Source organism: Thioclava electrotropha (assembly GCF_002085925.2).
Taxonomy (GTDB): domain Bacteria; phylum Pseudomonadota; class Alphaproteobacteria; order Rhodobacterales; family Rhodobacteraceae; genus Thioclava; species Thioclava electrotropha.
Genome location: NZ_CP053562.1, coordinates 1417867 through 1865151, shown reverse-complemented (window position 1 = coordinate 1865151; position 447285 = coordinate 1417867). Strand labels below are relative to the sequence as shown.

The 447285-nt window shown below is 64.6% G+C and carries 428 protein-coding genes, 1 tRNA gene, 5 pseudogenes and 4 riboswitches (2 of these 438 cut by a window edge); of the genes and pseudogenes, 221 read left to right on the top strand and 213 right to left on the bottom strand.

Features of this window, described 5'->3' with window-relative positions; genetic code table 11:
• On the top strand, window positions 1-1102 hold the 3' portion of the coding sequence (locus AKL02_RS08920) for a bifunctional rhamnulose-1-phosphate aldolase/short-chain dehydrogenase (RefSeq protein WP_083077812.1). 995 nt of this gene lie to the left of the window's left edge; the window shows 1102 of its 2097 coding nt (coding positions 996-2097); the start codon falls outside the window, past its left edge; its stop codon occupies window positions 1100-1102.
• A gap of 43 nt (window positions 1103-1145) precedes the next feature.
• Window positions 1146-2387 carry an L-rhamnose isomerase gene (locus AKL02_RS08915; protein WP_083077811.1) on the top strand — a complete coding sequence of 414 codons (1242 nt, stop codon included), beginning with the start codon at window positions 1146-1148 and terminating at the stop codon, window positions 2385-2387.
• A 631-nt stretch (window positions 2388-3018) separates the two neighbouring features.
• Here the strand turns inward: AKL02_RS08915 and AKL02_RS08910 are convergent.
• Both AKL02_RS08910 and AKL02_RS08905 read right to left on the bottom strand, forming a co-directional pair.
• Window positions 3019-4050, bottom strand: a complete 1032-nt coding sequence (locus AKL02_RS08910; protein ID WP_133051950.1) for a hypothetical protein — start codon at window positions 4048-4050, stop codon at window positions 3019-3021.
• A gap of 265 nt (window positions 4051-4315) precedes the next feature.
• Window positions 4316-5833, bottom strand: a complete 1518-nt coding sequence (locus tag AKL02_RS08905) for a ShlB/FhaC/HecB family hemolysin secretion/activation protein (RefSeq protein ID WP_133051949.1) — start codon at window positions 5831-5833, stop codon at window positions 4316-4318.
• A gap of 206 nt (window positions 5834-6039) precedes the next feature.
• Here AKL02_RS08905 and AKL02_RS08900 point away from each other — a divergent pair, with 206 nt between their 5' ends.
• The 12 genes from AKL02_RS08900 to AKL02_RS08845 all read left to right on the top strand — a co-directional run bounded on the left by AKL02_RS08900 (window position 6040) and on the right by AKL02_RS08845 (window position 15650).
• Window positions 6040-6693 (top strand): type II toxin-antitoxin system RelB family anti-toxin, encoded by a 654-nt coding sequence (locus AKL02_RS08900; RefSeq protein ID WP_198453276.1) that lies wholly within the window; start codon window positions 6040-6042, stop codon window positions 6691-6693.
• 224 nt (window positions 6694-6917) lie between these two features.
• Window positions 6918-7682, top strand: a complete 765-nt coding sequence (locus tag AKL02_RS08895; RefSeq protein ID WP_108722371.1) for a hypothetical protein — start codon at window positions 6918-6920, stop codon at window positions 7680-7682.
• Between the two features lie 25 nt (window positions 7683-7707).
• On the top strand, window positions 7708-7968 hold the full coding sequence (locus AKL02_RS08890; RefSeq protein WP_198453275.1) for a hypothetical protein: 261 nt from the start codon (window positions 7708-7710) through the stop codon (window positions 7966-7968).
• A gap of 274 nt (window positions 7969-8242) precedes the next feature.
• The gene (locus tag AKL02_RS08885; RefSeq protein ID WP_083077806.1) at window positions 8243-9340 is read left to right on the top strand and encodes an SH3 domain-containing protein; all 1098 of its coding nucleotides are present in this window, start codon (window positions 8243-8245) and stop codon (window positions 9338-9340) included.
• Between the two features lie 42 nt (window positions 9341-9382).
• Window positions 9383-9730: a hypothetical protein gene (locus AKL02_RS08880; RefSeq protein WP_083077805.1), complete on the top strand. Its 348-nt coding sequence runs from the start codon at window positions 9383-9385 to the stop codon at window positions 9728-9730.
• Window positions 9731-10040: 310 nt separating this feature from the next.
• Entirely contained in the window at window positions 10041-10388 is a 348-nt protein-coding gene (locus AKL02_RS08875) for a GlsB/YeaQ/YmgE family stress response membrane protein (RefSeq protein WP_198453274.1), read from the top strand.
• Window positions 10389-10442: 54 nt separating this feature from the next.
• On the top strand, window positions 10443-10745 hold the full coding sequence (locus tag AKL02_RS08870) for a hypothetical protein (RefSeq protein WP_083077804.1): 303 nt from the start codon (window positions 10443-10445) through the stop codon (window positions 10743-10745).
• Window positions 10746-10848: 103 nt separating this feature from the next.
• Window positions 10849-11154 (top strand): hypothetical protein, encoded by a 306-nt coding sequence (locus AKL02_RS08865; RefSeq protein ID WP_078539255.1) that lies wholly within the window; start codon window positions 10849-10851, stop codon window positions 11152-11154.
• Between the two features lie 553 nt (window positions 11155-11707).
• A complete protein-coding gene (locus AKL02_RS08860; protein ID WP_133051948.1) occupies window positions 11708-12463 on the top strand; it encodes a hypothetical protein in 756 nt (251 codons plus the stop codon).
• An 86-nt stretch (window positions 12464-12549) separates the two neighbouring features.
• On the top strand, window positions 12550-13377 hold the full coding sequence (locus AKL02_RS08855) for a hypothetical protein (protein ID WP_083077802.1): 828 nt from the start codon (window positions 12550-12552) through the stop codon (window positions 13375-13377).
• Between the two features lie 148 nt (window positions 13378-13525).
• On the top strand, window positions 13526-14314 hold the full coding sequence (locus tag AKL02_RS08850; RefSeq protein ID WP_083077801.1) for an outer membrane protein: 789 nt from the start codon (window positions 13526-13528) through the stop codon (window positions 14312-14314).
• 415 nt (window positions 14315-14729) lie between these two features.
• A complete protein-coding gene (locus AKL02_RS08845) occupies window positions 14730-15650 on the top strand; it encodes an endonuclease/exonuclease/phosphatase family protein (RefSeq protein WP_083077934.1) in 921 nt (306 codons plus the stop codon).
• Between the two features lie 6 nt (window positions 15651-15656).
• Here the strand turns inward: AKL02_RS08845 and AKL02_RS08840 are convergent, their stop codons facing one another.
• From AKL02_RS08840 to AKL02_RS08830, 3 genes and pseudogenes are all read right to left on the bottom strand, one after another.
• Window positions 15657-17036, bottom strand: a complete 1380-nt coding sequence (locus AKL02_RS08840) for an MBL fold metallo-hydrolase RNA specificity domain-containing protein (RefSeq protein WP_083077800.1) — start codon at window positions 17034-17036, stop codon at window positions 15657-15659.
• Window positions 17005-18003: an LOG family protein gene (locus AKL02_RS08835; RefSeq protein WP_083077799.1), complete on the bottom strand. Its 999-nt coding sequence runs from the start codon at window positions 18001-18003 to the stop codon at window positions 17005-17007. Before AKL02_RS08835 ends, AKL02_RS08840 begins: the two co-directional genes overlap by 32 nt.
• A gap of 278 nt (window positions 18004-18281) precedes the next feature.
• A pseudogene (locus AKL02_RS08830) lies at window positions 18282-18843 on the bottom strand (transposase); the annotation flags it as partial.
• Between the two features lie 140 nt (window positions 18844-18983).
• Here AKL02_RS08830 and AKL02_RS08825 point away from each other — a divergent pair.
• The 9 genes from AKL02_RS08825 to AKL02_RS08785 all read left to right on the top strand — a co-directional run bounded on the left by AKL02_RS08825 (window position 18984) and on the right by AKL02_RS08785 (window position 25975).
• Complete coding sequence (locus AKL02_RS08825; protein ID WP_083077798.1) at window positions 18984-19325, top strand: cupredoxin domain-containing protein; 342 nt, start codon at window positions 18984-18986, stop codon at window positions 19323-19325.
• A gap of 27 nt (window positions 19326-19352) precedes the next feature.
• A complete protein-coding gene (locus tag AKL02_RS08820) occupies window positions 19353-20183 on the top strand; it encodes an FTR1 family iron permease (RefSeq protein ID WP_083077797.1) in 831 nt (276 codons plus the stop codon).
• 101 nt (window positions 20184-20284) lie between these two features.
• Window positions 20285-20656 (top strand): COG4315 family predicted lipoprotein, encoded by a 372-nt coding sequence (locus AKL02_RS08815; RefSeq protein WP_078547140.1) that lies wholly within the window; start codon window positions 20285-20287, stop codon window positions 20654-20656.
• Between the two features lie 56 nt (window positions 20657-20712).
• Window positions 20713-21237: an RNA polymerase sigma factor gene (locus tag AKL02_RS08810; protein ID WP_232621747.1), complete on the top strand. Its 525-nt coding sequence runs from the start codon at window positions 20713-20715 to the stop codon at window positions 21235-21237.
• Window positions 21234-22010: an anti-sigma factor family protein gene (locus AKL02_RS08805; protein ID WP_108722370.1), complete on the top strand. Its 777-nt coding sequence runs from the start codon at window positions 21234-21236 to the stop codon at window positions 22008-22010. Before AKL02_RS08810 ends, AKL02_RS08805 begins: the two co-directional genes overlap by 4 nt.
• 34 nt (window positions 22011-22044) lie before the next feature.
• Window positions 22045-22437: an SHOCT domain-containing protein gene (locus AKL02_RS08800; protein WP_232621746.1), complete on the top strand. Its 393-nt coding sequence runs from the start codon at window positions 22045-22047 to the stop codon at window positions 22435-22437.
• A complete protein-coding gene (locus AKL02_RS08795) occupies window positions 22434-22601 on the top strand; it encodes a hypothetical protein (RefSeq protein WP_165756972.1) in 168 nt (55 codons plus the stop codon). The genes AKL02_RS08800 and AKL02_RS08795 overlap by 4 nt, the downstream gene beginning before the upstream one ends.
• Window positions 22602-22605: 4 nt before the next feature.
• Window positions 22606-23925, top strand: a complete 1320-nt coding sequence (locus AKL02_RS08790) for an MFS transporter (protein ID WP_083077795.1) — start codon at window positions 22606-22608, stop codon at window positions 23923-23925.
• Window positions 23926-24403: 478 nt separating this feature from the next.
• Entirely contained in the window at window positions 24404-25975 is a 1572-nt protein-coding gene (locus AKL02_RS08785; RefSeq protein WP_083077794.1) for an oleate hydratase, read from the top strand.
• Between the two features lie 85 nt (window positions 25976-26060).
• Here the strand turns inward: AKL02_RS08785 and AKL02_RS08780 are convergent, their stop codons facing one another.
• Window positions 26061-26750, bottom strand: a complete 690-nt coding sequence (locus AKL02_RS08780; protein ID WP_083077793.1) for a winged helix-turn-helix transcriptional regulator — start codon at window positions 26748-26750, stop codon at window positions 26061-26063.
• 220 nt (window positions 26751-26970) lie between these two features.
• On the opposite strand from AKL02_RS08780, the gene AKL02_RS08775 reads away from it, so the two are divergent.
• Together AKL02_RS08775 and AKL02_RS08770 are read left to right on the top strand one after the other, a co-directional pair.
• Window positions 26971-28416, top strand: coding sequence for an FAD-binding oxidoreductase (locus AKL02_RS08775; RefSeq protein ID WP_198453273.1), 1446 nt, complete (start codon window positions 26971-26973; stop codon window positions 28414-28416).
• A gap of 77 nt (window positions 28417-28493) precedes the next feature.
• On the top strand, window positions 28494-28868 hold the full coding sequence (locus tag AKL02_RS08770; protein ID WP_083075556.1) for a group I truncated hemoglobin: 375 nt from the start codon (window positions 28494-28496) through the stop codon (window positions 28866-28868).
• A 563-nt stretch (window positions 28869-29431) separates the two neighbouring features.
• Here AKL02_RS08770 and AKL02_RS08765 read toward each other — a convergent pair.
• The 6 genes from AKL02_RS08765 to AKL02_RS08740 all read right to left on the bottom strand — a co-directional run bounded on the left by AKL02_RS08765 (window position 29432) and on the right by AKL02_RS08740 (window position 33007).
• On the bottom strand, window positions 29432-29866 hold the full coding sequence (locus AKL02_RS08765) for a c-type cytochrome (protein ID WP_083075553.1): 435 nt from the start codon (window positions 29864-29866) through the stop codon (window positions 29432-29434).
• Window positions 29867-29872: 6 nt separating this feature from the next.
• On the bottom strand, window positions 29873-30310 hold the full coding sequence (locus AKL02_RS08760) for a c-type cytochrome (protein ID WP_165756927.1): 438 nt from the start codon (window positions 30308-30310) through the stop codon (window positions 29873-29875).
• 22 nt (window positions 30311-30332) lie between these two features.
• On the bottom strand, window positions 30333-31703 hold the full coding sequence (locus tag AKL02_RS08755; protein WP_083075550.1) for a multicopper oxidase family protein: 1371 nt from the start codon (window positions 31701-31703) through the stop codon (window positions 30333-30335).
• 1 nt (window position 31704) lies between these two features.
• Window positions 31705-32139, bottom strand: a complete 435-nt coding sequence (locus AKL02_RS08750) for a c-type cytochrome (RefSeq protein WP_083075547.1) — start codon at window positions 32137-32139, stop codon at window positions 31705-31707.
• Window positions 32140-32219: 80 nt separating this feature from the next.
• Complete coding sequence (locus AKL02_RS08745; protein WP_083075544.1) at window positions 32220-32561, bottom strand: hypothetical protein; 342 nt, start codon at window positions 32559-32561, stop codon at window positions 32220-32222.
• Between the two features lie 50 nt (window positions 32562-32611).
• Window positions 32612-33007, bottom strand: a complete 396-nt coding sequence (locus AKL02_RS08740; RefSeq protein ID WP_083075641.1) for a MerR family transcriptional regulator — start codon at window positions 33005-33007, stop codon at window positions 32612-32614.
• Between the two features lie 185 nt (window positions 33008-33192).
• On the opposite strand from AKL02_RS08740, the gene AKL02_RS08735 reads away from it, so the two are divergent.
• Window positions 33193-35658: a heavy metal translocating P-type ATPase gene (locus AKL02_RS08735; protein WP_083075542.1), complete on the top strand. Its 2466-nt coding sequence runs from the start codon at window positions 33193-33195 to the stop codon at window positions 35656-35658.
• Window positions 35659-35705: 47 nt separating this feature from the next.
• Entirely contained in the window at window positions 35706-36407 is a 702-nt protein-coding gene (locus tag AKL02_RS08730) for a DUF2946 domain-containing protein (RefSeq protein ID WP_083075539.1), read from the top strand.
• Window positions 36408-36581: 174 nt separating this feature from the next.
• On the opposite strand, the gene AKL02_RS08725 is transcribed toward AKL02_RS08730, so the two are convergent.
• Window positions 36582-36743, bottom strand: a complete 162-nt coding sequence (locus tag AKL02_RS08725; RefSeq protein ID WP_165756926.1) for a hypothetical protein — start codon at window positions 36741-36743, stop codon at window positions 36582-36584.
• A gap of 305 nt (window positions 36744-37048) precedes the next feature.
• Window positions 37049-37123 (bottom strand): annotated as a pseudogene (locus AKL02_RS21245) (cold-shock protein); the annotation flags it as partial.
• A gap of 689 nt (window positions 37124-37812) precedes the next feature.
• Between AKL02_RS21245 and AKL02_RS08720 the strand changes: the two are divergent.
• The 4 genes from AKL02_RS08720 (at window position 37813) to AKL02_RS21075 (ending at window position 40255) form a co-directional block, all read left to right on the top strand.
• Window positions 37813-38082, top strand: a complete 270-nt coding sequence (locus AKL02_RS08720) for a DUF982 domain-containing protein (protein WP_078519165.1) — start codon at window positions 37813-37815, stop codon at window positions 38080-38082.
• 124 nt (window positions 38083-38206) lie between these two features.
• Window positions 38207-38872 carry a lysophospholipid acyltransferase family protein gene (locus AKL02_RS08715; protein ID WP_083075536.1) on the top strand — a complete coding sequence of 222 codons (666 nt, stop codon included), beginning with the start codon at window positions 38207-38209 and terminating at the stop codon, window positions 38870-38872.
• A gap of 218 nt (window positions 38873-39090) precedes the next feature.
• A complete protein-coding gene (gene rlmF / locus AKL02_RS08710; RefSeq protein WP_083075533.1) occupies window positions 39091-39996 on the top strand; it encodes a 23S rRNA (adenine(1618)-N(6))-methyltransferase RlmF in 906 nt (301 codons plus the stop codon).
• A 106-nt stretch (window positions 39997-40102) separates the two neighbouring features.
• Window positions 40103-40255, top strand: a complete 153-nt coding sequence (locus AKL02_RS21075; RefSeq protein ID WP_232621745.1) for an SIP domain-containing protein — start codon at window positions 40103-40105, stop codon at window positions 40253-40255.
• Window positions 40256-40332: 77 nt separating this feature from the next.
• Here the strand turns inward: AKL02_RS21075 and tenA are convergent, their stop codons facing one another.
• The 4 genes from tenA to thiM are packed head-to-tail and all read right to left on the bottom strand — an operon-like array spanning window position 40333 to window position 43197.
• Window positions 40333-41004 carry a thiaminase II gene (tenA, locus tag AKL02_RS08700; protein ID WP_083075530.1) on the bottom strand — a complete coding sequence of 224 codons (672 nt, stop codon included), beginning with the start codon at window positions 41002-41004 and terminating at the stop codon, window positions 40333-40335.
• On the bottom strand, window positions 41001-41804 hold the full coding sequence (gene thiD / locus AKL02_RS08695; protein ID WP_083075527.1) for a bifunctional hydroxymethylpyrimidine kinase/phosphomethylpyrimidine kinase: 804 nt from the start codon (window positions 41802-41804) through the stop codon (window positions 41001-41003). The genes tenA and thiD overlap by 4 nt, the downstream gene beginning before the upstream one ends.
• Window positions 41801-42412, bottom strand: coding sequence for a thiamine phosphate synthase (thiE, locus tag AKL02_RS08690; RefSeq protein ID WP_083075524.1), 612 nt, complete (start codon window positions 42410-42412; stop codon window positions 41801-41803). Before thiE ends, thiD begins: the two co-directional genes overlap by 4 nt.
• A complete protein-coding gene (gene thiM / locus AKL02_RS08685) occupies window positions 42409-43197 on the bottom strand; it encodes a hydroxyethylthiazole kinase (RefSeq protein ID WP_083075521.1) in 789 nt (262 codons plus the stop codon). Before thiM ends, thiE begins: the two co-directional genes overlap by 4 nt.
• Before the next feature lie 61 nt (window positions 43198-43258).
• Window positions 43259-43353, bottom strand: a riboswitch (TPP riboswitch).
• Between the two features lie 195 nt (window positions 43354-43548).
• On the opposite strand from thiM, the gene queC reads away from it, so the two are divergent.
• From queC to queE, 3 genes are read left to right on the top strand one after another with little or no spacing between them, the layout of a single operon-like run.
• Window positions 43549-44250: a 7-cyano-7-deazaguanine synthase QueC gene (gene queC, locus AKL02_RS08680; RefSeq protein ID WP_078519173.1), complete on the top strand. Its 702-nt coding sequence runs from the start codon at window positions 43549-43551 to the stop codon at window positions 44248-44250.
• The gene (queD, locus tag AKL02_RS08675; RefSeq protein WP_083075518.1) at window positions 44250-44603 is read left to right on the top strand and encodes a 6-carboxytetrahydropterin synthase QueD; all 354 of its coding nucleotides are present in this window, start codon (window positions 44250-44252) and stop codon (window positions 44601-44603) included. Before queC ends, queD begins: the two co-directional genes overlap by 1 nt.
• Window positions 44600-45310: a 7-carboxy-7-deazaguanine synthase QueE gene (gene queE / locus AKL02_RS08670; protein WP_083075515.1), complete on the top strand. Its 711-nt coding sequence runs from the start codon at window positions 44600-44602 to the stop codon at window positions 45308-45310. The genes queD and queE overlap by 4 nt, the downstream gene beginning before the upstream one ends.
• Window positions 45311-45357: 47 nt before the next feature.
• On the opposite strand, the gene AKL02_RS08665 is transcribed toward queE, so the two are convergent.
• Window positions 45358-47346, bottom strand: coding sequence for an ATP-binding protein (locus AKL02_RS08665; protein ID WP_108722318.1), 1989 nt, complete (start codon window positions 47344-47346; stop codon window positions 45358-45360).
• Between the two features lie 212 nt (window positions 47347-47558).
• Between AKL02_RS08665 and AKL02_RS08660 the strand changes: the two are divergent.
• The 3 genes and pseudogenes from AKL02_RS08660 to bioB all read left to right on the top strand — a co-directional run bounded on the left by AKL02_RS08660 (window position 47559) and on the right by bioB (window position 49854).
• Window positions 47559-48226, top strand: a pseudogene (locus AKL02_RS08660) (GntR family transcriptional regulator).
• Window positions 48227-48310: 84 nt separating this feature from the next.
• The gene (locus AKL02_RS08655) at window positions 48311-48865 is read left to right on the top strand and encodes a biotin transporter BioY (RefSeq protein WP_078539303.1); all 555 of its coding nucleotides are present in this window, start codon (window positions 48311-48313) and stop codon (window positions 48863-48865) included.
• Between the two features lie 2 nt (window positions 48866-48867).
• Window positions 48868-49854, top strand: a complete 987-nt coding sequence (bioB, locus tag AKL02_RS08650) for a biotin synthase BioB (protein ID WP_083075510.1) — start codon at window positions 48868-48870, stop codon at window positions 49852-49854.
• Window positions 49855-49922: 68 nt separating this feature from the next.
• Here the strand turns inward: bioB and ppsA are convergent, their stop codons facing one another.
• A complete protein-coding gene (ppsA, locus tag AKL02_RS08645; RefSeq protein ID WP_083075626.1) occupies window positions 49923-52310 on the bottom strand; it encodes a phosphoenolpyruvate synthase in 2388 nt (795 codons plus the stop codon).
• 129 nt (window positions 52311-52439) lie between these two features.
• Window positions 52440-52642: riboswitch (cobalamin riboswitch) on the top strand.
• A gap of 125 nt (window positions 52643-52767) precedes the next feature.
• Here ppsA and AKL02_RS08640 point away from each other — a divergent pair.
• The 6 genes from AKL02_RS08640 (at window position 52768) to nrdF (ending at window position 58417) form a co-directional block, all read left to right on the top strand.
• Window positions 52768-53073, top strand: coding sequence for a hypothetical protein (locus AKL02_RS08640; RefSeq protein ID WP_075774686.1), 306 nt, complete (start codon window positions 52768-52770; stop codon window positions 53071-53073).
• A gap of 130 nt (window positions 53074-53203) precedes the next feature.
• Window positions 53204-54253: a homocysteine S-methyltransferase family protein gene (locus AKL02_RS08635; protein ID WP_083075507.1), complete on the top strand. Its 1050-nt coding sequence runs from the start codon at window positions 53204-53206 to the stop codon at window positions 54251-54253.
• 77 nt (window positions 54254-54330) lie between these two features.
• Window positions 54331-54525: riboswitch (cobalamin riboswitch) on the top strand.
• A 96-nt stretch (window positions 54526-54621) separates the two neighbouring features.
• A complete protein-coding gene (nrdH, locus tag AKL02_RS08630; RefSeq protein WP_078519183.1) occupies window positions 54622-54843 on the top strand; it encodes a glutaredoxin-like protein NrdH in 222 nt (73 codons plus the stop codon).
• A gap of 12 nt (window positions 54844-54855) precedes the next feature.
• A complete protein-coding gene (nrdI, locus tag AKL02_RS08625; protein WP_083075504.1) occupies window positions 54856-55278 on the top strand; it encodes a class Ib ribonucleoside-diphosphate reductase assembly flavoprotein NrdI in 423 nt (140 codons plus the stop codon).
• Complete coding sequence (gene nrdE, locus AKL02_RS08620) at window positions 55260-57419, top strand: class 1b ribonucleoside-diphosphate reductase subunit alpha (protein ID WP_083075501.1); 2160 nt, start codon at window positions 55260-55262, stop codon at window positions 57417-57419. Before nrdI ends, nrdE begins: the two co-directional genes overlap by 19 nt.
• A gap of 8 nt (window positions 57420-57427) precedes the next feature.
• Entirely contained in the window at window positions 57428-58417 is a 990-nt protein-coding gene (gene nrdF / locus AKL02_RS08615) for a class 1b ribonucleoside-diphosphate reductase subunit beta (RefSeq protein WP_083075498.1), read from the top strand.
• Window positions 58418-58436: 19 nt separating this feature from the next.
• Here the strand turns inward: nrdF and AKL02_RS08610 are convergent, their stop codons facing one another.
• The 7 genes from AKL02_RS08610 to osmF form a co-directional block, all read right to left on the bottom strand.
• Window positions 58437-59222 (bottom strand): amino acid ABC transporter ATP-binding protein, encoded by a 786-nt coding sequence (locus AKL02_RS08610; RefSeq protein WP_078547023.1) that lies wholly within the window; start codon window positions 59220-59222, stop codon window positions 58437-58439.
• Window positions 59219-59899, bottom strand: a complete 681-nt coding sequence (locus AKL02_RS08605; protein WP_075774679.1) for an amino acid ABC transporter permease — start codon at window positions 59897-59899, stop codon at window positions 59219-59221. The genes AKL02_RS08610 and AKL02_RS08605 overlap by 4 nt, the downstream gene beginning before the upstream one ends.
• Window positions 59900-59972: 73 nt before the next feature.
• The gene (locus AKL02_RS08600; RefSeq protein WP_083075495.1) at window positions 59973-60743 is read right to left on the bottom strand and encodes an amino acid ABC transporter substrate-binding protein; all 771 of its coding nucleotides are present in this window, start codon (window positions 60741-60743) and stop codon (window positions 59973-59975) included.
• Window positions 60744-61028: 285 nt separating this feature from the next.
• Window positions 61029-61784 (bottom strand): ABC transporter permease, encoded by a 756-nt coding sequence (locus AKL02_RS08595; protein WP_083075492.1) that lies wholly within the window; start codon window positions 61782-61784, stop codon window positions 61029-61031.
• Window positions 61781-62716, bottom strand: coding sequence for an ABC transporter ATP-binding protein (locus AKL02_RS08590; RefSeq protein WP_083075489.1), 936 nt, complete (start codon window positions 62714-62716; stop codon window positions 61781-61783). The genes AKL02_RS08595 and AKL02_RS08590 overlap by 4 nt, the downstream gene beginning before the upstream one ends.
• Window positions 62713-63882, bottom strand: a complete 1170-nt coding sequence (locus tag AKL02_RS08585) for an ABC transporter permease (protein WP_232621744.1) — start codon at window positions 63880-63882, stop codon at window positions 62713-62715. Before AKL02_RS08585 ends, AKL02_RS08590 begins: the two co-directional genes overlap by 4 nt.
• 23 nt (window positions 63883-63905) lie before the next feature.
• On the bottom strand, window positions 63906-64811 hold the full coding sequence (gene osmF, locus AKL02_RS08580; protein WP_083075486.1) for a glycine betaine ABC transporter substrate-binding protein OsmF: 906 nt from the start codon (window positions 64809-64811) through the stop codon (window positions 63906-63908).
• A gap of 221 nt (window positions 64812-65032) precedes the next feature.
• Here osmF and AKL02_RS08575 point away from each other — a divergent pair, with 221 nt between their 5' ends.
• From AKL02_RS08575 to AKL02_RS08565, 3 genes are all read left to right on the top strand, one after another.
• The gene (locus AKL02_RS08575; protein WP_165756925.1) at window positions 65033-66442 is read left to right on the top strand and encodes an efflux RND transporter periplasmic adaptor subunit; all 1410 of its coding nucleotides are present in this window, start codon (window positions 65033-65035) and stop codon (window positions 66440-66442) included.
• Entirely contained in the window at window positions 66439-69582 is a 3144-nt protein-coding gene (locus AKL02_RS08570; RefSeq protein ID WP_083075480.1) for an efflux RND transporter permease subunit, read from the top strand. The genes AKL02_RS08575 and AKL02_RS08570 overlap by 4 nt, the downstream gene beginning before the upstream one ends.
• Before the next feature lie 213 nt (window positions 69583-69795).
• Window positions 69796-71244, top strand: a complete 1449-nt coding sequence (locus tag AKL02_RS08565) for an aldehyde dehydrogenase (protein ID WP_083075478.1) — start codon at window positions 69796-69798, stop codon at window positions 71242-71244.
• A 91-nt stretch (window positions 71245-71335) separates the two neighbouring features.
• Here AKL02_RS08565 and AKL02_RS08560 read toward each other — a convergent pair whose 3' ends face one another.
• Both AKL02_RS08560 and AKL02_RS08555 read right to left on the bottom strand, forming a co-directional pair.
• Window positions 71336-72019 (bottom strand): SDR family oxidoreductase, encoded by a 684-nt coding sequence (locus AKL02_RS08560; protein WP_083075475.1) that lies wholly within the window; start codon window positions 72017-72019, stop codon window positions 71336-71338.
• Between the two features lie 66 nt (window positions 72020-72085).
• Window positions 72086-72769 (bottom strand): type 1 glutamine amidotransferase domain-containing protein, encoded by a 684-nt coding sequence (locus AKL02_RS08555; RefSeq protein WP_083075472.1) that lies wholly within the window; start codon window positions 72767-72769, stop codon window positions 72086-72088.
• A gap of 143 nt (window positions 72770-72912) precedes the next feature.
• On the opposite strand from AKL02_RS08555, the gene AKL02_RS08550 reads away from it, so the two are divergent.
• Entirely contained in the window at window positions 72913-73821 is a 909-nt protein-coding gene (locus AKL02_RS08550; protein WP_083075469.1) for a LysR family transcriptional regulator, read from the top strand.
• Window positions 73822-73842: 21 nt separating this feature from the next.
• Here the strand turns inward: AKL02_RS08550 and kynU are convergent, their stop codons facing one another.
• Entirely contained in the window at window positions 73843-75033 is a 1191-nt protein-coding gene (kynU, locus tag AKL02_RS08545; protein WP_083075466.1) for a kynureninase, read from the bottom strand.
• Window positions 75034-75207: 174 nt separating this feature from the next.
• On the opposite strand from kynU, the gene AKL02_RS08540 reads away from it, so the two are divergent.
• From AKL02_RS08540 to AKL02_RS08525, 4 genes are all read left to right on the top strand, one after another.
• Window positions 75208-76020, top strand: coding sequence for a hormone-sensitive lipase (locus tag AKL02_RS08540; RefSeq protein ID WP_083075463.1), 813 nt, complete (start codon window positions 75208-75210; stop codon window positions 76018-76020).
• Window positions 76021-76170: 150 nt separating this feature from the next.
• Complete coding sequence (locus AKL02_RS08535) at window positions 76171-77316, top strand: alpha/beta fold hydrolase (RefSeq protein WP_198453272.1); 1146 nt, start codon at window positions 76171-76173, stop codon at window positions 77314-77316.
• Window positions 77297-79705, top strand: coding sequence for a plasma-membrane proton-efflux P-type ATPase (locus tag AKL02_RS08530; RefSeq protein WP_083075460.1), 2409 nt, complete (start codon window positions 77297-77299; stop codon window positions 79703-79705). The genes AKL02_RS08535 and AKL02_RS08530 overlap by 20 nt, the downstream gene beginning before the upstream one ends.
• A 27-nt stretch (window positions 79706-79732) precedes the next feature.
• A complete protein-coding gene (locus tag AKL02_RS08525) occupies window positions 79733-80977 on the top strand; it encodes an MFS transporter (RefSeq protein ID WP_083075448.1) in 1245 nt (414 codons plus the stop codon).
• A gap of 52 nt (window positions 80978-81029) precedes the next feature.
• Here the strand turns inward: AKL02_RS08525 and AKL02_RS08520 are convergent, their stop codons facing one another.
• Entirely contained in the window at window positions 81030-82763 is a 1734-nt protein-coding gene (locus AKL02_RS08520) for an AMP-binding protein (RefSeq protein ID WP_083075445.1), read from the bottom strand.
• 242 nt (window positions 82764-83005) lie between these two features.
• Here AKL02_RS08520 and AKL02_RS08515 point away from each other — a divergent pair, with 242 nt between their 5' ends.
• The 7 genes from AKL02_RS08515 (at window position 83006) to AKL02_RS08485 (ending at window position 89542) form a co-directional block, all read left to right on the top strand.
• Entirely contained in the window at window positions 83006-83311 is a 306-nt protein-coding gene (locus tag AKL02_RS08515; RefSeq protein ID WP_078599143.1) for a hypothetical protein, read from the top strand.
• 188 nt (window positions 83312-83499) lie between these two features.
• Entirely contained in the window at window positions 83500-84423 is a 924-nt protein-coding gene (locus tag AKL02_RS08510) for a histone deacetylase family protein (RefSeq protein WP_083075442.1), read from the top strand.
• Window positions 84424-84489: 66 nt separating this feature from the next.
• Window positions 84490-85479 carry an MBL fold metallo-hydrolase gene (locus AKL02_RS08505; protein ID WP_083075439.1) on the top strand — a complete coding sequence of 330 codons (990 nt, stop codon included), beginning with the start codon at window positions 84490-84492 and terminating at the stop codon, window positions 85477-85479.
• Window positions 85480-85577: 98 nt separating this feature from the next.
• Window positions 85578-86255 (top strand): TetR/AcrR family transcriptional regulator, encoded by a 678-nt coding sequence (locus tag AKL02_RS08500; RefSeq protein ID WP_232621743.1) that lies wholly within the window; start codon window positions 85578-85580, stop codon window positions 86253-86255.
• Window positions 86252-87556 carry a phenylacetate--CoA ligase family protein gene (locus AKL02_RS08495; RefSeq protein WP_083075436.1) on the top strand — a complete coding sequence of 435 codons (1305 nt, stop codon included), beginning with the start codon at window positions 86252-86254 and terminating at the stop codon, window positions 87554-87556. Before AKL02_RS08500 ends, AKL02_RS08495 begins: the two co-directional genes overlap by 4 nt.
• Window positions 87553-88314, top strand: coding sequence for an enoyl-CoA hydratase/isomerase family protein (locus AKL02_RS08490; RefSeq protein WP_083075433.1), 762 nt, complete (start codon window positions 87553-87555; stop codon window positions 88312-88314). The genes AKL02_RS08495 and AKL02_RS08490 overlap by 4 nt, the downstream gene beginning before the upstream one ends.
• 151 nt (window positions 88315-88465) lie before the next feature.
• Window positions 88466-89542: a site-2 protease family protein gene (locus tag AKL02_RS08485; RefSeq protein WP_083075430.1), complete on the top strand. Its 1077-nt coding sequence runs from the start codon at window positions 88466-88468 to the stop codon at window positions 89540-89542.
• Between the two features lie 21 nt (window positions 89543-89563).
• Here AKL02_RS08485 and AKL02_RS08480 read toward each other — a convergent pair whose 3' ends face one another.
• Window positions 89564-90304: a sulfite exporter TauE/SafE family protein gene (locus tag AKL02_RS08480; RefSeq protein WP_108722308.1), complete on the bottom strand. Its 741-nt coding sequence runs from the start codon at window positions 90302-90304 to the stop codon at window positions 89564-89566.
• A gap of 4 nt (window positions 90305-90308) precedes the next feature.
• Window positions 90309-90848, bottom strand: coding sequence for a TetR/AcrR family transcriptional regulator (locus AKL02_RS08475; protein ID WP_232621742.1), 540 nt, complete (start codon window positions 90846-90848; stop codon window positions 90309-90311).
• 190 nt (window positions 90849-91038) lie between these two features.
• Here AKL02_RS08475 and AKL02_RS08470 point away from each other — a divergent pair, with 190 nt between their 5' ends.
• From AKL02_RS08470 to AKL02_RS08440, 7 genes are all read left to right on the top strand, one after another.
• Window positions 91039-92358: a flavin-containing monooxygenase gene (locus AKL02_RS08470; protein ID WP_083075427.1), complete on the top strand. Its 1320-nt coding sequence runs from the start codon at window positions 91039-91041 to the stop codon at window positions 92356-92358.
• Window positions 92355-93257, top strand: coding sequence for a bile acid:sodium symporter family protein (locus AKL02_RS08465; RefSeq protein WP_083075425.1), 903 nt, complete (start codon window positions 92355-92357; stop codon window positions 93255-93257). Before AKL02_RS08470 ends, AKL02_RS08465 begins: the two co-directional genes overlap by 4 nt.
• On the top strand, window positions 93254-94192 hold the full coding sequence (locus AKL02_RS08460) for an SDR family oxidoreductase (RefSeq protein ID WP_083075422.1): 939 nt from the start codon (window positions 93254-93256) through the stop codon (window positions 94190-94192). Before AKL02_RS08465 ends, AKL02_RS08460 begins: the two co-directional genes overlap by 4 nt.
• Window positions 94189-94959, top strand: a complete 771-nt coding sequence (locus AKL02_RS08455) for an SDR family NAD(P)-dependent oxidoreductase (RefSeq protein WP_083075419.1) — start codon at window positions 94189-94191, stop codon at window positions 94957-94959. Before AKL02_RS08460 ends, AKL02_RS08455 begins: the two co-directional genes overlap by 4 nt.
• A 251-nt stretch (window positions 94960-95210) precedes the next feature.
• On the top strand, window positions 95211-95501 hold the full coding sequence (locus AKL02_RS08450; protein ID WP_083075416.1) for an ArsR/SmtB family transcription factor: 291 nt from the start codon (window positions 95211-95213) through the stop codon (window positions 95499-95501).
• Window positions 95498-96559 (top strand): permease, encoded by a 1062-nt coding sequence (locus AKL02_RS08445; protein WP_198453270.1) that lies wholly within the window; start codon window positions 95498-95500, stop codon window positions 96557-96559. Before AKL02_RS08450 ends, AKL02_RS08445 begins: the two co-directional genes overlap by 4 nt.
• Window positions 96560-96570: 11 nt before the next feature.
• Window positions 96571-96807 carry a thioredoxin family protein gene (locus tag AKL02_RS08440; RefSeq protein ID WP_078539338.1) on the top strand — a complete coding sequence of 79 codons (237 nt, stop codon included), beginning with the start codon at window positions 96571-96573 and terminating at the stop codon, window positions 96805-96807.
• 72 nt (window positions 96808-96879) lie between these two features.
• Here AKL02_RS08440 and AKL02_RS08435 read toward each other — a convergent pair whose 3' ends face one another.
• Both AKL02_RS08435 and AKL02_RS21290 read right to left on the bottom strand, forming a co-directional pair.
• The gene (locus AKL02_RS08435) at window positions 96880-97770 is read right to left on the bottom strand and encodes an aldo/keto reductase (RefSeq protein WP_083075413.1); all 891 of its coding nucleotides are present in this window, start codon (window positions 97768-97770) and stop codon (window positions 96880-96882) included.
• Window positions 97771-98000: pseudogene (locus AKL02_RS21290) on the bottom strand (LLM class flavin-dependent oxidoreductase); the annotation flags it as partial. It abuts the gene before it with no gap.
• A gap of 336 nt (window positions 98001-98336) precedes the next feature.
• Between AKL02_RS21290 and AKL02_RS08430 the strand changes: the two are divergent.
• The 8 genes from AKL02_RS08430 to AKL02_RS08395 all read left to right on the top strand — a co-directional run bounded on the left by AKL02_RS08430 (window position 98337) and on the right by AKL02_RS08395 (window position 104183).
• Window positions 98337-98852 carry a DUF2946 family protein gene (locus tag AKL02_RS08430; RefSeq protein ID WP_083075411.1) on the top strand — a complete coding sequence of 172 codons (516 nt, stop codon included), beginning with the start codon at window positions 98337-98339 and terminating at the stop codon, window positions 98850-98852.
• Between the two features lie 111 nt (window positions 98853-98963).
• The gene (locus AKL02_RS08425) at window positions 98964-99578 is read left to right on the top strand and encodes a nitrous oxide reductase accessory protein NosL (RefSeq protein WP_083075615.1); all 615 of its coding nucleotides are present in this window, start codon (window positions 98964-98966) and stop codon (window positions 99576-99578) included.
• A gap of 65 nt (window positions 99579-99643) precedes the next feature.
• Window positions 99644-100216, top strand: a complete 573-nt coding sequence (locus AKL02_RS08420; RefSeq protein ID WP_232621741.1) for a nitrous oxide reductase accessory protein NosL — start codon at window positions 99644-99646, stop codon at window positions 100214-100216.
• Complete coding sequence (locus tag AKL02_RS08415; RefSeq protein ID WP_083075409.1) at window positions 100216-100539, top strand: hypothetical protein; 324 nt, start codon at window positions 100216-100218, stop codon at window positions 100537-100539. Before AKL02_RS08420 ends, AKL02_RS08415 begins: the two co-directional genes overlap by 1 nt.
• Entirely contained in the window at window positions 100536-101678 is a 1143-nt protein-coding gene (locus AKL02_RS08410) for an ABC transporter permease (RefSeq protein ID WP_078603666.1), read from the top strand. The genes AKL02_RS08415 and AKL02_RS08410 overlap by 4 nt, the downstream gene beginning before the upstream one ends.
• 10 nt (window positions 101679-101688) lie before the next feature.
• The gene (locus AKL02_RS08405; RefSeq protein WP_083075407.1) at window positions 101689-102387 is read left to right on the top strand and encodes an ABC transporter ATP-binding protein; all 699 of its coding nucleotides are present in this window, start codon (window positions 101689-101691) and stop codon (window positions 102385-102387) included.
• Window positions 102384-103382: a hypothetical protein gene (locus AKL02_RS08400; RefSeq protein ID WP_083075405.1), complete on the top strand. Its 999-nt coding sequence runs from the start codon at window positions 102384-102386 to the stop codon at window positions 103380-103382. The genes AKL02_RS08405 and AKL02_RS08400 overlap by 4 nt, the downstream gene beginning before the upstream one ends.
• A 105-nt stretch (window positions 103383-103487) precedes the next feature.
• Window positions 103488-104183 (top strand): SDR family NAD(P)-dependent oxidoreductase, encoded by a 696-nt coding sequence (locus AKL02_RS08395; protein WP_083075403.1) that lies wholly within the window; start codon window positions 103488-103490, stop codon window positions 104181-104183.
• 12 nt (window positions 104184-104195) lie between these two features.
• Here AKL02_RS08395 and AKL02_RS08390 read toward each other — a convergent pair whose 3' ends face one another.
• Together AKL02_RS08390 and yghX are read right to left on the bottom strand one after the other, a co-directional pair.
• Window positions 104196-105872, bottom strand: a complete 1677-nt coding sequence (locus AKL02_RS08390) for a thiamine pyrophosphate-binding protein (protein WP_083075401.1) — start codon at window positions 105870-105872, stop codon at window positions 104196-104198.
• A gap of 113 nt (window positions 105873-105985) precedes the next feature.
• Complete coding sequence (gene yghX / locus AKL02_RS08385; RefSeq protein WP_083075399.1) at window positions 105986-106900, bottom strand: YghX family hydrolase; 915 nt, start codon at window positions 106898-106900, stop codon at window positions 105986-105988.
• Between the two features lie 244 nt (window positions 106901-107144).
• Here yghX and AKL02_RS08380 point away from each other — a divergent pair, with 244 nt between their 5' ends.
• Both AKL02_RS08380 and AKL02_RS08375 read left to right on the top strand, forming a co-directional pair.
• Window positions 107145-108275, top strand: a complete 1131-nt coding sequence (locus AKL02_RS08380) for an HlyD family secretion protein (protein WP_083075397.1) — start codon at window positions 107145-107147, stop codon at window positions 108273-108275.
• Between the two features lie 12 nt (window positions 108276-108287).
• The gene (locus AKL02_RS08375; RefSeq protein ID WP_083075395.1) at window positions 108288-110276 is read left to right on the top strand and encodes a glycosyltransferase; all 1989 of its coding nucleotides are present in this window, start codon (window positions 108288-108290) and stop codon (window positions 110274-110276) included.
• A 16-nt stretch (window positions 110277-110292) separates the two neighbouring features.
• Here AKL02_RS08375 and AKL02_RS08370 read toward each other — a convergent pair whose 3' ends face one another.
• Window positions 110293-110871, bottom strand: coding sequence for a hypothetical protein (locus tag AKL02_RS08370; protein WP_083075393.1), 579 nt, complete (start codon window positions 110869-110871; stop codon window positions 110293-110295).
• 278 nt (window positions 110872-111149) lie between these two features.
• Here AKL02_RS08370 and AKL02_RS08365 point away from each other — a divergent pair, with 278 nt between their 5' ends.
• A complete protein-coding gene (locus AKL02_RS08365) occupies window positions 111150-112283 on the top strand; it encodes a cache domain-containing protein (protein ID WP_083075391.1) in 1134 nt (377 codons plus the stop codon).
• A gap of 69 nt (window positions 112284-112352) precedes the next feature.
• On the opposite strand, the gene AKL02_RS08360 is transcribed toward AKL02_RS08365, so the two are convergent.
• The gene (locus AKL02_RS08360) at window positions 112353-112919 is read right to left on the bottom strand and encodes a PAS and helix-turn-helix domain-containing protein (protein WP_232621740.1); all 567 of its coding nucleotides are present in this window, start codon (window positions 112917-112919) and stop codon (window positions 112353-112355) included.
• A gap of 94 nt (window positions 112920-113013) precedes the next feature.
• Between AKL02_RS08360 and AKL02_RS08355 the strand changes: the two genes are divergently transcribed.
• Genes AKL02_RS08355 through AKL02_RS08345 form a run of 3 tightly spaced genes read left to right on the top strand, consistent with a single transcriptional unit; the run spans window position 113014 to window position 116482 of the window.
• Window positions 113014-114180 (top strand): acetyl-CoA acetyltransferase, encoded by a 1167-nt coding sequence (locus tag AKL02_RS08355; protein WP_083075388.1) that lies wholly within the window; start codon window positions 113014-113016, stop codon window positions 114178-114180.
• Entirely contained in the window at window positions 114177-115679 is a 1503-nt protein-coding gene (locus AKL02_RS08350) for a class I adenylate-forming enzyme family protein (RefSeq protein ID WP_083075386.1), read from the top strand. Before AKL02_RS08355 ends, AKL02_RS08350 begins: the two co-directional genes overlap by 4 nt.
• Entirely contained in the window at window positions 115679-116482 is an 804-nt protein-coding gene (locus AKL02_RS08345; protein WP_083075384.1) for a 3-hydroxybutyrate dehydrogenase, read from the top strand. Before AKL02_RS08350 ends, AKL02_RS08345 begins: the two co-directional genes overlap by 1 nt.
• 107 nt (window positions 116483-116589) lie before the next feature.
• Here AKL02_RS08345 and AKL02_RS08340 read toward each other — a convergent pair whose 3' ends face one another.
• The 3 genes from AKL02_RS08340 to AKL02_RS08330 form a co-directional block, all read right to left on the bottom strand.
• Entirely contained in the window at window positions 116590-118128 is a 1539-nt protein-coding gene (locus AKL02_RS08340) for a tripartite tricarboxylate transporter permease (RefSeq protein WP_078547322.1), read from the bottom strand.
• A gap of 9 nt (window positions 118129-118137) precedes the next feature.
• Window positions 118138-118569 (bottom strand): tripartite tricarboxylate transporter TctB family protein, encoded by a 432-nt coding sequence (locus AKL02_RS08335; RefSeq protein ID WP_083075382.1) that lies wholly within the window; start codon window positions 118567-118569, stop codon window positions 118138-118140.
• 67 nt (window positions 118570-118636) lie between these two features.
• The gene (locus AKL02_RS08330) at window positions 118637-119602 is read right to left on the bottom strand and encodes a Bug family tripartite tricarboxylate transporter substrate binding protein (protein WP_083075380.1); all 966 of its coding nucleotides are present in this window, start codon (window positions 119600-119602) and stop codon (window positions 118637-118639) included.
• A gap of 114 nt (window positions 119603-119716) precedes the next feature.
• Between AKL02_RS08330 and AKL02_RS08325 the strand changes: the two genes are divergently transcribed.
• The 3 genes from AKL02_RS08325 to AKL02_RS08315 are packed head-to-tail and all read left to right on the top strand — an operon-like array spanning window position 119717 to window position 122845.
• Entirely contained in the window at window positions 119717-120397 is a 681-nt protein-coding gene (locus AKL02_RS08325; protein WP_083075378.1) for a response regulator transcription factor, read from the top strand.
• Window positions 120390-121802 (top strand): sensor histidine kinase, encoded by a 1413-nt coding sequence (locus tag AKL02_RS08320; protein ID WP_083075610.1) that lies wholly within the window; start codon window positions 120390-120392, stop codon window positions 121800-121802. Before AKL02_RS08325 ends, AKL02_RS08320 begins: the two co-directional genes overlap by 8 nt.
• A complete protein-coding gene (locus AKL02_RS08315) occupies window positions 121799-122845 on the top strand; it encodes an ABC transporter substrate-binding protein (RefSeq protein WP_083075376.1) in 1047 nt (348 codons plus the stop codon). Before AKL02_RS08320 ends, AKL02_RS08315 begins: the two co-directional genes overlap by 4 nt.
• Window positions 122846-122852: 7 nt before the next feature.
• Here AKL02_RS08315 and AKL02_RS08310 read toward each other — a convergent pair whose 3' ends face one another.
• Genes AKL02_RS08310 through AKL02_RS08300 form a run of 3 tightly spaced genes read right to left on the bottom strand, consistent with a single transcriptional unit; the run spans window position 122853 to window position 125568 of the window.
• Entirely contained in the window at window positions 122853-123326 is a 474-nt protein-coding gene (locus AKL02_RS08310) for a flavin reductase family protein (RefSeq protein ID WP_078519234.1), read from the bottom strand.
• Window positions 123313-123942 carry an FAD synthetase family protein gene (locus AKL02_RS08305; RefSeq protein WP_083075374.1) on the bottom strand — a complete coding sequence of 210 codons (630 nt, stop codon included), beginning with the start codon at window positions 123940-123942 and terminating at the stop codon, window positions 123313-123315. Before AKL02_RS08305 ends, AKL02_RS08310 begins: the two co-directional genes overlap by 14 nt.
• A 60-nt stretch (window positions 123943-124002) precedes the next feature.
• A complete protein-coding gene (locus AKL02_RS08300; RefSeq protein ID WP_083075372.1) occupies window positions 124003-125568 on the bottom strand; it encodes a 4-hydroxyphenylacetate 3-hydroxylase N-terminal domain-containing protein in 1566 nt (521 codons plus the stop codon).
• A gap of 160 nt (window positions 125569-125728) precedes the next feature.
• Between AKL02_RS08300 and AKL02_RS08295 the strand changes: the two genes are divergently transcribed.
• From AKL02_RS08295 to AKL02_RS08280, 4 genes are all read left to right on the top strand, one after another.
• Window positions 125729-126475 carry an IclR family transcriptional regulator gene (locus AKL02_RS08295; RefSeq protein WP_083075370.1) on the top strand — a complete coding sequence of 249 codons (747 nt, stop codon included), beginning with the start codon at window positions 125729-125731 and terminating at the stop codon, window positions 126473-126475.
• 129 nt (window positions 126476-126604) lie between these two features.
• Window positions 126605-127474: a dioxygenase family protein gene (locus AKL02_RS08290; protein WP_083075368.1), complete on the top strand. Its 870-nt coding sequence runs from the start codon at window positions 126605-126607 to the stop codon at window positions 127472-127474.
• Between the two features lie 88 nt (window positions 127475-127562).
• The gene (locus tag AKL02_RS08285) at window positions 127563-128744 is read left to right on the top strand and encodes a muconate/chloromuconate family cycloisomerase (RefSeq protein ID WP_083075366.1); all 1182 of its coding nucleotides are present in this window, start codon (window positions 127563-127565) and stop codon (window positions 128742-128744) included.
• Window positions 128745-128748: 4 nt separating this feature from the next.
• Window positions 128749-129384 carry a glutathione S-transferase family protein gene (locus tag AKL02_RS08280; RefSeq protein WP_083075364.1) on the top strand — a complete coding sequence of 212 codons (636 nt, stop codon included), beginning with the start codon at window positions 128749-128751 and terminating at the stop codon, window positions 129382-129384.
• A gap of 27 nt (window positions 129385-129411) precedes the next feature.
• Here the strand turns inward: AKL02_RS08280 and AKL02_RS08275 are convergent, their stop codons facing one another.
• The 6 genes from AKL02_RS08275 to AKL02_RS08250 form a co-directional block, all read right to left on the bottom strand.
• Window positions 129412-130299, bottom strand: coding sequence for a LysR family transcriptional regulator (locus AKL02_RS08275; protein WP_078519240.1), 888 nt, complete (start codon window positions 130297-130299; stop codon window positions 129412-129414).
• A 115-nt stretch (window positions 130300-130414) separates the two neighbouring features.
• A complete protein-coding gene (locus AKL02_RS08270) occupies window positions 130415-131284 on the bottom strand; it encodes a transporter (protein ID WP_083075362.1) in 870 nt (289 codons plus the stop codon).
• Between the two features lie 116 nt (window positions 131285-131400).
• Window positions 131401-132477, bottom strand: coding sequence for a 4-hydroxy-2-oxovalerate aldolase (gene dmpG / locus AKL02_RS08265; RefSeq protein WP_083075360.1), 1077 nt, complete (start codon window positions 132475-132477; stop codon window positions 131401-131403).
• Window positions 132474-133391: an acetaldehyde dehydrogenase (acetylating) gene (locus tag AKL02_RS08260; protein ID WP_083075358.1), complete on the bottom strand. Its 918-nt coding sequence runs from the start codon at window positions 133389-133391 to the stop codon at window positions 132474-132476. The genes dmpG and AKL02_RS08260 overlap by 4 nt, the downstream gene beginning before the upstream one ends.
• 22 nt (window positions 133392-133413) lie before the next feature.
• Window positions 133414-134220, bottom strand: coding sequence for a 2-oxo-3-hexenedioate decarboxylase (dmpH, locus tag AKL02_RS08255; RefSeq protein ID WP_083075356.1), 807 nt, complete (start codon window positions 134218-134220; stop codon window positions 133414-133416).
• Window positions 134217-135017: a fumarylacetoacetate hydrolase family protein gene (locus AKL02_RS08250; protein ID WP_269780198.1), complete on the bottom strand. Its 801-nt coding sequence runs from the start codon at window positions 135015-135017 to the stop codon at window positions 134217-134219. Before AKL02_RS08250 ends, dmpH begins: the two co-directional genes overlap by 4 nt.
• 249 nt (window positions 135018-135266) lie before the next feature.
• On the opposite strand from AKL02_RS08250, the gene AKL02_RS08245 reads away from it, so the two are divergent.
• The 5 genes from AKL02_RS08245 (at window position 135267) to pcaD (ending at window position 140480) form a co-directional block, all read left to right on the top strand.
• On the top strand, window positions 135267-136733 hold the full coding sequence (locus AKL02_RS08245; RefSeq protein ID WP_083075354.1) for a 2-hydroxymuconic semialdehyde dehydrogenase: 1467 nt from the start codon (window positions 135267-135269) through the stop codon (window positions 136731-136733).
• 196 nt (window positions 136734-136929) lie between these two features.
• Window positions 136930-137817, top strand: coding sequence for a LysR family transcriptional regulator (locus tag AKL02_RS08240; RefSeq protein WP_083075352.1), 888 nt, complete (start codon window positions 136930-136932; stop codon window positions 137815-137817).
• A gap of 234 nt (window positions 137818-138051) precedes the next feature.
• Window positions 138052-138309, top strand: coding sequence for a 2-hydroxymuconate tautomerase (locus AKL02_RS08235; protein WP_083075350.1), 258 nt, complete (start codon window positions 138052-138054; stop codon window positions 138307-138309).
• A 35-nt stretch (window positions 138310-138344) separates the two neighbouring features.
• The gene (locus tag AKL02_RS08230; RefSeq protein WP_083075348.1) at window positions 138345-139358 is read left to right on the top strand and encodes a VOC family protein; all 1014 of its coding nucleotides are present in this window, start codon (window positions 138345-138347) and stop codon (window positions 139356-139358) included.
• A 339-nt stretch (window positions 139359-139697) separates the two neighbouring features.
• Entirely contained in the window at window positions 139698-140480 is a 783-nt protein-coding gene (gene pcaD, locus AKL02_RS08225; RefSeq protein WP_083075346.1) for a 3-oxoadipate enol-lactonase, read from the top strand.
• A gap of 179 nt (window positions 140481-140659) precedes the next feature.
• Here pcaD and pcaF read toward each other — a convergent pair whose 3' ends face one another.
• The 3 genes from pcaF to AKL02_RS08210 are packed head-to-tail and all read right to left on the bottom strand — an operon-like array spanning window position 140660 to window position 143260.
• Window positions 140660-141865 carry a 3-oxoadipyl-CoA thiolase gene (gene pcaF / locus AKL02_RS08220; protein ID WP_083075344.1) on the bottom strand — a complete coding sequence of 402 codons (1206 nt, stop codon included), beginning with the start codon at window positions 141863-141865 and terminating at the stop codon, window positions 140660-140662.
• Window positions 141858-142541 carry a CoA transferase subunit B gene (locus AKL02_RS08215; RefSeq protein WP_083075342.1) on the bottom strand — a complete coding sequence of 228 codons (684 nt, stop codon included), beginning with the start codon at window positions 142539-142541 and terminating at the stop codon, window positions 141858-141860. Before AKL02_RS08215 ends, pcaF begins: the two co-directional genes overlap by 8 nt.
• Complete coding sequence (locus AKL02_RS08210) at window positions 142538-143260, bottom strand: 3-oxoacid CoA-transferase subunit A (protein WP_083075340.1); 723 nt, start codon at window positions 143258-143260, stop codon at window positions 142538-142540. The genes AKL02_RS08215 and AKL02_RS08210 overlap by 4 nt, the downstream gene beginning before the upstream one ends.
• Before the next feature lie 104 nt (window positions 143261-143364).
• Here AKL02_RS08210 and AKL02_RS08205 point away from each other — a divergent pair, with 104 nt between their 5' ends.
• Complete coding sequence (locus tag AKL02_RS08205; protein WP_083075338.1) at window positions 143365-144126, top strand: IclR family transcriptional regulator domain-containing protein; 762 nt, start codon at window positions 143365-143367, stop codon at window positions 144124-144126.
• A gap of 3 nt (window positions 144127-144129) precedes the next feature.
• On the opposite strand, the gene AKL02_RS08200 is transcribed toward AKL02_RS08205, so the two are convergent.
• From AKL02_RS08200 to AKL02_RS08180, 5 genes are all read right to left on the bottom strand, one after another.
• Complete coding sequence (locus tag AKL02_RS08200) at window positions 144130-144891, bottom strand: DeoR/GlpR family DNA-binding transcription regulator (RefSeq protein WP_078539379.1); 762 nt, start codon at window positions 144889-144891, stop codon at window positions 144130-144132.
• A 97-nt stretch (window positions 144892-144988) separates the two neighbouring features.
• Complete coding sequence (locus AKL02_RS08195) at window positions 144989-145636, bottom strand: DUF3047 domain-containing protein (RefSeq protein WP_083075336.1); 648 nt, start codon at window positions 145634-145636, stop codon at window positions 144989-144991.
• A gap of 91 nt (window positions 145637-145727) precedes the next feature.
• Window positions 145728-145982: a hypothetical protein gene (locus AKL02_RS08190; RefSeq protein WP_078519256.1), complete on the bottom strand. Its 255-nt coding sequence runs from the start codon at window positions 145980-145982 to the stop codon at window positions 145728-145730.
• A 114-nt stretch (window positions 145983-146096) separates the two neighbouring features.
• Window positions 146097-148670: an HWE histidine kinase domain-containing protein gene (locus AKL02_RS08185; protein ID WP_083075334.1), complete on the bottom strand. Its 2574-nt coding sequence runs from the start codon at window positions 148668-148670 to the stop codon at window positions 146097-146099.
• Window positions 148667-149344, bottom strand: a complete 678-nt coding sequence (locus AKL02_RS08180; protein WP_083075332.1) for a heme oxygenase-like domain-containing protein — start codon at window positions 149342-149344, stop codon at window positions 148667-148669. Before AKL02_RS08180 ends, AKL02_RS08185 begins: the two co-directional genes overlap by 4 nt.
• A gap of 301 nt (window positions 149345-149645) precedes the next feature.
• On the opposite strand from AKL02_RS08180, the gene AKL02_RS08175 reads away from it, so the two are divergent.
• From AKL02_RS08175 to AKL02_RS08125, 11 genes are all read left to right on the top strand, one after another.
• A complete protein-coding gene (locus AKL02_RS08175; RefSeq protein WP_083075330.1) occupies window positions 149646-150887 on the top strand; it encodes a glycosyltransferase in 1242 nt (413 codons plus the stop codon).
• Entirely contained in the window at window positions 150877-152058 is a 1182-nt protein-coding gene (locus AKL02_RS08170; protein WP_165756924.1) for a glycosyltransferase, read from the top strand. Before AKL02_RS08175 ends, AKL02_RS08170 begins: the two co-directional genes overlap by 11 nt.
• Window positions 152055-153371 (top strand): O-antigen ligase family protein, encoded by a 1317-nt coding sequence (locus AKL02_RS08165; protein ID WP_083075320.1) that lies wholly within the window; start codon window positions 152055-152057, stop codon window positions 153369-153371. Before AKL02_RS08170 ends, AKL02_RS08165 begins: the two co-directional genes overlap by 4 nt.
• The gene (locus AKL02_RS08160; protein WP_133051921.1) at window positions 153364-153981 is read left to right on the top strand and encodes an LbetaH domain-containing protein; all 618 of its coding nucleotides are present in this window, start codon (window positions 153364-153366) and stop codon (window positions 153979-153981) included. Before AKL02_RS08165 ends, AKL02_RS08160 begins: the two co-directional genes overlap by 8 nt.
• Before the next feature lie 65 nt (window positions 153982-154046).
• On the top strand, window positions 154047-155543 hold the full coding sequence (locus tag AKL02_RS08155) for a lipopolysaccharide biosynthesis protein (protein WP_083075316.1): 1497 nt from the start codon (window positions 154047-154049) through the stop codon (window positions 155541-155543).
• Window positions 155540-156694 (top strand): glycosyltransferase family 4 protein, encoded by a 1155-nt coding sequence (locus AKL02_RS08150; protein WP_083075314.1) that lies wholly within the window; start codon window positions 155540-155542, stop codon window positions 156692-156694. The genes AKL02_RS08155 and AKL02_RS08150 overlap by 4 nt, the downstream gene beginning before the upstream one ends.
• Entirely contained in the window at window positions 156675-157892 is a 1218-nt protein-coding gene (locus AKL02_RS08145; protein WP_083075312.1) for a glycosyltransferase, read from the top strand. Before AKL02_RS08150 ends, AKL02_RS08145 begins: the two co-directional genes overlap by 20 nt.
• Window positions 157889-158779, top strand: coding sequence for a polysaccharide pyruvyl transferase family protein (locus tag AKL02_RS08140; protein ID WP_083075310.1), 891 nt, complete (start codon window positions 157889-157891; stop codon window positions 158777-158779). Before AKL02_RS08145 ends, AKL02_RS08140 begins: the two co-directional genes overlap by 4 nt.
• Window positions 158776-159783 carry a glycosyltransferase family 2 protein gene (locus AKL02_RS08135; RefSeq protein WP_083075308.1) on the top strand — a complete coding sequence of 336 codons (1008 nt, stop codon included), beginning with the start codon at window positions 158776-158778 and terminating at the stop codon, window positions 159781-159783. Before AKL02_RS08140 ends, AKL02_RS08135 begins: the two co-directional genes overlap by 4 nt.
• Window positions 159780-161792: an HAD-IIIC family phosphatase gene (locus AKL02_RS08130; protein ID WP_083075306.1), complete on the top strand. Its 2013-nt coding sequence runs from the start codon at window positions 159780-159782 to the stop codon at window positions 161790-161792. Before AKL02_RS08135 ends, AKL02_RS08130 begins: the two co-directional genes overlap by 4 nt.
• Window positions 161789-163762 carry an acyltransferase family protein gene (locus AKL02_RS08125; protein ID WP_083075304.1) on the top strand — a complete coding sequence of 658 codons (1974 nt, stop codon included), beginning with the start codon at window positions 161789-161791 and terminating at the stop codon, window positions 163760-163762. The genes AKL02_RS08130 and AKL02_RS08125 overlap by 4 nt, the downstream gene beginning before the upstream one ends.
• A gap of 49 nt (window positions 163763-163811) precedes the next feature.
• On the opposite strand, the gene lipA is transcribed toward AKL02_RS08125, so the two are convergent.
• A complete protein-coding gene (gene lipA / locus AKL02_RS08120) occupies window positions 163812-164762 on the bottom strand; it encodes a lipoyl synthase (protein WP_083075302.1) in 951 nt (316 codons plus the stop codon).
• 297 nt (window positions 164763-165059) lie between these two features.
• On the opposite strand from lipA, the gene AKL02_RS08115 reads away from it, so the two are divergent.
• Window positions 165060-165608, top strand: a complete 549-nt coding sequence (locus AKL02_RS08115; protein WP_083075300.1) for a peroxiredoxin — start codon at window positions 165060-165062, stop codon at window positions 165606-165608.
• A 55-nt stretch (window positions 165609-165663) separates the two neighbouring features.
• On the opposite strand, the gene AKL02_RS08110 is transcribed toward AKL02_RS08115, so the two are convergent.
• Together AKL02_RS08110 and AKL02_RS08105 are read right to left on the bottom strand one after the other, a co-directional pair.
• The gene (locus tag AKL02_RS08110; RefSeq protein WP_078546858.1) at window positions 165664-166557 is read right to left on the bottom strand and encodes a hydrogen peroxide-inducible genes activator; all 894 of its coding nucleotides are present in this window, start codon (window positions 166555-166557) and stop codon (window positions 165664-165666) included.
• A gap of 289 nt (window positions 166558-166846) precedes the next feature.
• Window positions 166847-167971 (bottom strand): DUF6456 domain-containing protein, encoded by a 1125-nt coding sequence (locus tag AKL02_RS08105; protein WP_083075298.1) that lies wholly within the window; start codon window positions 167969-167971, stop codon window positions 166847-166849.
• A gap of 215 nt (window positions 167972-168186) precedes the next feature.
• Here AKL02_RS08105 and AKL02_RS08100 point away from each other — a divergent pair, with 215 nt between their 5' ends.
• Entirely contained in the window at window positions 168187-168603 is a 417-nt protein-coding gene (locus AKL02_RS08100) for a DUF6477 family protein (RefSeq protein ID WP_332836469.1), read from the top strand.
• On the opposite strand, the gene AKL02_RS08095 is transcribed toward AKL02_RS08100, so the two are convergent.
• Window positions 168590-170170: a helicase HerA-like domain-containing protein gene (locus AKL02_RS08095; protein ID WP_083075601.1), complete on the bottom strand. Its 1581-nt coding sequence runs from the start codon at window positions 170168-170170 to the stop codon at window positions 168590-168592. The two genes, AKL02_RS08100 and AKL02_RS08095, sit on opposite strands and share 14 nt — an antisense overlap.
• A 561-nt stretch (window positions 170171-170731) precedes the next feature.
• Here AKL02_RS08095 and AKL02_RS08090 point away from each other — a divergent pair.
• Window positions 170732-171433, top strand: coding sequence for an invasion associated locus B family protein (locus AKL02_RS08090; RefSeq protein ID WP_083075296.1), 702 nt, complete (start codon window positions 170732-170734; stop codon window positions 171431-171433).
• A 72-nt stretch (window positions 171434-171505) separates the two neighbouring features.
• Here the strand turns inward: AKL02_RS08090 and AKL02_RS08085 are convergent, their stop codons facing one another.
• Genes AKL02_RS08085 through AKL02_RS08070 form a run of 4 tightly spaced genes read right to left on the bottom strand, consistent with a single transcriptional unit; the run spans window position 171506 to window position 175798 of the window.
• A complete protein-coding gene (locus tag AKL02_RS08085; RefSeq protein WP_083075294.1) occupies window positions 171506-172711 on the bottom strand; it encodes a beta-ketoacyl-[acyl-carrier-protein] synthase family protein in 1206 nt (401 codons plus the stop codon).
• Entirely contained in the window at window positions 172711-172992 is a 282-nt protein-coding gene (locus AKL02_RS08080; RefSeq protein WP_078546851.1) for an acyl carrier protein, read from the bottom strand. The genes AKL02_RS08085 and AKL02_RS08080 overlap by 1 nt, the downstream gene beginning before the upstream one ends.
• 8 nt (window positions 172993-173000) lie before the next feature.
• A complete protein-coding gene (locus AKL02_RS08075; RefSeq protein ID WP_083075292.1) occupies window positions 173001-174101 on the bottom strand; it encodes a UDP-3-O-(3-hydroxymyristoyl)glucosamine N-acyltransferase in 1101 nt (366 codons plus the stop codon).
• Between the two features lie 56 nt (window positions 174102-174157).
• Window positions 174158-175798, bottom strand: coding sequence for a L,D-transpeptidase family protein (locus AKL02_RS08070; protein ID WP_083075290.1), 1641 nt, complete (start codon window positions 175796-175798; stop codon window positions 174158-174160).
• A gap of 35 nt (window positions 175799-175833) precedes the next feature.
• Between AKL02_RS08070 and AKL02_RS08065 the strand changes: the two genes are divergently transcribed.
• Together AKL02_RS08065 and AKL02_RS08060 are read left to right on the top strand one after the other, a co-directional pair.
• The gene (locus tag AKL02_RS08065; protein ID WP_133051920.1) at window positions 175834-176064 is read left to right on the top strand and encodes a hypothetical protein; all 231 of its coding nucleotides are present in this window, start codon (window positions 175834-175836) and stop codon (window positions 176062-176064) included.
• 101 nt (window positions 176065-176165) lie between these two features.
• A complete protein-coding gene (locus AKL02_RS08060; RefSeq protein ID WP_078546845.1) occupies window positions 176166-176720 on the top strand; it encodes a peptidoglycan L,D-endopeptidase MepK in 555 nt (184 codons plus the stop codon).
• Window positions 176721-176863: 143 nt separating this feature from the next.
• On the opposite strand, the gene AKL02_RS08055 is transcribed toward AKL02_RS08060, so the two are convergent.
• On the bottom strand, window positions 176864-177514 hold the full coding sequence (locus tag AKL02_RS08055) for a cytochrome b/b6 domain-containing protein (RefSeq protein ID WP_083075288.1): 651 nt from the start codon (window positions 177512-177514) through the stop codon (window positions 176864-176866).
• A complete protein-coding gene (locus tag AKL02_RS08050) occupies window positions 177507-179228 on the bottom strand; it encodes a tetrathionate reductase family octaheme c-type cytochrome (RefSeq protein ID WP_198453269.1) in 1722 nt (573 codons plus the stop codon). The genes AKL02_RS08055 and AKL02_RS08050 overlap by 8 nt, the downstream gene beginning before the upstream one ends.
• Window positions 179229-179490: 262 nt before the next feature.
• On the opposite strand from AKL02_RS08050, the gene AKL02_RS08045 reads away from it, so the two are divergent.
• On the top strand, window positions 179491-180066 hold the full coding sequence (locus AKL02_RS08045) for a DsrE family protein (protein WP_078519281.1): 576 nt from the start codon (window positions 179491-179493) through the stop codon (window positions 180064-180066).
• 100 nt (window positions 180067-180166) lie between these two features.
• Here AKL02_RS08045 and AKL02_RS08040 read toward each other — a convergent pair whose 3' ends face one another.
• From AKL02_RS08040 to AKL02_RS08015, 6 genes are all read right to left on the bottom strand, one after another.
• On the bottom strand, window positions 180167-180520 hold the full coding sequence (locus AKL02_RS08040; RefSeq protein WP_078519282.1) for a cytochrome o ubiquinol oxidase subunit IV: 354 nt from the start codon (window positions 180518-180520) through the stop codon (window positions 180167-180169).
• The gene (locus AKL02_RS08035; protein WP_165756923.1) at window positions 180520-181134 is read right to left on the bottom strand and encodes a cytochrome c oxidase subunit 3; all 615 of its coding nucleotides are present in this window, start codon (window positions 181132-181134) and stop codon (window positions 180520-180522) included. Before AKL02_RS08035 ends, AKL02_RS08040 begins: the two co-directional genes overlap by 1 nt.
• 8 nt (window positions 181135-181142) lie before the next feature.
• Window positions 181143-183206, bottom strand: coding sequence for a cbb3-type cytochrome c oxidase subunit I (locus tag AKL02_RS08030; RefSeq protein WP_078519284.1), 2064 nt, complete (start codon window positions 183204-183206; stop codon window positions 181143-181145).
• Window positions 183203-184060: a cytochrome c oxidase subunit II gene (locus AKL02_RS08025; RefSeq protein ID WP_078519285.1), complete on the bottom strand. Its 858-nt coding sequence runs from the start codon at window positions 184058-184060 to the stop codon at window positions 183203-183205. The genes AKL02_RS08030 and AKL02_RS08025 overlap by 4 nt, the downstream gene beginning before the upstream one ends.
• Before the next feature lie 601 nt (window positions 184061-184661).
• Window positions 184662-185309 (bottom strand): Crp/Fnr family transcriptional regulator, encoded by a 648-nt coding sequence (locus AKL02_RS08020; RefSeq protein ID WP_158522062.1) that lies wholly within the window; start codon window positions 185307-185309, stop codon window positions 184662-184664.
• Window positions 185310-185522: 213 nt separating this feature from the next.
• Window positions 185523-186251: a Crp/Fnr family transcriptional regulator gene (locus AKL02_RS08015; protein WP_232621739.1), complete on the bottom strand. Its 729-nt coding sequence runs from the start codon at window positions 186249-186251 to the stop codon at window positions 185523-185525.
• A 420-nt stretch (window positions 186252-186671) separates the two neighbouring features.
• On the opposite strand from AKL02_RS08015, the gene AKL02_RS08010 reads away from it, so the two are divergent.
• Together AKL02_RS08010 and AKL02_RS08005 are read left to right on the top strand one after the other, a co-directional pair.
• Complete coding sequence (locus AKL02_RS08010; protein ID WP_083075284.1) at window positions 186672-187058, top strand: response regulator; 387 nt, start codon at window positions 186672-186674, stop codon at window positions 187056-187058.
• A 253-nt stretch (window positions 187059-187311) separates the two neighbouring features.
• Window positions 187312-188781 carry a succinyl-CoA:acetate CoA-transferase ScpC gene (locus AKL02_RS08005; RefSeq protein WP_083075595.1) on the top strand — a complete coding sequence of 490 codons (1470 nt, stop codon included), beginning with the start codon at window positions 187312-187314 and terminating at the stop codon, window positions 188779-188781.
• A 368-nt stretch (window positions 188782-189149) separates the two neighbouring features.
• Here AKL02_RS08005 and AKL02_RS08000 read toward each other — a convergent pair whose 3' ends face one another.
• Together AKL02_RS08000 and AKL02_RS07995 are read right to left on the bottom strand one after the other, a co-directional pair.
• Window positions 189150-190070 (bottom strand): manganese-dependent inorganic pyrophosphatase, encoded by a 921-nt coding sequence (locus tag AKL02_RS08000; protein WP_083075282.1) that lies wholly within the window; start codon window positions 190068-190070, stop codon window positions 189150-189152.
• Window positions 190071-190211: 141 nt separating this feature from the next.
• A complete protein-coding gene (locus AKL02_RS07995; protein WP_083075280.1) occupies window positions 190212-191213 on the bottom strand; it encodes a TraB/GumN family protein in 1002 nt (333 codons plus the stop codon).
• Window positions 191214-191411: 198 nt separating this feature from the next.
• Between AKL02_RS07995 and groES the strand changes: the two genes are divergently transcribed.
• From groES to AKL02_RS07905, 18 genes are all read left to right on the top strand, one after another.
• Window positions 191412-191699: a co-chaperone GroES gene (gene groES / locus AKL02_RS07990; RefSeq protein ID WP_075774612.1), complete on the top strand. Its 288-nt coding sequence runs from the start codon at window positions 191412-191414 to the stop codon at window positions 191697-191699.
• Window positions 191700-191764: 65 nt separating this feature from the next.
• Window positions 191765-193408 carry a chaperonin GroEL gene (gene groL / locus AKL02_RS07985; protein ID WP_078519292.1) on the top strand — a complete coding sequence of 548 codons (1644 nt, stop codon included), beginning with the start codon at window positions 191765-191767 and terminating at the stop codon, window positions 193406-193408.
• 170 nt (window positions 193409-193578) lie between these two features.
• Window positions 193579-194718, top strand: a complete 1140-nt coding sequence (locus AKL02_RS07980; protein WP_083075278.1) for a DUF8173 domain-containing protein — start codon at window positions 193579-193581, stop codon at window positions 194716-194718.
• A 71-nt stretch (window positions 194719-194789) separates the two neighbouring features.
• A complete protein-coding gene (locus AKL02_RS07975; RefSeq protein ID WP_083075276.1) occupies window positions 194790-195458 on the top strand; it encodes an HAD family hydrolase in 669 nt (222 codons plus the stop codon).
• 5 nt (window positions 195459-195463) lie between these two features.
• The gene (locus AKL02_RS07970; RefSeq protein WP_083075274.1) at window positions 195464-196411 is read left to right on the top strand and encodes a sugar-binding transcriptional regulator; all 948 of its coding nucleotides are present in this window, start codon (window positions 195464-195466) and stop codon (window positions 196409-196411) included.
• Between the two features lie 137 nt (window positions 196412-196548).
• Entirely contained in the window at window positions 196549-197868 is a 1320-nt protein-coding gene (locus AKL02_RS07965) for an ABC transporter substrate-binding protein (protein WP_083075272.1), read from the top strand.
• 87 nt (window positions 197869-197955) lie between these two features.
• Window positions 197956-198828, top strand: coding sequence for a carbohydrate ABC transporter permease (locus AKL02_RS07960; protein WP_078519297.1), 873 nt, complete (start codon window positions 197956-197958; stop codon window positions 198826-198828).
• A gap of 4 nt (window positions 198829-198832) precedes the next feature.
• Window positions 198833-199663, top strand: a complete 831-nt coding sequence (locus AKL02_RS07955) for a carbohydrate ABC transporter permease (RefSeq protein ID WP_083075270.1) — start codon at window positions 198833-198835, stop codon at window positions 199661-199663.
• A gap of 12 nt (window positions 199664-199675) precedes the next feature.
• On the top strand, window positions 199676-200671 hold the full coding sequence (locus AKL02_RS07950; RefSeq protein ID WP_083075268.1) for an ABC transporter ATP-binding protein: 996 nt from the start codon (window positions 199676-199678) through the stop codon (window positions 200669-200671).
• Complete coding sequence (locus tag AKL02_RS07945; RefSeq protein WP_083075592.1) at window positions 200668-201432, top strand: L-iditol 2-dehydrogenase; 765 nt, start codon at window positions 200668-200670, stop codon at window positions 201430-201432. The genes AKL02_RS07950 and AKL02_RS07945 overlap by 4 nt, the downstream gene beginning before the upstream one ends.
• A 1-nt stretch (window position 201433) precedes the next feature.
• Entirely contained in the window at window positions 201434-202900 is a 1467-nt protein-coding gene (locus AKL02_RS07940) for a mannitol dehydrogenase family protein (RefSeq protein WP_083075266.1), read from the top strand.
• 127 nt (window positions 202901-203027) lie between these two features.
• The gene (locus AKL02_RS07935) at window positions 203028-204173 is read left to right on the top strand and encodes an acyl-CoA dehydrogenase family protein (RefSeq protein WP_083075264.1); all 1146 of its coding nucleotides are present in this window, start codon (window positions 203028-203030) and stop codon (window positions 204171-204173) included.
• Complete coding sequence (locus AKL02_RS07930; RefSeq protein ID WP_083075262.1) at window positions 204170-205216, top strand: enoyl-CoA hydratase/isomerase family protein; 1047 nt, start codon at window positions 204170-204172, stop codon at window positions 205214-205216. The genes AKL02_RS07935 and AKL02_RS07930 overlap by 4 nt, the downstream gene beginning before the upstream one ends.
• Window positions 205213-206085, top strand: a complete 873-nt coding sequence (gene mmsB, locus AKL02_RS07925; RefSeq protein WP_083075260.1) for a 3-hydroxyisobutyrate dehydrogenase — start codon at window positions 205213-205215, stop codon at window positions 206083-206085. Before AKL02_RS07930 ends, mmsB begins: the two co-directional genes overlap by 4 nt.
• 101 nt (window positions 206086-206186) lie before the next feature.
• Window positions 206187-206384 (top strand): YgaP family membrane protein, encoded by a 198-nt coding sequence (locus tag AKL02_RS07920; RefSeq protein ID WP_083075258.1) that lies wholly within the window; start codon window positions 206187-206189, stop codon window positions 206382-206384.
• A gap of 176 nt (window positions 206385-206560) precedes the next feature.
• On the top strand, window positions 206561-206986 hold the full coding sequence (locus AKL02_RS07915; RefSeq protein ID WP_078519306.1) for a hypothetical protein: 426 nt from the start codon (window positions 206561-206563) through the stop codon (window positions 206984-206986).
• A gap of 244 nt (window positions 206987-207230) precedes the next feature.
• Entirely contained in the window at window positions 207231-207578 is a 348-nt protein-coding gene (locus AKL02_RS07910) for a hypothetical protein (protein ID WP_083075256.1), read from the top strand.
• A gap of 140 nt (window positions 207579-207718) precedes the next feature.
• Window positions 207719-208159 carry a hypothetical protein gene (locus AKL02_RS07905; RefSeq protein ID WP_083075254.1) on the top strand — a complete coding sequence of 147 codons (441 nt, stop codon included), beginning with the start codon at window positions 207719-207721 and terminating at the stop codon, window positions 208157-208159.
• Window positions 208160-208195: 36 nt separating this feature from the next.
• Here the strand turns inward: AKL02_RS07905 and uvrA are convergent, their stop codons facing one another.
• Window positions 208196-211057 carry an excinuclease ABC subunit UvrA gene (uvrA, locus tag AKL02_RS07900; RefSeq protein ID WP_078599224.1) on the bottom strand — a complete coding sequence of 954 codons (2862 nt, stop codon included), beginning with the start codon at window positions 211055-211057 and terminating at the stop codon, window positions 208196-208198.
• 288 nt (window positions 211058-211345) lie between these two features.
• Here uvrA and AKL02_RS07895 point away from each other — a divergent pair, with 288 nt between their 5' ends.
• Together AKL02_RS07895 and htpX are read left to right on the top strand one after the other, a co-directional pair.
• Window positions 211346-211714 carry a rhodanese-like domain-containing protein gene (locus AKL02_RS07895; protein ID WP_078546795.1) on the top strand — a complete coding sequence of 123 codons (369 nt, stop codon included), beginning with the start codon at window positions 211346-211348 and terminating at the stop codon, window positions 211712-211714.
• Between the two features lie 131 nt (window positions 211715-211845).
• Window positions 211846-212787 carry a zinc metalloprotease HtpX gene (htpX, locus tag AKL02_RS07890; RefSeq protein ID WP_083075590.1) on the top strand — a complete coding sequence of 314 codons (942 nt, stop codon included), beginning with the start codon at window positions 211846-211848 and terminating at the stop codon, window positions 212785-212787.
• Window positions 212788-212993: 206 nt separating this feature from the next.
• On the opposite strand, the gene lpdA is transcribed toward htpX, so the two are convergent.
• From lpdA to AKL02_RS21060, 6 genes are all read right to left on the bottom strand, one after another.
• Window positions 212994-214388, bottom strand: coding sequence for a dihydrolipoyl dehydrogenase (lpdA, locus tag AKL02_RS07885; RefSeq protein WP_083075252.1), 1395 nt, complete (start codon window positions 214386-214388; stop codon window positions 212994-212996).
• 36 nt (window positions 214389-214424) lie between these two features.
• Window positions 214425-215009, bottom strand: a complete 585-nt coding sequence (locus AKL02_RS07880) for a DUF924 family protein (RefSeq protein ID WP_083075250.1) — start codon at window positions 215007-215009, stop codon at window positions 214425-214427.
• Window positions 215010-215095: 86 nt separating this feature from the next.
• Window positions 215096-216403: an MFS transporter gene (locus AKL02_RS07875; protein ID WP_083075248.1), complete on the bottom strand. Its 1308-nt coding sequence runs from the start codon at window positions 216401-216403 to the stop codon at window positions 215096-215098.
• Window positions 216404-216491: 88 nt separating this feature from the next.
• A complete protein-coding gene (queA, locus tag AKL02_RS07870) occupies window positions 216492-217553 on the bottom strand; it encodes a tRNA preQ1(34) S-adenosylmethionine ribosyltransferase-isomerase QueA (protein ID WP_083075246.1) in 1062 nt (353 codons plus the stop codon).
• Window positions 217554-217561: 8 nt separating this feature from the next.
• Window positions 217562-218128 carry a hypothetical protein gene (locus tag AKL02_RS21065; RefSeq protein ID WP_456300826.1) on the bottom strand — a complete coding sequence of 189 codons (567 nt, stop codon included), beginning with the start codon at window positions 218126-218128 and terminating at the stop codon, window positions 217562-217564.
• Window positions 218129-218184: 56 nt separating this feature from the next.
• Window positions 218185-220956, bottom strand: coding sequence for a YhdP family protein (locus tag AKL02_RS21060; protein ID WP_232621737.1), 2772 nt, complete (start codon window positions 220954-220956; stop codon window positions 218185-218187).
• A gap of 179 nt (window positions 220957-221135) precedes the next feature.
• Between AKL02_RS21060 and AKL02_RS07860 the strand changes: the two genes are divergently transcribed.
• The 3 genes from AKL02_RS07860 (at window position 221136) to AKL02_RS07850 (ending at window position 223855) form a co-directional block, all read left to right on the top strand.
• On the top strand, window positions 221136-221639 hold the full coding sequence (locus AKL02_RS07860; RefSeq protein ID WP_083075242.1) for a peroxiredoxin: 504 nt from the start codon (window positions 221136-221138) through the stop codon (window positions 221637-221639).
• 364 nt (window positions 221640-222003) lie between these two features.
• Window positions 222004-223320: a M23 family metallopeptidase gene (locus tag AKL02_RS07855; RefSeq protein ID WP_083075239.1), complete on the top strand. Its 1317-nt coding sequence runs from the start codon at window positions 222004-222006 to the stop codon at window positions 223318-223320.
• Entirely contained in the window at window positions 223310-223855 is a 546-nt protein-coding gene (locus tag AKL02_RS07850) for a bactofilin family protein (protein ID WP_083075237.1), read from the top strand. The genes AKL02_RS07855 and AKL02_RS07850 overlap by 11 nt, the downstream gene beginning before the upstream one ends.
• A gap of 318 nt (window positions 223856-224173) precedes the next feature.
• On the opposite strand, the gene AKL02_RS07845 is transcribed toward AKL02_RS07850, so the two are convergent.
• From AKL02_RS07845 to AKL02_RS07825, 5 genes are all read right to left on the bottom strand, one after another.
• Window positions 224174-225562 (bottom strand): TRAP transporter large permease, encoded by a 1389-nt coding sequence (locus tag AKL02_RS07845; RefSeq protein WP_078570327.1) that lies wholly within the window; start codon window positions 225560-225562, stop codon window positions 224174-224176.
• Between the two features lie 3 nt (window positions 225563-225565).
• A complete protein-coding gene (locus AKL02_RS07840; protein WP_083075229.1) occupies window positions 225566-226249 on the bottom strand; it encodes a TRAP transporter small permease in 684 nt (227 codons plus the stop codon).
• 114 nt (window positions 226250-226363) lie between these two features.
• On the bottom strand, window positions 226364-227374 hold the full coding sequence (locus AKL02_RS07835; protein WP_078519321.1) for a TRAP transporter substrate-binding protein: 1011 nt from the start codon (window positions 227372-227374) through the stop codon (window positions 226364-226366).
• Between the two features lie 219 nt (window positions 227375-227593).
• Window positions 227594-228820 (bottom strand): sigma-54-dependent transcriptional regulator, encoded by a 1227-nt coding sequence (locus AKL02_RS07830; RefSeq protein WP_083075226.1) that lies wholly within the window; start codon window positions 228818-228820, stop codon window positions 227594-227596.
• A complete protein-coding gene (locus AKL02_RS07825) occupies window positions 228817-230565 on the bottom strand; it encodes an ATP-binding protein (protein ID WP_083075224.1) in 1749 nt (582 codons plus the stop codon). Before AKL02_RS07825 ends, AKL02_RS07830 begins: the two co-directional genes overlap by 4 nt.
• A gap of 120 nt (window positions 230566-230685) precedes the next feature.
• Between AKL02_RS07825 and AKL02_RS07820 the strand changes: the two genes are divergently transcribed.
• A complete protein-coding gene (locus AKL02_RS07820) occupies window positions 230686-231876 on the top strand; it encodes a cytochrome P450 (protein ID WP_083075222.1) in 1191 nt (396 codons plus the stop codon).
• Window positions 231877-231879: 3 nt separating this feature from the next.
• Here AKL02_RS07820 and AKL02_RS07815 read toward each other — a convergent pair whose 3' ends face one another.
• Window positions 231880-232341 carry an Lrp/AsnC family transcriptional regulator gene (locus tag AKL02_RS07815; protein ID WP_078546769.1) on the bottom strand — a complete coding sequence of 154 codons (462 nt, stop codon included), beginning with the start codon at window positions 232339-232341 and terminating at the stop codon, window positions 231880-231882.
• Window positions 232342-232482: 141 nt separating this feature from the next.
• Here AKL02_RS07815 and cobA point away from each other — a divergent pair, with 141 nt between their 5' ends.
• From cobA to trhA, 7 genes are all read left to right on the top strand, one after another.
• A complete protein-coding gene (cobA, locus tag AKL02_RS07810; protein ID WP_083075220.1) occupies window positions 232483-233235 on the top strand; it encodes a uroporphyrinogen-III C-methyltransferase in 753 nt (250 codons plus the stop codon).
• Window positions 233232-233534, top strand: coding sequence for a DUF2849 domain-containing protein (locus AKL02_RS07805; RefSeq protein WP_083075218.1), 303 nt, complete (start codon window positions 233232-233234; stop codon window positions 233532-233534). Before cobA ends, AKL02_RS07805 begins: the two co-directional genes overlap by 4 nt.
• A 3-nt stretch (window positions 233535-233537) precedes the next feature.
• Window positions 233538-235205, top strand: a complete 1668-nt coding sequence (locus tag AKL02_RS07800; protein ID WP_083075216.1) for a nitrite/sulfite reductase — start codon at window positions 233538-233540, stop codon at window positions 235203-235205.
• Window positions 235174-235962, top strand: a complete 789-nt coding sequence (locus tag AKL02_RS07795) for a phosphoadenylyl-sulfate reductase (protein ID WP_408648127.1) — start codon at window positions 235174-235176, stop codon at window positions 235960-235962. The genes AKL02_RS07800 and AKL02_RS07795 overlap by 32 nt, the downstream gene beginning before the upstream one ends.
• Window positions 235959-236330 (top strand): DUF934 domain-containing protein, encoded by a 372-nt coding sequence (locus AKL02_RS07790; protein ID WP_083075214.1) that lies wholly within the window; start codon window positions 235959-235961, stop codon window positions 236328-236330. The genes AKL02_RS07795 and AKL02_RS07790 overlap by 4 nt, the downstream gene beginning before the upstream one ends.
• 144 nt (window positions 236331-236474) lie before the next feature.
• Window positions 236475-237293: a ferredoxin--NADP reductase gene (locus tag AKL02_RS07785; RefSeq protein ID WP_078539442.1), complete on the top strand. Its 819-nt coding sequence runs from the start codon at window positions 236475-236477 to the stop codon at window positions 237291-237293.
• Between the two features lie 207 nt (window positions 237294-237500).
• The gene (gene trhA, locus AKL02_RS07780) at window positions 237501-238163 is read left to right on the top strand and encodes a PAQR family membrane homeostasis protein TrhA (RefSeq protein WP_332836468.1); all 663 of its coding nucleotides are present in this window, start codon (window positions 237501-237503) and stop codon (window positions 238161-238163) included.
• Window positions 238164-238170: 7 nt separating this feature from the next.
• Here the strand turns inward: trhA and tgt are convergent, their stop codons facing one another.
• Complete coding sequence (gene tgt / locus AKL02_RS07775; RefSeq protein WP_083075211.1) at window positions 238171-239298, bottom strand: tRNA guanosine(34) transglycosylase Tgt; 1128 nt, start codon at window positions 239296-239298, stop codon at window positions 238171-238173.
• A 124-nt stretch (window positions 239299-239422) separates the two neighbouring features.
• On the opposite strand from tgt, the gene AKL02_RS07770 reads away from it, so the two are divergent.
• Complete coding sequence (locus AKL02_RS07770; RefSeq protein ID WP_083075209.1) at window positions 239423-240238, top strand: MBL fold metallo-hydrolase; 816 nt, start codon at window positions 239423-239425, stop codon at window positions 240236-240238.
• Between the two features lie 7 nt (window positions 240239-240245).
• Here the strand turns inward: AKL02_RS07770 and AKL02_RS07765 are convergent, their stop codons facing one another.
• Both AKL02_RS07765 and AKL02_RS07760 read right to left on the bottom strand, forming a co-directional pair.
• Window positions 240246-240704 (bottom strand): DNA polymerase III subunit chi, encoded by a 459-nt coding sequence (locus tag AKL02_RS07765; protein WP_083075205.1) that lies wholly within the window; start codon window positions 240702-240704, stop codon window positions 240246-240248.
• A gap of 1 nt (window position 240705) precedes the next feature.
• Complete coding sequence (locus tag AKL02_RS07760) at window positions 240706-242175, bottom strand: leucyl aminopeptidase (protein ID WP_083075203.1); 1470 nt, start codon at window positions 242173-242175, stop codon at window positions 240706-240708.
• Between the two features lie 204 nt (window positions 242176-242379).
• On the opposite strand from AKL02_RS07760, the gene lptF reads away from it, so the two are divergent.
• The 7 genes from lptF to AKL02_RS07725 all read left to right on the top strand — a co-directional run bounded on the left by lptF (window position 242380) and on the right by AKL02_RS07725 (window position 250486).
• Window positions 242380-243501 carry an LPS export ABC transporter permease LptF gene (gene lptF, locus AKL02_RS07755; protein WP_332836467.1) on the top strand — a complete coding sequence of 374 codons (1122 nt, stop codon included), beginning with the start codon at window positions 242380-242382 and terminating at the stop codon, window positions 243499-243501.
• Window positions 243498-244616, top strand: coding sequence for an LPS export ABC transporter permease LptG (gene lptG / locus AKL02_RS07750; protein ID WP_078519336.1), 1119 nt, complete (start codon window positions 243498-243500; stop codon window positions 244614-244616). Before lptF ends, lptG begins: the two co-directional genes overlap by 4 nt.
• A complete protein-coding gene (locus AKL02_RS07745; protein ID WP_083075199.1) occupies window positions 244616-246844 on the top strand; it encodes an LPS-assembly protein LptD in 2229 nt (742 codons plus the stop codon). The genes lptG and AKL02_RS07745 overlap by 1 nt, the downstream gene beginning before the upstream one ends.
• Before the next feature lie 92 nt (window positions 246845-246936).
• Window positions 246937-248166, top strand: a complete 1230-nt coding sequence (locus tag AKL02_RS07740; protein WP_078539450.1) for a peptidylprolyl isomerase — start codon at window positions 246937-246939, stop codon at window positions 248164-248166.
• Window positions 248163-249185, top strand: coding sequence for a 4-hydroxythreonine-4-phosphate dehydrogenase PdxA (gene pdxA, locus AKL02_RS07735; protein WP_078539451.1), 1023 nt, complete (start codon window positions 248163-248165; stop codon window positions 249183-249185). Before AKL02_RS07740 ends, pdxA begins: the two co-directional genes overlap by 4 nt.
• A 9-nt stretch (window positions 249186-249194) precedes the next feature.
• Window positions 249195-250040, top strand: a complete 846-nt coding sequence (rsmA, locus tag AKL02_RS07730) for a 16S rRNA (adenine(1518)-N(6)/adenine(1519)-N(6))-dimethyltransferase RsmA (RefSeq protein WP_083075195.1) — start codon at window positions 249195-249197, stop codon at window positions 250038-250040.
• The gene (locus AKL02_RS07725; RefSeq protein WP_078539453.1) at window positions 250037-250486 is read left to right on the top strand and encodes a GNAT family N-acetyltransferase; all 450 of its coding nucleotides are present in this window, start codon (window positions 250037-250039) and stop codon (window positions 250484-250486) included. Before rsmA ends, AKL02_RS07725 begins: the two co-directional genes overlap by 4 nt.
• Window positions 250487-250559: 73 nt before the next feature.
• Here the strand turns inward: AKL02_RS07725 and AKL02_RS07720 are convergent, their stop codons facing one another.
• From AKL02_RS07720 to prfA, 3 genes are all read right to left on the bottom strand, one after another.
• Complete coding sequence (locus tag AKL02_RS07720; protein WP_083075193.1) at window positions 250560-251327, bottom strand: DUF4167 domain-containing protein; 768 nt, start codon at window positions 251325-251327, stop codon at window positions 250560-250562.
• Window positions 251328-251597: 270 nt separating this feature from the next.
• Entirely contained in the window at window positions 251598-252455 is an 858-nt protein-coding gene (gene prmC / locus AKL02_RS07715; protein ID WP_083075191.1) for a peptide chain release factor N(5)-glutamine methyltransferase, read from the bottom strand.
• Complete coding sequence (prfA, locus tag AKL02_RS07710) at window positions 252452-253507, bottom strand: peptide chain release factor 1 (RefSeq protein ID WP_083075189.1); 1056 nt, start codon at window positions 253505-253507, stop codon at window positions 252452-252454. Before prfA ends, prmC begins: the two co-directional genes overlap by 4 nt.
• A 396-nt stretch (window positions 253508-253903) precedes the next feature.
• Here prfA and AKL02_RS07705 point away from each other — a divergent pair, with 396 nt between their 5' ends.
• The 12 genes from AKL02_RS07705 to AKL02_RS07650 all read left to right on the top strand — a co-directional run bounded on the left by AKL02_RS07705 (window position 253904) and on the right by AKL02_RS07650 (window position 264452).
• On the top strand, window positions 253904-254269 hold the full coding sequence (locus AKL02_RS07705; RefSeq protein WP_078519345.1) for a DUF59 domain-containing protein: 366 nt from the start codon (window positions 253904-253906) through the stop codon (window positions 254267-254269).
• Between the two features lie 207 nt (window positions 254270-254476).
• Window positions 254477-255550 carry an alkene reductase gene (locus AKL02_RS07700; protein WP_083075587.1) on the top strand — a complete coding sequence of 358 codons (1074 nt, stop codon included), beginning with the start codon at window positions 254477-254479 and terminating at the stop codon, window positions 255548-255550.
• A gap of 81 nt (window positions 255551-255631) precedes the next feature.
• The gene (locus AKL02_RS07695) at window positions 255632-256237 is read left to right on the top strand and encodes a MarR family transcriptional regulator (protein WP_133051917.1); all 606 of its coding nucleotides are present in this window, start codon (window positions 255632-255634) and stop codon (window positions 256235-256237) included.
• A complete protein-coding gene (locus AKL02_RS07690; RefSeq protein WP_083075185.1) occupies window positions 256234-256983 on the top strand; it encodes a DUF3307 domain-containing protein in 750 nt (249 codons plus the stop codon). The genes AKL02_RS07695 and AKL02_RS07690 overlap by 4 nt, the downstream gene beginning before the upstream one ends.
• A gap of 23 nt (window positions 256984-257006) precedes the next feature.
• Complete coding sequence (locus AKL02_RS07685) at window positions 257007-257378, top strand: HesB/IscA family protein (RefSeq protein WP_075774555.1); 372 nt, start codon at window positions 257007-257009, stop codon at window positions 257376-257378.
• A gap of 88 nt (window positions 257379-257466) precedes the next feature.
• A complete protein-coding gene (gene tpiA / locus AKL02_RS07680; protein WP_083075183.1) occupies window positions 257467-258210 on the top strand; it encodes a triose-phosphate isomerase in 744 nt (247 codons plus the stop codon).
• A 150-nt stretch (window positions 258211-258360) separates the two neighbouring features.
• The gene (gene prfB, locus AKL02_RS07675) at window positions 258361-259485 is read left to right on the top strand and encodes a peptide chain release factor 2 (RefSeq protein ID WP_078539462.1); all 1125 of its coding nucleotides are present in this window, start codon (window positions 258361-258363) and stop codon (window positions 259483-259485) included.
• 6 nt (window positions 259486-259491) lie between these two features.
• Window positions 259492-260037 (top strand): AAA family ATPase, encoded by a 546-nt coding sequence (locus AKL02_RS07670; protein WP_083075181.1) that lies wholly within the window; start codon window positions 259492-259494, stop codon window positions 260035-260037.
• Window positions 260038-260073: 36 nt separating this feature from the next.
• The gene (locus AKL02_RS07665) at window positions 260074-260820 is read left to right on the top strand and encodes an SDR family NAD(P)-dependent oxidoreductase (RefSeq protein WP_083075179.1); all 747 of its coding nucleotides are present in this window, start codon (window positions 260074-260076) and stop codon (window positions 260818-260820) included.
• A 106-nt stretch (window positions 260821-260926) separates the two neighbouring features.
• Window positions 260927-261700, top strand: a complete 774-nt coding sequence (locus AKL02_RS07660) for a DUF2189 domain-containing protein (protein ID WP_083075177.1) — start codon at window positions 260927-260929, stop codon at window positions 261698-261700.
• A 92-nt stretch (window positions 261701-261792) separates the two neighbouring features.
• Window positions 261793-263028 carry a putative DNA modification/repair radical SAM protein gene (locus AKL02_RS07655; RefSeq protein ID WP_083075174.1) on the top strand — a complete coding sequence of 412 codons (1236 nt, stop codon included), beginning with the start codon at window positions 261793-261795 and terminating at the stop codon, window positions 263026-263028.
• On the top strand, window positions 263028-264452 hold the full coding sequence (locus tag AKL02_RS07650; RefSeq protein ID WP_083075172.1) for a UdgX family uracil-DNA binding protein: 1425 nt from the start codon (window positions 263028-263030) through the stop codon (window positions 264450-264452). Before AKL02_RS07655 ends, AKL02_RS07650 begins: the two co-directional genes overlap by 1 nt.
• Window positions 264453-264455: 3 nt before the next feature.
• Here AKL02_RS07650 and AKL02_RS07645 read toward each other — a convergent pair whose 3' ends face one another.
• Window positions 264456-265199: a cytochrome c biogenesis CcdA family protein gene (locus AKL02_RS07645; protein ID WP_078546719.1), complete on the bottom strand. Its 744-nt coding sequence runs from the start codon at window positions 265197-265199 to the stop codon at window positions 264456-264458.
• A gap of 94 nt (window positions 265200-265293) precedes the next feature.
• On the opposite strand from AKL02_RS07645, the gene AKL02_RS07640 reads away from it, so the two are divergent.
• The 3 genes from AKL02_RS07640 (at window position 265294) to AKL02_RS07630 (ending at window position 266669) form a co-directional block, all read left to right on the top strand.
• Complete coding sequence (locus AKL02_RS07640) at window positions 265294-265521, top strand: sulfurtransferase TusA family protein (protein ID WP_083075169.1); 228 nt, start codon at window positions 265294-265296, stop codon at window positions 265519-265521.
• Window positions 265521-265970, top strand: coding sequence for a GNAT family N-acetyltransferase (locus tag AKL02_RS07635; protein ID WP_083075167.1), 450 nt, complete (start codon window positions 265521-265523; stop codon window positions 265968-265970). Before AKL02_RS07640 ends, AKL02_RS07635 begins: the two co-directional genes overlap by 1 nt.
• Before the next feature lie 36 nt (window positions 265971-266006).
• A riboswitch (FMN riboswitch) is annotated at window positions 266007-266153 on the top strand.
• 81 nt (window positions 266154-266234) lie between these two features.
• On the top strand, window positions 266235-266669 hold the full coding sequence (locus AKL02_RS07630; protein ID WP_078539468.1) for a 6,7-dimethyl-8-ribityllumazine synthase: 435 nt from the start codon (window positions 266235-266237) through the stop codon (window positions 266667-266669).
• Window positions 266670-266741: 72 nt separating this feature from the next.
• On the opposite strand, the gene AKL02_RS07625 is transcribed toward AKL02_RS07630, so the two are convergent.
• From AKL02_RS07625 to purC, 6 genes are all read right to left on the bottom strand, one after another.
• Entirely contained in the window at window positions 266742-269708 is a 2967-nt protein-coding gene (locus tag AKL02_RS07625; protein ID WP_083075584.1) for an Rne/Rng family ribonuclease, read from the bottom strand.
• 599 nt (window positions 269709-270307) lie between these two features.
• Window positions 270308-271639, bottom strand: coding sequence for a sigma-54-dependent transcriptional regulator (locus AKL02_RS07620; RefSeq protein WP_078539470.1), 1332 nt, complete (start codon window positions 271637-271639; stop codon window positions 270308-270310).
• Window positions 271640-271642: 3 nt separating this feature from the next.
• Window positions 271643-273385: a sensor histidine kinase gene (locus AKL02_RS07615; protein ID WP_078539471.1), complete on the bottom strand. Its 1743-nt coding sequence runs from the start codon at window positions 273383-273385 to the stop codon at window positions 271643-271645.
• 117 nt (window positions 273386-273502) lie between these two features.
• Window positions 273503-274171: a phosphoribosylformylglycinamidine synthase subunit PurQ gene (gene purQ / locus AKL02_RS07610; RefSeq protein ID WP_083075165.1), complete on the bottom strand. Its 669-nt coding sequence runs from the start codon at window positions 274169-274171 to the stop codon at window positions 273503-273505.
• Window positions 274172-274300: 129 nt separating this feature from the next.
• On the bottom strand, window positions 274301-274540 hold the full coding sequence (purS, locus tag AKL02_RS07605; RefSeq protein ID WP_078539473.1) for a phosphoribosylformylglycinamidine synthase subunit PurS: 240 nt from the start codon (window positions 274538-274540) through the stop codon (window positions 274301-274303).
• A gap of 14 nt (window positions 274541-274554) precedes the next feature.
• Window positions 274555-275316 (bottom strand): phosphoribosylaminoimidazolesuccinocarboxamide synthase, encoded by a 762-nt coding sequence (purC, locus tag AKL02_RS07600; RefSeq protein ID WP_078539474.1) that lies wholly within the window; start codon window positions 275314-275316, stop codon window positions 274555-274557.
• Between the two features lie 270 nt (window positions 275317-275586).
• On the opposite strand from purC, the gene AKL02_RS07595 reads away from it, so the two are divergent.
• Both AKL02_RS07595 and bmt read left to right on the top strand, forming a co-directional pair.
• The gene (locus AKL02_RS07595; RefSeq protein WP_078519365.1) at window positions 275587-275904 is read left to right on the top strand and encodes a DUF1476 domain-containing protein; all 318 of its coding nucleotides are present in this window, start codon (window positions 275587-275589) and stop codon (window positions 275902-275904) included.
• Window positions 275905-276091: 187 nt separating this feature from the next.
• Complete coding sequence (gene bmt / locus AKL02_RS07590) at window positions 276092-277114, top strand: betaine--homocysteine S-methyltransferase (protein WP_083075163.1); 1023 nt, start codon at window positions 276092-276094, stop codon at window positions 277112-277114.
• Between the two features lie 119 nt (window positions 277115-277233).
• On the opposite strand, the gene AKL02_RS07585 is transcribed toward bmt, so the two are convergent.
• Window positions 277234-278328 carry a PA0069 family radical SAM protein gene (locus AKL02_RS07585; RefSeq protein ID WP_083075152.1) on the bottom strand — a complete coding sequence of 365 codons (1095 nt, stop codon included), beginning with the start codon at window positions 278326-278328 and terminating at the stop codon, window positions 277234-277236.
• Window positions 278329-278497: 169 nt separating this feature from the next.
• Here AKL02_RS07585 and AKL02_RS07580 point away from each other — a divergent pair, with 169 nt between their 5' ends.
• The 4 genes from AKL02_RS07580 to AKL02_RS07565 all read left to right on the top strand — a co-directional run bounded on the left by AKL02_RS07580 (window position 278498) and on the right by AKL02_RS07565 (window position 281767).
• Window positions 278498-279199 (top strand): cobalamin B12-binding domain-containing protein, encoded by a 702-nt coding sequence (locus AKL02_RS07580; protein ID WP_078519368.1) that lies wholly within the window; start codon window positions 278498-278500, stop codon window positions 279197-279199.
• A 117-nt stretch (window positions 279200-279316) separates the two neighbouring features.
• Entirely contained in the window at window positions 279317-279475 is a 159-nt protein-coding gene (locus AKL02_RS07575; protein WP_165756922.1) for a hypothetical protein, read from the top strand.
• A 32-nt stretch (window positions 279476-279507) separates the two neighbouring features.
• Entirely contained in the window at window positions 279508-280149 is a 642-nt protein-coding gene (locus AKL02_RS07570) for a DUF1638 domain-containing protein (RefSeq protein WP_232621736.1), read from the top strand.
• Between the two features lie 139 nt (window positions 280150-280288).
• Window positions 280289-281767, top strand: a complete 1479-nt coding sequence (locus AKL02_RS07565) for a SulP family inorganic anion transporter (protein ID WP_083075147.1) — start codon at window positions 280289-280291, stop codon at window positions 281765-281767.
• Between the two features lie 100 nt (window positions 281768-281867).
• Here AKL02_RS07565 and AKL02_RS07560 read toward each other — a convergent pair whose 3' ends face one another.
• From AKL02_RS07560 to AKL02_RS07550, 3 genes are all read right to left on the bottom strand, one after another.
• On the bottom strand, window positions 281868-282467 hold the full coding sequence (locus AKL02_RS07560) for an HNH endonuclease (RefSeq protein WP_078519371.1): 600 nt from the start codon (window positions 282465-282467) through the stop codon (window positions 281868-281870).
• A gap of 220 nt (window positions 282468-282687) precedes the next feature.
• Window positions 282688-283350: an alpha/beta hydrolase gene (locus AKL02_RS07555; protein ID WP_078539482.1), complete on the bottom strand. Its 663-nt coding sequence runs from the start codon at window positions 283348-283350 to the stop codon at window positions 282688-282690.
• On the bottom strand, window positions 283347-283979 hold the full coding sequence (locus AKL02_RS07550) for a DNA-3-methyladenine glycosylase family protein (protein WP_078539483.1): 633 nt from the start codon (window positions 283977-283979) through the stop codon (window positions 283347-283349). The genes AKL02_RS07555 and AKL02_RS07550 overlap by 4 nt, the downstream gene beginning before the upstream one ends.
• A gap of 74 nt (window positions 283980-284053) precedes the next feature.
• Here AKL02_RS07550 and AKL02_RS07545 point away from each other — a divergent pair, with 74 nt between their 5' ends.
• Window positions 284054-285268, top strand: a complete 1215-nt coding sequence (locus AKL02_RS07545) for an MFS transporter (RefSeq protein ID WP_108722304.1) — start codon at window positions 284054-284056, stop codon at window positions 285266-285268.
• A 108-nt stretch (window positions 285269-285376) separates the two neighbouring features.
• On the opposite strand, the gene AKL02_RS07540 is transcribed toward AKL02_RS07545, so the two are convergent.
• Window positions 285377-285877, bottom strand: coding sequence for an Lrp/AsnC family transcriptional regulator (locus AKL02_RS07540; RefSeq protein WP_078519374.1), 501 nt, complete (start codon window positions 285875-285877; stop codon window positions 285377-285379).
• 168 nt (window positions 285878-286045) lie between these two features.
• Here AKL02_RS07540 and trxB point away from each other — a divergent pair, with 168 nt between their 5' ends.
• The 4 genes from trxB to AKL02_RS21050 are packed head-to-tail and all read left to right on the top strand — an operon-like array spanning window position 286046 to window position 288078.
• On the top strand, window positions 286046-286996 hold the full coding sequence (gene trxB, locus AKL02_RS07535; RefSeq protein WP_078519375.1) for a thioredoxin-disulfide reductase: 951 nt from the start codon (window positions 286046-286048) through the stop codon (window positions 286994-286996).
• Complete coding sequence (locus tag AKL02_RS07530; RefSeq protein WP_083075143.1) at window positions 286993-287472, top strand: RES family NAD+ phosphorylase; 480 nt, start codon at window positions 286993-286995, stop codon at window positions 287470-287472. Before trxB ends, AKL02_RS07530 begins: the two co-directional genes overlap by 4 nt.
• Window positions 287473-287532: 60 nt before the next feature.
• Window positions 287533-287784 carry a VOC family protein gene (locus AKL02_RS21055; protein WP_232621735.1) on the top strand — a complete coding sequence of 84 codons (252 nt, stop codon included), beginning with the start codon at window positions 287533-287535 and terminating at the stop codon, window positions 287782-287784.
• Window positions 287785-287802: 18 nt separating this feature from the next.
• Window positions 287803-288078: a hypothetical protein gene (locus tag AKL02_RS21050; protein ID WP_232621734.1), complete on the top strand. Its 276-nt coding sequence runs from the start codon at window positions 287803-287805 to the stop codon at window positions 288076-288078.
• A gap of 2 nt (window positions 288079-288080) precedes the next feature.
• On the opposite strand, the gene AKL02_RS07520 is transcribed toward AKL02_RS21050, so the two are convergent.
• The 8 genes from AKL02_RS07520 to AKL02_RS07485 all read right to left on the bottom strand — a co-directional run bounded on the left by AKL02_RS07520 (window position 288081) and on the right by AKL02_RS07485 (window position 295675).
• Complete coding sequence (locus AKL02_RS07520; protein ID WP_083075141.1) at window positions 288081-289130, bottom strand: threonine aldolase family protein; 1050 nt, start codon at window positions 289128-289130, stop codon at window positions 288081-288083.
• Window positions 289127-289576: a YcgN family cysteine cluster protein gene (locus AKL02_RS07515; RefSeq protein ID WP_083075582.1), complete on the bottom strand. Its 450-nt coding sequence runs from the start codon at window positions 289574-289576 to the stop codon at window positions 289127-289129. Before AKL02_RS07515 ends, AKL02_RS07520 begins: the two co-directional genes overlap by 4 nt.
• 258 nt (window positions 289577-289834) lie before the next feature.
• Window positions 289835-290773 (bottom strand): bifunctional riboflavin kinase/FAD synthetase, encoded by a 939-nt coding sequence (locus tag AKL02_RS07510; RefSeq protein WP_083075139.1) that lies wholly within the window; start codon window positions 290771-290773, stop codon window positions 289835-289837.
• Between the two features lie 29 nt (window positions 290774-290802).
• On the bottom strand, window positions 290803-291246 hold the full coding sequence (locus AKL02_RS07505) for a MaoC family dehydratase (protein WP_075774735.1): 444 nt from the start codon (window positions 291244-291246) through the stop codon (window positions 290803-290805).
• A gap of 141 nt (window positions 291247-291387) precedes the next feature.
• The gene (locus AKL02_RS07500) at window positions 291388-292266 is read right to left on the bottom strand and encodes a TIGR01459 family HAD-type hydrolase (protein WP_083075136.1); all 879 of its coding nucleotides are present in this window, start codon (window positions 292264-292266) and stop codon (window positions 291388-291390) included.
• A 112-nt stretch (window positions 292267-292378) separates the two neighbouring features.
• Window positions 292379-293230, bottom strand: a complete 852-nt coding sequence (locus tag AKL02_RS07495) for a CpsD/CapB family tyrosine-protein kinase (RefSeq protein WP_083075134.1) — start codon at window positions 293228-293230, stop codon at window positions 292379-292381.
• A gap of 16 nt (window positions 293231-293246) precedes the next feature.
• Window positions 293247-294755 carry a GumC domain-containing protein gene (locus AKL02_RS07490; RefSeq protein WP_083075132.1) on the bottom strand — a complete coding sequence of 503 codons (1509 nt, stop codon included), beginning with the start codon at window positions 294753-294755 and terminating at the stop codon, window positions 293247-293249.
• Window positions 294755-295675: an ExeA family protein gene (locus tag AKL02_RS07485; RefSeq protein ID WP_083075130.1), complete on the bottom strand. Its 921-nt coding sequence runs from the start codon at window positions 295673-295675 to the stop codon at window positions 294755-294757. The genes AKL02_RS07490 and AKL02_RS07485 overlap by 1 nt, the downstream gene beginning before the upstream one ends.
• 248 nt (window positions 295676-295923) lie before the next feature.
• Here AKL02_RS07485 and AKL02_RS07480 point away from each other — a divergent pair, with 248 nt between their 5' ends.
• Window positions 295924-298440, top strand: a complete 2517-nt coding sequence (locus tag AKL02_RS07480; protein WP_165756921.1) for a tetratricopeptide repeat protein — start codon at window positions 295924-295926, stop codon at window positions 298438-298440.
• Window positions 298441-298520: 80 nt separating this feature from the next.
• Entirely contained in the window at window positions 298521-300101 is a 1581-nt protein-coding gene (gene xrtD, locus AKL02_RS07475) for a VPLPA-CTERM-specific exosortase XrtD (RefSeq protein WP_083075127.1), read from the top strand.
• Window positions 300102-300107: 6 nt separating this feature from the next.
• Here the strand turns inward: xrtD and AKL02_RS07470 are convergent, their stop codons facing one another.
• Window positions 300108-300377 (bottom strand): hypothetical protein, encoded by a 270-nt coding sequence (locus tag AKL02_RS07470; RefSeq protein ID WP_083075125.1) that lies wholly within the window; start codon window positions 300375-300377, stop codon window positions 300108-300110.
• Window positions 300378-300560: 183 nt separating this feature from the next.
• Window positions 300561-301757, bottom strand: coding sequence for a glycosyltransferase family 4 protein (locus AKL02_RS07465; RefSeq protein WP_083075123.1), 1197 nt, complete (start codon window positions 301755-301757; stop codon window positions 300561-300563).
• 226 nt (window positions 301758-301983) lie between these two features.
• On the opposite strand from AKL02_RS07465, the gene AKL02_RS07460 reads away from it, so the two are divergent.
• Window positions 301984-302673, top strand: a complete 690-nt coding sequence (locus tag AKL02_RS07460) for a metallophosphoesterase (protein WP_232621733.1) — start codon at window positions 301984-301986, stop codon at window positions 302671-302673.
• Window positions 302674-302750: 77 nt separating this feature from the next.
• On the opposite strand, the gene AKL02_RS07455 is transcribed toward AKL02_RS07460, so the two are convergent.
• A complete protein-coding gene (locus AKL02_RS07455; protein ID WP_232621732.1) occupies window positions 302751-303434 on the bottom strand; it encodes a sugar transferase in 684 nt (227 codons plus the stop codon).
• Between the two features lie 399 nt (window positions 303435-303833).
• On the opposite strand from AKL02_RS07455, the gene AKL02_RS07450 reads away from it, so the two are divergent.
• Window positions 303834-304148, top strand: a complete 315-nt coding sequence (locus AKL02_RS07450; RefSeq protein ID WP_083075579.1) for a TM2 domain-containing protein — start codon at window positions 303834-303836, stop codon at window positions 304146-304148.
• Here the strand turns inward: AKL02_RS07450 and AKL02_RS21240 are convergent.
• The 3 genes from AKL02_RS21240 to AKL02_RS07440 are packed head-to-tail and all read right to left on the bottom strand — an operon-like array spanning window position 304145 to window position 305436.
• Window positions 304145-304381 carry a heme-dependent oxidative N-demethylase subunit alpha family protein gene (locus AKL02_RS21240; RefSeq protein ID WP_456300825.1) on the bottom strand — a complete coding sequence of 79 codons (237 nt, stop codon included), beginning with the start codon at window positions 304379-304381 and terminating at the stop codon, window positions 304145-304147. The two genes, AKL02_RS07450 and AKL02_RS21240, sit on opposite strands and share 4 nt — an antisense overlap.
• A 13-nt stretch (window positions 304382-304394) precedes the next feature.
• A complete protein-coding gene (locus AKL02_RS07445) occupies window positions 304395-304973 on the bottom strand; it encodes a heme-dependent oxidative N-demethylase subunit alpha family protein (RefSeq protein WP_332836465.1) in 579 nt (192 codons plus the stop codon).
• Window positions 304974-305019: 46 nt separating this feature from the next.
• Entirely contained in the window at window positions 305020-305436 is a 417-nt protein-coding gene (locus tag AKL02_RS07440; protein ID WP_078599278.1) for a DUF6314 family protein, read from the bottom strand.
• 71 nt (window positions 305437-305507) lie between these two features.
• Here AKL02_RS07440 and purB point away from each other — a divergent pair, with 71 nt between their 5' ends.
• The 7 genes from purB to AKL02_RS07405 all read left to right on the top strand — a co-directional run bounded on the left by purB (window position 305508) and on the right by AKL02_RS07405 (window position 311733).
• Window positions 305508-306812 carry an adenylosuccinate lyase gene (gene purB / locus AKL02_RS07435; protein ID WP_078539499.1) on the top strand — a complete coding sequence of 435 codons (1305 nt, stop codon included), beginning with the start codon at window positions 305508-305510 and terminating at the stop codon, window positions 306810-306812.
• A gap of 100 nt (window positions 306813-306912) precedes the next feature.
• On the top strand, window positions 306913-307065 hold the full coding sequence (locus AKL02_RS07430; RefSeq protein ID WP_098410593.1) for a chitin-binding domain-containing protein: 153 nt from the start codon (window positions 306913-306915) through the stop codon (window positions 307063-307065).
• A 135-nt stretch (window positions 307066-307200) separates the two neighbouring features.
• Window positions 307201-308238, top strand: a complete 1038-nt coding sequence (locus AKL02_RS07425) for a flagellar motor switch protein FliG (protein ID WP_083075576.1) — start codon at window positions 307201-307203, stop codon at window positions 308236-308238.
• A gap of 178 nt (window positions 308239-308416) precedes the next feature.
• Complete coding sequence (gene gap, locus AKL02_RS07420; protein ID WP_078519392.1) at window positions 308417-309418, top strand: type I glyceraldehyde-3-phosphate dehydrogenase; 1002 nt, start codon at window positions 308417-308419, stop codon at window positions 309416-309418.
• 31 nt (window positions 309419-309449) lie between these two features.
• On the top strand, window positions 309450-309593 hold the full coding sequence (locus AKL02_RS07415) for a hypothetical protein (protein ID WP_165756920.1): 144 nt from the start codon (window positions 309450-309452) through the stop codon (window positions 309591-309593).
• Between the two features lie 107 nt (window positions 309594-309700).
• Complete coding sequence (gene gap / locus AKL02_RS07410) at window positions 309701-310702, top strand: type I glyceraldehyde-3-phosphate dehydrogenase (RefSeq protein ID WP_078570277.1); 1002 nt, start codon at window positions 309701-309703, stop codon at window positions 310700-310702.
• A gap of 242 nt (window positions 310703-310944) precedes the next feature.
• Window positions 310945-311733 carry a YfdX family protein gene (locus AKL02_RS07405; RefSeq protein WP_165756919.1) on the top strand — a complete coding sequence of 263 codons (789 nt, stop codon included), beginning with the start codon at window positions 310945-310947 and terminating at the stop codon, window positions 311731-311733.
• Here the strand turns inward: AKL02_RS07405 and coaD are convergent, their stop codons facing one another.
• The 3 genes from coaD to AKL02_RS07390 all read right to left on the bottom strand — a co-directional run bounded on the left by coaD (window position 311734) and on the right by AKL02_RS07390 (window position 313746).
• Complete coding sequence (gene coaD / locus AKL02_RS07400; RefSeq protein ID WP_078519395.1) at window positions 311734-312231, bottom strand: pantetheine-phosphate adenylyltransferase; 498 nt, start codon at window positions 312229-312231, stop codon at window positions 311734-311736. It lies immediately after the preceding gene.
• A gap of 90 nt (window positions 312232-312321) precedes the next feature.
• Window positions 312322-312756 (bottom strand): CBS domain-containing protein, encoded by a 435-nt coding sequence (locus AKL02_RS07395; protein WP_078519396.1) that lies wholly within the window; start codon window positions 312754-312756, stop codon window positions 312322-312324.
• 90 nt (window positions 312757-312846) lie between these two features.
• On the bottom strand, window positions 312847-313746 hold the full coding sequence (locus AKL02_RS07390; protein ID WP_078519397.1) for a LysR family transcriptional regulator: 900 nt from the start codon (window positions 313744-313746) through the stop codon (window positions 312847-312849).
• A gap of 115 nt (window positions 313747-313861) precedes the next feature.
• Here AKL02_RS07390 and AKL02_RS07385 point away from each other — a divergent pair, with 115 nt between their 5' ends.
• On the top strand, window positions 313862-315364 hold the full coding sequence (locus tag AKL02_RS07385) for a CoA-acylating methylmalonate-semialdehyde dehydrogenase (RefSeq protein WP_078519398.1): 1503 nt from the start codon (window positions 313862-313864) through the stop codon (window positions 315362-315364).
• A gap of 96 nt (window positions 315365-315460) precedes the next feature.
• Here the strand turns inward: AKL02_RS07385 and AKL02_RS07380 are convergent, their stop codons facing one another.
• The 7 genes from AKL02_RS07380 to AKL02_RS07350 form a co-directional block, all read right to left on the bottom strand.
• Window positions 315461-315811 (bottom strand): H-type lectin domain-containing protein, encoded by a 351-nt coding sequence (locus AKL02_RS07380; protein ID WP_083075116.1) that lies wholly within the window; start codon window positions 315809-315811, stop codon window positions 315461-315463.
• Between the two features lie 106 nt (window positions 315812-315917).
• Window positions 315918-316319: a F0F1 ATP synthase subunit epsilon gene (locus AKL02_RS07375; protein WP_078519400.1), complete on the bottom strand. Its 402-nt coding sequence runs from the start codon at window positions 316317-316319 to the stop codon at window positions 315918-315920.
• 9 nt (window positions 316320-316328) lie between these two features.
• Complete coding sequence (gene atpD, locus AKL02_RS07370; protein WP_078519401.1) at window positions 316329-317747, bottom strand: F0F1 ATP synthase subunit beta; 1419 nt, start codon at window positions 317745-317747, stop codon at window positions 316329-316331.
• A 21-nt stretch (window positions 317748-317768) separates the two neighbouring features.
• Window positions 317769-318647: a F0F1 ATP synthase subunit gamma gene (locus AKL02_RS07365; RefSeq protein ID WP_078539505.1), complete on the bottom strand. Its 879-nt coding sequence runs from the start codon at window positions 318645-318647 to the stop codon at window positions 317769-317771.
• A 21-nt stretch (window positions 318648-318668) separates the two neighbouring features.
• On the bottom strand, window positions 318669-320198 hold the full coding sequence (atpA, locus tag AKL02_RS07360; RefSeq protein ID WP_083075114.1) for a F0F1 ATP synthase subunit alpha: 1530 nt from the start codon (window positions 320196-320198) through the stop codon (window positions 318669-318671).
• A complete protein-coding gene (locus AKL02_RS07355) occupies window positions 320199-320759 on the bottom strand; it encodes a F0F1 ATP synthase subunit delta (RefSeq protein WP_078519403.1) in 561 nt (186 codons plus the stop codon).
• Window positions 320760-321160: 401 nt separating this feature from the next.
• On the bottom strand, window positions 321161-321919 hold the full coding sequence (locus AKL02_RS07350; protein WP_078519404.1) for a class I SAM-dependent methyltransferase: 759 nt from the start codon (window positions 321917-321919) through the stop codon (window positions 321161-321163).
• Window positions 321920-321981: 62 nt separating this feature from the next.
• Between AKL02_RS07350 and gloB the strand changes: the two genes are divergently transcribed.
• The gene (gene gloB / locus AKL02_RS07345) at window positions 321982-322752 is read left to right on the top strand and encodes a hydroxyacylglutathione hydrolase (protein WP_083075111.1); all 771 of its coding nucleotides are present in this window, start codon (window positions 321982-321984) and stop codon (window positions 322750-322752) included.
• 3 nt (window positions 322753-322755) lie between these two features.
• Here the strand turns inward: gloB and AKL02_RS07340 are convergent, their stop codons facing one another.
• The 3 genes from AKL02_RS07340 to AKL02_RS07330 form a co-directional block, all read right to left on the bottom strand.
• Window positions 322756-323388 (bottom strand): LysE family translocator, encoded by a 633-nt coding sequence (locus AKL02_RS07340; protein WP_083075109.1) that lies wholly within the window; start codon window positions 323386-323388, stop codon window positions 322756-322758.
• A gap of 62 nt (window positions 323389-323450) precedes the next feature.
• The gene (locus AKL02_RS07335) at window positions 323451-325250 is read right to left on the bottom strand and encodes a tetratricopeptide repeat-containing sulfotransferase family protein (protein WP_083075107.1); all 1800 of its coding nucleotides are present in this window, start codon (window positions 325248-325250) and stop codon (window positions 323451-323453) included.
• Window positions 325251-325440: 190 nt separating this feature from the next.
• Window positions 325441-327237 carry a tetratricopeptide repeat-containing sulfotransferase family protein gene (locus tag AKL02_RS07330; protein WP_165756918.1) on the bottom strand — a complete coding sequence of 599 codons (1797 nt, stop codon included), beginning with the start codon at window positions 327235-327237 and terminating at the stop codon, window positions 325441-325443.
• Between the two features lie 209 nt (window positions 327238-327446).
• Between AKL02_RS07330 and AKL02_RS07325 the strand changes: the two genes are divergently transcribed.
• The 3 genes from AKL02_RS07325 (at window position 327447) to AKL02_RS07315 (ending at window position 332380) form a co-directional block, all read left to right on the top strand.
• On the top strand, window positions 327447-328820 hold the full coding sequence (locus tag AKL02_RS07325) for an HPP family protein (RefSeq protein WP_165756917.1): 1374 nt from the start codon (window positions 327447-327449) through the stop codon (window positions 328818-328820).
• Between the two features lie 261 nt (window positions 328821-329081).
• On the top strand, window positions 329082-331400 hold the full coding sequence (clpA, locus tag AKL02_RS07320) for an ATP-dependent Clp protease ATP-binding subunit ClpA (protein WP_078519409.1): 2319 nt from the start codon (window positions 329082-329084) through the stop codon (window positions 331398-331400).
• A 56-nt stretch (window positions 331401-331456) separates the two neighbouring features.
• Entirely contained in the window at window positions 331457-332380 is a 924-nt protein-coding gene (locus AKL02_RS07315) for a M23 family metallopeptidase (protein WP_083075101.1), read from the top strand.
• A gap of 3 nt (window positions 332381-332383) precedes the next feature.
• Here the strand turns inward: AKL02_RS07315 and AKL02_RS07310 are convergent, their stop codons facing one another.
• Window positions 332384-334264, bottom strand: a complete 1881-nt coding sequence (locus AKL02_RS07310) for a cation:proton antiporter (RefSeq protein ID WP_083075099.1) — start codon at window positions 334262-334264, stop codon at window positions 332384-332386.
• 284 nt (window positions 334265-334548) lie between these two features.
• Between AKL02_RS07310 and AKL02_RS07305 the strand changes: the two genes are divergently transcribed.
• On the top strand, window positions 334549-336135 hold the full coding sequence (locus tag AKL02_RS07305; RefSeq protein ID WP_083075097.1) for a DEAD/DEAH box helicase: 1587 nt from the start codon (window positions 334549-334551) through the stop codon (window positions 336133-336135).
• A 135-nt stretch (window positions 336136-336270) separates the two neighbouring features.
• Here AKL02_RS07305 and AKL02_RS07300 read toward each other — a convergent pair whose 3' ends face one another.
• From AKL02_RS07300 to AKL02_RS07145, 32 genes are all read right to left on the bottom strand, one after another.
• Window positions 336271-337893, bottom strand: coding sequence for a ribonuclease J (locus tag AKL02_RS07300; RefSeq protein ID WP_083075095.1), 1623 nt, complete (start codon window positions 337891-337893; stop codon window positions 336271-336273).
• A 47-nt stretch (window positions 337894-337940) separates the two neighbouring features.
• Complete coding sequence (locus AKL02_RS07295) at window positions 337941-338717, bottom strand: type III pantothenate kinase (protein WP_078599292.1); 777 nt, start codon at window positions 338715-338717, stop codon at window positions 337941-337943.
• 16 nt (window positions 338718-338733) lie between these two features.
• On the bottom strand, window positions 338734-339486 hold the full coding sequence (locus AKL02_RS07290) for a biotin--[acetyl-CoA-carboxylase] ligase (RefSeq protein ID WP_269780194.1): 753 nt from the start codon (window positions 339484-339486) through the stop codon (window positions 338734-338736).
• Window positions 339476-340915, bottom strand: coding sequence for an NADH-quinone oxidoreductase subunit NuoN (nuoN, locus tag AKL02_RS07285; RefSeq protein WP_083075093.1), 1440 nt, complete (start codon window positions 340913-340915; stop codon window positions 339476-339478). Before nuoN ends, AKL02_RS07290 begins: the two co-directional genes overlap by 11 nt.
• Window positions 340916-340926: 11 nt before the next feature.
• Window positions 340927-342465, bottom strand: a complete 1539-nt coding sequence (locus AKL02_RS07280; protein ID WP_078519417.1) for an NADH-quinone oxidoreductase subunit M — start codon at window positions 342463-342465, stop codon at window positions 340927-340929.
• Window positions 342465-344654: an NADH-quinone oxidoreductase subunit L gene (gene nuoL / locus AKL02_RS07275; protein ID WP_078546626.1), complete on the bottom strand. Its 2190-nt coding sequence runs from the start codon at window positions 344652-344654 to the stop codon at window positions 342465-342467. The genes AKL02_RS07280 and nuoL overlap by 1 nt, the downstream gene beginning before the upstream one ends.
• Before the next feature lie 6 nt (window positions 344655-344660).
• Window positions 344661-344966, bottom strand: coding sequence for an NADH-quinone oxidoreductase subunit NuoK (gene nuoK / locus AKL02_RS07270; protein WP_075774485.1), 306 nt, complete (start codon window positions 344964-344966; stop codon window positions 344661-344663).
• 49 nt (window positions 344967-345015) lie between these two features.
• Window positions 345016-345624: an NADH-quinone oxidoreductase subunit J gene (locus AKL02_RS07265; RefSeq protein ID WP_078519419.1), complete on the bottom strand. Its 609-nt coding sequence runs from the start codon at window positions 345622-345624 to the stop codon at window positions 345016-345018.
• Window positions 345621-346031, bottom strand: a complete 411-nt coding sequence (locus AKL02_RS07260; protein WP_078519420.1) for a carboxymuconolactone decarboxylase family protein — start codon at window positions 346029-346031, stop codon at window positions 345621-345623. The genes AKL02_RS07265 and AKL02_RS07260 overlap by 4 nt, the downstream gene beginning before the upstream one ends.
• Window positions 346028-346519 carry an NADH-quinone oxidoreductase subunit NuoI gene (gene nuoI, locus AKL02_RS07255; RefSeq protein ID WP_075774482.1) on the bottom strand — a complete coding sequence of 164 codons (492 nt, stop codon included), beginning with the start codon at window positions 346517-346519 and terminating at the stop codon, window positions 346028-346030. Before nuoI ends, AKL02_RS07260 begins: the two co-directional genes overlap by 4 nt.
• 3 nt (window positions 346520-346522) lie before the next feature.
• The gene (nuoH, locus tag AKL02_RS07250; RefSeq protein WP_078519421.1) at window positions 346523-347560 is read right to left on the bottom strand and encodes an NADH-quinone oxidoreductase subunit NuoH; all 1038 of its coding nucleotides are present in this window, start codon (window positions 347558-347560) and stop codon (window positions 346523-346525) included.
• A 15-nt stretch (window positions 347561-347575) separates the two neighbouring features.
• Window positions 347576-347986: a YNQ4 family lipoprotein gene (locus AKL02_RS07245; RefSeq protein WP_172976187.1), complete on the bottom strand. Its 411-nt coding sequence runs from the start codon at window positions 347984-347986 to the stop codon at window positions 347576-347578.
• A gap of 14 nt (window positions 347987-348000) precedes the next feature.
• Entirely contained in the window at window positions 348001-350034 is a 2034-nt protein-coding gene (nuoG, locus tag AKL02_RS07240) for an NADH-quinone oxidoreductase subunit NuoG (protein WP_083075090.1), read from the bottom strand.
• 53 nt (window positions 350035-350087) lie between these two features.
• The gene (locus AKL02_RS07235; RefSeq protein ID WP_083075088.1) at window positions 350088-350393 is read right to left on the bottom strand and encodes a hypothetical protein; all 306 of its coding nucleotides are present in this window, start codon (window positions 350391-350393) and stop codon (window positions 350088-350090) included.
• 79 nt (window positions 350394-350472) lie between these two features.
• The gene (locus AKL02_RS07230; RefSeq protein WP_083075086.1) at window positions 350473-350844 is read right to left on the bottom strand and encodes a hypothetical protein; all 372 of its coding nucleotides are present in this window, start codon (window positions 350842-350844) and stop codon (window positions 350473-350475) included.
• A gap of 12 nt (window positions 350845-350856) precedes the next feature.
• Window positions 350857-352152 carry an NADH-quinone oxidoreductase subunit NuoF gene (gene nuoF / locus AKL02_RS07225; RefSeq protein WP_083075084.1) on the bottom strand — a complete coding sequence of 432 codons (1296 nt, stop codon included), beginning with the start codon at window positions 352150-352152 and terminating at the stop codon, window positions 350857-350859.
• A gap of 10 nt (window positions 352153-352162) precedes the next feature.
• Window positions 352163-352378: a DUF5337 family protein gene (locus AKL02_RS07220; RefSeq protein ID WP_083075082.1), complete on the bottom strand. Its 216-nt coding sequence runs from the start codon at window positions 352376-352378 to the stop codon at window positions 352163-352165.
• Between the two features lie 10 nt (window positions 352379-352388).
• On the bottom strand, window positions 352389-353279 hold the full coding sequence (locus AKL02_RS07215; protein ID WP_083075080.1) for a helix-hairpin-helix domain-containing protein: 891 nt from the start codon (window positions 353277-353279) through the stop codon (window positions 352389-352391).
• A gap of 50 nt (window positions 353280-353329) precedes the next feature.
• Window positions 353330-354556, bottom strand: a complete 1227-nt coding sequence (locus tag AKL02_RS07210; protein WP_083075078.1) for an NADH-quinone oxidoreductase subunit E — start codon at window positions 354554-354556, stop codon at window positions 353330-353332.
• Entirely contained in the window at window positions 354556-355800 is a 1245-nt protein-coding gene (locus AKL02_RS07205; RefSeq protein ID WP_083075076.1) for an NADH-quinone oxidoreductase subunit D, read from the bottom strand. Before AKL02_RS07205 ends, AKL02_RS07210 begins: the two co-directional genes overlap by 1 nt.
• Window positions 355797-356408 (bottom strand): NADH-quinone oxidoreductase subunit C, encoded by a 612-nt coding sequence (locus AKL02_RS07200; RefSeq protein ID WP_078519431.1) that lies wholly within the window; start codon window positions 356406-356408, stop codon window positions 355797-355799. The genes AKL02_RS07205 and AKL02_RS07200 overlap by 4 nt, the downstream gene beginning before the upstream one ends.
• A gap of 12 nt (window positions 356409-356420) precedes the next feature.
• Complete coding sequence (locus AKL02_RS07195; RefSeq protein ID WP_075774728.1) at window positions 356421-356945, bottom strand: NuoB/complex I 20 kDa subunit family protein; 525 nt, start codon at window positions 356943-356945, stop codon at window positions 356421-356423.
• Window positions 356945-357310, bottom strand: a complete 366-nt coding sequence (locus AKL02_RS07190; protein ID WP_075774471.1) for an NADH-quinone oxidoreductase subunit A — start codon at window positions 357308-357310, stop codon at window positions 356945-356947. Before AKL02_RS07190 ends, AKL02_RS07195 begins: the two co-directional genes overlap by 1 nt.
• A 297-nt stretch (window positions 357311-357607) precedes the next feature.
• Complete coding sequence (locus AKL02_RS07185) at window positions 357608-358390, bottom strand: crotonase/enoyl-CoA hydratase family protein (protein WP_078539532.1); 783 nt, start codon at window positions 358388-358390, stop codon at window positions 357608-357610.
• On the bottom strand, window positions 358383-359246 hold the full coding sequence (locus AKL02_RS07180) for a hydroxymethylglutaryl-CoA lyase (RefSeq protein WP_083075074.1): 864 nt from the start codon (window positions 359244-359246) through the stop codon (window positions 358383-358385). The genes AKL02_RS07185 and AKL02_RS07180 overlap by 8 nt, the downstream gene beginning before the upstream one ends.
• Complete coding sequence (locus AKL02_RS07175) at window positions 359239-359907, bottom strand: glutathione S-transferase family protein (RefSeq protein ID WP_083075071.1); 669 nt, start codon at window positions 359905-359907, stop codon at window positions 359239-359241. The genes AKL02_RS07180 and AKL02_RS07175 overlap by 8 nt, the downstream gene beginning before the upstream one ends.
• Window positions 359904-361820: an acetyl-CoA carboxylase biotin carboxylase subunit gene (locus AKL02_RS07170; RefSeq protein ID WP_083075069.1), complete on the bottom strand. Its 1917-nt coding sequence runs from the start codon at window positions 361818-361820 to the stop codon at window positions 359904-359906. The genes AKL02_RS07175 and AKL02_RS07170 overlap by 4 nt, the downstream gene beginning before the upstream one ends.
• Window positions 361821-361950: 130 nt before the next feature.
• Window positions 361951-363555 carry a carboxyl transferase domain-containing protein gene (locus AKL02_RS07165; RefSeq protein WP_078546600.1) on the bottom strand — a complete coding sequence of 535 codons (1605 nt, stop codon included), beginning with the start codon at window positions 363553-363555 and terminating at the stop codon, window positions 361951-361953.
• On the bottom strand, window positions 363552-364016 hold the full coding sequence (locus tag AKL02_RS07160) for a lysozyme inhibitor LprI family protein (RefSeq protein WP_083075067.1): 465 nt from the start codon (window positions 364014-364016) through the stop codon (window positions 363552-363554). The genes AKL02_RS07165 and AKL02_RS07160 overlap by 4 nt, the downstream gene beginning before the upstream one ends.
• On the bottom strand, window positions 364013-364540 hold the full coding sequence (locus AKL02_RS07155; RefSeq protein WP_083075065.1) for a lysozyme inhibitor LprI family protein: 528 nt from the start codon (window positions 364538-364540) through the stop codon (window positions 364013-364015). Before AKL02_RS07155 ends, AKL02_RS07160 begins: the two co-directional genes overlap by 4 nt.
• Window positions 364537-365052, bottom strand: coding sequence for a lysozyme inhibitor LprI family protein (locus AKL02_RS07150; RefSeq protein WP_083075063.1), 516 nt, complete (start codon window positions 365050-365052; stop codon window positions 364537-364539). Before AKL02_RS07150 ends, AKL02_RS07155 begins: the two co-directional genes overlap by 4 nt.
• The gene (locus AKL02_RS07145) at window positions 365052-366212 is read right to left on the bottom strand and encodes an isovaleryl-CoA dehydrogenase (protein WP_083075061.1); all 1161 of its coding nucleotides are present in this window, start codon (window positions 366210-366212) and stop codon (window positions 365052-365054) included. The genes AKL02_RS07150 and AKL02_RS07145 overlap by 1 nt, the downstream gene beginning before the upstream one ends.
• Before the next feature lie 188 nt (window positions 366213-366400).
• Between AKL02_RS07145 and AKL02_RS07140 the strand changes: the two genes are divergently transcribed.
• On the top strand, window positions 366401-367642 hold the full coding sequence (locus AKL02_RS07140) for an FAD-dependent oxidoreductase (RefSeq protein WP_083075059.1): 1242 nt from the start codon (window positions 366401-366403) through the stop codon (window positions 367640-367642).
• Window positions 367643-367667: 25 nt separating this feature from the next.
• Window positions 367668-368591 carry an ornithine cyclodeaminase family protein gene (locus AKL02_RS07135; RefSeq protein ID WP_083075057.1) on the top strand — a complete coding sequence of 308 codons (924 nt, stop codon included), beginning with the start codon at window positions 367668-367670 and terminating at the stop codon, window positions 368589-368591.
• Window positions 368592-368610: 19 nt separating this feature from the next.
• On the opposite strand, the gene AKL02_RS07130 is transcribed toward AKL02_RS07135, so the two are convergent.
• The 3 genes from AKL02_RS07130 to AKL02_RS07120 are packed head-to-tail and all read right to left on the bottom strand — an operon-like array spanning window position 368611 to window position 371743.
• On the bottom strand, window positions 368611-369789 hold the full coding sequence (locus AKL02_RS07130) for a DegT/DnrJ/EryC1/StrS family aminotransferase (protein ID WP_083075055.1): 1179 nt from the start codon (window positions 369787-369789) through the stop codon (window positions 368611-368613).
• Window positions 369790-369792: 3 nt separating this feature from the next.
• The gene (locus AKL02_RS07125) at window positions 369793-371013 is read right to left on the bottom strand and encodes a TCR/Tet family MFS transporter (protein ID WP_083075053.1); all 1221 of its coding nucleotides are present in this window, start codon (window positions 371011-371013) and stop codon (window positions 369793-369795) included.
• A 58-nt stretch (window positions 371014-371071) separates the two neighbouring features.
• Window positions 371072-371743: an HAD-IA family hydrolase gene (locus AKL02_RS07120; protein WP_083075051.1), complete on the bottom strand. Its 672-nt coding sequence runs from the start codon at window positions 371741-371743 to the stop codon at window positions 371072-371074.
• 107 nt (window positions 371744-371850) lie between these two features.
• Between AKL02_RS07120 and glmU the strand changes: the two genes are divergently transcribed.
• From glmU to AKL02_RS07105, 3 genes are read left to right on the top strand one after another with little or no spacing between them, the layout of a single operon-like run.
• Complete coding sequence (gene glmU, locus AKL02_RS07115) at window positions 371851-373197, top strand: bifunctional UDP-N-acetylglucosamine diphosphorylase/glucosamine-1-phosphate N-acetyltransferase GlmU (RefSeq protein WP_083075049.1); 1347 nt, start codon at window positions 371851-371853, stop codon at window positions 373195-373197.
• A gap of 3 nt (window positions 373198-373200) precedes the next feature.
• Complete coding sequence (gene glmS / locus AKL02_RS07110) at window positions 373201-375015, top strand: glutamine--fructose-6-phosphate transaminase (isomerizing) (RefSeq protein ID WP_083075047.1); 1815 nt, start codon at window positions 373201-373203, stop codon at window positions 375013-375015.
• A complete protein-coding gene (locus tag AKL02_RS07105; protein WP_083075044.1) occupies window positions 375012-375863 on the top strand; it encodes a DNA alkylation repair protein in 852 nt (283 codons plus the stop codon). The genes glmS and AKL02_RS07105 overlap by 4 nt, the downstream gene beginning before the upstream one ends.
• Here the strand turns inward: AKL02_RS07105 and AKL02_RS07100 are convergent.
• The 3 genes from AKL02_RS07100 to AKL02_RS07090 form a co-directional block, all read right to left on the bottom strand.
• Complete coding sequence (locus AKL02_RS07100) at window positions 375858-376547, bottom strand: D-lyxose/D-mannose family sugar isomerase (RefSeq protein WP_078539548.1); 690 nt, start codon at window positions 376545-376547, stop codon at window positions 375858-375860. The genes AKL02_RS07105 and AKL02_RS07100 overlap by 6 nt on opposite strands.
• A gap of 26 nt (window positions 376548-376573) precedes the next feature.
• Complete coding sequence (locus tag AKL02_RS07095; RefSeq protein WP_078546578.1) at window positions 376574-377347, bottom strand: gamma-glutamyl-gamma-aminobutyrate hydrolase family protein; 774 nt, start codon at window positions 377345-377347, stop codon at window positions 376574-376576.
• Window positions 377348-377470: 123 nt separating this feature from the next.
• Window positions 377471-378532 (bottom strand): Hint domain-containing protein, encoded by a 1062-nt coding sequence (locus tag AKL02_RS07090; RefSeq protein WP_083075042.1) that lies wholly within the window; start codon window positions 378530-378532, stop codon window positions 377471-377473.
• A gap of 205 nt (window positions 378533-378737) precedes the next feature.
• On the opposite strand from AKL02_RS07090, the gene AKL02_RS07085 reads away from it, so the two are divergent.
• Complete coding sequence (locus AKL02_RS07085) at window positions 378738-378980, top strand: hypothetical protein (RefSeq protein WP_083075040.1); 243 nt, start codon at window positions 378738-378740, stop codon at window positions 378978-378980.
• Window positions 378981-378991: 11 nt separating this feature from the next.
• Complete coding sequence (locus tag AKL02_RS07080; protein WP_083075037.1) at window positions 378992-379342, top strand: hypothetical protein; 351 nt, start codon at window positions 378992-378994, stop codon at window positions 379340-379342.
• A 343-nt stretch (window positions 379343-379685) separates the two neighbouring features.
• Here AKL02_RS07080 and AKL02_RS07075 read toward each other — a convergent pair whose 3' ends face one another.
• The 23 genes from AKL02_RS07075 to mraZ all read right to left on the bottom strand — a co-directional run bounded on the left by AKL02_RS07075 (window position 379686) and on the right by mraZ (window position 403704).
• Window positions 379686-380924: an aminopeptidase gene (locus AKL02_RS07075; RefSeq protein ID WP_083075035.1), complete on the bottom strand. Its 1239-nt coding sequence runs from the start codon at window positions 380922-380924 to the stop codon at window positions 379686-379688.
• An 80-nt stretch (window positions 380925-381004) separates the two neighbouring features.
• Window positions 381005-381976, bottom strand: a complete 972-nt coding sequence (gene galE, locus AKL02_RS07070; protein ID WP_083075033.1) for a UDP-glucose 4-epimerase GalE — start codon at window positions 381974-381976, stop codon at window positions 381005-381007.
• A complete protein-coding gene (locus tag AKL02_RS07065; protein WP_083075031.1) occupies window positions 381977-383281 on the bottom strand; it encodes a tetratricopeptide repeat protein in 1305 nt (434 codons plus the stop codon).
• 20 nt (window positions 383282-383301) lie between these two features.
• Window positions 383302-383781 carry an A24 family peptidase gene (locus AKL02_RS07060; RefSeq protein WP_083075029.1) on the bottom strand — a complete coding sequence of 160 codons (480 nt, stop codon included), beginning with the start codon at window positions 383779-383781 and terminating at the stop codon, window positions 383302-383304.
• Window positions 383778-384503, bottom strand: a complete 726-nt coding sequence (locus AKL02_RS07055) for a helix-turn-helix transcriptional regulator (RefSeq protein WP_165756916.1) — start codon at window positions 384501-384503, stop codon at window positions 383778-383780. Before AKL02_RS07055 ends, AKL02_RS07060 begins: the two co-directional genes overlap by 4 nt.
• 378 nt (window positions 384504-384881) lie before the next feature.
• Window positions 384882-385883, bottom strand: coding sequence for a type II secretion system F family protein (locus AKL02_RS07050; RefSeq protein ID WP_108722303.1), 1002 nt, complete (start codon window positions 385881-385883; stop codon window positions 384882-384884).
• 16 nt (window positions 385884-385899) lie between these two features.
• On the bottom strand, window positions 385900-386871 hold the full coding sequence (locus AKL02_RS07045; RefSeq protein ID WP_083075025.1) for a type II secretion system F family protein: 972 nt from the start codon (window positions 386869-386871) through the stop codon (window positions 385900-385902).
• A 3-nt stretch (window positions 386872-386874) separates the two neighbouring features.
• Window positions 386875-388305 carry a TadA family conjugal transfer-associated ATPase gene (locus tag AKL02_RS07040; protein ID WP_078599330.1) on the bottom strand — a complete coding sequence of 477 codons (1431 nt, stop codon included), beginning with the start codon at window positions 388303-388305 and terminating at the stop codon, window positions 386875-386877.
• A gap of 13 nt (window positions 388306-388318) precedes the next feature.
• Window positions 388319-389218, bottom strand: coding sequence for a CpaE/TadZ family protein (locus AKL02_RS07035; RefSeq protein WP_083075023.1), 900 nt, complete (start codon window positions 389216-389218; stop codon window positions 388319-388321).
• Window positions 389219-389236: 18 nt separating this feature from the next.
• Window positions 389237-389887, bottom strand: a complete 651-nt coding sequence (locus AKL02_RS07030; RefSeq protein WP_083075020.1) for a TadE/TadG family type IV pilus assembly protein — start codon at window positions 389885-389887, stop codon at window positions 389237-389239.
• Window positions 389884-390393: a TadE/TadG family type IV pilus assembly protein gene (locus AKL02_RS07025; RefSeq protein WP_083075572.1), complete on the bottom strand. Its 510-nt coding sequence runs from the start codon at window positions 390391-390393 to the stop codon at window positions 389884-389886. Before AKL02_RS07025 ends, AKL02_RS07030 begins: the two co-directional genes overlap by 4 nt.
• Window positions 390394-390398: 5 nt before the next feature.
• Window positions 390399-391928 carry a pilus assembly protein TadG-related protein gene (locus AKL02_RS07020; RefSeq protein WP_083075018.1) on the bottom strand — a complete coding sequence of 510 codons (1530 nt, stop codon included), beginning with the start codon at window positions 391926-391928 and terminating at the stop codon, window positions 390399-390401.
• Window positions 391929-391940: 12 nt separating this feature from the next.
• Window positions 391941-392747: a Flp pilus assembly protein CpaB gene (gene cpaB, locus AKL02_RS07015; RefSeq protein WP_083075016.1), complete on the bottom strand. Its 807-nt coding sequence runs from the start codon at window positions 392745-392747 to the stop codon at window positions 391941-391943.
• 67 nt (window positions 392748-392814) lie between these two features.
• On the bottom strand, window positions 392815-393033 hold the full coding sequence (locus AKL02_RS07010; protein WP_083075014.1) for a Flp family type IVb pilin: 219 nt from the start codon (window positions 393031-393033) through the stop codon (window positions 392815-392817).
• 431 nt (window positions 393034-393464) lie between these two features.
• A complete protein-coding gene (gene murD, locus AKL02_RS07005) occupies window positions 393465-394862 on the bottom strand; it encodes a UDP-N-acetylmuramoyl-L-alanine--D-glutamate ligase (protein WP_083075012.1) in 1398 nt (465 codons plus the stop codon).
• A gap of 229 nt (window positions 394863-395091) precedes the next feature.
• Complete coding sequence (locus AKL02_RS07000) at window positions 395092-395682, bottom strand: hypothetical protein (protein WP_083075010.1); 591 nt, start codon at window positions 395680-395682, stop codon at window positions 395092-395094.
• A gap of 191 nt (window positions 395683-395873) precedes the next feature.
• A complete protein-coding gene (mraY, locus tag AKL02_RS06995) occupies window positions 395874-396956 on the bottom strand; it encodes a phospho-N-acetylmuramoyl-pentapeptide-transferase (protein WP_078519467.1) in 1083 nt (360 codons plus the stop codon).
• Window positions 396956-398404 carry a UDP-N-acetylmuramoyl-tripeptide--D-alanyl-D-alanine ligase gene (locus tag AKL02_RS06990; protein WP_083075008.1) on the bottom strand — a complete coding sequence of 483 codons (1449 nt, stop codon included), beginning with the start codon at window positions 398402-398404 and terminating at the stop codon, window positions 396956-396958. The genes mraY and AKL02_RS06990 overlap by 1 nt, the downstream gene beginning before the upstream one ends.
• Entirely contained in the window at window positions 398404-399885 is a 1482-nt protein-coding gene (locus AKL02_RS06985; protein ID WP_083075006.1) for a UDP-N-acetylmuramoyl-L-alanyl-D-glutamate--2,6-diaminopimelate ligase, read from the bottom strand. Before AKL02_RS06985 ends, AKL02_RS06990 begins: the two co-directional genes overlap by 1 nt.
• Before the next feature lie 134 nt (window positions 399886-400019).
• Window positions 400020-401834, bottom strand: coding sequence for a peptidoglycan D,D-transpeptidase FtsI family protein (locus AKL02_RS06980; RefSeq protein ID WP_232621731.1), 1815 nt, complete (start codon window positions 401832-401834; stop codon window positions 400020-400022).
• A complete protein-coding gene (ftsL, locus tag AKL02_RS06975) occupies window positions 401834-402211 on the bottom strand; it encodes a cell division protein FtsL (RefSeq protein ID WP_078519471.1) in 378 nt (125 codons plus the stop codon). Before ftsL ends, AKL02_RS06980 begins: the two co-directional genes overlap by 1 nt.
• Window positions 402208-403215 (bottom strand): 16S rRNA (cytosine(1402)-N(4))-methyltransferase RsmH, encoded by a 1008-nt coding sequence (gene rsmH, locus AKL02_RS06970; protein WP_083075002.1) that lies wholly within the window; start codon window positions 403213-403215, stop codon window positions 402208-402210. The genes ftsL and rsmH overlap by 4 nt, the downstream gene beginning before the upstream one ends.
• Window positions 403216-403218: 3 nt before the next feature.
• Window positions 403219-403704 carry a division/cell wall cluster transcriptional repressor MraZ gene (gene mraZ, locus AKL02_RS06965; protein WP_078520010.1) on the bottom strand — a complete coding sequence of 162 codons (486 nt, stop codon included), beginning with the start codon at window positions 403702-403704 and terminating at the stop codon, window positions 403219-403221.
• Between the two features lie 202 nt (window positions 403705-403906).
• On the opposite strand from mraZ, the gene AKL02_RS06960 reads away from it, so the two are divergent.
• Window positions 403907-404083 carry a hypothetical protein gene (locus AKL02_RS06960; protein ID WP_165756915.1) on the top strand — a complete coding sequence of 59 codons (177 nt, stop codon included), beginning with the start codon at window positions 403907-403909 and terminating at the stop codon, window positions 404081-404083.
• 343 nt (window positions 404084-404426) lie between these two features.
• Here AKL02_RS06960 and AKL02_RS06955 read toward each other — a convergent pair whose 3' ends face one another.
• Window positions 404427-405515: an Mrp/NBP35 family ATP-binding protein gene (locus AKL02_RS06955; protein WP_083075000.1), complete on the bottom strand. Its 1089-nt coding sequence runs from the start codon at window positions 405513-405515 to the stop codon at window positions 404427-404429.
• A 339-nt stretch (window positions 405516-405854) separates the two neighbouring features.
• Here AKL02_RS06955 and AKL02_RS06950 point away from each other — a divergent pair, with 339 nt between their 5' ends.
• On the top strand, window positions 405855-406058 hold the full coding sequence (locus tag AKL02_RS06950) for a DUF1127 domain-containing protein (protein ID WP_078519474.1): 204 nt from the start codon (window positions 405855-405857) through the stop codon (window positions 406056-406058).
• A gap of 682 nt (window positions 406059-406740) precedes the next feature.
• Entirely contained in the window at window positions 406741-407523 is a 783-nt protein-coding gene (locus AKL02_RS06945; protein ID WP_083074998.1) for a 23S rRNA (adenine(2030)-N(6))-methyltransferase RlmJ, read from the top strand.
• Here the strand turns inward: AKL02_RS06945 and mntR are convergent.
• On the bottom strand, window positions 407506-407931 hold the full coding sequence (mntR, locus tag AKL02_RS06940; RefSeq protein ID WP_078519476.1) for a manganese-binding transcriptional regulator MntR: 426 nt from the start codon (window positions 407929-407931) through the stop codon (window positions 407506-407508). The two genes, AKL02_RS06945 and mntR, sit on opposite strands and share 18 nt — an antisense overlap.
• A 202-nt stretch (window positions 407932-408133) precedes the next feature.
• On the opposite strand from mntR, the gene AKL02_RS06935 reads away from it, so the two are divergent.
• The 4 genes from AKL02_RS06935 (at window position 408134) to AKL02_RS06920 (ending at window position 412530) form a co-directional block, all read left to right on the top strand.
• Window positions 408134-409435, top strand: a complete 1302-nt coding sequence (locus AKL02_RS06935; RefSeq protein WP_083074996.1) for an Nramp family divalent metal transporter — start codon at window positions 408134-408136, stop codon at window positions 409433-409435.
• A 220-nt stretch (window positions 409436-409655) separates the two neighbouring features.
• Window positions 409656-411251 (top strand): peptide chain release factor 3, encoded by a 1596-nt coding sequence (locus AKL02_RS06930; RefSeq protein ID WP_078519478.1) that lies wholly within the window; start codon window positions 409656-409658, stop codon window positions 411249-411251.
• Window positions 411248-411715 carry a DUF6869 domain-containing protein gene (locus AKL02_RS06925; RefSeq protein WP_083074994.1) on the top strand — a complete coding sequence of 156 codons (468 nt, stop codon included), beginning with the start codon at window positions 411248-411250 and terminating at the stop codon, window positions 411713-411715. Before AKL02_RS06930 ends, AKL02_RS06925 begins: the two co-directional genes overlap by 4 nt.
• A gap of 98 nt (window positions 411716-411813) precedes the next feature.
• Window positions 411814-412530 carry a C40 family peptidase gene (locus tag AKL02_RS06920; RefSeq protein WP_078570209.1) on the top strand — a complete coding sequence of 239 codons (717 nt, stop codon included), beginning with the start codon at window positions 411814-411816 and terminating at the stop codon, window positions 412528-412530.
• 87 nt (window positions 412531-412617) lie between these two features.
• Here the strand turns inward: AKL02_RS06920 and AKL02_RS06915 are convergent.
• A pseudogene (locus AKL02_RS06915) lies at window positions 412618-412948 on the bottom strand (HesB/IscA family protein).
• 93 nt (window positions 412949-413041) lie between these two features.
• Here AKL02_RS06915 and AKL02_RS06910 point away from each other — a divergent pair.
• Both AKL02_RS06910 and AKL02_RS06905 read left to right on the top strand, forming a co-directional pair.
• Window positions 413042-414253: a deoxyguanosinetriphosphate triphosphohydrolase gene (locus tag AKL02_RS06910; protein ID WP_075774417.1), complete on the top strand. Its 1212-nt coding sequence runs from the start codon at window positions 413042-413044 to the stop codon at window positions 414251-414253.
• 60 nt (window positions 414254-414313) lie between these two features.
• On the top strand, window positions 414314-414736 hold the full coding sequence (locus tag AKL02_RS06905; RefSeq protein ID WP_083074992.1) for an OsmC family protein: 423 nt from the start codon (window positions 414314-414316) through the stop codon (window positions 414734-414736).
• A 69-nt stretch (window positions 414737-414805) separates the two neighbouring features.
• On the opposite strand, the gene AKL02_RS06900 is transcribed toward AKL02_RS06905, so the two are convergent.
• Window positions 414806-415495 (bottom strand): glutathione S-transferase N-terminal domain-containing protein, encoded by a 690-nt coding sequence (locus AKL02_RS06900; protein WP_078546524.1) that lies wholly within the window; start codon window positions 415493-415495, stop codon window positions 414806-414808.
• 34 nt (window positions 415496-415529) lie between these two features.
• Window positions 415530-416447, bottom strand: a complete 918-nt coding sequence (locus AKL02_RS06895; RefSeq protein ID WP_083074990.1) for an alpha/beta fold hydrolase — start codon at window positions 416445-416447, stop codon at window positions 415530-415532.
• 208 nt (window positions 416448-416655) lie between these two features.
• Between AKL02_RS06895 and AKL02_RS06890 the strand changes: the two genes are divergently transcribed.
• From AKL02_RS06890 to AKL02_RS06880, 3 genes are all read left to right on the top strand, one after another.
• Window positions 416656-417831 carry an aminotransferase class I/II-fold pyridoxal phosphate-dependent enzyme gene (locus AKL02_RS06890; protein ID WP_083074989.1) on the top strand — a complete coding sequence of 392 codons (1176 nt, stop codon included), beginning with the start codon at window positions 416656-416658 and terminating at the stop codon, window positions 417829-417831.
• Between the two features lie 97 nt (window positions 417832-417928).
• Entirely contained in the window at window positions 417929-419023 is a 1095-nt protein-coding gene (folE2, locus tag AKL02_RS06885; RefSeq protein ID WP_083074987.1) for a GTP cyclohydrolase FolE2, read from the top strand.
• 144 nt (window positions 419024-419167) lie between these two features.
• Window positions 419168-421618: an ATP-dependent helicase gene (locus AKL02_RS06880; RefSeq protein ID WP_083074985.1), complete on the top strand. Its 2451-nt coding sequence runs from the start codon at window positions 419168-419170 to the stop codon at window positions 421616-421618.
• Here the strand turns inward: AKL02_RS06880 and AKL02_RS06875 are convergent.
• The 6 genes from AKL02_RS06875 to AKL02_RS06850 all read right to left on the bottom strand — a co-directional run bounded on the left by AKL02_RS06875 (window position 421615) and on the right by AKL02_RS06850 (window position 429218).
• Window positions 421615-423285 (bottom strand): recombinase family protein, encoded by a 1671-nt coding sequence (locus AKL02_RS06875; protein ID WP_083074982.1) that lies wholly within the window; start codon window positions 423283-423285, stop codon window positions 421615-421617. The genes AKL02_RS06880 and AKL02_RS06875 overlap by 4 nt on opposite strands.
• Window positions 423282-423452, bottom strand: coding sequence for a hypothetical protein (locus AKL02_RS06870; RefSeq protein ID WP_165756914.1), 171 nt, complete (start codon window positions 423450-423452; stop codon window positions 423282-423284). The genes AKL02_RS06875 and AKL02_RS06870 overlap by 4 nt, the downstream gene beginning before the upstream one ends.
• Window positions 423453-423748: 296 nt before the next feature.
• Entirely contained in the window at window positions 423749-427360 is a 3612-nt protein-coding gene (locus AKL02_RS06865; RefSeq protein WP_083075570.1) for a YobI family P-loop NTPase, read from the bottom strand.
• Window positions 427361-427735: 375 nt separating this feature from the next.
• Window positions 427736-428071: a hypothetical protein gene (locus tag AKL02_RS06860; protein ID WP_083074980.1), complete on the bottom strand. Its 336-nt coding sequence runs from the start codon at window positions 428069-428071 to the stop codon at window positions 427736-427738.
• Window positions 428072-428178: 107 nt separating this feature from the next.
• A complete protein-coding gene (locus tag AKL02_RS06855) occupies window positions 428179-428619 on the bottom strand; it encodes a hypothetical protein (protein ID WP_133051916.1) in 441 nt (146 codons plus the stop codon).
• A 110-nt stretch (window positions 428620-428729) separates the two neighbouring features.
• On the bottom strand, window positions 428730-429218 hold the full coding sequence (locus AKL02_RS06850; RefSeq protein WP_083074974.1) for a hypothetical protein: 489 nt from the start codon (window positions 429216-429218) through the stop codon (window positions 428730-428732).
• A gap of 855 nt (window positions 429219-430073) precedes the next feature.
• On the opposite strand from AKL02_RS06850, the gene AKL02_RS06845 reads away from it, so the two are divergent.
• The 6 genes from AKL02_RS06845 to AKL02_RS06820 all read left to right on the top strand — a co-directional run bounded on the left by AKL02_RS06845 (window position 430074) and on the right by AKL02_RS06820 (window position 439050).
• Entirely contained in the window at window positions 430074-430289 is a 216-nt protein-coding gene (locus AKL02_RS06845) for a hypothetical protein (protein ID WP_133051915.1), read from the top strand.
• 110 nt (window positions 430290-430399) lie between these two features.
• Entirely contained in the window at window positions 430400-430777 is a 378-nt protein-coding gene (locus AKL02_RS06840) for a hypothetical protein (protein WP_133051914.1), read from the top strand.
• A gap of 223 nt (window positions 430778-431000) precedes the next feature.
• Window positions 431001-435323 (top strand): NACHT domain-containing antiphage protein HyoA, encoded by a 4323-nt coding sequence (locus AKL02_RS06835; protein ID WP_165756913.1) that lies wholly within the window; start codon window positions 431001-431003, stop codon window positions 435321-435323.
• A gap of 309 nt (window positions 435324-435632) precedes the next feature.
• On the top strand, window positions 435633-436922 hold the full coding sequence (locus AKL02_RS06830; protein ID WP_133051913.1) for a Pre (Mob) type recombination enzyme: 1290 nt from the start codon (window positions 435633-435635) through the stop codon (window positions 436920-436922).
• 123 nt (window positions 436923-437045) lie between these two features.
• Window positions 437046-437432, top strand: a complete 387-nt coding sequence (locus tag AKL02_RS06825; protein WP_083074966.1) for a hypothetical protein — start codon at window positions 437046-437048, stop codon at window positions 437430-437432.
• A gap of 313 nt (window positions 437433-437745) precedes the next feature.
• A complete protein-coding gene (locus AKL02_RS06820; RefSeq protein ID WP_083074963.1) occupies window positions 437746-439050 on the top strand; it encodes a DUF3422 family protein in 1305 nt (434 codons plus the stop codon).
• Here the strand turns inward: AKL02_RS06820 and ybaK are convergent.
• The 5 genes from ybaK to AKL02_RS06795 form a co-directional block, all read right to left on the bottom strand.
• Window positions 439044-439523 carry a Cys-tRNA(Pro) deacylase gene (ybaK, locus tag AKL02_RS06815; protein ID WP_083074960.1) on the bottom strand — a complete coding sequence of 160 codons (480 nt, stop codon included), beginning with the start codon at window positions 439521-439523 and terminating at the stop codon, window positions 439044-439046. The two genes, AKL02_RS06820 and ybaK, sit on opposite strands and share 7 nt — an antisense overlap.
• Window positions 439524-439531: 8 nt before the next feature.
• The gene (locus tag AKL02_RS06810) at window positions 439532-440359 is read right to left on the bottom strand and encodes an aldo/keto reductase (protein ID WP_083074957.1); all 828 of its coding nucleotides are present in this window, start codon (window positions 440357-440359) and stop codon (window positions 439532-439534) included.
• A 131-nt stretch (window positions 440360-440490) separates the two neighbouring features.
• On the bottom strand, window positions 440491-442035 hold the full coding sequence (gene betC, locus AKL02_RS06805; RefSeq protein WP_083074954.1) for a choline-sulfatase: 1545 nt from the start codon (window positions 442033-442035) through the stop codon (window positions 440491-440493).
• Between the two features lie 104 nt (window positions 442036-442139).
• On the bottom strand, window positions 442140-444461 hold the full coding sequence (locus tag AKL02_RS06800; RefSeq protein ID WP_232621729.1) for a Hint domain-containing protein: 2322 nt from the start codon (window positions 444459-444461) through the stop codon (window positions 442140-442142).
• Between the two features lie 269 nt (window positions 444462-444730).
• A tRNA-Ile gene (locus tag AKL02_RS06795) sits at window positions 444731-444807 on the bottom strand.
• A gap of 135 nt (window positions 444808-444942) precedes the next feature.
• Between AKL02_RS06795 and purM the strand changes: the two genes are divergently transcribed.
• The 3 genes from purM to AKL02_RS06780 all read left to right on the top strand — a co-directional run.
• A complete protein-coding gene (gene purM / locus AKL02_RS06790) occupies window positions 444943-445989 on the top strand; it encodes a phosphoribosylformylglycinamidine cyclo-ligase (RefSeq protein ID WP_083074952.1) in 1047 nt (348 codons plus the stop codon).
• Entirely contained in the window at window positions 445986-446573 is a 588-nt protein-coding gene (gene purN, locus AKL02_RS06785; RefSeq protein ID WP_083074949.1) for a phosphoribosylglycinamide formyltransferase, read from the top strand. The genes purM and purN overlap by 4 nt, the downstream gene beginning before the upstream one ends.
• Before the next feature lie 80 nt (window positions 446574-446653).
• On the top strand, window positions 446654-447285 hold the 5' portion of the coding sequence (locus tag AKL02_RS06780) for an acetyltransferase domain-containing protein (protein WP_083074946.1). 121 nt of this gene lie beyond the right edge of the window; only the first 632 of its 753 coding nucleotides appear in the window; its start codon is at window positions 446654-446656; its stop codon lies off the right edge, out of view.

Genomic DNA, 447285 nt, shown 5'->3' with positions numbered 1-447285 from the left:
GCAGGTGGCCGAGTATCGCGACGATTACGCCGCCTATTACGAGCGCTGCAAACATGACGACAGTCCGGCTCTGCGCGACCCGAACGCCGTGGTCTATCTGATCCCGGGCGTGGGCATGCTCACCTTTGCCAAGGACAAGGCGACCGCCCGCATTTCGGGCGAGTTCTATGTCAACGCGATCAACGTGATGCGCGGTGCCTCGACGGTCAGCGACTATGTCGGCCTGCCCGAACAGGAAGCCTTCGACATCGAATACTGGCTTCTGGAAGAGGCGAAGCTGCAGCGGATGCCGAAACCGAAATCGCTGGCAGGCCGCGTGGCGCTCGTCACTGGCGGCGCGGGCGGGATCGGCGCGGCCACGGCGCAGCGCTACCTGACCGAGGGCGCCTGCGTGATGCTCGCCGATATCGACACCGAGGCGCTGACGAAGACCCGCGACCAGCTCGCCGCCAGCTTCGGCGCCGACATGGTTCGCACGGTCGAGATGAACGTGACCTCCGAGGACGCAGTTGCCGCCGCCTATGCGGATATCGCGGTGGAGTTCGGCGGGGTGGACATTCTGGTCTCGAATGCCGGGATCGCCTCCTCCGCTCCGGTCGAGGACACCACGCTCGATCTGTGGAACAAGAACATGTCGATCCTGTCGACGGGCTATTTCCTCGTCTCGCGCGAAGCCTTCAAGGTGATGCGCGCGCAGGATATCGGCGGCTCGATCATCTTCGTGGCCTCGAAGAACGGCCTCGCCGCCTCCCCGAACGCGTCGGCCTATTGCACCGCGAAAGCCTCCGAGATCCATCTCGCCCGCTGTCTCGCGCTCGAAGGGGCGGAAGCGGGTATCCGTGTGAACGTGGTGAACCCGGATGCGGTGCTGCGCGGCTCGAAGATCTGGTCGGGCGAATGGCTCGATCAGCGCGCCTCGACCTACGGCACCGACAAGGAGGGGCTGGAGGAGATGTATCGCCAGCGCTCGATGCTCAAGCGCAACGTGCTGCCCGAGGACATCGCCGAGGCCGCCTATTTCTTCGCCTCCGAGCAAACGGCAAAATCGACCGGCAACATCATCAATGTCGATGCCGGCAACGTGCAGGCCTTCACGCGCTAAGCGTGAAGGACCCAGCCACGAGAAGAAGACGGGAGGACTGACTATGAGCAGATACGAGGACGCACGCGCCCAATTCGCCGACTGGGAGATCGACACCGAGGCTGCGCTGAACGCGCTGGCCGAGATTCCGATCTCGCTGCATTGCTGGCAGGGCGACGATGTCGTGGGGTTCGAGAACCGAACAGGTGCCTCGGGCGGCGGCATTCAGGCGACCGGCAACCACCCCGGCCGCGCCCGCACCCCCGCGGAGCTGCGTGCCGATCTGGACTTCGCCTATGGGCAAATTCCCGGCACGCATCGGCTCAACCTGCACGCTTTCTACCTCGACACGGATGAAAGCCCGGATCGTGACGCGATCGAGCTGGAGCATTTCCAGAGCTGGATCGATTGGGCCAAGGAGAAGAACCACGGGATCGATTTCAACCCGACCTTCTTCGCCCACTCCAAGGCCGACGACAATCTGACGCTCAGCCACCCGGACCAAGGCATCCGAGACTTCTGGATCGAGCACGGCAAGCGCTCGCGCGAGATCGCGGCGGGGATCGGCAAGGCCCTCGGATCGGCCTCGGTCAACAATGTCTGGGTGCCCGACGGATCGAAGGACACGCCCGTCGACCGGATGGCGGCGCGGCAGCGGCTGGAGGCGTCGCTTGACGCGATGATGGCGCCCGGCTTCGACCGCGCGCAATTGCTCGACGCGGTGGAATCCAAGCTCTTCGGGATCGGCGTCGAGTCGATGACGGTGGGCAGCCACGAATTCTACCTCGGCTATGCGATCCGTCGCGAGATCGCGCTGTGTCTCGACATGGGCCATTTCCACCCGACCGAGAACGTGGCCGACAAGCTCAGCTCGGTCTCGCTCTCCGTGCCGGAACTGCTGCTGCACGTGTCGCGCCCCGTGCGCTGGGACAGCGACCATGTGATCCTGCTCGACGATTCCATTCTTCAGATGGCGCAGGAACTGGTCTTCGCTGACCTGCTCAAGTGCACCCATATCGGGCTCGATTTCTTCGACGCCACAATCTCGCGGACCGCCGCCTGGGTGATCGGCACGCGCAATATGCAAAAGGCACTCTTGCGCGCGCTGCTGCTGCCCCAAAAGCGGCTGAAAGCGGCGGAAGAAACGCTGGATTTCAGCGCGCGCCTGATGGTCACCGAAGAGGTGAAGGACCTTCCTGTCGGCGCAGTCTGGCAGGAGTTCTGCGCGCGTCACGACGTGCCGGATGGGCTGTCGCTCATCTCGGAACTCGAGAGCTATCAGGCAACGGTTTCCACACGCGGTTAGATCAACCCTCTGATCACAGCTTCGGACTTCGAAGCGCAGAAGTTTCGGTTGGTCCGGCCACCTCTCACGATCGGACCGCCGCCTCATCGCCACCGCAGCCGTTACCTTTGCTTCGCTAAGTCTCTATAATTTTTCGATCTAATGTGCATTGGCTTGGATGTCCGCTTTGGACACTCCCAATGCAGCCTGCAGCAGCAACAAAAGCGGCAGATATGGGCCGTCAACGAACTCATGGTCCAAAAGGCGGAAGCGGTCGTTCGCTGCGCATGGAGCAAGTGTCTGGTTCGCGCGGAGAGCAGACTTTCGCTGCGCTTGGAGCGAGTGTCCGCTAAGGGCCGTCAACGCCATCTCGTTCTTCTGGCTATGGCGCGGTTATTCGCTGCGTGGTGAGCAAATCGCCGGAAGCACCGAGACGATCGTCACGACATCAACCAAGAAAGCATTAATGGGCTGTAAGAAAGCTCCGCAAAGCACTCGACGGAGCGCACAGACGGTGGCCGCCCTTCACTATTTGGGCATTACATTCGCTCCCCGATAGCTTCGGACATGCAGCAAAAGAGGGTGGCGGAGAAACGCAGCGCAAGCCTCTGGAATGCGGTGCGCACCGTGAGATCACGAACCCCGAGTGCGCTCACCGCTCTTTGCGGCGCCTGACGGACACGATGCAGTCCGAATGATCGGGGTGCAGGGCGGGCAAGTCACGCCCGAGCACATCGACCGCGCCGACATGGCGGAGCGCCCCGCTGACCGCGACCTCGCCGTCGATAAAGCGTTTGCGCTTGCCATGGCCGCTCGCGATGCAATTCCACGAACCGCCTCCGTCAGCGGACGCAAAGCGCGGCGGATCGTGCGGCGCTTGGCGACCGGCCGTATGGGTGACGTGCTGCTTGCCAAGGGCGGGCTGCTGCACCGACGGGGCATGCGTGACCTTTCCGGCCGTCGAACTGGTCATCATCACGCCAACCGGGCGCGGCTTCGGGCGCGGCACCATCATCGGCACCGCCTGAGGCGTGGCCGTGGGCACCTGGCCGGGCACCATCTGCGGCGAGGCGACCGGCGTTGTGACCTTGCTCGGCGCCAGCACCGGCGTGGATTGTCGCATCGGCGTCGGAACGGCATAGGGCGCCTGTTGGGGGATCGCCTGCGGCGTGGGCTGCGGAACCCGGCCGTAGCCGCCGTAGGTTTGTCCCGGGTTTGCCTGCACGATGATCGAGGCGGGCACTCGGCCATAGCCGCCAAAGGTCGTCGGCGGGTTCGGCACCACGATGATAATGGGCAGCCCCTGCCCGGTGAAGGACGGCGTCGCAATCGGCTGAATGGTCGGCATCGGAGAGACCCCGGTGACGATCGTAGGCGGCAGAGGCTGGATAACGTAGGGCAACTGGCCCGTTCCGGTGAAGGACGGGGTCTGCAAGGCCTGAGGCGGATTGACCGGGCCGACGCCCGTCAGCACAGTTTGCGGCACAGGCTTGATCACAGTCGGCAACTGCCCCGTGCCGGTGAAGGACGGGGGCTGCAAAGGTTGAGCCGGATTCACCGGTCCGACACCGGTCAGGACGGGTTGCGGCACTGGCTTGATCACGATCGGCAACTGACCGGTGCCGACGATCGGTGTGCCGGGCTGTCCCTGCACGGTCGGAACCGGGCCATACCCCGTCGTCACTGTCGGCTTCGTGGGCACGACATTGATGATCGCGGGAACGGTGGGAAGGGTTGGTTGAGTGCCCGTCGTCGGAAGCTGGGTGGTCGTCGGTATCGTCGCTGGCGTGCCCGTGCCGGTGCCGGTCCCGCTCGGCCCACAATCTGCTGCCCCGTGCTTGTTTCCCACACCATTGCAGAACCCGAAGTGATTGCCTTCGCCGAAGGCAGACACCGCCGGAAGCGTGAACAGGAGGACTGTCAGAGCAAGGGACGGTTTACGCATGAGATCACCAGCTTTTCGTCAGACCAAGGTAGAAGGCAGGATCGCCCGCACCGGTGGACGGCCCATCGGTCAAGGGCGCCGCCACATAGCTTCGCACGAAGACCCCCGCCGGGAATTCGGCATCGACCCCGAGGCCGAGGGACGCGAAGGTTTCTTCTCCTAGCTCGTCCACCGAGGGATCGTTGTTTTTCACATAGCCAAGGTCGAGGAAGCCGAAAGGCCGAACGCGCCGGACCTGCCCCGCACTCGGGAAGAGGTCGCGACCGACTTCAAGGGTCGCGGACACGCCGCTGTCCCCTTGCGCCTCTGCGAACCGGTAGCCGCGTTCATCCTCGCGTCCGCCGATATAGAATTCCTCGATGCTCGGCAGGCGATCGGGCGAATATTGCCCCCAGAACTCGGCGCGCACGGCGCTTTCTGGACCGAACCATGAGACCGGGTGTTGGTACCCGAACCCGACGCGCAGGTGCGAGAAATGCTTGTCACCGTCGTCGAATCCCGCAGCATCCGATGTGCGCTCGCCGACAGAGAGGTTCAGCGCATATTCATAGGCCCCGCCGCCCGGAAGCGCCTTGCCGAAGATCCAGGAGGCCCCGACGACATCGACCGCGCTGTCGAATTTCGTGCCAGAGACATCCACGTTGGATTCGACCCGCTTCGCCTCGAGAAGCGCATAGCCATAGGTATCCACGTCGCGCAGGACCGGATAGCCGAAGGCGAGCATGGCCGTGTTGCCCTCGATGTCGGTGGACAGAAGCGTGCCGCGCGCATCCCGGCGTGCCGTGACCGAGCCCAGATAGACCTCGCCGAACCCACCGCCCCCGCCGAGGGGCATGCGATAGGCGAGAGCGCCCCAGACGCTGTCGCCACCGCCATCGAATTCGGACGAGCCGGACAGCTCGAACCGCAACCGGTCGCCCGGGGTCAGCGCGCTCAGGAATTCCTGATGGACGCTCAGGATCGCGGTTTCGCCGAAATCGCGCGAGGGGTGATCGAGGCTCACATATCCCGAGGCCCGATCCTCCCGCGTCGTGATGACGCGGACCCGCGCGGCGGAGGCGCCTTCCGGATAGTCGATCTCTGCCGTGGCCGAGATCGCTTCGATATCCTCCACGAGCATGATCGCGCGCTCGAATTCCTTCTGGGTGACGGCACGCCGCCCGACAATCGGCTCCACATAACTGCGGATCAGGCGATAGGTCGGCTCATCCACCCCTTCGATAGACACGTCGCCGATCTGCCCCTCGTCGACCACGAGCGTCTGCCCGTCATCTGCAACGAACACTTCGGCGAGGAAATACCCGTCCTCGCGATACATGATCTCGAGCGTCTGAGCGAGATCCTCGGCCGTAACGGTCCCGGTGCGTTGCACGACAACCTGCGCGGCATATCCGAGGATTTCCGCCGTATCGTAAACGGTTACGCCGGTGAGGTTGAATTGGGTGCCTTGCGCCGAAACGGGTGCCGCGGCCAGCGCCAGAGCGAGGCTCAGCGCGATTGGTTTCACTCGAAAAATACCCACAGAAACATCCTGAAAAACCGCTCGATCACAAATAGTTTACCCAAGGGCAGCCACTTGTCTAGCCTGAACGGTTCTCGCTTAGGTTGTGCGTGACATCTGAGCCGCATGGCGCACCTCGTCTTGCGCCGATCACGCAAGTTCCTGTCTTCCCAGATACAACGCCCCCGGGTAACGTAAGGTAAGCTTTGATTTCGGGGGAGGCTGAGTTGGAAGGTTCTGCGATCCGGGACATTCGGCGCCGCTTGGGCATCACCCAGATCGAACTGGGCGAAAGGCTCGGGGTCGATCAGGGCACGGTGAGCCGCTGGGAGCGCGAAGTGGAAAATCCGCGCCCCGCAACGCTCGCGCGCCCGAGATCACTTCTCGAGCGCGATGAGGAGCGGCGAGCCTTCAACAGAAGCCTCGCGATCGTGCGGTGTGACCTGCGCCCCGCGTCGCTCCTCGATCAGAACCTGCGGCTCGTCGAAATTTCGGCCTCCGGCAAGAAAGCCTTCACCGATCGCGGACAGGATCCCTTCAAGCTCATGGGAACGTCCTTCGAGACCTACTCCAATCGCATCGGCGCGCCGCATCTTCGGGATCACCTGCTGGAATCGGGTTTTCTCGACGGGGCGGCGCTTCTGTTCAGCTTTACGGTGAATGCGCGCGGAAACGGAAACGTCACGATCTGGGAGCCCCTGACAGAGGACGGGCAGTTTATCGGGGCGCTCAACTACATCACCTCCTTCTTCGACTTCCCCGCCAATGACGAATTCACGATCGAGAAGATCGGCTTCGTCGCGACCGACAATCCCGGAACCTTTCATGTCACCCATGCGGGGCAGCGCGCCCATCTGATCGACGGCGCGTCCTTCTACTGACGGGGACCGGGGCGGCCGCAGCGCTTGGATGACCGATCCCTCGCCGCGCAACTCATCGGGCCCGGCAAAACGCATATTTCCGCCCTCCCACCGATCACCGCTTCGTGATCAAATGCCAAGAATGACGACGGCGCACGACCTTAGCGGGAGCGGCCACCCTCCTGCATTTCGCGGCGCGCCGCTCTGCTCACCCCTTGCGCAACGCATTCAGAGAGGTCCTCAAAATGAACAAGCTCGTTCTCAGCGCCGTGCTCGTCTTCGCGCTTTCGGCATGTCAGGAAGAGGAAGAAAAGGCGGAGGAGACCGGCTCGGCGACCACCTCGACGACGCAGAGCGCGGAGCCCGCAAAGGAAGATACCGCGACCGCCGATGACGGCGGCGGCGCGATGGATGAGGCCCCGAAAACCGCATCGCAGGAGCCCGCCGCGACGCAAGCGGCGACCTCGTCCGAAGTCAGCCAAGAGGCAATCGACGCCTGCATCGACGCGGTGCGCGCGGCGCATGGCGCGATGGGCGGCACGGTTTTGAGCACCGAGTTCTCCGAGGCGAACTCGCTTGTCATGCTGAAAAGCGCCGACGATGCCGAATGGCGTTGTCTCGTCTCGAATGACGGCAGCGGCGCGAGTGTGGAACAGGTCAGCGCTCCGACGTCCACGGAAGACAGCGCCACGGCCGACGACGGTGGCGGTGCGATGGACGGTGCCCCTGCGGAAGAGCCGGCGACGGCGGATGACGGTGGCGGCGCCATGGATGGTGCGCCGCAGGAAAGCGGCATGCCGTCCGTCGGCAGCCCGACCGATCTGACCGATTTCGTTGGCGCGCCTGCGGGTCAGGCAGAGGGCGGACTTCAGGCCCTTGGCTTCGACTCTATTCGATCGGAAGGCCTGACGACCTTCTGGTTCAACCGGGAGACCGGCGCCTGCGCAAAGATCACGACCTCAGATGGGAAGTTTTCGGAAATCACGATGCTTCCTGCGGAAGACTGCTAAAGTCGCAAGGGGTGAGACCAACGAGATGATGCTCTGTCGGATCCTCATCGGCCTCTTCGTGCTCCTCTGGATCGCGGCGCTGCTGCTGCTCGCAACCGGCACGTTTGGCTGGTTCGGACAGGAGCGCGATCCACTTTCTGGCGTCTTTCTGATGCCGCTTGGCCTGCCGTGGAACATGATCGTTCCCGTGCCGGAAAGTGCGGCCGCCCTCTGGGCGGTTGCCGCGCCCGGCGTAAACCTTCTCGTGCTTATTATCGTTTGCAGAGCGCTACGCCATCGCCACTAAGCGGCCCGAACCACCACGTCGTCTCTGCCTATATGCGTCGGCACGTCCCGGAAAACGGCTCCGCCTTGCCCTTAGGTCAACAGATTCTTCCAAAACGCATATTTTCGCCCTCCCCAAACTCACGCCCGCGTGATCTGATTTGCTAAAGCATGGTCTGAAAAGAAATTTTTAGCCCGGACGTCGCTCACCCCGATCGAGAACGAGCGGAATTGTGCGAGCGCGCGTGGTCCATTCCCAGGCCGCGCGGCCTGTCCGAACCGAGAGGAGATACGTCATGTTCCAAGCGGCCCCGTTCCTGGATGCGTTACGCGCCGCCTCGACCGCTGCGCTCTGTGCGTTTTCCCTCGCGCTCGGCGCGCCCCAAGCGGCTGCGCAGGAAAGCGTGCCGATCAGCTTCCCGCGCGGGCAGTCGGGCGTGGCCATCAACGGAGCAGTGACCGGTCGGGACTATATCGACTATGTGCTGCGCGGGAACGCCGGCCAACGGATGGATGTCGATCTGACGGTCACGGGCACGAACGGCAACGGGATCGCCTATTTCAACATCCTGCCCGCGGGAATGGACTACAATGGCCTGTTCGTCGGCTCGAATGAAGGCAACTCGGCCAGCGTGATCCTCCCCGAAACCCGTGACTGGGCGATCCGCGTCTACCTGATGGGCAATGACCGGGATACCGGCAAGACGGTCGGCTTCACGATCAATGTCTCGATCACCGGGAAAGGCAGCGGCGGCTCGACCTCGGGCGGCAGTCAAAGTGGCGGGATGCTCCCGGAGGAGGGTTTCTTCATCGTGACGCTGCGCACGCCTGGCGACACGCTCAATATCCGCAATGCGCCGCGGCCAAGCGGGCGACTGCTGGGCAAGCTGCCCAACGGCACGGTCGTTCGCAATGTCGGCGGCTGCACGATGTCGGACGGTCGGCAATGGTGCAAGGTTCAGGACTCGCGCGGGGGCGTTCAGGGTTGGGTCGCAGCCCGTTTCCTGCGCCTTCCCGGACCGGGTGGCGGAGAAAACACCGCAACCGCCGATGACGGCGGCGGGGCAATGGCGGGCAGCGGGTCGGCAGACATCCGTGTGCAGTTCGCGCCCGGGTCGAGCGGCGCCGAGCTGTCCGGTCAGCTGCTTCCGCAGAGATCGCAGCGATATATCCTCGGCGCGGCCAACGGGCAGAATCTGTATTTCCGGCTCGCCGCCAACGGGCCCGGGATGACCTACGTGATCTACAACCCGGACGGGTCCGTCCTGCTCGACGAAATGCCCGCAGCGCAGGAATACCGTGGCCAACTCTTTCAGTCGGGCGACCACATGATCGACGTCTACAACACGGCCAACGGCGCGCAATCCTACACGGTCATCTTCGGGATCGACTGACATCCGAACTGCCCTCTCGACCGCAACAGAAAGGAAGAAGACATGCCCAGACTGATCGGAATCATGGCCGGGCTCGGTGCGCTCGCGGCGCTTTCGGCCTGCGTCGAGGACACCGGCGGATCGGCAGCCCAAATGCCGGTCGCGCCCGGCAGCCCGCCTTTCATTACCAGCATGTCTCCGGATGTCAGCCAGGCCGCGATCGACTCCTGCCGATCGGCCTTGGCGGCCCAGACAACGGGCGGCGTGACCGTGGTCGGTGGAGAGACGTCGCAGGCCGCAACCGCCATCTACATGCGGGTCGGCGCAAACGGGGCTCCGTGGCGCTGTCTCGTCGGCGCGGATGGCAGCAACCCGCAAACCATGTTCATGGGCAGCGAAGGCTACCTCTGATCGGCACCGACCTTCGGGGGGCGGCGTATGACCCCTGCCTCGAAAGCCTCAACACGTGGAGACAGCCTTGCTCGATACTCTCGGCACACCGGTCAAATACGGACTCATTGGCTGCGTCGCCCTGATCATCTGGTCGTTCATTTCACGCGCCTTGGGCTTCGGAGGCACGTCTTGGTGGGCCTACCGCTCTTGCCGGGGCCGTGGGCGGCTACATCGGCGGAATGCTCCCGAAGAGGGGGGAAATCCTGATCGGGGTCGAGACCCGCTCGTCTGGCGCAAGAGATTTCACAGCAATCTTGGGGATCCAGTGATGAAACAGAGACTACTCATGGCCTTCGCGGCCACCGCTTTCGCAGCGCCCGCCTTTGCGCAACAAGGCCCCGCGAATGCGGTCGGTGCCGGGATGGGGCTGATCATCGGCATCCTGATCGCCGTCGTCGTCGGCGGGATCGTCGGCTGGCTTGCGAGTCTGCTCGTGAAGGGGACGGGCTCCGGTATCGGGCTCGACATTCTGATCGGGATCGGCGGCTCGATCCTCGCGAGCGTTCTGCTCCGGCTGTTCGGAATTCAGATCGCGAGCGCGCTCGGCTCGCTGATCGTGATGTTCCTCGGAGCGGTGCTTCTGCTGTTGATCGTGAAGATGATCCGAAAGGCTTGAGCCCTGCGGATGTCGCCCGAACTCACCGACGACCAACCTGGAGGGAGAAGAACCATGAAGACCACTCTGACCATCGCAGGCCTGTTCGCGGCCTCGGCCCTGCTCGCAGGCTGCGTCGAGACCGGAGGCTCGGACCCGGCGCTCAGCGGCACCGATGCCCAGTTCGAAGCGATGACCGGTCCCTGCGTCGCGCAGGCTGCGACCCTGACCGGCACCAGCGCCAGCTCGGTCACCATCCTCGATCGCATCCAGACCGGCGGCGGCCCGATCCTCACGCTCATGGCGGGCGGGAGCAAATACACCTGCCGCCTTGAAGCGAACGGCAGCGTCACAGTCTTCAGCGAATACGCGAACTGACGCGCCGCCTGCGGCCTCGCCTCCCTCATAGCGGGGCCGCAGCCAAGATTTTCCAACCGAGCATAGATCTGAACTGGCGCACAAACTGTCGAAGGAGACGACCATGAAGACGAAACTGATCTGGACCTTTGCCGCGGCCCTTCCGCTTGCCGCCTGCGTGGAGACTGGCGACACGAGCATGCCCGAGCAAGGTCGCCCAGCGGTCGGCAGCGAATACGACCTCTCCTCCTTCGAGGGCGCTCGCGCGGGTCAAGCCGAAGGCGGGATCATGGCGCTCGGCTATGAGCGCATTCGCTCCGAAGGGCTAACCTCGTGGTATTTCAACCGCTCCACCGGCGCCTGCGCACGCATCACGACCTCGGACGGTCGTTACTCCGACGTGACCATGCTGCCGGCTGAGGATTGCTGACGGAAGCTACGGTTTCCCGGTCAGTAGGCTCGTGAGAAGTCTGCATTCGCGCTGCGCCGCTTTTTGTAGAGCTGCCTCGGTACCGGTTTTGAACTGTGTGTTCCTGAAAGACAGATGCGGGGCTGCACATCGTGCAGCCCCAAGCTCAACATCCTATCACGTGAAGCTTTCGCGGGAGGGCAGCTTCCGAGCGATATTGATTGGGGACCCAACGTCCTTTTTTGATTGGAAATAGCAGACATTGTTTGGGGCTAGGGTCTACGACAGCACAGGGCCGACCGCGACGCACTGATGGAAATCGGCAGGAAACGGACGTCCGCTTCGCCAGACACGACCGGCAGCGACGCAGGCTCGCTGCCGGTCGCGGCGCGCGCCCGGATCACCGGTCCCGCGCCCTCTGCCAATGCGTCACGATGGTGATGACGCGACTTCTCAGGTGGTGTGAGAGGCATCCGGAAACATACATCTCATTGACTACGATCAAAGAGGAATCCCTCCTCCTATGTTCTTCTTGCTTCGACGCGAAGGCGTCAACACGGAGGAGGATATGGAAATGCGTAATTCAATGTTCACGAACAAGTCTCGCGTATCGCTCGTCGCTCTTGCTGCGGCATTGGGACTTGCGATCGCATGGCAGGCACCGGTCACCGGTCCGTTCAGCTTCGCGGCCAATGCACAGGAGTCCGGCGGCCAAGGGACCGGCAAGGGTAATCAAGGCGGTCAGGGTCAGGGCAGCAAAGGCGCCCAGACCGGACAATCTCAGGGTCAGGGCCAAGGCGGGCCGGGCGAAGATTCTGACGGCAAGGGGCCGCAAGCAGGCGCGCCCTCCTCCTCCGGCGGCGGCAAACCGACCTGGTCGCAGGAAGGGATTCCGGAAGTCGAACTGGGGCGCCTGAACGTCGCGCGCTCGCCGGGACATGTGCTCGATCAGGCCTATGAAGAAGCGCTCGCATCGATTTCGCCCGAGATGGTTTCGTTCTACAACCTTTCGCTCGACCAGGCGATCGAGGAGCTCTCCCTGAACTGGGACAACGTGAGCTTCATAGACTCCCCGTTGCAGAACCTCGGCCTTCTGCAAGCGACGCTCGATGGGGCAACGCCACTTTCGAGCCTCGGCGTCTCGAATGATGCAGACACGCTCGCGGCGATCTTCCTCGGTGCGGCTTCGGACAAGACCGTTCCGATCACGACCGATACGGTGATTGCGGTCACGCAAATCCTCGGGGTGCCGGTCACGGGGGCTGCGGCCGCGTCTCTTGCCGCAGATGCCGAGGCAGTGCGCATCGCGATCCTCGCCGGACATGGCTGATCGCATCTGACGAACATCGACCCGGACCCGCCTCTGGCGCGGGGTCCGGGTCAAGACGACCAACATCTCATAACAAGGAGGCAGTCATGACACGCAAGACTGCAAAGAGCGCAACTGCCGTGGCAGGAATTGCGCTCATCGCTGGGCTGGGTCTCACCGTGCAGCCCGGCCCGACGTCCGGGACGTTCCATCTGTCCGTGCCGCGCGCCTTTGCGCAAGACAGCGGCTCGCATACCGATGGGGATCATACGGATGGTGGCCAACAGAAAGGAAAGACCGGAGAGGCCGGGCATGGCAGCGGCGGCCATGAGGACGACGGCTCGCATGAGGAGAGCGGCGGCCATGGCGGCGCCAGCGGGTCTTCCGGGCAGGGTCAGGGCGGTCCTGGCGCGGATTCCGAGGGCAAGGGACCGAAAGCCGGCACCCCGTCCGGTACCCGCGGCACCAAGCCCGTCTGGTCCAAAGAGGGTATCCCGGAGGTCGAGCTCGGGCGGCTGAACGTGGCCCGTTCGCCCGATCACGTGCTGCAGCGCGCCTATGAGGAAGCGCTGGCGACAATTTCGCCGACTATGGTCTCGTTCTACAACCTGCCGCTCGATCAGGCGATCGACCAGCTCTCGCTGAACTGGGACAACGTCTCCTTCATCGACTCGCCGCTGCAGAACCTCGCCCTTCTCAAGGACACGCTGGATGGCAGCTCGGCGCTTTCCAGTCTCGGAGTGACGAACAACACCGCAACGCTGGAGGCGATTTTCCTCGGCACGGCCTCGGACAAGACGGTGCCGATCACGGCCGCTACGGTGACGGCGGTGACGACCATTCTTGGCCAGCCGGTGACGGGCGCCGCGGCGACCAGCCTCGCCGCGCAAGCCGAAGCAGTGCGTATCGCGGTTCTCGCAGGTCACGACGGCTGAGACCCTATGGAACCGAAGCAACACTCTGCCCTTGCGTGAAGCGGGGGCAGAAGTTTCTTCTTCAACGCGCGCAGCCAGAGATCCATTATGTCGCTGAACAGGACCATCCGGTCAGGCGGATGGATGAGGCGGACGGAGAGTCATCGAAATGGTTTTTTCAATCAAGCGGGCCGCAGCCTGCGCCCTTGTCTTCAGTCTTGCAGTTCCGGCGGTAGCCGCGGCGCAGGACTCGGCCAGTTTCTTCAAGGTCGGCACGGCGAGTGTCACTTACGGACCTTACGTGCGCTTCGGGCTCGGGGCAGTAAACACCCGACCGTCCGACGAGCACTGGCTGCCGCCCGGCTACCCGTCCGATCCGCGAATCGATTTCAACCTGAGCAACGACACGACTGGCTTCGGTGAGATCGCCTTCGGCTATGACTGGATGAACGGCTTCCGCGGCGATGTCAGCTTCCTCACGACTGGCGCCGCCCATACCACCGGTCCGCACACGACCAGCGGCGACCATGCCGACATCACCGCGGCTTCGGTTTCGACCAGCGCGGTGATGGGTAACCTCTACTATTCCCCGTTCGAGCAGATGGGCGTCAATTCCCGCCTGCATCCCTTCGTCGTGGCGGGGCTTGGTTACGCGAACAACAAGGTCAGCGACTGGACGCGGACGAACACCACAAAGGCCTCCGTAGACCGGACCTTCTCGGGCGACACCCATGGCGATTTCGCCTATTCGCTCGGCATCGGCATGGCCTACCAGCTGACGCCTCCCGGCAAGCATCCGGCGATCCTCGAGATGTCCTATCGCTATTACAGCTTCGGGACCGCGAAGGGTGGCAGCACGCCGGTGACCGGTGGCGATGAGCCGGTTGCTCCGCTGAGCTTCGAAAACGACGCACATGTGCTCTCGATCAGTCTGCGCATCCCGCTGCAGCGGCTCTGAGGCGGACTTGGACGTTACAAAATCGCTGGCGGCCCGATAGACGAACGCTGACATTCGCTGCCGTCAGCGTTCGTCGGCTCTGGGCCGTTCGCGACGGGTCCGTAGGTCTGGGCGGGGAGCAGCCGTTCGCTGCGCTCCTGCCGAATGTCGGTTTTCTGCTGTTCAGCGACATCTCGTTCTTCTGGCTGCGACGTGGTCAAGCACCTCAACTTGCCGCGTGATCGGGGCTTGCGCGGCCCCACTGGGGCCACGGTCCCCTCACACCGTGACACTCTCTTCCGGCTTGTGTCGCTTCTCAGCCATTCTGATCCTCCGTTTTCCTAAACATAACGGCGGACCACTTCATTGGGGGGAAGATCAAAGGACGCATTCGCGCTGTTCCAAAATGCCCCGCCCATGCGATGCTGACGCCAAGATGCGGATCGCGAGCCTCAACACCCAAAACATGCGCCTGCTACCGAACCGGGAGCTGGGGCGGCTGCATGGGGCTTGGGACAGCGACGACCCCGAAGACCCGCGCCTCGATCCGATCGACCGGCGGCTGACGGCGGAACTGCTCGCTGGGATCGACGCCGATCTGGTCGCGCTGCAGGAGGTGTTCGACCTCGCGACGCTGGAGCACTTCCACGCGCGCTACCTGCTGCCCACCGGCACGCGGCCTTACCCCGAGCGGGTCTGCCTGCCGGGCAATGACGGGCGCGGGCTCGATTTGGCGGTGCTGTCGCGCCGCGCGCTGGGAGCGGTGCGCAGCCATGCCGCGCTGCGGCCGGGCGATCTGGGGCTGGAGTTGCCCGAAGGCGTCGATCCCGAGATGCCGGTCTTCCGGCGCGATTGCCTGATGGTCGAAGTGGGCGCGCTGACGCTGTTCGTGACGCATTTCAAATCGCCCTACCCCGACGAGGCCGCAGCCTGGCGCACCCGGCACCTTGAGGCGCTCGCGACGCGGGCGCTGATCGAGCGGCACTTCGACGATCCGGCCAAGGCTCTCTGGCTGATCCTTGGCGATCTCAACGAGCCCGACGACCCCGAGCTGCCGCTGCCCCGCGCAACGGCGCCGCTTGAACACGGGTTCAGTGTGGATCTGATGGCGCGGATGCCGCGCCCCGAGCGCTGGACCTATTACGATCCGCATTCGGGGCGCTACCATTGCCCCGATGTGCTGCTCGCCTCTCCCACGCTGGCCGCGCGCTACCCCGATGCGGTGCCGCGCATCCTGCGCAAGGGCTTGGGCTCCGAGGCCGCCCGCTATCAAGGCGAGCACCTGCCCGGCGTCGGCCGCCACCGCCCCCATGCAAGCGATCACGCGGCCGTCGCGATCGACCTGCCGGGGCTGTGAGCGCGGCTAGAGCTCGAAGCTCTGATGCAGCTCGGGCATCACGACCTTCGCCGGGTCGAGCCCTTTCGCGAAGGCCTCCATCGACTTTTTCTCGCCATGCACGAGGAAGATCTTTTCCGGGTGGCGGGTGCGGGCCAGCCAGCGTTTCAGGTCGCTCTGATCGGCATGGGCGGAGAAGCCGTTGATCGTGTGGATCTGCGCACGCACCGGGATCTCCTCGCCGAAGAGCTTCACGTGTTTCGCCCCGTCCACGATGATCCGCGCCAGCGTCCCTTCGGCGGCATAGCCCACGAAGATCACTGCACTTTCGCTCCGCGCGAGGTTGTGGCGCAGGTGATGGCGCACCCGCCCGCCCGTGCACATCCCCGAGCCCGCCATGATCACCGCGCCCGAGCGGATCTCGTTGAGTGCGATCGAATCCTGCGTCTCGCGGGTGAAATGCAGCTCGGGCAGCTGGAACGGATCGCGCCCCTTGCGAATGATCTCGGCCAGTTCCGGGCGCAGCGCCTCGTCATGGCGCGCGAAGATCCGGGTCGCGGAGATCGCCATCGGGGAGTCGAGGAACACCCGCAGCGATTTCTCGATCTCGCCCGAGGCCATCCCCTCGCGCAGGAACCACAGCAACTCCTGCGCGCGCTCCAGCGCGAAGGTCGGGATGATGACATTGCCGCCCCGCCCCGTGGTCGCGCGGATCGCGGCGAGGAATTCCGCGATTGAGGCCTCGAGCCCGCGGTGATCGCGCTCGCCATAGGTGGTTTCCATCACCACGATATCGGCATCCTCGGGCGGGTCGGCATCGTTGAGAAGCGGCCGATTGTCGGGGCCCAGATCGCCCGAGAACAGAACCTTTCGGGTGCGGCCATGTTCGGTCAGGTCAAGCCGGATCGAAGCCGAGCCGAGGATATGGCCCGCGTCGAAAAAGGTCGCCTCGATCCCGTCAAACAGCGAGAGCGTCTTGCGATAGGTGGCGTTGCGCCCGAACCGATCGACCGCGTCGAGCGCATCCATCGTGTCGTAAAGCGCCTCATGCGACCCGCCGCGCCGCCCGTGGCGGTGATGATGGCGCGCCTCCTCCTCTTGCAGATGCGCCGCGTCGAGCATCACCAGTCGCGCCAGATCGCGCGTGGCCGAGGTCGCGATGATCTCGCCCTTGAAGCCGCGCTTGACCAGAAGCGGCAGTCGCCCGCAGTGATCTAGATGGGCATGGGTCAGCAGCACCATGTCGATCTCCGAGGGCTCGAAGCCGAATTTCGCGGCATTATCCTCGGTCAGTTCCGAGCGGCCCTGGAACATGCCGCAATCGATCAGGATCTTGCGCCCGACACATTCGACGAGATGGCAGGACCCCGTCACCTCATGCGCGGCACCGTGAAATGAAATCTTCATCCTCTCCTCCCATTGGTTCGTCGATATTGCGACCGAACTGCGCATACCAGCGCCCGATATCCTCCCAGATCTCGTCGGCGCTTTCGGCATACCAGAACAGGTCGCGGTCCTCGGGGTCGATCACCCCCTCCTCCACAAGGAAATCCGGATCGAAGACCCGGCTCCAATAGTCGCGCCCGACAAGGATCACCGGCAACGGGCGGATCTTGCGGGTCTGGATCAGCGTGAGCGTCTCGAACAGCTCGTCGAGCGTGCCATAACCGCCCGGAAACACCACGAGCGCCCGCGCGCGCATCAGGAAATGCAGCTTGCGCAGGGCGAAATAGCGGAAGCGGAAACACAGGCCCGGCGTGATATAGGGGTTCGGGAATTGCTCGTGCGGGAGCGTGATATTGAGCCCCACCGTGCGCGCACCCGCATCATGCGCACCGCGATTGGCGGCTTCCATCATCCCCGGCCCGCCGCCGGTGACGATCACCAGCCGGTTGCCATGCGCGCCCTCGCGCGCACCTACGATCTGGCCGAAAGCCCGGGCGACGTCGTAATAGCGGCTTTTCGCGACGACGCGTCTGGCGATCTCGACGCGGCGGGTCAGATCCTCATTGCTCGGATCGGCCGCGCTGCGGGCCTCCATATCGGCCAGCTTCTCGCGCGCGGCTTCCGGTTCGGGGATGCGGGTGCCGCCGAAGACCACGATCGAATGGGCGATGCCATGTTCGCGCAGCAGCGTCTCGGCCTTCTGGTAATCGAGCTGCAGGCGCGGGCCGCGCATCTCGTCGCGGTTGAGGAAATCGACATCCTCATCGGCCTGCAGGTAGTTCGGATGCGCCATGATCTCGCGGATCAGATCGGGGGCGCGGACATCCTCGTGGCCGGGCTTGGGCTGGCACCACGGCAGATCGACCTCGCGCGCCACGTCATCGGCGGGCTGGGGCTTGGCGCTGTCCTCTTCGATTGTCTCCGACATCGGCTCCTCCTCGATTACCGAACCGGCAGGCTTGCCGTCGCAAGCTTGACGATCTCCTCGGCGCAGGCAAGTCGAACCTTGCGATACGAGTCCACGGAAAAAATCTTCGCACCCTCCCTGTCGCCAGAAGGCGCAAGAGCGGACGACTTTTGCGCCGCTCGCAGCAGGAGCATCCTGCTGCTACCGTGACCGACTATTGTTCCGGCGTTCTCACGCAGCGTTCTCGCAAAAACAGATGTCAGCTTAGGGCCGATCGCTACCCGCTCGGTGGCCTGGGCGGAGAGCCGCCCTTCGGCCACGGGCAGGCTGCTCAGCAGGGCCGCCGCACCGGTGTAGTCGCTGATCTGGCCGGCTGTCATGAAGAACTTGATCGGGCGGTCGTTCGCGTCCGTGACGGCATGCAACTTGGTGTTCATGCCACCCGTTCTCAGGAAAACGATCCCCCGGATCGTTTTCTGATCTTCGAACTCCGCCCAATCAGCCTGCCACGCCCCCCTTTTTCAACCGCGGCCTCGAAGCCGTGCGGTGCGCCTTGAGTTACTTGCGCAGGCTCACTCGAACGCATGGCGTTCGCCTGCTCACATCGATCATCACTGTCTTCCGGTCGGCGGCGCCGGATGCAAGCCCCTCCATCATCCGGGCGAAAATACCCCGTTCGTGGCTTCTCTCGGACCAGTGGCGTTCAGCCACTCACCTCCAGCGCTTCCATCGTTTTTAGAAGGTCTTCGGTGGACCATACTCTGGCGGCGCATCGGACCAACGCAAGCCATGACGATTAATGAAGATTATCCCGCTCAAGACCCGCCGGTCATCGCCCCGCGGTTTGCCATGGCTCTTTGGAAGTGAGGAAGGTCAGACTCGGCCCGTTCAGCGCCGAGCGCCTATTTGCACGCGAAACAGCTTAGCATTTTTATCGGGAATTATTTGACCCAAGTGTTTTTGTCGGTTATTCGACGGGCGAACAGACAAGCAGGAACATCATGACCCGTATTTCACGCATCATTCCCGCGCTCATCGTGTTGGCCTGCGCGCCGGCGCTCGCCATCGCGGACGAAACCGTGCCGACGATTACCCTGACCGACGGTGTCGTCGCGCCGCAGACGATCGAACTGGCCGCCGATACCGCCGTGACGCTGACCGTCTCGAATACCGGCAACACTGCCGCCGAGTTCGAAAGCAAGCGCCTGCGTATCGAGAAGATCATCGCGCCGGGCCAGACCGAGACAATCGACCTTCCGGCGCTACCTGCTGGCAACTATCCCTTCGTCGAAGAATTCCACGAGGATCTCGACACCGCCAAGGGCACGATCGTCGTCAAATAATCCATCTTCCACCCGCAGGAGAATGTCATGGACGGACAGATCATCTTCATCCTGTGGCGCGAAAGCGTCGAGGCGCTTCTCGTCATCGGCATTCTCGCGGGCTGGCTCGCGCATGAAGGCGCCGGACGTCGAGCGGCGCGCTTCCTTTGGGGTGGCGTGCTGACGGGTCTCGCGCTGGCGCTGACCTTTGCGCTGACGCTGTTGGGCTTCTCGAAGCTTCTGTCGGCAGATGTCCGGCAGGACTTGATGACGGTGATGGTCTTCGTCGCGGCCGGGCTGATCGTGCAGATGGTGCTCTGGATGCGGGGCCATGGCCGCACGCTGAAACGCGACCTCGAGGCCGGGCTGAAAGCCGCCGCGATACGCCAAAGCTGGTGGGCGGTCTTCGTCCTCGCGATGGCGGCGGTGGCGCGCGAAGGCTCGGAAACGGTGGTCTTCCTCTATGGCTCGCTCGCGGCGGCGAAGCAGAGCGAGATGGCAGGCGTTCTCGCCTCGATCGCCGTGGGCGTGGCTGCCGCCGGGGCAAGCTATGCGGCGCTGCGGGCCGGGGCGCGTTTCATGCCGTGGCGCGGCTTCTTCCGTGTGTCCGAGGTCATGCTGCTGCTTCTGGGCGCGGCGCTTTTCACCACCGGTGTGGATGATCTCGTCTCGGCAGGTATCCTGCCCTTCGGCGCGCCGCTCTGGGATATGAGCGCGGTGCTCGATGACGGCAGCCGTATTGGCGGGCTGATCTCGGCGCTGACCGGCTATCGCGCCGCGCCGGACGCCGCGACGCTGGGCGGCTGGATCGTCTACTGGGCCACGGTCGCAGGTATCCTGCGCTGGCAGAGCCGCAGCCTGCAGGCCCGTCTGGCCTGAGGCTCGTCCTCACAATTCAGATTTTTTTGCCCCGGCCGGGATTATTCCCGCGCCGGGGTCGTCTTCTTCCCTACAGGACCCAATTCCGAGAGGAGAGGAAGATGAAACGATTTCTGCTGACCACTGCCGTTTTGCTGGCCGCGAGCATTGCGCAAGCCGATCCCGCCAGTGTCACCGACACCGCCAAGGGGCCCACGCTGGTCGATTCCGCGGGCATGACGCTCTACACTTTCGCCAAGGACAGCGAGGGCATGTCCGCCTGCAACGGTCCTTGCGCCACCAACTGGCCGCCGCTGATGGCCACCGCCGAAGATCAGGCGATGGGCGACTGGAGCGTGATCACCCGCGACGATGGCACGAAGCAATGGGCATATAAGGGCCAACCGCTGTATACTTGGAAGAATGACATGAAGCCGGGCGACGTGACCGGCGATGGCGTCGCCAACGGCGCCTGGAAGGTCGCCCAGCCCTGACGCAATCTCCGGGCGGCGTCCCATCGAGGCCGCCCGGTCGAACAAGGCCCGCCCGTGTGACCCTTCGCACCCGCCATCTGATCGAGGCGCAGATCCCCGCGCTGCGCCGCTTCGCCTTCGCGCTGACCCGCGAGCGCGATGCGGCGGATGATCTGGTGCAGGACTGTCTCGCGCGGGCGCTGACGCGCTGGCACCTGCTGCGCTCGGAGGACAAGCTGCGGGCCTGGCTGTTTCGCATTTTGCGCAACCTCTACCACGATGCGCATCGTCATCGCGCGCGGCGCCCCGAGGCGGGTGCCGTCGATCCCGACGATCTCGCCGGGACGACGGTCGATGCCGAGACGGTCGTGTTTCTCGGCGATGTGCTGGGGGCTCTGGCACGCCTGCCGATCGAGCAGCAGGAGGTATTGCTTTTGGTCGGAGTGGAGGATTTCAGCTATGACGCGGTCGCCCGGATCCTCAGCCTGCCCAAGGGCACGGTAATGTCGCGCCTTGCCCGAGGCCGCGAGGCGCTGCGCGAGATGACCGGCCATGACCGCCCCGACCGCCCGCGCCGTCCCCATCTGCGGAGGCTCAAATGACAGATCCCCATGTGGACGCCAACATGCTGAACGAGGCGGAGCTGCACGCCTATCTCGACGATCGGCTCCCTCCCGAAGCCCGCACCCGGGTGCAGGCGAGGCTCGCGGAGGACCCTGCGCTGGCGCAGAGACTCTCCGCGATGCGCGCCGATCGCGACGCCCTGCGCGCGGCCCTCTCCCCGATCCACGCTGCACCTATCCCGGCGCGGCTGCGTGTCGCCACCCCGACCCGACCGGACTGGACACGGATGGCGGCCGCTTTGGCGCTCTTTGCCGCAGGGCTTGGCGCCGGTTGGGGGCTGGCGCGTCAGGATGGGAGCGCCCCACCGACCGCCCCACTGAGAGAGCTCGCCCGCGAGGCACAGGTCGCCCATGCGGTCTATACGGTAGAGGTCGTTCATCCGGTCGAAGTCGCCGCACGGGAGCGCGATCACCTGATGGCCTGGCTGACGAAGCGGCTCGACCGCAAACTCGTCGCCCCGGACCTCTCGGCGCAGGGCTACAGCCTCGTGGGCGGGCGCCTGCTGCCCGCCGATCAAGGCCCCGCCGCGCAGCTGATGTATGAAACCCAAGCGGGGGCGCGGCTGACGCTCTATGTCACGGCGCTGTCCACCGGAGAAACCGCGTTTCGCCTGACCGAGGGAGCGGATGGTGTGGCGAGTCTGATCTGGGTTGATCGGGGCTACGGCTTCGCCCTGTCCGCACCTTTGAGCGGCACCGCGCTCTGGCCGATGGCCGAGGCCGCCTACCGGCAACTCGCTTTCAACCAATGATTTTTTGCGCTGTGGCATCCTTCGGAGCGCGCCGTTGATCTGGCTCAATGTCGGCCATTCATCAAAGGTGTATCGACGCCAAAACAAACGCGTGGAGGCGACTATGACGAAATTTTCTCTTTTCACTGCATGTCTCGCACCCCTTGTCCCGGCAGTCGCTTTCGCCGATGCGCCGGGCGGCTACGCAGAGGGCTATTACGGGCATCCGATGATGTGGGGCGAAGGCTACGGTTTCTTCGGCGTAGGTATGATGGTTGTGTTCTGGGGCGTGCTCATCGTCCTTGCCGTGCTTGCCGTGCGCTGGTTGATGGAGCGCGGACCGGGCCGGAGCCAGAGCACCGCCCTCGACATTCTCAAGGAACGCCTTGCAAAGGGAGAGATTGATCCCGAGGAATATCAGGCCCGCCGAAAAGCGCTCGAAGAATGACCGGGCTGCGCTCGGAGATCAGCCTCGGCGAACAGTTGCGAGTCGTCGGGCGCGATCTACCGGGCGCCAAGCTGGCCCCTTCCCATGACCGCTTGGGTGAGGGCCGCGACCCGAAGACCGAGATCGGTCGCTTGGACCGCAAGGCCATTTCAAGCTATTCATGAGCCCATGCTCGATATCCTCGCAGACAGAACCTATCGCCATCTCTTCGCCGCGCAGATCGTAGCGCTTCTCGGCACCGGGCTCGCCACGGTGGCGCTGGGGCTGCTGGCCTATGATCTGGCCGGGGACAAAGCGGGGATGGTTCTGGGCACGGTCTTCACGATCAAGATGGTCGCCTATGTCGGCATCGCGCCGGTGGCAGGCGCCTTCGCCGACAGGGTGAACCGACGGGCGCTTCTGGTCACGCTCGACCTTGTCCGCGCCTGCGCGGCGCTGGCACTGCCCTTCGTGACCGAGGTCTGGCAAGTCTATGTGCTGATCTTCCTCCTGCAATCGGCCTCCGCCGCCTTCACCCCGACATTTCAGGCGACGCTGCCGGATGTGCTGCCGGAAGAAGAGCGCTACACCCGCGCGCTGTCCCTGTCCCGACTGGCCTATGACCTTGAGAATATCGTCAGTCCCACGCTCGCCGGGCTGCTCCTGGCGGTGATGAGCTACAATAGCCTGTTTCTCGGCACGGTCGCGGGGTTTGCGGGCTCGGCGCTGCTGGTCGTGTCGGTGACCCTGCCGAGCCCACAGGCGGCAACCCGGCGCGGCATCTACGACCGGACCACACGCGGCATCCGGATCTATCTTGCGACACCCCGACTGCGGGGACTTCTGGCCGTGAACCTTGCCGCGGCCGCGGCGGGCGCGATGGTGCTGGTGAACTCGGTCGTACTGGTACGCGGCGGGCTCAACCTCTCGGACAGCGATCTGGCCTGGACAATGTTCGCCTTTGGGGCGGGGTCGATGCTGGCGGCGCTAGGCCTCCCGCGCCTGCTCGAGCGCGTGCCGGATCGCCCGGTGATGCTGTCCGGTGCAGCCGTGATGATCGGCACGCTCCTCGGCCTTGCCGTAGCGATCTCGGCCATCGGGCTGAGCTGGCCTCTGCTGCTCGCGGCATGGCTGACGACGGGCTTGGGCTATTCGGCAGTGCTGACACCGTCGGGTCGCTTGCTGCGACGGTCCTCGCACTCCGAGGATCGACCGGCCCTCTTCGCCGCGCAATTTGCGCTGAGCCATGCCTGCTGGCTGATGACCTATCCACTTTCCGGCTGGCTGATGACTGAGTTTGGCGCGGTCACTGCGCTTCTCGGGCTCGCAGGGTTGGCGACGTTCGGCCTGATCGTGGCGCTGCGCGTCTGGCCCTCCGGCGATCCGGTCACGCTGGAGCATCGTCACGACAATCTCTCGCCGGATCATCCGCATCTTCAGGGCCATCGCACGCATCGCCATCCGCTGGTGATCGACGACCTTCACCCGCATTGGGGCACCCGCTTCTGAGGCTCAGGCGGTCGCGAGCGGCAGTCGCACGCGACCGCACCGACGACCAGACAGAGGCTTCGCGGCAGATCGAAAATTGCGGGATAACATTTTCACCATGCAGCAATCGGTCTTCTGCCGCAGGAATTATTAACGGCCATTTTGGGCCGTTCGCAGCACCTGAAGGGAAGGGCGGTTTTCGGTCATTCGCTGCGCTTCTGCCGAATGTCGGCTCTCTACCGAGATTTCCCCTCTCGCCAAAGGGAGAGCATGGATATTGGCTGCACCCGGTACGAATGGCCGGTCCCATGCTCAGACAGTTTGGGCAGTCCGCCGCATGACGTGCCTTCCCTGATCACCATGCAAGCGGGCGGAGCAGGCGTAAACTCGGCGAGCTATCTTCTTCGTCCGTTTCTCATAAAATGCAAGAATTCGCCGTGTCGCCAAGGATTTCGGCGGCGGCGAGGAAAATCTGGACTGCAGAGAGCGAGGCTCGGCGATGGAAGCGACAACGGAACGACATCACATCGTCGGCGGCGGCATCGCGGGCCTTGCCACGGCGGTCTTTCTGCTACGCGACGCGGGCGTGGATGGCGCGGCGATCCATGTCTACGAACAACTCGGCACCGCGGGCGGTTCGCTGGACGGATCGGGCGATGGCGAGGACGGGTATCTCGTCCGCGGTGGCCGGATGTTCGAGGAGCATTTCGCCTGCACGTTCGATCTGCTCGGCTCGATCCCCTCGGCGGACGATCCCGCCACCTCGGCAGCACAGGACATCTTCGCCTTCAACCGCATGGTGCCCGGCTCGGCCAATTGCCGTATCGTGCGCGACGGCAAACCCGCAGAGGACCGCTTTGACCTCACGCTCACGGCGCAGGACATCGTGGATATCAACCGCCTGATCCTGCATCGCGAAGGATCTCTCGGCAACCAAACGATCGAGGACTGGTTCCAGCCCAACTTTCTGGACAGCAACTTCTGGCTGATGTGGTCGACGATGTTCTCCTTCCAACCATGGCATTCCGTGGTCGAGATGCGGCGCTACCTGCGACGCTTCATCCATCTCTTTCCCGGTTTCACCCGGATCGCCGGCATTCTGCGCACGCGCTATAATCAGTATGATTCCCTTATCGCACCAATCGTGAGCTGGCTGCGCGACCGAGGCGTGCAAATCGTCACCGGCACGCAGGTCGTCGACGTGCGGATCGAGGGCACGCGGCAGGACCGCCGCGTCAGCGCGCTGGCCTTTGCCAGCGGCGAGGAGATCCCGGTCGCCGAGACCGACAAGGTCTATCTCACGCTAGGGTCGATGACCGATGCCTCGGTGACGGGGACGAACGATCGCGCGCCCAGCCGCGATGACCACGAGGGCGGCGCCTGGACGCTGTGGCGAAAGCTGGCGGCGGAGCATGAGGGCTTCGGCCGCCCGGAGGTGTTCTGCAGCGAGACTGACAAAACCGCGTGGCATTCTTTCACGGTCACGCTCGACAGCCCCGATTTCTTCGAGTTCATGGAGGATTTCACCGGCAACCGCACGGGCACGGGCGGGCTGGTGACCTTCGCGGATTCGGGCTGGACGCTCTCGATCGTGCTCTTCCACCAACCCCATTTCCGCGGCCAGAAACACGGCACCTATGTCTTCTGGGGATATGGCCTGCGCGGAGATCGTCCCGGCGACTTCACCGCAAAACCGATGTGGGAGGCGACCGGCGACGAGATCCTGACCGAGTTGTTCGGCCATATGGGCCTGACGCCCGAACAGCAGGGCTGGTTCAAGACCGCCCGCGTGATCCCCTGCCGGATGCCGTTCATCACCAGCCAGTTCATGCCGCGTCAGCCCGGGGATCGCCCCGACACCCGACCCAGCGGCGCCAGCAACTTCGCGATCATCGGGCAATTCTGCGAACTCCCGCGCGATTGCGTCTTCACGGTGGAATATTCCGTCCGCTCGGCCCGGGCCGCGGTGGCGAGCCTGACGGGACGGATCACACCTCCCCCGCCGGTCGCACGCACGGACCTCGACCCGAAAGTGCTTTTCAACGCCGCGCGGGTGCTGATGGGCATGTAGCCGTTCAGAACGTGCGGCCTGTGGCCGATGCCGGCTCGGTCTGCCACAGCCGTCGGCGACGCGCTGACCGGAACGGCAACGCGGCTCAGGAGGCCAGCTTCTTCTCGGCAGCGAAGGGGCTGAGGCCCAGCCATTTCTGCATCGACGCCACCACGTCTCGGGACCCGATAAGGTCGAGCTTGCGGGCGGCCTTCGACACGGTCGTGAGGCCCATCCAGATCTCTGTCATCGTACGCAAATCCGTCGTGACAAAGAGGTCCACATCGAACCCCGGATCGACCTGACACAGATCGACATCGCCGCTCGCCTCCACGATCAGCCACCATGAGGATTTTGACGCCGCGAGCTCGGGGAAGTGGAAATTCAGGATAGTCCGGCCCGGAGGAAGCGGTGAAGGATCGAGATTGCGGCGCATGTCCCACATCAGCAGCGACACATCGAGGCGCTCCAGAGACGGCTCGGATTCCACCCATTTCTGCCCCCAGATGCCGAAGGCTTCGACAAGCGGCAGCAGGTCCTCTCCCGCATCGGTGAGAAGGTAGTCGACGGCTTGAGTGCCCTCGACCGGGTGTCTCTCGACGATTCCTGCCGCTTCCAGTTCCCGCAGGCGCTGCGCAAGCAGCGTGCGCGACATGCGCGGGACACCTCGCCTGATATCGTTGAAGCGGGTCGATCCGGCCACGAGTTCGCGCACGAGGACCATCGTCCACCGGGTGCAGAGGATTTCGGCGGCCATCGCGACCGGACAGAACTGGAAATAGCTGGCGTTGGACATCGGAGATCTCCTCCATGGCTTTTCCCAGCATAGCGCAAATTGCGCTTCTTGTATCCAACTCTGTGCCCGCACCCTGTGCCCGAGCGGGCCGGTCCAGTTTCGCCACTGGTTTGAGACTCGCGGCGCGCTCATCCTTTCAGAACCGCAAACAATCGAACGCGGCAGACGCGCGAGGGGTGGATCGCGTCGCTGTGCGCCATGATCTCACAGGGAGGAAGACATGTCGGATATCATTGAAATGAACGGGCTGGACGGCACGCGCAAGAAGATCACCGGCGCGGACCGGGAGGCCCTTGGAGCCGCCCTGCGCGGCAAGGCCCTGATCGAGGGAGATGAGGGCTATGACACCGCGCGGTCGATCTGGAACGGGATGATCGATCGCAAACCGGGGCTCGTCGTGCATGCGATGGGAGCCAGCGACATTCAGGCCGCGGTCGCCTTTGCCAAGGATAAAGGGCTTCGGATGGCCGTTCGGTCCGGCGGTCACCAGATTGCCGGTCTCGCAGTCGAGGACGGCTCGCTGATGCTGGATCTGTCGGGCATGCGCTCGGTTCACGTCGATCCTGAGGCCGGGACCGTCCGGGCCGAGCCGGGCGCGACACTGGGCGACGTCGATCGCGAGTCGCAGGTGCATGGGCTTGCCGTGCCTGTCGGCGTGAACTCGACAACCGGGATCGCTGGGCTGACACTTGGTGGCGGCTTCGGCTGGATCACCCGGAAATACGGGATGACGGTCGACAACCTCTTGTCGGCCGACGTGGTGCTGGCCGATGGGCGCTGCGTCAAGGCGTCGAAGACGGAGCATCCGGACCTTTTCTGGGCGCTGTGCGGCGGGGGCGGGAATTTCGGGGTGGTGTCCTCCTTCGAATTCCAGGGCCACGCCATCGGTACCGAGGTTCTGTCCGGCCTCGTCATCCATCCCTTCGCGGAGGCGGCCACTCTGCTGCCGAAGTTTCAGGAGATATGCGACAAGGCCCCGGACGAGCTGACGGTCTGGTCGGTCTTGCGCAAGGCGCCGCCCCTGCCCTTCCTGCCGGAAGACTGGCACGGGCGAGAGGTGCTGATCTTCGCGGCCTGTTACGTCGGCGACATGGCCAAGGGCGAAGAGGCGATGCGCGAGCTGCGAGCCCTCGGCACGCCTATTGTCGATGTGATCGGCCCGCATCCCTTCACCGGCTGGCAGGCGGCCTTCGATCCGCTGCTGACGCCCGGCGCGCGCAATTACTGGAAGAGCCGGGACTTCCTGAAGCTCGGCCCCGGCACGATGGAGGCGATACTCGGCGCGGTCGAGGAGCTTCCCGATCCGCAATGCGAGATCTTCATCGCCCATGTCGGCGGCGCGATGGCTCGCGTGCCATCGGACGCGACCGCCTATCCGCAGCGCGACAGCCACTTCACCATGAACGTTCACACCCGCTGGGACGACGCGACGAAGGACAAGGCCTGCATCGCGTGGGCGCGCGACCTGTTCAACGCAACGGCAATGGATGCGGCACCCAGTGTCTACGTGAACTTCCTGCCAGCGGATGACGCGGATCGCCTTGCCGAGGCCTATGGCGGCAACCTCAACCGGTTGCAGGAGATCAAGGCACGCTACGACCCTACGAACCTCTTCCGGGTCAATCACAACATCCAGCCGCAGCGTGTGCAGCAGGCCGCGCAATGAGCCCTCATCCCGGGCGCGACCCAGCGCCCGGGGTCAAAGCAGCAAACACTTCGGATAGCGAACAAGGAGCAAGAGCGATGGAACAGACCCTCTACGACCGGCTGGGCGGAAAGCCCGGGATCAAGGCGCTCGTCGACGATGTCCTCGAGGCGCATATGGTAAACCCCGCAATCAGCGCCCGTTTCCTGCCATACCGCGAAAGGCCAGACGACCTGAACGACGCCAAGGCCCAACTCTGCGCTTTCTTCGGCGCAGGCAGTGGCGGCCCCGAGCAATATACCGGGCGCGACATGGTGGCGGCGCATCGCGGCATGAATATCAGCACCGGCGAATACATGGCCGCAATCGACGACATCATGTCGGTCCTCGCCGCGCATGAGGTCGACGAGATGACCCGCAAGGACGTGCTGATGATCGGCTATTCTCTCAAGGGCGACATTACGAACCAGTGAACGTGTTCGACCGGGGTGGCTGTGTTGTCAATATTCGGACGCAGCTACGGGAACCTCGCTGCCTTTTACGCTCCGGTTAGTCGGCACTGACACTCGGCGTGCCAAGCTCAGGCGACCAATACCTCGAAGTATTGGCATTTCGACTTCAATTCGACTGGCACCTTCTGGCTGGCCGGAGCTAATCTCGAGATGAGCTAAGAACACTTGGTGAACGCAGCTAAGCCAACCCTTCTGTCAAGCCGAGCGATTTTTCGGCTCGATAGCGTGATCGGACTACCGAAAATACCTTGCCGCGCCGAAATCGCGCACCTATCCGCAGGACATCCAACTGTGGCAAAAACCACGGACAACGCAGAAAATCCTTAACGACTTCAAATCCTTAAGACTGAATCCAAGACAGCCCCGCTCCCTACCGCCGGGGCCAAATCTCTCGCAAAAGACTGACTTCAAAGAGAAAAGCCCAGAGTTCGCTCCGGGCTTTCTTTTTTCACTTCCCGAAGGCACAAACGCGGCACGCTCCGAGGCACATTTGCGGCACGGAGCGACGGAGCCGCGCCGGTGGCTTACTGAGCGTCGCGCGCCGCCTGCACCGCTTGCATCCGCTCGGGCCATGTCGATCGGATGAAGCCCAGGATATCGAGGATCTGCGCGTCATCGAGCGTTCCGCCGAAACCCGGCATCCCGCTTGGGAAATCGGCGACCCCGCGCGCGGCCAGCGCATCCGCCCCACCCTGCTTGACGTAATCGAACAGCAACGCGGTCTCGTGGTGCCAAGTGTGCCCGCTCGCGTCATGCGGCGGGCCGGGTAGAACGCCGTCGGGTCCCGCCTCGCGCCAATCGGGCTGGCCTTCGAGCTGCGCGCCATGGCAGCTCGCGCAGTTCTGCGCATAAAGAGCTTTGCCCGCCGCGATATCGCGGCCGTCGAGCAGACTGGCGGCGTGCGCGCCCCCTGCCCCGAGCAAGACCACGGCAACCAGACCTACGGCTTCAATTCGCATCGCCGCTTACTCCCGATACTCGTCGTGGCACTCCTTGCAGGTCACCCCGAGCTTGACGAGAGCAGGTCCAAGCGCCTGCCGGGACTCGATCGGCTCCGAGAGCGAACCGGCCGCTTTCTCCAGCGCCTGCGCCTGACCGCGGAAGTCATGGAATTCGTCCCAGATCGACGGATGGGCCTCGGATTTCGGGTCCTGCGCCTCGGGCTCGAAAAGCACCGGAATCTGTCCGGCCTCGGCCTCGATCCGGGTGATCGCGCGCCGGACCTTCTCGGCTTCGAAGTCTCTCTCGCCCTTCGCCATCGTGCTCAGAAGCTTCATCTCGGTCCCGAGCCGCTTCATGCCTTCCATCCGTGCGAGAACCTGCGGATCCTCCACCCCGCCATGCGCGAACGCCAACGGCGCCCAGCCGAGCAGGAACAGGGTCGTCATCAGGGGTTGTTTCATAGTCACTCCTTTCAACGTCATCTCAGGTCACCTCGATCCAGGACGACATCCCCGCCGCCGCATGGGCGAGCATGTGGCAGTGCAAAAGCCATTTGCCCGGATTGTCGGCGGTGAACGCGACCTCGTGGCTACGTCCGGCAAAGGTCAGCACCGTGTCGCGCATCGGACCGAGGCTTCCATCCTCAAGCACCTCGCGGAAATGCATCCCGTGCAGGTGCATCGCATGCGGGAAGGCGGTGTCGTTGACGAAGCGTAGCCGCACCGGCTCGCCCCGTGACAGCTGCGCAAACGGCGCATCCCCCGGCCCCGGCTTACCTGCGAGCGTCCAGAAATTGCCGCTCTGCATCAGCCCCTGCATCTGGTTGCGCGACATCCGCCCCATCGCGCCGCCTTCGATCTTCATCTCCAGCGGGCGGGCCTGCGTCAGATCGGGCGGGGCCATGTTCGGATTGGGCGGCAAAGGCGCAGGCGCGTCACGCCGCGAGCGGCTTGCCTCACCTGAAATCTCGAACGCGACCTGGCTGTGCCATTGGTCGTCATTGCCCAACCGCTCGATCGCCGCCTGAGCCCCGTCACTGGTGACATCGACGATCAGATCGACGCGCTGCGCGGGCGCGAGGACCAGTTCCTCGGGAATGGGCTCCGGCGCGGGCAGCGGCATCCCGTCCAGCGCCACCTGCCAGCCCGTAAGACCGGTCAGACGCAGCACGAAAATCCGCGCATTGGCGGCGTTGATCAGGCGCAGCCGCAACCGCTCGTGGCGTTTCGCCGTCAGGGTCAGGGCGTAATGCCCGTTGGTTCCGACCAGATTGCCGAAGCGCCCACCGTGACTGAGGTCCATCGGATGGGTGAAATCCTGCTCGAGCTGCGCGGTCTCGGGATCGAGCAGCCAATCGTCGAGCAGCAGCACCTCGTCGCGATCGACATCCGGCGCGTCGGGCTCCTCGATGATCAGCGCACCGGAGAGACCGCGCGCGACCTGCTCCATCGAATTCGTATGCGCGTGATACCAATAGGTGCCCGCGTCCGGCGCGACGAAATCATAGTCGAAGGTCTGGCCGGCCGGCACCGCGTCTTGCGTCAGCCCCGCCACGCCATCCATCGCGTTGTCGATGCGGATGCCGTGCCAATGCACCGAGCTTGGCACATCGAGTTTGTTGACGAAGCGGCGTTGCAGGCGCGCGCCTTGCGGCACCCGCAGCTGCGGCCCCGGCAGCGTGCCGTCATAGGACCAGACCTCGGTTTGCGGATAGCCCTCGGGGGCGATCTGGGCCATGGCGCGCTGCGCGGTCAGCGGCGTCGGGGCGGTCTGTGCCCTACCCATGCGCGCTGTCAGCGCCGTGGCCCCCATTCCGGCAAGGACCGCGCGGCGGGTCAGTTGGAAATTCTGCATCTCACTCGATCCCGTTCGCGCGCTGCAATTCGCGCACGTAAGTGACAATATTGGCGACGTCGCCACGGGTCAGCCCCTCCTGCGGGGGCATGTTGCCGAACTTCCAGTGATGCGCGCGCACGCCCGCCTGAACGGCGGCCTGGAAGGCCATGTCCCCGTGATGGGACGGCTCGTAGATCTTGTGAACGAGGGGCGGGCCGAAACCCATCTTGCCGGTGGCATTCGCGCCGTGACAGGCCGCACAGGTCGCGTCGAAAGCGCGTTTGCCCATCTGGGCCTGTTCGGAGAGCGTATTCGGCAAGGTAACAGCGACAAGCGGATCGCCTTTGGCAGGCGTAGCCGCCTCTGCCTCACTCGCGGTGTCGGGTTGCATCACGAGCCAACCGCCCGCGGCGAGGGCCGCAACGACGGCGGCAGAGAGAATATAGCGTTTCATAGAGTATCCTGTTCGATCATGCGCCCGGATTGCGGGCGCGAGAGACAAGCCCCCGCAGGGGCCAGCGACGGTGTGATCGATCAGATACGCGGTGGTGGAAGGTCGAGCTGCGGCTCATGCGCCAATGGTGCGGGCGTCTCCGCAGGCAGGAGCGTCACGGACAGGTCCGCCCGGCTCAGCGAGAATTCCGGCGCGAAGTCCAGCGTGGCCGAGACCATCATCTGCGCATGGGGACAGGATTGGTCCGGCGTCGAGCCCGCCTCGTGATGGCTATCGGGACAGGCGGCGCAGTCGCTGACGGTGATTGCGTCCATCGCATCCATCGCACGCGCATGGGTCATCGCAGCGGCAGGTGCGCCCAACTGCGAAAGACCGATCAAACAGACCAGCCCGATCATGACGATATGCAGCGCTTTGCGCATGGCTCTCCCGCTTCTCCCTGCCCTCTATCTGGTGGGCTCTGGCGCGGCTGTCAATTCCCGCGCTGCCCCATCAGGTCATCGAGGATCGCACAATCGGGGGCATCGTCGCCATGACATTGCGCGATCAGACGCTGGAGTTGTGCCTCCAATGCACTGAGAGAGGCGATCTTCTCGCGCACGGCTTCGAGGTTTTGCTGCGCAAGCGCACGCACATCGCGACTGGCCCGCCCCTCGTCGGCGCTCAAGCTGAGCAGGCGGCGACATTCCTCGAGCGAGAACCCCAGATGGCGCGCCTGCGCCAGAAGCCGCAGCTGCTCCACGCAGGCGTCCGAGAAATCGCGATAGCCATTCGCGCGCCTGTCCGGCGTGACGAGGCCGATCTCCTCGTAATAGCGGATTGTCTTGACCGGCAGCCCGGTCTGCGTCGCGGCGGTTCCGATATTCATCTGCATAGGCCTCCTGCGCCTAATATAAACCTTCCAGTCACTGGAAGCAAAAGTCACGCTCGCGTGAGGGCCGCTGGAACATAGGGACGCGGGACCGGGTTTAGGAAAAAGATCGGTTATACTCTTGACCCTCCAGCAGCTGGAAGCCCTATCTGATCGGGCGAAGTTGCCGAAAGGATGAACGGATGACATCGCAACACGCCCACAACGAGACCCACGACACGCAGGATACAGCGGACGCGATCACGCGTGACCCAGTCTGCGGAATGACCGTGGACCCGAATGCCGACAAGCCAAGTGCCGAGCATGACGGGCATCTCTACCACTTCTGTTCGCAAGGCTGTCACGACAAGTTCGTGGCCAAGCCCAATGACTACATCAAGGCCACCGACCCGGTCTGCGGGATGTCGGTCGAGCGCGCGACCGCGAAATATATGGCCAAGCTCGACGGCGAGCGGTTCTATTTCTGCTCCGAGGGCTGTCAGCACAAGTTCGAGGCCCGGCCCGAGGATTATCTGGGCGTTCGTCCCGCTGCCAAGGCAATGCCCGAAGGCACGCAATATACATGCCCGATGCATCCCGAGATCGTCGAGGACAAGCCCGGCGATTGCCCGAAATGCGGCATGGCGCTGGAGCCGATGAGCCCCAGTGCCGATAGCGGCCCGAACCCGGAACTCGTGGATTTCCGGCGCAGGCTCTGGATCATGGGGCCGCTGGCGGCTGCGGTCTTCGTGCTGGAGATGGGCGCGCATATCGGGCTGCCCGTCGCGGAGTGGATCGGGCCGAAAGCCTTCCTTTGGCTGCAATTCGCGCTGGCGACCCCAGTTCTGTGGTTCGCGCGGCCCTTCTTCGTGCGCGGCTGGAAATCGGTGGTGAATGTCTCGCCCAACATGTGGACGCTGATCGCGCTCGGCACCCTCGCGGCCTATCTGTTCTCGCTCGCGGGGCTTCTGGTGCCGGGCATCTTCCCCGCCGAGATGCTCAATGAGCACGGCCTGCCGCCGGTCTATTTCGAGGCCTCGGCGGTGATCCTCGTGCTGGTTCTGGTCGGGCAGATCATGGAACTGACGGCACGCGAGAAGACCGGTGACGCGATCCGCGCGCTGATGGACCTCGCGCCGAAGACCGCGCGCCGCGTGGGCGAAAATGGTGACGAGGACGTGCCGCTCGATCAGGTGCAGACGGGCGACAAGCTGCGCGTGCGCCCGGGCGAGACCGTGCCGGTCGATGGAGTTGTCGCGGAAGGCTCCTCTGCCATCGACGAGAGCATGATCACCGGCGAGCCGGTCCCGGTCGAGAAAACGCAGGGCGACGCGGTCACCGGCGGCACGCTCAACAAACAGGGCAGCTTCGTGATGGAGGCGCAGGCAGTGGGCTCGGAAACCACGCTCTCGCGCATCGTCGAGATGGTCGGCAAGGCGCAACGCTCGCGCGCGCCGATCCAGGGGCTGGCCGACCGTGTGTCGCTCTATTTCGTGCCCGCGGTGGTGATCTGCGCCATCCTCGCCTTCATAGCCTGGCTCGCCTTCGGCCCCTCGCCCGCACTGGGCTATGCGACCGTGGCCGCCGTCTCCGTCCTCATTATCGCCTGCCCCTGCGCGCTGGGTCTCGCCACGCCGATGTCGGTGATGGTCGGCACCGGGCGCGGCGCAAGCGCGGGCGTGCTGATCCGTGACGCCGAAGCGCTGGAACGCTTCGCCAAGGTCGACACGCTGATCGTCGACAAGACCGGCACGCTGACCGAGGGCAAGCCCGCGCTGACCGATGTGATCGCGGACGGGGCCTCCGAGGACGAGGTCAAATCCCTCGCCGCCGCACTGGAACGCGGCTCGGAACACCCGCTGGCCGAGGCTATCGTGCAAGGGGCCGAGGATGCGCCCAAACTGGACGCCGAAGGCTTCGAGGCGGTGACCGGCAAGGGCGTCACAGGCCGCGTCGACGGTGCGCAGATCGCGCTCGGCAACGCCGCCCTGATGGAGCAGATCGGCGCGGATACCTCCGCTCAGTCCGACACGGTCGAGCGTCTGCAATCGGACGGTAAAACCGCGATGTATCTCGCCCGCGACGGCAAGGTGATCGGGGTGATCGCAGTGGCCGACCGGATCAAGGAGACCACGGCGGATGCGATCCGCGCGCTCCATGACGAGGGGCTGCGGATCGTGATGGCCACGGGCGACAGCGAGGGCACCGCAAGGGCCGTCGCGCGCGAGCTGGGCATCGACGAGGTCCATGCCGGGGTCTCGCCCGAGGACAAGGCCGCGCTGGTCGAGAAGCTGCGCAAGGATGGTGCCTCGGTCGCGATGGCGGGTGACGGGGTGAACGACGCACCTGCGCTGGCCGCTGCCGATGTCGGCATCGCGATGGGCACCGGCGCGGATGTCGCGGTGGAGAGCGCAGGGCTCACGCTGGTCAAAGGCGACCTGACCGGCATCGTCCGCGCGCGCCGTCTGGCCGAAGGCGTGATGCGCAACATCCGCCAGAACCTGTTCTTCGCCTTCGCCTATAACACCGCGGGCGTGCCGATCGCAGCGGGCGTGCTCTACCCTGTCTTCGGCGTGCTGCTCTCGCCGGTGATCGCGGCGCTCGCGATGAGCTTCTCGTCGGTGTCGGTGATCGGCAACGCGTTGCGTCTGCGGAGGCTGAAGCTGTGACATCCCCGATGAAAGATGACAGAGTTACGCAAAACTCCGGAGGACCCATGACTCGTTATCTCAGCATTCTCGCCCTCGTGGCTTTGCCTACGCTCGGTCACGCCCAAATGATGGACGACCATGCGGATGGAAGCGCGCATGACATGATGTCGGGCGATCACATGATGGACGATGAAGATATGGGCGATCACGGCGACATGGCGTCCCATGACGACCACATGATGTCCGACGACGCCCATGCCGACGGGCAGATGCCGATGACCTCGACCGCGCAGATGCCCGGCATGCAATCCGGGGACACGGGCGCGATCACCGAGCCGGGCCAGTCCGCCTTCGCGGCCATTCAGGAGATCGTCGCCTATCTGCTCGCCGATCCCGACACGGATTGGAACCGCGTCAATATCGAGGGCCTGCGCCAGCATCTGATCGATATGAACAACGTCACCCTGCGCGCCAAGGTCAAAGAGGACGACATCGAAGGTGGCGCGCGCTTCGAGGCAACCTCGGACGACCCCGAGGTCACCGCCTCGATCCGCGCGATGGTGCCCGCTCATGTCGCGACGATGAACGGGGTCGAGGGCTGGGAGATGAGCGCCGCGGAAATCCCCGGCGGCAGCGCGCTCACCGTGACCGGCGCGGATTCGCAGAAGATCCGCGCGCTCGGCTTCATCGGCATCCTGACGGTCGGCGCGCACCATCAGCCGCATCATCTGGCGATGGCGAAGGGCGAGATGATGTCGGGGCATTGAGGCCTAGACAGCCGACGGCGGCTGACCCGCCTTTCGAAAAAGCGAAGCGGCAGGAGTTTCCCCCTGCCGCTCCACGTCCCGGCACGTCGTGTGGCGAGCATCGGCCGGTTCGCGTAGAACCTCACATCGCTCAGCCTTCATGCCGGGAATTCCGGTCCTGATCTTCGCGAAGACCTATTTCTGGGCGCTGCGCGGCGCTGTGCTTTCCGCGTTCGCAGCTTTCTCCTCGGACAGAGTCCGGAAGAAATGAGGCCAGGCGAGGGCGGCATGGCCCTTGTTGGTCGCGATGTCATTCGTCTGGGGCTTCTTGCCCGTTGGCATTTTTTCGACAGCCATGTTCGGCCCTCCATTTTACCCGCGAGGGATACTCGCGGAATTCCTCTGGATGACCGAAAGCTTCGGTCAGTTTCGCTCGTGTCTCGGCGGTGCCTCCAAGGATGAGGCGCGATGCGGCGTCCGTCCGGTCCCGAGCCGTCGGGGCTTTCGGGGTAGATCACGGAAGACGCCGTCGAAGTCGTGTTTGCGGGGCATAGTCCCGCTCTGGTCGCGAAGTCCGGTCTGAAGACCGGCTACGGAACCGCATAAGCTGGTGCCAGATTGCAGGCGGTCTCACGACCGTCGCGTCCGGTTCCGAAGTCTCAGGTAACGGCCTGTCTGTCTTCGCGCAGAGAGAGACCTGCGCGCGCAAGGGCCGAGATGTGGACGAAGATATCCCGTCTGCAGAATAGATCAGCCAAGCTCAGTCATTTCAGCAGGAAGACCGGAGCCGGCAGAGAAGATAAATTACAGATGAGACGAGCGTAGTCCGGTATACCTAAGTGACCGCGGCCCCTTTTGCAAAGGAAATCAGCAGCGAGCGAACGGCACGCACGGCCAGGGCTTTCCGAGCGCGCAATTTATATCCCGTACAATCAAGCCGTTGCGCGAAAATTCCGACGCCGAAACGCAATTTCCTCGTAATTTGGGCGCAAATCCCTTATGTCTGCACTCGCATATCTTAATTCTCGGACCCTGTTCCTCCCGGCTCAGCGACGATCTTGAGCTTTGTCGGGCCGCAGCTTTTCAAAGGCGGCAGTAAGGAAAAGGAGCTTCCCATCGGCCCATGGTGCCGTGACGCCGTTCGAGCAGACCAACCCATTCAGCCCTCCTACCGGGATGAACTTGGTCGATACCGCAATTTCTGCCCCTCGCGACCTCCACGAGAGCTTCGCATGTCAGAGGGGCCGGACCGCGATCCGCGCGCATTGACGCTGACGCCTCGCGATCCGCTCGGGATACCAAACCGGCGCGCCCTCGCGCGCAGACCTAATTCACCGCATAGAAACGGCTTAGCCCGCACTATGCCTCCGTGATCGCGCGACCGTTCAAATCGGAGCCGTCACGACCGCTTAGAAAGATACGAACCTTGATCGAAATTTACTGGGGCAAACCCATCTCCCTCGTCGTGTCGCCGGACGGCGACGTCAAAACCTTCAGCACCATCGAACAGGTGCATTACTGGCTGCGCGAGAAATGGCCGGTCACTGATACCGCACAGATCCGTGCAATTGACCGCGTCGAAGCGGCCATGGAATGTCTGGGCACCGTGGGCGACGCGCGAAGCGCGTTCCTCGGGGCCGCGACCACCGCCGGCTTTTCGCCTTTCGAAACGATGGATCACCCGATTGCAGCCTGATCACACAGCACATACGGCGTCGCGCGCGCGACGCGGACGGGCCGGCTCGGCGCCGCGGTTCGAAGGTCTACGCTCGAAGCTCTTTGACGGGGCCTTCGGAGCGTGGACGGCACTGCAAGCGCCGATGATCCCGGTCCTCGCGCTGGCGCGGCGCCCCCGGCTCGTGCGCGCCGCCGTGCGGGTCTGGACTGGTGGGGTCTTCGCGCTCGCACGCGGGATCCTGCGGTTGCGCGTGCGCGAGCAAGGGCTCGAGAACAAGCATCTCGACAGCCCCTGCATCTATGTCTGCAACCACCAGTCCACATGGGAGACGCTGGCCTTCAACCAGCTCGTGCCCGATGTCTGCATCATCGCGAAACACGAATTGCGGCGTATCCCGATTTTCGGCTGGTTCCTCGAACATTCGCCGATGATCCTGATCGACCGCAGCGGCGGCGGGCGCGCCCTCGCCGGGATGATCACCCAGGCGCGCGAAGAGGCTGCCAAAGGCCGCTCGATCCTGATCTTCCCCGAGGGCACACGGGTCGGCGTGAACGATCGCTGCGAATTCCAGCCGGGTCTCATCGCGCTTTATCGCAAGCTGGGCCTACCGATCGTGCCGGTTGCGCATAACGCGGGCCATGTCTGGCGCAGGGACGTGAAGACCGGGGGCACGATCACCGTCGCCTATTTCCCGGCAATCCCGCCCGGGCTTCCGGGCGCCGAGGTGAGCGCGCAGGTCGAAGCGCTTCTCAATGTCGAGAAAGACCACCTGCCCCCCTGCACAGCTCTGAGCGACAACGCAAAATAGGTCGCGCCCTTTTGGCATTGGGCCGCTCTCGCCTCTTGTGAGGCGGCCCTGCTGGCCCCGTGCCTATCGAGCTTCGAATTTCTGACCGCGACACATCCCAGACATATTGATATCGGTGACACGCAGGCCGATCAGGCATTTCTCAAGCTGCGATGAAGATCTAAGGTCGACATCCTGTTGGACGCGCGGCCCCACCGCTATGCATGAAGGTTCTTTCCATGGCCACCAAACCGATGTTGCACCCGCGCAATCAACACCGGGCGGGGTACGACTTTGAACGTCTGATCGTGCAAACCCCGGAGCTGGAGGCATTCACGACGAGAAACCCGCGCGGTCGGATGACGATCGATTTTTCGGACGTGGACGCGGTTCGCATGCTCAACCGTGCACTCTTGCGGACGCATTACGACATTGATTTCTGGGATATTCCGGCCACTTATCTATGCCCTCCGATCCCCGGCCGTGTCGATTACATCCACTATCTCGCGGATCTTCTGGCCGAGTGTAACGACCATGAGATCCCGCACGGGCGCGAGATCAAGGCGCTCGACATAGGGACCGGCGCCAGCCTCGTCTACCCGCTGACCGGTCAGCATGAATATGGCTGGGAGTTCACCGGCGTCGATATCGATCCGGTGTCGATCAAGTCGGCAGCGGAGATTTGCGACCGCAACGGTCTGAACATCGAGCTCAGACGCCAGACTGATCCCGAGGACATCTTCGACGGCGTGATCGGTCCCGACGACATCTTCCATGTCACCCTGTGTAATCCGCCGTTTCATGCGTCCGTCGAGCAGGCGGACAAAGGCACCCAGCGCAAGTGGCGGAATTTGGGAAAAGGTCACTCGAAGAAACTCAATTTCGGCGGCCAGAACGCCGAACTCTGGTGCCCCGGTGGCGAGATCGGCTTCATCGCCAGAATGATCGAGCAGAGCATGGACGTCGCCGATCAATGCCTGTGGTTTACCTCTCTGGTGTCGAAGAAAGACAACCTGCAGCCAATTTCCAGACTGCTTCGCAAAGCGAGGGTTGCCGAGTCCAGAGTCGTCGAAATGGCTCAGGGGCAGAAGACAAGCCGGTTCATAGCCTGGACCTATTACCCCGAAGCACAGCGATCCCTATAGGGGGACCGGGTTCGTCGACAGGACGCAAGGGGTGGCGCCTGCTCAAGAGCGACGGGCGCATTCGAAAGGACTTCGGATCACGTCGCGCTCTCGGCGCATCGCGCGAATGCCGCGGACATTTGTCTGGATCGCCGCCGACGCCAGCGTCCCCCGCGCTCTGCGCGACGACCTGACCGCCCGCGGTCATCCGAAGGAATGGCTGAAGGCGGCAGGATACTGGATTGCCGGACAGGCCGACGGCTCGGCCAAGGATCTGTGAGAAGCGCAGGCCCGCGCGGAGATTTCCGCCGCGGGCCCGAAACCGGGCCCACCGAGAGCGTCAGGTGCGCGCGACACTCAAGCCGCAGGCCGCCGCCAGCTTTCGCGGTGGTAAGCGCTGTCCCAGAACCGCCATTCATGCCAGCAACTTCGCGCGAAGGCCCGGTGCATCCGCTGGCGGGCGGCCTCATCGGCCTTCGCGCCCAGCCTATCGGTCAGGTCCAGCATCCGCTCCACGCTCTGATCGAAAGCCTCTCCCGAATAGGTCGCGATCCAGGCGGCATATGGGTTCGCGTCCCCGCTGACCTGCGCAATTTCCCGGCCGATATCGCGATAAATCCAGAAGCAGGGGAGTAGCGCCGCTACCGCCTCGGGGAAATCGCCTGTCGTGGCACTGCGCAGAAGGAAGGACACGTAGTGATCGCAGGCGGCTGAGGGCTCGATCTTCGCGAAATCGTCGGCCGAGACACCGAACAGCCCCATGTAATGCGCGTGCAATTCCCGCTCGACCGCGATCGCCCCTGCCGCCGATCCCGAGAGCTGCGCGACGGTCGGTGCATCGGGGGCTTTCGCGGCAGCAAGTGCGAGCGCCCGGGCGAAGCCTTCGAGGTAGTGGGCGTCCTGAATGATGTAGCCTTGGAACGTTTCCGGATCGAGGCGCCCCTCTGCCAATTCGCGATTGAAGGGCATGTCGTGGATCTGTCGACGCAGCGGTGCGGTCGCCTGCGCGAGGTCTTGGGTAAAGCTCATTGGCTGTCCTCCTGAAAAGCGTGGAAATGGTGCACCGGTCCGTGACCCGCCCCGACGGACAGCCTGTCTGCCCCTGCAATCGCGGCGCTCAGATAAGCCTTCGCGCGGCGTGTCGCGTCCGGAAGCGGCTCCCCCGCTCCGAGCCACGTCGCCAGCGCCGAGGACAGGGTGCAGCCGGTGCCGTGGGTGTTGCGCGTCGCGATGCGGGGCGCGTCGAGGCGGAGTTCCTCTTGCTCGGTGACCAGCAGGTCCGGGCTTTGATCGCCCTGCAGATGCCCGCCCTTCAGCAGCACCGCACGCGGCTCGAGCGCGCGCAGCGCATGGGCCTGATCGCGCATCTCCTCAAGCGTCGTCGCCTCGGCGCAGCCCAAGAGATCGGCGGCCTCGGGCAGGTTCGGCGTGATAAGATCAGCGCGCGGCAGCAGGCCGCGAAGCGCGGTCACCGCCGCCTCTGCCAGCAGCCGATCGCCGCCTTTCGCGACCATCACCGGGTCGAGCACCACCGGGCAGTCGAGCCCCGCCAGCCCCTCGGCCACGGTCTCGATGATCGCGGCATCGCCCAGCATCCCGATCTTGATCGCGTCGATCCGGATGTCATCGCGCAGCGACGCCATCTGCGCCGCGATCAGCCCGGTATCGCACAAGCTGACCGCCTGCACGCCGCGCGTATTCTGCGCAGTCAGCGCGGTGATCACGCTCATCGCGTAGCCGCCATTGGCGGAAATGGCCTTGATATCGGCCTGAATGCCCGCCCCGCCCGATGGGTCGGAGCCTGCAATGGTGAGGATATTGGGGATCATATGTCGCTCCATGCGTTGCGCAGGGTTCGGGTGGCGCGCGCCATGTCAGAGGCGCGCGAGATGGCAGAGATCACCGCGACACCGGCACCGCCCGCTGTCCGGATCGCGGATGCATCGGCAGCGGTGATCCCGCCGATCGCGAGACAGGGGAGGTCCGTGCGTGCGGCGATCGCGGCAAAGCCCGCATGGCCGATTGGGGTGGCGTGGTCGGGCTTCGAGCCGGTCGCATGGATCGGTCCGACGCCGAGATAATCGACGCCGGGAGGCACGGCACCGATCTGCGCCTCGGTCTCGATGGAGAGGCCAAGGAGCATGTCGGGCCCGATCCTGCGACGGATCGCGGAGGGGTCGCCATCGCTCTGGCCGATATGGAGGCCAGCGGCGCCGATCTCGATGGCCACCGCGACCCGGTCATTCACGATCAGCGGGACGTCATAGGGGGCGAGCGCCGAGATCAGCGCCCGGGCCAGTGCTGCGAATTCCGCATCGGGGAGCGTCTTGTCGCGCAGCTGCACCCAGCCCGCGCCGCCCTCAGCCGCAGCGATAGCCTGCGCGATCACGGGCTGCGGGGCGTCCGGGTCGGTGACGAAACAGATGGGCGGGATCATGCGGTCTCGATCCGCGCGCCGGCGGTCAAGGTGTCGGCGTCGATGGCATGGAGCGCATCGAGGAAGGCGACCTGAAAACTCCCGGGGCCGTTGGCAGTCGCCCCGGCGCGTTCTCCGGCGAGCCCGAAATAAGCTAGCGCCGCGAGAACCGCCTCGAACCGGGGCTGACCTGCCAGAAAGGCGGCGACGACACCGGTGAGCGAACAGCCCAAAGCGGTCACGCGGGGCATCATCGCATGGCCATTCGCAACCCGCGCGGCGCGCTCCCCATCGGTCACAAAATCCACCGCGCCGGTCACTGCGACCACGGCCCCGCTATGGCGCGCCAAGGCGCGCGCGGCGCCTTCAGCCGTCGCGACGCTCTCAGTGGAATCCGCCCCTTTCCCCGCGCCGGCCTCGCCCGCAAGCGCAAGGATCTCCGACGCATTGCCGCGGATCACCGTCGGACGCAGCTCCACCAGCCGCGCCCCGAGCGCGCGCCGATAAGCCGTCGCGCCGACCGCGACAGGATCCAGCACCCACGGAATATCCTTGGCGCGCGCGACCGTCGCCGCCGCCTCCATCGCCTCCGCCCATGGCGGCGACACCGTGCCGATATTGATACTCAGCGCCTGCGCGAGCCCTGCGAACTCGGCCGCCTCCTCGCGCGCATGGACCATCGCGGGCGAGGCTCCCGAGGCGAGCAGCACATTCGCCATCACGTTCATCGCGACATAGTTGGTGATGTTATGAACGAGCGGCGCGGTCTGCCGCATCGACGTGAGATATTGTCCGGGGTCTTCCATCGCACTCTCCTTGGCTGCGGGCAGCAGGAGGTGTGCGAGGGGGCAAAGGCGGGACTGCGCCTGACCGTCTCACGCGCCTCCCTCCGCCGGCATTATCCGGTTCAGGTTCTAAGGGTTCGTCTCAGCCCGGTTTCCCGAGCGCCCCTGTCGCTTCGCTCAAAGAGGTGACACCGTCGGAGCCCCCCGTCAAGCGGGGTAACGACAAGCGGGGGCCTCGATGGTTCGCGTCTGTCCGATCGCGCGTTCTTGGCGATCTATCCGGCGCGCCGCCCTTGCAGAGCCCTGCCCCATCCTTTAGAGGCCCGCTCAACCGGTCGCAGCCTACCCGGTCATCAAAACAAGGGTTCAAATATGAAGACTCTCGTCATCTGCTCGGGCGGACTCGATTCTGTATCGCTCGCCCATATCGTCGCCGCTGAGGGCAATCTCACGCGGCTCGTCTCCTTCGACTACGGCCAACGGCACCGCAAGGAGCTTGATTACGCCGCCGCCGCCGCGCGCCGTCTGGGCGTCCCGCATCATCTCATCGACATGCGCCCAATCGGTGCCGCGCTGACCGGATCGGCGCTGACCGACGATATCGACGTGCCCGACGGGCATTACGCCGAAGAAACGATGCGCATCACAGTCGTCCCGAACCGCAACGCGATCATGCTGGCCATCGGCTTCGGCGTGGCCGCCGCAAATGGCGACGAAGCGGTGGCGACTGCGGTGCATGGGGGCGATCACTTCATCTATCCCGATTGCCGACCCGCCTTCACCGAGGCCTTCGATGCGATGCAGCGCATGGCGCTCGACGGCTATGCCGATGTGCGACTTGAGACGCCTTTCGTGCATCGCTCCAAGGCCGACATCGTGGCCGAAGGGGCCAAACACGGCACGCCCTTTGCCGAGACGTGGTCGTGCTACAAAGGCGGCGAGGTGCATTGCGGGCGCTGCGGCACCTGTGTCGAGCGGCGCGAGGCGTTCCATCTGGCGGGCGTCGCGGATCCGACCGCCTATGCCGATCCGGATTTCTGGGCCAAGGCCGTTGCCGAGAAGGAGGCCCGCTGATGTTCCGTATCCGCAAGGAGTTCCACTTCTCCGCCTCGCATCAGCTCTCGCATCTGCGCGAAGATCATCAATGCGCGCGCCTGCACGGGCATAATTACATCGTGGTCGTCGAGCTGGCTGCCGCGACGCTCGATGAAAACGGCTTCGTGCGCGACTATCACGATCTGAAACCGCTCAAGGCCTATATCGACGACACTTTCGACCATCGCCACCTGAACGACGTGATGGAGGTGCCCTCGACCGCCGAGAACATGGCCAAGCATTTCTACGACTGGTGCAAGGCGCGTTGGCCCGAGACCAGCGCGGCGCTGGTCAGCGAGACGCCCAAGACCTGGGCCGAGTATCGTCCATGACCACCCTGCGCATCGCCGAGATTTTCGGCCCGACCATTCAGGGCGAAGGCGCGCTGATCGGCGAGCCCACGCTCTTCGTGCGCGCGGGCGGCTGCGACTACCGCTGTTCGTGGTGCGACAGCCTCCACGCGGTCGACAGCGCCTATCGTCACACATGGGCGCCGATGAGTTCCGAGGAAGTCTGGACGGAGCTGCGCCGCCTGTCGGGAGACCGGCCACTGACGATCTCGCTCAGCGGCGGAAACCCGGCCATCCAGGATTTCGGACCGCTGATCGCGCTCGGGCGAGCCGCCGGTTACCGCTTCGCCTGCGAGACGCAGGGGTCTGTCGCGCGGCCTTGGTTCGGCGATCTCGACACGCTGGTGTTGTCGCCCAAGCCGCCCTCGAGCGGGGAGCAGGTCGATTGGGGCGCCTTTGCCAAGTGCGTGGCAGCCGGACACTCGGCCCGCAGCACCGTGATGAAGATCGTGATCTTCGACCGCGCGGATTACGATTGGGCGAAGGACGCCCATGCCCGCCACCCGGATCTGCCGCTTTATCTTCAGCCGGGCAATCCCGAGGTCGACCCGGAGGTTCCGGTCGATCCGCAGGGTCTGGCCGACCGGCTTGGCTGGCTGACGGACACCGCTATGGCGGATAACTGGTTTGCGCCCCGCATCCTGCCGCAGCTGCATGTCCTGATCTGGGGCAACAAGCGCGGCGTTTGATCCACCTCGGGTCGGACGCCCCGAACATCACTCGGGCGCGACCCGCGTCACGCAGCGGTACGGTTTGCGAAACTCGTGACGCGACGCACCATTTCGTCGAAATCGAATGGCTTCAACAGAACTTCGGTGTCCGTAAGCGTCGTGGCGGTTGCCGCTTCCTCGTCATATCCGGTCATGAACATCACCCTCAGATCTTCTCGCGCTTCGCGCGCCCGGGCCGCGAGTTCCCGGCCCGTCATGCCGCCCGGCAAGCCGATATCCGTCAGGAGAAGCGTCACCTCGGGCTGGTCCTGCAGCACCTGAAGCCCGGCCGCCGCATGGGCCGCCTGATAGACCGTGAAGCCTGCCTCTTCCAACGCCTCCACGACGACGAAACGCACGATCGCCTCATCGTCGACGACGAGGATCGTGTGTCCGCCCCCTGTGGCGGGCTCCTCGCTTACAGGCAGATCCACCTCGGCGCGCGCGACCGTCTCGACCGAGCGCGGGAGGAAAATGTTCACGGTCGTCCCCTTGCCCAGTTCGGAGTCGATCGTCGCGCAACCGCCGCTTTGGCGCGCGAACCCGTAGACCATCGAAAGCCCGAGGCCGGTGCCCTTCTCGCTGGGCTTCGTCGTGAAATAGGGATCGAAGGCTTTCGAAATTTCCTCCGCAGTCATCCCCGTTCCGGTGTCGTGCACGGACAGACGCAGGTAGTCGCCGGGCGGAAGCTCCGAGTTCTCGGTCTCGATGGTCTCGTTGGTCGTGCCGATCGTGATCGTGCCGCCATCGGGCATCGCATCGCGCGAATTGATGCACAGATTGAGAAGCGCGCTCTCAAGCTGGTTCGGGTCGACCATCGCGGGCCAAGCCTCCGCGTTCTGCTCCGCCCTTACCAGAATATGCGGCCCGATGGTGTGCCGCATCAGGTCTTCCATGCTGCGGACCAGTTGCGTCACATCGGTGGGCTTGGGCATCAGCGACTGCTGACGCGAGAAGGCGAGCAAACGCTGTGTAACGCTGGCGGCCCGCTCGGTCGACGCTTGCGCGGCTTCGAGATAACGCAGGATTTCCTCGCGACGCCCGTCTTCGAGCCGCTTCGCGACGAAGTCGAGCGACCCGGAAATCGCCGTGAGGAGATTGTTGAAATCGTGGGCGAGCCCCCCGGTCAACTGCCCGACGGCCTCCATTTTCTGGGCTTGCCGGAGCTCTCCCTCCCGCTGCATGAGCTTCGCGGTCTGCTCTTCGACGCGCTGCTCCAAGGTTTCATTCAGCTTGGACAGCTCGGCCGCCGCCTTGTCGCGCTCTTCGAGAATGGCGCGCCGGTCATCGAGATCCATCAGAACGCCTGCGAAGATGCGCGGCGTTTCGGCCTCCATCCGGCCATTCGCTTCGACCCAGTGATACAGCCCGTCGGCCCGCTTGACGCGAAACTGATATGCATACGGCGTCGTCTGCTGCGTGGCGCGATCGATCGCCGCCATGAGGCCTGGCTTGTCGTCCTCATGAACGTTCACGACAATCTGGTCGATCGTCAGACCTGCAGCGCCCTGCGCGGGATCGAGCCCCATGCTGCGCGAGAATTCTTCATCGAGATCGAAGGTTTCGCTGTCGAGATACCAGACCCAGGTGCCAAGGATCGCCCCGGCCGACAGCGCGCGTGCGATATGACGCGCGTTCTTTTCCGCGCGGCGCTGGCTTTCCCGTAGCTCGCGCTCTTTCCGTTTGCGTTCGGTGATATCGCGAAACAGAACCGCGACCTGCGCCTTCGCGGCGGGCTCCACCCGCGTCGCGGAGACCTCGACGTGGCGCCCCACCTCGACGAATTCGCGCTCGAACCGCAGGGGCTCCCCGGTTCTGAGCACTTCGCCGTAGATTTTGACCCACTCGGCCCCATCTTGCGGGGCGACATCGAACACGGTCTTGCCGACGATATCGTCGATCCCGGTATGTCTTTCGTAACCGGAATTGGCTTCGATATGGACATAGTCGCTGAGGGGACCTCTGGGCCCATCGATGAACTGGATGACGCAGAATCCGTCATCGATCAGCTCCATCAGGGCCTTGTAGCCGGCATCAGGAGCCGCGTCGTCCTCAGTTCCGCGCGCATCACGCCGGAAAGCTTCTTGCCAAGTCACATAAGATCCAATGCAGGTAAGTGCGTCTCCACCACTGCCCAGAGATATATCTTTTCCTTAATCTTACAAACATGTTTCCGGTACATGAATGGGGGTGGACGAATTGCCGCGAGAAAAATTATCTATAAAGAATGACAGAGACATCCCATGAAACACATTCGCAGCGCATCGCGCGGATACTTTCGGATCGCATCATTTCCGGTGAGATTCTGCCCGGCGCCCGGCTGAGACAGGACCATATCGCAACCGAGTTCGGCGCAAGCCACGTCCCCGTGCGCGAAGCCTTTCGCGAATTGCAGGCGCGCGGATTGGCCGAGAGCGAAGCGCGCCGCGGCTTTCGTGTGACCGAGTTCGACGTGGCCGAACTGCGCGAAGTGGCGGAGATGCGCGCCAGCCTCGAACCCTTGGCGCTGCGCCATGCGGCCCCAAACATGACACGCACGATTCTCCAAAAGCTGAACAGGTTACGCGGATTGGAGACAGCGCTAGAACCGTCCGTGATTGGGAGGCCGCGAACCGTCAATTCCACCAGTTGATCCTGACACCCTGCGGGATGCCACGACTTCTGGAGACGATCGACAATCTGCAGACGACCAGCGCACGCTTCCTTTTTGCTGCCTGGCGTCGAGACTGGGAAGCCCGCTCGGACCATGACCACCGGATCATCATCACCGCCCTCCACAAGGGACAGACAGACCTGGCCTGCGCAACCTTGGCACGCCATGTCGGCTGGATCGGCAAACGCAAGTCATCGATAAAAAATGCCAACTTACACGAGACTTACGTGATTTCTGGATAATTATCTATAACTTCAATTGATAGCCCCGGATGTGCCTGCATAGTCATAGATAGAAATTCCAACTATCGACTGAGGACAGGTTCAATGACAGCGTTCGATACTTCCCAGAAGCTCACCCACACTCTCTGGCGCGGCCTTGGCCTCGCGCTTTGCGGCGCGGCCCTGATCACACTCGGCGCGAAGCTTCAGGTGCCTTTCTGGCCCGTGCCGATGACGTTGCACACGCTTGCGGTCTTCTTCATCGCAGCGAGCGTCGGCCCCAGAATGGCGGCCGCCGCAATGGCGAGCTATCTCGCCATGGGCGCTATGGGCGTGCCGGTCTTCTCGGGCACACCCGAGCGCGGCATCGGGCTGGCCTATATGATGGGACCGACCGGGGGCTACCTGCTGGGCTTCCTGCTGGCGGCGCCCTTGATCAGCGTGCTCGCACAAGGTCGAGGCTGGCTCGGCAGAGCGCTGGCGATGCTCGTCGGGCTGATCGTGGTCTATGCCGCGGGCCTCGCCTGGCTCGCCAATTTCGTGCCGGCGTCGAAACTTCTCGCAACCGGCGTCGCACCGTTCGTTCCCGGGGATCTGGTCAAGATCGCGATTGCCAGCGGTCTCGCGACGGGCCTCACTCGCCTGAAGGAGCGCGCGTAATCATGGCGGGAGACATCAGAAACGATTGGAGCATGGCGCAGGCGAAAGCGATCCACGACCTGCCCTTCCCCGAACTTCTTCACCGGGCGCAAACGGTTCATCGCACCCATTTCGACCCGAGCGCGATCGAGACGGCGAGCCTGCTGTCGATCAAGACCGGCGGCTGCCCGGAAGATTGCGGATACTGCTCGCAATCCGCGCATTACGAGACCGGCGTGAAAGCCACCAAGCTGATGAAGACCGAAGAGGTTCTGAGCGCCGCACGACGCGCGAAGGCTTCAGGCGCGCAACGGTTCTGCATGGGCGCGGCGTGGCGCAGCCCGAAGGATCGCGACATGGATGCGCTCTGCGAGATGGTGCGCGGCGTCTCGGAGCTGGGGCTGGAGACCTGCATGACGCTGGGGATGCTCTCGCCGCAGCAGGTCGAGAAGCTGAAGGCGGCGGGGCTAGATTTCTATAACCACAACATCGACACGTCGCCGGCGTATTACCGGGAGATCGCGACGACCCGCACCATGGAGGATCGGCTCGATACGGTCGAAAATGTGCGCAAAGGCGGCATTCGGGTCTGTTGCGGCGGGATCCTGGGCATGGGCGAGGCCGAGGAGGATCGGATCGCCATGCTGTTGACGCTCGCCACCCTGCCCGCGCACCCGGACAGCGTGCCGATCAACCTCTGGAACGAGATCGACGGCGTGCCGGTGCAAAAGAATGCCGAGCCGGTCGACCCTTTCGCGCTGGTTCGGATCGTCGCGCTCGCGCGGATCCTGATGCCCGCATCGGTGGTGCGGCTCTCGGCAGGCCGCACCGGGATGAGCGACGCGTGGCAGGCGCTGTGCTTCCTCGCGGGCGCGAACTCGATTTTCGTAGGCGACCAGCTTCTTACCACGGACAACCCCGCAGCCTGGCGAGATCAGGACCTGCTGGCGCGGCTGGGCATGCATGTGGCCCCCGCGAAAACGAGTGCCGAACCGGCAACCGTGGCTTGAGCGCGCGACCGTCTCGGGTAATCTGCCCGAGACGGTTAACGGAAGCGTCCCGCGGGTTCACGGTCGGGTCAGCGCTGACCTTCCGCCTCGGCAACATGGCCTTTGACCTTCAGGAAACTGTCCGGGGTCACCGAGATCGAGTCGATGCCGAACTCCACCAGCCTGCGGGCGAATTCCGGGTAGTTCGACGGTGCCTGACCGCAGAGCCCGACCTTCGCGCCCACGCCATGCGCTCTTTCGATGACGCTCCGGATCATCCACTGAACGGCGGCGTGCCGTTCGTCGAACAAGGGCGCGAGCCGGTCGCTGTCGCGGTCGATGCCCAAGGTCAGCTGCGTCAGATCGTTCGACCCGATGGAGAAACCGTCGAACCGCTTGGCGAATTCCTCGGCGAGGATGACGTTCGAGGGCACTTCGCACATCACGTAGATCTGCAGCCCGTTCGATCCGCGCACCAGCCCTTCCTCGGCCATCACCGCCAGCACGCGGTCGGCTTCTTCGGGCGTGCGGCAGAACGGAACCATCACCAGCACATTGTCGAAGCCTGCCTCTTCGCGCAGCCGCCGGATCGCCCGGCATTCGAGCCGGAACCCCTCGACATAGGCGGGATCGTAATAGCGCGAGGCGCCGCGCCAGCCGATCATCGGGTTGGATTCCACGGGCTCGAATTGCCGCCCGCCCAGGAGGTCGGCATATTCGTTCGTCTTGAAATCGCTCAGCCGCAGGATCATCGGGTTCGGATAGGCCACGGCGGCGATCCGGGACAGGCCAAGCGCCAATTGATCGACGAAATACTCGGCCTTGTCCTCGTATCCCCTCGTGAGCGTCTCGATTTCCTCCCGCACCTCGGCCTCCCGGATATCGGAGAAATGCATCAGCGCCATCGGATGGACCCGGATCGTGTTCGAGATCACGAATTCCATCCGCGCGAGACCGACACCGTCGATCGGCAGCCGCCACCAGCGCGCGGCGATGGCCGGGTTGGCGAGATTGAGCATGACCTTGGTCTTGGTCTCCGGCACCGCATCGAGGTTCAGATCTTCGACCGTGAACTCGGCAAAGCCATCATAGACCCGGCCCTCGTCCCCTTCGGCACAGCAGACGGTCACCTCCTGCTCGTCATGCAGCACATGGGTCGCATCGCCACAGCCGACGATGGCGGGCACGCCTAATTCGCGACTGACGATGGCGGCGTGGCTGGTTCTGCCGCCGTGATCAGTGATGATGGCCGAAGCCCGTTTCATCACGGGCACCCAGTCGGGGTCCGTTGTCGAGGTGACAAGCACCGAGCCGTCCACGAAATCGTCGATATCCTTGACGTCTTCGATCAGGCAGACACGCCCGGTCGCGACCTGTTCGCCGACCGACAGACCGCTGACGACGACCGGACCGTGCGTGCCGATGGTATAGCGCCGCAGTGACCCCGCAGAGACCCGAGATTGCACCGTCTCAGGGCGCGCCTGTACGATGAACAGCTTCCCCGTCACACCATCCTTGGCCCATTCCATATCCATCGGCTGGCCGTAATGCGCTTCGATGGTGGACGCTTGCTGCGCGAGGTCGAGCACCTCGTCATCCGACAGGACGAACTTCCCGCGCTCGGCTTTCGATGTCGGCACGTTGCGCACCGGGTTCGGGGCGTCCGGCCCGGCATAGATCATCTTGATCTCTTTCGCCCCGAGCTTCTTCTCGATGATCGGTTTGATGCCGGCCTTGCCAAGGAACGGTTTGTAGACCTGAAACTCGTCCGGCGTGACCGCGCCCTGCACGACATTCTCGCCCAAGCCCCAGGCCGCGCTGATCAGCACGACCTTGTCGAAGCCGGTTTCGGTGTCGATCGAGAACATCACGCCCGACCCGCCGATATCGGAGCGCACCATCTGCTGGACGCCCACGGAGAGCGCCACATCGAGGTGATTGAAGCCACGGAGCTTGCGGTAGGTGATCGCGCGGTCGGTGAAGAGCGAGGCATAGCACTTGCGACACGCGGTCAGAAGCTCCTCTTCGCCCGCCACGTTGAGATAGGTCTCCTGCTGACCGGCAAAGCTGGCATCGGGAAGGTCTTCGGCCGTCGCGCTCGAGCGTACGGCGACGGAGACCTCAGGCACCCCTGCCCGCTTCGACAGATCGCGGTAAGCCTCCCGGATCGCGGCCTCGGTCGAGTCGGGCCAGTCCCCGGCCACAATGGTGTCGCGAATGCTCTGCCCCGCGACGTGAAGGCTGATCTTGTCGGCATCGTAATCCGCGAGATAGCCCGCGATGGCCTCGGTCAGATTGTTCTCGTCAAGGAACATCCGATAGGCGTCGGAGGTGGTGGCGAAGCCCGGCGGAACCTGAATGCCCTTGGCGCCCAATTCCTGCACCATCTCGCCAAGCGATGAGTTCTTGCCGCCCACAAGCGCGACGTCCTCTCGGCGTAAACTATCGAAAGGAATGACTTCTTTCTTCGTGGCCATCAGCGCGCCTCCCCTGTTTGCACCTGCGGGCACTTTATCGCAGAGGCGCATTTCGACCTTGATCTCCGTCAACGCCGGGCCCGCTTGTCCCACATCCCCCAATCCGTTCTGGACAGCGCCGAATTTTCCTGCGATCAAATCCGGGATGGTGTCCGGCCCCAAAGGGTCGGCTGAAAAGGGAACACGGTGCGGGCGATGCCCAACTCCGTGACTGCCCCCGCAACTGTAAGCGGCGAGCGCCACCGGAAACGCCACTGACCTGCAAAGGTTGGGAAGGTCCGGTGAAGCTACGACCCGCGAGTCAGGAGACCTGCCATCTCGGATGCGCGCCTAGCGCATCTCGGTCACCTTAAACCCGGGCGGGGTGCCCTGGGACGGAGAGACGAGAGATGGACCAGATCGGATCTCGCATATCGCCGTGCCGCGACCACTCCCGCCCTTTTGCGCGGAGGGCGCGATGCTTTTGGAACGAACGCTTTCACTGCTACAACTCGATATAGGACCGATCTCGCCGCTGCGTGCGCGTGAGCTGGGCACGCTGGGCTATATGGAATGGCTCGGCACGCTGCCGGGCGACATGCCCTATGCGAAGGCGGCGATCGTCGCCCATATGCAGGCCTATCCGCACTCGCTGATCTCGCCCGCGGTGGAGGTGTTCTGCGAGCTCCTGCTGGAGTCGCTGACCCCGCAGCCTTTCGCCTTGCCGATCGAAATGCCGCCGCCGGTGCGGCGGGGCGGCGCACGCGCCCGACGCGGCCTCTAACCCGTTTTTCGTCTTGCGGTCGCATGCTGCGGCCCGGCCGAGGACCATTGCAGCAGGAAACGGCACTCCGTTTCTTGTGAGGCTCGGCTTTTCCAAACGATGGTCATGGATGAACTGAGAGGATCTCTCCATGAATGACAACAAACTGACCCGTCTGCTCGACGCGCGCCCGGTGATCTGCGCCGAGGGCTTCCTGTTCGAACTGGAACGGCGCGGCTATCTGACCGCCGGGGAATTCGTGCCCGAGGTGGCGCTCGAATACCCGCAGGCGCTGCGCAATCTGCATGTCGATTTCCAGCGCGCCGGCAGCGATATCGTCGAGGCCTTCACCTATAACGGCCACCGCGAGAAGATGCGCGTGATCGGCAAGGAAGACCTGCTGGAGCCGCTCAACCGCGCGGCGCTGAAGATCGCGCGCGAGGTCGCCAATGCGAAGACCGGCAACCTGATGGCGGGCAATATCTCGAACACGAATATCTGGGATCCGGCCGATCCGGCGCGGCAGGCCGAGGTGCGCGCGATGTTCGACGAGATGATCGGCTGGGCGGTCGAGGAAGGCGCGGACATTATCATCGGCGAGACCTTCTACTACGCGGGCGAGGCGCTCTGTGCTCTGGAAGCCGCGAAGTCGTCGGGGCTGCCGGTGGTGCTGACCCTCGCGCCGATGGCGGGCAACGAGATGATGGACGGGGTCGGCATCGTCGAGACCTGCCAGCAGCTTGAACAGGGTGGCGCCGATGTCGTCGGGCTGAACTGCTTCCGCGGGCCGCAGACGATGATGCCTTGGCTGCGTAAAGTGCGCGCGGCGGTAAGCTGCCATGTCGGCGCCCTGCCCGTGCCCTACCGGACCACGAAGGAGGAGCCCACCTTTTTCAACCTGTCCGATCACAACGGCTGCACCTGCCCCTCGCCGCACGGTCGAACCTTCCCGACCGCGCTCGATCCGCTGGCCTGCAACCGCTACGAGATCGGCGCCTTCGCGCGTGAGGCACAGGCGATCGGGGTGAATTATCTCGGCGTGTGCTGCGGGGCGAGCCCGATGCATATCCGCGAAATGGCCGAGGCCGTGGGCCGCGAGACCGAGGCCAGCCGCTTCTCGGAGCGCATGGAGAACCACTTCATGTATGGCCAGAATGCCCGCCTTCCGGCGCATATCCGGGCGCTTGGCGACGGCGCCTGAGGCGTGACACCGCCCTGTCGCGCGAGAGTTTCGCGCGGCAGGGAAAACTATATATTGACACCCATCCACCCAACCGCCCAATATGATGTTGCTTTGGTTCCTGCGAGTCACTCCGCAGGCGAAGAGGGAAGCCGGTGAAATTCCGGCGCTGCCCCCGCAACTGTAAGCGGCGAGCCTTAGGTCCGAATGTCACTGGTGCGATGCGCCGGGAAGACGGACCCAGAGGCGCTCGAGCCGCGAGCCAGGAGACCTGCCAGAGCAGATAGACGACGACCGCGGCGGAGGGCCCGGGCGCGTGGCAGTGTGCTTTGCGCCCTGCCCACGAGCCTTGTCCCGCGCTGCCGACAGCAAACAAAGGGACAGGAACCATGACCATCACCGTCTATTCGAAACCGGCCTGCGTGCAATGCACCGCCACGACCCGCGCGCTCGATGCCAAAGGGATCGATTACAACGTGATCGACCTGACCGAGGATGCCGCCGCGATGGAGATGGTGCAGGATCTCGGCTACCGTCAGGCCCCGGTCGTGATCGCGAACGAGGATCACTGGGCAGGCTTTCGCCCCGACATGATCAACCGGTTGGCCTGAGACCTAGCCGCAATGGGACAGGCAAAGCTGATCTATTATTCCTCGGCATCGGGAAACACGCAGCGCTTCGTGGAGCGGCTGGGCCTGCCCGCGCTGCGCCTGCCCGTCTCGGCTGAGGGGCCGATGCCGACCCCGCCCGGCCCCTATGTCCTGATCTGCCCGAGCTATGCCGACGGCAAGGGACGCGGCGCGGTCGCGAAACCGGTCATCGCCTTTCTCAACGATCCCGCCCGCCGCGCGGGCCTGCGCGGCGTCATCGCCACCGGCAATCGCAACTTCGGCGCGCTCTTCGCCTGCGCGGGTGATCTGCTGGCGCGCAAATGCAATATCCCCGTGCTTTACCGCTTTGAGCTGGCAGGCACGGACAGTGACATCGCCCGCGTGCGCGCGGGTCTCGAAACCTTCTGGAGGCAGGAATGCTCGATAGCGACGTGAAACCGAGCGGGGCCATGGCCTCGGAATTCGCGGGGCTTGATCACCACGCGCTCAACGCGATGCTCAATCTCTATGACGCGGAGGGCAATATCCGCTTCGACGCCGACCGGATGGCGGCGCGGCAATATTTCCTGCGCCATGTGAACCAGAACACGGTGTTCTTCCATTCGCTGGACGAGAAGCTCGGCTATCTGGTGGAGGAAGGCTATTACGACGCCGCCGTGCTCGATCAGTATTCGCGCAACTTCCAGCGCGCGATCTGGGACGCGGCCTTTGCCGCCAAGTTCCGCTTTCCGACCTTCCTCGGCGCCTTCAAATATTACACCTCCTACACGCTGAAGACCCGCGACGGGCAGCGCTATCTCGAACGCTACGAAGACCGGGTGGTGATGGTGGCGCTGACGCTCGCGCGCGGCGACGAGGCGCTGGCGATGCGGCTGATGGAGGAGATGCTGGCGGGGCGTTTCCAGCCCGCGACGCCCACCTTCCTCAATGCGGGCAAAAAGGCGCGGGGCGAATTCGTGTCGTGTTTCCTGCTGCGGCTGGAAGACAACATGGAAAGCATCGGGCGCGGCATCAACTCGGCGCTGCAACTGTCGAAGCGCGGCGGCGGCGTGGCGCTGATGCTGACCAATATCCGCGAATATGGCGCGCCGATCAAAGGGATAGAGAACCAGTCCTCGGGCGTGATCCCGGTGATGAAGCTGCTCGAAGACAGTTTCAGCTATGCCAACCAGCTGGGCGCGCGTCAGGGCGCGGGCGCGGTCTATCTGCACGCGCATCACCCCGACATCCTGCGCTTCCTCGACACCAAGCGCGAGAATGCCGACGAGAAGATCCGCATCAAGACGCTGAGCCTCGGCGTGGTGATCCCCGACATCACCTTCGAGCTCGCGAAGAAGAACGAGGAGATGTATCTCTTCTCGCCGCATGACGTGGAGCGGGTCTATGGCCGCGCCTTCTCGGAGATTTCCGTGTCCGAGAAATATCACGAGATGGCCGACGACGCGCGCATCCGCAAACGCAAGATCAACGCCCGCGCCTTCTTCCAGACGCTGGCCGAAATCCAGTTCGAAAGCGGCTATCCCTACATCATGTTCGAGGACACGGTGAACCGCGCCAACCCGATCGCGGGGCGCATCACCATGTCGAACCTGTGTTCCGAAATCCTGCAGGTGGCCGAACCCTCGGAATTCGACGAGGATCTGGGCTATGCGCAGATGGGCACCGATATCTCGTGCAATCTGGGCTCGCTCAACATCGCGAAGGTGATGGATGGCGGCGATCTGGGCGCGAGCGTCGGGGCCGCGATCCGCGCGCTTTCGGCAGTGTCGGAGATGAGCGCGATCAACGCGGTGCCTTCGATCCGCAAGGGCAATGAGGAAAGCCACGCGATCGGTCTGGGCCAGATGAACCTGCACGGTTTCCTCGCCCGCGAGCGCATCCATTACGGCAGCCCCGAGGGGATCGAGTTCACCTCCGTCTATTTCGCCGCCGTGGCCTATCACGCGTTGGCGGAGTCGAACCGGCTGGCGGCCCAGCAGGGGCGCAGCTTCAAAGGGTTCGAGGCCTCTACCTATGCCGATGGCAGCTTCTTCGAGAAATACGTGACCCGCGACTGGCTGCCTGAAAGCGACACCGTCATCGCCCTGTTCGACCGCTTCGGGATCACCCTGCCCTCGCGCGCCGACTGGACCGCCCTGCGCGAGCGCGTGATGGAAACCGGCCTGTGGAACCGCAACCTGCAGGCCGTGCCGCCCACTGGCTCGATCAGCTATATCAACAACGCGACCGCCTCGATCCACCCGATCACCGCGAAGATCGAGATCCGCAAGGAAGGCAAGATCGGCCGGGTCTATTACCCTGCGCCCTACATGACGAACGACAATCTCGAGTTCTACCGCGACGCCTATCAGATCGGCCCCGAGGCGATCATCGACACCTATGCGGCGGCGACCGAGCATGTCGATCAGGGGCTCTCGCTGACGCTGTTCTTCCCGGCCGAGGCCACGACCCGCGACATCAACCGCGCCCAGATCTATGCATGGCGGCGCGGCATCAAGACCATCTACTACATCCGCCTGCGCCAAGCGGCCCTCGAGGGGACCGAGGTGCAGGGCTGTGTTTCCTGTTCCCTGTGAGGCCCGCCATGAAAGATCTGCACACGCCCCGCCCCGTTCCGCGCCCCGTCCCTCGTGCCGTCAACTGGAACCGCCTTCAGGACGACAAGGACCTCGAAGTCTGGAACCGGCTCACGTCGAATTTCTGGCTGCCCGAGAAGGTGCCGCTGTCGAACGACATTCAAAGCTGGTCACAGCTGACCGAGGACGAACAGACGCTGACGATCCGGGTTTTCACCGGGCTGACGCTGCTGGACACGATCCAGAACACGGTCGGCGCGCCCGCGCTGATGGCCGATGCCGCGACGCCCCATGAGGAAGCCGTGCTGTCGAACATCGCCTTCATGGAAGCCGTGCATGCGCGCAGCTATTCGTCTGTTTTCTCGACGCTGTGCAACACGGCCGAGGTCGACGAGGCCTTCCGCTGGTCGCAGGAGAACCCGCATCTGCAGGCCAAGTCGCGGCTGATCCTCGACGAATACGACGCGACCGCCAGCCCGCTGAAGCGCAAGGTGGCAAGCGTCTTCCTCGAGGGCTTCCTGTTCTATTCGGGTTTCTACCTGCCGATGCACTGGTCGAGCCGCGCGCGCCTGACCAACACCGCCGACCTGATCCGCCTGATCATCCGCGACGAAGCGATCCACGGCTATTACATCGGCTACAAGTTCCAGCGCGCGCTGGAGCATGTGACCGAGGCCGAGCGCGCCGAGATCAAGGATTTCGCCTTCTCGCTGATGTTCGACCTCTATGACATCGAGGGCCGCTATACCGAGCAACTCTATGACGGTCTGGGCCTGACCGAGGATGTGAAGCACTTCCTGCATTACAACGCCAACAAGGCGCTGCAGAACCTCGGCTATGAGGCGCTGTTCCCCGACGAGGCGACGCGCGTGAACCCGGCGATCCTGGCCGCGCTCTCGCCCGGATCGGACGAGAACCACGACTTCTTCTCGGGCTCGGGATCGAGCTACGTGATCGGCAAGGCGGTCGCGACCGAGGACGAGGACTGGGCGTTCTGAGCCTACCGCCGCCCGCGCCTCAGACGGGGCGCGGGTCGGTATCAGAAGGCGCGGTCTCGCCGCCCGATTTCAGCGTGGCGATGAACCGCTTGGTACGCTCGCGCTCGGGCGCATCGAAGACCTGCCGCGCCGGGCCGGTCTCGACCACACCGCCGCTTTCCAGCACCACCACGGTCTCGGCGATCTGCGAGGCCAGCCGCAGGTCGTGCGTCGCCATCACCATCGTTGTGCCCTCGCGGGCAAGCTGCGCCAGAACGTCCACGACTTCGGCGGCCAGTTCCGGATCGAGCGCCGAGGTCGGCTCGTCGCAGAGCAGCACCTTGGGCGACGGGGCCAGTGCGCGCGCAATCGCGATCCGCTGCTGCTGACCGCCCGAAAGCGTCGCGGGCCAGGCATCGGCCTTATGCGCCATGCCGACCTTTTCGAGCAGCGACATCGCCCGCTCGCGTGCCTTCGCGGCAGGCCAGTTCTGCACGGTCACAAGGCTTTCCATTACGTTCTCGATCGCGGTGCGATGCGGGAAGAGCTGGAAATTCTGGAACACCATGCCGGTCTGCTGGCGGATGCTCTGGATCTGGGCGCGCGACAGCTTGCCGCCTTCGCTCAGCGTAACGGACGCGTCGCCGATGGCGAGCGTGCCGCTCGTGGGCACCTCCAGCAGGTTGATCGTGCGCAAGAGCGTGCTCTTGCCGCCGCCCGAGGGGCCGATCAGCGCGGTCACGGAGCCCTCAGGCAGAGACAGCGAAATCCCCGACAGCACCTCGTTCTCGCCGAACCGCTTGGTAATGTTGGACAGCTCGATCATGTGCGTTCCTCCAGAAAGCCGCCATATTGGCCGAGGCGCCGTTCGAGCCGCCCCTGCAGAGCCGACAGGACTGAGCAGAGCGCGAGATAGATCAGCGCCGCCTCGACATAGAGGACGAGAGGTTCATAGGTGGTCGCGACGATCCGCTGCGCCGCCTGAAACAGTTCCGGCACGGTGATCGCGGCGGCGAGCGACGTATCCTTCACCAGCGAGATGAAGCTGTTCGACAGCGGCGGCACCGCGACGCGCGAGGCCTGCGGCACGATGGTGCGGGTCATCGTCTGCCGCCAGTTCATGCCGATGGAATATGACGCTTCCCACTGGCCTTTGGACACCGAAGACAGCGCCGCGCGCAGGATCTCGGACGTGTAGGCGCCGACATTCAGCGTGAAGCCGATCAGCCCCGCCACGAAAGCATCGAGCGTAATTCCGAGGCTCGGCAGCCCGTAGAAGATCAGGAACAGCTGCACCAGAAGCGGCGTGCCCCGGATCACCCAGACATAGAACCGCACGATCCACACCAGCGGGCGCGGCCCGAACAGCCGGATCACCGCGCAGAGCAGCCCGAGCGCAAGGCCCAGCGTGAAGGTGATAAGCGTCAGCGGGATCGTGAAGGTCACCGTCGCCTGCAAAAGCGGCACGAGCGACGACCACATCAGGGGCAACCAGTCAGCCATAGCGGATCCTTTCTGCAAGCCTCACGCGCGCCTCCGGGCCGAACCCCGAGGCGCGCGCGGCTCTACATGCGCCTTACTTCGAGACGTCTTCGCCGAAAAATTCCTGCGAGATCTTCTGATACGTGCCGTCCGCCTTCATCTCGTCGAGCGCCTTGTTGATCGCAGCGAGCAGCTCGGGCTGTTCCTTGGCGATGATCACGCCGGAATAGTTCGCATCGGGCATGGTCGCGGCCAGCTTTACCGGGGCATCCGGCTTGTGCTTCTTGAAATCGAGGAAGGACAGGCTGTCATTCACCGTCGCATCCGCGCGGTTCTGCAAGACGAGCGCGATCGACTGATCGAACCCATTGGTTCCGATCAGTTCGGCGCCGTGATCGGAAGCGATCTTGCCGAAATTGCTCGACAGGGTCTGCGCGGCGGTCTTGCCTTTCAGATCGTCGAAGCTGGTGATGTCGGTCTCGCCTTCGCGCACGATCAGCGCCGCTTTCGATGCGATATAAGGCTGGGAGAAATCGTATTTCTTCTTGCGCGCATCGGTGATGCCTACCTCGTTGAGCACCGCGTCGTAGCGGTCGGCGTCGAGGCCAGCGATCAGACCGTCCCAGCGGCCTTCGAGGAACTTCACCTTCACGCCCAGCTTCTCGCCGATGGCGCGGGCGATGGCGACGTCAAAGCCGGTCAGCTTGCCGGACTCGTCGTGAAAGGTGAAGGGCGGATAGGTGCCTTCGGTGCCGACGCGGAAGACGCCGTCTTTCTGGATGTCGGCAAGGCTCGCGGCCTGGGCTGCGGGAGCCACGATCCCGGCAAGGGCTGCGATGGCGATGAGGGTGCGAATGGGTTTCATGCGAGATACCTCCGATAGGTCGAAGACGCCGCCCTGTGGCGGGTCGGAATAACAGGCGCCTTACCTAGTAATGCGGCAAGGCGAAGTCGATGCGGCAGGCAAACATATGATAAAATTAGTCTTTTATTCCCTCTCGCATGGCGGGAGCGGAACGAATTCCAGCACCGTGTCGCGCGGTGGAAAGCCTGTTCCACGGCGTGCGGGCGCGGCGAAACACTGTCATCCGACACACGGTTGCGCGCCTCCCCGATGTTGCGAAAAGGCGCGCTCTGCCCCGGCATCGCGCTACGCTTCCGCCCCGGCGGACTGCCTGCCCAAGCGCCGCGTCAGCGCGGTCTCCAACAGGCTCAGCGCGTCGTAGACGAGCACCGCGAACAGCCCCACGATCACGCCGCCCTGAAGCACGAAAGCCGTGTTGCTGGTCAGAAGCCCCGCGATGATCACCTCGCCCAAGGTCCGCGCGGCCACGGTTGAGCCGACCGTCGCCGTGCCGATGGCGATCACCACCGACAGCCGGATGCCCGTCAGGATTACCGGCAGGGCCAGCGGCAGTTCCACGCGGATCAGACGTTGCCAACGGGTCAGACCGATGCCGCGGGCGGCCTCCATCGTGGCGGGCGGCAGGGTCGAGAGCCCCGCGATGGCCGTCTCGAAGATCGGCAGCAACCCGTAGAGGAACAGCGCCACCAGCGTCGGCCCCGCCCCGAAGCCGAGCGCAGGCACCGCCAGCGCCAGCACCGCGACAGGCGGGAAGGTCTGCCCGATATTGGTGATGGTGCGCGACAGCGGCAGGAAGGCCGCCCCCGCCGGCCGGGTCACGAGGATGGCAAGGCCCACCGCGACGAGCGTCGCCAGCCCGGAGGCCAGCGCCACCAGCCCCAGATGGCTCAGCGAGAGCGACAGGATCGAGGCGCGCTCGTAGATCACCGGGCCGCCCGCCGGGGCGAAGGGCGCAAAGACCGGCGCGAACCAATGCGGCCGCAGCACCAGCGCCAGCAAGAGCGCCACGCAGGCGGCCCGGATCATGCCGCTACGGCTCATGCCAGCTCCGCCGCGCGGGCGCGGATCGTTGCCAGCGTGACCCGGCCAAGCGGTGTGTCCCCATCGGCCACCGGCAGCGCCTCGCAGCCGCGCCACAGACACAGCGACAGCGCATCGCGCAGGCTCGTGTCGGGCGCGATGGGCTCGCCCTCGGCGGCGCCGTCTTCCAGCACCTCCGACACTGGGATCAGCGACAACAGCCGCAGCGGACGGTCCACGCCGCCTACCATCTGCGCCACGAAATCGGTCGCGGGCGCGGCGATGATCTCGGCCGGCGTGCCATGTTGCAGCAGCTTTCCGCCATCCATCACCGCCACCCGGTCGCCCAGATGGATCGCCTCCTCCATGTCATGCGTCACCAAAACGATGGTCGAACCCAACTGCCGCTGGATATGCCGCAGATCGGCTTGCGCCCGGGCCCGGATGATCGGGTCGAGCGCGCCGAAGGGCTCGTCCATCAGCAGCAGATCGGGGCGCGAGGCCAAGGCGCGCGCCACGCCGACGCGCTGTTGCTGACCGCCCGACAGCTCCGCCGGGTAGCGGTCGCGGAATTGCGCGGGCTCCATCGAGAACAGGTCCAGCAACTCGTCGACACGGGCGCGCGTCTTGTCTTTGGACCAGCCGAGCAGCTTGGGCACCGCGCCGATATTGCCCGCGATCGTATAATGCGGGAACAGCCCGTCGCCCTGAATGACATAGCCGATACGTCGACGCAGCTCGTGCTTGGCCAGCGCGCTTGTGGATTCGCCATTGATCCGCACCTCGCCCGAGCTCGGTTCGATCAGCCGGTTGATCATCCGCAGAAGCGTGGTCTTGCCCGAGCCGGAGGTGCCCACGATCACCGTGATCGTGCCGGTCTCGACCTTCATCGAGACGTGGTCGACTGCAGCGGTGTCCTCATAGAGCTTCGTGATCTCGTCGATTTCGATCATTCTTCACGCTCCGTTCGAGGGGTCGTCAGTTCGACGAGGATGTCCATCGCGATGGCCGAAACCAGCGCCAGCGCGACAGTGGGCAATGCGCCCAACAAGATCAGGTCACCCGCCGTCTGGTTCAGGCCCTGAAACACGAAGGTGCCGTAGCCGCCGCCGCCAATCAGCCCGGCGATCACCGCCAGCCCGATATTCTGCACGAGCACGATGCGCAGCCCCGCCAGCACGACCGGCAGGCCCAGCGGCAGCTCCACCCGGGTCAGGCGCTGGCGCCATGTCATGCCCATCCCGCGCGCGGCCTCAAGCGTGGCGGCGGGCGCAGTGCGCAGCCCGGCCAGCACATTGGCGACCACCGGAAGCAGCGAATAGAGGGTCAGCGCGAGGAAGGCCGGCGCGAAGCCGATCCCGGCGATGCCGATCGCGCGGGCGCCGGGGATGACCCCGCTCAGCCAGCTCAGAACCGGGATCATGATCCCGAACATCGCGAGCGAGGGGATAGTTTGAAGGAAGCTCAGCACCGGCAGGAGCGCGCGGCGCAGCCCGGCGTTGCGGTGGGAGAGCACGCCCAGCGGCAAGCCGATCACCGCCGCCGCGAGCAATGAGCCGAAGGCGAGGCCCAGATGGCGCAGGCTGGCGCTGTAGAAGGCGTCCTTGCGACTCGCGAATTCCTGCGCGATGGACAGATCGCTCAGCGCGCCCGAGCACAGCAGGGCCGCCACCAGCGCGAGCACCAGAACCAACAGCCCCGCCCGCGCTGCAGGCCCCGGCGACAGCGCGCTCAGCGCATCGGCCATCATCAGCGCGAAGACCACCAGCAGGAACCAGAAGCCCGCCGCCGGAGAGACGCGGGCATACTCTCCCGCCTCTGCAAGCAGGGAAGACGCGCCGAGAACCAGCAGCCAGACCAGCCCCGCAAGGCCAAGCGCAGCCCCCGCGATACGCAGAAAGGGCCGCGCGGCAGGCAGGCCCAAGGCAAGCCCCAGCAGCATCAGCGCGATCCCCGGCCCCGTGATCTGCGGCGCGGCGAGGGTCCAGAGCGCCCTGCCCTCACCGGCGACGATCCGGTTCGCCGCCAAGGTCATGAAGGGCGCGAAGATCGCGGCCAGACCCAGCACCGCAAACAGCACGCCCAGCGGCGACAGCCCCGCCATCGCGGAGCGCGTCACCGCCCGTTTGCGCGCCGCCGCAGTCAGTTCAGCACTCCGATTTGCGTCAGGTAGTCCTTCGCGACCGCCTCGGCGGGCTCACCGCCGACCTGAATGCGACCGTTCAACTTCTGCAGCGTCTGCATGTCGAGCTTGTCGAAGATCGGGTTCAGCACCTCGGGGATCTTCGGATAGTCCTTCAGAACCGCGTCGCGCACGATCGGGGTGGGCTCGTAGACCGGTTGAACGCCCTTGTCGTCTTCCATCACGACGAGCCCCGCCGCGCCGACTCCGCCATCGGTGCCATAGGCCATCGCCGCGTTGACGCCCGAGGTGCCGCGCGCCGCTGCCTGAATGGTCGCTGCCGTATCGCCGCCCGACAGAACCACCGTCTGATCGGGGCTCAGCTTGAACCCGTAGGCCGTCTGCATCGCGGGCAAAACGGCCGGGGACGAGACGAACTCGGTCGAGGCCGCGAGCTTCACGTCGCCGCCATTCGACACCCATTTGCCGAAATCGGACATGGTGGTGAGGTCGTTCTCCTTGGCCAGATCGCCGGTTACGGCAATCGCCCAGGTGTTGTTGGCCGGCGCGGAATCGAGCCAGGTGATGTCGTTCTGCTTGTCCAGTTCGGCGGCGCGGTCATGCGCCTTGGCGGCATCCTTCCAGATGTCGCTATCGGCCTCGTTGAAGAAATAGGCCGCGTTGCCGGTATATTCGGGATAGATGTCGATCTGGCCCGCGAGGATCGCCTTGCGCACGACCTGCGTGCCGCCCAGCTGCAGCCGCCGCTCCACCGGCATTCCGGCATTTTCCAGCGACAGCGCGATGATATTGCCCAAGAGACCGCCTTCGGTGTCGATCTTGGAGGAGACGGTGATATCGGCCTGCGCGGCGGAGGCGAGCGCGCCCCCGAAGACCGCAGCGGCCACGATGAGAGGATATTTCATGGCTGGTCTGGCTCCCTGACTGATGTCTGTGCGTGTCTCGAGACGTGATCCTGCCTGAGGTAGGGCCCGACCCGCGCCCGCCAAGCCTCCCGCGACCCACCAGCCGCATGCGACGCGCCGACCCGGCTACGGGGCCTTTCAGGGGGTGCGTCACATTTGCGCTAGCCCGGCGCGCCAAGGTTTGCATAAGTAGTCAAAAGACATGCGCGAAGAGGGACGTCATGGTTGGAATTGGTACGGGCCTCGCACGGCTCGCGATGGTGGCGGTGCCGAGCGCACTTGGTGTGGCGGCGATTGTTTTTGCGGGCGATCTGAAATCTCTACCCAGCCCGAGCGAGGCGAACCGACCGGCGACGCTGGTGCGGGTGATCACGCTCGCCCCGATCGAGATGATCCCGCGCGTCACCGGCTATGGCACGGTCGCGCCGGTGCGCGAATGGCGCGCTGTCGCCCGGATCGAGGGGGAAATCCGCGACATCGCCAAGCCGCTCGCGCCGGGCGATATCGTGGCCAAGGACACGCCGCTTTTCACCATCGACGACAGCGATCTGAAACTGCAGCGCGCCAGTCTCGAGGCGCAGGTCGCGGCCTCCAAGGTCAAGGATGAGACGGTGCGCACGAGCCTCGAACTGGCGCGTTCCGATCTCGCGCTGGCCCAGGACGAGCTCGACCGCCAGAAAACGCTGCACGATCTGGGACGGATCACCCAGCCCCAGCTCGACGCGGCGCGCCGCCAGCAGCTGACTGCGCAGACCAAGGTGACCGATCTCGAAAGCCAGCTGAAGCTGAACGAGGCCGAGCGCGAGGTGCTCGATACGCAGGCGGCGACGATCGACCGGTCCATCGGGTTTTCGACGATCACGGCGCCTTTCGAGCTGCGGGTCAATTCGCTGGACGCGGATCTGGGCCAATATGTCAATCGAGGTCAGGTTCTACTGAGCGGCGAAGGCGTCGCGGCGGTCGATATTTCTGCGCAATTTCCGATCGGGCGGATGGGGCCCCTGCTCCGGCTCGCGGGCGACGGCACCAAGGTCACCGATCTAAAGGCGCGCGTCACCCTGCCCGAGCCCGAGCACCCCATTGTCTGGAAGGCCAAGGTCGAGCGGATGGGCGAGGCGATCGACGAGACCACGCAAAGCGCGCCCGTCGTGGTGCGGGTCGACGATCCGCTGGGTCAGGCGCAGGCGGGCGAGCGCCCGCCCCTGCGGCGCAACATGGTGGTGGCGGTGGAACTCGCCGCGCCCAAGCAGAGCCTGCTCGTCGTGCCCGCCGAGGCGGTCGCGGGCGGCACCGCGATGGTGGTGTCCGAGGATGGCACGCTGGAGATGCGCGCGGTGAAGACCAGCTTCGTCTCGGGCGATCTGGCGGTGATCGCGCAGGGCCTCAAGGCGGGCGACAAGCTGGTCGTCACCGATCCTTCGATCGCCGTGCCGGGCATGACGGTCAAGGCGACCGAGGATGAGGCGCGCAAGGCCGAGATCGCCGCCGAGGCGCTTGGCCAGACGGCCACCAGCCCGCAACCGGGCAGCGGTGGCGGCGGAGGTGGCGGCGGCGGCAAGGGTGCCGCGCCCGAAGGCGACGCCGCACCGAGCGGAGACAGCGCCGCCAAGCCCGCGGGAGATGCGCAATGATCGCGCTTTTTGCTGGTCATCGCACGGCGGCCAATATCGCGATGATCGCGATTGCGGGCCTCGGGTTGATGGCGCTGCCGAGCCTGCAGCGCGACACTTTCCCCGCCACGCCACCCTCGGATGTCTCGGTCCGCATCACCTATCCCGGCGCCGCGCCTTCGGAGGTCGAGACCGGCATCTGCACCGTGACCGATCCGGTTCTGACTCGGGTCGAGAACCTTGCGAAACTGACCTGTCTTGCGCGCGACAACAGCGCCCAGATCACCGCCGAGATGATCGAGGGTGCGGATATGACGCGCTTCTACAACGACATCAAGGATGCGGTGGACGGGATCAATTCCTTCCCCGACAAGGCCGACGATCCGGTGGTGCAGATCGTCGAGCGCACCGCCTCGGTCTCGTCGGTGGCGGTGACCGGGCCGGACGATCCGGCGGTGCTCTACGCCTATGCCCAGAGCTTCGCCGATCAGCTGCGCGCCGATCCGGCAATCTCGCTGGTCTCGGTGAACGGCTTCTCCGACCGCGAGATCGCGATCGAATTCGACCGCGCCGCGCTGGAGCGCTTCGGGCTCGACATGGGCTCTGTCGGTGCGACGCTGGCGCGCTACAGCCTCGACATGCCCGCGGGCTCGCTCGAGGGGCGCTCGGGCGAGGTGGCGATCCGCTTCCTCGGCGAGAGGCGCACGCCTGCCGAGCTTGCGCAGATCCCGATTGCGGGCAGTGCCGCGGGCGGCGAGGTGCGCTTGGGCGATGTCGCGACGATCCGCGAAGGCTTCGCCGATCCCTCGCAGGCCACCTATTTCGACGGCAAGCGCGCCGCCATCGTCTCGGTCCAGAAGACCGCCTCGCAGGATGCGCTGCGGGTGCGGGCCGCACTCGATCGCGAGATGGCACAGGCGCAGGCCGAGGCGCCGGGCAATATCCAGCTCGCGATCTCGGCGGATTCCACGCGCAACATCGTCGAGCGCCTGCGCATCATCGGGGTCAACGGGCTGCAGGGCCTGATCCTCGTGCTCGTCGCGATGTGGCTGTTCTTCGGGCTGCGCATGTCCTTCTGGGTCGCTATGGGCCTGCCGATCAGCTTCCTCGGCGCGATCTTCGCGATGCAGTTCCTCGGCTACACGATCAACATGATGACGATGGTGGCGCTGCTGGTCGCCACGGGCCTGTTGATGGACGATGCGATCGTGATCTCGGAAAACATTGTGCGCAGGCGACAAACGGGAGAGCCCGCCCGTGTCGCCGCCGTCAAAGGCACGATGCAGGTCTTTCCCGGGGTTCTGGCGTCTTTCCTGACGACCGCGATGGTGATCGGGCCGCTCAGTTTCCTGACGGGTAATATCGGCGCGCTGCTGAAATACATCCCGATCGTGCTGCTGATCACGCTGACGGTCAGCCTGATCGAGGCCTTCCTGATCCTGCCCGCCCATATGCGCCACTCGCTGAAACACGACATGCGCCCCGGCCCCGTCCAGCGCGCGGTCAACGGCGTCTTCGAGCGGCTGCGCGACCGTGTCATCGTGCCGCTGGCCGGGGTCGCGCTGCGCTGGCGCTATCTGACGCTTGGGCTTGCGATCTTGCTCGTGTCGCTCTCGGTCGCGCCCTTCACCGGGGGCTTCCTGAAATACCAGAGCTTCCCGACGCTCGAGAGCGACACGGTCGAGGCGCGGCTTCTGCTTCCCGCGGGCGCGCCGCTCTCGCTGACCGAGGCGAGGGTGAGCAAGGTTGTGAAAGCGCTCAAGGAAATGGATGCCGAACTGAGCCCCGCTCAGCCGGACGGCCAGCCCCTCGTCAGAAGCTACACCATCACCTATGGCAGCAATGCCGACAGCCCGACCACGGGGCCGAACATGGCCACGGTGAGCGCCTCGCTGCTACCTGCCGGGACACGCACCACCGATGTCGGCACGGTGCTCGACCGCTGGAAGCAGCTGGTCGGCAAGATGCCCGACATGGCCGCCTTCCGGATCACCGACAAGGAGCGCGGCGCGGGTGGCAAGCCGATCGACCTGCTCGTCACCGGCCCGGATCTTGGCGAATTGGCAACCACCGCGCGCGAGCTGCGCCGCTTCTTCCGGGGCTTCGACGGGGTGCGTGATGTGACCTTCGATCTGCAGCCGGGCAAGCCCGAGCTGGTGGTGCGGATGAAACCGGCGGTGGCCAACCTGCTGGGCGTGACGCCTGCCGCGCTGGCGGGGGAGCTGCGCGCGGCCTTCCGGGGCGACAGCGCGGTCAGCTTCGCCGATGCGCGCGGTCAGGTCGATATCGTGGCCCGGCTCGCGCCCTCCGAGCGGCGCGCTATCGGCGATGTTCTGGCGCTGCGGGTGCCGGGCAAGAACGGCGCGCTGGTGCCGCTCTCGGCCGTGGCCACGGTCAGCGAGACGCGCGGCTACACCACGATCACCCATGTGAACGGGCAGCGCGCGGTCTCGGTGCAGGGCACGATCGATCCGACGCGGGCCAATTCGCGCGAGCTGATGGCGGCGATGCGGGCCGATTACCTGCCCGAACTGGCGCAAAAGCGTCCCGACGTGAAGGTGCAGGTTCTGGGCGAGGAACAGGACACCGCGACCACCGGCGCGTCGCTCGTGCGTTTCATGACGGCGGGTGCGGTCGGGGTCTACCTGCTGCTGTCCTTCTACATGGGCAGCTTCATCCGCCCCGTCGCGGTGATCGCGACGATCCCGCTCAGCCTGATCGGCGTGATGTGGGGGCATGTGCTGCTTGGCCTGCCGCTCTCGCTGCCGAGCCTCGTGGGGCTGGCGACGCTGGCGGGCGTTGTGGTGAACGACGCGATCCTGCTCGACGCGTTCATCGGCGAGCGACGTGCGACCGGCACCCCGATGCTCGAGGCCGGAAAGGAGGCCGTGCGCGACCGCTTCCGCGCGATCTTCCTGACCTCGCTGACGACGGTGGTCGGGCTCGGCCCGCTTTTGCTGGAGACCTCGACGCAGGCGCAATTCCTGCGCCCGATCGTGGCGAGCCTCGCCTTCGGTCTGAGCGCGGCCACGGTGCTGTCGCTCTTCGTGACCCCGGCGATCCTCGCCGTGCTCGAAGATTTCGGCATCCGCACCGCCGATCCCGAGCCCGAGGAGACGGACCCCTCGGTCGAGCACCCCGCCGACGCCCTGCGCGTCTGACGGAGGTCTTCGCCCGATCTGGTTCGGAGAGCGTCGGTCTGACGCTCTCCGCTTGGAGGGTGCCCCCGCCGCTTCGGCTTTGTGACGTCATCCCCCCTTGCAATCCGCACCTCGGTGCCCGGACTATCGCTGTGATTGCCGGGGAAGACGCGACACCCGGCGGGCGCGCGCAGCACCCTGCAGATAAGACAGAAATCGAGGAGGAGAATACCCATGAAAGAGATCGGAATGCTGCTGGACGGGGCCTCCGCCCCTGCCGCCTCGGGCGCAAGTTTCGACCGGATCGATCCGGTGACCGGCGAGGTCGCCACCCGCGCCGCTGCGGCGGGGCGCGATGATGTCGAGGCGGTCGTGGCTTCTGCCGCGCGCGCCTTTCCCGGCTGGTCCGCGACCGGGCCAAACGGGCGGCGCAAGATCCTGTCGAAAGCCGCTGACGTGATGGAGGCTAGAGCCGACGAGTTCATCCAGGCGATGATCACCGAGACCGGCGCGACCGGGCCCTGGGCCGGGTTCAACGTCCATCTCGCCGCGGGCATGATCCGGGAGGCTGCGGCGATGACCACCCAGATCGGCGGCGAGATCATCCCCTCCGACAAGCCCGGCACGATGGCGATGGGCGTTGCTCGCGCCAAGGGCGTCTGCCTCGGCATCGCGCCGTGGAACGCGCCGGTCATCCTCGGCACGCGCGCGGTCGCGATGGCGCTTGCCTGCGGCAATACCGTGGTGCTGAAAGCGTCCGAGATGTGCCCCGCGACGCACCGCCTGATCGGGGAATGTTTCGCAGAAGTCGGGCTTCCCGAGGGCGTGCTCAACGTGGTGACCAACGCCCCCGAGGACGCGGCCGATGTCGTCGAGGCGCTGATCGCGCATCCCGCGGTCAAGCACGTAAACTTCACCGGCTCTTCCGCCGTCGGTCGGATCATTGGGCGGCTTGCGGGCGAGCATCTGAAACCCTCGCTGCTGGAGCTGGGCGGCAAGGCGCCGCTGATCGTGCTCGACGATGCCGATCTCGACGGGGCAGTGAATGCCGCGATTTTCGGCGCCTTCATGAACCAGGGTCAGATCTGCATGTCGACCGAGCGGATCATCGTCGACGAGAAAGTGGCCGACGCTTTCGTCGAAAAGCTCGCCGCACGCGCCAGTGCCCTGCCCGCGGGCGATCCGCGCGGCGAGGTGGCGCTGGGGGCGCTTGTCTCCGAAGCGGCGGCCGAGAAGATGGACGCCCTGATTGCCGACGCGACCGGCAAAGGCGCGAAACTTGTCGCCGGGGGCTCGCGCGAGGGGACGATCGTTGCGGCGACCCTGCTCGACGGGGTGTCGGAAGGCATGCGCATCTATGCCGAGGAGAGCTTCGGCCCGGTCAAATCGATCATCCGCGTGAAGGGCGACGAAGAGGCTCTGAAAGTCGCCAACGACACCGAATACGGCCTCTCGAGCGCGATCTTCAGCGCCGATGTCTCGCGCGCGATGGCGCTGGCGAACCGGCTCGAAACCGGGATCTGCCACATCAACGGCCCGACAGTCGGCGACGAGCCGCAGATGCCCTTCGGCGGGGTCAAGGCCTCGGGCTACGGACGGTTCGGCGGGCGCGCGGCCATTGCCGAGTTTACCGATCTGCGCTGGATCACCGTCGAGGATCCCAAGCAGCATTACCCGATCTGAGCCGGGCTCTCAGAGGGTCGAAACAGCAAGGAGCCGACCCTCGGGCCGGCTCCTTTCAATGTCGGATCGCCGCAGAGGCGACCCGCTCGGATCAATCCGTCTTCGGTTTGGGATAGACCGGCAGATGCGGGATAAGAACGTGATCGGGCTGGTCGATCGCGAAGAGGAAGGCGCGCGCGACATCGTCGGGGCGCAGCGCGTCGGGCTTTGCCTCGTCGAAGAACGGCGTGTCGACCATGCCCGGATGCAGGCAGGTGACGCGACCGCCCGCCGCGCCAAGCTCCTCGCCGAGATTGTCGGCATAGCCGCGGATGAACCACTTCGTCGCCGAATAGACCGAGCCGAACATCGCGCCCTGCGACGCCTTGGAGCCGGTCAGCACCATATGCCCCTTGGACGCGCGCAGATGCGGCAACGCGAATTTCGCGGTGTAGGTCACGGCGAGGCAGTTCACTTCGATCATCTTCTGGAAGCTCTCGACCGATCCGGCCTCGGTCCCGCGCGCCGAAGCGCCGACGCCCGCATTGGCCAGCACCACGTCGAGACGACCGTAATGCTCGACCGCACGCGCGACCATGCGTTCCTGAGCGTCGGGGTCGGTGACGTCGGTGGGCAGCGCGAGGGCGTTGTCGGCACCCAGATCTTTGACCAGAGCTTCGAGTTTCTCCTCGGACCGTGCGGCCAGAGCGACCTTGTGGCCCGCCTCGACCGCATGGCGCGCACAGCTCTCGCCGATCCCGGTGGAGGCGCCGGTGATGAGAATGATTTTCGACATGTCAGCCTCTCTGAATTTGGTGGGAACGAAGAAGGCGCCACCCGGACCGGGCGGCGCCTCTCGATATCAGCCCAGGAGGGCCAGCACTTCTTTCGCAGCCGCCTCGGAGGAGGCCGGGTTCTGGCCGGTCACAAGACGCCCGTCGGCCACCGCATGGGGCTGCCAGTCGTCGGTGCTCTCGAACTGAGCGCCCAACTCGCGCAGGCGGGTTTCAAGAAGGAAGGGCACCGCGTCGGCAAGTCCCACGCCGCGCTCCTCACTATCGGTGAAGGCCGAGACCTTGCGGCCTTTCACGATGGAGTCGCCGTTTTTGTCCTTCACCTTGTCGAAGGCTGCGGGGCCGTGGCAGACCGAGGCGACAATCTTGCCGCCATCCCAAGCCGTGCTGATCGCCTTCGCGGAGATATCACTCTCGGCGAGGTCATACATCGCGCCGTGGCCGCCGGGGATGTAGAGCGCATCATAGGAAGTGATGTCCTCGTCCTCGATGCGCGCGGGGTTTTCCAGAACCGCCTTGGCGTCGGCGTCATCCCGGAAACGCGTCACCGAGGCCGGCGCGTCATCGCCGGTCACGTCGGAATTCGGGTCGATCGGGATCGAGTGGCCGCCGATCGTGGCGACTTTCACCTCGTGGCCTGCGTCGAGGAAGGCGTAATAGGGCGTCGCCAGTTCCTCGTACCAGACGCCGGTCTTTTTGCCCGTATCGCCCAGAGCGTCGGCTGCGGTCGAAAGAATAAGAATACGTGCCATGGGTTTGGCCTCCTTCGTTGTGCGTTTCAGGGCATTTCCGGTCCTGTTCGTCTCGGGCCGTCAACGCGTCCCAACAGAGATAGGTTGCGTTCACTGATCGAGAAATTGATGCAGGCAACGTCAGAAATCGATATTCCGGAGACATGACACCCGACGTATCGCTTTTGCGCGTGTTCCATGCGGTCATGGAAGAACGCAATGTAACCGCCGCGGCCCAGCGGCTCGGCCAATCCCAGAGCACCGTGAGCGCGGCGCTGTCACGTCTGCGTGCGGCGCTGGGTGACGAGTTGTTCCTGCGCGCCCGCTATGGCGTGGAGCCCACCGAGAAAGCGCTCGAGATCGCGCCCGACATCGCCGCGGGGCTGGAGCGGCTGGAACAGGCCTTCCGCGCCGCCGAGCCTTTCGATCCCGCGCGCACCACACGCCGCTTCCGGCTGTTGCTGGGGCCCTATGCCGAGATCGTTCTCGCGCCGGAACTCGCGGCGGCCTTCGCGGACAGGGCCCCGTCGGCGCGTCTCGAAATCTCGCCCATCGGGCCCGATCTGGACCCCCGCGCGCTTGCCGGGCGGGCCTTCGATCTGGCGGTAGGGCGGTTCGACTCCCCACCCGAGGACCTCGTGGTCTCCGACCTGTTCGAGGACGGGTTCCGCTGCATCGTCGCGCCGCAGGCGTTACCCGAGGGCGCGTCGCTCGACCGGAGCCTCTACGAGACGTTGCCGCATGTGGTCGTCGCCCCGCCCGGCAAGTGGCGCACCGGAGTTCACAAACGCACCGAGGCGACGGGGTTGTCCCGCAACACCGCCGTCGTGGTCACGCATTTCCTGACCGCCGCGCCTGCGGTCGCACGGCTGGGCGGGATCGCCACGGTGCCTGCGCGGGTCGCCGCGATGACCGCCAGACCTTATGGCTTGCGCGATGTTCCCGTGCCGATAGACCTCGGCACCTTTCCCAGCCAGATCGCGTGGCACCCGCATCTGCGCCGGGATCAGGGGCATGTCTGGCTGCGCGAGCTGATCCGCGAATTGGTCGCCGAGTTCACGACGCCGGGCTGACGGTCGCGCAAAGGCGAACGGTTAGGTGACCCGTCCGCGTGCCTTGAACGCAGGCGTATCCCAGGCCCGCAGCGCCATCACTTCGCCGAGGATTTCGGCGGCGCGCGTCACGTCGGCCTCATCGAGGTAAAGCGGCGTGAAGCCGAAGCGCATCGCGTCGGGCGCGCGGAAATCTCCGATCACCCCGCGCGCGATCAGGGCCTGAACGACGGCGTAGCTTTCGGCGAAACCGAACGAGACCTGACTGCCGCGGGCCTCCGGGTCGCGCGGGCTGAGCAGCGTGAGGTCTGGGCAGCGCGCCTCGACCTCGCGGATGAAGAGCTCCGACAACTCGACGGAGCGCTTACGCACCTCCTCCATCGTCAGCCCGTCCCAGAGTTTGAGCGCCTCTTCGAGCGCGGTCATCTGCAGGACCGGCGGCGTGCCGACGCGCATCCGCTCGACCGCGCGGCCGGGGCGGTAGTCGAGATCGAAGGCGAAGGGCGCCTCATGGCCGAGCCAGCCGCTCAGCGCCGGGCGCACCGTGTCAGCGATGTCGGGGCGGACATAGATGAAGGCCGGGGCACCGGGCCCACCGTTGAGATATTTGTAGGTGCAGCCAACCGCGAATTCGGCCCCGTTCGCCGTCATGTCCACCGGCACCGCGCCCGCGCTATGGGCGAGATCCCAGATCATCACCGCGCCAACCGCATGGGCCTTGCGGGTGATCGCCTCGAAATCGTGCATCCGTCCGGTACGGTAATCGACCTGCGTCAGCATCACCACCGCGACCTCTTCGGTGATCGCGTCGGCCACGTCCTCGGGTGCGGGCGTGCGCAGCTCGTGCCCGCGAGCCAGCGAGCGGACCAGCCCATCCGCCATATAGAGATCGGTCGGGAAATTGCCCTTGTCGGACAGGATGACCTTCCGGTCGGGCCGCATTTCCAGCGCCGAGGCCAGCGCCTGATAGACCTTGATCGAAAGCGTATCGCCCAGCACGACAGAGCCTTCCGGCGCGCCGATCAGCCGACCGATCCTATTGCCGACGCGGGCGGGCTGATCCATCCAATGCGCCTCGTTCCAGCCCCGGATCAGCATCTGCCCCCATTCGTCGCGTGCGCAGCTCTCCAGCCGCTCCGCCACCCCGCGCGGTAGCGGCCCGAGCGAGTTCCCGTCGAGATAGATCACCCCCTCGGGCAGATCGAAAAGGTGCTTTCTCGGCAGGTTCGGCATGGTCGTCTTCCTCTTGTTCTCACGGCCCGAAAGCGCGTCTCGAAACCCGGCAATCGGCTGATGGATCACGAAAGTTTCGGCTCCGGCGCACGCTACCCGCGCGACCGTGCCCTCGCAATATCCCGCGGGATATGCTCTGTCTCCGGGCATGACGCGAAAAAAGCGGGAGGGAACATGGAAGACCTGAGCGGGATCGACTGGGAAGACGCTTTCGAGAACGGCGGCTATATCGAGAATGGCAGCGCCTACCCCGATCTCTGGGCCGAGCGCGCCGCCGAGTTCCGGTCGCGCCATGCCGATCGGATGAGCGAAGCTGCCTATGGCGATGCGCCCCGCGAAAAGATCGACCTCTTCCGCCCCGAAGGCGCGTCCAAGGGGCTCGTGGTCTTCGTCCACGGCGGCTACTGGCTGAAATTCAGCAAGGACATGTGGTCCCATCTGGCAGAGGGTGCGCTGTCTCAGGGCTGGACCGTCGCCCTGCCCGGCTACACGCTCGCCCCGGAGAACAGCATTCCCGGCATCGCGCAGCAGATCGCACGGGCCATCGATCACGCAGCGGGGCTGGTGGAAGGCCCGATCCATCTCGTCGGCCATTCCGCGGGCGGGCATCTCGTGACGCGGTCGGTATCCGAGGGCAGCGCGCTCTCCGACGAAACCGCGGCGCGGATCCGGCGGGTGATCTCGGTGAGCGGCGTGCATGACCTGCGCCCGTTGCAGATGCATTCGATGAACGCGCGGCTGGGGATCACGCCCGAGATCGCCGCCAGCGAAAGCCCCGCCCTGCTGAAGCTTCGCCCCGGCGTGAAAGTCACCGTCTGGGTCGGCGCGGCGGAACGTCCGGAATTCCTGCGCCAGTCGTCCCTGCAGGCCGAGCACTGGCCGGAAGCAGATCTGGTCGCGGCCTACGGGCGGCACCATTTCGACGTGATCGAGGAGCTGTCCGATCCGTCCAGCGCGCTGGTCACGGCGCTTCTGAGCACGGATTAAGAAAGCGTCACCCGCCGCCAAAACCGCCTCACCGTTCCACACATCAGCTTCACGTTCGCGCGCTCGGGCTTTGCTGCACTTGCATTCTAACGGGCCTTGGGGTCTCAAAAGAGTGCATCTGTGCACCAAAGCGTCTTGCGAGTGTCGAACATGAGCGATGCCAATAACACCTACGAACACAGCGTTCCCTTCTTCTGGCCGATGGCTGCGGCGATGGAGTGGCAGAAGATCGGGCTCGACGCGGTCGAGAAAGGGCTGACCTATCTCGACGAGGCGGCGAAGATCACGCACCCGCCTGATCCGAAATGGGCCACGAAGAACGACGTGCTGCTCGATCTCGACACGATGCGGCTGCGCGATTTCGGCGGCACGGGCGGCGGCATTCCGGTGATTGTCGATGCGCCCTATGCCGGGCATTCCTCGACCATCGCGGATTACGCCAAGGGCCAGAGCCTGATCGAGACGCTGCTGGATGCAGGCCTGGGGCGTGTGCTCTGCACGGACTGGAAAAGCGCGACGCCCGAGATGCGCGATTTCGACATCGACAAATACCTTGCCGAGATCAACGTCGCGGTCGATGAGCTCGGCGGGCGGGTGATGCTGGTGGGCCTGTGTCAGGGCGGCTGGATGTCGGCGATGTATGCCGCGCGTTTCCCCGAGAAGGTCGCGGGTCTCGTGCTGGCGGGCTCGCCCATCGACACCGATGCCGGGCACGGTCCGATCCGCAAGCTCGCCCATGAGATGCCGCTCTCGGCCTATCAGGAAATGGTCGAGGCCGGTGAGGGCCGGATGCCGGGGCGGTTCATGCTCACCGGCTGGAAGAACATGCATGCCGATCAGCAGTATTTCGGCAAGTTCGTCGATCTCTACGAGCATATCGACGACCGCAATTTCATGAAGCGCACCGAGCGGTTCGAGAGCTGGTACGAGAACCCCATCGACCTGCCGGGGCGCTATTACCTGCAGGCGATCGACCTGCTGTTCAAACAGAACCTGTTCGCCAAGGGGGAATTCGTGGGCCTCGGGCGCAAGCTCGATCTGGGCGCGATCACCTGCCCGGCCTTTCTGCTTGCGGGCAAGGCGGACGACATCACCACGCGCGAACAGGTCTTCGCGGCAGAGACGCTGCTCGGCACGCCGCGCAAGGATATCGTGAGCCGCTTGGTCGAGGGCGGGCATATCGGCCTCTTCATGGGCAGCCACACTCTCTCGAATGTCTGGCCGGAAATCGGTCAGTGGCTCGGCAAGCTCGGGGCCAAAGCTGGAGACACGAACAATGGACCAGACCGTCGCTGAACCGATGACGCAGAATGTGCCGGAAACGGACCGCAAGACAGGTCTGAGCGCGGCAGAGGCGGCACAGAGGCTCGAGCGATACGGTCCCAATGCGCTCCAAAGCGACGAGAAAACCCTGTTGCAACGGATCGCGGGCTATTTCTGGGGACCGATCCCGTGGCTGATCGAACTGGCGGCGCTGTTGTCGCTCGTGCTGCGCGACTGGTCCGATTTCGCGGTGATCTTCGTGATGCTGCTGCTCAACGCGGCGGTGGGCTTCAAGGAAGAGAGCAAGGCGAGTTCGGCCATCGCAGCGCTCAAGGCGCAGCTGGCCCCGAGCGCCCGCGTGAAACGGGACGGGACATGGCAGGAGATCGCCGCGCGCGATCTGGTGCCCGGCGATATCGTGCGCCTGTCGATCGGTCAGATCGTCCCGGCTGATCTGACGCTCTTCGAGGGCAAATATCTCTCCATCGACGAGGCGGCGCTGACGGGCGAGTCCCTGCCCGTCGATAAGGCGGTCGGTGACAGCGCCTATTCCGGCTCGGTCGTGAAGCTGGGCGAGATGACCGGCGAGGTTACGGCGACCGGGATGGAGACCTATTTCGGCCACACCGCCTCGCTCGTGCAGACCACGAATGGCAAATCGCATTTCCAGAAAGCCGTGATGCAGATCGGGAATTTCCTGATCGCAGCGGCGCTGGTTCTGGTGGCGATGATCGTGATCGTCTCGTTTCAGCGGCACAACCCGCCGCTCGAGGTGATCCAGTTCGCGCTGATCCTGACGGTGGCGGCGATCCCGGTCGCGCTGCCCACGGTTCTGTCGGTGACGATGGCGGTGGGCGCGGAGCGGCTTGCGCGGATGAAGGCGATCGTCTCGCGGCTGGTGTCAATCGAGGAACTGGCGGGCGTCGATGTGCTGTGCTCGGACAAGACCGGGACGCTGACGCTGAACGAGCTGACCGTCGAGGATCCGCGCCCGGCAGAGGGCATCGCGGTCGACGATCTGCTGCGCGCATCGGCGCTTGCCTGCGACCGCGATGCGCCCGATGCGATCGACAAAGCGGTGCTGGCGGCGGCGAAGGGCATTGCACTCGACGCCATCGAGACGCTCAGCTTCACCCCCTTCGATCCGGTCAGCAAACGCAGCGAGGCGGAGGTCCGTCACGAGGCCGATCACTGGCAGGTCGCGAAAGGCGCGCCGCAGGTGATCGTAGAGCTTGCGGCCCTCACAGATGACGCGCGCAAGGCGGTGGAGGACGAGGTCGAAACCCTCGCGCAGCAGGGCTACCGCGCGCTCGGGGCCGCACAGAAGCGCGCCGGGCAGGATTGGGAATTTCTTGGCCTACTGCCGATCATCGACCCGCCGCGCCCCGATGCCGCCAGCACCATCGCTGAGGCCCGCAACATGGGGATCGACGTCAAGATCATCACCGGCGACCACGAGGCCATCGCGCGCCAGATCGCGGGCAAGCTCGATCTCGGGCAGAAAATCTATCCGGCGGGCCAGCTGCTCGATGGCGACCCGGCCACGGTGGAGGCCAATGTCCGCGCCGCCGACGGCTTCGCGCGCGTTCTCCCCGAGCACAAGTTCCGCATCGTCGAGGTGCTGCAGGCGGGGCATTCCATCGTCGCGATGACCGGGGATGGGGTGAACGACGCCCCTGCCCTGCGCAAGGCCGATGCCGGGATCGCGGTGAGCGGGGCGACCGATGCCGCGCGCACCGCCGCCGATCTGGTGCTGACCGACAAGGGGCTGTCGATCATCACCACGGCGATCGAGGAAGCGCGCCGGATCTTCGAGCGGATGACGAGCTACGCCACTTTCCGCGTCGCCGAGACGATCCGCGTGCTCTTGTTCATGACACTCTCGATCCTGATCTTCGATTTCTACCCCGTCACCGCGATCATGATCGTGCTGCTGGCGGTGCTCAACGATTTCCCGATCATGATGATCGCCTATGACAACGTCTCGGTCTCGCCACGCCCGGTGCGCTGGGACATGCGGCGCGTGCTGACGGTGGCGGCGACGCTGGGCGTGACCGGGGTGATCGAGACCTTCGTGCTGTTCTGGTTCGTCGATGCCTATCTCGGCCTGCCGCGCGACCAGATCCAGACGATCATCTTCCTCAAGCTCCTCGTCTCGGGGCATATGACGCTGTTCGTCACGCGCCACCAAAGCTGGTTCTGGCGGCGGCCCTTCCCGGCGCTGCGGCTGTTCGCGACAACGGAGGCCACGCAATTGCTGGGCACGTTGATCGCGGTTTACGGGCTTTTCGTGACGCCGATCGGCTGGGGTCCCGCGCTGCTGGTCTGGCTTTATTGCCTCGTCTGGCTGCCGCTTGAGGGAGCGATGGCCTTGCTCATACGCGCGCTTTATGATCGCAGGGCACAGGCGCGCGGGCAGTAAGCCCACCACGGCGCGCGCAGGAGGCACATGACGGACGACGCGCAAGAGGCACAGGACACGCCAGCGGGCAAGTTTGGACGCGGATTGCCGGTGGGCATCTGGGCGCTGGGGTTCGTGTCGCTCTTCATGGATATCTCCTCCGAGATGATCCACGCGCTACTGCCGGTCTATCTGATGACCGGGCTTGGGGCGACGGCGCTGGCGGTGGGCGTGATCGAAGGGATCGCCGAGGCCACCGCCGCAATCACCAAGGTCTTCTCGGGCGCGCTGTCGGACCGGATCGGGCGGCGCAAGGAGCTGGCCGCGCTCGGCTATGGGCTGGCGGCCGTGACGAAACCGATCTTCCCGCTCGCGCCGACATTCGACTGGCTGGTGGCCGCGCGCTTCATCGACCGGGTGGGCAAAGGCATCCGCGGCGCGCCGCGCGACGCGCTGATCGCCGACCTCGCGCCGGGCAAGATGCGCGGTGCGGCCTTCGGGTTGCGGCAATCGCTCGACACGGTCGGCGCCTTTCTCGGGCCGCTCGCCGCGATCGGGCTGATGTGGCTGTTCTCGGACGATTTCCGCTCGGTCTTCTGGGTCGCGGTGATCCCGGCCTTCCTGTCGCTCGGGCTGATCTTGTTCGTGGTGAAAGAGCCCGCCCACCCCGGCACGCAACGCCGCGTGCGCAACCCGCTCGCCCGTTCGGAACTCAAGCTCCTGGGCCCTATGTTCTGGTGGGTCGTGGTGGTCGCGACGCTGTTCACCCTCGCCCGGTTCAGCGAGGCCTTCCTGATCCTGCGCGCCAATGACGACGGCATCCCGGTGATGCTGGTGCCGCTGGTTCTGGTGGGCATGAACGCGGTCTATGCGCTGATCGCCTATCCGGTGGGGGCGTTGTCCGACAGGGTCGGTCGCGTCGGGCTGCTGCTGGTCGGGCTGGGGCTGTTGATCGCGGCGGACCTGACGCTAGCGCTGGTCGGCGGGGTCGGCGGGCTTGCAGTCGGCGTGCTGCTCTGGGGGATGCATATGGGCTTCACCCAGGGACTGCTGGCCGCGCTTGTGGCCGAGGCGGTCCCGGCAGAGCTGCGCGGCACCGCCTTCGGCATGTTCAACCTCGTGACCGGCGTGGGGCTGCTGATTGCCAGCGTGCTTGCCGGGGCGCTCTGGGAAATCGGCGGCGCGCAATGGACCTTCCTGGCGGGCGCAGGTTTTGCGACGACGGCGGCGCTGAGCCTGCTTCCGCTGCGCTCGCGGTTCAATGGCACGCATAAACCCAAGGACGCAGCCTGACGCAGAGAGCGCCGCGCGGGTAACCCGCGCGGCGCTTAAAGCTTGAGACGTCTCAGGCAGTCGCCTCGACCTCCAGTTCCAGCTCCTCGATCATCGCATCGCGCATGACGAATTTCTGCGGCTTGCCCGAGACCGTCAGCGGCAGGCTATCCTTGAACCGGATCACCGCCGGAACCTTGAAATGCGCAATCTCGTCGCGGCAGAACGCGCGGATAGCATCTTCGGTCAACTCGGCCCCGTTGCGCGGCACGATCCATGCGGCGACGATCTCGCCGAACTTGTGATCCGGTATCCCGAAGACCTGCGCCTGACTGATATCGGGATGGGTGTAGAGGAATTCCTCGACCTCGCGCGGATAGACGTTCTCGCCGCCGCGTACGATCATGTCCTTCACCCGACCCGTGATGTTGCAATAGCCTTCGCTGTCGATCCGGGCGAGATCGCCCGTATGCATCCAGCCGTCGGCATCGAGCGCCTCATCCGTGCGCTCGGGCTCGCCCCAATAGCCGCACATGACCGAGTAGCCGCGCGTCAGCAGTTCGCCCTGCTCGCCCACATTGGCAAGCGAGCCATCCTCGCGCACGATCTTCACCTCGAGATGCGGCTGCACCAGCCCCACCGAGGAGACACGTTTCTCCAAGGGCGTATCGGTGGCCGACTGGAAGGAGACCGGCGCGGTTTCGGTCATGCCGTAGGCGATGGTCACCTCGGACATGTGCATCTTCGACTGCACCTGCTTCATCACCTCGATCGGACAGGGCGCGCCCGCCATGATGCCGGTGCGCAACGAGGACAGATCGTGGTTCGCAAAATCGGGATGCTCCAGGATCGCAACGAACATGGTCGGCACGCCGTAAAGCGCGGTGCAGCGCTCGGCGGCGACGCATTCCAGCACACTCTGGGGATCGAAGCCCTCGCTGGGGACGACGATGGTCGCGCCTTTGGTGACGCAGCCCAGCGTGCCCATCACCATGCCGAAGCAGTGATAGAACGGCACCGGAATGCAGACGCGGTCCTGTTCGGTCGCCAGCATCGCGTGGGTCACGAAATGCGCGTTGTTGACGATGTTGCGATGGGTCAGCGTCGCGCCTTTCGGCGACCCGGTCGTGCCGGAGGTGAACTGGATGTTGATCGGCTCATTCGGGTCGAGCCGAGCGGTGATCGGATCGAGCGCGGCCCGGTCCTGCGCCTCGCCCAGCGCCTCCACATCCGAGAAGCGATGACATCCGGGATGCTGGGTCTCGCCAATCGTGATGATGTCGCGCAGGTCGGGCAGTTTGCGCGTCTCGAGCTGGCCGGGCTCACTTTTCGCAAGTTCCGGCAGCAGGCGCTGAACCATCGACAGGTAGTCCGAACTCTTGAAGGTCTCCGCCAGCACCAGCCCCCGGCAGCCGGTCTTGCGCAGCGCGAATTCCAGCTCGTGCAGACGATAGGCCGGGTTGATGTTCACGAGGATCACCCCGATCCGCGCCGTCGCGAATTGCGTCAGCAGCCATTCCGAGCGGTTGGGTGACCAGATGCCGAGCCGGTCGCCATGGCGAAGACCGAGCGCAAGCAGACCCGAGGCGAGCCGATCGACCCGTGCCGCGAATTCCGCCCAGGTCCAGCGGATGCCTTCCGAGGTGAAGATGGCAGCCTCGCGATCGGGCCAACGCGCGGCGGTGCGCTTCAGCACGGCCGGGATCGTATCCTCGATCAGCGGGGTATCGGTCGGTCCTGCGACATGGGCCAGACCGCGTTTCGGGGCCACACCGAGTTCAGGGTGCGGGTTCGTCTCGCTATGCATGATTTCCTCCTCTGACACCCCATCGCCGGCACATCGGGCCAACGATCCTCCATGGGGGCGTTCATATTAAATGAACGATGGTTCATTTAATGCAACCCTAAAGCGTCAAGACAAGGAATTCCTGCCCTGCTCGCGAAACCGTGTTCGAGACGGTGATCGCCGCGGAGCCCAGCAAAACCTGACGACTCGCCGCGTTTCTGCTATAATTGGAAGATGTCGAATCTTCTGGGGGAGGAGAGAAAATGCGACCGGAACTCACGACGCGCCGCCGCGCCTTGCGTCTTGCGTTCGAGCGTTACATCGAGGCGGACAGAGCGTGGCGAGACGCGCTTGTCGCCTTGAACGACTGGTTTCCGCCGAGTGCAGACCGCCGTCCGGGAATGATCGGAAATCCGGGTTCACCGATACGGCGGCTCTATGACGCGCGCAGCCGGGCGCTGGTGCGCTTTGAGGTCACGCAGGTCAAGCTGGCCACCGCAAAACAACGGCTGGCAGAGCGCCGCGCGCGCGAACTGCCGCCCGTGTTTCTGATCGGGCCGCCCTGCTGACAGCAATGCGCCGCGTTTAGGCGACGTCCCTTCAAAGTCACGGCGGACGCGTGTTTCCTCCGCCGGGGGTGCTTGTCATTTCCCCAAGGCTGACGCAGCTTCGCAACGGGCAGCACCGTTCTCGCAACGGTGCGGCGGGGTCCGACTCGCGCCTATAGCCCCGATACGCCCCTTCTCTGGAGACCTTCATGAGCAGTTTCGTCACGATCACCCACGAGGATTGCCTCGGTCACGATACCGGGCCTCATCATCGCGAGCGTCCGTGGCGGCTGGAGACGGTGCGCGGACTGATCGACGAGATGGAGCTGCCCGTCATCGAGGCACGCGAGGCCAGTGACGAGGACCTCCTGCTGGGCCATGATCCGGCCTATCTCGAAGCGCTCGAAGAGGTCTTCGCGCGGCAAGAGCATGCCGATCTCGACTCGGACACCCATGTCTCGCCCGGGTCGCGCCGTGCAAGCCGTCTGGGCGCAGGCGGTGCCTTGCAGGCGGTCGATCTTGTCCTCTCGGGCGAGGCCAAGCGCGTCTTCGTCGCGACCCGCCCGCCGGGGCACCATGCGACGCGCACGCGGGCGATGGGGTTCTGCATCTATGGCAATACCGGGCTTGCGGCGCTTCATGCGCTCGAACGGCATGGCCTGTCGCGTGTTGCGGTGCTCGATTTCGACGTGCATCACGGCAATGGCACGCAGGATATCCTCTGGGACGAGCCGCGCAGCCTGTTCATCTCATCGCATCAGGAGCCCAAGTCGCTCTGGCCGGGCACAGGGGCGCGCTCGGAGACCGGGGCGCATGACAACGTGCTCAACCTGCCGCTGGCCAGTGGAAGCGGCGCCTCCGAGATGAAGGTGGCCTGGGAAGACGGGCTAGCGCGGCTCGAGGCCTTCAAGCCGGAGCTGATCATCGTCTCCGCCGGGTTCGACGCGCATCGCGAGGACGATATCTCCGGGCTTCTCTGGACCGCGGGCGATTACTGGTGGCTGACCAATGCGATCCGGGGCGTCGCGCGCCGCTGTTGCGAGGGGCGTATCGTCTCCTGTCTGGAGGGCGGCTATAACCCGACCGCGCTCGCGGAAGGGGCTGCGGCCCATCTCGAGGCCTTGGCGCGCTGATATCCGAGACGCGACAGGCCGGGTCCGGTCCGCTAACCTTCCCCGAAAGATAAAGGCAGGCACGAGATGGCACGTAACCGCTACTATTCCGGCCCGGTCACGGACCATTTCGACGGCGAGCGGTTTCACCCGCATGGCCAGCCCTCTACCGATCGCTCCTTTCGCGATATTCTCAAATGGCACCGCGAGGGGCAGCGGGCGCGCTGGCCCAAGCATGTCCCTGTCGCGCCGAGCGTGCCGCCCGAGCGCAGCGAGGACGCACGGCTGACCATGGTCGGCCATGCCTCGGTGCTCATTCAGGTCGCGGGGCTAAACCTGCTGACCGATCCGGTCTGGTCGGAGCGCGCGAGCCCGCTGCGCTTTGCCGGGCCCCGGCGCGTCACCGCGCCCGGTGTCGCCTTCGACACTCTCCCGCCGATCGACGCGGTTCTGATCAGCCATAACCATTACGACCATCTCGACACCGTCACTTTGCGCAAGCTGCATGCGCGCCACCGCCCGAAGATGATTATGCCGCTGGGCACGGATGCGACGGTGCGACGGGCGGTCCGCGGGGCGCAGATCGAGACCGGGGATTGGCACGACCGCATCGCGCTGACTTCCGAGGTCTCGGTCACGCTGACGCCTGCGAACCACTGGTCGGCGCGCGGTCTCGGGGATCGCCGCATGGCGCTCTGGAGCGGGTTCTGGATCGACACGCCGCAGAGCCGGATCTGGTTCGCGGGCGATACCGGCTATGGCGACGGGGCGCTCTTTCGCGATATCCGCGCCCGGCACGGCGCGCCGGACATCGCGGTGATCCCGATCGGGGCCTATGAGCCGCGCTGGTTCATGCAGCCCCAGCATGTGGCGCCCGAAGAGGCCGTGCGCATCTTCACCGATATCGGCCCCACGCAGGCGCTTGGCTGTCATTGGGGGACGTTCCAGCTGACCGACGAGCCGCGCGAAGAGCCGCCCGCCCTGCTGGGGCGCAGCCTTGCGGCGTCCGGGATCGCGGCGGAGCGCTTCCTCCCCTTCGCCCCGGGCGAGGTCTATCTGGCACCTTCCACGACCTGAGCGCATTGCCCCGACGAAACGCAGAGTCACGTCAGCGTTGACGGGTTTGCTTTCCCTAAATATAAAACTGACGTCAGTTTCATTTTTGGAGCCGGAACGTGACCTCCACCCTCGCAAATGCGTCGCAGGACGCCGCCGTGTTCTCTTTCCCGGAGCATCTTGCCACGACCAGCGCCGGACGCCCGAAGGGAGAGCGCACCCGAGCCCAGCTTCAGATCGCCGCCTGCAAGGTTTTGCAAGACGGCGGGCCGCAGGGCCTCACCGTCGCGGAGATCTGCAAGGCAGCCGGCGTCTCGAACGGCACGTTTTACCTCTACTTCAAGGATCGCAACGCCCTGCTCGACAGCCTGCTTCGGGGGTTCGTGGCCTTCCTTCAACTGGCGATGAGGGCGGCGAGCGAACGCGAGGGCCATGATGCGCCGCGCGCGGCGACCCGCGCCTATCTCCGTCTGTTCGAGCGAAATAGCGGGTTGATGCGCAGCCTGATCCACCCGACCGACGGCTTCCCCGAAGCGCAGGCGGCGTTTCAGACGCTGAACCGGGAATGGATCGAGGCGGTGGTCGCCTCCGTGGAACGCAGGCAGCGGCAGGAGGGCAAGATGGCGCCCCCGCGCGACGAATTGCTGCGCCGCGCCTATGCGCTGGGGGGCATGGTCGATCAATACCTCTCCAACCTTCTTCTGGCGAAGGACCCGGCCCTGATCGAGATATCGCAGGACCGCGATGCGGTGCTGGAGACTCTTTCGCTGCTCTGGGACCGGGGGATGACGGCATGAGCACCATTCCCGGCGCCGAGAACCTCTCCCGCGCGGAGCTGCAGCCCGAGATCGAACGCCGCTGGCAGGCTCAGCGCGCCCATGTCGTCGCGCATTCCGCCTTCTACCAAAGGCTCTGGCAAGGGCGCAGGCCACCCGAAGACCTGCGCGACCTGCCCGAAATGCCGCTCTCCGACAAATCGCAACTGCGGATCTCGCAGGCCGAGCATCCGCCCTTCGGCGACTACTTCGCCGCCACGCGCAGCACCGCCAACCGCCTGCATCGGACGTCGGGCACCACCGGTCAGGCCATGAACCTCGCCCTGTCGGCCCGCGACGCGTTGGTGACGCAGGAGGTCGGCGGGCGTTGTCACCGCTCTGCGGGGCTGACGGCGGAGCATACGGTGGTGCATTGCCTCAATTACCAGATGTGGATGGGCGGGCTGACCGATCACATGACGCTGGAGGCGACGGGCGCGCTGGTCGTGCCCTTCGGCGTCGGCTCGACCGAGCTGCTGATCCAGACGATCCGCGAGGTCGGCATCACCGCGATTTCCTGCACGCCCTCCTATCCTTCCGTCCTCGAGCGGGTCATCGCCGAGAAACACCCCGGACTGACGCCGCGCGATCTGGGCCTCAAGCTGGGTCTGTTCGGCGGCGAGCCCGGCCTTGACGACCCCGCCTTCCGCGCCCGCCTGCGCGAGACCTGGGGGATGGAGCCGCGCAACGCGAATTACGGCGTCTCGGACGTCTTCTCGAACTTCGCGGCGGAATGTCCGCATGACACGAAGCTGCATTTCATGGCCGCCGACGTGCTGCATCCCGAGCTGATCGACCCCGATACCGAAGCGCCGATCCCGCTGGAGGCCGGGGCGCGCGGCGAATTGGTTCTGACCCACCTCGTGCGCGACTGCCAGCCGCTGGTGCGGTTCCGCACGGGCGACATCATCACCATCGGCGAGACCGAGCCCTGCGCCTGCGGCTGCACCGGGTTTCGTTTCTCGGTCGTCGGGCGCTCCGATGACATGGTGGTCGTGCGGGGCCTGAACATGTTCCCCTCGATGGTCGCCGCCGTGCTCAACGAAATCCCCGAGCTTTCGGGAGACTATCGCATCACCCTCGACACGCCCCCGCCCTATGACACCCTGCCGGTCAGCGCGGAACTGGCGGAAGGGGTGCATGCAACGCCCGATCTGGCGCGCAAGGTGGAGCAGCGGATCAAGTCGAAACTGGGTGCGACGGCGAGCGTCACCCTGCTGCCCGCCCACAGCTTCCCGCGCACCGAGGGCAAGACCAAACGCGTCATCCGGAGTTTCCAATGAGCCATTTCACCTACGACACCGTCCTGAGCCAGCTTGGCGCCAAGGGCGTGCGCACCATCACCCTCAACCGCCCCGAGCGGCTCAACGCGATGAACCGTCAGCTGGTCGTCGATGTCGCGTGCGCCTTTGAGGACGCCAATGCCGACCCGGCCACCAAGGTGATCATCTTCACCGGGGCGGGCAAAGCGTTTTGTGCGGGCGATGACCGCAAGGCCCATACCCATCCCGAGACCGAGGAAGAGGCGCGCGAGATCGTGCACGCGATTCAGCGCGCGACCCATGCGATTACCCTCGGCGAGAAACCGGTGGTCGGCGCGATCAACGGCTGGGCCGTCGGCGGCGGCTTGGAATGGGCGATCAATTGCGACTTTCCGATCTGGGCCGAAAGCGCCAAGGGCTTCTTCCCCGAGGTCTCGCTGAACCTGTTCGTCACCGGGGCCGTCACCTCGCTCCTGCCCGCGCTGGTCGGGCTGAACAAGGCGCGCGAGATGCTGATCTTCGGCGACCGGTATTCAGCGAAGGACATGGGCGAGATCGGCGTGGCGTGGAAGGTCGTTGACGATGCGGCGCTGATCGCGGTGGCCGTCCAGACCGCCGAACGGCTCGCCGATCTTCCCGTCCTGTCGGTCCGCGCGATGAAACGCGTTCTCAATCACGCCGCGGTGCCGGACCTGCACCGGGCGCTGCAGCTCGAGACCGATGCCACGGTCGCGGGTTTCCTCGACCCGGAGACGACGCGGCGCGTGACCGAGTTCTGATCTGCGCGGGCAGAAGCTTTTTCAAACTCCGTCACTTATTGGGATTGCTTGCTTGTGGTGACCGGAACGAAGGGTCAGATTGAGGGCGGCGGACATCCGTGTGCCGCGCCCCGCTTTCGGGGCAACCGCACGGCGGAAAGAGAGGGATGACATGAGCTGGTCCTATTCAATCGGCAAGATCGGCGGCACGGTTCTCAGGGTGCATGTCACCTTCGTTCTGCTGATCATCTGGATCACCGCCTCGGCCTGGGCTGCCGAGGGACCGCAGGCCGCGCTGATCAACATGCTCTTCATCCTGTCGGTCTTCGCCTGTGTCGTGCTGCACGAATTCGGCCATGCGACGATGGCGGCCCGGTTCGGCGTGCGCACCCCCGACATCACCCTTCTGCCGATCGGCGGTCTGGCGCGGCTGGAGCGGATCCCGGAAAATCCCAAGCAGGAAATCCTGATCGCGGTGGCGGGTCCTGCGGTCAATGTCGTGATCTTCCTGATCCTGACGATCTTTCTTGGCGGCAGCGGCTGGCTGAGCGACCTGCAATCGCTCGACAATCCAGGACAAAGCTTCTGGGGGCGGCTCGCGCTAGTGAACGCGCTGCTCGTGGCGTTCAACCTGATCCCGGCCTTCCCGATGGATGGCGGGCGGGTGTTTCGCGCCGTGCTTGCGCTCTTCATGGACCGGGTGAAAGCCACGCAGGTCGCGGCGCGCACCGGGCAGGTCATCGCCGTGCTCTTCGCCTATTGGGGGCTGACGAGCGGCAACCCGATCCTCGTGCTGATCGCGGCGTTCATCTTCTTCGCGGCCGGGGCGGAAAGCTCGGATGCGGCGATGCGTGGCCTCGCCCATCGTTCGGCGGCGCGTGACGCGGTCATCACCTCCTTCGTGTCGCTGGCGCCCGACGACACGCTCGACACCGCCGCTCAGGCGATCCTGCACAGCTCGCAATCGGAGTTCCCCGTGCTCACGCCCGACGGGCAGTTCGTCGGCTTCGTCACCCGCGAGAGCGTGCTGGCCCGGCCCGACCCCGAATTCCGCCAGCGCCCCGTTTCCGAGATCATGTTCGACAACGTGCCCGTCGTGTCGCTGAAGACGGGGATGGACGATGTACTCGACGCGTTCGCGAAAGGGCGTATTCCCGCGGTGGCGGTGATCGGCAAGACCGGCAATTTCGTGGGGTTCATCAATCGCGAGAATATCGGCGAGTGGTTCATCCTCGCCCGCGGCAGCTAAGAGGCGCGCGCGCGCCCTGCCCTAGAGATAGACCGACAGGCCGCGCCAGCCCGCCAGCACCGCCGAAATCGCCATGACCACGATGGCGAGAGAGCGATACTGCGTGTTGTCGAGCCGCGCGAAGGCAGCCGTGCCCGCCCATGTCCCCAGCGCCAGCGCAGGCACCGAGACCAGCGTCAGCCAGAGCGCATCGCCATTCACCACGCCTGCCCAGATCAGCCCCGGCGTGGCCAGCAGCGAGGCCACGAAGAAGAACAGAAGCAACGAGGCCCGCGTCTGTACAGCTGTGGTGCCCGCGCCCAGATAATAAGCCACCGCAGGCGGCCCCGGCATCGCCGCGAGCCCGGAAAACGCGCCCGAGGCCACGCCCGCCAGCAACGCGAGTCCGCCATGGGGATGCGGGCGCGCAGGCTTGTAGCGCAGCAGCAGCGCCAGCCCCGCCAACACGGCGAGCGCGATCATCACCCGCGCGGCATCGGCGCTGACGGCGGTGAGCGCGAAAATCCCGACCGGAGTGCCCACAATCGCGCCCAGAGAGAGCCGCGCGAGCGAGGGTTTGTGCACATGCCCGTGCAGAGTGAAAAGGTCGCGGCACCCGACCGCGACCTGCAGCAGCACCGCCAGCGTCACCGCCTCGATCGGCGGCACCATCAGCGAGACGATCGGCACCGCGGCCAGCGCGAAACCGAACCCTGCGATGCCGCGCAAGAAGGCGGAGAAGAACACCGCCGTGATGACCAGCAGGGTCGTTGTGCTCAACATCCGGTCACGTCTCGGCCTGCGCGATGCGCGCCGCGCAGCCTGCCGCGCAGAAGGCGACCAGCCCCTCGACGGACCCCTGCGCATCGGACTGCGAGGCCAGCGCCGCGATCCGCCATTCCGAGGTCAGGAAGGCCAGAAGCGCCGCCACCGAATAGACGAACCCTTCGGCCACGACCGCCCGGCTGACCTTGGGATGCAGCGCGCAGATCTCGTCCATGAAGCGCTGCGCGGTCGGGTCGAACAGATCGGTCGAGATATCCGCCCAGGCCGGATCGGCCGAGACCATCGCCACAAGCCGCGCATAGGCCAGCCATTGCGGATCGCTGCCCGCCGCCTTCGCCAGATAGGGCCGGAAGAAGCAGCCGAGGATCGCCGTCAGATCGAGCGCCCCCTGCCCCTTCGCCTGCGCCAGAGCCTCCAGACGCAGACGCGCCAGCTCTTCGGCGCGCCGCTCCACAACTTCGCGAAACAGCGCCTCTTTCGAGCCCCCGTGATGGTTCACCAGCCCCAGCGGCACCTCGGCCAGCGCGGCGATGTCGCGCACCTTCGCGCCTTCGAATCCGTCCCGCGCAAAGACCGTTTCCGCCGCATCGAGAATCCGTGAACGACTCGCGAGAGAGCGCTTCGACGGCGCTCTAAGCCTTTGTTTCTCGGTCGTCTTTTTCGTCATCAGATCGGGGCTTGCTTATTTTGAACAATGGTTCAATTTAAGAATGTCTGGGAGGAGACGCAACATGACAAATACGAGGGGCAGGTTCGCCCTGATCGGCGCGGGCCCGATGGGTCTGGCCGCGGCCAAGGTGCTGGGCGAACAGGGGGTAGACTATCAGGGCTTCGAGCTGCACAGCGATGTGGGCGGGCTCTGGGATATCGAGGGCGCGCATTCGACGATGTATGAAAGCGCGCATCTGATTTCCTCGAAGCGGATGACGGAATTCACCGATTTTCCGATGCGCGACGAGGTGGCGGAGTATCCCAGCCACCGCGAGATGGCGCAGTATTTCCGCGATTTCGCCGATCATTTCGACATTCGCCGGCATTACCGCTTCGGCGCGGAGGTGACCAAACTCGAGCCGCTGGGCGACGATGACGAGGGCTGGCGGGTCAGCTGGCGCGATGCGGAAGGAGAGCATTCGGAGGTCTATGCTGGCGTTCTGATCGCCAATGGCACGCTCTCCGAGCCGAACATGCCGGACTTCCCGGGCCAGTTCGACGGCGAGCTGATCCATTCCTCGGCCTATCGCGACCCCTCGCAATTCGCCGGCAAACGGGTGCTCGTCGTGGGCGCGGGCAATTCCGGCTGCGACATCGCGGTGGACGCGATCCACCACGGCAAAAGCTGCGATCTCTCGATGCGACGCGGCTATTACTTCGTGCCGAAATACGTCTTCGGCAAACCCGCCGACACGCTGGGCGGCGCGATCAAGCTGCCGATGTGGCTCAAGCGCAAGATCGACGGCGCGCTGCTGAAATGGTTCGTGGGCGATCCGCAGAAATACGGGTTTCCCAAGCCCGATTACAAACTCTACGAGAGCCATCCGATCGTGAACTCGCTGGTGCTGTTCCACGCAGGCCACGGCGATCTGAAAGTGCGCGCCGATATCGAACGGCTCGACGGAAAAACGGTGCATTTCAAGGATGGCACGCAGGCCGAGTATGACATGATCCTCGCGGCCACCGGCTACAAGCTGCACTACCCGTTCATCGCGCCGGAGTTGCTGAACTGGCAAGGCGATGCGCCGCATCTGTACCTGAACGCGATGCATCCCAAGCGCGATGATCTCTTCGTGCTGGGGATGCTCGAGGCGAGCGGACTTGGCTGGCAGGGTCGCCACGAGCAAGCCGAGATGGTGGCGCGCTACATTCGCGGGCTGCGCGATGGCTCGGAGGCCGCGAAGCGCCTGCAGGCGAAGAAGGCCGAAGGGTTCGAGCGCGCGACCGGCGGCATGGCCTATCTCAAGCTCGCGCGGATGGCCTATTACGTGGACAAGGCGACCTATCGCAAGGCGGTCACCGGCTGGATCAAGGCGCTCAGCGGGAAGGCGGCGGCATGACGGGGCTCGACGCGGTCCGGCTGAATTTCAGCCCCGGCGCCCTGCATCTGCTCAACGCGATCCTCGGCATCGTCATGTTCTCGGTCGCGATCGACCTATCCCCGCGCGATTTCCGCCCCCTGGTGCGCAGGCCCTGGGCGCTGATCGTGGGGTTCACGTCGCAATTTCTGGTGCTGCCCGCGCTGACCTTCGGGCTGGTGCTGGCGCTGCAGCCCAGCCCCTCGATTGCGCTCGGGCTGATCCTCGTGGCGGCCTGCCCGGGCGGAAATGTCTCGAACTTCTTCACCCACCGGGCGGGTGGAAACACGGCGCTCTCGGTCTCGCTGACCGCCTTCGCCACGGTGGCGGCGATCGTGCTGACGCCGCTCAATATCGCCTTCTGGGGCAGCCTTTACGCGCCGACGCGCGCGCTGCTGCACGAGACCCATATCGATCCGGTGAGCGTGGCGATCACCGTGGGCGTCATGCTGCTTTTGCCGCTGATCGCCGGGATCACGCTGAACCATTACCGCTATGACCTCACGACGCGCATCCGCGATCCGCTGAAGTGGATCTCGATGGCGATTTTCGTGGCTTTCGTCGCGCTCTCGCTCAGCGCCAATTGGCAGTATTTCGTGCAATTCGTCGGGCTGATCGCGGGAATGGTGGTGCTGCACAACGCGCTGGCCTTCGCGGGCGGCTATGGCACCGCGACGCTAGCGCGGCTGTCGCCCTTCGACCGGCGCGCGATCACCATCGAGACGGGCATCCAGAATTCCGGCCTCGGCCTCGTGCTGATCTTCGCCTTCTTCGGCGGCCTTGGCGGCATGGCGATCGTCGCGGCCTTCTGGGGCATCTGGCACATCATCGCGGGCTTCGCGATCTCGACACTCATGAGACGAAAGGAGGCCGCACGATGACCCGGATCCTGATTACCGGAGCGGGCGGCATGATCGGCCGCGTACTCACCGCCGAACTGTCTGAGAGCGGCCATGAGGTCATCGCGACCGATCTGGCTTGCCCCGACACCCTGCCCGAAGCCGTGCGCTTCGTGGCGATGGATGTGACCACCGACGCCCCCGCCAAGGTCATCGCGCGCGAGCGGCCCGAGGTGATCGTGCATCTCGCCTCCATCGTGACGCCGGGCCCCGGAATGGGGCGCGAGCTGGCCTATAAGGTCGATGTGGAGGGCACGCGCAAGGTGCTGGATGCGGCGCTTTCGGTCGGGGTTCGGCGGCTCGTCGTGACCTCCTCGGGCGCGGCCTATGGCTATCACGCCGACAATCCCGTGCCCCTGCGCGAGAGCGATCCGGTGCGCGGCAATCCCGAGTTTGCCTATGCCGATCACAAGCGGCAGGTCGAGGAGATGCTGGCCGAGGCGCGCACCGCCCACCCTGCCCTCGAGCAGGTCGTGCTGCGGGTGGGCACCGTTCTGGGCAAGGGCACCGACAACCAGATCACAGCGCTTTTCCGCAAGCCGCGTCTGCTCGCACTGAGGGGCTGCGAGAGCCCCTTCGTCTTCATCTGGACCCGCGATCTCGCGCGCATCCTGATCCGCGCTGCGACCGATGGGCCGCCCGGAATCTTCAACGTCGCGGGCGACGGCGCGCTCGGCGTCAGCGATCTCGCGCGGCGTCTTGGCAAACCTGTGCGCCGCTTGCCCGCGCTTGGCATCAAGGCGGCGCTAGCCATCGCCCATCCGCTGGGGCTGAGCCGCTACGGGCCAGAGCAGGTGCGCTTCCTGCAATACCGCCCCGTTCTGGCCAACGACGCGCTGAAGGAAGTCTTCGGCTACACGCCCGAGCTGACCAGCGCCGAGGTTTTCGACCTCTGGGCCCGCGAGGCGGGGCTATGAGCACGCGCGTCGCGGTAATCTCGGGCGGCGCCGGGGGGCTTGGGCAGGCGCTCTCGGCGGGGCTGCGCGCCGAGGGATGGCAGGTCGTGCTGCTCGACCGGGATATCTCCGGGCTAACGGCCAAGCCGAACGAGGAAGCCATCGCCTGCGATCTGACCGACGCGGATCAGCTTGCCAGCGCCTGCGCCGATATCCGCGCGCGCTATCCCCGGATCGATCTGGTGATCTACAATGCAGGTGTCACCCAGATCGGGCCGTTCTCCGAGCTGACCGAGGCCGCGCATCGCAAGGTCTTCGAGATTAACTATTTCGCGGCGACCGCGATGGCGCGGCAGTTCCTCGAACCCGTGCGGGAAAGCCACGGCACGCATCTGGCGATTTCCTCGGTCGCGGGGTTTTCGCCGCTCTACCACCGCACGGCCTATGCAGCGTCGAAACATGCACTGGAAGGGTTCTTCAAGTCGCTTCGTTCGGAGGAAGCGCCGCATGGCGTGCGCGTGCAGATCGCGGCGCCGTCCTTCGTGGCGACCAATATCGACCGGGCCGAGCGGCAATCGGACGGCATCACGCGCCCCGGTGCGGCTGCGGACGGGGTGGATTACATGACGCCAGAGGCTGCCGCACAGGTGATCCTTACTGGGCTCAAGCGCGGCCGCCCGATGATCCCGGTGGGCCGCGTCGCGCGGCTCGCGTGGTGGATCAACCGCGCCTCGCCCCGGCTGTTCCAGCGGCTCATGGAGCGCAACATCGCGAAGGGCCAATCCTGAGGGCGGGCACAATGGCCTTTCGCTAGATATCTCGAAAAATCGCGCCCGACTTGATCGAGCGCATTGAAGCGACTCGTCCCCTCAGCGCTAATCTGGCCCCGATCCCGTGAAGGTCGGAGGCCCGTGATGCGATCACTCTCATCGATAGTTTCCCGCACCCCGGTGGATGGGTGCGACCGAATGCTCCACCTCGGGCGCGTTGACTTTATTTGCGCGAATGCGCATATGCGAATGTAGAAATGGAGGCACCGATGATCGTGACTGTTCTCTCCGCGCTTGCCGAACCCACCCGGCTGGGGGCGATGCAGCTTTTGCACGATGGGGGCGAGCATTGCGCCTGCGAGTTGATGGCGCGTCTCGATGCCACCCAGTCGCGCATGTCGCGTCATATGGGCGTGCTGAAAGCCGCGGGACTGGTGGTCGATCGGCGCGATGCGCAATGGGTCCGGTATCGGGTGAACCCCGATCTCTCCCCGGACATCCAGCAAATCCTGAGCGCGGTCATGAAAGCCAGCGCCAGCACGGAAAGGACCGCGGCATGAGTGTGACGCAGCATGAAACGCCGCATGGCGGGATGCCCGGCTGGGCGTGGAGCGTGGTCGTCGCGGCAGGCCTCGTCGCGTGGTGGGTGGTTTACCACCAGCTCCCGGCCCTCTCCGAATGGATCGTCTCGCTGCTGCCGGTCGCCCGCGACACCCATACCGGCGAGGCGCTGGCCTTCTTCTTCTACGACGTGCCGAAAGTGATGATGCTGCTCACCCTGATCGTCTTCGCGATGGGGGTCGTGCGCAGCTTCTTCAGCCCCGAAAAGACCCGCGCGCTTCTGTCGGGCAAGCGCGAGGGCGTCGGCAACGTGATGGCGGCGGGCTTGGGCGTGTTGACCCCGTTCTGCTCCTGCTCGGCGGTGCCGCTGTTCATCGGCTTCGTCTCCGCGGGCATCCCGCTGGGCGTCACCTTCTCCTTCCTGATCGCAGCCCCGATGGTCAACGAGGTGGCGCTGATCCTGCTGGTCGGCCTCGTCGGCTGGCCCGTGGCGCTGGTCTATCTCGGCTTCGGCCTCGCCATCGCGATCGTCGCGGGCTGGGTGATCGGCCGGCTCCATGTCGAGGGCTGGCTGCAGGATTGGGTGCGCGACATCCATTCCGGCGCGACCACGCCGGGCGCGGTCGAGAGCGACGATCTGAGCATGACCGACCGCTATCGCCTGGGCCTCGAGGCCGTGCGCGAAATCTTCGCCAAGGTCTGGATCTGGATCATCGTCGGGATCGCCATGGGCGCGCTGATCCACGGCTATGTGCCGCAGGACCTGATGGTGCGCATCATGGGCTCGGGCACGTGGTGGTCGGTGCCGGCCGCGGTGTTGATGGGCGTGCCGATGTACACCAACGCCGCCGGCGTCATCCCGATCGTCGAGGCGCTTCTGGGCAAGGGCGCGGCGCTCGGCACGGTTCTCGCCTTCATGATGTCGGTGATCGCGCTGTCCATGCCCGAGATGATCATCCTGCGTCAGGTCCTCAAACTGCGCCTGATCGCGGTGTTCATCGGGGTCGTCGCCAGCGGCATCCTCGCCGTCGGCTTCCTGTTCAACGCATTGTTCTGAGGAGAAAAGAGATGAAGGACGTCAAGGTTTACGGCCCCGGCTGCAAGCGCTGCGAAAAGACCGAGGAGATGGTCAAGGAAGCGGCCGCCAAGCTCGGCATCGAGGTCTCGGTCGAGAAGGTGACCGATCCCCGCGCGATCGCCATGGCTGGCGTGATGTCGACCCCCGGTGTCTCCGTCGACGGGAAGCTGGTCCATTCGGGCGGCCTGCCGGATAGCGGTAAGCTCGAGGGCTGGCTGTCGGCCTGAACGCCCCTTTATCCGTCCCGAAAAAGAAGACCCCGCGCCGGGTGGCGCGGGTGAGCTGGCGGGTTGAGTTCATCATGGGACAGGCTGACCGAGCCCGGCCTCGTAGAGGCGGAACCACGTCTCCCTATCGATCTGAACCTTGAGCGCATCGGAAAGCTTCGCGATCCGCTCGAGGTTATTGGTCCCCATCACCGGGATGATCCGCGCCGGATGGGCGAGCAGGAAGGCCGTCGCGACGGCTGCGCGATCCACGCCCTGCGCCTGCGCGATATCGTCGAGAACCGCCTGCACCCGGCCCTCGCCCGTCATCAACGCGCCGCCGCCCAGGGGCGACCACGCCATCACGGGCTGCGCCTGCCGCTGGTGGAAGGCCAGATCGCCATTGGTGAAGGGCGACACGCAACCAAGACTGATCTCGATCTGGTTGGTCACCAGCGGCGTCTTCATCCCCGATTGCAGCAGCTCCCAGTCCCACGGGCGGAAGTTCGACACGCCCACCGCGCGCACCTTCCCGGACGCCACGAGATCGTCGAGCACCGCTCCGGTCTCGTGGTGATCCATCAGCGGATCCGGGCGATGGATCAGCAGCAGGTCGATCCGGTCGGTCGCCAGCTCCCGCAGCGAGGCGTCGACCGAAGCTTCGACATGCGCGCGCGAGGTGTCGTAATGCTTCACCTTGCGATGCGAATGACGGCCCGCCGAGACGATGATGTCGCATTTCGTGACGATCTCCATCTGATCGCGCAGCGACGGGTCCTCGCGCATCGCCGCGCCGAAGACCCCTTCCGCCGTGTAGCCGCCATAGATGTCGGCATGGTCGAACGTGGTGATCCCCTGCGCCAGACAGGCGTCGATCTTGGCGCGCACATGGGCGGGCGAGGTGTCGGCGTCGTCGGCCAGCCGCCACATGCCATAGACGATCCGGCTGACCGCGACATCCGAGGTAAGGTCGATCTTTTCCATTAGCGGCGTTTCCCTTCTGCGAGCGGTGTTGCGAGCGGCCCCATAGATTTCGGGCAGCGAGACCGTGTCGATATGCGGATAGCCCTACAAGATGAAGGCGCGAATGCCCATCTCGCGGAATTCCTCGAGCTTCGAGAGCACCTGATCGGGTGAGCCCACCAGCGACGCACCGCAGCCGGAGCGCGCGCCCCGGTCCAGAGGTTCGGCGCGACAAAGCCGCTCTCATCAGCACTGCAGTCATGCGTCTCCCCTTCGAGTTAACTTAGGTAAACAACCTGCTTGATAGCGCACCGGCCTGCCGACCGATCATCAGGTTTCCGAGCTGCTGTGTCGAGATATCGCAGCGGAACCCGAAAGACCCGGTGCAGCGCTCGATCGAGACCGGGGAGGCCGTGCGCTTCCCCGCACGACCTTGGCGGTGCGTCGCCTGAGGGCACAGAGGTCAGGCCGGGCCATGGCCTGGCCGCCTGCGCTCTGGGCGCGAGGGACTGCGACGCTGAGTCACCCCTCAAGCGTTTGACGCGGATCAATTCTCGGCTCACCCTCATGTGATACGAGTTTGAGCGATGACCCGACCCCAACGCGCCTCCAGAGCCTTTGACGGCAAGATCGAACGCGGCCCGCGCCTGCACGCGCCGCGCTTCGATGGATTGCGCCGCGCGCAATCGGCGCTGCTGACCGCGCTCGTCGCGATCCTGCTGCAGGTCGTCCTTCTGACCGATCATCTGGGTGCGGCCGCCATAGCCGCCACCGGCCGGGCCGCGCCCGGCGCGCAGATGGGGCTGCTGCAGATCTGTACCGGCGAGGGGATCGTCTACATGACCCCGCAGGGCGAAACGGTCGCCGCGCCGGATGGGGCCGCGCCCCAGCCCGGCCAGACCGCGCCCACCGGTCAAGTCCACAGCCAATGCGCAGTCTGCGGCTCGGCCTCGGTCTGCGCGTTTGAAGCCCCCGACACGATCGTCACCCCGGCCCGTCTCTACCGCGAGATCGCCCCGCTCCACGCGTCCCTTGAGCGGGTCTCTCTCCCGGTGCAGACCGCGCCCCGTTTCCGGCACGCCCGCGCCCCTCCTGTCGTCTGAGTGCGTCCCTGCACGTCGATCCCGACGTGCTTTTTTCCAAACCAGACACATGGCTCGCGACTGCGCCCGTCTCTCGATGGCGGTGCGTTGCGATATGACAGGATGATCCCGATGAAACGACGCGACTTTCTTCTGACTTCTTCGACCGGCCTCGCGATGGTGGCCTCCGGCGCCGCTGCCGAGGATATGAAACCGATGGACGGCATGCCGATGTCGCCGATGGACTGGACCGACCAGAACGGGCTGACCCGCTTTCTCAAGACCGACACCGCGCCGCTCGAAAACGAGTTCGAGAAATACCCCCGCTGCCCCTATTGCGGCATGATGCGGCAGATGTTCAGCCAGACGCGCCACCTGATCGTCTATGACAACGACACGGTCGACGGCACCTGCTCGCTGCATTGCGCGGCGATCAGCCTCGCGCTGAACGTGGATGCGGGTCCGAAGACGATCTATGCGGGCGATGCGGGCGCGGACGCCAAGGTCAAGCCGCTCGCGGTGGTCGACGACATGACCTACGTGATCGACGCGAAAAAGCCCGGCACGATGACCGGCACGTCGAAATACGCCTATGCCGATCCGGCCAAGGCGGATGCGGCGGCCAAGGACGGGGGCAAGGTGGCGAGCTTCGACGAGGCGCTGGTCATGGCCTATGCCGACATGGCGCGCGACACGATCAACATTCGCAAACGCCGCGCCGAGCGCCGCGCCCGCGCCGGTCAGTGATCGCCTCAAGGCGGGGCCCGCGCGGCCCCGTCCTTTCCGACCTCTATTCAAGGAGTTGCAAGACGATGTGCAACCATCCCTGCCATCACGGGGGCACGCCCGCACGCCCCCCGTCGCGCCCGACGCGGCGCCAGATGCTCAAACGCGCGGCGGGCCTCGCCGCTGCCCTCTCGCTCGGCCCGGGGCTGAGTGCTGCGCGCGCCGATGCACCCACACTCGACCTGCCCCCGCCCGGCCCCGGCGACACCTGCCCGGTCTGCGGCATGTTCGTCTACAAATACCCCGAATGGGTCACCACGGTGCTCTACGCGGATGACTATGCCGATCATTTCGACGGCGCCAAGGACTACTTCAAATACATGTTCGACATGGAGAAATACGCCTTTGGCCGGACCGCCGACCAGATCACCGGTATGGGCGTGACCGAGTATTACGGGCTCAAGCTGATCGACGCGCGCGAGGCGCTTTATGTCGTGGGCTCGGACGTTCTGGGCCCGATGGGGCACGAGCTGGTGCCGCTGATGAACGCGGTCGATGCGCAGGATTTCATGCGCGACCACAAGGGCCAGAAGCTGCTGCGCCATGACGAGGTCACGCCGGAGCTGATCGACGCGCTCGATCAGGGTGGCCCGTTCTGATGCGCCGTTCGAGCTATGTTTTCGCGGGGTTCGGCGCCCTGACGCTGCTGCTGGCGGTGGAGCTTTATTACCCCGTCTTCGCGCGCCCTCATCGCGATGGGCGTCTGCTCGAAGAGCGCACACTGGTCGCGCGGCTGGGACTGACCGATCCGGCGCTGTTTACCGAGGCGCGCTATACCCGGAACCCCAGCCTCGCCGATCTGAACACACCGTTTCAGGATCATCCGGGCAGCTTCGACCACTTCCCCTCCGGCACCTTCGTGCCGCCCCCCGCCGCGCCCGGCAAGGGCTGGCTCCTCTTCCAACCCGAGGCCGCGAAATGACCCCATTCCTGCGCCGCCAGCGCGCGCTGGCCGATTTCACCCTCGCCGCTCTCGCCCGCCGCAAGGGCAAGAATATCGCCCTGATCGCGGTCTATTCCGTGGTGGTATTTGTGCTCGCCTCGGCGATGTTCTTCGCCGCCAGCCTACGGTTCGAAACCACCACCGTGCTCGAAGGCGCGCCCGAGATCACCGTGCAGAAAATCACGCTCGGCCGTCAGGACCTGATCGACGGATCGGTCGCGGACGAGATCGCCGCGATCCGCGGTGTGACCGAGGCGCATCCCCGGCTCTGGGGCTATTATTACGACCGGATCAATGGCGCGAATTACACCGTCATGGTGCCTGACGACCCCGAGATGATGCCCGACCCCGGTCAGATCGCAATTGGCGAGGGCATCCCCCGCGCACGCGGCCTCGAATGGGCAGGCGCGCCGGTTTTCCTGTCGCGCTACGAGGGCGATCTGAAGAAATTCGACGTCGCCAAGACCTTCAGCCGCGACTCCGCGCTGATGACCTCGGACCTGATGCTGATGAACGAGGCTGATTTCCGCGACTTCTTCGACATACCCAAAGGCCGCTACACCGATGTCGTGGCCCGCGTGCGCAACCCCAACGAGGTCGCTACCATCGTCCAGAAAGGCTCGAACGCGCTGCCGCAGATGCGCTTCGTCACCCGCGCCGATATCGCGCGCACCTATCAGAAGCTCTTCGACTGGCGCGAGGGGCTGCTGACGGCGCTGGCCTTCGCGGGCATCCTCGCCTTCGTCATTTTCGCCGCCGAAAAAGCCAGCGGGCTCTCGGCCGAGGAAGCGCGCGAGATCGGCATCCTCAAGGCGGTGGGCTGGAATACGCGCGACGTGATCGCGATGAAGATGTGGGAAGGCGGGCTGATCTCGCTCGCGGCCTTCCTGATCGGCACCGTCGCGGGCTTCGCCCATGTGTTCTTCTTCGGCGCCCCGCTTTTTGCACCGATCCTGAAGGGCTGGGCGGTGATCTATCCCGATTTCCCGCTGAGCCCGCATGTGGACGGGCTGCAACTGCTGACGCTCGCGCTGCTGACCACCCTGCCCTATATCGCCGCGACCGTGGTGCCGATCTGGCGCACAGCCTCGGCCGATCCCGATGCCGTGATGCGCTGAGGAGCCCGCCATGATCACTCTACAATCCGTGACCAAGACCTATAATGCGGGCCGCCCCAATGCCGTGACCGCGCTGGACGGGATCGACCTGACCATCGAGGGCCGGGCCGTCACCGTTCTCAAGGGACCGTCGGGCTCGGGGAAATCCTCGCTCCTGTCGGTCGTGGCCTGCATGGCGCGCCCCTCCACGGGCCGCGTCAGTCTCGATGGCGAGGTCGTCTCGGGCCTGCCCGAGCACTTCCAGACCGAACTGCGGCGCGAGCGGTTCGGCTTCATCTTCCAGCGGTTCAACCTCGTGCGCGGCTTGACCGTGCTGGAAAACGTGATGCTGCCCGCCGCGCCGCTGGGTCAGCCCTTCGGGGAGCTCCGCGCGCGTGCGATGGACCGGATCGAGGCGCTGGGTCTGGGGCCGCGCGCCCAGACCCGGATCGAGCTGCTCTCGGGCGGCGAGGCGCAGCGCGCAGCGATTGCGCGGGCGCTGATCAACGATCCCCCGATCCTTATCGCGGACGAGCCCACGGCCAATCTCGACAGTGCGCTTTCCGAGACCTTCCTGCAGATCGTCGCCGAGGAGAAAGCGCGCGGGCGCACCGTCATCATGTCGAGCCACGACCCCCGCGTCTGGGGCGCGGATTGCGTCGACCGGGTGGTGGCGATGCGTGACGGGCGGATCGAGGATGCCCCCGCCCAGCAGGAGCCGCAGCCATGATCTTTCAAACGCCGATCATGGCGCTCTTGCTGGTGGCGGGTCTGGCCGCGCTGACAGCCCTCTGGGCGGGCGGTTTCGCCGTGACCGTGCTGCGCCGCTGGGACCTGACGGATATGGGCGCGCGCCAACTGCGGATGGAGCGGATGACCGAGCTGGTCTCGACCCTCTTCGCCGCCGTCATGCTGGCCGAGCTCGCGGCGCTTTTGCTCTTCGTCTTCAATGCCGACCGGATGTCGTCGCTATTCGTCGGCGCGATGTGTGCGGTCGGCACGCTCAACGTGAACGATTACGGCTTCCCCGCGCTCTATCTCAAGATCGGGGTGTTCTTCGCCGCCGTGATCTGGCTGATCCTCGACCGGGCCGACAGGCTGGGACGGGACTACCCGCTGACCCGCGTGAAATACGCAGCCCTCTTGGCGATCACGCCGCTGATCCTTGCCGATGGCGCGGTCGAGTTGAGCTACTTCCTCGACATGCAGACCGATGTGATCACCTCGTGCTGCTCGAAGCTGTTCACGCCGAACAATCCCAATCTCGCGAACCAGATGGCGGGCGTCGGCGAGGCGCAGGCGCTCTGGCTGCTTGGCCTCACCGCGCTGATCGCCTTGGCGGCAGGGATCGCGGCGTTGATCCGCAAGCGCGGCTACGGGCTTTACGCGCTGGCCTCGGCGCTGATGTTCGGGATGGGGCTGACCGCGATCGTCGCCACGATCTCGCTCTATATCTACGAAAACCCCAACCATCATTGCCCGTTCTGCATCCTCAAGCCCGAATACGGCTATGTCGGCTACGCGCTTTATGTGCCGCTGTTTCTGGCCACCGCAGCCGGGCTCGGGGCGGGCGTGCTCAGCCCGTTTCAAAAGCGCGCTTCGCTGGCGGGGCCCCTGCCGGGTTTGATGCGGCGGCTGCTGATCTGGTCGATGGCCGGGTTCGCCACCTTCGGGATCGTCTGCCTGATCGTGATCTGGCGCTCGCATCTGATCCTCTTCGGGTAAGCTGTCCGCGACGCGGGCAGCCCCGATTTGGGCCATTGTCGCGCCGGGCTATGTCGTAAGGCAACCGCGCCGGGCGCGGGAACGCGAACTGGAGGAGGACAGACCATGAGCAAGGCACAGGCGGTGATTATCGGAGTGGGCGACGGGCTTTCAGCCGCAGTGGCGCGGGAGCTTGCGCCCGATTATGACCTGACGCTGGCGGCCCGCAGCGCCGAGAAGATGCAGGCGCTGGCCAAGGAAACCGGCGCGCGCATGGTTCAACTGGATGCGACCGACGAGGCCGCGATTGCCGATCTGTTCGACGCCCTGCCCGCGCCGCCGCGCGTCGTCGTCTACAACCCTTCGGGCCGGTTGCGCGGCCCGGTGGCGGAGCTCGATGCCGCCGAGGTTCGCACCGCCGTCGAGATCACCGCGATCGGGGCGTTTCTGGCCGGCAAGCACGCCGCGCGGCGGATGCTCGAAGCCGAGCCTACCGAGGGCACTCGCGGCACCATCCTGTTCACCGGCGCCTCCGCCGGGGTGAAAGGATTCGCGCGCTCCGCCCCTTTCGCGATGGGGAAATTCGCGCAGCGTGGGTTGGCCGAGAGCATGGCGCGCGAATTGCACCCGCAAGGCATCCATGTGGCTTGGGTGAATATCGACGGCATGATCCTCAATCCGGGCTGCAGCGAGGCGCCCGACAAGCCCGGCTCGATGCTGCGCCCCGAGGCGATCGCGAAGACCTATCGCCAGCTGATCGAGCAGGATCGCAGCGCCTGGACGAACGAGATCACGCTGCGCCCCTGGGTCGAGACGTTCTGAGGCGGCGGGCGCTCAGCGCCCCTTGCCCGCCTCCAGCGCCGCCGCGCGCATCGCCGACAGCGACTGGCGCGGGGTCAGCGCCTCGGGCGAGATCACGAGGTCCAGCACCGCGCCGGTCTCCGACGCCCGCGCACGTTCGAACGCAGCGGCGAAATCCTCCGTCCGCTCGACCCGCTCGCCGTGGAAGCCATAAGCCTTCGCCAGCGCCGCGAAATCGGGGTTCACCGCCATCGAAGTGCCCGACACGCGGGTCGGATAATTGCGCTCCTGATGGGCGCGGATCGTGCCGTAGATCCCGTTATTGAGGATCAGGATGATCGGCTGCGCGCCCGCCTGCGCGGCGGTGGCAAGCTCCTGCGAGGTCATCTGGAAATCGCCATCGCCCGCGAAACAGACCACCGTCTTCTCGGGCTGCGCGACCTTGGCCGCGATGGCCGCCGGCACCCCGTAGCCCATCGCGCCCGATTGCGGCGCAAGCAGCGTGGCGTTCGGCCCGAAGCGGAAGAACCGCCCCGGCCAGACCGCGAAATTGCCCGCCCCGTTGGTCAGGATCATGTCCTCGGGGAGGTGCTCGCGCAGATAGGCGCAGACCTTGCCCATATCGACCGGCGAGGGCAGATCGGGCAGGTCGAAGCCCGCCTCATAGGCCGCGCGGCCCTCGGCCCGCCAGTCGGCCCAATCGCCCTTGACCGGCTCCAGCGCGCCAAGGGCTGCGGCAAAGGCGTTCGGCCCGGCATGGATACCCAGTTCGGGACGGTAGATCTTGCCGATCTCCAGATCCGAGCCGTGCACATGGATCAGCCGCTGTGCGGGCTGCGGCACGTCCAGCAGCGTGTAGCCATCGGTCGTGTTCTCGCCAAAGCGCGCGTTAATCGCGAGGATCACGTCGGCCTCGCGCATCAGGCGCTTCACATGCGGCGCCATCCCGACGCCCGCATCGCCGCAGAAGACGGGCGAATTATTGTCGAACTGATCCTGATAGCGAAAGACGGAAAGCACAGGGATATCAGAGACTTCCGCGAAGGACCTAATGGGCGCAGCTCCGTCCCCGCGCCAGTTGCACCCGCCATAGAGGATCAGCGGACGCTTCGCCCCCGCCAGTATCTCGCGCAGCTCGCCCATCGCCGCCGGATCGGGCTGCGGCTCGGTGATCCGGACGGGCGCACCAAGCGGCGCGACGTCGGTCATCGCGGTCAGCATATCCTCGGGTAGCGCGACCACGACCGGACCGGGCCGCCCGCTCACAGCCATAGTCCAGGCGCGCGAGAGGATTTCGGGAATGCGCTCGACCCGGTCGATCTCGACGGCCCATTTCGCCATCGTGCCGAAGACCGCCTTGTAATCGAGCTCCTGAAACGCCTCGCGGCCCTTCATATCGGTGCCGACCTGCCCCACGAAGAGGATCATCGGCGCGGAATCCTGCATCGCCGTATGCACCCCGATCGACGCATTGGTGGCCCCGGGTCCGCGCGTGACCATGCAGATGCCGGGCTCCCCGGTCAGCTTGCCGTAAGCGGCGGCCATGAAGCTCGCCCCGCCTTCCTGCCGACACAGCACGAAATCCAGCGTGCCCTGCGTGTCGTGCAGCGCGTCGAGCACCGCGAGATAGCTCTCGCCCGGCACCCCGAACGCCTTGCGCGCACCAAGCCCCACGAGGCTTTCGACCAGAACCTGACCACCGTTTCTCATGCGCGCGCCTCTCTCCCGTTTGCGGCTCCGCGCGATGACGCGGATCTTGCGAGAGGCGTAGCACGCGCCAAATCCGAGCGCACCCCCGGCAGGCCGCGAGCGCGCGCGGAAGCTTATCCGGCGAGGTAGGTCCGGAACCACGCGATCATGCGCTCCTCGGCCAGCTTGGCGGCGGCCTCGTCGTAGCGCGGCGTCGTGTCGTTGTGAAACCCGTGGTTCACGCCTGGATAGATATAGGCCTCGTAGCGCTTGTCGTTTTCCTCGAGCGCCTTTTGATACTCCGGCCACATCGCATTGATCCGCTGGTCGAGCGCTGCCAGCTGGATCATCAGCGGCGCCTCAATCATCGCGACTTGCGCGCTGTCTGGCGCAGCCCCGTAGAACGGCACGCCCGCGCCCATCTCGGGATAGGCGACGGCGAGCTTGTTCACCACGCCCCCGCCATAGCAGAACCCGGTCGCACCGACCTTGCCGTTGGTGCCGTCGAGCGTCTGGAGATACTCGAACCCGGCGAAGAAATCATTGAGCAGCGCACCCTGATCGAGGCTGCGCTGCATCGTGCGCCCCTCGTCATCATTGCCCGGATAGCCGCCGAGCGAGGACAGCCCATCGGGCCCCATCGCCACGAAGCCCGCCTTGGCGAGGCGGCGCACCACGTCGCGGATATAGGGGTTCAGGCCGCGGTTCTCATGCACGACGAGGATCACCGCGGGCGGATTGTCCGGGTCAATCTGCGTCGGGCGCACCAGATAGGCGGTGATCTCGCCGGTGCCGTTCGGGCTGGGATAGGTGATGTCCTCGCCCAGAATGTCCGGATCGTCCTCGGCCACCTTCTGGGCCAGCGCATAATCGGGCGCGAGCGCGCCGAGGATCGCCAGCGCGGTCACGCCGCCCACCGCCCATTTCCCCGCCCGATCGAGAAATTCCCGTTTCGAGATCTTGCCATGGACATAGTAATCGTAAAGATCGAGAAGTTCCTGGTCGAAATCGGCCGCCGTCAAGCGGCGCGCATTGGCTGGATCGGTCATGGTGAATCCTCCTCCTGAGACCGGGAAGCATATCACGCACGAGTGATTTTCCGTCGCATTATCGACGCGCATTTCATGCGAGGCGCCCGCCTCACGCCGCGGCTGATCTAGCGTGCCGCGTCGCATCACAAACCAAATATTCTCAATAGACCTTGGGTTGCATCTTGCAATTACGTTACGTTTATAGGTTGTTAAACCTATTGGCCCCGCCCCGCTGTAACGTGTCATCTCGAGGAGCCCCGAATTGAAAACTTTTCGCCCTGTCATCGGTATTATTTTGGTTGCGGGCGCGCTTTGGGTGATCGTCGGAGAGCAGATGTCGGGCGTGAGCGCCGATGCCGTCGTCAATGCGCCCGTGGTCACGGTTCGCAGCAGCACCGCCGGCAAGCTGTCGATGCCGAAACGACCGCTCGGCGCCCATGTCGACAAGGGCGAGCGGCTGGCCACCGTCGATGATATCCTCTCGGACACCACGCGGCTCGAAGATTTGCGAATGGAGCTGGCGAATGCCGAGGCGAATGTCGCGCGGATCAAAAGCGACCTCGCCGCCAAACGCACGCAACGCGACGCCTATAGCGCGCGCACCAAGCTCTATCGCACGCATCGCATCGCCGAGATCGAGACGAAACTGAAATTCGCCCGCGCGCGGCTCGACCGGCTGCAGCCCAATGCGCAAAGCTCGGAGACGAGTGCCACGAAAGTGGCGCAGACCGCCACGGCAGAGGCTGGGCCGGTGACGCAGGCGCGTGAGGACGTGGCGCTGCTCGAAAACGCGCTCGATGCCGCCAAATCCGGCGTCTATCTGGGCGACGGCTATAACGACGCCCCAAGCTCCGAACAGCGCGGCGCGCTTCTCGATGAGGAGATCGCCTCGCTCGAAGCGGACCTCACCGAGGCCGAGGCCCGCGTCAAGACGCTCGACGCGCGCCGGTCGAAGGAACAGACGCGGGTGAACACGCTGACCTCGAGCCAGGTGACATCGCCTGCGAACGGAATCTACTGGGAGACCCTGCAGGCGGATGGCGTGACGGTGCAGCGGGGCGATCCGATCATGTCGCTCGTCGATTGCGACGTCTCGCTGGTGACCGCCTCGGTGAGCGAAGGCGTCTACAACACCCTCAAGGTGGGCGATTCCGCGACCTTCAAGCTGGCTGCCCGCGACAAGATTTACGACGCGACGATTGCGCGGCTCGCCGGCAGCGGCGCGGCGCGCGTCTACCAGCATCTCGCCATCGCGCCGAGCCAGAAACATCTCGAGCGCTACGATATGACGCTTCTCGTTCCGGACCTGAAATCCGATGCCGATCTCGACTGTCCCGTGGGGCGGACCGGGCGGGTGTTCTTCGAGCACCGCCCCCTCGACTTCCTGCGCTGAGGGCGGGGCGGCATGTTCTTCTATCCGCAACTGGGAGAGCTTGGCTCGGCGGCGATGCAGCTCATCCTCGTGGTGGGCATCACAGCCATTCTGCCGAGCTTCGTCAAACCGCGGCGCAATTGGCACCGGGCGGTCTTGCTGGGGATCAGCGCGGTGCTCGCGCTGCGCTATATCTGGTGGCGCGGAACCGAGACCCTCGCCCCGCCGGGCCTGACGCTGGATGTACTGGCAAGCTGGTCTCTCTACGCGCTCGAAGTCTTCACCCTGATCGGCTCGCTCAGCGCCTTTCTGGTCCTGTCGCGGATCAAGCTGCGCAGCGAGGAAGCGGATCAATACGCCAATCTCCCGACGGAGAAAGAGCCGCTCGTCGCGATCCTGATCGCCACCTATAACGAGGATCGCGACGTTCTCGAACGCACTATCGTGGGCGCGAAATTCCTGCGCCATCGCAACAAGATGATCATGGTCTGCGACGACAGCCGCCGCGACTGGCTGCGCGATTTCTGCGAGACCAAGGGCGTGCGTTACATGCGCCGGGCCGACAATGAGGGGCAGAAGGCGGGCAATATCAACCACGCGCTGGACCGGTTGGCCGAGGAAGAGGTGCAGCCAGATTTCGTGGCGATCCTCGATGCGGATTTCGTACCCCATCGCGGCTTCATCTCACGTACGCTGGCGCTGTTCCACGACCCCGAGGTGGGCCTCGTGCAGACGCCGCAGCATTTCTTCAACTCCGACCCGATCCAGCACAATTTCCGGCTCGACAGCTCCTACCCCGACGAGCAGCGCTTCTTCTTCGACCAGATGCAGCCCGCGCGCGACGGCTGGGGGATCGCCTTTTGCTGCGGCACCTCCTCGGTCTGCCGCTGGAGCGCGCTGCGCGAGATCGGCGGCTTCAACACCGAGAGCGTGACCGAGGATTTCATGCTGACGCTGGCGTTGCAGAATGCAGGCTGGCGCACCGTCTATCTGGCCGAGCCGCTGACCGAAGGGCTCGCTCCGGAAGGCCTCAAGGAATACATCACCCAGCGCGCCCGCTGGTGCCTCGGCCTGATGCAGATCGCGCGGTCCTCGCTCGGCCCCTTCTCGAAGAGCAATCTACGCCTGCGCGACCGCTGGAGCGTCATCGACTCGATCTTCTATTGGACCACGACCTTCCCCTTCCGGATCGCGGCGATCTGCTATCCCCTGCTCTACTGGTATTTCAACATCACGGTGGTGAATGCGGGCCTTGCGGATGTGCTGAGCTATTTCGGGGTCTATTACCTGTGGAGCCTGATGACGCTGAACAGGCTCAGCCGTGGCATGGTCGTTCCTCTGCTGAACGACGTGAGCCAGCTGATCGGTGCGATCCCGATCGCCCGCGCCGCCTTCACCGGTTTGCTGCGGCCCCATGGCCACCCGTTTTCGGTGACGGCGAAAGGCGGGGACCGGTCGAAAGTCGTCGTGCAGTGGCGGATCATGATGCCGTTCCTGATCCTGTTTTTCCTGACGCTGGGCGGCCTTCTGATCGGGATCGTCTGGGACCGCTTCGCCTATTACGACGCGGGCGACGGCAAATGGGTGATCCTGTTCTGGACGATCTATAACCTGTTCCTGCTGGCGGCGACCTGCCGGGCCTGCGTCGAGCTGCCCCGGCGCGAAATCCATGTGGCCGACAAGCCCGAGCGAATTTCCTTCGTCTCCGACGGCACGGAATACTGGGTCTGGATGACCTCTTTCACGATGGACACGGTGCGCCTGCGCGGCCTGACCCTGCCGGAACAGACTCGCGGGATGCTGACGATCGACCAGATCACCGACCCGATCGAATGCTACGTCATCGCGAAGACCCGCGACGGCGCGCGGCTCCAGCTTCTGCCGACCGAGGAGCAGCGCGAAGAGCTGTTCGTGCGCTTCTATGCCGAAGGGAACGAGCCGGGCGTCAGCCATGTTCGCCCCGGCGCGCTTCTGCACGACATCTACCGCCGCTTCTTGCCGAAATTCTCCTCGGACGAGTGAGCCGCGGGGCGTGCGATTAATAGGTATTGATGGAGATGCCGACGAAGGCTTCCTTGGCCAACGCACGCCACCCCGCCCGGATCGAGACCGGCCCGCCGTCGATTTTCTGGGTCACCGCGATGGTACGCTCGGAATAGGTGTCGCTCCCGCCTGCGGAGAGCTCTAGCCCCAGCCCGGAGCGGTTCCCGGCCTGAAACAGCGCAAACCAGTCCTGATCGATCGTGTTGTATTGCGCCAGCATGAAGACATGCCCGAAGCCGGTCGGCGTATACCGCTCCAGCCCCACGCGCGCACCGAGTCGCCAGTTATCGTCCGCCAAGGTGCGACCGATGCTGGGGCCGAGCTTCAGCGTGCCGATTCCCTCGAGCGCGAAGTCCCGCGTGACGGCCGCGCCGGTCGACCATCCGCCTTCGTAATCAGAGAAATTCGCGCTGAAGCTCACTTTCCCGCGCGACATCGAAAAGACCGTGTCGGAGGTATTCTGCGCCGCGTCGAACTGCACAAACGCGCCATCCGCGCGGGCTTGCGAGCCCGCCCCCAATGACAGTGTCAGACAGGTCGCGATCGCGACGCTTACTCCTTGAATCTTTTGCATATTACGTGTCCTGTAAGCCTGTGCCCGAGACCTTTGCGGCCCCTCGATCTGCTATTTGGTTTTTGCGGAAAGACCCGTCGATCGAGCCCTCGCAGCCCCGTGCCCCGGGAGCTTGTTCCTTCGAGTGTTTGGCATCGCTTTGCGCATTGCAAGCGATCCTTCCGGTCCGCGAAAAAATTAACTTTGAAATGGGCCCGCACCACTTTCTCGCCGTATTTACTCAGTAACCATGATTTAAATCGGACCCCTTCTACAATTAACGTAGGATTGAAGCGAAGATGAGCATTCGGCGACAACACAATCTCGGGGGCATTTTCCGACGCACCGCTCTGGCGATGGTGCTCGTCGTGGCAGCGACGGCCGTCTTCGTCGCCAAGGTCGTGTCGGATCAGGCCCATGAATTTCAGACAGCCATTGAACACAAACTGGTCCTGAGAGGCTCGGATGCGATCGCGCTCAGCTTCAACACGGCCCTGATGCGCGAATGGGACAGTATGCATGCCGTTGCGCGAAGCATCGGCACCGCGTCGCAAGACGACATCAACAAGTTCATGGACGCCGTCGCCCGCACCGGGGGCCAGGTCGCTTGGGCAGGCTTCGCCGCGCCCGATGGCACGATCATCTCCGGCTCGAACGGCTATGAGGTCGGCAAGAATGTCAGCTCCAAGCGGTGGTTCCGCGATGGTATCCGCGTGCCGTCGGTCGACTCGATCACCGAGACGGCCACCAATGCGCAGACCGGCAAGATGGAGTATTTCCTGAACCTCTCGACCCCCGTGAAGGGCGCGAACGGCCAGAAGATCGGCGTGCTGGTCTACCGCGTGCGGATCGCATGGGTGCGCAGCTTCCTGTTCGAGGCGAGCAAGGAACTTGGCATCGACGTGGTCGTGCAGGACATCAACGGCGATCCCGTCATCGACACCCGTCAAGACAGCACGCCCCTGCCCAAGAGCCTGACGTCAAGCGCGAGCCTGCGCAGCAAGTCTTCCGGCGTCTTCCACCTTGTCGACGGCAAGGACGGCGGAACCTATGCCTTTGCGCCGGATTTCGTCTGGAACAAACTGCCCAACTTCGGCTGGCGCGTCTTCGCGGTTCTGCGCCGCGACAACATCTCGAACGATCTGCCGGTTTTGACGCAGGTGACGCTGGCGACGGTCGCAGCCGCGGCGCTGTGCCTGCTCGGCGTGACGCTGGTGTTCCTCAAGCTGCTGCTGCGCCCGGTCGAGCGGCTGGCAGAGGATGCCAAGAGCATCGCGAACGGCAAATACGTCTTCCCCGAAGAAGCGACGAGCTCTCAGGAAGCCGCCTCGCTGTCGAGCGCACTCGCGATCATCCAGAGCAAGCTCACCCCGCAGCGTAGCGAACGGCCGCCTCGGTCGACACCTGAGGCGACACCTGAACCGCATTCTTGATCTGGGCCTGACTTGGGATCGAGACAAAAAGGGGCGCATCGGCGCCCCTTTTTCCTTGGGGCGACGCGTCTAGAGCGGCAGCCCCGTCAGCCGCGCCACCAGTTCGGCGGTGTTGCGCGCGCCGAGTTTCGCCTGCAGTCGCGCGCGATGGGCCTCTGCCGTGCGCGGAGACAGCTCCAGCACCCGCGCAATTTCCTTGTTGGTCTGCCCCTCGGCCAGAAGGGCCGCCACCTGCCGCTCGCGCGCGGTCAGATCGACGACGGGCCGCAATTCCGACAGATCGGCAAAGCTCCACACTGCGCGGGCGAAGGGATCGTGGGGCGTCAGCGACTGCCCCCGCACCCGGCACCAGAAGAGCGACCCGTCGCGACGTTGCATGATCCGCTCATCGGCATAGCGCCCGGTCTCGCGCATCCGCCGCAACCCGATCTCCCCGATGCGCAGAAACTCCTCCTGCGACGGGTAAAGCACCGCGAGCGAGCGCTGCGGCAACTCGTCTTCCCGATAGCCGAAACTCTCGCAAAACCGCGCGTTGCACCGCTCGATCACCCGGTCGCGGGTGACCGCCAGCCCGACCGGCGCATGCTCGAACGCCAGCAGCGCCATCTCATCGCTGTCCAGCAGGTCCTGCTCCATCCTCTTCTCCCGATAGCGTAGTTCTACGAATAGAGGTCGTGCCGCCCCTGCGCTAGTCTCCCCCGCAACGGAGGATCATTGGGAGGAGACCCGCATGGACGCGAAGATCGTCGGCTGGGGCCATACGAAATTCGGCAAGCTGGAGGGGCGCACGCTCGAGGATCTGGTTCTCGAAGCGGGCGGCGGCGCGCTGGAGCATGCAGGGATCGACCCGGCGGAGATCGATGGCATCTGGCTGGGGCATTTCAACTCCGGGCTGGTGCCGGATGGGTTCGCAAGCTCGCTGGCGCTGGGGATCGACGACAGACTGCGCTTCACGCCTGCGACCCGCGTCGAGAATGCCTGCGCGTCCGGCTCGGCCGCGATCTATGCCGCGCGCGATGCGATCCGTTCGGGCCGGGTCAAGGCCGCGCTGGTCATCGGGGCCGAGAAGATGACCGCAAAGGACACCGCAGGCGTGACCGAGGCGCTGGCCGGGGCGTCGTACCAGATGGAGGAAGCGGGCGTCTCCTTCCCGCAGATCTTCGCACGTTTCGCGCAGGCCTATTATCAGGCGCATGGCGACCGTTCCGCGGCTCTCGCCCGGATCGCGGCGAAGAACCACCACAACGCGCTCGCCAATCCGCTGGCGCAGATGCGCAAGGATGTGGGGTTCGAATTCTGTAACACGGTCAGCGACAAGAACCCGATGATCGCCCCGCCCCTGCGGATGACCGATTGCTCGCTGATTTCCGACGGCGCTGCGGCGCTGGTCATGGTCGCCGACGACCGCGCGGGCGATTTCGCCAATTCCATCGGTTTCCGCGCCGCCGAGCAGGTCAATGACTACCTGCCGATGTCGCGCCGCGATCTGCTGGCCTTCGAGGGTCCGTCTGAGGCGTTCCGCCGCGCCTATGCTTCGGCAGGCGTCAGTGTCGATGATCTCTCCTTCGCCGAGGTCCACGACTGTTTCACCATCGCGGAATTGCTCGTCTACGAGGCGATGGGGCTTGTGCCGCAAGGCTCCGGCGCGCGGGCCATCGACGACGGGCTGGTGCTGCGCGACGGGCGGCTTCCGGTAAACCTCTCGGGCGGGCTGAAGGCCAAGGGCCATCCCGTGGGCGCGACCGGCGTGTCGATGCATGTGCTGGCCGCGATGCAGCTCACCGGTCAGGCGGGCGAGATGCAGCTGCCCGGCGCGGAGCTGGGCTGCGTCTTCAACATGGGCGGCTCCGGCGTCGCGAATTACTGCTCGATCCTCGAAGCGGAGCGCGCGGCATGAACCCGGCGGAGTGGCTGATCCGCAGCGCGGTGCGCACGCCGGACGCCCCCGCGCTGCTGCAGGGCGAGGAGCTGCGCGCCACCTATGCGGAGTTCGCCGACCGCGCCGCCCGCATCGGGGCTGCGCTGGTGGCGGAAGGGATCGCTCCGGGCGACCGCGTGGCGCTGTTTGCCAAGAACTGCCCCGAATATCTCGAGGCGATGTATGGCGCGTGGTTCGCAGGCGCGGTGGCGGTGCCGATCAACGGCAAGCTGCACCCGCGCGAGGCCGCATGGATTATTGAGGCCTCCGAGGCGAAGCTGGCCTTCACCGGCGGCCCGGAAAATGATCTGGGCGTCGAGACGGTGGACCTCAAAGGCCCGGCCTATGCCGATCTTCTGCGCCAAGCCCCGATGCCCGCCCCGGTCGAAATCGCCGCGAACGAGACGGTCTGGCTGTTCTACACCTCCGGCACGACCGGGCGGCCCAAGGGCGTGTGCATCACCTCGGCCAATGTGCAGGCGATGTGTCTGGGCTATTTCTCGGATGTCGACAGCGTCGAACCGCAAGACGCGATCCTCTACGCCGCGCCGATGTCGCATGGCGCGGGGCTTTACAATTTCGTCCATGTGATGCGCGGGGCGCGCCATGTGGTGCCGCGCTCGGGCGGGTTCGAGGCCGACGAAATCCTCGATCTCGCGCCGAAGCTGCAGCATGTCTCGATGTTCGCCGCCCCCACGATGATCCGCCGTCTGGTGGACCGCGCCCGCGCCACGGGGCGGACCGGCGAGGGCATCAAGACCATCGTCTATGGCGGCGGGCCGATGTATGTCGCCGATATCATCGACGCGGTCGACGTGATGGGGCCGCGCTTCGTTCAGATCTACGGCCAGGGCGAGAGCCCGATGACGATCACAGCCCTGTCGCGCGAGCTGGTCGCCGACCGAACCCATCCGCGCTGGCGCGCGCGGCTTGCTTCGGTCGGGCTGGCGCATAGCCCGGTCTCCGTGCGCATCGCCGATCCCGAAGGCCGCGCCCTGCCCGCTGGCGAAACCGGCGAGATTCTCGTGAGCGGCGCGGCGGTGATGGCGGGCTACTGGCAGAACCCCGAGGCGAGCGCGAAGGCGCTGCGCGACGGCTGGCTCTGGACCGGCGATCTGGGCACGATGGATGCGGACGGCTTCGTCACGCTGCAGGACCGCTCGAAGGACGTGATCATCTCGGGCGGCACGAATATCTACCCCCGCGAGGTCGAGGAGGCGCTGCTCCTGCACCCTTCCGTCCACGAGGTCGCGGTGGTCGGCAAGCCCGACCCGGAATGGGGCGAGAGCGTCGTGGCCTTCGTCACGCCCGCGCCGGGGTCAGAGATCGACCCCGCCGCCCTCGATCAACATTGCTGCGAACAGATCGCGCGGTTCAAGCGCCCCAAGGCGTATCGCGTGGTGACGCAGCTTCCCAAGAACAATTACGGCAAGGTTCTGAAAACCGAGCTGCGCAAAATGGTGACGGAGGAGGACTAATGTCGCGACTGGATGGAAAGACGGCTCTGGTAACGGGTTCGGTGCAAGGCATCGGGCTGGCAATCGCGAAATCGCTGGCCGAGGCGGGCGCGCGCATTGCTTTGCACGGTCTGGCCGATGCGGCGCAGGTCGCCGAGGCGACAGCGGTGCTGGAGGCCGCGGGCGCGCCGGAGGTGAAGTTCTTCGACGCCGATATGGCCGATCCGGCGCAGACCGACGCGATGATGGATGCGGTCGAGGCGTGGGGCGGCGCGGACATCCTCGTGAACAATGCAGGCATCCAGCGCACGGCGAGCCTTGCCGAGGCCACCCCCGAGATCTGGAACGCCATTCTCGCGGTGAACCTGTCGGGCGCGTTCCACACGATGCGCCGCGCGCTGCCGGACATGGCCGAGCGCGGTTATGGCCGTGTCGTGAACATCGCCTCGGTGCATGGGCTCGTGGCCTCGGCCAACAAGGCGCCCTATGTCGCCTCGAAATTCGGCCTCGTCGGCATGAGCCGGGTCGCCGCGCTGGAATATGCGCAGGCGGGCACGCGCGAAGCGGGCGGCGTGACGGTGAACTGCATCTGCCCGGGCTGGACCGAGACCGACATTCTCGGCCCCCAGATCGCGGAACGCGCAGCGGCGCATGGCGGCGACCGGGCGGCGGGGATCGCGGATCTTCTGGCGGAGAAACAGCCCACCCGGCGCCTCTCCGACCCGTCCGAGATCGGGGCGCTCGCGCTGTGGCTCTGTGCGCCGATCGCGCACAACGTGACCGGCACCTCGATCCCGGTCGATGGGGGCTGGACCACGCAATAAGGCTCGGAGGTGAGAAAGGGGCGGCGGGTTGACCACCGCCGCCCCTTCCTTCGAACCGGTGCAGGCACCTCGGGGGAGGTGTGATGCCTGCGCTAGGGGGTGCGGTCTCAGTCCGAGATCGCACCCTCGTCATCGCGGCGCTCATGCATCCGCGCTTTCACGAAGCGGCTCAGGAACAGCGGCAGGATGAAGCCCACGATCGCCACGGTCCACAGACCGATCGCCAGCGGGCTGCCGACCAGCGTCCAGTAATCGCCGTTCGAGATCGTGACGGCCCGGCGCAGGTTGTTCTCCATCGTGTTGCCCAGAAGCGTGCCGAGAATGATCGGCACCAGCGGCACGTCGAGCTTGCGCAGCAGCCAGCCCATCACACCGAAGCCGATCATCACCAGCAGATCGAAGCTGGAGCCGGAAATCCCGTAGATCCCCACGAAGGAGACCATCGCGACGATCGGCATCAGAATCCGCGGCGGGATCATCAGCACGCGGGTGAAGATGCCCACCATCGGGATGTTCATAGCGAGCAGCATGAAGTTGGCGATGAAGAGCGCCGCGATCAGGCCCCAGACCACATCGGGGTTGTTCTGGAACAGCAAGGGGCCGGGCGTGATGTTGAGCGACAGAAGCACCGCCAGCAGCACCGCCGTGGTGCCCGAGCCCGGCACGCCAAGCGCCAGCATCGGCACAAGCGCCCCGCCGGCTGCCGCGTTGTTGCCCGCCTCGGGGGCGGCCACACCGCGCGGATCGCCCGTGCCGAAGGTGTTCTTGCGATCGACCAGCTTCTTCTCCATCGAGTAGGAGATGAAGGAGCCCAGCGACGCCCCTGCCCCCGGCAGCACGCCCGCGACGAAGCCCAGCAGCGACGAGCGCAGCATGGTCGGCGTCGTCTCTTTCACCATCTTCCACGGCGGCGTGATGCGCCCGACCGAGACCTTGTGGCCCGCGCCGGTGGCCGAGCCGTGGCGGTGCTCGAGGAAGATGAACACTTCCGACAGCGCGAAGAGACCGACGATGGCGACGAGGAAATCGAGCCCGTCATAGAGGTGGACCTCGCCGAAGGTCAGACGCGGCACGCCGGTCTGGGTATCCACGCCGATCACCGACAGGCCAAGGCCCAGCATCGCGGCGAAAGCCGATTTCGCCTGATTGGTCGAGGAGACCCCACCCAGCGTAGCGAAGGCCAGTGCGAAGAGCGCGAAATATTCTGCCGGTCCGAACAGCAGCGCGAATTTCACCAGCTGCGGCGCCAGCAGGATAAGGCCCCAGGTGGCGATGAAAGCACCCACGAAGCTTGCGATGCCCGAGAGCGACAGCGCCTCGCCCGCAAGGCCCTTCTTGGCCATCGGATAGCCGTCGAGACAGGTCATCATCGCGGGCTCGTCGCCCGGAATATTGAGCAGGATCGAACTGATCCGCCCGCCATACATCGCCCCGTAATAGACCGAGGTCAGCAGGATCAGCGAGGGGGTAGCGCCCAGCCCCAGCGTGAAGGCCAGCGGGATCAGGATCGCGACGCCGTTGGACGGGCCAAGCCCGGGCAGCGCGCCCATCATGGTGCCAAGGAACGTGCCCAAGAGCGCGAGCAGCAGGTTCTCGAAGGTCAGAGCGGTGTGAAAACCGTCTGCGAGTGACATTAAGGTGTCCATCATTTCACCTCAGAAGCCGAAGGGGCCGCTGGCGAGCGAGAGGCCCAGCACCAGCTTGAAAATTACGTAGATACCGATCGAGGTGGCGACGCCGACGACGATGGATTGCAGCGGCCGCGTGCCCAGCCGCCATGTCAGGTAGGCGCTGGCAAAGGCGGTCGCGATCAGGAAGCCCACGACGGGCAGAAACTCGGCATAGAGGATCATCACCACCACTGCGGCGAGGATTTCGGCGAGCCGCGAGAGGCTCGGCCAGACCGGGTCGGGATCGGGGCGCAGCAAGATCACGAGCGAGGAGAGCCCGAGGATCACCGCGATCACCAGCGGAAAGGTTTTCGGCCCCACCGCATCCGACAGGAAACTTTCTTGGATTTGCAGCGTCGCCCAGCCGTAGAACAGCGCAAGGCACAGGCCGACGGCGCCGAAGATGCGATCACTCATGATCCCCTCCCTTGGTATGAAGGCGCGGCGGCACTCGAAAGCCCGCCGCGCGCATGGGTTGTCTCGCTTACTTGATGATGCCGATCTGGCGCGAGATATCCTGGATTTGCTGGACCGAATTCTGCACGAAGCTCTCGAATTCAGCGCCCTGCAGGTCGAGCGGGGCCAGACCGTTGGCCGCCATCACCTGCTTCCACTCGTCGGAGGCATAGAGCTGGCCGACCTTGTCGACCCAAGCCTGGTAAGCCTCGTCGGACATGCCGCCCGGCGCGTAGAAGCCGCGCCAGTTCGCGCCGATCGCATCCACGCCCTGCTCTTTCGCGGTCGGGAATTCCGAGAATTCGCCGTCCAGACGCTCGGGCGCCAGCACCGCGATCACGCGGATATCACCGGAGTCGACGAAGCCCTTGGCTTCCGACAGATCGCCGGTGAAGGCCTGAACCGAACCCGCCAGAAGCTGGGTGACCGCTTCGCCGCCGCCGTCGAAGGCGATGTATTTGACCTTGCGCACATCATCGATGCCGTAAGCGTCCGCCGCGATCAGCACCTTGAGGTGATCCCAGCCGCCCACGGCCGAGCCGCCCGCGACGGAGACCGAATTCGGATCGGCCTTGATCTTGTCGAGCAGTTCCGGAAGCGTCTGGATGTCGCTGTCGGCTGCGACGGCGATCACGCCGTAATCCGCGCCGATCGAACCGATCCAGCGGACCTGATCCATCGAGTTGCCCGGATAGGCGCCTTGCGCCAGACGGGTCGCGGTGGCCGAGGAGGCCGCGACAATCAGGTTGTCGTCGTCATTGCGCTTGTTGACCACTTCGGCGAAGGCCACGCCACCGCCGCCACCGGCGAGGTTCACGACCTGCACGGTCGAGTCGATAAGGCCCAGATCCTGCATGGTTTTGCCGACCTGACGGCAGGTGAAGTCCCAGCCGCCGCCGGGGTTCGCGGGCGCGATGCATTCCTGCGCCGAAGCGCCGGTCGCAACGGTGAGTGCCGCGACGGCAATCGCCGCGCGCATGAGTTTAAAAGCCATGGTATATCCTCCACTGTCCGCCCGTTGCCTCCCGCAGCGGGCTATGTGCCGGGTTTTACCGCTTGAACCTGTCACGAACCTGTCACAGGTTCAGAGGCGCATGAGGGAGGAAGAATGCGGCTCTTGCTAGTGGAGGATGCCGAGGAGCTGGCCGAGGCCACGCAACGTCGGCTTGCGCGCTCGGGCATGGCCTGCGATCTCGCCGCCTCCGTGGGCGAGGCGCGCGACTTTCTGGCGGTGCAGGCCTATGACGCGGTGATCCTCGACATCAACCTGCCCGATGGCAGCGGCACGGACCTTCTGCGCGAGATGCGCGCGCAGGCCGCCACGATGCCGGTGCTGATGCTGACCGCGCAATTCTCGGTGGATGACAAGATCTCCGCCTTTGAACTCGGGGCTGACGACTATCTCGTAAAACCCTTTGATCACCGTGAGTTGGAGGCAAGACTTCATGCGATCGGCCGGCGGCAGACGACGGATCGCTCCGCCGATCTGGAGCTTGGCCATCTGCGCTATAACGCGACAGCAGGCAGCGCCACGGTCGGGGATCAGGCGCTGAAACTGACGGGGCGCGAATTCGCGCTGCTGGGCATTCTGATGCGCAATGCGGGGCAAGTGATGTCGAAGGATCGGCTGCACGAGGGGCTTTACGCTTTCGACGACGCGGTGCCGGGCGACAATGCGATCGAGCTTTATATCGCGCGGCTGCGCAAGAAGATCGCGGGCAGCGGGGTCGAGATCGAGACCCTGCGCGGACGCGGCTACCGTCTGGCGGCACGGGATGGCGATGTCTGACGGCCCTCTCCCCCGCGAGACCGGCCTTTCCGCCACGCGCTCGCTGACCGCGCGGCTCGTGACCGGGCTGTCGGGGCTGATGATCGTCGGCGGGTTGATCCTCGCACTTGCCGCCTTCGCCTATGGGCGCGCGGCGGCCCGTGACGCCTTCGACCGGCTGCTGGTGGGCGCGGCCAATGACATCGCCGCCTCGATCTCGATCCGCGACGGCGCGCCTGTCGTCGATCTGCCGGTCTCGGCGTTTGAGCTACTGGCCCTCGCCCCCGATGACCGCATCGCCTATCAGGTCAGCGGCCCGAAAGGCGCGGTGCTGACGGGCTACGAGGACCTGCCCCGCCCCGACACGACCGCACAAGATTCCGAGCTTTACGACGCACGCTTCAAGGGAGAGCCCGCACGCTACATCCGGGTCACGCGCCGTTTCGCGGAGCGCCAGTTCTCCGGCACGGTGGAGGTGATCGTGGGGCAAACCCTGCGGGCACGCACCCAGCTTGCGCTCAGCATCACCCGCAACGCGCTTGGCGGGCTGGCGGTCGGCGGCATCGCCATGCTCGCCTTCGCGATCATCATCGTCCATAGCGCACTGCGCCCGCTGGAGCGGTTGGCCCATCGCATCTCGGAGCGCGACCCGCAGGACCTCACCCCGATCCGCGCCGCCGTGCCGCGTGAGGTCGATGTGATGGTGCAGGCGACGAACGGGTTCATGGGGCGACTGGACCGGCAATTCGCCACGATGAAAAGCCTGATCTCGGACACCGCGCATCAGCTTCGCACCCCCGTTGCGGCGCTGCGCGCGCAATCCGACCTCGCCGCCGAGGAAGACGACCCCGCCCGGCGCGACCAGATCGTCGCGAAGATGCATTCCGGCACGGTACGGCTGAGCCGCCTGCTCGACCAGATGCTGTCGCGCGCGCTTGTGATCCACCGCGCCGACAGTGCGCGGCGCGAGCGGGTCGATCTGCGCAACATCGCCTTGGATATCTTCGAGGAAGGCGATCATGCGGCCCTCGCGCCGGGCAGCGAAATCCGGCTGGAGATCGCCGAGGCGGAGGTGCCCGTGCTGGCCGACGAACTCTCGCTGTCCGAGGCCGCGAAGAACCTGCTGGGCAATGCGCTGGCGCATGGCGAAGCCCCGGTCACCATCGGTGCGGAGCTGCGCGACGGGCGCGCCCGGCTCTGGGTGCGCGACGCAGGCCCCGGTCCCACGCCCGAGCTGCGCGCGCGTCTGGGCGAGCGTTTCGCGTCTGGACATTCGGACACGCGGCGGCGCGGTGCGTCGAGCGGGCTGGGCCTCGCCATCGCGCAATCGGTGGCGGAAACCTATGGCGGCACGCTGGAAATGGAGAGCGATGCGGCAGGCTTCACCATCGCGATCACCCTGCCCCAGGCCGAGGAGACCACATGATCCGCGCGCTCCTGACCCTGACGCTCTGGCTATGCCTGAGTTCCACCGTCGCGGCGGCCGAGCCCGAAGCCGTCCGCACCTTCGGCCCCGATCAGCCCGTGCGCAAGATCACCCTGCGCACCACGACCGATGTGAACATCCTCGCCCCCGCGATCGAGGCGTTTCTCGACACCCAGCCCGGCCTTGCGATCCGGTTCGAGCAATGGGGCTCGAACGACCTCTACGATATTTCCGAGGCCGACTGCGCGTCCGGCAAACCCGGCGCCGATCTGGTCATCAGTTCCGGTGTGCAGCATGTGGTGAAGCTGGTGAACGACAATTGCGCCGCCACCTGGGTCTCGCCCGAGACGACGGCGCTGCCGAAGGACCTGCGCTGGCGCGATCAGGTCTGGGGCATCTCGCGCGAGCCTGCGGTGATGATCTACAACCGCGCGCTGGTCCCGCCCGAGGACGTGCCGCGCACGCGCTTCGATCTGGTGGACCTGCTGCGGCCCGCGCAATCGCCCTACACCGGCAAGGTCGCGACCTATGACATCGCGGATTCAGGGCTCGGGTTCCTGTTCGCTTTCCTCGACAGTCAGGAGGCCAGCACCTTCGGCGCGCTGACCGAGGCCTTCGCGCGCTCCGGCGCGGTCGCCACCTGCTGCTCGGCCGAGATCATCGATGGAGTCGCGGGCGGGCGCTACCTGATCGCCTATAATATCCTCGGCTCCTACGCGGCGCAGGCGGCGCGTGACAATCCCGATCTGGGGATCATCGCGCCCGCCGATTACACGCTTGTTCTGTCGCGTGCAGCCTATCTGCCGGGACGCGAGCCCAATCCGACCGCCGCGAAGCTGCTGGATTTCCTGCTCTCGCCCGGCGGTCAGAGGGCGCTTGCGGAGACCAAGCTGATCGACCCGATCACGCGCGACGGTGGCGGCAGCGACGAGACGCTGGCCCTGCAACGCCTCATCGCGCTTGGCCCGGCGCTACTGGTTGCGACGGATACGATGAAAACCGCGCGATTCCTCGAACGCTGGCGCGACATCTTCGCGCAATAGCGTTGGCCTAGCTCGCCAGCGCGCCGAACTTGCCACCGCAGAACAGAAGCGGCCGGGCCTCTAGATCGCGCTCGATTTCGACCACCTTGCCGATGAAGAGCGTGTGATCGCCCGCCTCAACCTCCTGCGCGACCTCGGTCACGAAGACGCAGGCAGCCCCCGGCACGACGGGCATCCCGGCGCGCTCGATGAAGGGATCGTTATGCGCCGGATCGTGGCGGCCCGCGAAATGCATCGCCAGCCCTTCCATCTCGTGATTGAGCACCGAGACCGCGTACCGCCCCGAGGCGCGCACCTTCTCGCGCAGCTTGCAGTTGTGATCGAGCGAGATGGTGATCAGCGGCGGGTCGAGCGAGACCGACATGAAGGCATTCGCCGTCATCCCGTGATCGCCATCTTCGGTGCGCGTCGAAATCACCGTCACGCCGGTTGCGAAACTGCCGCAAGCGTCGCGCAGATCGCGCGGATCAATTCCGGACATCGAATTCCTCCCCAAATCTCATATCCTGTGTCAGAAGCGCGCCCGACATCAGCGCAGCCGCATCGGTCGAGCCCTGAAGGGCCACGGCCTCGCGCGACCGGCCTTCGGCGCGCAGGCCCCGGATGCGCGTGGACGAGATGACCTCGCCCCCTTCGCACAGCACTGCGGGCGCCAGCGTCACGTCGAAGCGCTCGGCCAATGTGGTCACGCAGCCCGCCTGTTTCGCGCCGAAGCGGAAATCCGCGCCGACATGAATGCGGGCCGGGTTGATCCGCGCCAGATCGTCCAGAAAGGCCTGCGGGCTGCGCGCCGCGTAGCTTTTGCAAAACGACGCCAGCACGATGTAATCGGGCCCGAGCCGCGCGATCCGCGCGAGTTTCTCCGAGACGGGCGACAGTTGCTTGGCGCGGCCGAAAAACACTTTCGGCGGCGGATCGAAGGTCCAGACGACCGACGCCACGCCTGCCGCCCGCGCCTCGGTCACGGCGCGCGAGATCAGTGCCTGATGGCCGCGATGGACGCCGTCGAAAGCGCCGATGGTGAGGACGCTCGCGGGCAGCGCGATCTGATCGTCGCGCAGCACCTGCGTCTTCATCCCTGTGAAATCCAAACTCATGGGGCTCCTCCTTCCCCGGGGTCGTGGGCCGCGCGAGAATCCCGCGCAGCCCCTTCAGTCTCAGGCCTGGAACCCGCCCTTGAGGCGGTTCACGTCCCAGGGGTTCACGAGATCCTTCGACACCCAGCCGTCGAGGTCGTATTCGCTCATGAAATTGTCGACGAGGCCGCGCATCATATCCAACTCGCCCGTGGCCTGAGCGGTGAACATGGTCTCCATGCGGATCGCTTCGTAATTGCCCGCATAGTTGCTTTCATACAGCTCGTGACGGCCGCCGAATTCCGAGCCGATCGCGTCCCAGAGCAGTTTCAGCAGCTTCACCCGGTCCACCGCGACCATCCCGTTCGAGCCGCGCACGAAGCGGTCGAGATAGGGGCGCACGTCGTCGGACTGGAAATCGAGCGTCGAGGACGGCAGGTAGATCAGGCCAGAGGCCACATGGCGCTCGATAAGCTCCTTGATCCGGCTGTAGGCCATCGGTGCGAAGACGCGGTAAGCCATCGCCGACGAGGATTTCGGCGCGAGATAGCCATCGGTTCCGACCCATTGATCGGGGTTCATCACCATCGCATCGCTGAGGCCCCAGAACAGGTTGCGCCAGCCGATCACTTCGCCCACCGCGGTTTGCGGACCACGGAAGCCACCGGCGCCCGTCGCGTCGAGCGCCTTCGAGAACAGCCCCGCGATGAAGTCGAGCTTCACCGCAAGACGGGTGCAGCCATGCAGCGTGAAGCGCGGCGCGAAGCCCGAGGCCGGGACGAAGCCGTTGAGCTTCTCGATATCGCCATAGATGAACAGGTTCTCCCAGGGCACCAGCACCTTGTCGAAGACGAGGATGGCGTCGTTCTCGTCGAGGCGCGAGGAGAGCGGATAGTCGAAGGGCGTGCCCATCACCGCCGCGTTCAATTCGTAGGAAGCGCGCGAAATCAGCTTCACGCCGGGGCTGTCCATCGGCGCGGTGAAGGTCAGCGCGAATTTCTTGTCCTTCACCGGGACACCGTAATAGCCGATGAAGTTGTAATGGGTCAGCGCCGAGCCGGTCGCGACGACCTTGGCGCCGGACACGATCACGCCCGCATCGGTTTCCCGCTCGACCTGCATGAACACATCGCCGGTCTCCTCAGGCGGCAGATGGCGGTCGACGGGCGGATTGACGATGGCGTGGTTCCAGTAGTCGAGCCGCTCCTGGGTGCGGGCATACCACATCTTCGCGTTCTGCTCGTATTCCCCGTAATAGCTGGAATTGGCGCCGAGCGTGCCGAGGAAGGCCGCCTTGTAGTCCGGCGCACGGCCCATCCAGCCATTGGCGACGCGCTGCGTCTCGGCGATGGCGTCGCGACCTGCGATCAGGTCTTCCTTGGTCTTCGCGCCTTTGAAGAACGGGTGCGTCCAACCGCCCGAGCCGGTGTCGGTGGGACGCCCGATCGTGTCCTTCTCGGCATGCAGCTTGTCATACCAGCGCGCCACCATGCGCGACGAGTTGCGAAATGCCGGGTGCTTGGTGACATCCTTGACGCGCTCGCCATGAACATAGACCTCGCGGGCATCCTGCAAGCTGTCGAGATATTCCGCACCGGTATAGGGGGTCGTGACGCCGCTTTGGGCGTCTTTCACTTGGTCTTTCATATTTCCTCCTCCAGCAGGTCGGGATGAGCGAAAGACATGGCCGACCTGTCTGATTGGAGCGTGCCGGAGCGAAGCCCATACCGAAAGGTATCGACAAATACCGCGACTTTTTCCGGCATTACCGGAATATTGAATTTGGAAATCGACCCGGGAGACCCAAATGAAGACATTACGCAAGGTCGGAGAGCTGTTGCGCCAGTTCACCGCGACGAAACCGGAGCATTCGGTCACGGATCTGTCACGCGCGATCGGCAATTCCGTGAGCGGCACGCATGACCTCGTGAACGGTCTGGCGCGAATCGGATTGCTGCGAAAGGTCGAGCGCGGGCGCTATCGGCTGGGCCCGCTGGTCGCGACGCTGAACCGCGCGCTGGAGGATAGTTCCGCCCTGACGGAGGCCGCGCGGCCCGTGCTGGCGGCGCTCTGGCGCGACTATGGCGAGACGCTGCACCTGACCTTGCACGATCACGGGCGGCTTCTGGTGCTCGACGCACTGGAGGGCACGCAGGCGCTGCGGGTCTCGCGCGAGGCGCTGGGGTCGTGGATCGCGCTGCATGACAGCCCGCCGGGGATGCTGCATCTGGCGCAGTTCTCCCCAGCCCAGCTTGATGAATATCTCGACCGCCACACGCGGCCCGGCTCGCGGCTGGAGGATCGCACACGCCTGCGCGCGGAGCTGGACGCGCTCGCACGCGACGGGTTCAACGCGGGCGCGCCGAAGGACGAGGCGGATGTGATCTGCGTCTCGGCGCTGATCCGCGACCATATCGCCCAGCCCGTCGCGGTGCTGGTCATCTCGGTCCCCCGCTCGCGTCACGAGGCCCAGCCGCGCGCCTTCCGCAATATCGCCCTGGGCGCCGCGCGGACGATTTCCGAACGCCTAGGGTATGAACTTCGCCCAAACTGAACCTTTGAGGTATTACAGGATACCGCGCACCCGTCTGGCCCAAGCCGCGTGCGCCATGCAAATCTCTCCTTATCGAATTGAAGGTGCTGCCCGGAGGAGGGCCGCCCACCGCATCCGAGGAGGAGACTTATGCGCAACGTAACCGTGGATAATGTGACCGATGTGGTCATCGACTCGCTGGGCCAGCACGCCACGCTCGAGCCGCGCCAGCGCGAGATCATGGAAAGCCTGATCAAGCATCTGCACGGGTTTTGCAAAGACGTGAACCTGACCCATGACGAATTTCTCTATGCCTGCGACTATCTCGGCCGCGCCGGTGCGCTGTGCTCGGACAAGCGTCAGGAATTCATCCTTCTGGGCGACATTCTCGGCGTGGAAGTGCTCGTCGACATGCTCTCGAACCCGATCTCGGGCGACGAGACCGTCTCGACCGTGCTCGGCCCGTTCTTCCGCGAGAACGCTCCGGTGATGCCGAAAGGCGCCTCGACCATTCAGAAGAACTTCGAGGGTCAGGAAACCGTCTATGTCGAGGGCTATATCCGCGACAACAAGGGCAACCCGATCCCCGGCGCGATCATCGACGTCTGGGAAGACGCGCCGAACGGTCTGTACGAGAACCACGACCCCGATCAGCCCGAATACAACCTGCGTGGCCGCTTCGAGAGCGACGAGAACGGGCATTACGCCTTCGTCGCGATCCGCCCCGTGCCCTACCCGATCCCCGGCGACGAGACCGCGGGCGAGCTGATCCGCTACATGGGCCACCACTGCATGCGTCCGGGCCATATCCACATGATGGTCACGCGCGAGGGCTACCGCCCGCTGATCTCGCAGATCTACGACGCCGATAGCGACTATCTCGACAGCGACTCGGTGTTTGCCGTGAAAGAGGACCTGATCGGCAAGTTCGAGAAGGCGCCCGAAGGTTCGGACACCGATCTGGTTCTGCGCTTCGACTTCACGCTGGGCAATCAGGCTCAGGCGATGGCCGCGGAATGATCCGAGTGGCGTAAAGAGTTCCCGGCGCCGCACGCGTGGCGCCGGATTTACCTTGAAGACCAATGACATATTTCGAAGGACAGAGCCGATGACTACGCCCGGCGTTGCGAAACTCGCAGATCATTTTCAGGGCGCGGACGCCCATGCGGGTCGCCAGATCGCGAAGATCGAGACGATGATCGTCGATTGCCCGACGACCCGGCGTCACAAGCTGTCCAACACGGAAATCAACTTCCAGTCCTATGTGATCGTGCGTGCCGAGCTGGCCGACGGATCGGTCGGCTGGGGCGAGGCATCGACGCTGGGCGGCCCTCGCTGGGCCGAGGAAAGCGTCGAGGCGATGAAGGCCAATATCGACACGTATCTGGCCCCGGCGCTGGCGGGCGCGAATGCGCTCGATTTCGAGCTGAATGCCGCCAAGATGGCCAAGGCCGCAAGCCGCAACAACGCCGCGCGCGCCGCGGTGGATGCCGCGCTTTACGACGCCGCCGGGCACTCGCTCGATCTGCCGGTCGCGGTCCTGATGGGGGGCGCGATGCGTGACAAGATCGAGGTGATCTGGGCGCTGGCCTCCGGCGATGCCGATCAGGAAATCGAGGAAGCCAACCGCAAGTTCGACGCGCGCGAGCATCGCCGCTTCAAGATCAAGCTGGGCTTCAACACGCCCGATCAGGACATGATCCGCCTGCGCAAGATCGTCTCGGCGCTGGAGGGCAAAGCCACCGAGATCATCGTCGACGTCAATCAGGGCTGGACCGAGGCGGTCGCGATCCGCTATCTGCCGCAGCTGGCCGAGATGGGCGTGTCGCTGATCGAACAGCCGCTGCGCCCCGGTCTGATTGCGGCCACCGCACGCGTGGCCGCCCGCGCCGCGATCCCGATCATGGTCGACGAGGCCGCCTTCACCGGCCCCGATATTATCGCCAACGGCATCGCTGCAGCCGGTTCCGTCTATTCGCTGAAACTGGTGAAATCGGGCGGGCTGAATGAAATCAAGCGCGCCGCCGGGATCGCGCAGGCCTGCGGGATGGAGCTGTATGGCGGCTGCCTGATCGAGAGCGGCATCGGCGCCGCGGCGCATCTGGCGGTGTTCTCCACCCTGCCCCGGCTCGAATGGGGCTGCGAGCATTTCGGCCCGAAGATCCTGAAGACGGACCTCACCGGCGGCGAGATCCGCTTCGCCGATTTCCACGTCCATTGCCCGACCGGCTCCGGCCTCGGGATCACGGTGAACGAGGACGTGCTGGCCTCCGTCGCGCGCAAGGGCTGAACCGATGCCGATCCTGCACTGGTCCCCGCGCTCGCCCTACGTCCGCAAAGCGATGGTTGCGCTGCATGAGAAAGATCTCGCCGATAAGGTCGAGACCGTGCGCACCCATGCCGATCCGATGATCCCGCATGAGGGGCTGATGGCGATCAACCCGTTATCGAAGATCCCGACGCTGGAGCTGGAAGATGGCCGCGTGCTGTTCGACAGCCACGTCATCTGCGAATGGGCCGATCTGGAAAGCGCGGACGGCCCGCAGCTTTTCCCCGCCGACCCCGCCGCGCGGCTCGAGGCCGAGCGCGACGAGGCGCTGGGAACGGGGCTTCTGGATGTCGCGCTGCCGTGGCTTGTCGAGCTGAAGATGCGGCCCGAGGAACAGCGGTCCGAGCAGATGCTCGCCGTCTACCGCACCAAGATGAACCGGGTTGCGCATTGGCTGGAAGGTCATGCCGCGCGCCTGACCGAGCGGCCCTTCGATATCGGTCATCTGAGCATCGGGGTCGCGCTGTGCTACCTCGATTTCCGCTTCGACGGTGAGGGCTGGCGCGAGGGCCGTCCGGATTTGGCCAATTGGCACGCAGGCTTTGCCGAACGCCCCTCAGTGCAGGCCACGACCTTCCGCGACGACCCGCGCCCGACTTAACGTATCACTTGAACTTCGCACCTTAACCTACTGTTTGCGCGCGAATTTCCGTGTCACCTCCAGAAAGTGCATTACCTGCGGCGCGCGATTGTCGAGCCGCGCATGCACGGTCAGCCCGGTCCCCGGATTATAGCCCTTGTAGGGCCGGAAGATCACGCCGGGGCGCTGCGTGCGCGACACCGATTGCGGCACCACGGCGATCCCCACGCCCACGGAAACAAGGCTGATCGCAGATTGAAAATCCTGCGCCAGATCGACCGCTTTCGGCTTGAACCCTTCCCGCGCGCAGATATCGAGCACGACATCGGCATAGCTGGGCCGGGGCTTGCGCGGATAGAGCACGAAGGTCTTATCGGCGAGGTCTGCGAAATGGATTTCGGCGCGGGTGCCGAGGTCGGAATTGTCGGGCAGCGCGAGGATCAACGGCTCGGTGCAGAGCGGCTCGCGCCGGAACTCCTCGTCATCGAGGATTGGGCGCGCCACCGCGATGTCGATCTCGCGACTGACCAGCGCGGTGTGCAGCTCGGCATTGTTCATCGCCGAGAGCTGCAGCTCGACCTCCGGGTAGAAGGATCGGTAGGATTTGATCAGCGTCGGCAGCACCCCATGCGAGGCCGATCCGACAAAGGCGATCCGCAGCCGCCCGCCTGCGCCGGAACCCACCATCTTCGTCTCGCGATAGGCCGCATCCAACCGTTCAAGCAATTGCCGCGCGTGATCCTGCAGCACCTCGCCCGCCTGTGTCAGCCGGATCTGGCTGCGCGAGCGGTCGAAGAGCTGCACCTCCAGCTCGGCCTCCAGCGCCGCGATCTGGCGCGACAGCGGCGGCTGCGCGATATCGAGCCGGTTCGCCGCGCGTCCGAAATGCAATTCCTCGGCCACCGCGAGGAAATATTTGAGCCGCTTAAAGTCCATTCCCACGCCTCCTCCCGTTGATACCATATAGGTCATAACGGAACCCTCCTCACTATCGCAAAAGGTATTGGATAATGCCGGGCACGAATGAGGGCTCGCGCCCGGCCGGGGAGGATCAGAAGACCTTCAGGAAACGCAGCTCCGCGACCACGTCGTTGCGGAACCCGCCATCGCTGTTCACGTCCTTCGCCAGCATCCCCTGCACCTGGACGGTCGGGGTGACGAAGGTATTGGCATATAGGCGGAGCTGATCGCGCTCGGTGCGCTGGCCGGTATCGGTGCCGCCCACCTTGATCTTGCCGCCACGCTGCGAGGACAGGCCGAAGGACACGGAGGTCTTCTGGCCGAATTGCTTGCGCAGATATGCCTGGACCTGCGTGGCGGGGCTGCGCTCGATCTTCTGGCCGCTCTCCGTGTGATCCATCGTGAAGGCCACATCGGCCATCGCGTCGAAATAGAGCCCCTGCCCGAGCCCCTGAATGAACCCGATCTGCGGCGTCAGCGTCCACGTCCCAGAGCCCGCGCTGACCTTCGTCGCGTCATACTGGCCCGTGGGCGCGGTCACGAAGGCGGTCACGCCCAGCGTTGTCCCGGTCTCTGGGTTCGACGGCTGCACCGGCCAGACCGAGAAGCCCAGCGTCAGATCGCCCACGCCCGATTTGGTCGGCATATCCCCACCGCCAATGCGCGCGGTGTCGAAATTCACGATCGGCAGCACCGCCTGATAGAGCGCGGGCATCCCGAAGGCTTCGGAATAATGCAGCCCGCGCAGGACCATCACGTTCACCTTGGCCTTGCTGTCGGGCACCTTCGTCCCGCCGAGCTCGAACGTATCGGCGCTTTGGTGCTGCAGATAGAGCAGCCCGATAGTCGTGCCGGACGGCAGGATGTTGTAATCCCCCGGGGCCACGTCGATGGCATGGGCCGGCAATGCGGCAAGCGACATCAGCGCGCTCAAAGCGAGCGCGGCGCGTTTCAGTTTCATGGATTTCCTCCCTTCGCGTTTCTCTCGTCCGGTCGCTCCGGGCGTCAGGGCTCCTCTTCCCCTACCCGGTCCGGCTTTCCGCGCACCGTTGGGACCGACGCGCGGAAAGGGTCTCGTCAGGCGCTCTCCTTCAGCAGGCCGCGTTCGCGGGCCATGGTCATCGCCGTGTCCTGGATCATGTCTTCCTGACCGCCGATCATCTTCTTGCGGCCGAGTTCCACGAGGATGTCGCGCGCCGGGATGCCGAAGCGCTCGCCTGCGCGTTTCGCGGGCAGCAGGAAAGTCGAATAGACCCCGGCAAAGCCCAGCGTCAGCGCCTCGCGGTCGGCGCGCACGACGTGATCCATGAACGGGACTACGACATCCTCGGCCAGATCCATCAGCGCGAAGGTATCCGAGCCCGTCTCGATCTCCATCCGGTCGCAGACAGCGGCCAGCACCTCGATCGGCGCATTGCCCGCGCCTGCGCCGAGGCCCGCCAGCGAGGCGTCGATCCGGGTTGCGCCCGCGCCAATGGCGGCGATGGAATTCGCGATGCCGAGGCCGAGATTGTGGTGACCGTGGAAGCCGATCTCGGTTTCCGGTTTCAGCGCATCGCGCATCATCGAGATCGCATGGGTGACCTCATGGGTCAGCATCGCGCCCGCCGAGTCCGTGACATAGACAGTGTTGGCGCCATAGCTCTCCATCAGGAGCGCCTGTTCGGTCAGCCCCTCGGCCGAGTTCAGGTGCGACATCATCAAAAAGCCCGACGCATCCATCCCGAGCTTGCGCGCGAAGGCGATATGCTGCGGTGAGGTGTCGGCCTCGGTGCAATGGGTCGCGACATGGACCGAGCGCGCGCCGCAGGTGTAAGCCTCTTCGAGCTCCTTCATCGTGCCCAGACCGGGGATCAGCAGGACCGAGATCGTGGCCTGCTTCACCACCTCGGCCACCGCCGAGATATATTCCGCGTTCGACGCCAACGCGCGGCCATGCTGGATCGAGTTGCCACCCAGACCCGCGCCATGGGTGATCTGCATGTAAGGTACGCCCGCCGCGTCCAGACCCTTGGCGATCTTGACCATCATCTCGACCGGGATCTGCTCGCGCTTGGCATGCATCCCGTCGCGCAGGGACATGTCGTGCAGCTTGACCTTGCGGCCCTCGAGGCCGGATTTCACTTTCTGTTGGATCACGCTTTCTCGAGTCATTGTGCCGGCTCCAGTTTCTTGAGTTCCATCGACCCGTCGAGGATCCGTTCAGCGAACATCTCGGCGGTGCGCGCCGCCGCCGCCGTCATGATGTCGAGATTGCCCGCATAGGTCGGCAGGTAGTCGCCAAGCCCTGCGACCTCCATGAAGACCGCGACGCGATTGCCGTCGAAATCGGGGCCGTTCACCAGCTTGTAGCCGGGGACGTATTTCTGGACCTGCGCGATCATCTCCTTGACGGATTTGGTGATCGCCTCCCTGTCCGGCTCGCCATCGACTTCGCAATAGATCGTGTTGCGCATGATCATCGGCGGGTCGGCGGGGTTGATGATGGCGAGTGCCTTGCCCTTCTTCGCACCGCCCACCTTCTCGATCGCGTTCGAGGTGGTGAAGGTGAATTCATCAAGGTTCGCCCGCGTGCCCGGCCCGATGGATTTCGAGCTGAGCGAGGCGATGATCTCGGCATATTCGACGCTCTGCACCGCGCCCACGGCGGAAACGATCGGGATCGTCGCCTGACCCGCGCAGGAGATCATGTTGACGTTCATCGGCGTCGCTTTCGCCAGATCGCCAAGGTTCACCGGCGGCACGCATAAGGGGCCGATCGCGGCGGGCGTCAGGTCGACCATGAACACGCCCAACTCGTTGAGCTTGCGCGAGTTCTCGGCATGGACATAGGCCGAGGTGGCATCGAACGCGATCTGGATACCGTCTGCCTCGACATGGGGCAGCAGCCCGTCGACACCCTCATGGGTGACTTTCAGCCCCTTGTCCTTGGCGCGCTTGAGGCCGTCGGAAGCGGGGTCGATGCCGACCATCCAGACCGGCTCCAGCACCTCCGAGCGCAGCAGCTTGAACATCAGATCGGTGCCGATATTGCCCGACCCGATCAGGGCACATTTGATCTTGTTCATCTTGAACCTCCTTGGCTCGGGATCACTCGGTGAAGGTCACCGTGATCGAGCCCATCTCGTAAAATCTCGCGGTGATGGAATCGCCGGGTTTGACGGCCACGGCGGCGGTGATCGCGCCGGCCATCACGAAGCTGCCCTCAGGTAGAACCTCACCCATGTCATCGAGAACGCCGACCAGCATCGCGATCGCCTCGGCGGGGTGGCCCAGCACCTCGGCGCCCGCGCCGATCTCGGCGATCTCGCCGTTATGCTCCAACACGACGCCCACGGTCCGCAGATCGAGCGCGTCAGGGCGGATCATCCTCCCGCCCGGCACATAGCGGGCCGAGCTGGAATTATCGGCCAGCACCGATTCCAGATCGAACTTGAACCCGGTGAAGCGCGAGTCGATCACCTCCAGCGCGGGCTGGACATAATCGGTGGCAGCCAGCACCTCGTCGCGCGTGACCTTGCCCGACAGCTCCTTGTTGGTGACAAAAGCGATCTCGGCCTCGACGCGCGGGTGGATCATGTCACTGACGGTGATCTTCGAGTTCGCCGGACGCTCCATCGCGTCGGTCAGGAAGCCCACGCCGGGGGTCGAGACCCCCATCTGCGCCATTTTCGGCTTCGAGGTCAGGCCTGCTTTCCAACCGATTACCCGCTCGCCTTTCTTCTCCAGATTGCGGCGCAGCGCGGTCTGAACGCGATAGGCGTCGGCGATGGTCAGATCGGGGTAATCCTCGGTCAGCTTGCGGATCGGCACCGCGTAGCGCTGCGCGGTCTCGACGCGCTCGGCCATGCGGATAATCGCTTCCTCATCGACGGTCTTCGGTTGATCGAGGCTCATACCATCGCCCTCCCGGCAAAACGCATCTCGCACGCGCCGATGCCCGCGATCTCGCAAGTGAAATGATCGCCATCCGTGACAGCCAGCAGCGGCGCCTGCGCGCCCGACAGGATGATCTCCCCGGCTTTCAGCGGGATCCCCAGACGCCCGAGCGTATTGGCGAGCCACGCGACCGCCATCACCGGCGAGCCCTGCACCGCAGCCCCGGCCCCTGTCGCGACCACTTCGCCGTTCTTCTCGATCACCATGCCTGCGAGGCTCAGGTCCAGATCGCGCGGATCGGCCTTGGCCTCGCCCAGCACGAACACGCCGCAGGACGCGTTATCGGCCACAGTGTCCTGAATCTTGATCTTCCAATCCTCGAAACGCGTATCTACGATCTCGAAACAGGGCGTCACGTAATCGGTGGCGCGGATCACGTCGGTCACGGTCACGCCCGGCCCGATCAGGTCTTCCTTCAGGCGGAAGGCCAGCTCGCCCTCCAAACGCGGCTGCATCAGTTTCGACAGGTCGATCGTCGCGCCATCCTCGAACAGCATCCGCTTCGTCACCTGCCCGAAATCGGGCTGGTAGACGCCGAGCGCGTCCTGAATGGCACGGCTCGTCAGGCCGATCTTCTTGCCGACGACCGCGTCGCCCGCCTCCAGACGCCGCTTCAGCATCCGCAACTGGATGCGATAGGCGTCCTCGATGTCGCTCTCGGGTTCGAGCGCGCTGATTTTCTGGGTCGGTCGGCCCGAGCGCAGCGCGTCATACAGCGCATCGCCCAAGCTCTCGATCTTGGTGCTGTCCAGCATATGTCCTCCGTCGCGGCCCTCATCTGCGTCGGTCACGTGAAACCGATACGGGCTGCCTCCGGATCAAGGCTAAGACGGCGGCGCGATACGCTCCAATACTTTGACGGACCGGGCTTGATACGGGTTTTGCATCGCACCCCGATGCGGCATCATGCAAAAACGGTATCGCGTGCGGGATACAAAAGCATTGGAGCGTATCGGCCGGGTTGCCTAGCTTGTCGCCCAAAAGGTGGCTCACGGGAGGACGATATGACCACGCATAAGCTCTTCATCGACGGCGAATACCGCGCCGCGCAATCGGGCAAGACCTTCGACAAGATTTCCCCGTCCACCGGCGAGAAGATCGCCGATGTGCATGAGGCGCTGACCGAGGATGTGAACGACGCGGTGGAGGCGGCACAGGCGGCACTGAAAGGCCCCTGGGGCAAGATGCCGAAGGCGCAACGCTGCGACCTGCTGATGAAGCTCGCCGACGCGATCGATGCGCGCAAGGCCGATTTCATGGAAGCGGAAGTGCAAGATACCGGCCACACGCGCGGCTTTGCCGAAAAGGTCGAAATCCCGCGCGGCGCGGCGAATTTCCGGATCTTCGCGGAGATGCTGAAGAACACGGGCGGCGAGTATTTCCATATGGATACGCCCGACGGCACGGGCGCGGCCAATCTCGAACTGCACCGTCCGAAAGGCGTGATCGGGGTGATCTCGCCCTGGAACGCGCCCTTCCTGCTGATGACGTGGAAAGTCGGCCCGGCGCTGGCCTGCGGCAACACCGTCGTCGTGAAGCCCTCCGAGGAAAGCCCCGCCACCGCGACCCTGCTGGGCGAGGTGATGAACGAGGTGGGCATCCCGAAGGGCGTCTATAACGTGATCCACGGTTTCGGGCCGGACAGCGCGGGCGAATTGCTGACCCAGCATCCGGGCGTCGACGGCATCACATTCACCGGCGAGACCCGCACCGGCGAGGCGATCATGAAACAGGCCGCGGTGGGTCTGCGCGATGTGTCATTTGAACTCGGCGGCAAGAACCCCGCCATCGTCTTTGCCGATGCGGATATGGACAAGGCGATCGAGGTCACGATGCGCTCGTGCTTTGCCAATACCGGGCAGGTCTGTCTGGGCACCGAGCGGATTTACGTCGAACGGCCCGTGTTTGACGAGTTCGTCAGCCGCCTGAAAGCAGGGGCGGAAGCTCTGATCCAAGGCGGCCCGGATACCGACGGCGCGACCATCGGCCCGCTGATCTCGGCCGAGCATCGCGAAAAGGTGCTGAGCTATTACAAGAAGGCCGCCGATCTGGGGGCGCAGATCATCACCGGCGGCGGCGTTCCCGACTTCCCCGAAGGCGACTATCGCAACGGGGGCTTCTTCGTCGAGCCCACGATCTGGACCGGCCTGCCCGAGGACAGCCCCATCGTGCGCGAGGAGATCTTCGGCCCCTGCTGCCACATCCAGCCCTTCGACAGCGAAGACGAGGTGATCGCGATGGCCAACGATACCAATTACGGACTGTCGGCCACGATCCTCACCGAAAATCTCAGCCGCGCCCATCGCGTCGGCGGGCAGATGGAGGCGGGTCTCGTCTGGGTCAATTCGTGGTTCCTGCGCGACCTGCGCACGGCCTTCGGAGGCTCGAAATCCTCCGGGATCGGACGAGAAGGCGGGGTGCATTCGCTCGAATTCTACACCGAGCGGACGAACCTCTGCCTCAAGCTGTGAGGGTGAGCCTCGCGCGCCGGCCCGTCCCCACGGGCTGGCGCCTTGCCATCCGCGCGCGTGGCTCGAGCGATGGGCGAAGCCGCACGGATAAAGCGCACCCGCTGATATGTCGGGATGCGCCACCCCACGGGCCGCCGCGCGCCCTGCTTGCCCCCTTCGCGATTGTGCCTCACTCTGAGCGCCCGGGAGAACACCCATGAACCTGCGCCAGCTTCGCTATTTCATCGCCGTGGCCGAGGAACTGCATTTCGGCCGCGCGGCCGCGCGGCTTCATGTCTCCCAGCCGCCGATCACCCGCCAGATTCAGGCGCTGGAGGAACAGCTCGGCGCGCAGCTTTTCAACCGCACGCCGCGCGGGGTGGAGCTGACGCAGGCGGGCGCGCTGTTTCTCGATGAGGCGCGCAACATCGCGGCGCTGCTCGATCAGGCGGCGGACCGGGTGCACCGGGCGTCCGAGGGCGGGCTCGGCCGGATCGACATCGCGATTTTCGGCACCGCGATCCTCAGCTTCATCCCGCGGATCATCCTCGAGTTCAAACGCCGCTACCCGGATGTGAAAGTGGTGATGCACGCGCTCGACAAGCTGGCGCAGATCGAGGGGCTGCAGAACCGCTCGATCGATCTGGGCTTCAACCGGATGCTGACGCCGGTGCCGGGGCTGGCGATCGAGGAGCTGGCCTCGGAGCCGCTCTATATCGTCGTGCCCGATCCGGGGCTTTTCGCGGATCGCGAGAGCGTCGCGCTGTCGGAACTGGCGCGCGAGCCGATGATGCTGTTTCCCGCCAGCCGCGCGCAGGGGTTCGTCGAAAAGGTCACGGGGCTCTGCCACGAGGCGGGGTTCGCGCCCAATGTCGCGCAGGTCGTGGGCGACGGCTTCACCGCGATGGCGCTGGTGGCGGCGGGGTTCGGCGTCTCGGTCGTTCCGCAATCGATCACATCGGTCATCATGGAGGGCGTGAAGTGCCTGCCGATCAGTGATGTGAGCGAGACCGCGCGGGTCGATATCTCCTGCATCTCCCGAGAGGGTGACACGTCCCCGATCGTCGCGAACTTCCTCGAAGTCGCACGCAGCTTAAGTCAATAAATTCCGCCACTTGAGAAACGTTCTTCATGCGACAGACCGGACGCAACCCGGGTGCTGAATCATGCCCTATTTAGGGGTTCCCCACATTCAGCGCGATGCGCCTTCGGTATCGAAACCCGGACTAAATGGTATTTGATCGTATCGCCTTTTCTGCCCCAATCTCGGTCCACGGACACGCCGAGGAGGCCCCGACACGCGGGGAATGAGGGCGCGTCCCGAGACAGAGGAGCAGTCATGCCGGTAATCCAGATCAACCTTATGGAAGGCCGCACCGAGGCGCAGAAAGAAGCGCTGATGCGCGAGGTCACGCGCGCGGCGGTCGACACGCTGGGCGTCAAGCCGCAGGCCGTTCGGATCATGCTCAACGAGCTGCGCTCGGGCCATTACGCGGTCGCGGGCGAGCCGAAATATGTCGAAGCGAGCGAGCAACCCGCCGCCGCCTCGAACGGCACAGCCCCGACCAACGGCCACGAGAAGGCCCCCGCAAACTGACCGCATTCACCTTATCGAGCTTTAGGGAGGACACCATGAGCTTTCAGGAACAGATCCACGATGTCGCGCAGCTTGCCTGCATCGAACTTTTCACCCCCAAATTCGAGGAAAGCTTCTGGTTCTTCCACGATGTTCTGGGCATGACCCCCACCGAGGATGACGGCAAATCCTGCTACCTGCGCGGCTACGAGGACCGCTATCACCACTCGCTGAAGCTGACGCGCTCGGACAAGGCCGGGATCGGCATGGTCGGTTGGCGCGCCTCCTCGCCGCAGGCACTGGAGCGCCGCGTGGCCGTGCTCGAGGCCTCTGACAATCCGGGGAAATGGGTCGAGGGCCACAAGGGCTACGGTCGCGCCTATGAATTCACCACGCCGGACGGCCACAAGCAGCACCTGTTCTGGGAGGTCGAGTATTACGAGGCCCCGGCAGAGCTGAAATCGAAGCTGCTCTCGCGCGCCCAGAAGCGCCCGCTGCGCGGGGTACCGGTACGTCGTCTGGACCATGTCAATCTGCTCTGCTCGGACGTGACCAAGAATGGCAAGTTCCTGCAGGACAATCTCGGCTTCCTGAAGCGTGAGAACGTGGTCTTCGGCGGCTCGGACGAGCTGGCGGCGTGGTTCTCGGTCAGCCCTCTGGTGCACGAGGTCGCCTTCACCAAGGATCAGGCTGGCCCCGGCAACCGTCTGCACCATGTCGCCTTCTGGTATGGCAATCAGGGCCAGATGCTCGACCTTGCCGATATCTTGCAGGAATACGACGTGACGGTCGAGGCGGGCCCGGCGAAGCACGGCGTCTCGCAGGCCTATTTCATGTATGTCTACGAGCCCGGCGGCAACCGCATCGAGCTGTTCGGCGATACCGGCTACCTGATCTTCGACCCGGACTGGAAGACGCTGACCTGGGACGAGAGCAACTTCTTCAACGGCGGCGGTGTCTGGTTCGGCGGCGAGCTTCCGCAGGACTTCTTCGTCTATGGCACGCCCATCGTCGAGGCCGCGATGGCCGAGGCGGAAACCAAGGACACCGTGGCCGAGCCGGCCGAGTAATACCTCTCCGCGATTTCGGAGACTGGCCATCCCCTCGGGGGTGGCCTTTTTGGTTTTTGGTGCGGAAAGGGCCGCGCCCGACCTCGGGTGGGCGCTGTACGCGCTCTGTGGCTTGGCGCTTTATCTCGCAAGCCCGTAGACCGGTTATACCCGCGACGCCTTCGCCAATGCGCCCTCCCGGGGGGAGGTCGGGCGCGGCCCGGGGCTGGTCGCCCCGCGCCAGTAGATCCCGGCGCCACCTCCGCATCAGGTATCACCCGGGTAATCCCCGATACCTCCGCGGTATGTTTTCCTTCCCCCGTCCCGCGCGCTACAACCTCCCGCAAAGAGGAGGCTTTCATGCACGCACTGACCCATGACGGGGTGACGCTCCACATTCTCGACGAAGGCCCGCGCGACGGGCGCGTGGTGATGTTCGGCAATTCGCTCGGCAGCGATCTGCGGCTCTGGGAGGCGCTGATCCCGCATCTGCCCGAGGGACTGCGGCTGATCCGCTTCGACAAGCGCGGGCATGGGCTGAGCGATTGCCCGCCCGGCCCCTACAGCATCGAGGACCTCTCGGGCGATGCCGCCGTGATCTGCGATGCGCTCGGGCTTCGGGATGTGACCTTTATCGGCCTCTCGATCGGCGGGCTGATCGGGCAGAACCTCTCCGCGCGCCGCCCCGATCTTCTGCGTGCGCTGGTGCTGATGGACACCGCCGCCAAGATCGGCACGCCCGAGATGTGGAACGAGCGGATCGCCAATGTGCGCCGCGACGGCATCGCAAGCATCTCCGATGCGATCCTCGCACGTTGGTTCGCGCCCGGTTTCGCCGAGGCCCACCCGGCGGAGTTCACGCTTTGCCGCAACATGCTCGAACGCGGGCCCGACGAGGGCTATGCGGGCTGCTGCGCGGCGATTGCCGGGGCCGATCAGACCGAGGCGACACGGGCGCTGAAACTTCCGGTGATGGCGATGACGGGTGCGGATGACGCCTCGACCCCGCCCGATCTGGTGCGCGGCACGGCGGAGCTGTGCGGCGCCGAGTTCCACGAGATCGCGAATGCGGGCCACCTGCCCTGTTACGAGCAGCCCGAGGCTGTCGCGGCGCTGCTGAAGGATTTCTTGGACAGGACCTGAGCTAACACCCCGCCCGGTGCGCGCCGAAGGCGCAGGGCGCACGACGGCCCGTCCCGACGGGCTGGCGCGATTGGGGCCGCGTGCCCAGCGGGAAGCTCAGAGGAATGTGGCGGGCATAAACCGCCACAGCGGAGAACGGGCGCGCGCCACCCCACGGGCCGCCGCGCGCCCTGCTTTCGCTACACCGCCTCCAGCGCCACGGCGATGCCTTGACCCACGCCGATGCACATCGTGGCAAGCGCCCGGCTGCCCTTGCGGCGCACCAGCTCCAGCGCCGCCGTGCCGGTGATCCGCGCGCCCGACATGCCCAGCGGATGGCCAAGCGCAATCGCGCCGCCATTGGGGTTCACGCGCGCATCGTCATCGGCAATACCGAGATCGCGCAGCGTGGCCAGACCTTGGCTCGCAAAGGCCTCGTTCAGCTCGATCACGTCGAAGGCGTCCTGCGTCAGCCCCAGCCGCGCCATCAGCTTCTTGCTGGCAGGCGCGGGCCCGAAGCCCATGATCCGGGGCGGCACGCCAGCTGCGGCCCCGCCGGAGATCTTCACCAGCGGCGTCAGCCCGTGTTTGCGCACAGCGTCCTCGGAGGCGATGATCAGCGCCGCTGCGCCATCGTTCACGCCCGACGCGTTGCCCGCCGTGACCGTGCCGTCAAGCCGCACGATGGGCCGCAGTTTGGTCAGCGCTTCCAGCGTGGTGCCGGGGCGCGGGTGTTCGTCAGTGTCGACCACAACCGGCTCGCCCTTGCGCTGCGGGATCGTGACCGGGGTGATTTCCTCGGCCAGACGGCCTTCTTCCATCGCCTTGGCCGCAGCCTCCTGCGAGCGGAGCGCGAAGGCGTCCTGATCTTCACGGCTCACGCCGAAATCGTCGGCCACGTTCTCCGCCGTCTCGGGCATCGAGTCGACGCCATGGGTCTCTTTCATCAGCTTGTTCACGAAGCGCCAGCCGATGGTCGTGTCATAGACCGCATTGGCGCGGCTATAGGCGGCCTCGGCCTTGGGCATCACGAAGGGCGCACGCGACATGCTCTCGACGCCGCCCGCGATCATCAGATCGGCCTCGCCCGCCTTGATCGCGCGGGCGGCGGTGAGGATGGCATCCATCCCAGAGCCACACAGCCGGTTGATCGTGGTCCCCGGCACATTCACCGGCAGACCCGCGAGCAGCGCCGACATGCGGGCCACGTTTCGGTTGTCCTCGCCCGCCTGATTGGCGCAGCCAAAGATCACATCCTCGACCGCCTCCCAATCGACGCCCGTATTGCGCGCCATCAGGGCTTTCAGCGGGATCGCCCCCAGATCGTCGGCCCGGACAGGCGCCAGCGCGCCGCCGAAACGGCCGATCGGGGTTCGGATATAGTCGCAGATATAAGCGTCACGCATCGGCCAACTCCTCGGGACAGATCAGGTCACCCACTTCGCCCTCGATATGGAGGGTCGCGCCGGTGACGGATTGCAGTTCCTCCATCGAGATCGCGGGGAGCTTTTCGCGCAGGACGAAGCGGCCATCCACCACGTCCACCACGGCGAGCGACGTATAGACGCGGGTCACGCAGCCCACACCGGTCAGCGGGAAGGTGCAGCTCTCAACCAGCTTCGGCTGGCCCTTCTTGGTGACGTGATCGGTGATGACAGCCACGCGTTTCGCGCCATGCACGAGGTCCATTGCCCCGCCCACGGCCGGCACGCCTTTCGGCCCGGTCGACCAGTTCGCCAGATCGCCCGTTTCAGCCACCTGATAGGCGCCGAGGATCGCCACGTCGAGATGCCCGCCGCGCACCATCGCGAAGCTGTCGGCATGGTGGAAGAAGGCGGTGCCGGGTTTCAGCGTGATCGCCTTTTTCCCGGCATTGATCAGGTCCCAGTCCTCCTGACCGGGCTCGGGTGCGCGGCCGAAGCCCAGCACGCCGTTTTCCGTGTGAAAGATCGCCTCGCGGCCTTCGGGCTGGAAGCGCGCGACCATTTCGGGAAAGCCGATCCCGAGGTTCACATAGGCGCCATCCTCGATGTCCTGCGCGGCGCGCCAGGCGATCTGTGCATTGCTCAGTTTCTGGGTCATGGGTGATGGGCTCCGGCGCGGTTCAACTCTTCTTCCTGGGCGGGGTTGGCGACCTCGACGATCGCGTCCACGAAGATGCCCGGGGTGACGATGACTTCCGGGTCGATCTCGCCCGGCTCCACCGCCTTGGTCACCTGCACGACAACCTTTTCTGCCGCCGTCGCCATCAGCGGCGAGAAGTTGCGCGCGGCCATCCGGTAGGTGAGATTGCCAAGCGCGTCGCCCTGCTCGGCCTTGATCAGCGCATGATCGGCCTTGAGCCAGCGCTCCATCACGTAGTCGCGGCCATCGAACTGCTGCACCGGCTTGCCCTCGGCCAGATCGGTGCCAACGGAAGTCGGCGTGAAGAAACCCGGAATGCCCGCGCCGCCTGCGCGGATACGTTCGGCCAGCGTGCCTTGGGGCACCAGTTCCAGCTCGATCTCGCCCGCCAGATAGCGTTCCGTAAAGACCGTCGGATCGGCCGAGCGCGGGAAGGAGCAGATCATCTTCTTGACCATGCCCTGCTCGATCATCGCGGCGATGCCGACATGGCCGTTGCCTGCGTTGTTGTTGATCACGGTCAGCCCCTTGGGCGAGCCGGTTTCGAGAAAGCGGTCGATCAGGGCGTGGATCAGTTCGATCGGGGCCCCCGAGCCGCCAAAGCCGCCGATCATCACCGCGGCACCGTCTTGAATATCGGCCACGGCCTCGGTCAGCGAGGAAAGTCTCTTGTCCATTTGCGGTCCTCCTGAGGCCTCGGATTTAGACCTGCGTGGGACGGCTTTCCACGGATTTCGTGCGCATCTTGACATTTGTTCGCATCGCGAGAAAATCTGTTCGCATGTTGAACAAACCGACCGATTTTATCGCCTCCTTCGCGAAGGGCCTGCGCGTCATCGAATGTTTCGGAGCGGAGACGCCGCGGCTCTCGATTGCCGAAGTGGCGCAGGCCACGGGCTTTGACCGGGCCACGGCGCGGCGCTGCCTGCTGACGCTGAACGCGGAGGGCTACGCGGAATACGACGGCAAGTTCTTCACGTTGACGCCGAAGGTCTTGCGGCTCGGGATGGGGGCGCTGGCCTCGCTGCCGCTGCCGCAGATCGTGCAGCCGTGGCTCGACCAACTGACGGATCGGATCGGGCAAAGCTGCTCGGTTTCGATCCTCGATGGGACCGAGATCGTCTATCTCGCGCGGGCGGCGCAGAGGCGGGTGATGTCGATCGGGTTGATGCCGGGGTCGCGGCTGCCCGCGCATTGCACTTCGATGGGACGGGTGCTGCTGGCCGCCCTGCCCCCGGAGGACGCCCGCGCCGCCGTGGAGGCCTCGGACCTGACGCCGCGCACGGCCTATAGCCTGACCGATCCGGGCGAGATCCTCGCGCGCATAGATCAGGTGCGCCGCGAGGGTTACGCAGTGATCGATCAGGAGGTGGAGATCGGGCTGCGCTCCATCGCGGTGCCGCTTTACGACATGCATGGGCGGGTCGTGGCCGCGCTCAATACCGGGATGGCCGCGAGCGCCGATCCGGCAGAGAGCCTGATCGAGACCTATCTGCCGGAGCTCACGCGGGTGCAGACGGGGCTGCGGCGGGTGCTGCGCTAAGGCTCACCCCGCCACGGTGATCTCGGTATCCCATTGCGCGCAAAGCGCCATGAGCGCGTCCGGCAAGGGCTTGTCGATGAAAACCCGGTCGATATCGGAGAGCGAGGCGAGCCGCACCGGGGCGGAGCGTTCCAGCTTCGACGCGTCGGTCACCAGAAAGCTCTGCCGCGCCTGCCGCAAGATCCGGCGGCTCACGCGCACTTCGGCCAGATCGTAATCGAGCATGTCGCCGTCCGCATCGAGCGCGGAGGTCCCGATCACCGCGAAATCGGCTTTGAACTCGCCCATGAAATCCGCCGTGAGGTCGCCCACCAGCCCGCCATCCGAGCGGCGCAGGTTGCCGCCCGCCACAAGGATATCGCAGCTCTCATTGGCCAGCAGGATATTGGCGACGTTGATGTTATTCGTGACCACGGTGATGTTGCGATGATGCAGAAGCTCGCGCGCCACCGCCTCGGTCGTGGTGCCCAGCGTCAGCACGATAGAGCTGTTATCGGGGATCGCCTGCGCACAGGCCCGCCCGATCGCCGCTTTCGCCGCCTCGTTCATCCGGCGGCGCTCTTCATAGGCGAAATTCACCACGCCGGTGCGGATCACCGCCCCGCCATGCACGCGTTCCAGATGGCCCGCTTCGGAGAGCTCCGTCAGATCGCGCCGGATCGTCTGGACCGAGACATTGAAGCGTTCGGCCAAGGCCTCGACCACGACGCGGCCCTCGTCGCGCGCGATTTCGAGAATTTCGGACTGTCGGAAATTGAGCGCCATCCTGCCCCCCCTTTTGGGCCTTGCTGCCACAGGTTACCGACAAAGTCATGTCTTGGCAGTGTTTTTGTGTGAAATCACCGGGGACGGTGTGGCGCGGTCAGTTCAGGCTCAGCCCCTCGATCCGGGCGCGGATCGCGCTGTCGGTGTCGTCGCTGTCGCCAGACAACGCCAACCCCACAAGCTGCGTCGGCTGCGCTCCAAAAGCGCGTTGGTAGTCGCGCGCCAGATCGACGCTCTCGGAATGCGTGCCGGTGCCCGCCGGGCGCAGCACCACGGTCTTGCCGCGCGCGCCGAGATAGGGCGAGGGCAGCACCGCCCCGCGCCCATGCTTGCCGCCCCAGACATACATCAGCACGCGCGCCTCCTTCACCGCGAGAAGCTTGCGGATGCTGGCCCCTTCATTGGCGCGGGCGACGGCCTCCGGCATGAAGACGAAATAGAGCGAGAGGTCTCGATCATCCCCGCCCTTGCGGTCGAGCGGCGTCGGCGGGACGCTCTGGCTAACCGACCATTGCCACGCCGCATTGCGCGTGCCCCAATCGGACTGCGGCAACGCCCGCCAGATCAGCGAGACCGAGCCGTCCGAGCGCATCGCGACGCCATCGCGCGATTGCTGCCAGTCGTTGGAGGAGAACAGCGAAAACCGCTGCTCAGTCCAGCCGCCGAAGATCGAGGCCGGGGCGAGGCTCGGCATCAGCGCAGCGCAAAGGCTTGATACGAGAAAGGCGATCGACAGGCGGCGCATGGCACTCTCCTCTTGCTTGGGTGACAGGGCTACGCAAAGGACCGCCGCGCCGGATCACTCGGCCCGGGTCGCGCGCATACACCCACGACCGTCACTGAAGGCTGTCGAGGCGCAGCACCGCTTTCAGATCCTCCATCGTGGCGCGGACGATGTCGGCATTCTCGCTCAGCCCATCGCAGATCCCGAGTGCCGCCTGATCCTCGCAAAATCGCGGCAGGAGACGGGCGCTGGAGGCGCAGACACTGGCGACATTCCCGAGCGTGTGCAGCGCCGCGCGGAGTTTCGCGATTTCGTCTTCGGTGAAATCGGCCCGGCTGCCGCCGACCGTGTTGGCACTCACATTCATGGCGACCCCCGTTTGCCCAGTCCCGCAGGGTCAGAATTATCACGGAAACTTACATGTCAGATACGTCAAATCGTTATCGGAACGTGAGATATGATCGAAGTTCTGTGCGTAGGGTCACGCAATTGCGTTTTGCAAAGCCTCTCTGAGCGAGTCGGAGGAGAAGGGTTTCTGGACGACCGTGCAGGGCGGGTAGATCGCCAGCAGGTCAGGCGCGGACCCGTAGCCCGTGGCCAGCACGAAGGGCACGCCCATCTTGTGCAAACGTTCAGCGACCGGCACGGATTGCTCGTCCCCGAGATTGACGTCGAGCACGGCGAAATCGGGTCGTGTGGCCTCCAGCCATGTCAGCGCGCCTTCCACCGAGGAGGTGATCTTGACGTCGCGCGCGCCCAGATCCTCCAGCACACCGGCGGCGTCCATCGCGATGATGAGCGTGTCCTCCAGCACCAGCCCCTGCCCCGACAGGCGGAATGCGGCGCCGGTCTGCGCGGCGGGCGACGCCGCAACGTCGCCCTCCGTGCCGGGCTGATCGATCAGCTCCGCGATCGTGGTCGGCGGGATGCGGAATTGCGCCTCCACCCCGGTCATCTTGTAAGAAATCTCGGCATCGCCGCGCAGCTCGTGCGGGATCGAGTTCTCGATGATGATCGACCCGAAGCCGCGCCGTTTCGGCGGGGTGACGGGCGGACCGCCACGCTCTTTCCAGTCGATCAGCAGCCCCCCGCTGTGATCGGTGGAGAGCGCGATCTCGACGCGCCCGCCGCTATCGCACAGCCCTCCATATTTGATCGAATTCGTCGCCATCTCGTGCAGCACGAGCGCCAGCGTCGTATAGGCTTTCGGCGAGATCAGCGCATCGGGGCCGGTAATGATGACGCGCTCGGCCTTGCGGTCGGCATAGGCGGCGAATTCGCATGAGATCAGCCCGTGCAGCGAGGCGGGCTCCCAATGCTCGGCGGTAAGCTGGTCGTGCGCCCGCGCCAGCGCCTGAATGCGCCCGTCGAGATTGTCGGTGAACTCTTCGAGCGAGCGCGCCGAGCTGCGCGACTGCGCCAGCAGCCCGCGCATCAGGTTGAGGATATTGCGCACCCGGTGGTTCAGCTCCGAGATCAGCAGTTCCTGATGCTCCTGCGCGCGCTTGCGCTCGGCCGAGGTCGCGTCGGTGATCTTGAGGAAGATCTCCAGCAGCACCGTGCGCAGAAGCTCCGCTGCGTGGCATTGCTGGTTCGTCCAGGGGGCCGAGCGCCCGGTGACCGTCTCGCGCCAGACCTCGAAGCTCTTGCGTGGGGTGAGCCGCACGCCGTTCGGGCCAAGCTGCGCGGGTTTCGTGGGATCGCCCGCCCATTCGACCGTATCCGCGATCTGACGGCGGAACAGCACGAGATAGTCGCGCGGCCGTTTCGAGATCGGAATGGCGAGCAGCCCCGCCGCGCGTTCCGGGAAGTCGCGGGCCGGTTCGTGAGCGCGACCCAGCTGATCGGTCGCGAAGGTCGAAGACCCGATCGACCGGTCCAGCATGCGCGCGATCCCCGCGAATTCCTCCTTGGTCGGCGTCGTCCCGGTCGCGCTGAATTCCTCGTTCTCATAAAGAACCAAACCATCATGCGGGATCACCAGACGGATCTCGTCGGAGACGGCCATCAGGCTTTCCGACAGCGCCTTGCCATCGGCCATATGCCCCATCAGGGTGCGCTGCAGGCTGGCCGTATCGGATTGCGCCTGCTTGCGCTCCCCATCCTCGAACTTGCTGAGTTCATAGGAAAACATATGGGCGTACATCTCAATCGCGGTGCGCAATTCGTAATCGATATAGCGTGGGTGGTTATGGTGGCAGGCGAACAGCCCCCACAGCTCGCCATCGCGCATGATCGAGACCGACATCGAGGCGCCGACGCCCATGTTGCGCAGGTATTCGATATGGATCGGCGAGACCGCCCGCGTCACCGCCAGAGACATATCGAGCGGCTGCCCGTTCAGATCGACCCCGGGCAGCACCGGCGCACCGGGATCGTCCACATCCGCGATCAACCGCAGCAGCGCGCGTTTATACAGGGCGCGCGCCTGCACCGGGATATCGCTGGCGGGGAAGCGCAGCCCGTCATAGAGGCGCTGCTGGTCCTTTCGGGTCTCGGCGATGACCTTGCCCGACTGATCGGGCTGGAACTGGTAGATCATCACGCTGTCGAAGCCCGAGAGCGCCTGCAGCCCCATCGCCGCATCACGCGCAAGCCGCTCCAGCCCCCGGTCGCGGCGCAGGCGCGCGATCTGCGGGTAGACATCGGTCATAACATCGCGCCCGCGCGTCTCCAGCTTCGGTTCGAATTCGACGATCAGATACGGCCCCGAGGCATGCAGCGAGACGTCGAAACTCTTCCCGTTCGCTTTCAGCACCACACCGAACAGCCGCACCGCCGTCTCGCCGCCCTCCGCCGTGCGCAGGCTCGCGCGGATCCGGTCGAACCCGTCGGAAACGATAAGATCGGCAAGTGGACGGCCAAGCGCCTCCTCGTGGGACATGCCGAGGATCTCCTCGAGATTGGTCGAGGCGTGCTGCACGATCCAGTCGCTCGAGAGCGCCAGAAGCGCGCCGTAGCTCTGGACCCGGCCCAGTTGGTGGATCGGCTCGCGGTCGCAATCGGTCAGATCGACGGGGCGCTGGCTGGGGGCGGGGCTGGTATCGGACGTCACGTCGGCTCCTTGGGCGTCAAATCGGTGTCTGTCGCGATCCTGCCGGGCCGCGGATGGTCAGTGGAATTGGAGGCAAGCGCTGGTGCGAGAGCGTCGGACGTTGTGCCCGCCCCCTGCGCCTGCACGGCCTGCGCGAAAAGATGGAAACCCCGCGTCGCATCGGCGACGATACGGGCTGCGCGCGGGTCTGCGGGGCTCAGCGCGTCGAGCGTCGCGCAATGCCGTTTCCACAGCGCCCCAGCGGCGGGGGCCTGAAAATAAAGCGGCTTGGCCTCGGCCGGGGTCTCGGCGAAGACCTTGCGGTCGATCACCTGCGTCCCGAGCCGCGAGCCCAGCACCAGATAGTCGATCGCCAGCGGGTCGAGCCGCCCCTGCCCTGCGTCCGGGGCGGGCACCGGGTGCACAGGACGGCCCAGCCGCGCCAGATCCCGGTCGAGCCGGTCGAGCAAATCGCTCAGCAAATCCGCGCAGATCGCGCCGGGGGCCGCATGGCGCGCCAACACGCCAACCCCTGCGGCCTGCGCTGCGAGGAACCAAGCCAGCTTCTGCGCCGGGGCCGCGAAGAACCGGGAGAATTGCGCCTCCCCCGCCTCATGCGCGGCGGCGGTCTCCTGTCTCAGAATTTGTCGGAAGGACACCGCATGCGAAGGCGCGGGCCTGTGAATCTTGGTCATTACAAACCCGTCTGCGGCGTGTCGTAGAAGCTGGAATATCTTCAACGCCGGAGCTCGGCAAAGGTTTCTTTGCGGGAACCAGAATTGCAGCTGCGCGGTTCGCGCGCGCGAGAAATCACAGCGCGCAGGGCCACGCGGGCCGCTCACCGATGCGCCCCCTGCGCCCTTCTGGCCGCCCCTACAGGCCACGCTTTCGACCATTAACCTCAAATTAACCTCGCTTGCGCGACGGTTAACGCGAGGTCAACCAAGCGCGCCCCGTCGCCTCCCGACCTCGCGAACCGAGTGAAGGAGTGGGATTGTGATCATCAGCGACGCATCGCTCGACATCCTGATGCTGACCCCGTGGTTTCCGAACCGCCCCGACGGCTGGCCGAGCCGCTTCGTCGCCGACAGCGCAAGGGCGCTCGCGCGGCAGGGCCACCGGGTCCGGGTCGGCGTGCTGCGCGGGCTGTCGCCTGCGGGTACGGCGCGGTTCGCCTCGCCCGAGCATCGCGGAGAGATCGACGCCGCGCACTTCCCCGAGATCGAGGAGATCCGCCTCGCGCGCTACCCGACCCTGCCGGGCGGGCTGATGCGCAAGCTGACCAATCGCACGCTCGACTGGGCGCTCACGGCGCTGGCGGACGAGATGATCGCCGCGCGCCGTCCCGATGTGATCCTGGTACAGACAGAGACCCTCGCACCTGCCGCGCAGTCGCTGGCCGCGCGGCTGGGACTGCCTGTGGTCGGCGTGCTGCACGGCGAGAACAGCAATTGGCGGTATCTTTGGACCAATGGGCAGGCCGAGCGGTTTCGGGACGCCTTGGGCGGGCTCGACCGGCTTGTGGTGGTGGGCGAACCGCTGCGCCGCTTCGCGACCGATCTGTCCGGGCGTGGGGATCATATCGAGGTGGTCTGGAACGGGGTCGATCCCGCGCCCGACCGTCCGCCCCCGCAGCTACCGGACGAGGCTCCCCTGCGGCTGGTGAGCGTCGCCAATCTGCATCCCGCCAAGGGGCTGAACCTGCTGATCGCGGCGCTCGGACGGCTTGCACGCGAGGGGGACGCGCCATGGCATCTGACAATCATCGGCGACGGGCCCGAGCGTGCCAATCTCGCCGCCCAAATCGCGCGGCAGGGGCTTGCGCATCGGATCACCCTCGCCGGTCAGAAACCACATGAAGATGTTCTCGCAACGCTCGGACAAAGCGACATTTTCGTATTGCCCTCATGGCGAGAGGCTTTCGGGATCGTCTATCTCGAGGCGATGGCGGCCGGCGCGCTCTGCATCGGGGTCGAGGGCCAGGGCCCCGGGCAATTCCTGCGCAACGGCGAGACCGGCTATCTGGTCGCGCCACGCTCGGTCGGGGCGCTGGTCGAGACGTTGCGCCCCCTGGTGACCGGACCGCGTGCCGAGTGGCGCCAGATTGCGCGCGCGGGCACCCGCTTCGCCCGCGATCATGCCAGTTGGGACGCCCATGCGCGCGCATTGTCCGAGGTGCTGCACGTCGCCTGCGCCCGCGCCGCCCCTTACGCCCTGGAGGCACGCCTTGTCGGTTGAACCTCTCTGCCCCGAAGCCCGTCCCGGCCCCGCGCTCGCGGTGCTGATCGAGCCCGCGCCCTACATGGTCGCGATGACCGCAGCGCTGGCCGTGCGCTGGCCTACCGGTCTCACTGTGCGCTATGTCTCCGCGGCAGCGACGCAGCGATGGGCGAACACCGCGCCCGAAACCGTCCTGCCCGCGAAGCGTCTTTCTGCCCTCATCACGCTCTGGCGCGAGATCCGCAGCACGCGACCCAAAGTCATTTTCGTCGCCGGTTGGGCGCATGTCCCCGTGCTGACCGCGATCGTTCTCGGCAAGCTCTCGGGCGCGCGGATCATCGCGCTGAGCGACACGTGGATCAGCCCCGCCCGCGGGATGCGCGCAGCCCTCAAGGGCCGAATTCTCGCGATGATCGACGGATTCAGCCCGGCAGGCCAGCGTGCCGCCGACTATCTTCGCGACCAAGGCATGCCGCCCGAGAAGATCGTAACCGGACGGATGAGTTCGGACACCGACGCCATCGCGCGCCACATTCGCTCCCTCGGTCCCGAGGGTCGCCAGGAGATGCGCGCGCGGCTCGGGATCGCAGCCGATGCGCCCGTGTTGATGTTCCTCGGGCGGCTCGCCCCCGAGAAAGGGCTGGACCTGCTGCTGGACGCTTTCGCGCAGCTCAACGCCGCTCAGGCGCGTTTGATCGTGGCGGGCGACGGGCCGCTGGGCGAGACACTGGCGAAGGCGGCGGCACGCGATCCCCGTATCCTATGGCGCGGGCGGCTCGAAGGGGCGGCGCTGCGCGATCACCTCGCCGCCGCGGATTGCCTCGTCCTGCCAAGCCGCGCCGAACCGTTCGGGCTGGTGATCGGCGAGGCGCTGGCCGCGGGCTGCGGTGTCGTGGCAAGCGGGGCCTGCGGCGCGGCGCCCGACCTGCTGGGCGGGCGCGAGGCCGGGCTGATCGTACCGCCGGGCGACGCCGGCGCGTTGCACGCCACGCTGGCCCGCGTCTGCGCCGATCCCTATCTGCGCGCCCGGATGCGGGGCGATGCGCCTGCGGCCATCGCAGGCTGGTCGAGCGCGGGTTGGGCGAGCCAGCTTTGCACGCTGGCCGAGCGGGTGACGCACGACGCGCCCGAAACCAAGCGCGAAGCCACCGCCGCGCCCGCGCCCAACCGCAAGGCGGAACGCGCATGAGGCTCGCGATCCGCAAACGCGGCCTGTTGCTGGGCCTCGGCATCGCCGCCACCGCGGCGCCGAGCGTCATCTATGTCAACATGCTCTTCGGACCCGGCGCGCGTTGGGCGGCGATGGGGGCGCTGGTCCTCGCGCTTCTGCTCAATGGCCGCCTGTGGCGCAAGATCCCGGGCGACGGGATGTATTGCAGGCTGGCGCTGCTGAGCTTGGCCGCGCTGTCTGCGCTGTGGTCGAGCGTGCCGCATCTGAGCGGGCCGAAAGCTGCGATCTACGCGCTGACCGCTCTGGCCTTCGCCTCGGCAGGCGCGGCCTGGGCACAGCACACGCGGCGGCGCGATCTCTTCGCGATCCTCTGGCCGCTGCTGGCGCTCGTGCTGTTCGCCGGGATCGGGGGGCTGCGTTCGGGCTTCGGCACGGTCGAGATGAACGCGGATATCTCGCTCTATCGGGGGCTGAGCGCCAATTCCAACTTTCTCGCCCTGATGATCCTTACCGTCGCGCCACTGCCGTTGTGGCGGCTCGCCCAGCGCCGGATCGGGCGACAGAGATGGCTGTTCTGGCGGGCTGTGGTACTGATCCTGACGGTGCTGGTGCTGATGAGCCTGTCGCGGGCGAGCCTGCTATCGCTCACGGTGCTGATCGCGGTCTTTCTTCTCGGACGCGGGCTCAAGCGGCTGGCGCTTGCGGCGGCAACGCTTGGGACGGTGCTGTCGCTTCTTTGGCTTTATTTCCCTGACCGGGCGGAGGCGCTGACACAGCGCTATCTCTTCAAGGCATCCGCACAGACGGAGACCCTGATCGCCTCGCGCGCAGAGACATGGGCCGCCACGCTCGAGGGAGCGCGCGCGGGCGGAACGTTCGGGCTGGGCTTCGGCGTCTCCTATGGGTTCGACGACTACGCGCTGTCGGCGAGCGCCTCGCACTATGGGCGCGAGAAGACCAATTCGGCGCTGGCCCTGATCGAAGAGGTCGGGCTTACGGGGGCCGCGCTCTTCACCGGAATGCTGCTCCTGATCACACGCGGCGCGGTTCTCGCGGCCCGGCATGCGCGCCGCCGCAGCGACCGGGTGCTGATGGCGCTGTTGCTAGGCTATCTCGCGGCGCTCTTCACCCATGCGCAGTTCGAGGCATGGCTGCTCTCGCCCGGAGGCGCGGCGACCCCCGCCTTCTGGACCGCGCTGGGAATGACGACCGCACTGGCCAAGCGCATTCGGACCCGGCTCAAGCCCGCTCGGCTCAGCCCGAGCGTGGCCGGCGCGATCGAAGCGGTCCGGGCACGCTTCCCCCAAGCTGCGGTGCGCTCCAATGCCTGATGCCATGCCCCTCCCTGTCCCGCCGCAACCGGGCCCCTCCTCCCGGCAAGGTCCCTTCCGGCCCATCGCCACGCAGGACCTGTCTCGCTTCCCCCGCCCGGTGATCGCGGGCAATCGCAGCTTCGGCTGGCGCGTGGCGTGGTATCTGGTCAATGCGCTCTTCTTCCAATCGGCGCTTCTCGCCCTGATCCCCTCGCGCGCGAAAGCCGCGATCCTGCGCGGGTTCGGGGCGAAAGTCGGCCCCGGCCTCGTCTGCAAGCCGCGCGTCACCATCAAATACCCGTGGCTTCTGGAGATCGGCGCGCATGTCTGGCTGGGCGAGCGCGTGTGGATCGACAATCCCGGCCAAGTGCGCATCGGCGCACATGTCTGCATCAGCCAAGGGGTGCGCATCGTCACCGGCAGCCATGACTGGGCGCGCGGCGATTTCCGCTTCTTCGCGCGGCCCATCGAGATCGGCGACAGCGCATGGGTCACGGCGCATCGCGTCCTGCGCCCCGGAGCGGTCGTGCCGCCGCGTGTCGTCGTTCTGGGCGATGTCAGCGCCAGAGACGGGCGCGGCCCGCGCGCGGCATCGGATGGCGTATCTTCGGAGGGCGGTGTCCGATGAGCGTCTCCGTATCGTCCCCCCGGCCTTTGCCTTCCTCCTCACCACAAACACCTCCGTCGCGTGCGATGCGCAATGGGGCGATCGCATGGGGACAGATCGGAGGCGGACTGGTCGCACGGTTCCTGAGCACCCGCTTCGCGCTCGCCGCTTTGGGGGTCGAAGCGATGGGCGCCTATCTTGCAGCAATCGCCCTGGCGCTGATCGCGAGCATTGTGACCGGCGCCCTGCAAAGCACGACGCTGCGGGCGCTCTCCCTTGCGCCGCTGGCTCAGCGCCCGCGTATCTTCAACGCGCTGATCGGGCTGCATCTGCGGGTCGCGCTCGGCGTGGCGGGGATCGGTGCAATACTTGGTCCATCCGCGCTGGCGCGGCTGTTCGATCTCCCCCCCGCGCTGGCGGATCAGGCCCGGATCGCCTTCTTTTGCATTCTGGCGGCGAGCGTCGTCGCGATCGCGCTCGCCCCGTACGAGATCGCCTTGCAGGCGCGCGAACGGTTCGGCCTGTTTGCGGCGCTCGATCTGGCGCGGGCGGTGGCGCTGATCCCGGTGGCCTATCTCCTCGGCGGGCAGACTACGCCGCCGCTTGCCGCTTTCGCCGCGCTGTCCGCCGGGCTGAGCCTGAGCGTAACCCTTGCGGGGGCGTGGCAGGCGCGCAAATCCCTGCCCGAGACGCGGCTGCATCTGCGCTGGATCCTGAACATCCGCCCCGCCCGCGGCCAGACCGCGCTCCTGTCGTGGTCGGTTCTTGGCGGGCTGGCGGCGAGTGCACGCGCGCAGGGCATGGTTCTTCTGATGGCGGCGCTGGGCGGTCCGGTCGCGAGCGCGGCCTATGGGCTGGGCAACCAACTCCCCGCCGCTTTGCGCCAATTCGCCGAGGCCACACGTCAGGTTCTGGCCCCGCGCCTCTATGCCGATCATGCCGCAAGAGGCTCTGACGGCAGCGTCACCGGCGCGCTGGTCGCCAGCCGGACCGCTGCGCTTATCACGTTCGGGGCGGCGATCCCGATGGCGGTGAACGCCCCGGCGCTGCTGTCGCTCTGGCTGGGCCGCAGCAACCCCGAGATGGTGATGGTGGTGCGGCTGATGCTGGCGGCACTCGCGCTCGATCAGTTAAGCGCGGGCTTGGGGCTGGCGTTCCTCGCGCGCGGTCGCATCGCATGGATGCAGGGCTGGGGCGCGGCGCTTGCGGTGATGAGCCTGCCCGCGGCCTTTCTCGCCGGTCGGGCCAGTGGCGAGATCGGCGCGGCTCTCTGGGTCGCCCTCGCCGCCACCGTCACCATCGCCGCGCTTCGCATCGTGCTTCTGACCCGTCTCTCCCCCGGCAGCGCCACACGCTGGGCGCGCGAGACGTTGCTTCCCGTTCTGGCGAGCGCGCTGCCCGCGGCGCTTGGCGCGGCGCTGGTGCAGGGACTGTTGCCCGAAGGTGCGGCGCGGCTGGCGCTGAGCCTCGGGCTCTGCGGGGCGCTCTGGCTCGGGGCAAGCTGGCGGCTGGGGCTGAGCGCGCCGGAACGCGCGCGGCTGACTGCACTCCTGCGACGCCGCCCGACGGAGGGACCGGCATGAGCGCGCCGTCCAAAAAACCGCGCGCCGTGCTCGCCCATGGGATCTGGGGGCGCGGCGGGGCCGAGGCGGTGGCCGCCTGGACGCTCGTGGCGCTGCGCGAGCGGTTCGATCTGACCCTCGTCACGCGTGGCAGCTTCGACTGCGAAGCGCTCAACGCGCTGGCGGGCACCGACCTCTCTCCCAGCGATCTGCGGGTTCTCACCCTCCCCGCGCGAAGCCGCATCGGCACGATTGAGGCCGCGCGGTTCAACCGGGCGCTGGCAACGCTCGGGCGGGCCTACGATCTGCGGGTTTCGCTGTCAGGCGTCCGCCGCTGGAACGCGCCCGCGCTGCATCTGCTCTCTGCCCGCGATTGGCATCCCGCGCTGGCAGGGCAAACGGGCCCGCGCGCAAAGATCCTGCGCCGCGTGATCGACGGCCCCGCCCTCGGCCCGCGCCCCGATGACACCGTAATCGCCAATTCGCGCTGGCTGGCTGCGGCGAGTGCCCCGCTTTGCCCCGGCCGGGTCCGTGTGATCTCCCCGCCGGTGGCGCTGGCCGCCGTCCCCGGCCCGATCCGCGACTGGGCCACGCGGCGCGAGGATGTGCTGATTTTCGGGCGGATCGCACCGGAAAAACGGATCGAGCGGGCCATCGCCATCGTCGCGCACGCTCGTGCCCAAGGGTTTCGCGGCAGGCTCGTGATCGCCGGGCCCGACGGACCGCCCGATTACATGGCCCGTATTCGCGCGCTGATCGCTGGGCAGAATTGGATCGAACGGCTGCCCCCTCAGAGCGGTGCCGCGAAAACCGCGCTTTTGGGATTGCTGCGCTACGGGCTGAATTGCTGCGAGGTGGAGGCCTTTGGCATCGCCACCGCCGAGATGGCCGCGAGCGGGATGATCCCTCTGGTGCCGCGCGGGACCGGACAGGACGAGATCGTCTCCGCCCCAGACTGCCGCTTTTCGGACGAGGCAGAGGCCGCGCGCCGCCTGCTGGCCCTGTCGCGCGACGCGGGCCTGCAATCCCGGCTCAGCGCCGCCCTGCGGGCCAACGTCACGCGCTTCGCCCCCGCCCGGTTCACCGCCGCCCTCGCGACCGCGGCTGCGGACCATCTCTCTGCCGACCCGACGCCTCAACCGGAGTTCTCCCATGACCTCTCCCCCGCCTGAGATCACCGTTCTGCATGTTGTGCCGGACCTGCGCCGCAGTGCCGGTGGGATCGCGGCCAATGCGCCCGCTCTGGCGGAGGCGCTCGCCGCGCAGGGCATCGCGAGCCGCTTTCTGACCCGTGCCTTCGACCCGGACGCGGAGATCGCCGAGCGCTGCCTGCGCGTCGTGCCCACGCAAGGTCCGAACGTCGCGCAGCTCGCACGAGCGATGGCCGGGATGCGTGCGCAAGTGAGGGCCGGCGCGCGGATCGTGGTGCATAGCCATGGGCTGTGGGATCCGCTGAACCATGCGGGGCTGCGCCTCGCGGCCGATCTGGGGCTGGGCCGGATTGTTAGCCCGCACGGGATGCTGCTGCCGTGGGCGCGGGCGCACAAGCGGCGCAAGAAAGACCTCGCGTGGCACCTGTATCAGCGCCGCGATCTGTCGCGGGCGGAGCTGTTGCACGTCACCTCGCAAGCCGAGGCGGAGGCGATCGCAAGCCACTGCCCGGTCGCGCGGATCGCGCAGGTTCCGCTGGGGATCGCCTTGCCGCCGCAGATTACGTCCCCCCCGTCGCGCAGCCCGAATGGGCGCAAACGCCTCCTGTTTCTCGGGCGGCTGCACCGGGTCAAGAACCTCGACACGCTGATCCGCGCCTTCGCCGCCTGCGCGCCGCGCGATTGGGAGCTGCGGATCGCAGGCCCCGACGAGGACGGCCTGACCCCGGCGCTTAGCGCGCGCGCCGCCGAGCGGGACGCGGCAGAGCGCATCACCCTCGCAGGACCGGTGTGGGGTGCTGCGAAACAGGCGGAAATCGCGGCGGCGGATGCGCTGATCCTGCCGAGCCATACCGAGAATTTCGGCACCGTTGTGGCCGAAGCGCTGGCCGCCGCGCGCCCCGTGATTGCCACGACCGGCAGCCCTTGGGCGGAACTGGCCAAGGCGGGCTGCGGCTGGTGGGTCGCGCCCGATCTGGCGGGCTTGGGCGGTGCGATTGCCGCGCTTGGTGCAACGACTGCGCCCGAGCGGGCGGCGATGGGCGCGCGCGGGCGGGCGCTTGTGGCCCGGGCCTATCTCTGGCCGCAGGTCGGGGCGCAGATGGCGGCGCTTTATCGGCAGGCCGCGGCCCTGCGTGCGGAGGCCGGGCGGAGCGGCCACGCCGCTGCACCCCAAGACCCCGAGCCTATCGCCAACCTCATCGGGAGGGCGGGCGAATGAGCCTCATGCTGCGCCACCGGATCGACCGGCTGATGAGCTATCATCTTACCGAGCGGCTGCCCCAGCAGGGCCTTGCACTCGCGCGGGGCAACGGGCTCAGCGCCTATTGGTTTCGCGAGACGCTGAATTTCGGCGATCTGCTGACGCCCGCGATCCTGCGGCATCACGGCTTCACCCCGGTCCATGCCTATCCCGACCGCGCGCAACTGACCGCGACCGGATCGGTGCTCGAACACCTGACCGAACAATATCGCGGCACGATCCTCGGCTCCGGGTTCATCAATGCGCGCAGCACACGGCGCTTCACCGGGGCGCGGATTGTGGGGCTGCGCGGCGCGCTGAGCCGGGACCGGATCGAAGGGCTGGGCCATAGCGTGACCCTCGGCGATCCCGGACTTTACGCGACGCGGCTTCTCGTTGGAGGGACCGAGAAACGACCCGCCCTGCCCGCGCCGAGCCAAGCCTTCGGGCTCATGGCCCATCACGCCCATCTCGACGCGCCGGGTTTTGCAGCGTTGAAAGCGCGGCACGGGGCGGCAATCCGGGTGATCTCGCCCGCCGCGCCTCCCGCACGAGTGATCGCGCAGATCGCCTCTTGCGAACGTATCGCCTCGGCCTCGCTGCACGGGCTGATCGCGGCGGATGCGCTTGGCCTGCCCGCGATCTGGCTGGCTGCGCCGGGGCTGATCGGCGGGCGGTTCAAATTCGACGATTACGCCAGCGCGGTGGCCCGGCGCGGCTGGAACCCCGTGGCTCTTACGGGCTTGGAAAACCTTGCCGATCTTCGTGCCCTCGCGAGCTGCGCCCCGCAAGATGCTATCGACGGCGCGATCGCCGGACTGGCCCGCGCCTTTACCCAATTCGCCGAGGAGGTCGCCTTCGCATGACCGCGCTTTCGCCAAGGATGGACCGCACGCCCCGCCTCTGTACGCCCAGCGCCGGGCCCGACCGCTGCGCCGATCTGAGCGTTGTGATCCCGCTGCATGACAAGGCGCCTTTCATCGCGCGGACGCTCGCCTCGATCGAGGCGCAAAGGCCTGCGCCCGCCGAGGTGGTGGTGATCGACGACGGTTCCAACGACGAGGGCGCCGCACTCGTGGAGCGGATCGCCGCGCGTTCGCCGCTTACCATCCGTCTGATCCGGCAGGACAATCGCGGCGTGAGTGCCGCTCGCAATGCCGGGATGCGGGCGGCGCGGCGCGACTGGATCGCCTTTCTCGACGCCGATGACGCCTATCTGCCGGGCGCGCTGGCCGCGTTCGAGCGCGCAAGACGGGCGATCCCGGGGGCGGAGGTGATCTTCGGCGAGGTGTGCCACGCGGGGCAGGACACATCGCCCGCGCCTGAGCTTGCCGAGGCTCCGGTACTTTTCCTGACCGATTACTTCGCGCATCTGGTTCGGGGCGGGCCAGAGGTTACCGCCTCCTCGGTGATGATCCGCCGCGGCGCGCTTATCCGCGCAGGCGGATTTCCCGAAGGCGTCACGGTCGGCGAGGACAGCGACACGTGGTTTCGGCTGGGCTGCGAGGCGCGGTTTGCCTATCTCCCCGCCCCCGTCGCCCGCTACCACATCGAAGACAGCGCGAGCGGCTGGCGTGCGCATCAAGGCGAGGTGCCGCATTGGCATCAGACCTTCGCGGACTGGATCGCGCGCGGACGTATCGCTTTGCCGCGACGGCGGAGCGCGGCGCGGTTTCACGCCTATTCCTGCCTGCATGCGGTGATCTGGCAGGCGAACGCGGGCCATCGGGACTTGGCACTCGCGCGACTGGCGCAGGTGGATTGGCAGGTCGCGCCGAAAGCGCTCTGGGTGAAGGCGTTGATGATCGCGCTTGCGCCTTGGCTGCTGACCGCGTGGTTGCGACTGAAACCCCGGAGAGCCGCGCGATGAACGGCGGGGAGCTGGAGCTGTCCCGCGCGATCCGTGCGCAAGCCGACGCCCTTGCCGGGGAATTGCAGGTGCTGGCGAAGGCGCCGGGCCCTGCGGCGTTGCAGCAGGCGCGCACGGGCTGCGCCTTGCTCGCGCATCACCTCGCGCGGAGAGAGGCCGCGCAGGGCTTCGCGGCTCTGGCGGGGTGGCTGAAGCTGACCTATGGCGCCGCGCGGCTCTCCGAGACACAGGCGGCCTGCGACACCACGCTCGCCGCACGCTGGCACGACAGGCTGAGCCCGGGCCTGTCGGAGGCTGCCCGCGCCACGCTCGTGCAAGGCTTGGCACACCTGACCGAGACACTGGCCCGACCGCCCGGTCATGCGCTGCGGGTGCTGTTCATCGGGGATTGCCTGATCTGGGACATCGCGACCCAGCTTCAGATCGCGGCGGCGGCGGAGGGCCTCGCGATCACGCCGCATCTCTGCGCCCAGCGCGACGCGGCGGAATTGCGCCGCGCGCTGGATAAGGCTGGCCCGGTCGATCTGGTATTCTACGCGCCCTTCGGTTTCGGCTTCGCGCAGAGCTATGCCCGCGCGCTCGCGCCCAGTGCCGTCCTGCGCCCGATGGCGCGCGACCTGCCCGGCTTGCGCACCGCATTGGATGAGGTGGAGGTGACGCTATGCCACCTCCTCGCGCGGACCGATGCCCCGATTTACCTGCACGAAGTCTCGGGCGCGCGGCAGGCTTCCGGCTGGCGTGGCGCTATGGCGGATCGCTTCGGCGCGCAGAGGCGGGCCCGCGTGGCGGCGTGGCTGAACGAGAGGCTCGACGCGCTGGCGCAGCGGGCGGCGCGCCCTGTTCTGCGTATCCCGGAGGCCACAGAGGCGCATCGTCTGGGCCCGGCGGCGGGGCGCGTTCTCTTCGAGGCGGGCGATCTGCACCCCACGGCATTGGCCGCATCGCTTGCATCCGGCCCCTATCTGCGCGCCTGCCGTGCGGCGCATCTGCTTGCGCGGCGTAAGCTCGTGGTGAGCGATCTCGATAACACGCTCTGGGCGGGCGAAATCGGCGAAGGTCCGATCACGCATCACCACGACCGTCAGGCCCTGCTGCTGCGATTGAAGGCGCGCGGGGTGCTGCTTGCGGTGGCCTCGAAGAACGATCCGGCAAATGTCAATTGGCGGGGTGCTGCGCTGCGGGCCTCCGATTTCGTCGCGCGCGAGATCGACTGGGCGCCGAAAGCGGGCAATATCGCCAAGATCGCGGCGCGGCTGAACCTCGCGCCCGAGAGCTTCGTCTTTCTCGACGATCGCGCCGATGAGCGTGCGCTGGCCGAAGCCGGTTGTCCGGGGCTGCTGGCGCTTGACCCGAACGCGCTGGAGACGTGGCAGCTCTTGGACGACTGGGCCGATCAGCGCGCAGCGTTTGCGGGTTCCGACCGTACCACGCTCTATCAAGCGCGGGCGGCGCGGCAGGCCTATGTCGCCACGCCTTCTGAAGAGCCCGGCGCCGCTTATCTCCAGCTTGGACTGCGGGTCGCGATCCGCATCGCCAAGCGGCGCGATCTGCCCCGGGTGGGTGAGTTGATCGCGCGCACCAATCAGTTCAACACGACACAAGTGCCGATCTCGGCCAAGGAGCTATCCGATCCTTCTCGCCGCGTTCTGATCGCCGAAGCGCGTGACAGGTTCGGGTCGATGGGGATCGTCAGCGCGCTTGTGATCGCGGATGGGGCCGAGGCGGGTGAAATCACCCAATTCGTGCTGAGTTGCCGGGCCTTCGGCTACGGGATCGAGACGGCGCTGTTGCAGACTGCGCTGGCGGCACAGTCGGGCCGTCCCTTGCGTGGACGGATCAACGAGAGCCCTCTCAACGCGCCCTGCCGCGACGTCTATGCCGCGAACGGCTTCACGCTGCGGGACGGGATCTGGACGGCACAGGAGCCGCGGCCAGATCTGATCCCCGATTGGCTGACCCTCGACATCGCGCCTGGCCTGCGCGCGCCCCCCGCACAGGCCTCGGCATGAGCGCGGGTCTGCCCCATCGGCGCGACATTCAGGTGCTGCGCGCGCTCGCCGTGGGGATGGTGGTGCTCTATCACGCGGATCTTTCCCTCGCGGGCGGCTATCTCGGGGTCGACATCTTCTTCGTGATTTCGGGCTACCTGATCACCGGGATGATCGCGCGCGCGCTGGCGGAGGGGCGGTTTTCCTTGCGCGCGTTCTACCTGTCGCGCGCCAAGCGACTGCTGCCTGCGGCCTTTGCCGTCTATCTCGCAACCGCCGTGGCCGCGCTGTGGCTGCTGTCGCAGACCGAGATGGCGCGGTTCCTCGACACGCTCGGGGCGGCGTTGAGCTTCACCTCGAATATCGCGCTTTGGCGGAGCGTGAATTACTTCACCGCCGGCGCGCAGTTGAACCCGCTTCTGCATAGCTGGTCGCTGTCGCTGGAGGAGCAGTTCTACCTCGTCACGCCCCTCGCCATGCTGATTACACCGCGCAGGCACTGGCCGTTGCTTTTGCTGGGGGCTCTAGCGATCAGCCTCGCCGGCTGCCTCGTTTTGGCCCCGCGCAGCCCGGTTGCGAGCTTTTTCCTGCTGCCGACGCGGGCGTGGGAGCTGATGGCCGGGGCGGTGGTGATGCTGTTCGAGCCGCGGATCGAAAGGCGTGCCGGGCGCTGGCTGCGCCTGCTCAGCCCCTTGGCGCTTATCGTTTTGCTGGTGGTCTGCGCCATTGCGCCGGGTGCGGGTTGGGGCTCGGTGCATCCGGGGCTGGACGCGCTGATCGTGGTCGGGGCCACGGCGCTTGTGATCGCGGCGCGGCCCGCCTGGATAAATGGCGGCCATTGGGTGACGCGACCGCTGCTGTGGCTCGGCGGGATTTCCTATGCGCTCTACCTCGTGCATTGGCCGCTTTTCGCGCTGACGCGAAATGCGTGGCTGGATGCGCCTTTGCCGCTCTGGCTGCGGCTGAGTCTTATCGTGGTCTCGCTGGGGCTCGCTCATCTGCTGCATATCGGGATCGAGCGGCCGCTGCATCGCGCGCCGCTGCCCTCATGGCCGCGCGCGGCGGGGCTGGCGCTTGGCGGGACGGTGGCGCTATGGCTGATAGCCCTCGCCCTGCCCGGCCTGCGCACGCCTCCGCGCGACTACCTCGCGCTCGGGGCCGCCAATACCGGGATCGCGCCGGGCTGCGACTTCGCCGGGGCGTTCGACCCGGAGGCGCTGTGCACGACAGGCCCGCGTCCGACCACGTTCCTATGGGGCGACAGCTACGCGATGCATCTGGCCGCGACCGTGCCTCCCGAGATCGGCCCCATCGCGCAGGCCACGAAATCCGCCTGCGCGCCGGTGCTCGGCCTGTCCCAAATTCAGCCGGAGGTCGGTCAGGATGCCATCTGGGGCGAAGGCTGCATCCGCTCGAACGCCGCAATCATAGCCTATCTGCAAGCCCATCCCGAGATCACCCGCGTCGTCATTTCCAGCCCCGTCGCGCAGATCCTCGGCACCCAGCCGCAAGGCATGGCGATGGAACGCGGCCGGCTCGTCCCCGTCGCAATGAGTTTCGCCCGAGGCCGCGCCGCCTTGCACGCGGCTGTGCAGGCCATCGCACGCCCCGACCGTCAGATCGTCGTGGTCAGCCCGCCCCCGTCGGTCGGCACGAATTTCTTCGCCTGTCGCGAACGGGCCGAAAGTGGGCTTTTCAGCTTCGGCCCCCGCGCGCGCTGCGAGATGCGGCAGACGGAGGCACGGGCTTATCGCGCGCAGGCCTTCGCCGCGCTCGACGGGCTGGAGGAGATCGAAGGCGTGCGGGTGCTCGATCTGATCGGCGTCCTTTGCCCGGATGATACCTGCCCGCTGGAGGAAGCCGGCACGCCGCTTTACCGCGATGCGGGTCACCTGAGCATCCAGGGCGCACAGGCTTTGGGCGCGCGCGACGCGTTGGGATTTCGCACGCTGTTCGGTCTGGACGAAAAACTCACGCGGCTGGAGAAATGAAAAACCCGGCCACACAGGGCCGGGTTCATTCAAATCGCGATGGGCGCGCTCAGTTCAGGCCGAGCTTCTTCAGCCGGTTCTCGCGGAGCCGGGCGAAGTCGTCGCCCGCGTGATAGCTCGAGCGGGTCAGCGGCGTGGCGGACACCATCAGGAAGCCCTTGCCGTAAGCCGCTTTCTCGTAATCGCGGAACTCGTCCGGGGTGATGAAACGCATCACCGCGTGGTGCTTCGGCGTCGGCTGCAGATACTGACCGATGGTCAGGAAATCGACGTCGGCCGAGCGCATGTCATCCATCACCTGACGGACCTGCGGCGCGTCCTCGCCCAGACCGACCATGATGCCGGACTTGGTGAACATCGACGGGTCCAGCTCTTTCACGCGCTGCAGCAGACGCAGCGAGTGGAAGTAGCGCGCGCCGGGGCGCACGCCGGGATAGAGGCCCGGCACGGTTTCCAGATTGTGGTTGAAGACATCGGGGCGCGCCTCAACGACCTTCTCCAGCGCGGCGGGCTCGCATTTCAGGAAGTCCGGCGTCAGGATCTCGATCGTGGTGTCGGGCGAGCGGTGACGGATCGCGCGGATCGTCTGGGCGAAATGCTCCGCGCCGCCATCGTCCAGATCGTCGCGGTCGACCGAGGTGATCACGACGTGGTTCAGGCCCAGCGTCTCGACCGCGTGAGCGACGCGGCCCGGCTCGAACACGTCGAGCGCGTCGGGGCGACCGGTGGCCACGTTGCAGAAGGAACAGCCGCGGGTACAGATCTCGCCCATGATCATCATGGTGGCGTGACCCTGGCTCCAGCATTCGCCGACATTCGGGCAGCCTGCCTCTTCGCAGACGGTGACCAGCTTGTTGGTCTTCAAAATGTCGCGCGTCTTCTTGTAGCCTTCCGAGACCGGCGCTTTCACGCGGATCCAATCGGGTTTCTTGGGCTGAGCATTGTCGGCGCGATGCGCCTTTTCGGGGTGGCGTTCACCGGGCATCTTGAGATCGCGCATGATCCATCCTTTCGGAGTGCGGTTGATCGTCACATAAGCCGATTGCGTGTCGGATGCAAATGCGCAGGCCCGAAGGCAGCCTTGCACATCGCGCGCGGCTGACCTGCGCGGAAGCGGCGGTCAGGATCACCACAAGGATAACGAATTCAAAGAGGCCGAACATCTCCGCGCATCGGAAAGGGTCTCGCGCAGCGAATGCCGCAACTGCAAAGTCAGCGATTGTGACCGAAAGGGACATCCGCTAGTCAGGACACTCTCCAAAACGCAACCTCCCCAACCGACAAAGGAGACCTCCCCATGCTTTCCGGTTCGAAACTGCCTGAAGTGACCTTCCACACCCGCGTGCGCGATGACAGCATCGAGGGGCCGAATCCCTTCCGTTGGGAGGACAAGACCACCTCGGATTACTTCGCGGGCAAGCGCGTGGTGCTGTTTGCACTGCCCGGCGCCTTCACCCCCACCTGCTCGACCTACCAGCTGCCCGGCTTCGAGAAGGGCTTCAACGATTTCGCCGAGCAGGGCATCGACGAGATCTACTGCCTGTCGGTCAACGACGCCTTCGTGATGAACCAGTGGGCCAAGGCGCAGGGCCTCGAGAACGTCAAGGTGATCCCCGATGGTTCGGGCGAGTTCACCCGCCGCGTCGGCATGCTGGTGCGCAAGGACAATCTGGGCTTCGGTCTGCGCTCGTGGCGCTATGCGGCCGTCGTCAATGACGGCGTGATCGAGGCTTGGTTCGAAGAGCCCGGCCTTGAAGACAATCACGGCGAAGACCCCTATGGCGTGTCCTCGCCCGAGACCGTCATGAACTGGCTGGTCAACGCCAAGGCCGAAGCGGCGGCGTGACCTTATGCCGGCCTGTTTATCGGGCCGGCTGCCGAGGGACCGGGGCGCGCGGCGATCAGAAGCGTCTGCGCGCCTGCGCGACCAGCCCCTCGCCCGCTTTTTGCAGAACCTGCGCGAGCGGGTCGAACCACGCCTCGGCATCGGAAACTTCGCGGGCACGGACCAGCCTTACGGTCCGTGCCGGCTCTTCGTCGAACCGGCTGAGCGCGAGCGTCGGGAAGGCCCGGGTTTCCTGCAAGCTCGCGATCTCGGGCACCAGCGTCAGCCCCATCGCCTGCCCGGCCAGCGCGCAAAGCGTGGTCAGCGAGGACGCCCCCAGATCAATGCGCTGCGCCGCCCGCGTCAGCCCGCACAGCGCCAGCGCCTGATCCGCGAGGCAATGGCCTTCGTCGAGCAGCAAGAGCTGATCCGGGTCGATCGCCTGCGGGCTGAGGCCGCGCACCATGGTGAGCTGATCCGGCGTCCCGGCCAGCAGGAAGCGATCCTCGAAAAGCGGTGTCTCGAACAGTTCGGGCGCAGGCGTCGCGATGATCGCGGCATCGAGGCGCCCCTCGGCGATCTCGGCCAGCAACGACTCGGTCGTGGCCTCGCGCAGCCGAAGCCCCCCTTGCGCGCGCAGCCCCGCCAGAGACGCGGGCAGCAGATAGGGCGCGATGGTCGGGATCACACCGAGATTGACCTGCCCCAGCCCGCGCCGCGCCTCGGACTGCAGATCGCGCAACTCGCCCGCGACCCGCTCGGCGGTCTCCAGCACCCGCCGCCCCGCCCGCGTCAGCCGGACATCGCGCGGGCGGCGCTCGACCAGCGGCTGGCCAACCTGCTCCTCCAGCTCACGGATTTGGACCGAGAGCGCGGGCTGGCTGACATGGACGATCTCGGCGGCGCGCGAGAAAGAGCGCGCCTGACCGAGCGCCCGCAGATAGGTGAGTTGGCGAAGCGTGATATTCATAATCTTCGGTTATCGATAGTCGACAATATTTACAACTTCGCTTTATGCCGCTTTCACATGGATGGCTCATGCCAAGAAGATATCTGTAACGGTGCGCGCCATAGCCGCGCGAACGCGTATTCGCGATAAACGGAACGGGAACGAGCAAAGCTTCGCGATATTTACTTTTTTGACAATGACTTGCGGCGTGATGTTGAGGTAAAACCTTAACTTTAACGGACTGTTTGGCATTAGAGTTTGGCCGCGTGAGCGCGTCCGGATAGCTCTTGCAGAACGCCCGGACCGCCACTCACCCAATCATCGGACTGGCCCCGCCATAGGTGTCGTCGTAATGGCGCTTGAGACGTTGCAGCGCGATGCGCAGGACGATCTTGCCCGAGCGTGCCGACCAGCCGAGCCGCTTCTCCGCCGTCTCCAGACCTTCGAGAAAGCAGCAGCAGCGCAGCGCCATGTCGCCCAGTCCCGGCCCCAGATCGCGCAGCGCCAGCGCCACCCGTTCGCGCGCGGTGTCGGAGCCGCCACCCATCGCTAGCTCGGGGCGATACTGCCCGCGCCCGCCGCCGCCGGTCAGGAACCGTTCCCAGTTCTGACCCACGCGCGGGCCCATCTGCGCCAGTTCGAAATCCTCGCGCAGACGCTCGCCTGCCGCGACCAGATCGGCGCCGAGGAACGGTCGCCCCTGTTTGTCACGCCGCCGCGCCAGCACCGCGAGCGGGCTTTCGGCCAGATTGGCGCGCACCCGGCGCTGATGCCCGTCCGCGTCGGCGCGCGTCTCGTGGGCGAACTCGCCATGCTGGGCGGCGAAGGGATTGGCGGCGGTCTCGCCGCGTGCTGCGGCCTCTTCCTCCAGCACGCGTTTCAGCGCCGCGCGCCCCGCCTGCGTGATCTCGTAGCTGGTGACGCGGCCCGCATGGGCGACCTCGATCCAGTCCTTGAGCGCGAAAGCCTGCGCCACCGCGCGCTCCAACACGGCCGTGCGCACCGTGCCGCGCAGCACCACGGCCTTGTCCATCTCGCGCCCCACGATCAGGAGCGCACCCGGCTCGGCCAGGCGGCGCAGAATGCGGCGCGTCTCGCGGCGCAGCTGGTCTTCATCGGCGGGCGTCTCGGAGGGGCGGAAAGCAGCGGTCATGGGCGTGTCCTTTTGGAGCACGGTCGTCATCGGAGCCTCGGGATAATTGGCAGCGCCCGGCCCGGCCGCGCGGCCAAGACGTTCGAGCGCCTCATCGACCAGCGGATCGTCCCGCCGCGCCTCGATCCGGCGCACGCGGCGCAGGATGGTCGAGGCCGCGCACCCTTCCGCCCGTGCCAGTGCCCGTATCGGAACGCCTTCTTCGACATGGCGCAGATAGAGTCGGGCATGTTCGGGCAGCCAGGCGGGAAGCGCCGCCGGGGCCGGTGCGATCGAAGTCATATTGTCCCCCAGATTGCGCCGCGAAACGCGCGGCGAGTCCGTCCGGTAACAACCGTGAGTTGCTTTGGTTACCCGTTCGTTAATAAACGGGACGCCAGCAAGAATTCCTTAAACTTCCTAAACAAAGCTTTGCGGGGCGCGCGCTTGAGGGCGAAATGGCGCAACACCGCCTGAGGCTGGGTAACGCTCGGGATCTCACCTCAAGGGAGTTTCCGATGACCTTCGCATTTCGCCAGAAATCCACGCCCGCCTTCCACGCCCCGTCGCCCTTGCGCCTCGTCGAACCGGCCGAAGCCGACAGCGTCGCCCCTGATCCCGATCCTGTCACCGCCGTGGCGAAGCTGCGCCGCCCGCGCCTGTTGATCCGCGCGGCGCGGCACGGGCTGAGCGATTACAGCCGCAAGCGCGACCTCAAGCGGGTGATGCGGATGAGCGAACTGCCACGTCCGGGCGCGGCCCTGCGCGCGCTGATGGCCGAGGAAGCGGCGCTCGATCACGCGCGGCGCGCGGGCGAGGCTACCTATTCGGTCGCCCGCCATATCGAGCTGCTGATCGCGCTGCTTGCGGAGGCGCGGCTGGCGCGGCAGCCCACCGATAACTGTGCGGCAGATCCGTCTCTCAGCGCGACTTGAAGAGCGAGCCGAGAACCCCGCGCACGATCGTCTGGCCCGTCTTGGTGCCCAACTGACGCGCAAAGCTCTTGCCGAAGGTCTCGAGGATCGTATCGGACCGGCGCGAGGATTTGCGCGCCGGTTTCGACTTCGCCGTCGGATCGTAGCGCCGTGCATTGTTGAAACTGTCGAAGCCTTCATCGAGCTCAGAGCGGCCTGCGGCGGTCTTGGCCGCCTTCTCGCGCGCCTCGGCCTCCGCGGCCTCGCGCGCGGCCAGTTCGGCACGCTTGGCGAGGATTTCCTGCGCCGACTCGCGATCCACAGGCGTGTCGTATTTCTCGCCCAGACCGCTTGAAGCGATCACGGCGGCGCGCTCGGTATCGCTGAGCGGGCCCAGGCGCGACTGCGGCGGGCGGATAAGCGTCCGCTCGACCATGCCCGGCACGCCCTTCTTCTCGAGGAAGGAGGTCACCGCCTCGCCGGTGCCGACCTCCTTGATCGCGATCTCGGTGTCGAAGCTCGGATTAGCGCGGTAGTTCTCGGCGGCGCGGTGCAGGTCGCGCTGATCCTTTGCGGTGAAGGCGCGCAACGCGTGCTGCACGCGGTTGCCAAGCTGGCTGAGAATGCCGTCGGGCACGTCCCCGGGGTTCTGGGTGATGAAGAACACCCCCACCCCTTTCGAGCGGATCAATCGCGCCACCTGCTCCACCTTGTCGACCAGCGCCTTCGGCGCGTCGTCGAACAGCAGATGCGCCTCGTCGAAGAAGAAGACGAGCTTGGGCTTGTCGGGATTGCCGACCTCGGGCAGCTCCTCGAACAGTTCCGAGAGTAGCCACAGCAGGAAGGTCGCGTAAAGCTGCGGGCTGCCCATCAGCTTGTCGGCGGCGAGGATGTTGATCTGGCCCATGCCGTTTTCGTCGATCTGGATCAGATCGCTGAGATCCAGCGCGGGTTCGCCGAAGAACTGCGCCCCGCCCTGGTTCTCCAGCACAAGAAGATCGCGCTGGATCGCGCCGATCGTCGCGGTGCCGACATTGCCGTATTCCAGCGCGATCTCATCCGCGCGCTCACCGATATGGCGCAGCATCGCGCGCAGATCGTCGAGGTCGAGCAGCGCCAGCCCCTCCTTGTCGGCGATGTGGAAGGCGATGTTGAGCGCCCCTTCCTGTGCCTCGGTCAGCCCCAAAAGGCGGCTCAGCAGCAGCGGCCCCATCTCGGAGACGGTCGTGCGCACCGGGTGGCCCTTCTCGCCGAACATGTCCCAGAAGACCGTCGGATAGGCGCGATATTCCAGATCGAAACCGATGGTCTGCGAGCGTTCCATGAAGGCGTTGTGCAGCTTCGCCTCGGTCGAGCCGGTGGCCGCGATGCCCGACAGATCGCCTTTCACATCGGCCATGAAGACCGGCACGCCCGCCTGCGAAAAACCTTCCGCGAGGATCTGCAGCGTCACCGTCTTGCCGGTGCCGGTCGCGCCCGCAACCAGCCCGTGACGGTTGCCGTATTGGAGCTTCAATTCCTGCGGGCTTGCGTAGCCTTCACCACCGCCCCCAACGAACACACCCTCTTCGGTCAGAACACCGGTCATCTTGCCCTCGCCAAACAAATTTCGGCTCCGACAATACTACCTTAACCCTTTTGCGCCAGTCTGATCCTGCCCCCGGAGTGCGCTTTTGCGCGGATGGGGGCGCTTCCTCCCTGTTGAACTGGCCGCGCCACGCTTGGCGCGGTCTTTTTCTTCTGTGCCAAGGGATTGCGCACCTGAGTTCATCGCCTCACCGCCTGTCACACTTCCTCAACTTTGCCTGTTGACCTGTGAAAAATTACGGCCTAGCGTGTCGGCAATGACGAAGTCGGCCAGTCCGACAGGGGGAAAAGGAAGGGGTCCGAATGGGCCCCTTTCGCTTGGAAAGCCCAGCTTTCACTCCCCCCGGAATAGCCGATACAGCCCGCGCGCGGCGCAACTGAATCGCCCCCGCTCTTTCCGCGAAATCTCTCGCGTGCCCCAGCGCCGATGCAGGCCGTCGAACCGCTCACGAAACTGTGGCAGTTTGCCGCCGATCCGTGAGCGCCGCTGCGGAATTCGCGACTGACAGGGGCGCAGCCCCGTGTTAAGCCTTCGCCCAATACGTTTCAGGAGAAGAGTAATATGTCTCAACTGACGAAACCGCTCGCCCTCGCACTGGCCCTCGGCCTTGCAAGCGGGGCGTGGGCGCAAGATACCACCTCGAGCGACACGACCACGACCCCCTCGGCGGATGCGGGCGCGACGGCCCCGGCGGCGGATGCGACCAGCACCGATCAGGCGCCTGCGAACGGTGCTGACGCCGCGCCGACGATGCCCGGCGCCGATCAGCAGGCCCAGAAGCCGCAGGAGCCGCAGACCTACATCAAGGCCACCTACGAAGACTGGCAGCTGCAATGCGCCAAGTCGCCCGACGGCAAGGATCCCTGCCAGATGTATCAGGTGATCAAGGACCAGAATGGCGGCAACGTGGCCGACATCTCGGTGATCGGCCTGCCCGATGGCAGCCAGGCCGCAGCCGGTCTGACCGTGATGGTGCCGATGCAGACCCTGCTGTCGCAGAACCTCGTGATGCAGGTCGATGGCGGCAAGGCAATGGTCTACCCCTATTCCTTCTGCGACCCGCGCATGATGGGTTGCTTCGCGCGCTTCGGCGTCGGCAAGGCCGAACTCGAGTCGCTCAAGAAGGGCAGCAAGGCGACGATCACGATCACGCCGCTGGCCAACCCGCAGCAGAAGGTGAAAGCGGATATCTCGCTCAAGGGCTTCACCAAAGCCTTCGACGAAACCGTGAAAACCAACAAGGAAAACGGCGTTCAGCAGTAAGCTGAATAGATGAGCTTCGGCTCGCAACCGTTTGAAATTAAAGACGCCGCGCCCCAACCGGGCGCGGCGTTTTCAAATCGCGCGCAAGGCCAGAACCGCATTGAGCCCGCCGAAAGCGAAGGCATTCGAGAGCGCCGCGCCGACCTGCGACTTGCGGGCCGTGTTGGGCACATAATCCAGATCGCAGTCGGGATCGGGGGTGGCGTAATTGGCCGTCGGCGCGATGACCCCATCGCCAAGCGCCATCAGGCAAGCGATAAGCTCCACCGCCCCCGTGCCGCCGATGCAATGGCCGTGTAGCGCCTTGGTCGAGCTGACCGCGACCTGATCGGCCGCCTTGCCCAACGCCGCGCGGATCGCGCCCGTCTCGATCCGGTCATTCGCCGCCGTGCCGGTCCCGTGGGCGTTGATATAACCGACCTCATCGGGCGCCATGCCCGCATCGCTCAACGCGCCGGTGATCGCTGCGGAGGCCCCGTCGAGCGACGGCATCACGATATCGCTCGCATCGGAATTCATCGCGAAGCCCGCAATCTCGGCCAAGGGCTGCGCGCCACGCGCCTCGGCGCTCTCCAGCGTCTCGATCACGAAGACGCCCGCGCCCTCGCCCTGCACCATGCCGTTGCGATCCGCCGAGAACGGGCGGCAGCCATCGGGCGACATTACCCGCAGCCCCTCCCACGCTTTCAGCCCGCCGAAATTGAGCATCGCCTCAGAGCCGCCCGCGAGCATCCCCTCGGCCATGCCCGAACGTACCATCTGGAACGCCAAGCCGATGGCGTGGTTGGAGCTGGCGCAGGCGGTGGCAACGGCGAAGCTCGGCCCCTGCAGCCCGTAGCGGATCGAGAGATGCGAGGGCGCGGCATTGGACATCAGCTTGGGCACCGTCAGCGGATGGACGCGGGCCTTTTGATCTGCGAAAACAGCGCGATAGGCGTTATTTGCGGTCGTATGCCCGCCGCCTGCGGACCCGACGATGCAGCCCCAGCGGGCGGGATCGGGAGCTGTCTCCAGCCCCGCCTGCGCCATCGCCTCCGCGCCGGAGATCAGCGCGTATTGGGTGAAGGGGTCGTATTGCGCGAGCTGCGCCGAGGTGAAGCGGCTCGACGCATCATAGCCGTGGATCTGGCCACCGATGCGGATGCTCAGCCGTTCCACATCCTGGAAGCTGAGCGGCCCGATGCCGCTGCGCCCCTCCGCCATGGCCGCCTTGGTTGCCGCAACGCCCTCGCCGAGCGCGTTGATCGTGCCCGCGCCCGTGATGACGACGCGCCGCATCAGGCGACGGCGGTCGAAGGCTTGCCGCCCGAGACGAGACGCTCCACCGCGCCGACGATCGCGCCGACTGACGACATGTCGAATTGCGAGGCGGCGGGTTCGTTGGCGTTGAACGGCACCGAGACGTCGAAGGCCTCTTCGATGGCGAAGATCACTTCGACGAGGCCGAGGCTGTCGAGCCCCAATTCGTCGAGCGTCATCTCGGGCGAAAGTTCGGAGGGCTCGCGAAGGGCTTCGCGGGCGATGATCGAGAAAACCTGGTCTTGCACGTCTGGCCTCATATCTGGGGTTACTCCGTGCCGCCTTTTTGCGTGAGTTTCGTAACAGTTTCTCGAAGCTCGGCCATTTGCGCAAACAATCTCGGCAATCTGCGGACAGATTTGTTGATCTCGAGCTGCGTTTCCATCTTCACCGCCGGGCTGCCCCAGATCGTGCGGCCTTTGGGGACGTTGGTGTAGATGTTGGTGCCACCCGCCGCGATCACGTCATCGCCCACGGTGATGTTGTCCGAAACGCCGCATTGCCCTGCCAGCACCACGCGGTGCCCGATCCGGGTGGAGCCCGCGATGCCGACCTGACCGCAGAGCAGGCAATCCTCGCCCACCTGCACGTTATGGCCGATATGGACCATGTTATCGAGCTTGCTCCCCGAGCCGATCGCAGTCGCGCGCACCGTGCCGCGATCGATACAGGCGTTGGCGCCGATCTCGACATCATCGCCGATCTCGACCGTGCCGAGCGAATGGATGCGGGACCATTTCTGCTCGGTGATCTCTTCGCGCTGCTCCAGCGTGTGGCGGATTTCCTCGACACCCGAAGGATCGGGCGTGACGAAGGAAAACCCGTCCGAGCCGATCACCGCGCCGGGCTGACAGACCAGACGGTCGCCGATCAGAACCCGTGCGCCGATCCGCGCGCCGGGATAGATCAGCGCGTCAGAGCCGATCTGCGCGCCTTCCGCGATGGTCACCTGCCCCACGATCCGCGCATTCGGACCGATCTTCACCTCCTTGCCGATCACGGTGAAGGGGCCGATGGCGGCATCCTTGCCGATGATGGCGGTCGGGTCGATCACACAAGTCGGGTGGATGCCGGGCTCTACGTTGGGGCCGGGATCGAAGGCTTTCGACAGCCCTGCCATGGCGAGACGCGGGCGAGTCACGAAGACTGCCGCCTCGAGCCCGAGCGCGCGCCAGTCGGCACCTTCCCAAAGAAGCGCCGCGCGGGCCTCACCTTCGCGCAGCCCTTCGGCGTATTTCTCGCTCATCGCGAGGGCGATCTGGTCCGGCCCCGCCGTCGCAGGCTCGGACGCGCTGGTCACCTCGATCGACAGGTCGCCTTCGGCGCGGGCGTTCAGCGCCTGCGCGATATGCTCGATTGTCTGGGACATGGCCGATCCTCTCATGGTCGCATGAGGGCGCGCATACCGCCCCCGTTGCCAGAGATTTAGCTGTCCTGCGTGCCCAATTCCACCCCGGCCTTTTGCAAGGCGTTGAAGAGAATCGCGTCACGCCCATAGACGTCGCGGCGATACTCGACATGCCCCGACGCGGTCGGCCAGGCGGTGAAATAGGTCAGATGGACCGGGACGTGCTTTTCCAGCGGCACGACGGTTTCGCGCCCGGAATTGAGGATGCGCTTGAACTCGCCTTCCGGATCGGAGCTTTGCGCGCCCAGAAGCGTGTAGGCCAGATCGAAGGGGTCGCCGACGCGCACGCAGCCATGGCTGAACGCCCGCGTCTCTTTCTTGAAGAGCGATTTCGAGGGCGTGTCGTGCAGGTAGATGTTCCAGCGGTTCGGGAACAGGAATTTCACCAGCCCCAGCGCGTTGCGGTTCGACGGCGGCTGCTTCATCGCGAAGGGGAAGTTGCTCGCGTTATAGGCGGCGAAATTCACCGCCGAGCGCGGCACCACCCGGCCCCGGCTGTCGATCAGCTGAAGCTGGCTCGCCGCATTCGGATTACGCTTCATCTGCGGCAGGTATTCCTTGGTCACGATCGAGCGCGGCACATGCCAGGCCGGGTTGATGACCATCCGCTCCATCTCGTCGGAAAACTCCGGCGTGCGGCGGTCCGAGCTGTTCTGCCCGACCACCGTCACCGAGCGGAACGTGGTCTTGCCTTTGTCGATGACGCGGACCGAGAAATCGGTGATGTTGACCCAGACGTAGCGACCCGAGAAATTGATGCCGTTCATCCAGCGCAGACGCTCCATCGCGACGAGGATGGCTTTCATTCGCGCCTCGGGGCTCTTGTTGATCTCGCCCAGCGTGCTGGGCCCGGCCACGCCATCGGTAGCGAGCCCCTGATCGGTCTGGTAGGCCTGCACGGCCTTCTGCATCTCGGCGTCATAGGTCGCGCTGGCAGAGCGGCCCAGATAGCCCATCCGCTGCAGCCGGTCGCGCAGCGCCACGACATCCGGCCCACTGTCGCCGGGCTCGAGCTTGGTGCCGGGCACCGTCGGCCCCCAGCCGCCCGCTTCGATCTGATGCTCCAGATCGAGGCGCGCTTTCACCAGCTGCGCATATTGCGGCATCTGCGGAGCCAAATCGCGCAGGAACAACGCCGGGTTGGTCGAGGCCGCAAAAGCCGTGATCCGGGCTTCGGGATCGGCGCGTTTGGGTTCGCGCTTGATATCGGAGATGACACGGTGCGGGTCGAGCACGCCATGCGACAGGTCATGGGCGTAATCGAGGAAAATCTGGCTCATCTTCACTTCGAGCAGACCGCGCTGACGCTCGGACTGGACGGCGGCGAAGGCGACACGCAGCCCCTCGGGATCGTAATGCGCAGTGGGCAGCCCCTGCATCGCCGACAGATCGAGCGCGCGCATGAAAGCCGCGCGGCGGCCCGCATCCTCGGCGGCGGTCCAGATCGGCCGGTAATCGCGGGCGGCATAGAAGGCGGCCAGAGCGGGATTATCAGCGGCAGCCTCGGCCACGGCCTGGGTGAAGCCCGAAAGCTCGACCCCCGCCAATGGCGACATGGCCCCTTGAGCTGCAATCTGGGCAGTGCCTTGCGCCTGAGCGCCGGCGGCGAGCGTAGCTAGCGCGAAGGCCAGCCCTATCTTACGGAAATTGCGCGTCATAGCGTCTAAACCCCTGCCCGGACCCATCGTTCCAGATGTTCCAAACTTACCTGCATCTGTCCAGCGAAGCGTTGCCTGCGCGCAACGAACTGCGCGGACCCGCGCGGAACGATGCAGAGGGGCAACAGCGCCTTTCCGCCGCTTCTCACCCCGCACGCACACCGCTCCCACAAGGACGTGAGCGCATTTTTACCACCGGCAGGCGAATTTTTGCCGACATGCCCCAACATGGCAAAGATGCATCAGTTCCGTTCTTTATCGATTAATCTGTCTATGCCATAAGGAGTAAGAAGTTTGGGTCTACCATCCCTCAACCGCCCGAAACAGGGCGGGAAAATCGAGAGACAGGCGAACACAGGAACTTGCTATGACGACGATTTCCCGGCGCGGCCTTCTGGGCGCATTTGCTGCGACCATGGTGACGGCAGCCCCCACCATGAGTAACGCTTTCGGTCTACTCAAGGGCGCAGGGGACATCCGACGGATCAAGATGTATAACGGTCGTACCGGCGAGACGCTCGACACCGTTTACTGGATCGAAGGCGAGTATATCCCCGACGCGCTGAAGGAAATCACCTACTTCGCCCGCGACTGGCGCACCAACCAGCTGAAAAACATCGACGCGCGCACCGTGGACATCGCGGCGGCAGCGCACAACCTGATGGACTCGCGCGAACCCTACATGCTGCTGTCGGGCTACCGCTCGCCCAAGACCAACGCCATGCTGCGCTCCCGCTCGAAAGGCGTCGCGAAGAACTCGCTGCACATGCAGGGTCTGGCGATGGACCTGCGGCTGAAGTCGCGCTCGGTCAGCCAGATGTACAAGGCGGCGGCCGCCTGCCACGCCGGCGGCGTTGGCAAATACTCGCGCTCGAACTTCGTGCACATGGATTGCGGCCCGGTGCGGCATTGGGGCTCCTGAGCCTCGCGCACCTCGCCGGACCGACCCGAACGCCGCTTTCCCGAGCGGCGTTTTTCTTTGCCGGCCCTGCCGGGGGTTACCCCAAACCGCAGATGGAAAAAGGCCCCGCATGGGGGGCCTTGATCGGTCATGCGTAGCGATGCTCAGTCGAGCACCCTTCCCTGCTGACGGAAATAGGCCTCTGCCTCGGGGGTCAGATCGACCTTCTCATAGCCCGAAACCATGGGGCGCACATGCTGGCGGAAGCCGTGGCCGATGGTGAGCAGGTAGACATGGACCACCACGAAGCTCGCAATGGCGAAAGCCGCGAGGACGTGGAAATTCGCGATGATCTCCAGCCAGAACGAGCCGCCGTCGAGGTGATCCCAGACCCCGTAGCTGAGATAGGCCAGCCCCGAGATCCAGATCGCCGGGAAGAGCATCATCTTGAGCGCGAAATAGGCCGCCGCCTGCAGCGGGTTGTGCCGCCGCTCGTAGCTCTTCACATAAGGATGCTCCTCGCCCTTGAAGACACCGTAGGCGTAGAAGCGGCCGACCTCCCACATGCCCTGCATGCGCGGGATGAACTGCTTGTAGCCGCCCGTGGTGAACAGCCAGAAGGTCGCGAAGGCCCAGAGCAGGAGCAACGCCAGCGCCACCACCGTGTGGATCAGCACCGCCGCCCCGAAAGGCAGGATTGGATGCAGCCCCAGAAGCCGCGCGCCGGTGAAGAACAGCAACATGATCGAGCCAACCTGACTCCAGTGCCAGAGCCGGTTGAAGCGCGAATAGACCTTTACGCAATGCTCAGCCATGGTGGCCTCCATTCTTCTTGCCGCGGTTGATCAGGCGCAGTGCGCCATGGCCCAAGGCCCCCAGAAGCGCCATCAGGAACATAGCGAGCCCCAGCTTGCCGCCGAGATTGATTTCCGAGCCGGGAACGTAGATCCTCGCCAGATCGGTCATCCGACCGCCCTGCGTGTGGCAGCTTTCGCATTGCAGCGCATCGTCGGCGGGCGCGACCATATGGGTGATCGGCCAGTACATGTAGGTATGGACGAAATCGAACTCGCCCGAATACTCCACACCGGCATAGTCCATGCCCGCCTTGAGCGATTTCTCCCAGTCGTAATAGGACCAGAGCGCGGTGCCGTTGCCGGGGCCATAGACGTTGTTATAGGCCAGCACATTGCGCTGTACGTCATAGGCCTGCGTGCCGACCATCCGCTTGAAGGGGAAGATGCGGCTGTCGGGCTGACCGGGATTGCCACCGATCTTGTTGATCTCGACCACCTGCGTCGGGTCGATCTCTTCCTCCGGAAGGGTGAAGGTCATCTCGCCGTTGGACCATGCGTAATAGGGCGTGACGTTCTCGCCCCATTCGAAATTGCCCTTCTTCGACATGTAGGTGTGCAGATGCTTGCCGTCGGATTGGGTGAAGCCCTCCTCGGTGATCGGCTTGCCGTCCGCGTCGAGCTTGCCGGCGGTGGACCAGTCCCAGACGGTCTTGGTCGCCACCCCGCCCCGCGCGAAGCTGGGGATGTGGCAGGTCTGGCAGGCCACCGTGTCGGTGTGATCGTTGAGCTTCGCCGCGATCAGCGGGTTCGGCCCTTCATGCGGGCTGTCCGTGTGGCACGACTGGCAGGCGGCCGCGTCATGCGCGGTGCCTGCCTTGCGATCGGGATGCGGGTCGATCACGTCGGTCTCGTAGCGCGAGCCCTCGAAGACGTGCTTGTCCGAGACGTGGCAGGTCTCGCAGGTGAAGTTCTGACCGTCGGGCGACATATGGACATCGACGTCGCGCGACGGGTTGAACAGCGCCGAGCTGAGATCGCCATGCTTCACGTTATCGCCGCCACCGCCGTAGAAGTGGCAATTGCCGCAATTGTCGCGTCCGGGCGGTGCGCCTACGGATTGCGCGGCCTCGGCCAGATTGACGGGCCAGGCAGCCGCGCCGGTGATGGTCTTCGCGCCTGCGGCCACCGGTTCCAGCGGCGGCTCGCCCGCGAGGTTGTCCTGTTTGGTATATTGGCCGGATTTGTCGTGACAGACGAGGCAGTCGACCTTGGTCGGATCGTCGGGCATCGGCTCGCGCACATCCGTCCAGCCATAGCCCGTGTGGCACGAGGTGCAGCGCACCTCGTTCGAGGCCACATTGCCGCAAAACGCGTTCATCTCATGCGCTTTGCCGAGCGTCTGGCCCGTGGCCTCGTTCTGGTATTCCCAAGTCCAGTGGACCGAATGCATCACCTGATTGGAAGCTTCTGTGTGGCACGACAGACAGGCCTCGGTCACCTCTGAGCCCGAGGCGAACGGCCCTTTGAGCTGATCGAATTTCGAGTGGTCGGCAGTGAGCTCTTTCACCGGATCGCTCATATGGGCGGCCTTCGAGGCCCCTTGCGCGACGGGTGTCGATTGCGCGCCGATTGCGGGCGTCTCCTCCCCGGCCGCGTCCTGCGCGTAGGCGGGAAGCTGGCCCAAAATCACGGCTGAGACGAATGCCGTGATCCGCAATGCACTCTGTGTCATCGATGCTCCGACTGGCTCACTACTGGTTACTCACATTGCTTAGCGCGATCGCGTCGATCACGGGGATGCGACATTTCGTGAGTTTTGCGTGACTTACTGTCGCATCGGTTTTGGCACGCGCGGAGGCGCGGCACGCATCACGCAGCCCTGATCTGCCGTGAGCGGCGCGGCGAGGAACGAAGCGCTGCCGCTCCGCGCTGAGCCTCACCGGGCGCGGACATCCCCGGTCCCGGCCCTCAAATCTATTTCACAGGAGAGTTTCATGCAGCGCGCAACCCGCTTCGTTCTTCCCGCCGCCCTCGCCCTTGCCCTCGGTTCGGGCGCGGCCTTCGCCGCCTCCTCGAGCAACGACGGCTCGAAAACCGAATGGATCAACCCGGTCGTGAAGGATTACGGCAAGATGCACCCCGTGCCCGATGGCGCGCTCAGCCCCGATCCGAACAAGGACTGGAAGATCGTCTTCGATGTCGGGATGGGCAAGACGATGGACGGCGGCGTGAACGCGGCGCTCTGGCATGTCGCGCGCGCGGTGAACGTCTACGGCCATGCGGGCGTCGACAAGGAACATCGCAAATTCGCGGTGGTGCTGCATGGCGCGGCAACCCCGCTCGCGCTTTCGCCCGAGGCGTATAAGGAGAAATTCGGCAAGGACGATCCCGACACCAAGCTGAAGCAGGAACTCGCGGATGCCGGCGTCACGCTTTATGTCTGCGGGCAGGCGCTGGCCGATCACGGCTTCACCGAGGATCAGGTCGGGCCGAATGTCGATGTGGCGCTGTCGGCGCTCGCGGCGGTGCCGGTGCTGGAAAGCCAGGGCTATCAGCTCTTCCCGATGTGATCGCCCCTCTCCGGCGGACATGAAAAAACGCGGGCAGTTTGCGCTGCCCGCGTTTCTTTTTGCTTGGCGGAGCGAGGCCCGCAGGCCCCTGCCCCTCGGCTTACATGCTGCCGGCGCCCATACCCATCCGGCTTGCCAGATCGGCCAGCACCCAGACGGTGCCCGCAGCCATCAGAATGATGAGCAGGAAGGTGAACAGCACCAGATACAGGTCCGGACGCGCCTCTTTCGAGAAGTCGAGGTGCATGAAGGCCCAGAACTGGATGATCAGCTGCGCGATGCCGAGGATGCCCACGATGGACCATGCGAGGCCCGTCGAAAACACGCCACCCGCGACGATCACGACGCCTGCGAGCGTCAGGACCACCGAGAGCGCGAAGCCCCAGACATAGCGCGCCATGTCGTGCTTGTACTCAGCCGAGTCCATGCCGACGTCGGAGTTGATATAATCCATCACAGCACCCCCATCAGGTAGACTTTCGTGAAGAGCGCGATCCAGACGATGTCCAGCATGTGCCAGAACAGGCCCAGACGCACGAGACGCGACTTGATCAGGTCGTTCATCCCGAAGGTCTTCATCTGAACCATCAGCAGGATGCCCCAGATGATACCCGAGGTGACGTGCAGACCGTGCAGACCCACCAGCGAGTAATAGGCGGTCAGGAAGCCCGACACTTGCGGCGTGTTGCCCTCGGTCCAGAACTCGTGGAATTCGTAGAGTTCGATCCCGAGGAAGATCGCGCCAAGCGCCAGCGTCACGACGAGCCAGCCCACCGTGCGCTTCATCGACGCGCCGTATTTCATCCCCAGCGTGCAGATGCCGAAGGTGAAGGTGGAGATCAGCAGCGCCATCGTCTCGATGGTCGGCAGGCCGAGGCTGAACAGCTCATGCGGGCTCGGCCCGTTCGCGATGCCGTGCCATTCGGCATCGGCGTAGTTGGCGATCATCAGCGAGAAGGCGATGAGGTCCGACATCAGGAAGATCCAGAAGCCGAAGATCACCGTGCCCGTCTTGTCGTGATGGCCGTGATCGTGGGAGGCAGCGTGCGCTGCCCCCGTGTTGCTCATAGTTGCACTCATACCTGCGTCTCCATGATCAGGCCGCGGTTCTTGGTGGTGAACTCATCGTCGAGCCGGATTTGCGGCGTGGATTCGACGACGCGCTTGTGGGCTTCATAGCCCTCACGCAGTTCTTCCGCGGTGACGGTTTCTTCCCAGTCGGTGTCGTAGGAGCGGATTAGCACCAGCACCCACATGGCCACGAAGCCCACCGCCGCGATCAGCCACATCTGGAAGATCATGGCGAAAGCGAAGAGGGTCGCGACGAGGCCCACCAGGAACGGCATACCGGTCGGTTTCGGCAGGTGGATGTCGACGAACTCGGTCGGATCCATGACCCGCTTGCCCGCTTCCTTCGCATCGACCCACGGCTCGCGCGAGGTCATCGCCGGGATGGTGGAGAAGTCGTATTCCGGCACCGGGCAGCCCAGCGACCATTCGATACCGCGACCGTCCCAGGGATCGCCCGCCGGCACCATCAGGCTCTCACGGTTCTTGACCGAGACCCAGACCTGAATGATCTGCGCGGTCAGACCCGCCAGCACGCACAGCGCGCCGAGCATCGCGATCACCAGCCACGGGAAGTAGGCCGGCTCGGTGAAGAAGGCCATGCGGCGCGGCGCGCCCATCAGACCGATCGCATAGAGCGGCATGAAGGCCCCGTAGAAGCCGATCATCCACAGCCAGAAGCTGCGACGGCCCCATTTCTCGTCGAGGCGGAAGCCGAAGCAGAGCGGGAACCAGTAGTTCACGGCCGCGAACATACCGAACAGCAGGCCCGGGATGAGCATGTTGTGGAAGTGCGCCACCAGGAACAGCGAGTTGTGGGTCGCGAAGTCGATCGTCGGGTTGGCGAGCATGACGCCCGTGATGCCGCCGATCACGAAGGTGAAGATGAAGCCGGTGGAGAACAGCATCGCGGTCGAGAACCGCAGCTTGCCGCGCCACATGGTCAGCATCCAGTTGAAGACCTTAACACCCGTCGGCACACCGATCGTCATCGTCGCGATGCCGAAGATGGCGTTGAGGTGGGCGGTCTGACCCATGGTGAAGAAGTGGTGCACCCAGACGGTGAAGGACAGCACTGCGATGGCAATGGTGGCCCACACGAGCGAGGTGTAGCCGTAGATCTTCTTGCCCGAGAAGGTCGGGATGACTTCCGAGAACACGCCGAAGGCCGGCAGGATCAGGATGTAGACTTCCGGGTGGCCGAACAGCCAGAACATGTTGGCGAAGTTCATCATGTTCCCGCCTTGGGTGGCGGTGAAGAAGTGGAAGCCCGCCTGACGGTCAAGCGCCAGCATCAGCGAGGCCACGGTCAGCGGCATCATCGCGAAGATCATCAGGATCGCCGTGCAGAGCGTCGCCCAGGCGAAGATCGACATGTCGAACAGCTTCATGCCGGGGGCACGCTGCTTGTAGATCGTCACGAGGAAGTTGATGCCCGAAAGCGTCGAACCCACCGAAGTCAGGCCCAGCGACCAGATCCAGTAATCCACGCCTTCGTTCGGCGACAGCTTGATGCCGGTATAGGGCGGGTAAGCGGTCCAACCGCCGGTCTCGAAGTGACCGACGACGAGCGAGGCCATCACGAGTGCCGCGCCGCCGATCGACAGCCAGAGCGAAACCGCGTTCATGAAGGGGAACTCCATGTCGCGCGCACCGATCTGGAGCGGCATGACGACGTTGATGACGCCGGTCAGGAAGGGCATCGCCACGAAGAAGATCATGATCGTGCCGTGGGTCGAGAACAGCTCGGCGTGGTGTTCGACCGACAGGAAGCCCGGTGCGGGCGAGACCTGCTGGGCGCGCATCACGACCGCCTCGAGGACACCGCGGATCAGCATGATCAGGGCCAGAACGATATAGATGACACCGATCTTCTTGTGATCGAGCGTGGTGATCCAGTTCGACCAGAGCGGTTTCCACCAACCTTTGACGGTCAGGAGCACCATGACCGCGAGCGCGCCGAGGACGACGATGCCGCCCGCGCCTGCTGCGATCCCGGTGGACAGAGACGGATCCGTGAAGAAGGGAACGATGAAGATATCGTTCCAGTCGAGACTACCAAGAATACTCATTGAGCGTCCCCTTGATGTTGGTTTTGCGAGACATGCAGTTCTTCGCGGATCGCGTCATCGATCTTCTTCTGCTCGGGCGCGTGGTCGGGCAGGATCGCTGCGCCGCCATCGGACAGCATGTCAGGGTTCATCATTACTTTGCCCCAGTAGCCTTTCTCCGGCGGCTCGAAGAGCTCAGGCCCCGACCAGGTCGCGGTCTTCTTGAACGCTTTTTCGAGCTGGGCGAAGGGGTGCTTGGGCTCTTGCAGGAACGCATCGAACTGCTCCTGGCTCACCACGTCGACCTCAAACTTGTTGAGCGGGAAAGCCGCGCCGTTGAACTGGCTGTTGAAGCCATAGGTCTGCGACGGATCTTCCGAGGTGGTCAGGTTCATCTTCGTGCCCATGCCGGGCATTGCGTAGATCTGGCCGGCAAGACGCGGGATCCAGAAGCTCTGCATCGCGCCGGTGGCGGTGATGTCGAACTCGACGGGGGTGTTCTCGGGCAGGACCAACCGGTTCACGGCGGCGACCTTGCCGGGATAGATGAACATCCATTTCCATTCGGACCCGATGACCTTCACATGCATCGGCTCTTTGCCCGTTGCCTTGTAGGGGTCTTCGCCCATCACGTGGCCCCAGGTGAGCCAGCCGACGATAAGGAAGGTGAGCGTGGCACCACCCCAGATCACGACTTCGGCGGCAACCGAGTGCGACCAAGTCGGGTCATATTTGCCTTTCCCACCCTGACGGCGATAGCGCATCGCGATCCACGGCGTGCCGATCAGGATCGGCAGGGAAATGGGCAGCATCCAAAGGAAGAAGCTGATCAGGTGAGCGCGTTCTCCGGCCGCCACCGGGCCGAGCGGGGTCATCACCCCGTTCTCCGCGCAACCTGACAGCCATGCAGCCGCAACGGTCAACAGGACCGGGGCAGCGAGGCGGCTGGGCCGCTTGTAGATTTTTTCAAACAACACGGAAATACCTTTCCTATTCCCTCTTCTTGGCGCGGGGGCATAGGGGTCTCTCGGGGGAGGCCGCGAGGGCTCCCGTCCCGCGCGATGCCTCCCACTCTAGGGCAGCGCCCGCGAGGTCAATCGGTGTTGACAAATTGTCGCAGGAACGGGCGTAACCGACTGAAAATCATGCACAAATGTCATCACACACCTGCGACGCACGAAAAAATAACCAATAAATAAAGGGGGTTGGTCTTGAACGGGCGCGCCCGAATACAGGGGTAAACGGGCCCTTCTCTCGCGCTTGTGATGGAGCAGTGAGCGATCCGTGAGCAAAATGAGCAACTTAGCCGATCACGGACGCTTGAGGTCACGCGGTGCGTGAGGGGTGCTATCCGCTCAGACTCCCGCCTCGCCCCGCGTTGACGGTAACGGGCAGCGCCCTCCCCCGGCGCATGACAAACCAACGCCGCGGAAACCCCGCGGCGCGCTGTCAGAGAGGATTACCGGAAGGGAACGGTCAGAGCGCCGCGGCCCGGCGCAGCGCCGGGAGCGACGAGATCCGCACACGCCCGCCGGCGATCCTGAACAGGCCCTGATCGCGCAGACGGCGGATCGTCTTGTTCGTATGCACGAGCGACAGCCCGAGCGAGTCCGCCACGACCTGCTGGGCGAAGGGGAACGGCGCGCTGTCCTTCTCGATCAGCCCAACCGCCTCGGCACGCTCCCATGCGTGCATCACGAACCACGCGATCCCCTCATTGGCGTTGCGCTGCCCGACCGAGGCCAGCCAGCCCGACAGCCGCGTCAGTTCACGCGTCATCAGCCACACGAGCGTCGTGGTGCGGTCGGGACCATCTGGCAGAGGCTGATGCAGATCGGCCGGATCGAAGCTCGACAGCATCATCGGCGTGAGCGCCTCGTAATAGCTCGCCCCCGGACCGTAGAGTACGCTCGTCAGCCCGCACAGATCGCCCGGATAGACCAGCGCTTCGACTTGCCTGCGCCCGTCTTCGAGCAGCGTATAGCGCATGGCGATCCCGCGCTCGACCCGCACGATCAATGGCGTGGACTCGGGCAAAAGCGCCGCTCCCGCGGGAATGGCGCGTTGCGATTGGGACAGCTCCGCCAGATAGGCGAGGTCAGGTTTTCGAGACAGGTTTTCCAAGCTTGCTCGGTTCCGTTTTGTTGATTTCTGCGAAGAAACCAGCATCTGCCGCGAAAGCGCTTAGCGCGCTACGTCATAGGACATTGATGCAGATTTTTTCGGATGTTCCTCGGCGTCACCCGGCGGAAAAACGCTTTTCGCCTATGTGAAAAGCTTTAGGAATCGCTGCACGACTGCAGCGTTCCTGAGGAATTCCGCCACTCTCCTGCGCGACTATAAATAGTAGCGCGGTGGCCCGGCCCCGAGCTCGACGACTCCTATATCGGCAAGCCGTTCGAGATCGGGCAATTCGAGAATCCCCTGCGCCCATCTGACCAGCCCCTCGGACCTCAGACGGGCAAGTGTCTTGTTGGTGTGAACGAGCGATAGCCCGAGCGCATCCGCGAGATCCTGCTGCCGCACCGGGAACGGCATCTTGCCGTCGCGCACCAGCCCGGTCTGCGATCCGCGCTCGAACAGAGTGACGAAGGCCCATGCGAGCGCTTCGCGCGCCGAGCGCTGCCCGACCGTCACCAGCGCATCGCTCAGGAAATGCTCCTCGCGCGCGACCTGCCATGTCAGCATCATCGCGCGCTGCGGCATCTTCGAGAAAAGCTCCCACACTTGTTTACGGTCGAAAACGCTGAGCTTTACCGGGGTCAGCGCCTCGGTCGTATGCGAGGCCATGCCCATCATGATGGCGTCGAGGCCGATCAGATCGCCGGGGAAGAGGAAATTGAGCACTTGGCGCCGCCCGTCTTCCAGCATCCGGTAGCGCATCGCCTGGCCCTCGAGCAAGGTGAAGAAGCGTTGCGGTTCGTTGCCTTCCATCACGACGGTCTGCCCTGCGGGCATCCGTAGCTCGCCCGCGCGGGCGGCTTCGGCGATTGCTTCCTCGTGCGCATCGGGCGCCATGAAGGCGGGATTATCGACGAAGGGACAATTTCTAAAGTTGCGTGTCATGCCTTGGCTCACTTTTACGTCATAAGGCAACGCGGAGGACCGTGGCAGGTTCCTTTCAAATTTCGTGGGTGGATTCCCTATTTCCCCTTATTTCCCTCACTATCTGCGCCCCGCATGTTCACGATCGCTTGTGTAACAGGCAGCCCTGTGGGATTCATGCCAGCTAGACGCTTTGCAGCAGTATGTCATAGTTAAATGACCCCGGAGATTACGAGGTGCAGGAAGGCTGAAGAGGCCTCTCAGTGCACCGACAATCGGGCTGAAGCCTAAATCGTTATACTGACGTCGGATCGACCACGATCCCTCTCACCCTCCAAATGCAGTAATCTGCAAGGACAGGAAGCTGATGCCCCGGATTTTCCAACACGAACGAAGCGAGATCCGCGTAAGCGGTGCCCGCCTCGCGGCTAGGCGGTCCTCGTGACTCTTTGTTCCCCCCCTCGGATCGACGGCACCGCGCTGGTGCTCGAAGACGCGATGATCGTGGCCTATGATGCGGCCGCGATGCTGAGCGAATTCGGCGCGCGCGATGTGGTCATCTTCGGCACTGTCGAAGAAGCATTGCTCCATATTGCTGGCGGCAATGACATCTCGATGGCGCTGCTCGACATCAATCTTGGCGACGAAACCTCGCTGGAAGCCGCCAAGGCGCTGCGCGAACGTGCAGTGCCGATCCTCTACTCGACCGGATATGATGAACAATCCGTGATGATGGACGGCTTTCCCGAAGGCAAAATGCTGATCAAGCCCTTCACCAATGACGATTTCGCCAATGCCCTGATTTCGATGGGTTTTGCCGAAGCCTGATCTCTGCGCCACTGGCGTTGAGATCGATATGCCATGCGCCCCGTGACAGTTGTTATGCACTCGGCGCATATCTGCCAAACATGGACATCCCGCGCAACCTCGCGTTCCTCGTCACCGGAACACTAGGTCGCGCGGCCATGCGGGGCAGAGAGGAGCCCCGTTCCGCGCCATCGCGACCGAACCATCGCGAAGGAGGCGCTTGTTCATAAACCATACGATCCGCAAAGCCCATGCCGGGCTCGCCGCCAAGGTCATGTCGGCCGAAGAGGCTGCAGAACTGATCGACAATGGCGCGACCATCGGCATGTCTGGCTTCACCGGCTCGGGCTATCCCAAGGCGGTGCCGATGGCGCTGGCCGCGCGGATCGAGGCTGAGCACGCGGCGGGCCGTCCCTTCAAGGTCAAGATCTGGTCGGGCGCCTCGACGGGCCCCGAGCTGGACGGCGCCTTGGCCAAGGCCGACGGGATCGAATTCCGCCTGCCCTACAATTCCGACCCGATCGCGCGCGAGCGGATCAATGCGGGCCAGATGAAATATTTCGACATGCACCTGAGCCAGGTCGCGCCGATGGCGTGGATGGGGTTCATGGGCAAGCTCGACACGGCGGTGATCGAGATTTCCGGCATCACCGAGGATGGCAAGCTGATCCCGTCGAGTTCTGTCGGCAATAACAAGACCTGGCTCGATTGTGCCGACAAGATCATCCTCGAAGTGAACCGCTGGCAATCGCCGCTGCTGGAGGGGATGCATGACATTTATTACGGCACCGCCCTGCCCCCGAACCGCGTGCCGATCCCGCTGGTGAAACCTGACGACCGGATCGGCCAGACCTATTTCGAGGTCGATCCCGAGAAAGTCGTCGCCGTGGTCGAGACCGACGCGCCCGACCGCAACGCGCCCTTCAGCCCGCCGGATGCGGTGGCCGAAGCGATTGCCGGTCATATCCTCGACTTCCTTGGCAACGAGGTGAAACAGGGCCGCCTGCCGCGCGGGCTGCTGCCGCTGCAATCCGGCGTGGGCAATGTGCCCAATGCCGTGATGGCCGGGCTGATCGAGGCGCCCTTCGACCAGATGACCGCCTTCACCGAGGTCATTCAGGACGGGATGCTCGACATGATCGAGGCAGGCAAGCTGCGCATGGCCTCGGCCACGGCGTTCTCGCTCTCGCCCGAGAAGGCGCAGTATTTCAACGACAACGCCGCCTATTTCCGCGACAAGCTGATCCTGCGTCCGCAGGAAATCTCGAACCATCCCGAGCTGGTGCGCCGTCTGGGCTGTATCGCGATGAACGGGCTGATCGAGGCGGATATCTATGGCAACGTGAACTCGACCCATGTGATGGGCTCGAAGATCCAGAACGGCATCGGCGGTTCGGGCGATTTCGCGCGCAACGGCTATGTCTCGATCTTCATGACGCCTTCGGTCGCGAAGGGTGGCAAGATTTCTGCGATCGTGCCGATGGCCGCCCATGTCGATCACATCGCACAGGATGTGCAGGTGATCGTGACCGAGCAGGGGCTGGCCGATCTGCGGGGGCTATCTCCGAAGCAGCGCGCCGAGACGATCATCGAGACCTGCGCCCATCCCGCCTATCGCCCGATGCTGCGGGACTATTTCGAGCGCGCGAAGAAAGGCAGCTTCGCCAATCACGCCCCGAACCTGCTGGGCGAGGCGCTGAGCTGGCACCAGCGGTTTGTGGAAACCGGGACGATGGAGGAGTGAGGCCCTGAGGGCCGCGCCCGAGCCTCGGGGTGAGCCGTGTCTCGGAAGGCTTCCAGTGGAAGGCTTCAGCGGCGCAGGGGCGTCTGTGTTTCGCGGAAAGGGCCGCGCCCGAGCCTTGGGTGGGCGCTATGCAACGCTAGGTGGCCGGGCGATTTATCTCTCAAGCCCGACTGACGTTCGAGCCCGCGCTGACATCGCCAATGCGCCCTCCCGGGGGGAGGGTCGGGCGCGGCCCGGGGCTGGTCGCCCCGCGCCATTGGGGAAGTGGGCTGCGCCACCCTACGGACCGGCGCACGCCCAGCTCCGCGACCATGTAAAAAAAAGGGCGCCCGACCGGACGCCCCTTCCCATTCCAAATCTCGAAAAGCTCAGACCTTGAGCTGCGGAATGATCTGCTTTTTCCGGCTCATCACGCCGGGCAGCACCACCGTGTCGCCCTCGACCGTGGCGTCGAAGCTCTTCTCGGCCACGCCCTTCACCAGATCGTTCGGCACCAGCAGCGTCGCCTCTTCCTTCAGGATGTCGATCACGAACAGCAGCACCTGATCGACGCCGTCTTCCTTCGCGACCTCTTCCATCGAGGCCATCAGCGAGTCCTTCCGGTCCAGCACCATTTTCGGCGCGGTGGTTTCCAGCACGGAGACGCGGAAGCTCGTGCCGTCGACCGGGTATTCCTTGGAATCCATCCGCAGCAATTCCGCATCGGTGAAGGCGGAGACGTCCGATTTCGCTTCGAACATCTTCTCGGCCAGCTCGTGCATGTCGATGCCCAGATCATTCGCCAGCGCATCGCAGACGGCGCGGTCGTGATCGGTCGTGGTCGGCGAGCGGAATTCCAGCGTGTCCGACAGGATGCAGCTGAGCATCGCGCCCTTGATGCCGCGCGGCGCTTTCGCCACGTCGTCGCCCATCAGATCGTAGAGGATGGTCGCGGTGCAGGCGAGCGGGCGCATCGTGATGTCGATCGGGCCTTTGGTTTCGATCCCGCCGGTCAGCTTATGGTGATCGATGATCTGGATGACGTTGGCCGCGTTTATACCGCTCGGCAGCTCGGCGGGGTTGTTGGTGTCGACGACGACCACGTCCTCGCCTTCTTCCACGTCAGAGATGATCTCGGGCTTGTCGAGACCCCAATGTTCGATGACGAAAGCGGCCTCGGTGTTGGGCTCACCCAGCAAGCAGGGCTTGGCCGGAGTGCCTTTGACATCATTGAGATACCACGCCCAGGCGATGGGCGAGCCGGTGGAGTCGGTGTCGGGAGCCTTATGGCCAAAAACCTTGATCGTCATGGGGAGATCCTCTCGGATAATCATCTGTCGGCGCAGGTTATAGGCGCTGTGTCTGGGCTTGTCACCTAGGGGTCTGGCGATGCGGAAAGGAGCGCGCCCGAACCCTGGACGGACACCCCGGAAACGCTCTGCTTCAACTAATCAGCTATCGAGCCGCTTGATCGTCCAGCCGTCCTTTTCGAGGAGCCGCAACAGCCCCTCTTCGCCGGACAGGTGCAGCGCGCCCACCGCCACGACGACCGGGCCATCGCTCGCCGCCGCCTCGATCTCGGGCAGCCAGTTCTGGTTGCGCGCCACCATCAGAAGGTCCTCGGAAAGCTTCATCTGACGCTCGACCTCGTCGGCATCCATGCCCGCCGCGACCGCCTGATAGCGCGCGAGTTCCCAGATCAGACGCGGTTCGCCCCGGAAATAGAGATCGCCCATCGTCACGCCCATATCGTCGGCCAGGGGCGCGCCGATCACCGCCGCGCGCAGCATCTCCAGCGCTTCGGTCTCGGTGATCCCGTTGAAGAGCTTGAAGACGGTATCCCACGGCTCGAGCGCCTCGACCGGGACGCCATCGGCCTCGGCCTTCGTCATCACCTGCAGGTCCAGACCTCCCTGCCCCTTCGCAAGCTCGGCCGTCGCACAAGGCGGAAGCGAGAGCGTCATCGCGACGAAAGCGGGCCGCATCTTGGCCGCGAGGAAGGCGGGCATCCCGTGGGCCGCCAGCGCCGCCTTGGTCATGTTCCAGTCCTGCTCCGACATCATCTGCGGCAGCGTCTTGCCGGTCGAGAACATCAGCGTCGGGTCGGTCTTGATCGCATGTTCCAGCTTCCCCTGCTCGTCCGGACCGGCCTCCACCAGAAGCCGCGACGCATCGTCGAGCGCTTTCGAGAGCGCGCCGACAAGCTTGTCATGGCGCGGATCGGGAAGGTGGTAAGTGCCAGCCAGCGTGATCTTTTCCTCGCCTTTGGTTGCAGAGAACAGCAATCCGCGAGAGAAGGGCGCGGAATCGGCCTCGGCGGTCAGCGCCTCCTGCTCGGCTACGGGCAGCGCGTCGAAAATATTCTTGCCGCGGCACTCCGCCCAAGCGGGCAGTGCGAGGCAGAGCGAGAGCGCGGGGGCCAGCAGCGGCCGAAGGAACGTGGCGAGTTTCATGAGGGCGAGAGTGCCACGCGATCTGCATTCCGCATAGAGGCGAAATCGCCGCGCCCCGATCGCTCGAATTGACGCAAAAAATTCGCCTTCCGGTTATTGACACCCACCCGCCCGAATGACTAACTCCGCCATCGTTAGCACTCACCAGTGACGAGTGCTAAAAGTTTTCGAACCTGGAACCTTTAGGGAGTGACCCAGATGGCATTCAAACCGCTTCATGACCGTGTGCTGGTCAAGCGCGTGGAGAGCGAAGAAAAAACCAAGGGTGGCCTGATCATCCCCGATAGCGCGAAAGAGAAGCCCGCAGAGGGTGAAGTCGTTGCAGTGGGTGACGGCGCGCGCAAGGAATCGGGCGAGCTGATCGCACCGGGCGTCAAAGCTGGCGACCGCGTTCTCTTCGGCAAGTGGTCGGGCACGGAAGTGACCCTCGACGGCGAAGAGCTGCTCATCATGAAAGAAAGCGACATCATGGGCATCATCTCGTAAGGCGCCCTGCCCTTACCGAGATCCCCTGATATCCCAAGAACAACTCAGTCAAGGAGCCAACAAACATGGCAGCCAAGGACGTGAAATTCTCCACCGACGCCCGCGATCGTATGCTCGACGGCGTCAACATCCTCGCCGACGCGGTGAAGGTCACGCTGGGCCCGAAAGGCCGCAACGTCGTGATCGAAAAGTCGTTCGGCTCGCCGCGCATCACCAAGGACGGTGTGTCGGTCGCCAAAGAGATCGAACTTTCGGACAAGTTCGAGAACATGGGCGCGCAAATGGTGAAAGAAGTCGCCTCGCGCACCAATGACGAGGCTGGCGACGGCACCACCACCGCCACCGTGCTCGCTCAGGCGATCGTCAAGGACGGCCTGAAAGCCGTGGCCGCTGGCATGAACCCGATGGACCTCAAGCGCGGCATCGATCTCGCGACCTCGAAAGTCGTCGACGCGATCAAGAGCGCTGCTCGCCCGGTCAAGGACTCGGACGAAGTCGCTCAGGTCGGCACCATCTCGGCGAACGGCGAAGAAGCCATCGGCAAAATGATCGCCAACGCGATGCAGAAAGTCGGCAATGACGGCGTCATCACCGTGGAAGAAGCCCGCGGCATGGAGACCGAAGTCGAAGTCGTCGAAGGCATGCAGTTCGACCGTGGCTACCTGTCGCCCTACTTCGTGACCAACCCCGACAAGATGGTCGCGGAACTCGAAGACTGCTACATCCTGCTCCACGAGAAGAAGCTCTCGTCGCTGCAGCCGATGGTCCCGCTCCTCGAGCAGGTCATCCAGTCGCAGAAACCGCTCCTCATCATCGGTGAAGACGTCGAAGGCGAAGCGCTCGCGACCCTCGTGGTCAACAAGCTGCGCGGCGGCCTGAAGATCGCAGCCGTGAAAGCACCGGGCTTCGGCGACCGCCGCAAGGCCATGCTGCAGGACATCGCTGTCCTCACCGGCGGCCAGGTGATCTCGGAAGACCTCGGCATGAAGCTCGAGAACGTCGGCATGGACATGCTGGGCACCGCCAAGAAGGTGACCATCACCAAGGACGACACCACCATCGTCGAAGGCGCTGGTGACAAGGCCGAGATCGAAGCACGCGTCAGCCAGATCCGCACCCAGATCGAGGAAACCACCTCGGACTACGACCGCGAGAAGCTGCAAGAGCGCGTCGCGAAACTGGCCGGTGGCGTTGCTGTCATCCGCGTCGGCGGCATGACCGAAGTCGAAGTGAAAGAGCGTAAGGACCGTGTGGACGACGCTCTGAACGCGACCCGTGCGGCCGTTCAGGAAGGCATCGTCGTCGGCGGTGGCGTCAGCCTCGTTCAGGGCGCGAAAGTGCTCGCCGGTCTCACCGGTGCGAACTCCGACCAGGAAGCTGGTATCGCGATCGTCAAGCGCGCTCTCGAAGCGCCGCTGCGTCAGATCGCCGAGAACGCCGGTGTGGACGGTGCTGTCGTGGCCGGTAAGGTCCGCGAGAGCGACGACCTGAACTTCGGCTTCAACGCGCAGACCGAAGAATATGGCAACATGTTCGAGTTCGGCGTGATCGACCCGGCGAAAGTGACCCGCACCGCGCTCGAAGACGCGGCCTCGGTCGCTGGCCTGCTGATCACCACCGAAGCGATGATCGCCGAGAAGCCGGAGCCGAAAGGCGCTGGCGGTGCCCCCGACATGGGCGGCATGGGCGGCATGGGCGGCATGATGTAATCAGCCGTTCCCGCTTCAGGGATCTATTGGGAAGGGGCGCTCCGAAAGGGGCGCCCCTTTTCACATGCGAAAATCGCAGGTTTTCATGCGCGCATTGAGCTATGTCACGGGGCCGCGAACGAATGGCGCTATACTTCCCCTAACGTCAATTTCGTTGGAGGGCCCCGGTCATGTCGCGCAATTTCCTCGTCAAATCCCTCGCCTGCCTCGCTGTTGCACTGGCCGCCTCGGTCGCGGCGGCCGAGGAAACTCAAGACTGGCGCTTCGGCGGCGATGCCTATCTCGCGGGCCGCACCGTGAGTGCGACGGGCGAGAACATCCACGATCTTTTCGCCGCCGGTCAGCACGTAACCTTGGGCAGTCCGATCACCGGCGCGGCGCATCTGGCGGGCCAGAATATCGTGATCGGCGCGCAGGTGGGTGGCGATCTCTACGCGGCGGGACAGGATATCGACCTCGACGCCCCGGTGGCAGGCGCGGCCACGCTCGCGGGTCAGGCGCTCACCATCAAGGGTCCGATCTCCGGCAATCTGCGTGCGATGGGCCAGCAGGTCCGGCTTGAGGCCCCGGTCGCGGGCAGCGTGATCATCGGCGCCGACGACGCGCAGATCGACACCGAGATCTCGGGCGATCTGGTGCTGGGGACAAAGACCGTCACCTGGGGCGATGGCGCGACGGTCACAGGCAAGGTCCAGGTCTACACTGACACGCCCGGTGAGGTGAGCGTGCCCGCCAGCGTCGCCCCCGCCGATCGGGTCAGCATCCATGAGGCGAAGGAGTTCGAGCAGGCGAAGACGCGCGCAGTCCCGGAGCGCAATTACCTCATCGAGACCCGCGACTGGCTGGGCGGCGTGCTCGTGGTCGGGATCGTGGCCACGCTTCTTGCGGTCTTCGCACCGGGCTTCATGGACCGGATGCGCCAACGCAGCCTCGCCCATCCGTTGCGAGCAGGCCTTGCGGGGTTCATCGGGCTCTCGGCGCTGGTCGGGTCGATCTTGCTGCTCGCGATGACGGTGATCGGCATCGTGCTTATTCCGTTCTCGCTGCTCGGGGTGCTGGTGCTGGGCTTCGGCGGCTACATCGTGGGCATTTGGGTCATCGGCGCCTGGGCGCATGATCTGGTCGGGCGCGGCCATCCCGTCACCAATGGAGAATGCGCGCTCGCGGCCTTCGGCGGTGCGGTGATCGGTGCGCTCATCTGCATCATCCCCTGGGTCGGATGGCTTGGCATGATGGCGATCTTCCTGTTCGGCGCGGGCGCGATCGTGCTGCGCGTGACCGGGATCGGTGCGCAGGAGACCGCAGCCTGACCGTCCCTCCCCGCCTCTGGCCATCCCTGCTTTCGCGCGCTATCGCTGCGCGAAGGACAGGGGGAGGAACCATGACCGAGCTGGTGATTTTCGACTGCGACGGGGTGCTGATCGATTCCGAGATCATCTCGGCGCAGATGCTGATCGACGAGCTGGCCAAGCTGCGGGTGTCGATCGACCTCGACTATGTCGCGCGGCATTTCCTCGGACGCTCCTACCCCACCGTGATGAAGCAGATCCGCTACGAATTCGGACTCGATCTGCCGGAGGAATTCGAGGCGCAATATCGCGCGCGGCTGCTGGATGCGTTCGAGCGCGAATTGCAGGTGATGCCGGGCGTGGCCGATGTGATGGAGAGGCTGGAGGTGCCGTGGTGCGTGGCCACCTCCTCGAGCCAGCCGCGCGCGGAACGCTCGCTGGAAATCGCGGGGCTGCGCGAACGGGTGGGCGACCGGCTGTTCACGGCCAGCGAGGTCGCGCATGGCAAACCCGCCCCCGATCTGTTCCTCCATGCGGCAAAGAAGATGGGCGCGGCCCCTGCCCGCACGCTGGTGATCGAGGACAGTCTCAACGGCATCCGCGCCGGGCTTGCAGCCGGAATGGAAGTCTGGCGCTTCACCGGCGGCAGCCATCTGGCCGGGCGCGATCTGACCCCGCCCGAGGACGCGCAACCGCATCGCGAATTTGCGCATTTCACCGAGTTCTTCCAGAATGAGCCGACTAGGGAGAAAGATTCGTGAACCGTATGAGTGACGCCGAAACCTCGCGCGATGACGAGGCGGCACGGGCCGGATGGCTCTATTATGTCGGCGGAATGACGCAGGACCAGATCGCCGCCGAGCTCGGCGTGTCGCGCCAGCGTGCGCAGCGGCTGGTGAGCCGCGCGGTCTCCGAGGGGCTGGTACGGGTGCGCATCGAGCACAAGATCGGGGCCTGTCTGGAACTGGAAGCGGCGCTGATCCGGCGCTTCGGCCTGCAGACGGCGCGCGTCGCGCCCTCGCTGGGCCAACGGGGTGATCCCGCCACGGCGACCGCCGCCTTCGCTGCCACGCTTCTCGAACGCATCCTCGCCCGCTCCGAGCCGCAGGTGATCGCCTTCGGCACCGGGCGCTCGCTCTCGGCGATGGTGAACGAGGTGATGCAGCGCCCCGCGACCGCGCATAAGATCGTCTCGCTGATCGGCAACATCGCGCCCGACGGCTCGGCTTCGTTCTACGACGTCATCATGCGCATGGCCGACAAGCTGCGCCTGCCGCATTACCCGATGCTGGTGCCGGTGATCTCGGAGACGGTGGAAGAACGCGCGATGTTCGACAAGCTCAAGCCGGTTCAGGCGGTGCAGCGGCTTGCGGCGGCGGCGGATGCGACCTTCGTGGGCGTCGGCCAGTTGGGCGAGGACGCACCGGTGCACAAGGACGGCTTCGTCACCCTTGCCGAGCTGGAAGAGCTGCGCGCCGCGGGTGGCGTGGGCGAGCTCGTGGGCTCGTTCTACGATGCGCAGGGCAATTACATCGCCACCCCCACCACGGCGCGCTTCGGATCATTCCGGATCGAGCCCAAGCGCGAGGCGCCGGTGATCGGCATCGCAGCCGGCCCATCGAAACTGGTCGCGATTCGTGCAGCTCTCGATGGCGGCCTTCTCAACGGGCTCGTGACCGATGAGCCGACGGCCCAATCCCTGTTGGAAGATTGACGCCGAAACAAGGCGTTACTGTCAGCGTTAACAATTAATCAAGACATCGCAGTAATTCTGGATTGACAGTTTAGATCGTGTTTGTGAATATTTTCTCACAGTTTGGGCATATGCTCAGACCCCAAGGGAGGAAATCTATGACTTATACGATCCGGGCGCTTCTGGGCGCCTGTGCTCTTGGCGCGCTTGCGACTGCGGCGGCTGCCGAGACCACCATCACCGTCGCTACCGTGAACAACGGCGACATGGTCCGCATGCAGGGCCTGATGGACGACTTCTACAAGCTGCATCCCGACATCAAGGTTGAGTGGGTCACGCTGGAAGAGAACGTCCTGCGCCAGAAGGTCACGACCGACATCGCGACCAAGGGCGGTCAGTTCGACGTGCTGACCATCGGCACCTACGAGGTTCCGATCTGGGGCAAGCAGGGCTGGCTCGTGCCGCTCGACGACATGCCCGACAGCTATGACGTGAACGACCTGCTGCCGCAGATCCGTTCGGGCCTGACGGTCGACGATCACCTCTATGCCGCCCCCTTCTACGGCGAGAGCTCCTTCGTGATGTATCGCAAGGACCTGATGGAAAAGGCCGGGATGGAAATGCCCGAGAAGCCGACCTGGTCCGACATCGAGAAAGCCGCCGCGGCGATGACCGACAAGGACAACGAAGTCTACGGCATCTGTCTGCGCGGCAAGGCCGGCTGGGGCGAGAACGCAGCCTTCCTGAGCGCGATGGACAACTCGATGGGCGGCCGCTGGTTCGACGAGAACTGGACCCCGCAATTCGACACCGCGCCGTGGAAAGAGACCCTGACGCGTTATCTCGACATGATGAACAAATACGGACCTCCGGGCGCCTCGTCCAACGGGTTCAACGAGAACCTCGCGCTGTTCCAGCAGGGCAAGTGCGGCATGTGGATCGACGCCACCGTGGCGGCTTCCTTCGTGACCAACCCGAATGACTCGACCGTGGCCGACAAGGTGGGCTTCGCGCTCGCGCCGAACAAGGAAGGCGTGGACAAGCGCGCGAACTGGCTCTGGGCCTGGTCGCTGGCGATCCCGGCGGGCACCCAGAAGGAAGAGGCTGCCAAGACCTTCATCGAATGGGCGACCTCCAAGCACTACACCGAGCTGGTTGCCGAGAAAGAAGGCTGGGCGAACGTGCCCCCGGGCACCCGCACCTCGCTGTATGAGAACCCGAAATATCTCGAAGCGGCGCCCTTCGCGAAGCTGACGCTGGACTCGATCAACGCGGCTGACCCGAAGAACCCCTCGGTCCAGCCGGTCCCCTATACGGGCGTCCAGTTCGTCGCGATCCCCGAGTTCCAGGCGATCGGCACCGCTGTCGGTCAGCAGTTCTCGGCGGCTCTCGCAGGCCAAGTCTCGGCCGATCAGGCGCTGCAAAGCGCACAAAGCCTGACCGAGCGTGAGATGAAGAAGGCCGGTTACATCAAGTAACCTGGCCCCTCCCTGGCCGGGGCGGTCATTTTGGGTCTGACCGCCCCGTGCCTCTTTTTGCAACTCCCGATAACCGGAGCCGGACCGATGTCCACGCAAGCCTCGCGCTCTGCCGCGCGCCTTATGATTTCGCCATCCGTCATCTTGCTGTTTCTTTGGATGGCAGTGCCATTGGGCATGACGATCTGGTTCTCGTTCCAGCGCTACAACCTGTTGATGCCCGGTCAGGGCGGCTTCGTTGGCTGGGACAATTACTATTACTTCCTGACCGATCCCGCCTTCTTCACCGCGTTGATCAACACGCTGGTACTGGTGGGGGGCGTGCTTCTGATCACCGTGTTCGGTGGCATCCTGCTGGCGCTGCTGCTCGATCAGCCGATCTTCGGCCAAGGCATCGTGCGGGTCCTCGTGATCGCGCCCTTCTTCGTCATGCCGACCGTCTCGGCGCTGGTCTGGAAGAACATGCTCTACAATCCGGTGAACGGCATTTTTGCCTATCTCGCCAAGGCGATAGGGCTGCAACCATACGACTTTCTCGCCCATGCGCCGATGCTCTCGATCACCATTATCGTGGCATGGCAGTGGCTGCCCTTCGCGACGCTGATCCTGCTGACCGCGCTGCAATCGCTCGATAGCGAGCAGCTGGAGGCCGCCGAGATGGATGGCGCCGGTGCGCTGTCGCGGTTCTTCTACATCATGCTGCCGCACCTCGCGCGGGCCGCGACCGTCGTGATCCTCATTCAAACGATCTTCCTGCTGTCCACCTTCGCGGAAATCCTCGTGACCACGAATGGCGGCCCGGGCAACGCGTCCACCACGCTGACCTACCTCGTCTATGTCCAGTCGCTGCTGCAATTCGACGTGGGCGGAGGCGCAGCTGGCGGTGTGATCGCCGTGATCCTCGCAAATATCGTCGCGATCTTCCTGATGCGGATGATCGGCAAGAACCTGGAGGCGTAATCCAATGGCGCGCAAAGTATCAAACCGCCGCCGCGTGATCATGTCGGTGATCGCATGGGCGCTGGCCTTCGTGATCTTCTTCCCGATCCTCTGGACGATCATCCTGTCGTTCAAGACCGAGGGCAACGCAATCAAGGCGCCCTGGGACGTGCTGACCTCGTCCTGGACCTTTGACAGCTACCACGTCGTGCAGGAGCGCTCGAACTACTTCCGCCACTTCATGAACTCGGTGGTGATCTCGTTCGGCTCCACCCTGCTGGCGCTGGTCATCGCGATCCCCTCGGCTTGGGCCATGGCCTTCGTCCCGGGCAAGCGCACCAAGGACGTGCTGATGTGGATGCTGTCCACGAAGATGATGCCCGCGGTGGGCGTGCTCGTCCCGATCTACCTGATGTTCCGCGACTGGGGGCTTCTGGATACCCGGATCGGTCTGGTGATCGTGCTGTGCCTGATGAACCTGCCGATCGTGATCTGGATGCTCTTCACCTATTTCAAGGAAATCCCGAAGGACATCCTCGAAGCCGCGCGCATGGACGGGGCGACGCTGGGGGGCGAGATCCTCTACGTGCTCACCCCGATGGCTGTGCCCGGTATCGCCTCGACGCTTCTGCTGAACGTGATCCTCGCGTGGAACGAAGCGTTCTGGACCCTGAACCTGACGGCGGCGAAAGCCGCCCCCCTCACCGCTTTCATTGCCGCCTATTCCAGCCCCGAAGGGCTGTTCTACGCGAAACTCTCTGCCGCCTCGACGCTGGCTATCGCACCGATCCTGATCCTCGGCTGGTTCAGCCAGAAACAGTTGGTGCGTGGCCTGACCTTCGGCGCCGTGAAATAAGGAGCTAAACCCATGGGACAAATAACCCTCAAGGGCGTCCGCAAGGCCTTCGGCGATGTCGAGGTCATCCCCCCGCTCGATCTGGAAATCAACGATGGCGAGTTCGTCGTCTTCGTCGGCCCCTCGGGCTGCGGCAAATCCACCCTTCTGCGCCTGATCGCGGGTCTGGAAGATGTCTCCGGCGGCGAGATCGAGATCAACGGTCAACCGTCGGCCGAACTGCCCCCCGCCAAGCGCGGTCTGGCAATGGTGTTCCAAAGCTACGCGCTCTACCCGCATATGTCGGTGCGCAAGAACATCGCCTTCCCGCTGAAGATGGCGAAGCTCGATCAAGCGGCGGCGAAGGAGAAGGTCGACAATGCCGCGCGCATTCTCAACCTGACCGACTATCTCGACCGTCGCCCTGGCCAGCTTTCGGGCGGTCAGCGTCAGCGTGTCGCGATCGGCCGGGCCATCGTGCGTGAACCGGCGGCGTTCCTGTTCGACGAACCGCTGTCGAACCTCGATGCGGCGCTGCGCGTGAACATGCGTCTCGAAATCTCGGAACTGCACCAGAAGCTGAAAACCACGATGGTCTATGTGACGCACGATCAGGTCGAGGCGATGACCATGGCCGACAAGATCGTCGTGCTGCAGGCTGGCCGCATCGAACAGGTCGGCTCGCCGCTCGAGCTGTATCGCACCCCGCGCAACAAGTTCGTCGCGGGCTTCATCGGCTCGCCGAAGATGAACTTTATCGAAGGCGACGAGGCTGCGAAATACGGCGCCGACAGCATCGGGATCCGCCCCGAACATATCGAGGTCTCCACCACGGAAGGCGCGTGGAAAGGCACGGTCGGCGTCTCCGAGCATCTGGGGTCGGACACGTTCCTGCATGTCGACACCAAGTATGGCCTGATCAACGTGCGCGGCGGCGGCGAGATCGGCCTGCATGCGGGCGACACGGTCTATCTGACACCCGATCTGAGCCAGCTTCACAAATTCGACGCGCAAGGGCAGGCAATCTGATGCGACTGAAAGGCAAACGCGCCCTGATCACCGGGGCTGCCCGCGGGATCGGGCGCGCCTTCGCGGAGAAATACATCGCGGAAGGCGCGGAGGTCGTGATCGGCGATATCGACATGGCCCGGGCCGAGGATACGGCCGCCGAAATCGGCGCGGTGGCGCTGAAGCTCGACGTGACCGACGCGGCGAGCATCGACGCTGCGATGGAGAAGATGCGCGCCTCGGGCGGGATCGACATCCTGATCAACAACGCGGCGATCTTCACCGCGGCCCCCCTCGTAGAGATCACCCACGAAGACTACGCCCGTGTCTTCAAGATCAATGTCGAAGGCACGCTGTTCATGATGCAGGCGGCGGCGAAGGAGATGATCGCGCAGGGCCGCGGCGGCAAAATCATCAACATGGCGTCTCAGGCCGGGCGGCGTGGCGAAGCTCTGGTGGCGGTCTATTGCGCCTCCAAGGCCGCCGTCATCAGCCTCACCCAATCGGCGGGTCTGAACCTGATCGAACACGGCATCAACGTGAACGCGATCGCACCCGGCGTGGTCGATGGCGAGCATTGGGACGGCGTCGATGCCTTCTTCGCGAAATACGAGAACAAACCCTTGGGCCAGAAGAAAAAAGAGGTGGGCGAGTCCGTCCCCTTCGGTCGCATGGGCACCGCTGCCGACCTGACCGGCATGGCCGTTTTCCTCGCCTCGGACGAGGCCGAATACATCGTCGCCCAGACCTACAATGTCGACGGCGGAAACTGGATGAGCTGACATGACACTTTCCAACGACACCCTCTCCGAGCTTCCCGCAGACGTGGCGCGTCCCGGTTACGACCGTGCAGCGCTCACTCCCGGCATCGTTCATATCGGCTGCGGCAATTTCCACCGGGCGCATCAGGCGGTCTATCTCGACGATCTGTTCAACCTGGGCGAAGGCCATGACTGGGCGCTCATGGGCGCGGGCGTGCGCGCGGGCGATGCGAAGATGCGCGAGGCGGTTCTGGCGCAGGACGGTCTGTATAGTGTGATCGAGCTGGACCCGGCGGCAAAATCGGCGCGCGTGATCGGCTCGATGGTCGGTTTCGCCGAGGTCGCCTCGGGCAACGCCCCGCTGATCGCCGCGATGTCGCAGCCCAGCGTGCGGATCGTGTCGCTCACCGTGACCGAGGGCGGCTATTACATCGACCCCAAGACCGGGACGTTCAGCCCGACCCATCCCGACATTCAGGCCGATGCGGCCAACCCGGACGCCCCCGAGACCGCCTTCGGCGCGATCATCGCGGCGCTGAAAGCGCGCCGCGCCTCGGGCCTGCCGCCCTTCACCGTGATGTGCTGCGACAACGTCCCCCATAACGGCCATGTCACGCGCGACGCGGTCTGCGGGCTGGCGGAACTGTCGGACCCGGAGCTAAGCGCATGGATCAAGGCCAATGTCGCCTTCCCGAACTCGATGGTGGACCGGATCACCCCCGCCACCGGCCCGCGCGAGCGTGCGCTGGCCCAAAGCTTCGGGATCGAAGACGCCGCCCCCGTCACCTGCGAGCCCTTCCGCCAATGGGTGATGGAGGACAATTTCCCCGCAGGCCGCCCGGCGCTGGAGAAGGTCGGCGTGACCTTCACCAATGCGGTCGACCGGTTCGAGACGATGAAAATCCGCATCCTCAACGGCGGGCACGCGATCATCGCCTATGCCGCCGGTCTGCGCGACATCGAATACGCGCATGAGGCCATGGCCGACGATCAGATTCGCGCCTATCTCGACAAGATCGAGACGACCGAGATCCTGCCCATCGTGCCGCCGGTGCCCGAGACAGATCTGAACGATTACAAGCAGTTGATCCTCGACCGCTTCTCGAACCCGGAAGTGGCCGACACGATCCGCCGCCTGTGCCTCGACGGGTCGAACCGGCAGCCGAAGTTCATCATCACCTCGATCAACGACTGCGTTGCGCAGGGCCGCGATTGCACCGGGCTGATCCTCGAGAGCGCGCTGTGGTGCCGCTATTGCTATGGCACCAGCGAGACCGGGGTGGAGATCGCGCCGAACGATCCGAACTGGGATCATCTCGTCGCGCAGTCGAAGCTGGCGAAGGAACGTCCCGCCGCGTGGCTGGAAATGTCGGAAATCTACGGCGATCTGGCCGAGAATGCCGAGGTCGTGGCGAAATTCACAGCGCTTCTGAACGACGTCTGGGCGCGCGGCTCGCACTCGGTGATCGCGGATTATCTGGCGGGTTGAGGGTTCGCCCCCTTCCCTCGATGCTCCCCCCTTGCAAAACTCTCGCAAGGATTCGAAATTAAACGGGTGTTCAATTCATCCGGTTGAGGTCGAGCCTTTGCCGAAAGTGAGCTCGGGGAGGAGTTTCATGGATTACGCGCTCAGCGAGGAACAGCAGGCCATTTTCGATATGGCTTACGCCTTCGGGCAAGACGAGATCGCCCCCCATGCCGAGGCGTGGGAAGAGGCGGGCACGATCCCGAAAGAGCTCTGGCCGAAAGTGGCCGAGCTGGGTCTGGGCGGCATCTACGTCTCCGAAGACTACGGCGGATCTGGCCTGTCGCGCCTCGATGCCACGCTCGTCTTCGAGGCGCTGGCGATGTCCTGCCCCGCCGTGGGCTCGTTCCTGTCGATCCACAACATGTGCGGCGGCATGATCGACAAATTCGGCTCGGACGAGGACAAGGCGCGCTGGCTGCCCGATCTGGTCAGCATGAAGAAAGTCTTCTCCTACTGCCTGACCGAGCCGGGCTCGGGCTCGGACGCGGCAGCATTGCGCACCAACGCCGAGCGTTCGAACGAGGGCTGGGTGCTCAACGGCACCAAGGCGTTCATCTCGGGCGGCGGCTATTCGGATGTCTATGTGACGATGGTCCGCACCGGCGATCCGGGGCCCAAGGGCATCTCCACCGTGGTCGTCGAGGACGGCGCAAAGGGTCTCAGCTTCGGCGGGCTGGAGCGCAAGATGGGCTGGAAAGCCCAACCGACCGCGCAGGTGCAATTCGACGATTGCCACATTCCGGCGGAGAACCTGCTGGGCGAAGAGGGCAAAGGTTTCACTTATGCGATGGCCGGGCTCGATGGCGGGCGCCTCAACATCGCGGCCTCGGCTTTGGGCGGCGCGCAGGCCGCGCTGACCAAGACGCTGGCCTATATGGGCGAGCGCAAAGCCTTCGGCAAATCGCTCGACCAGTTCCAGGCGCTGCAATTCCGCCTCGCCGAGATGGAGGTGAAACTGGAATCCGCGCGCACCTTCCTGCGTCAGGCGGCGTGGAAGCTCGACAACAAGACCCATGATGCGACGAAGTTCTGCGCCATGGCTAAACTCTATGTGACGGATGCCTCATTCGATGTGGCAAACCAATGCCTGCAATTGCATGGTGGTTACGGCTATCTTGCCGATTACGGGATCGAGAAGCTCGTACGCGACCTGCGCGTGCACCAGATCCTTGAAGGCACCAATGAAATCATGCGGCTGATCATCAGTCGCGCGATGCTGGCGGAGCGTGGATGACCGAAGAAACGATGATCGCACGGAAAGAAGGTCGCGCCGGACGGCTGACCTTCAATCGACCCAAGGCGCTCAATGCGCTCGATCACGAGATGGCCATGGCGATCGAGGCGGCCCTTGATCGATGGCGCGACGATCCTGAGGTCGATCTTGTCGTGATCGACGCGGTGGGCGATCGCGCCTTCTGTTCGGGCGGCGACATTGCCGCCGTCTACCGGGCCGGGATCGCAGGCGATTACGCGCCGGGGCGCGATTTCTGGCGCGACGAATACCGGATGAACGCCAAGATCGCGGAATATCCCAAACCCGTCGTCGCCTTCATGCAGGGCTTCGTGATGGGCGGCGGCGTCGGCGTCGGCGGCCATGCCAGCCACCGGATCGTGGGCGAAAGCACGCAGGTGGCGATGCCCGAAAGCGGCATCGGGCTGATCCCCGACGTGGGCGGCACGCTGTTGCTGGCGCGCGCGCCGGGCCATGTGGGCGAATATCTCGGCCTCACCGGGGCGCGGATGAACGCGACCGACGCGCTCTATGCGGGGTTTGCCGATATGTTCGTGCCCGAGGCCGATTGGGACGACCTGAAGACCCGACTCATCGAGACCGGCAATATCGACATCCTGCCTCATCCCCGCACCTCGCCCGAGCCCGGCAAGCTGGAGGGCCTGCGCCCCGAGATCGACCGGATTTTCTGGGCCGAGAACCTCGCCGCGATCGTCGCCAAGCTCGAGACCTCGGGCAGCGAGTTCGCCGAGAAGACCTACAAGACGGTGCTGCGCAACTCCGCGCTCTCGATGGAAGCGACGCTGCGCCTGATCCGAATGACCCGTGCCGAGAACACCATCCGCGCCGCCCTCACCCATGAGTTCCGCTTTACCTGGCGGGCGGCGGAGCTAGGTGATTTTCTCGAGGGCGTGCGGGCGCAGATCATCGACAAGGATCGCAATCCGCAATGGAAATATGCTCTGGATGCGCTGCCGGAAGAGGCGGTCGCGCAGATGCTGGAGCCGCTCGGCCCCGAATGGGCCATCTGGGAGGAGACACCATGAAAATCGCATTTATCGGGCTTGGAAACATGGGTGGGCCGATGGCGGCCAATCTGGTTGCCGCGGGTCACAAAGTGATCGGCTTCGACCTCACCGCCCCGCCGCCCGAGGGCGTGGGTCAGGCGACGACCGCAGCGGCGGCGGCGCAGGAGGCCGAGGTTGTCATCACCATGCTGCCCAACGGCCAAATCCTGCGCGACGTCGCCAAGGAGGTGATCCCGGCGATGCAGGAAGATGCAGTGCTGTGCGATTGCTCGACCGTCGACGTGGATAGCGCGAAAGCGGTCGCGGCGATGGCGGCGGATCGCGGCCTCGGTTCGCTCGACGCGCCGGTCTCCGGTGGCGTTGGCGGCGCGACCAACGGCACGCTGACCTTCATGGTGGGCGGTGACGCGAAAAGCTTCGAGATCGTGAAGCCCCTCTTCGACGTGATGGGCCAGAAGGCCGTGCATTGCGGTGAAGCGGGCGCCGGTCAGGCTGCGAAGATCTGCAACAACATGATCCTCGGCGTGACGATGATCGCGACCTGCGAAGCTTTCGCGCTGGCCGACAAGCTGGGCCTCGACCGCGAGAAGATGTTCGACGTGGTCTCGACCTCTTCCGGTCAGAGCTGGTCGATGAACACCTATTGCCCCGCGCCGGGCGTCGGGCCGCAATCGCCTGCCGACAACGACTACAAGCCGGGCTTCGCGGCCGAGCTGATGCTCAAGGACCTGCGGCTGAGCCAGCAGGCCGCCGAGAGCGCCGATGCCGACACGCCGATGGGCAAGCTCGCCTCCGCGCTCTACGCGGCTTTCGTGGAAGCCGAAGGCGGCAAGGGGCGCGATTTCTCGGCCATGTTGCCGCGTTTCGAGAAGCGCTCGCGCAGCTGAGCGGAGGCGCGTCACCGCGCCTCCCGCAGTTAATCCTTGCCGCTTGAGCTTGCGTAACAGTATCAAGATCAAAGGAAACTGCGCCACCGAAAGGGCTTTGCATGTTCAAGAACAATGTCGGCGGCATCGACCGCACTCTTCGCATCGTGGTCGGGCTGGCCCTGATCATCGGCTTCTTCGTCACCCCGCCCAGCCCCTATCACTGGCTGTACTGGATCGGGTTGATCCCGCTTGCGACCGGGTTGCTGGGCACCTGCCCGCTTTATTCGATGCTGGGTGTCAATACCTGCAAGAAGTAACCCCTACGACCTAAACTCGCCCTCGGGCGAGCCGGACCCCGCCGAAGGACCATGTGCCTTCGGCGGGGTCTTGCTTGTGAGAAGGTAAGGTACGATTCCATCATGGAACGGCTCGGCAGGTATGGTCATTTATATCCCGAGACGCGCCTGAGGCGCTTATGGAAAGGAGAGGTCACATGAAACGCCTGACCCAGCTTACCCTCGCCGCCGCCCTCGGGGCGAGCCTTCTGCCCGGTGCGGCCCTTGCCGACGGGCATGGCCACGGCAAGTGGAAGAACGACCGCGGCCACGCGGAGCGCAATTACAAGGGCTGCCCGCCGGGGCTGGCCAAGAAGAACAATGGCTGTCGCCCGCCGGGCCTCGCCAAGAAGAGCTATCGCCATGACGACGAGCGCGATGACGCATGGCGGGACGCCGACCACCGCTGGCGTCGCGGCGACCGGATCATTGGCGACTACGTCCTGATCCGCGACCCGAATCGCTACGGGTTAAACGACAATCGGACCTACTGGCGTTCTAACGGATACGTCTATCAGGTCGACCGTCAGACCGGTGAAGTGCTCGCATTGATCGGACTCGCGCGCTCGATCCTCGGGAACTGACCGCGCAAACGCAGAAACGACGTTCAAAATGACGTTACGAAAAGTGAAGACCCGCGCGGGTTTGCGCGGGTCTTTCATATTTTCTGAAACCACCATTAGATTTTATTTAAGCATTTTCAGCGCCCTAGCAAAACCGCCGGCACACGATCGCACACAAACGCGTGCATAGCGGTAATGCGGAATCTGCAATGGACCTTTTCGCCGCAATGCGGCATTTGGTCCACCAAGACGAAAGGAAACGCGCATGACTTATCTTCCCCGTATCGCGCTGATCGCGGTGATCGGTGCAGCCCTTACCCCGATGGCAGCTCTCGCAGATGGTCCGATGAGCGCCGCAGGTTCGAAACTCGCTTCGAGCGTCTCGGTCGCGAACCAGGCAAACGCTGAAAAGCCCTCGGTTCGTAACGACCTTCTGTGGCAGGTTGGCCAGCAGATCACCGAGAACCACGTTCGCCTCCGCCAGCCCGACGCATTCGGCCTGAAGGCTGACGCGACCTACTGGCGCTCGTTTGGCTACATCTACGAAGTCAGCCCCGAGAACGGCGAAGTGATCGCCCAGATCGGCAAAGCTTCGGACGTCGTCGGCTTCTGAGCCACAGTCCAGACGGAAAGTTACGAACGGGCGGAACCACTCCGCCCGTTTTTTCTTGTCCTCAAAAGCTTGGAGGACAGAAACATGCGTCGATTCTCAATTTCATTGCCCGATGGTATCTGCGTGGCTAGGCTTTCGTGATGAGGATCGTGACACGCCCGCTCGCCCTGATCGCGCTGACCTGCGCCCTGCCCGCCCTCGCCTCCGCCGAAGGATCGGCGCAAGGGGTCCAAGTGATGCGCGGCGGCAAGATCGACATGGGCAATGCCACAGCCGAGACCAAGACCGCTGCAAAAGCCGCGCCGGAGTGCAAGACGCTCACGACGGGGGACACGTTCTGCAAGGTCGCCACGACCAACGGAACGGCGCGCTGGGTGCTGCAAGGCCAGATGGAGCCCGAGTTCAGCGTCGGCGACGACTTCCCGGTCTACCAGCACTCGATGATCCTGAACCTGCGCCGCTACGACCTGCCGATCGTGACGGGCGCCTGGCGCTACTACAGAGTACGTGGCGTGATCTACAAAGTGGGCGCGGAAGACCACAAGGTCATGGAAGTCATCGGCCGCACCGCGCGGCGCTGAGCCCGCGGCCACGGTCGAAGTCCTCGGCGCGGCGGATCACTCCGCCGCGACCTTCACTCCCAGCATCTGCGCGAGGTAATGGCCGGTATGGCTGCGCGGATTTTCGGCCACCTGCTCGGGGGTGCCGACCGCCACGATCTCACCTCCGCCATCGCCGCCCTCGGGGCCGATATCGATGATATGATCGGCGGTCTTGATGACGTCGAGATTGTGCTCGATCACCACGACGGTGTTGCCCTGCTCCACGAGGCTGTGCAGCACCTCTAGCAGTTTTCGAACATCTTCGAAGTGCAGACCGGTCGTCGGCTCGTCCAGAATGTACAAAGTGCGACCTGTGGCGCGTTTCGACAGTTCCTTGGACAGCTTCACCCGCTGCGCCTCGCCGCCAGACAGAGTCGTCGCCTGCTGGCCGACCTTGATATAGCCAAGGCCCACCTCCATCAGCGCATCCATCTTCTCGCGGATCGAGGGCACCGCCTTGAAGAACTCCTGTGCATCCTCGACCGTCATGTCGAGCACATCCGCGATGGACTTGCCCTTGTACTGGATCTCCAGCGTCTCGCGGTTGTAGCGCTTGCCCTTGCAGGTCTCGCATTCGACATAGACGTCGGGCAGGAAGTGCATCTCGATCTTGATGACGCCATCGCCCTGACAGGCCTCGCAGCGCCCGCCCTTCACGTTGAACGAGAAGCGACCCGGCTTGTAGCCACGCGCCTTCGCCTCCGGCAGACCGGCGAACCAGTCGCGGATCGGAGTGAAGGCCCCGGTATAGGTCGCCGGGTTCGAGCGCGGCGTGCGCCCGATCGGCCGCTGGTCGATGTCGATGACCTTGTCGAGATGCTCCAGTCCCTTGATCGTGTCGCAGGGCGCGGGCGTCTGACGCGCGCCGTTGAGCCGCATCGAGGCAGTTTTGAACAGCGTCTCGATAGTGAGCGTAGACTTGCCCCCGCCCGAGACGCCGGTGACGCAGACGAACTTGCCCAGCGGGAACTCGGCCGTGACGTTCTTGAGGTTGTTGCCGGTCGCGCCAACCACCTTGAGCTTCTTCTTGTTGCCCTTGCGCCGTTCCGTCGGCACCGCGATCTCGCGCTTGCCGGACAGATATTGCCCCGTCAGCGAGGCCGCATCGGCGGCGATCTCGTCGGGCGTGCCGCGCGCGATGACCTGACCGCCATGGACGCCCGCGCCGGGGCCGATATCGAAGACGTAATCGGCATGGCGGATCGCATCCTCGTCATGCTCGACCACGATCACGGTATTTCCCTGATCGCGCAGGTTTTTCAGCGTTTGCAGCAGCCGGTCATTGTCGCGCTGGTGCAGGCCGATCGAGGGCTCGTCGAGCACATAGAGCACGCCCGTCAGCCCCGAGCCGATCTGCGACGCCAGTCGGATCCGCTGGCTCTCGCCGCCCGACAGCGTCCCCGCCGCGCGGCTCATCGTCAGGTAATCGAGGCCCACATTCACGAGGAAACCGAGGCGTTCGCGGATTTCCTTGAGGATCGCCGTCGCGATCTCGTTCTTCTGGTTCGACAAGCTGCCCGGCACGGTGGCGACCCAGTCATGGGCCTCCTTGATCGACATCTCGACGACGTGGCCCACATGCTTACCGCCGATCTTCACGGCCAGCGCTTCGGGCCGCAGGCGATAGCCGCCGCAGGCGTGGCAGGGGCGGTTGTTCTGATAGCGCTCCATCTCTTCGCGCGACCAGGCGGAGTCGGTCTCGCGGTAGCGGCGCTCCATGTTCGGGATGATCCCCTCGAAAGTGCGGCTGACCTCGTAGACGCGGCCGCCCTCGTCGAAGCGGAACTTGATCTCCTGATCGCCCGAACCGCGCAGGAACAGCTCCTGCACATTCTCCGGCAGGTCCTTCCACGGCTTCTTCGGATCGAAGCCGTAATGTTTCGACAGCGCCTCGATCGTCTGGGTGTAATAGGGCGACTTGGTCCGCGCCCAAGGGGCCAGCGCCCCGCCCTGCACCGAGAGCGTCACATCGGGCACCATCAGGCGCTCGTCGAAGAACAGCTCGACGCCGAGACCGTCACAGACCGGACAGGCCCCGAAGGGCGCGTTGAACGAGAACAGGCGCGGCTCGATCTCGGGAATGGTGAAGCCCGAGACCGGACAGGCGAAGTTTTCCGAAAACGTCGTGCGCTCGGGGTCGCCCTCGCCTTCGCGGGGAGCGCTCTCGAAGATCGCGATGCCGTCGGCGAGGTCGAGCGCGGTGCGGAAACTGTCCGCCAGCCGCGTCTCCATCCCCTCGCGCACGACGACACGGTCCACGACCACGTCGATGTTGTGGCGGAATTTCTTGTCGAGCGTCGGCGGCTCTTCCAGCTCGTAGAATTCGCCGTTGACCTTCACGCGCTGGAAACCCTGCTTGCGCAGCTCTATGAATTCCTTGCGATATTCGCCTTTGCGGTCGCGCACGATGGGGGCGAGCAGATAGCCGCGCGTGCCCTCCTCCATTTGCATCACGATATCGACCATGTCCTGCACCTGCTGCGCCTCGATCGGCTCGCCGGTGGCAGGCGAATAGGGCGTGCCCGCGCGGGCGTAGAGCAGACGCAGGTAGTCGTAGATTTCGGTCACGGTGCCGACGGTGGAGCGCGGGTTCTTCGACGTGGTCTTCTGCTCGATCGAGATCGCGGGCGAGAGGCCCGAGATGTGATCGACATCGGGTTTGCCCATCATGTCGAGGAACTGCCGCGCATAGGCGCTCAGACTTTCGACATAGCGGCGCTGCCCTTCGGCATAGATCGTATCGAAGGCCAGCGAAGATTTCCCAGAGCCGGATAGCCCCGTGATCACCACGAACTGGTCGCGCGGAATATCGACATCCACGCCCTTGAGATTGTGCTCGCGCGCGCCGCGCACTTCGATGAACTTCAGTTCAGCCATCCACGCCCCCTTTATCACCAGCCCTAGATAGGTGTTTCCGGGCGAGTCTCCAATCCAAATCTGCGAACGAAATGTGAACTTTTGACTCTGCGCGGACGTCACGCGCTTTGCGCGCGCCGCCTGCCCGCCTCGCAGCAAGATCAAAATCGTGGCAGATCGGCATTAAATTCCATTTCTTGAATGTATTTTCGCTCCGTTCCGCGCTAATGCTCTTGAAAGCCTCCCGGCATTTGCCACATGAGGCGGGAAACGGATCTTTCGGGTCCAGCGAACGCAAGAGGTATTGAGATGCTGAACTTCCTTCGTCCTTCCGGCGGTGGCCGCGTGGAAAAAATCTCGGCGAAAGACGCCGTGGCCAAGGCGAAAGCCGGCGAACTGACCGTCGTCGACGTGCGCGAGGGCATGGAAGTCAAAAGCTCGGGCAAGGCCAAGGGCGCGCTGCATATCCCGCTGGCGACGATCCGCATGAAGGCCGACCCGTCGAGCCCCGAGAAGCATCCCAAGCTGGACACGTCGAAGCCGGTCGCCCTCTATTGCGCCTCGGGCGCGCGTTCGGCCGGTGCGGCGCAGATGCTCGCCCAGCTTGGCTACGAGCATGTCTACAACATCGGCGGTCTAGGCGACTGGCACGCAGGCGGCGGCGAGATCGAACGCTGATCGCGCGCTGCATCGCATGATTTTGAAGGGGCTCCGCCGGGGCCCCTTTTGTTTTGCGCGCCCCGCGGAATTGCGCGAGCGCGGCGCGTGCCTATATCGAGACCGAGTGTTTTCGCGTGGAGATGATCACGATGGGATATGCCAAGACTGCGATGCTGATGGCGGCGATGACGGCGCTGTTCATGGGGTTGGGCTACCTGATGGGGGGAGAGACCGGCATGGTGATCGCGCTGATCTTCGCCGCCGGGATGAATGTCTATTCGTGGTGGAATTCGGACAAGATGGTGCTGCGGATGCATAACGCGCATCTGGTGGCGCCGGGCGACCGCGCAGGGCTGAACGCGCTGGTGGGGCAACTGGCGAAAAATGCCGACCTGCCGATGCCCGCCGTCTATCTAATCGACACGCCGCAGCCCAACGCTTTCGCCACCGGCCGCAACCCCGAGAATGCCGCCGTGGCGGTAACCGCCGGGCTGATGCAGAGTCTGTCGCGCGAGGAGCTGTCCGGCGTGATCGCCCACGAGCTGGCCCATATCAAGCACCGCGACACCGCGATCATGACGGTGACGGCAAGCTTCGCCGGTGCGATCTCGATGCTGGCGAATTTCGCGCTGTTCTTCGGCGGCTCGCGCGAGCGGATGGGGATCATGGGCACGCTGGCGATGATGTTCCTCGCCCCGATGGCGGCAGCGCTGGTGCAGATGGCGATCTCGCGGACCCGCGAATATGCGGCCGACAAGGAAGGTGCTGCGATCTGCGGCAATCCGCTCTGGCTGGCGTCGGCGCTGCAGCGGATCGAGGCGGGCGCGCGCCGGGTCGAGAATGTCGCCGCCGAGCGCAATCCCGCGACCGCGCATATGTTCATCATCAACCCGCTGAGCGGGCAAGGCGCGGATAACCTGTTCGCCACCCACCCCTCGACCGAGAACCGCGTGGCCGCGCTGCGCCAGCTTGCAGGCGGTACGGGTGCGCGTCGTGAGCGCGCAGCCCCCGCGCCGGCAACGGGCGATTGGAGCGGCGCGCGCTCGATGCCGAAGGTGCGGCGGAAGGGCAAGAACGGGCCTTGGGGGTGAGGGCCGCGCCCGAGCCTCGGGTGGGCGCTTTGCTCCGTCAGGGACCGGGCACTTTATCTCTCAAGCCCGCAAGTCGGTCGGCCTCAAACTGACATCGACAATGCGCCCTCCCGTGGGGAGGGTCGGGCGCGGCCCGGGGCTGGTCGCCCCGCGCCATAAAAAAGGCCGGGGTCTCCCCGGCCTTTCGTATTTCTCGGCACATCCGATCAGAAGTGGATCGCGCGCCCGTAAGCGTCGAGCACCGACTCGTGCATCATCTCCGACAGGGTCGGGTGCGGGAAGACGGTGTTCATCAGGTCTTCCTCGGTCGTCTCGAGCTGACGACCCACGACATAGCCCTGGATCAGCTCGGTCACTTCCGCGCCGACCATATGCGCGCCCAGCAATTCGCCGGTCTTCGCGTCGAACACGGTCTTCACCAGACCTTCGCTCTCGCCCAAGGCAATCGCCTTGCCGTTGCCGATGAAGGGGAAGCGGCCGACCTTGATGTCGTAGCCCGCCTCTTTCGCCTTCGCTTCGGTCATGCCGACCGAGGCGACCTGCGGCTGGCAATAGGTGCAGCCCGCGATCGAGCCCGGCTTGACCGGATGGGCGTGCTTGCCCGCGATCAGCTCGGCCACCATCACGCCCTCATGGCTCGCCTTGTGCGCCAGCCACGGTGCGCCCGCGATATCGCCGATGGCATAGAGCCCATCGACGCCGGTGCGGCAGTATTCGTCGGTCACGACATGGGTACGGTCGACCTTCACGCCCGCCTCTTCAAGGCCCAGATCCTCGACATTGCCGACGATGCCGACCGCGGAGATCACGGTGTCGACCTCCAGCGTCTCGGTCTTGCCGCCCTTGTCGAGCGTCGCGATCACCTTGTCGGCCTTGCGGTCGAGCTTGGTCACGGTGGCCTTCTCGCGGATCGTCATGCCCTGCTTCTCGAACTGCTTCTTGGCGAATTTCGAGATTTCCTCGTCCTCGACGGGCAGCACGCGATCCATCACCTCGACGACGGTCGTCTCGGCGCCCAGCGTATTGAAGAAGCTGGCGAATTCGATGCCGATCGCGCCGGAGCCGATGACCAGCAGCTTCTTCGGCTCGTGCGGCGGGTTGAGCGCGTGCTTGTAGGACCAGACGCGCTTGCCGTCAGCCTCGAGCCCCGGCAGGTTACGTGCCCGCGCGCCGGTGGCCAGCACGATGTTCTTGGCGGTGAGTTCCTCGGTGCCCTTGTCGGTTTTCACCGAAACCTTGCCCTTGCCGGCCAGTTTCGCGGTGCCCATCACGACATCGACCTTGTTCTTCTTGAGCAGATGGCCGACGCCGGAAGCGAGCTGCTTCGCCACCCCGCGCGAGCGTTTCACCACCGCGTCGAGGTCATAGCCGAACTTCTCGGCGCTGAGACCGAAATCCTTCGCGCGCTCCATCAGGTGGAACACCTCGGCCGAGCGCAAGAGCGCCTTCGTGGGGATACAGCCCCAGTTGAGGCAGATGCCGCCCAGATGCTCGCGCTCCACGATCGCGACCTTAAGGCCCAGCTGTGCGCCCCGGATGGCGCTGACATAGCCCCCCGGCCCTGCCCCGATCACAATCATGTCGTAGCTTTTCGATGCCATGTCTTCCCTCCGGTCAGAAACTGGTTTGGCATTAAACTATTTTACGGACAGCTTCAACTCATCCGCATCCGCAAGCGCTTTGCGGTAGCCGCCCTGTTCCATAAATGCCTGTTCCTCGGGCGTCGTTTCGCGATCTAGCGCGGAATTGCGCCAAGGGAAGCGCCCGAACCGTTCGATCACTGAACGATGTGCGCGCGCATGGCGCAGGTTATCCTCCGAGCGCCAGCGCTCGGCGAACAGAGAGACCGCCCGGTCCTGATCGGCAAGTTCCTCGGAATGCATGAACGGCAGGTAGAAGAATTGCTGTAGCGGCGGGCCGATCTGCAGGTCGAACCCTTCGGCGATCGCGCGATCGGCATGGCGGCGCGCCATCGGGTCGGTCTGAAAGGCGCGCGGGTCCTCGCGGAACATGTTGCGCGGGAACTGGTCGAGCAGGAGCAAAAGCGCCAGTGCGCCCTCCGCGTTACGCTCCCATTCGCTCAGCGCACCTTGCGAACCCACCTGCCAGAGCGGCGCATAGCGGCGCCGGATCGCGGCGTCGATCTGTTCGCTCGACTGATACCAGTATTTCTCGCCGACCTCGATACGCCAGAAGCGTATAATCTCGTTGATGCGATCCATGGTGACGGCCCTCCCCTGCCGTGCCTGCCCCGCCTGACTTCAGATCATGGTAGGGCAAGCGCAGGGGCAGGCAAAGGGGGCTTGCGTCAGCCGGTGGTCTCGGTGCGCTTGTCGGCCTCGGACGGCTCTTCCGCCTCGGCTTCTGCTTCGGCTTCCGCTTCCGCTTCTTCCTGAGCGACTTCGAGACGGGCCTCGACCGCAACCGCCGTCGCCGTCGGCGAGAGCAGCGTGTAGGAGCCGGTCTCGTCCGCCGACGGCGCTTCGCGGCGCGTCATCCGCCACGCGGCATAGCCCGCGATCCCGGCGCAGAGCACCCCGATATAGAGGAAGAACCCGCCCGGCCCCATGACGCTCATCAGCCAACCGGTCACCAGCGGCCCCGCCACCGCACCAAGCCCGTTGATGAACATCAGCCCCGCCGAAGCGGACGCCATATCGGAATAATCGAGATAGTCGTTCGTATAGGCGATCAGCAGCGAATAGAGCGGGTTGGCCACACCGCCGATCAGCGCAGCCCCAATCAGCAGCACCCAGAAGGGCGGGTTCGTCGCAAAGATCGCGAAGGTCACCACCGCACCTACAAGCGCCGCGCCCATGATCACGCGGCGCCGGTCCATCCGGTCCGAAGCCCAGCCAATTGGATATTGCAGAAAGAGGCCACCCACATAGATCGCCGCTACGAAGGCCGAAATCTGCTTCACGTTGAGCCCTTCGGCGGTGCCCCAGACCGAGGCCATGCCGAACATCGCCGAGATGATGCCGCCCAGCAGGAAGATCCCCACGATGCCCAGCGGCGAGGCTTCCCAGAGCCGCCTGAAGGTCATGCGCTGGATCGTCTCGAAGCTGGGTGCAGGCGAGGCCGCGAGCAGGATCGGCGTGAAGGACAGCGACACCAGTACCGAGGGGATCACGAAGAGGAGATAGCCCGCCGGGTCGCCCACGTTGAGCAGCGCCTGCGCCGTGACGATGCCGAACATCTGCATGATCATGTAGAGCGACAGCGCCTGCCCGCGCGTCTCGTTGGTCGAGCCCGCGTTCAGCCAGCTTTCCGCCGTGATATACACGCCCGAGAAGGAGAAGCCGATCAGCACGCGCAGCGCCACCCAGGAGGGCCAGTTCGGGAAGGCGGCGTAAAGAACGAGGATCGCCGAGATCAGCGAACCGAGCGCCGCGAAGACCCGCACATGACCGACGCGCGCGATCATCTCCGGCACCATGCGCGACCCGAACAGGAAGCCCGCGAAATAGGCCGACATGACGAGCGACATGTAGAAAGTGTCGATACCCTCGATCTTGCCGCGGATACCAAGCAGCGTGCCCTGCATCCCGTTGCCGACCATCAAGAGCATGATGCCCAGCAATAGCGGCCATGTCTGGCGCAGCACTAACAACATGTCTTGGACTCCCGGGGACTGATTTGGATTGCGTCGTGTCGCGGCATCTAGTCCGCAGCGGAGACAATTCCAAGCCCTGAAAGCGACTCTAGGGGATCAGAAGCGACGCATCGCCGTAAGAGAAGAAACGATAGCCCGTCTTAACCGCATGATCGTAAATTTCGCGTATACGGTCCTGGCCCATCAAAGCCGAGACCAGCATCAGCAGCGTCGATTTCGGCAGATGGAAATTCGTCATCAGCGCGTCGGTGATGCGGAACTCGAAACCGGGATAGATGAAGATGTCGGTGGCGTCGCGGAACGGCACGATATGGCCCTTCGCGCCGCCCTCGGCGCGCGCCGCGCTTTCGATCAGGCGCAGCGCGGTGGTGCCCACGGGGATGACGCGGCCGCCCGCCTGTTTGGTCGCGTTGATCTCGGCTGCCGCCTGTTCGCTCACCTCGCCCCATTCGGCATGCATCTTGTGGGTGGTGACGTCTTCGACCTTCACCGGCAGGAAGGTGCCCGCGCCGACATGGAGCGTGACTTCGGTGAACTCCACGCCCTTGGCGGCCAGCGCCTCCAGCAGCTCGCGGGTGAAATGCAGGCTGGCGGTCGGGGCCGCGACCGCACCGGAATGGCGCGCGAAGACGGTCTGGTAATCGCGCTTGTCCTCGTCATCGGGCGCGCGCAGCGCCGCGATATAGGGCGGCAGCGGCATCGCGCCTGCCTCGGCCAGCGCCGCGTCGAAATCCTCGCCCGACAGGTTGAAGCTGAGCCGCAGCTGGCCGATCTCGATCGCCTCGACCCTGGCCGAGAGCGCATCAGAGAAGACGATCTCCTCGCCCTCCTTCACCTTGCGCAAAGGCTTGGCGAGCGCCGACCATTCGCCGCCCGGTGCGGGCTCCAGAAGCGTCACCTCGACCTTCGCGACCACCTCGCCCTGCGCGCTTTGCCGGGTCCGGGTGCCCGCCAGCCGCGCCGGGATCACCTTGGTGTTGTTGAGCACCAGCCGGTCGCCGGGGCGGAAGATGTCGATCAGATCGCGCACATGGCGGTCATGGATCGCATCGCCCTCGGCCAGCAGCAGCCGCGCCGCATCGCGCGGGCGCGCAGGCCGCGTCGCAATCAGCCCCTCGGGGAGCTCGAAATCGAAATCGTCTAGCTTCATCGTCAGCCTTATTCGCTCAGCACCTTGGGCGGTCCCGCCCGGAACAACTCGCGCAGACCGCCCGGCGCGAGCACCGAGAGCGGGTTGATCGAGACCTTCGGCGCATCGGAGCTTCCGCGCAGCGAGTAGTTGAACCCGAAAAGCCCCTCGCCTTGCTTGGAGATGACCTGACCGATCCCGTTCACGAGATAGAAAGGCGAGATCACGCCCTTCATGTTCAGTGTCTTCGATTGCGGGTAATAGTTGCCCGTCATCGTCACCCCCATAGAGGCCCCCACGGCGGCGCCCCGTGTGACACTCACCCCGTTGGGCGTCAAGCGGAAGGCGCCATCGACCGAGCTGAACAGGATGCCATCGCCGCTGAGCTGCTCCAGCAGACCGACGCCCGAGGCAGCCGACAGGAGCGAAGCCAGAACCGGCGCGTCTTTCACCCGCAGGTTTGCGACCGTGAGCTTGCCGTCATAGCTTTTCTGTCCAAGCGGGGTCAGCACCAGTGCGCCCTGCCCGCCGCGGGACTTGGTGAAGATCCCGGTCGCCGCCAGCGCGCGGCCTGCGTCGCGGGTTTGAGCGCGCACCGAGACGCGCCCGCCCGCCGCCGGGATCACCGTGCCGTCGATCGGCGCGCTGCCGTTTAGCTGTCCCTGGAACCGGCCCGAGAGACCGCCGCGCGTGTTGAAATCGCCCGGAACCCGGTGAGCGCGATACCGTCCGTGATCTGCAGCCGGTCGAGCGCCGCCGAGATCGCCGTGCCGGCACCGCTCGCGCTGGCGCCCGCACCGCCGCCCAAATCCGCCTTGGCGAGGTCCAGCCTGCCCGAGGTGACATTCACTTTCGGCGGGCGCGCCTTGCCCTGACCGATCAGATCGACGCTGCCGGTGAACCAGTTGCCGACGCTCAGGCTCGAGAACCGCGCCCGGTTCAGCCCACCGCCCTTGTTCAAGGTGATGTCGCCCTGCGTCTTCAGCCCCGCAGCACTCAGCGACAGGCTGTCGACCTGCGGCGGCGCGCCGAGCGTGCCCGACATCTTCAGATCGCCCGCGCTGCCCGGCGCTTTGCTCCAGCCGATTTCTGGGATCGACAGGCGGATCCCCTGCAAGGCGCTCGCGAAGGTGAACCGCGTCGGTTGATCCTTGCGCAGGTCGAGCGCGATGCGGCCCTTGCCCGAACCGCGCACCATGCCGTTGGGCAGCGCAATCCCCAGCCGGTCGAGCCCATCGGGGCTGACATCGACCGTGCCCGCGACCTCTGAGCGCCCCTTGTTCTCCGGCCCGAATTTCTGCGTCCAGGCGGCATCGAACCCGACACCGGACAGAGTGCCCTTGCCCGAGATCGTCATACCTTGGGGATCGGCCTTCAACGTCAACAAATCGGACCGCAGCGGCCGGTCGGGAATCAGCGTGTCGCTTTTCACCTCGGTCAGCCGGGCGGTCACGTCGAAATCGATCTCATCCTGCGGCACATTGGGCTTCAGCGGCAAGCGGATCACCGAGCGCGCCTCGGCCCAGCCCTGTGCCACATCGGTGCTCATGCCCGCCTTGCTGAGAAACTCGAATGGCGGCTGGTCGAGCAGCGACAGAGCCGCCGGGATCGGCGAGCGCGTCATCAGCGTGACCATCGCCGGGGCGGGCTTGATGCGGATATCGGGCACGATGAGCGACGAACCCGTCACCTCGATCCGCCCGCCCGACGGCGCGGTCACATGCCCCTCCTCGACCTTGAGCGCCTGCCGCGTGTCGATGATCGTGGCAAAGCCTCGGCCCTGCTGTACGGGCGGCAGGGTCTTGATGATCCGCACATCCGCGCCCCGGAACTCGTAGCCGAGCGCCAGTTTCGGCTGCGCGCCCGGCACGAGCCGCAGCGCCACGCGGGCATTGCGCAGTTGGCCCGTGGTCACGTTCTTCTCGAGCCATTCGCGGGTCTTCGGCACGACCGCAGGCGGCCAGAGCGCGAGCAGCTTGGTCTGGTCGATCTGGTCGATCCCGGCATCGAGCGCGACTTTCCAGCCATCCTTCTCGGCGCTGACCTTGCCACGCGCCGAGATCGTCGTGTCGCCCTGATCGTTGAGTTCCAGCTGGCCGATATCGATGCGGAACGGATCTAGGTTCAGCCGGAAATCGACCGCCCCTTGCGCGAATTGCACCGGGCTCTCGAACAGACCTGCCGGATCGAGCTGCAGATCGGAAATCGCGATCTGGCCGACGATCTTCTGCGGCACGCCGCCTTCGAGATCGCGCAGATAGGTGTGGCCCGCCGCCTTCAGGCGCAGCGCCCGGCTGTTGAGCGAAAGCGTCGAGACCTCGACGCGCTGCCGTTTCGGGTCGTAGTTGAGATAGAGCTTGCCGTTCTCGATCGGGATCGGGTTCACGCCCTCATTGGGCCGGATCGCGCCGCGCCCGATTTCGAGCATCGCGTTCATCCCGGTCAGCTCGCCCTTGTCGTTGAGCCCCGAGCGCAGCGCCCCCGAGATCGGCGCATCGAGCACGCCGAGCGCCGCGAGCGCCGGGGCCTGCACCGCCAGATCGCGCGCCGGAAGCGCGGTCACAGCAGCTCCGAAACTGGCTTCGCGGCTGGCTTTCTGCGTGGTCATCGACAGCGCGACCTGCGCCGGTTTCGTCTGCCCGCTGCCCAGATCGAACCCCAGTGCGACCGAGATTTCACTGTCACTCTGGGTCAGTTTGAAGCGGCCATCGGTGACCTTCCAGAGCCGGTCGAGCCGCTCGTCCATCAGTCGGATCTGCAGGTCTTCCGCACTGATCTGCTGCAGCCGGGACAGCGCCGGAACTTCCAGGGTTTTCTCAAAGGTCTCAATGAGATCGGAGGCGTTGTTCAAGTCGATATTGGCGAAGCGATTGCCGCCGCCGAAATCGAGATCCAGATTGCCGTCGGGCAGACGATGCAGCGACAGGCTCGCCCCGCGCAGCCGAAACGAGCGCGGCTCGACCCGCCCGCGCAACAAAGGCTCCGCCCAGAGCGTCATGCGCAATTCCGGCAGGACCGCGATCGGCAGCCCCGAGGGCCGCTCCAGCCGCACCGTGTTCAGTCGGATCCGGGGGCGGATGCCATCGTCGATGTAAAGGTCGATCCCGCCGGACAGCCGGACCCGCATCTGGCCTTGCAAGGCGTCATTGGCGCGGGTCTCGATGCGCGCGACGATCCATTGCGGCACGGCGACCGCGCGATGCGTGATGACGAGAAAGGCACCGGCAGCCACGACCCCAAGAAACAGGAAGCTGAGAACAAGAAGCAGACCGGTGCGGGCACGGCGGCCGCGGCTCACCGGGGTCGCTGCTCCGGGCTGGGTCTCTGCCTCGGATTTGGGCGTCTCGGCATCGCTCAACGACGCATTGCTCGCCCTTTCGGGCGCGCCGGACGTTTCGCGACTATCGGGACGCTGTCTCTCCATACCGTTCGTCTTGCGCCCGTTGGATCGGGGCTTTTTCTCCCTCGGCGGCGGCGCGTGCCGACCCCGTCTCTTATGCCGGGCCCACCGCGCGCGGTCTTGCCCGGGTCTCCTGCCTCGTGGTTTAGTCTCGCGCAAGCGGGCGTGGAAAGTAAGCCCCGAAACTGCAAGGAGGTTCCCCAATGATCGAGACAGGCGAAAAAGCGCCGGAGTTCACCCTTCCCGCCACGGGCGGCAAGAGCTTCGAAACGCTCGGAAATCCGATCACGGAAGACGGAAATCTGACGCTGTCGGCCTTGGCGGGCCGTCCGGTCGTGCTGTATTTCTACCCGAAGGACAACACGCCCGGCTGCACCACCGAGGCGCTGGATTTCACCCGGCTCGCGCCGGATTTCGCCGAGGCAGGCGTGGTCGTCATCGGCATTTCGAAAGATAGCATGAAGAAGCATGAGAATTTCTGCGCGAAGCATGATCTGGGCATCTATCTCGCCTCGGACGATGGCGGCGAGACCTGCGAGAGCTACGGGGTCTGGGCAGAAAAATCCATGTATGGCAAAACCTTCTGGGGCATTGTTCGTGCGACTTTCCTGATCGGCGCGGACGGCAATGTCGCGCGGGTCTGGCCGAAGGTGAAAGTCAAAGGCCACGCCGAAGAGGTGCTCGAGGCCGCCCGCGATCTGGGCTGACCCGCGCCTCGGGCGCAGCGCCCCGCATGGCACCCCGGCGGGCGGCTCATGCCGCGCCGCGGGGGCGTCGTGCGGCGCGCGCCCATCGGCAAGTGCGGATCACACCAACGTGACGCCCGGATGACCAGCTGGGACGAAACCGCCGGGCCGCCCTCCCTTTTGGGCAGAAAACCGCTCATACCGCGCGCGTGAGGGAACCGTGACCAAATGCGAGGGGGAAAGAGGTTGCCCGGACCTGCCCCCCTTGGTAATCCCATTGCTCAAGGGCGGAGGACTTATCCACAAGCAGGACGGGTGCGCCGCCGCAAGTGACGTGCGGCCCCGTGGCCGCGCTTGATCCGCAACAAACACAGGACCGACCGGCTTGCCTAGACGCATTCTCGACCGCCTGAACACCCGTCTCGAGCGCATCCTGCCCGAACAGCGGCTGTTTCTGAAATCAGACAGCGCCACGCGGTTCGTCCGACTGCGCCCCCTCACCCAAGCGAGTGTACTGGCGATCGGCGCAGGCGTGTTCGTGTGGTCGATGGCCGCGACCTCGATGCTCTTCATCGACGGGATTTCCTCCGGCGGGGCCGAACAGAACGACAAGGTCGCGAAACTCGCCTTCGAGCGCCGCCTCGACGCGCTCTCGCAAGAGCGCGACGCCCGCGCCGCCGAAGCCCTTGCCGCACAGGACCGTTTCCAGACCGCCCTCGAGCAGGTTTCGAAGATGCAATCCACGCTGCTCGCGTCGGAAGAGCGCAAGCGCGAGCTGGAAACCGGGATCGGCGTGATCCAGGCCACCCTGCGCCGCACTATGGACGAGCGCGACAAGGCCCGGCTCGCCTTGGCAAAAGCCGAGGGCAACGGCCCCGATGCGGGTCCGACACCGATCGCCCGCGCCGAGGACATGGAAAAGACGGTCGATATGCTGTCCACCGCGCTCGGCGAGACCGCGAAAGAACGCGACACCGCAAATGCCGACGCCAAGACCGCGCAACTGCAGATGGACAAGATCGCCCTGCAGAAGCGTCTCCTCGAACAGCGCAACGACGAGATTTTCACTACGCTCGAAGGCGCGGTGAAGATCTCGATGGAGCCGCTCGACAAGGTCTTCAAACAGGCCGGCATGGATCCCGATCACGTCCTCAAGGAAATCAAGCGGGGCTATTCGGGGACCGGCGGGCCGCTCTCGCCGATCTCGCTCTCGACCAAGGGTGCGGCCGATCTCGATGGCGACACCGCGCGCGCCGAGAACATCCTGCGCAAGCTCGACGAGATGAACATGTATCGCATCGCCGTCGACAAGCTGCCCTTCTCGATGCCGGTGAAGGCACATTTCCGCTTCTCGTCGCCCTTCGGCTGGCGCTGGGGCCGGATGCATGAGGGCGTCGATATGGCCGCCCCGATCGGCACCAAGGTCTATGCCCCTGCCGATGGCGTCGTGATCGCCGCCGAGCACGAGCGGGGCTACGGCAATATCGTCAAGATCCGCCACGAGTTCGGCATCACCACCCGCTACGGCCACCTCAACAAATTCCACGTGAAAGTCGGGCAAAAAGTGTCGCAAGGCGAGTGGATTGCTGATATGGGCAATACCGGACACTCCACGGGACCGCATCTGCACTACGAGATCCGGCTCGGAGGCAAGCCAATTAACCCGATGACCTTCATCAAGGCTGGTAAGAATGTTTTCTAAATCGAAAATCCATGAACCGGGCCCCAAGGCCGACGGCGACAAGCCCAAAACCGGTGAGAACTCGACCGCTCCGAGCCGCCCGACGTCCAGCTCGAGCGACTACACGCCGAGCGCCGCGCCGCGCTCGAAGCCCGCGCCCTCGGTTCTCTCCTCGGACCTGACCATCACCGGCAACGTCAAGACGACCGGCGACATCCAGATCGAAGGCACCGTTGAAGGCGACATCCGCGCCCATCTGCTGACCGTCGGCGAAAGCGCCACGATCAAAGGTGAGATCATGGCCGACGACGTCGTGGTCAACGGCCGCGTCGTGGGCCGTGTGCGCGGCCTGAAGGTGCGCCTGACCTCGACCGCACGCGTCGAAGGCGACATCATCCACAAGACCATCGCCATCGAAAGCGGTGCGCATTTCGAAGGTTCGGTGCAGCGTCAGGACGACCCGCTGCAAACTGGTCAGGGCACGCGAAAACTCGCGCCCCCGGCCTCCGAGACCGCCGCCGCAGCACCGGCGCCGACGGGGTCGGAACAGAAATAAAATCAGGCGATAGCCAGAGCAGGAGGGGCGGCCGATCGGGTCGCCCTTTTATTTTGCGCCGGCGCCATGTCCCGAGCGGACAACAGGGGCGCTGCCCCTCTTCGCATTCGCGAATTCACCCCGAGATATTTCGACCAATCCGAAAGAATATCCCGTGTTTTCGCCTTGGTGGAAATATCCCGGGGCGGGCGCGCAGCGCGGGGGGCAGAGCCCCCCAGACCTGCCCCCATAGAAAAGCGCGCCGCGTGGGGGTGCCACGGGCGCGCCAGGTTGGAATGGCGGGGCATGAGACCGGGTTCGGTCCCTGCCCCGCTCGGCTTATTTCACGACCGTCTCCGGCCCCATTGCCATCGTCGGCAGCCATGTCGACAGGAATGGCACATAGGTGACAAGGATCAGGAAGACGAAGAGCACGGCGAGGAAGGGCGCGGCCGCTTTCACGACCCGCATGATCGGCATCCCCGCCACCCCGGAGGTCACGAAGAGGTTCAGGCCGACCGGTGGCGTGATCATCCCGATCTCCATGTTCACCACCATGATGATGCCGAGATGGATCGGATCGACGCCCAGCTCGATCGCGATAGGGAAGACCAGCGGTGCGACGATCAGGATCAGGCCCGAGGGCTCCATGAACTGACCACCGATTAGCAGGATGATGTTGACGATCACGAGGAACATGATCTTGCCCAGACCCGCACCAAGCAAAGCCTCGGTGATCTTCTGCGGGATTTGCTCGTCGGTCAGCACGTGCTTGAGGATCAGCGCATTGGCGATGATGAACATCAGCGTGATGGTCAGCTTGCCCGCCTCGAACAGCGTATCGCGCGTGCCCTTGTGCCAGATCGCGGTGAAGATTGCCTGCGGCTTCTTCAGAAGCGAGGTTTTCTGCTCACCCTCATCGAGCGGGCCCATGTCGCGATAGATGAAGTTCGCGACGAACCACGCATAGACAGCGGCGACGGCAGCGGCCTCGGTCGGGGTGAAGATGCCGCCCGTGATGCCGGGAATACCGTAGAGGCCGACCATGATGATCGCGATCAGCATCAGGCCCCAGAAGGCGTCGACGAAGCTTGCGGCGACCTCGCCCCAGCCCTGCCACTCGCCTTTCGGCAGGTTGCGCTTGATCGCGAAGAACAGGATCGTGGCCATCAGCATCACGCCCGCCAGAAGGCCCGGAATGACGCCCGCGAGGAACATCCGGCCAACCGACACGTCGGTAGCCGAGGCATACACCACCATCACGATGGAGGGCGGGATCAGGATGCCGAGCGTGCCGGCGTTACAGATCACACCGGCGGCGAAATCCTTCGAGTAGCCCACCTGCCGCATCGCCGCGATGACGATGGAGCCGATGGCGACCACGGTCGCGGGCGACGAGCCCGAAAGCGCGGCGAACAGCATACAGGCGAAAACGCCCGCGATGGCCAGACCGCCCGGCAGGTGGCCCACCACGGCGATGGCGAAGCGGATGATGCGCTGCGCCACCCCGCCCGTCGACATGAAGCTCGAGGCGAGGATGAAGAACGGGATCGCCAGCAGCGTCGCGTGGTTGTCCATCGCGTCGTAGAGCGACTGCGCGATGGAGGCGAGCGAGGCGTCCGAGAAGATCAGCAGGAACAGCGTCGACGCGAGACCCAGAGAGACCGCGATCGGCACGCCGATCAGCATGAAGCCGATCACCATCACGAAAAGGAACAGGATATCCATGCCTCAGTCACCCTTGTTGATATGGGCCACGTCGGCCACTTGGTCTTCGGCTTCGTGGCTCACGATCAGCGCCGAACGCTTGCCCACGGCAACCCCGATTGCCGCCTGCACGAAGCGGATCAGCAGAAGCGTCACGCCGATCGGCAGGATCAGGTAAGGGATGAAGCGCGGCAGCTTGTCATAGGCCTCGCCCATGTTGAACCGGTCGCCCAGCCAAACGGCGAGCCAATGCGCGATCGGCACCTGATCGGTCTCGTAGAAGGCGCGGTCGCGGGTGTCCTGAAAGCCCGTCGGGAACCAGCGGCCCGAGGTCTGATCGAAGCCCGCGAAGGGGGCCCAGTAATCCCATGCGCCTTTCAGCAGCAGCACCGCGTAGAGAATGCACAGGCCCGCCGCGACGAGGCTCATGGCCTTGCGCGGCCCGGGGCGCAGCATATTGATGATCGCATCGACGCCGAGATGCGCGGTCACTTTCACCGCGTAGCTCATGCCCAGCAGAACCAGCCAGGCGAAGAGGATCAACGTCGTCTCCAGCCCCCAGATCAGCGAGGAGTTGAAGACATAGCGCAGTACGACATTGACGAAGGTGATCACGGTCATCGTGCCGAGGATCAACGCGATCAGCGTCTCCTCCAGATGATGGATCGCCCGCGAAAACCCGTTGCGCGGCTCATAGCGCTGGCTCATGGCTCACTCCGGTCTGAGGTCGAGAGTTAAAAGTGGCGCGCGCGGGTGATGTAGGGGGCCGCGCGCGCCGAGAGATCGGGCGACAGGTGGGGTCCGTCGCCCGTCCGTTCCGGATCAGTGCTTGGCGTTGATCGCCTGCGCTGCGTCGATGTTTTCCTGACCGACGTCATCCTTGAACTGGTCCCAGACCGGCTTCATCGCGTCGACCCATTGCTGGCGCTGCTCGGGCGTCAGTTCGCGGATCGTCGCACCGGCGTCGAGGATCGCCTGACGGTTCTCTTCGTTCACCTGATTGATCGCGGCGTTACGCTCTTTGGTGACCCCGTCGAGGATCGACTTGATCTGGTCGCGCATCGCCGGGTCGAGGCTGTCCCACCAATCGACCGAGGTCACGACCATGTAGTCGAGCAGGCCGTGGTTGGTCTCGGTGATGCCGTCCTGCACCTCATAGAACTTCTGGCCGTAGATGTTCGACCAGGTATTTTCCTGCCCATCGACAACGCCGGTCTGCAGCGCGCCATAGACTTCCGAGAAGGCCATCGGCTGCGGCGAAGCGTCGAGCGCTTCCATCTGCGCGATCAGCACGTCGGAGGGCTGCACGCGGAACTTCAGACCCTTGGCGTCGCCCGGCACGAGCAGCGGCTTGTTGGCCGAGAACTGCTTGAGGCCGTTATGCCAGAAATCGAGGCCCAGCAGACCACGACGCACCATCGCCTCTTTCATATTCTGACCGATGTCCGAATTCTGGAATTCGTCCACGGCGTCCATGTTCTTGAACATGAAGGGCAGATCGAAGATGCGGTATTTCTTGGTGAAGGTCTCGAATTTCGAGAGGCTCGGCGCAGCCATCTGCACGTCGCCCTGCAGCATCGCTTCCAGCACCTGATCATCGTTGTAAAGGGTCGAGTTCGGGTAGACCTCGACGCAGGCCTTGCCGTCCATCTCTTCGTTCACGCGCTTGGCGAACAGCGCAGCCGCGATCCCTTTCGGGTGCTTGTCGGTGTTGGTGACGTGGCTGAACTTGATGACCATCTCGCCTTCGTCGCAGCCCGTCGGATCGGCCATTCCGACCGAGGCCGAAGCCATGAGAGCGAGCGCCGAAACGGCGGCGGTAAATTTCTTCATAATGTCCTCCCGGAATTCATGTCACGCCGGTCCTCCCCGGCATTGGGGTCAGCAAAAAGCCGCCGAGAGATGCGATCAACTGTTTCGTGAAACTCTTGTGAAAAAGGCATTATCTGCGCAAAATCAGGATCTTAGGAGGAACGCTTCACTAGGACGCGCGGAGGTGTGTGCGAATTCCCGCACAGATCGAACCGGCTCAGTGCGAATCCTCGCCCGCCGTTAGTCCCGATACTCCTCGGGCCGGAGCCCGTGGCGCGCGAGCTTGTCGTAGAAGGTCTTGCGCGGCAGTTTCAGCGCGGAGGCCGCTTCGGTCGCATTGCCGCCCGCGCGGGTCAGCGCCTCGGCCAGCAGCGACTTCTCGACCGCCGCCATGCGCTCGGACAGACCAAGCTCCTCCGGCGGCTCGCCCGCCTCAAGCCCCATCGCGAAGCGCATCGCCTCGGACATCAGCGCGCGGGCATTGCCCGGCCAGTCGCGCGCCATCAGCTGCGCGGTCATCTCGGGCGGGATTTCGGGGGCGCGCAGATTGGCCTGTTCGCAGGCGGTGGCGACGTAATGGCGAAACAGCGCGGGAATATCCTCGGGGCGCTCCGACAGCGACGGGATGCGCACTTTCAACGCCTCCAGCCGCCAGTAGAGATCGGGGTGGAAGCGCCCGGCCCGCGCCTCGCCCGGCAGGTCGCGATAGGTGCCCGCGATCAGGCGGGTGGCGGGCCGCGTCTCCAGCAATTCGATCAGCGCGAACTGCGCGGGGCGCGGCAGGTCGGCCACCTCGTCGAGATAGAGCGTGCCGCCCTCGGCCTGTGCGAAGCCCGCCTCCAGCGCCTCCACATCGAGGCCCGCCGCGGCGAGTTTCACGAACGGACGGCGCGCATTGGTGGACAGCAGGTGAATCACCTCGGCGAGCTTGGAATTGCCCGCCCCCGGCGCGCCGGTGATCAGAACCTCGGCGCCCGAGCGCGCGGCGCGACGGGCGGCTTCGCGCAAGCCCTCCGCCACCGGAGAGCTACCGACCAATATCCGCGCCGCCGCATCGCCGCGCTTGCCCGCAGCCCGCGAGAAGCGCGCCTCCATCACCCGCGCACGGTTCTCCAGCGCCTTCTCAACAACGGCCAGCAAGTCTTTCCCCGTGCAGGGCTTTTCGAGAAAATCGAAAGCACCGGCCGCCATCGCACGCACCGCCATCGGGACATCCGCCTCCCCGGTCAGCAGCACAACCGGCAGCTCCGCATCGGCCTTCTGCACGAGGTCCAGCAGCGCGAACCCGTCCTTGCCCGGCATGCGGATATCGGTGACCACGACCCCTTCGAACTCAGTCGAGATATGGTCCTTCGCCTCGATATAGCTGCCCGCGAGCGTCGGCTTTAGCCCCGCCAGTTCCAGCGTCTGGCCCAGCGCCTCGCGCACCGCGCGGTCGTCATCGACAAAGAGAACCCGGCGCATCATGTCTCCACCTCGATCGGTTTGGGTTGGGCCGTGGCTTCGCGCAGTTCGATGGTGAAACGCGCGCCGCCGCCGGGCACATTCTCGCCCCGCAGGTTGCCGCCGAACCCTTGCACCAGCCCGTAAGAGATCGAGAGGCCGAGGCCAAGCCCCTCCGCCGATCCCGCCTCCTTGGTCGAGTAGAACGGATCGAAGATGCGGTCCGGATCGGCGATGCCCGGCCCGGTGTCGCGCAGGCTGAGGCGGATCATGCCATCCGCGCGCGCCATGCGGATCGTCAGGCGGCGCTCAGACTGGCCCTCCATCGCCTCGATCGCGTTCGAGATCAGGTTGATGACGACCTGGCTCAGCCGCACCTCGCCGCCCATCACGATGGCGGGGAAGTCGGGGCGCTGCCAGTCCACGGTGACGCCAGCGCGCCGCAGCCGTTCGTCGAGCATCTCCAGCGCGCTCTCCACCACCGCAGCCAGCCCGACGCGGGTCGCGGGTTCGCTTTCTTGCCGCGCGAAGGCGCGCAGGTTGCGGATGATACGCGCCATGCGATGCGCCATCGCGCCGATCTTGCCCAGCGTCTCGCCCGCTTCTTCGGTCCGACCGCGATCGAGCAGCAGTTCGGCATTCTCGGCGTAAGACGAGATCGCCATCAGCGGCTGGTTCAGTTCGTGACTGATCCCCGCCGACATCTGCCCCAGCGCGGACAGCTTGCCCGCCTGCACGAGTTCCGCCTGCGTGCGGCGCAGCTCCTCGTTCGCGGTCGACAGCTCCGCCGTGCGTTCGGCGACGCGGACTTCGAGCGCGGCATTGGCCTCGGAGAGGGCCTGTCTGCGCTCCCACAGGGCGAACATCACCGCCCCCACGGCCAGAAACCCGGCCGCGGTCGAAAGCGCCGCAAGCCGCGCCGCGCGCAACACCGGGTCCGCGGCAGCGAGGGCATGGCCCTCCATTTCGATCACCGGCAGGGCGCGCGAGACGTCCAGTGCGGGACCGGAAAGCGAGCCATCTCCCGACACCAGACGATGACCCGCAAGGTTGCGTTCGCGCAGGTGCAGCACCCCGGCGAGCGACCCCGCCGGATAGGTCGCGGGATCGGGCCGAGCACCGGGTTCGGACAGCAGCACCAGATCGGTGCGGTTGGTCAGGAAACTCACGCCGCTATCATCGGTGAACCAGACCGGCACCGGGTTGCCGCGCCCCTCGGCCTCGACATCCTCGGCATTCAGCCGCAGCAGCACGATCCCCGCAACATTGCCGCCCGAAGCAAAGACCGGGGCTGCGAAGACGAACAGCCGATCGCCCGTATCAGGATCCACGAAATGCTCCGACCCGGTCGCGCCCTGCGCCGCCCGCGACAGCGCCCGGTTCATCGTGACCCGGTCGGGGCTATCCGCCGGACCTGCGAGCACCGTGCCCCCCGGCGCGATCAGCCAGATATCGCGCGCGCCCGCATGATCGGCGAGGCGCTGAAGCGTCAGGCTCACCGCCGCATCGCGCCATGTGCCGACCTCCTTCCCGCCTTCGGCGAAACGCGCCGCCAGCGCGACCACGTCGGGATGATCGGCCGCCAGCACCGCCACCTCGCGAAATTGCAGAAGTGCTGCCACCAGACGATCCGAGGCCAGCCGCAGATCGGATTGCCCCTGCGCTTCGATCCGCGCCAGCCCCTCGCGTGCCGAGACCCGCCACACCCCGATAGAGGCGGCGAGCGTCAGCGCGATCCAGATCAGCAATATGGCGACACGGCCCAGCATCAGCACTCTCCCGCCCCTTTCCTTGCGCCAACCGCGCGGCAATGCAAGGCGGAGCGTTCGCTTGGTCTTGCATCCCCGGGCGCGTTGCGGCCAATCTGGCCCCGAGTAACCGGAGCGCCGATGCAGACCCTTTCCCAATCCCCGCTCGATCCCGATTTCGTCCAGAACCCCTATCCGTTCTATGACCGGGTGCGGCAAGGCGGCCCCTTCGTGCAATGGCCCGAATACGGGTTTCGCGTCACCGCGCGCGCTGCAATCGTCGGCATGGCGCTACGCGACCGGCGGCTGGGGCGCGAGGCCCCGCCCGAGCAGGCGGTGGACATCCCCAAGCATCTCGAACCCTTCTACGCCATCGAGCGCCATTCGATGTTGGAACTGGAGGCGCCGACCCACACCCGGCTGCGCAAGCTGGTGACGAAGGCCTTCACCCCGCGCCGGATCGCAGGGATGCAAGACGAGATCACGGCGCTCTGCCATCGGCTGATCGACGATCTGCCCGAGGACGGCTGCGACCTGTTGGAGCATTTCGCCAAGCCCCTGCCGGTGATCGTGATTGCACGGCTTCTGGGCGTGCCCGAAAGCGACGCGGACAAGCTCTTGGCGTGGTCGAACGCGATGGTGCAGATGTATCAGGCGCGCCGCGACATCAGCCTAGAGGAAGACGCGGCACAGGCTTCAGCGGACTTCGCCGCCTATCTGGGCGATTTGATAGAGACCCGCCGCAAAGCGCCCGGGGAAGATCTGATCTCGGAGCTGATCGCGGTCGAGGAAGAAGGCACCCATCTGACCCGCGACGAGCTGATCTCGACCGTGATCTTGCTGTTGAACGCGGGCCATGAGGCGACCGTCCACCAGATCGGCAACAGCGTGAAGACCCTGATCGAGCAGACCGTCGCCCCGCATTGGCTGGAGCCCGCGCGGATCGACGGCACGATCGAGGAGCTGCTGCGTTTCGATCCGCCGCTGCATCTGTTCACGCGCTGGCTCTATGAGGACATGGAGTTTCAGGGACAGGTGCTGCGCAAGGGCGAGCGGATCGGGCTGTTGCTCGCCGGTGCGAACCGCGACCCTTCGGCTTGGGACGATGCGAGCGTCTTCGATCCGTCGCGCCCCGTGCGCACCAATTTCAGCTTCGGCGCGGGGGCGCATTTCTGCATCGGCGCGCCGCTTGCCCGGCTGGAGCTGAAGCTCGCCCTGCCGATGCTGATGGAGCGGCTACAGGGGCTCGATCTGCCGCGCCGCCCCTATTACGCGGATCTCTACCACTTCCACGGGCTGGAGAAGCTGCAGGTCACCTACACCAAGCGCTGAGCCTCACAGAGGCAGCGCGGTGGTGGATTTCAGCTCCTCCATCGAGAGAAGCGCGGTCACGTTGTGGATTTTCACTTCCGAGATCAGCGCCTGATAGAAGCGGTCATAGGCGCGCGCATTCTCGACCCGCACTTTCAGGATGTAGTCGATATCGCCCGCCAGACGGTGCGCTTCCATCACCTCGGGGCGCGCGCGCAGGGTGGCGAGGAACTTGTCCTGCCACTCGGCCTCATGCTCCGACGTGCGGATCAACACGAAGAAGCAGGCATCGAAACCAAGCGCCTCGGGATCGAGGATCGCGGTCTGCTTTCCGATCACCCCCGCCGCGCGCAATTTACGAATCCGGTTCCAGACCGGGGTCTTGGAAGACCCTGTTTTCCGCGCGATTTCGTCGAGCGACTGGCTCGCGTCGTCCTGAAGCTCCGCAAGGATTTTCCGATCCAACTCGTCGATCTGAACCGTCATTCCGATTTCCCTTCGATAGACAGGAGATTGTCACTCCCTCCAAATCCATAAGGAACGAACGTCCTTATTGGCAAGGGCATATAGCCGAAAACCAGAACAATTTCCTATATTCACACTCAAGACGCAGACGAGGAGCGTGACATGGAAACTCTCGAAACTCAGACCCAGGTGACCCTTGCTGGCGCCGGTCCGGGCGACCCGGACCTGCTGACCGTGGCGGTGCTGCGCGAGATGATGTGCGCCGACGTGATCCTGCACGACACGCTGGTGAGCGCCGAGGTGCTCGCGCTCGCAGGTCCGCAGGCACAGCTGATCGAGACCGGCAAGACCGGTTTCGGCCCGTCGATGAAGCAAGGCGACATCTCGTCCCTGATCGTCCGCCTCGCGCAGGAAGGCCAGCGGGTGCTGCGCCTGAAATCCGGCGATCCGGGTGTCTTCGGTCGGCTGGGCGAGGAACTGGACGCGCTCGACGCGGCCGGGATCGCCTATCGCGTACTGCCGGGCATCACCGCTGCTTCCGCTGCCGCTGCCTCGCTTGGCCAGAGCCTGACCGAACGTGGCCGCAATCGCGAGCTGCGCCTGCTCACCGGTCACGACGCCGACGGGCTGGCCGAACAGGATTGGGCGGCGCTGGCTCGTCCCGGCGCGGTCGCCGCGATCTATATGGGCAAGCGCGCGGCGCGCTACGTGCAAGGACGCCTGATGATGCACGGCGCCTCGCCCGCGACCCCCGCCTGTGTGGTCGAGAACGCCTCGCGCGCCGATCAGGTGATCCGCCCCGCGACGCTCGCCACCCTGCCCACCGTGACCGCCGAGGCCAAAGGCCCCGCCGTCATCCTTCTCGGGCTCGCCCCGCGCGACGCCCGCACCGCCCTCAAGGAGGCCGTGCTATGAGCAAGAAATTTATCCCCGGCGTGATCAGCGCCAATGACCTGCGCGAAGGCCATGTCGTTTACATGAACGACGCGGGCCAATGGGTGCTGCGCCTCAAGGACGCCGCCTTCCTCGACGATCCGGTGATCGCGGACATGTGGCTCGATCTGGCCAATGCTCAGCCCGAGAAAGTCGTGGGCGCCTATCTCGCGCCTGCCACGCTCGGTCCTGACGGCCCCGAGCCCGCGCATTTCCGCGAGGCCTTCCGCGCCTCCGGCCCTTCCATCGAGCTACCCCACAACACTCTGGCCGGGAGCTGAACCATGTTCCAACCCAGCGATTTCGACCGCGCCGCCGTTCGCGCGCGCGCCGAGCAGTTTCGCCATCAGGTCGCGCGCCGCCTCGACGGCAGCCTGACCGAGGACGAGTTCAAACCACTGCGCCTGATGAACGGGCTCTATCTGCAGCTGCACGCCTATATGCTGCGCGTGGCGATCCCCTATGGCACGATCGAAGCCCGGCAGATGCGCCAGCTCGCCAAGATCGCAGATGCCTGGGATCGCGGCTACGGGCATTTCACGACGCGCCAGAACATCCAGTTCAACTGGCCGAAGCTGATCGATGTGCCGGATATGATTGACGCGCTCGCCGATGTGGGCATGCACGCGATCCAGACCTCGGGCAACGCGATCCGCAACACGACGACGGATGCCTTCGCAGGTGCCGCCGCCGATGAGATAGCCGATCCGCGCCCCTATGCGGAACTGATCCGTCAATGGTCCACCGACCATCCGGAATTCCAGTTCCTGCCGCGCAAGTTCAAGATCGCGATCAACGGCGCCGAGGCCGACCGCGCCGCGATCCGCGCCCATGACGTGGGTCTGCAACTGGTCGAGCGTGATGGCGAGATCGGGTTCCAGGTCTTCGTGGGCGGCGGTCTCGGCCGCACCCCGATGATCGGCAAGGAAATCCGCAGCTTCCTGCCCGCGGTCGATCTGCTTCCCTATCTGGAATCGATCGTGGCGGCGTGGAACCTCGCCGGACGGCGCGACAACAAGTACAAGGCGCGCATCAAGATCACCGTACACGAGCTTGGAATCGATACGTTTTCCGAGATGGTCGAGGCTGAATTCCCGGCCCGGCGCGCAGCGTTCAAAGGCGCAGATCAGGCGATCCTCGCCGATCTCAAGGCACAATTCGCCCCGCCCGCGCTGCCTGCGCGCGAGAGCGAAAGCTTCGACACCGCGCTCAATGTCGACGCGCTTCTGCGCGACTGGGCCGCGCGCTCGGTCTCGCCCCATCACAACCCCGACTACGGGGTCGTCACGGTCAGTCTGAAGGATCACGGCGCGCCTCCGGGCGATGCCACGTCCGACCAGATGCGCCTGCTGGCGGATCTTGCCGAACGCTACGGCCAGTCGGAACTGCGCATCAGCCACGAGCAGAACGTGATCCTGCCGCATATCGCGAAGGCCGATCTGCCCGCGCTGTTCGAGGCCCTGCGCAAGGGCGGCCTCGCCACGGCGAATATCGGGCTGACCTCGGATATCATCGCCTGCCCCGGCATGGATTACTGCGCGCTGGCCACGGCCCGCTCGATCCCGCTGGCGCAGCAGATTTCGACCCATTTCCGCGATCTCGGGCTGGAGCAGGAGATCGGTGCGCTCAAGATCAAGATCTCGGGCTGCATCAACGCCTGCGGTCACCACCATCTGGGCCATATCGGCATCCTCGGTCTCGACCGTGCGGGCGTGGAGAACTACCAGATCACGCTTGGCGGCGACGCGACCGAAACGATGGCGCTTGGCGAACGTGCCGGCCCCGGCTTCGCCTATACGGAGGTGATCCCTGCGCTGGAGCGTCTCCTGCGCGCCTATCTCGAGCTGCGTGAAAGCGCCACCGAGAGCTTCCTCGACGCGCTGCGCCGCCTTGGCCCGGACCCGTTCAAGGAAGCGCTCTATGCAGAGGCTCAACGCCATGCCGCTCAGTGATGGAACGGATATCGCCCCCCGCGTCGCCGGGCTGAACGAACGCTACCGCCACCACGCCGCAACCGCGGTGATGGAGCGGGCGTTGCGGGACCCCGATGTGGGCAATGTCGCGCTGGTTTCGTCCTTCGGGGCGGAATCGGTGGTGTTGCTGCATATGGTCTCGGTGATCGCGCCCGGCACGCCGGTGCTGTTCATCGACACGCAGATGCTGTTTCCCGAGACGCTCGCCTATCAGCGCGACGTCGCAAGCAAGCTGGGTCTGACCAATGTGCAGGTGATCCAGGCCGATGAGGCCGCGATTGCCCGCGACGACCCGGACGGCACGCTGCACCAGTACAGCACCGACGCCTGCTGCACCCTGCGCAAGACGGTGCCGCTGGAAAATGCGCTGTCGGGCTATGACGCGTGGATCACCGGGCGCAAACGCTTTCAGGGCGGCCAGCGCGCGGCGCTCGATTTCTTCGAGATCGAGACCGACAGCCGGATGAAGATCAACCCGCTCGCCCATTGGGACAAGCAGGACGTGCAGGATTACATGGTCGAGAACCGCCTGCCGCGCCACCCGCTCGTGGCGCAAGGCTACCCTTCGATCGGCTGCGCACCCTGCACCTCGCCCGTCAAACCGGGCGAAGACGAACGTGCGGGCCGCTGGCGCGGCGCTGCCAAGACCGAATGCGGCATCCACTTCATCGGCGGCAAGGCCGTCCGCGTGAACAGTGAAGGCCAAGTGATTGAGAACAAGGAGAATGTGGCATGAGCGTGATCGTTCGCGACGACGGCTTCCACAATGACGACTTCACCGGGGCGAGCCTCGACATCGCGCCGGAGACCGATGCGGGCTACCTGCCCGCGCTGATCGACGGCGCCGAGATGATCCGCGTCCTGTTCCCGACCTTCTCGGACGGGCGCGGCTTCTCGCTGGCGCGCCGCATCCGCGCGCTCGGCTTCACGGGTCGGCTGCGCGCAGCGGGCCCGCTGATCGCGGATCAATACGCGATGGCGCGGCGCGTGGGCTTCGACGAGGTCGAGATCCCGCCGGAACTGGCCGAGCGCCAGCCGCAGGCGCAATGGCTGTTTCGCGCCGATTGGGCCGCGCACGACTACCGCGCGCGGCTCGCCGGCTGAGGCTTTCACCCGTCCGCGATATCCGATAGACCATAACGAAACCGGCAATTGAGCCAGATCAAGGGCCAGCGCTCACGCAAGCTGTATCCGATCTGTATATTTGCCAGACCGAGGCGCCTGCCCCGGCCCGAGAGAGATGTGACAATGAACGAGAGCGCCGTGACCGAGATCCCCAAGGTGAAGACCCTGCCCGACGCGCAGACCGTGACCGAAGTGACCCATTGGACGGACCGGCTGTTTTCCTTCCGCGTGAGCCGCCCGCAAAGCCTGCGCTTCCGCTCGGGCGAGTTCGTGATGATCGGGCTGATGGGCGACAATGGCAAACCGCTGCTGCGCGCCTATTCGATCGCCTCGCCCAACTGGGACGAGGAGCTGGAATTCTACTCGATCAAGGTGCCCGACGGCCCGCTGACCTCGAAGCTGCAGCATATCAATGTGGGCGACCAGATCATCCTGCGCCCGAAGCCCGTCGGCACGCTGGTCCATGACGCGCTGCTGCCCGGCAAGCGGGTGTGGTTCCTCGCCACCGGCACCGGCATCGCGCCCTTCGCCTCGCTGATGCGCGACCCCGAGACCTACGACAAGTTCGACGAGGTCATCATGATGCATACCTGCCGCACGGTCGAGGAACTGGAATATGGCCGCCAGCTGGTCGAGAACCTGATCAACGATCCGCTGATCGGCGAGATGGTCGACGGCAAGCTGAAATACTACCCGACCACGACCCGTGAGGAATTCCATCACATGGGTCGGATCACCGACAATCTCGAGAACGGCAAGGTGTTCAAGGATCTCGGCCTCGAGCCGATGAACCCCGAGACCGACCGCGCGATGGTCTGCGGCTCGCTCGCCTTCAACAAGGACGTGATGGCGGTGCTCGAAGGGTTCGGCCTGCGCGAGGGCGCGAATTCCGAGCCGCGCGAATATGTGGTCGAGAAGGCCTTCGTCGGCGACGGTATCTGATCTGGCTCAGGGGGCTCTGCCCCCTCGGGCTTCGCCCTCACCCCCGGGATATTTCTCAAGAGCGAAGATGGGCGCCTGTCCTGTCTTCGCTCTTTTCAAATATCCCGGGGGGGCGCGCGGCAGCGTGCGGGGGCAGAGCCCCCTTGTGACCCAGCGTTTTTTCCGCCGCGACTTGGGAGATCGCCTCATCGTTGCTATCTTAAAGGCATGACTGAGGGGATCACCACGATGACGCGCCACCAATTGAGCCACAGCTTTCGCGAACATGTCGCCGATGGCGTCGTCCATGTGCTGGGCGTCGTTTTCGCCGTGGCGGGCGTCAGCGCGCTGATCGTCTGGGCCTCGCTGGCCGCACCGGCCGGGCGGGTTTGGCCGCTCGCGGTCTATTCCGTGGGGCTGATCGCCTCTTTCTCGCTCTCGGCCGCCTATAACCTGACCCTGCATGCGCCGACGCGCGCGGTGCTTCGGCGCTTCGATCACGCGGCGATTTATCTTCTGATTGCGGGCACTTACACGCCGATGGCGCTGATCGGCCTCGGCGGGGTCGCCGGCTGGGCGCTGACCGCGACGGTCTGGGCGCTCGCGACCTTCGGCATCGTAATGAAGCTCGGCTTCTTCCACCGCGCTGAGCGCACGGGGTTCTGGCTCTATCTGGCGATGGGCTGGCTCGGGATGATCGCGATGTGGCCGCTGATCGTCGCCCTGCCCCTGCCCGCGCTGATCCTGCTGGTCGTGGGCGGGCTGACCTATACGGTCGGCGTGATTTTCTACCAGACCGAACGCATCCCGTTCTCCCGCGCGATCTGGCACGGCCATGTGCTGGCCGCGGCCGCGACGCATTACGCCGCGGTGATCGTGATCTCGCACTGAGCGGGGGTCAGAGCGGCTCGATATCGCCCGCCGCGCGGGTCTCGTGGAATTCCGAGACGAAGCGCGCCAGCGCCCCCTCGTCGATCGCCGCGCGCAGGCCCGCCATCAGTTCCTGATAGTAATGCAGGTTGTGCCAGGTCAGCAGCATCCCCGAAATCATCTCGCCGGAGCGGAAGACGTGGTGCAGATAGGCGCGCGAATAGTTCGAGCAGGCCGGGCAGGTGCAGGCCTCGTCCAGCGGGCGCGGGTCGTCGGCATGGCGGGCGTTCTTGATGTTCACCTGCCCGCGGCGGGTCCAGGCTTGGCCCGTGCGCCCCGAGCGCGACGGCAGCACGCAATCCATCATGTCGATGCCGCGCTCGACCGCGCCCACGATATCGTCGGGCTTGCCGACACCCATCAGGTAGCGCGGCTTGTCCTGCGGCAGCATGCCCGGCGCATAGTCGAGCACGCCGAACATCGCCTCTTGCCCCTCGCCCACGGCGAGGCCGCCGACCGCATAGCCCTCGAAGCCGATTTCCTTGAGTTTCTCGGCACTTTCCTCGCGAAGTTCACGTGTCACGCCGCCCTGCTGGATGCCGAACAGCGCATGGCCGGGACGGTCGCCGAAGGCGTCGCGGGAGCGCTGCGCCCACCGCATCGACAGGCGCATCGACTTCGCCACTTCTTCCTCGGTCGCGGGCAGCGCGGGGCACTCGTCGAAGCACATCACGATATCCGAGCCCAGCAGCTTCTGGATCTCCATCGAGCGTTCGGGCGAGAGCATATGTTTCGAGCCGTCGACATGGGAGGCAAAGGTCACGCCGTCCTCGGTCAGCTTACGCAAGCTCGCGAGGCTCATCACCTGAAAGCCGCCCGAGTCGGTCAGGATCGGCTTGTCCCAGTTCATGAACTTGTGCAGCCCGCCCAGACGCGCCACCCGCTCCGCGCCGGGACGCAGCATCAGGTGGTAAGTATTGCCCAGCAGAATATCCGCGCCGGTCGCGGCGACGCTTTCGGGCATCATCGCCTTCACGGTCGCGGCGGTGCCCACGGGCATGAAGGCCGGCGTGCGGATCTCGCCGCGGGGCGTCGAGATCGTCCCGGTGCGCGCAGCACCATCGGTGGCCTTGAGGGTGAAGCTGAACTTGGTCATCTGGGGCTCTCCTTCGGCCCCGGCTGATAGACCCAAAGCAGCGCGAAGGGAAGGCCGCGCGGGGCGCAAGGGCATGGACCGGAATCGCTTTTTGGCCTTACGCTAGGGCAAAAGGAGGCTCGCCATGATCCGCGCCATTCTTCTCGCCCTCTGTGCCGCGTGTGCACCACTCGCGGCGGCTGCGCAAAACCAGCGCATCAGCCATTGCATCGCGATTGCCGATGCCGCGCCCGGGATCGAGTATCTACATAAAGCCAGCTGGTCCGACCCGGTGCCGGAGCAATCTGTGCGGTTGCATTACATCGACCATTCGATGGTGCTGTTGCAGACCGAGGGCGGGCTGTCGGTCGTCACCGATTTCAACGGCTGGACCGGGGGCGCGCGGTTCGCCCCCGATTACGTCACGATGAACCATGCCCACTCGAGCCATATGACCGATATGATCCCGGAGGGGACGGTAGCGCTGAAGGGTTGGTCGGATCAGTTCGGCATCGCCGCCGAGCATCATCTGGATCTGGGCGAGATGCTGATCCGCAATGTGCCCACCGCGATCCGCAGCTTTGGCGGAGTCGAGGAGAACGGCAACTCGATCTTCGTCTTCGAGGTGGCCGGGCTCTGCATCGGCCATCTGGGCCATCTGCATCACGAGCCCGATCCCGCGCAATATGCGGCGCTGGGACGGCTCGATGTGGTGATGGCGGCGGTAGACGGGTCCTACACGGTCGATCAGCCGACGATGATCCGCATCCTGAACCGGCTGCGCTCGCGCATCGTGATCCCGGTCCATTGGTTCGGCGAACCGACCCTGCAGAGCTTTCTCGACGGGATGGAAGGCGTCTTCGCGGTAGAGCGGCCCGGCGTGAGCGAGGTGATCGTTTCGCTTAGAACTTTGCCGCGCGAACCGACCGTGATGGTGCTGGAGCCGGAGCGACTGCAATAAGCTCCCCTCAACTCTCCGCCTTCTTCTCCCAGCGGCCGCCCTCTTCCGACCAGTAGATCGCTTTCGCGCCCGCGCCGGTCAGGGTCTTCCATTGCCCGCGCGCATGTTGCACCGCTTGCGGGTCGTTGCCGTCGAAGAGGATCCAGACGCGCTTGTGGGCGTCGGTTTCCTCTGCCGCGACCTCGGCGCCGTCGACGGCCATCATCGCCTCGCGCCCGTCGCCTGCGGGCGCGGTGCCCAGCAGGATTGGCTGCAATGCGTCATGCGGCCCGCCTGCGAGCCCGTGCGGCAGGAAGCTCGCCTCGTTGCCCATCAGCCAGAGCCTCTGATCGAGCCAGTCGAGCCGCGCGGAATCGACACCACGCAATTCCACCTTCCAACCCTGCTCCACCGCCCGGGAGGCGAGGTTCAGCACCACCTCCTCGAGGCTGGAGCGGGTCAGATGGTAGAAATTGACCTGCCCCATCTCAGGCTTCGAACTTGTCGCGGATCAGACGGTCGAGCATGCGCACGCCCCAGCCGGTCGGGCCTTTCGGGGCCAGCGTGGTCTCGTTCGGCGGAAGCGCCACGCCCGCGATGTCGATATGGCACCACGGCACCTCGTCCTTCACGAAGCGCTTAAGGAAGGCAGCCGCGGTGATCGCGCCGCCCCAGCGGTTGCCGACATTGCGCATATCGGCCAAACGCGATTTCAGCGCCTTGTCATAGGCGGGCTGCAGCGGCATGTGCCACGCGCCCTCGCCCTCGGTCTTCGCCGCTTTAAGAATGTCGGCTACGAACTTGTCATCATTGGCGAAAAGGCCCGCGTTCTCGTGACCGAGCGCGACGATCACGGCCCCGGTCAGCGTAGCGAGATTGACCATCGCCTTGGGCTGGAACCGGTCCTGCGCATACCAGAGCACATCGGCCAGAACGAGGCGGCCTTCGGCATCGGTGTTGATGACTTCGATCGTGTCGCCCTTCATCGAGGTCACGATATCGCCGGGGCGTTGCGCGCGCCCGTCGGGCATGTTCTCGACCAGTCCGACCAGGCCCACGACATTCGCCTTGGCCTTGCGCAGCGCCAGCGTGCGCATCACGCCCGAGACGACGCCTGCGCCGCCCATATCCATCGTCATCTCTTCCATGCCCGCGCCGGGCTTGAGCGAGATGCCGCCTGCATCGAAGACGACGCCCTTGCCGACGAGCGCGAAGGGCGCCTCGCCCTCCTCGCCGCCCTTCCACTGCATCACGACCAGCTTGGAGGGCATCTCCGAGCCCATGCCGACGCCCAGAAGCGCGCCCATGCCGAGCTTCTTCATGTCCTCCTCTTCGAGGATTTCGACATCGAGGCCCAGCTCCTGCATCGCGGCGAGGCGGGCGGCGAAATCGTCGGTGGTCAGGATATTGGCGGGCTCGTTGACGAGATCGCGGGTGAAGAACACGCCCTCGGCCAGTGCTGCATGCGGGGCCGCGGCGGCGGCGACCTCTTCGGGCTTGTCGACCATGATCGTCACCGGCCCGTAGGCCTTCTTGTCCTCGCCCGTGTGATAGTCGAAGCGATAGGCGCGCAACGCGAGGCCCAGCGACAGATCGGCCGCGCGCGGATGGTTCTGCGCCACCACGAGCGCGCCCGCCTCCCCCAGTTTCGCGCCGATCGCAGCCCCTGCCTTGCGGGCCTCGTCGGCACTGGCCTTGCGGTCGAGCCGCACCAGCTGCACCGCTTCGGCGGCGATCGCGGCGGGCCAGCTCAGCTCCATCGCCTCGCCCGCACCGAGCCCCGCAAAGGCTTCCGAGTCCACCGCGCGCTTGATCGCACCTTTCATCGCCCGATCCAGCTTGCGCCCGGCCTGACCCAACTTGCCGTCACCGCCCACGACCAGCGCGATCCGCCCGCTTTGGGTGGCGAAGCCCTCCGGATCGGTTTCCTTGAAGGCGATAGCAACAGGTTGGGTCATGTGGGGCTCTCCGAAGATGAGACCGGCGCGCGCGTCGGCGGCGCTCGGTCGCGATTGGCATCAAATTGCGCGCAAGCCTAGCCCTGCCTCCGGAAAATGAAAAGCACCCCCGCTGTGCCCTTCCCTCACTTCGCCCGACAGGCTAGAGAAAGGAAAATATTCGGGGGTATTGAGAGGGTCGTGACGCAACTGGACAGATATGTTTTGTCCAAATTGATGGCGCTGTTCGGGTTTTTCGCGCTCGTGCTGGTCTCCGTCTATTGGGTCAACCGGGCTGTGATCATGTTCGACAGCCTGATTTCGGATGGCCAGACCGCGACGGTGGTGCTGGAATTCACCGCGCTGACCTTGCCTTACGTCATCCGCATCGTGCTGCCGGTCGCCGCCTTCGCCGCCACGATCTACGCGTTCAACCGGCTCGATCAGGACAGCGAATTGGTGGTGATGCGCGCCACCGGCACCTCGAACTGGCGGCTCGCCCGCCCGGTGCTGGTCTTCGGGCTGATCGCCTCGGTGATGATGGCTTTGCTGGTGAATTTCCTCGTCCCCGCCGCTAAAGCCCGGCTGGCCGAGCGCCAGCAGGAGGTCGCACAGAACCTGACCGCGAAATTCCTCACCGAAGGCACGTTCCAGCATCCCGCGCCGGGCATCTCGATCTACATCCGGCGCATCTCCGATCTAGGGGAGTTGCAGGATATCTTCGTTTCCGACAGCCGCTCGGCGCAGACGAGCACGATCTATACCGCCGACAAGGGCGTGATCGTGAAGACCGAGACGGGGCCGAAACTGATCATGTTCTCGGGCATGGCCCAGACGCTGCGCAAACCCTCGGATCGCCTGTCGGTCACGCGGTTCAGCAATTTCACCTATGATATCGGCTCTTTCCTGAAGGCCGGGAAGGCGCGGGCACCGAAGATCGACGAGATGACGACGCCGCGCCTCGCTGCGATGATGGCCGGGACCGGTCTGGATGCGACACCGGGCGCGAATAGCGCCAAGGCCGCGCGCGACGCGCTGCGGCTGGAGCTTGCCCGGCGGATCACCCAGCCCCTGCTGGCCCCGATCGCGGCGCTGATCGGCTTCTCGGCGCTGATGATGGGCACATTCTCGCGCTTCGGCATGTGGCGGCAGATGTCGCTCGCCATTGGCGGGCTGATCGTGGTGCAGGTGCTGCAAAACGCCGCCGAGACGAGTTCCGGGCGCGACCCCTCGCTCTGGCCGAGCCTGATTGCGCCGACGCTGGGCGGGATCGTGATGGTGCTGTTCATGCTGTGGTGGTCGGGGCGTCCGCGCCGTATCCGGCCCAAACGGGAGGCTGCCGCGTGACGCTTGCGCTCTATCTTGCGAAACGGTTCCTCCGCAGCTTCCTGATCGTCGCGGCGAGCTTCTGGGGCATCCTGTTCCTGATCGACGTGGTCGAGGAAATCCGCCGCTTCTCCGATCAGGGGCTGAGCCTGCTGCAGCTCTCGGTGCTCTCTGCGCTCAACATTCCCGAGACGATTTACACCATCCTGCCGTTGATCGTGATGCTGTCGGCGGTGGCGCTGTTCGTCGCACTGGCGCGCAGCTCGGAACTGGTGGTTATCCGGGCGGCGGGCCGCTCCGCGCTGCGGATGCTGGCAGCCCCGATCGCGGCGGCGCTGGTGATTGGTCTACTGGCGCTGCTGGTCGGCAACCCGCTCGTCTCCGCCACCTCGAAGCGCTACGAGACGCTCGTCGATCACTACACCTCCGATGGCGGCTCGACCGTCTCGATCGGGCGCGAGGGCGTGTGGATGCGGCAAAGCGCGGGCCTTGCCTCGGACGGCAAGTCACTGGCGCAGGCGGTGATCCATGCCGAGCGCGCCAATGGCGACGCCACCACGCTGCACGGCGTAACCTTCCTGATCTTCGATCCTAATCGCGGCCCGGTGCGCCGGATCGACGCGAAGACCGCGACGCTGGTGCCGGGCGCATGGCAGTTGCAGGACGTGAAGGACTGGCCGCTGGGCGAATCCACCAACCCCGAGCGCGACGCCACGACCCAAGACAGCCTCTCGCTGCCCTCGGACCTGACGGTCGCCAGCATCCGCGACAGTTTCGGCAAGCCCTCAGCCGTGCCGATCTGGCAATTGCCGAGCTTCATCGCCTCGCTCGAGGATGCGGGCTTCTCGGCGCGGCGCCATATCGTGTGGTTCCAGATGGAACTGGCGCTGCCGGTGCTGCTGGCGGCGATGGTGCTGATCGCTGCCAGCTTCACGATGGATCATGTGCGCTTTGGGGGCATCGGCGCGAAGGTTCTTTTGGCGCTGGCCGCCGGTCTGGGCTTGTTCTTCCTGCGCAATATCGCGCAAGTTCTGGGCGATAACGGACAGATTCCCGTTCTGCTCGCGGCCTGGGCGCCGCCGGTGATCGGGTTGATGCTGCCGCTGGCGCGGCTACTGCACCGGGAGGATGGGTGATGCGGCGGCAATTCGGCGCCTTGGCAGGACGGGCGAGCGCCTTGGCGCTGATCGTCGCGCTTGGCGTGGCGGCTCCGCAGACGGTGCGCGCACAAGACAACACCGCGACCGATGCCGCGACAACGACGCAAGGCGCGGCGATCCCCTCTTCGGACGAACTGGCAACGCTGCTGGCCGACCGGGTCTCGATCCGCAATCAGAACGAGCTGGTCGCAGAGGGCAATGTCGAGGTCTTCTACAAGTCGAACCGGCTTTCGGCCAAGCGCGTGGTCTATGACCAGAAGGAAGACAAGCTCTACCTCGAAGGTCCGATCCGGCTGGTGCAGCCCGGCCAGTCGCAGGCGGTGATCCTCGCCTCGCAGGCGGAGCTGTCCTCGGATCTGCAAAACGGCATCCTGCTCAGCGCCCGGATGGTGATGGCGCGCGAATTGCAGCTCGCCGCCGCCCGGATCGAGCGGCGCGACGGCGCGATCACGATCATGAACAAGGTCGTGGCCTCGTCCTGCGAGGTCTGCCGGACCAATCCGACACCGCTTTGGGAAATCCGCGCGAGCCGCGTCGTGCATAACGCGACCACGCGGCAGATCGTCTTCGAGGATGCCCAATTCCGTGCGGCGGGCGTGCCGATCGCCTATCTGCCGCGTCTCCGCCTGCCCGCGCCGGGTGTGCGGCGGATGACGGGCTTCCTTGCCCCGCAATTCCGCACCACGAGCGGTCTCGGGCCGGGGCTTCTGGTGCCTTATTTCATCGCGCTCGGGCCCAGCCGCGACCTGACGGTGACGCCCTATGTCGCGACCTCGCGCACCGAGACGCTGAACCTGCGCTACCGGCAGGCCTTCAACTGGGGCAAGATGGAATGGTCGGGCGCGCTGAGCAATGACGACATTCGCAGCGGCACGCGCGGCTATCTCTTCGGCGATCTCGAGGCGCAGCTGCCCCGCGAATTCCGCCTGACCGCGCAGCTTCGGCTGGTCAGCGACGACAGCTACCTGCTCAATTACGGGCTCGGCGACGATGACCGTCTGTGGTCGGGTGTCGAGCTCGAACGGGTCCGCCGCGACGAGATGATCTGGACCCGCGTCGGCAATATTCACTCGCTGCGCGCGGATGAGAACAACTCCACCGAACCGATGCTGAGCGGCACCGGCGAATGGATCCGCACCTTCCGCCCCGCTGGGATCGGCGGACAGGGCAGCCTGCGGTTTTCCACCTTGGCGACGCGGCGCGCTTCGAGTTCGACGCTCGATCTCAATGGCGACGGACGCCCCGACGGGCGCGACATGGTGCGTGGCTCGCTCACCGCCGACTGGCGCCGCAACTGGCTGTTCGGGCCGGGTATGCTGGGCTCGCTCGAGGCGCAATTCGCGGGCGACATCATCGAGACCAACCAAGATCCCGCCTTCAGCGACACGATCCTGCGCGGCCAACCCACCGTCGCCGCGGAAATCCGCTGGCCCTGGGTGAAGACTAGCGGGCGCGCCGCCTATGTGATCGAGCCGGTGGCGCAGGTCGTCTGGGCGCCCGATCATCTGGCGGACGCGCCCAACGAGGACAGCCAGCTGCCCGAATTCGATGGCGGCAACCTGTTCTCGCTGACCCGCTACCCGGGCGAAGACGCGCGCGAGACCGGCCTGCGCGCCAATGTCGGGCTCGGCTGGACACGCTATGACAGCTCCGGCTGGTCGCTGGGCGTCGCGGCGGGCCGCGTCTTCCGCCAGCGCGATCTGAGCCAGTTTTCGCAGGGCACGGGGCTGTCGGGGACGAAATCCGACTGGCTCCTCGCAACCCATCTGGCCACCGCGAACGGGCTGACGCTGTCGAACCGCGCGCTGTTCGACGATAACTTCTCCGTGTCGCGCGACGAGTTGCGGCTGTCGAGGGCCGGCGACGACTTCAACGTCTCGGCAGGCTATCTCTGGCTCGAGAAAAACCCCGCCGAAGGGCGCGACGACAATATGTCGGAACTTATGCTCGACACGGGATGGCGTTGGGGCAACGGCTGGTCGGGCACGCTCAGCACACGTTACGATTTCACCGCCGAGCGCGCGGCACGCGCCAAGCTCGGCCTGCGCTACCAGACCGAATGCATCGCGGTTGATCTTTCCCTCTCGCGCCGCTTCACGTCATCCACTAGTGTAGCCCCGGAGACCGATTTCGGCCTTTCCGTCCAACTCGTCGGCTTCGGCGCGAGTGGCGGTGCGCCCGCGCGGCGAACCTGCGGAGGGTGAGGCTGAGGATCGCAATGCGGCCCAGCGGGCCCAGAGGATCAACGAGGCCCAAAGGGCCAAGACTGAACGAGACGAAACGGACAGGCACGCTCATGACGATGATGACCCGACTGCTCACCCTTCTGGCGCTGATGCTCGCCCTGCCTTTCGCCGCAGGGACGGCGCAGGCGCAATCGGGCGGCAGCTTCGCGCCCGTCGTTACCGTCAACGGGATGGGCGTGACCGATTACGAGATCAGCCAGCGCCAGCGCTTCATGCAGCTGCTCAATGCCGGCTCGAACTCCCGCGAGGATGCCGAGAAGGCGCTGATCGAAGATCGCCTGCGCGTCTGGGCCGGCAATCGCATCGGCATCAAGCTCGACGAAGCCGCGATTCAGCAGGGCATGGACGAATTCGCGGGCCGCGCGAACATGACCGGCGAGCAATTCGTGCAGGCGCTGCAGAAGGAAGGCGTCGATCCGAACACCTTCCGCAACTTCACCGAGGCCGGTCTCGTCTGGCGTCAGGTGGTCCGGGCGCGCTTCGGGCCGCAGGTGAACATCACGAAAGCGGACATCGACCGCGCGATGAAGCCCGAAAGCCAGACCGGCAAGGGCGTGAAAGTGCTGATCTCCGAGGCGATCGTGCCCGCCCCGCCGGGCCGCGAGCGCGCGGCGATGGGTCAGGCGCGGCAACTGTCGGCCGCCCAGGGCGAAGGCGCCTTCGCAGCGCTCGCCCGTCAATATTCGGCCGCTCCCTCGCGGGATCGCGGCGGGCGTCTGGACTGGATGCCGATCGACAAGCTGCCGCCGCAACTGCGCGGCGTGGTGCTCAAGCTCAAGCCCGGCACGGCGACCCAGCCGATCGAGCTCAAGGGCGCGGTCGCGGTTTTCATGCTGCGTGCGATCGGTGACGGCGATGCGCCGTCGGGTCCGCAGACGCTGAGCTACATGACTTTCGCCATCGGCCAGACCGGCTCGCAGCAATCGGCCAAGATCCAGAGCCAGGTGGCCGCGGCGCGCCAATGCAACCAGCTCTACACGATCGGCAAGGGCTTCCCGCCGAGCGCGCTCACCATGCATGAGGATGTGGCGCAGGCGCAGGTGCCGACCAATGTCGGTCTCGCGCTGTCGCATCTCGACGTGGGCGAGAGCGAAGTGATCCCGCAGGGCGCGAACGATCTTCTGGTGATGCTCTGCGATCGCAAGGTGGCCCCCGAGGGCGACCAGTCGGCCCCCGACCGCGATCAGGTCCGCGCGGCACTGGAGAGCAAGGCGCTCGAAGCCTATGCCAACGGCTACATGGCCGATCTGGAAGCCGACGCGGTGATCGTGCGCAAATGAGCGCCCAGCCGACCGATCGCACCGCGGCCCGTGCGCCCGACCGCCCCGTGATCCTCAGCTGCGGAGATCCCTCGGGGGTTGGCCCCGAGATCGCCGCCCGCGCCTGGGAGCATTGCGGCGCGAAGCTGCCCTTCGTCTGGATCGGCGATCCCGCGCATCTGCCGCGCGGCACCAAGATCCGCGAGATCGACCGTCCCTCCGATGCGCTGCGCCATGCCAGCGCCGGACTGCCGGTGCTGCCGCATCAATTCCCCGCCGCCGCCCTGCCGGGCGAGCCCGACCCCGCCAATGCGAAAGCCGTCATCGACGTGATCGCGCGCGGCGTCGATCTGGTGATGCGCGGCGAAGGCACCGGGCTGACCACCGCGCCGATCAACAAGAAGGCGCTAAAGGACGGGGCTAAGTTCACCTTCCCCGGCCATACCGAATATCTGGCCCATCTCGCGGGCGTCGAGCGGGTGGTGATGATGCTGGCCTCGTCGCGGGTCGACCCGCCGCTGCGCGTGGTGCCCGCCACGATCCACGTCGCGCTCTCCGAGGTGCCGAAACTCCTGACCCCGCAGCTTCTGCGCGAGACGGTGCGGATCACCTATGAAGGGCTGCGGCGCGATTTCGGCTTCTCCGCCCCGCGGATCGCGGTAGCGGGGCTGAACCCCCATGCAGGCGAAGGCGGTGCGATGGGCTCCGAGGAAGGCGACTGGATCGCCGACACGCTCGACGGTCTGCGCGAGGAGGGCTACGCGGTAGCGGGCCCGATGCCCGCCGATACGATGTTCCACGCCCGCGCCCGTCAGACCTACGACGCGGCGATCTGCGCCTATCACGATCAGGCGCTGATCCCGATCAAGACGCTCGATTTCGACGGCGGGGTGAACATCACGCTCGGCCTGCCCTTCGTGCGGACCTCGCCGGATCACGGCACCGCCTACGACATCGCGGGCCAAGGCCGCGCCAACCCCGCCTCGCTGATCGCGGCGCTGGAGATGGCGGCCCGGATGGGAGCCGCGCGTCATGACTGAGGCTGCGTGATGGCCACGATCGACGGGCTGCCGCCGCTGCGCGAGGTTCTGCAGACGCATGATCTGGTGGCAAAGAAGAGCCTCGGGCAGAACTTCCTGCTGGATCTGAACCTGACCGCGAAGATCGCGCGGTCTGCGGGCGATCTGACGGGCGCGGATGTGCTGGAGGTCGGCCCCGGCCCCGGCGGCCTGACGCGCGGGCTTCTGGCCGAAGGCGCGCGCAAGGTCCTCGCGATCGAGAAAGACATGCGCTGCCTGCCCGCTCTGGCCGAGATCGCCGAGGCCTATCCGGGGCGGCTCGAAGTGATCAATGGCGATGCGCTGCAGATCGATCCGCTCGCGCATCTGACGCCGCCGATCAAGATCGCTGCGAACCTGCCCTATAACGTGGGCACCGAGTTGCTGGTGCGTTGGCTGACGCCGAAAGAGTGGCCGCCCTTCTGGGAAAGCCTGACGCTGATGTTCCAGCGCGAGGTGGCCGAGCGGATCGTGGCGAAGCCGGGCAGCAAGCATTACGGGCGGCTCGCGATCCTCGCGCAGTGGCGTGCCGAGGCGAAAATCGTGATGAGCCTGCCGCCCGAAGCCTTCACGCCCGCGCCAAAGGTTCATTCCGCGGTGGTGCATCTGCGCGCCCTGCCCGAGCCGCGCTATCCGGCCGATGCGGCGACGCTCAGCCGGGTCGTAGCTGCGGGCTTCAACCAGCGCCGCAAGATGCTGCGCGCCTCATTGAAAGGCGTGGCCCCCGATATCGAGGCGAAGCTGGAGCAGGCCGGGATCGCGCCCACCGAGCGCGCCGAACGGGTAACACTGGAGCAGTTCTGCCGGCTTGCGCGCATCGTCGCGGGTCAGGAATGATCCGCCCGGCGCGCGAGGACGACCTGCCGCGCATTGCGGAGATCGCCGAGGCCGCCTTCTCCCGATACATTCCCCGGATCGGCCGCCCACCCGCACCGATGCTCGCCGATCATGCCGCCGAGCTTCCGCATCTCTGGGTCTGCGAGGGAACGAGCGGGGTCGCGGGCTATATCGGGCTCTTTGCGGATGACGGCCCACCGCCCCGGTTGCAGATCGAGCCCGTCGCCGTCGACCCGGCCGCTCAGGGCCAGGGGATCGGGCGGCAGTTGATGGCGTTCGCCGAGGCGCGCGCCCGCGAGATCGGCGCGACAAAGCTGTGGCTTTACGCCAATGCCGCGATGGAGGAGAGCCGCGCGGTCTATGCGCGGCTCGGTTTTATCGAGCGCGACCGCCGGATGGATGGCGGCTATGACCGGGTGTTTCTGGACAAAGACCTGACCGCCTGAGCGCCGCCCCTGCCCCATCATGCAAAAAGGCCCGCCGATCCGGCGGGCCTTTTGCTATCTCTTGTCCGAGGCTTTACTCGCCAGACGCTTTGGGCAGCTCGGCGCTCGCCTCTGCCTTTTCAGCCTTGTCGGCTTTCGGGGCGCGCGGCTTGCGCGGGGCGCGCGGACGCTTGGGCTTTTCGGCCTTTTCCGCTTTCTCAGCCTTCTCAGGCTGTTCCGCGGCTTTCGGTGCCTCTTCGCTGCTACGGCTTTCCGGTGTCTCGACGAGGGTGGAATCCTCTTCGAGCTCCAGCTGCGGCATCGGCGGCATCATCTCGGGGCTTTCGGCGCGCTTGTTGCGACCGGAGGATTTCGCCTCGCTGCGCTCTTCGCGACGCTCGGACGTATTGTTGTCCTGAGCTTCACCCTTCGACTGGGCCTCGTTCTGGCCGTCGTCCTGCTGAGCGTGGTTCTGGCCGTTATTCTGACCGTTGCCACCGTTGTTCTGGCCGCCTTGGTTCTGACCACCGTTATTCTGGCCACCATTGTTCTGGTTGCCATTGTTCTGGTTGTTTTGCTGGCGCTGCTGGTTGCGGGCCTCTTGCTCGCGAGCCTGTTCTTTCTGCGCCTCGCCCAGCATTCGCGTGTAATGCTCTGCGTGCTGCAGGAAGTTCTGTTCGGCCACGCGATCGTTGCCGAGCTGCGCATCGCGCGCAAGCTGAAGATATTTATCGATGATCTGCTGCGGCGTACCGCGCACCTTGCCTTCGGGGCCGGAGCTGTCGAAGACGCGGTTAACGATATTGCCCATCGACCGTTGACGGTTCGACTTATTGCGCGAACGGGATTTCGAAGATCTCATGGCTTTCGTTTTCTTGGCCCGTTGTCACGGGCTTTTCGGAAATGGCCGCTAATGCGTGGCCTGCGGGCTGAACTGTCACGCTGGGCATACTTGCCCGGTTTCGTTCCTAACACCCGCGCTGTGAAGCTGAGCCGTGCGGTGGATCAATATCCGCCCTGCACAGGCTTGACTAAACATGCGGGGGGCCACCTTTCAAGTCAGAAAATCGGTCAAATCCGCGATTTCCGCCGATTCGCGGGGTTTTCCCCAAGTTTTTGCGCGATTTCGCGCTCAGGAAGCGCCGCAATCCGCCGTATCCCCGGATTTATGCGCCAAAACGACGCGGTCGCGCCCATCAAGATCTTGGCGGGTCTCGATCCGCTCGAAACCTTGTGCGGCGAAGAGGTCACTGACCGCCTGCGCCTGTGTCGGGCCGATCTCCACCGCGAGACGCCCACCTGCGAGCAACCGCGCCCCTGCCCCGCGTGCAATCGCGCGATAGGCGTCGAGCCCGTCTCCGCCGGGGGTCAGCGCCGAGAGCGGCTCCCACTCGCGCACATCTTGCGAGAGCCCCGCCATCTCGGCTTCCGCGATATAGGGCGGGTTCGAGACGATGAGGTCGTAGCGCCCCGGCACATTGGCAAACCAGTCTGAAATCAGGAACTTGGCGCGTTTGGCCACACCGAGCGCCTCGGCGTTGCTTTTCGCGACCTCCAGCGCGGCGTCCGACAGATCGGTCCCCGTTCCCGCCGCGAAGGGCATGGATTTCAGCAGCGAGATCAGGATGCAGCCGGTGCCCGTGCCAAGGTCGAGCGCGTGGACGAAGGGCCGCTCCAGCGCCACCTCGACCAGCAGCTCCGTCTCCGGGCGCGGGTCGAGCGTGTCGCGGGTGACGCGGAATTCGTGGCCCCAGAAGAGGCGCTTGCCGGTGATCTGGGCGACGGGCTGGCGCGCTTCGCGGGCGGTGAGTGCCGCCTCGAACCGGGCAGTAGCGTCCTCCGGCAGCGGGTCTTGCAGCGCGAGCGTCAGTCGGTCGGGTGCGATCTGGAGCGCATGGGCCAAAAGCCTGCGCGCGTCGGTCTGCGCGCCCTCGATCCCGGCCTCGCGCAGACGCCGCGTCGCGGCGACCAACGCATCCTGCGCCCTCACGCCTCCATCTCCGCGAGCTTCGCCGCCTGATCGTCGGCGATCAACGCGTCGACCACCTCATCGATCTCGCCTTCCATAACCTTATCAAGGGAATAAAGCGTAAGATTGATGCGATGATCGGTCAGCCGCCCTTGCGGGAAATTATAGGTGCGGATGCGTTCAGAGCGGTCGCCGGAGCCCACCTGCGACTTCCGCGTCTCGGCGCGCTCGGAGGCTGCGCGGTCGCGTTCGGCCTCGAACAGCCGCGCGCGCAGAACCGCCATCGCATTGGCGCGGTTCTGGTGCTGGGATTTCTCCGACGAGGTCACGACGATCCCGGTCGGAATATGGGTGATGCGCACCGCCGAGTCCGTGGTGTTGACGTGCTGGCCGCCCGCGCCGGAGGCCCGCATCGTGTCGATCCGGATGTCATTGGCGGGGATGTCGATATCGACCGCCTCGACCTCGGGCAGCACCGCCACGGTCGCGGCCGAGGTATGGATGCGCCCGCCCGCCTCGGTTTCCGGCACGCGCTGCACGCGGTGGACGCCGGATTCGTATTTCAGGCGTGCAAAGACGCCCTCGCCCTCGATCCGGGCCACGGCTTCCTTGACGCCGCCGAGCTCGGTCTCGGTCAGCTCCATCATCTCGAACCGCCAGCCGTGTTTCTCGGCGTATTTCTGATACATCCGCAGCAGGTTGCCCGCGAAAAGCGCCGCTTCCTCGCCGCCCGTGCCGGGGCGGATCTCCAAGATCGCGGGGCGCGCGTCGGCGGCATCCTTGGGCAGAAGCGCCACGCGCAAAGCCTGCTCCATCTCGGGGATACGAGATTTGAGGCGCGGCAGTTCCTCTTCGGCCAGATCGCGCATTTCCGGATCGCTCAGCCAGCCTTCCGCCTCTTCCAGATCGGCGCGCGCCTGACGCCAGGCTTCGATCTGGGTCACGACCGGCTTCAATTCGGAATATTCGCGGCTGATCTCGGCGATCTTGGCGGGCTCCGCGCCAGCATTGAGTAGCGCCTCGAGGTACTCGAAGCGCGCGAGGATCTGGTCGAGTTTCTCTTCGGGCAACATGGGATCGGTTTGGCGCGAAGCGTGCGGGGCGTCAAGGCAGGAGCGTTGGGGGGAGCGCGCCGCTTTCTCCCTTTGGCCCGTTTCTCCCTTTGGCCCGGGGCGGCCAGCCCGGGCCGCGCCTGACCCTCCCCCCGGGAGGGCGCATTGGCGATGTCGTCGCAGGCTCAAGCGTCCGCCGGGCTTGCGAGATAAAGCGCCCGGCCACAGGCGACGCCACGCGCCCACCCGAGGCTCGGGCGCGCCCCTTCTCAACCAACGTGTCGTCATAGACGCCAGGTCATCACATATCAGCAGACAGACCACGCCTCCCTTTACGGCTCGGGTCCTATCACCTAGATAAACAGTCGAGTAATTCGATAGGCGCCCGCGCGCGCCCCGCCGATGAAAGAGGCTTCCATGACCGCCACGCCCGAAGAGCCGCTTGAAGGCACGCCGCTGATCAAGCCCTCGACGACCGATCACCCGCTCTACGAAAATGTCGTGGAAGCGTGCCGCACTGTCTATGACCCGGAAATCCCGGTGAACATCTACGATCTCGGCCTCGTCTACACGATCGAGATCAGCCCCGAGAATGACGCGAAGGTGATCATGACGCTCACCGCGCCGGGCTGCCCCGTCGCGGGCGAGATGCCGGGCTGGGTTCACGATGCCGTGGCCTGCGTCGGCGGTCTGCGCGATGTCGATGTCGAGATGACCTTCGATCCGCAATGGGGCATGGACATGATGTCCGACGAGGCGCGGCTCGAACTGGGCTTCATGTGAGGTCCGGAGGGGGCTCTGCCCCCGCACCCTGCGGGTGCCCCCCGGGATATTTCGACCAAGAGGAAGGGAGCCACGCGGCTCCCTTTTTGTTTCCTCGCATTTGCGCACAGGGGCGTTGCGCGTAGCTCACCTTGCCCATCGCGCTGCAAGACCCATCTCATGCTGCCGAATGTCAAACCCGATGAGAGGCCCGACTAGATGACCGACATGGCTGATACGCTATTCTCCCCCACGAAGCTCGGCGCGATCGAGATCGCCAACCGTTTCGTGATGGCACCGCTGACCCGCAACCGCGCGCCCGACCTGCATCCGACCGACATGACGGTGGAATATTACCGCCAGCGCGCGGGCGCAGGCCTGATTATCACCGAAGGCACGCAGATCTCGCCGATGGGTCAGGGCTACGCCTGGACGCCGGGCATCTATAACGACGCGCAGGTCGCGGGCTGGAAGAAGGTCACCGAGGCCGTGCACGGCGCGGGCGGCAACATTGTCGCGCAGATCTGGCATGTCGGCCGGATTTCGGTGCCGCAGCTTCTGGATGGGCGCGATCCGGTCGGTCCGTCGGCGATCTCGGCCGAGGCGAAAACCTTCGACGGTGAGGGCTTCGTCGCGACCACCACGCCCCATGCGCTGACGGTCGAAGAGATCGCCGCCACGGTCGAGGATTACCGCAACGCAGCGCGCAACGCGAAAGCTGCGGGCTTCGATGGCGTCGAAATCCACGCCGCGAACGGCTACCTGATCGACCAGTTCCTGCGCGACACCTCGAACAAACGCGAGGACGCATATGGCGGCTCGATCGAGAACCGCACCCGCTTCCTGCGCGAAGTCGTGGACGCGGTGACCGAGATCCTCGGCGCCGAACGTGTGGGCATCCGCCTCTCGCCCTGGTCGAACGCGAATAACGTCGGCATCGACAGCAACACGGCGGAGCTGTTCGGCGCGGTCGTCGAGTTCCTCAACACCAAGCCGATGGCCTATGTTCATTTCGTGGAAGGTCAGACCGGCGGGCCGCGCGAATGGCCCGAGGACGGGATCGAGACGCTGCGCGCGAAGTCGAAAGCGCCCTATATCGCGAATAACGGCTACGACAAGGCGATGGCCGAAGCAGCGCTGAAAGAGGGCGCGGCGGCGGCGGCCTTCGGCAAGCTGTTCATCGCGAACCCGGACCTGCCGACGCGCTTCGAGAAGGACGCGCCGCTCAACGAGCCGAACCCGGACACGTTCTACGGCGGCGGCGCTGAGGGCTATACGGATTATCCGTTCCTCGATGGGTAACGCAGGCCAATTTGCCTGCTAAATAGTTAATGCAGGCGTTTTTACTTGCATATAGCCATGCGCAGGCATTATAACCTGCGCATGGCTTATTTTTGTGTCCTTACCGGCGATATCGTCGCCTCGACCCGGCTCTCGGCCTCCGAGCTGAGCGCGGCACTTGATGCTATCGAGGGCGCGGCGGACGCGTTGTCTCCGCTTCTGTGGGAAAGTCACTTTGCCCGAAATCGCGGGGATGGGTGGCAGTTCGCGATACCCAGTCCCCGCCTTCAGGCTAGGCTCGCGCTGCTGATCCGGGCCGAGTTGCGCACTCTGGGCGAGGTATTCTCGACCCGGATCGCGATCGCCGAGGGGGATGGAACGCTGCCGCCCGATGGCGACCTGAACGGGGCGTCGGGGCCTGTCTTCACTGCCTCGGGGCAACTGCTCGACAGTCTCGAGGAGCCGCGCATCGCCCATGCTGCGGGCGGGCCGCTCGGCGCGGCGCTGCGGCTGTTCGATCACCTCTCGGAGGATTGGACCCCGGCACAGGCGCGCGCGATTGCACCGATGCTGCGCCTCGATCCGCCGACCCAGACCGCCGCAGCCTCCGAGATCGGCATCACCCGGCAATCGCTGGCACAGGCCTTGGCAAGCGCGGCTTACCCGGCCATCGTGGAGGCTCTAGCGATGATCGAGGAGACCCTATGATCGAGACTTTCGCGGCGCTACTCTTCGCCCATTCCTTCACCGATTTCGCGTTTCAAAGCAGCGACATGGCGGCAAAAAAGGCCGGGCGGGACTGGGCTGCGCTGGCCACGCATATCGCGATCCTCGCGGGGCTGACGTTGTTGGTGGGGCTGCAGCTGAGCTGGGCGCTGATCGGGGTGCTGGTGCTGGTGCTGGTCGCCCTCAGCCATCTGGTGATCGACATCGCCAAGAGCTTCGCGCCCAAAACGCATCCCCTCGCCGCCTTCCTTGGCGATCAAGCCACCCATCTGGCTGCGACCGCGCTAATCGCCGCCGCTTTCCCGACGTTTTGGGCCAACTCGCTCTGGGCGAACCTCACTTGGCTCCCCGGCGCTCTGACGCTCGCCACCGGTCTCCTGATCACCACCCGCGCGGGCGGCTTCGCGGTGGGACTGCTGATGGCGCAATATGAAAACGACGCCCCGCCTGAGGGGCTGCCCCAGGGCGGGCGGATGATCGGGCTGCTCGAACGCGGGCTGATCTTTCTTCTGGTTCTGGCGGGACAACCCTCCGGCATCGGCTTCCTGATCGCGGCGAAATCGATCCTGCGCTTCGAGGCGGTTTCCAAGGACGGGGCGAATCCGAAATCCGAATATGTGATCATCGGCACGCTGGCCTCTTTCGGCTGGGCGCTCGCCGCCTCTTACGCCACGCTCGCGCTTTTGGGACAGCTTCCGCCCCTTGGAATCCTGCCCGTCCCCGACTAAATTACTCGGTGAAGGAGAGCCCCATGTTCAACGTCCCCGGACAAGATCCCGTCACCCTGACCGACGCCGCCGTCGCGCAGATCGCTAAGCTGATGTCGCGCGAGGACGCGGCTGGCTTCCGCATCGGCGTGAAGAAAGGTGGCTGCGCGGGCATGGAATACACGATGGAGGTCGCGGCCGAGGCCGGGCCGATGGATATCGTCGTCGAGAAGGGCCCCGCCCGTGTGCTGATCGCGCCGATGGCGCAGATGTTCATGCTGGGCACCGAGATCGACTACGAGACCGGCCTTCTGGAATCGGGCTTCAAGTTCCGCAATCCGAACGTGGTCGATGAATGCGGCTGCGGCGAGTCGATCAAGTTCGCCGATATGGAAGCCCCCCAGACCAACGGCTAAGTCGCCTCCCCGCGCCAATTTGCCCTTTGCGAGCCTGCGCCCCCTGCCCTAATGTCAGGCCCAACGACATCAGGGAGAATAATCGCACATGCGCAAGAAACTGGCCGCCGGCAATTGGAAGATGAACGGGCTCAAGAGCAATCTCGGCGAGGTCTCGGCGCTGACCGAAGCGCATCCGTCCCCCGCCTGTGACGTGCTGCTCTGCCCGCCCGCGACGCTGATCGGCGCGATGGCCGAGGCGGCTGGCGGCAAGCTCGCGGTCGGCGGGCAGGATTGCCACATGAACGAAAGCGGCGCGCATACGGGCGACATCTCGGCGCAGATGATTGCGGATGCGGGTGGCTCTTATGTCATCGTCGGCCATTCCGAGCGCCGCGCGGACCACCACGAAAGCGATCTGATCGTGCGCGCCAAGGCCGAGGCGGCGATTGGCGCAGGTCTGATCGCGGTGATCTGCGTGGGCGAAACAGAGGCGCAGCGCGACGGCGAACAGACGCTCGACGTGATCGGCGAACAGCTTGCGGGCTCCGTTCCCGATGGTGCGACGGCCGCCAATTGCGTGATCGCCTATGAACCCGTCTGGGCGATCGGCACGGGCCGCACGCCGACGCTGGAGCAGATCGCCGAGGTGCATGACTTCATGCGCAACACGCTGGTCGCGCGCTTCGCCGACGCGGGCAACGGGATGCGCCTGCTCTATGGCGGCTCGGTCAAACCCTCCAATGCGGAAGAGATTTTCGCGACCTCCAATGTCGACGGCGCGTTGGTGGGCGGGGCCTCGCTCAAGGCCAGCGATTTCGGCGCGATCATCGCGGCACTGGAGGCAAGCTGAGCCACGCCCCCGCGCCGCAGCGGGAGACCATAGACACAAGGGCCGCGCCGCTTTTCAACGCCGCGCGGCCCACGCAATTTCCCCCGCGCCGCCTTGCGGGCGCCGCCCCGATCTCGTATCACGCGGGCCAAGCTTTCAAGAGGATGACAGATGCGCGCCGAGACGCAGAACACCGTCGAACAGATCCGCAAGTCCCTGACCTTGCTGGGCCAGCGGATGGACCTCGAGACCGCGCCGCACCGGATCGAGGAATTCAACGCGATGATCGAAGACCCCACCCTGTGGGACGATCAGGCGCGCGCGCAGAAACTGATGCGCGACCGGCAGCAACTGATGGACAAGTTCGAGACCTATAACCGGATCAAGCAGGATCTGGAGGACAATGTCGAACTGATCGAGATGGGCGAGATGGAAGACGACGAGGAAGTCGTCTCCGAGGCCGAGGCCTCGCTGGCCGCGCTGAAAGAAACCGCCGCATCGAAAGAGCTCGAAGCTCTGCTCGATGGCGAGGCGGATGCGAATGACACCTTCCTCGAGATCAACGCAGGCGCGGGTGGCACGGAGGCCTGCGACTGGGCGTCGATGCTGCAGCGGATGTATGTCCGCTGGGCCGAAAAGCGCGGCTACGAGGTCGAGCTGCAATCCGAAGAACCGGGCGCCGAGGCCGGGATCAAATCCTGCGCCTACAAGATTTCCGGCCCCAACGCTTATGGCTGGCTGAAATCGGAATCGGGCGTGCACCGCCTCGTGCGGATCTCGCCCTTCGGCAAGGGCACGCGCGAAACCTCGTTTGCGTCGGTCTGGGTCTATCCGGTGGTCGACGACAATATCGAGATCGAGGTGAACCCCGCCGATATCCGCATCGACACGTTCCGTTCTTCGGGGGCTGGCGGTCAGCACGTCAACACGACCGACTCGGCGGTGCGGATCACCCACCACCCGACCGGGATCGTGGTCACCAGTTCCGAGAAGTCACAGCACCAGAACCGCGATATCGCGATGAAGGCGCTGAAATCGCGCCTCTATCAGATGGAGCTGGAAAAGCGCACCGCGGCGATCAACGAAGCCCACGAGAACAAGGGCTCGGCCGGCTGGGGCAACCAGATTCGCTCCTACGTGCTGCAGCCCTACCAGATGGTGAAGGACCTGCGCACGCAACACGAAACCTCGGACACGCAGGGCGTGCTCGACGGCGATCTCGACGGGTTCATGGCGGCGACGCTGGCGCTTGGCCTCGAAGGCAAATCCCGCGCCGACGCGCAAGCGGAAAGCTGATCGCGAATGGCGGCGCGGGTTCATATTACCGGCGCCGCAGGATCGGGCACATCTTCTTTGGGCGAACGCCTGGCCGACCGGCTGGGCGTCGTCCATCTCGACACCGATCAGTTCTATTGGGCCGAGAGCGACCCGCCCTACACCGTCAAACGCCGCCCCGCTGAGCGGCTGGCGCTGATGGAGGCGGCGAAAGAGCCCGAGGGCTGGGTGATTTCCGGCTCGCTCGACGGCTGGGGGGAGCCCGCAATCGCAGGCGCCGACCTGATCGTCTTCCTCACCGCTCCCACACCGATCCGCCTTGCGCGCCTGCGCAAGCGCGAGGCGGCGCGCTTCGGCACGCGCATCCGCAAGGGCGGCGATATGGAGGCTAATCATGGCTCCTTCCTGACCTGGGCTGCGGGCTATGACGATCCCTATTTCTCGGGGCGCTCGCTCAGCCGCCATCACGAATGGCTGGCGGGCCGGTCCGAGCCGGTGCTGGAGCTGTCGGGCACACGTCCGCTGGATGATCTGCTGGCGGAGTGCCTTACCGCGCTCGGAATGAAACCCTGAACGGTTTTGGCGCGTATCCTTTGCAGTAGCGAGAGGATGAGCACCGTGGAGTTCAAGGACAAACGCATCTGGATCATGGGCGCGAGCTCGGGCATCGGGCAGGCGCTGGCGCGCGAACTGGCTACGCGCGGGGCGCGGCTGGTGCTGTCGGCCCGCTCGGTCGAGCCGCTGGACGCGCTGAAGGCGGAGCTGGGTCAGGGCGAGGTCGTGCCCTGCGACGTCTCCGACCCCGAAAGCCTCGACGATGCGCGCGGCGAGATCCTCACCCACGGGCCGCTGGACGCGATGATCATCACCGCGGCGCTCTACGACCCCGGCCGCGTCGATGAAATCAAGCGCGATGCGGCACGCAAGCTGGTGGAGGTGAACCTGCTCGGCACGCTTTGGTTCGCGCAGGCCGCGCCGGGACTGCTGCGCGAGGGCGGGCAGCTGGTGATCTTCGGCTCGGTCGCAGGCATCTTCGGTCTGCCGAAGGGGCAGCTCTATTCCGCCTCGAAAGCCGCCGTCATCAACCTCGTCGAGAGCCTGCGCGTTGAATATGCCCCCCAGATCGACGTGCGGCTGATCTCTCCCGGTTTCGTGAAGACTCGCCTGACCGAGAAGAACGATTTCGCCATGCCCTTCGTGATCGAAGCCGACGAGGCCGCCCGCCGCATTGCCGACGGGCTGGCCAAGGACCGCTTCGAGACCCACTTCCCCCGCCGCCTCACATGGCAGCTCAAACTATTGAAACGACTGCCTTATGCGCTGTCGCTGCGGCTGACGAAACGAATGGGTGGCTGAGCCTCGCGGCGACGCAGCAAGCAATTCTCTGGACAGATCACGCCCGCGTGACGCAACGTGAAGTTGCGGGCCTTGGGGAGAGGGCCCTCAGTCAGGGAGAATACAAATGCAAACGATCGCGTCGCCGCCCTCCGAGGTGCCGCATATCCGCGACCTTCAGGTCTCGGAAATACCAGACATCCTGAAAGCAGGATGGAACGATTTCAAACGCGCCCCGGCCTTCGGGCTGATGTTTTCGGGCTTCTACGTGCTCGGCGGCATCGTGCTCTGGACCGTGTTCGCAGCCCAGGGCGAGGAATGGTGGCTGATCCCCTTCGCGCTCGGCTTTCCGCTGCTCGCGCCCTTCGCGGCGATGGGGCTTTATACCGTCAGTCGCAGGCTGGAAGCTCAAGAGCCGCTGGTCTGGCGTGAGGTGATCGCCTGCTGCGTTTCCGAGAAGGACCGCCAGACGCCCTCGATGGCGATGCTGATCCTGATGATGTTCATGTTCTGGGTCTTCGTGGCCCACACGACCTTCGCGCTGTTCATGGGGCTGTCGGCCTTCACCAATGTCTCCAGCTCGCCCGAGATCCTGTTGACCGGTAACGGGCTGATGATGCTGGCGATCGGCTCCGCGATCGGGGCGGCCTTCGCGGCGATCCTGTTTTCCTTCACGGTTGTGGGTCTGCCGCTGATCATGGACCGTGAGATCGACATCATCACCGCCATCATCACTTCGATGCGGGCAGTCGCCGCCAACCCGGTCTCGATGGCGATCTGGGGCATGGTGATCGCGGCAAGCCTGTTCATCGGGATGCTGCCAGTCTTTCTTGGCCTGTTCATCGTGTTGCCGGTGCTGGGCCATGCCAGCTGGCATATGTATCGCCGCCTGACGGCCTGAAACCGAAGCGAAGTTTTCCAAGGGGCGCGATTTTCGCGCCCCTTTGTCATGGATTTATTGAAAGGTGAAAAATGTGAACATATAGTGAACACATGGCAAGAATGACCCTCGATCAGAAACTGGCGATCCTCTCGGATGCGGCGAAATACGATGCCTCCTGCGCGTCGAGCGGGGGGCAGCGGCGCGACTCCAAGGATGGCAAGGGGATCGGCTCGGTCACAGGCTCCGGCATCTGTCACGCCTATACGCCGGACGGGCGCTGCATCAGCCTGCTGAAAATCCTGATGACGAATTTCTGCATCTACGATTGCGCTTACTGCGTGAACCGGGTCAGTTCCAACGTTACCCGCGCGCGGTTCTCGCCCGAGGAAGTCGTGACCCTCACGCTGGAATTCTACCGCCGCAACTATATCGAGGGTCTGTTCCTATCCTCCGGCATCATCCGCTCGCCCGACGACACGATGACCGACATGGTGCGGATCGCTAAGCTCTTGCGGGTGGAGCATAATTTCCGCGGCTATATCCATCTGAAAACCATCCCCGATGCCGCGCCCGAACTGATCGAAGAAGCCGGGCTTTACGCAGACCGCCTCTCGATCAATGTCGAACTGCCGACCGACCGCGCGGTGCAGGATTATGCGCCCGAGAAGGACCCCGCCCAGATCCGCCGCGCGATGGGCGATGTGCGGGTGCTGCGCGAGGCCCGCAAGGAGCGCAGCTTCACCGGCAAGCGCCCCCCGAAATTCGCGCCCGCGGGCCAGTCGACGCAGATGATCGTCGGCGCGGACGGGGCGAATGACACCACGATTCTGAAGACCTCAACCCGGCTCTATTCAAGCTATGCGCTCAAGCGCGTCTATTACTCCGCCTTCTCGCCGATCCCCGACAGCTCTGCCGCCCTGCCCCTGATCAAACCGCCCTTGATGCGCGAGCATCGGCTCTATCAGGCGGATTGGCTGCTGCGCTTCTACGGCTTCGACGTGGACGAGATTTCGCAAGGCGCGACCGATGGAAATCTCGATCTGACGGTCGATCCCAAGCTCGCCTGGGCGCTGGCGAACCGGCATCTGTTTCCGCTCGACGTGAACCGGGCCGAGCGCGAGGTGCTGCTGCGCGTGCCGGGGCTGGGGGTGAAGACGGTGGGTCGGGTGCTGGCGACGCGCCGCCACCGCACGCTGCGCTACGAGGACTTGCGGCGTATGGGGGCGAACCTGAAACAGGCGAAACCTTTCATCACGCTCTTGGACTGGCACCCGCGCGCGCTGACCGACGCGGCAGACCTGCGCGCCCGTTTCGCCCCGCCGCCGCAGCAGTTGCAGCTGTTCTGATGCGCACGATCATCCTGCCCGAGATCGGCACGTTCGAGGCGTGGCGAGATGAGGCCCGCGCGGCTTTGGGCGCTGGCATCCCACCCGAGGAGCTTCTCTGGCATCGCGGGGCGGCGGAGGCCGATCTCTTCGCGCAAGACGCCCCTGCCCCCACAGGCGGCGCTGTGAGCGTACCGAAGGGCTTCGTCGACCTCGCCCGGCTCGTGATCTGCCATCGCGACCCGGAACGTTTCGCACGGGCTTACGCGGTGCTCTGGGCGCTGCGATCCGACAAGCGCCTGCTGGAAGACCGCGCCGATCCGCGCATCGACCGGGTGAACCGCATGGCGAAGGAGGTCTCGCGCGACCGCCACAAGATGACCGCCTTCGTGCGCTTCCGCGAGATCGGCGACCCGGACGCCCCGCGCCGCCGCTTCGCCGCGTGGTTCGAGCCCTCGCATTACATCTGCGAACTGACCGCGCCGTTCTTCGTCAAACGCTTCGGCGATATGGACTGGTCGATCTTCACCCCCGATCTGACCGCGCATTTCGAAGCGGGCAAGCTGCGCTTCAGCGACGGCCAGCCGTGTCCTGACCTGCCCGAGGATGGCGCGGAAGACCTTTGGCGTACCTATTTCCGCAACATCTTCAACCCGGCGCGGCTGAAGGTCGGCGCGATGCAATCCGAGATGCCGCGCAAGTATTGGCATAACTTGCCCGAGGCCGGGTTGATCCCCGAGATGATCGCGACCGCGCAGGCGCGCGCCGAAGAGATGGCGGCCAACGCACCCACACTCGCCCCTGCCCGCGCTGGCAAGATCACCGAGCGGCTGGCAAGCGACCGCGCCACCCCGCCGCCCGTGGGCGACCGCGCGGAGCTGCTCGCCGGGCTGAATGGCTGCCGCCGCTGCCCGCTTTGGGAGAACGCCACGCAGCCAGTGCCGGGCGAAGGGCCGCTCGATGCGCCACTGATGATCGTGGGCGAGCAGCCGGGAGATTTCGAGGATCTTGAGGGACGCCCCTTCGTCGGCCCCGCCGGGCAGCTCTTCGACGAGGTGGCAGCACGTGCAGGCCTGTCCCGCGAGCGCGCCTTCCTCACCAACGCGGTGAAGCATTTCAAATTCACTCCGCGCGGCAAGCGGCGCATCCACCAGTCGCCCGACCGGCAGGAAATCCATCACTGTCGCTGGTGGCTCGACCAAGAACGCAGCTTGGTGAAGCCGAAGGCAATCCTCGCGATGGGAGCGACCGCGCTGGAGAGCCTCACCGGGGATCGGCGTGGCCTTCTCAAACGGCGCGGCACGGTGGAGGTGCTCGAGGACGGCACGCCGATGCTGATCACCGTCCATCCATCCTATCTGCTGCGCCTGCCCGACATGGAAAAGCCCGCGATGATGCGGGCTTTCGAGGCGGATCTGGCCCGCGCGGCGCAGATGGTGAGCTAGGCCTCAGCCCAGCACGGCAAGGCTCGGGAAGGTCTCCAGCAGCCAGAAGCTGATCGCCGAGAACGCATTGGTCAGCAGCAATATCCCGACGATGACCAGCAGCGCGCCCATCGTCTTCTCGATGATCCCCATATAGGCCTTGAGCCGGTTCATCACGCCGATCGCGCGCTGGATGAACAGCGCGGCCAGCAGGAACGGGATGCCCAGCCCCAGCGCATAGACCGCCAGTAGCGCCGTCCCGCGCGCCTGATCGCCGCCTTGGGCGGCCAGCGACAGGATCGCGCCCAGTTGCGGGCCGATGCAGGGCGTCCAGCCGAAGGCGAATGCGAGGCCCAGCACGTAAGCACCCAGCGAGGAGCCGCCCCGGTCGCCCGCGTCCAGCCGCGCCTCGCGGTCGAGGATCGGGATACGGAACACCCCGAGGAAATGAAGGCCGAGGATCACGATCACCCCGCCCGCGATCCGTCCGAACAGCACCTGATTGGTCAGGAAGAACCGCCCGAAGGTCGAGGCGGCGAACCCCATGAACAGGAACACCGTCGACAGGCCCAGCACGAAGAACAGCGCCGGGACCACCGCCGAGCGCTTGCCCTCGCGCAGATCGCCCATGCTCACCCCGCCCATATAGGCGAGATAGGGCGGCACGATCGGCAGCACGCAGGGGCTGAGGAATGACAACAGACCCGCAAAGAGCGCCACGAAGGCGGCGGGCAGGAACGCAGCGGAGACGAGATCGATTCCAAACATGTTCCTCCTCTACCCCATTCCTCGCGCGCGGTCACCGGGTCGTGAGATAACAACAGCGTGGACAAATCAGCGCGGGCGCGCGAGAACCTCCGCCATGACGCCCGATATCGAAATCGACGCGAAGGGGCTGCTCTGCCCCCTGCCCGTTCTGCGCCTGCGCAAAGCGCTCGAGTCGGCCGCCCCCGGCGCACTGGTTCAACTGGTCGCGACCGACGGGGCGAGCTGGATCGACGTGCCGCATTTCTGCGCGCAAACCGGGCACGAACTGGTCGAGGCCGAGGATTGGGAAGGCGTGAAAGTCTATCTGGTGCGCAAGAGCTGATGACCGTCACGCTACGCCCGGCCCATGACGCGGATCGCGACGCGATTGCCGATCTCTGGCATCTCAGCGCGAGCCTGCCCGGTGTCGGCCCACCGGTGATGCCCAGCCGCACCGCCCTGCGCGCCCGCGTGGACGAGGAAATGACTGCTGGCTGGCAGGTGACCCTCGCCGAGGATCAGGGGCGGATCATGGCGTTTCTCGCATTGAAACCGCGCGAGGCGATCCTGGCCGAGCTTTTCGTCCATCCCGACTGGATCGGGCATGGGATCGGCTCGAGGCTCATGGCGCAGGCCAAGGCGGCGCTCCCGGAGGGGTTCCGCCTCTATACCAGCGAGACCAACAGCCGCGCGCAGGCGTTTTACCTGCATCACGGGATGGAGCGCCTGCAGACCGACACGCATCCGCGCACCGGGCACGCGATGGTCTGGTATGGCTGGCCCGGCAACTAAGCCCCTTGCCGAGCGCAAAAGCGCGTGCCAATCTCCGGCCATTCTCAGGGCGGGGCGAAATTCCCCACCGGCGGTATGCGGCGAAATCCGCGAGCCCGCGAGCGCCTCGCCGTCGTGCGAGGGTCAGCAGATCAGGTGCGAGGCCTGAGCCGACGGTTACAGTCCGGATGGAAGAGAATATGCAGCCGACCCCGTGCCTTGGCGCGTGGGCGCGGACTGCATGTGATCGCCTTGGGTGACGTGTCGCTATGCAAGGAGATTACGATGACACACACCCGTTACGCTTTTATCAAGGCCAATTGGCACGCCGATATCGTCGACCGTGCGCTCGAGGGGTTTCTCGAAGAGATCCCGGAGGCGCAGGTCGATGTCTTCGACGTGCCCGGCGCGTTCGAGTTGCCGATGAAGGCGCAGCAACTGGCTCGCACGGGCCGCTACGGCGCCATTGCAGCGGCGGCGCTGGTCGTCGATGGCGGAATCTACCGGCATGATTTCGTGGCGCAGGCCGTGGTGAATGGCCTGATGCAGGTGGGGCTGGAGACGGGCGTGCCCGTGCTGTCGGTCTCGCTGACCCCGCATCAGTTCCAGGAGACCGATCACCACAGGGCGATCTTTGGCAGCCATTTCGTCGAGAAGGGCCGCGAGGCGGCGCGGGCGGCTCTGCAACTGACCCGCCATGCACAGGAACTGGCCGCCTGAGCGCGGAAAACCAAAGAGGAAAACGAAAAAGGCCGGGCGCTCTGCCCGGCCTTTCTCAAATCTGAGGGTGCCTCAGCGGCTCCACCAGCCCCGTTTCTTGGGCTTGGGTGCCTCCTCGGTCATCGTCTCGCCCTCCGTCTCGGTCTCGGCGAAGGCCGGACCACCGGGCAGTTCGACCGGCGCATCGGGCTGCGGCGTTTCCGGCGGCTGCTCGAACGGAGTTTCCGGTTCGGGCGCGGGCGGCGCTTCCGGCGGCACGTCGACAGGGGTTTCCTGCGGCGTGGGCTCGGGCGTCTCGACCGGTGCGTCGGGCTGCGGCGTCTCTTGCGGCTCGGTCGGCGCGTCGGGCTGCGGGGTTTCCGGCGGCTCGGGCGTCTCGGACGTCGCTGCGACGGGCTCCTCGACCTTCTTGCGCGCACGGGAGCGACGCTTCGGCTTCGGCGCCTCCTCGGCTGCCTCTGCGGCGTCGGCCTTGACCTCTGCGGCGCTGCCTTCGACGGCGGCTTGCGCGTCGGCCTCCGGGTCCACCTTCTTGCGCGACCGCGTGCGACGCTTCGGCTTGGGCGCTTCTTCCTCGGCCTTGGCTTCGGTGCCCTCAGTGGGGGCCTCCGCGGTCTCGGCTTCGGGTTTCGGCTCTTCCACCTTCTTGCGGGCGCGCGAACGGCGCTTCGGCTTCGGCGCTTCTTCCTCGGGCTGAGCCTCGGTTTTCGCGTCGGTTTGCGCCTCGGTCTTGGCCTCGTCCGCCGGAGCTTCCGCCGCCTGCGCGGGTTCGGCCTTGGTGGGCGTCTCCTGGCCTTCGGTCACGTCCGAGGACTGATCGCCCGTGGACTGGTCCTTGGCGTTCTGGTCATCCGACGACTGATCGCCGTTCTCCGCGGAGTCGTTATTCTCCCCGTTCTCGCCATTCGACTTCCGGCGACGGCGACGGCGACGACGCTTCTTCTTCGGCTGTTCCTCGGCGTCGGTCTCGACCTTCTGGGTCTGCTCCTCGGCCTCCGCCTCGGCTTCAACTTCGATCTCCACCTCGTCCTCGGCGTCGTCGATCTCGGCCATCAGGCTGGCCGAAGCAGACACGACGGGGCTGTCCACTTCCGCGACATTGCGCGTCGCGGTCTTGAACTTCTCGATGGTGAAATCGGGCGAGACGAGTTCCGGCGCGGCTTCGATACGCACGGACATGCCGTAACGCGCCTCGATCACCGCGACATGCTCGCGCTTGGCGTTCATCAGGTAGTTGGCCACCGCGACGGGCGCACGCACCAGAACCTCGCGGGTCCGCTTGCGGGTGCCCTCTTCCTCGATCGCGCGCAGGACGCTCAGCGCGAGGCTGTCATCGGAGCGGATCAGGCCGGTGCCGTGGCAATGGGCGCAGGGCTGCGTCGTGGATTCGATCATGCCCGGACGCAGGCGTTGGCGGCTCATCTCGAGCAGGCCGAAACCAGAGATGCGGCCGACCTGGATGCGCGCGCGGTCGGTCTTGAGACGTTCCTTCATGCGCTTCTCGACGGCGTTGTTGTTCTTACGCTCGTCCATGTCGATGAAGTCGATCACGATCAGACCGGCGAGGTCGCGCAGGCGCAGCTGGCGGGCCACTTCGTCGGCGGCCTCCAGGTTGGTCTTGAGCGCGGTTTCCTCGATCGAGCCTTCCTTGGTCGCCCGGCCGGAGTTCACGTCGATGGCGACGAGCGCCTCAGTAACGCCGATCACGATGTAACCGCCGGACTTGAGCTGCACGGTCGGGTTGAACATCGATGCGAGGTAGCTCTCCACCTGATGGCGCGCGAAGAGCGGCAGCGACTCGGCGTAGTGCTTCACGTTCTTGGCGTGGCTCGGCATGATCATTTTCATGAACGCCTTGGCCGCGCGGTAGCCGCGCTCGCCCTCGACGAGAACCTCGTCGATATCCTTGTTGTAGAGGTCGCGGATCGACCGCTTGATCAGATCGCCTTCCTCGTAGATCGGCGCTGGCGCGACGGATTTCATCGTCAGGTCGCGGATCTGCTCCCACAGGCGCATCAGGTATTCGTAATCGCGCTTGATCTCGGTCTTGGTGCGCTGCGCGCCCGCCGTGCGCACGATCAGGCCCGCGCCTTTCGGCACGTCCAGCTCGCCTGCGATTTCCTTGAGCTTCTTGCGGTCGGCGGCGTTGGTGATCTTGCGGCTGATGCCACCACCGCGCGCGGTGTTGGGCATGAGCACGCAGTAGCGGCCTGCCAGCGAGAGATAGGTGGTCAGCGCCGCGCCTTTGTTGCCGCGCTCTTCCTTGACGACCTGCACCAGCATGATCTGGCGCACCTTGATCACTTCCTGGATCTTGTAGCGGCGCGGACGCGGCTTGCGGGCCGGACGGATTTCTTCTTCGACATCCTCGTCGGCGACGGATTCGATGCCGCTATCGGCCTCGGCAGCGTCATCGCCCGCGTCGTCGTCATCGTCGTCGGAATCGTCGCTGTCATCCTCGTCGGACGCGGTCTCAGCCGCAGCGGCGGGCTTTTCATCAGCCTCCTGAGCGGGCGCTTCCTCGGCCGGGGCCTCGGAGGTGTCCATCTGCGCTTCGGCTTTGGTCTCGTCGCTGGACGCGTCGGCGCTCTCGCCTTCGGCCTCGGGATCGACGACGCCCATGCCCGGGATCTCGTCCGAGCTGATCACCGCTTCGTCCTGCTTGGCCTTCTCCGCCTTGTTCGACGACCGGCGCGAGCGGCGGCGGCGCGAGGATTTCGGCTTGTCCTCTTCCGCAGCCGCGGCTTCGGCGAGCTGGCGTTCTTCTTCCAGCAGCGCTTCGCGGTCGGCGACCGGGATCTGGTAGTAATCGGGGTGGATTTCCGCGAAGGCGAGGAAGCCGTGCCGGTTTCCGCCGTAGTCGACGAAGGCCGCCTGCAGGGACGGTTCGACGCGCGTTACTTTCGCGAGATAGATATTTCCGGCGAGCTGCCGTTTGTTGATGGTTTCAAAGTCGAATTCTTCAACCTTGTTGCCGTCCACCACCACGACGCGGGTCTCTTCCGCGTGGGTGGCATCGATAAGCATCTTCTTTGCCATGTAAATCCAATAGGTCAGCCCTTTGTGACCTGCCCGGGGGCGCGGCGCTGTCTTGGGCTGAAACTGTCCTTGAGGCGAGGTTGCGGACATGCGTGCAGACGGCGGTGGCGTCGAGCCTGCCCGTCCTCATCTGCGATATCCCGTCACGCATCATCGCGGTTCTTTCCAAGGCGCGATCGGCTTAGCCGCTTGGCGCCCAATTAACGGCCTCCGTCCCGGCAAATGCGGAAGAGGGAGACAAACTTGCGGCCTTTCGGCCAATCGGTTGAGCCGGGGCCCCTTGCGCATCATCTGCGCCGGATCGGCCAAGGCATCAGCGAATTTCGGTGGGTCCACACTTATGGCGTGAAACCGACTGGTTCTGACCATAGCGGCACAGCCTACGGGAACACAATCGAATTTTCGTAAGGGAAGGGTTAATCGCACCCCGGATTCTCGCGATGTTCAGCGATTGGGCAGGCCCGTTCCGGGGTTTTGCCGCCGCAGGCCGGAAAATGCCGCGGCGCGGTGCCATTCAGGCACGCGCCGCTCACGTCGTCTTGTTCGAAGGCCACCCGCATGCCCCGCACCTAGAGGCGAAGATGCGGGCGCGCGTGACTTTAAAGGTAATCCGCGCGGGCAAGGCCGTATTTGGCCATTTTCTCGTTCAGCGTCCGGCGCGGCAGGCACAGCTCTTCCATCACCGCCGAGATCGAGCCCTTGTGGCGCCGCATCGTATTGTCGATCAGCATCTTCTCGAAGCTCTCGACATACTCCTTGAGCGGCTTGCCCTCGGTGGTGATCGCCGCCGGCCCCGTCTCTTCGTCATCGGTCATCAGAAGCGACGCGATCGAGCCCGAGCCACGGCGCGATTGCAGCACCGCGCGTTCGGCGACGTTGATCAGCTGGCGCACATTGCCCGGCCACGGAGCCTGCAGCAGTTGCGCGGCTTCCTGCGCGGTGACTTCCGGCACGTCGCAGCCATATTCGTCGGCGAATTGCTCGGACATGCGGTTGAACAGCGTCAGGATATCCTCGCCGCGCGCACGCAGCGGCGGCAGAGTGATCTTCAGCGCGGCGAGGCGGTAATAAAGATCGGGGCGCAGCGCGTCCTCGACCGTCTTGCCTTCGCCATGCGTGTTGCAGATCGCCACGATGCGCGTTTCCGCAGGCGCCCCCTGATCGTTGATGAATTGCAAGAGCCGCGCCTGCAGCGACTGGCTCAGCGCCTCGACATCCTCGAGGCACAGCGTGCCGCCGCGCGCTTCTTCCATCAGCGGCAGACCGCCCTCTTCGACCGGGCCGAACAGCTTGGCCGAGAGCGCCTCTTCGGTGAGAGCGGCGCAGCTGACCACGACGAATTTCTTACCCGCACGGGGGCCCGTCGCGTGCAGCGCATGGGCCACCAGCGTCTTGCCGGTGCCGGTCTCGCCGTCGATCAGCACGTGGCCATCCGCCTGGGACAGATCGAGAATATCCTCGCGCAGACGCTCCATCGGCTCGGATGTGCCGATCAGCTTGCCCATCACCTTCTCGCCCTCGGCCAGATCGCGGCGCAGCGCCCGGTTGTCGAGCGTCGTGCGGCGCGCCTGCGTGGCGCGCTTGGCCAGTTCGGTCATCCGGTCGGGCGAGAACGGCTTTTCCATGAAGTCCATCGCGCCCAGGCGCATCGCTTCGACCGCCATCGGCACATCGCCGTGGCCGGTGATCATGATGACCGGCAGACCGCTATCGATCCCCATCAGCCGCTTGAGAAAGGCCATCCCGTCCATGCCGGGCATCCGGATGTCGGTGATCACCACGCCCGGCCAATCGGGGCCGATCACTTTCAGCGCGTCTTCGGCGCTGGCATAGGTCTCGGCGTCGAAGCCCGACAGCGCCAGCCATTGGCTGACGGACTGCCGCATATCTTCCTCGTCATCGACGATCGCTACCTTCATTAGTCTTGCCATGTCTTACTCCGCGGCCTTTATGGCCCTGTTCTTGTCCGCCAGGAGGGGCAACTGAACTTCGAACACTGCACCCCCGCTTTCGGAATTATGGGCGGTCAGACGACCCCCGAAATCACTGATGATGGAGGACGAGATCGCGAGGCCCAGCCCCGTCCCTTCCCCCGGTTTCTTCGTGGTCCAGAACGGCTCGAACAGCTTGTCGAGATCCGAAATTCCGGGACCGTTATCACGCACGCTCAGCACGGCCGTCTCACCCGAGGTAAGCAACAACTCCACTTGAGGTTCCTCAACCGACTTGGTGGCGTCGAGTGCATTTCGCAACAGGTTGATGATCACCTGCTCCAGCCGGATGCGGTCCGCCATGACCATAACAGGACTGCGCGGCATGGTGCGCGAAATGTGCAATTTGCGAATTTTCAGCTGCGGCTCCATCATCGAGAGCGCCTCCGACAGCGCCACCCGCAGATCCACCGGCTCGAACGCCTCGCCCCCCTTGCGGGCATAGGATTTCAGCTGCCGCGTGATCGCGCCCATCCGCCCGATCAGGTCGTCGATGCGCTGGAACGACGACAGCGCCTCCTCGACCCGGGCGCGCTGCAACAGCAGTTTTGCGCCGGCCAGATAGGTCTTCATCGCGGCCAGGGGCTGGTTCAGTTCGTGGCTGACGGCAGCCGACATCTCGCCCAGAGCCGCGAGTTTCGAGCTTTGCGCGATCGTCTGCTCGGCCACGGCCAGATCCTGCTGCGCCTTCTCGCGCTCGGCGATCTCGCGGCTCAACCGGGTGTTGAGCTGGCGCAGCTCCGCCGATTCCGCCCGCAATTCCTGGCTTTGCCGCCGCGCGCGCCGCGACAGCGCATAGAAGACCAGCGCCAGCAGGATCGCGAAGCCCATGATCTCGAGCGCGAGCACCGCATTCACCCGCTCACGCACGGAGTCGTAGCTGGTGAAGGCGATCATCTTCCAGCCGCGGAAGGGAATGCGCGCCTCGGTGCGCATCACCGCGCGACCCTTGAGATAGGCGTCCGGCGCGTCATTGGCCCAGTCCGCGGTCGCCTGCAGCGCGCGTTCGATCGCGGAGGGGGCAGACCGCGCGGCCAGCGCCTCCGACATCGTCACCCCGCGCCAGCGCGGCTCGGTCGTCAGGATGATCTTGCCTTCGCTGTCGACCACGGCCAGCGCATCGGAAATCCCGGCCCAGGCGCGTTCGAATTTCGACAGATCCGCCTCGACGACGATCACGCCGACGGGCTTGTTGTTCTGGATGACGGCCCGCGAATAATCGAACTCGGTGCCGCCCGCCTCGGGCTCGTTGAGCGAGAAGATCGTCCCGCGCGAGCGGGTCGCATCGACGAAGAAGGGCGCATTCGGGAAGGGCGTGCCGATCTGCGTGCGATTGGTCGACGCCACCACCCGGCCCTGCATGTCCAACAGCCGGATCGAGGCCACCGCGACCTCTTTCTTGGCCGTGATCAGCTGCGCCGAGGCGGTGGAATAATCCGTTGTATCAAGGGCTTGCGTCAGCTCCGGATCGCGCGCGAGCAACAGCGGCACAACGGATGTCCGCTGCAACTCCGACATGATGTTGCCGGTGTAAAGCGCAAGCCGCAGTTCGGTGCGCACGCGCGTCGTCTCGGTGAACCGCTGGGTCAGCCATTGGTTGGTGATCCACATCACCGCCCCCGCCAGCGCGAGGATCAGCACCACAGCGACGCGCAGCAGCCAACGGGCGCGCGGCGAGCGCGCCATGACACCGAGCCCGCCCTCACCTTCGGGCGGCTCTTCAGGTAAAATCGTCGAACGTGTCTGCACGTGCGTCATGCGCGAAGTCTAAGCCAAGGCCCAGAGCGCAACAAGCGCGCGAGATCAGGCGGTTGCCAGCATCCCGCTCAACGCGCGGAAAAGCGCCGCCCCATCGGCGCCGCCCTGCGCAGGTTCGATCGCGCGCTCGGGGTGAGGCATCATGCCCAGCACCCGGCGGTTCTCGCTCAGCACGCCCGCGATATCGTCGACGGAGCCGTTGGGGTTCTCGACATAGCGGAACGCCACGCGGTCCTCGCCCTCGATGCGGGCAAGGCCTTCGGGATCGATCTGGTAATTGCCGTCATGGTGGGCGACCGGGATCACGATCTCCTGCCCCGCCTCGTAGCCCGAGGTATAGGCGCTGTCGGTCGTCGCGACGCGCAGGGCCAGCGGTTTCGAGACGAATTTCAGCCCCGCATTGCGCATCAGCGCGCCCGGCAGCAGCCGCATCTCGGTCAGCACCTGAAAACCGTTGCAGATGCCGATGACATAGCCGCCCTTGCCTGCGAAGTCGGCCACCGCCTGCCCGATGGGCGAGCGCGAGGCGATCGCGCCGCAGCGCAGGTAGTCGCCATAGGAGAACCCGCCCGGCACACCAATGATGTCGATGCCTTCGGGCAATGCGGTTTCCTTGTGCCAGACCTTGACGACATCCGCCCCGGCTGCCGCGAAGGCCATGCTCAGGTCGCGGTCGCAATTCGATCCGGGGAAGGTGATGATGGCGGCTTTCATGGGTGCAAACTCCTGGCCTTGAGGGTCGAACCTGTCGGGTAAGGCCTGTGCGGCCTTCGGCTTGGTACAAATATCCCGGGGGAATTGGCCGGCAGGCCAAGGGGGGCAGCGCCCCCCACCCGACCCGGATCAGGCGATCTCGATGGTGTATTTCTCGATCACGGTATTGGCGAGGAGCTTCTCGCACATCTCCTTCACCTCGGCCTCGGCAGAGGCTGCATCGGTGGCGCTCAGGTCCAGTTCGATCACCTTCCCCTGACGCACGCCTTCGACGCCGCCGAACCCCATATGGCCCAATGCGTGACGGACGGCCTCGCCCTGCGGGTCGAGCACCCCATCCTTCAGCATGACATGAACGCGGGCTTTCATCACGAGCGGTCCTTTCAGTTGATCAGCGTCGGTTTGATCGGCTGGGTATTGGTCGGCAGCACGCCAAGGCGCTTGGCGACTTCGGTATAGGCATCGGTCAGGCTGCCCAGATCGCGGCGGAACACGTCCTTGTCGAGCTTCTGGCCCGTCTTGACGTCCCACAGGCGGCAGCTGTCGGGGCTGATCTCGTCGGCCACGATCAGGCGCATGAAATCGCCATCCCAGACGCGGCCGATCTCGATCTTGAAATCGACCAGCTTGATGCCGACGCCGTAGAACACGCCGGTCAGGAAGTCGTTCACGCGCAGCGCCAGCGCCACGATGTCATCGAGGTCCTGCTGGCTCGCCCAACCGAAAGCGATGATATATTCCTCGGGCACGAGCGGATCGCCCAACTCGTCGTTCTTGTAGCTGTATTCGACGATCGGACGCGGCAGCGGCGTGCCCTCTTCCATGCCCAGACGCTTCGCGATCGAACCGGCGGCGAAATTGCGCACGATCACTTCGAGCGGCACGATCTCCACCTGACGGATCAACTGCTCGCGCATGTTGAGCCGTTTGATGAAGTGGTTCGGCACGCCGATATTGGTCAGGCCGGTCATGAAATACTCGGACAGGCGGTTGTTGAGCACGCCCTTGCCCTCGATCACGTCCTTTTTCTGAGCGTTGAAGGCGGTCGCGTCGTCCTTGAAATACTGGACCAGCGTTCCGGGCTCGGGGCCTTCATACAGAACCTTCGCCTTGCCTTCGTAGATCTTCTTGCGCCGGGGTGCCATCGCGTCTCCGTTCTCACTTGGCGCGGCGGTGCCAGGGCCTGCGCCGCATGCCGTCAGGAATGCCGCGCCCGCCCCTGCGCGCCGTCCGCGAAAGGGTGTTGCCCGCCCTATAGGACAAGCCCGCGAGTCTCGCAAGGTAAAGCGCACGCCACTTCACGCAGATGCACAGCCCCGTCAAACCGGCCAAAACGCGGCCCTTTCCTCTTGCGGCGCACGCCGTGCATGTGCATATCGGAGGTAACGGAGACTTTACCGGGAGGGACGTGGGCCATGACCACCTTCGACGATCGCGAAAATGCCTATGAGAACAAGTTCGCGCATGATGCCGAGCTGCAGTTCAAGGCCGATGCCCGCTGCAACAAGATGCTGGGCCAATGGGCCGCAGAGCTTCTGGGCAAAACCGGCCCCGAAGCCGACGCCTATGTCCGCGAGGTCGTGACCTCCGATTTCGAGGAAGCGGGCCACGAAGACGTGTACCGCAAGCTCTCGGGCGATCTCGGCGACAAGGCCGATGAGCAGACGATCCGCGCGAAGATGGCCGAATGCATGGCCGAGGCGCGCCGTCAGGTGGTCGACGAGGCCGAGTGAGCCCTCGCCGATGACGCAGATTGAAAGGCCGGATGCCAAGCGCGTCCGGCCTTTTGCATTTCAGTCCGAGATTGCAGCGCCTTCATCAAGAACATGAAGGAAACGAATTTGCCAATTCCCGCCTGTCATGGCAGGACAAACCCAACCGCCGCGCCCGACGCGGCCCTTTGCATTTGACGAGGCCCTTATGACCGCCCCGAAAACCGACGCGCTGAGCCGCCTTCTGGAAACCCGCGATTGGCTGATGACCGATGGCGCGACCGGCACCAACCTGTTCAACATGGGGCTGGCCTCGGGCGAGGCCCCGGAACTTTGGAATGCCGACGAGCCCGCGAAGATCGCGAAGCTTTATTCGCTCGCCGTCGATGCGGGCTCGGACCTGTTCCTGACCAACAGCTTCGGCGGCAATGCCTCGCGGCTGAAACTGCACAATGCGCAGAACCGCGTGCGCGAGCTGAACCGCCTCGCCGCCGAGATCGGTCGCGACGTGGCCGACAAGCAGTCGCGCCCCGTGATCGTTGCGGGCTCGATGGGCCCGACGGGCGAGATCTTCGCGCCGATGGGCACGCTGACGCATGAGTTGGCGGTCGAGATGTTCCACGAACAGGCCGAGGGTCTGAAAGAGGGCGGCGCGGATATCCTCTGGGTCGAGACGATCTCGGCGCAGGAAGAATACAAGGCCGCCGCCGAGGCCTGCCATCTGGCGGGCATGCCGTGGTGCGGCACGATGAGCTTCGACACGGCGGGCCGCACGATGATGGGGCTGACCTCGCAGGCGATGGTCTCGATGGTCGACAAGCTGGCCCACCCGCCGCTGGCCTTCGGCGCGAATTGCGGCGTGGGCGCGTCCGACCTGCTGCGCACCGTTCTGGGCTTTGCCGCGACCGGGACCGAGCGCCCGATCATCGCCAAGGGCAATGCGGGCATTCCGAAATATGTCGACGGTCATATCCATTACGACGGCACGCCCGAGCTGATGGCGGAATATGCGGTGATGGCGCGCGACTGCGGCGCGACGATCATCGGCGGCTGCTGCGGCACGATGGCCGAGCATCTGGTGGCGATGCGCGAGGCGCTGGAGACGCGTCCGCGTGGCGAGCGCCCGACGCTCGATCAGATTTCCTCGGTTCTGGGCGGGTTCTCCTCGGAGGATGACGGGCTGAGCGGGGATGCGCCCAAGCGCGAACGCCGGGGCCGTCGCCGCAGCTAAGCGCGGCTTGAGGGGCTCTGCCCCTCGGCCTTGCGGCCTCACCCCGGGATATTTGAACCAAAACGAAGGAAGGGCCGGGGTTTCCCGGCGGTTGGACCATGCGCGCGTCTCAGACGAGATCAGAACAGTTCGAGCTGATCGCCCGGCCGGGGCGGCACGCGAAACTGTGTCACGTCGAGATCGGGCAGATGGCGCGAGAAGCCCAGCCGCTTGCAGCTCAGCTTGAACCGCTGCTGCAACAGCTCGGCCATCTCTCCCTCGCCCTTCATCCGCTCGCCGAAGCGCGGATCGTTGAGCTTGCCGCCGCGCATGTCGCGGATCCGGCCCAGCACCTTCTCGACCTTGCCGGGGTGATGCCGCTCCATCCAGTCGGCGAAAAGCGGCGCCACCTCATGCGGCAGCCGCACCGGCATCATCGAGGCGGCTTTGGCCCCTGCCCTGCGCGCCTCGGTCAGGATCGCCTCCAGCTCGTGATCGGTGAGACCCGGGATCATCGGCGCGGCCATCACGCGGACAGGGATACCGGCACGCGAGAGTTCGCGGATCATGCGGATGCGGGTCGGCGGGCTGGGCGCGCGCGGCTCCAGATCGCGGGCGAGTTTGGCGTCGAGCGTCGTGACCGACACGCCGACCTGCGCCAAGCCTGCCTCGGCCATCGGCGCGAGGATGTCGAGATCGCGCAGGATCGTCGAACCACGGGTGACGATGGAGACCGGGTGACGATAGGCCTGCAACACTTCCAGCACGGCGCGCATGATCTCCATCTTGCGCTCGAGCGGCTGGTAGGGATCGGTATTCGTGCCGATGGCGAGCACGTTCGGGCGGTAGCCTTTCTTGCGCAGCTCGTCTTCGAGCACCTGCGGCGCCTCCGGCCGTGCGATCAGTCGGGTTTCGAAATCCAAACCCGCCGAGAGGCCGAGATAGCCGTGGCTGGGCCGCGCGAAGCAGTAGATGCAGCCATGTTCGCAGCCCCGATAGGGGTTGAGAGAGCGCTCGAAGGGCACATCGGGCGACTGGTTGCGGGTGATGACGGAGCGCGGTCGCTCCACCGAGACCTCGGTGCGGGTCAGGCGCTCCTCTTCGGGGATGTCCCAGCCGTCATGCTCGGGCGCGCGGGCGAAGGGCTCGAACCGGCCCACGGGGCGCGCCGCGGCACCGCGCGCGCGCAGACGCTCGGACGGGTTCGCGGGGGGAAGATCGAATGGCAGACTCATGCCCGGAATTTAGAACGAAATGAGAACATTTGCCAAGTAGAGTCCGGATGCGGACCTACCAACACCATGCGAGGTCGGACAAAACACCGCGCATGTCGCAAATCGCCAAGACTTGACGGGGCCACGGCCTCACCACAGGGTAACACCGGCTAGCAGGAGACTATTGGACATGGCCGAAGACGAAGACGATATCATCCTTTCGGAACTCGACGACGACGAGCTCACCGCGCAGATGATGGATGACCTCTATGACGGTCTCAAGGAAGAGATCGAAGAGGCCACCCGCATCCTGCTCGACCGCGGCTGGACGCCGTATGACATTCTGACCAAGGCCCTCGTCGCGGGCATGACCATCGTGGGCAACGACTTCCGCGACGGTATCCTGTTCGTGCCGGAAGTGCTGCTGGCGGCGAATGCGATGAAGGGCGGCATGGCCATCCTCAAGCCGCTGCTGGTCGAGACCGGCGCGCCGCGCATGGGCAAGATGGTCATCGGCACGGTGAAGGGCGATATCCACGATATCGGCAAGAACCTCGTCGCGATGATGATGGAAGGCGCGGGCTTCGAGATCGTCGATCTGGGGATCAACAACCCGGTCGAGAACTACCTCGAAGCGATCGCGCGCGAAGAGGCCGACATCCTCGGCATGTCCGCGCTGCTGACCACCACGATGCCCTACATGAAGGTCGTGATCGACACGATGAAGGAACAGGGCATCCGCGACGACTACATCGTTCTGGTGGGCGGTGCGCCCTTGAACGAGGAATTTGGCAAGGCGATCGGCGCCGATGCCTATTGCCGCGATGCCGCCGTGGCGGTGGAAACGGCGAAGGATTTCATCGCCCGCAAGCACAACCAGATGAGCGCCTGATCGCCGATCGCGCGCGCATCTAGGCTGATATGCATGGAGAAGGCCCCGATTTTTTCATCGGGGCCTTTTCATGTGCGCTTCCCCGCCCCATACTTGAAGAGAAGGGGGAAACGAGAAATGCCGCTGCCACATTTTCTGCTGCTGATCCTGTTTGTGATCGTTCTGGCGGGCTTGACGATCTGGGCCTTTGCCGCATCGGGCGTGCCGATGGCGATGCTCGGGCTGATGGTTCTCGTCGCAGCAGGCGTTGCCCGGATGATGGCACGGGTGGAATGACTGCCCAGAAGGCTGCCTCGCTTCCCGGCGACATGACCTTATCCGAAAATGGCTTAGCTCCCGAGGGCTCGGGGCGTCTTTTGCTGATCGCCTGCGGGGCATTGGCGCGGGAAATTCTCGCGCTCAAGCGGATCAATGGCTGGGATCACATCGACCTGACCTGCCTGCCCGCCAATCTGCACCTATACCCCGAGAAGATCACCGCCGCCGTCGAAGAGGCGGTGCTGCGCTATCGCGACCAATATGACGATATCTTCGTGGTCTATGCCGATTGCGGCACGGGCGGGCAATTGTTGGAAAAGTGCAAGTCTTTGGGGGTCGAGATGGTCGAAGGCCCCCATTGTTATTCGTTTTTTGAAGGTAACGCGGCCTTTGCCGAAACCGCCGAGGACGAGATCACGGCCTTCTACCTCACCGATTTCCTGACCCGTCAGTTCGACGCTTTCGTCTGGAAGCCGATGGGCTTCGACCGTCACCCGGAGCTGATCCCGATGATGTTCGGCAATTACGACCGGCTGATCTATCAGGCCCAGACCGACGATCCCGCGCTCGACGCGAAGGCGCGTGAGGCCGCGGAGCGGCTCGGCCTGCGCTATGAGCGGCGTTTTACGGGCTATGGCGATCTGGCCACCAGTCTCGCCAAATTTGCCACGAAATCGGGCAATCCGGCTTAATCCTCTTTGAATTTTTCTTAAAACCCGACCCGCGGGGCTTGGCATCGCTACGTCACCCGGGTATTGGCTTCGCCAAATCTCACACCCCTCCGGCCCGCCCCTCCCCGGTCGCGGGCCTTTCTAATTGCAGGACAACCGTATGACCTTGTCGCAATGGCGCAGCCAGTGGACTGGCAACTACCGCGCTGACATTCTTTCCGGTCTCGTGGTGGCGCTCGCGCTGATCCCCGAGGCCATCGCTTTCTCCATCATCGCAGGCGTGGACCCGAAAGTGGGCCTCTACGCCTCCTTCATGATCGCCACGATCACAGCTTTCTTCGGTGGCCGCCCGGGTATGATCTCGGCCGCGACCGCCGCAACCGCGGTGCTGATGGGCGCCTTGGTGCGCAGCTACGGGCTCGACTACCTGCTGGCCGCGACGGTGCTGGCGGGCGTGCTGCAGGTGATTGCCGGGGCGCTGAACCTCGGGACCGTGATGCGCTTCGTGTCGAAATCGGTGATGACGGGCTTCGTGAACGCGCTCGCCATCCTGATCTTCATGGCGCAATGGCCCGAGCTGAACCCGGCCAACGTGCCGGTGGTGGCGACCTATGCGCTGGTGGCACTTGGCCTTGCGATCATCTACCTGCTGCCGCGCTTCTTCCGCGCCATCCCCTCGCCGCTGATCGCGATCCTCGTTCTCAGCGCGGTCTCGATGGGGCTGGGGCTCAACGACGTGCACACGGTGTCCGACATGGGCGCCCTGCCCGATCAGCTGCCCTCGCTCCTGATCCCGAACGTGCCGTTCACCTTCGAGACGCTGCAGATCATCCTGCCCTATTCGGTGGGCGTGGCGGTCGTCGGCCTGCTGGAGAGCCTGATGACGCAGAACATCGTCGACGAGATGACTGACACGCGTTCGGATCGTCGTCAGGAATGCTTCGGTCAGGGCATCGCCAACTTCTGCACCGGCTTCATCGGCGGCATGGCGGGCTGCGCGATGATCGGCCAGTCGGTGATCAACGTCACCTCGGGCGGGCGCACGCGCCTGTCGACCCTGACCGCCGGGATCGCGCTTCTGATCTTCTGCGTGGTGCTGGGCGAATGGGTGGGCCGCATTCCGATGCCCGCGCTGGTGGCGATCATGATCATGGTGTCGATCGGCACGTTCAGCTGGGCCTCGCTGGGCCAGCTGCGCACGATGCCGATGTCGTCCAACGTGGTGATGCTGGCCACCGTCGCCTTCGTCGTCGCCACCCATAACCTCGCGATCGGGGTACTGGTGGGCGTGCTGCTCTCGGGGATCTTCTTCGCGGGCAAGATCGCGCGGATGACCGAGATCTCCTCGCGCTACAACGAGGCGCATCACCTGCGGACCTATTACATCAAGGGCCAGATCTTCTTCGCGACCGTGGAAGAGTTCAACCGCGCCTTCGACTTCCAGGAGAAGCTCGACCGCGTGGTGATCGACCTGACCCATGCCCATATCTGGGACATTTCTTCGGTCTCGGCGCTCGACCGGGCGGTGGGCAAGTTCCGGATGTCCGGCACGGATGTGAAAGTCGTGGGCATGAACCACGCGACCGAGACGATCATCGACAAGCTGTCGAATGGCGGCCAGGTCGCGGCGGGGCACTGAGGGGGCTCTGCCCCCGCTTGCTGCGCAAGCCCCCCGGGATATTTTCACCAATACGAAAAAGGGCGTGCCGGAGACGGCGCGCCCTTTTCTTTAAGCTTCCTCAGGCTTCCAGCTCGGTGTCCCAGTAGAGGAAGTCCATCCAGCTTTCGTGCAGATAGCCCGGCGGGAAGCGACGCCCGATGCGCAGCATATCCTCGGGCTGAGGCTGACGCGCGGGCTTGAGAAGATGCATCCCCGAGCGCTCCAGCGGCTTGTTGGCCTTGCGCAGGTTGCACGGCGCGCAGGCGGCCACGACATTCTCCCAGCTGGTGATTCCACCACGCGAGCGCGGGATCACATGGTCGAAGGTCAGGTCGCCCCGCTTGCCGCAATACTGGCACTTGAATTCGTCCCTCAGAAAAAGATTGAAGCGCGTGAAAGCCACGCGCTTCTGGGGTCGGACATATTCTTTGAGGACGACGACGGAGGGGATTTTGAAAGCCTGCCTCTGGCTGCGCACCACCTCTTCGTATTCGGCGAGGATCGTCACCCTGTCGAGGAAGACCGCCTTTATCGCCTCCTGCCAAGGCCATAGCGAGAGCGGGTAATAGGAAAGCGGCCGGAAATCGGCGTTGAGCACCAGCGCCGGGTGCTGTCTCAGCGCCGCCGGTTCGCGGGTGAATTGGGTTCGAAAATTCGTCCTGTCGCACTCGTCCAGCATGGGTGACTCCGTCCTCGCCCTGTCGCCTGCCTCGGCTCAGGGGCGGGGTCCGCCCCTGCCTTATCGATGACTATATATGGCGTTCGCGATCTGGCAAGCCTCTTGATCTCGCGATTGCTGCCATGCGGCATGGGTAGCAAACAGCCATGACAAAGAAATGACGCTGCGCGAGCGTTTGGCAAGGTTGCAGGTGCCGCGGCGATCGGCGGCCGCGGGCGTCTCAGCCCGGCAGTTTGTCTTGCAGGAAGGACAGCGCCACCGACAGCCCGTCGGGCGCGATCCCGTGGCCAGTGCCCTTCATCACATGGGCATAGGTATCGAACCCCGCCGAGACCAGCGCATCGCCCGCCTTGCCCATATCGGCGAAGGGCACGACCGGATCCTGATCGCCATGGATCAGCAGAACCGGCGGCTTCGAGATCGCCTCGTTGCCCAGGGCTTCCGGGCGCAGAAGACGGCCCGAGAAAGCCACCAGCCCCGCGACAGGCTCGGCCCGGCGCGGCAGCACTTCGAGCGCGGTCATCGTGCCTTGCGAGAAGCCGATCACGGCGAGCTGCGCGGGCGTCAGCCCCTGCTCTTGCAGCACGGAATCGAGGAAAGCATCCACGTCGGCTGCCGCGTCCTTCAGACCTTGGGCGGATTCCGCTTCGCTGGAATTGTCGATCCAGGGGATCGGGAACCATTGCCGCCCGTATGGCGCCGCGCGGCAGGGTTCGGGCGCGTCGGGCGCGAGGAATAGCGTGTCGGGCATGTGCTGGCCCAGCGGATCGGCGAGGCCCAGCAGGTCCGCTCCATCCGCGCCGTAGCCATGTAGAAACACCACGGCGGATTTCACCACCCCCGATTGCGGCTCTTTGCGTCCGGCTTCCAGCTTGCGGGTCATGGGGCAACTCCTTCACGATCTTTACAGGCCGCGTAATAGGCCCAGAGGCCGCGCGCCGCAACCGCGCGCCACGGCGACCAGGCTGCCGATAGCTCATTGAATTGTTTGCGCTTGGGACGTTCGGGCAAATCGAACAGCAGCCGCGCCCCCTCGGCCAGCGCGAGATCGTCCACCGCGAAGACATCGGCGCGGCCCAGAGCGAAGATGAGATACATCTCCACCGTCCAGCGCCCGATGCCGGGGATCGGCAGAAGCTGCGCGACCACCTCTTCGTCGGGCATCGCGCGCAGCCCCTCGAAATCGACGCCGGAATTGGAGAGCGCCTGCAGATAGCGCACCTTCTGACGCGAGAGGCCACAGGCGCGCAGATCCTCTTCCGAGGCGCCCGCGATGGAGACCGGATCGCCATAGCCCGCGCCGATCACCTTGTTGCGGATCGAGTTGGCGGCGGCGACGGAGACCTGCTGGCCGATGATCGCGTCGCGCAGCGCCTCGAACCCGTCCTCGCGGCGGCGCAGAGGCCACGGCCCCGTCAGCGCGCAAACCTCGGCAAAACGCGGCTCTGTGCGGCAGAGAAATTCGGTGCCCTCGGCGATATCGTCTTCGCAGGTAATGATACGTCCAACCATGCGCGACACCCTGCCTCATGCCGCGCCCGCTTGCCAGCCCCCAATCGCCACGCTAGCAAGCTGTCATGAGTGAAATGACCGCCCCTCCCGCCTCTCGCGAAAAGCGCAATACGATCGTGCTGGTTCTGGCCCAGGCGCTTCTGGGCGCGCAGATGCCGATGATCTTCACGGTGGGCGGTCTTGCGGGCCAGATGCTCTCGCCCAATCCCTGCCTCGCGACGCTGCCCCTGTCGCTGATCATTCTGGGCTCGGTCCTCTCGGCGCAGCCGATGTCGGAATTCATGGCCGCGAAAGGCCGCCGCGCGGGCTTCATCCTCGCCAATGCGATGGGGGCGCTGGGGGCGGCGACCGCGGCCTATGCGCTCTATCACGGGTCGTTTGCGCTGTTCATGCTGGGGTCGTTCTTCACCGGCACCTATATGTCCGCGCAGGGGTTCTACCGGTTCGCGGCGACCGATACCGCCAGCGCGGAGTTCCAGCCCAAGGCGATCTCCTATGTGATGGCGGGCGGGCTTGTGGCCGCGATCATCGGCCCGCAGCTTGTGAAGGTCACGAGCGAGGCGATGGTCGTGCCCTTCATGGCGACGTACCTCGCGATCATCGGGATCAATGCGCTCGGGCCGATCCTGTTCTCCTTCCTCGACATCCCGGCTCCGGGACGGCGCAAGAAGCACGAACATCACGAGGGCCGCACCCGCGGCGAGCTGCTGAAAGACCCGGTGATCCTCGTCGCGATGATCTGCGCCATGGTCTCCTACGCGCTGATGAACCTCGTGATGACCTCGACGCCGCTTGCGGTCGTGGGCTGCGGGTTCGAGCAGGCAGACGCGGCCAATATCGTCTCGGCTCACGTGCTGGCGATGTATCTGCCGAGCTTCTTCACCGGCCACCTGATCGCGCGCTTCGGCAAAGAAGTGATCGTGGGCACCGGGCTCGTCATTCTGGCCGCGGCGGGTGCAATGGCGCTGAGCGGCGTCGATCTCGCACAGTTTTATGCCACGCTCATCCTTCTCGGTCTCGGCTGGAACTTCGGCTTCATCGGCGCGACCTCGATGCTCGCCTCCGCCCATAGCCCCGAAGAGCGCGGCCATGTGCAGGGGATGAACGATTTCGTGGTCTTCGGTGGCGTCTTCCTCGCCTCGCTCGCCTCGGGCGGACTGATGAACTGCACCCAGAGCGGCAATGCCCAAGCGGGCTGGCAGGCGGTCAATCTCGCGATGATCCCCTTCCTGACGCTGGCCGGGGCGGCGCTGATCTGGCTGGTGCTGCGCCCAAAAGAGACCCGCTAAGGGGGCGCCGCCGCCCCTTCGGCTTGGCGAAAATATCCCGGGGTGGGAATTCGCGACGGCGAAGGGAGGGCAGCGCCCCTCCGACAACGTCTCAATTCAGGGTAAGGCTCAGGCCAGCTTGGCGATGCGCTCTTCGAGCACGTCGAAGGGCACGCCCGGCTCGTCCTTGGCACAGCGGATCACCAGCGAGGTCTTCACGCTAGCCACGTTCTCGGCGGCGGTCAGTTGGCCGGTCAGGAAGCTCTGGAAGCTCGAGAGGTCCGGCGCCACGCATTTCAGCACGAAATCGATCTCGCCATTGAGCATGTGGCACTCGCGCACGAGCGGCCATTCGCGACAGCGCGACTCGAAGTTCGACAGATCCGCTTCGGCCTGGCTGTGCAGGCGCACCATCGCGAAGACCTGCACTTCGAATCCCAGCTCGCGCGGGTTCACGTCCGCATGGTAGCCACGGATGTAGCCCGCCTCTTCGAGCGTGCGCACGCGGCGCAGGCAGGGCGGGGCCGAAATGCCCACACGCTTGGCCAGTTCGACATTCGTCATCCGCCCGTCCGCCTGCAGTTCAGCGAGGATTTTGCGGTCGATGTCGTCGAGCCGGGAGGTGGGCATGTTGAAACAATCCTTCGTGCGTTGCGGCAGAACTTACCGCTGGAAGAGAGGATGCGCAATAATATTTCGCGGACTGCTCCGCAAGTGCTATTTGTCGCGGCAAGCAGGGGCTTTTCGGCGCGCCTCGCTCCGACTATATCCGTCGGGCAGAATTCCAAGGAGGCAGGCATGTCCGAGACGAAGAAAACCAAGGTTCTGATCATCGGCTCCGGCCCTGCGGGCTACACGGCGGCGGTCTACGCGTCGCGTGCGATGCTCGAGCCGGTTCTGGTGCAAGGCATGCAGCCGGGCGGCCAGCTGACCATCACCACCGAGGTCGAGAACTGGCCCGGCGAGAGCGAGATTCAGGGCCCCGACCTGATGGTGAAGATGGAAGAGCATGCGCGCGCGATGGGCACCGAGATCATCATGGACATGATCACCGAGCTCGACACCTCGAAGCGCCCCTTCGTCGCGAAAGGCGATTCGGGCACGACCTACGAGGCAGCAGCAGTGATCCTTGCCACTGGGGCGCAGGCGAAATGGCTGGGGCTTCCCTCGGAAGAGAAGTTCAAGGGCTTCGGCGTCTCGGCCTGCGCGACATGCGACGGGTTCTTCTATCGCGGCAAGGAAGTCGTGGTGATCGGCGGCGGCAACACCGCCGTGGAAGAGGCGCTGTTCCTGACCAACTTCGCCTCCAAGGTGACGCTGATCCACCGCCGCGACACACTGCGCTCGGAGAAGATCCTGCAGGATCGCCTGTTCAAGAACCCCAAGATCGAAGTGGAGTGGAATCACACGGTCGAGGAAATCCTCGGCGACGAAAATCCGCTCGGCGTGACCGGTGTGCGGGTGAAATCCACCGCCGACGGGTCCGAGAAAGTCATCCCCTGCGACGGGTTCTTCGTGGCGATCGGGCACGCGCCGTCGTCCGAGCTGGTAAAGGACAGCCTGAAGATGCAATCGGGCGGCTATGTCTGGGTGGAGCCGGGCTCGACCCGCACCTCGCAGCCCGGCATCTTCGCGGCGGGCGACCTGACCGATCACACCTATCGTCAGGCCGTCACCTCGGCGGGGATGGGCTGCATGGCCGCGCTCGACGCCGAGAAATTCCTCGCCGAGCAGGGCGAAGCCGAGTGATCTCTTTCGACGGCACGGTCTGGCGGATCCTCTCTGCCGACCGCGCTGATGATGCTTGCAAACCGGCCCGCCATCCGGAGGGCCGGTTTCATTATTCCGGACAGGTGGCGCTCTATGCCTCGCTGAGTGCCGAGGGGGCTGCCGTGGCGCTCCGGCGCTATGTGCGGGCCGGCGATCCGTCGCGGGTGATCGTGCCGCTGGAGATCATGACAGAGGCGATGGACGACCTGCGCGGCACGCCCGATCAGGCGGCGGCGTCCGTGGTCTGGCAGGATGGGAGAGCGAGCGGCGCGCCCTCGCCCACATGGCGCCTCTCGGATCGGTCACGGGCGCGCGGCGCACAGGGGCTGCTCTACGCCTCGCGCTCACGCCCCGATCTGAGCCATCTGGTGCTCTTCGAGGTCTCGTCCGCAACAGTGCGGCAGGCCGGGCCTGCGCAACCGTGGCACCCGCCCTACCCCATCCCGTCTGCGTGAGACGTCATTGCACCGTCGCGCGGCTCCTCTAGGGTGAAGACCATCAGGAGGAAGCCGCTCATGCGCTGGCGCGGGGTCAATCACGTCGAATTCTCGGTGCTCGACTATGACAAGTCGATCGCCTTCTACGATGCGATGTTCGGATGGCTTGGATATAAGAGCTTCTGGACGCTCGATATCGGCTATCGCTCGACCTATTACATGGCGCGCTTCCCGATGCCGCATTCCTATATCGGCATCCAGCCCGCGCATTCGGGCGAGAAACTGGATCACGCGGCGCGCGCCGTGGGCATCCATCACATCGCGCTCTAGGCGAAATCACGCGCCGAGGTGGATGCGTTTCACCGCGATTTTCTGATCCCGCGCGGGCTGTCGGTGACGGACGTCCCGCAGGAATATCCCGTTTATGCGCCAGGCTATTACGCGGTGTTCTTCGACGATCCGATCAACGGCATTCACTGGGAACTGGCGCATATCCCGCGCATTCCGGGCCTTGGTGCGATCCGCAGGTTCCGCGCGGCCTTGAGAGCCGCACAGAAAGAGCATCCGGAATGGGACGGCCCGCCCGAGAAGATCGCATTCCGCGACCTGCCCGGACGGCGCTGAACTCAGGCAAGATGGCCGAGAAAGGCGTCGATTTCCTCAGGCGTCGTGGCCCAGGAACAGACCAGTCGCGCGGCCAGAAGCTCGTCCTCGGGGCCTTCCAGCGACTGGTCGAACGGCCAGAGATAGTAATAGGCCCCCGCTGCATTCGCGCGCTTATGCGCCCCGCGCGGCAGGGCGGCAAAGACCGCGTTGGCCTGCGTCGGATGGATCAGCTTCGCACCCTCGATCTGGCCGATGCCTTCCGAGAGTTTGCGTGCCATTTCATTGGCATGCCGCGCGGTCTTCAACCACAGATCGTCGGCCAGATAAGTCTGCATCTGGGCCGCGAGGAAGCGGTGCTTCGAGAAGAGATGGCCGCCACGCTTGCGGCGCAGCTCGAACTCCCAGGCGCGTTTGGGGTCAAAAATCACCACCGCCTCGACGCCCATGCAGCCATTCTTCGTGCCGCCGAAGCTGAGCACGTCGACGCCCGCCTTCCACGTCATCTCCGCCGGGCTGCAGCCTGCGGAAACCAGCGCATTGGCGAAGCGCGCGCCGTCCATATGCACGGGCAGATGGAAGCGGCGGGCGACATCGCTCAGGGCTTTCACGTCCTCAGGCGAATAGACCGCGCCTGCCTCGGTGGAATTGGTGATCGAGACCATGCCGCGCTGGACATTATGGATGCCACCGCGCCCGGTATGGGCGACGGTGCGCGCGAGCGCGTCGGGGTCCATCTTCGCATCCGGCCCGTCGACCAGAACCAGTTTCGAACCGTTCGTGTAAAATTCCGGCGCGCCGCATTCGTCTTCCTCGATATGGGCGTTGCGATGGCAGAAGATCGCGCCCCAGGGCTGGGTCAGCACCGCGCAGGAGAGCGCATTGGCCGCCGTCCCGGTCGCGACGAGATAGACACGCGCTTCGGGCGCCTCGAAGATCTCGCGGATCTTCGCCTGCACGCCTTCAGTGATCGGGTCGTCGCCATAGGAATGCACATGCCCCTCATTCGCGGCCATGAGGCCCTCGAGAATGGCGGGATGGGCACCGGACGTGTTGTCGGAGGCAAAATTCATGAGAGATCCTCGATCGTGTATTCGTCCCATTCTTCTTCGGGCACTTCGAATTCGGGCACGGTCCAGCCGCGCACGCTTTCCCCGGCCTCATGGACCGTCTCGCGCGAGCCCGAGATCAGGTAGTGCCAGTCATAGAGCGGCTTGTCTTCGAAGCGCAGCCGGTAGGCGCAGGTCGCGGGCATCCAATAGGCGATCTTGTGGATCGTCTTCGGGCTGAGCGTGACGCATTCTGGGACGAACTGGTGGCGAATGTCATATTGCGTGCAGCTGCAGCTCTCGCCATCGAGCAGTCTGCAGGCGACGCGGGTGAAGACGACCTCGCCCGTATCCTCGTATTCGAGCTTGTTCAGGCAGCATTTGCCGCAGCCATCGCACAGCGCCTCCCATTCGGGGGCGGTGAGCTTCTTCAGCGGCAGTTTCCAGAACTCGGGGCGCAGTTTGGTCATGGCGCGGAAAATGGGGCAGCGGCGGGCAAATGGAAAGGGCAGATCGGCGGATCGTGAGCGGATCTGCGATTTGGACATGGCGGGACGGGCAGACCGATGGCTCTTGGCGCGGGGCGACCAGCCCCGGGCCGCGCCCGACCTCCCCCCGGGAGGGCGCATTGGCGATGGTGTCGCGGGTTCAAGCGTCATCCGGGCTTGCGAGATAAAGCGCCCAGCCACTGACGACATAAAGCGCCCACCCGAGGTCGGGCGCGGCCCTCAGCGCTCAGCCAGTATCTCCCGCGCGCGGGCGCAATCGGCATCCATCTGCGCGACCAGCGCCTCGAGCCCGTCGAACTTCATCTCGGGGCGCAGGAATTCGACCAGCGCGACCGAGACATGCTCGTCGTAGAGGTCGCCTTTGAAATCGAAGACGAAGGTTTCGAGGTTCGGGGTATTCTCGCCGAACATCGGGCGCACGCCGAGGCTCGCGGCCCCGGTATAGCTGCCCTTATGCGGCCCGGTAAGCACGTCGAACTTCACCGCATAGACGCCCAGCTTGGGCAGATGCAGCCCAGCCATCGACATATTCGCGGTCGGATAGCCCAGATCGCGGCCGCGCTTGTCGCCATGCAGCACCGCGCCCTCGATCCGGTGCAGGTGGCCCAGCATCGCGGCGGCATCCTCGGGGCGGCCTTCGGCCAGCGCGGTACGGATCGCGGTCGAGGACGCCTCGACCCCCTCGACGTGCAGAAGCGGTGCGACGGTGACCTCGAAGCCGTATTTCGCGCCCAGCTCCGTCAGCATCGCGGCATCGCCTTCGCGCCCCTTGCCAAAGCGGAAATCGCCGCCCACCGCGACATGGGTCACGCCCAGCCCCTCGGCGAGCACTTCGCGCGCGAAAGCGTCGGCGCTCATATCGGCCAGCTCTTCGTTGAAGGGCAGCTCATAGAGCCGCTCGACCCCAAGCTTGGCGAGCCGGTTGGCGCGCGCCTCGGGGTTCATCAGCCGGAACGGCGGCAGGGTCTTGCCTGCCCGGGCTGCGAAGAATTCGCGGGGATGCGGCTCGAAGGTGATGACGCCCAGCGGCGCATCTTTCCCGCGTGCCTGATCGATCACCGATTGATGGCCGAGATGGATGCCGTCGAAATTGCCCATCGCGACGGAGGCCCCGCGCGCGGATTTCTCCAGCGATTTCCAAGTGGTCAAGCGTTTCATCCACCCCGCCCTCCGGCGAGGTCGCCGGGTCAGTCGAACTTGCGCGAGGGCGCCAGAACTAGCGCCTCGCCTTTCACGACCACCGTATCGCCCACCGCGCAGTGGGTTTCAAGCGTGACACGGCGACGCGAATGATCGATCGCCGTCACCTTCACCTCGGCATAGACCACATCGCCGGGACGCACGGGGGCCATGAATTTGAGCGACTGGCCCAGATAGACGGTGCCGTGACCGGGAAGCTGCTCGCCGATGACCGCCGAGATCAGCCCCGCGGTCAGCATGCCATGCGCGATTCGACCCTCGAAAATGGTGTCTTGCGCATAGGCATCGTCCAGATGGACCGGGTTATGGTCGGTGGAGACCTCCGCGAACATCTCGATGTCGCGGTCGGTGACCTCCTTGCGGAGGTAGCGCACCATGCCGATTTCCAGATCTTCGATGCAGATCGTGCCACGGGGCAGGTTGTCGAGCATATCCATAGGTCCCAGCCGGAAGTTCATGTTGCACTGCGGCATAGCACATGCGGCAGAGCACAGGCAAGATGCCTGCGCAACTTTTTTACCTTACCGCGACAAAAGGCGCAACAAAGTTACCGCCTGAATTTTGCGCTTCGCTCAGGTCAGATGACCCATCGTGTAGAGCGGGTCGCGCTGACGCGCCTCCAGCCAGGTGCGCAGCAATTCGGGATCGGGGTTCTGCGGATCGGCCCCGAACTGATCATGCGCCAGACCACTGGAGATGAAGAGGCAGTCGATCCCCTCCCCCGCAGCGCCGGCCACATCGGTATTGATCCCATCGCCGATGGCGAGGATGCGCGCATCCTCCGCGCCGCCGAGACGGCTCAGCTTGCGCCGCGCGAGATCGTAGATCGGCGGATGGGGTTTGCCGAAATACATCGCCTCGCCGCCCATTTCCTCGTAGAGCGCAGCCAGCGCGCCGGCGCAGTAAATCCGCTTGTCGCCCAGATCGACGACAATATCGGGGTTCGCGCAAAGCATCGGCAGTTCCCGCATCTTCGCGAGCAGGAACTTCGGGCGGTAATCCTCGGGGACTTCGTTCACTTCATCGAAGGGGCCGGTGCAGACGATGCCCTCGGCCTCGTCGAAATCGACACGGGTGATCTCGGCCTGCCCCTGCCATTCCTCGGGCACCTCGGTGAAGAACCCGTCATCCTTGGACGGGCCCAGATGCCAGACCTTCTTGCCCACGGCGCCCGCGAACATCGCATCCTGCGCGGCATCGCCGGAGGAGACGACGAGGTCATAGGCGTCCCGCGGGCAGCCCAGCTTGTCGAGCGATTCCATCACGAATTTCGCGGGCCGCGGAGCATTTGTCAGAAGCACGACCTTGCCGCCCTTCGCACGATACGCCTGCAGCGCCTCGACGGCCGCGGGAAACGCCTTGACCCCGTTATGCAGGCACCCCCAGAGGTCGCAAAACAGCGCGTCATAGGGATCGGAAATCTCGGACAGCGAAGAGATGATGCGGGTCATGGCGGCCTTTCGTCAGCAAGGTTTGGCGCGGTCGGAGCCCCCTCGGGCGGGGGCCGCGCGCTTACCGAAGCTATATGGCACGGGCGTGACCGAAGGCAAAGCGGTGGGCCGCTCAGTCCTCCTCCGTCGCGGCCCCGTAGCCGTAGCCATAGGCGTAGCCATATTCGGGGGCGGCGAAGCGGAATTTGTTGACCACGACGCCCATCACATTGGTGCGTTCGGCCAGCTCGCGCTCGCAGACGTCGATTTCCTGAATCGTGGTCTCTTCGGTTGCGGCGATGATCAGCACGCAATCGACATGGGCGGCGAGCGAGAGCGTATCGTCGCTGACCAGCACCGGCGCGGTATCGAAGATCATCAGGTCGGGGGCGTAGATCGTCTCGATCCGCTCCAGCGCCTCAGCCGCGCGGCGCGACTGGATCAGCTCGGCCGGGGTCTCCACCGGCTTGCTATTCGCGCCAATCGCGAGGTTGCCGCCCAGCCGCAACGCGTGATCGGCAAACTCGGCCGTGCCTGCGAGCACTTCGGAGATCTGCGGCCCGCGCGGCGCGTCGAGCAGCTTCAACAGCGAGGGTTTGCGGAAATCGGCCTCGATGAGCAGCGTGTGCCGCTCTTGCTGCCGTGCAAGGCTCAGCGCGAGATTGAGCGCGACGGTCGATTTCCCGCAGCCCGCCGAGGGCGAGGTGATCGCCAGCCGACGCCAGCCATTGGCTCGCATCTGCTGCACGATCTTGGTGCGCATCAGGTCGATCGGCGCGCTCTCGGCGCTGCCATCGGGGCTCACGATACGCTTGCCGCGCAGCCGCCCCAAATTCGGGGCGATCGGCGTCAGCGCCTGCCACGCGCCCGCGGTGATACCGTCGCTGCCGGGGACGACCTGCGCCCGGACCGAAGGCTCGGAGGCCGCGCGGCCCGAGCGGGCGGCGCGGGCCTTGGCAATCGCGTCTCGCAATCTTTCCGCCATCTCTCGCCTCCTTGCCTCAGAACAGCCGGTCGAGCGGCATGTAGAACGCGCCGAACAGCACAACGACCGCAACGAAAGCCGCGCCGACCATCGAGCCGGAGACCAGAACCTTACGACGACGGCGGCGCATGTCTTCGGGCGTGCTCAGATAGGGAAGCGTCGCGAAAGCCGAGATCCCTAAATGGCGCTGCAGATCTTCGGGGCGACGGATGCCGGTGCTGAGCAATTCGCGCAGCGCAATCGCCACGAGACCAAGCAACAGCCCCACCCCGACGCCTGCAAGCGCGAGCGTCTTGCGATTGGGCTTCACCGGCTCGCCCGGCGCGACCGCCTGATCGATCACGGTCAGCTTCTCGCCCTTGGCCAGCGACTCGATCGTGTCGCCCGTCTCAGCCACGGCGCGCGCTTTCACGGCGCTGTCGTACTGATCGGCGAGATTGTCGTGATCGCGGCGCAGCGCCTCGAGCGCCGAGGCGTTGGCGGGCACTTTCGCAATCGCCTCGCGGAGTTGCGCGATTTTCAGATCGGCGGCATCGCCTGCGGCCTGCGCGACGAAAAGCGTATCCGTCAATTCGCGCAGACGGCTCTCGAAGGCGGATTTGGCTTTCGGTAGCGGCAACGTCACCTGCTGCGACAATTCCTGAATCTGCGCGCCCAGCGCCGCGAGCCGCGCGTCATCGGCGGGCAGCAGCGGTTTGAGCGCGTCGCGCTGCGCCTCGAGCCGGGACAGTTCGCGCGCGGCGGGCGGATAGATAGCGTCGCGGTCGACCACACGCCCCGCCGCTTCGCGCAGCCGCACCAGCCGGTCGATCTCCGTCTCGGTCTCGTTCACATGCGCGAGCCGGGTCTCCGCGCCCGCCTGAACGGCAGCGAGACGGTCGCGCAGCAGCGGCAATTCCTCGGGCAGCGCGTCGCCGTTCTCCTGCCTGAACTGCAACATCGCGCTGGAGGATTTCGCCAGTTCGCCTTCCAGCCGATCCACCTCGCGCGAGAAGAAATCAAGCGTGTCGCGCGCGGCCTTGGTGCGGATATCGCTGTCTTCCTTGAGGATGCGCGTCACCAGTTCGTTCGCGACCCGCGCAGCGCGCGCGGGGGCGCCAGCGCGGAAGGACACCGTCATGAAGGTCGCGTCTTTCGGGGCGGAGCGCGACTTGCTCTGCTCGGAGATCTCGATCTCGACCGAGTTCTGAAGCGCCTCGAAAACCGCATCGGCATTGCGCGCGCCGGACTCGGTGCGCAGGTCAGGGAAAAGCGCCATCCGCCGCGCCATGTCGAGCAGGCTTTCGCGCGAGAGAACCCGCTTGCGGATCACCTGCAGCTTGGCATTGGTGTCGGTGCGCACTGTCGAGGCTGCCAGACCGTCCGGGATGCGATCCCCCTCGACGACGAGAAGCGCCTTGGCCTCGTAGATCGGCGTGATCATCCGCCCCGCCGCCAGACCGACAAGCGCGCCCAGCAGCACCGCCAGCAAGAGCCAGTGGATCCGCCGGGCAAACAGAGCAGCGTAGAAGCGGAGCTCCCGCATCAGCGCCCTCCCCTGTGGAGGAAGGCGGGCTCAGCCTCAGCGGCTGCTGCAGCGGTTGGCGCGGGCGCGATCACGCGCGGCTTGGCGCGTTGGGTCTCGACCGGCAGATAGAAGACGTTGTCCTCGATCACCCTGTCGATGATCTCGCCGGTGACGATCTCCGCACGCGCCGAATAGGCATAGACCATTCCCAGATCGGCCAGCTGGTTCATCAGCCGCGGAAGGCCTCCGCAATGGGCGTGCAGTTTCTGCGCGGCCTCGGGGGTGAAGATCTCGCGCGTCGCGCCTGCGACCTGCAGGCGATGGGCGATATAGGGCTGCGCGCAATCGGCGGGCATCGGCCCGAGATGGAAGCCGGAAGACACACGCTGCGCGAACTGGCGCAGCTCGGGCCGTGCGATCAGGTCGCGCAGTTCCGGCTGCCCCATCAGGATCAGCTGCACCAGCTCGTCCTTGTCCGCGTTGATATTGGTGATCATGCGCAGCTCTTCGAGCACGCCCGCATCGAGGTTCTGCGCCTCGTCGATCACCACCACCACACGCCGCCCGGCGGCATATTCCTGGATCAGAAGCTGCTGGAACCGGTCGTAGATCAGCACGTAATCCTCGCCCGCCTCCACCCGCTGGCCGAGCGACAGCATGATCCAGCGGATCACGTCATCGCGCGAACCCCGCGCGTTCGACACGAGCGCGATCGTCACATCCTCGGAAATCGTCGCCATCAGGTGACGCAGCAGCGTTGTCTTGCCCGCCCCGACCTCGCCAGTGATCAGCGTGATCGGTGCGCGCGAGAACAGCCCATATTCGAGCATAGTCGCCGCGTGCTTGTGCTCTGGAGACCAGAACAGGAAATCGGGATCGGGCAGCAACGAAAAGGGACGCTCTGCCAACCCGAAGAATTCGGTGTAGATTTCGTTCATGCCTGTACCGGGCCTTTGGCCTCTGGGATTTGTTTGCGCCAGTAAGCTGCATCTCCCTGCTTTACGCAAGAATTCGTGAGCAATTCGCGAGTGGCTGAGGCGAAACTGTCGCAAAAACGCGTCTATTCCTAGGAAAACTGGCTATTTAGACAGGGGGCGCTGTTCAAATCTCTTTATAGATGACGTCGGAGCAGCTAGCCTTTCTGCCAAGCGCCAGTCAGAGCGCAGTAGCAGAGCAGGCAAGACAGATGCCCCGATACCAGTATGCGCGCGCGAGCTTTTTCGCGCTTTGCGCGGCACTCGCATTGAGCGGCTGCAAGAGTGACGCAGACAAGGCCGAAGCCCATTACCAATCGGCCGAGACCCTTCTGGCCGAGGGCGATCCCGTCCGCGCGATGGTCGAGCTGCGCAACGTCTTCGAATATGACGGCACCCATAAGGCCGCGCGGCGCGCCTATGCCGATCTGCTGCTGGCGCAAGGACGCCTGCAGGAAGCCTTCAGCCAATATCTGCGTCTGCTCGAACAGTATCCCGAGACGGTTGAAGTGCATCGCATCCTTGCGGAGCTGTCGCTGCGCACGGGCAACCTGCCGCGCGCGCAAAAGCAGGTCGACGCGGTACAGGAACTCGCCCCGGACGATCCCGGCGCGCAGGCGGTGCAGCTCGCACTCGATCTGCGGCAGGCGAGCCTGTCGCGCGACACGGGCCGCCAGTCCGAAATAGCGGCGCAGGCCAAGGCTCTGACCGTGGCGCATCCCGAGGTCCTGACCGGCTGGCATGTGCTGATCGATGCGCGCAACGCCCAAGGCGACGACGCCGCGACGCTGGCCGCCCTTGATGCGGCGCTGGCCCGCGATCCGGCGCAATACCGGCTGCAGGTGCTCAAACTGGAACTGATCTCGAAGCGCGGCGCGAACGCGGAGATCGGCGCGCAGCTCGAAGTGATGCAGGGGCTGTTCCCGGAAGACCCGAAAACCCGCACCGCGCTCATCGCATGGTATGTGCTGCGCGACGATCCGGCGGGGGCGGCGCGTTTCCTACGCAAGCTCGCGACAGATCGAGACCAGCAGACGGGCGGCTATCTGGAACTCGTGCGTTTTCTGGCCCGCGCGAAAGGCGCCGAAGCCGCGCGGGCCGAACTCGACTCGCTCATCACGCAGTCGAAGGGCGCGGCGAATGAGGCGATCTTCACCGCGATGCGCGCCGATCTGGATTTTCAGGCGGGAGACCGGGCGGCGGCTTTGACGCGGATGCAGGCGCTGATCGAGAGCCATCCCGACAGTGAGGAGATGCGGCAGCTGCGCAGCGCTTACGCCCGGATGCTCGACCATGACGGGCAGCGCGAAAAGGCGAAAGCCGAGATCGCGGCCATCCTGAAGACCGATGCGACCAACGTCCCTGCCCTGCAGCAGCGCGCGGCGTGGCGGATCGAGGAGGATCGCCTCGATCTGGCGATTACCGATCTGCGCAGCGCGCTGCAGCAGGCCCCCGACAATCCGCAGACCCTGACCCTGCTGGGCGAGGCCGACCTGCGAGAAGGCGCGCCCGATCTGGCGATGGGGCGCTTCAGCCAGGCCTATGATGCGGCGGGGCGCGCCGCGCCCGAGGCGATCCGCTATGTCGATTTCCTCTTCGCGCATGACCGCGCCAGCGCCGCGCGGACGGTTCTGGCCGAGGCCGTGGCGGTAACCCCCAACAGCCCCGGACTGCTCAAGCGGCAGGCCGATCTGGCGCTTGCCGATCGCGACTGGATGCTTGCCCATCGCATCGCGGACCGCCTTGCCGCATCGTCGGCCCCGGGCACGGAGGCGCTGGCGCAGTCGATCCGCGCCGCGATCCTGATGGGGCGCGGACGCAGCGAGAGCGCGATCGAGACGCTGAAAACCTTGGTGCAGATGCCCGCGACCGGCGAAGACGGCGTCACCACGGCCCCTGCGGTCTCGGCGGCGGCGGTCTCGGCCGTGGTGCAGGCGCAACTGGCCTCCGGGAGGGGCGGCGAGGCGCGCGCTTATCTTGAGGCGCAGTTGGACGAGCAACCCGGCAATCGCGGCTTGCGGCTGCTGGAGGCCAATCTCTGTGCGATTCAGGGCGACACCGACCGGGCCGAGACCGGGCTGCGCACTCTGATGTATGAAGACCCGGCGGATCCGCGCCCGGCCCGCCAGCTTTATCGCCTGCTTGCGGCCCAAGAACGCGAGGGCGATGCGCTTGCGGTGATCCAGACCGCGCTGGAGAAGGCGCCGCAGGCCGATCCGCTGCTGCTGCTCTACCGGGCGCGCTCGGAGGAGAAGTCGGGCCGGTTCGACGCGGCGATCGCGACCTACGACGATCTCTACACCCGCGACAGCGGCGATCTGATCGTGGCCAATAACCTCGCGAGCCTGCTAAGCACCCATCGCGACGACCGGCCCAGCCTCGAGCGCGCGGCGCAGATCGCGAAACGCTTCCGCGAACGGCCCGAACCCGCCTTCAAGGACACCTATGGCTGGGCGGAATATCGGCTGGGCAATTACGGGGCGGCGCGCCCCCTGCTCGCCGCTGCCGCCGCAGGATTGCCGGAGAACCCGCTCGCGCAATATCACTACGCCGCCGTGCTGATCGCGCTGGAAGAGACCGATCTGGCCGAAGCGGCCCTGCGCGATGCGCTGCGTCTTGCCGGCGAGCCCTTGCCGCCCGCGATGCAGGGCGCGAAGGCGCAGCTTGCGGCGCTGACCGGAGAGGGCTCGTCGGGCAACACCCCGCGCCCGGCCCCGGCCCAGCGCTGATTTTGTCTTTGGATCAAAGCTCTCGCAGGGTAAGCTCATGTTAAGCGCCGCGTCAGACGGCCTATGAGCGAGCAGTCGAGATGATCACCACGAGCCCCCCTCTGCGCGAGGTGCGTGCCCTGCCATGGGGTACGCTCGGCCTGCTAACGTTGGCCGTCCTGTCCTATCCGTTCTTCGCATTGGGGCTCGCGAGCCTCGGGGCGGCATGGTCCACGCCGGAATACAGCCACGGGCCGCTGATCCCGCTGATTTCGCTCTATCTTTTCGCGCGCGAACTGCATCACGCACCGCTCACGCTGGAGGCCCGCCCGCAGCGCTGGCAAGGCGTCGCGGTGATCGCAGTGGCGCTCGCCCTCTCGGTCTTCGGCAGCCGCGCGCAGATCGCCGATCTCGTGACCTATGCGCTGATCGTCTGGATGATGGGCGCGGTACTGCTGAGCATGGGCTGGCAGGCGGGCAAACGCCATTGGAAGCCAGTGCTGCATCTGATCTTCATGCTGCCGCTGCCGCAGATCCTTTACTGGAAACTCACCATCGCCCTTCAGCTCGTCTCGTCGGAATTGGGCGTGATGCTGGTGCGCGCCGCCGACATCCCGGTGCATCTGAGCGGCAATGTGATCGACCTCGGCGTCTACAAGCTGCAGGTGGCCGATGCCTGTTCGGGCCTGCGCTATCTCTTCCCGATCCTCAGCTTTTCCTACCTGTTCGGCATCCTCTATCGCGGACCGTTCTGGCATAAGGCGGTGCTTTTCGTGATGGCCGCGCCTCTGACGGTGCTGCTGAATTCGCTGCGCATCGGTATGGTCGCGATCCTTGTCGATGCTTACGGGATCGAACAGGCCGAGGGCTTCCTGCATGTCTTCGAAGGCTGGGTGATCTTCGGCGCGGCGATCGCGATCCTCAGCCTCACCGCGATCGGGCTGCAGCGGCTGGTGGCGGAGCCGAAACCGCTCTCGGAGGCGCTCGACCTCGATTATCGCCGTTTCGCGCCGGAAGCGCGGCGCTTGCGCAACCTCGCGCCGTCGCGCGATCTGGGGCTGGCGGTCGTCATTACGGGGGTGGCGCTCGCGCTCTGGTCGGGCCTGCCGCAGATGACGACGCTCCCGCCGGAGCGCGCGCCCCTGTCGTCCTTCCCGACGCAGATAGATGGCTGGCAGGGCACGCCCCGCCCGCTGGAGCCTGCGACCGAGCAAGTCCTAGCAGCCAGCGATTATCTCAACGCGGTCTATGCCGATCCCGCGCAGGACGCGCCGGTGAACCTGTTCGTCGCGTGGTATGCCGATCAGAGCCAGGGCGACGGCATCCATTCCCCCGAGGTGTGCCTGCCGGTCGGCGGCTGGGAGGTCAGCGCCTTCCGACCGCATCGCATCGTCCTGCCCCACCGCGCCCCCTTCGAGGTCAACCGCGCGATCATCACCAAGGGGCTCAACCGGCAACTGGTCTATTACTGGTTCGACGGGCGTGGCCGCGCGATGACGAGCGACTGGCGCGCGAAGCTGTCGGTTATCGTGGACGGGATCACGCGCGGGCGGACCGATGGCGCGCTGGTGCGCTATGTGACGCCGATCCGCCGCGACGAGGAAGTGCGCGCTGCCGACCGGCGGCTCACGCGGTTCATCGGGCAATCCCTGCCCCGGCTGAGCGCCTCGATTCCGGATTGAGCGGGCTTACGAGCCCAGCGCGACGGTCCCGTCCCAGCAACCCGGGATCGGGTTGCGCGTATCGAACACAAGCGGGCAGGTTTCCACGGCTTTGATCGCACGATCGACGCGCGCATCTGCCATCGCGGGCGTCAGCCCGATCGCGAGCGCATGGGCCACCGGATCGTAGAGCGCACTGCCCGTCAGATCAGCGGTCGCGTGAGGCGTGGCTTCACGCAGATCACCCGCGAGAGCAGAGCTGGCCACACCGGTCACAACCAGTGCGGTAAACGCCACCGCCGATGTCCTCCAATGCGCCATATAAGGTCCACGTTGAATGCATAACGATATAGGGCGAACCGTCTCCCTGTCCGCCCCTTGAGTTTGTGGCTCGAATGGGGCGGCGCGCAACTGGAATCTTGGCGAAACTTGAGCAAAAAGAACGATTTATAAGAAACAATTCCGCTCAATCAACAGGCTTTATTTCCCCAGCTTGGAGAATATCCGATCATAGGCCGCAAGGAGCTGTCGGGCCGAGAAATCCCAAGACAGCGCATCGAGCACCCGCGCCCGGCCCAGCCGCCCCATCGAACGCGCGCGTTCGGGCGCCTCGATCAGGGCCGCGATCCGGGCGGCGAAGTCCTTCGGATCATTAGCACGGGCATAGAGCGCGGCCTCCCCCGCAGAGGCCCGCCCTTCGGTCAGTTCGAACTGCACCAAGGGCTTCTCGAGCGTCATGTATTCCATGACCTTGTTCATCGTGGAGATGTCGTTCATCGCGTTTTTCGGATCGGGCGCGACGCCGATATCGATCGCATTCATCGCCGCCAGCATATCCTCGCCATAGAGCGGGCCGGTGAAGGTGAAGTAGTCACTCAGGCCTCGCGCGGCGACATCGGCCTCCACGGTGGGCAGTTCGGGGCCGAAGCCCACGATCACCACATGCAGATCGGTGTGGCCGAGCTTGCGCACCAGATGCTCGACCGCCTGAACCAGCAGGTCCATCCCCTCCTGCTGGCCAATCACGCCGATATAGCCAAGCACGGTCTTCGCGCCCTTGCGATAGGCGGGATCACCGGGCCCGGGCAGGAAGGTCTCGACGCGCGGGGCGGAGCGAACGACAAAGACGTCTTCGGGGGCCATGCCACCGCGGGTGATCGCGATCTTGCGGAAACTCTCATTCGTGGCCATCGACACCGAGGCGCTGGCGAAGGTGATCCGCTCCCAGATGCGCATCACGGCCCAGAGGAGCCCCTTCTTGCCGAACTTGGCCTCGAACAGCTCAGGGCAGACGTCGTGATGGTCGAACATGTAGCGCACGCCCGACAGACGATAGCGCCAGGCCAGAAGCCAGATCAGGTCGGGCGGGTTGCAGCCCTGGATCACGTCGAAGCCGCGCTCGCGCTTCACCTGTTTCGCCAGCCGGAACCACGCCTTGATCGCGTGCCAGTATTCGCGCGCATAGGCCACCGCGCCGGAATGGGCTTCTGGCGGCGCGGGGTGGCGGTAGATATGGATGCCCTCGATTTCCTCGTAAGCCGCATCCCAGCCGCGCCCCATCGGACAGATCACCGAGACCTCGTAGCCCGCCGCGCGCAATGTCGTGGCCTCCAGCCAGACCCTGCGATCCAGCGGCACCGGCAGGTTCTCCACCACGATCAGAATGCGTCTCGCCATGCCCCTCAAGACCCGCCCTTGCCACGGGGGCGGTTTGCCGCCCATTTTTAAGTGAGCCCCTTTCGCTCACGTCTTACGACGGTTATGTCGCAGCCACGCGTTGGTTTCCACCCCGCATAACTCCGGATTTCCCCATATGTTGCGCTCTCTACTCTCCCGTCTCAAACCAGAGACCGCTCCCTCCTCGGCACCCAATGGTCTGCCCCGTCCGGAGGCGCCGATCTGCGTGATCGGGGACCTTCACGGCCGCGCCGATCTCTTGGGCAAGATGTTCGAGCGGATCGGGCAGGAACCGCAAGGCGCAAAGGCCCGTATCATCACGCTGGGCGACATGATCGACCGCGGCCCGAATTCGGCGCGGGTGCTGGCGACGCTTCATGCCGCGCAGCTTGCCAATCCCTCGCGGATGATCTGCCTGATGGGCAATCACGAGCGGATGATGCTCGATTTCCTGCTGTCGCCCGATGCGCGCACCGCCGGCTGGCTGCGCGTGGGCGGATTGCAGACGTTGCAGAGCTACGGCATCGCGCCGCCCGATCCGCGCGAGACGGATCCGGAGGTGCTGGACGCGCTGCGCATGGATCTCGCTCGCGCGCTTGGGCCAGACCTGCTGGCATGGCTCGATGCGCGCCCCGCGATGTGGCGCGAGGGTCGCTTCGCCGCGACCCATGCGGGGGCCGACCCCTATCACCCGATGGAACGCCAGAGCCGCGATGCGCTGCTCTGGGGTCATCCCCGGTTCGGGCAGATGACCCGGCGCGACGGGGTCTGGATCGCCTTCGGCCATTGGGTCGTGGAGCAACCCGTCGCCGATCAGGGCCGCATCGCGGTCGATACCGGCGCCTACGAGACCGGGCTCCTGAGTGCGGCGTGGCTCGACAAAGGCGGGCTGCGGTTCCTGCAAGTCGAAGGCTGAAAGACGATGGGCGCCCCCCGAAGGGAGCGCCCGTTGGCAGGTTACAAGCCGTCTCTCTCTCGCAACCGGTGTTGGAATTACTTGCCCGTCTGGCGCAGCACCACGGCGACGGTCATCACGCAGAGCCACAGATCGTTCAGCAGCGACAGCCGCGCGTAATAGCGTTCGTCGAAGCGCACTCGGTCCACGAAGGCGGTGGTCGAACGCCCGGCGACCTGCCACAGCCCGGTGATGCCGGGGCGCATCTTGTAATAGGCTAGGCCCATCGCGCCTTTGTAGCTGGCCTCCTGGTCGAGCATGAAGGGGCGCGGCCCCACGAGGCTCATAGACCCGAACAGCACGTTGAAGAACTGCGGCAGCTCGTCGAGGCTGGTGCGGCGCAGGAAACGGCCGATGCGGGTGATGCGCGGATCGTCGTCGAGCTTCTGGTTCACTGACCATTCCAGCGCGAGCGCGGGGTTTTCGTTGCACAAACGCACGAGCTGCGCCTCGGCATCGACATGCATGGTGCGCAGCTTGTAGCAGCGGAAGCGCTTGCCGCCCTGCCCGACGCGGATCTGCGAATAGAAGGCAGGACCACCGTCGGTGCGCACCACGAGCGCGAGCACCGCGATCAGCGGCAGCAGAACCGGAAGGATCGCGAGCACGGCGAGAATGTCGAACAGACGCTTGCCCATGCCCTCATAACGCAGAATGCGCGACCGGTCCCGGCTGGTACTCGTTACACTTGCAAGCTCGAAATTGGTCGAGAGATCCGACATTTTCGCCCCTATTACCCTACCTCAGAGTGCGAACCTTCAAGCCCGCTTTTCTTTAACCCGGTTTTCATCTTTGATTCGTCCATAATTGTGACGAAAGCCGACAATTGTTGCGGCTCGGGGCTATAAAGAGATCACGGCAAAAAATCACAAGTCGTTGATCACTGTTATTTATCTTGTTGTTTTATATGTCACATTTTTTCAGTACTGCGGAAATCCGCAGCCTCGCGGCACTCGCGCATAAGGCGATTAGCGCCAAAACTTCCCCTAGGTCACTTTTGGTTAAAAGGTTATGAAACCGGACGCCCGCGCAGACCCGCCGAGACGGCGGATTGTCCGCGACCCTCTTGATCCCGCGGCGCAACTGCCCATATCGGCTGGGAAGATGTTATGGAGATTAACATGACCCGAGACGATGCCCGCGCCCTCTATATCGAGCAGCGCGTCGCGAATGAGAAGAAGTCCGCCCTTCTGGGCTATGTGCTGTGGTTCATGCTGCCGATGCTTGGCGTGCACCGGATGTATATGGGGCGCGTCTTCTCCGGCGCGGTGATGCTGGCGCTGACCGGGATCGGCACGCTCCTGTCGCCCATCCTGATCGGCTTCATCCCGCTTGGCCTCGCAGGCCTGTGGTGGCTGATCGACGCGCTTTTGATCCCCGGCATGGTCTCGCAGGATATGGCCGAGACGCGCTGGCGGCTGATGCAGGAAGCTTAATCCGCCTGCCGGATCGGGTGCTCGGCCAAGGCCTGCGCCTGATCCGGGGTCAGGCTTTCGGGCCGCACCACTTGGGTGTGGATCGAGAAGATCACCGCATTCGTGCGCGACAACCGGAACAGGCATTGCCGCTCCACCCGTATATAAGGGGCGTCGGCGGGCGCGTGAGCGAATTCGTATTCAGAGCGCGGATCATGCAGATGCGCGGCAGAGCGCGAAGCAGTCCCACGCATCAGCCCCCTGCCCTCACGCACGCCATCCAGCAATCGCTGCACCCGTTTGCCGAGCCCGTTTGCCGAGATCGTCGGTATAGATCTCGATCGGCTCATGAATGCGCATCATCGGGCGCATGAATTTCTCGCGCAGCGTCCAGCCCGAGGGAAAACACAGCACGCCGCCGGTCAGCACGTGCTCGGCATGGCCGAAGGCGTCGGGATCGGCCTCCATCAGGCACAGATCGCATTGCAGCAGCCGCCCGAGCGTGGCGAGCGGGTCCGTGCGATCCAGCGCAACCACCGCCCCATCGGGCCGCGTGACCGTCTCCGCACTACAGCCGAACCCCAGCGCCGGAAGCATCGGCAGGATCAGATCGTAGAGCTCTTCCGCCGCAGGCCGTCCGTGATCCGACAAGCCCAGCACCAGATCGCGCGCCTCCCCGATCAGCCGGTCGCGCAGGCCCATCTGCGCGGCATAGGCATCATCGACCTCGAGCCAATCCTCATATGTCACCGGGATCACCCCCGGCAGCCGCCGCGTGCGCGGATCGGCCCAGGGCGCGAAGCTCAGGCGGTTTTGCAGGATCGGTGTAGCGACAAGGTCTCTCATTCCCGCAGATTGCCGCGCGTCCCCGCCCGCGACAAGAGCGTCCGCGTCAGGGCTGCCCCGCGCTGCGCACATAGTCCGAGATCATCTCGTAATCCTTGCGCGGTCCCTGCACCCGCCAGATCGCCCGCCACTTCGGCCACGCGTCGAAGTCATAGCTCACCCGGTAATCGTCGGGATCGCACCAATGGCTCGCGGCCGGGCTCAGCGGATCGAAACTGTGAAAGGGCCGCCCATCCTCGAAGGCCACGGCAATCTGCCCGCCCTCGGCCCGCCAGAAATAGCTGCGCTCGGCGTGAAAGCTCTGACCGCCCGGCATCACCAGCTCGCCGCTCTCGCGATAATGCAGCCCGACCCCTTCGGGCGCGAAACAGGCATGACCGTCAAAACGGGCCTTATTGCCGTCGCTATGCAGGATTTGGCGCGTCAGCACCCAGTTCCCCTCGAAATCCGACAGCTGCGGCATTGGCTCTCCCTTGCCCCAAAGGCAGGTGCAGTCTAACAAGCGCGCAACCACACGCAATCAAGAGGCCGCCGATGATCCCGCGTTATGCCCGCAAAGAGATGGTCGACATCTGGGAACCCGCCACCAAGTTCAAAATCTGGTACGAGATCGAGGCGCATGCCTGCGACGCTCAGGCCGAGCTGGGCGTGATCCCGAAAGAGAATGCCGAGGCCGTCTGGAAGGCCAAGGATGTCGAGTTCGACGTCGACCGCATAGACGAGATCGAAGCCGTCACCAAGCATGACGTGATCGCCTTCCTCACGCACCTCGCCGAGCACGTGGGTTCGGAAGAGGCCCGTTTCGTCCATCAGGGCATGACCTCGTCGGACGTGCTCGACACCTGCCTCAACGTGCAGCTGGTGCGCGCCGCCGACATCCTGCTGACCGATCTCGACAAGGTTCTGGCCGCGCTGAAGAAGCGCGCCTACGAGCATAAGGACACGGTTCGCGTGGGCCGCTCGCACGGCATCCATGCCGAGCCCACCACGATGGGCCTGACCTTCGCGCGCTTCTACGCCGAGATGGACCGCAACAAAGCCCGCCTGCAAGCCGCCAAGGAAGAAGTCGCGACCGGCGCGATCTCGGGCGCTGTCGGCACCTTCGCCAATATCGACCCGCGCGTCGAAGAGCATGTCTGCAAGATGCTCGGCCTCAAGCCGGAGCCGATCTCGACGCAGGTCATTCCGCGCGACCGCCATGCGATGTTCTTCGCCACCCTCGGCGTCATCGCGTCGTCGATCGAAAACGTCGCGATCGAGATCCGCCACATGCAGCGCACCGAAGTGCTCGAAGGTGCGGAATTCTTCTCGATGGGCCAGAAAGGCTCGTCGGCGATGCCGCATAAGAAGAACCCGGTCCTGACCGAGAACCTCACCGGCCTCGCCCGCCTTGTGCGGATGACCGTGATCCCGGCGATGGAGAACGTGGCACTCTGGCACGAGCGCGACATCTCGCACAGCTCGGTCGAGCGCGGCATCGGCCCCGACGCGACCGTGACGCTCGATTTCGCGCTGAACCGTCTGGCAGGCGTCGTCGACAAGATGATCATCTACCCCGAGAACATGCTCGCGAACATGAACAAGTTCCCTGGTCTGGTGATGAGCCAGCGCGTTCTGCTGGCGCTGACGCAAGCCGGCGTGTCGCGCGAAGACGCTTATGCGATGGTGCAGCGTAATGCGCTCAAGGTCTGGGAAGACCGCGTCGATTTCCGCGAACAGCTGCTCGCCGACAAGGATGTCGTGGCCGCTCTCGGCGTCGACGGGATCAACGAGAAGTTCGACATGGGCTACCATACCAAGCATGTCGACACGATTTTCGCCCGCGTTTTCGGCGAATAATCGACAAACAAGCCCGTTCCGCGCCGCCTATGTCAGCCGACTATAGGCGGCGCGTGCGATTCGGGCTTACCCTAGGGCATCTAGCAAAGGGAGATTGCAGATGACCCGAACCATCCTTGCAGCCGCCGTGCTGATCCTCGCTCCTCTGGCCGCGTCGGCCGAGTGCTTTAGCGGCCACCAGGCTTCCATGTCCTGCCCGCAGGGCCAGGTCTGGGACAAGGACGCGAGTGCCTGCGTCCTGCAGTCCAGCTGACCGCTGAGACGGTAATCCCGTCTTAACGGCCTCCGTGCAAAGCTGACCGCGAAACCGCATTGGCCGCCCGCGCGGCCGATGCCCAGCACGGAGGTTCTCGCGGTGAATGCGATCGCGCCCATGGCGCTCGGTCATATGGCCGGGTCCGACTCGGCTGGCGACAAATCCGCCCGGCCGGGACCGCTCTCGCGGCGCCAGAAAGCTGCGATCATCGTGCGGCTGCTCGCCTCCGAAGGGCTGAAACTGCCGCTGACGGAGTTGAGCGACGATCACCAGACCGAACTGACCGAGGCTGTGGCACAGCTGCGTCTGGTCGACCGCGCCACCATCGCGAGCGTGGTGGAAGAGTTCTGCGAAGAACTGGAGGCTGTCGGCATCGCCTTTCCTGGCGGGCTGGAAGGCGCGCTGTCGCTGCTCGACGGACAGCTCTCGCCCTCGGCCTCGAACCGTCTGCGCAGGCTGGCCTCCGGCTCCTCGCGCGCCGATCCGTGGCAGCGGATCGCGGGCCTCACCGCAGAGGTGCTTCTGCCCGTGCTGGAAGGCGAAAGCGTCGAAGTGGGCGCGGTGATGCTGTCGAAGCTGTCGGTCGCGAAATCTGCCGAGCTGCTCGGGCTGCTGCCCGGAGAGAAAGCGCGGCGGATTGCCTATGCGGTCTCGCTGACCGGCAATGTCGCGCCCGAAACCGTGCTGCGGATCGGGCAGGCGCTCGCGGCGCAACTGGATGCCACCCCGCCCAAAGCCTTCGATTCCGGGCCGGTGGAACGGGTGGGCGCAATCCTGAACTACTCCGCCTCGGCCACCCGCGACGCGGTGCTCAAGGGGCTGGAGGAAGAGGACAAGACCTTCGCCGACGAGGTGAAGAAGGCGATCTTCACCTTCGCCAATATCCCCGCCCGCATCGATACACGCGATATCCCGAAAGTGCTGCGCGTGGTCGATCAGACGCAGCTGACCGTCGCGCTTGCCGGGGCGACCGGCCCATTGCAGCCCGCGGCGGAGTTCATTCTTGCCAACATGTCCCAGCGCATGGCGCAAAGCTTGCGCGACGAGATGGCGAATCTGGGAAAGGTAAAGGAGAAAGACGCCGAAGAGGCGATGAGCGCGGTTGTCGCCGCAATCCGGGAGATGGAAGCCGCGGGAGAGATCTTCCTCGTCGCGGAGGACGACGATTGAGCGAAAGATTCTGTCGCCGCGCCCCGTTTGGCGCCACTCTTCGCGCCAAAGCCGCACCCTGCCCCGCAATGTTATCGCAAACACCGCGTGTTTACGCTAACATACTGTTTCAAAACCTTTTCCCGAATTGCATGCAATGGTATCCAGCGCCGAAATCACGCGCTTCGGAGAGATCATCATGACCGTCACCATCGGGATCAACGGCTTCGGCCGCATCGGGCGCTGCACGCTCGCGCATATCGCGGAAGCCGCGCGCAATGACGTGCAGGTCGTCAAGATCAACGCCACCGGCCCGATCGAGACCAATGCGCATCTCCTGAAATACGACTCCGTCCACGGCCGGTTCGGCGGGCAGGTGAAGGTCGCGGGCAACACGCTCGACCTCGGGCGCGGCCCGATCGACGTGATGTCGACCTACGACCCGGAAGAACTCGACTGGGACGGCGTCGATGTCGTTCTCGAATGCACCGGCAAGTTCAACGCCCGCGACAAGGCCGCCGTCCACCTGGGCCGCGGCGCGAAGCGGGTTCTGGTTTCCGCGCCTGCGACCGATGCCGACAAGACCGTGGTCTACGGCGTGAACCATCGCGAGCTGACGCCCGCGCATCACGTCGTCTCGAACGGGTCGTGCACGACGAACTGCCTCGCGCCGCTCGCCAAGGTGCTCAATGACACGATCGGCATCGAATCGGGCGTGATGACGACGATCCATTCCTATACCGGCGATCAGCCCACGCTCGACCGTCGCCACAAGGATCTCTACCGCGCCCGCGCCGCGGCGATGGCGATGATCCCGACCTCGACGGGCGCCGCAAAAGCCCTCGGCGAGGTGCTGCCCGAGCTGCAGGGCCGCCTCGACGGCACCGCGCTGCGGGTCCCGACCCCCAATGTTTCCGCGGTCGATCTGACCTTCGAGGCGCGCAAGACCGTCACCCGCGACGAGGTGAACGAAATCGTCCGCGAGGCCGCCGCCGGCTATATGGGCATGGTGCTGGGCTACGACCCCGAGCCGAAGGTCTCGATCGACTTCAACCACACGCAGCAATCCTCTATCTTCGCGCCGGACCAGACCAAGGTCGTGGGCAAGCTTGTCCGCGTTCTGGCCTGGTACGATAACGAATGGGGGTTCTCCTGCCGCATGGCCGATGTGGCCGGGGCGATGGGGCGACTCGTGCACTGACGCGCCAAACAAGGGCGCGCGAAGGGGATAGATGACCAATCGGATCGCGCTCTGGCTTGGGGCCCTCCTCATTTTGCTTATTTTGGCGGATGTGCTTGCCGATGACGGCCGCATCCTGCTGTTTCTGGCGAAAAAAACTGCCGATCTCGTTCAATATGTCGCTTTCTGGCGCTAGCATCGGGCTGCACCCCGTTGACCTTTGGCGCTGAACGCGCTTGTTAGCGTTAACGGAAGACCTGCCCGTGCAACTCCCTGCCGGGCAGCCAGCCAGAGGAGACGGATATGACGGTTAAAGTTGCCATCAACGGGTTCGGTCGCATCGGCCGCAACGTGCTGCGCGGGATCATCGAGTCGGGGCGCACCGACATCGAAGTGATCGCCATCAACGATCTCGGCCCGGTCGAGACGAACGCGCATCTGCTGCAATTCGACTCCGTGCACGGCAAATTCCCCCATGAGGTCACGACCGGCGAAGACTGGATCGATGCAGGCCGCGGCAAGATCAAGGTCACTGCGATCCGTGACCCGAAAGAACTGCCCTGGGGCGATGTCGATGTCGCGCTGGAATGCACCGGCATCTTCACCGCGCGCGACAAGGCGGCCTTCCACCTCGAGAACGGCTCGAAGCGCGTTCTGGTCTCGGCCCCCGCCAGCGGCGCCGACAAGACCATCGTCTTCGGTGTGAACGACGGTGCGCTGACCGCGGACGACCTCGTCGTCTCGAACGCATCGTGCACCACGAACTGCCTCTCGCCCGTCGCCAAGGCGCTGAACGACGCGATCGGGATCGAGAAGGGCTTCATGACCACGATCCACAGCTACACCGGCGACCAGCCGACGTTGGACACGATGCACAAGGATCTCTACCGCGCCCGTGCGGCCGCGCTGTCGATGATCCCGACCTCGACCGGCGCTGCGAAGGCCGTGGGTCTGGTGCTGCCGGAACTCAATGGCAAGCTGGACGGCGTCGCGATCCGCGTGCCGACGCCGAATGTCTCGGTCGTCGATCTGGTCTTCGAGGCCGGCAAGGACACCAGTGTCGAAGAGGTCAATGCCGCGATCAAGGCAGCCGCTGACGGCCCGATGAAGGGCATCCTCGGCTATACCGACAAGCCCAACGTCTCGAGCGACTTCAACCACGACCCGCATTCGTCGATCTTCCACATGGACCAGACCAAGGTCATGGAAGGCCGCATGGTCCGTATCCTGAGCTGGTACGACAACGAATGGGGCTTCTCGAACCGCATGGCGGACACCGCCGTCGCGATGGGCAAGCTGATCTGAGCGTGATCGGGGCGCAGCCCCGGACATTGCGAACATGACGAAGGGGCGGACCATCTTGGGCCGCCCTTTTTCGTTCACCCCTCACACACGGCTCGCAGAGCATGCACGCGCCCTCTCACCCGCGCCGCGAGCCTTGATGCATGGTGATAGAACCCTTTGAAATCCGGGACGTTTCTGGGTCATGGAGCGCGCCGCCCGGCGCCTCCGCCTTAGCTGAACCCCGTCACGAAAGGGAATATCCCATGGAACGCAGCAAGAAATTCCTCGCCCTCGCCCTCTCCTCCGCGCTGATCGCGGGCCCCGCGAGCTTTGAGATGGCCAATGCCGCCACGACCAACGCCAGCAGCAATTCGAGCGGCACCGCGATGCAGAGCGCGCGGAGCCAAGGTAATGACGCTGTCTCGCAGACCACGGCAAGCTCGACCGACAAGGACTTGCTGACCACGGTCAATGACGCCTACACGGCGATGCGCGAAGTGCGCGCGGCGCGTCTGGCGATCTTCGATGGCAATACCAACATGGCGACCAAGATGACCAAGGACGCCACCGCGAAAATGCAGTCCGCCGAGAAGGCCGAGAGCAAATGGGGCGTGCCCTCGAAAGCGGGCAAGAAAGGCGTGACCTACCTGCCCTTCGACAGCTCCATTGCACTTGGCGAAAGCTTCACGGTCACGCCGGACAACCAGAAAGCGGTCGGCAAGGCCAATCAGCAGATGGCGCAGGGGAACGCAAAAGCCGCCGCCAAGACGCTGAAAGACAACGATATCGACGTGTCGATCTCGGCGGCGATGGTGCCCGCGAAGGCGTCGCTCGCCCACCTGCAGGACGCATCGAAGCTCATCAAGTCGGGCAATTACTACGAAGCGAACCTTGCGCTGAAAGGCGTCGAGGATTCCGTCGTGATCGACCAATGGGGGCTAGATAACCTGCCGCAGCAGGCGGGCAACGCCACGAAATCCTCGGCAAACGCGAGCGGCAGCACTCAGATGCAGCAGAGCAGCACGTCGGGCAAGTCCGCCTCGAACGGCTGATCAGCGGTTGGCGTAAGCCTTGACCAAGGCATCGCGCACGGCGGGGGTGACGAATTTCGACACATCCCCGTCGAGCCGCGCGATCTCCTTCACCAGCTTCGAGGCGATCGCCTGACGCCGTGCATCGGCCATCAGGAACACCGTCTCGACCGAGGCGTCGAGCGCGCGGTTCATCCCGACCATCTGGAATTCATATTCGAAATCGGCCACCGCGCGCAGGCCGCGCACGATCACGCTGGCGCCGACATCCTTGGCGCAGTCGATCAGCAGATTTTCGAAGGGATGGACGACGATCTCCCCGCCGCGGCGGTCGGTGATCTTCGCGCATTCGTCCTGAAGCATGGCGACGCGTTCCTCGAGCGAGAAAAGCGGCCCCTTGTCCCGGTTGATCGCGACCCCGATCACGAGCCGGTCCACCAGAGCCATCGCGCGCTCGATGATATCGAGGTGGCCCAGCGTGACCGGATCGAAAGTTCCGGGGTAAAGACCGATCCGCATGGCATCCTCCCTCGTCGCCCGCCAAAAAGCTCAGCGCACGCAACTATATTGCGTGGCTAAATGCAAGCGGGAAGGTGCCGCAATGCGGCATCAGTTGCCCATGATCATGCCCTGAAGCGACTCTTTCTCCATATGGAGCTCGTTCAGACGCGCCTTGACCACGTCCCCGATCGAGATCACGCCGACCATCTTGCCGTTCTCGCGCACGGGCATGTGGCGGAAGCGGCCCTCGGTCATCAGGCTCATCACCTCTTCGGTGCTGTCCATCGGGGCGCAATGCTTGACGTCGCGAGTCATAACATCTCCGGCGGTCATCACCAGACAATCGGCACCGCGCCGCGCGATTTCACGCACGACGTCGCGTTCCGAGACGATCCCGTCGACGGTTTCCCCGTCTTGCGAGACGATCACCGCACCGATGCGTTTCGAAGAAAGCGTGGCAATCACCTCGCTCAGCTTCATGTCGGGGGCGACGGTGAAAACTTCCATCTCGCCCTTGTTCTTGAGAATCTGCATAACCTGCATCGGCGTCTCCTTGAAAAACGTCGTCTAAACCCAAGCGTCCCACTGCTTTCATAGATTTGTCAACGGCTTTGCGGTTCACGGGGCCGCCAGTTATATTTCAACCGCAGCGTGTTCGAGCCGCGCGACCTCGTCGCGAAGCCCCTGCCCCAGCGCTTCGGCGAAGCGCGTCAGGCGCTCGGATCGGCGGTCATCGGCATGGCGGATCAACCAAAAGGCGCGATTGAGCCGGATCTCGTCGCCCAGCACCCGTTGAACGCCCGGCGCGAAGGGGATCGCGAAATCATGGACGATCCCCACGCCTGCACCCGCCTCGATCATCCGCGTCTGCACGGCCGCTGAATTCGACGCCAGCCCCATCACCTCGGCCTCGGTCTCGGCGAAGTAATCCAGCTCCTTGTCGAAAATCATGTCGGGGATGTAACCGATCATCCGGTGATGGCGCAGATCTTCCTTGCAGGTGATCGGCGGCGCCTTCGCGAGATAGTCGCGATGGGCGGCGAGGCTGAGGTGATAGTCGCTCAGCTTCTGCACGGTCAGGCGGCCTGCGGTCGGGCGCGAGACCGCGATCGCCATATCCGCCTCGCGTTTCGAGAGGTTGAAGACCCGCGGCAGGGCGACGACCTGGATCTCCAGCCCGGGATTGTCTTCGGCGATCTTCGCGCAGACCTGTGGCAGAAGGTAATTCGCGCAGCCATCGGGCGCACCGATCCGCAACTGCCCCGTCAACTGGCCCGCGATGCCGGACAGTTCCTCATCGGCACCCGCGAAGACCTGCTCCGCCGCCTCGGCATGCGGCAGGAGCCGATCGCCCGACTCGGAGAGCGCATAGCCCTGTGGCGATTTCACGAAGAGCTTCGCCCCCACCCCTTCTTCGAGCCGCGCGATGCGCCGCCCCACCGTGGCCGCGTCCAGCTTCAAACGCCGCCCGGCGCCCGACAGGCTCTCAGCCCGTGCGACGGCAAGGAAAATCCGCAGGTCGTCCCAGTCCATATCGCGCTCCTCTTTGCAAAAATGCAAAACGCTTTTGAGCTACTTCCTCTTTTATGCTCATTTTCGCAAGGCTAGAGTGCGCCCAAGCCAAGATTATCTGTAGGAGGAGCGTCTCATGGAAGAAATCGGTCACTGGATCAACGGCAAGCGCGTTGCGGGCACTTCGGGCCGCTTCGGCGAAGTCTTCAACCCCGCCACCGGCGAGCAGATCGCCAAGGTCGCGCTGGCCACTCCGGCCGAGCTGGATGCGGCAATCGCGGACGCCGCGAAAGCGCAGCTGGAATGGCAGAAGGTCAACCCGCAGCGCCGCGCGCGCGTGATGATGAAATTCGGTCAGCTGATCGAGCGCGACATGGACAAGCTCGCCGAGGCTCTGTCGAAAGAGCACGGCAAGACCATCCCCGATGCGAAGGGCGACGTGCAGCGTGGCCTCGAAGTGATCGAGGTCTGCATGGGCGCGCCGGCGATGCTCAAGGGCGAATACACGGGCGACGCTGGCCCCGGTATCGACCTCTACTCGATGCGTCAGCCGCTGGGCGTCGTGGCCGGCATCACGCCGTTCAACTTCCCCGCCATGATCCCGCTGTGGAAAATGGGCCCGGCGCTGTCGGCCGGTAACGCGATGATCCTCAAGCCGTCCGAGCGCGTGCCGACCACCGCGATCATGCTCGCGGAACTGGCGCAGGAAGCCGGTCTTCCCGATGGCGTGCTGCAGGTCGTCAACGGCGACAAGGAAGCCGTGGACACGATCCTCGATCACGAGACGATCCAGGGCGTGGGCTTCGTGGGTTCGACCCCGATCGCGCAATACATCTACGGTCGCGCAGCCACCAACGGCAAGCGCGCGCAGTGCTTCGGCGGTGCGAAGAACCACATGATCATCATGCCCGATGCGGATATGGACAAGGCTGCCGACGCGCTGATCGGCGCGGGCTATGGCGCCGCTGGCGAGCGCTGCATGGCGATCTCGGTTGCGGTTCCGGTGGGCGACGGCACGGCGGATGCGCTCGTTGAGCGTCTCGTTCCGAAGATCGAGAAGCTGAAAGTCGGCCCCTATACCGGCGGCGACGACGTGGATTACGGCCCCGTCATCACCAAGCAGGCGCAGGAGCGGATCAAGTCGCTCATCAATTCGGGTGTCGATCAGGGTGCGAACCTCGTGGTCGACGGCCGCGACTTCTCGCTGCAGGGCTATGAGGACGGCTTCTTCGTCGGCCCGTCGCTCTTCGACAACGTCACCCCCGACATGGACATCTACAAAGAGGAAATCTTTGGCCCGGTCCTGTCGATGGTGCGCACGAAGTCCTATGACGAAGCGCTCGATCTGGTCATCGACAGCCCCTACGGCAACGGCACCGCGATCTACACTGCCGATGGCGATGTGGCACGCGACTTCGCCGCGAACGTCAATGTCGGCATGGTCGGCATCAACTTCCCGATCCCGGTTCCGCTGAGCTACTACACCTTCGGCGGCTGGAAGAAGTCGGCCTTCGGTGACCTCAACCAGTACGGCCCGGACGCCTTCCGCTTCTACACCAAGACCAAGACCGTCACGGCGCGTTGGTTCTCGGGCATCAAGGACGAAGGCGCGGCGCTGAACTTCAAGGCGCTCGACTGATCTTACGGTGGGGCGGTTTGCGAACCGCCCTCCCCCACACAAAGGAAAACGCCCCGCCGATGGACGGGGCGTTTTTCATGGGATGGTCGGTGCGGATCAGTCGATGTCCCAGTCATCCTCATGCGAGACGCCGCCCAGTGCCAGCCAGTCCGCACGCACCCGCGCCACACGGCTGTCGCCCCAGGTGCGGAAGACGATCACGAAGCCCTCCGCCGTGACGCCGTCGCTGGAGATATCCATCCGCGAATTGTGCTTGCCGTCCACGTCCCACATCGACAGCGAGACCTGCACCATCGGCGTCGCACGAAACGGCTCGGGGAAGGCAACCTTCTTGCGCAACTCGCGCGGCCCCTCGCCCGTCCACATGGCGCCGCCATCCTGATAGTCGGAGAACAGCACGAGCGAGCCGCGTTGCATCCCCAGACGGTGGCTTTCGATCGTGATCATCGAGACAGGGCCTTTTTCATTCAACCTGAGGCAGAGCTTACCGCAACTGCAGACAATAAAAAGCCCCGGAAAATCCGGGGCTTCCTAAATCTTTTCGCGAGAGGTCTCAGCTCAGCATATGCGAGCCGAGGGCCTCCATGTCAGCCAGCAGCTTCGCGGTCATGTCGGCCACCGAAGGATGCGCCTCGTCATGGACGCGGCGGGCTTCCTCGATCAGGCGATCGTGGACTTCCTTGGTGAACTCTTCCGCGGGCAGCGAACGCTCGGCCAGAACCGTGATCCCCTCGGGGGTGATCTCGGCGAAGCCACCCGTCACCGCGTAGCTCTGGGTTTCCGACCGCGTCACCATCGTCAGCTTGCCGGGACGCAGCGTGGTCAGCATCGGCGCGTGGCCGGGCATGACCGTGAGGTCACCATCCGCACCAGGCACCATGACCTCGACCGCCGCCTCTTCCGAGGCCAGCTTGCGCTCGGGCGCAACGAGATCGAATTGCATCGTGTCGGCCATAATGCCTCCTTACGCCGCAGCGGCGAGTTTCTCGGCTTTCGCTTTCACGTCCTCGATGCCGCCAACCATGTAGAAGGCTGCTTCGGGCAGGTGATCGTATTCGCCTGCAACAACCGCCTTGAACGACTCGATGGTGTCTTCGAGCGGAACCTGAACGCCGTCCGAACCGGTGAACACTTTCGCAACGTCGAAGGGCTGCGAGAGGAAACGCTGGATCTTACGGGCACGAGCCACGGTCAGCTTATCCTCTTCGGACAGTTCGTCCATACCGAGGATGGCGATGATGTCCTGCAGAGCTTTGTAGCGCTGAAGGATCTCCTGCACCTGACGGGCGACCTTGTAGTGCTCTTCGCCGACGATGCCCGGATCGAGGATACGCGAGGACGAGTCCAGCGGGTCCACAGCCGGGTAGATGCCGAGTTCCGAGATCGCACGCGACAGAACGGTCGTGGCGTCAAGGTGGGCGAAGGTGGTGGCCGGAGCCGGGTCGGTAAGGTCATCCGCGGGCACGTAGACGGCCTGGATCGAGGTGATCGAGCCGGCTTTCGTCGAGGTGATGCGTTCCTGCATCGCGCCCATGTCGGTGGCCAGCGTCGGCTGGTAGCCCACTGCCGAGGGGATACGGCCCAGAAGTGCCGACACCTCGGAACCTGCCTGCGTGAAGCGGAAGATGTTGTCCACGAAGAACAGAACGTCGGTCCCCGACTGGTCGCGGAACTGCTCGGCCAGGGTCAGGCCGGTCAGAGCGACACGCGCACGCGCACCCGGAGGCTCGTTCATCTGGCCGTAGACCAGAGCCACCTGCGAGCTCGACAGATCGTCGGGCTTGATGACGTTGGATTCGATCATCTCGTGGTAGAGGTCGTTCCCTTCACGGGTCCGCTCGCCCACACCGGCGAACACCGAGTAACCCGAGTGCACCTTCGCGATGTTGTTGATCAGCTCCATGATCAGAACGGTCTTGCCGACGCCAGCGCCGCCGAACAGGCCGATCTTACCACCCTTGGAGTAGGGTGCGAGCAGGTCGATAACCTTGATGCCGGTCACGAGGATTTCCGAGGCGGTCGCCTGGCTCTCGAAGTTCGGCGCGGGCTGGTGGATGGCGCGGGTTTCGTCCGCTTCCACGGGGCCCTTCTCGTCCACGGGCTCGCCGATCACGTTCAGGATGCGGCCGAGGGTCGCGTTGCCGACCGGCACCGAGATCGGCTTGCCGGTGTCTTTCACGCCGGCGCCGCGCACGAGACCTTCGGTCGCGTCCATTGCGATGGTACGCACCGAGTTTTCGCCGAGGTGCTGAGCCACTTCGAGAACGAGGCGCTTGCCGTTGTTCTCGGTTTCCAGCGCGTTGAGGATCGCAGGCAGCTCGCCGTCGAACTGCACGTCGACGACGGCGCCGATGACCTGGGTCACTTTACCATTGCTTGCCATGTCTGTCTTTCTCCGGTTCCGTCAGAGCGCCTCGGCGCCCGAAATGATTTCGATGAGTTCCTTGGTGATCGCGGCCTGCCGCGTGCGGTTGTATTCGATCGTCAGCTTGTCGATCATATCGCCCGCATTGCGCGTCGCAGAGTCCATCGCTGACATCCGCGCACCTTGTTCCGAGGCACCGTTTTCCAGCAGAGCCGTGAAGATCTGCGTGGCGACCCCACGCGGCAGCAGATCCTCGAGGATTTGCGTCTCGCTGGGTTCGTAGTCGTAATTGACGCTCGGCGTTTCTTCGCCCTCTTCCGGTTCATAGGAAGCGGGGATGATCTGCTTCGCGGTCGGGCGCTGCGCGATCACGCTCTCGAAGATCGAGAAGAAGATCGTCGCGACGTCGAATTCACCCTTGTCGAAGCGACCGATCAGGTCGCGGGCGATCTTCTGCGCGTCGTCATAGCTCAGGCGCTTGACGTCGCTCAGATCGACGTGGCCGATGAAGTACTGACCGTATTCACGGCGCAGCGCATCGCGGCCTTTCTTGCCGACGGTGAGGATCTTCACCTCTTTGCCCTCGGCCAGCAGCTTGTCAGCCGTCTGGCGCGCGAGCTTCGCAATATTGGCGTTGAAGCCACCGCACAGGCCGCGTTCGGCGGTCATGACCACCAAAAGCTGCACCTTGTCCGAACCGGTGCCCGAAAGCAGGCGCGGCGCGTTGTCCCGGCCCTGGACCGAACTTGCGAGCCCCGCCATCACGGAGTGCATCCGCTCGGCATAGGGGCGCGCAGCTTCGGCCGCTTCTTGAGCGCGGCGCAACTTTGCGGCGGCGACCATTTGCATCGCCTTCGTGATCTTCCGCGTGTTCTTGACGCTTCCGATCCGGTTTTTAAGGTCCTTAAGGCTGGGCATGTCCCTGTCCTTTCAGGCCAATCACGCGTAGGTCTTGGCGAATTCGTCGATAGCGGCTTTCAGCTTGTCGGCCGCGTCACCCTTGATCTTCGGATCCTCGTTCGTGAGCCAGTCGAGGATGTCCTTGCGCGAGTTGCGCAGGTAATCCAGCAGACCCTGTTCGAACTTGCCGACCTCGGAGACCGGGATGCCATCGAGGAAGCCGTTGGTGCCGGCGAAGATGACGGCCACGATTTCCGCGTTGGTGAGCGGCGAATACTGCGGCTGTTTCATCAGCTCGGTCAGGCGCGCACCACGGTTCAGCAGCTTCTGAGTTGCGGCGTCGAGATCCGAGCCGAACTGAGCGAAGGCCGCCATTTCGCGATACTGTGCCAGTTCCAGCTTAACCGGGCCTGCCACGGTCTTCATCGAGTTCGTCTGAGCCGACGAACCAACGCGCGACACCGACAGACCGGTGTTCACGGCGGGACGGATACCTTGGTAGAACAGTTCCGTCTCGAGGAAGATCTGACCGTCGGTGATCGAGATCACGTTGGTCGGGATGAAGGCCGACACGTCGCCGCCCTGGGTTTCGATGACCGGCAGAGCGGTCAGCGAACCGGCGCCGAAGTCTTCGTTCAGCTTCGCCGAACGCTCCAGCAGGCGGGAGTGCAGGTAGAACACGTCGCCCGGGTAAGCTTCGCGGCCCGGCGGGCGACGCAGCAGAAGCGACATCTGACGATAGGCGACAGCCTGCTTCGAGAGGTCATCATAGATGATCAGCGCGTGCATGCCGTTGTCGCGGAAGTATTCCGCCATCGCGGTCGCGGTGTAGGGCGCAAGGTACTGCATCGGCGCGGGGTCCGAAGCGGTCGCGGCGATCACGGTGGTGTATTCGATCGCACCGGTCTCTTCGAGCTTCTTCACCAGCTGCGCCACGGTCGAGCGCTTCTGGCCGATCGCGACGTAGAAGCAGTGCAGCTTGTTGGACGGATCGGCGTCGTTATACGACTTCTGGTTCAGAATGGTGTCGAGCGCGATTGCGGTCTTACCGGTCTGACGGTCGCCAATGATCAGCTCGCGCTGGCCACGGCCGATCGGGATCATGGCGTCAACCGACTTGAGGCCGGTCGCCATCGGCTCGTGAACCGATTTACGCGGGATGATGCCCGGAGCTTTCACGTCGGCGACGCGACGCTCTTTCGCTTCGATGGCGCCTTTGCCGTCGAGTGCGTTGCCGAGACCGTCGACCACGCGGCCGAGCAACGCTTCACCGACCGGCACGTCCACGATGGAGTTCGTGCGCTTGACGGTGTCGCCTTCTTTAATGTCTTGGTCCGAACCGAAGATCACGACACCGACGTTGTCGGTCTCGAGGTTCAGTGCCATCCCGCGGATACCACCGGGGAATTCAACCATCTCACCGGCCTGGACGTTGTCGAGCCCGTAGACGCGCGCGATACCGTCGCCAACCGACAGCACGCGACCGACTTCGGCCACTTGGGCGTCCTGCCCGAAATTCTTGATCTGCTCCTTGAGGATCGCAGAAATCTCAGCTGCTTGGATGCCCATTTATCCGACCTCTTTCATGGCGTTCTTGAGAGAAGCGAGCTTCGAACGGATCGACGTGTCGACCATGCGCGAGCCCAGCTTTACGATCATGCCACCGATGAGGCTTTCATCGACGGCGGTGTTCAGTTTGACGGTCTTGCCCGTCTGGTTCTTCAGCACTTCGGCGAGCTTCTTGGCCTGTGCGGCGCTGAGCTTGCTGGCCGAGGTGACATCTGCGGTCACTTCGCCCTTCTCGTCCGCGATCAGGTCCGACAGCGCCTTGAGCAGCTGCGGCAGCACGAAGAGACGACGCTTGGCGCCCATCAGTTGCAGGCCGTTCTTCATCGGGTCCGACAGGCCCATCTTACCTGCCAGAGCGCCGATTGCGGCGGCCTGCTGGTCGCGCGTGTAGACCGGCGATGCAATCACCTCACGCAGCTCGTCAGAGCCAGCCAGCGCCTCCGACAGCGCGGAGACATCGGCTTCGAGCGCGGCGAGGGCATTTGCTTCGCGCGAGAGTTCAAAAATGGCCAGCGCATAGCGGCCGGCGATGCTTGCGGAAATCGAAGCTGGTTCGGACACGTCCACCCTTCCGATGCGTTTTGCCCCGACCCGGAACAGGCCATGGGGCGCTCCCCCGGCGCGCTTGAGACATGCCCTCCGCGCCGCTTATCGGGGAGGTCACTAGCAGAGCAATCCCCCCCTCGCAACCATCTTGAGCACGAGAATGTGAGCAGAAGCACTCCAATCTGCCCTTCGTCGCGGGAAGGTGACAGGGACGGGAGGATTTTGTGGGCGCTAACAGGAATTTGGACCGGTTGGTCACGGAACGCCGTGCGGGGGTGATTCACCTCAATACGCGTTGGCAGTTCGATAATTATCCGCCTCCCGCGACGGAACACATGAGAGTTGCGCGACGGGCGGTACGCGAACGTGATTGTTGCGTCTCGACTGTTTTTCCCGCGGGAGGCATTAACTCCGTGTCAGGCCGGGTCCGTCGCCGGTTTTACCGCCCCTTCGAGAATCGACAGCGGTTTGCGGACCCGCGCACCGAGGCCGGAATCATGGCGCGCATGGACCTGTTTGGAGACTTCGAGCATCACCACGCCCGCCGCCAGCACGCCCGCCGCCTTGGTGCCCAGCCGCTCCCACATCGCGGCCGAGCGCAGCCAGAAGCGGCGATGGCTCGGCGGGATGTAGAGCGCGCCGGTATGGCGCTCGGGCACGAAGCCGGACCGCCGTGCGAGCTGGTCGAGCTGTCCCAGCGTGTAGGGCTTGCCGAAACCGAAGGGCGTGGTTTCGCGCGGCGCCCAGAGCCCGGCGCGGTTGGGCACGATGAACAGCGCCCTGCCCCCCGGCCCCAGCACCCGCCAGCATTCCTGCATCAGGGCCTCGGAATTGTCGGAGGTTTCGAGCCCGTGCATCACGATCAGCCGGTCCACCCGGCCCGTCTCCAGCGGCCAGCGCGCCTCGTCGCACAGGACCGAGACATTGGGCATCCCCGCAGGCCAAGGCATTACGCCCTGCTCGGCCGGCATCAACCCGATCACCCGGCGCGCAGGCTCCAGATAAGGACGCAGCAGCGGCACCGCGAAGCCGTAACCCGCCACCGTCTGCCCCGCCATCTGCGGCCCCGTCGCGGGCCACATGGAAACAACGCGATCCCGGATTGCCCGCTGCGCCGCACGGCCTAGCTGGGTCCGGTAGTAGAAATTCCGCAGGTCGAGTACGTCGAGATGCATTGCGCCTTTCGCTTCCTTCGGCTTAGCTATGTGCCAAGATAATCAAAGCGGTAGAAAACACCATGGCCGTTGAGCTTCTCATCATTCCCTGTCTCGCCGACAACTATGCCTATGTCGTGCACGAGGCGGCGACGGACACAACCACCGTGATCGACGTTCCCGAAGCGCCGCCCGTTCTGAAGGCGCTGAACGAACGGGGCTGGAAAGCGAATCTGATCCTGCTGACGCATCATCACGCCGATCACATCGATGGCGTTCAGGCGCTGTCAGCGGCAACGGGGGCGAAAATCGTGGGGGCCAAGGCGGATGCGCATCGTCTGCCCAAGCTCGATCAGGAGGTTTCGCCCGGCGAAAAACTCGCGATCGGGATGGAGCATGTCGAGGTTCTGCCCGCCGATGGGCATACGGTCGGCCATATCGCCTATTACTTCCCCGAGGGCGGCCTGCTGTTTTCCGGCGACAGCCTGATGAGTTGGGGCTGCGGGCGTCTCTTCGAGGGCTCGGCGCAACAGATGTATGACACGTTGTCGCGGTTTAGCGAGTTGCCCGACGAGACGCTGGTCTGTTCAGGGCATGAATATACTGAGGCAAATGGTCGCTTCGCGCTCTCGATCGAACCGGAGAACCCGAACCTCATCGACCGGATGGAGAATGTCCGCGCCATTCGCGCTCAGGCCCGCCCCACCGTTCCGGTCGAACTGGGTCTGGAGAAAGCGACCAACCCGTTCCTGCGCGGCGACGATCCGAAACTGCGCGCGGCGCTCGGCCTGCCCGAAAGCGCAACGCCGGTCGAAGTCTTCACCGAAGCGCGCGCTCGCAAGGACCGGTTCTAGGTCTCACCGTCGCGCGTCGCGCAGCACGCTCAGCGCCAGCGCGGCGAGCACCGTCCCCATCGCCCAGCGTTGCACCCGCATCCAGAGCGGGCGCGTCGCGAGGAACCGGGCCATCGCGCCGGCGCCCATCACGATTGCAGCATTCACACCCACCGAGATGACGATCTGCACTGCGCCCAGCGCCAGTGACTGCGCCAGCACCGATCCCGCCGCAGGGTCGATGAATTGCGGCAGCAGCGACAGATACATCACCGCGATCTTCGGATTGAGGAGGTTGGTGACGAAGCCCCTCACGAACAGCTTGCGCGGCCCGTCCATGGGCAGTTCGCGCGTCTCAAAGGCCGAGCGCCCGCCCGGCCGCACCGCCTGCCATGCCAGCCAGAGCAGATAGAGCGCCCCGGCAATCCGCAGCGCGTCGTAGGCATACGGGACGGCGAGCACGATCGCAGTAATCCCGAAGGCCGCACAAAGCATGTAGAAGACGAAACCCAGCGCCACCCCACCCAGAGAGATCATCCCCGCGCCTCGCCCCTGACAGATCGTGCGCGAGACCAGATAGATCATGTTGGGACCGGGGCTCAGCACCATGGCCAGCGCCACGGCACCGAAAGCGAAGATTTGGGACAACTCGGGCATCGCGGGGCTTTCCTAGAGGTCCGGGCAGATTAGCGCGCCCACCGCGCGCCGCAAGCCAGCGCTTAGTCGAGCTTCGCGAAAGCCGCCTTCAAGTACGGGGCGTATTTCTCCCAATCCTGCGAGCTGCCCTTGTAGATCGGCTTGCGCACCTGCGTGTTCGACGTGGTCGCAACCGTGCGGACGTTGTCCTGAGGGCGCAGGCAGGCGTCCTCCCAAGGCAGCCCGAGCGCCTCGATCAGCGCACGGCTGCGCGCCTCGGGGTCTTCCGTCAGCGCCTCGTAGTCGCAATCGACGATCGTGCCGGGCTGCGTCGCCCAATGCGCCATCAGATCGCGATAGAGCCCGTGATAGGTCACGAGATCGTCCAGATCATGCGCGTAGCCATTCCCCGCGCTGGAAAAGAAGTTGCGATAGATCGACCAGAGCGTCGCGCGCGGATCACGATGGACATGCACGATGAGCGCGCGCGGAAACAGCGCCCGGATCGCGCCGATCCAGCGGAAGTTGAGCGGCATCTTGTCGGTCACGAAGGGCTTGCCATCGGCCAGCCCGGTCAGCGTCTCGTAATAGGCGGCACGGATCCGCCCCGCCTCCCGGGTCAGGGACTCCGGGTCGCTCCAGTCGAGCGCGCTCATCTCGCGGTCGAGCGTGGCGATCTCGTCGCCGGGCGCGACCTGACTGTGCTGGGTGACGATCTGCTCGACCAGCGTCGTGCCCGAACGCGGCAGGCCCAGCAGGAAGATCGGCACCGGGGCAGCCCGGTCGGCCTCGGTCTCGGGGATCGGCGGATAAGCTTCGGCAAACCGGTCGCGCAGCTGCGCAAACAGCGTGCGATCCTGCGCGATGTCATAGCCCAGCTCGGCCTTGCGCCGGGCATTGGCCGAGTGCCAGAGCGCGAAGGCCCGCTCGGACCTGCCCACATCATGCTGCGCCTTTGCCAGCGCGAATTCGAGCAGCATCCGGTCATGCTCCGAATGGCCTTCCGTCGCGACCTGCGTCTCGAGTTGCGAAAGCAGCGGGTCATCGGGTACGAAGCGATGCAGGGGCGAGAGGTTCCACCAGGCCTCGGCATAACTCGGGTCAGCGGCCAGCGCCCCCTCGAACCGCGTCTGCGCCCCCGCCAGATCGCCTTCGGCGAGAAGCACGATGCCAAGATTGTTCAACAGCAACACATGGTGCGGATCGAGCGACAGCCCCTTTTCCAACCGGAGCCGCGCCGCAGCGAAATCCCCCTCGTTCAGCAGCAGGTTGCCCAGATTATTGAGCATATGCACATCATTCGGCGCGACCTCGAGCGCGGCCTCGAACCGTGTGCGCGCCTCGGCCTCGCGGCCGAGCGCGAGCAGCGCATTGCCCATATTGTTGAGCGCGACCGGATCGCGTGGGCGCAGCGCCAACACGCGCTCGAACTGAACGACTGCGTCTTCGTGCTGGCCCAGCTCCATCATCTCATTGCCCAGATTGCCATGCGTGTCGGCGTGATCCGGACGCAAGGCGATCAGGCGGCGATAGGTCTCGGCCGCCCCGGCATGATCGCCAAGCGCCCCCTGCCCCGCCGCGCGGAATTCGAGCAACAGTATGGTGTCAGGATGGATCCGCAGCGCGCGGTTCGCCTGCTCGACCAACTCGCGATTGCGCCCCGTCTGCATCAGCCCCATCAACTGCTGCACCAGCGCGCGCGGCGGCCCCGCGGCGGGTTTCGTCTTGCTGGCCTGCCCCAGTGCCTCAAGCCCCGCTTTCGCGCGCTTGTTGCCGGGAAACCGCCCGAGCACTTCGCGGTAAAGCGCCTCGGCCTGCGCAAATTCCCCACGCTTTGCATGACTGCGCGCAGCAAGCAGAACCTTGTCGACGGACCAAGCCATTGGCTTTCACTCGCAAAATCGCCCCCCGACCATTGCGAGCACCCACGCCATGAAGAGCGCGGCAGAAAACCTGCCGCAACAACATCGCGAGGCGCACCTAAGGAAAAAATGAAACCGCTCGGGAATCGGGGGAGGCTTACCTAAGTGCCCTCACAGGTTAATGACGATTCTGTGACAAACAAGCCCGGACTCAGTCGAGCTTGGCGAAAGCTGCCTCCAGATGGGGCGCGAATTTCTCCCACGCCTGCGAGCTGCCCTTGTAGATCGGTTTCGTAACCTGATCGCGCGACGCGGTGCGCGCGATGCGCGTATTGTCCTGCGGGCGCAGACACGCCTCGTCGAAAGGCAGTTCGAGATAGGCCAGCATGTCGCGGATCACCGGCTCCGGCGTCGCGGTCAGCTGTTCGTAATCGAGATCGTAAAGCGTCGCGCCGAACAGCGTGCGCCAATGCGCCATCAGGTCGCGATAGAGGCCATGATAGGCAACGAGATCGTCCAGATCATAGGCGTAATCATTGCCGTCGGAGCTGAAATTGAGCCGGAAGATCGACCAGATCACCGCACGCGGGTCGCGGTTGGTGTGGACGATCTTCGCCTGCGGGAAAAGCGCCCGGATCGCGCCCAGCCAGCGGAAATTGAGCGGCATCTTGTCGGTCACGAAGGGCGCGCCCTGCCCGAGCTTACGCAGTTTCTCGCGATACTCGGCGCGGATCTCGGGTGCTTTCTGCGCCAGCAGACCGGGGGCGGTCCAGTCGAACTCGTTGAACTGTTGGCTCAGCTCGGTCAGCTCTCCGCCCGGTGCGACCTGCGGGTGCGCCGAGATGATCTGCTCGGTCAGGGTCGTGCCCGAGCGCGGCAGGCCGACGATGAAGATCGGCTCGGGACCGTCAGGCGCGGCTTCGGCGAATTCGGCGGGCGGAGCGGGAAACGCCTGTTTGATCTGAGCGAAACGCTCCACGTCGCGCGCAATGGTGTAGCCCTGAGCCTCTTTGCGCAGCGCATTGCCGCGCGTGTAATGATCGAAAGCAGCCTCGGTCTCGCCCGACTCCTCGCGCAGCTTGCCAAGTGCGAATTCGAGCCCCGCGCGTTGCTTCGCGCTATGGCCCGGCTGCGCGAGCGAAGCCGTGAGCGCATCGAAAAGCGGATCGTCCGCTGTGGCGCGCTGGATATGGGCGAGCCCGGCGAGTGCATCCGGGAAGCCGGGCCGGTAGTGCAAAGCGCGCTCGTAACTCTCGCGCGCCGATTGCTTGTCGCCTTTTGCGAGAAGGAGATCGCCCAGCGACGACAGGGTCAGATAGTGATCGGGCACTTTGTGCAAGAAGGCCTTGAGGTGGAATTCCGCCTCCTCCAGCTCTCCATCTTTCGCCAGCATATTCCCCAGATTCAGCTGTGCCTCGGCGAAATCGGGCGCAGCCTCATGGGCGGCGTGATAAAGTTTGCGCGCGGTCTTGTCGTCACCCGCCCGGCGTTTCGCATTGCCGATGTTATTGAGCGAAACCGGATCGCCGGGCCGTAATTCCAACACGCGCTCGAACTCGGCCACGGCCTCGTCGTCGCGGTTCAGCGCCATCAACTCGTTGCCGTAGCTGCCATGCGCGTCGGGCGCGTCAGGAAACATGCCCACCAGTTCGCGATAAAGCGCCGCCGCGCCCTCGTGATCGTCCAGCGCCGAGAGCGCCGCTGCACGGACTTCCATCGCAGCCGGAGCCCGCGGGAATTGCTTGAGGACACGGGCGGCGGCCTCGGCGGCCTCGCGGTCACGGCCCGACTTCTTAAGGCCGAAGAGCTGGTCGATCACCGGGCGCGGTGGGTTCATCGGACGGGTGGAGGCGCGGGTCTGCGCGATCTCGACCAGCCCGGCCTGCGCGCGCTTGTTGCCGGGAAACCGCGCCAGCACCTCGCGATAGAGCGCCTCGGCCTCGGCAAAGGCTCCGCTTTTCGCATGGGCCTTCGCCGCGCGCAGCGTCTTGTCTATCGGTCCGGCCATCGCGCTCTCCCCGTTTTGCGTCCCGCCTGTAAAGTCGCGCCGCACCATAGAGGCACCGCGCATGATGGCAAGATGTCAGACGCCCTTGCGGTGCCGTCCGACCATCAACCGCCATGCCCTCTCACCGCCCCCGCGCTTGCATCCGCGCGTGGCAGGCGCGATACCTGTCGCACCTTTTTCAACCCAGCGAACCGATGCCGATCTCACACTTGCCCAAGAATGTCCGCCGCCAGTTGCGCCGCTTCGGTCCCTCCATGGGGCGCAGGCCCGCGGTCGACATTCTGCGGGGCGCGGTTGGCGCAGGTGTGGCGATCCTCGTCGTGACCTTCATCGTGGCCACCCTGCCCCATTCGCGTCAGGCGGGGATCTACCTCGTCTCCAGCTTCGCCTCGATGGCGGTGCTCTTGTTCGTTTTGCCGAATTCGCCTCTGGCGCAGCCGTGGTCCGCGATGATGGGGATGATGATCTCTGCCGTGGTGCCGGTCGCGGTGCTGATGGTGACCCCGCCGCCCTATGCGGACGGGCTGGCGGTCGGCGGGTCGATCGCGGCGATGATGGCGGCGCGCGCACTGCATCCGCCCGCAGCCGGGATCGCGCTGCTGGTGGTTTTGGAACACGAGGCGGGACGACGGCTCGGCTTCGATTTCGCGATCTTCCCGATCGCGGTGATGACCGTGCTGATGATCGGTTTCGCGATGCTCTGGAACCGGCTGTTCGGCATTTCCTACCCGACGCGCCCGCTCGCCTATCATCCGGCCCATGTCGGACGCGCCCGCGGCCCGGCCCGCTCGCTGAGCCAGCGCGATCTGTCGAACCTGCTGGTCGAGTTCAACCAATCGGCCAATATGGACCCGGCAGATCTGGCGCGGCTGATGGCGGTGGCCGAACACCGCGCCGCCGAGTCCCTTCTCGCCGACACCCATGTCCGCGATCTGATGACGCAGAACCCCGTCACCGTCAGCCCCGAAGCGCCGCTGTCCGAGATTGTGCGCAAGATGACCGCGCTTAACGTGCACACGCTGCCGGTGGTCGATAATTCCGGCTATTACCTCGGCGTGGTCGATCAGCACGACGCGCTGGAGGAACTGTTCAAGGAATTCGACATCCTGCGCCGCCCCTTGCGCTTTCGCGCGGCCCCGCCCGAGGCAGAGGTCCGCGCGATCTTCCATACCGATATCGAGACGGTCGAGGGCGATACGCCGGTGGGCGAATTGCTCGAACGGCTGGCCCGGCGCGAGGCGCGCGTCGTGCCGGTGACCGAAAGCGGACGGCTCGTCGGGATCCTGACCCGGACCGACATCATGGCGCTGCTTTTGGAGCATTCGCCTGCCGCCCATACCGAGGCGGAGCTCGACGAAGAAGTCGACGACGACGACGACGACGAGAATACATCCGCTGAGGAGCCCTCGACCAAATCGCCGCCCGCGGCGCGCGCCGAAGACACGCCTGCGCGCGGGGGCAACACCGACCCCGAAGAGGCCGAACTGGCCGCGGAATTGCACCAGAGCACCGCGCGCCGTCCGCCGGTCTATGAGGACACGCAATACGACACCGCTGAAAGCCGCGGCGAGTCGCCCAAGTAACCGGCACTACGCTTGAACGCGCGAAAACCCTCCCCATATGGGAGAGGTCACACGCAACCCCCCAAGATATTGCGCGCCTCATCGGTATCCCTGCACCGTCGCGCCCGTTAAATGACCGTTTTTTCCGCACGAATCGGAGTCCGGTCGGATTTTGGGCATGAAAAGACTTGAAGCGCGGCGATTTCCACCGAACTTTAATCTTATAGGGCAACACTAGGCTGGGTATCCTCCCGCGCCGCCCTCCGAGGAAAGGAGCAGATAATGCCGTCGTTTTCCAATACGCTCGAACAGGCAATCCACGGGGCGCTGGCGCTCGCCAATGCCCGAAAGCATGAACTCGCGACGCTAGAACACCTGCTCCTCGCCTTGATCGACGAGCCGGACGCCGCGCGGGTGATGAAGGCCTGCGCCGTCGACACCGACGAATTGCGCCAGACCTTGGTGGAGTTCATCGACGATGAGCTGTCCACCCTCGTGACCGAAATCGAAGGTTCGGAAGCCGTGCCGACCGCCGCCTTCCAGCGCGTGATCCAGCGCGCGGCCATCCATGTCCAAAGCTCGGGCCGCTCGGAAGTGACCGGGGCCAATGTGCTCGTCGCGATCTTCGCGGAACGCGAAAGCAACGCCGCCTACTTCCTGCAAGAGCAGGACATGACCCGCTACGACGCGGTGAACTTTATCGCGCATGGCGTGGCGAAGGACCCCGAGTTCGGCGAAACCCGCCCGGTGTCGGGCGCCGAGGAAGAGGCCAAGGCGGAAGGGGCAACCCAGGCCGAAGCCAAGGATTCCGCGCTCGAGAAATACTGCGTGAACCTCAACGCGAAATCCGAGAAGGGCGATGTCGACCCGCTGATCGGGCGCGAACACGAGGTGGAGCGCTGCATTCAGGTGCTGTGCCGCCGCCGCAAGAACAACCCGCTTCTGGTGGGCGATCCCGGCGTGGGCAAGACCGCGATTGCGGAAGGCCTCGCGCTGAAGATCACGCGCGGCGAAACCCCGGAGATCCTCGCCAATTCGACGATCTACTCGCTCGATATGGGCGCTTTGCTCGCGGGCACCCGCTATCGCGGCGACTTCGAAGAGCGTCTGAAGGCTGTCGTGAAGGAGCTTGAAGAGCATCCCGACGCGATCCTCTTCATCGACGAGATTCACACCGTGATCGGGGCTGGCGCGACCTCGGGTGGCGCGATGGATGCGTCCAACCTCCTGAAGCCCGCGCTTCAGGGCGGCAAGCTGCGCACCATGGGCTCCACCACCTACAAGGAGTTCCGCCAGCACTTCGAGAAGGACCGCGCGCTGAGCCGCCGGTTTCAGAAGATCGACGTGAACGAGCCGTCGGTGCCGGATTCCATCAAGATCCTGATGGGTCTGAAGCCCTATTTCGAGAAGCACCACGACATTCGCTACACCAACGACGCCATCAAGACGGCGGTGGAGCTGTCGGCGCGTTATGTCCATGACCGCAAGCTGCCCGACAAGGCGATCGACGTGATCGACGAGGCGGGCGCGGCCCAGCATCTCGTGGCCGAAAGCAAGCGGCGCAAGACCATCGGCCCGAAAGAGATCGAGGCGGTCGTCGCCAAGATCGCGCGGATCCCGCCGAAATCGGTCTCGAAGGACGATGCCGAGGTGCTCAAGGATCTCGAGAAGTCCCTCAAGCGCGTCGTGTTCGGTCAGGACAAGGCGATCGAGACGCTCTCCTCCGCGATCAAGCTGGCCCGTGCGGGTCTGCGCGAGCCGGAGAAGCCGATCGGCAACTACCTCTTCGCGGGTCCGACCGGCGTCGGCAAGACCGAGGTCGCCAAGCAGCTCGCCGATACGCTCGGCGTGGAACTGATGCGCTTCGACATGTCGGAATACATGGAGAAGCACGCGGTCTCGCGTCTGATCGGCGCGCCTCCGGGCTATGTCGGCTTCGATCAGGGCGGCATGCTGACCGACAGCGTCGACCAGCACCCGCATTGCGTGCTGCTGCTCGACGAGATCGAAAAGGCGCACCCGGATGTCTACAACATCCTGCTGCAGGTGATGGATCACGGGAAGCTCACCGACCATAACGGCCGGACCGTCGACTTCCGCAATGTGATCCTGATCATGACCTCGAATGCGGGCGCCGCAGAACAGGCGAAGACCGCAATCGGCTTCGGGCGCGATCGGCGCGAGGGCGAAGATACGGCCGCGATCGAGCGGACCTTCACGCCCGAGTTCCGCAACCGTCTGGACGCGGTGGTCAGCTTCGCGCCGCTGCCGCGCGAGGTGATCCTGCAGGTGGTCGACAAGTTCGTGCTGCAACTCGAAGCGCAGCTCATCGACCGCAACGTCCATATCGAGCTCACCCCGGCTGCCGCGAACTGGCTCGCCGAGAAGGGCTACGACGACAAGATGGGCGCGCGTCCGCTGGGCCGGGTCATTCAGGAGCATATCAAGAAGCCGCTCGCCGAAGAGCTGCTCTTCGGGAAGCTCACCAAGGGCGGCGTCGCCAAGGTCTCGATCAAGGACGACAAGATCGTCATCAAGGTCGAGGAACCGGGCAAGAAGCGGATCTCCGGCTCCAAGCCGCGCCTGCTGACCGCCGAATGATCTAGGCCGTGCTCCGCGCGGTATTGATAAGCCTACTCGTCCCGGCCGTGCCCTGCATGGCCGGGACTTTTCTAACCGACGCGCCGAAGCTGGAGATGCCGGTCGAGTGCACACTTGGCCAAGACTGCTACATCCAGAACTACGTCGACCGCGACCCCGGCTCCGGTGTGCGCGATGCGGGTTGCGGCGGGCTAACCTATGACGGGCACAAGGGCACCGATTTCGCACTGCTGACCGAAGCGCAGATGCAGGCGGGCGTGCAGGTGATCGCCGCCGCCCCGGGCCGGGTGATCGCCACCCGAGACGGAGAGCCCGACGGGGCTTATGTCGGCGGCGAAACGGTCGCGGACAAAGAATGCGGAAACGGGATCGTCATCGATCTCGGCAATGGCTGGCAGACCCAGTATTGCCATCTGCGCGAAGGCTCCATTTCCGTGAACCGGGGCGACCGGGTAAAAGCCGGCGAACCGCTCGGCCTCGTCGGACAATCGGGCCAAGCGGAATTCCCGCATCTGCATCTTTCGCTGCGCCACGACGTCACCGTAGTTGACCCGTTCGACCCAGACATGCAGGACGCCTGCGCCACCAATGCGACGCAAACGCTCTGGTCCGCCCCGATCACCTATCGGCCGAGCGGATGGCTCGAGGCCGGGCTCACCGCCACCGTGCCACGCTTCGAGACAGTCTTGACCGGCGCTCCCCTGCCCCCGCCCAGCGACACCGCACCCGCGCTCGTCTTGTGGGGCTACGGTTTCGGCCTGCGTGCGGGGGACACGATCGGGTTCGAGATCACCGGCCCGGACGGGATCAGCATCAGCACGACCACCGAGGTCGACGCGTCCAAGGCCCGGTTCTTCCGTTATGTCGGGAAGAAAGCCCCGCCGGGCGGATGGCCGAGGGGCCGCTACGACGGCCAGATCACGCTCAGCCGTGATGGCGCGGTGATCGCTCGCCGCACCCTCACCGCCCGGATCGACTAAACCTCACGGGATCCGCGCGGCAGGCCCCGGCTGACCCGAGGGTTTCTCCCCGGCCTTGGCCTTCTGCGTGGTCTCTTCCTCGAAGGCCTCGGGCGGCAGGAGCGAGATCAACCGCCCGCCCGGCTCGACCTTCATTTCGGCCGGGTCGATCACGAAGCGCAGATCGCCGCTTTTTGCAACGACCATCACGGGCTTCGCCTTGGGCCGCTTTTCTCGCCACTGGGTCAGCGTGTATTCCTCGGTGATCCGGGTCACGCGGAAACGCCAGCCCTCGGACAACAGCTTCTCCCAATTCTCCAGCGTCCGCCCCTCGCCAAAGCGGCGCCCACCGAGCTGCGTCGGCAGCGCGTGACGCTCGCGGTCGTCCTTCTGGCGCGGCACCTGCCAGACCTTGTCGCGGCCCAGCTCGGGCGCGAGATCGGTCGCGACGAGCGTGTTGTAGGCGTCGTTATCGGTGGCCGCGAGCAGGGTCGAATAGGCCATCAGCTCGACCTTGTCCTCCGCCGCCTCGCCCAGAATGTCACCGTAGAAGGTCTTGAGCCCATTGGCGCGCGGGCGGATCAGGTGGGCATGGTTCGGATCGGTGATCAGCACCGGCACCTCGGCCTTGTTCAGCGTTTCGGCCAGCGCCGTGGTGAAGCGCGAGCCGCCCACGATCAGCAGCCCCGGCTTGTCGGCATTGGCGAGCCCCAGCTTCCGCGCCAGCGGCGCCAGCGTGAAGCCGTGCACGATCACCGTGACCAGCACCAGAACGAAGGCCAGCGGCCCGATCCGCAGCCCGTCTGCGACGCCGATCTCGGCCAGACGCTGCCCGAAGAGGCCCGCCACCGCGACCAGAACCACACCGCGCGGGCCGGTAAAGGCGATCAGCAGCCGCTCGTTGCGCGGCAGTGCTGTCCCGATCAGCGAGATCAGCACTGTTAGCGGCCGCGCCACCAGCACCACGAGAATAACGAACAGGAGCGCGTGCCAGTCGAGGGCGGCCAGCTGGTCGATCTCGATATTCGCGGCGAGCAGGATGAACACGCCCGAGACCAGCAAGACCGTCGCATGCTCCTTGAAACGGCGCAGTTCCTCGTAGGACGGCAGGTCGGCATTGCCGATCACCAGCCCCATCACGGTGACCGCCAGCAGCCCGCTTTCATGCAGCACGTGATCCGTCACCGCGAAGGTACCCAGAAGCGTCGCGAAGAGCACCGGCACCTTCATGAATTCCGGCACCCACCCGCGCGAGAAGCTGCGCGCGATGCCCCAGCCGATCACACCGCCGATCGCGGCCGCAAAGCCGATACCGAGCGCGAGATGCCCGACCGCCTCGCCCATCGGCAGGTTGGAGCGCAGCGTGAACACCACCTCGAAGGCCAGAACCGCCGCCAACGCGCCGATCGGATCGTTCACGATGGCTTCCCATTGCAGCAGACGCGCAGGGCGGCGGGCAAGTTTCGCCGTGCGCAGAAGCGGCGCGATCACCGTGGGGCCGGTAACGACCATGATGCCGCCGAAAACAGCCGCGCTTTCCCAGCTGAGCCCCGCGCCCCAAACGAGCGCGAGCACCGAGAGGAACCAGCCCAGAGGCGCGCCGATGAAGACCAGTCGCCGTACGCCGGTTTTCGCGTCGCCCAAGCGGTGGAAATCGAGGGAGAAGCCCCCCTCGAACAGGATCACCGCCACGGCGAGCGCGATCAGAGGGCTCAGCAAGTCGCCGAAATCCCGGCTCGGGTTCAACAGCCCTGTCGCGGGCCCTGCGATGAGCCCTGCGACCAGCATGATCACGATGGCGGGCAGGCGCAGGCGCCAGGCCAGCCATTGCGCCCCAACACCGCACACCCCCACCAGCGCAAAGGCCAATACCGGGCCGAGACCCGCCGATTCCGCAACTGCCATACCTGTCCCTCGTCACGCTTCCGGATCAAACCCCGCTCAGGAGGTCAGGTTCCGTGCCCTTTTGCAAGAGGCCGAATATCGCGCAGGACCGCGCTATGTTCCGCGCGCAGCCCCGGGTCACCCCCTGAAAAGATTGACCTTTGCGTCGCAATCCGGTAGGGCGCAGTCAAGCTCCGTAATCCGGCGGAGCTTCTCCTGGGCGCCCGGTTCCTAAAGCGCCCGATAGCGGCCCCGCCCGATGCGGGTCGCGACAGGACGCGATCAAAGGTAAACCAAGGAAACCCATGACTAAATTCACCGATCTGAAGCTGGACCCGAAAGTCCTTTCCGCCGTTGTCGATGCTGGCTACGAAGAGCCCACGCCCATTCAGGCTGGCGCCATTCCGCCCGCGCTCGAAGGCAAGGACGTGCTCGGCATCGCGCAGACCGGGACCGGCAAGACCGCCAGCTTCACCCTGCCGATGCTGACGCTGCTGCGTCGGGGCCGCGCCCGCGCCCGGATGCCGCGCTCGCTCGTGCTCTGCCCGACGCGCGAACTGGCAGCCCAGGTCGCCGAGAACTTCGACCTCTACGCCAAGAACACCAAGCTGACGCGCGCGCTGCTGATCGGCGGCGTGTCGTTCGGCGAGCAGGACAAGCTGATCGACAAGGGCGTCGACGTGCTGATCGCGACGCCGGGCCGCCTGCTCGACCATTTCGAGCGTGGCAAGCTGATCCTGACCGACGTGAAGGTCATGGTCGTCGACGAGGCCGACCGGATGCTCGACATGGGCTTCATCCCGGATATCGAGCGCATCTTTCAGCTGACGCCGTTCACGCGCCAGACGCTGTTCTTCTCGGCCACGATGGCCCCGGAGATCGAGCGGATCACCAACACCTTCCTGCATGCGCCGACGCGGGTCGAAGTTGCGCGTCAGGCGACCACGGGTGCGAACATCACCCAGAAGCTGATCCAGATCGAACCGGCGCGCCGCGACCAGACGGCCAAGGCCAAGCGCGAATTGCTGCGCGCGGTGATCTCGGCCGAGGGCGAGGCCTGCACCAACGCGATCGTCTTCTGCAACCGCAAGGTCGATGTCGATATCGTCGCGAAAAGCCTGCAGAAATACGGCTTCGACGCCGCCCCGATCCACGGCGACCTCGACCAGAGCCAGCGCACGCGCACGCTCGAGAATTTCCGCGATGGCAAGCTCAAACTGCTGATCGCCTCCGACGTGGCCGCGCGCGGTCTCGACGTGCCCTCGGTGAGCCACGTCTTCAACTACGACCTGCCGATGCATGCCGAGGATTACGTCCACCGGATCGGCCGCACGGGTCGCGCGGGCCGCAAGGGCACGGCGATCTCGATCGCGGTCCCGTCGGACGAGAAGTTCCTTAGCCAGATCGAAAGCCTCGTCGAGCAGGAAATCCCGCGCGCCGAGCCGCCGGAAGATTTCGAACTGTCCGAAGGCGCGAAGCAACCGGCGCGCAAGCGCGAAGACGCCAAGGGCGGTCGTTCGCGCGGCGGGCGCAGCCGGGATCGTGGCGGGCGTGGGTCGAAACGCGACCAGCGCAGCGAAGAGACGCAGCAGCCGCAAAGCGCCGCGCCACAGGAGCAGCAGGAGCAAGAGCAGGCGCCCAAGAAAGCCGAGGCTCAGCCCGAAGAGGCCCGCAGCGAAGCAGCCCCCGAGGCCGCGAGCGCTCCGAAGCCGCAATCGCGCAGCCAGTCTTCCGACGAGGGCGGTAATGCCCGCCGGTCGCGCGGTGGTCGCAACCGCCGCGAGCGCGACAACGAAGTCGTGGGCATGGGCGATCACGTTCCGGACTTCCTCACCGTCTCCTTCCGCCCCGGCGCGGTTGAGGAGACCGCCGAGGACAAAGCGGACAGCTGACGCTTTCGTATTGGTAAAAATATCCCCGCCGGAGGCTTCCTCCGGCGGGGTTTTTCTTTGTCTTGAAAGATGGAGCGCGCCCCTACCCGCCTGCGCTTGGGGCGATCCGCGCCCTTTTGGGGCGCGGAGCCGCGCTCAATCGGTCAGGCGGCTGGTGACGACGATCACTTCGGGCTTCTTGCCGATCTCTTCCATCGAGACCTGACGCGCGATGCGACGCAGGCCCTCGTCGATCTTGTCGTCATTTTTGAGGACCTTGATCGAGGCGCGTTCGAGATATTGCGTCATCTCGTCTTCAATCGTCTCCGCCAGCGGCGCGCCCGAGCGGCCCAGTTTCGGCAGGCCGTTCAGCTCGACCCAGGGCTCGCCCAGGGGCTGGTCTTCCTCGTCGAGGATCAGGGTCACGAGGCACAGCCCGTTCAGCGCCATGCGCATCCGGTCCCGCACCACGCCGTCCATAGCGCCGATCTGCACCGAACCGTCGAGGTAAGTGCGGCCCGCTTCGATATATTCGACGACTTTCGGCGCCTTGCCGGTCAGGTCGATCATCGTGCCGTTCGTCGCGACTTCCGACGCGATGCCCTTATCCGCCGCCAGCTTCGCGTGCTCGCGCAGGTGGCGATGCTCGCCATGCATCGGGATCAGCATCTTCGGCGCGAGCAGCTCATGAACCGCTTCCAGATCGGGGCGGTTCGCATGGCCCGAGACGTGATAGAGCCCGCCGTGATCGTCCACCACGTCGACGCCCATCTCGGAGAAGGCGTTCATGATGCGGATCACGCCACGCTCGTTGCCCGGAATGGTCTTCGAGGAGAACAGGAACGTGTCGCCCTCTTTCAGCTCGAGACCCAGATATTTGCCACGGCTCAGTTGGGCCGAGGCCGCGCGGCGCTCGCCCTGAGAACCGGTCACGATCAGCATCAGGTTCTGGCGCGGCACATCGCTCGCCTCTTCCGCCGAGATCGTGCCGGGCATGCCCTTGAGCACCCCGGTTTCTTCCGCGACCGAGACCATGCGCTTCATCGCACGGCCGAGCAGGCAGACCGAGCGGCCTGCGGCCTTGCCCGCTTCGGCGAGCGTCTTCAGGCGCGCGACGTTCGAGGCGAAGGTGGTCGCGACGACCATGCCGGTCTGGGCGCGGATCAGTTCCGAGATCGGCTCGGCCAACGTGGCCTCCGACCGGCCCGGCAGCGGCGAGAAGACGTTCGTGGAATCGCTCACCAGAACCTTCACACCGTCGCCTTCCTTGGCGATGGCATGCCACATCTCGGGCTCGAAGGGCTCGCCCACGATCGGGTTGCCGTCGAGCTTGAAATCGCCCGTATGGACGACGCGGCCCGCGGGCGTGTCGATGATGAGGCCGGAGCTCTCGGGGATCGAGTGCGAGATCGGCACGAATTGCACCTTGAACGGACCGGCTTCGATCACCTTCGGGCGCGGCTCGACGATCTGGATCGTCTCGGGCGGGATCCCCGCCTCTTCCAGCTTCAGCTGACCGATGCGGCCGGTGAAGGCCCGCGCATAGACCGGCTTGCGCAGCTTGTTCCAGACATGGGGCAGCGCGCCGATATGGTCTTCATGGGCGTGGGTGATAAAGATCGCGTCGATCCGGTCGGCATTCGCTTCCAGCCATTCGAGATCGGCGAAGATCAGATCGACGCCGGGCGTGCCGTCCATATCCGGGAAAGTCACGCCCAGATCGACAACGATCAGCCGCTCTTTCCCCTCTGGGCCGTAGCCGTACACATAGGCGTTCATGCCAATTTCGCCGGCACCGCCGAGGGGGAGGTAGATCAGTCTGTCACTCACGCGGGAAGATCCTTGTTATAGTCGTTGAGGAGGCGAAGGCCGTGCATGGTAAGGTCGTAATCCACACTGTCAAAGAGGTCAAAGCCCTGCGAGAACAGTTCGGCCAGACCGCCGGTCGCGATGACTTTCATCGGCCGGTCGCGTTCGAGCCGGATTTGGCGCACGACGCCTTCGACGAGGCCGATATAGCCCCAGAAAACGCCCGATTGGATACAGGCGACGGTATTCGTGCCGATGGCCTTTTCGGGCATCGTCACATCGACATGAGGTAGGGCGGCGGCGGAGGCGTGCAACGCCTCCAGCGAGAGGTTCACGCCGGGCGCGATCACGCCGCCGATATAGGCCCCGTCGGAGGCCACCACGTCGAAGGTGGTCGCAGTGCCGAAATCGACGACGACGATATCGCCGCCATGCCGGTCATAGCCCGCCACCGTGTTCACGAGGCGATCCGGCCCCACGGTCGTGCCCGGATCGACGCGCGGCTCGACCGGGAGACGGCATTCGGGCTTGCCCACCACCAGCGGGCGGCAGTTGAAATACCGGTTCGACAGGACCCGCAGGTTGAACACGACGCGCGGCACGGTCGACGAGATGATCACCTCGGTGATCTCGCCGGCGATCTCCTGCACGCGCATCATGCCCGACAGCCAGAGGAAATATTCGTCCGCCGTGCGCTGGTGATTGGTCTCCATCCGCCAAGTGGCGACGAAATCCGTCCCGTCCCAGACCGAAAAGACCGTATTGGTGTTACCGCAGTCGATGCAGAGAAGCATGGCTCCCCCTTTCCGCTCAGAAAAAGATATCCGCTGCCGAGATGGCGCGACGGCCCTCGGGCGTGGTCAGGATAAGCGCCCCGGTCTCGTCGATGGTCTCGAAGGTGCCACGATAGGTCTCGTTGCCGACCCGGGCGGTGATCTCCTCGCCCAGACGCGCCGCGCGGGCGAGCCACGCATTGCGGATCGCGTCGAAGCCGTAATCGCGGAATTGCCGGTCGTAGTGATCGAAGGCCTGCGCCAGCATCGGCAGGAAGTCGACCGGGGCGATCTGCATCCCGGTCTCGCCAATCAGGCTGACCGGGGCCATCGCCTCGGGCTCGACCTCGCTGCGGTCGGGCGCCTGCGCGAGGTTCACCCCGATGCCGATCGCGATCTGCTCTCCGCCCCGCAGGCTCTCCAGCAAGATACCCGCGATCTTGCCACCGCTCAGCAGCACGTCATTGGGCCATTTGATCGAGAGCCGCGCATGCGGGCCCCCGACATGGGCGAGCGCCGCCTCGAGCGCCAGAGCCGCGACGAAGGAATAGAGCGCCGCCTGCCCCAGCCCGCCCTCGGGCCGCATCACCAGCGTCGCCGAGAAATTGCCCGTGGGCGCGCGCCAGGCACGGCCGCGCCGACCGCGGGCCGCGGTCTGCTCATGCGCAAAGATCCACGCTGAACCGGAGAGGCCCGGCGCTAGCCGGGCCGCTTCATCCATGGTGCTATCGACCGAGGGCAGGACATGTCGCGCCACACCCTCGGGCCAGTCATCGCGCTCAGTTGACAAGAGCCGCCGCCGCAGCCTGGGCTGCGCCCTCGATGCCGAAGAGGTTGAAGATACCGAGCAGCATCGCCAGCGCGGAGACCATCAGAAGCCCCCATTGGATCGCGGGCATCCGGTTGTCCAGCGGGTCCGTCTCCTTGCCGAAATACATGTAGAACACGATCCGTAGGTAGTAGAAGGCCGCCACGACCGAGGCGATCACGCCCAGCAGCACGAGCCAGATATAGCCCGCATGCAGCGCCGCCTGCAGCACCGCGAACTTGGCGAAGAAGCCCAGGAACGGCGGCACGCCCGCGAGCGAGAACAGCAGTACCAGCATCGCCAGCGCCTTGGTCGGATCCTGACGGGCATATTGGTTCAGCGACTTGATATCGGTCACCGGCTGGCCGTCACGCTCCATCGAGAGCATGAAGGCGAAGACGCCGACATTCATCGTCACGTAGATCGCCATATAGGTCAGCATCGCCTGCACGCCCTCGGCGGTGCCCGCCGAGAGGCCCAGCAGCACGAAGCCCATATGGGTGATCGAGGAATAGGCCATCAGGCGTTTGATGTTCGTCTGACCGATCGCCGCGACCGAGCCCCAGACCATCGACAGGCCCGCAAGCAGCGCGAGGATCTGGCCCCACTCCGCCGGCACCTGACCGAAGGCGTCGAAGACGAGCCGTGCGATCAGCGCCATCGCGGCGACTTTCGGCGCGGTGGCGAAGAAGGCGGTGACCGGCGTGGGCGAACCTTCATAGACGTCGGGCGTCCACATGTGGAACGGCACCGCCGAGACCTTGAAGGCGAGACCGGCGATCAGGAAGACCATGCCGAACAGAAGGCCGATCGGCAGGTGACCTTCTTGAACCACCCCGATGATACCCGCGAATTGCGTGGTGCCCGCGAAGCCGTAGGTCAGCGAGGCGCCGTAGAGCAGGATGCCCGAGGACAGCGCGCCGAGCACGAAGTACTTCAGACCCGCTTCCGAGCTCTTCTCGCTCTCGCGGCGCAGCGCGGCCACGATGTAGAGCGCGAGCGATTGCAGCTCGAGCCCCATGTAGAGCGACATCAGGTTGCCCGCCGAGACCATCATCATCATGCCGATGACGGCCAGCGTCGCAAGGATCGGGTATTCGAAGCGCAGCAGCCCGCGCCGCTGCATGTAATCGGTGCCCATCGCGAGAACCAGCGCAGCCGAGACGAGGATCATCACCTTGGTGAAGCGCGAGAACGCGTCGTCGATGAAGAGGCCACCGAAGGCCTCATGCGACCCTACCTCGGCCAGACCGATCCAGGCCGCGATCACCAGCATGACGCCGGAGGTGATCCACAGCAGGGTCGGCGCAAGCTTGTCCTTGCCGAACCACACACCCGCGAGCAGCGCCACCATCGCGTAGACGGCGAGCAAAAACTCCGGAAGGACGATCGAGAAATCCGCAGAAGTCATCCCTCAGCTCCTCAGTGTTCGACCAGGTCGGACAGAAGGTTGTCCGGCAAGGCATCGTGATAGTTCTGGACGAGTTGCGTCACCGACGGCCCGATGATGTTGGTCACCAGATCAGGATAGACCCCGAGCAGCAACGTCATCGCCACCAGCGGCGCGAAGATCCACTTCTCGCGCGTACTCAGGTCGGTGATCGAACGCAGGCTCTCCTTGATCAGATCGCCGAAGACGACCCGGCGATAGAGCCAGAGCGCATAGGCCGCCGACAGGATCACGCTCGTCGTGGCGAAGAGCGCAACCCACGTATTCACCTGGAAGACGCCCACGAGGATCAGGAACTCGCCGACGAAATTGGCGGTGCCGGGAAGGCCGACATTGGCCATCGTGAAGAACATGAAGATCGTCGCATAGGCGGGCATGCGCTTCACCAGGCCGCCATAGGCCGAGATTTCGCGCGTATGCATCCGGTCGTAGACCACACCCACCGCGAGGAACAGCGCCGCCGAGGTGAAACCGTGCGCGACAACCATGAAGATACCGCCCTCGATGCCCTGCTGCGTGCCCGAGAAAATCCCGAGCAGCACGACGGCCATGTGCGCGACCGAGCTATAGGCGATGACGCGTTTGATATCGGTCTGCACCAGCGCCACCAGCGAGGTCCAGATGATCGCGATCACCGCGAGCCACATCGCCCAGGGGCCGACCACGAGGTTGCCCACCGGGAACATCGGCAGCGAGAAGCGCAGGAAACCGTAATCGGCGAGCTTCAGCAGCACCGCGGCGAGCACGACCGAACCGGCCGTCGGCGCCTGCACGTGCGCGGCAGGCAACCAGGTGTGCACCGGCCAGAGCGGCATCTTGATCGCGAAGGAGATGAAGAAGCCGAGCCAGAGCAGCGTTTGCACCCCGCCGGGGATCGTTATCCCGAGTATGTGCACCGGTGTGTATGGGAACTCGTAGACGAGCAGCCCCGGCATGTCCGTCGTTCCGGTGTGGAAGTAGATGTAGATGATCGACACCAGCATGAAGACCGAGCCGAAGAAGGTGTAGAGGAAGAACTTGAACGCGGCGTAGACGCGCTGCTTGCCCCCCCAGATACCGATGATCAGGAACATCGGGATCAGGCCCGCTTCGAAGAACAGGTAGAACAGCACCAGATCGAGCGTAACGAAGGTACCCACCATCAGCGTCTCGAGGACGAGGAAGGCGATCATGTATTCCTTCACGCGGTCGGTGACGTTCCAGCTACCGACGATCACCAGCGGCATCATGAAGGTGGTCAGCATCACGAAGAGGATCGACAGGCCGTCGACGCCCACGCGGTACTGGAACCCCATGATCCAGGAGTATTTCTCCATGAACTGGAAGCCGGTGTTGGACGGGTCGAACCCGGCCAGCAGGAACAGCGAGATCAGGAAGGTGACCGACGTCGCGGTCAGCGCCACCCATTTCGCGTTCCGGTCCGCCTCGGGCGAGCCGCCGCGCAGAACCAGCGCGAGGATCAGCGCCGCCACGGCGGGCGTGAAGATGACGATGGAAAGCAGGTGTTGCATCAGTTCGCCCCCCCGTTGAGGACGACCCAGAGCATGAGACCGACAATCCCGATCACCATGGCGAAGGCGTAGTGGAACAGATAGCCCGATTGCATCCTGTTAAGGAACCTCGTGAATGTCGGGACGATGCCGACGGCCATGCCGTCGATAACTCGGTCAATCGAGCCCTCGTCCCCTTTCTTCCAGAATTGATAGCCGAACCAGAGCGCCGGGCGCACGAAGATGCGCTCGTACAGCTCGTCGAAATACCACTTGTTGAGCAGGAAGCGGTACAGGCCCGGCTGCGCCTCGGCGAACCGCTTCGGCAGGCTGGTGTCCTTGATGTAGAACAGCCATGCCACGAGAAGCCCTGCAAGCATCGCCACGAAGGGCGAAACCTTGACCCAGGCCGGCGCGTGGTGCGCCTTGTCGATGACCTCGTTTTCCTGACCCATATAGATCGCGCCCTGAGGTGCGACGCCCGGATACTTGATCACCGCCGTCGAGACGCCGACATCCGGCGAGGTCTTGGCCTCGTCCATCAGCTCGGCCTCGGCCTGATCTTCGGACATGGTCGCATCCGGCACCGGCGGCGTTGCGCCATGGGTGCCCTCGCCGGTCTGCGCAGCCTCGCCATTCGTCGCGTGACCCGCATCCGCCGTCTGCTCGGCATGGGCGGGAAGCCCGAAGAATTTCACCAGCTTCGCGTGATCGCCGAAGAAGACGTTGTACCAGATCATCCCGGCGAAGATCGCGCCGAAGGACAGAACCACCAGCGGCACCGTCATGACCCAGGGGCTTTCCTTCGCGTGATCATGCGCATGATGATCGCCGCGCGGTTTGCCGAAGAAGGTCATGAAGATCAGCCGCCACGAATAGAAGGACGTGAAGGCCGCCGCGATAACCAGAAGCCAGAAGGCATAGCCCGCGCCGGAACCGCCCCAGACGCTCTCGATGATCGCGTCTTTCGACAGGAAGCCCGCGAAGCCGATCGGCGTGAAGGGAATACCGACCCCGGTGATCGCCAGCGTACCGAAGATCATCGCCCAGAACGTCAGCGGCACCTTTTTGCGAAGGCCGCCATAGTTCCGCATGTCCTGCTCGTGGTGCATCGCAGTGATGACCGAACCCGCCGAGAGGAACAGCAGCGCTTTGAAGAACGCGTGGGTCAGCAGGTGGAACATCGCCACTGAATAGACGCCGACACCGGCCGCGGCGAACATGTAGCCCAGCTGCGAACAGGTCGAATAAGCGATGACGCGCTTGATGTCGTTCTGCACCAGACCCACGGTCGCAGCAAAGAAGGCGGTCGAGGCGCCGATCACGACGATGAAGGTCTGCGCATGCGGAGCGTATTCATAGACCGGCGACATGCGGCAGACGAGGAACACGCCTGCGGTCACCATGGTCGCGGCGTGGATCAGCGCCGACACAGGCGTCGGGCCTTCCATCGCGTCCGGCAACCATGTGTGCAGGAAGAGCTGCGCCGATTTACCCATCGCACCCACAAAGAGCAGGAAGGCACAGAGCTCGACCGCGTTCCAGGACCCCCAGAGGAAGTCGAGATTGGTCTCTGACAAGGCCGGGGCCGCCGAGAAGACGTCGTCCAGCTGCAGCGAGCCGGTCATGTAGAACAGACCGAACATCCCCAGCAGGAAGCCGAAATCGCCGACACGGTTGACGATGAAGGCCTTCATCGCGGCCGCGTTGGCCGAGGGTTTCTTGTAGTAGAAGCCGATCAGCAGGTAGGAGGCGACACCGACGCCTTCCCAGCCGAAGAACATCTGCAGCAGGTTGTCCGAGGTCACCAGCATCAACATGGTGAAGGTGAAGAAGGACAGGTAGGCGAAGAAGCGCGCCTTGTAGTTCTCGCCCTTGCCTTCGTCGAAATTCTCGTCATGGGCCATGTAGCCCCACGAGTAGAGATGCACGAGCGAGGAGACCGTCGTCACCACGATCAGCATGATCGCGGTCAGTCGGTCCATCCGGATCGCCCACGAGACGTCCAGCTCACCCGAGGTGATCCAGTTCAGGACGTGAATGTGCTGCGTCTGATCGCCCAGCGTGAGAAAGACGATCCAGCTGAGCAGAGCGGCGAGGAACAGAAGGCCCGTGGTCAGGACCATCGCGCCCTTTTCGCCGATCACCCGCCAGCCGAAGCCACCAAGGATCGCACCGACCAGCGGCGCAAAGAGAATGATCGTTTCCATCGTCCCTTATCCCTTCATCACGTTGACGTCTTCGACCTCGATCGAGCCGCGGTTGCGGAAGAAGACCACAAGGATCGCAAGGCCGATCGCGGCCTCGGCTGCCGCAACGGTCAGCACGAAGAGGGTGAAGATCTGTCCGACGAGGTCATCCAGATAGGCCGCGAAGGCCACCAGGTTGATATTCACCGCCAACAGCATGAGTTCGATCGACATCATGATGACGATCACGTTCTTGCGGTTCACGAAGATCCCGAAAATGCCGATCACGAACAGCGCGGCAGCCACGCCAAGGTAATGTTCCAATCCGATCATGCGTTCACCCTCGTTTCCGAACTCGCGTTTTTCGCTTGCTTTTGTTCGCTCACAGCCCCTGCCCCGGTTTGACGTCCACCATTTCCATCGTCTTGGACGGATCGCGATGCATCTGCGCGATGACGTTCTGGCGCTTGACGTTGGTACGATGGCGCAGCGTCAAAAGGATCGCCCCGATCATCGCGACCAGCAGGATCAGGCCCGCCGTCTGGAAGAGGTAGAGGTATTTGTCATAAACGAGCAGGCCGATCGCCTGCGCGTTGGTCATGCCCTCGGGCACCGGATCGGCACGCAGGCTTTCCGCCATGCCGGAGGTCTGCCACGCCCCGAAGGCGATACCCAGCTGCACCAGCATCACGACCCCGATCAGGAGGCCGAGCGGCATGTAGCGCGCCAGCTCGCCTTTCAGCGCGGCGAAGTCGACATCGAGCATCATCACCACGAAGAGGAAGAGCACCGCGACCGCGCCGACATAGACGATGATCAAGAGCATCGCGACGAATTCCGAGCCCAGCAGCACGAAAAGTCCCGCCGCCGACAGGAAGGTCAGGATCAGCCAGAGCACCGAATGGACCGGGTTCTTGGAAATCACCACCATGAAGCCCGCGACCACCGCCGTAATGGCGAAAAGGTAGAAGGCGAAAGCAAACACCGTCATTCGTTCTCTCCCGAATTCTCGTCGAAGACCGATTGCGCGATCTCGAGCGCGCGGGTCATGGCGGGCACCCCGCCGAACATGCTCATCTGAAAGATCACCTCGGCGATCTCGCGTTGCGTGGCCCCGGCCTCGAGTGCGTGGCGGATCGTCAGGCGCAGCTGCGAGTCCGCTTGCGCGCCCAGCACCGTGAGCGCGGCAATCGTCACCAGAAGCCGCGTCCGGCTGTCGAGCCCTTCGCGGTTGAAGGTCTTGCCGAACCACATCTCCATCATGTCCTTCGACATGGTGGGGAAGAGTTTCTCCATCGCAGCCGGATTGAAACTTTCCAGCGCCGGATTGAACAGCCGCGCCATCTCGGCCGACTGCTCCATCATGTTGCTAAAGAGTTTCGAAAAATCGTCGGTCATCTGTAAGGCGCATCCAGTTCGAGGTTGCGGGCAATCTCGGCTTCCCAGCGAGCCCCGTTCTCAAGGAGCTTCTGCTTGTCGTAGAACAGCTCCTCGCGGGTCTCGGTCGAGAATTCGAAATTCGGACCTTCGACGATCGCATCCACCGGGCAGGCTTCCTGACAGAAGCCGCAATAGATGCATTTCGTCATGTCGATGTCGTAGCGCGTCGTTCGGCGCGAGCCGTCGGCGCGAGGTTCCGCGTCGATCGTGATCGCCTGCGCCGGGCAGATCGCCTCGCACAGTTTGCACGCGATGCAGCGCTCTTCCCCGTTGGGGTAGCGGCGCAGGGCGTGCTCGCCACGGAAGCGCGGCGACAGCGGGCCCTTCTCGTGCGGGTAGTTCAGCGTGGGTTTCGGCGCGAAGAAATAGCGCATCCCCAGGCCGAAGCCTTTGATGAAGTCCACCAGCAGGAAATACTTGGCAGCGCGGTTATAGTCGAAAGCCATCTATCAGCTCCCCATCGCCCAGCGGGCCCAGAAGTGCCCGAAGATTTCGAATTTCGCGAGGAAAGCGATGATCACCACCCACGCCAGCGACAGCGGCAGGAAGACTTTCCAGCCAATCCGCATGAGCTGGTCGTAGCGGTAGCGCGGCACGATCGCCTTCACCATCGCGAACATGAAGAAGAAGAACACCATCTTGGCGAACATCCACAGCACCCCGTCGGGCAGGCCCGGGATCGGGGACAGCCAGCCGCCGAAGAACAGGATCGACATCAGCGCGCACATCAGCCAGATCGCGATATATTCGCCGGCCATGAACAGCAGATACGGGGTCGAGCTGTATTCCACCATGAAGCCCGCGACGAGTTCGGATTCCGCTTCCGGAAGATCGAAGGGCGGGCGGTTGGTCTCGGCCAGCGCCGAAATGAAGAACAGCGCCACCATCGGCAGGTGCGGCAGCCAGTACCAGCCCAGCAGGCCCCAGCCGGTATCCTGCGCGCGCACGATCGTCGACAGGTTCATCGAGCCGGTCGAGATGATCACCCCGATGATGATCAGGCCGATCGAGACCTCATAGGAGATCATCTGCGCGGCCGAGCGGAGTGAGCCTAGGAACGGGTATTTCGAGTTCGACGCCCAGCCGCCCATGATCACGCCATACACCTCGAGCGAGGAGGCCGCGAAGACGAACAGAAGGGCCACGTTGATATCGGCCAGCACCCAACCGTCGGCAAACGGGATCACCGCGAAGGTCAGCATCGCCAGCACGAAGCTCAGGATCGGGGCGAGGAAATAGACGAACTTGTCGGCGCCCGCCGGCACGACGATTTCCTTGACCACATATTTCAGCGCATCCGCGAAGGTCTGCATCAGGCCCCAGGGCCCGACGACGTTCGGCCCGCGACGCATCTGCACGGCAGCCCAGATCTTGCGGTCGCCATAGACCAGCCAGATCATCGAAAGCATCACGAAGGCGATAACCGCCAAGCTCTGCAGCACGATCAGCAGGAAGATCCCGAAAGGTGTCGCGAAGAATTCAGCCATGATGTCCCACTCTCTTCATACGGTCGGAATGCCGCGATCCTTGCAATCGGCGACGGTCACTTCCGCGTCGATCGTCTTGAGTCCCTGCGGCAAGGCGGGCGAGATGGTGTAGACCGCATCTGCCCGCCAGATGCCACCCTCTTCAGTCACATTCGTGCGCACGTGGCGCGCAAATCCATAGCCGCGCACCAGCGCATATTGCGCGGCTGCGCATTGGGCATAATCGGTCGCCGCTTTCTCGCCAGCGCCCTCGCCCGAGACACGCGCGCGTATCTCCACCAGATCGCTGTCGAGGAGCCGTGTCTCGGTGCCCCGATAGTCCGGTTTGACCGCGCTATCCCCCTGCGCCCCGCCGGTCGGCGTGCACGCCGCCAGACCGGCCAGAAGGCCGGGGGCGAGCGGTGCGATATTGGGCAGGGTCTGCATCATCCGTCTCAACCTCACTCGGCGGCAACAGGCGCTTCGGCCCGCGCTTTCGCGAGGCTCGCGCATTCGCCCATCACGACGGAGGCCCGTGCGATCGGGTTGGTCAGGTAGAATTCGTGGATCGGCAGACGGAAGGTCGCCTTACCCATGTCGCGCGGCTCGATCGCCTGCACTTCGTTCTCCACAACCTCATCGACCTGCGCCAGATGCGGCACTTCCGCGACCATCGCGCGGCGCAGACCGGCGAGCGTGTCCCAAGGCTGCTTGGCGTCCAGCTCGGCCGAAAGCGCGCGCAGGATCGCCCAGTTCTCTTTCGCCTCGCCCGGCGGGAAGGCCGCGCGGAAGGCAAGCTGCGGACGCCCTTCGGTGTTCACGAAGAGGCCGTTTTCTTCCGTATAGGCCGCGCCCGGCAGGATCACGTCGGCGCGGTTGGCCCCGCGGTCGCCGTGGCTGCCCTGATAGATCACGAAGGGGCCACCCTCGGCGCGCGGGGTGATCTCCACCTCGTCGGCGCCCATGTTGTAGATCACTTCGGCGCCGTCGATGGCCGCGAGCAAACCGCCCTCGGTCACAGCGCCCACATCCATCGCGCCGACACGAGCGGCGGCGGTGTGCAGCACCATGAACTTGGCGTTGGAGTTCTCGGCCAGCTTCATCGCATGGGCCAGAACCGCCTCGCCATCGGCTTCGTTCAGAGCGCCCTGCCCGATGATGACGACGGTGTTCTTCGCCTTGGTCTCGTCCGAGATCGTCTTGCCCGACAGCTCGGCTAGCGCGGCGCGGTCGGTGCCGACATGGACGTAGTCATAGGTCAGATCGCAGGCTTCGCCGACGAGACCGACAGTCGCGCCCTTGGCCCAGGCCTTGCGGATGCGGGCGTTCAGAACGGGCGCTTCCACCGCCGGGTTCGCGCCGATGATCTGCACCATCTCGGCGTTATCCAGATCGGCGATCGTCGCGTTGCCGACATAGCCGTAGCGGTTGCCGATCGGCAGACGCGCGCCATCGGTGCGGCATTCGACGGTGCCACCCAGACCGTCGATCAGCTGCTTGAGCGAGAAAGCCGCCTCGGTCGAGACCAGATCGCCCACCAGACCGGCGACTTTCTTGCCCTTCATCGCCTCGGCGGCGGCGCTCAGCGCCTCGCCCCAACTTGCAGGCTTCAGCTTGCCATCGACGCGGACGTAGGGCCGGTCGAGACGCTGGCGGCGCAGACCATCCCAGACGAAGCGGGTCTTGTCGGAGATCCACTCCTCGTTAACGTCGTCATTGTTGCGCGGCAGGATGCGCATCACTTCGCGACCCTTGGTGTCGACGCGGATGTTCGAGCCCACGGCGTCCATCACGTCGACGGTCTCGGTCTTCGTCAATTCCCACGGACGCGCGGTGAACGCGTAGGGCTTCGAGACCAGCGCGCCCACCGGGCACAGGTCGATGATGTTGCCCTGCATGTTGGAATCGAGCGTCATGTTCAGGTAGTTCGCGATTTCCGCATCCTCGCCCCGACCGGTCTGGCCCATCTGGGTGATGCCCGCGACTTCGGTGGTGAAGCGCACGCAGCGGGTGCAGGAGATGCAGCGCGTCATATGGGTCTCGACCAGCGGGCCGAGGTTCAGCTCGGTCGCGGCGCGCTTGGGCTCGCGGTAGCGGCTGAAGTCCACCCCGTAAGCCATTGCCTGGTCTTGCAAATCGCATTCGCCGCCCTGGTCGCAGATCGGGCAGTCGAGCGGGTGGTTGATGAGCAGGAATTCCATCACCCCCTCGCGGGCCTTCTTGACCATGGGCGAGTTCGTCTTGATCACCGGCGGCGCGCCTTCCGGCCCCGGGCGCATGTCGCGCACCTGCATCGCGCAGGAGGCAGCGGGCTTCGGCGGGCCGCCCACGACTTCCACCAGACACATCCGGCAGTTGCCTGCGATCGACAGACGCTCGTGGTAGCAGAAGCGCGGGATCTCGATCCCCGCCTGTTCGCACGCCTGGATCAGCGTGAGGTTCGGATCGACCTCGACCTCGTTCCCGTCGATGATGATCTTTCTCAGGTCAGCCATGGCTATCCGTCTCGTCTCTTCGGGCGCGAGGTTGCCCCCGCGCGGGTTTTAGGTCAGGCCGCGTGTCCGCAGCCCATCGGGAAGACCCAAGCGCCGTCCCGGTATGTATCGTTAATCGACGAGGCCACAGCCCCGCCGCAGATGGCGTTCGCGGCCCGCGTGGCCTCGGCACCCTCGTAATTCGCAAAGGGCGCCGCCTGCCGCATCACGACAAGCGCGCCGCTCGCGTCATAGGCCGCCGTATAGCCCTCGAGTGCCGCCAGACGGCGCGGCCCTTTGGAGGCCTCGTTGCCGCCCGGAGTGCCCATGCAGCCACCGAGTGCCAGCGCGCAGCCCGATATGATCACCGCCCGCATCATGCCGCCTCCGCCGCATGCGGGTTGGCCGGTTCGGCAACCAGTCGGCCGATATTCAGCTCGGCCAGGTGAAGAACGTCACTCAATTCGCACCTCCCAATCTGAAGAGGATGAGGGAGATGATGATGAAGTAGGCGACCCAACTGAGCGATAAGAGATACGACGTTTTCCTGAAGCCGTATTCATTCGTGAACCGATACTGTTCCGGCACGATCGCCCGGAAGATGAAGTGCTGAGTGGCGACAAACAGAAACAGAATCAACAGGACCATCAACTCTAGCGACTGTTCATTCCCTGCGTTCGCGGAAACACCGAGTTGGAAAAGGACAACAAAAAGCAGGGCAGTCCCCGCGAGCGCAGCGAACAACGCAAAGATGCGAACAGGGCGCGACAATCTCCGAGGCGTAACGGAGACGCGCCAAACATTGTCCACAAGTTCGAATTCTTTTTGCATCCGACTAGTCTCTCACTCCGCAGCCATCGCGCCCATGCGGCCCGTCTTGCGGGCCTTGATGCGGTCTTCGATCTCTTCGCGGAAGTGACGGATCAGGCCCTGGATTGGCCAAGCGGCTGCGTCGCCGAGCGCGCAGATCGTGTGGCCTTCGACCTGTTTGGTCACGTCGAACAGCATGTCGATCTCTTCGATCTCGGCCTCGCCGCGCACCAGACGGTCCATCACGCGCATCATCCAGCCCGTGCCTTCGCGGCAGGGCGTACACTGGCCGCAGCTCTCGTGCTTGAAGAATTTGGACAGGCGCCAGACCGCTTTGATCACGTCGGTGTTCTGATCCATGACGATCATGCAGGCGGTGCCGAAGCTGGATTTCAGCTCGCGCATGCCGTCGTAATCCATGATCGCGTCTTCGCATTGATCGGCGGGCAGGATCGGGCAGGACGCGCCGCCCGGGATCACCGCCTTGAGGTTCTTCCAGCCGCCACGGACGCCGCCGCCATGCTTCTCGATCAGTTCCTTCATCGAGATCGACATGGTCTCTTCGATGACGCAGGGCGTGTTGACGTGGCCCGACATCGCAAACAGCTTCACGCCGGTGTTGTTCGGACGACCGAAGCCCGCATACCACTCCGCGCCGCGACGCAGGATGGTCGGGACAACGGCGATGGATTCCACGTTGTTCACCGTGGTCGGGCAACCGTAGAGGCCCGCGCCCGCCGGGAACGGCGGCTTCATCCGGGGCATGCCCTTCTTGCCTTCGAGGCTTTCCAGAAGCGCGGTTTCCTCGCCGCAGATATAGGCGCCCGCGCCATGCGACAGGTAGACGTCGTAATCGTAGCCGGAGCCGCAGGCGTTCTTGCCGATCAGCCCGTCTTCATAGGCCTCGTCGATCGCGCGCTGCAGCGCCTCTTTCTCGCGGACATATTCGCCGCGGATGTAGATGTAGGCCGCAGCCGCGCCCATCGCGAAACCGGCGATCAGCGCGCCTTCGACCAGCGTATGCGGGTCGTGGCGCATGATCTCGCGGTCCTTGCAGGTCGCAGGTTCGGATTCGTCCGCGTTGATCGCGAGGAAGGCCGGACGCCCGTCGCTTTCCTTCGGCATGAAGGACCACTTGAGACCCGTCGGGAAGCCTGCCCCACCGCGCCCGCGCAGGCCGGAGGCCTTCACTTGCTCGATGATCCAATCCTTGCCTTTCGACAGGATCTCGCCAGTGCCGTCCCAATGCCCGCGCATCTTCGCGCCCTGCAGAGAGCGGTCATGCATCCCGTAGAGATTGGTGAAGATCCGGTCTTGATCCTTCAGCATATCGCTTCCCTCACTTGCCGGATTTCCGGCGCCAGATGCGCCAGACGAGTGCCAGCGCGTAGATATAGGCGGCTATCGCCGCGAGATCGCCGATCAGCGCGATCTGCGCCGACCAGCCCTGTTGTTGTCCGATCCATTGCAGGAGGAGCCAGAGGATCGTGGCGACGGCAATGATAAGGGCGGCTTTACGCCCCAACGCCCTGTCGTGCTCGTCGATCTGGCTCATTCACCCCCGCTCAGTAATCGTTCGTCTTCGCCCGTTCGAGGAACGCATCCATGCCGTCCTCGACGATGATCTTCGCCTGGCTGACCCACTTGTCGCGGGTGCAGCGGCCTTTGAAACGCGGCACGTTCTGGTCCGCATAGGCAATCTCTTCGGGGCCCCATTTCGCGATCTGGTCGAAATGGTAGATGCCCCAGCCGTTCAGCACTTCTTCGAGCTTCGGGCCGACGCCTTCGATCTTCTTGAGATCGTCGGCCCCCGCCTTGCGCGGCTGCTTCAGTCCACGCGGCTTCTTGCCGTCGCCCTCGGCGGCCTCGGGTTGCCCCCCGGCATTGGCGGCGGGCTTATCCGCGACCTGCGCCGACATCGCGGAGAGCGGGTTCGTGTCGTCGCTCTCGGACTTGGCCTTGGGCGCCGCTTTCGGCTCTTCGGCTTTAGGCTCTTCCGCCTTAGGCTCGGCCTCGGCCTCTTCCGTCGCAGGCTTGGTTGTCGGGCCGGGCTCGGGCTTGTCCGCCTCGGGCGTGGCCGCTTCGTCCTTGGGCGTCATGGTGTCGGCACGCGCCACTTCGCGTTCGGCTGCGGGCGTCGGTGCCGCCGCTGCTGCCTGCGCTTGGGCTGCCACCCCTTCCGGAGAGGAGGCGTTGAAGGTTTCGACCGGGCTTTCGGGAATTGCGGAGTCGTCGGAGGATGCGCCGGTACCGTCAGCCGCGCCCGGCGCGCCATGTTCGGAGCAGAACGCCCAGATCAGGAAGGCGCCGAACAGCAGGAAGGTCATCAGACCGAGGAAAAGAGCCACGAGGAAGGGCTCATGCGCCACGACCATCAGGAATACGGTGACCACAAGCCCCGTAATACCTGCCCAGATACCCGCCTTGCCGCGGCACCCTTGTGTCTGATCACCCATTCCCGTTTCTCCATTCACTCCGCCGAACGGCGGTCTCTACCCTGTTGCGCTTATTCGTAAATGCCGTCTTTCTTTGCGCGCGACGAGAATTCGGTCTCCGCCCCGCTGGCCAGTTTCTCTGCCTGACCTTTCCAGTCGTCACGCGTCGCGCGACCTTTGAACCCTTCGAGATTGCTGTCGACCCAAGCGAGTTCCGCATCGGTCCAGCCAGCGATCTGGTCGAAATGATAAATGCCCATCGAATGCAGAAGCGTCTCGAGCTTCGGCCCGACGCCCTTGATCATCTTGAGGTCATCGGCCCCACCGTCGCGCGGTGCGTCGAGCAGCTTGGGCTTCTCGCCTGCCTCTGCCTGTGCGGCCTCAGCCTCGGTGCCTTCGGGCTCACGCTTGGACTCCGGGCGGGCCTTCGAGGTGGCCTGCGCTTCGGATTTCGTCACGCCGGTCTTGTCGGCGGGCGCGTCCTTGGCGGGCTTGGCTTCGGTTTTCTTGGCGGCCTTGCGCGCCTCGTCCTGTTGCGCGGCAGAGCGCGGACGCTCCTGCCCCATCGTGCCGATCGGGCCGCGCTGACCCGAGCTTTGCCACGGTGCGGCGAGCGGCACTTCGGTGCCGTCGATGCGCTTGATCGTGTCGCCGATGCCGACCGCGAGGTCGACCGAAGCATTGTACTCTTCCTTGTCGCCCTTGCTCTCGGTGAGCGCGGTCAGGCCCGAGGCGGGCTCGGACGAGAAGCGGCCGGTCTGCGAGCCGGGCTTCGGCACATCGCCCTTGCCCATCTCGTCGATCAGCTTCGCGAGGCTCTCCTCGGTCAGGTCTTCGTAGTAATCCTTGCCGACCTGCATCATCGGAGCGTTCGCACAGGCGCCGAGGCATTCGACCTCTTCCCACGAGAACTTGCCATCTTCCGAGAGCTGGAACGGCTCGGCGGCGATCTTTTCCTTGCAGACCTTCATCAGGTCTTCCGCGCCGCAGATCATGCACGAGGTGGTGCCGCAGATCTGCAGGTGGGCGACCGAGCCGACCGGAGCCAGCTGGAACATGAAGTAGAAGGTCGCGACCTCGAGCGCCCGCATGTAGGGCATGTCGAGCATCTCGGCGACGGTTTCGATCGCCGGACGGCTCAGCCAGCCTTCCTGTTCCTGTGCGCGGAACAGCAGCGGGATGATCGCCGAGGCCTGACGGCCGACCGGGAACTTGGTCATCTGGGCCTTGGCCCATGCGAGGTTCTCGGGCGTGAACTCGAAACTATCGGGTTGTTCCGGGTAAAGACGGCGAAGCATTAGCGGTCAACCTCCCCGAACACGATATCCATCGTGCCGATGATTGCAGAAACGTCGGCGAGCATGTGCCCCTTGGCGACGTGATCCATGGATTGCAGATGCAGGTAACCCGGAGCGCGGATCTTCGCGCGATACGGCTTGTTCGTGCCGTCGGCCACCAGATAGACGCCGAACTCGCCCTTGGGCGCTTCGACGGCGGCATAAACCTCGCCCGCGGGGACGTGGAAGCCTTCGGTATAAAGCTTGAAGTGGTGGATCAGCGCTTCCATCGAGCGCTTCATTTCCGACCGCTTCGGCGGGGTCACCTTGCCGCGGGCAAGCACGTCGCCCTGATTTTCCGGCATCCGCAGCTTCTCGATCGCCTTAAGCACTATCTTGGTCGACTCGCGCATCTCGGCCATCCGGCAGAGGTAGCGGTCGTAGCAATCGCCGTTCTTGCCGATCGGAATCTGGAAGTCGAACTCGTCATAGCATTCGTAGGGCTGCGCGCGGCGCAGGTCCCATGCAAGGCCGGAGCCACGCACCATCACGCCGGAATAGCCCCATTGCTGGATTTCTTCCTCGGAGATGACGCAGATATCGACGTTGCGCTGCTTGAAGATGCGGTTCTCGGTCAGCAGCCCTTCGATATCGTCGAGCACTTTCGGGAACTCATGCGCCCATGTCTCGATATCGTCGAGCAGCTTCGGCGGCAGGTCCTGGTGGACGCCGCCAGGCCGGAAATAGGCCGAGTGCAGACGCGCGCCACAGGCCCGCTCGTAGAAGACCATCAGCTTCTCGCGCTCTTCGAAGCCCCAGAGGGGCGGCGTCAGCGCGCCCACGTCCATCGCCTGCGTGGTCACGTTCAGCAGGTGGTTCAGGATGCGCCCGATCTCGGAATAGAGCACACGGATCAGCGAGCCGCGACGCGGCACTTCCACGCCGGTCAGCTTCTCGATGGCGAGGCACCACGCATGTTCCTGGTTCATCGGCGCGACATAGTCGAGGCGATTGAAGTAAGGCAGGTTCTGCAGATAGGTGCGGCTTTCCATCAGCTTCTCGGTGCCACGGTGCAGCAGCCCGATATGCGGGTCGGCGCGTTCCACGACTTCGCCGTCCAGTTCCAGCACCATGCGCAGCACGCCGTGGGCGGCCGGGTGTTGGGGACCGAAGTTGATGTTGAAGTTGCGGATGCGCTGCTCGTCGGTCAGCGTGTCCTTCGAGCCGTCATCATAGACATTGTTGCGGATATCGCCGTCCATCATTTCGCCTCCTCGCCCTTCTCGTCACCGGGAAGGATGTATTTCGCGCCTTCCCATGGCGAGAGGAAATCGAACTGCCGGTATTCCTGCGTCAGCTTCACCGGCTCATAGACGACGCGCTTGAGCACTTCGTCGTAACGCACTTCGACATAGCCCGTCGTCGGGAAATCCTTGCGCAGCGGATGGCCGCGGAACCCGTAATCGGTCAGCAGACGGCGCAGGTCCGGGTGCCCCGAGAACAGGATGCCGAACATGTCGAAAATCTCGCGCTCGAACCAATCGGCACAGGGGTGCAGCTTGGTGATCGAGGGCACCATGTCCTCTTCGCGGACCGCCGCCTTAATGCGGATGCGCTGGTTGCGATACATCGACAGGTAATGCCAGACGACATCGAAGCGCTGCGGGCGTTCGGGCCAGTCGATGGCCGTGATGTCCACGAGGTTGGTGAAGCGGCAATTCGGATCGTCGCGCAGGAACTCGGTGAAGCCGGGAACGGATTGCGCGGTGATCGTGACCGTCAGCTCGTCGAAGGCGATCTCGGTGGAGACCACGTCATCGGGGCGCTTCAGCTCGATATGGCCGGCCAATTCGCGAAGGGCAGTATCGTCCATCTCTCGCTCTCCTCAGCGCACCAGCGTGCCAGTGCGGCGGATTTTGCGTTGCAGCTGAAGGATGCCGTAAAGCAGCGCCTCCGCCGTGGGCGGGCAGCCCGGAACGTAGATATCGACCGGCACGACGCGGTCGCAGCCGCGCACCACCGAATAGCTGTAGTGGTAATAGCCACCGCCATTCGCACAGGAGCCCATCGAGATCACGTAGCGCGGCTCGGGCATCTGGTCGTAGACCTTGCGCAGAGCGGGCGCCATCTTGTTGGTCAAGGTGCCGGCGACGATCATCAGGTCGGACTGACGCGGCGAGGCGCGCGGCGCGGTGCCGAAGCGCTCGAGGTCGTAGCGCGGCATCGACACCTGCATCATCTCGACGGCGCAGCAGGCGAGGCCGAAGGTCATCCAGTGCAGCGAGCCGTTGCGCGCCCAGTTGATGATGTCTTCGGTGGAGGTCAGCAGGAAGCCTTTATCCTGCAGTTCCTTGTTCAGCGTCTGCGTCGCGACTTCGCGATCCGCACCGGCGGTATTGGCAGAGGTCATCACGCCCATTCCAGCGCCCCTTTCTTCCACTCATATGCGAATCCTACGGTGAGAACCGCGAGGAAGACCATCATTGACCAGAAACCGACCATGGAAATCTGGCCGAAGGCCACTGCCCAGGGGAACAGGAAGGCCACTTCGAGGTCGAAGATGATGAAGAGGATGGAAACGAGGTAGAAACGAACGTCGAATTTCATCCGGGCATCATCGAAGGCGTTGAAGCCGCATTCGTAGGCCGACACCTTCTCAGGGTCGGGATTGCGGACCGCCACCACTGCCGCGGCGAGCATGAGCACAAGGCCCAACACGATCGCCATGGCGAGAAAGATGAGGATGGGAAGATATTCGCGCAGCATGTCATGCATGGGCTTGGCTCCCTAACATCGCGACGACTTGTCGCGCAGGTTCTGGCTAGGCGAGCAATAGCCTTGCGCCCCATTGGGGTCAACCGAGAGCAGGCCGGAAAATCATGCAAATGCGGGCCACAGATGCTTTTTGCATACGAATGTATGCGAATTTTTTGCGCTTCGAGCGCCGCTCAGAGCCTGCCCGCGTTGGACTGCGCCGCTTTTGCAACGGCGCAGCCTTCGATCAAACTTAACGGCGCTTTGAATTTTCGGAATATTCGACCTGCGCGACGCAGGGTGCCACTTAAGGCTGCCTTAAGCTTTCCACGCCGCATCGCGCTTCTCGAAAAACGCGGTGATTCCTTCATCCGACTCGGCGGATTCCCAGCGAGTCACCAACGCCTCGATCGTCATGTCGATCACGCTCTCGTCGATCCGCGGCCCCAGCGCCCGGACCAAGGCTTTGGCCTCGCCCACCGCCCCCGGCGCGCAGGCGAGATAGGGCTCGGCCTCGGCCATCACGGCGCGCTCCAGCACCTCGGGCAAGACCACCTTGGCCAGCAAACCCAGATCACGCGCCTCGGCGGCCTCGAAGATCCGCGAGGACATGAAGACGCGGCGCGCCCGCGCCTCGCCCATGCGCGCGACGACATAAGGAGAGATCGTCGCGGGCGTCAGGCCCAGCCGCGTTTCGGTCAGCCCGAATTTCGCGCCCTCGACGCCGATGGCCACGTCACAGACCGACATCATGCCGATCCCGCCGCCGAAGGCGTTGCCCTGCACCGCGCCGATCACCGGTTTCGGGCAGGTGTTGAGCGCCTGCAGCATCCCTGCGAGCTTGCGCGCCGCCGCCGCACGCTCTTTCGCGCCCGCCGCGATCTGGCTCTGCATCCATTTCAGATCGCCACCCGCGCAGAAGCTGCGCCCTTCGGCAGCGAGGATCACCACGCGCACGGCGTCGTCCGAGCCAAGCTGGCCGATGGCCGCGGTGATCTCCTCCATCATCTGCTCGGAGAGCGCGTTATGCTTCTCCGAACGCGCCAGCGTGAGCCGCGCGATGCCACGCGCATCGGTCTCGGTCTTGATCGTCTCAAACATCGCCCTGCCCTTTCATCTTCTTCGCCATCGCGGCCGCCTCGGCCAGAACGGCCACATCCAGCCCGGTCTCGTAGCCCAAAGCGTCAAGACGCGCCTGCACCGCCTCCGTCGCTACATTGCCAGCCGCGCCGGGTGCATAGGGGCAGCCGCCCAGACCGCCGACGCAGGCGTCGAACACCCGCAGGCCCATCGCCAGCGAGGCTTCGATATTCTCCAGCGCCCGCCCGGAGGTGTCGTGGAAATGCCCGGCGAGCTTTTCCGCCGGGACCTCACCCAACACCGCGCGCAGCATCGCCGTCACGCTTTCGGGCGTACCCTGCCCGATCGTGTCGCCGAGGCTGATCTCGTAGCAGCCCATGTCGCGCAGTTGCTCCGCGACCCGGGCCACGTTCTCCGGCGGCGTTTTCCCATCGAATGGGCAATCCGTGACGACAGAGATATAGCCGCGGACTTTCATATTATCGACTTTCGCAGCCTCCATGATGGGCGCGAACCGCTCCAGGCTTTCACTGATCGAACAATTCAGGTTCGCGCGCGAAAACCCCTCGGAGGCGGAGGCGAAGATCGCAACCTCATCGACTTTGGCCGCTTTCGCCGCCTCATAGCCTTTCATGTTCGGCGTCAGCGCCGCGTAGGAAATACCGGGGCGGCGCGTGATCCCGGCGAAGACTTCCGCCGAGTCGGCCATTTGCGGCACCCATTTCGGGCTGACGAAAGACCCCACCTCGATCCGGCGGAACCCGGCCCGGCTCAGGCAATCGACCAGCGCGATCTTGTCGGAAAGCGCGATCTGGCGCTTTTCGTTCTGCAGCCCGTCACGCGGGGCCATCTCGAAGATTTCGACAGTCTCAGCCATTGCCTTGCTCCATCGGGGGCAGCTCGTAGAAATCCTGCGCATACATGCTCGCCCCGCCCTTCTCGACCGCGCGCTGATAGGCAGGCCGCGCCTCGATCCGGTCGCGATAGGCGGAGATGTTCGGGAAGCCCTCGCGCGGCACGAAGCGGAACATCGCGTCGATATTGAACCCCATCATGCAATCGGCCGCCGAGAACGTCCCGATCAGCCAGTCGCGCCCTGCCAGATGCGCCTCGAGCGCCTTCATCGTGACGCCAAGCCGCTTCGTCTCGAGCGCCATCATCGCGGGCGAGCGCGCCTCGGGCGGACGCAGGAAGATATGCTGAATATTGAGGCTTTGCAGGATATTACCCTGCGTCTCCGCGAAATGTACCCATTCGAGGAAATCCGCGCGAGTGGGCTCTCCCGTGACCGGGGCCAGCCCTGCCTCGGGCCGGGTCTCGGTCAGGTATTCGACGATCGCGCCGCTCTCGAAGATCGACCGCCCGTCGACCTCCAGCGCCGGGATGCGCCCGGCGGGCGAGAGTTCGCGAAACTCCGGGCTGCGCAGCGAGCCATCGGTGAGCGACCATGTCTGAAGCTCGTAATCGAGCCCCATCTCCTCCAGCAGCCACAGCACCCGCATCGAGCGCGCGCCGGGGATGTGATGCAGTCGGATCATGCCTCGTCCTCCAGCCGGATGAGCGCAGCGCCCGCTTCGACCTGCGCGCCCTCAGTCACCAGCACCTCAGCCACCACACCGTCGCGGGCTGCGCGCATCGTGTGTTCCATCTTCATCGCTTCCATGATGGCAAGCCGGTCCCCCGCCGCCACCGTGTCGCCGGCAGAGACGAAGACCGCCTTCACCAGCCCCGGCATCGGTGCGAGCGTCAGGTCGGAAGCGTCGGCATCCGCCCCCCGCGCCAGCGGGTCGGGAATGTCGAAACGGTGCGCGCCATGCAGGAAGATGGTGATCGCCCCGTCAGACTGCGCCATCCGCGCCCCGGTCTTAGCACCATCCACCCGCCAGCCATCCTCGGCCAGCTGGCACGCATGGGCCTCCTCGCCCAGCTCGACCGTGACTTGGCCGGGCCCGTGCACGCGGATCGCGGCCTCTTCCTCGAAAGGCACGGCGCGGCGCGGTGTCTGCCAAAGGCTGAAGCCGCTCGCATCGCCGTTCCAAAGCCCGGCCGCGGCGATCACGGCCAGCGCTTTTGCGGCAACCGGCGTCTCGGTCGGGGCGGCGAGCGCGTCGATCTCGCGCCCGATCAGCCCGGTATCGACCTTGCCCTGTGCGAAGCCCTCGTGCCGCGCGAGCCGCGCGAGGAAGGCGAGGTTCGTCACCGTGCCCGCCACTTCCGTCTCTTCCAAGGCGCGCGCAAGTTGCCCCAGCGCGGTCGCCCGCGTCGGCCCGTGCGTGATGACCTTGGCGATCATCGGGTCGTACCACGGGCTGATCGTATCGCCCGTGCGCACCCCGGTATCTGCACGGCACCCATCGGCGAAGCGCAAATGCGAGAGCGTCCCCGTCGCGGGCAGGAAGCCCGCGGGCACGTCTTCCGCGTAAAGGCGCGCCTCGAACGCATGACCGGTGATCGTCAGATCGTCCTGCGCGCAGGGCAGCGGCTCGCCGCTCGCCACCCGCAATTGCCATTCGACCAGATCGACACCGGTGATCGCCTCGGTCACGGGATGCTCGACCTGTAGGCGGGTGTTCATCTCCATGAACCAGAACCGGTCCGGGCGCAGCCCGTCCGAGCCGTCCACGATGAACTCCACCGTGCCCGCGCCCTTATAGCCGATCGCCTCGGCGGCGCGTGTGGCCGCCTGCCCCATCGCGTCGCGCATCTCGGACGTCATGCCCGGCGCCGGGGCCTCTTCGATCACCTTCTGGTGGCGCCGCTGGAGCGAACAGTCGCGCTCGAACAGATGCACCGCGTCCTCGCCATCGCCGAAGACCTGCACCTCGATATGGCGCGGCGAGCCGATGAATTTCTCGATCAGCACGGCAGGATTGCCGAAGGCGGTCTGCGCCTCGCCCTGCGCGGAAGCCAGCGCATCCGCGAATTCGGACGGCGCCTCGACCAGGCGCATCCCCTTGCCGCCGCCGCCCGCGACCGCCTTGATCAGCACCGGGTAGCCGATCGTGTCGGCCGCGCCCGCGAGGTGCTCGGGGTCCTGATTGTCGCCGTGATAGCCCGGCACGACGGGCACGCCCGCCTTTTCCATCAGCGCCTTGGCCGCGTCCTTGAGCCCCATCGCGCGGATCGCCTTGGCCGAGGGGCCGATGAAGACCAGCCCCGCCGCCTCGACGGCATCGACGAAATCGGGGTTCTCCGAGAGGAACCCGTAGCCCGGATGGATCGCCTGCGCGCCGGTCTGTTTGGCGGCCTCGATGATCGCATCACCGCGCAGATAGCTGTCTTTCGGCGCGGGGCCGCCAATGGCCACCGCCTCGTCGGCCATCGCCACATGGCGCGCCTCGCTATCGGCCTCGGAATAGACGGCGACGGTCGCCACGCCCAGTTTGCGTGCGGTCTCGATCACGCGGCAGGCGATCTCCCCGCGATTGGCGATCAGGATCTTGGAAAACATGTCGGTCTCCCCTTTGAGAGCGTCGGAGGGGGCGCTGCCCCCGCTCCTGCGGAGCCCCCCGGGATATTTCGGCCAAGTCGAAGATTTGCACTTCCTCTTGGTCCAAATATCCCCGCCGGAGGCATGAAAGTTACATTCTGAACAGGCCGAAGCGGGTCGGCTCGATCGGAGCGTTGAGCGCGGCGGAGAGCGAGAGCGCCAGCACGTCGCGCGATTTGCGCGGGTCGATGATGCCGTCATCCCAGAGCCGCGCCGAGGCGTAGAGCGGGTGCGACTGGCGCTCGAACATCTCGATGGTGGGGCGCTTGAACTCGGCCTCTTCTTCCGCCGACCACTGGCCACCCTTGCGCTCGATCCCGTCGCGTTTGACGGTGGCGAGCACGCCTGCGGCCTGTTCGCCGCCCATCACGGAGATCCGCGAGTTCGGCCAGGTCCAGAGGAAGCGCGGGGAATAGGCCCGGCCCGCCATGCCGTAATTGCCAGCTCCGAAGGAGCCGCCGACCAGCATCGTGATCTTCGGCACCGAGGTGGTGGCGACGGCGGTGACCATTTTTGCGCCATGACGCGCGATGCCCTCGTTTTCATATTTGCGGCCCACCATGAAGCCGGTGATGTTTTGCAGGAAGACGAGCGGGATCGAGCGTTGCGAGCACAGTTCGATGAAATGCGCGGCTTTTTGGGCGGCTTCCGAGAACAGCACGCCGTTATTGGCGACGATGCCGACGGGGCAGCCTTTCACATGGGCGAAGCCGGTGACGATCGTCTCGCCGAAGCGCGGCTTGAACTCGTCGAAGCGCGAGCCGTCGACGAGGCGTGCGATGACCTCGCGGATGTCATAGGGGGTGCGCAGGTCGGCCGGGACGACGCCGAGGATTTCCTCGGGATCGTAGGCGGGCTCCTCGGGCGATTGCCAGTTCACCGTCGAAGGTTTCGTGTAGTTGAGATTGCCGACCGCGCGGCGCGCGAGGGCCAGCGCATGGGCGTCGTCTTCAGCCAGATAATCGGCCACGCCGGAGAGGCGCGTATGCACATCGCCGCCGCCGAGGTCTTCAGCGGTGACCACCTCACCCGTAGCGGCCTTCACCAGCGGCGGGCCCGCGAGGAAGATCGTGCCCTGCTCCTTCACGATGATCGTCACATCCGACATCGCGGGCACATAGGCACCGCCCGCCGTGCAGGACCCCATCACCACGGCGATCTGGGCAATGCCCTTCGCCGACATCCGGGCCTGATTGTAGAAGATGCGCCCGAAGTGGTCGCGATCGGGGAAGACTTCGTCCTGATTGGGCAGGTTCGCGCCGCCCGAGTCGACGAGGTAGATGCAGGGGAGATGGTTTTCCTCAGCGATCTCCTGGGCGCGCAGGTGTTTCTTCACCGTCAGCGGGTAATAGGTGCCGCCCTTCACGGTGGCGTCGTTGGCGACCACCATGACCTCCTGGCCTTGCACCCGACCGATCCCGGCGATCACGCCTGCGCAGGGCGCGGCATTGCCATACATGTCATGCGCCGCCGTCGCGCCGATTTCCAGAAACGGCGAGCCGGGATCCAAGAGCCCCGCTACCCGTTCGCGCGGCGCCATCTTGCCGCGCGAAAGGTGCCGCTCCAGCGCGGCGGGGCCGCCGCCTGCCGCTGCCTGCGCGGCCGCGTTTTCGATTTGCGACAGCGCGTCGAGATGCGCCTTGCGATTGGCCTGAAAGTCCTCCGACGAGGTCAGGGCCTGCGATAACAGTTTCATTCCATCCTCCCCAAATCGCGCAGTTCCAGCGCGCGTTGCGCCGTACGCTCGAGGTAGCATTGCGACGCCACGACCGTGCGGATCGTGCCGTCCTTCCAAATTTCGTAGAGCAGCCCGCAATCGGCGTCGCGATACTGCCCCCACGCGCTTTGCGCATCGAGCAGCTTGTTGGCGAGCTCCGTGCCGCCCTGCTCCAGCAGACGGGCGCGCGCCGCCTTATATTGCGACTTCGCGATATCGTCCCAGACCTGCGCCTCGCCTTGCAGGCAAGCCGAAATGCCAAGCGTCGTATCGCCGCCCGGCTGACCCTGACAGGCGGCGGCCGCCTCGCCGATACAGGCGGGATGTGTGTCCTTCGCCCCGTCGAAACAGGCGCGCACCGCGTCCGGATCGACGCTCGGCTCCTGCGCCAAGGCGGGTGTGGCACAGATCAGTGCCGCGACGATTGCCAGCCCTTTCATTGGGTATCTCCTTCAAGCTGCTCGGCACGCGCGATCAGGCGCAGCGCCTGCGCTCCGGTCAGTTGCATTTCACATTGCGATCCGGCCGGGCCTGCGCCCGAGCCGCCGCCCCAAGTCGACATTTCATAGGTGCAGGACGCATCGCGATAGGCGATCCATGCGCGCTGCATTTCTTTCAGCGCAGGCACCTGCGGTGGCGCGGCGGAACCCAACTCTTGCAGTTCCGCATCCACCTTGCCGTCCCGCTCGACGATCGTCTGATAGGCCGCATTCAGGCGCGCGTCCCAATCGTCGCGTTCTGCGCCGAAACAAAAGCCCATGCCCGCATTGCTCGAGCCGGCATTGTCGACGGTCATGCAATGTGCAGCCCCGAGCCCGATACAGGCGCTGCGCGCGGGTCCGCTCTTTGCCGCAAGACAGGCCGTGATCACCTGCGGATCATAGGTGACGGGAATGTCCTCGGCCCACGCGGCAGTGGCCGATAGGCCCAGCATGGCGACAGCGACCATCCAAAGCGTCTTCATTGCATGCCTCCCTTGCCTTGAGCGGACAGCGTCTCGGCCCAATTCTGCAATTCCAGCGCATGTTCGGCGGTCTTGCGCATCAGGCAGCGCGCCTCGTCCGCCTCCGCACCCGCGCCCTGCAGCGCGCCCCCATAGGCGCAAGCGCCATCGCGGTAGCGCGCCCAGGCGGCTTCCGCCTCCCCCAGCTGCGCGCCTTGCAATCCGGACGGAGACTTGCCCGCCACGATTTGCGCCGCGTCACTGGCCGCCGCCGCTTGGCGCAAGCTGTCGAGGGCTGTCGCCGCCCGGTCGGACCAGAGGGCGCGTTCGGCATCATAGCAGGCGCGGCGGTCGGTGACGTTCGCATCGTCACCGATGCAGTTCTCCGCAGCTTTGCCGATGCAGGACGCAGGGTCGTCGGCGCCCGAAAGGCAGCTCTCCAACGGGGCCGGATCGAAATCCGCCCCTGCCCCTTGGGCCTGCGCCGCCAGCGGCGCTGCAAACCCGATCAGGAGGAGAGCGCCCGCTCGCATCAGACGGCTCCCATGATCTCGCGACCGATGAGCATCCGGCGGATTTCCGAGGTGCCCGCGCCGATCTCCATCAGCTTCGCGTCCCGGAACAGGCGCGAGACGTTGGAGTCGTTGAGGAACCCGGCACCGCCAAGCGCTTGCACCGCCTGATGCGCCTGCACCATTGCCTGCTCGGACGCATAAAGCACGGTGGCGGCCGCATCCTGACGCGTCACGGCGCCACGATCGCAGGCTTTCGCGACCTCGTAGGTGTAGGCGCGCGCGGTGTTCATCGCGACATACATATCGGCGATCTTGCCCTGCATCAGCTGGAAATTCCCGATCGGCTGGCCGAACTGCTCGCGCTCCTTGCAATAGGGCACAACCTCGTCGAGGCAGGCCATCATGATACCGGTGCCGATGCCCGAAAGCACCACGCGCTCGTAATCGAGACCCGACATCAGGACGCGCACGCCGCGCCCCTCTTCGCCCAGCACGTTCTCGAAGGGCACTTCGCAATCCTCGAAGAACAGCTGTGCTGTGTTCGAGCCGCGCATGCCAAGCTTGTCGAAATGCTTTGAGGTGGAGAAGCCCTTGAAATCCTTCTCGACGATGAAGGCGGTGATGCCCTTGGAGCCCGCCTCCGGGTCGGTCTTGGCATAGACCACGAGCGTATCGGCATCGGGGCCGTTGGTGATCCAGTATTTATGGCCGTTCAGGACGTAGTAGCCGTTGCGCTTCTCGGCTTTGAGCTTCATGCCCACCACGTCGGACCCTGCACCGGATTCCGACATCGCAAGCGCGCCGACGGACTGGCCCGAGATCAGGCCGGGCAGGTATTTCTTCTTCTGCGCGTCCGAACCGTTCAGCTTGATCTGGTTCACGCAGAGATTGGAATGCGCGCCGTAGCTGAGCGCGATCGAGGCCGAAGCCCGCGCGATTTCCTCGGTGGCCACGACATGGGCGAGATAGCCCATCCCCGCCCCGCCATATTCTTCCGACACGGTGATCCCGAGCAGGCCAAGCTCGCCCATCTCGGTCCAAAGCTCGTTCGGAAACTCATTATCCAGATCGGTTTTGGCCGCGATCGGGGCCACACGCTCGGACGCCCAACGGCGCACCATATCGCGCAGTGCGGCGATATCCTCGCCCAGATCGAACTCCATCGAACCTGCGAACATCGGATCTCCTCCCCCGGTTTATTGAACGCACGTTCATTTATGCGCAATTGCCGAGTCGGGTCAAGGCCCGTGGGCTAGTGCGCGGGCAAAGGACGCAGCGGCACGAGCCACACGGCACAGGGGCTGGTCACTTGCAGTGATTGCCGCCACAAAGAGACCTGGGAGCTTGGAAACCGACGGGAGCGAAGATGGGCCAGCCACGTCATATCGTGATCGGAGCGGGGATCGTGGGCACAATGACCGCATGGGCGCTGGCCCGTCGCGGGTTGCCGGTGACGGTGATCGACCGCCTGCCCGGCCCGGCGGAACTGTGTTCGCGCGCGAATGCCGGGATCGTCTCGATCGGCCATGCGAGCGCCTGGGCGGGGCCGGATGCCTTGCCGCAACTGCTGCGCGCGATGGCGGGGCGCAATCCCGGCGTGAAGCTGACCGCGCCCTTCGATCCGGCGCTGTGGCGCTGGGGCACGACCTTCCTGCGCAACTGCACCGGGGCCGCGCAGGCACGCAACACCGCGCGGATGATGCGGCTGGCCGAGACCGCCCGCGCCGCCCTGCCCGACATGGCGCAGGAGCTGGGGCTGGACGCACTGATCCGCTTCGAGGGCGGGCTCTACCTGCACAACTCCACCGCCGAGATCGACGCGCATGACGACGGGCGGCTGACGCGGATCGACCCGGACTGGCTGGCCGAGAACGATCCGCTCTTGGCAGAGGCGGGTTTTGCAGGCGGGTTCCTCTCGCCGATGGATGCCGCGGGCAATTGCCATGAGGTGACCCGCGCCGCCGCCAAGGCCCTTACCGCCAAGCACGGCGTGCAGTTTCGCTACAACAGCGCGGTGACCGGCTTCACGCAGGCTCATGGCAAGATCACCGGGGTCAACCTCGCCGACGAGACGCTGCCCGCCGCGCAGGTGATCCTTGCGACCGGGGTGGAGACACCCGATCTGGCGCGGCCCTTGGGCTTTGCGCCGGATATCTACCCGGTGAAGGGCTATTCGGGGACATGGGAGGTCCGCGATCCGAGCCGCCTGCCCCGCCATCCTTATATCGACGAGGCCGCGATGCTGGCCGTGGCCTCTTATGGCGGTATCTTGCGGGTAACGGCGATTGCCGAATTCGCCGGGCGCGACCGGACGCTGCGCGAGGATCGCACCAAGGTTCTGACCGATTACGTCGCCGCACGCTTCGGCGATGCGGTGAGCGATGCGCCGCCCGTGCTGTGGACCGGGCTGCGGCCCTCGACCCCGCATGGCCCGCCCTTCCTTGGCCGGGTGAAGTCTTACGACAATCTGTGGGTCAATGCGGGCCACGGCCAACTGGGCTGGACGCTCTCGGCGGGCTGCGGCGCGCTACTGGCCGATGCGATCACCGGTGCCGCCAACGGGCCGCGCGAGGTGTCGGCCCCGGCGCGCTGGCTGGCGCCTCTGTGACGCCCTAGACAATGAAGGAAACGACATGAGCCCGAAGATCATCCCCTATGACATCGCCGAGAAGCTGGACTGGCCGGGCGCGATCGCGGCGCTGCGCGCGGGCCATACGCGCCCGAAGGCGGAGCTGGGCGATACGTTTCTCGGGCCCTCTGACGCGGTTTTGCTGAGCCGCGCGGCCTACATTCCGGGGCTGGGTTACGGGGTGAAATCCTTCACCGTCTGCGACGGCAATGCGCAGGTGGGACTGCCGACGGTGCAAGGCGCGATGGTGGTGTTCGAGCCCGAGCACGGCCAACCCACCGCGATCGTCGATTGCCCGCTGGTGACCGAGTTCAAGACCGCCGCCGATTCCGTTCTGGGCGCGCAGCTTCTCGCGCGCCCCGACAGCCGTCGTCTGTTGATCGTGGGCGGGGGCCGGGTCTCGCGCTCGCTGATCGCGGCCTATGCGGCGGGTTTTCCGGGGCTGACGGAGATCACGCTCTGGACGCGCCGCCCCGAGCAGGCACAGGAGCTGGCAGCTGACCCCGCCCCCGAGGGCATCAGCCTGCGCGCGGTGACCGATCTGCCCGAGGCGGTGGCAGAGGCCGATATCGTCAGCAGCGCCACGATGGCTCGCACGCCGGTCCTGCAGGGTGCATGGGTAAAGCCCGGCACCCATGTCGATCTGATCGGAGCCTATAAGGCCGATATGCGCGAAGCCGACGACGCGCTGATCTCGACGGCGAGCCTCTTCGTCGACAGCCGCGACACCACGCTGGGCCATATCGGCGAGCTGCTGATCCCGATCCGCGAAGGGGTGATCACGCCCGAGGCGGTGAAGGCCGATCTCTACGACCTCATCGGCGGCGCGCGCGGGCGGGAAAGCGCCGAGGAGATCACGCTTTACAAGAATGGCGGCGGCGCGCATCTCGACCTGATGATCGCCGACTGGATCTCGCGCGCGGGGTAAGGGTCAGCGCGCCGCCTCTTCAGGTCTCGGCCTCTTCGCGCAGGATACGCGCGATCTGGGCGGCGTCATCCGTCGAGAAAGTCAGCGGCAGGCGCAGATCCAGCAGCGTCGCCAGCACCGCATCGGTGCGCGGCAGGTTCTGCGCCTCAGCGTAACGCCAGCTGTCATGGCGCGAGGTGAAGCCCGCAGGCTCATCCGCGCCGAACCATTTCAGCTCGACCCCGCGGGCCGCAGCCCGGGCGACAAAATCCAGCATCTCCGGGGCGGAGCGCCCCGGCAGGCGGAACTGGAAGGACGAGCCGACATAGCTCTCGGCCTCGGGGCGCTCGATCAGCGCGATGCCCTCCGCCCCGGCAAGCCCGGCCTCGACCTCACGGTAAAGCGCATTCCAGCGCGCCACCCGATCCGCCAGCGTCGACAGTTGCGGACGCAGGATCGCGGCGCGCAGATGGTCCATCCGGCCCGAGACATTGGGCGTGTCGTATTTCAGCCCCTCGAACACCTCCGCGCCGGGCGCGGCCCGGTGGCGCTCATAGAGCATGTAGCTGCCCGAGAGCAGGATCATCCGCGCCGCCAGCTCGGCATCGTCGGTCACGATCAGCCCGCCCTCGCCCGAATTCATGTGCTTGTAAGTCTGGGTCGAATAGCAGCCGATCGCGCCATGCCGCCCCGAGTGAACCCCGGCCCATGTCGCCCCCATCGTATGGGCGCAATCCTCGATCACCGTTAGATCATGGTCGCGCGCGATCTCCATCAGCGCATCCATGTCGCAGATATGGCCGCGCATATGCGACAGCATCAGCACCCGCGCCTGCGGGGCTTTCGCCGCCAGATCGTCAAGGTCGATGGTCAGCTGGTCGGTAACCTCAACCAGCACGGGCTTGCCACCGACCGCCGCGATCGCGCCGGGCACGGGGGCGAGCGTGAAGGCATTGGTCAGCACCGGATCGCCCGGCCCCACGCCCACGGCGCGCAGCGCGCAGCCCAAGGCATAGCCGCCCGAGGCCACCGCAAGGCAATAGGGCGCGCCGGTCAATCCGGCGAATTCCTCCTCGAGCAGCGCCACTTCCCCCGGCTCACCGGGCAGCGTGTTGTAGCGATGCAGGCGCCCCGAGCGCATCACCTCGACGGCGCGTTCGATCGCGTCTTCGGGGATCGGCTCCTGCTGGGTGAAATTGCCTTTGAAGACCTCGGACATCGCTCAGACCTTTCTTGCGCGGATAAACAGCGCCAATGCCGCCAGCAGGATCACGGAGGCCACGTAAAAGGCCATGTCCGGCGTGCGGATCGGGGCGTCCTCGGCGAGGAATATCCCGAACACTTGGGTGAAGAACAAGGTGCCCGCCAGCATCGCGAGGTTCATTAGCGCGGATATGCCACCCTGCAGCGCGCCCTGAGCGTCTTCGGGCACCGCGTTGGACATCAGCGAGGCGATCATCGGATGCACCAGCCCTTCGATCCCGGTGATCAAGAGGACGATCAGCACCATCACGAGCGAGGTCGACAGCCCCAGTGCGATGGTCATGCCGATCCCGACGATCAGCCCGATCACCACCACCCGTGCCTCGCCCAGACGGGACGCGAGCGGACCGGCCAGCCCGCCCTGAAAGATTGCCGCGACGACGCCATAGCCTGCAAGCGTCAGCCCCACCGTCCCCTCGGACCAGCCGAATTTCGCCATCCCCCAATAGGGCCAGATCGCGGGATAGACGGCGGAGGCGAACAGATAGACGCCAAGGGCGGTGCCCATCGGCAGGACGCCCGGATACCGCGCGAAGACTTTCAGCGTGCCCAGCGGGTTGCAGGCGCGCCAGTTCACCGGACGGCGCAGGCCCTGCGGCAGACTCTCGGGCAGCACGATCAGCCCGTAGATCAGGTTCAGCCCCGACAGCGCGGCTGCGACGAAGAACGGCACGCGCGGGCCAAGCTCGCCCAGAAACCCGCCAAGCGCAGGTCCCGCGATGAAGCCGAAACCGAAAGCCGCGCCGATCAGGCCGAAGGCGCGGGCGCGCTCGGCCGGTGGCGTGATATCGGCGAGATAGGCATTCGCGATGACGTAGGATGCGCCGCAGATACCCGCGACGATCCGGCCCACGAAGAGCCAGAGCAGCGTCGGCGCGAAGGCGTGAAACAGGTAATCGACGCCCAAGCCGCCGATGGCGAGCAGCAAAAGCGGGCGTCGTCCGAACCGGTCCGAGAGGTTGCCCATCAGCGGCGCGAACAGGAACTGCGCGAGGCTGAAGGCCGCGAACATCCAGCCACCGATCCGGCTCGCCTGCGCCAGATCGACATGGCCCACATCCGCGATCAGGGACGGCAGCACCGGGATGATCAACCCGAACCCCACCATGTCGAGAAACACCGCGATCAGAACGAAGGCGGTGGCGTGAAAGCGCGAAGGACCGATGGGGGCTGCGGTCATGGCCGTCGGCAGCCGCGTCGTAGGGGTGGTTCGGGGCGGCACAGCCCCGCCGAGGCGATCACCCGAGCATCCGCGCGGCCAGCGCGGGCAGATCGTCGAAATGATCGAGCAGCGCCTCTGGGGCGAGCCGTTCGATGCCGCGCCCCTCCGGTCCGAAGGTCACCAGAACGCAAGGCACGCCGACTGCGCGGGCGGTCTCACGATCGGTATTGGTGTCGCCCACCAGCAGCGAGGTTTCCAGCTTGCCCCCGGCCCGCTCGACCGCCGCGAGATAGGGATCTGGCGAAGGTTTGCGCAGCGGCAGCGTATCGGCGCCGATCAGCGCGTCAAAAAGCGCGGCGATCCCGAGCCGGTCGATCAGATCACGCGCGAGACCTTCGGGCTTGTTCGTGCAGACGGCCGTCGCAAAACCCTGATCGCGCAACGTTTTCACCGCCGACTCCGCGCCGGGATAAAGCTGCGTATGGCGGTCGATATTCTCGCCGTAATGCGCAAGCAGCGGGTGATAATCGGCCTCGACCAGCTCGGCGATCTCCGCCTCCGGCAGCCCCAGCCGCCCATAGCCGGCCTTGAGCATCGCACGGCCACCATGGAAGGCGGTCAGCGCGTCCCCCGCCGGATCGAGAAGCGGCGCATGGCCGCGCGCCGTAAAGCAGGAATTTGCCGCTGCGATCAGGTCGGCGGAGGTATCCGCCAAAGTCCCGTCGAGGTCGAAAACCACTGTGCGCATTGCCTTTTGCTCCTTCCGTAACACCGCGAAAGGAAGCGTGAAGACGCACCACTTGCGGCAAGCAAGCCAATGGTTAAAACGGGGCCGAGCAGAAGAAAAGGTTTCTAATGGCGATTGCATTGATCACCCTCGCGGCGGGACAGGGCACCCGCATGAAATCCGACTTGCCGAAGGTGCTGCATCAGGTGGGCCGCGCGCCGCTGGTGGCCCATGCGCTGGCCGCCGGACGCGCGCTCGAACCCGAGACCGTGATCGTGGTCGCGGGCCACGGTGCCGACAAGGTGAAGAAAGCCGTCGCGAAGGTCGATCCCGAGGCGCAGATCGTGCTGCAGGAAGAACAGCTCGGCACCGGCCATGCGGTGGCGCAGGCCCTGCCCGCGCTCGACGGATTCGACGGCCGCGTGATCGTGCTTTACGGCGACACCCCCTTCATCCGGCCCGAGACGCTGGAGCGGCTGGCCGCGTCCGATGCGGCGGTGACCGTGCTCGGCTTCGAGGCGGCCGATCCGGGGCGCTACGGGCGCTTGGTGGCGCAGGGCGACACGCTGGATCGGATCGTGGAATTCAAGGATGCCACAGATGAAGAACGCGCCATAACCCTTTGTAACTCCGGCGTTATATCCTGTGACGCAGTGCTTCTGACCGAACTCGTCGCGGGGCTGTCGAACGAGAACGCATCGGGCGAATATTACCTTACCGACATCGTCGAAGCCGCGCGCAAGAAGGGCCTGACCGCGCAGGTCGTGACCTGTGACGAGGCCGAAACGCTGGGCATTAACACCCGCGCCGAGCTTGCCCGCGCCGAGGCCCTCTTCCAGGAGCGGATGCGCGCCGAGGCGATGGAAAACGGCGTGACCATGGTGGAGCCCACCAGCGTCTGGTTCGCGCTCGACACCTATATCAGCCGCGATGTCGTGCTGGGCCCGAATGTCGTGTTCGGCCCCGATGTAACGATCGAATCCGGCGCCGTGATCGAGGCCTTCTGCCACCTCGAGGGCTGCCATATCTCGCGCGGCGCCACCGTCGGCCCCTTCGCCCGTCTGCGCCCCGGCGCGGAACTCGCCGAGGACGTGCATATCGGCAATTTCGTCGAGGTGAAGAACGCGATCCTCGCGGAGGGTGTGAAAGTCGGCCATCTGACCTATCTGGGCGATGCCGATATCGGGGAGCATACGAATATCGGCGCGGGCACGGTGACCTGCAATTACGACGGGGTGATGAAGCATCGCACGACGATTGGCGCGAATGCCTTCATCGGCTCCGACACGATGCTGGTGGCCCCGGTGACGGTGGGCGACGGCGCGCTGACGGGCTCGGGATCGGTAATCTCGAAAGACGTCCCGGCTGAGGCGATCGCGATCGAGCGCTCCGAGCAGGTGAACCGTCCGGGCCTCGCTACGAAGCTATTTGCGAAACTGCGCGCGGAGAAAGCGCGTCGCATGAAGAAAGATTGATAAATGTGCGGAATTATTGGAGTTTTGGGGAAGCACGAGGTTTCCCCTTGGCTCGTTGAGAGCCTCAAGCGATTGGAATATCGCGGCTATGACAGTGCCGGGATCGCGACGGTAAATGCAGGCAAGCTGGACCGTCGCCGGGCGGTGGGCAAGCTGTGGAATCTGTCTGATCTGCTGGTGCACGAGCCCCTGCCGGGCAAGTCGGGCATCGGCCACACCCGCTGGGCGACCCATGGCGCAGCGACCCAAGGCAATGCGCATCCGCATCGCTCGGGGCCCGTCGCGGTCGTGCATAACGGCATCATCGAGAACTTCCGCGAGCTGCGGGCCGAACTGGCCGAAGCCGGGATCACCCCGGAGACGCAGACGGATACCGAAACCGTCGCGCTGCTGACACGGATGTTCATGGATCGCGGCATGGATGCGCGCGAGGCCGCCGTGGCGACGCTTGGCAAGCTCGAAGGCGCGTTCGCGCTGCTGTGGCTCTTCGACGGCGAGGACGATCTGCTGATCGCGGCGCGCAAGGGATCGCCGCTCGCGATCGGGCATGGCGATGGTGAGATGTTTGTGGGCTCGGATGCGATTGCGCTCGCGCCGATGACCGACCGGATCACCTATCTCGAAGAGGGCGATTACGCCTTCGTCACCCGCGCTGGTGCCGAGATTTTCGACGCCGAGGGTCGCCGTGCGAACCGTGATGAGAGCCGCATCGATCTGGGTCAGGCACAGGTCGAAAAGGGCGGCTACAAGCATTTCATGGCGAAGGAAATCGCCGAGCAGCCCGTCGTGCTGGCTGACGCTTTGCGACATTATCTGCCCGAAACCGGGCTGAATCTGCCGGAAGAGTTGGACTTTTCCAACATCGACCGGATAATCCTGATCGCCTGCGGCACGGCACATTACGCCTGCGCAGTGGCGAAATACTGGTTCGAGACCTTCGCTCGCATCCCGGTCGAGATCGACGTCGCCTCCGAATTCCGCTACCGCGAGCCGCCCCTGTCCGACCGCAGCCTCGCCGTCTTCGTCAGCCAGTCCGGGGAGACCGCCGATACGCTGGCCGCGCTGCGCTATTGCTCCGAGCGCGTTGCGAAAACCGTGGCCGTGGTGAACGTGCCCACCTCCTCCATCGCGCGCGAAGCCGACATCATGCTGCCGATCTTCGCGGGCGTCGAGGTCGGCGTGGCCTCGACCAAGGCGTTCACCGCGCAGCTGCTGGTTCTGGCCGTGATGGCGCTGAAAGCGGGCCGTGATCGGGACGTCACCGACGGGCCCACGCTTAGCGCCCATGCCGATACGTTGCGCGCCCTGCCCGGCCTGCTCAATCAGGCCCTGTCGATCTCCGAGCCGATCGCGCATCTGGCCGAGCAACTCGCCGAGGCGCAGGACATTCTCTTCCTCGGACGCGGCGCGATGTATCCGCTGGCACTGGAAGGGGCGCTGAAGCTCAAGGAAATCAGCTATATCCATGCCGAAGGCTATGCCTCGGGCGAGCTGAAACACGGGCCGATCGCGCTGATCGATCGCACCGTGCCAGTGATCGTTATGGCGCCCTATGACAAGCTCTTCGACAAGACCGTGTCGAACATGCAGGAGGTGATGGCGCGCCACGGGATGGTGCTGCTGGTCTCCGATGCCAAGGGCATCAGCGCGGCGCAGGATGGCACCTGGGGCACGCTGCAAATGCCTGATATTGCGGAACCTTTCGCGCCGATCCTTTACGCGGTTCCGGCGCAGCTGCTCGCCTATCACACGGCGGTCGCGAAAGGCACCGACGTGGACCAGCCGCGCAACCTCGCCAAATCGGTGACGGTCGAATGAGCCGCAAGCGGGGCAAGAAACGCGTCGCGCGGCCGCGCGCGGCGGATTACGCGCCGCTCGACCCGGCGGAGGACGCCCGGCTGCGCGCCGAGGCCGAGGCCTATGCGGCTTCGGATGCGGACTATGAGGCCTTCGCCGAGGAAGACGATACGGGCGAGCCGCTCGGCCCGCCACCCACGCTGGAAGACGCGCTTTTCGCGCTGGAAAGCTGGGCGGATGCCGAGAAAGCCGCCGAGATGGCCGCCTATCACAAGGCGGAGCGGCGCTATCTGGGCGTTTCCGTTCCGGCGATCGAGGACATGGTCGCGCTGTGGCGTGGCCAGCTTGATGTTCCGGGGCGGGTCGAACTCGCCCGCGGGCTTTGGGACAGCGATATTCACGAGGCGCGGATCGCGGCCGCCAAGCTGCTGACGCAGGCGCGGCTGCGCCCGGATGGTGCCGCATGGGACTTGATCGCGAGCTGGGTGCCGCAATTCGACGCCTGGGCGATTGCCGATCACGCGGCCAAGGCGGGCTCGAAACGGCTTCAGGCCGAGCCCGCGCGGCTCGACGAGGTGGCGGATTGGGTGCGCTCGGATCACATGTGGACGCGGCGCGCGGCCTTCGTCTTCACCCTGCCCTGGACCAAGCAGCGCAATCCCAAGCCCGAGGACGAGGCGGTGCGCGACGAGGTTCTGGGCTGGGCCGCGCAACTAGTCGAGGATCGCGACTGGTTCATCCAGAAAGCGATCGCGTGGTGGCTGCGCGAGCTGAGCAAGAAAGACCCGGCCCGCGCCCAGGCCTGGCTGGCCGAGCATGGCGAAAGGCTGAAACCTTTCGCCCGCAAGGAAGCCAGTAAATACTTATGAATACAGGAACTTGTCGTAGTCGCTGACCAGCAGGTGGCGCGGCGCTTCGTCTTCCTCGATCTCGGAGAACCGCCCGATATCTTCGCGGAAGATATTGTCGGTATTGTCGTCGTTGACGGTCGAGACCTCGCCGATCAGCACGTCGCCGCCCTCGCCCCAGAAGGCATGCCAGTCACCGGGCCGCAGGGTCACGCTCTCGCCGGGGCGCAGGATCAGCACCTCGCCGGGCGCGTAATTGCGCGGGACGCCGTCGCACATCACCTGCCCGCCTGCGGTCTCGTCGAATTTGCCATCCGCGTCAGAGCCATAGAGCTCGATCGCGAGGTCTGCGCCGCCGCGATTGATGATGTCCTCGGCCTTGATGATATGGGTATGCATCGGGCTGATCTGGTCCTTGCGCGAGATCAGGAGCTTCTCGGCATAGGCCATGCCGTGGCCCGCCTGAAGATCGCGCAGATCGCCGTTGCGCAGGGTGAAGAGAAACAGGCCCAGCTTGTCGAAATCGCCCTGCCCGTAATCGGTGATGTCCCAGCCCATCGCGGCTTCCACGATGCGCTGCGCCTGCGGCAGGCGCGCCTTGAACTCAGCCGGGCTCCACCATGCGAAGGGCGGCAGGCGGAAGCCGAATTCCTGGATCATTTCCTCGGCCGCGGCCATGATTTCGTTCACGCGCGAGCGTTTCATCTGTCTCTCCGTTTTGTCTTAGCGGCTCAGGCGACGCAGGCGGCGGGCCGTTCGCCGCGCGCCCAAGCACGCACCGCATCGCCGAATGCCTCGAACAGAGGGCGCGAGACCGGATCTTCCGCCGCACGCCATTCGGGATGCCATTGCACCGATAGGGTAAACCCCGGCGCGTCCTTAACATAGATCGCCTCGGGCGTACCATCGGGGGCGCGCCCTTCGATCACAATCCGGGTACCGGCGGTGCAGACGCCCTGCCCGTGCAGCGTATTGGTCTCGACCTCATCCGCGCCGAAGAGACGCGCGAACCGGCCGCCTGGGGTGAGCGTGACCATGTGGCGGTTGGAGAACCCTTCTTCCAACGTCCCCTCGGGGGGCATCCGGTGGTTCAACCGGCCCGGAAGCTCGCGGATTTCGGGATGCAGCGTGCCGCCCATCGCGACGTTGACCTCCTGAAAACCGCGGCAAATGCCGAGGAAAGGCTGCCCGCTTTCGACACAGGCGCGCACCAGCGGCAGGGTGATCGCGTCGCGGGCACGGTCGAAGGTGCCGTGCTTCTCGGTCGGCTCTTCGCCATATTCATGCGGATGGACGTTCGGCCGCCCGCCGGTCAGCAGGAAGCCGTCGCAGACCTCCATCAACTCCTGAACGGACACATATTCGGGATCGGCGGGGATCAGCAGCGGGATGCAATCGGAGACCTTGCTCACCGCTTCCGAGTTGAGCTGCCCACCTTCATGGACGGGGTAGCGGTCACCTACGAGTCCTCTATTGCCGATGATGCCGACGACGGGTCTGGTCATTGATATCTCCTTTGTCCCGAAGCTAAGGCGACGTTCGGGCAGAGAAAAGGCGCAAAATGCGCACGAAGCCGTGCATCTGACGCACAGCCCAAGCCTGCAGCGATTTCCAGCGGATTTGCTCGTTCAGGCGGCCAGATCGTGGCGCAGGATCGCGGCCTCGGAGGGCTTGAGCGCGCGGCGGGCAAAGGCGCCGTAGCTGAGCGGATTTTCCTCGACCTCGCGCACCAGCGCCTCGAGCCCGGCGCGCTGGTCGCGGGCGATCATCTCGAGCCGGGTGGAGGCCGGGTGGAAGCTTTCGGTTTCCAGCCCGTTCGCGGTCAGCACCTGATGGCGTTCGAACATAAGATGGATGTAGCTCAGACCGCGCAGCGCGCCCTCGAAGCGGATCTGGCGGCCATTCACCAGATCGCAGGCGCGCACCAGAACCTCGTCTTCGGCGAACAGCGCCTGCGCCGCGCGCCCGCGCACCAGCATCCGGTGCTGCGGCGATACGATCAGATCGCGATCCGGCCGGGCGATGCCGAAAGCCCCGGCCGAAATCCGCACCGGGCGCAGATGCGGCATCGCGTGGAGCCGCGCGCCCGAGATGTCGCGTCGTCCGATCCAGCAGATCGGCTGTGCCCCGTCATCGCGGGTCAGAACGCGGTCGCCTTCGCGCAGCGCCTCGACCGGGCGGCGGCCCTGGTCGGTCTCGATCAGCGTGCCGGGGGTAAAACAGATGACGCCCGCAGGCCCCTGCCGCGCCGCTTTCGGGCGCAGATCGAGCGCGCGGTCGACCACCCAGAGATCGCTGTCCACTGGCGGCATCCGACCGGCGAACATCAGGATACGCGTGCCGCTTTCGGGCAGCTCGATCAGGGTCACGACATAGGCGTGATAGCCATCGGTCACGGTAAAGCTTTGATTGGGCGTCTCGGTCTCGGCGAGGTCTTCGAGCGTTCGCGGATGTCCCACGGCCTCGCCCAGCAGGCGACGCACCGCGCGGGCGGCTTTCGTGCGCCGCTCCGCCTCGCCGCGCGCATTGTGCAAGATGAGCCGATCATTGGGCCCGTCCACGCAGATCGCCTGCCCCGTCCACCGCCAACATGCGCCCACGGTCACGACCTCAAGCGGCGGCACCGGTGTGCCGTCGATTTCCGTCTGCGCCCATGAAATGACGAAGGTGCCCTGATAGCCCGCCTTCATTGCCTCGATCCTGCCCGTATTTCGCGAGAGCTTATGTCTGCCCTCTGCTTGTTAATAGTTACGGTATCATGATGAATTCGCGTTGTGAATCCCCATCTTGACGCATAGGGCAAGCGACCTTCACCGAAACTTGCGCGCGACCACGCTTGTCCCACGCGCGCGCAACTGCATTTTCGTTGGGAAGAGCACCCTGAGGAGACTCATGATGAAATCGATCGCCCTGATCGCCGCCCTCGCCTGCGCCGCGCTACCCTCGCTGGCCGCTGCGCAGCAACAGCAGCAGCCGCTCAATGCGCTGGAGATCCAACGCGTGCATTTCCTCGTCGGCAATGTCGACCTGTCCAACCTCACCGATCGCCAGATCGTGCAGATCAAGGACGCGCTGGTTCAGAATGTCGACCGCACGGCGAAGGAAACGCTGATCCGTATGGCCCTGAAGAAGAAATGAGGAAACTGCCTATGACGACCCGTTTTACCGCCGCTACATTCGGTTGCAGCCTTGCAGTGGCGCTTGGCCTTGGCGTCGGGATCGCGCAAGCCGGTGTCGCGTCGCAGCCACCCGCTGACCTTGGGCCGCAATCGCAGTCGCCCAAGCAGAGCTCGAGCGGGTCCGACCCGGCCTATTTCATGCCCGCCGATCCGCATCTCAGCATGCTCGACCAAGCGCGGGCTGCGGAATTCGCTAAGGGTAGAAAGCTCAATAATATCGGCTTCACGCAGGTTGCCGCGATCGAGAACGCGCTGATCCATCCCTCGCTCGCGCAGAACCGCGAAAAACTGATTTCGAAGAGCCTCGATACGGGGAACTAAGCGGGCGGAAAGCTCGATTTCTTGCTGGTCAGGCTGGGCACCGCCCGGCCTGAACGCGTTTTCGGGGAGGAGGATCGAAAATCTGCGTCGACCGGGCGGCCCTTCACACAGCGCAAGGGTGCGCGAGTTGCCCAAGAGGGTCGGCCAAGCCCGACCCGTATGTTCAGATTTCGCCCAGTTTCCGTTTCCGTCAAGCAGCGCCCGCGTTCAGCGGTACCCTCCTACGCCGGGTGCATCGAACTGCACGAGATGAGGCGGAATTCCTCACGTCCGCACAAAAAATAAGCGCCCAACACACCAATCGGCGTGCCGGGCGCTATACTTTGTCAGGTTCCGCAGCCTATCAGGCCCATTCGCCCTTACGGAAAACCGGGACGCGGGTGCCATCGGGCTTGATGCCGTCGATATCGGTCTCGGGGCCGCCAATCATCCAATCGACATGGATCATCGAGCTGTTGCCACCCTTCGCCGCGACCTCGTCCTCGCTCAGCTCGCCGCCATTGATGAAGCATTTCGAATAGCACTGCCCCATCGCGATATGGCAGGCGGCATTCTCGTCGTAGAGCGTGTTGTAAAACAGCAGCCCCGAAGCCGAGATCGGCGAGCCGTTCGGTACCAGCGCGACCTCGCCCAAACGGCGCGCGCCCTCGTCCGTGTCGATCAGCTTTTGCAGAACCGCCTCGCCGCGGCTGGCCTTCGCCTCGACCACTTTGCCGCCCTCGAAGCGCATCTCGATATTCTCGATCAGGCTGCCCTGATGCGACAGCGGCTTGGTCGCGCGAACGACCCCGTCGACGCGCTCGGCATGGGGCGTGGTGAAGACTTCTTCGGTCGGGATATTCGGGTTGCAGACGACGCCGTTATTGGCCTCGGACGCACCACCGCTCCATTCGTGATCATCGGCGAGGCCCACGGTCAGATCGGTGCCGCCACCGGTGAAATGAAGCGCTGAGAAGCGCTGCTCGTTCAGCCAGTCGCGACGCTTGCGCAGGGCCGCGTTATGCGCCTCCCAGGCGGCGACGGGATCGGGTTGATCGGCGCGCGAGGCGGCGAAGATCGCGTCAGCCAGTTTGCCCACGGCCTCGTCTTCGGGCAGATCGGGGAAAACGCGCTTGGCCCAGGCCACGGTCGGATAGGAGACGATTGACCAGTTGATCTCGAAATTCGAGATCTTCTCCAGCGCCGGTTTATAGGCGATGGAATTGGCCTTGCCGGCGCGCGAGACTTTCTCCGGATCCTGTTCGGACAGCAGCATCGGGTCTTCGCCCACGATCGCCATGCGCGCCGCACCGCTCTCGTAAGCTTTCGCCATGCCCTGATAAAGCCAGTCGGGCGCGCGGTCGAAGCTTTCGTCCTTCGCGTTCTCGAACCGGGCCAGCGTGGTCTCACCATCGCTGAGGATCGGGGTGAAGGTGCCTGCGCCCGCGCGATAGGCTTCGGCGGCGATCCGGCGCACCAGCGGCAGCGCCTCGACGGGCGCGGTCAACACCAGATCCTGACCGTCTTGCAGGTTCAGACCCACCTGCACGGCAACCTCGGCCAGCCGGTCGAGAAGTTGCGGATCGATTGCGTCGCTTGCCATGAGAGCCTCCTGAATTGCGTTGAGCCGCAAGATAGATGGCTGGGCGGCAGGCTCAACCCCGGCAGAGCGCGAACCCGAGGTCAGAGGCCGAACCACGGGGCGGCATGAGACACGATCTCGTCAAGTTCACGGTAGCGCGCGGTAAAACCCAAGGCGTCGCGCGCACGGGACGGATCGGCCACCAGCTCCGCCGGATCGCCGGGGCGGCGTGGGGCGTCCTCGAAGGGCACTTTGCGCCCCGTCACTCGCTCGACCGAGGCGATCACCTCGCGGATCGACGCGCCCCGCCCGGTGCCGAGGTTCAGTTTCAGGCTGTCGCCGCCGCCCTGCAGGTGATCGAGCGCCAGAAGATGCGCGCGAGCCAGATCGTCGACATGGATGTAATCGCGGATGCAGGTGCCGTCAGGCGTGGGATAATCCGTACCGAAGACCTTAACCGCCGGCCCCTGCCCCGAGGCCGCGCGCAGCACCAGCGGGATCAGATGGGTCTCGGGATCGTGCCGCTCGCCGATCTCGCCGCTCGGATCGGCGCCGCTCGCGTTGAAATAGCGCAGGGCCGCGAAGCGCAGATCGGTCGCGGCGGCGGCATCCTCCAGCATCCATTCGCAGATAAGCTTGCTGCGGCCATAGGGGTTGATCGGATTTTGCGGCGTGTCTTCGGAGATCGGCAGCGTCTCGGGCGTGCCATAAGTGGCGCAGCTCGACGAGAACACGATCTTGTCGAGCCCCACCGCCTGCATCGCGCCCAGAAGCGCGGTCATCCCGCCCAGATTGACGTCGTAATAGCGGGTGGGTTCGGCCACGCTCTCGCCGACATAGGCCAGCGCCGCGAAATGGATCACAGCGTCGATCCGGTGCTCCTTGAGCGTTTTCTCGACCAGTTCCCGGTCGCGCAGATCGCCCTCGACGAGAGGCCCCCAGCGCACCGCATCGGCATGGCCGCGCGACAGATCGTCGAAGACGACGGGGGCGTGCCCCGCCGCAGCCAGCGCCTTGCAGCAATGCGACCCGATGAAGCCCGCGCCGCCTGTAACCAGAACCTTCGATGTCACTTACGAGCCCCACCCTTCGCGCAGCATCGCGCCGACGATCTCGGGCGCCAGAACCCCGTCACGGCAGGCCATATCGCCCGGCATCGTGCCACAGGCGCGTTCCATCGCACGCAGTGTGCCGCGCCCGGCGAACCCGTCGAGCGGGCCGCGATACAGCCCCTTATCGGCGAGGTCTTTCTGGATCATATAGACCGCGAGCCTCGGGTTGGCCTTAAACAGGTCGCGAGCCTCTGCGGCGTTCATCTTGGCCCGGGCGGGCGCGATCTCTCCTGCGAGCGGTGCGAAATCGGCATCGTGCCGATGCCTCGCCACACGGATCGTCATCGCGTAATTCGCACGTTCTTCGGGCGTGAACAGATCGCTATGCGCTTCAAGGAAGTCCGCCGCCCCTTTGGGATCGCGCCGGACGTTATAGGAGTTGCCGTCGCGCAAAAGGCCGACCAGATAGCGCGCTGCGGTCTTGTTGCCCGCCTCGGCAGCCTCGCGCAGTTGCGCCACCGCCTGTTTGCCATCGCCGCGCATCGAGATACCCCAGATGCGGCGCGTGGCGTCGAGCACTTCGATCCGCTCGTTTCCCGCCGCGCGGGCGGCCTTGGCATAGCCGTCGAACTTCGCCCGCGAAACCTTGCCGCCACCGAGATAGCCATACATCGCGCCCTCGGCCAGCGTCGCATAAGCGCCATCTACACCCGCCGCGCCTGCGCGTTCGAGAACCGCCTGCGCTGTCTTCGGATCACGCTGCGACCACATCAGCGTCTCGCCGTATTTCCACAATCCGGTCGCGTCGCCCGCCTCTGCTGCGGTCTCGAACAGGTCGCGCGCCTTGGCATAATCGCGCGGCAGTCCCGTTCCGTAGAGATAGGCCTCGCCCAAGATCAGCGCCGCTTTCGCATCGCCCTTTGCGATCTGCGTCTCGAGCAGGTCGACCCCGCGCGCAGTGTCGCGTGGCAAAGCCCAGCCACCGATCAGCTGCTTGCCCAACAGACGGTGCGCATCCCAGCTGCCCGCTTCGACCGCCTGTTCGAGATAGCCTACGGCGCGATCACGATCCGCAGCGACAGGACCGCCCCAGAGGAGCAGGTCACCTGCGGCCAAAGCCGCTTCGGGATCGCCCTGCGCCGCGGCGTCCTCCAACATCGAAAGCCCGGCCTGTGGATCAGGTTTCACATCGCCAGAGCCCCAGACGAGCGCCTGCGCGCGTTCGGTGACGTCGGGCTTGGTTTCGTCCGCGAGGAGCGGTGCGCTGACCGTGCACAAAGCCAGAGCGACCACTCCGAGCGACTTGGTCCAAATCTTGCGTGACATAGGTCCTCCCTTGGCGGGGCCTACCCGCCGACCAGATAAGGCAAAGCCAGACCCGCAAGCGCGATCGAGACGCCCATCGGGAGCTTTCCCCGTGCGTAACAGCTCTTCCAACCCAAGCGGGGCCCAAGCCGCGTCGCCACCGGCGCGCTTTGCAGCCCCATCGTCAGCGCCGAGCCCGCAAAAAGCGCGACGGAAAAGGCGATAAGAAACTCCCCCATCGCCGCAGAGGGTACGAATAGCATCAGGGCCGCGAGAAATTTCACATCCCCTCCCCCGAAGGCGCGCAGCACGAAAAAGACGTAGCCGACGAGGAAGGTGATCGCACCCGCGGCAAGCCGCAGGCTCAGTTCGTGCAGGCCGAAGAACGGTGCGCAGAGCGCAAAGAAGCCAAGCGTGATCAGCACGATCCTGTTCGGGATGCGCATCTCGCGCAGATCGCTGAGCGCGACCCAGATCAATATCGGGGCCAACGCCGCCAGCGGCAGGAGTTGCCCGGTCATGCAACCCGTCCGGCTCTGGCGCCGGCGAGCTCGAAGGGCAGTTCGGAGACAAGCTGGAAGGTCAGTTCCGCCAGATTGCGCGCGCCGGTTTTGGCGTAGAGATTGCTCAGATGGGTGCGCAGGGTGGATTCCTTGATCCCCAACTCCGCAAGCATCTGATCGGGCGACTGACCGTGGCGCAGCAGCAGGCAGACGCGATATTCCGAACGGCTCAGACGCGCCGGGTTATCCGCGCTCAGGATCGGCGAGCCGATGAGCGGCGCGGCCTGCTTGGCGGTAGATTTCAGCAAGGTCTCGGTGAACATGCCCCGGGCGCGGTTGTGCCAGGTGCGGCTCAGCGTATCGCCGAGCGTGGTCAGCACCGCTTGCTGATACTGGCGCAGCTTCTCGGTGAAATGCAGCTCCAGCGTATCGACCCAGCGGTCGCTGATCTCGAGCGGAATGACGACCATTTCGACGAGGTTGCGCCGGGCCAGTGCCGAAGCGACCGCCTGCGGCACATCCTCGTCCTGCATCGAGCGATACCAGGTCGAGCCCCGTTTGGCCTTGTCGAGATAATCGCCAAGCAGATCGCCCGCGAAGCTTTGCTCCAGCGGGATCCGGCAGCCGGATCGCGCCCTGTCATGGACCAACGCCCGTGCCGACGCGCCCGCATCCCGCGGATAGCGCGCCAATATGACGGCTTCGGCCCCGATACTGTCGGTCAGATATCTCAACGCCATGCGCAGCGGGTTCGTCCCGTGCAGACACTCACACCACTGTGCAACGGCCCCGATCATGCCCGCTTCAATAGCGCGCTCTTGCCCGGGCGAAGCCCCGGCTGTCCCATAGTCTCGCATGGTCCCCACCATCCCCAGAAACTATTATATGTGGCCCACTTATGTGCGTGACAGCGCGTAGGCCATCTCTAAGCGTAACCCCTAAATGCGTTAATTCCTAAGCTAGCCATTTGGACTATATCCACAGCCCCCTGTGGATGATTCGATTGACGCCCTCCGCAATCAAAGGTTGCATATTCGGCATTTAAATCGAGATTTCGGCCAAAAAAATTGTCCGTAAACAATGCCTTGGGAAAAGCGCGTATTTGGAAACGATTCGATTTACTGCGCGTAATTCACGAAATAGCGAATCACCACCGGGCCAACGGCGATCAGGATCAGCGCCGGGAGCATCAGCGAGGCCAGAACCCCTGACATCTGCACCGGCAGGCGATTGGCCTTTTCCTGCGCGCGCATCTCACGAATGCCGCGCAGATCGGCGGCATAGGTGGTCAGCGCCTGTGCCATCGAGGCCCCGAAGCGCAGCGACTGGCTCGCGACATTGGCGAAGGCACGCACGGTCTCGACCCCGGTCCGGTCGGCCATGTCGCGCAGAGCCGCCTCGCGCTCGCGCCCGGCCTGAACCTGGCGCTGCACCGAGAGGAACTCGAAGGAAATTTCCGGCGAGGTCTCCGCCAGCTCGTTGCCCACGCGGGTCATCGCCGCATCGAACCCCATGCCGCTTTCAATCGCGACCTGCATCAGATCGAGCGCGTTCGGGAAGCTCTCTTCGATCCGCAGCCGCCGCTCGCGCATCCGGCTGTTGAGCCACATAAGCGGCAGCAGATAGCCGCCTGCAACGAGCCCGGTCAGGATCTGATAGGTCGCCATGCCGCTCAGGCTTCCGAGACGGGCATCCAGCCCCATCGGCAGGCCGATCTCGGGGCTGCGTGCGGCAAACAGAAGCCCCATGAAAATACCCGGCAGGCAGACGCCCAGCGCGATCCGGACCAAGGTGAAGCGGCGCAATGCGCTTGCCCCGGACAGCCCGGCCTGCGCAAGCTTGCGTTCCAGCTTGGAGCGGGTCTGGCGGTCGGCGGGCACGAAGGCCTTCAGGATCTGGCCCGGACGTGCCTCCGGCGCCTTGAGATAGCCGTGCTCGGCACGTCCCCCCGTTTTCGGCCCGCCGATGGCCGCGATGCGCTCGGCGGCGCGGTCGCGCTGGAAGGCGGCCTGAAGCCCGACAATCAGAAGCAGCAGGCCGAAGCCGATCCCAGCGGCCAGAAGCGTCTCGGGCGCGATGCCCATCCGAAGCGCGAAATCCTCGATCCGTGTCATCAACATGGTCTCTCTCCCCGGCTCAGATCCGGAACTGCACCAGACGGCGCAGCACCACAGCATTCAGGATGATCAGCGTGACGACGATGATCGCCATCGTGCGGAACATCGGATGATCGGCGACTTCGCCGTAGTAATTGGGTGACATCACCGAGGTGAAGCCGAACATGATGAAGGGCAGCGCGGTCAGGAACCACGCCGAGGCGCGCCCCTCCGCCGAGATCGCACGGATCTTGCGCCGCATCGAGATCCGGCCCCGCGTCGTCGCCGCCAGCACCTCGAGCACGCGGGCGAGATCGCCGCCCGTCCCGTGCTGGATACCGATGCTGGCCGCGAGATAGTCGGCGTCTTCCAGCCCCACCCGCTCGGCGAATTCCAGCACCGCGTCGGGCAGGTCTTCGCCATAGGTCACCTGATCGAAGATGATGCCGAATTCGGTGCCGATCGGATCGGGCATCTCCTCGGCCACGGCGCCGATCGACATGTTCAGCGGGTGGCCGATCTTCAGACCCCGCGCGAGCATGTCGAGCGCGTCAGGCAGCTGGCTCGTCAGCAGCTTCATCCGCTGCGTCGCCCGCGCGCGCAGAATCATGAAGGGCAGCGCCAGCCCGATCGTCAGCGCGACCGAAGCCGCCCGCAACGGACCGAGCGGGGCAAGCGCCAGCACGAAACTCCCGATCGCAAGTGCTGCGCAGATCAGCAGGAACTTGTCCGGTCCGATCCGGAAGCCCGCGCGATGCAGCAGACGCGGCAAGTCGAACCGCTTCGGCAGCCGGGCGATCCAGCCCTTGCGCGGGTTGGGCTTGAGCAGGGCGAGCATCTCCTCGGTGTCGCGCCCCTTCGCGATCATCTTCATCCGGCGGCTCTTCGCCTCACCGCTGGTCTCGGTGCGGTTGAGCAGGTGCAGGCCGCCCGTCAGCGCCAGCAGAACGCCAAGCGCGATGCCGCTATAGGCGACATAGGCGGCGAGGTCCTTTTCGATGATCTCCCACATGGCTCAGTTCCCCCGCATCTTGAAATCGGACGGATCGACCGCGACGCCTGCCGCGATCAGGTCTTCGAGGCAGCGCGGGCGCAGACCGGTGGCGGTGAACTCGCCCTCGATCACGCCATCGGCGGAAGTGCCGGTTTTGCGGAAGGTGAAGATGTCCTGCATCATCACGATATTGCCTTCCTGCCCGGTGATCTCGGAGATCGAAAGCACCCGGCGGCGACCGTCGGACATGCGCGCGATCTGCACGACGATGTCGAGACCGGAGGCGATCTGCGAGCGGATCGCGTTGAGCGGCATGTCGAGGCCGATCATCGTCACCATCTGCTCGATCCGCCCCAGAGCGTCACGCGCAGAATTGGCGTGCACCGTGGTCATCGAGCCGTCATGGCCCGTGTTCATCGCCTGCAACATGTCGAAGGCTTCCGAGCCGCGCACCTCGCCGACGATGATCCGGTCGGGGCGCATCCGCAGCGCGTTCTTCACCAGATCGCGCTGGATCACCGCGCCCTGCCCGTTCGGATTGGACGCGCGGGTTTCCAGCCGCACAACATGCTCCTGTTGCAGCTGCAATTCGGCGGCGTCCTCGATCGTCACGATCCGCGTGCGCGGGTCGATGGCGGCCGAGATCGCGTTCAGAAGCGTCGTCTTGCCCGAGCCGGTGCCGCCCGAGATCAGGATATTCTTGCGGGCATGCACCAGCCCGTGGAGGAACCGCGACGCAGCCCCCGTCATCATCCCAGTCTCGACGAGCCGCTCCATCGTATAGGGTTGGCGCGCGAATTTGCGGATCGACAGGCTCGGCCCGTCAATCGCACAGGGCCGGATGATCGCATTCACGCGGCTGCCGTCTTCGAGACGCGCATCGACCCAAGGGTTGCTCTCGTCGATTCGGCGCCCCACCCGCGAGACGATCTTGTCGATGATCCGCAGCAGGTGGCGCTCGTCGCGGAAGCGTACCGCCGTGCGCTCCAGCACGCCGTGACGCTCGACGAAGACGCGGTTGCAGCCATTGACGAGAATGTCGTTGATCGACGGGTCAGCCAGCAGCGGCTCCAGCGGGCCGAGCCCCAGGACCTCGTTCAGCAGCTCGTCGACCAGCGTCTTGAACTCCTCCGCGCGCAACGGGGTTTTCGCGTCGCGCAGCTCTTCGCTCACCAGCGCCGCCACTTCGCGGCGCAGCTCCTCGGGCACGACCTTGTCGAGCATCGACAGGTTGAGCCGGTCCAGAAGCGCGTCATGCAGGCGGCTTTTCAGTTCCAGCGCTCGCCGCTGCGCGTCTTCGTCGACCTCTGCCGCGGGCGGTTTGGGCGTAACTTGCTGTGCGGCCATCTCGCGCGCGTCTTTCGGCGGGCTGCCCGCATAGGGCTTGCCGAGCGGGATCACCTTTTCGGTCTCGGTCGGTTTCGACCCGCGATCCGTGAAATTGCGAAACATCTCGTGCTCCCCCTCAATTCGTCCGGGCCGCGCTCTGTGCGAGCCGCCCCTTCGCCAGACCGGCAATCGCTTTCGACAGCGCTGAGCGCCCCCCGATCCGCGCAAGAGGCACGCCGCGATCGGCAGCCTCCTTGGCGGCGCGCGGGTCGTCGGGCAACCAGTGGCTCAGATCGCGATCGAGTGCCTTCGCCGCCTCCTGCTGCACCCGCGAGCGCATCAGCGGACGGCTTTGATGGTTCACGACCACCTCGATCTCCAGCGCGAGGTTCTCCTCGTGATAGGCGTCGATCAGACGGCGTGCCTGCTGCAGCGAGGGCACCGCGAGATCGGTCACCAGATACATCAGGGACGCGCGCGCCAGCACCGGCGAGACCCAGTCGATCAGCGCATGCGGCAGATCGACGACGACGTAATCGCAGCGCGCCTGCATCAGCGTGATGAGTTCGGTGACCTGATCGGCCCCGAGCGCCCCGAGCGGCGCGAAAGCAGCGGGGGCGCAAAGCACTTCCAGCCCGTCTTTCGAATGCTGGATCGACTGATCGAGGAAGGTCTCGTCCGGCACCGCCCCACTGCGCGCCATGTCATAGAGCGCCGGGCTCGGATCGAGATCGAGGAAACCCGCGACCATGCCGAATTGCAGATCGAGGTCGATCAGCCCGACGCGGCGCGGCGCCTGGCCTTTCTTCACACCCTGAGCCGCCAGTTGATGGGCGAGATTCACCGCCAGCATCGTGGCCCCGATCCCGCCGCGGCTCCGCGCGACCGCGATGACCTGCCCCTCCTCATCGGGCGCCCGCGCGTGTGTCAGGCGCTCGGCCTCGGCGGAGAAGGTCAGCCGGCGCTTGGCGGGCGCGGCAAGGTCGCGCGCGCTCGGCTCGGGCACCAGGAATATCGGTTTCGTCCTACGGGTCATTTCATGTCTCCCCTTGCTTTAGCTTCCCGCGCCCTGCGCGAGATCCTCGCCCGGCATCGACGTGCTCATGCTCGGGAAGGCGATATCTGCATCAAGATCTTCATTGGCGGTGCCGGTCACGAGCCCCACCAGCGCGCCCAGCGGCGTCGCGAATTGGAAGCTCACATTCTGCAATTCGACGGTGACCATCGGCACATAGGGCCCGCCGAGAAATCCAAGTTCGGAATCGTAGGAATAGCTGAAGGACAGGTTCGCAGCGGTCGAGCCAGTCGGCAGCGCCGGGGCGACGATCGGCCAGATCTCGGCCACGGTCGCATTCGTCGTCGCGCCCGAGCAGCTCACCGTGGCGGGTGCCGCGCAGACCCAGCTCTTGGCGCTGCAATTCGTGCCGAATTGCGGCTCGGTCTCGTCTTTCGGCGTCACGCCCCGCTCGTTCGTCTCCGGCACGCCGGTACATGCCGCCGGACGCACTGCTGCCAGTCGCGCCGCGACCTGCAACCCGCGCTGCATATTGACGTAGTGAAAGGCCAGACGCCCGAAATCCAGCAGCCCGAAGAACACCAGCAGGTAGAGGCCGAAGACCAGCGTGAACTCGACAAGGGTCGCGCCCTCCTCGTCGCGCAGGAAGCGGCGCAGTGCGCGCGCGTGATATGCGAGAGGCCCGGTCATGAGCCGAAGACCCGGTTCTGGTCGGCGATCGTCGTGGTGACGGTGCCGAGCGTCGTGGGTGTGATGAGGGTGAAGAGACCGGCGAAGGGGAAGGTGATCGTGACATTCGCCGCCACTTCGACGATCGGCGCATCGCCGAAACGGTAGCTGCCTTCGATGCAATCGAGGCTCGGCTCCACCGTCGTGACGGTGATCCCGCCCCCCAGCACGCTACCGCCGGTGATCGCATTGCCGACGATCCCGGCGAGCGTCTCCGCCTGACCATCGACGCTGCCGCCGGTTTCGCAGATGCTGCGCGGGGTGATCCGGGCGAGGTAACGGCTTGCATCGCGCACCCCGCCGATCACCGTCTGATAGGCGAGAAACATCCGCCCGCTCTCGATGATCGCCGCGAAGAGGATGAGCATCAGCGGCAGCACCAGCGCGAATTCCACCAGCTGCGCGCCCTCATCATCGCGCCAGATGCGGCGCGGGGCGCGGAGGCGATATGCGCGAAACCACCGCATCGCGCTCATCGGTAAAGCTGGACGACGTCGCGGACCATGCCGCCCGTGCCCAGTTCCTCTTGGTCGCCATTGCTGGCCGACCCGATCACTTCGCCCCAGATATCCATCGTCGGCGGGCTCGATCCGTCTTCGCCCACCGGTTCGGTCAGGAAGACTTTGACGAATTCCTTCACCGGCACATCCGTGGCCGCGCCCTTGATCACCGTGCCCGTCTCCGCGCTGCAATCGATGCCCGCGACGATCAGAACGCGGCGGTCGGCATTGGGGGCGGCAGCGGGCGCGCAGCTCGGCAGGCCCGTCTCGGCGCGTCCCGAAAGGATGTCGCCGCCAGCCGCCGCCGCGATTTCGGCAAGATAGAGGTCATAGCGGGTTTCGGCATCCGCGAAAGGATCCGTGGCACCCTCCGCCGTGATGTCGATGCCATAATTCTTCTGCATGTAGGTGATGCGGCCTTGCGACCAGTCGCCATCGCCGAAGCGACCGCAGGGCTCAGCGGCCCCCTCCAGGAAGCAATCGTCACGCGGCAGGCCGACCGTGTCGGGCGAAAGCTCTTCATTTTCCTTGATGCAGGTGTTTTTTCCGCCGCCATTGGACGTCGTGCCATCCTTCCCGCTCGGATTGGCGGCGACGATCCCCTTGATGACATTGGGCGCAGGCGCATAATCGGGATCGTTGCTCAGCCCGTTCATGATCGACTGATACATGTCGAAGCGCACGTTGAAGATCGCCGCGTTGCGTCCTTCCTTCTGGCCCGGTTCGAGGTCGACGCCGCGCTGGTTGAAGCATTGAGTGATCTTGCTCACCGCGCCGAGCAGGCAGGCGTCGAGCTGCGCGCCGGATTTCTTGGCGCAAGGCCCCTCGTCATCGATTTTCGCGCCATTCGGATCGAGGAACCCGAAATCGCCCGGCCCCCAAGCGGCATCACCGCCCCCGCCCGAGCGCAGCAGGATCATCTGTCCGATATCCTTTTCCGCATCGAAGCCCGGCGGCACGCAGAACATCAAGGGCGTGACGTCACAGGCCAGGATTTCGAGCCCCGCGACCGCCTGAGCCGTGGCCGAGCCGTCGAACGCGTCATACCCGCCCATCGTGGTGAACGCGGCGGCGAAGACACCCTGAACCTCACGCTCATCGACATCGACGCGCACGAAGGCGGCCTTCGCCGGATCGGTGGTCACCGCGTTTGTCGCGTCGCTATCGCTGTCCGGCAGGGCGCTGAGATAGGTCAGGGTCACATCGTTCGCAGCCCCCAGCACCTGCGAGCCAGTCGCGAAAGTCTGGCTGTCGACGATGAGTTGAGCGGCCGCATTGGCGCGGGTGATCGCGTCGGAATTGCCGTCAAGCTCGCCCGCCGCCGCCAGCGCCACCGAATCCGCGAAGGATTGCAGCTCCGAGCGGGTGCTGCCGAGCCGACCCAGATCGAAGGAGAGCGCGACCAGACCGAGCACCACCACGAGGCTCATCCCGAAGAAGACGAGGATCGTCCCGTCTTCCTCTCGGGCGAAACACCGGATGCTGTTCTGGATGCGCCCCATCGACCCCGCGCCTCACTTGATCGTCGTATGGGTGACTTCCGTGCCGCGCCGGATCGTCACCGTGCGCACGGGCGTGGGTTCGAGCTTGTTCGAAGACCGCTCGCTGAGAATATCCGCCAGCCCGATCGAGGGCAGCGGATCGCTCTCGGCCTCGTCGAGCGTGCGCAGCGTCAGGCTGAGCGTGCCCGCTTTCTGCGCCAGCGCGAGACGTTGGCCCTGATCGGGCGAGACCTCGACGGTGACAGTGCGCGCCACGCCGGGGGTTTTCACCTTCTCATCGGCTTCCTGATCGACCCCGATGACGCGGACGTCCTGAAGGATCGTCACGGTCTTGAGCGTGTCGTTATTTCCTCGCGTCATCATCACGTCGACACGGTCGCCCGGCGTTACGAACCCCCCGACCCCAGATGCAGCATTGACTTGGATTGCCATCGCGCGACTGTTCGGGCCAAGTGTCTGAACAATGGTGACCTTCTCACCGTAGTTCGAGACCTTGGAGGCGAGGATCAACTCGCCCTGCGCGATCTCGGCGCGGGCGCGGCGCGGCTCCCCGCCCGCTGCGGGCAGAAGGGCTGCGTAATCCGTGAAGACCCCCGGCGGCAGCGCTTCTTTCGGCCAAGAGATCGAGGTCAGCTTCTGCGCCTCGATGGTCTGACCGAAGGGAATATTCTGTGCGGCCGCGAGGACCTCGACGAGGCCTTCACGCTCGGCGGCCACCTCACGCTTGTATTTCGCCTCGAAAAAATCGCGCGCCAGGTAAGCCGAGCCACCCGCCACGGCGAGTCCTGCAGTGAAGGTCAGCAAAGATGCGATACGCATGGCAGTTTCCTTTCGAGGGCCAGGGCTGCCAGACATCGCCCTATTCGCCTGGCAGCCGCTCATGGGTTCAGTTCGCGTTGGCCGTTACGGTCGCGGCATTAACAGCGTCTCCGGGCATCAGTTCGCCAGCATCAGCCATGGTGCCTGCGATCTCATTACCGAGATTTTGATAGACGGCACTTGCGATGCCCAGTGCCACCGCCAGCGCGATGCCGTATTCGACGACCGTGACGCCCTCTTCGTCATTCTTCAGACGGCGCAGCGAAGCGAGTTTGAGCAGTTTCATGGTCTTTCTCCGTTTCTGAAATGCCGGCCCACCCCGGCGTTAAAATCTGGCCCCGTGTCCCCTGTTGAGCCGGGCAGCCAAGATTCAGATTGCGAGCGTTTTGACGTCGCGGCATCGGTTCAACGTCGCGAAATCACAACCATGGATTGTATTTCTTGGCAGCGATGCCGGAATTTGGACGCCAGATACGCCGTTTGAAGGAGCGATCACCCAACTGGGCCGCTCTCGCGACTCGGCTTGAGGCCGGCGATTTCCGTCTTCTTTCGAAGGTTTGGCGCGTGCGGAGGAACGGTGCCGTTCAGGACGCTACACCGTTTGCGCTACAGGCCGAGCAAGGCTTCGGTGACAGAGGCACCGGGATCTTCGACAGCCCCGAAGCGGGACTGCCGTTTTCGCGAGATGTGAGAGCGGACGGCTTAGACGCCCAAACCTCAGCCGGGCAGCGCGTCCACGAGCTGCGCGAAATGATCGCCGCGTTTCTCGAAATTCGGATATTGGTCGAAGCTGGCCGCTGCAGGCGCCAGCAGGACCGTATCGCCCTCTTCGGCATCGCGGGCGCAGGCGGCGACGGCGGCTTCCATCGTCTCGCAAATCTCATGCTCGACCGCCAGTTCAAGTGCGAAATCGCGCGCGGAATGGCCGATGAAATAGGCCTTCTTCACCGCGCCGAGATGCTCGGACAGCGAGGCCACCCCGCCCTCCTTGCCCAGACCGCCCGCGATCCAGCGGATGTTCGGGAAGGCTTCGAGCGCCTTCGCGGCGCTGTCGGTGTTGGTCGCCTTGGAGTCGTTGACCCAGCGCACCCCACGCTTCTCCGCGATGGTCTGGCTGCGATGCGGAAGCCCGGCGAAAGAATGGAACGCCTGTTCGATCACGCGTGGTGCAATTCCCAGCGCGCGCACGGCGGCATAGGCCGCGCAGGCGTTCTGGTGGTTATGCGCGCCGGGCAGCCCGGTGACGTCGCGCAGGTCGATCGAGGCCACCTGCTTGCCTTTGCGCCATTCACTGAGGAACCCTTTGCGCGCATAGACCGACCAGCCCCAATCCCCCAGCTTGCGCGCCGAGGACACCCGGATCAGCCTGTCATCGTTGCGGCCCATCATGATCTGATTGGCGAGATAGACGCCCTCGGGCTCATCGACGCCGATCACCGCGCGATCCGGGCCGCCTTCGGCGAACAGTCGACGCTTGGCCGCGAAATAGCCGCCCATGCCTGCGTGGCGATCCAAATGGTCCGGCGAGAGATTGGTGAAGACCGCGATATCCGGCGTCAGCGCGCGCGCCAGATCGGTCTGATAGGAGGACAGTTCCAGCACCACGACCTCGCCATTCTCGGCGGGTTCCAGATCGAGCACGCCGCGCCCGATATTGCCCGCCATCTGCGTCGGTCGCCCGGCCTCTTCCAGAATGTGATGGATCAGCGCCGTCGTCGTGGATTTCCCGTTCGAGCCGGTGACGCAGATCGTGCGCGGTGCCTGATCGTAGCGCATGAAATCATCGGTCGCCCAGGAGGCGAAGAACAGGCCGATATCGTTATCGACGGGCACGCCCGCCTCCATCGCCGCCGAAATCACCTGGTTGGGCCTGGGATAGAGATGCGGAATGCCGGGCGAGACGATCAGGGCCGCGACCTCCTCGAAAGCGCCGTGGCGCGTCAGGTCGCGGCAGCTATAACCCGCTTCCTCGGCGCGGGCGCGACCCTCGGGGCTGTCATCCCAGCACAGCGGCTCGGCCCCGCCTGCGCGCAACGCGGCCGCCGTCGCCAGACCCGAGCGCCCGAGCCCGAGCACCGCCACCTTCTGTCCGTCAAAGCCCTGCACCGGGATCATCGGTCTCTCCTGTCGCCTCGCGCAAGGGCAGCGGGGCCGCCTCGCGTCTTCGTCGTTCTATCGCGTCGTCCTATCACGGGGGCCAGCCCCCGTACCCCCGGGATATTTGAACCAATACGAAGGGGAAAGGGGGAACGCAGCGCGCAAGTCGCCGGACATGCAAAAACGGCGCGCACGGAAGGGAGGATCCGTGCGCGCCGCAAAGGGTCTTCTAGCGAAGATCGTTAGATTACGACTTCTGGTCTTGCTGCTTTTCGAGCGTCGAGAGAATGTCCGACAGGCTCGCATTCAGCATCAGCTTGCCCGAGCCGACGTCGGAGGCCGGAACGGTGATCTTGAACATCGAAACGGTCGTGTCGAGCGTCTCGTCGGTGCGGACATAGACTTCGTCGCTGTCGCCCATGTTCATGACTTTCTCGATCGTACCGATTGCAGCGCCGTCCGAGGACACGACTGCATCGTTAACGCCGGTCTGGACCTTGTTGCCGACGATGCCAGCATCTTTGTTCAACTGGTTCTCGGCGGGAATCGACTCTTCGCCATTCGAGGTCTGGTCGGTCATGGCAGCGCCGACCTTTTCGTCTGCGACGCCAGCGGTGTTGTTGACATCACCGCCCGAGGTGACGTTGACCGCGGGTGCGGTGCCGTCGGAGCTCTGGTCATTCGGAACGATCTGCATCTTGTAGTCGACCAAGCCATATTGGCCATTTTCGGACGAGCCACCGGTGGTCACGCCGTCTTCAGCGCTGGCAACAGTGCCCAGCGACAGCGTGGCAGCGAGAGCAGTCGTCGACAGAATAATGTTGAACTTGCGGGTCATCGGGTTCTCCTCGTTAAAACTTTTACGACGTCTCGCGTCGCGGTTCGGGGAGACAACCAGTGGATTTCGCTTTGGTTCGCTCAAATAAAGGTGACGTAAACCAAGGGCGCCGCGGTGGAACCGCGACGCCCTTTTGCGACTTCGCGCGCACCCGCATACGCGCTAAATAAGAGGTATACGGGAAGGAATTCTCAGCGAATTTTCAGCGTCGCCAGACCGATCAGTGCGAGGATCAGCGAGATGATCCAGAACCGAATGACGATCTGGGGCTCCGACCAGCCCTTCTTTTCGAAATGGTGGTGGATCGGAGCCATCAGGAACACCCGTTTCCCGGTGCGCTTGAAATAGGCGACCTGGATGATCACCGAGAGCGCCTCGACCACGAAGAGGCCGCCCACGATGCCAAGGACGATCTCGTGCTGGGTGCAGACCGCGATCGCGCCGATCGCGCCGCCAAGCGCGAGGCTGCCCGTGTCGCCCATGAACACCGCAGCCGGCGGGGCGTTATACCACAGGAAGCCCAGACCGCCGCCCATCAGCGCCGCGGTGAAGATCACCAGCTCGCCGGAGCCGGGCACGAATTGCACGCCCAGATATTCAGTGAAGTCGGTGCGGCCCACGACATAGGCGATGGCGCCCAGCGTGCCCGCGGCGATCATCACCGGCATGATCGCGAGCCCGTCGAGCCCGTCGGTGAGGTTCACCGCATTGGCCGCGCCGACGATCACGATCATCGCGAAGGGGATGTAGAAATAGCCGAGGTTCAGCACGAGGTCCTTGAAGAACGGGATCGACAGACGCCCTTCCAGATCGGAGGGGTGCAGATACCACGTCAGCAGAGACGCGAGCAGCGCGAGCAGGAAGCCGAGCGCAAGCCGCGCCTTGCTGCTGACGCCTTTGGTGTTTTGCTTCGACACCTTGGCGTAGTCATCGGCGAACCCGATCGCGGCATAGCCATAGGTGACCATCAGCACGACCCAGATATAGCCGTTGTCGAGCCGCGCCCAGAGAAGCGTCGACACCAGCAATGCCGTCAGGATCAGGATGCCGCCCATGGTGGGCGTCCCGGCCTTGGAGATATGCCCCTCCGGCCCGTCGTCGCGGATCGGCTGCCCCTTGCCTTGCGTGCGGCGTAGGATGCCGATCAGCCAGGGGCCGAAGATGAACCCCACCAGAAGCGCCGTGAAGAAGGCCCCGCCCGCGCGGAAGGTGATGTAGCGGAACAGGTTGAAGACGCCCCCGCCATCCGAGAGGTCAGTCAGCCAATACAACATTAGTCTTTTCCCTTATGGGCCTCGGCCGCGCCGGGCTGGCCGAGTTTTTTCAATACGCTCACGACGACGCTCACCTTGGAGCCTTTGGATCCTTTGACCAGAACGACGTCGCCGGGGTCGATCAGGTGGCGGGCGCGCTCTGCCAGCTTGTCCGCCTTTTCATACCATTCGCCGCGTTTGGCGCGCGGAAGCGCTTCGCGCAGCGCCGCCATGCGCGGTCCCGCGAGATGCACGAGGTCGATCTTCGCCATGGCGGGGTGATCGGCAATGGCCGCGTGCAGCGCCGCCTCGTCGTCGCCCAGCTCCAGCATGTCGCCGAGGATCGCGATGCGGCGCCCTTTCGCGGTGCGCCCCACCCCGTCGCGCGGCTTGGCGCCTGCCAGAACCTCGAGAGCTGCCGACATCGAGGCCGGGTTCGCGTTGAACGCGTCGTCGAAGAGATCGAAGCTCTCGGCCTCGTCCACCACATCCATATAGACCCGCTCGCGCTGGCCGCGCCCGGCGGGGGGCTGCCAGTTGCCCAGATCCATCGCGGCGATGGTCGGATCGCAGCCCGCGGCTTCGGCCAGGGCCAGCACGCCGAGCGCGTTATTCGCGAAATGCCGCCCCGGGGTCATCACCTTGAACAGGATCGGCGTGCCATGGTGATCGGCCTGAACCACGGTCGCGTCGCCCGCGATGCGGGCGTCGATCAGACGGTAATCCGAGCCCGGCTCGGGACCGAAGCTGACCATGGTTCCGGCCTGCTGGGCGGCCTTGCGCAGAATGTCGGACACCTCGAGGCCGGAGGGCACGATCGCGATACCGCCGTCGATGAGCCCCTCGAAGATCGACGCTTTCTCATGCGCGATGCCCTCGATGCTGTCGAAAGCGGCCAGATGAGCCGGCGCGACGGTGGTGATCATCGCGGCATGGGGCTGCGCCATCTTCGCCAGCGGCGCGATCTCGCCCGGGTTGCTCATACCGATCTCGATCACGGCAAAATCGGCATCCTGCGGCAGGCGCGCCAGCGTGATCGGGACGCCCCAGTGATTGTTGAAGCTCGCCTCGGCGGCGTGAACCGTGCCTTGAGCCGAGAGGACGGCGCGCAGCATCTCTTTGCTCGACGTCTTGCCGACGGAACCGGTCACGGCGAGCACGCGGGCCCGCGCACGTGCGCGCCCTGCCCGGCCCAAAGCCTCTAGGCCGGCGAGGACGTCATCCACGATCAGCAGCGGATCGTCCTTCGAGCAACCCTCGGGGATGCGGCTGACCAGCGCCGCGGCTGCGCCCTTGTCGAGGGCCTGACGCACGAAGTCATGGCCGTCGCGCACATCCTTGAGCGCTACGAACAGATCGCCCGGATGAATCGTCCGGGTATCGATGGAGATCCCAGTCGCGGCAAAGGTTTGCGTGGCTTCGCCACCGGTCGCGGCGGCCGCGTCGCTCGAGGTCCAGAGCACCGCCATCAGATTTTCCCGTCCAGCGCGGCGACAGCGACCGAAGCCTGCTCGGCATCATCAAAGGGATAGGTGTCAGAGCCGATGATCTGGCCGCTCTCATGGCCCTTGCCCATCACCAGCAGTGCATCGCCCGGCTGAAGAAGATCGACGCCGCGCAGGATCGCCTCGGCCCGGTCGCCCACTTCCATCGCCTTGGACGCGCCTTCCAGCACGGCGGCGCGGATCGTTGCGGGGTCTTCGGAGCGCGGGTTGTCGTCGGTGACGATGACGATATCGGCGTTCTCGGCGGCGGCCTGCCCCATCAGCGGGCGCTTGGTCGCGTCACGATCGCCGCCCGCGCCGACGATGGCGATCAGGCGTCCCATCACATGCGGGCGCAGTGCCTTGAGCGCGGTCTGCACCGCGTCGGGGGTGTGGGCGTAATCGACGAAAACCGTCGCGCCATTGTCGCGGGTGGCGGCGAGTTGCATCCGCCCGCGCACGGTGGAGAGCTTCGGCAGCGTCGCGAAGACGTCCTCGGGGTCGGCACCACAGGCGATGGCGAGCGCCGCCGCCGTGAGCACGTTCATCGCCTGGAAGCCGCCGATCAGCGGCAGGCGGGTCATCTGCGTCCAGCCTTCCCACGAGAAGCGCACATCCTGCCCGGTCGCATCGAACCGCTGGCCGAGGATCTGCATCTCGCATTGCTCGGTATGGCCGATGCCGATCAGCTCCTGACCGCGCGCGGTGATATAGCGCGCCAGTTCCTCACCCTTGGGATCGTCGAGATTGATCACCGCCGCCCCGTCTTCGGGCAGGACCCGGGTGAAGAGCCCGGCCTTGGCGGCGAAATACTCTTCAAAACTCGCATGATAATCGAGGTGATCTTGCGTGAAATTCGTAAACGCGGCCGCCGAGAGCGTCACGCCATCCAGCCGGCGCTGCGCCAGCCCGTGGGACGAGGCCTCCATTGCGGCATGGGTCACGCCGAAGGCCGCCATATCCGAGAGCAGGCGATGCAAGGTGATCGGCTCGGGCGTGGTATGCGGCGACGGGGCGGAATAGCTGCCTTCCACGCCGGTCGTGCCGATATTCGCGGCCTCGAACCCCATAAGCTGCCAGATCTGGCGGGTGAAGGTGGCCACCGAGGTCTTGCCGTTGGTGCCGGTCACCGCGATCAGGGTCTCTGGCTGACGCTCGAACCATAGCGCCGCCGCGAAGGCCAGCGCCTGACGCGGGTCTTGCGTGATGACGATGGCGGTGTCGGTGCCTTCAAGCGCCTCGCGCGCGGCCTTCTCGCCCGCGCGATCGGTCAGAACGGCGGCCGCGCCCATGCGCAATGCGTAAGGGATAAACTCGGCCCCGTGGATCTGCGTGCCCGGCAGCGCCGCGAAAAGATGGCCCGGCTTGACCTGCCGACTGTCGACCGACAGCCCCGAGATCGCGCAGTCTGCGCCCTGCAGCGGCGTCAGCCCCAATTCGCTCAGCATTTTGGTGCCCGCAGCCATCGTATCCGTCCTTCATTCAGCTTGCCGCACTTATCCGGCGACGCGTCTGCGAGGTCAAGGCGACAGGCCCTGCCCCCGGTCTCTTTGCGCGAGTTCATGCGCGTGGCGTGAGGCCCGCCGACAGCCCGGAAAGGTCAGTCTTTCTTGACGAGGCTGATGCCGTCGAGCGTGTCGGGCGTGGTCGGTTCGGGGCGCAGGCCCAGAAGCGGCGCGACACGACGGATCGTCTCGGCCGCGACCGGCACGGCGGTCCAGCCCGCGGTGCGACGCGGCGTGTCGCCGGAGGTGTCCGTCGGCTCGTCCAGCGTGAGAACCAGCACATATTCGGGATTGGTCACCGGGAAGACGCCCGCGAAGGTCGAGATCACCTTCTTGTCGTAATAGCCGCCCTGCGGATCGGGCTTGTCGGCGGTGCCGGTCTTGCCCGCGACCTGATAGCCCGCGACATTGCCGTAGCTCGCCGTACCGCGCGTCACCACGGCGCGCATCATCGCCAGCGCCTTGCGGGCCACCGCCGGAGACACGACCTGCGCGCCTTCGGGGGCCCCGAATTCCTGCTTATGCGGCTTGCGCGGACCGCCTTTGGCGATCAGCGTCGGCAGCACGCGCCGCCCGTCATTGGCGATCGTCGCATAGGCCGTTGCGAGCTGCAGCGGGCTGTCGGAGAGACCGTGGCCGTAGCCGATGGTCATCGCGGACAGCTCCGACCAGTTCTTCGGCAGAATCGGGCGGCCCGTCGGCGCCTCGATCAGCTCCACCGGCGAGGGCTCCAGAAGGCCCAGCTTGCCGAGGAATTCGCGCTGTTTCTCGGGGCCGATCTTCTGGACGATCCGCGCAGTGCCGATATTCGAGCTGTGCACGATCACATCCGTGACCGACAACTGCTTGCCGTAATTGTGGAAATCGTGGATGCGGAACTTGCCCCAGCGCAGCGGCCCCTTGGTGTCGATCATCGTCTCGGGCGTGACCAGACCGTCCTGCATCGCCTGAGACACAGCGAAAATCTTGAAGGTGGAGCCCAGCTCGTACATCCCCTGAACCGCGCGGTTGAACAGCGGGCTGTCGGACGGATCGCCCTTCAGAAGCGGCGCGGGGCGGTCGTTGGGGTCGAAATCGGGCAGACTCGCCATCGCGACGATCTCGCCGGTCTGAACCTTCATCAGCACCGCCGTTGCGCCCTTGGCATTCATCAGCTTCATGCCGCCCGAGAGCACGTCTTCGAGCGCGGACTGCACGGTCAGGTCGAGCGAGAGCTTCAGCGGCTGCCCACCATTGGCCGGATCGCGCAGCCACTTGTCATATTCCTTCTCGATCCCGGCCACGCCGAGGATCTCGGCCGAGTTCACGCCCTCGGTGCCATAGCGCGCGCCGCCAAGGATATGCGAGGCGAGGTGGCCGTTGGGATAAAGCCGCATCTCGCGCGGGCCAAACAGAAGGCCGGGATCGCCGATATCATGGACCGCCTGCATCTGCTCGGGGCTGATGCGGCGCTTGATCCAGACGAATTTGCGATGACCGGTGAAATCCTTCTTCAGCCGGTCGCGGTCGAGATCGGGGAAAATCTTCACCAGTTTGTCTACGGTGCCCAGCGGGTCGATCATCATCGGCGGCTGCGCATAGAGAGAGTGCGTCAGCAGGTTGGTCGCGAGCACCCTACCCTTGCGGTCGACGATATCGGCGCGTTGGGCGTGGATCTGCTCGGTCGTGGAATCGGTCTGCGGCTCTTCGGGGCGCGCGGCGGCGAAGGAACCCATGCGCAGGCCCACCGTCAGGAAGGCCGCGAGGAAGATCACCGACATGACCAGCAGGCGGCCCTCGGCGCTTTGACGGGCCTTGTCACGGGTGGCCTCGCCGCGCAGACGGCGGTTCTCGCGTTCGATCGCGTCGGGATTCTCACCCTTTTCGCGGGCGTCGAGAATACGGGCAAGGGGACGAAGGGGCGTGCGCATCAGTTCCCTCCCTCAGGATCGGCCTTGACCTCGATCGGGTCGGACAGGCCGGACAAATCGGCGTTCGACGCGTCTGCATCATCGGCCTGCGGCGTCGGATAGGCGATCTGCGCCACGGTCCCGAATTGCTCGGGCGTCATCGGCAGGAGACGCAGCGAGGTGAAGTTGAGATTGACCAGTTCGCGAAGGCGCTGCGGGCGGTTGAGATAGGCCCATTCGGCGTTGAGCACGGACAGCCCCTCGTTGAGGGAGGCGATTTCGCGGTTGAGGTCGCGCAGCTCGTCGATCCGGTCCTGCGTGTCGTAGTTGACGTGATAGGCCCAGAAGGCGAGCGCGAGGACACAGGCGGAGGCGGCAAGATAGGCAAGCAGTCTCAACGGCGTTTCCCCTTCTTTTCCCCGGTGACGAGCTTCGGAAGCCCCAATTGCGTGCGATCGGCCTTGCCAGCGGGCGCATTCGTGCGCCGTCCCACCCGAAGCCGGGCCGAACGTGCGCGCGGGTTTTCAGCCAGCTCCTCCGCGTCGGGCCCGTCGCCCTTCACGGTAATCTCGAAAGCGGGATCAAGGGTTTGCTGAACCGGCGCGTGGCGCGAACCGCCCCCGCCCGTCGACGAGCGCGCGGCAAAGAAGCGCTTCACCACCCGGTCCTCGAGCGAATGGAAGCTGACCACGGCCAGAAGCCCGCCGGGTTTCAGCGCGCGCTCGGCAGCTTCCAGCCCCTCGATGAGCTGGCCAAATTCATCGTTCACCGCGATGCGCAGCCCCTGGAAGCTGCGCGTGGCGGGATGGCTCTGTCCCGGTTTCGGGCGCGGCAGGCAGCGCTCGATCACTTTGACCAGCTGCTGCGTGGTCTCGAAAGGTTGGGTCTTGCGCGCCTCGACAATAGCCTTGGCGATCCGGCGCGAGGCGCGCTCTTCGCCATATTGGTACAGGATATCAGCGAGTTCGGCCTCATCCGTCTCGTTCACCAGATCGGCCGCCGAAGGCCCTTCCTGGGACATCCGCATGTCGAGCGGCCCGTCGCGCATGAAAGAAAACCCGCGATCCGCCTGATCGAGCTGCATGGAAGAAACGCCGAGATCCAGCACCACCCCGTCCAGCAGTTCGTCGGAATAGGTATCGAGTTCGGAGAACGTGCCCTCGACCAGCTCCAGCCGGTCGCCATACGCGCCGCGCCACGCCTCGGCCATCTCGAACACGGCCGGGTCGCGGTCGACGCCGATCACCTTGTCGGCGCCCGCCTCCAGCAATCCGCGCGCATAACCGCCCGCGCCGAAGGTTCCGTCAAGCCAGGTCCCAGAGACAGGCGCGACCGCCCGAAGGAGCGGCCGCAGCAAAACCGGGACGTGGGGGGCGTCTGGCAGGGCGTCCCGATCCGTCATGGCTCACCCCTGCGACAATAGGCTGAGCGGGTCGAAATCTTCGCCCTGCTCCTCGATCCACTGATCGATATTGGCTTCATCGGCAGCGGCGAAGGTCTCGGGGTTCCAGATCTCGAAGGTCTCCCCCACGCCGGAGAAATAGGCTTCCTTGTCGAGACCGATCTTCGTGCGCAAAGCCGCCGGGAGAACCAGGCGGCCATCGGGATCGACTTCGGTCGGGTGCGATTTGGACAAAACCATCCGCTGCAGGATCGTGCGCTGCTTCGAGCCGCGCGGCAGCGCCGCGATATCGGCGGCCAGCGCCTCGAAGGCGGCCTGGGTGTAGATCTGGAGCATTTTCTGGGTGTCAGCGCCGTAGACGATGACCATGCGGGGGCGATCTTTGTTCGGGCGCTCGGGGTCACCCTCTTCCAGCTCACGACGAAACAGTGCGGGGATCGACACGCGACCCTTACTGTCCACCTTGAAGGTGTATTCGCCTATGAACATGCCCGCCAAAGCGCGCTCCTATCACCTGTCCCGCCGGGCGGGGCCCGAAATGAAAACAGCGGATTGGGCTGCTGCCACTGCCCAATCCGCCGCCCTCGTTCCCATTACTGGGTATGTCCGACTGCACGCGCCACCTGGGGGGATGGGGATATCTGCTCGCTCGCGCGCCGGATCTCTTTGTTTTCGTGAAGCGATGGCCTGTATGAAACCTGCATTTCGCCGTGAGGTCTTAGTGCCTCTATTTGTCTTCGCTTCCGATGAATTAGGGATGCCATGGGAATTCATGGCACGCAAGAAAAAAGTTGCCGAATACTGGGCATATGTTGTTCGCGAAGAGACTCCATCACAAGGTGTTGTGCCGGAATTAGACCACACCTAGCGCAAGCATGACAGAAATTTACTATATATGGTAGAAAAACCGGAGCCGTCAGAGCTTCCCGTAAAATCCCAAAAAATTTCGCCCAATGCGGAACCTGTGGTTTTTGAGCCGCAATTTGAACCCGCGACACCACTGATTTCAGCGCTCACTACAGGGTGATTTTGCGCGAGGGCGCGTGAAGCACGCGTGATTCCGCCCAGTATCATGGCGAATCTCCGCTCACACGCCTTCTACGCTCCCGTGAAGTTCCATGAAAGGTGCCATGATTTCCCATAACGCCCCTGTGACCAGAAAAAAGGCGCCCGGACCGGGCGCCTTTCCGAATGTGACCTTGGTCCCGAGCTCAGATCAGATCGCGGTCGACCAGCCCCTGCGCAAGAGCGGCATAGCCCTCGGCCGCCGGCCCCTCGCCCGCCGCGACCGGGGTGCCCGCATCTCCGGCGAGCCGCACATCCAGATCGACGGGCAACGCCCCGAGGAAGGGCAAACCCAGCGCCTTCGCTTCCGCCGCGACCCCGCCATGCCCGAAGAGATGCGCCTCGTGGCCGCAATTGGGGCACACATAAGAAGACATGTTCTCGACCAGCCCGTGGATCGGCGTTTTCAGCCGCTGGAACATGTCGATCGCCTTCTTCGCATCGAGCAGCGCAACATCCTGCGGGGTCGAGACGATGATCGCCCCGTCCAGCTCGGTTTTCTGGCACAGCGTGAGCTGCACATCCCCCGTCCCCGGCGGCAGATCGATCAGCAGCACGTCGAGCGGTCCGTATTCGTCCCATTTCACCTGGAACAGCATCTGCTGCATCGCACCCATCAGCATCGGGCCGCGCCAGATCACCGCCTCGCTCTCTTTTAGCATGAGACCGACCGACATCAGCGTGACGCCATGCGCCTGCAGCGGCAGGATCGTCTGGCCGTCCGGCGAGGCGGGCCGCTTGCTCGCGCCCATCATGCGCGGCAACGAGGGCCCGTAGATATCCGCATCGAGGAGACCGACCTTCTTGCCCGCGCGCGTCAGCGCCACAGCGAGGTTCGACGCGACAGTGGATTTGCCGACGCCGCCCTTACCCGACCCCACGGCGATGATCTTCTTCACGCCCGGCACTTTTTGCGGACCTTGCTGGGGCTTGGGATGGCCGCCGATCGCGGGGCCGCGCTGTTGCGATTGCTGAGCGGTGCCGCCAAGACCGCGCGGCGCGCCCGCGGGCACCACCACTGTCACGCTCGTCACCTCGGGGAGCGCCTTGATCGCCGCTTCCAGCGCGGGGCGCATCGCTTCCAGTTCGGGCTGCGGCGCGCCTTCGAGCACGAAGCGCACCACGCCGTTTTGCACCGCGAGCGCGCGCACAAGATCGCGGCTGATCGCGGTCCCGCCGCCCGGCACTTCTACCGATTGCAACGTCGCAAGAACCGTTTCCTTGCTCAGAGCCATGCAGATTCCTCCATTCCCGGGTCCGTCATCGGCCCGACTGCTCGTGATTTGGCCGGAACTGTGGCGTTTTTGCCGCGCAGTTCAAGTCGAGAACTGCCCAAATGGTCAGGAATCCCCCAAACGCCCCAAGGCAAGCGCACATATCTTGCGTCTGCGTCTCGAAAATGGGTCAGAATCATTCATGCATTTTCTGCATGGCGGCAATGAGGCTTCCCGGCATTGTGCAGTCGCAGCATTAGCGCCATCTTTAGCCCAACGACGGAACACGAAGTAACGAATTCGGGCCGACAAGCTGGAACCGGCAGCGGCCCTCGCAAGTAGATAGATGAGGCTGAAACGATGGCACTCGTACAAGACATCCAACTGAACGAAGGCGGCTTCGCCGCGCTGAAATCGAAACTGACCGAAGCCCTGGCCCGCCGCAAGGTGTATCGCCAGACGCTCAACGAACTGCGCTCGCTCAACAGCCGCGAGCTGAACGACCTCGGGCTGCACAGCTCGATGATCACCCGCGTGGCCTACGAGGCCGCATACGGCAAGTAATTCGCTTCCCGAGCCCCTCTCCTCCTCCCTGGGGCTCAGGACTGCGGCGGCGCTCTCTCTCCTCCTCCCTGAGAGCGCCGCCACACCAAACATACCGGCCCCAAGCGGCGCGACGCCGCAACGCCGGATCCGAGCTGCCCGGATCTCTCTCTCCTCCTCCCTGAGAGATCCGCGCCGAGCAGGCGGCGACCTCTCTCCTCCTCCCTGAGGTCGCCGCCTATCACCGGCGGAAAGCTGCGACAGGCTGTCGCATGCTGCAGTGCAGCACTTGATATCCGGGCCGACAGGTCCAATGTGATACGAAAGGCCCTCTCCTCCTCCCTGGGCCGATCGTTTCGGCGGCACTCTCCTCCTCCTCCCTGAGGGTGCCGCCACAAAATACCGAGGGTCCTCTCCTCCTCCCTGGACCCGAGGGTGTGACGCCGCTTCTTCCTCCCTGAAGCGGTGTCGACAGTGCCGAAGGGTCTCTCTCCTCCTCCCTGAGACCTGACGGCAGAAAAGAGACGGCGGCGCCCCTCCTCCTCCCTGGGCGCCGCCGTTTTCTTTTATTCTTTCCCAAGCTGATCCGTCGGAGGGGCTCCGCCCCGCACGCTTCGCGCGCCCCCGGGATATTTCTGCCAAGAAGAACGGCATTGCCCTCGCGCGCGCCGACCGGCAGGAAGGGTGCAAGGAGACCGAACCAATGCTGTCTTACCAACACGCCTATCACGCCGGAAATCTGGCCGATGTGCACAAGCACGCGCTGCTTGCGTCTGCGCTCGATTACCTGACGCGCAAAGACAAGCCGCTGAGCTATCTCGAAACCCATGCCGGGCGCGGGCTTTACGCGCTCGACGGGGCGGAGGCCGCGAAGACCGGCGAGGCAGCAGCCGGGATTACGCGGGTGGAAGGCTTGGGCTGGTTCGCGCCCGATCATCCCTACATGCGCGCGCTGGCCGCTGTGCGGGCACAGCACGGGGCGCAGGCCTATCCGGGCTCGCCCCTGGTGGCACAGGCGCTCTTGCGCCCGATGGACACGATTCAACTATGTGAATTGCACCCGCAGGAGTTTTCCGCCCTGCGCACGGCCACGCGGCGAAGCGGCGCAGTCCTGCACAAGGCCGACGGGCGCGACATGGCGCTGGCACTGACGCCCCCCACCCCGCGTCGTGGGATAATGCTGATCGATCCGAGCTTCGAGGAGAAGGCCGATTACACGGCGATGCCGAAGCTGATCGGCCATATCGCGAAGAAATGGAACGTTGGCATCATCGCGCTCTGGTATCCGATGCTCGCCTCGGGCGCGCAGGAGGCAATGGTGCGCACTCTGCGCCGCGATTTCCCCGACGCGTTGAGCCATGAGGTGCGATTCCCGCCCGCCCGCGAGGGCCACGGCATGATCGGGTCGGGGATGTTTATCGTGAACGCGCCCTGGGGTCTTGCCGGCGAGGCCGAGCGGCTGTCGGAGCTATTTGCCAGCCTTTGACGCAAGGAAGGCCTCGAACGCCTCCAGCGTGCGCGACGAGACATGGTGCTCGATCCCTTCGGCGTCGATCTCCGCGACCTCTTCCGGCACGCCCACAGCGCGCAACAGGGCCACAACGGTCCGGTGACGTTCGCGCACCTGATCGGCCAGCGCCTCCCCCGTCTCCGTCAGGAACACCCCGCGATAGGGCCGCGACACGGCCAGCCCTTCGCGTTTGAGCCGCGCCACGGCTTTCGTCGCGGTCGGATGGGCCACCCCGAGTCGCGCGGCGATCTCGGTGATCCGCGCCTCGCCGAATTCCGCCGTCAGATCGGCGATCATCTCGACATAGTCTTCCAGGAGCGCGCGCGCCGCACGCTCTCGGGCCCGGTTGAACCCCTTGATCTGGGAGGGATCGGTGTCAGTCATTCGCCTGCCTTGACGGTCTTTGTCTCAATACCGGTCGGGGCCTGTCGGGCGCCATTTCCAGAGCGGACCGGATAACGTGTCGCGCCCGATATGCCAAGCAAAGCTTCGCGTGGCGCGTGTTGAGCTGTCAACGAAAATTAGCCACTTGCGAATCTTGTAGCCAAGGCTACATTTCGCAGGAGCAGCATCGACGAGGCCCCCCATGACTGAACTGACCCGCAAGGAAAACATGACGAGCCGCACCCGCACGGCGATGGAGGCCGTGCTGTCGGGCAACCGGCGCGGCGGGTATCTGTTGTTCTTCGGGCCAGCCGTCATCGCCTCGGTCGCCTATATGGACCCGGGCAATTACGCGACGAATATTCAGGCGGGCGCGGGCTATGGCTATGCTCTGCTATGGGTCGTGCTGGGCGCGAACCTCATCGCGATGCTGTTTCAGGCGATCTCGGCGCGCGTGGGTATCGTCACCGGAAAGAACCTCGCAGAACTCTCGCGCGAGAATTTCTCGAAACCTGTGACGATTGCGATGTGGATCGTCTCGGAGATCGCGGCGATGGCGACCGATCTGGCGGAGTTTCTGGGCGGCGCGTTGGGGCTTTCGCTCCTGTTTGGCTGGCCGCTGATCTGGGGGATGGGCGTCACCGCCGTCGTCACTTATGCGATCCTGATGTTCGAACGCGGCGGTTTCCGCCCGATGGAGATCGTGATCGGTGCGCTCGTGGCGCTGATCGGGGCGTGCTACCTCGCCGAGATGTTCGTGGCGCCCGTCGACTGGTCCGGGGCCGTGGCGGGGATGTTCGCGCCCTCAATGCCCGATGCGACGGCGCTGACGATCTCGGTGGGCATCATCGGCGCGACCGTGATGCCGCATGCGATTTTCCTCCATTCCGGCCTGACGCAGAACCGCGCTCTGACGCGTGATCCGGTGCAGAAGGCGCGGCTGGTGAAGTTCTCCAACCGCGAGGTGATCATCGCGCTCGCGATTGCAGGCATGGTCAATATGGCGATGGTGATCATGGCGGCCTCGGCCTTCCATGCCGGCCATTCCGAAGTCGCCGAGATCGAGACCGCCTATCACACGCTGACGCCGCTCTTGGGTGGGTTCGCGGCGGCAGCCTTCCTGACCTCGCTGATTGCCTCGGGGGTTTCCTCGTCGGTCGTCGGCACGATGGCAGGGCAGATGATCATGCAGGGCTTCATCCGCCGGCGCATCCCGGTCTGGCTGCGCCGGGTCATCACGATGGCGCCCGCCTTCGTCGTCGTCTGGCTGGGGGTGAACACGACCGACGCGCTGGTGATGAGTCAGGTCGTGCTGTCGATCGCCCTGCCCGTCCCGATGATCGCCCTGCTGATCTTCGCACGGCGCAGCGACATCATGGGCAAATTCGCCCTGCGCGGGCCGCTGTTCTGGTTTGCCGTTCTGGGCGCGCTCATCGTGCTGGGGCTGAATTTCGTGCTGCTCTGGCAATCGGCGGGGCTGCCGGTGCCGGGTCTGGTGAGCTAAGCCAGACGGAGCGAGGGGCGCTGCCCCCTCTTGGCTGCGCCAATTCACCCCCGGGATATTTCCGCCAAGAGGAAGGGCGCGCGGGATAGACCTTCGCCTTGGTCGAAATATCCCGGGGGAGCGCGTCAGCGCGGGGGCAGAGCCCCGATCTGCATGCCCCGCCCCGGAGCCCCCATCGCCGCGATTGCAAGGCGCGCGCGGGCAGGCTAAACGAGCGCGCATGATGAACCGTCCCGCGCTCCCGCCCGAAATCGCCCGTCGCCGCACCTTCGCGATCATCTCGCACCCGGATGCGGGCAAGACCACTCTGACCGAGAAGTTCCTGCTTTTCGGCGGCGCCATTCAGATGGCGGGACAGGTGCGTGCCAAGGGGGAGGCACGGCGGACGCGTTCGGATTTCATGAAGATGGAACAGGATCGCGGGATTTCGGTCTCGGCCTCGGCCATGTCCTTCGAGTATCGCGACTTCCGCTACAACCTCGTCGACACGCCCGGCCACTCGGATTTCTCCGAAGATACCTACCGGACGCTGACGGCGGTCGATGCGGCGATCATGGTGATCGACGGGGCGAAGGGCGTCGAAAGCCAGACCCGGAAACTTTTCGAGGTTTGCCGTCTGCGCGATCTACCGATCCTGACCTTCTGTAACAAGATGGACCGCGAGAGCCGGGATACGTTCGAGATCATCGACGAGATCCAGGAAAACCTCGCGATCGACGTGGCCCCGGCAAGCTGGCCGATCGGGATGGGCCGGGATTTCCTCGGTTGCTACGACATGCTGCACGACCGGCTGGAGCTGATGGACCGCGCCGACCGCAACAAGGTAGCGGAATCGATCAAGATAAGCGGTCTCGACGATCCGAAACTGGCCGAGCATGTGCCCGCCGATCAGCTCGAGAAGCTGAAAGAAGAGGTCGAGATGGCGCGCGAGCTGCTGCCCGCTTTCGACCGCCAGAGCTTCCTCGAAGGGCACCTGACGCCGATCTGGTTCGGCTCGGCGATCAACAGCTTCGGTGTGAAGGAGCTGATGGACGGGATCGGCGAATTCGGTCCCGAACCGGAGGTCTTCAAATCCGCCGAGCGCGATGTGGCCCCCGAGGAGAAGAAAGTCGCGGGCTTCGTGTTCAAGGTGCAGGCGAATATGGACCCCAAGCACCGCGACCGCGTGGCCTTCGTGCGGCTCGTCTCGGGCCATTTCACGCGCGGGCAAAAGCTGCTGCATGTGCGCTCGAAAAAACAGATGGCAGTGTCGAACCCGGTTCTGTTCCTCGCCGCCGACCGCGAACTGGCCGAAGAGGCCTGGGGCGGCGACATCATCGGTATTCCGAACCACGGCCAGCTCCGTATCGGCGACGCGCTGACCGAGGGCGAGGCGCTGCGCTTCACCGGCATCCCGAGCTTCGCGCCGGAACTGCTGCAATCGGTGCGCGCGACCGACCCGATGAAGGGCAAGCATCTGGAGAAGGCGCTGATGCAATTCGCCGAAGAGGGCGCTGCGAAAGTGTTCAAGCCCGCGATCGGCTCGGGCTTCATCGTGGGCGTCGTGGGCGCGTTGCAATTCGAGGTGCTGGCGAGCCGGATCGAGCAGGAATACGGCATCCCCGTGCGCTTCGAGGCCTCGCAATTCACCTCCGCCCGTTGGGTGTTGGGCGACAAGGCGGCGGTCGAGAAGCTGGTCAACGCCAACAAACAGCACATCTCCTACGACCATGACGGCGACGTGGTGTTCCTCACGCGCCTGCAATGGGACATCGACCGGGTCGAGCGCGACTATGAGGGCGTGACGCTGTCGGCGACCAAGGAAATGATGCAATGACGACCCCGCTGCCCCCCGAACTCGTCTCGATTCTGTGCAACGAGGCCAGTGCTCCGGACGACGTGCGCACGGTCGAGGCGCTGGTCGATCTGTGGCTTGCCGACAATGCCGAGGAGCCCGAGGGCGAGGAGTTCCCGTGGTCGGTTCTGTGCGTCTTCGAGCTGCGCGAATATCCCGAGGTGCTCTGGACCTTCATCCGCAAGGCGCTGACGGGGGCTACGACGATCTGGCAGGTGGTGATGCTCGCCGCCGGGCCGCTGGAGGATCTGGTGGCGGAAAATGGTGCGGAGTTCATCGATCGGATCGAGCGCGAGGCGCGCCATTCCGCGCGCTTCCGCTTTGCGCTGACGGGGGTCTGGCCGCAGGGCGAGGAAGACCCCACCCTTTGGGCGCGGATCGAGAAGGCGCGCGCGGCGGCGATGGATACCGGGCTCGATATGGGCGGGCCGCTGCCGCCGAAATGAGCGCAGGCGTATCGCGCGCCAGGTAACGAAAATCACATCTTTGCGCCTGAGCTGTGCGGCAGCGCGCGCCAGACCTACCTCTGAGCAAGGAGGAGATCATGGCGCAGCTGTCTCGGATGTCCGGCAAGAGAATGGCGCGGTTTCTGCAAAAGCAGACCCGCTTCTACCAGCCCTTCGGCGTGATCCCGACCCGCGCGCTACGCGCCACGCTGCGTCCCGGCGATGTGCTTCTGGTCGAGGGCGATCGGCGGATATCGGCGGCGATCAAATATCTCACCCATTCCACATGGTCGCATGCGGCCTTCTATTCGGGCGGTCCGCCCGGCGGCGAGCTGATCGAGGCCGATCTGGAGGCGGGCGTGCGGATCGCGGGGCTTGCGGCCTATGCGCATCTCAACACGCGTATCTGCCGCCCCGTGGGGCTTGGGCACGACCGGATCGAAGAGGTGATCGACTACATGCAGAGCGCGGTCGGGCGGCAATACGATCTGAAGAACGTGATCGACCTCGTGCGGTATCTTCTGCCGCGCCCACCCGTGCCGCATCGGTTTCGGCGGCGGATGCTCGCTTTGGGATCGGGCGATCCGACGCGGGCGATTTGCTCGACCGTGATCGCAGAGGCGTTTCATTCGGTCCATTACCCGATCCTGCCCGATATCGAGATGGGCAGCGCCGACAGTCAGGGTGAAATCCTGCATATCCGGCACTCGTCCCTGTTCACGCCGCGCGATTTCGATCTCTCGCCCTATTTCGACGTGATCAAGCCGACGCTGGAAGACGGGTTCGATTTCCGCAAATTGCCACTGGAGGAGTGATGCCGGAGGAAGGGAGCCTCCGGCGGGGATATTTATCCCAAGAGGAAGCGAGGATGCGCCATCTGGCAGGGCGCATCGCCTGCGTCGTTACATCGCGAAGGAGACGCCGCAGCCGCAGGAGCTCGACGCGTTCGGGTTCTCGATCACGAAGCGCGCGCCGATCAGTTCTTCGGTGAAGTCGATCGTGGCGTTCTCGAGGAAGGGCAGCGAGACCGGGTCGATCAGGACCTTCTGGCCCGCGCCTTTCAAGCACGATGTCGTCGCCTGCGGGCGTCTCTTCGAGCTTGATATCATACTGAAAACCGGAACAGCCGCCGCCCTCGACGGCCACGCGCAGCGCCTGCGGCGCCTCGCGACCTTCATTGATTTCCGCCAGACGCGCAAAGGCGCGTTCGGTTACTTTCGGAGGGAGTTGCATCGGATTGGCCTTCCTGACCCCACGGGGCCTGTATTTCCGTCACATCCGAGATATAGGAGGGCCGAAGCGTGCCGACAAGACGAGGTTTTACCAGTGCTCAAGCCCTATGCCTGCCAGCCCGGCGAGAGCCGCGGGCGGCTTCACCCCGAAAGCATGTCCACTTTCCGCTCGCCGTTCCAGCGCGATCGGGACCGGATTATCCATTCTTCGGCCTTCCGACGGCTCAAGCACAAGACGCAGGTCTTCGTCGAACATGAAGGCGATTATTACCGCACGCGCCTGACCCACACGATCGAGGTGGCGCAGGTCGCGCGCACCATCGCGGGGACGCTGGGGTTGAACACCGATCTGGCCGAGGCGGTGGCGCTGGCACATGATCTGGGCCATCCGCCCTTCGGGCATACGGGCGAGGACGCGCTGGCCGAGCTGATGAAGCCCTATGGGGGCTTCGATCACAATGCGCAGGCGCTGCGGATCGTGACAAAGCTGGAGAAGCATTACGCGGGCTTCGACGGGCTGAACCTGACCTGGGAGACGCTGGAAGGCATCGCCAAGCACAACGGCCCTGCGATTTCCGATAAGGGCGGCTCGCACAGCTTCCCGAGCCGCGAGGAGCTGCCCTATGCGCTGGCCGAGGTCGATGCGGCCTGGGATCTGGAGCTGGAGACCAATGCCTCCGCCGAGGCGCAGGTGGCAGCGGTAGCCGATGACGTGGCCTATAATCACCACGATCTGCATGACGGCCTGCGTGCGGGGCTCTTCGACGAGGACGATCTGTGCGAATTGCCGGTGATCGGGGCCTGTTTCGCCGAGGTGGACAAGCTGCATCCCGGTCTCGACCGCACGCGCCGCCAGCACGAGGCGCTGCGCCGGGTCTTCGGCGTGATGGTCGAAGACGTGATCGCGGTGGCCGAGAACCGGCTGACCTCGCTCGGCCCGCAATCGGTCGACGATATCCGCCAGATGGACGGGCCGATCATCCGCTTCTCGAAGCCGCTTTATCAAAGCCTCAAGGTGCTCAAGCAATTCCTGTTCGAGCGCATGTATCGCGCGCCCTCCGTGGTGGTGGAGCGCAAGCGCGTGACCGAAATGATCAACGCGCTGTTCCCGCTGTTCATGGAACGCCCGGAGCTTCTGCCCGAGGAATGGCAGGAGGAAGTCTCCCGCGCACGCATCCTTGGCGGCGACTGCACCCGGCCCGAATCGAAGCAGGCGCTGGCGCGGGTCGTACTCGATTACGTGGCCGGGATGACGGACCGCTTCGCCATTCAGGAATATGATAGGCTAGTGGGGCGCGGGCGCTGAGGCGGAACAACTGGCTTTCCGTCTCGTTGTCTCCGCGAATGCAACGCATAGGAGGGATTCATGATCCGCAAGCACGCATCGGCCCATTGGGAAGGTACCATCAAGGGCGGCAAAGGCACGATTTCGACCGAGAGCGGCGCGCTGAAGTCGCAGCCCTACGGTTTCAACACCCGGTTCGAGGATGAGCCCGGTTCGAATCCCGAGGAATTGATCGGCGCGGCTCACGCGTCCTGCTTCTCGATGGCGCTGTCGCTGCAGCTCGAGCAGGCTGGCGTCTCGGATGTCGTGATCGACACCAAGGCGGAAATTTCGCTCGACAAGGAGGGCGACGGCTTCGTGGTGAAGAAATCCGCGCTGACCTCGACCGTGAAGGGCACCGGCGACGAAGAGGCCGTCCGCAAGGCGGCCGAGGGCGCCAAGGTAGGCTGCCCGATCTCGAAGCTTCTGAACTGCGAGATCACACTGGACCTGACGATCAACTGAGCAGGTCCTGACTACTAAAGCAAAAGGGCGCCCGGTGAGGCGCCCTTTTTCATGTCTTGGGTCCGGCGTTCAGCGCTTGAAAAGATGCTTCTGCGCTTCGCGGCTCGAATTATCGCTGCGCTCATCGGCAGACAGGGCCCGGCCCGCTTTGACGCCCGGGCGGTCGCCGACCTCGTCCAGCCAGCGCTTCAGGTTCGGCTTGTCGTCGAGCGTCTGCTCCTGCCCTTCCCAAAGCGAGGCCCAGCCCCAGGACGCCATATCCGCGATCGAGTAGAAATCGCCCGCGAGGTAGCGGGTCTCGGCCAGACGGCGGTCCATCACGCCATAGAGCCGCCCCGTCTCGGCGCGGTAGCGATCCTTCGCATAGGGCAGGTCCTGCGACGGCTCGAGCTTGGGCGCGTATTTCAGGAAGTGGTGCGCCTGACCGGCCATCGGGCCCAGCCCGCCGACCTGCCAGAACAGCCATTCGTCGACGGCGATCCGGTCGCGCTCGGTCTCGCCGTAGAACTGGCCGGTCTTGCGGGCGAGATATTGCAGGATCGCGCCGCTCTCGAAGATCGAGACGGGTTCGCCATCCGGGCCGTCGCGGTCGATGATCGCGGGCATCCGGTTGTTGGGCGAAATTTTCAGGAACTCCGGCTCGAATTGCTCGCCCTTGCCGATATTCACCAGGTGAGTCTCGTAGGGCAGGCCCATCTCTTCGAGCGCGATGGAAATTTTCCAGCCGTTCGGCGTGGGCCAATAATAAAGGTCGATCATGGGGTCTCCGTCAGGTTAGGCGGCAGGTTCCGCTCTACTTTGCCGCACGCTGGAACGAGGGCAATGCGAAACCCGGTGTGCGCGGACGCGCAAACAGGCGCGACCAGCGGGGGTCTTGCGCCTTAGGTAGTGCTTCGGCGAGAAAGGGAAGCGGCAGCCGGTCGGGCTGGCGCAGCACTTGGCGATAGAGGTCGAACAGCCCCTCGCGCATGTAGCAGGCGAAATGGCAGACGCGTTTCGCGGGCGGGGCGACGGGATAGCCGAGGTCTTCGAGAACCCCGATAACCTCGGGCGCGTCGATCTGCAGATCGAGCCAGTTGCGCATCGGCTGCGACAGGCCATTTCCCAAAGACCGCTCGCGCCCGCCTGCAACGCCCCACTCGAACAGGAAATCGAACAGGTCATTGTCGCGGCTGGTGACGTTGAGCACCTCGCAGCTGCGCCCTGCAGGGCTCGCCATCGCCTCTTCGGCGCGGCTCTGAAACTCGGCGGCGGCCAGCAGAACCATCCGCGCCACTTGCCCTGCATGGGCATGGCGCAGCGCGCGCAGCGCGACCCGCGCGCCCATTGAATGGCCGATGATGCCCACCGGACGCCCGGTCGCGGCATGCAGCGCGCCGATCAGGCGGGCAAGGCGCTGGGCGGCGATCTCGGCCATGTCGTAGATCCGGGTGAGGCGTCCCGTCGATTGCCAGCTGAACGCAATCCCCAACCCCTCGCCGGGATTGCTACCGTCGAAGCCGAGCGCGCGCGGCCAGCTGATCGCGGTATGCAGATTGAAGCTCGGCTCCATCGCGAAGATATGCTGATAGGGATCGCGCCCCTCGACGCCCGCCGCATAGCCGTAGCCGTGGATCATCAAGACGACCGGGGCACCTTCCGGCAGCGCGCGCGCCTGAGCGATGACATCGGCGGGCAGCTCGGAGCTGGCATGGACCTTGAGAAGCGGCATTTGGGCCTCGGGGGAGGAGCGCAGGCGCGGGTTGATGTTCTAATCCGAACGCGGCTTTTCGTCGGAAAGTTCCCATGCCCTCGCGTGAGCCTGCAGCGACGGTACGCATTCGTTTTGTGCGATCGTGACATCGCCGCTATGCGTTGACCCAGCGCCGCCTGCGCGCTATCGCAGCCCAAGCCGCGACAGACCGCCGCAGGAGGCACCGATGACCGAGCGCAAGACCCGCACCAAACTCGTCCATGACGGCATCCGCCGCAGCCAATATGGCGAACTGGCCGAGGCGATGTTCCTGACGCAGGGCTTCGCTTACCCCTCGGCCGAAGCCGCCGAGCAACGGTTCCTGAACGCCTCCGACGATGAGTTCATCTATGCGCGCTACGGCAACCCCACCACGCGCATGTTCGAAGACCGGATGGCCTCGATCGAAGGCACCGAAGACGCTTTCGCCTGCGCCTCCGGCATGGCCGCGATCAACGGCGCGCTGACCTGCCTCGTGAAGGCGGGCGATCACATCGTGGCCGCGCGCCAGATGTTCGGGTCCTGCCTGCATGTGCTGAAAGTGCTGCAGGGCTTCGGCGTGGATGTGACGCTGGTCGATGGCACCGATCTCGACGCGTGGCGCGCCGCGATGCGTCCCGAGACGAAGGTCTGCTTCTTCGAGAGCGTCTCGAACCCCGGCCTCGAGGTGATGGATGTCGAAGGCATCGTGAAAATCGCCCATGAGGGCGGCGCGATGGTGGTGGTCGACAATGTCTTCGCCTCGCCGATTTTCTCGCGTGCGGTGGAACTTGGCGCAGATGTGATCGTCTATTCCGCGACCAAGCATATCGATGGCGGCGGGCGCGTGCTCGGCGGTGTCGTGCTGGGTTCGAAAGAGTATATCCGCGGTCCGCTGGAAACTTACGTGAAGCACACCGGCGGCGCGATGAGCCCGTTCCATGCCTGGGTTCTGCTGAGCGGGTTGCAGACGCTCGATCTGCGGGTGCGCGCGCAGGCGGCCAACGCGGCGGCCGTGGCCAGCGCCGTGGCAGGTCATGAGAAACTCGCCCGCACCGTCTATCCCGGCCTGATGGATCATCCCCAACATGCATTGGCGATGGAGCAGATGGGCTCGGGCGGCACGATGCTCGCGCTCGACCTGAAAGGCGGCAAGGAGGCGGCGTTCCGCTTCCTCAACGCGCTGCAGATCGTGTCGATTTCGAACAACCTCGGCGATGCGAAATCCATTGCGACCCATCCGGCGACGACGACCCACAAGAATCTGTCGGAAGAGGAGCGGGAGGCGATCGCGATTACCCCCGGTCTGATCCGCATTTCGATGGGCATCGAGGACGGGGGCGATCTGATCGCCGACATCAAGGGGGCGCTCGACGCGGCCTGAACGGGGTGAACCGATTGCCGCGAACCGGCGTATTGTCTTGGACATCGCCCTCAAAAACCCCATATCTGGCGGGACCGGGCGCACCGGAGGACAGGATATGAACGTGCAAGGCAGGATCGAGACCCCCGACAATGACGACGCGCGCGCCGCGCTCGACGTGCTGCGCGCATGGGCGGCGAAGGCCGATCCGGTCGAGGTCGCACAGCTCGATCCGGCGATCGCGCGGCTGCTGCCGGGGCACGAGGTCTCGAACTATCCCGATCTGAGCCGCGACTATGACGCGGATTTCGAGGCGGACGAGACCTACAAGGCGACGATGCCCGACCTGCAGAACGGCCCGTCCTCGCTGATCGTGGGCGCCCATACCCGGATCGAACATGTCGGCATCTCGAATTTCCGCCTGCCGGTGCGCTTCCATACCCGCGACAATGGCGATCTGACGCTGGAGGCCTCGGTCACCGGGACGGTCAGCCTCGAAGCGGAGAAGAAGGGCATCAATATGTCCCGCGTGATGCGCAGCTTCTACGTCCATGCGGAGAAGACCTTCTCCTTCGAGGTGATGGAAGCCGCGCTCGACGACTACATGGATGATCTCGAGAGCTTCGACGCCCGTCTGATGATGCGGGTCTCCTTCCCGGTGAAGCGGCCCTCGCTGCGCTCCGGGTTGGAAGGCTGGCAGTATTACGATATCGCGTTGGAACTGATCGAGACGGCCGGGGTGCGCACCAAGGTGATCCACCTCGACTACGTTTATTCCTCCACTTGCCCATGCTCGCTGGAGCTGTCCGAACATGCCCGCGCCAGCCGCGGCCAGCTGGCGACGCCCCATTCGCAGCGCTCCGTCGCGCGGATCTCGGCGGTGGTCGAGCCCGGCGAGGTGCTGTGGTTCGAGGATATGATCGATCTCGCCCGCGCCGCCGTGCCCACCGAGACGCAGGTCATGGTCAAGCGCGAGGACGAACAGGCCTTCGCCGAACTGAACGCCGCCAACCCGATCTTCGTCGAGGATGCCGTGCGCGCCTTTGCCGAACGCCTTCTGGCGGATGCCCGTATCGGCGATTTCCGCATCGTCGCCAGCCATCAGGAAAGCCTGCACAGCCATGACGCCGTGGCGATGCTGACCGAGGGCGAGACCTTCGCATCGGCCAGCGTCGATCCGAAGCTGTTCGCCACGCTGATCCATCAGGGCTGAGAACGGGTGGGGGCTCTGCCCCCGTCCTGCGGGCCCCCGGGATATTTTCGCAAGAGCGAAGACGGGCGCTGAAGCTTACGTTAGGCGAACAGATGCCGAACATGCCCCTTTCCCTCTGAAGGCCGAACCGCTAGATTGCCTCCCATGAATTGGGCTGATGACGACGATCCGTATGAAGGGGCTGCGAGCCTGTCGCAACGTGCCATGGCGGGCGCCATGCAAGCGCGGAGCGCGCCGTATCTCGAGAAACTGAACCCCCAGCAGCGCCAGGCCGTCGAGACGCTCGACGGGCCGGTCTTGATGCTGGCAGGCGCGGGCACGGGCAAGACCTCGGCGCTGACCGCGCGGATCGCGCATCTGATCCACACCGGCCGCGCGCGCCCGAACGAGGTGCTGGCGGTGACCTTCACCAACAAGGCCGCGCGCGAGATGAAAGAGCGTGTGGGCCGCCACCTGGGCGGTGCGATCGAGGGGATGCCGTGGCTTGGCACCTTCCACTCGGTCTGCGTGAAGCTGTTGCGTCGCCACGCCGAACTGGTGGGGCTCAAGTCGAATTTCACCATTCTCGACACCGACGACCAGATCCGGCTGCTCAAGCAGCTGATCGTGGCGGCGAATATGGACGAGAAGCGCTGGCCCGCACGGCAACTAGCGGGGCTGATCGACGGCTGGAAGAACAAGGCGCTGACGCCCGAGAAGGTGTCGGGCCGCGAGACGGCGGCTTTCGACAATCGCGGCTCCGAGCTTTACGCCGCCTATCAGGCGCGGCTGAAGACGCTCAACGCGGTCGATTTCGGCGATCTGCTGCTGCACATGGTCACGATCTTCCAGACCCACGGGGATGTGCTTGCGCAATATCAGCGCTGGTTCAAATACATCCTCGTCGACGAGTATCAGGATACCAACGTCGCGCAGTACCTGTGGTTGCGGCTTCTGGCGCAGGGGCACAAGAACATCTGCTGCGTGGGCGATGACGACCAGTCGATCTATGGCTGGCGAGGCGCCGAGGTCGGCAACATCCTGAAATTCGAGAAGGATTTTCCCGGCGCCGCGGTGATCCGGCTGGAGCAGAATTACCGCTCGACCGCGCATATCCTCTCTGCCGCCTCAGGGCTGATCACGGCCAATGAGGGCCGTCTGGGCAAGGAGCTCTGGACCGAGGCCGAGGGTGGCGAAAAGGTGCGCCTGATCGGCCATTGGGACGGCGAGGAAGAGGCCCGCTGGATCGGCGAGGAGGTCGAGGCGATCCAGCGCGGGACTCGTGGCAATCCGCCGATCAGCCTGAATTCGCAGGCCATTCTCGTGCGCGCCTCGCATCAGATGCGCGCTTTCGAGGACCGTTTCCTGACCATCGGTCTGCCCTATCGCGTCATCGGTGGCCCGCGCTTCTACGAGCGGCTCGAGATCCGCGACGCGATGGCCTATTTCCGCCTCGTGACCTCCCCTGATGACGATCTGGCTTTCGAGCGGATCATCAACACGCCCAAGCGCGGCCTTGGCGACAAGGCGCAGCAGCGCATTCAGGTCGCCGCGCGCGAGAACGGGCTGAGCCTTCTGGACGGCGCGCGGCTCCTGGTGGCCGAAGGCGCGCTGTCGGGCAAGGCGGGTGGGCAGCTGCGGCTGTTCGTCGAGAATGTCGCGCGCTGGCATGAGGAGGTCGTGCAGGCCTCGCCCGCGACCGCCGTGACCCGGGCCGAAGATGACGACCTGCTGATCGAGCCCGCCGAGGATGGCGTCTCGCCTGCAAATGACCTCAGCCATGTGCGTCTGGCCGAACGGATCCTCGAGGAATCCGGCTATGTCGAGATGTGGCAGAACGACAAGACGCCGGAAGCGCCCGGGCGGCTCGAGAACCTCAAGGAACTCGTCAAGGCGCTGGAGCAGTTCGACAATCTGCAGGGCTTCCTCGAACACGTCGCGCTGATCATGGACAACGACAAGGCCGAGACCGAGGAGAAGGTCTCGATCATGACGCTGCACGCGGCCAAGGGCTTGGAATTCCCCGTGGTCTTCCTGCCGGGCTGGGAGGACGGGTTGTTCCCCTCGCAGCGCTCGATGGATGAAAGCGGGTTGAAAGGCCTCGAGGAGGAGCGCCGCCTGGCCTATGTCGGCATCACCCGCGCCGAGGAGCTGTGCACGATTTCCTTCGCAGGCAACCGCCGCGTCTACGGCCAATGGCAAAGCCAGATGCCCTCGCGCTTCATCGACGAATTGCCGCCCGCCCATATCGACGTGCTGACGCCTCCGGGCCTCTACGGTGGTGGCATGAACGGGGGCGGCTTCGGCGGGTCTTCGGCGATGGAAGACCGCGTCTCGCGCGCCGATGTCTACAATTCGCCCGGCTGGCGGCGGCTGCAGAACGCGCAATCGCGCGGGACCAGCCAACCGCGCGAGGCCCGCCATATGGTGATCGACGCCAAGGGCGAGAGCGATTACGAGATCGGCGACCGGGTCTTCCACAAGAAGTTCGGCTATGGCGAGGTGATGGGCTCGGAAGGCGACAAGCTCGTCGTGGAATTCGACAAGGCGGGCGAGAAGCGTCTGCTGTCGAGCTTCGTCGTGCCCGCCGCCGATGCCGACGACGTGCCGTTTTAACCCTTCTCCCTTCGCCTTGGCGCAAATATCCCGGGGGTGAGGCCGTCAGGCCGAGGGGGCAGCGCCCCCTGCCTAACCGATAGTTGCCGCTTGGCACTGAAAATATCGACGATACTCGGCGTAACACCCCCGGCGGAAAGCAAAGCGCCGAGATCAGAAACGATCTCGGCGGCAAGCGCATCGGGTGCATCAGGGGCGGGTCTCAACTCGACCCGCCTTATGAGTTCTCGCAAATGTTCGTTGGCCTGGTGAACAAGTTCGGGGTCGGCGAGCAGTGTCTCGAGTTCCTGCACCGCGCGGGCAAAGAGCGTAGCACTGTCGGTCGGAAGTTGCGGCAGGACCGCGCGGGTCTCCTGATGCTGAGACAACTCGGCTTCGAGATCGGCGATCTCGCGTTCAAGGTCCTCCGCGCGCGATTTGTAAGCGCTGTAGGGTGCGCCTTGCTCGATCGCATCGAAGATGCGCTGGCGGCTCGTGCGCGCTTTCTTAAGACGTCGCTCGAGCCGCGATACGGTGTCTGTGCCCTGATCGTTTGCCAGCGTTTTGTACTCCGCCTTGAGCGCGGCGTCGAAGCTTGCGGCCAGCTCCGATGTCAGAAAGGTACCACGGAGCTTCGCGAAGACACGCGCCTCAATCCGGTCGCGGTGAATAGTTGTCTTGTTATCGCACGCGCCTTTGCGCGCCTCACGGCATCCGAAATGGGTTCGGCCAACTTTCACATAAGTCGCGCCGCAGCAGCCGCAGACCAGCAGACCGCTCAGAAGATGCTTGCTGCGCCGGGCCCCTACGGGGTTGCCTTTGCTTCGGGTCTTCGCGGCTTGGATCGCAAGCTGCCCCTCCACTCGCTCCCACAGGTCTTGATCGATGATCCGCAGCGCCGGGATCTCGATCTCCGTGGCCGCACTCGGGGTTTCGAAGACCTCCTTGCTCCCGGTTTCCGGATGGTAGCGGCGTGAGGTTTTCGCGACGCTTGCGATGCCGATGTACAGACGATTGCGCAGCATGCCTTCGAACCGTGCCGGGTTGCCTCGGACGGTGCTGATATCCCATGTGCCGCCGCGCGGCGCAGGAATGCCGTCTTTGTTCAGCCGCTTGATGATCGCCTGGGTCGAATGCCCGTCCGCGAACTCGCGAAAGATGCGGCGCACAACTTCGGCCTCCTCGGGGTCGATCTCGCGGTTGAGCCCGTCGTCGCCGTCACGCTTGCGGTAGCCGTAAGCGCTCGTGTGAAGCCGTTTCCGGGTGAGCCCCTGCACCATGCCACGGCGCGTGTGTTCACCGATCATCTGCGCATAAAGCTGCGCGCCGAGCGCGTTGATCAGAACTTTGAAAAAGTCCTGCTGACCTTCGGCGACAGAGTAAAGCTCGGCCTGCTGGAACTGGAACAGCTCGTAATGATTGAGCGCGTCCGCGATCTTGCGGGTGAGGCGGTCGACGGCTTCGATGACGATCGCATCGACCTGCCGCGCGTTGACCGCAGCGCACAGCGCCTGGAGACCTTCGCGGCGCGTGTTGCGTCCGGATTTCTCGTAATCCGTGAAACGATGGGTCACCACCCATCCGCGCTCCTTGGCAAACCGCTCCGCCATCGCGACCTGATCGTCGATCGAAGTCTGCTTCTGGAGACCCGAGCTGTAGCGGGCATAGATTGCGACACGTTTCGTCATTGTGCTGTCTCCTTCTGAGGCGCGGCGGGGCTGTTGGCGGGGATCGTATTCGCGAGATCCCGAACAACAGCGCGCGCCAGCAGCCGCGCAATCGCGTTGCAGGCTAGTGGCACTGTCGTCGCTTCATCGAGCGTATCGTTGGCGGCGGTAATGGGGGCGGATGGCATGGTAAGCTCCTTAGTATCGGTGTCCTACTAAGGAAGCTGGGTTCATCGGTCAGAGCGCGGAAACGCGACCACTAAAAAACTGAAATTTTCGCCTCAAGACGGACAACAAGAAACTCAAGTTCAATGTGAGCTCGCCGGAGCGTTCATCTCAGGATTGAGACCTGCTCAATACAGTGCGGGAAGCAGCTCTTCTTTGCGTTGAGCTAGATTGACCGCTTTGTACCTTGAGAGCCTATTGAGCCAATATTCATCGGCCTAGCTTACTCTCGCAGTTTGCCAAGCTCACTGGACGCGAACTAGCTGCGGTAAAGGTTCACTCTTATGTCGTTTGAGAAGAGACCGCCTTCGCTCCAAGAGGAAATGATGCCTCGCGCGTCAAGCCACCTGACCAATTCGAGATTCTCGCGGGTGTTTTTCAATCGCGGAATACCGTAACCAGTCTTAATTTCGGAATATGGTTTCGGTAGCTTGGCCAACACAACGCGCAACTCTTCGTTCGTTAACAGAGTATAGCATTTGTTCAGTAAAGAGATTTGCGTTGTTGTGGATTTTGAACCGTCTATCAAGGCCTGAACAATATCTGCATTAAGGTCGAACAAACTGACGTCTGCACCAGCGATGATAGGTCCAATGAGAGCTGATCGGTCAGGTCGGCTTGCGAGCGCAGTCAGGTCCATCATCTTGACAATTTCACCCTTGGAAGCTTGATCAATGCCAGTTTTCAGAAGCTGCTCCCGGAAATCATCATCAAGTGAAAATTCGGCTGAATCCGCGAGATATGCCTTTATGTTGTTAGCGACGAACTGCACCTGCAGATCGCCTTTCTCAGCAAGCGCGTCAAAAACTGCAGTAGTGAATACGAGCTTTTTTTCTTCTATCAATATCCGAATTTTGGATTGATCGATTTCCTCCGGAACAAACTCAAACTGTCGCGGCAACGCCCGAACGTACTCGGTGTATGCAGCATCAGACAGAGAGCCCGCGCGAACGAGAAAGAGACGCAGCTTTTTTGCTTCCGAGTCATCCGGTATAGGGTGTTTCAAGATAGCTGATTGCACGTCGTCACGGTCGAGATATTCGATCAGCCGCTCCGCTTCAAACCCCTTGCTCTCGAGGAACGAAAGACAATTCACCCAAGATGGCTCGATTGAATTTAGATGGAAAAATATGGCGTACAGGCTTTCTGGCACGCCGTCTAAGGAGGGAAGTTGAGTGAATTGCCGCTCAAGAAATTCACTCAGAACATCTTGGGAGATCGTCTCCCGGCGAACCACATCAAGAATAGCTGGTTCGTCCTCCATTGAGTTTTCTGGGAGCTCTAACACGATTTGGCGCATGTAGCTATCGAAGTCTCGCTCGACCCTATTCAGTAGGATCGGGTTTTTCAAAGAACGAATCGTTGTGAAGTTTTTCTCGTGCAACGGCCGCAGATCCGTTTCTCCTAAGAGCGAGCTGTATGCATAATCGAAGTTTTCAATGGTAAGCTCGAACAGACCTGCTTTCCACATTGTTTGTAAAGCATCCGAATGTTCTTCAATTGCTGCAAGATCTTTGACTTCAAAGTTGAGGGCCTGAAGGTGGTCAGCTTCCAGCTCAGGACTTCGTGAGAGAATCGCCTGCAGGTTTTCAGCTACAAAGTGAGGTAGACTTTCAAAATCGCTAGCGAGTCTCTCAAGTGAACTGACAGGTAGCCTCACAACAAGCTCCGCAACATGACTGAGATTATTGGGACTGGCGATAACAGCTGAGACGAAACCCTTCCAAGTTGCCGCGAGCCTGGCTAGCAGCGCTGTGACATGGCTACCGCTGGTATAGTAGGCATCGAAGAAGCCTTCACAGCCATCGAAATCCGAAGAGACTAATCCAATAAACCTCTGAACTTGTTCTGGGTAGCGACTCGGGTCACTCAACAGGCAGTCAACGAGATTCACGTTAAGGATATACGTTTGTCCAAAATCTTCGTCACGCATTGCCGCGATGACTTCTCTTGGGTTGTCGACAGGAAAATCCGGCTCAGGAGTGACAAACGCGCGTATCTGGATCAGGAATTTGTTGTCGTTTGGTGAAAGGCGACCGGAGTGGAACAGAGACGTATATTGATAGTAAGTATCGTCTAAATGCCCCTCCAAGATCAAAAACCGAGCAAGATCTCCGTTTTCCTTAAAGCCGTCGAAGAGGTGACCAATATCACTAGCGTTCAACCGCAAAAGTTCATTTAGCTTAGTTGTACGAAGAGATGCGATCTTCGACCTAAGCTCGTTGATCCTGTGTAAGCTATTGTTCTTGTAATCAGCTGCTTTTCTCTCGATCTCTCTTTTGCGCTGCTGATAGGACTTTCCGGGAGCAACGCTGTCTGGAACGCTAGAAATATCGAATTGAATATTTTGGTTGTGTTGATTGCGACCGCTGATGCGTGTTGCGTCGATCAATTGCTCTAAGGCACTATGCTCAGGAAGCTGCGAAAGTAGGACTGGCGTTTGCCCTTCCACCCGAATGCTGATGATGCTAGCTGGAAGCTTCTCGATAAAGGCCATAGCGTATATTTGACGCAATTCTTTTAGATCTAACGGGGTCTGACGATCTGCAGCGTTGATCTCTTTTTCGAGTTGGGCGATCTCTGCTTTGTAAGTCGCTTCTCCAGACCGAACCAGGTCTTCTTGGTGACGTAATATCTGAGCGAATTTACCTTCCCCGCGGTGTAATTGCTCAAAGTCTTTCGGGTGTACATTTTTATATATTATGACCGCTAATAGTTTGTTTGCGTCAAGCAAACTATCCTCGTCTGCTTCGAGGTTTGCAACATATATCGCATACTCATTGAATATGTTTTGTATTAACCGAAGATCGTTAAGATATCTTGACACCTCTCTGATGAACTGACGATTAAGACGGTTGTCGAGCGCTAGCCTTTTGCCTTGTTTCAAGACCATGTCAATGGAATTTGAAGAATTGATGATCGGAATAACTGGTATGATAAACTCAAAGAACTTTGTTCGATCCGTGTTTGCGAACATGTCATCGCGCAAGGCATAGAGAAACCTTATGGTGCGTTTCACACCTGCATTTTCGTTCACCAAACTGTTTATCTCACGCAGCGTAGTGAATATCTCTGAGTCGTTGAAACGATCCAAGTCTTCTATAATCACCAGATTATAGGAAGTTGATTGGAAGAAATAGATGATCTCATCCAAGTGACGGTTTAAAATAGATTCTTGATCTTCAGCAGCAGGACGTATCTCGATATCTTTCAGGGATAGGCTTTTGAGTGATACGCCAAAGCTAGCCACGTAGAAGTGATGAAAAGCTGTCCACAGAAAGACAGAAGCGATCGTGAAAATACTTAAGTTAACCCAGTTACCAAAAGCGAATGGATCGAAGAATGCGCCACTAAGGACGTCGTCTCGATAATGAAATACGTAAAAAATTGATGCTACGCCAAGCACCATGTATAGGGAGGTGAAAATTGACCAAAAACCAGGGGACTGAATCCTCTTGAAACGTGATAAAGGTAGCCTATTCGCGTCAGCGCCGTATAGCATCTGCTGAAGAATGCTTCTCTCTATTTCTTGACGGGTGACATCTTTGCTAACCGCACCTTCATCTGTAGTGAACGTGGCCAGAGATATGTGCAAAGCCTTAGGTCGGTGCTTGCTCAAGTAGGATTGGATAATACTGCTCTTCCCGGAGCCATAGGGCCCGGTAAGTGCGATGTTCTTGACCTTAGTGTCATTAATGGCGAATCCAATGGCTTCGGCGTAGACACCTGCTTCATCGGCCTCATCTGTTGGCGCAAGATTCACGAATTTTGACTGCGTTTCTGCGGACCGGCCTACCCGTTCCAAAAAAGCAGCTGAAACGCTTAGTCTCTCTGCAAACCAATGAACAAAAGCGATAAAGAATGTTCTCATCGATATGGAGTAACACATTCCGTGCACGAAGAAAATATAGCGCAAACGGGTGAGCTCTTACGCAGTTTATGGCGAGCGTCTGCATTCTCTTCACCGGCGGCAATTTGGGTTGTCAGCTCTAGCAAGGACCAAAGCCGACGTTTTCAATGGCGCAGTCCAAGGTTCGCAAAGGACCGATCGCGTCTTGTTCTAAGAGTAGTTACGCGCCAAGCATCGCGCAAACCAACAGCCTTGAACGCAGCGACGCTTGGATTGGAGGGAGTGTGGACGCGCCGGTTTCGGTTGAGTGTGGAGCATATGCGGAAAGGATTTGTTGGCGCGCCCAGGCGGGTTACCACCGCCATCTCTTCTACGCCGTTCGGCGTCATATCTTCATCATGCGGCTCGCTGGAAGCTGGTCGCGCGCTCGGCGCCGAGACCCAGAGAAACGCGATACGAGCCATTGATTGCGTCGCGCAGTCGACGCATCGCGCTGTCGAGTTCGCGTGCAAATCGTTCTTCGGGTTCAATCCGCGCAAGGTGGCGCAGAATCTTCGCACCCACCTCCCGAAAATCCTCAACTAAGACGTCGCCCTTGATCACGAGTCGCTCGCAATAATCCCGGTCGCGCTCTGCTCCCCGGAGAGCGTCAGCTGGCAGCGCATCGAGAGCGTCGATTGCCTCGCGCGCCATGGTGTTCACAGTGTCGATCAGGCTCGGTTTCTGAAACATCGGACATCCTTTTCAAACTGAACTGCGGGCGCTGCGGCCCTCATCGAGGGGCCGCAGCGGTTGCGGTTCAGCCGATCCCGTCAGGATCATTTCTCGCAAATTCGCGATCACGCATCGCAGCGCATCTCGCCGAGCGCATCGAGCGCCTTCTGCGCCCAATATGCTTGCCCCTCGAGCTGCGTGTGGATCTCTCTCAGATCTGTCGCGACGGCGCGCATCGCAAGATGCGGCGGGGCCTCTTCGACGGAGAAACGCGGTCCGAGCCGCATGTATCCGTCTTCGAGGTAGGCCCATTCGAGCGCGTCATCGAGCGCGATGAGAGCTCGCGTGATCAGCGTTCGGGTGCGGCCGTTTGCTTCCGTCAATCGTCCGATCAGCGAGATGTCTTCGAAACCGGTGAAGAGCAACCAATCGTCGAGAAGCGGCGCATTCTCGAGATCTTTCGGGGGCGGCGTCGCAGTCGCTCCGTGAACGACGTTTGCGAGCACACTACGCTCTTTGCGAAGCTCTTCGGGGGTGAGTTCAGACGGGTGTTTATCATGAGTCATATGTGATCTTTCGAAGAAAATTGGGGGTCAGGAGACGAAGCGGGGCTGCAAGATCCGTCCGCCTCGGTGAGAAGGCGGACGGACGCTACAGCCCCGATCGGCGGCGCGCCTTAAGGTTGGATGAGAGGTTTCGGGCGGTAGATTGCGACGCGCGCCCTCAGCCGTGATCGGACTTCACGCGGTGCGGCTGTGAGCAGCGTCTCGACCGCCTCGAATTGTTCGCGCTGCGCCGGACCCAGGCGCCCGATACGAGCATTGCGCTCGAACAGGTCGGACCCGGTCGCGATGAAGAGCCGATGCGATGCGCGGAACATGGTGGGACGATAAAGCCCACAGGCGGCCGCCTGGTCGTCATCGGCGATGACGATGTCATCTTCCCGCAGCAACCGGCCCTCCGGGCTGACACCGGGCGCGACGATGTTCATCGGTGCATCGCCGATCAGCCCGCGCGAGAGGAGCAAGCAAGGACGCGTGCCGGGCGGGATGTCGAACTCGCCATCACGTTTGCGGTCGGAGCCATAGGGGAAGCGCATCAGGAAGATATCGCCGGGCTTGAGTTGGCCGCCGGGAAGCAGCCGAAGGTATCGGTCGTGGAGCATGAGTGCCTCGTGTCGTTGAAAAGAAAAACGACGCGCGGAACCTCACCACAAACCCCGATACGCGGCCTCGGGGCTTGGCTTGATTGCGTGCGTCAAAGACGCTGCACGCAAGCAAGACATGCGCCGAGGCCTTCTCCCCTCCCACGACCCATTGATCGCTCGCCTGCGGGCAGATCGCGCGGATGCAGGGGAGAGCGTCGAGAGGGGTGACATCCCTCTCGACCCGCCGGAGGCGCCGGGAGAGTTCAGAGAGGGTGGCGAGCGCCTCTTCGATCCGTCGGAAGGACGCCGAGAGGGTCCGGGGAGAATGGCGAAGGTCTCCCCCGGTCCGCCGGATGGGCGCCTTTGGGTGCAGGGAAAGTGGCGAACGATCCCTGCCCTGGGGGTTTGGGGGATGTGGAGCTTCCCCCATGCGGCGCGCAGCGGCGCCGGGTCTGGGGCTGCGCCCCAGCGAACGCTCGGGACGCGCTATTGGCCGGAGGACGATTGCGCGGGCCGTCTAGTGAGTAGAGGGCCCTGCGCGCCGGTTAGGCAAAGGCCTGTGGAACGAGGGTGTGCTTGGGGCAGCTGCATTCCGGGGGGGGGCGGTTCAGTCGTTGGGGAGGAAAGACTGATGGTGAATGTCGTCTGCATCAGACCCCCTCAATCGGCTCTGAGCTGCCGCACAGCAGCTGACCTGACATTGCAGTGCAGCTTCCGCATTGCTTCCATTCGAGCGGCGCGCAGAATTTGTGCGTTGCAAGTTCGCAAACATCCCATGCATACTGAAATTGGAATTATCAGCTCACAATTCAGAGAAATCCCAGGTGTGGTTTCCCGCGAGGCTGACTGGGAAATATTTTGGAGGCGGGTCTAGTGTCACTTACATTTTCCGGAAAGCAGGGAAACTCCGCGGATTTCGAAACACTTATAGAGGCATTTGATGGCAACACACGCGTCGTTGTGGTCAGCTCACAAGAGGCGATTGACGATTACGGGTTGCCTGCGGTGCAGCAGAAAGCTTCTGAGAAATACGACAAAAAGCTCTTCGACGCGGCGGGGCGCATAAAAGTGTTCACGACTGATTTCTAGGAACGGCCTAAAGCTGCCATTCATGCTGCAAGCCACCGTTGCAATGCAGCTTACTTGAAGCGGACATTATATGCTATTCGGTAGCGACCGAGCAATTTAAGGTTCAGGCGATGACAAAGCTGCCAGTAAAGGCTCTCCCCGCCAACGATTCTGGCCGCTTGCTGGTTCGTCTCAACAAAGCGTACCGGGCCGGTATCCCGCGCTATGGCATTGCTAATCTGTCAAACGCCGAGAACGCCAAATCTGTTAAAGTTCTCGTCCTTGGGCATGACGACGGGTCTGCCATCTTCATGCCATATGACATCAGAGAAGCTCTCGGTGTAGACAAAGGTGGAAGTCTCAATTTTTCCATCACCAAGGTTAGATGGCCTGGAAAAATTGGCTGGCTTCTAAAAACGCCCGATCCAGCCGTTCACGTCCCTGCTTGGCTCGCACTGATGTCTGTTCTCTTGGGTGTCATAAGCATCACAATTGCCCTGTGCGAGTGACGACACGACACTGACGATCAGTTCCATTTCGGGCTCTTGCACCGCAGTCGCTCGAAGCGGTCGTTCATACTCAGCGTGGCATCCCCGTTCGCAGTAAGCGAAAATGCGTGTCTCTCTCGGCCCAAAACTCTCCCACGCTCACTGCGCTTAGGGCTTGAACGAGAAGCTGGCGACGGTGAATATCTCCTATCCGACCCGATAATTACGTGCTTGGAGTTAGCCTTTGACCCGTGGTGATCACGTCCCGCTCGACCGCACGTTCTCGCCGCTTCACGCGACAGAAAAAGATGCGAAGAACCACGAAATCATGGCTTTCGTCGGTGGACGTAAGCCGATCGACTGGGACACCGTGGAAAGCACCCGTCGTGCGGTCATCCTTGCCGGGGCGGGTATCGGCAAAACGCACGAGATGTGGATACGAGCGAAAGCGAAGCGTCAAGTGGGCGGTGCCGCATTTTTCATTCGCATCGAAGACATCATCGAAGACTTCGAACTGGCGTTCGAGGTCGGAGACGCCGATGAATTTGACGCCTGGCTGACGTCGTCGGATGAGGCGTGGTTCTACCTCGACTCCATCGATGAGGCGCGCCTCGATGACCCAAGGGCTTTCGAGAAAGCGATACGCCGCTTCGCCCGCCGCATAAAGTCTGCTCAACACCGCGCGCACGTCGTGATCTCGAGCCGTCCGTACGCCTGGCGTAGCCACACCGATTACCTGATGGTGAAGAAGCATCTGCCCTATGCGACGCCGAGGAGCGGGGTCGCGCAAACTGGCGAAGCTGACGAGCCTGCCAACGAGGGTCGCCATAAGGTGGAAGAGACGTCGACTGCCGATGATGGCTTGAGTGTCTTCGTTTTGAACGACCTCACGGGACCAGAAATGCGCGTCTTTGCTGAGGCGCGTGGCGTTGATAATGCTGACCGATTGGTCGACGACATACAGCGACGTAATCTAACCGCGGTTGCCGCGCGGCCTTTCGATCTCGAAGGTATAATCGAAAAGTGGAAGGAGGACGGCAAACTCGGGAGTCGTTTCGATTTTCTGAACTTTGGGATCAGTAAAAGGCTTTCGGAAAGCAATCCCACCCGAGACAGGCAACAGCCGCTCAATCGAGAAATGGCTCGAGCAGGCGCGAGAAGTCTGGCAGCGGCCGTAGTCCTATCTGGGAAATCTGGAATCAACGTCCCGGACGAGCACCCGCGGAAGGATGGAGTGGACGCGGTCGTTGTTCTCGGCGACTGGCATCCAAACGATGTTCACGCCCTGCTCGAGCGTGGGATCTTCGATGATGCCATCTACGGAAAGGTGCGTTTCCGACACCGTGAGGTGCGCGAATTTCTCGCGGCCGAATGGCTGGCAGAACATCTGAAAACGGGCAGCTCTCGTCGCGCGGTCGAGACTTTGATCTTTCGCGAGAAGTACGGCCACAAGTTCATCGCGCCGAGCCTGAGACCGCTGCTGCCGTGGTTGATCTTGCTCGATGACAACATCCGTCAGAAGGCAGTTTCGCTCAGCCCGGAAATCGTCGTGGAAGGGGGAGACGTGTCGCGTCTTCCCGTGGACGAAAGGAAGCGCCTGCTCCACGAAATCGTCGCAAGGATCGCCACGGATGCCGGTTCTCGGTCTGCGAACAACAATGACGCCATCGCGCGAATAGCCCTGCCCGACCTCTCCAATGACGTCCTGGAGCTCATCCAACGGCATCGAGAGAACGACTCCGCCTTGTTCTACTTGGGCAGATTGGTCTGGCAGGGCGAGATGACAGATTGCATAGGCCCTTTGGCGGAGATTGCCACCGACCTCATGCGTGGCCCGTACGCCAGGATTGCTGCGCTTAGAGCTGTCGCAACGGCTGGAACCAGTGGGGACTTTGATACTGTTTGGGATCGAATCGTCGCCAACTCTGGATTGATAGACCGCCGTCTGGCGGCGGAGATTTTTAGTAACGCAACGTCTAATCGTGCGTCCGTTGAACGGCTACTTGCTACGATAGAACGGTTGACGCCGTACGAACGTTTCCAGGTCACCGGATTGTCCGATGCACTGCATCGGTTCATTGACGGCTTCGAGATCGAGAATGCCGAAGGCCAGCGGGAGCTTGCGAGACTGGTTGAAGGCCTGAATAGCATGCTGGGTCGGGCACCTCATCTCCAAGGCGGCCGTGAACGGATATCCCAGAACCACTGTTGGCTTCTCAGCGCAGCAGTGCACGCTGTCGAGCGGCTTGTTGGCGTGCGGTCGATGCATGCTCTTGAAGGCAATTCGGTCGCCATACTGCACAAGCTCTCTGCTGCCCGCTTCTGGCACGATATCGATCTCAGCGAACACGCGACGAGGCTTCAGAAGGCCGTGCCGGAATGGCCTGAATTGAACGACACCATCTTCTGGTCAGCGATCGCCGAAGAGCGGGGGGACCGGGAAGCGACCGATGGTGCTCGTGTGACTGATCCGTTCAAGGCACTGTTTGATGATTGTTGTCGCTACGAAGGCGACGATTTCGAACGCGTATTGACATGGATCTCCGAGCGCGGAAACCAAGACGATAAGCTTGTTGCGGTCACTTTGGCCTATCGTCTGGTCAGAGAAACCAAGCAGCCTGACGAAGGTTTGGCCAAGCTTCGAGACAGGGTCAAAACTGCGCCCGTGCTAGCAGAACACCTTGAAGGTATGATCAGCTGGAAACCCTCTAGAAGGCAGCAGGCCATGGATGAGCGGCTCGAAAAGGCTCGACGCAAACGTCAGAGAAAGGACGCGGTGGCGAAAGAGAGGCGTCGCCGGTGGATCGAGGATCTAAAGGCCGACCCGTCCCTTGTTCGTCGTCCAGAAAGCGTCGAGCCGGGAGAAATGACGAACAATCAGTACCATCTGATGGAAGCGACCCAGAACGGCGACAGTTCCCGCTGGCGTGGTGACGACTGGCGCAGTCTCATCGGCACGTTCGGTGAAGAAGTTGCCTCAGAATACCGCGACGCCGCAATGAGACATTGGCGTCACTATTCACCAAAGGTGGCTTCCGAAGGGCTTGATACGAGCAGCGTTCCGAACACATTGATATTCGGGCTTGCCGGTCTAGAAATCGAAGCCGAGACAATCACCGATTTTCCTAGGCATCTGAGCGATGAGGAATTGCTGCTCGCCGTTCGTTATGTGCCATGGGAACTGAACGGATTTCCGACTTGGTCGGAGAAAGCGTTTCGTGATCGCCCTGAAACCGTCACCGGAATGATGCTCCAAGAACTTGGTTGGGACCTTAGACGCGACGAGGCGCCACGATCCTACATGCTTCATGAAATTGTATACCACGCGCCGTGGCTGCACGCGCATATCGCGGATTGGGTCATTGACTGGCTTGAGGCGAATACGGTGCGCGACACGGTTGTACTTCGCCAAGCAATCTACATCGCCAAGAGCACGGCCGATGGCGGTCGTCTTTCGGACCTCGCACGCAGCAAAGTTGAATTTCATTTGCCGGCATCCGAGAAAGCTAAATGGTACGCGCTCTGGGTTGATACTGAAGCAGCACCGGCGATCCCGCGGTTGGAAGCCTGGCTCGGCGCAATGCCCGCCGACGAGGCATCGACGGCGGCTCAGCATTTCATCATCGAACTCCTTGGCGATCGTCGCGGCCAGCACCTCAGCACCGGATTCGACAGCTATCGCAAGCCGGAACACCTCAAGCGACTTTATACCCTCATGCACCAGCACATTAGGGTGGCAGAGGATATCGAGCGGGCCGGCCGCGGCGTCTACTCTCCTGGGCTACGCGATGACGCCCAAGATGCTCGCAACAGCCTTTTCAACGTCCTCTGCGATATCCCGGGGAAGACAACCTACCTAGCGTTGCGGCAACTGGCTGAGGATCATCCTAATGAGGCCTCGCGCGACTGGATGCAACAATTGGCATATCAACGGGCCGAGAAAGACGGGGACGTCGACGACTGGACTGATGATCAAGTACGTCAGTTCAATGTAGACCAAACGTTGGTGCCGGATACTAACGCCCGGCTCTTCTCCCTGACCGTTAACCGGCTAATCGATATCCGCGCTTGGTTGGAGGATGGCGACGACAGCCCGTACCGGACATGGCAGCGCGCGGAGGCGGAAACGGAGGTGCGAAACCTCATCACCGGTCGCCTTAATGACTTGGCGAATGGGAAATACACGTGTGCCCAAGAAAATGAGATGCCAAACTCCCAACGGCCCGACATTTGGATGCAAGCGCCGGGCGTCACGCCCGTTCCGATTGAACTGAAGCTACTGGACAAGGGCTGGACGGGACCTGAACTGTGCGAGCGGCTTCGAAACCAACTCGCCGGAGACTATCTCCGCGCGGAGGCCGGTGGCCGAGGTATCATGCTTCTGACTTGGCAAGGGCGAGCGGCAGATCGCAAGTGGGAGATCGGCGGTTGCCGAGTTGACCTGAATGGTCTCGAGACCGCCTTGCAGAACTATTGGAATTTGGTCGCTGGTGACTGGCCGGACATTGAAGAGGTCACGGTCATCGTAGTCGACCTCACTCGCCGTGGCCCGCGGTCGGAAACCTGAGGTGCCACGGATAGCACGCAATAAGTTGCACTGACGACAAATGAAGGGTGCAGTCGGGGAGGAACAAAGTTGAAGGCATGCGACAGTCTCAATTGATTTAGCCTGCTTTGGGCCTTTCAACAGACTGCTTTTCACACCGCAGAGAACGACTGCGCTCCGCCCTTTGTGACCGAGTCTCCCCCGATCGCTTCGCCATCCCCGACACCCGCCTCGCAGGCACCTCCCGGGTAGATACCGGGGGAAATTCACAGCGATTTCCGCGCCAAATGACATGAACCCACCTCGATCTCACAAACACGGAGATCGACCATGTCATCAGCAACGAAAACCCACTACCCAATCGTCATGCGCATGCAAGGTATGCACCCCCGCAATCTTGCCGGTTACGAGAAGCACCGGATGCGCAGCGGGGGTGATAACGGCCATTGCGAACAAAGTCCCAAGAGCCCGAACAGGCGGCTACTCGGCTCGGAAACCTGGGCGCAGGATGCGTGGGACGAGATTCAAGACATGCGCCACGCGAACCATCTCCTCGAACTGGAGCAGCTGCGCCGCCGGCGTCGGAAGACGGAACTTAAGAATGCGCTTTTCCGTGGGCCGCGCGATCCCTGGCGCGCAACCCGGCACGGTCCGCTGCGCGAAATCATTCTGACGGTAAACAAAGAGTGGTTCGACAAAGATCTTACCGAGTTTCTCGGCGAGAGCGGCCCGACGCGAGAGATGCAATTCGAGATGCGAGCCAAGGAGTGGCTCTTGACCAATTTCGGCGACGACTGCGTTCATGCACGCGCCGATCTCGACGAAACAGCATATCATATCCACGCTGTGATCATTCCCCGCGCAGTGACAACCGATGGCCGGCGTATGCTGCAGCCAGCAGTCCATCCGCTGATCCGGAGCTACGAGAAGGCGCAAGATAGCGTCGGCGAATGGTTCGCGGAGATTGGGCTCCAGCGCGGCGAGCGTCGCAAGCAAGCCCTGCGGGAGGCCCTTAAACACAACAGGAAAGTCCGCGAAGCGCGCGCGAATGGGGCGGCCGATCCTGGAACCGAGATCGCGTTGCCAGAACATCGCGATCACGTCAGCCCACGGAAATGGCGCGAGAGCCAGGAGATTGAGCTGGCCACTCGCGACAAGGTGGTGAAGCAGGCCGAGGGAACCCTCGCTGCCGAAAAATCGGCGCTCGCAGATCAAGAGCGTACCGTCACGCAGCGGCAGCAAGAGGCTCAGTCCGTGCTTGATGTCGCGGCTGCGGTGGCTGAAGGCCGCGTGGATATTGGCTCCGACACGGACGAGACCGTGCGACAGGACGCTCAAGTCGATACGACATCGCCTGTGCGGCTCCTTTTCGGACGCGCGCTCGAGGTTCTCCGACAACGAGCACGCAAAGAAGCACGCGCCGAACTCGATGATGAGTTCACCCAGATTGAGGCGGCGGACGCAGCGCTTCTCGAGATCGCGACCACGCTTCCAGACAAAGCGCGCCAACGTCTCGCTCAGGCGCGCAGATCGCTTTCGTTGCCGCTGAATGCGCTTCGGCGACGCTTGTCGCGCGCCCGGTCCGACGACGTCGGTCGGGGCTCGGATGAGAAAACGTGAAAAGTTCGCGAATTCGATTTCCGCGCTCAGCGCGATGAACCCACCTCCTAAACAGCGGCCAAGAAGCCCCGCGATAGGCGCGGGGCAGGCGCTGCAAAGACCGCCACGAAAGGACTCGACTACATGGCACAGAAACACCGGCATCCTGTCATCGACTGGAACCGTATGACCGACCGCCAACGGCAAATGAAAGCCCGCGCGGAAAACCTCACTGCCCAGATCGCTCTTGATCAGCACCGCGAACATGACCGCGCGAATAAAGCGCTCTTCGCAAGCCTCGAGAGCGTCTTGGCCCAGCTGGCGGGTACGCCCAAAGCGGAAGAGTTCTTCCGCCTGTTCAGCGAAACCGCCACGCAGGCGAATGCCAAGCGGATCGCAAACCACCCCGACTGCCCGGACGTCGTGCGCGACGAGATCGCGCAGCGGATCGAAAAGACTGGCGCCACACGTGAAAACGAAGGCGTTGCAAGCGTTGCGCCCGGGAATTCGGGCAACGCCGACGAAGACTGATCGACCTTAGATCACGCAAAACGAACAGGAAAAGGGCGCGGTGCAATCCGCGCCCTTTCTCTTTGTCACGGGCTCCTCATTGGCTGGGCAGCGATCGGAACGTACCGGCGCAGTCCGGTACCATCAGCCAGTTAAGCACTGCAGAGGCACTCCGCTGACAACTATCGGTCGGGTTAGGCCCCCTGCCCTCTCTTGATCCGCGTGGCGCTGTGGCAGATTTGCCCGGTATTCCGATGCATGCCGTCAAACGCTTGATCAGCCGGGAATTTCGCCGCAGCTAGAGGGTAACACCCGCGTGAGCGAGACTTGAGAGATGACCGCCGACCCAAAGCCCCACCTGCCCGACCATCCCCAGCGCTATGCGCTCGTGAACGAATTGCACGCCCGCCCCTATCCGAAACTCGGCGTGCCGGGACATGCGGTCTATGTCGCCTTCAAGGAGCCGCGCGACGCCGCCAATCGCGACCGCAGCAAGGATCACGATCACCTCGTCGATCTTCTGACGCGCAACGGGGCGGCGCAGCCACAGGCGGGGATCACCCATTACGGCGGCAAGATCGGTCGCCATGAGGTGAAATGGGAGAGCCATACCGAATTCACCACCTATCTCGCGTTCGGCAAGGGCGTGTCGTCGCGCGCTTTCGACCCGGCGGAGACCGAGATATTCCCCGACAGCTGGATCGATGCGGCACCCGGCGGACGGATCGCCGCGGTGCAGATCCGCATCGAGGAGCTGCCCGAGAACCCCGACGACATCTCGCCGCTGCTGGAGCAATGGTTCGTCACCGAAAGCCTCGTCTGCACCTGGGTGCTCGACGGGGCGGCGGTGGTCGCGGGAGATTTCCGGATCGACCCGAACGGGCAGATGCGCTTTGCCGTCTTCGCGCGACCCGGCACCGGGCCCGGGCGGATCGGGCGCACGGTGCAGCGGCTTTGCGAGCTGGAAACCTATCGCGCGATGTCGATGCTGGGGCTGGCGCGGGCGCGCGACCTGTCGAAGCGGCTCAATGCGCTCGACCCGCGCCTGACCGAGATCGTGGACGGGATGGGCAATGACGCCAATTCCGCCGAAGAGACGCTGCACGACCTGCTGGAAATCTCCGCCGAGCTGGAGAGCCTCGCGGTGCAACATTCCTTCCGCTTCTCTGCGACCGGTGCCTATGAGGCGATCGTGCGCGAGCGGGTGGAGGCCCTGCGCGAAAGCCGCTTCGAGGGGCGACAGAAGCTCAGCGAATTCATGGCGCGGCGCTACGATCCGGCGGTGCGCACGGTCAAATCGGCCGAAACGCGGCTGCGCCAGATGGTGACGCGGGCGGCGCGCGCGGGCGAACTGCTACGCACGCGGGTCGATGTGGAACGCTCGGCGCAGAACCAGAAAGTGCTGGAAAGCATGGATCGCCGGTCGGACCTGCAACTGCGCCTGCAGCACACGGTCGAGGGGCTGTCGGTGGTCGCGATCAGCTATTACGCGATCTCGGTCGCGGGCTATCTCGCCTATCCGCTCTCGAAAAAGATCGGGCTGAGCAAAGAGCTGATGATGGCGGGGCTGACGCCGATCGTGATCCTCGCGGTCTGGCTGATGATCCGGCGCATCCGCAAGGGGATGGGCGGTCACTGATCGGCGATGAGGGGCTTTGCCTCGGCCCGCGCGGCTGACAGCGCCTCATCAGGTAGAAGTTCGATCATCAGCCCGCGCTTGCCGCCGTTCAGGATGATCCGGTCATAGCGAAGCGCGCTCTGCTCAAACGCCACCGGGCTTGCGCGTTTCTGGCCGAAGGGGCTGATGCCGCCGGTGCGAAACCCGGTCAGCTTCTCGGCCTTGGCGGGCTCCATCATCTTCGCGGATTTGCCCCCGAAGGCCGCGGCCACCTTCTTCATCGACAGTGTCGCGTCAGACGGGATCACCGCGCAGGCAGGCTTGCCATCCACCTCGACCATCAGGGTCTTGAGAACCCGCGAAGGCTCCACTCCGAGCGCACCGGCGGCATGGAGGCCGATCTTCTCCTGACCGGCCTCATAGGCATATTCGTGCAGTTCGAAGGCGAGCTTGGCGCGGGTCAGCGCCTGTGTCGCCGGGGTGGCATGACCCATCGGGCTCCTCAGAAATCGGCGGTGGCGGGATCCGGCCCGATGCGGCCTCCCGCGGCGTCGATATCCTTGATCTGCGCCATCTCATCCTCGGTCAACTCGAAATCGAACACGTCGATATTCTCGCGCATCCGCTCGTGATTGGAGGATTTCGGGATCGTCACGCAGCCCAGCTGGATCTGCCAGCGCAGCGTGACCTGCGCCGCCGACTTGCCATAGCGGGCCGCGATTTCGGTCAGGATCGGGTTCGAGAGCGCCTCGCCCTGCCCCAGCGGCGACCAGCATTCGGTGGTGATACCGAGTTTTTCATGCACCTCGCGCTGCGCGGCCTGCTGGAAGCGCGGATGCAGCTCGATCTGGTTAATCGCGGGCGCCTCACCAGTTTCTTCGATCAACCGCTCGAGGTGGTCGGGCAGGAAGTTCGACACACCGATCGCGCGGATGCGGCCCGCGTCGCGCAGCTCGATCAGCGCCTTCCATGTCTCGACATATTTGTCCTTGGCGGGCATCGGCCAGTGGATCAGGTAGAGGTCGAGATAGTCGAAGCCCAGTTTGCCCATCGTCTCGTCGAAGGCGCGCTTGGTCTCGTCATAGCCCTGCCGGTCGTTCCAGAGCTTCGAGGTCACGAAGATGTCTTCGCGCGCCACGCCGCTTTGCGCGATGCCGCGGCCCACGCCCGCCTCGTTGCCGTAAGCGGCGGCGGTGTCGATATGGCGATAGCCCGCGTCGAGGGCGTTTTCGATGATGGCGGGCGCATCGGCATCGTCCATTTTCCAGACGCCGAGGCCCAGCTGCGGAATCTTGATGCCGTCATTGAGGGTGAGGGTCGGAACGCTCATGGTCGATCTCCTGTCTGCCTGTTGGGTTGGACAACAGCTTAGGGCGGCGCGGCGTTCCGGAAAGGCGCTCACGGGGTAGTGAAAGGCGCCGGGGATTGGTCCGGGGCTGACACGCCCCGGACCACGCGCTCTTACTCCCCGCGCGGGAAGCGTTTGTTTTCTTCCAGCACGTTAAGGTCCATGTGATTGCGCATATAGGCCTCGGAGGCCTTCTTGAGCGGCTGATAATCCCACGGATACTGGCCGCCCTGGCTGAGCGCCTCGTAGACGACCCAGCGCCGCGCCTGACTGGCCCGGACGTCCTCGTCGAAACGATCCAGATCCCAGCGCTGAGCCGCCTCCGCCTTCAGCGCGGCATAGGCCTCGGCATGGGTGGGATCGTCTGCGAGGTTGGTCAACTCATGCGGATCGGCCTCGACGTCGAAGAGCTGATCGGGATCGAGATTGCACAGGTTCAGCTTGTAGCGCCCTTTGCGCAGGCTCACGAGCGGCGCGTAAGAGGCCTCGGCGGCATATTCCATCGCGACCGCCTCTTTGCGGGGCTCGCGCTTGGCCTGCGGCAGCAGGGTCTGCCCGTCGATCCAGGGCGCGATTTCGTCCATCGAGATGCCCGCCAGATCGCAGAGCGTCGGCGTGACGTCGATCGTCGAGACCGGATCGGAGACCAGCCCCGGCTCCAGCCCCGGTGCCGAGATCATCAGCGGCACGCGCGCCGAGCCCTCGTAGAAGCTCATCTTGAACCACAGCCCCCGCGCGCCCAGCATGTCGCCGTGATCGGAGACGAAGAGGATCGTCGCCTCTTGCCGGGTGTCTTCGAGCACCTGCAGCAGCTCGCCGATCTTGTCGTCGAGATAGGACAGGTTCGCGAAATAGGCGCGGCGCGAGCGGCGGATATCCTCGGTCGTGATGTTGAACTCGCGCCAATCGTTCGCGTCGAAAATCCGCTTCGAGTGGTTGTCCTGCTCCTCGTAGGGGATCGTGCCGACCTCGGGTTCGAGATGGTCGCAGTCCTCGTAGAGATCCCAGTATTTCTTGCGCGCGACGTAGGGGTCGTGGGGATGGGTAAAGCTGACGGTAAGCATCCACGGGCGCGCATCATTGCCCCGCGCCAGATCGTAGAGCTTCATCTTCGCCTCATGGGCGACGTTGTCGTCATATTCCATCTGGTTGGAAATCTCGGCCACCCCTGCCCCGGTCACCGAGCCCATGTTGTGATACCACCAGTCGATCCGCTCGCCGGGCTTGCGGTAATCCGGGGTCCAGCCGAAATCGGCGGGGTAGATATCGGTGGTCAGCCGCTCTTCGAACCCGTGAAGCTGATCGGGGCCCACGAAATGCATCTTGCCCGAGAGGCAAGTCTGGTAGCCCGCGCGGCGCAGGTGGTGGGCATAGGTGGGAATGTCAGAGCGGAACTCGGCCGCGTTGTCATAGACGCCCGTCGTCGAGGGAAGCTGGCCCGACATGAAGGCCGCTCGGCCCGGAGCGCAGAGGGGCGAGCCGGTATAGGCGTTCTCGAACCGCACCGAACGCTCGGCCAGCTTGCGAAGGTTGGGCGTGTGAAGCCACTCCGCCGGACCGTCGGGAAAGAGCGTCCCGTTGAGCTGGTCGACCATCAGGATCAGGATGTTCGGGCGCGGCTTGCTGTCTTCCTTGGGGGAGGTTTCGAGGTCAGGCATTGCAGCGCGCTCCTTTTATTGATCCACGGGTCAATAACCCTCTAGCGATCCGGAGCGGGGGAACGCAAGGGCAACCAGGTCGCACGGAAGTGGCTCTTGCCCGATCAGGCCGCCGCGATGATGCGGGCTTCGTGGCGTTTTAGGCTCGGCCGCGCGGCGAGATAGCTTTCGACTTCGCCGTCCAGTTCCGGGAAGAGCGCAAGCAATTCGGCCCGTTGCGCCTGATCCATATCGTTCATCGTCGCCTGCCCCGGCTGGAAGCTTTCGGTCCAGAGCCCGTCGGAGAAAACGATCTCGTGATTATCGAACATCACGTGGATATAGGTGACCGCCTCGGCCTCTTCGTCGATCTCGATCCCCGGCAACCCGACAAGATGGCGCGCGGCGGCCAGCACCTCCGGCTCGCCCGCGATCAGCTGCGCGCGCGGCCCGGTCAGCAGGATGCGGTGCTGCGGCGAGACGCGCATCTCGCGCTCGGGCTGGTTCGCGCCCAGCGCGCCCGGTGCGATCTTGATGGAGCGGAATTCCGGCTTCGCCAGCAGTTCCGCCGCGCTGAGCGCACGGGTGCCAATCCAGCGGATGACCTGAAAGCCGCTGTCGCGAGTCAGAATGCGATCGCCGACCTGCAGGCTTTCGACCGCGCGGGCGCCGCTATGCGTCGCGATCAAGGTGCCCGGCGTGAAGCAGGGGATGACCTTTTCGATATTCGAGAAGTTGACCGTGCCGACGACCGCGCCATTGCCGTCATAGAAATCGATCGTGCCGTTTTCCGGGTTCGCCGCGTCACGATGCACGGCGACATTGTCCCAGCCCCAGTCGCTGAGGTCGATGATGTCGAAATCGTCGCCCGTCTCCGAGCCGTCGATCGTGTCGCCGGGGACGAGGTCGATGAACCTATCGGCATCCGCGCCACCGATAAGAAGGTCACCGCCGCCGCCCGAGAGCGTATCATTTCCCGCACCGCCATAGAGCTGATCACTGCCGGCGCCGCCTTGCAGAACGTCGTTCCCGTCGCCACCGAACAGCGTGTCATCGCCGGTGCCGCCAACGAGGCTGTCATTGCCTGCGTCGCCGTAAAGCGAGTCATTGCCCGATCCGCCCAGCACGGTGTCATTGCCGGTGCCACCGTAGAGGATGTCATCCGCACCCGCGCCGTCAATATAGTCGTCGCCACCGTTGCCGTAGAAGACGTTGGTGTAGCCATCCGTCGGGTCCGAGGAGGCGCCGTCGAAACCGATCAGCGTGTCGTTGCCCGCCGAGCCGTAGATCCCGTCGACGCCGCTGAGCGTATCGCCCGTCGCATCGCCGCCCGTGGCCGTGCCCGCGCCAAGGTTGATGTTCACCGCGCTCGCGGAATCGGAATAGTCGACATAATCCATCCCGGTTCCGCCCGAGAGGATATCGCCGCCCGCGCCGCCATGCAGCGTGTCATTGCCCGTGCCGCCTTCGAGCGTATCGGTCCCCGCCCCGCCATCGAGCGCGTCGTTGCCCGCACCGCCGATCAGCCGGTCATTCCCGAGACCGCCGATCAGAGTGTCGTTACCGATGCCACCATCGAGCCAGTCATTATCCGCGCCGCCATCGAGGGAATCGTTGCCATCGTTCCCGGTGAGCGTGTCGTTTCCGCTGCCACCGAGGAGCGTGTCATTGCCGGTGCCGCCGATCAGCGAGTCGTTGCCCGACCCGCCATCGATCGAATCGTCGCCCGTACCGCCATCGACCGTGTCATTGCCGAGCCCGGCCAGCACGGTGTCGTTGCCACCATAGGCGCGGATGTAGTCGTCATTGCCGCTGCTGCCCGCGAGCCCCGCATCGTTATTGTCCACGCGGTCGGAGCCATTCGCGATCGGCTCGACATAGTTCACGTCGATGCGGTCCGCCCCTTCGGTGCCGTCGACATAGCCATCGTCGAAGCCGGTGACGTAGCGATCCTGCGCAAGATTGGTGTTTTGATAGCTCACCGCTGAGCCGATGATCATCGACTGGATCGGTTTGGCCTCATAGGCCGCTGTGGTTGCATTATTCGACAGTTCCGGCGCGAGGAACACTTCGCCCGTCGTGGTCTGCACGAGGACCGATTGCACATTCGCCGTGGTGCCGTCGGTGTAGGTGATGGTCGTGTTGTAGACCACCAGACCGTCATAGGTGAAATCGCGAACGCCCTGACCGTCACCGATATCGGTGCGGATCGTGTCGTTGGACGTGTTGTTATTGGTGTCGAGAACACCACTCGAGCCGCCATTGTCGATCAGCGTTGCTTCGGTGATGTGGCTGAACAGCGGATCGGTGGAGGACCCAGCGGAGGCGTTCTGGAGAAGGTTGTAATTCTCCATGCTCGAATTTCCCTCTTGGGAATCCAAGTAGTAGATGTTGCCGTTCGCGTCCTCGGCGACGCCGAGATATATCCAGTTGAACGTCGTGGCCATGTCGCCGCTGCTTTACCTTGTTACCGTCGGACCGGCCCGCGAGGGACCGGTCTCCGACTTTCGAAGACTGTGCAAAAATATCGGGGCCTATGACGTGGCTGCTCGATTTTTATAGTTACTGATACTCTAACAAGGCCCTCATTTGGCGCGGGTTCGTGATCGTCTCACGGCGCAATTTGGGCGAAATGGGGGCTTTCCGGGCGAGGCGACACGCATAGGGAGAGTCGTGGCAACACGGCCACGAAGCCGCGGAAATTTCGGCGGAAAACTGGTAGGCCCGGCAGGACTTGAACCCGCAACCAAGGCGTTATGAGCGCCCTGCTCTAACCAATTGAGCTACAGGCCCACCATTGCGTATTCCTCTAGTCAGGCCGCACGCGCGCGTCAAGAAAGCGCGCACCCCCATCCCCTTCGACGTTGCGGGGCGCGTGCGGTTACGCTAGGGCTTCGGCCAAGAGTTTACTTGCCGGAGTGCGCCGCGATGACCGAGAAAAAACAGGGCCTCACCTATGCCGATGCGGGCGTCGATATCGACGCGGGCAATGCATTGGTGGACCGGATCAAACCCGCAGCCAAGCGCACGCAGCGCTCGGGCACGATGTCGGGTCTGGGCGGCTTCGGCGCGCTGTTCGATCTGAAGGCGGCGGGCTACAACGATCCGATCCTCGTCGGCGCGACCGATGGTGTGGGCACCAAGCTGCGCATAGCAATCGATACTGGCAATGTCGACACGATCGGCATCGACCTCGTGGCGATGTGCGTTAACGATCTGGTCTGCCAAGGTGCGGAGCCGCTGTTTTTCCTCGATTATTTCGCGACCGGCAAGCTCGAGCTCGATCAGGCCGCGCGCATCATCGAGGGCATCGCGGAAGGCTGCGCGCAATCGGGCTGCGCGCTGATCGGCGGCGAGACGGCGGAAATGCCGGGCATGTATTCCAAGGGCGATTTCGACCTCGCGGGCTTCGCGGTCGGCGCGATGGAGCGGGGCACCGACCTGCCCGCAGGCGTGGCCGAGGGTGACGTGCTTCTGGGCCTCGGCTCGAACGGCGTGCATTCCAACGGCTATTCCTTCGTGCGCAAGGTGGTCGAGATGTCCGGCCTCGGCTGGGACGCGGACTGCCCCTTCGGTGAGGGCTCGCTTGGCGAGGCGCTGCTGGCGCCCACCCGGCTTTACGTCAAACAATGCCTGGCCGCGGTGCGCGCAGGCGGCGTTCACGCGCTGGCCCATATCACCGGCGGCGGCCTGACCGAGAACCTGCCCCGCGTTCTGCCCGAGGGCTTGGGCGCGACGATCGACCTCGACGCGTGGGAACTGCCCGGCGTGTTCCGCTGGCTGGCCGAGACCGCTTCGATGGAAGAGCGCGAACTGCTGAAAACCTTCAATTGCGGCATCGGCATGATCGTCGTCGTCGCGGCGGACAAGGCCGACGAGGTCGCCACCCTGCTCGCAGGCGAAGGCGAGAGCGTTACCCGCATCGGCACCGTCACGTCCAATGAGGGCATCGCCTACGAGGGCGCGCTGCTGTGATCCGTGTCGCGATCCTGATCTCGGGCGGCGGCTCGAACATGGTCCGACTGGTCGAGAGCATGGCAGAGGACCACCCTGCCCGCCCGGTGCTGGTCGCATCGAACGACGCGCGGGCGTCGGGGCTGGAGAAGGCCGCGCGGATGGGCGTGCCGACCGCCGCCATCGACCACCGCCCCTATGGCAAGGATCGTGCCGCCTTCGAGGCCGAACTGCTGAAACCGATCCTCGCCGCGAAACCCGATGTGCTCTGCCTCGCGGGCTTCATGCGGGTGCTGACGCCGGACTTCGTGGCGCAGTTCGAGGGCCGGATGCTCAACATCCACCCCTCGCTTTTGCCGAAATATCCCGGGCTGCACACCCATAAGCGCGCGATCGAGGCGGGCGATGCGGTGGCGGGCTGCACCGTGCATGAGGTGACGCCGGTGCTCGATGACGGGCCGATCCTCGGTCAGGCGCGCGTTCCGATCGAGCCGGGCGACACGCCCGACGATCTGGCCGCTCGCGTGCTGGTGCAGGAACATCGCCTCTATCCGGCGGTGCTGCGCCGGTTCGCCGAGGGCGACCGCACGCCGGTCTTTCTGTAAGCGCCCATTTGTAAGCACGCTCATGCCGAAATGCGCTGCCCCCGCTTGCGAGCGGCCGTCGCTTCGCGCATGACTGACGCATGGACACGACCCCGGATACGGCCCCGCGCGGGCGCATGATCGCCCCCGACCTGATCCGGGCCGTGGCGCTGATCGGCATGGCGATCTTCCACCTGACCTACGATCTCGAGAATTTCGGCTTTGTGCCGCGTGGCACGGTGTTTCACCCCGCCTTCCTCGATTTCGCCCGCGTGGTCGCCAGCACCTTCATCTTCATGGCCGGCGCCAGCCTCGTGCTCGCCCATCGCCATGGCTTCCGTGCCGCCCCGTTCTGGAAGCGGATCGGCAAGGTGGTGGTCGCGGCGGCGCTGGTGAGTGCGGCGACCTATGTGATGATGCCGGAATACTTCATCTATTTCGGCATCCTGCATTCCATCGCCGTCAGTTCGCTGATCGGTGCCGCACTTCTGTTCCTGCCGTGGATCTTGCTGGCGGCACTTGGCGTGATCGCGGTCTGGGTGCATCTGAACTATGCGTTCGAGCTGTTCAATCAGCCGTGGCTGTGGTGGCTGGGGCTGTCGACGAAGTGGCGCCCCTCGATGGATTTCGAGCCGGTCTTCCCGTGGATCGGACCGTTCCTGATCGGCATGGGCGCGGCGAAACTGCTCGACCGGCTGGGCTATTGGAAACGGGCCGCGCGCTACCAGCCCGA

What these genes read in the sequence shown, in the direction of transcription:
- queC (WP_078519173.1), top strand. Translation starts at nt 43,549, where the DNA reads ATGAAGACTCTCGTCATCTGCTCGGGCGGACTCGATTCTGTATCGCTC.
- AKL02_RS07845 (WP_078570327.1), bottom strand. Translation starts at nt 225,562, where the DNA reads ATGGATATCCTGTTCCTTTTCGTGATGGTGATCGGCTTCATGCTGATC.
- pcaD (WP_083075346.1), top strand. Translation starts at nt 139,698, where the DNA reads ATGCACGCACTGACCCATGACGGGGTGACGCTCCACATTCTCGACGAA.
- AKL02_RS07665 (WP_083075179.1), top strand. Translation starts at nt 260,074, where the DNA reads ATGAGCACCGTGGAGTTCAAGGACAAACGCATCTGGATCATGGGCGCG.
- AKL02_RS07260 (WP_078519420.1), bottom strand. Translation starts at nt 346,031, where the DNA reads ATGACCGACGATTTTTCGAAACTCTTTAGCAACATGATGGAGCAGTCG.
- AKL02_RS07965 (WP_083075272.1), top strand. Translation starts at nt 196,549, where the DNA reads ATGACTTATACGATCCGGGCGCTTCTGGGCGCCTGTGCTCTTGGCGCG.
- AKL02_RS07105 (WP_083075044.1), top strand. Translation starts at nt 375,012, where the DNA reads ATGAGCCGCAAGCGGGGCAAGAAACGCGTCGCGCGGCCGCGCGCGGCG.
- AKL02_RS08420 (WP_232621741.1), top strand. Translation starts at nt 99,644, where the DNA reads ATGTGCAACCATCCCTGCCATCACGGGGGCACGCCCGCACGCCCCCCG.
- AKL02_RS08765 (WP_083075553.1), bottom strand. Translation starts at nt 29,866, where the DNA reads ATGCGAATTGAAGCCGTAGGTCTGGTTGCCGTGGTCTTGCTCGGGGCA.
- AKL02_RS07795 (WP_408648127.1), top strand. Translation starts at nt 235,174, where the DNA reads ATGCAGAGGCTCAACGCCATGCCGCTCAGTGATGGAACGGATATCGCC.
- AKL02_RS08590 (WP_083075489.1), bottom strand. Translation starts at nt 62,716, where the DNA reads ATGATCGAAATCGACGAGATCACGAAGCTCTATGAGGACACCGCTGCA.
- nuoG (WP_083075090.1), bottom strand. Translation starts at nt 350,034, where the DNA reads ATGGCTGACCTGAGAAAGATCATCATCGACGGGAACGAGGTCGAGGTC.
- AKL02_RS08845 (WP_083077934.1), top strand. Translation starts at nt 14,730, where the DNA reads ATGCGGATCGCGAGCCTCAACACCCAAAACATGCGCCTGCTACCGAAC.
- nrdH (WP_078519183.1), top strand. Translation starts at nt 54,622, where the DNA reads ATGACCATCACCGTCTATTCGAAACCGGCCTGCGTGCAATGCACCGCC.
- AKL02_RS07455 (WP_232621732.1), bottom strand. Translation starts at nt 303,434, where the DNA reads ATGTCGGATCTCTCGACCAATTTCGAGCTTGCAAGTGTAACGAGTACC.
- yghX (WP_083075399.1), bottom strand. Translation starts at nt 106,900, where the DNA reads ATGACCGATCCAGCCAATGCGCGCCGCTTGACGGCGGCCGATTTCGAC.
- queD (WP_083075518.1), top strand. Translation starts at nt 44,250, where the DNA reads ATGTTCCGTATCCGCAAGGAGTTCCACTTCTCCGCCTCGCATCAGCTC.
- osmF (WP_083075486.1), bottom strand. Translation starts at nt 64,811, where the DNA reads ATGAAATATCCTCTCATCGTGGCCGCTGCGGTCTTCGGGGGCGCGCTC.
- AKL02_RS08165 (WP_083075320.1), top strand. Translation starts at nt 152,055, where the DNA reads ATGAGGCTCGCGATCCGCAAACGCGGCCTGTTGCTGGGCCTCGGCATC.
- AKL02_RS08035 (WP_165756923.1), bottom strand. Translation starts at nt 181,134, where the DNA reads ATGAGCAACACGGGGGCAGCGCACGCTGCCTCCCACGATCACGGCCAT.
- AKL02_RS06840 (WP_133051914.1), top strand. Translation starts at nt 430,400, where the DNA reads ATGACAAAGCTGCCAGTAAAGGCTCTCCCCGCCAACGATTCTGGCCGC.
- AKL02_RS08150 (WP_083075314.1), top strand. Translation starts at nt 155,540, where the DNA reads ATGAGCGCGCCGTCCAAAAAACCGCGCGCCGTGCTCGCCCATGGGATC.
- AKL02_RS07390 (WP_078519397.1), bottom strand. Translation starts at nt 313,746, where the DNA reads ATGGACTGGGACGACCTGCGGATTTTCCTTGCCGTCGCACGGGCTGAG.
- murD (WP_083075012.1), bottom strand. Translation starts at nt 394,862, where the DNA reads ATGATCCCGGTGCAGGGCTTTGACGGACAGAAGGTGGCGGTGCTCGGG.
- AKL02_RS07030 (WP_083075020.1), bottom strand. Translation starts at nt 389,887, where the DNA reads ATGACCGGGCCTCTCGCATATCACGCGCGCGCACTGCGCCGCTTCCTG.
- tgt (WP_083075211.1), bottom strand. Translation starts at nt 239,298, where the DNA reads ATGACCAAGTTCAGCTTCACCCTCAAGGCCACCGATGGTGCTGCGCGC.
- AKL02_RS07595 (WP_078519365.1), top strand. Translation starts at nt 275,587, where the DNA reads ATGACCACCTTCGACGATCGCGAAAATGCCTATGAGAACAAGTTCGCG.
- AKL02_RS07300 (WP_083075095.1), bottom strand. Translation starts at nt 337,893, where the DNA reads ATGAACGCCTATGTGTACGGCTACGGCCCAGAGGGGAAAGAGCGGCTG.
- AKL02_RS07725 (WP_078539453.1), top strand. Translation starts at nt 250,037, where the DNA reads ATGATCCGCCCGGCGCGCGAGGACGACCTGCCGCGCATTGCGGAGATC.
- AKL02_RS08415 (WP_083075409.1), top strand. Translation starts at nt 100,216, where the DNA reads ATGCGCCGTTCGAGCTATGTTTTCGCGGGGTTCGGCGCCCTGACGCTG.
- AKL02_RS08835 (WP_083077799.1), bottom strand. Translation starts at nt 18,003, where the DNA reads ATGTCGGAGACAATCGAAGAGGACAGCGCCAAGCCCCAGCCCGCCGAT.
- tenA (WP_083075530.1), bottom strand. Translation starts at nt 41,004, where the DNA reads ATGAGCTTTACCCAAGACCTCGCGCAGGCGACCGCACCGCTGCGTCGA.
- AKL02_RS07740 (WP_078539450.1), top strand. Translation starts at nt 246,937, where the DNA reads ATGACGATGATGACCCGACTGCTCACCCTTCTGGCGCTGATGCTCGCC.
- AKL02_RS07145 (WP_083075061.1), bottom strand. Translation starts at nt 366,212, where the DNA reads ATGTTCGCAGGTTCGATGGAGTTCGATCTGGGCGAGGATATCGCCGCA.
- AKL02_RS07960 (WP_078519297.1), top strand. Translation starts at nt 197,956, where the DNA reads ATGTCCACGCAAGCCTCGCGCTCTGCCGCGCGCCTTATGATTTCGCCA.
- AKL02_RS08860 (WP_133051948.1), top strand. Translation starts at nt 11,708, where the DNA reads ATGCGTAATTCAATGTTCACGAACAAGTCTCGCGTATCGCTCGTCGCT.
- glmS (WP_083075047.1), top strand. Translation starts at nt 373,201, where the DNA reads ATGTGCGGAATTATTGGAGTTTTGGGGAAGCACGAGGTTTCCCCTTGG.
- AKL02_RS07445 (WP_332836465.1), bottom strand. Translation starts at nt 304,973, where the DNA reads ATGAGAGACCTTGTCGCTACACCGATCCTGCAAAACCGCCTGAGCTTC.
- AKL02_RS08345 (WP_083075384.1), top strand. Translation starts at nt 115,679, where the DNA reads ATGTCGCGACTGGATGGAAAGACGGCTCTGGTAACGGGTTCGGTGCAA.
- AKL02_RS08795 (WP_165756972.1), top strand. Translation starts at nt 22,434, where the DNA reads ATGACCGGGCTGCGCTCGGAGATCAGCCTCGGCGAACAGTTGCGAGTC.
- AKL02_RS07910 (WP_083075256.1), top strand. Translation starts at nt 207,231, where the DNA reads ATGACTTATCTTCCCCGTATCGCGCTGATCGCGGTGATCGGTGCAGCC.
- uvrA (WP_078599224.1), bottom strand. Translation starts at nt 211,057, where the DNA reads ATGGCTGAACTGAAGTTCATCGAAGTGCGCGGCGCGCGCGAGCACAAT.
- trxB (WP_078519375.1), top strand. Translation starts at nt 286,046, where the DNA reads ATGTCCGAGACGAAGAAAACCAAGGTTCTGATCATCGGCTCCGGCCCT.
- AKL02_RS07215 (WP_083075080.1), bottom strand. Translation starts at nt 353,279, where the DNA reads ATGGGTGATCAGACACAAGGGTGCCGCGGCAAGGCGGGTATCTGGGCA.
- thiE (WP_083075524.1), bottom strand. Translation starts at nt 42,412, where the DNA reads ATGATCCCGCCCATCTGTTTCGTCACCGACCCGGACGCCCCGCAGCCC.
- AKL02_RS07375 (WP_078519400.1), bottom strand. Translation starts at nt 316,319, where the DNA reads ATGGCCGACACGATGCAATTCGATCTCGTTGCGCCCGAGCGCAAGCTG.
- AKL02_RS07505 (WP_075774735.1), bottom strand. Translation starts at nt 291,246, where the DNA reads ATGCTCGACAACCTGCCCCGTGGCACGATCTGCATCGAAGATCTGGAA.
- AKL02_RS08655 (WP_078539303.1), top strand. Translation starts at nt 48,311, where the DNA reads ATGACAGCGTTCGATACTTCCCAGAAGCTCACCCACACTCTCTGGCGC.
- groES (WP_075774612.1), top strand. Translation starts at nt 191,412, where the DNA reads ATGGCATTCAAACCGCTTCATGACCGTGTGCTGGTCAAGCGCGTGGAG.
- prfA (WP_083075189.1), bottom strand. Translation starts at nt 253,507, where the DNA reads ATGTTGCCCGAAGAGAAACTCGACCAGATCCTCGCGCGCTTCGAGTAC.
- AKL02_RS07365 (WP_078539505.1), bottom strand. Translation starts at nt 318,647, where the DNA reads ATGCCCAGCCTTAAGGACCTTAAAAACCGGATCGGAAGCGTCAAGAAC.
- AKL02_RS07025 (WP_083075572.1), bottom strand. Translation starts at nt 390,393, where the DNA reads ATGCGGTGGTTTCGCGCATATCGCCTCCGCGCCCCGCGCCGCATCTGG.
- AKL02_RS07440 (WP_078599278.1), bottom strand. Translation starts at nt 305,436, where the DNA reads ATGCCGCAGCTGTCGGATTTCGAGGGGAACTGGGTGCTGACGCGCCAA.
- AKL02_RS08595 (WP_083075492.1), bottom strand. Translation starts at nt 61,784, where the DNA reads ATGAGCCGTAGCGGCATGATCCGGGCCGCCTGCGTGGCGCTCTTGCTG.
- atpA (WP_083075114.1), bottom strand. Translation starts at nt 320,198, where the DNA reads ATGGGCATCCAAGCAGCTGAGATTTCTGCGATCCTCAAGGAGCAGATC.
- AKL02_RS08105 (WP_083075298.1), bottom strand. Translation starts at nt 167,971, where the DNA reads ATGACTTCGATCGCACCGGCCCCGGCGGCGCTTCCCGCCTGGCTGCCC.
- AKL02_RS07790 (WP_083075214.1), top strand. Translation starts at nt 235,959, where the DNA reads ATGAGCGTGATCGTTCGCGACGACGGCTTCCACAATGACGACTTCACC.
- AKL02_RS07020 (WP_083075018.1), bottom strand. Translation starts at nt 391,928, where the DNA reads ATGGGGCGCATCCAGAACAGCATCCGGTGTTTCGCCCGAGAGGAAGAC.
- thiD (WP_083075527.1), bottom strand. Translation starts at nt 41,804, where the DNA reads ATGATCCCCAATATCCTCACCATTGCAGGCTCCGACCCATCGGGCGGG.
- AKL02_RS06820 (WP_083074963.1), top strand. Translation starts at nt 437,746, where the DNA reads ATGACCGCCGACCCAAAGCCCCACCTGCCCGACCATCCCCAGCGCTAT.
- AKL02_RS08070 (WP_083075290.1), bottom strand. Translation starts at nt 175,798, where the DNA reads ATGACGCGCAATTTCCGTAAGATAGGGCTGGCCTTCGCGCTAGCTACG.
- AKL02_RS08285 (WP_083075366.1), top strand. Translation starts at nt 127,563, where the DNA reads ATGACTACGCCCGGCGTTGCGAAACTCGCAGATCATTTTCAGGGCGCG.
- AKL02_RS08745 (WP_083075544.1), bottom strand. Translation starts at nt 32,561, where the DNA reads ATGCGCAAAGCGCTGCATATCGTCATGATCGGGCTGGTCTGTTTGATC.
- AKL02_RS07430 (WP_098410593.1), top strand. Translation starts at nt 306,913, where the DNA reads ATGACCCGAACCATCCTTGCAGCCGCCGTGCTGATCCTCGCTCCTCTG.
- AKL02_RS08085 (WP_083075294.1), bottom strand. Translation starts at nt 172,711, where the DNA reads ATGCGGCGCGTCGTCATCACGGGCGCGGGCACGATCAACGCGCTCGGC.
- AKL02_RS07570 (WP_232621736.1), top strand. Translation starts at nt 279,508, where the DNA reads ATGACCTTATCCGAAAATGGCTTAGCTCCCGAGGGCTCGGGGCGTCTT.
- AKL02_RS06955 (WP_083075000.1), bottom strand. Translation starts at nt 405,515, where the DNA reads ATGGCTCTGAGCAAGGAAACGGTTCTTGCGACGTTGCAATCGGTAGAA.
- AKL02_RS06810 (WP_083074957.1), bottom strand. Translation starts at nt 440,359, where the DNA reads ATGAGCGTTCCGACCCTCACCCTCAATGACGGCATCAAGATTCCGCAG.
- atpD (WP_078519401.1), bottom strand. Translation starts at nt 317,747, where the DNA reads ATGGCAAGCAATGGTAAAGTGACCCAGGTCATCGGCGCCGTCGTCGAC.
- AKL02_RS07640 (WP_083075169.1), top strand. Translation starts at nt 265,294, where the DNA reads ATGACGCCCGATATCGAAATCGACGCGAAGGGGCTGCTCTGCCCCCTG.
- AKL02_RS07770 (WP_083075209.1), top strand. Translation starts at nt 239,423, where the DNA reads ATGATCCGCGCCATTCTTCTCGCCCTCTGTGCCGCGTGTGCACCACTC.
- AKL02_RS07825 (WP_083075224.1), bottom strand. Translation starts at nt 230,565, where the DNA reads ATGCTGGGCCGTGTCGCCATATTGCTGATCTGGATCGCGCTGACGCTC.
- AKL02_RS07210 (WP_083075078.1), bottom strand. Translation starts at nt 354,556, where the DNA reads ATGCTTCGCCGTCTTTACCCGGAACAACCCGATAGTTTCGAGTTCACG.
- AKL02_RS08400 (WP_083075405.1), top strand. Translation starts at nt 102,384, where the DNA reads ATGATCTTTCAAACGCCGATCATGGCGCTCTTGCTGGTGGCGGGTCTG.
- AKL02_RS07160 (WP_083075067.1), bottom strand. Translation starts at nt 364,016, where the DNA reads ATGAAAGGGCTGGCAATCGTCGCGGCACTGATCTGTGCCACACCCGCC.
- AKL02_RS08790 (WP_083077795.1), top strand. Translation starts at nt 22,606, where the DNA reads ATGCTCGATATCCTCGCAGACAGAACCTATCGCCATCTCTTCGCCGCG.
- AKL02_RS08440 (WP_078539338.1), top strand. Translation starts at nt 96,571, where the DNA reads ATGAAGGACGTCAAGGTTTACGGCCCCGGCTGCAAGCGCTGCGAAAAG.
- AKL02_RS08145 (WP_083075312.1), top strand. Translation starts at nt 156,675, where the DNA reads ATGACCTCTCCCCCGCCTGAGATCACCGTTCTGCATGTTGTGCCGGAC.
- queE (WP_083075515.1), top strand. Translation starts at nt 44,600, where the DNA reads ATGACCACCCTGCGCATCGCCGAGATTTTCGGCCCGACCATTCAGGGC.
- AKL02_RS08125 (WP_083075304.1), top strand. Translation starts at nt 161,789, where the DNA reads ATGAGCGCGGGTCTGCCCCATCGGCGCGACATTCAGGTGCTGCGCGCG.
- AKL02_RS07670 (WP_083075181.1), top strand. Translation starts at nt 259,492, where the DNA reads ATGGCGGCGCGGGTTCATATTACCGGCGCCGCAGGATCGGGCACATCT.
- nuoF (WP_083075084.1), bottom strand. Translation starts at nt 352,152, where the DNA reads ATGCTGAAGGATCAAGACCGGATCTTCACCAATCTCTACGGGATGCAT.
- AKL02_RS07175 (WP_083075071.1), bottom strand. Translation starts at nt 359,907, where the DNA reads ATGATCCGACTGCATCACATCCCCGGCGCGCGCTCGATGCGGGTGCTG.
- AKL02_RS07490 (WP_083075132.1), bottom strand. Translation starts at nt 294,755, where the DNA reads ATGCGGGAGCTCCGCTTCTACGCTGCTCTGTTTGCCCGGCGGATCCAC.
- AKL02_RS07560 (WP_078519371.1), bottom strand. Translation starts at nt 282,467, where the DNA reads ATGCTGGACGAGTGCGACAGGACGAATTTTCGAACCCAATTCACCCGC.
- AKL02_RS08610 (WP_078547023.1), bottom strand. Translation starts at nt 59,222, where the DNA reads ATGATCGAGCTGTCCAACATTACCAAGCGGTTCGGCGAGAACGAGGTG.
- purS (WP_078539473.1), bottom strand. Translation starts at nt 274,540, where the DNA reads ATGAAAGCCCGCGTTCATGTCATGCTGAAGGATGGGGTGCTCGACCCG.
- AKL02_RS08100 (WP_332836469.1), top strand. Translation starts at nt 168,187, where the DNA reads ATGACCTTCGCATTTCGCCAGAAATCCACGCCCGCCTTCCACGCCCCG.
- AKL02_RS07230 (WP_083075086.1), bottom strand. Translation starts at nt 350,844, where the DNA reads ATGCAAAAAGAATTCGAACTTGTGGACAATGTTTGGCGCGTCTCCGTT.
- AKL02_RS07140 (WP_083075059.1), top strand. Translation starts at nt 366,401, where the DNA reads ATGGGCCAGCCACGTCATATCGTGATCGGAGCGGGGATCGTGGGCACA.
- AKL02_RS08340 (WP_078547322.1), bottom strand. Translation starts at nt 118,128, where the DNA reads ATGGACACCTTAATGTCACTCGCAGACGGTTTTCACACCGCTCTGACC.
- AKL02_RS07580 (WP_078519368.1), top strand. Translation starts at nt 278,498, where the DNA reads ATGGCCGAAGACGAAGACGATATCATCCTTTCGGAACTCGACGACGAC.
- AKL02_RS08525 (WP_083075448.1), top strand. Translation starts at nt 79,733, where the DNA reads ATGACGGACGACGCGCAAGAGGCACAGGACACGCCAGCGGGCAAGTTT.
- AKL02_RS08555 (WP_083075472.1), bottom strand. Translation starts at nt 72,769, where the DNA reads ATGGCACGTATTCTTATTCTTTCGACCGCAGCCGACGCTCTGGGCGAT.
- AKL02_RS07650 (WP_083075172.1), top strand. Translation starts at nt 263,028, where the DNA reads ATGCGCACGATCATCCTGCCCGAGATCGGCACGTTCGAGGCGTGGCGA.
- AKL02_RS07380 (WP_083075116.1), bottom strand. Translation starts at nt 315,811, where the DNA reads ATGATCACGATCGAAAGCCACCGTCTGGGGATGCAACGCGGCTCGCTC.
- AKL02_RS07765 (WP_083075205.1), bottom strand. Translation starts at nt 240,704, where the DNA reads ATGGGGCAGGTCAATTTCTACCATCTGACCCGCTCCAGCCTCGAGGAG.
- AKL02_RS08540 (WP_083075463.1), top strand. Translation starts at nt 75,208, where the DNA reads ATGGAAGACCTGAGCGGGATCGACTGGGAAGACGCTTTCGAGAACGGC.
- AKL02_RS07905 (WP_083075254.1), top strand. Translation starts at nt 207,719, where the DNA reads ATGAGGATCGTGACACGCCCGCTCGCCCTGATCGCGCTGACCTGCGCC.
- AKL02_RS08605 (WP_075774679.1), bottom strand. Translation starts at nt 59,899, where the DNA reads ATGGCTGACTGGTTGCCCCTGATGTGGTCGTCGCTCGTGCCGCTTTTG.
- AKL02_RS08570 (WP_083075480.1), top strand. Translation starts at nt 66,439, where the DNA reads ATGATCGCGCTTTTTGCTGGTCATCGCACGGCGGCCAATATCGCGATG.
- AKL02_RS07820 (WP_083075222.1), top strand. Translation starts at nt 230,686, where the DNA reads ATGCAGACCCTTTCCCAATCCCCGCTCGATCCCGATTTCGTCCAGAAC.
- AKL02_RS06985 (WP_083075006.1), bottom strand. Translation starts at nt 399,885, where the DNA reads ATGGCTGCGGGCACCAAAATGCTGAGCGAATTGGGGCTGACGCCGCTG.
- AKL02_RS07450 (WP_083075579.1), top strand. Translation starts at nt 303,834, where the DNA reads ATGACCCGAGACGATGCCCGCGCCCTCTATATCGAGCAGCGCGTCGCG.
- AKL02_RS08390 (WP_083075401.1), bottom strand. Translation starts at nt 105,872, where the DNA reads ATGAGAAACGGTGGTCAGGTTCTGGTCGAAAGCCTCGTGGGGCTTGGT.
- AKL02_RS07170 (WP_083075069.1), bottom strand. Translation starts at nt 361,820, where the DNA reads ATGTTTTCCAAGATCCTGATCGCCAATCGCGGGGAGATCGCCTGCCGC.
- AKL02_RS08335 (WP_083075382.1), bottom strand. Translation starts at nt 118,569, where the DNA reads ATGAGTGATCGCATCTTCGGCGCCGTCGGCCTGTGCCTTGCGCTGTTC.
- AKL02_RS08365 (WP_083075391.1), top strand. Translation starts at nt 111,150, where the DNA reads ATGAGCATTCGGCGACAACACAATCTCGGGGGCATTTTCCGACGCACC.
- AKL02_RS08115 (WP_083075300.1), top strand. Translation starts at nt 165,060, where the DNA reads ATGCTTTCCGGTTCGAAACTGCCTGAAGTGACCTTCCACACCCGCGTG.
- AKL02_RS08785 (WP_083077794.1), top strand. Translation starts at nt 24,404, where the DNA reads ATGGAAGCGACAACGGAACGACATCACATCGTCGGCGGCGGCATCGCG.
- AKL02_RS07315 (WP_083075101.1), top strand. Translation starts at nt 331,457, where the DNA reads ATGGCCGGGACTTTTCTAACCGACGCGCCGAAGCTGGAGATGCCGGTC.
- AKL02_RS06980 (WP_232621731.1), bottom strand. Translation starts at nt 401,834, where the DNA reads ATGCGCACGCCCCTTCGTCCCCTTGCCCGTATTCTCGACGCCCGCGAA.
- rsmH (WP_083075002.1), bottom strand. Translation starts at nt 403,215, where the DNA reads ATGACGGATCGGGACGCCCTGCCAGACGCCCCCCACGTCCCGGTTTTG.
- AKL02_RS08535 (WP_198453272.1), top strand. Translation starts at nt 76,171, where the DNA reads ATGAGCGATGCCAATAACACCTACGAACACAGCGTTCCCTTCTTCTGG.
- AKL02_RS21240 (WP_456300825.1), bottom strand. Translation starts at nt 304,381, where the DNA reads ATGCGTGGGACTGCTTCGCGCTCTGCCGCGCATCTGCATGATCCGCGC.
- AKL02_RS07695 (WP_133051917.1), top strand. Translation starts at nt 255,632, where the DNA reads ATGGCTTATTTTTGTGTCCTTACCGGCGATATCGTCGCCTCGACCCGG.
- AKL02_RS07660 (WP_083075177.1), top strand. Translation starts at nt 260,927, where the DNA reads ATGCAAACGATCGCGTCGCCGCCCTCCGAGGTGCCGCATATCCGCGAC.
- AKL02_RS07415 (WP_165756920.1), top strand. Translation starts at nt 309,450, where the DNA reads ATGACCAATCGGATCGCGCTCTGGCTTGGGGCCCTCCTCATTTTGCTT.
- AKL02_RS07295 (WP_078599292.1), bottom strand. Translation starts at nt 338,717, where the DNA reads ATGCTTCTCTGCATCGACTGCGGTAACACCAATACGGTCTTTTCGGTC.
- AKL02_RS08820 (WP_083077797.1), top strand. Translation starts at nt 19,353, where the DNA reads ATGGACGGACAGATCATCTTCATCCTGTGGCGCGAAAGCGTCGAGGCG.
- AKL02_RS08195 (WP_083075336.1), bottom strand. Translation starts at nt 145,636, where the DNA reads ATGCGCCGCCTGTCGATCGCCTTTCTCGTATCAAGCCTTTGCGCTGCG.
- AKL02_RS08890 (WP_198453275.1), top strand. Translation starts at nt 7,708, where the DNA reads ATGATGCTCTGTCGGATCCTCATCGGCCTCTTCGTGCTCCTCTGGATC.
- kynU (WP_083075466.1), bottom strand. Translation starts at nt 75,033, where the DNA reads ATGCCGAACCTGCCGAGAAAGCACCTTTTCGATCTGCCCGAGGGGGTG.
- purM (WP_083074952.1), top strand. Translation starts at nt 444,943, where the DNA reads ATGACCGAGAAAAAACAGGGCCTCACCTATGCCGATGCGGGCGTCGAT.
- AKL02_RS07805 (WP_083075218.1), top strand. Translation starts at nt 233,232, where the DNA reads ATGAGCAAGAAATTTATCCCCGGCGTGATCAGCGCCAATGACCTGCGC.
- AKL02_RS08805 (WP_108722370.1), top strand. Translation starts at nt 21,234, where the DNA reads ATGACAGATCCCCATGTGGACGCCAACATGCTGAACGAGGCGGAGCTG.
- AKL02_RS07425 (WP_083075576.1), top strand. Translation starts at nt 307,201, where the DNA reads ATGGCCGGGTCCGACTCGGCTGGCGACAAATCCGCCCGGCCGGGACCG.
- AKL02_RS07405 (WP_165756919.1), top strand. Translation starts at nt 310,945, where the DNA reads ATGGAACGCAGCAAGAAATTCCTCGCCCTCGCCCTCTCCTCCGCGCTG.
- AKL02_RS08450 (WP_083075416.1), top strand. Translation starts at nt 95,211, where the DNA reads ATGATCGTGACTGTTCTCTCCGCGCTTGCCGAACCCACCCGGCTGGGG.
- AKL02_RS08050 (WP_198453269.1), bottom strand. Translation starts at nt 179,228, where the DNA reads ATGACACAGAGTGCATTGCGGATCACGGCATTCGTCTCAGCCGTGATT.
- AKL02_RS08140 (WP_083075310.1), top strand. Translation starts at nt 157,889, where the DNA reads ATGAGCCTCATGCTGCGCCACCGGATCGACCGGCTGATGAGCTATCAT.
- AKL02_RS08405 (WP_083075407.1), top strand. Translation starts at nt 101,689, where the DNA reads ATGATCACTCTACAATCCGTGACCAAGACCTATAATGCGGGCCGCCCC.
- AKL02_RS07120 (WP_083075051.1), bottom strand. Translation starts at nt 371,743, where the DNA reads ATGCGCACAGTGGTTTTCGACCTCGACGGGACTTTGGCGGATACCTCC.
- AKL02_RS08465 (WP_083075425.1), top strand. Translation starts at nt 92,355, where the DNA reads ATGACGGGGCTCGACGCGGTCCGGCTGAATTTCAGCCCCGGCGCCCTG.
- AKL02_RS07150 (WP_083075063.1), bottom strand. Translation starts at nt 365,052, where the DNA reads ATGCGAGCGGGCGCTCTCCTCCTGATCGGGTTTGCAGCGCCGCTGGCG.
- AKL02_RS06865 (WP_083075570.1), bottom strand. Translation starts at nt 427,360, where the DNA reads ATGAGAACATTCTTTATCGCTTTTGTTCATTGGTTTGCAGAGAGACTA.
- gap (WP_078570277.1), top strand. Translation starts at nt 309,701, where the DNA reads ATGACGGTTAAAGTTGCCATCAACGGGTTCGGTCGCATCGGCCGCAAC.
- AKL02_RS07205 (WP_083075076.1), bottom strand. Translation starts at nt 355,800, where the DNA reads ATGATGGACGGCGATATCCGCAACAATGTCTATGATGACGGCTCGAAG.
- AKL02_RS07310 (WP_083075099.1), bottom strand. Translation starts at nt 334,264, where the DNA reads ATGGCAGTTGCGGAATCGGCGGGTCTCGGCCCGGTATTGGCCTTTGCG.
- AKL02_RS07100 (WP_078539548.1), bottom strand. Translation starts at nt 376,547, where the DNA reads ATGAAACGCTCGCGCGTGAACGAAATCATGGCCGCGGCCGAGGAAATG.
- AKL02_RS07395 (WP_078519396.1), bottom strand. Translation starts at nt 312,756, where the DNA reads ATGCAGGTTATGCAGATTCTCAAGAACAAGGGCGAGATGGAAGTTTTC.
- ppsA (WP_083075626.1), bottom strand. Translation starts at nt 52,310, where the DNA reads ATGGCCACGAAGAAAGAAGTCATTCCTTTCGATAGTTTACGCCGAGAG.
- AKL02_RS07975 (WP_083075276.1), top strand. Translation starts at nt 194,790, where the DNA reads ATGACCGAGCTGGTGATTTTCGACTGCGACGGGGTGCTGATCGATTCC.
- nuoI (WP_075774482.1), bottom strand. Translation starts at nt 346,519, where the DNA reads ATGGCTTTCGACTATAACCGCGCTGCCAAGTATTTCCTGCTGGTGGAC.
- pdxA (WP_078539451.1), top strand. Translation starts at nt 248,163, where the DNA reads ATGAGCGCCCAGCCGACCGATCGCACCGCGGCCCGTGCGCCCGACCGC.
- AKL02_RS07625 (WP_083075584.1), bottom strand. Translation starts at nt 269,708, where the DNA reads ATGGCAAAGAAGATGCTTATCGATGCCACCCACGCGGAAGAGACCCGC.
- AKL02_RS08840 (WP_083077800.1), bottom strand. Translation starts at nt 17,036, where the DNA reads ATGAAGATTTCATTTCACGGTGCCGCGCATGAGGTGACGGGGTCCTGC.
- AKL02_RS21055 (WP_232621735.1), top strand. Translation starts at nt 287,533, where the DNA reads ATGCGCTGGCGCGGGGTCAATCACGTCGAATTCTCGGTGCTCGACTAT.
- mraY (WP_078519467.1), bottom strand. Translation starts at nt 396,956, where the DNA reads ATGTTGTATTGGCTGACTGACCTCTCGGATGGCGGGGGCGTCTTCAAC.
- purC (WP_078539474.1), bottom strand. Translation starts at nt 275,316, where the DNA reads ATGGCACCCCGGCGCAAGAAGATCTACGAAGGCAAGGCGAAGGTTCTG.
- AKL02_RS07040 (WP_078599330.1), bottom strand. Translation starts at nt 388,305, where the DNA reads ATGTTTCGCAATTTCACGGATCGCGGGTCGAAACCGACCGAGACCGAA.
- AKL02_RS07305 (WP_083075097.1), top strand. Translation starts at nt 334,549, where the DNA reads ATGACTAAATTCACCGATCTGAAGCTGGACCCGAAAGTCCTTTCCGCC.
- AKL02_RS08320 (WP_083075610.1), top strand. Translation starts at nt 120,390, where the DNA reads ATGTCTGACGGCCCTCTCCCCCGCGAGACCGGCCTTTCCGCCACGCGC.
- AKL02_RS07800 (WP_083075216.1), top strand. Translation starts at nt 233,538, where the DNA reads ATGTTCCAACCCAGCGATTTCGACCGCGCCGCCGTTCGCGCGCGCGCC.
- AKL02_RS07955 (WP_083075270.1), top strand. Translation starts at nt 198,833, where the DNA reads ATGGCGCGCAAAGTATCAAACCGCCGCCGCGTGATCATGTCGGTGATC.
- AKL02_RS07835 (WP_078519321.1), bottom strand. Translation starts at nt 227,374, where the DNA reads ATGAAGAAATTTACCGCCGCCGTTTCGGCGCTCGCTCTCATGGCTTCG.
- nuoH (WP_078519421.1), bottom strand. Translation starts at nt 347,560, where the DNA reads ATGGCTGAATTCTTCGCGACACCTTTCGGGATCTTCCTGCTGATCGTG.
- AKL02_RS07860 (WP_083075242.1), top strand. Translation starts at nt 221,136, where the DNA reads ATGATCGAGACAGGCGAAAAAGCGCCGGAGTTCACCCTTCCCGCCACG.
- rsmA (WP_083075195.1), top strand. Translation starts at nt 249,195, where the DNA reads ATGGCCACGATCGACGGGCTGCCGCCGCTGCGCGAGGTTCTGCAGACG.
- ybaK (WP_083074960.1), bottom strand. Translation starts at nt 439,523, where the DNA reads ATGGGTCATGCCACCCCGGCGACACAGGCGCTGACCCGCGCCAAGCTC.
- AKL02_RS08550 (WP_083075469.1), top strand. Translation starts at nt 72,913, where the DNA reads ATGACACCCGACGTATCGCTTTTGCGCGTGTTCCATGCGGTCATGGAA.
- AKL02_RS08495 (WP_083075436.1), top strand. Translation starts at nt 86,252, where the DNA reads ATGAGCACCATTCCCGGCGCCGAGAACCTCTCCCGCGCGGAGCTGCAG.
- AKL02_RS08160 (WP_133051921.1), top strand. Translation starts at nt 153,364, where the DNA reads ATGCCTGATGCCATGCCCCTCCCTGTCCCGCCGCAACCGGGCCCCTCC.
- AKL02_RS08215 (WP_083075342.1), bottom strand. Translation starts at nt 142,541, where the DNA reads ATGACCCAGAAACTGAGCAATGCACAGATCGCCTGGCGCGCCGCGCAG.
- AKL02_RS07130 (WP_083075055.1), bottom strand. Translation starts at nt 369,789, where the DNA reads ATGTCCGAGGTCTTCAAAGGCAATTTCACCCAGCAGGAGCCGATCCCC.
- AKL02_RS08665 (WP_108722318.1), bottom strand. Translation starts at nt 47,346, where the DNA reads ATGGAGCTGATCGATGACGGATTCTGCGTCATCCAGTTCATCGATGGG.
- AKL02_RS08305 (WP_083075374.1), bottom strand. Translation starts at nt 123,942, where the DNA reads ATGAGTTTGGATTTCACAGGGATGAAGACGCAGGTGCTGCGCGACGAT.
- cobA (WP_083075220.1), top strand. Translation starts at nt 232,483, where the DNA reads ATGGAAACTCTCGAAACTCAGACCCAGGTGACCCTTGCTGGCGCCGGT.
- AKL02_RS07745 (WP_083075199.1), top strand. Translation starts at nt 244,616, where the DNA reads ATGCGGCGGCAATTCGGCGCCTTGGCAGGACGGGCGAGCGCCTTGGCG.
- AKL02_RS08065 (WP_133051920.1), top strand. Translation starts at nt 175,834, where the DNA reads ATGTTCCAAACTTACCTGCATCTGTCCAGCGAAGCGTTGCCTGCGCGC.
- AKL02_RS21060 (WP_232621737.1), bottom strand. Translation starts at nt 220,956, where the DNA reads ATGGAGAGACAGCGTCCCGATAGTCGCGAAACGTCCGGCGCGCCCGAA.
- AKL02_RS07125 (WP_083075053.1), bottom strand. Translation starts at nt 371,013, where the DNA reads ATGACCGCAGCCCCCATCGGTCCTTCGCGCTTTCACGCCACCGCCTTC.
- AKL02_RS08530 (WP_083075460.1), top strand. Translation starts at nt 77,297, where the DNA reads ATGGACCAGACCGTCGCTGAACCGATGACGCAGAATGTGCCGGAAACG.
- mntR (WP_078519476.1), bottom strand. Translation starts at nt 407,931, where the DNA reads ATGACTGACACCGATCCCTCCCAGATCAAGGGGTTCAACCGGGCCCGA.
- trhA (WP_332836468.1), top strand. Translation starts at nt 237,501, where the DNA reads ATGACTGAGGGGATCACCACGATGACGCGCCACCAATTGAGCCACAGC.
- AKL02_RS07010 (WP_083075014.1), bottom strand. Translation starts at nt 393,033, where the DNA reads ATGAAACTGCTCAAACTCGCTTCGCTGCGCCGTCTGAAGAATGACGAA.
- AKL02_RS08295 (WP_083075370.1), top strand. Translation starts at nt 125,729, where the DNA reads ATGAAGACATTACGCAAGGTCGGAGAGCTGTTGCGCCAGTTCACCGCG.
- AKL02_RS07685 (WP_075774555.1), top strand. Translation starts at nt 257,007, where the DNA reads ATGTTCAACGTCCCCGGACAAGATCCCGTCACCCTGACCGACGCCGCC.
- AKL02_RS08370 (WP_083075393.1), bottom strand. Translation starts at nt 110,871, where the DNA reads ATGCAAAAGATTCAAGGAGTAAGCGTCGCGATCGCGACCTGTCTGACA.
- betC (WP_083074954.1), bottom strand. Translation starts at nt 442,035, where the DNA reads ATGCCTGACCTCGAAACCTCCCCCAAGGAAGACAGCAAGCCGCGCCCG.
- purQ (WP_083075165.1), bottom strand. Translation starts at nt 274,171, where the DNA reads ATGAAAGCCGCCATCATCACCTTCCCCGGATCGAATTGCGACCGCGAC.
- AKL02_RS07065 (WP_083075031.1), bottom strand. Translation starts at nt 383,281, where the DNA reads ATGTCACGCAAGATTTGGACCAAGTCGCTCGGAGTGGTCGCTCTGGCT.
- AKL02_RS07840 (WP_083075229.1), bottom strand. Translation starts at nt 226,249, where the DNA reads ATGAGCCAGCGCTATGAGCCGCGCAACGGGTTTTCGCGGGCGATCCAT.
- AKL02_RS08330 (WP_083075380.1), bottom strand. Translation starts at nt 119,602, where the DNA reads ATGGCTTTTAAACTCATGCGCGCGGCGATTGCCGTCGCGGCACTCACC.
- AKL02_RS08280 (WP_083075364.1), top strand. Translation starts at nt 128,749, where the DNA reads ATGCCGATCCTGCACTGGTCCCCGCGCTCGCCCTACGTCCGCAAAGCG.
- AKL02_RS08135 (WP_083075308.1), top strand. Translation starts at nt 158,776, where the DNA reads ATGACCGCGCTTTCGCCAAGGATGGACCGCACGCCCCGCCTCTGTACG.
- AKL02_RS07930 (WP_083075262.1), top strand. Translation starts at nt 204,170, where the DNA reads ATGACCGAAGAAACGATGATCGCACGGAAAGAAGGTCGCGCCGGACGG.
- nuoN (WP_083075093.1), bottom strand. Translation starts at nt 340,915, where the DNA reads ATGACTTCTGCGGATTTCTCGATCGTCCTTCCGGAGTTTTTGCTCGCC.
- AKL02_RS06920 (WP_078570209.1), top strand. Translation starts at nt 411,814, where the DNA reads ATGGCGCAGCTGTCTCGGATGTCCGGCAAGAGAATGGCGCGGTTTCTG.
- AKL02_RS08575 (WP_165756925.1), top strand. Translation starts at nt 65,033, where the DNA reads ATGGTTGGAATTGGTACGGGCCTCGCACGGCTCGCGATGGTGGCGGTG.
- bmt (WP_083075163.1), top strand. Translation starts at nt 276,092, where the DNA reads ATGACCGCCCCGAAAACCGACGCGCTGAGCCGCCTTCTGGAAACCCGC.
- AKL02_RS07515 (WP_083075582.1), bottom strand. Translation starts at nt 289,576, where the DNA reads ATGACCAAACTGCGCCCCGAGTTCTGGAAACTGCCGCTGAAGAAGCTC.
- AKL02_RS07000 (WP_083075010.1), bottom strand. Translation starts at nt 395,682, where the DNA reads ATGACCCGCAAGTTCAACATTATTCTGTCGACGACTGCTCTCGCTGCC.
- lipA (WP_083075302.1), bottom strand. Translation starts at nt 164,762, where the DNA reads ATGCGCGATCTCAAGATGCCCGGTGAACGCCACCCCGAAAAGGCGCAT.
- AKL02_RS07575 (WP_165756922.1), top strand. Translation starts at nt 279,317, where the DNA reads ATGCCGCTGCCACATTTTCTGCTGCTGATCCTGTTTGTGATCGTTCTG.
- AKL02_RS08460 (WP_083075422.1), top strand. Translation starts at nt 93,254, where the DNA reads ATGACCCGGATCCTGATTACCGGAGCGGGCGGCATGATCGGCCGCGTA.
- AKL02_RS08290 (WP_083075368.1), top strand. Translation starts at nt 126,605, where the DNA reads ATGCGCAACGTAACCGTGGATAATGTGACCGATGTGGTCATCGACTCG.
- AKL02_RS08780 (WP_083077793.1), bottom strand. Translation starts at nt 26,750, where the DNA reads ATGTCCAACGCCAGCTATTTCCAGTTCTGTCCGGTCGCGATGGCCGCC.
- AKL02_RS06925 (WP_083074994.1), top strand. Translation starts at nt 411,248, where the DNA reads ATGACGACCCCGCTGCCCCCCGAACTCGTCTCGATTCTGTGCAACGAG.
- AKL02_RS07815 (WP_078546769.1), bottom strand. Translation starts at nt 232,341, where the DNA reads ATGACGGTTCAGATCGACGAGTTGGATCGGAAAATCCTTGCGGAGCTT.
- AKL02_RS07830 (WP_083075226.1), bottom strand. Translation starts at nt 228,820, where the DNA reads ATGATGCGCCGGGTTCTCTTTGTCGATGACGACCGCGCGGTGCGCGAG.
- AKL02_RS07350 (WP_078519404.1), bottom strand. Translation starts at nt 321,919, where the DNA reads ATGCATCTCGACGTACTCGACCTGCGGAATTTCTACTACCGGACCCAG.
- gloB (WP_083075111.1), top strand. Translation starts at nt 321,982, where the DNA reads ATGGCCGTTGAGCTTCTCATCATTCCCTGTCTCGCCGACAACTATGCC.
- AKL02_RS06935 (WP_083074996.1), top strand. Translation starts at nt 408,134, where the DNA reads ATGACTGAACTGACCCGCAAGGAAAACATGACGAGCCGCACCCGCACG.
- gap (WP_078519392.1), top strand. Translation starts at nt 308,417, where the DNA reads ATGACCGTCACCATCGGGATCAACGGCTTCGGCCGCATCGGGCGCTGC.
- AKL02_RS08425 (WP_083075615.1), top strand. Translation starts at nt 98,964, where the DNA reads ATGAAACGACGCGACTTTCTTCTGACTTCTTCGACCGGCCTCGCGATG.
- AKL02_RS08915 (WP_083077811.1), top strand. Translation starts at nt 1,146, where the DNA reads ATGAGCAGATACGAGGACGCACGCGCCCAATTCGCCGACTGGGAGATC.
- AKL02_RS07615 (WP_078539471.1), bottom strand. Translation starts at nt 273,385, where the DNA reads ATGGCGCGCTCGCCGCGCGCCCGTTGGCTGCTGCGCGTCGCTGTGGTG.
- mraZ (WP_078520010.1), bottom strand. Translation starts at nt 403,704, where the DNA reads ATGTTCATAGGCGAATACACCTTCAAGGTGGACAGTAAGGGTCGCGTG.
- AKL02_RS07995 (WP_083075280.1), bottom strand. Translation starts at nt 191,213, where the DNA reads ATGAAACTCGCCACGTTCCTTCGGCCGCTGCTGGCCCCCGCGCTCTCG.
- AKL02_RS08775 (WP_198453273.1), top strand. Translation starts at nt 26,971, where the DNA reads ATGTCGGATATCATTGAAATGAACGGGCTGGACGGCACGCGCAAGAAG.
- AKL02_RS07495 (WP_083075134.1), bottom strand. Translation starts at nt 293,230, where the DNA reads ATGGCGGAAAGATTGCGAGACGCGATTGCCAAGGCCCGCGCCGCCCGC.
- AKL02_RS07705 (WP_078519345.1), top strand. Translation starts at nt 253,904, where the DNA reads ATGACCGCCACGCCCGAAGAGCCGCTTGAAGGCACGCCGCTGATCAAG.
- xrtD (WP_083075127.1), top strand. Translation starts at nt 298,521, where the DNA reads ATGATCACCACGAGCCCCCCTCTGCGCGAGGTGCGTGCCCTGCCATGG.
- AKL02_RS08895 (WP_108722371.1), top strand. Translation starts at nt 6,918, where the DNA reads ATGAACAAGCTCGTTCTCAGCGCCGTGCTCGTCTTCGCGCTTTCGGCA.
- AKL02_RS06960 (WP_165756915.1), top strand. Translation starts at nt 403,907, where the DNA reads ATGAAACCTGCATTTCGCCGTGAGGTCTTAGTGCCTCTATTTGTCTTC.
- AKL02_RS08735 (WP_083075542.1), top strand. Translation starts at nt 33,193, where the DNA reads ATGACATCGCAACACGCCCACAACGAGACCCACGACACGCAGGATACA.
- AKL02_RS06855 (WP_133051916.1), bottom strand. Translation starts at nt 428,619, where the DNA reads ATGACTCATGATAAACACCCGTCTGAACTCACCCCCGAAGAGCTTCGC.
- AKL02_RS08740 (WP_083075641.1), bottom strand. Translation starts at nt 33,007, where the DNA reads ATGAATATCGGAACCGCCGCGACGCAGACCGGGCTGCCGGTCAAGACA.
- AKL02_RS08510 (WP_083075442.1), top strand. Translation starts at nt 83,500, where the DNA reads ATGAGCAGTTTCGTCACGATCACCCACGAGGATTGCCTCGGTCACGAT.
- AKL02_RS08750 (WP_083075547.1), bottom strand. Translation starts at nt 32,139, where the DNA reads ATGAAACGCTATATTCTCTCTGCCGCCGTCGTTGCGGCCCTCGCCGCG.
- AKL02_RS07265 (WP_078519419.1), bottom strand. Translation starts at nt 345,624, where the DNA reads ATGACGGTGTTTGCTTTCGCCTTCTACCTTTTCGCCATTACGGCGGTG.
- AKL02_RS08600 (WP_083075495.1), bottom strand. Translation starts at nt 60,743, where the DNA reads ATGAAACCCATTCGCACCCTCATCGCCATCGCAGCCCTTGCCGGGATC.
- AKL02_RS08770 (WP_083075556.1), top strand. Translation starts at nt 28,494, where the DNA reads ATGGAACAGACCCTCTACGACCGGCTGGGCGGAAAGCCCGGGATCAAG.
- AKL02_RS07620 (WP_078539470.1), bottom strand. Translation starts at nt 271,639, where the DNA reads ATGGCAAGACTAATGAAGGTAGCGATCGTCGATGACGAGGAAGATATG.
- AKL02_RS08315 (WP_083075376.1), top strand. Translation starts at nt 121,799, where the DNA reads ATGATCCGCGCGCTCCTGACCCTGACGCTCTGGCTATGCCTGAGTTCC.
- glmU (WP_083075049.1), top strand. Translation starts at nt 371,851, where the DNA reads ATGGCGATTGCATTGATCACCCTCGCGGCGGGACAGGGCACCCGCATG.
- AKL02_RS08005 (WP_083075595.1), top strand. Translation starts at nt 187,312, where the DNA reads ATGTCGGCCGAAGAGGCTGCAGAACTGATCGACAATGGCGCGACCATC.
- AKL02_RS07085 (WP_083075040.1), top strand. Translation starts at nt 378,738, where the DNA reads ATGAAATCGATCGCCCTGATCGCCGCCCTCGCCTGCGCCGCGCTACCC.
- AKL02_RS08210 (WP_083075340.1), bottom strand. Translation starts at nt 143,260, where the DNA reads ATGGACAAGAGACTTTCCTCGCTGACCGAGGCCGTGGCCGATATTCAA.
- AKL02_RS08640 (WP_075774686.1), top strand. Translation starts at nt 52,768, where the DNA reads ATGCTTTTGGAACGAACGCTTTCACTGCTACAACTCGATATAGGACCG.
- AKL02_RS07055 (WP_165756916.1), bottom strand. Translation starts at nt 384,503, where the DNA reads ATGGCGTTGAGATATCTGACCGACAGTATCGGGGCCGAAGCCGTCATA.
- AKL02_RS08875 (WP_198453274.1), top strand. Translation starts at nt 10,041, where the DNA reads ATGAAACAGAGACTACTCATGGCCTTCGCGGCCACCGCTTTCGCAGCG.
- AKL02_RS07385 (WP_078519398.1), top strand. Translation starts at nt 313,862, where the DNA reads ATGGAAGAAATCGGTCACTGGATCAACGGCAAGCGCGTTGCGGGCACT.
- AKL02_RS08080 (WP_078546851.1), bottom strand. Translation starts at nt 172,992, where the DNA reads ATGAGGCCAGACGTGCAAGACCAGGTTTTCTCGATCATCGCCCGCGAA.
- AKL02_RS08350 (WP_083075386.1), top strand. Translation starts at nt 114,177, where the DNA reads ATGAACCCGGCGGAGTGGCTGATCCGCAGCGCGGTGCGCACGCCGGAC.
- AKL02_RS08300 (WP_083075372.1), bottom strand. Translation starts at nt 125,568, where the DNA reads ATGAAAGACCAAGTGAAAGACGCCCAAAGCGGCGTCACGACCCCCTAT.
- nuoK (WP_075774485.1), bottom strand. Translation starts at nt 344,966, where the DNA reads ATGATCGGATTGGAACATTACCTTGGCGTGGCTGCCGCGCTGTTCGTG.
- AKL02_RS08480 (WP_108722308.1), bottom strand. Translation starts at nt 90,304, where the DNA reads ATGTTGAGCACAACGACCCTGCTGGTCATCACGGCGGTGTTCTTCTCC.
- pcaF (WP_083075344.1), bottom strand. Translation starts at nt 141,865, where the DNA reads ATGCGTGACGCTTATATCTGCGACTATATCCGAACCCCGATCGGCCGT.
- AKL02_RS07915 (WP_078519306.1), top strand. Translation starts at nt 206,561, where the DNA reads ATGAAACGCCTGACCCAGCTTACCCTCGCCGCCGCCCTCGGGGCGAGC.
- lpdA (WP_083075252.1), bottom strand. Translation starts at nt 214,388, where the DNA reads ATGGCATCGAAAAGCTACGACATGATTGTGATCGGGGCAGGGCCGGGG.
- AKL02_RS07920 (WP_083075258.1), top strand. Translation starts at nt 206,187, where the DNA reads ATGTTCAAGAACAATGTCGGCGGCATCGACCGCACTCTTCGCATCGTG.
- AKL02_RS06890 (WP_083074989.1), top strand. Translation starts at nt 416,656, where the DNA reads ATGACCGAGCGCAAGACCCGCACCAAACTCGTCCATGACGGCATCCGC.
- AKL02_RS07090 (WP_083075042.1), bottom strand. Translation starts at nt 378,532, where the DNA reads ATGAAGGCGGGCTATCAGGGCACCTTCGTCATTTCATGGGCGCAGACG.
- AKL02_RS07950 (WP_083075268.1), top strand. Translation starts at nt 199,676, where the DNA reads ATGGGACAAATAACCCTCAAGGGCGTCCGCAAGGCCTTCGGCGATGTC.
- purB (WP_078539499.1), top strand. Translation starts at nt 305,508, where the DNA reads ATGATCCCGCGTTATGCCCGCAAAGAGATGGTCGACATCTGGGAACCC.
- queA (WP_083075246.1), bottom strand. Translation starts at nt 217,553, where the DNA reads ATGAAGCTAGACGATTTCGATTTCGAGCTCCCCGAGGGGCTGATTGCG.
- AKL02_RS08355 (WP_083075388.1), top strand. Translation starts at nt 113,014, where the DNA reads ATGGACGCGAAGATCGTCGGCTGGGGCCATACGAAATTCGGCAAGCTG.
- groL (WP_078519292.1), top strand. Translation starts at nt 191,765, where the DNA reads ATGGCAGCCAAGGACGTGAAATTCTCCACCGACGCCCGCGATCGTATG.
- AKL02_RS08865 (WP_078539255.1), top strand. Translation starts at nt 10,849, where the DNA reads ATGAAGACGAAACTGATCTGGACCTTTGCCGCGGCCCTTCCGCTTGCC.
- AKL02_RS08455 (WP_083075419.1), top strand. Translation starts at nt 94,189, where the DNA reads ATGAGCACGCGCGTCGCGGTAATCTCGGGCGGCGCCGGGGGGCTTGGG.
- AKL02_RS07510 (WP_083075139.1), bottom strand. Translation starts at nt 290,773, where the DNA reads ATGAAACGCTTGACCACTTGGAAATCGCTGGAGAAATCCGCGCGCGGG.
- AKL02_RS07195 (WP_075774728.1), bottom strand. Translation starts at nt 356,945, where the DNA reads ATGACCTCTGCCAATACCGCCGGTGCGGATCGCGAAGTCGCGACGCAG.
- AKL02_RS07190 (WP_075774471.1), bottom strand. Translation starts at nt 357,310, where the DNA reads ATGCATGACATGCTGCGCGAATATCTTCCCATCCTCATCTTTCTCGCC.
- AKL02_RS07690 (WP_083075185.1), top strand. Translation starts at nt 256,234, where the DNA reads ATGATCGAGACTTTCGCGGCGCTACTCTTCGCCCATTCCTTCACCGAT.
- AKL02_RS08885 (WP_083077806.1), top strand. Translation starts at nt 8,243, where the DNA reads ATGTTCCAAGCGGCCCCGTTCCTGGATGCGTTACGCGCCGCCTCGACC.
- AKL02_RS08270 (WP_083075362.1), bottom strand. Translation starts at nt 131,284, where the DNA reads ATGAAACTGAAACGCGCCGCGCTCGCTTTGAGCGCGCTGATGTCGCTT.
- AKL02_RS08515 (WP_078599143.1), top strand. Translation starts at nt 83,006, where the DNA reads ATGCGACCGGAACTCACGACGCGCCGCCGCGCCTTGCGTCTTGCGTTC.
- AKL02_RS07045 (WP_083075025.1), bottom strand. Translation starts at nt 386,871, where the DNA reads ATGTGGGAGATCATCGAAAAGGACCTCGCCGCCTATGTCGCCTATAGC.
- folE2 (WP_083074987.1), top strand. Translation starts at nt 417,929, where the DNA reads ATGAACGTGCAAGGCAGGATCGAGACCCCCGACAATGACGACGCGCGC.
- clpA (WP_078519409.1), top strand. Translation starts at nt 329,082, where the DNA reads ATGCCGTCGTTTTCCAATACGCTCGAACAGGCAATCCACGGGGCGCTG.
- AKL02_RS07540 (WP_078519374.1), bottom strand. Translation starts at nt 285,877, where the DNA reads ATGCCCACCTCCCGGCTCGACGACATCGACCGCAAAATCCTCGCTGAA.
- AKL02_RS08485 (WP_083075430.1), top strand. Translation starts at nt 88,466, where the DNA reads ATGAGCTGGTCCTATTCAATCGGCAAGATCGGCGGCACGGTTCTCAGG.
- AKL02_RS07980 (WP_083075278.1), top strand. Translation starts at nt 193,579, where the DNA reads ATGTCGCGCAATTTCCTCGTCAAATCCCTCGCCTGCCTCGCTGTTGCA.
- AKL02_RS07135 (WP_083075057.1), top strand. Translation starts at nt 367,668, where the DNA reads ATGAGCCCGAAGATCATCCCCTATGACATCGCCGAGAAGCTGGACTGG.
- AKL02_RS08635 (WP_083075507.1), top strand. Translation starts at nt 53,204, where the DNA reads ATGAATGACAACAAACTGACCCGTCTGCTCGACGCGCGCCCGGTGATC.
- AKL02_RS07485 (WP_083075130.1), bottom strand. Translation starts at nt 295,675, where the DNA reads ATGAACGAAATCTACACCGAATTCTTCGGGTTGGCAGAGCGTCCCTTT.
- AKL02_RS08030 (WP_078519284.1), bottom strand. Translation starts at nt 183,206, where the DNA reads ATGAGTATTCTTGGTAGTCTCGACTGGAACGATATCTTCATCGTTCCC.
- AKL02_RS07280 (WP_078519417.1), bottom strand. Translation starts at nt 342,465, where the DNA reads ATGCAACACCTGCTTTCCATCGTCATCTTCACGCCCGCCGTGGCGGCG.
- AKL02_RS08880 (WP_083077805.1), top strand. Translation starts at nt 9,383, where the DNA reads ATGCCCAGACTGATCGGAATCATGGCCGGGCTCGGTGCGCTCGCGGCG.
- AKL02_RS06825 (WP_083074966.1), top strand. Translation starts at nt 437,046, where the DNA reads ATGGCACAGAAACACCGGCATCCTGTCATCGACTGGAACCGTATGACC.
- htpX (WP_083075590.1), top strand. Translation starts at nt 211,846, where the DNA reads ATGGGATATGCCAAGACTGCGATGCTGATGGCGGCGATGACGGCGCTG.
- AKL02_RS07235 (WP_083075088.1), bottom strand. Translation starts at nt 350,393, where the DNA reads ATGATGCGGGCGGTGATCATATCGGGCTGCGCGCTGGCACTCGGTGGC.
- AKL02_RS08490 (WP_083075433.1), top strand. Translation starts at nt 87,553, where the DNA reads ATGAGCCATTTCACCTACGACACCGTCCTGAGCCAGCTTGGCGCCAAG.
- AKL02_RS07500 (WP_083075136.1), bottom strand. Translation starts at nt 292,266, where the DNA reads ATGACCCGCATCATCTCTTCGCTGTCCGAGATTTCCGATCCCTATGAC.
- AKL02_RS08245 (WP_083075354.1), top strand. Translation starts at nt 135,267, where the DNA reads ATGACCACGCATAAGCTCTTCATCGACGGCGAATACCGCGCCGCGCAA.
- AKL02_RS08870 (WP_083077804.1), top strand. Translation starts at nt 10,443, where the DNA reads ATGAAGACCACTCTGACCATCGCAGGCCTGTTCGCGGCCTCGGCCCTG.
- AKL02_RS08815 (WP_078547140.1), top strand. Translation starts at nt 20,285, where the DNA reads ATGAAACGATTTCTGCTGACCACTGCCGTTTTGCTGGCCGCGAGCATT.
- AKL02_RS07095 (WP_078546578.1), bottom strand. Translation starts at nt 377,347, where the DNA reads ATGACCAGACCCGTCGTCGGCATCATCGGCAATAGAGGACTCGTAGGT.
- AKL02_RS06900 (WP_078546524.1), bottom strand. Translation starts at nt 415,495, where the DNA reads ATGATCGACCTTTATTATTGGCCCACGCCGAACGGCTGGAAAATTTCC.
- tpiA (WP_083075183.1), top strand. Translation starts at nt 257,467, where the DNA reads ATGCGCAAGAAACTGGCCGCCGGCAATTGGAAGATGAACGGGCTCAAG.
- AKL02_RS08470 (WP_083075427.1), top strand. Translation starts at nt 91,039, where the DNA reads ATGACAAATACGAGGGGCAGGTTCGCCCTGATCGGCGCGGGCCCGATG.
- AKL02_RS08375 (WP_083075395.1), top strand. Translation starts at nt 108,288, where the DNA reads ATGTTCTTCTATCCGCAACTGGGAGAGCTTGGCTCGGCGGCGATGCAG.
- AKL02_RS07060 (WP_083075029.1), bottom strand. Translation starts at nt 383,781, where the DNA reads ATGACCGGGCAACTCCTGCCGCTGGCGGCGTTGGCCCCGATATTGATC.
- AKL02_RS08130 (WP_083075306.1), top strand. Translation starts at nt 159,780, where the DNA reads ATGAACGGCGGGGAGCTGGAGCTGTCCCGCGCGATCCGTGCGCAAGCC.
- AKL02_RS08045 (WP_078519281.1), top strand. Translation starts at nt 179,491, where the DNA reads ATGCAGCGCGCAACCCGCTTCGTTCTTCCCGCCGCCCTCGCCCTTGCC.
- AKL02_RS07335 (WP_083075107.1), bottom strand. Translation starts at nt 325,250, where the DNA reads ATGGCTTGGTCCGTCGACAAGGTTCTGCTTGCTGCGCGCAGTCATGCA.
- AKL02_RS08025 (WP_078519285.1), bottom strand. Translation starts at nt 184,060, where the DNA reads ATGACCCCGCTCGGCCCGGTGGCGGCCGGAGAACGCGCTCACCTGATC.
- AKL02_RS07880 (WP_083075250.1), bottom strand. Translation starts at nt 215,009, where the DNA reads ATGGATCGCATCAACGAGATTATACGCTTCTGGCGTATCGAGGTCGGC.
- AKL02_RS07655 (WP_083075174.1), top strand. Translation starts at nt 261,793, where the DNA reads ATGGCAAGAATGACCCTCGATCAGAAACTGGCGATCCTCTCGGATGCG.
- AKL02_RS07720 (WP_083075193.1), bottom strand. Translation starts at nt 251,327, where the DNA reads ATGAGATCTTCGAAATCCCGTTCGCGCAATAAGTCGAACCGTCAACGG.
- AKL02_RS08180 (WP_083075332.1), bottom strand. Translation starts at nt 149,344, where the DNA reads ATGACCAAGATTCACAGGCCCGCGCCTTCGCATGCGGTGTCCTTCCGA.
- AKL02_RS08730 (WP_083075539.1), top strand. Translation starts at nt 35,706, where the DNA reads ATGACTCGTTATCTCAGCATTCTCGCCCTCGTGGCTTTGCCTACGCTC.
- AKL02_RS07035 (WP_083075023.1), bottom strand. Translation starts at nt 389,218, where the DNA reads ATGACCCGTAGGACGAAACCGATATTCCTGGTGCCCGAGCCGAGCGCG.
- AKL02_RS08260 (WP_083075358.1), bottom strand. Translation starts at nt 133,391, where the DNA reads ATGAACAAGATCAAATGTGCCCTGATCGGGTCGGGCAATATCGGCACC.
- AKL02_RS07970 (WP_083075274.1), top strand. Translation starts at nt 195,464, where the DNA reads ATGAGTGACGCCGAAACCTCGCGCGATGACGAGGCGGCACGGGCCGGA.
- AKL02_RS08055 (WP_083075288.1), bottom strand. Translation starts at nt 177,514, where the DNA reads ATGGCTGAGCATTGCGTAAAGGTCTATTCGCGCTTCAACCGGCTCTGG.
- AKL02_RS08755 (WP_083075550.1), bottom strand. Translation starts at nt 31,703, where the DNA reads ATGCAGAATTTCCAACTGACCCGCCGCGCGGTCCTTGCCGGAATGGGG.
- AKL02_RS06870 (WP_165756914.1), bottom strand. Translation starts at nt 423,452, where the DNA reads ATGCCATCCGCCCCCATTACCGCCGCCAACGATACGCTCGATGAAGCG.
- AKL02_RS08715 (WP_083075536.1), top strand. Translation starts at nt 38,207, where the DNA reads ATGATCCCGGTCCTCGCGCTGGCGCGGCGCCCCCGGCTCGTGCGCGCC.
- AKL02_RS08825 (WP_083077798.1), top strand. Translation starts at nt 18,984, where the DNA reads ATGACCCGTATTTCACGCATCATTCCCGCGCTCATCGTGTTGGCCTGC.
- coaD (WP_078519395.1), bottom strand. Translation starts at nt 312,231, where the DNA reads ATGCGGATCGGTCTTTACCCCGGAACTTTCGATCCGGTCACGCTGGGC.
- AKL02_RS07165 (WP_078546600.1), bottom strand. Translation starts at nt 363,555, where the DNA reads ATGAAACTGTTATCGCAGGCCCTGACCTCGTCGGAGGACTTTCAGGCC.
- AKL02_RS06830 (WP_133051913.1), top strand. Translation starts at nt 435,633, where the DNA reads ATGTCATCAGCAACGAAAACCCACTACCCAATCGTCATGCGCATGCAA.
- AKL02_RS08275 (WP_078519240.1), bottom strand. Translation starts at nt 130,299, where the DNA reads ATGGACTTTAAGCGGCTCAAATATTTCCTCGCGGTGGCCGAGGAATTG.
- AKL02_RS07555 (WP_078539482.1), bottom strand. Translation starts at nt 283,350, where the DNA reads ATGACCCGCAAGCTGGAAGCCGGACGCAAAGAGCCGCAATCGGGGGTG.
- AKL02_RS07340 (WP_083075109.1), bottom strand. Translation starts at nt 323,388, where the DNA reads ATGCCCGAGTTGTCCCAAATCTTCGCTTTCGGTGCCGTGGCGCTGGCC.
- AKL02_RS07940 (WP_083075266.1), top strand. Translation starts at nt 201,434, where the DNA reads ATGACACTTTCCAACGACACCCTCTCCGAGCTTCCCGCAGACGTGGCG.
- nuoL (WP_078546626.1), bottom strand. Translation starts at nt 344,654, where the DNA reads ATGGAAACGATCATTCTCTTTGCGCCGCTGGTCGGTGCGATCCTTGGT.
- AKL02_RS08560 (WP_083075475.1), bottom strand. Translation starts at nt 72,019, where the DNA reads ATGTCGAAAATCATTCTCATCACCGGCGCCTCCACCGGGATCGGCGAG.
- AKL02_RS07480 (WP_165756921.1), top strand. Translation starts at nt 295,924, where the DNA reads ATGCCCCGATACCAGTATGCGCGCGCGAGCTTTTTCGCGCTTTGCGCG.
- AKL02_RS08565 (WP_083075478.1), top strand. Translation starts at nt 69,796, where the DNA reads ATGAAAGAGATCGGAATGCTGCTGGACGGGGCCTCCGCCCCTGCCGCC.
- AKL02_RS07220 (WP_083075082.1), bottom strand. Translation starts at nt 352,378, where the DNA reads ATGAGCCAGATCGACGAGCACGACAGGGCGTTGGGGCGTAAAGCCGCC.
- AKL02_RS06860 (WP_083074980.1), bottom strand. Translation starts at nt 428,071, where the DNA reads ATGTTTCAGAAACCGAGCCTGATCGACACTGTGAACACCATGGCGCGC.
- nrdF (WP_083075498.1), top strand. Translation starts at nt 57,428, where the DNA reads ATGAAAGATCTGCACACGCCCCGCCCCGTTCCGCGCCCCGTCCCTCGT.
- AKL02_RS08235 (WP_083075350.1), top strand. Translation starts at nt 138,052, where the DNA reads ATGCCGGTAATCCAGATCAACCTTATGGAAGGCCGCACCGAGGCGCAG.
- AKL02_RS08095 (WP_083075601.1), bottom strand. Translation starts at nt 170,170, where the DNA reads ATGACCGGTGTTCTGACCGAAGAGGGTGTGTTCGTTGGGGGCGGTGGT.
- AKL02_RS08110 (WP_078546858.1), bottom strand. Translation starts at nt 166,557, where the DNA reads ATGAATATCACGCTTCGCCAACTCACCTATCTGCGGGCGCTCGGTCAG.
- AKL02_RS07080 (WP_083075037.1), top strand. Translation starts at nt 378,992, where the DNA reads ATGACGACCCGTTTTACCGCCGCTACATTCGGTTGCAGCCTTGCAGTG.
- AKL02_RS07850 (WP_083075237.1), top strand. Translation starts at nt 223,310, where the DNA reads ATGTTTTCTAAATCGAAAATCCATGAACCGGGCCCCAAGGCCGACGGC.
- AKL02_RS08015 (WP_232621739.1), bottom strand. Translation starts at nt 186,251, where the DNA reads ATGACACGCAACTTTAGAAATTGTCCCTTCGTCGATAATCCCGCCTTC.
- AKL02_RS08060 (WP_078546845.1), top strand. Translation starts at nt 176,166, where the DNA reads ATGACGACGATTTCCCGGCGCGGCCTTCTGGGCGCATTTGCTGCGACC.
- AKL02_RS08410 (WP_078603666.1), top strand. Translation starts at nt 100,536, where the DNA reads ATGACCCCATTCCTGCGCCGCCAGCGCGCGCTGGCCGATTTCACCCTC.
- AKL02_RS07050 (WP_108722303.1), bottom strand. Translation starts at nt 385,883, where the DNA reads ATGTTGATGACACGGATCGAGGATTTCGCGCTTCGGATGGGCATCGCG.
- AKL02_RS08325 (WP_083075378.1), top strand. Translation starts at nt 119,717, where the DNA reads ATGCGGCTCTTGCTAGTGGAGGATGCCGAGGAGCTGGCCGAGGCCACG.
- AKL02_RS08240 (WP_083075352.1), top strand. Translation starts at nt 136,930, where the DNA reads ATGAACCTGCGCCAGCTTCGCTATTTCATCGCCGTGGCCGAGGAACTG.
- AKL02_RS06990 (WP_083075008.1), bottom strand. Translation starts at nt 398,404, where the DNA reads ATGGCGGTGCTCTGGACCTCGAGCGACGCGGCCGCCGCGACCGGTGGC.
- AKL02_RS08090 (WP_083075296.1), top strand. Translation starts at nt 170,732, where the DNA reads ATGTCTCAACTGACGAAACCGCTCGCCCTCGCACTGGCCCTCGGCCTT.
- AKL02_RS06850 (WP_083074974.1), bottom strand. Translation starts at nt 429,218, where the DNA reads ATGCTCCACGACCGATACCTTCGGCTGCTTCCCGGCGGCCAACTCAAG.
- AKL02_RS07935 (WP_083075264.1), top strand. Translation starts at nt 203,028, where the DNA reads ATGGATTACGCGCTCAGCGAGGAACAGCAGGCCATTTTCGATATGGCT.
- AKL02_RS07785 (WP_078539442.1), top strand. Translation starts at nt 236,475, where the DNA reads ATGAACGAGAGCGCCGTGACCGAGATCCCCAAGGTGAAGACCCTGCCC.
- nrdI (WP_083075504.1), top strand. Translation starts at nt 54,856, where the DNA reads ATGGGACAGGCAAAGCTGATCTATTATTCCTCGGCATCGGGAAACACG.
- AKL02_RS07585 (WP_083075152.1), bottom strand. Translation starts at nt 278,328, where the DNA reads ATGAGTCTGCCATTCGATCTTCCCCCCGCGAACCCGTCCGAGCGTCTG.
- AKL02_RS06800 (WP_232621729.1), bottom strand. Translation starts at nt 444,461, where the DNA reads ATGGCCACGACGTTCAACTGGATATATCTCGGCGTCGCCGAGGACGCG.
- AKL02_RS08360 (WP_232621740.1), bottom strand. Translation starts at nt 112,919, where the DNA reads ATGGAGCAGGACCTGCTGGACAGCGATGAGATGGCGCTGCTGGCGTTC.
- AKL02_RS08395 (WP_083075403.1), top strand. Translation starts at nt 103,488, where the DNA reads ATGAGCAAGGCACAGGCGGTGATTATCGGAGTGGGCGACGGGCTTTCA.
- AKL02_RS08760 (WP_165756927.1), bottom strand. Translation starts at nt 30,310, where the DNA reads ATGAAACAACCCCTGATGACGACCCTGTTCCTGCTCGGCTGGGCGCCG.
- prfB (WP_078539462.1), top strand. Translation starts at nt 258,361, where the DNA reads ATGCGCGCCGAGACGCAGAACACCGTCGAACAGATCCGCAAGTCCCTG.
- AKL02_RS07330 (WP_165756918.1), bottom strand. Translation starts at nt 327,237, where the DNA reads ATGGCCGGACCGATAGACAAGACGCTGCGCGCGGCGAAGGCCCATGCG.
- AKL02_RS21075 (WP_232621745.1), top strand. Translation starts at nt 40,103, where the DNA reads ATGCCGCGGACATTTGTCTGGATCGCCGCCGACGCCAGCGTCCCCCGC.
- AKL02_RS06905 (WP_083074992.1), top strand. Translation starts at nt 414,314, where the DNA reads ATGATCCGCAAGCACGCATCGGCCCATTGGGAAGGTACCATCAAGGGC.
- AKL02_RS08205 (WP_083075338.1), top strand. Translation starts at nt 143,365, where the DNA reads ATGTTGAACAAACCGACCGATTTTATCGCCTCCTTCGCGAAGGGCCTG.
- AKL02_RS07760 (WP_083075203.1), bottom strand. Translation starts at nt 242,175, where the DNA reads ATGACCCAACCTGTTGCTATCGCCTTCAAGGAAACCGATCCGGAGGGC.
- AKL02_RS07895 (WP_078546795.1), top strand. Translation starts at nt 211,346, where the DNA reads ATGCTGAACTTCCTTCGTCCTTCCGGCGGTGGCCGCGTGGAAAAAATC.
- AKL02_RS07630 (WP_078539468.1), top strand. Translation starts at nt 266,235, where the DNA reads ATGACACACACCCGTTACGCTTTTATCAAGGCCAATTGGCACGCCGAT.
- AKL02_RS07155 (WP_083075065.1), bottom strand. Translation starts at nt 364,540, where the DNA reads ATGAAGACGCTTTGGATGGTCGCTGTCGCCATGCTGGGCCTATCGGCC.
- AKL02_RS08155 (WP_083075316.1), top strand. Translation starts at nt 154,047, where the DNA reads ATGCGCAATGGGGCGATCGCATGGGGACAGATCGGAGGCGGACTGGTC.
- rlmF (WP_083075533.1), top strand. Translation starts at nt 39,091, where the DNA reads ATGGCCACCAAACCGATGTTGCACCCGCGCAATCAACACCGGGCGGGG.
- AKL02_RS07245 (WP_172976187.1), bottom strand. Translation starts at nt 347,986, where the DNA reads ATGCAGACCCTGCCCAATATCGCACCGCTCGCCCCCGGCCTTCTGGCC.
- AKL02_RS06880 (WP_083074985.1), top strand. Translation starts at nt 419,168, where the DNA reads ATGAATTGGGCTGATGACGACGATCCGTATGAAGGGGCTGCGAGCCTG.
- AKL02_RS06895 (WP_083074990.1), bottom strand. Translation starts at nt 416,447, where the DNA reads ATGCCGCTTCTCAAGGTCCATGCCAGCTCCGAGCTGCCCGCCGATGTC.
- AKL02_RS08190 (WP_078519256.1), bottom strand. Translation starts at nt 145,982, where the DNA reads ATGAATGTGAGTGCCAACACGGTCGGCGGCAGCCGGGCCGATTTCACC.
- AKL02_RS08850 (WP_083077801.1), top strand. Translation starts at nt 13,526, where the DNA reads ATGGTTTTTTCAATCAAGCGGGCCGCAGCCTGCGCCCTTGTCTTCAGT.
- AKL02_RS08725 (WP_165756926.1), bottom strand. Translation starts at nt 36,743, where the DNA reads ATGGCTGTCGAAAAAATGCCAACGGGCAAGAAGCCCCAGACGAATGAC.
- AKL02_RS06950 (WP_078519474.1), top strand. Translation starts at nt 405,855, where the DNA reads ATGGCACTCGTACAAGACATCCAACTGAACGAAGGCGGCTTCGCCGCG.
- AKL02_RS07875 (WP_083075248.1), bottom strand. Translation starts at nt 216,403, where the DNA reads ATGTTGTTAGTGCTGCGCCAGACATGGCCGCTATTGCTGGGCATCATG.
- AKL02_RS06875 (WP_083074982.1), bottom strand. Translation starts at nt 423,285, where the DNA reads ATGACGAAACGTGTCGCAATCTATGCCCGCTACAGCTCGGGTCTCCAG.
- bioB (WP_083075510.1), top strand. Translation starts at nt 48,868, where the DNA reads ATGGCGGGAGACATCAGAAACGATTGGAGCATGGCGCAGGCGAAAGCG.
- AKL02_RS08040 (WP_078519282.1), bottom strand. Translation starts at nt 180,520, where the DNA reads ATGGATTATATCAACTCCGACGTCGGCATGGACTCGGCTGAGTACAAG.
- cpaB (WP_083075016.1), bottom strand. Translation starts at nt 392,747, where the DNA reads ATGCGTATCGCATCTTTGCTGACCTTCACTGCAGGACTCGCCGTGGCG.
- AKL02_RS07550 (WP_078539483.1), bottom strand. Translation starts at nt 283,979, where the DNA reads ATGGTTGGACGTATCATTACCTGCGAAGACGATATCGCCGAGGGCACC.
- dmpG (WP_083075360.1), bottom strand. Translation starts at nt 132,477, where the DNA reads ATGACTCGAGAAAGCGTGATCCAACAGAAAGTGAAATCCGGCCTCGAG.
- AKL02_RS08505 (WP_083075439.1), top strand. Translation starts at nt 84,490, where the DNA reads ATGGCACGTAACCGCTACTATTCCGGCCCGGTCACGGACCATTTCGAC.
- AKL02_RS08310 (WP_078519234.1), bottom strand. Translation starts at nt 123,326, where the DNA reads ATGTCCGGAATTGATCCGCGCGATCTGCGCGACGCTTGCGGCAGTTTC.
- thiM (WP_083075521.1), bottom strand. Translation starts at nt 43,197, where the DNA reads ATGGAAGACCCCGGACAATATCTCACGTCGATGCGGCAGACCGCGCCG.
- dmpH (WP_083075356.1), bottom strand. Translation starts at nt 134,220, where the DNA reads ATGAGCCTCGATCAACCGAAGACCGTCGATGAGGAAGCGATTATCCGC.
- AKL02_RS08200 (WP_078539379.1), bottom strand. Translation starts at nt 144,891, where the DNA reads ATGGCGCTCAATTTCCGACAGTCCGAAATTCTCGAAATCGCGCGCGAC.
- AKL02_RS06945 (WP_083074998.1), top strand. Translation starts at nt 406,741, where the DNA reads ATGCTGTCTTACCAACACGCCTATCACGCCGGAAATCTGGCCGATGTG.
- AKL02_RS06930 (WP_078519478.1), top strand. Translation starts at nt 409,656, where the DNA reads ATGATGAACCGTCCCGCGCTCCCGCCCGAAATCGCCCGTCGCCGCACC.
- AKL02_RS07635 (WP_083075167.1), top strand. Translation starts at nt 265,521, where the DNA reads ATGACCGTCACGCTACGCCCGGCCCATGACGCGGATCGCGACGCGATT.
- AKL02_RS08000 (WP_083075282.1), bottom strand. Translation starts at nt 190,070, where the DNA reads ATGACGATCAAGGTTTTTGGCCATAAGGCTCCCGACACCGACTCCACC.
- AKL02_RS08230 (WP_083075348.1), top strand. Translation starts at nt 138,345, where the DNA reads ATGAGCTTTCAGGAACAGATCCACGATGTCGCGCAGCTTGCCTGCATC.
- AKL02_RS08250 (WP_269780198.1), bottom strand. Translation starts at nt 135,017, where the DNA reads ATGCTGGACAGCACCAAGATCGAGAGCTTGGGCGATGCGCTGTATGAC.
- AKL02_RS08435 (WP_083075413.1), bottom strand. Translation starts at nt 97,770, where the DNA reads ATGGAAAAGATCGACCTTACCTCGGATGTCGCGGTCAGCCGGATCGTC.
- AKL02_RS07520 (WP_083075141.1), bottom strand. Translation starts at nt 289,130, where the DNA reads ATGAATTTTGCCTCCGACAACACGTCCGGTGCCCATCCCGCCATTCTC.
- AKL02_RS07465 (WP_083075123.1), bottom strand. Translation starts at nt 301,757, where the DNA reads ATGGCGAGACGCATTCTGATCGTGGTGGAGAACCTGCCGGTGCCGCTG.
- nrdE (WP_083075501.1), top strand. Translation starts at nt 55,260, where the DNA reads ATGCTCGATAGCGACGTGAAACCGAGCGGGGCCATGGCCTCGGAATTC.
- AKL02_RS07565 (WP_083075147.1), top strand. Translation starts at nt 280,289, where the DNA reads ATGACCTTGTCGCAATGGCGCAGCCAGTGGACTGGCAACTACCGCGCT.
- AKL02_RS07700 (WP_083075587.1), top strand. Translation starts at nt 254,477, where the DNA reads ATGGCTGATACGCTATTCTCCCCCACGAAGCTCGGCGCGATCGAGATC.
- AKL02_RS08075 (WP_083075292.1), bottom strand. Translation starts at nt 174,101, where the DNA reads ATGTCCCAGACAATCGAGCATATCGCGCAGGCGCTGAACGCCCGCGCC.
- AKL02_RS07200 (WP_078519431.1), bottom strand. Translation starts at nt 356,408, where the DNA reads ATGGACGATACTGCCCTTCGCGAATTGGCCGGCCATATCGAGCTGAAG.
- AKL02_RS07645 (WP_078546719.1), bottom strand. Translation starts at nt 265,199, where the DNA reads ATGTTTGGAATCGATCTCGTCTCCGCTGCGTTCCTGCCCGCCGCCTTC.
- AKL02_RS08855 (WP_083077802.1), top strand. Translation starts at nt 12,550, where the DNA reads ATGACACGCAAGACTGCAAAGAGCGCAACTGCCGTGGCAGGAATTGCG.
- mmsB (WP_083075260.1), top strand. Translation starts at nt 205,213, where the DNA reads ATGAAAATCGCATTTATCGGGCTTGGAAACATGGGTGGGCCGATGGCG.
- AKL02_RS08445 (WP_198453270.1), top strand. Translation starts at nt 95,498, where the DNA reads ATGAGTGTGACGCAGCATGAAACGCCGCATGGCGGGATGCCCGGCTGG.
- AKL02_RS07075 (WP_083075035.1), bottom strand. Translation starts at nt 380,924, where the DNA reads ATGGCAAGCGACGCAATCGATCCGCAACTTCTCGACCGGCTGGCCGAG.
- AKL02_RS07185 (WP_078539532.1), bottom strand. Translation starts at nt 358,390, where the DNA reads ATGTTTGAGACGATCAAGACCGAGACCGATGCGCGTGGCATCGCGCGG.
- AKL02_RS07545 (WP_108722304.1), top strand. Translation starts at nt 284,054, where the DNA reads ATGACCGCCCCTCCCGCCTCTCGCGAAAAGCGCAATACGATCGTGCTG.
- AKL02_RS08520 (WP_083075445.1), bottom strand. Translation starts at nt 82,763, where the DNA reads ATGCATAGCGAGACGAACCCGCACCCTGAACTCGGTGTGGCCCCGAAA.
- AKL02_RS08430 (WP_083075411.1), top strand. Translation starts at nt 98,337, where the DNA reads ATGACCCGACCCCAACGCGCCTCCAGAGCCTTTGACGGCAAGATCGAA.
- AKL02_RS07180 (WP_083075074.1), bottom strand. Translation starts at nt 359,246, where the DNA reads ATGGCTGAGACTGTCGAAATCTTCGAGATGGCCCCGCGTGACGGGCTG.